The organism is Gluconobacter sp. R75690, assembly GCF_015244525.1.
GTDB lineage: Bacteria > Pseudomonadota > Alphaproteobacteria > Acetobacterales > Acetobacteraceae > Gluconobacter > Gluconobacter potus.
On sequence record NZ_JABCQB010000002.1, the window covers coordinates 1 to 366681 of the forward strand.

At 60.5% G+C, this 366681-nt stretch carries 328 protein-coding genes, 7 tRNA genes, 1 pseudogene and 3 riboswitches; of the genes and pseudogenes, 153 read left to right on the forward strand and 183 right to left on the reverse strand.

Going from position 1 to position 366681, the window contains the following annotated elements:
• Nucleotides 1-198: 198 nt before the first annotated feature.
• From HKD27_RS02370 to HKD27_RS02380, 3 genes are read right to left on the reverse strand one after another with little or no spacing between them, the layout of a single operon-like run.
• On the reverse strand, nt 199-1167 hold the full coding sequence (locus HKD27_RS02370; protein WP_194688597.1) for an SDR family NAD(P)-dependent oxidoreductase: 969 nt from the start codon (nt 1165-1167) through the stop codon (nt 199-201).
• Between the two features lie 7 nt (nt 1168-1174).
• Nucleotides 1175-1651, reverse strand: coding sequence for a DUF192 domain-containing protein (locus HKD27_RS02375; RefSeq protein WP_011252713.1), 477 nt, complete (start codon nt 1649-1651; stop codon nt 1175-1177).
• 16 nt (nt 1652-1667) lie between these two features.
• Complete coding sequence (locus tag HKD27_RS02380) at nt 1668-2318, reverse strand: MBL fold metallo-hydrolase (protein WP_194688596.1); 651 nt, start codon at nt 2316-2318, stop codon at nt 1668-1670.
• A 162-nt stretch (nt 2319-2480) separates the two neighbouring features.
• Between HKD27_RS02380 and HKD27_RS02385 the strand changes: the two genes are divergently transcribed.
• Together HKD27_RS02385 and HKD27_RS02390 are read left to right on the forward strand one after the other, a co-directional pair.
• Nucleotides 2481-2831 (forward strand): RidA family protein, encoded by a 351-nt coding sequence (locus HKD27_RS02385; protein WP_011252711.1) that lies wholly within the window; start codon nt 2481-2483, stop codon nt 2829-2831.
• A gap of 172 nt (nt 2832-3003) precedes the next feature.
• On the forward strand, nt 3004-3720 hold the full coding sequence (locus HKD27_RS02390) for a CHAP domain-containing protein (RefSeq protein ID WP_194265520.1): 717 nt from the start codon (nt 3004-3006) through the stop codon (nt 3718-3720).
• A gap of 19 nt (nt 3721-3739) precedes the next feature.
• Here the strand turns inward: HKD27_RS02390 and HKD27_RS02395 are convergent, their stop codons facing one another.
• The 7 genes from HKD27_RS02395 to HKD27_RS02425 all read right to left on the reverse strand — a co-directional run bounded on the left by HKD27_RS02395 (nt 3740) and on the right by HKD27_RS02425 (nt 8577).
• Nucleotides 3740-4198, reverse strand: coding sequence for a 23S rRNA (pseudouridine(1915)-N(3))-methyltransferase RlmH (locus HKD27_RS02395; RefSeq protein WP_041111584.1), 459 nt, complete (start codon nt 4196-4198; stop codon nt 3740-3742).
• The gene (rsfS, locus tag HKD27_RS02400) at nt 4199-4651 is read right to left on the reverse strand and encodes a ribosome silencing factor (RefSeq protein WP_024717179.1); all 453 of its coding nucleotides are present in this window, start codon (nt 4649-4651) and stop codon (nt 4199-4201) included. It abuts the gene before it with no gap.
• A gap of 98 nt (nt 4652-4749) precedes the next feature.
• A complete protein-coding gene (locus tag HKD27_RS02405; protein ID WP_011252707.1) occupies nt 4750-5337 on the reverse strand; it encodes a nicotinate-nucleotide adenylyltransferase in 588 nt (195 codons plus the stop codon).
• A gap of 32 nt (nt 5338-5369) precedes the next feature.
• Entirely contained in the window at nt 5370-6626 is a 1257-nt protein-coding gene (locus tag HKD27_RS02410) for a glutamate-5-semialdehyde dehydrogenase (RefSeq protein WP_370544219.1), read from the reverse strand.
• The gene (gene ychF, locus HKD27_RS02415) at nt 6619-7713 is read right to left on the reverse strand and encodes a redox-regulated ATPase YchF (RefSeq protein WP_062269314.1); all 1095 of its coding nucleotides are present in this window, start codon (nt 7711-7713) and stop codon (nt 6619-6621) included. Before ychF ends, HKD27_RS02410 begins: the two co-directional genes overlap by 8 nt.
• Nucleotides 7714-7837: 124 nt before the next feature.
• Nucleotides 7838-8134, reverse strand: coding sequence for a transcriptional regulator (locus HKD27_RS02420; RefSeq protein WP_194688594.1), 297 nt, complete (start codon nt 8132-8134; stop codon nt 7838-7840).
• Nucleotides 8131-8577, reverse strand: a complete 447-nt coding sequence (locus HKD27_RS02425; RefSeq protein WP_370544220.1) for a hypothetical protein — start codon at nt 8575-8577, stop codon at nt 8131-8133. Before HKD27_RS02425 ends, HKD27_RS02420 begins: the two co-directional genes overlap by 4 nt.
• A gap of 94 nt (nt 8578-8671) precedes the next feature.
• On the opposite strand from HKD27_RS02425, the gene HKD27_RS16330 reads away from it, so the two are divergent.
• Entirely contained in the window at nt 8672-9469 is a 798-nt protein-coding gene (locus tag HKD27_RS16330) for a CPBP family intramembrane glutamic endopeptidase (protein ID WP_228518304.1), read from the forward strand.
• Here HKD27_RS16330 and pth read toward each other — a convergent pair.
• Both pth and HKD27_RS02440 read right to left on the reverse strand, forming a co-directional pair.
• Complete coding sequence (gene pth / locus HKD27_RS02435) at nt 9438-10007, reverse strand: aminoacyl-tRNA hydrolase (RefSeq protein ID WP_011252701.1); 570 nt, start codon at nt 10005-10007, stop codon at nt 9438-9440. The genes HKD27_RS16330 and pth overlap by 32 nt on opposite strands.
• Before the next feature lie 3 nt (nt 10008-10010).
• Nucleotides 10011-10667 carry a 50S ribosomal protein L25/general stress protein Ctc gene (locus tag HKD27_RS02440; RefSeq protein WP_194688592.1) on the reverse strand — a complete coding sequence of 219 codons (657 nt, stop codon included), beginning with the start codon at nt 10665-10667 and terminating at the stop codon, nt 10011-10013.
• Nucleotides 10668-10852: 185 nt separating this feature from the next.
• On the opposite strand from HKD27_RS02440, the gene HKD27_RS02445 reads away from it, so the two are divergent.
• Nucleotides 10853-12184: an MFS transporter gene (locus tag HKD27_RS02445; RefSeq protein ID WP_194688591.1), complete on the forward strand. Its 1332-nt coding sequence runs from the start codon at nt 10853-10855 to the stop codon at nt 12182-12184.
• 18 nt (nt 12185-12202) lie between these two features.
• On the opposite strand, the gene HKD27_RS02450 is transcribed toward HKD27_RS02445, so the two are convergent.
• Nucleotides 12203-13078: an SDR family oxidoreductase gene (locus HKD27_RS02450; RefSeq protein WP_194688590.1), complete on the reverse strand. Its 876-nt coding sequence runs from the start codon at nt 13076-13078 to the stop codon at nt 12203-12205.
• Nucleotides 13079-13290: 212 nt separating this feature from the next.
• On the opposite strand from HKD27_RS02450, the gene HKD27_RS02455 reads away from it, so the two are divergent.
• Entirely contained in the window at nt 13291-15396 is a 2106-nt protein-coding gene (locus HKD27_RS02455; RefSeq protein WP_194688589.1) for a catalase, read from the forward strand.
• 130 nt (nt 15397-15526) lie between these two features.
• Nucleotides 15527-16690, forward strand: coding sequence for an acyltransferase (locus tag HKD27_RS02460; protein WP_194688588.1), 1164 nt, complete (start codon nt 15527-15529; stop codon nt 16688-16690).
• On the opposite strand, the gene pgeF is transcribed toward HKD27_RS02460, so the two are convergent.
• Genes pgeF through rfaD form a run of 3 tightly spaced genes read right to left on the reverse strand, consistent with a single transcriptional unit; the run spans nt 16660 to nt 19233 of the window.
• A complete protein-coding gene (gene pgeF, locus HKD27_RS02465) occupies nt 16660-17427 on the reverse strand; it encodes a peptidoglycan editing factor PgeF (protein WP_194688587.1) in 768 nt (255 codons plus the stop codon). The two genes, HKD27_RS02460 and pgeF, sit on opposite strands and share 31 nt — an antisense overlap.
• Nucleotides 17420-18226, reverse strand: coding sequence for a prolipoprotein diacylglyceryl transferase (gene lgt, locus HKD27_RS02470; protein ID WP_370544223.1), 807 nt, complete (start codon nt 18224-18226; stop codon nt 17420-17422). Before lgt ends, pgeF begins: the two co-directional genes overlap by 8 nt.
• Before the next feature lie 26 nt (nt 18227-18252).
• Nucleotides 18253-19233: an ADP-glyceromanno-heptose 6-epimerase gene (rfaD, locus tag HKD27_RS02475; RefSeq protein WP_194688585.1), complete on the reverse strand. Its 981-nt coding sequence runs from the start codon at nt 19231-19233 to the stop codon at nt 18253-18255.
• A gap of 81 nt (nt 19234-19314) precedes the next feature.
• Here rfaD and HKD27_RS02480 point away from each other — a divergent pair, with 81 nt between their 5' ends.
• The 5 genes from HKD27_RS02480 (at nt 19315) to HKD27_RS02500 (ending at nt 22031) form a co-directional block, all read left to right on the forward strand.
• Complete coding sequence (locus tag HKD27_RS02480) at nt 19315-19605, forward strand: accessory factor UbiK family protein (protein ID WP_011252692.1); 291 nt, start codon at nt 19315-19317, stop codon at nt 19603-19605.
• A gap of 178 nt (nt 19606-19783) precedes the next feature.
• A complete protein-coding gene (locus tag HKD27_RS02485; protein ID WP_011252691.1) occupies nt 19784-20290 on the forward strand; it encodes a YbjN domain-containing protein in 507 nt (168 codons plus the stop codon).
• A gap of 2 nt (nt 20291-20292) precedes the next feature.
• Nucleotides 20293-21114: a pyrroline-5-carboxylate reductase gene (gene proC, locus HKD27_RS02490; RefSeq protein WP_024717177.1), complete on the forward strand. Its 822-nt coding sequence runs from the start codon at nt 20293-20295 to the stop codon at nt 21112-21114.
• Nucleotides 21115-21195: 81 nt separating this feature from the next.
• On the forward strand, nt 21196-21885 hold the full coding sequence (locus HKD27_RS02495) for a TetR family transcriptional regulator (protein ID WP_041111573.1): 690 nt from the start codon (nt 21196-21198) through the stop codon (nt 21883-21885).
• Nucleotides 21886-21956: 71 nt separating this feature from the next.
• Nucleotides 21957-22031: transfer RNA gene (locus HKD27_RS02500), tRNA-Gln, on the forward strand.
• A 302-nt stretch (nt 22032-22333) separates the two neighbouring features.
• On the opposite strand, the gene HKD27_RS02505 is transcribed toward HKD27_RS02500, so the two are convergent.
• Nucleotides 22334-22537: a hypothetical protein gene (locus HKD27_RS02505; protein ID WP_194688584.1), complete on the reverse strand. Its 204-nt coding sequence runs from the start codon at nt 22535-22537 to the stop codon at nt 22334-22336.
• 238 nt (nt 22538-22775) lie between these two features.
• Nucleotides 22776-23336, reverse strand: a complete 561-nt coding sequence (locus tag HKD27_RS02510; protein WP_194688583.1) for a recombinase family protein — start codon at nt 23334-23336, stop codon at nt 22776-22778.
• A 211-nt stretch (nt 23337-23547) separates the two neighbouring features.
• Between HKD27_RS02510 and HKD27_RS02515 the strand changes: the two genes are divergently transcribed.
• Together HKD27_RS02515 and HKD27_RS02520 are read left to right on the forward strand one after the other, a co-directional pair.
• Entirely contained in the window at nt 23548-24582 is a 1035-nt protein-coding gene (locus tag HKD27_RS02515; RefSeq protein ID WP_194688582.1) for a ParA family protein, read from the forward strand.
• A 12-nt stretch (nt 24583-24594) separates the two neighbouring features.
• Entirely contained in the window at nt 24595-25188 is a 594-nt protein-coding gene (locus HKD27_RS02520) for a HEPN domain-containing protein (protein ID WP_194688581.1), read from the forward strand.
• Nucleotides 25189-25365: 177 nt separating this feature from the next.
• On the opposite strand, the gene HKD27_RS02525 is transcribed toward HKD27_RS02520, so the two are convergent.
• Complete coding sequence (locus HKD27_RS02525) at nt 25366-25926, reverse strand: recombinase family protein (protein WP_194688580.1); 561 nt, start codon at nt 25924-25926, stop codon at nt 25366-25368.
• Nucleotides 25927-26227: 301 nt separating this feature from the next.
• Between HKD27_RS02525 and HKD27_RS02530 the strand changes: the two genes are divergently transcribed.
• From HKD27_RS02530 to HKD27_RS02540, 3 genes are read left to right on the forward strand one after another with little or no spacing between them, the layout of a single operon-like run.
• Nucleotides 26228-26632: a hypothetical protein gene (locus HKD27_RS02530; protein ID WP_194688579.1), complete on the forward strand. Its 405-nt coding sequence runs from the start codon at nt 26228-26230 to the stop codon at nt 26630-26632.
• Nucleotides 26633-26683: 51 nt separating this feature from the next.
• Nucleotides 26684-27070, forward strand: a complete 387-nt coding sequence (locus HKD27_RS02535) for a hypothetical protein (protein ID WP_008851633.1) — start codon at nt 26684-26686, stop codon at nt 27068-27070.
• A 2-nt stretch (nt 27071-27072) separates the two neighbouring features.
• The gene (locus HKD27_RS02540) at nt 27073-27945 is read left to right on the forward strand and encodes a hypothetical protein (RefSeq protein WP_194688578.1); all 873 of its coding nucleotides are present in this window, start codon (nt 27073-27075) and stop codon (nt 27943-27945) included.
• Here HKD27_RS02540 and HKD27_RS02545 read toward each other — a convergent pair.
• Together HKD27_RS02545 and HKD27_RS02550 are read right to left on the reverse strand one after the other, a co-directional pair.
• Nucleotides 27942-29720 carry a relaxase/mobilization nuclease domain-containing protein gene (locus HKD27_RS02545; protein ID WP_194688577.1) on the reverse strand — a complete coding sequence of 593 codons (1779 nt, stop codon included), beginning with the start codon at nt 29718-29720 and terminating at the stop codon, nt 27942-27944. The genes HKD27_RS02540 and HKD27_RS02545 overlap by 4 nt on opposite strands.
• Complete coding sequence (locus HKD27_RS02550; RefSeq protein ID WP_194688576.1) at nt 29717-30019, reverse strand: MobC family plasmid mobilization relaxosome protein; 303 nt, start codon at nt 30017-30019, stop codon at nt 29717-29719. The genes HKD27_RS02545 and HKD27_RS02550 overlap by 4 nt, the downstream gene beginning before the upstream one ends.
• Nucleotides 30020-30244: 225 nt before the next feature.
• Here HKD27_RS02550 and HKD27_RS02555 point away from each other — a divergent pair, with 225 nt between their 5' ends.
• Nucleotides 30245-30835 carry a hypothetical protein gene (locus tag HKD27_RS02555; RefSeq protein WP_231748089.1) on the forward strand — a complete coding sequence of 197 codons (591 nt, stop codon included), beginning with the start codon at nt 30245-30247 and terminating at the stop codon, nt 30833-30835.
• A gap of 287 nt (nt 30836-31122) precedes the next feature.
• Entirely contained in the window at nt 31123-31782 is a 660-nt protein-coding gene (locus HKD27_RS02560; RefSeq protein WP_194688574.1) for a hypothetical protein, read from the forward strand.
• 30 nt (nt 31783-31812) lie between these two features.
• Here HKD27_RS02560 and HKD27_RS02565 read toward each other — a convergent pair whose 3' ends face one another.
• A complete protein-coding gene (locus HKD27_RS02565; protein ID WP_228518302.1) occupies nt 31813-33117 on the reverse strand; it encodes a replication endonuclease in 1305 nt (434 codons plus the stop codon).
• 157 nt (nt 33118-33274) lie between these two features.
• A complete protein-coding gene (locus HKD27_RS02570) occupies nt 33275-34909 on the reverse strand; it encodes a DUF6538 domain-containing protein (RefSeq protein WP_194688573.1) in 1635 nt (544 codons plus the stop codon).
• Between HKD27_RS02570 and HKD27_RS02575 the strand changes: the two genes are divergently transcribed.
• Nucleotides 34892-36622 carry a glycosyltransferase family 2 protein gene (locus HKD27_RS02575; RefSeq protein WP_194688572.1) on the forward strand — a complete coding sequence of 577 codons (1731 nt, stop codon included), beginning with the start codon at nt 34892-34894 and terminating at the stop codon, nt 36620-36622. The two genes, HKD27_RS02570 and HKD27_RS02575, sit on opposite strands and share 18 nt — an antisense overlap.
• A 29-nt stretch (nt 36623-36651) precedes the next feature.
• Here the strand turns inward: HKD27_RS02575 and HKD27_RS02580 are convergent, their stop codons facing one another.
• Nucleotides 36652-36921, reverse strand: a complete 270-nt coding sequence (locus tag HKD27_RS02580; RefSeq protein ID WP_062494564.1) for an HU family DNA-binding protein — start codon at nt 36919-36921, stop codon at nt 36652-36654.
• Between the two features lie 179 nt (nt 36922-37100).
• On the opposite strand from HKD27_RS02580, the gene HKD27_RS02585 reads away from it, so the two are divergent.
• On the forward strand, nt 37101-37991 hold the full coding sequence (locus HKD27_RS02585) for a rhamnan synthesis F family protein (protein ID WP_194688571.1): 891 nt from the start codon (nt 37101-37103) through the stop codon (nt 37989-37991).
• Here the strand turns inward: HKD27_RS02585 and HKD27_RS02590 are convergent.
• Nucleotides 37966-40671: a glycosyltransferase gene (locus tag HKD27_RS02590; RefSeq protein ID WP_194688570.1), complete on the reverse strand. Its 2706-nt coding sequence runs from the start codon at nt 40669-40671 to the stop codon at nt 37966-37968. The genes HKD27_RS02585 and HKD27_RS02590 overlap by 26 nt on opposite strands.
• Before the next feature lie 114 nt (nt 40672-40785).
• On the reverse strand, nt 40786-42177 hold the full coding sequence (locus HKD27_RS02595) for a calcium-binding protein (protein ID WP_197436593.1): 1392 nt from the start codon (nt 42175-42177) through the stop codon (nt 40786-40788).
• A 513-nt stretch (nt 42178-42690) separates the two neighbouring features.
• Here HKD27_RS02595 and HKD27_RS02600 point away from each other — a divergent pair.
• Nucleotides 42691-45486 carry a glycosyltransferase gene (locus HKD27_RS02600; protein ID WP_228518301.1) on the forward strand — a complete coding sequence of 932 codons (2796 nt, stop codon included), beginning with the start codon at nt 42691-42693 and terminating at the stop codon, nt 45484-45486.
• Between the two features lie 116 nt (nt 45487-45602).
• On the opposite strand, the gene HKD27_RS02605 is transcribed toward HKD27_RS02600, so the two are convergent.
• A complete protein-coding gene (locus HKD27_RS02605) occupies nt 45603-46994 on the reverse strand; it encodes an NAD-dependent succinate-semialdehyde dehydrogenase (RefSeq protein ID WP_194688568.1) in 1392 nt (463 codons plus the stop codon).
• A 92-nt stretch (nt 46995-47086) separates the two neighbouring features.
• Entirely contained in the window at nt 47087-49123 is a 2037-nt protein-coding gene (locus HKD27_RS02610) for an NAD(+) synthase (RefSeq protein ID WP_194688567.1), read from the reverse strand.
• Nucleotides 49124-49315: 192 nt separating this feature from the next.
• On the opposite strand from HKD27_RS02610, the gene HKD27_RS02615 reads away from it, so the two are divergent.
• Nucleotides 49316-49492, forward strand: a complete 177-nt coding sequence (locus HKD27_RS02615; protein ID WP_081107199.1) for a DUF1328 domain-containing protein — start codon at nt 49316-49318, stop codon at nt 49490-49492.
• 9 nt (nt 49493-49501) lie between these two features.
• On the opposite strand, the gene HKD27_RS02620 is transcribed toward HKD27_RS02615, so the two are convergent.
• Genes HKD27_RS02620 through mlaD form a run of 6 tightly spaced genes read right to left on the reverse strand, consistent with a single transcriptional unit; the run spans nt 49502 to nt 53566 of the window.
• A complete protein-coding gene (locus tag HKD27_RS02620) occupies nt 49502-50017 on the reverse strand; it encodes a disulfide bond formation protein B (protein ID WP_062494551.1) in 516 nt (171 codons plus the stop codon).
• On the reverse strand, nt 50008-51351 hold the full coding sequence (locus HKD27_RS02625) for a trehalose-6-phosphate synthase (protein WP_194688566.1): 1344 nt from the start codon (nt 51349-51351) through the stop codon (nt 50008-50010). The genes HKD27_RS02620 and HKD27_RS02625 overlap by 10 nt, the downstream gene beginning before the upstream one ends.
• Entirely contained in the window at nt 51339-52061 is a 723-nt protein-coding gene (gene otsB / locus HKD27_RS02630) for a trehalose-phosphatase (protein ID WP_194688565.1), read from the reverse strand. The genes HKD27_RS02625 and otsB overlap by 13 nt, the downstream gene beginning before the upstream one ends.
• Before the next feature lie 48 nt (nt 52062-52109).
• Entirely contained in the window at nt 52110-52799 is a 690-nt protein-coding gene (locus tag HKD27_RS02635) for a DUF2155 domain-containing protein (RefSeq protein ID WP_194688564.1), read from the reverse strand.
• Nucleotides 52796-53038: a hypothetical protein gene (locus HKD27_RS02640; RefSeq protein WP_062494543.1), complete on the reverse strand. Its 243-nt coding sequence runs from the start codon at nt 53036-53038 to the stop codon at nt 52796-52798. Before HKD27_RS02640 ends, HKD27_RS02635 begins: the two co-directional genes overlap by 4 nt.
• Nucleotides 53039-53041: 3 nt before the next feature.
• Entirely contained in the window at nt 53042-53566 is a 525-nt protein-coding gene (gene mlaD, locus HKD27_RS02645) for an outer membrane lipid asymmetry maintenance protein MlaD (RefSeq protein ID WP_194688563.1), read from the reverse strand.
• A 198-nt stretch (nt 53567-53764) separates the two neighbouring features.
• Between mlaD and HKD27_RS02650 the strand changes: the two genes are divergently transcribed.
• From HKD27_RS02650 to HKD27_RS02685, 8 genes are all read left to right on the forward strand, one after another.
• Nucleotides 53765-55288, forward strand: coding sequence for a vitamin B12-dependent ribonucleotide reductase (locus HKD27_RS02650; RefSeq protein ID WP_194688562.1), 1524 nt, complete (start codon nt 53765-53767; stop codon nt 55286-55288).
• 143 nt (nt 55289-55431) lie between these two features.
• On the forward strand, nt 55432-55800 hold the full coding sequence (locus tag HKD27_RS02655; RefSeq protein WP_194688561.1) for an AtpZ/AtpI family protein: 369 nt from the start codon (nt 55432-55434) through the stop codon (nt 55798-55800).
• Complete coding sequence (locus tag HKD27_RS02660) at nt 55778-56527, forward strand: F0F1 ATP synthase subunit A (RefSeq protein ID WP_194688618.1); 750 nt, start codon at nt 55778-55780, stop codon at nt 56525-56527. Before HKD27_RS02655 ends, HKD27_RS02660 begins: the two co-directional genes overlap by 23 nt.
• 82 nt (nt 56528-56609) lie before the next feature.
• Nucleotides 56610-56837 (forward strand): ATP synthase subunit C family protein, encoded by a 228-nt coding sequence (locus HKD27_RS02665; protein WP_024717170.1) that lies wholly within the window; start codon nt 56610-56612, stop codon nt 56835-56837.
• Nucleotides 56838-56845: 8 nt separating this feature from the next.
• The gene (locus HKD27_RS02670; protein ID WP_194688560.1) at nt 56846-57406 is read left to right on the forward strand and encodes a hypothetical protein; all 561 of its coding nucleotides are present in this window, start codon (nt 56846-56848) and stop codon (nt 57404-57406) included.
• A 10-nt stretch (nt 57407-57416) separates the two neighbouring features.
• Nucleotides 57417-57917: an ATP synthase subunit B gene (locus HKD27_RS02675; protein WP_062494537.1), complete on the forward strand. Its 501-nt coding sequence runs from the start codon at nt 57417-57419 to the stop codon at nt 57915-57917.
• Nucleotides 57918-57921: 4 nt separating this feature from the next.
• On the forward strand, nt 57922-58689 hold the full coding sequence (locus HKD27_RS02680; protein ID WP_194265541.1) for a glycosyltransferase family 2 protein: 768 nt from the start codon (nt 57922-57924) through the stop codon (nt 58687-58689).
• A gap of 73 nt (nt 58690-58762) precedes the next feature.
• Nucleotides 58763-60415: a glycosyltransferase family 39 protein gene (locus tag HKD27_RS02685; protein ID WP_194688559.1), complete on the forward strand. Its 1653-nt coding sequence runs from the start codon at nt 58763-58765 to the stop codon at nt 60413-60415.
• Nucleotides 60416-60550: 135 nt separating this feature from the next.
• On the opposite strand, the gene HKD27_RS16625 is transcribed toward HKD27_RS02685, so the two are convergent.
• Entirely contained in the window at nt 60551-60679 is a 129-nt protein-coding gene (locus tag HKD27_RS16625; protein ID WP_255522890.1) for a hypothetical protein, read from the reverse strand.
• Between HKD27_RS16625 and HKD27_RS16730 the strand changes: the two are divergent.
• A pseudogene (locus tag HKD27_RS16730) lies at nt 60644-60987 on the forward strand (IS5/IS1182 family transposase); the annotation flags it as partial. The gene HKD27_RS16625 and the pseudogene HKD27_RS16730 overlap by 36 nt on opposite strands.
• Before the next feature lie 16 nt (nt 60988-61003).
• Here HKD27_RS16730 and HKD27_RS02690 read toward each other — a convergent pair.
• Together HKD27_RS02690 and HKD27_RS02695 are read right to left on the reverse strand one after the other, a co-directional pair.
• On the reverse strand, nt 61004-63514 hold the full coding sequence (locus HKD27_RS02690) for a glycosyltransferase family 2 protein (protein ID WP_194688558.1): 2511 nt from the start codon (nt 63512-63514) through the stop codon (nt 61004-61006).
• A gap of 538 nt (nt 63515-64052) precedes the next feature.
• A tRNA-Ala gene (locus tag HKD27_RS02695) sits at nt 64053-64128 on the reverse strand.
• 142 nt (nt 64129-64270) lie between these two features.
• On the opposite strand from HKD27_RS02695, the gene HKD27_RS02700 reads away from it, so the two are divergent.
• Nucleotides 64271-64576, forward strand: coding sequence for a YggT family protein (locus HKD27_RS02700; protein ID WP_194688557.1), 306 nt, complete (start codon nt 64271-64273; stop codon nt 64574-64576).
• 9 nt (nt 64577-64585) lie between these two features.
• Here HKD27_RS02700 and HKD27_RS02705 read toward each other — a convergent pair whose 3' ends face one another.
• The 4 genes from HKD27_RS02705 to HKD27_RS02720 all read right to left on the reverse strand — a co-directional run bounded on the left by HKD27_RS02705 (nt 64586) and on the right by HKD27_RS02720 (nt 68287).
• On the reverse strand, nt 64586-64795 hold the full coding sequence (locus HKD27_RS02705; protein ID WP_194688617.1) for a hypothetical protein: 210 nt from the start codon (nt 64793-64795) through the stop codon (nt 64586-64588).
• 42 nt (nt 64796-64837) lie between these two features.
• Entirely contained in the window at nt 64838-66301 is a 1464-nt protein-coding gene (gene tldD, locus HKD27_RS02710) for a metalloprotease TldD (protein WP_194265544.1), read from the reverse strand.
• A gap of 76 nt (nt 66302-66377) precedes the next feature.
• Complete coding sequence (locus HKD27_RS02715; protein WP_194688556.1) at nt 66378-67541, reverse strand: aminotransferase; 1164 nt, start codon at nt 67539-67541, stop codon at nt 66378-66380.
• A 119-nt stretch (nt 67542-67660) separates the two neighbouring features.
• Nucleotides 67661-68287: an HAAS signaling domain-containing protein gene (locus tag HKD27_RS02720; protein ID WP_194688555.1), complete on the reverse strand. Its 627-nt coding sequence runs from the start codon at nt 68285-68287 to the stop codon at nt 67661-67663.
• A 343-nt stretch (nt 68288-68630) separates the two neighbouring features.
• On the opposite strand from HKD27_RS02720, the gene glnA reads away from it, so the two are divergent.
• Entirely contained in the window at nt 68631-70013 is a 1383-nt protein-coding gene (glnA, locus tag HKD27_RS02725; protein WP_011252662.1) for a type I glutamate--ammonia ligase, read from the forward strand.
• 87 nt (nt 70014-70100) lie between these two features.
• Nucleotides 70101-70730: a trimeric intracellular cation channel family protein gene (locus tag HKD27_RS02730; protein ID WP_011252661.1), complete on the forward strand. Its 630-nt coding sequence runs from the start codon at nt 70101-70103 to the stop codon at nt 70728-70730.
• 23 nt (nt 70731-70753) lie between these two features.
• Here the strand turns inward: HKD27_RS02730 and HKD27_RS02735 are convergent, their stop codons facing one another.
• The 5 genes from HKD27_RS02735 to gcvT form a co-directional block, all read right to left on the reverse strand.
• Nucleotides 70754-70966, reverse strand: a complete 213-nt coding sequence (locus HKD27_RS02735) for a heavy-metal-associated domain-containing protein (RefSeq protein WP_081107178.1) — start codon at nt 70964-70966, stop codon at nt 70754-70756.
• A gap of 88 nt (nt 70967-71054) precedes the next feature.
• Nucleotides 71055-71366 carry a putative quinol monooxygenase gene (locus tag HKD27_RS02740; RefSeq protein ID WP_194688554.1) on the reverse strand — a complete coding sequence of 104 codons (312 nt, stop codon included), beginning with the start codon at nt 71364-71366 and terminating at the stop codon, nt 71055-71057.
• Nucleotides 71367-71562: 196 nt separating this feature from the next.
• Nucleotides 71563-74418: an aminomethyl-transferring glycine dehydrogenase gene (gene gcvP / locus HKD27_RS02745; protein WP_194688553.1), complete on the reverse strand. Its 2856-nt coding sequence runs from the start codon at nt 74416-74418 to the stop codon at nt 71563-71565.
• Between the two features lie 75 nt (nt 74419-74493).
• A complete protein-coding gene (gcvH, locus tag HKD27_RS02750; RefSeq protein WP_062455063.1) occupies nt 74494-74853 on the reverse strand; it encodes a glycine cleavage system protein GcvH in 360 nt (119 codons plus the stop codon).
• Nucleotides 74854-74889: 36 nt separating this feature from the next.
• Complete coding sequence (gene gcvT / locus HKD27_RS02755) at nt 74890-76023, reverse strand: glycine cleavage system aminomethyltransferase GcvT (RefSeq protein ID WP_194688552.1); 1134 nt, start codon at nt 76021-76023, stop codon at nt 74890-74892.
• Nucleotides 76024-76180: 157 nt separating this feature from the next.
• Nucleotides 76181-76270, reverse strand: a riboswitch (glycine riboswitch).
• Nucleotides 76271-76361: 91 nt separating this feature from the next.
• Between gcvT and HKD27_RS02760 the strand changes: the two genes are divergently transcribed.
• The 3 genes from HKD27_RS02760 to HKD27_RS02770 all read left to right on the forward strand — a co-directional run bounded on the left by HKD27_RS02760 (nt 76362) and on the right by HKD27_RS02770 (nt 77476).
• On the forward strand, nt 76362-76664 hold the full coding sequence (locus HKD27_RS02760) for a putative quinol monooxygenase (RefSeq protein WP_194688551.1): 303 nt from the start codon (nt 76362-76364) through the stop codon (nt 76662-76664).
• 3 nt (nt 76665-76667) lie between these two features.
• On the forward strand, nt 76668-76949 hold the full coding sequence (locus HKD27_RS02765) for a DUF333 domain-containing protein (protein WP_194688550.1): 282 nt from the start codon (nt 76668-76670) through the stop codon (nt 76947-76949).
• Between the two features lie 98 nt (nt 76950-77047).
• Nucleotides 77048-77476, forward strand: a complete 429-nt coding sequence (locus tag HKD27_RS02770) for a MarR family winged helix-turn-helix transcriptional regulator (protein WP_194688549.1) — start codon at nt 77048-77050, stop codon at nt 77474-77476.
• Between the two features lie 36 nt (nt 77477-77512).
• Here HKD27_RS02770 and speE read toward each other — a convergent pair whose 3' ends face one another.
• The 6 genes from speE to miaA form a co-directional block, all read right to left on the reverse strand.
• Complete coding sequence (gene speE, locus HKD27_RS02775; protein WP_194688548.1) at nt 77513-78385, reverse strand: polyamine aminopropyltransferase; 873 nt, start codon at nt 78383-78385, stop codon at nt 77513-77515.
• A 65-nt stretch (nt 78386-78450) separates the two neighbouring features.
• Nucleotides 78451-78930: an adenosylmethionine decarboxylase gene (speD, locus tag HKD27_RS02780; protein WP_194264927.1), complete on the reverse strand. Its 480-nt coding sequence runs from the start codon at nt 78928-78930 to the stop codon at nt 78451-78453.
• Between the two features lie 340 nt (nt 78931-79270).
• Entirely contained in the window at nt 79271-80290 is a 1020-nt protein-coding gene (ilvC, locus tag HKD27_RS02785; RefSeq protein WP_011252650.1) for a ketol-acid reductoisomerase, read from the reverse strand.
• Nucleotides 80290-80817 (reverse strand): acetolactate synthase small subunit, encoded by a 528-nt coding sequence (ilvN, locus tag HKD27_RS02790; protein WP_011252649.1) that lies wholly within the window; start codon nt 80815-80817, stop codon nt 80290-80292. Before ilvN ends, ilvC begins: the two co-directional genes overlap by 1 nt.
• Nucleotides 80817-82610 (reverse strand): biosynthetic-type acetolactate synthase large subunit, encoded by a 1794-nt coding sequence (gene ilvB / locus HKD27_RS02795; protein WP_172492405.1) that lies wholly within the window; start codon nt 82608-82610, stop codon nt 80817-80819. The genes ilvN and ilvB overlap by 1 nt, the downstream gene beginning before the upstream one ends.
• A gap of 30 nt (nt 82611-82640) precedes the next feature.
• The gene (gene miaA, locus HKD27_RS02800) at nt 82641-83639 is read right to left on the reverse strand and encodes a tRNA (adenosine(37)-N6)-dimethylallyltransferase MiaA (RefSeq protein WP_194688547.1); all 999 of its coding nucleotides are present in this window, start codon (nt 83637-83639) and stop codon (nt 82641-82643) included.
• 42 nt (nt 83640-83681) lie between these two features.
• On the opposite strand from miaA, the gene serB reads away from it, so the two are divergent.
• Nucleotides 83682-84575: a phosphoserine phosphatase SerB gene (serB, locus tag HKD27_RS02805; protein ID WP_194688546.1), complete on the forward strand. Its 894-nt coding sequence runs from the start codon at nt 83682-83684 to the stop codon at nt 84573-84575.
• A 67-nt stretch (nt 84576-84642) separates the two neighbouring features.
• Here serB and HKD27_RS02810 read toward each other — a convergent pair whose 3' ends face one another.
• The gene (locus HKD27_RS02810) at nt 84643-85233 is read right to left on the reverse strand and encodes a hypothetical protein (protein ID WP_194688545.1); all 591 of its coding nucleotides are present in this window, start codon (nt 85231-85233) and stop codon (nt 84643-84645) included.
• Between the two features lie 112 nt (nt 85234-85345).
• Complete coding sequence (locus tag HKD27_RS02815) at nt 85346-85888, reverse strand: DciA family protein (RefSeq protein WP_194688544.1); 543 nt, start codon at nt 85886-85888, stop codon at nt 85346-85348.
• A 10-nt stretch (nt 85889-85898) separates the two neighbouring features.
• Between HKD27_RS02815 and mutY the strand changes: the two genes are divergently transcribed.
• From mutY to HKD27_RS02830, 3 genes are all read left to right on the forward strand, one after another.
• Nucleotides 85899-86960, forward strand: a complete 1062-nt coding sequence (mutY, locus tag HKD27_RS02820; protein WP_194688543.1) for an A/G-specific adenine glycosylase — start codon at nt 85899-85901, stop codon at nt 86958-86960.
• Complete coding sequence (locus HKD27_RS02825) at nt 86957-87601, forward strand: hypothetical protein (protein WP_194688542.1); 645 nt, start codon at nt 86957-86959, stop codon at nt 87599-87601. The genes mutY and HKD27_RS02825 overlap by 4 nt, the downstream gene beginning before the upstream one ends.
• Before the next feature lie 662 nt (nt 87602-88263).
• A complete protein-coding gene (locus tag HKD27_RS02830; protein ID WP_194688541.1) occupies nt 88264-89955 on the forward strand; it encodes an alpha-keto acid decarboxylase family protein in 1692 nt (563 codons plus the stop codon).
• An 88-nt stretch (nt 89956-90043) separates the two neighbouring features.
• Here the strand turns inward: HKD27_RS02830 and HKD27_RS02835 are convergent, their stop codons facing one another.
• Entirely contained in the window at nt 90044-91108 is a 1065-nt protein-coding gene (locus HKD27_RS02835; RefSeq protein ID WP_194688540.1) for a transporter, read from the reverse strand.
• 255 nt (nt 91109-91363) lie between these two features.
• Here HKD27_RS02835 and HKD27_RS02840 point away from each other — a divergent pair, with 255 nt between their 5' ends.
• From HKD27_RS02840 to HKD27_RS02850, 3 genes are all read left to right on the forward strand, one after another.
• Nucleotides 91364-91741, forward strand: a complete 378-nt coding sequence (locus HKD27_RS02840; protein ID WP_194688539.1) for a hypothetical protein — start codon at nt 91364-91366, stop codon at nt 91739-91741.
• Nucleotides 91742-91835: 94 nt separating this feature from the next.
• Nucleotides 91836-93131, forward strand: coding sequence for an adenosylhomocysteinase (gene ahcY / locus HKD27_RS02845; RefSeq protein ID WP_194688538.1), 1296 nt, complete (start codon nt 91836-91838; stop codon nt 93129-93131).
• 75 nt (nt 93132-93206) lie between these two features.
• Nucleotides 93207-93599 (forward strand): DUF3597 domain-containing protein, encoded by a 393-nt coding sequence (locus HKD27_RS02850; RefSeq protein WP_011252638.1) that lies wholly within the window; start codon nt 93207-93209, stop codon nt 93597-93599.
• A gap of 90 nt (nt 93600-93689) precedes the next feature.
• On the opposite strand, the gene HKD27_RS02855 is transcribed toward HKD27_RS02850, so the two are convergent.
• The 4 genes from HKD27_RS02855 to sucB all read right to left on the reverse strand — a co-directional run bounded on the left by HKD27_RS02855 (nt 93690) and on the right by sucB (nt 99511).
• Nucleotides 93690-94865: a histidine-type phosphatase gene (locus HKD27_RS02855; protein ID WP_194688537.1), complete on the reverse strand. Its 1176-nt coding sequence runs from the start codon at nt 94863-94865 to the stop codon at nt 93690-93692.
• Entirely contained in the window at nt 94862-97126 is a 2265-nt protein-coding gene (locus tag HKD27_RS02860) for a TonB-dependent receptor (RefSeq protein ID WP_194688536.1), read from the reverse strand. Before HKD27_RS02860 ends, HKD27_RS02855 begins: the two co-directional genes overlap by 4 nt.
• A 142-nt stretch (nt 97127-97268) precedes the next feature.
• Nucleotides 97269-98279: a L,D-transpeptidase gene (locus tag HKD27_RS02865; protein WP_194688535.1), complete on the reverse strand. Its 1011-nt coding sequence runs from the start codon at nt 98277-98279 to the stop codon at nt 97269-97271.
• A 116-nt stretch (nt 98280-98395) separates the two neighbouring features.
• Complete coding sequence (gene sucB / locus HKD27_RS02870; RefSeq protein ID WP_194688534.1) at nt 98396-99511, reverse strand: dihydrolipoyllysine-residue succinyltransferase; 1116 nt, start codon at nt 99509-99511, stop codon at nt 98396-98398.
• 203 nt (nt 99512-99714) lie between these two features.
• On the opposite strand from sucB, the gene HKD27_RS02875 reads away from it, so the two are divergent.
• The 3 genes from HKD27_RS02875 (at nt 99715) to rho (ending at nt 103484) form a co-directional block, all read left to right on the forward strand.
• Nucleotides 99715-100362 carry a gluconate 2-dehydrogenase subunit 3 family protein gene (locus HKD27_RS02875; protein WP_194688533.1) on the forward strand — a complete coding sequence of 216 codons (648 nt, stop codon included), beginning with the start codon at nt 99715-99717 and terminating at the stop codon, nt 100360-100362.
• A gap of 14 nt (nt 100363-100376) precedes the next feature.
• Nucleotides 100377-101906 carry a GMC family oxidoreductase gene (locus HKD27_RS02880; RefSeq protein WP_194688532.1) on the forward strand — a complete coding sequence of 510 codons (1530 nt, stop codon included), beginning with the start codon at nt 100377-100379 and terminating at the stop codon, nt 101904-101906.
• 276 nt (nt 101907-102182) lie between these two features.
• A complete protein-coding gene (gene rho, locus HKD27_RS02885) occupies nt 102183-103484 on the forward strand; it encodes a transcription termination factor Rho (RefSeq protein ID WP_194688531.1) in 1302 nt (433 codons plus the stop codon).
• Between the two features lie 103 nt (nt 103485-103587).
• Here rho and HKD27_RS02890 read toward each other — a convergent pair whose 3' ends face one another.
• Nucleotides 103588-104034, reverse strand: a complete 447-nt coding sequence (locus HKD27_RS02890; RefSeq protein WP_194688530.1) for a methylated-DNA--[protein]-cysteine S-methyltransferase — start codon at nt 104032-104034, stop codon at nt 103588-103590.
• A gap of 464 nt (nt 104035-104498) precedes the next feature.
• Here HKD27_RS02890 and HKD27_RS02895 point away from each other — a divergent pair, with 464 nt between their 5' ends.
• The 8 genes from HKD27_RS02895 (at nt 104499) to HKD27_RS02930 (ending at nt 113987) form a co-directional block, all read left to right on the forward strand.
• Nucleotides 104499-106772, forward strand: coding sequence for a PQQ-dependent dehydrogenase, methanol/ethanol family (locus HKD27_RS02895; protein ID WP_062494022.1), 2274 nt, complete (start codon nt 104499-104501; stop codon nt 106770-106772).
• 29 nt (nt 106773-106801) lie between these two features.
• Nucleotides 106802-108238, forward strand: coding sequence for a cytochrome c (locus HKD27_RS02900; RefSeq protein ID WP_041111538.1), 1437 nt, complete (start codon nt 106802-106804; stop codon nt 108236-108238).
• Nucleotides 108239-108366: 128 nt separating this feature from the next.
• Nucleotides 108367-109680 carry a tRNA uridine-5-carboxymethylaminomethyl(34) synthesis GTPase MnmE gene (gene mnmE / locus HKD27_RS02905; protein WP_194688529.1) on the forward strand — a complete coding sequence of 438 codons (1314 nt, stop codon included), beginning with the start codon at nt 108367-108369 and terminating at the stop codon, nt 109678-109680.
• A gap of 3 nt (nt 109681-109683) precedes the next feature.
• Nucleotides 109684-111540: a tRNA uridine-5-carboxymethylaminomethyl(34) synthesis enzyme MnmG gene (gene mnmG / locus HKD27_RS02910; RefSeq protein ID WP_194688528.1), complete on the forward strand. Its 1857-nt coding sequence runs from the start codon at nt 109684-109686 to the stop codon at nt 111538-111540.
• Nucleotides 111537-112118 carry a 16S rRNA (guanine(527)-N(7))-methyltransferase RsmG gene (gene rsmG / locus HKD27_RS02915; RefSeq protein ID WP_041111536.1) on the forward strand — a complete coding sequence of 194 codons (582 nt, stop codon included), beginning with the start codon at nt 111537-111539 and terminating at the stop codon, nt 112116-112118. The genes mnmG and rsmG overlap by 4 nt, the downstream gene beginning before the upstream one ends.
• The gene (locus tag HKD27_RS02920) at nt 112108-112911 is read left to right on the forward strand and encodes an AAA family ATPase (protein ID WP_194688527.1); all 804 of its coding nucleotides are present in this window, start codon (nt 112108-112110) and stop codon (nt 112909-112911) included. The genes rsmG and HKD27_RS02920 overlap by 11 nt, the downstream gene beginning before the upstream one ends.
• Nucleotides 112912-112917: 6 nt before the next feature.
• Entirely contained in the window at nt 112918-113793 is an 876-nt protein-coding gene (locus tag HKD27_RS02925; protein WP_194688526.1) for a ParB/RepB/Spo0J family partition protein, read from the forward strand.
• A 118-nt stretch (nt 113794-113911) separates the two neighbouring features.
• A tRNA-Lys gene (locus HKD27_RS02930) sits at nt 113912-113987 on the forward strand.
• Nucleotides 113988-114096: 109 nt separating this feature from the next.
• Here HKD27_RS02930 and HKD27_RS02935 read toward each other — a convergent pair.
• On the reverse strand, nt 114097-114783 hold the full coding sequence (locus tag HKD27_RS02935; RefSeq protein WP_194688525.1) for a histidine phosphatase family protein: 687 nt from the start codon (nt 114781-114783) through the stop codon (nt 114097-114099).
• Nucleotides 114780-116828, reverse strand: coding sequence for a hypothetical protein (locus HKD27_RS02940; protein ID WP_194688524.1), 2049 nt, complete (start codon nt 116826-116828; stop codon nt 114780-114782). Before HKD27_RS02940 ends, HKD27_RS02935 begins: the two co-directional genes overlap by 4 nt.
• A gap of 197 nt (nt 116829-117025) precedes the next feature.
• Here HKD27_RS02940 and rfbB point away from each other — a divergent pair, with 197 nt between their 5' ends.
• The 6 genes from rfbB to HKD27_RS02970 all read left to right on the forward strand — a co-directional run bounded on the left by rfbB (nt 117026) and on the right by HKD27_RS02970 (nt 123457).
• Complete coding sequence (rfbB, locus tag HKD27_RS02945) at nt 117026-118081, forward strand: dTDP-glucose 4,6-dehydratase (protein ID WP_194688523.1); 1056 nt, start codon at nt 117026-117028, stop codon at nt 118079-118081.
• A 20-nt stretch (nt 118082-118101) separates the two neighbouring features.
• Complete coding sequence (gene rfbA / locus HKD27_RS02950) at nt 118102-118968, forward strand: glucose-1-phosphate thymidylyltransferase RfbA (protein ID WP_194688616.1); 867 nt, start codon at nt 118102-118104, stop codon at nt 118966-118968.
• 102 nt (nt 118969-119070) lie between these two features.
• Complete coding sequence (gene rfbC / locus HKD27_RS02955) at nt 119071-119634, forward strand: dTDP-4-dehydrorhamnose 3,5-epimerase (RefSeq protein ID WP_194264902.1); 564 nt, start codon at nt 119071-119073, stop codon at nt 119632-119634.
• 8 nt (nt 119635-119642) lie between these two features.
• Entirely contained in the window at nt 119643-120533 is an 891-nt protein-coding gene (gene rfbD / locus HKD27_RS02960) for a dTDP-4-dehydrorhamnose reductase (RefSeq protein WP_228518315.1), read from the forward strand.
• Nucleotides 120534-120644: 111 nt separating this feature from the next.
• Nucleotides 120645-121592 carry a glycosyltransferase family 2 protein gene (locus HKD27_RS02965; RefSeq protein WP_194688521.1) on the forward strand — a complete coding sequence of 316 codons (948 nt, stop codon included), beginning with the start codon at nt 120645-120647 and terminating at the stop codon, nt 121590-121592.
• Nucleotides 121593-121699: 107 nt separating this feature from the next.
• Nucleotides 121700-123457 (forward strand): HAD-IIIC family phosphatase, encoded by a 1758-nt coding sequence (locus HKD27_RS02970; RefSeq protein ID WP_194688520.1) that lies wholly within the window; start codon nt 121700-121702, stop codon nt 123455-123457.
• Nucleotides 123458-123469: 12 nt separating this feature from the next.
• On the opposite strand, the gene HKD27_RS02975 is transcribed toward HKD27_RS02970, so the two are convergent.
• The 3 genes from HKD27_RS02975 to HKD27_RS02985 all read right to left on the reverse strand — a co-directional run bounded on the left by HKD27_RS02975 (nt 123470) and on the right by HKD27_RS02985 (nt 127004).
• Nucleotides 123470-124969: a glycosyltransferase family 2 protein gene (locus HKD27_RS02975; protein WP_194688519.1), complete on the reverse strand. Its 1500-nt coding sequence runs from the start codon at nt 124967-124969 to the stop codon at nt 123470-123472.
• A 78-nt stretch (nt 124970-125047) separates the two neighbouring features.
• Nucleotides 125048-125485 (reverse strand): HIT family protein, encoded by a 438-nt coding sequence (locus HKD27_RS02980; protein WP_194688518.1) that lies wholly within the window; start codon nt 125483-125485, stop codon nt 125048-125050.
• A gap of 34 nt (nt 125486-125519) precedes the next feature.
• A complete protein-coding gene (locus HKD27_RS02985; protein WP_194688517.1) occupies nt 125520-127004 on the reverse strand; it encodes a sugar porter family MFS transporter in 1485 nt (494 codons plus the stop codon).
• A 120-nt stretch (nt 127005-127124) separates the two neighbouring features.
• On the opposite strand from HKD27_RS02985, the gene HKD27_RS16630 reads away from it, so the two are divergent.
• Entirely contained in the window at nt 127125-127253 is a 129-nt protein-coding gene (locus HKD27_RS16630) for a hypothetical protein (protein WP_255520127.1), read from the forward strand.
• Here the strand turns inward: HKD27_RS16630 and HKD27_RS02990 are convergent.
• From HKD27_RS02990 to HKD27_RS03005, 4 genes are all read right to left on the reverse strand, one after another.
• Entirely contained in the window at nt 127240-128046 is an 807-nt protein-coding gene (locus tag HKD27_RS02990; protein ID WP_194688516.1) for a metal ABC transporter permease, read from the reverse strand. The genes HKD27_RS16630 and HKD27_RS02990 overlap by 14 nt on opposite strands.
• Nucleotides 128033-128722, reverse strand: coding sequence for an ATP-binding cassette domain-containing protein (locus HKD27_RS16695; RefSeq protein WP_194688515.1), 690 nt, complete (start codon nt 128720-128722; stop codon nt 128033-128035). Before HKD27_RS16695 ends, HKD27_RS02990 begins: the two co-directional genes overlap by 14 nt.
• Nucleotides 128709-129596 (reverse strand): metal ABC transporter solute-binding protein, Zn/Mn family, encoded by an 888-nt coding sequence (locus tag HKD27_RS03000; RefSeq protein ID WP_228518298.1) that lies wholly within the window; start codon nt 129594-129596, stop codon nt 128709-128711. Before HKD27_RS03000 ends, HKD27_RS16695 begins: the two co-directional genes overlap by 14 nt.
• A 73-nt stretch (nt 129597-129669) precedes the next feature.
• Complete coding sequence (locus HKD27_RS03005) at nt 129670-130077, reverse strand: lytic transglycosylase domain-containing protein (protein WP_194688514.1); 408 nt, start codon at nt 130075-130077, stop codon at nt 129670-129672.
• An 80-nt stretch (nt 130078-130157) separates the two neighbouring features.
• Between HKD27_RS03005 and HKD27_RS03010 the strand changes: the two genes are divergently transcribed.
• Nucleotides 130158-130661 (forward strand): aminoacyl-tRNA deacylase, encoded by a 504-nt coding sequence (locus HKD27_RS03010; RefSeq protein ID WP_197436596.1) that lies wholly within the window; start codon nt 130158-130160, stop codon nt 130659-130661.
• Here the strand turns inward: HKD27_RS03010 and galE are convergent.
• From galE to HKD27_RS03035, 5 genes are all read right to left on the reverse strand, one after another.
• Entirely contained in the window at nt 130658-131647 is a 990-nt protein-coding gene (gene galE, locus HKD27_RS03015; RefSeq protein ID WP_194688512.1) for a UDP-glucose 4-epimerase GalE, read from the reverse strand. The two genes, HKD27_RS03010 and galE, sit on opposite strands and share 4 nt — an antisense overlap.
• 78 nt (nt 131648-131725) lie before the next feature.
• On the reverse strand, nt 131726-132163 hold the full coding sequence (locus tag HKD27_RS16735) for a YjjA family protein (protein ID WP_231100531.1): 438 nt from the start codon (nt 132161-132163) through the stop codon (nt 131726-131728).
• 124 nt (nt 132164-132287) lie between these two features.
• On the reverse strand, nt 132288-133442 hold the full coding sequence (locus HKD27_RS03025) for an AGE family epimerase/isomerase (RefSeq protein WP_228518297.1): 1155 nt from the start codon (nt 133440-133442) through the stop codon (nt 132288-132290).
• A gap of 126 nt (nt 133443-133568) precedes the next feature.
• Nucleotides 133569-133644: transfer RNA gene (locus HKD27_RS03030), tRNA-Ala, on the reverse strand.
• Between the two features lie 90 nt (nt 133645-133734).
• Nucleotides 133735-134346, reverse strand: coding sequence for a nucleoside triphosphate pyrophosphatase (locus HKD27_RS03035; RefSeq protein WP_194688511.1), 612 nt, complete (start codon nt 134344-134346; stop codon nt 133735-133737).
• Nucleotides 134347-134699: 353 nt separating this feature from the next.
• On the opposite strand from HKD27_RS03035, the gene hemE reads away from it, so the two are divergent.
• Genes hemE through hemJ form a run of 3 tightly spaced genes read left to right on the forward strand, consistent with a single transcriptional unit; the run spans nt 134700 to nt 136917 of the window.
• The gene (hemE, locus tag HKD27_RS03040) at nt 134700-135761 is read left to right on the forward strand and encodes a uroporphyrinogen decarboxylase (protein WP_011252600.1); all 1062 of its coding nucleotides are present in this window, start codon (nt 134700-134702) and stop codon (nt 135759-135761) included.
• A gap of 8 nt (nt 135762-135769) precedes the next feature.
• Entirely contained in the window at nt 135770-136474 is a 705-nt protein-coding gene (locus tag HKD27_RS03045) for an HAD family phosphatase (protein WP_194688510.1), read from the forward strand.
• Nucleotides 136471-136917 (forward strand): protoporphyrinogen oxidase HemJ, encoded by a 447-nt coding sequence (hemJ, locus tag HKD27_RS03050; RefSeq protein WP_194688509.1) that lies wholly within the window; start codon nt 136471-136473, stop codon nt 136915-136917. The genes HKD27_RS03045 and hemJ overlap by 4 nt, the downstream gene beginning before the upstream one ends.
• Before the next feature lie 117 nt (nt 136918-137034).
• Here hemJ and HKD27_RS03055 read toward each other — a convergent pair whose 3' ends face one another.
• Both HKD27_RS03055 and HKD27_RS03060 read right to left on the reverse strand, forming a co-directional pair.
• Nucleotides 137035-138006, reverse strand: coding sequence for an SDR family oxidoreductase (locus HKD27_RS03055; protein WP_041111522.1), 972 nt, complete (start codon nt 138004-138006; stop codon nt 137035-137037).
• A 23-nt stretch (nt 138007-138029) separates the two neighbouring features.
• Nucleotides 138030-138629, reverse strand: a complete 600-nt coding sequence (locus tag HKD27_RS03060; RefSeq protein ID WP_194688613.1) for a DedA family protein — start codon at nt 138627-138629, stop codon at nt 138030-138032.
• A gap of 150 nt (nt 138630-138779) precedes the next feature.
• Between HKD27_RS03060 and HKD27_RS03065 the strand changes: the two genes are divergently transcribed.
• Nucleotides 138780-140702: a prolyl oligopeptidase family serine peptidase gene (locus tag HKD27_RS03065; protein WP_194688508.1), complete on the forward strand. Its 1923-nt coding sequence runs from the start codon at nt 138780-138782 to the stop codon at nt 140700-140702.
• A gap of 58 nt (nt 140703-140760) precedes the next feature.
• Here the strand turns inward: HKD27_RS03065 and HKD27_RS03070 are convergent, their stop codons facing one another.
• Nucleotides 140761-141108: a hypothetical protein gene (locus tag HKD27_RS03070; RefSeq protein WP_228518296.1), complete on the reverse strand. Its 348-nt coding sequence runs from the start codon at nt 141106-141108 to the stop codon at nt 140761-140763.
• 393 nt (nt 141109-141501) lie between these two features.
• Here HKD27_RS03070 and HKD27_RS03075 point away from each other — a divergent pair, with 393 nt between their 5' ends.
• Nucleotides 141502-142467 carry a DMT family transporter gene (locus tag HKD27_RS03075; RefSeq protein WP_228120456.1) on the forward strand — a complete coding sequence of 322 codons (966 nt, stop codon included), beginning with the start codon at nt 141502-141504 and terminating at the stop codon, nt 142465-142467.
• Between the two features lie 74 nt (nt 142468-142541).
• Here the strand turns inward: HKD27_RS03075 and HKD27_RS03080 are convergent, their stop codons facing one another.
• The gene (locus HKD27_RS03080; RefSeq protein WP_228518295.1) at nt 142542-143927 is read right to left on the reverse strand and encodes an MATE family efflux transporter; all 1386 of its coding nucleotides are present in this window, start codon (nt 143925-143927) and stop codon (nt 142542-142544) included.
• Nucleotides 143928-144096: 169 nt separating this feature from the next.
• Here HKD27_RS03080 and flgE point away from each other — a divergent pair, with 169 nt between their 5' ends.
• The 5 genes from flgE (at nt 144097) to rfaE1 (ending at nt 151532) form a co-directional block, all read left to right on the forward strand.
• Nucleotides 144097-145404: a flagellar hook protein FlgE gene (flgE, locus tag HKD27_RS03085; RefSeq protein WP_228120477.1), complete on the forward strand. Its 1308-nt coding sequence runs from the start codon at nt 144097-144099 to the stop codon at nt 145402-145404.
• 25 nt (nt 145405-145429) lie between these two features.
• Nucleotides 145430-146959 (forward strand): flagellar hook-associated protein FlgK, encoded by a 1530-nt coding sequence (gene flgK / locus HKD27_RS03090; protein ID WP_194688506.1) that lies wholly within the window; start codon nt 145430-145432, stop codon nt 146957-146959.
• 2 nt (nt 146960-146961) lie between these two features.
• Nucleotides 146962-148023: a flagellin gene (locus HKD27_RS03095; RefSeq protein WP_194688505.1), complete on the forward strand. Its 1062-nt coding sequence runs from the start codon at nt 146962-146964 to the stop codon at nt 148021-148023.
• A gap of 66 nt (nt 148024-148089) precedes the next feature.
• Nucleotides 148090-149961 (forward strand): molecular chaperone HtpG, encoded by a 1872-nt coding sequence (gene htpG / locus HKD27_RS03100; RefSeq protein ID WP_194688504.1) that lies wholly within the window; start codon nt 148090-148092, stop codon nt 149959-149961.
• Between the two features lie 131 nt (nt 149962-150092).
• Entirely contained in the window at nt 150093-151532 is a 1440-nt protein-coding gene (rfaE1, locus tag HKD27_RS03105; protein WP_194688503.1) for a D-glycero-beta-D-manno-heptose-7-phosphate kinase, read from the forward strand.
• A 15-nt stretch (nt 151533-151547) separates the two neighbouring features.
• Here the strand turns inward: rfaE1 and HKD27_RS03110 are convergent, their stop codons facing one another.
• From HKD27_RS03110 to HKD27_RS03135, 6 genes are all read right to left on the reverse strand, one after another.
• On the reverse strand, nt 151548-152426 hold the full coding sequence (locus tag HKD27_RS03110) for a helix-turn-helix domain-containing protein (protein WP_194688502.1): 879 nt from the start codon (nt 152424-152426) through the stop codon (nt 151548-151550).
• 212 nt (nt 152427-152638) lie between these two features.
• A complete protein-coding gene (locus HKD27_RS03115; RefSeq protein ID WP_194688501.1) occupies nt 152639-156049 on the reverse strand; it encodes a YhaN family protein in 3411 nt (1136 codons plus the stop codon).
• Nucleotides 156049-157287 (reverse strand): DNA repair exonuclease, encoded by a 1239-nt coding sequence (locus HKD27_RS03120; RefSeq protein ID WP_194688500.1) that lies wholly within the window; start codon nt 157285-157287, stop codon nt 156049-156051. The genes HKD27_RS03115 and HKD27_RS03120 overlap by 1 nt, the downstream gene beginning before the upstream one ends.
• Before the next feature lie 50 nt (nt 157288-157337).
• On the reverse strand, nt 157338-157844 hold the full coding sequence (locus HKD27_RS03125) for a DUF892 family protein (RefSeq protein ID WP_194688499.1): 507 nt from the start codon (nt 157842-157844) through the stop codon (nt 157338-157340).
• A 153-nt stretch (nt 157845-157997) separates the two neighbouring features.
• Nucleotides 157998-160511, reverse strand: a complete 2514-nt coding sequence (locus HKD27_RS03130) for a TonB-dependent receptor (RefSeq protein WP_194688498.1) — start codon at nt 160509-160511, stop codon at nt 157998-158000.
• Nucleotides 160512-160734: 223 nt separating this feature from the next.
• Nucleotides 160735-161502, reverse strand: a complete 768-nt coding sequence (locus tag HKD27_RS03135; protein ID WP_194688497.1) for a sulfotransferase family 2 domain-containing protein — start codon at nt 161500-161502, stop codon at nt 160735-160737.
• 159 nt (nt 161503-161661) lie between these two features.
• Nucleotides 161662-161871: riboswitch (cobalamin riboswitch) on the forward strand.
• 106 nt (nt 161872-161977) lie between these two features.
• Between HKD27_RS03135 and HKD27_RS03140 the strand changes: the two genes are divergently transcribed.
• From HKD27_RS03140 to HKD27_RS03155, 4 genes are read left to right on the forward strand one after another with little or no spacing between them, the layout of a single operon-like run.
• Nucleotides 161978-163975: a TonB-dependent siderophore receptor gene (locus tag HKD27_RS03140; RefSeq protein ID WP_228518294.1), complete on the forward strand. Its 1998-nt coding sequence runs from the start codon at nt 161978-161980 to the stop codon at nt 163973-163975.
• Nucleotides 163976-164003: 28 nt separating this feature from the next.
• On the forward strand, nt 164004-164837 hold the full coding sequence (locus HKD27_RS03145) for an ABC transporter substrate-binding protein (RefSeq protein ID WP_194688496.1): 834 nt from the start codon (nt 164004-164006) through the stop codon (nt 164835-164837).
• Entirely contained in the window at nt 164834-165820 is a 987-nt protein-coding gene (locus tag HKD27_RS03150) for an iron ABC transporter permease (RefSeq protein ID WP_194688495.1), read from the forward strand. The genes HKD27_RS03145 and HKD27_RS03150 overlap by 4 nt, the downstream gene beginning before the upstream one ends.
• A gap of 10 nt (nt 165821-165830) precedes the next feature.
• Nucleotides 165831-166601: an ABC transporter ATP-binding protein gene (locus HKD27_RS03155; RefSeq protein WP_194688494.1), complete on the forward strand. Its 771-nt coding sequence runs from the start codon at nt 165831-165833 to the stop codon at nt 166599-166601.
• Here HKD27_RS03155 and HKD27_RS03160 read toward each other — a convergent pair.
• Nucleotides 166526-167548, reverse strand: a complete 1023-nt coding sequence (locus HKD27_RS03160; RefSeq protein WP_194688493.1) for a bile acid:sodium symporter family protein — start codon at nt 167546-167548, stop codon at nt 166526-166528. The genes HKD27_RS03155 and HKD27_RS03160 overlap by 76 nt on opposite strands.
• Nucleotides 167549-167645: 97 nt before the next feature.
• Here HKD27_RS03160 and HKD27_RS03165 point away from each other — a divergent pair, with 97 nt between their 5' ends.
• Nucleotides 167646-169586: a glycoside hydrolase family 32 protein gene (locus HKD27_RS03165; protein ID WP_194688610.1), complete on the forward strand. Its 1941-nt coding sequence runs from the start codon at nt 167646-167648 to the stop codon at nt 169584-169586.
• 60 nt (nt 169587-169646) lie between these two features.
• Here HKD27_RS03165 and HKD27_RS03170 read toward each other — a convergent pair whose 3' ends face one another.
• From HKD27_RS03170 to HKD27_RS03225, 12 genes are all read right to left on the reverse strand, one after another.
• Nucleotides 169647-170012: a DUF6624 domain-containing protein gene (locus HKD27_RS03170; protein WP_370544224.1), complete on the reverse strand. Its 366-nt coding sequence runs from the start codon at nt 170010-170012 to the stop codon at nt 169647-169649.
• A gap of 27 nt (nt 170013-170039) precedes the next feature.
• Entirely contained in the window at nt 170040-170651 is a 612-nt protein-coding gene (locus HKD27_RS03175) for a hypothetical protein (RefSeq protein WP_194688491.1), read from the reverse strand.
• Between the two features lie 72 nt (nt 170652-170723).
• Entirely contained in the window at nt 170724-171353 is a 630-nt protein-coding gene (locus tag HKD27_RS03180) for a DUF1269 domain-containing protein (RefSeq protein ID WP_194688490.1), read from the reverse strand.
• Between the two features lie 115 nt (nt 171354-171468).
• Entirely contained in the window at nt 171469-171930 is a 462-nt protein-coding gene (locus HKD27_RS03185) for a hypothetical protein (protein ID WP_062495194.1), read from the reverse strand.
• A gap of 133 nt (nt 171931-172063) precedes the next feature.
• Complete coding sequence (locus HKD27_RS03190) at nt 172064-172597, reverse strand: energy transducer TonB (protein ID WP_194688489.1); 534 nt, start codon at nt 172595-172597, stop codon at nt 172064-172066.
• 175 nt (nt 172598-172772) lie between these two features.
• A tRNA-Phe gene (locus HKD27_RS03195) sits at nt 172773-172848 on the reverse strand.
• A gap of 60 nt (nt 172849-172908) precedes the next feature.
• Nucleotides 172909-173088: a DNA gyrase inhibitor YacG gene (locus HKD27_RS03200; protein ID WP_194688488.1), complete on the reverse strand. Its 180-nt coding sequence runs from the start codon at nt 173086-173088 to the stop codon at nt 172909-172911.
• Nucleotides 173085-174128, reverse strand: a complete 1044-nt coding sequence (locus HKD27_RS03205) for a ribonuclease E/G (protein ID WP_194688487.1) — start codon at nt 174126-174128, stop codon at nt 173085-173087. The genes HKD27_RS03200 and HKD27_RS03205 overlap by 4 nt, the downstream gene beginning before the upstream one ends.
• Nucleotides 174125-174781 (reverse strand): nucleoside triphosphate pyrophosphatase, encoded by a 657-nt coding sequence (locus HKD27_RS03210; protein ID WP_194264870.1) that lies wholly within the window; start codon nt 174779-174781, stop codon nt 174125-174127. The genes HKD27_RS03205 and HKD27_RS03210 overlap by 4 nt, the downstream gene beginning before the upstream one ends.
• A 13-nt stretch (nt 174782-174794) precedes the next feature.
• On the reverse strand, nt 174795-175013 hold the full coding sequence (infA, locus tag HKD27_RS03215) for a translation initiation factor IF-1 (RefSeq protein ID WP_007282896.1): 219 nt from the start codon (nt 175011-175013) through the stop codon (nt 174795-174797).
• A gap of 195 nt (nt 175014-175208) precedes the next feature.
• The gene (locus HKD27_RS03220) at nt 175209-176501 is read right to left on the reverse strand and encodes a DEAD/DEAH box helicase (RefSeq protein WP_194688486.1); all 1293 of its coding nucleotides are present in this window, start codon (nt 176499-176501) and stop codon (nt 175209-175211) included.
• 127 nt (nt 176502-176628) lie between these two features.
• On the reverse strand, nt 176629-177069 hold the full coding sequence (locus HKD27_RS03225; RefSeq protein WP_194688485.1) for a hypothetical protein: 441 nt from the start codon (nt 177067-177069) through the stop codon (nt 176629-176631).
• Between the two features lie 569 nt (nt 177070-177638).
• Here HKD27_RS03225 and HKD27_RS03230 point away from each other — a divergent pair.
• Nucleotides 177639-178868 carry a cytochrome-c peroxidase gene (locus tag HKD27_RS03230; RefSeq protein ID WP_197436594.1) on the forward strand — a complete coding sequence of 410 codons (1230 nt, stop codon included), beginning with the start codon at nt 177639-177641 and terminating at the stop codon, nt 178866-178868.
• Between the two features lie 52 nt (nt 178869-178920).
• Nucleotides 178921-180603 (forward strand): phospholipase C, encoded by a 1683-nt coding sequence (locus tag HKD27_RS03235; protein WP_228518310.1) that lies wholly within the window; start codon nt 178921-178923, stop codon nt 180601-180603.
• Nucleotides 180604-180650: 47 nt separating this feature from the next.
• Here HKD27_RS03235 and hisD read toward each other — a convergent pair whose 3' ends face one another.
• Together hisD and hisG are read right to left on the reverse strand one after the other, a co-directional pair.
• Nucleotides 180651-181943: a histidinol dehydrogenase gene (gene hisD / locus HKD27_RS03240; RefSeq protein WP_194688483.1), complete on the reverse strand. Its 1293-nt coding sequence runs from the start codon at nt 181941-181943 to the stop codon at nt 180651-180653.
• Nucleotides 181943-182668 (reverse strand): ATP phosphoribosyltransferase, encoded by a 726-nt coding sequence (gene hisG / locus HKD27_RS03245; RefSeq protein WP_062495092.1) that lies wholly within the window; start codon nt 182666-182668, stop codon nt 181943-181945. Before hisG ends, hisD begins: the two co-directional genes overlap by 1 nt.
• 199 nt (nt 182669-182867) lie before the next feature.
• Here hisG and HKD27_RS03250 point away from each other — a divergent pair, with 199 nt between their 5' ends.
• Entirely contained in the window at nt 182868-183236 is a 369-nt protein-coding gene (locus tag HKD27_RS03250) for a GntR family transcriptional regulator (protein WP_231748090.1), read from the forward strand.
• A gap of 34 nt (nt 183237-183270) precedes the next feature.
• The gene (locus HKD27_RS03255) at nt 183271-184221 is read left to right on the forward strand and encodes a slipin family protein (protein WP_194264864.1); all 951 of its coding nucleotides are present in this window, start codon (nt 183271-183273) and stop codon (nt 184219-184221) included.
• On the opposite strand, the gene gmk is transcribed toward HKD27_RS03255, so the two are convergent.
• Together gmk and HKD27_RS03265 are read right to left on the reverse strand one after the other, a co-directional pair.
• Nucleotides 184211-184837, reverse strand: a complete 627-nt coding sequence (gmk, locus tag HKD27_RS03260; RefSeq protein ID WP_194264863.1) for a guanylate kinase — start codon at nt 184835-184837, stop codon at nt 184211-184213. The two genes, HKD27_RS03255 and gmk, sit on opposite strands and share 11 nt — an antisense overlap.
• A 195-nt stretch (nt 184838-185032) precedes the next feature.
• Nucleotides 185033-186292, reverse strand: coding sequence for an AI-2E family transporter (locus HKD27_RS03265; protein WP_194688482.1), 1260 nt, complete (start codon nt 186290-186292; stop codon nt 185033-185035).
• A gap of 185 nt (nt 186293-186477) precedes the next feature.
• Here HKD27_RS03265 and pqqA point away from each other — a divergent pair, with 185 nt between their 5' ends.
• The 5 genes from pqqA (at nt 186478) to pqqE (ending at nt 189649) form a co-directional block, all read left to right on the forward strand.
• Entirely contained in the window at nt 186478-186558 is an 81-nt protein-coding gene (pqqA, locus tag HKD27_RS03270; protein WP_010502998.1) for a pyrroloquinoline quinone precursor peptide PqqA, read from the forward strand.
• A gap of 115 nt (nt 186559-186673) precedes the next feature.
• Entirely contained in the window at nt 186674-187588 is a 915-nt protein-coding gene (pqqB, locus tag HKD27_RS03275; RefSeq protein ID WP_194688481.1) for a pyrroloquinoline quinone biosynthesis protein PqqB, read from the forward strand.
• Nucleotides 187585-188304, forward strand: coding sequence for a pyrroloquinoline-quinone synthase PqqC (pqqC, locus tag HKD27_RS03280; RefSeq protein WP_062459570.1), 720 nt, complete (start codon nt 187585-187587; stop codon nt 188302-188304). The genes pqqB and pqqC overlap by 4 nt, the downstream gene beginning before the upstream one ends.
• Nucleotides 188301-188591, forward strand: a complete 291-nt coding sequence (gene pqqD, locus HKD27_RS03285) for a pyrroloquinoline quinone biosynthesis peptide chaperone PqqD (RefSeq protein WP_062495087.1) — start codon at nt 188301-188303, stop codon at nt 188589-188591. The genes pqqC and pqqD overlap by 4 nt, the downstream gene beginning before the upstream one ends.
• The gene (gene pqqE, locus HKD27_RS03290; protein ID WP_194688480.1) at nt 188588-189649 is read left to right on the forward strand and encodes a pyrroloquinoline quinone biosynthesis protein PqqE; all 1062 of its coding nucleotides are present in this window, start codon (nt 188588-188590) and stop codon (nt 189647-189649) included. The genes pqqD and pqqE overlap by 4 nt, the downstream gene beginning before the upstream one ends.
• 23 nt (nt 189650-189672) lie before the next feature.
• Here the strand turns inward: pqqE and HKD27_RS03295 are convergent, their stop codons facing one another.
• The 7 genes from HKD27_RS03295 to HKD27_RS03325 form a co-directional block, all read right to left on the reverse strand.
• A complete protein-coding gene (locus tag HKD27_RS03295) occupies nt 189673-191076 on the reverse strand; it encodes a hypothetical protein (protein WP_194688479.1) in 1404 nt (467 codons plus the stop codon).
• Between the two features lie 106 nt (nt 191077-191182).
• On the reverse strand, nt 191183-193297 hold the full coding sequence (locus tag HKD27_RS03300; protein ID WP_194688478.1) for a hypothetical protein: 2115 nt from the start codon (nt 193295-193297) through the stop codon (nt 191183-191185).
• A 269-nt stretch (nt 193298-193566) separates the two neighbouring features.
• Nucleotides 193567-194046 carry a 6,7-dimethyl-8-ribityllumazine synthase gene (gene ribH, locus HKD27_RS03305; protein WP_062495082.1) on the reverse strand — a complete coding sequence of 160 codons (480 nt, stop codon included), beginning with the start codon at nt 194044-194046 and terminating at the stop codon, nt 193567-193569.
• Nucleotides 194043-195296, reverse strand: a complete 1254-nt coding sequence (gene ribB, locus HKD27_RS03310; RefSeq protein WP_194688477.1) for a 3,4-dihydroxy-2-butanone-4-phosphate synthase — start codon at nt 195294-195296, stop codon at nt 194043-194045. Before ribB ends, ribH begins: the two co-directional genes overlap by 4 nt.
• Nucleotides 195293-195931, reverse strand: coding sequence for a riboflavin synthase (locus HKD27_RS03315; protein ID WP_062495078.1), 639 nt, complete (start codon nt 195929-195931; stop codon nt 195293-195295). Before HKD27_RS03315 ends, ribB begins: the two co-directional genes overlap by 4 nt.
• On the reverse strand, nt 195913-196962 hold the full coding sequence (ribD, locus tag HKD27_RS03320) for a bifunctional diaminohydroxyphosphoribosylaminopyrimidine deaminase/5-amino-6-(5-phosphoribosylamino)uracil reductase RibD (RefSeq protein WP_228518293.1): 1050 nt from the start codon (nt 196960-196962) through the stop codon (nt 195913-195915). Before ribD ends, HKD27_RS03315 begins: the two co-directional genes overlap by 19 nt.
• A 117-nt stretch (nt 196963-197079) precedes the next feature.
• Nucleotides 197080-197237, reverse strand: a riboswitch (FMN riboswitch).
• A gap of 163 nt (nt 197238-197400) precedes the next feature.
• Nucleotides 197401-197592, reverse strand: a complete 192-nt coding sequence (locus HKD27_RS03325) for an entericidin A/B family lipoprotein (protein WP_024716914.1) — start codon at nt 197590-197592, stop codon at nt 197401-197403.
• 200 nt (nt 197593-197792) lie between these two features.
• On the opposite strand from HKD27_RS03325, the gene HKD27_RS03330 reads away from it, so the two are divergent.
• Nucleotides 197793-199232: a deoxyribodipyrimidine photo-lyase gene (locus tag HKD27_RS03330; RefSeq protein WP_194688476.1), complete on the forward strand. Its 1440-nt coding sequence runs from the start codon at nt 197793-197795 to the stop codon at nt 199230-199232.
• 44 nt (nt 199233-199276) lie between these two features.
• Here the strand turns inward: HKD27_RS03330 and HKD27_RS03335 are convergent, their stop codons facing one another.
• Entirely contained in the window at nt 199277-199732 is a 456-nt protein-coding gene (locus HKD27_RS03335; RefSeq protein ID WP_194688475.1) for a hypothetical protein, read from the reverse strand.
• A 73-nt stretch (nt 199733-199805) separates the two neighbouring features.
• A complete protein-coding gene (locus HKD27_RS03340; RefSeq protein ID WP_194264855.1) occupies nt 199806-200402 on the reverse strand; it encodes a Crp/Fnr family transcriptional regulator in 597 nt (198 codons plus the stop codon).
• A gap of 271 nt (nt 200403-200673) precedes the next feature.
• Between HKD27_RS03340 and HKD27_RS03345 the strand changes: the two genes are divergently transcribed.
• From HKD27_RS03345 to HKD27_RS03360, 4 genes are all read left to right on the forward strand, one after another.
• Complete coding sequence (locus HKD27_RS03345) at nt 200674-201477, forward strand: OmpW family protein (RefSeq protein ID WP_062495070.1); 804 nt, start codon at nt 200674-200676, stop codon at nt 201475-201477.
• A gap of 278 nt (nt 201478-201755) precedes the next feature.
• Complete coding sequence (locus HKD27_RS03350) at nt 201756-202892, forward strand: efflux RND transporter periplasmic adaptor subunit (RefSeq protein WP_062495069.1); 1137 nt, start codon at nt 201756-201758, stop codon at nt 202890-202892.
• A gap of 18 nt (nt 202893-202910) precedes the next feature.
• Nucleotides 202911-206021, forward strand: coding sequence for an efflux RND transporter permease subunit (locus tag HKD27_RS03355; protein ID WP_062495066.1), 3111 nt, complete (start codon nt 202911-202913; stop codon nt 206019-206021).
• Nucleotides 206018-207538 (forward strand): efflux transporter outer membrane subunit, encoded by a 1521-nt coding sequence (locus tag HKD27_RS03360; RefSeq protein WP_194688474.1) that lies wholly within the window; start codon nt 206018-206020, stop codon nt 207536-207538. The genes HKD27_RS03355 and HKD27_RS03360 overlap by 4 nt, the downstream gene beginning before the upstream one ends.
• A gap of 126 nt (nt 207539-207664) precedes the next feature.
• Here the strand turns inward: HKD27_RS03360 and HKD27_RS03365 are convergent, their stop codons facing one another.
• From HKD27_RS03365 to HKD27_RS03390, 6 genes are all read right to left on the reverse strand, one after another.
• Nucleotides 207665-209605 carry a M61 family metallopeptidase gene (locus HKD27_RS03365; RefSeq protein WP_194688473.1) on the reverse strand — a complete coding sequence of 647 codons (1941 nt, stop codon included), beginning with the start codon at nt 209603-209605 and terminating at the stop codon, nt 207665-207667.
• A gap of 403 nt (nt 209606-210008) precedes the next feature.
• Nucleotides 210009-211913: a glycosyltransferase family 2 protein gene (locus HKD27_RS03370; protein ID WP_194688472.1), complete on the reverse strand. Its 1905-nt coding sequence runs from the start codon at nt 211911-211913 to the stop codon at nt 210009-210011.
• Nucleotides 211903-212562 carry a histidine phosphatase family protein gene (locus HKD27_RS03375; RefSeq protein WP_194688471.1) on the reverse strand — a complete coding sequence of 220 codons (660 nt, stop codon included), beginning with the start codon at nt 212560-212562 and terminating at the stop codon, nt 211903-211905. Before HKD27_RS03375 ends, HKD27_RS03370 begins: the two co-directional genes overlap by 11 nt.
• Nucleotides 212563-212612: 50 nt before the next feature.
• Entirely contained in the window at nt 212613-213545 is a 933-nt protein-coding gene (locus HKD27_RS03380; RefSeq protein ID WP_062496406.1) for a ribose-phosphate pyrophosphokinase, read from the reverse strand.
• Between the two features lie 140 nt (nt 213546-213685).
• Complete coding sequence (locus HKD27_RS03385; protein WP_194688470.1) at nt 213686-214621, reverse strand: hypothetical protein; 936 nt, start codon at nt 214619-214621, stop codon at nt 213686-213688.
• A gap of 77 nt (nt 214622-214698) precedes the next feature.
• Entirely contained in the window at nt 214699-215817 is a 1119-nt protein-coding gene (locus HKD27_RS03390) for an energy transducer TonB (RefSeq protein ID WP_062496411.1), read from the reverse strand.
• A 237-nt stretch (nt 215818-216054) separates the two neighbouring features.
• Between HKD27_RS03390 and HKD27_RS03395 the strand changes: the two genes are divergently transcribed.
• Nucleotides 216055-216705: a DNA-3-methyladenine glycosylase gene (locus tag HKD27_RS03395; protein WP_370544221.1), complete on the forward strand. Its 651-nt coding sequence runs from the start codon at nt 216055-216057 to the stop codon at nt 216703-216705.
• A gap of 15 nt (nt 216706-216720) precedes the next feature.
• On the opposite strand, the gene HKD27_RS03400 is transcribed toward HKD27_RS03395, so the two are convergent.
• The 3 genes from HKD27_RS03400 to HKD27_RS03410 all read right to left on the reverse strand — a co-directional run bounded on the left by HKD27_RS03400 (nt 216721) and on the right by HKD27_RS03410 (nt 221011).
• Nucleotides 216721-219084: a bifunctional diguanylate cyclase/phosphodiesterase gene (locus HKD27_RS03400; RefSeq protein ID WP_194688468.1), complete on the reverse strand. Its 2364-nt coding sequence runs from the start codon at nt 219082-219084 to the stop codon at nt 216721-216723.
• Between the two features lie 209 nt (nt 219085-219293).
• The gene (locus HKD27_RS03405) at nt 219294-219893 is read right to left on the reverse strand and encodes a hypothetical protein (protein ID WP_228518292.1); all 600 of its coding nucleotides are present in this window, start codon (nt 219891-219893) and stop codon (nt 219294-219296) included.
• Nucleotides 219894-220243: 350 nt separating this feature from the next.
• Nucleotides 220244-221011 (reverse strand): alpha/beta fold hydrolase, encoded by a 768-nt coding sequence (locus HKD27_RS03410; protein WP_194688467.1) that lies wholly within the window; start codon nt 221009-221011, stop codon nt 220244-220246.
• A gap of 167 nt (nt 221012-221178) precedes the next feature.
• Between HKD27_RS03410 and HKD27_RS03415 the strand changes: the two genes are divergently transcribed.
• The 6 genes from HKD27_RS03415 (at nt 221179) to flgA (ending at nt 227375) form a co-directional block, all read left to right on the forward strand.
• Nucleotides 221179-222957: a chloride channel protein gene (locus HKD27_RS03415; protein WP_062496418.1), complete on the forward strand. Its 1779-nt coding sequence runs from the start codon at nt 221179-221181 to the stop codon at nt 222955-222957.
• Nucleotides 222958-223056: 99 nt separating this feature from the next.
• Entirely contained in the window at nt 223057-223524 is a 468-nt protein-coding gene (locus HKD27_RS03420) for a RidA family protein (RefSeq protein WP_062496420.1), read from the forward strand.
• 25 nt (nt 223525-223549) lie between these two features.
• A complete protein-coding gene (locus HKD27_RS03425; protein WP_194688466.1) occupies nt 223550-224731 on the forward strand; it encodes a GNAT family N-acetyltransferase in 1182 nt (393 codons plus the stop codon).
• Nucleotides 224732-224813: 82 nt separating this feature from the next.
• Complete coding sequence (flgF, locus tag HKD27_RS03430; protein WP_041111478.1) at nt 224814-225554, forward strand: flagellar basal-body rod protein FlgF; 741 nt, start codon at nt 224814-224816, stop codon at nt 225552-225554.
• Between the two features lie 34 nt (nt 225555-225588).
• Nucleotides 225589-226380 (forward strand): flagellar basal-body rod protein FlgG, encoded by a 792-nt coding sequence (flgG, locus tag HKD27_RS03435; RefSeq protein ID WP_011252520.1) that lies wholly within the window; start codon nt 225589-225591, stop codon nt 226378-226380.
• 2 nt (nt 226381-226382) lie between these two features.
• Nucleotides 226383-227375: a flagellar basal body P-ring formation chaperone FlgA gene (flgA, locus tag HKD27_RS03440; RefSeq protein WP_194688465.1), complete on the forward strand. Its 993-nt coding sequence runs from the start codon at nt 226383-226385 to the stop codon at nt 227373-227375.
• 34 nt (nt 227376-227409) lie between these two features.
• On the opposite strand, the gene HKD27_RS03445 is transcribed toward flgA, so the two are convergent.
• The 4 genes from HKD27_RS03445 to HKD27_RS03460 form a co-directional block, all read right to left on the reverse strand.
• Complete coding sequence (locus HKD27_RS03445) at nt 227410-229335, reverse strand: S9 family peptidase (RefSeq protein ID WP_194688464.1); 1926 nt, start codon at nt 229333-229335, stop codon at nt 227410-227412.
• A 20-nt stretch (nt 229336-229355) separates the two neighbouring features.
• Complete coding sequence (locus tag HKD27_RS03450) at nt 229356-232661, reverse strand: efflux RND transporter permease subunit (RefSeq protein WP_194264840.1); 3306 nt, start codon at nt 232659-232661, stop codon at nt 229356-229358.
• An 80-nt stretch (nt 232662-232741) separates the two neighbouring features.
• On the reverse strand, nt 232742-233545 hold the full coding sequence (locus HKD27_RS03455; protein ID WP_194688463.1) for an SDR family oxidoreductase: 804 nt from the start codon (nt 233543-233545) through the stop codon (nt 232742-232744).
• 80 nt (nt 233546-233625) lie between these two features.
• A complete protein-coding gene (locus tag HKD27_RS03460; RefSeq protein ID WP_194688462.1) occupies nt 233626-234831 on the reverse strand; it encodes a lipase family protein in 1206 nt (401 codons plus the stop codon).
• Between the two features lie 181 nt (nt 234832-235012).
• Between HKD27_RS03460 and HKD27_RS03465 the strand changes: the two genes are divergently transcribed.
• From HKD27_RS03465 to HKD27_RS03475, 3 genes are read left to right on the forward strand one after another with little or no spacing between them, the layout of a single operon-like run.
• The gene (locus HKD27_RS03465) at nt 235013-235264 is read left to right on the forward strand and encodes a DUF3297 family protein (RefSeq protein WP_041112680.1); all 252 of its coding nucleotides are present in this window, start codon (nt 235013-235015) and stop codon (nt 235262-235264) included.
• Entirely contained in the window at nt 235261-236229 is a 969-nt protein-coding gene (locus tag HKD27_RS03470; protein WP_194264837.1) for a nucleoside hydrolase, read from the forward strand. The genes HKD27_RS03465 and HKD27_RS03470 overlap by 4 nt, the downstream gene beginning before the upstream one ends.
• Before the next feature lie 38 nt (nt 236230-236267).
• Entirely contained in the window at nt 236268-237503 is a 1236-nt protein-coding gene (locus tag HKD27_RS03475) for an FAD/NAD(P)-binding oxidoreductase (RefSeq protein ID WP_194688461.1), read from the forward strand.
• Between the two features lie 140 nt (nt 237504-237643).
• On the opposite strand, the gene HKD27_RS03480 is transcribed toward HKD27_RS03475, so the two are convergent.
• From HKD27_RS03480 to HKD27_RS03495, 4 genes are all read right to left on the reverse strand, one after another.
• Complete coding sequence (locus HKD27_RS03480) at nt 237644-240847, reverse strand: TonB-dependent receptor domain-containing protein (protein WP_228518291.1); 3204 nt, start codon at nt 240845-240847, stop codon at nt 237644-237646.
• 712 nt (nt 240848-241559) lie between these two features.
• Nucleotides 241560-242075 (reverse strand): cupin domain-containing protein, encoded by a 516-nt coding sequence (locus HKD27_RS03485; protein ID WP_172492312.1) that lies wholly within the window; start codon nt 242073-242075, stop codon nt 241560-241562.
• The gene (locus HKD27_RS03490; protein ID WP_194688459.1) at nt 242072-242635 is read right to left on the reverse strand and encodes a VOC family protein; all 564 of its coding nucleotides are present in this window, start codon (nt 242633-242635) and stop codon (nt 242072-242074) included. Before HKD27_RS03490 ends, HKD27_RS03485 begins: the two co-directional genes overlap by 4 nt.
• A 112-nt stretch (nt 242636-242747) precedes the next feature.
• Nucleotides 242748-245336: an MMPL family transporter gene (locus tag HKD27_RS03495; RefSeq protein ID WP_194688458.1), complete on the reverse strand. Its 2589-nt coding sequence runs from the start codon at nt 245334-245336 to the stop codon at nt 242748-242750.
• Nucleotides 245337-245416: 80 nt separating this feature from the next.
• On the opposite strand from HKD27_RS03495, the gene HKD27_RS03500 reads away from it, so the two are divergent.
• Together HKD27_RS03500 and HKD27_RS03505 are read left to right on the forward strand one after the other, a co-directional pair.
• On the forward strand, nt 245417-246004 hold the full coding sequence (locus HKD27_RS03500; protein WP_062496442.1) for a YigZ family protein: 588 nt from the start codon (nt 245417-245419) through the stop codon (nt 246002-246004).
• Between the two features lie 99 nt (nt 246005-246103).
• Nucleotides 246104-247795 carry an alginate export family protein gene (locus HKD27_RS03505; protein WP_194688457.1) on the forward strand — a complete coding sequence of 564 codons (1692 nt, stop codon included), beginning with the start codon at nt 246104-246106 and terminating at the stop codon, nt 247793-247795.
• Between the two features lie 6 nt (nt 247796-247801).
• Here the strand turns inward: HKD27_RS03505 and HKD27_RS03510 are convergent, their stop codons facing one another.
• The 10 genes from HKD27_RS03510 to pspA form a co-directional block, all read right to left on the reverse strand.
• Entirely contained in the window at nt 247802-249766 is a 1965-nt protein-coding gene (locus tag HKD27_RS03510; RefSeq protein ID WP_194688456.1) for a glycosyltransferase family 4 protein, read from the reverse strand.
• Between the two features lie 20 nt (nt 249767-249786).
• Nucleotides 249787-251391, reverse strand: a complete 1605-nt coding sequence (locus HKD27_RS03515; RefSeq protein ID WP_194688455.1) for a Hint domain-containing protein — start codon at nt 251389-251391, stop codon at nt 249787-249789.
• A gap of 205 nt (nt 251392-251596) precedes the next feature.
• Nucleotides 251597-253000, reverse strand: a complete 1404-nt coding sequence (radA, locus tag HKD27_RS03520; protein ID WP_194688454.1) for a DNA repair protein RadA — start codon at nt 252998-253000, stop codon at nt 251597-251599.
• A gap of 171 nt (nt 253001-253171) precedes the next feature.
• Nucleotides 253172-253378 carry a hypothetical protein gene (locus tag HKD27_RS03525; protein ID WP_062496449.1) on the reverse strand — a complete coding sequence of 69 codons (207 nt, stop codon included), beginning with the start codon at nt 253376-253378 and terminating at the stop codon, nt 253172-253174.
• Nucleotides 253375-254178: an ABC transporter ATP-binding protein gene (locus tag HKD27_RS03530; RefSeq protein WP_194688453.1), complete on the reverse strand. Its 804-nt coding sequence runs from the start codon at nt 254176-254178 to the stop codon at nt 253375-253377. Before HKD27_RS03530 ends, HKD27_RS03525 begins: the two co-directional genes overlap by 4 nt.
• Nucleotides 254175-254960 carry an ABC transporter permease gene (locus HKD27_RS03535; protein ID WP_011252502.1) on the reverse strand — a complete coding sequence of 262 codons (786 nt, stop codon included), beginning with the start codon at nt 254958-254960 and terminating at the stop codon, nt 254175-254177. Before HKD27_RS03535 ends, HKD27_RS03530 begins: the two co-directional genes overlap by 4 nt.
• 70 nt (nt 254961-255030) lie before the next feature.
• The gene (locus HKD27_RS03540) at nt 255031-256401 is read right to left on the reverse strand and encodes a GIN domain-containing protein (RefSeq protein WP_194688452.1); all 1371 of its coding nucleotides are present in this window, start codon (nt 256399-256401) and stop codon (nt 255031-255033) included.
• 3 nt (nt 256402-256404) lie between these two features.
• Nucleotides 256405-257736, reverse strand: coding sequence for a hypothetical protein (locus HKD27_RS03545; protein WP_194688451.1), 1332 nt, complete (start codon nt 257734-257736; stop codon nt 256405-256407).
• Complete coding sequence (gene pspB, locus HKD27_RS03550) at nt 257733-257969, reverse strand: envelope stress response membrane protein PspB (RefSeq protein ID WP_041111464.1); 237 nt, start codon at nt 257967-257969, stop codon at nt 257733-257735. The genes HKD27_RS03545 and pspB overlap by 4 nt, the downstream gene beginning before the upstream one ends.
• Before the next feature lie 27 nt (nt 257970-257996).
• Entirely contained in the window at nt 257997-258680 is a 684-nt protein-coding gene (gene pspA, locus HKD27_RS03555; protein ID WP_194688450.1) for a phage shock protein PspA, read from the reverse strand.
• Between the two features lie 114 nt (nt 258681-258794).
• Here pspA and pspF point away from each other — a divergent pair, with 114 nt between their 5' ends.
• The 5 genes from pspF (at nt 258795) to HKD27_RS03580 (ending at nt 265645) form a co-directional block, all read left to right on the forward strand.
• Complete coding sequence (gene pspF, locus HKD27_RS03560) at nt 258795-259847, forward strand: phage shock protein operon transcriptional activator (RefSeq protein ID WP_194688607.1); 1053 nt, start codon at nt 258795-258797, stop codon at nt 259845-259847.
• 731 nt (nt 259848-260578) lie between these two features.
• A complete protein-coding gene (locus tag HKD27_RS03565) occupies nt 260579-261259 on the forward strand; it encodes a phosphoadenylyl-sulfate reductase (protein ID WP_011252495.1) in 681 nt (226 codons plus the stop codon).
• 77 nt (nt 261260-261336) lie between these two features.
• Entirely contained in the window at nt 261337-262131 is a 795-nt protein-coding gene (cysD, locus tag HKD27_RS03570) for a sulfate adenylyltransferase subunit CysD (protein WP_194688606.1), read from the forward strand.
• Between the two features lie 2 nt (nt 262132-262133).
• Complete coding sequence (gene cysC, locus HKD27_RS03575; RefSeq protein ID WP_194688449.1) at nt 262134-264014, forward strand: adenylyl-sulfate kinase; 1881 nt, start codon at nt 262134-262136, stop codon at nt 264012-264014.
• Nucleotides 264015-264238: 224 nt separating this feature from the next.
• A complete protein-coding gene (locus HKD27_RS03580) occupies nt 264239-265645 on the forward strand; it encodes a sugar porter family MFS transporter (RefSeq protein WP_194688448.1) in 1407 nt (468 codons plus the stop codon).
• A 9-nt stretch (nt 265646-265654) separates the two neighbouring features.
• Here HKD27_RS03580 and HKD27_RS03585 read toward each other — a convergent pair whose 3' ends face one another.
• Together HKD27_RS03585 and HKD27_RS03590 are read right to left on the reverse strand one after the other, a co-directional pair.
• Nucleotides 265655-266980, reverse strand: a complete 1326-nt coding sequence (locus tag HKD27_RS03585) for a UDP-glucose/GDP-mannose dehydrogenase family protein (RefSeq protein ID WP_194688447.1) — start codon at nt 266978-266980, stop codon at nt 265655-265657.
• Between the two features lie 75 nt (nt 266981-267055).
• Nucleotides 267056-268735: an AsmA-like C-terminal region-containing protein gene (locus tag HKD27_RS03590; RefSeq protein WP_231748091.1), complete on the reverse strand. Its 1680-nt coding sequence runs from the start codon at nt 268733-268735 to the stop codon at nt 267056-267058.
• Between HKD27_RS03590 and HKD27_RS16340 the strand changes: the two genes are divergently transcribed.
• Entirely contained in the window at nt 268718-269314 is a 597-nt protein-coding gene (locus HKD27_RS16340; protein WP_231748092.1) for a hypothetical protein, read from the forward strand. The two genes, HKD27_RS03590 and HKD27_RS16340, sit on opposite strands and share 18 nt — an antisense overlap.
• Nucleotides 269315-269383: 69 nt before the next feature.
• On the opposite strand, the gene HKD27_RS03595 is transcribed toward HKD27_RS16340, so the two are convergent.
• Nucleotides 269384-271087, reverse strand: a complete 1704-nt coding sequence (locus tag HKD27_RS03595) for a hypothetical protein (RefSeq protein ID WP_062496471.1) — start codon at nt 271085-271087, stop codon at nt 269384-269386.
• A gap of 332 nt (nt 271088-271419) precedes the next feature.
• Between HKD27_RS03595 and pstS the strand changes: the two genes are divergently transcribed.
• Nucleotides 271420-272448, forward strand: a complete 1029-nt coding sequence (gene pstS / locus HKD27_RS03600) for a phosphate ABC transporter substrate-binding protein PstS (protein ID WP_194688445.1) — start codon at nt 271420-271422, stop codon at nt 272446-272448.
• Between the two features lie 146 nt (nt 272449-272594).
• A complete protein-coding gene (locus HKD27_RS03605) occupies nt 272595-273842 on the forward strand; it encodes a multidrug effflux MFS transporter (RefSeq protein WP_194688444.1) in 1248 nt (415 codons plus the stop codon).
• A 78-nt stretch (nt 273843-273920) separates the two neighbouring features.
• Here the strand turns inward: HKD27_RS03605 and HKD27_RS03610 are convergent, their stop codons facing one another.
• Entirely contained in the window at nt 273921-274058 is a 138-nt protein-coding gene (locus HKD27_RS03610; protein WP_153429664.1) for a hypothetical protein, read from the reverse strand.
• 283 nt (nt 274059-274341) lie between these two features.
• Entirely contained in the window at nt 274342-274839 is a 498-nt protein-coding gene (locus HKD27_RS03615) for a DUF2721 domain-containing protein (RefSeq protein ID WP_194688443.1), read from the reverse strand.
• Nucleotides 274840-275011: 172 nt separating this feature from the next.
• Here HKD27_RS03615 and HKD27_RS03620 point away from each other — a divergent pair, with 172 nt between their 5' ends.
• Together HKD27_RS03620 and HKD27_RS03625 are read left to right on the forward strand one after the other, a co-directional pair.
• Nucleotides 275012-275818 (forward strand): creatininase family protein, encoded by an 807-nt coding sequence (locus tag HKD27_RS03620; protein ID WP_370544225.1) that lies wholly within the window; start codon nt 275012-275014, stop codon nt 275816-275818.
• Nucleotides 275815-277041, forward strand: a complete 1227-nt coding sequence (locus tag HKD27_RS03625) for a YncE family protein (protein WP_194688441.1) — start codon at nt 275815-275817, stop codon at nt 277039-277041. The genes HKD27_RS03620 and HKD27_RS03625 overlap by 4 nt, the downstream gene beginning before the upstream one ends.
• Before the next feature lie 68 nt (nt 277042-277109).
• Here the strand turns inward: HKD27_RS03625 and HKD27_RS03630 are convergent, their stop codons facing one another.
• The 5 genes from HKD27_RS03630 to HKD27_RS03650 all read right to left on the reverse strand — a co-directional run bounded on the left by HKD27_RS03630 (nt 277110) and on the right by HKD27_RS03650 (nt 281549).
• Complete coding sequence (locus HKD27_RS03630) at nt 277110-277661, reverse strand: hypothetical protein (RefSeq protein WP_194688440.1); 552 nt, start codon at nt 277659-277661, stop codon at nt 277110-277112.
• A gap of 79 nt (nt 277662-277740) precedes the next feature.
• Nucleotides 277741-277974, reverse strand: coding sequence for a hypothetical protein (locus tag HKD27_RS03635; protein ID WP_052327471.1), 234 nt, complete (start codon nt 277972-277974; stop codon nt 277741-277743).
• A gap of 15 nt (nt 277975-277989) precedes the next feature.
• Nucleotides 277990-278301 (reverse strand): hypothetical protein, encoded by a 312-nt coding sequence (locus HKD27_RS03640; protein ID WP_194688439.1) that lies wholly within the window; start codon nt 278299-278301, stop codon nt 277990-277992.
• A gap of 224 nt (nt 278302-278525) precedes the next feature.
• The gene (locus HKD27_RS03645; RefSeq protein WP_194688438.1) at nt 278526-281033 is read right to left on the reverse strand and encodes a mechanosensitive ion channel family protein; all 2508 of its coding nucleotides are present in this window, start codon (nt 281031-281033) and stop codon (nt 278526-278528) included.
• Between the two features lie 126 nt (nt 281034-281159).
• Nucleotides 281160-281549: a helix-turn-helix domain-containing protein gene (locus HKD27_RS03650; RefSeq protein WP_194688437.1), complete on the reverse strand. Its 390-nt coding sequence runs from the start codon at nt 281547-281549 to the stop codon at nt 281160-281162.
• Nucleotides 281550-281658: 109 nt separating this feature from the next.
• Between HKD27_RS03650 and HKD27_RS03655 the strand changes: the two genes are divergently transcribed.
• A complete protein-coding gene (locus tag HKD27_RS03655; RefSeq protein ID WP_194688436.1) occupies nt 281659-282750 on the forward strand; it encodes an SDR family oxidoreductase in 1092 nt (363 codons plus the stop codon).
• Between the two features lie 127 nt (nt 282751-282877).
• Nucleotides 282878-284974: a protein-disulfide reductase DsbD gene (locus HKD27_RS03660; RefSeq protein WP_194688435.1), complete on the forward strand. Its 2097-nt coding sequence runs from the start codon at nt 282878-282880 to the stop codon at nt 284972-284974.
• 73 nt (nt 284975-285047) lie between these two features.
• Here HKD27_RS03660 and HKD27_RS03665 read toward each other — a convergent pair whose 3' ends face one another.
• The 3 genes from HKD27_RS03665 to HKD27_RS03675 form a co-directional block, all read right to left on the reverse strand.
• Nucleotides 285048-285578 carry a cupin domain-containing protein gene (locus HKD27_RS03665; protein WP_194688434.1) on the reverse strand — a complete coding sequence of 177 codons (531 nt, stop codon included), beginning with the start codon at nt 285576-285578 and terminating at the stop codon, nt 285048-285050.
• Between the two features lie 113 nt (nt 285579-285691).
• Entirely contained in the window at nt 285692-288019 is a 2328-nt protein-coding gene (locus HKD27_RS03670; RefSeq protein ID WP_062496484.1) for a TonB-dependent receptor, read from the reverse strand.
• Nucleotides 288020-288204: 185 nt separating this feature from the next.
• The gene (locus HKD27_RS03675; RefSeq protein WP_062496490.1) at nt 288205-289116 is read right to left on the reverse strand and encodes a LysR family transcriptional regulator; all 912 of its coding nucleotides are present in this window, start codon (nt 289114-289116) and stop codon (nt 288205-288207) included.
• Nucleotides 289117-289289: 173 nt separating this feature from the next.
• On the opposite strand from HKD27_RS03675, the gene HKD27_RS03680 reads away from it, so the two are divergent.
• From HKD27_RS03680 to HKD27_RS03700, 5 genes are read left to right on the forward strand one after another with little or no spacing between them, the layout of a single operon-like run.
• Nucleotides 289290-290735 (forward strand): SidA/IucD/PvdA family monooxygenase, encoded by a 1446-nt coding sequence (locus tag HKD27_RS03680; RefSeq protein ID WP_194688433.1) that lies wholly within the window; start codon nt 289290-289292, stop codon nt 290733-290735.
• Nucleotides 290736-290749: 14 nt separating this feature from the next.
• Nucleotides 290750-291649 (forward strand): allantoinase PuuE, encoded by a 900-nt coding sequence (gene puuE / locus HKD27_RS03685; RefSeq protein WP_194688432.1) that lies wholly within the window; start codon nt 290750-290752, stop codon nt 291647-291649.
• The gene (uraD, locus tag HKD27_RS03690) at nt 291646-292170 is read left to right on the forward strand and encodes a 2-oxo-4-hydroxy-4-carboxy-5-ureidoimidazoline decarboxylase (RefSeq protein WP_194688431.1); all 525 of its coding nucleotides are present in this window, start codon (nt 291646-291648) and stop codon (nt 292168-292170) included. Before puuE ends, uraD begins: the two co-directional genes overlap by 4 nt.
• Nucleotides 292167-292499, forward strand: coding sequence for a hydroxyisourate hydrolase (uraH, locus tag HKD27_RS03695; protein WP_041111445.1), 333 nt, complete (start codon nt 292167-292169; stop codon nt 292497-292499). Before uraD ends, uraH begins: the two co-directional genes overlap by 4 nt.
• A gap of 9 nt (nt 292500-292508) precedes the next feature.
• A complete protein-coding gene (locus HKD27_RS03700; RefSeq protein WP_194688430.1) occupies nt 292509-293912 on the forward strand; it encodes a nucleobase:cation symporter-2 family protein in 1404 nt (467 codons plus the stop codon).
• A gap of 121 nt (nt 293913-294033) precedes the next feature.
• Here HKD27_RS03700 and HKD27_RS03705 read toward each other — a convergent pair whose 3' ends face one another.
• Entirely contained in the window at nt 294034-295014 is a 981-nt protein-coding gene (locus HKD27_RS03705) for a DUF3034 family protein (RefSeq protein WP_062459404.1), read from the reverse strand.
• Between the two features lie 190 nt (nt 295015-295204).
• Nucleotides 295205-296533, reverse strand: coding sequence for a guanine deaminase (gene guaD, locus HKD27_RS03710; protein ID WP_194688429.1), 1329 nt, complete (start codon nt 296531-296533; stop codon nt 295205-295207).
• Between the two features lie 248 nt (nt 296534-296781).
• Between guaD and HKD27_RS03715 the strand changes: the two genes are divergently transcribed.
• Complete coding sequence (locus tag HKD27_RS03715; protein WP_370544226.1) at nt 296782-298134, forward strand: autotransporter strand-loop-strand O-heptosyltransferase; 1353 nt, start codon at nt 296782-296784, stop codon at nt 298132-298134.
• On the opposite strand, the gene HKD27_RS03720 is transcribed toward HKD27_RS03715, so the two are convergent.
• Together HKD27_RS03720 and HKD27_RS03725 are read right to left on the reverse strand one after the other, a co-directional pair.
• Nucleotides 298070-299347 carry a hypothetical protein gene (locus HKD27_RS03720; RefSeq protein WP_194688428.1) on the reverse strand — a complete coding sequence of 426 codons (1278 nt, stop codon included), beginning with the start codon at nt 299345-299347 and terminating at the stop codon, nt 298070-298072. The two genes, HKD27_RS03715 and HKD27_RS03720, sit on opposite strands and share 65 nt — an antisense overlap.
• The gene (locus tag HKD27_RS03725) at nt 299331-299822 is read right to left on the reverse strand and encodes a hypothetical protein (RefSeq protein ID WP_194688427.1); all 492 of its coding nucleotides are present in this window, start codon (nt 299820-299822) and stop codon (nt 299331-299333) included. The genes HKD27_RS03720 and HKD27_RS03725 overlap by 17 nt, the downstream gene beginning before the upstream one ends.
• A gap of 184 nt (nt 299823-300006) precedes the next feature.
• On the opposite strand from HKD27_RS03725, the gene HKD27_RS03730 reads away from it, so the two are divergent.
• On the forward strand, nt 300007-300948 hold the full coding sequence (locus tag HKD27_RS03730) for a rhodanese-related sulfurtransferase (RefSeq protein ID WP_194688426.1): 942 nt from the start codon (nt 300007-300009) through the stop codon (nt 300946-300948).
• A gap of 45 nt (nt 300949-300993) precedes the next feature.
• Here the strand turns inward: HKD27_RS03730 and HKD27_RS03735 are convergent, their stop codons facing one another.
• Nucleotides 300994-301635, reverse strand: a complete 642-nt coding sequence (locus HKD27_RS03735) for a TrmH family RNA methyltransferase (protein ID WP_370544222.1) — start codon at nt 301633-301635, stop codon at nt 300994-300996.
• Between the two features lie 150 nt (nt 301636-301785).
• Complete coding sequence (gene uvrA / locus HKD27_RS03740) at nt 301786-304830, reverse strand: excinuclease ABC subunit UvrA (RefSeq protein WP_194688425.1); 3045 nt, start codon at nt 304828-304830, stop codon at nt 301786-301788.
• 131 nt (nt 304831-304961) lie between these two features.
• Between uvrA and ssb the strand changes: the two genes are divergently transcribed.
• On the forward strand, nt 304962-305540 hold the full coding sequence (gene ssb / locus HKD27_RS03745) for a single-stranded DNA-binding protein (protein WP_194688424.1): 579 nt from the start codon (nt 304962-304964) through the stop codon (nt 305538-305540).
• A gap of 442 nt (nt 305541-305982) precedes the next feature.
• Here ssb and HKD27_RS03750 read toward each other — a convergent pair whose 3' ends face one another.
• Genes HKD27_RS03750 through gyrA form a run of 3 tightly spaced genes read right to left on the reverse strand, consistent with a single transcriptional unit; the run spans nt 305983 to nt 309845 of the window.
• Complete coding sequence (locus HKD27_RS03750; RefSeq protein WP_194688423.1) at nt 305983-306468, reverse strand: peptidylprolyl isomerase; 486 nt, start codon at nt 306466-306468, stop codon at nt 305983-305985.
• A gap of 31 nt (nt 306469-306499) precedes the next feature.
• Nucleotides 306500-307030: a pantetheine-phosphate adenylyltransferase gene (coaD, locus tag HKD27_RS03755; protein ID WP_194688422.1), complete on the reverse strand. Its 531-nt coding sequence runs from the start codon at nt 307028-307030 to the stop codon at nt 306500-306502.
• Complete coding sequence (gene gyrA, locus HKD27_RS03760) at nt 307011-309845, reverse strand: DNA gyrase subunit A (protein ID WP_370544227.1); 2835 nt, start codon at nt 309843-309845, stop codon at nt 307011-307013. The genes coaD and gyrA overlap by 20 nt, the downstream gene beginning before the upstream one ends.
• Before the next feature lie 277 nt (nt 309846-310122).
• Between gyrA and HKD27_RS03765 the strand changes: the two genes are divergently transcribed.
• Nucleotides 310123-313155 (forward strand): Hint domain-containing protein, encoded by a 3033-nt coding sequence (locus HKD27_RS03765; protein WP_228518289.1) that lies wholly within the window; start codon nt 310123-310125, stop codon nt 313153-313155.
• 152 nt (nt 313156-313307) lie between these two features.
• On the opposite strand, the gene HKD27_RS03770 is transcribed toward HKD27_RS03765, so the two are convergent.
• Both HKD27_RS03770 and arfB read right to left on the reverse strand, forming a co-directional pair.
• Nucleotides 313308-315950, reverse strand: coding sequence for a TonB-dependent siderophore receptor (locus HKD27_RS03770; RefSeq protein WP_194688420.1), 2643 nt, complete (start codon nt 315948-315950; stop codon nt 313308-313310).
• Nucleotides 315951-316231: 281 nt separating this feature from the next.
• Entirely contained in the window at nt 316232-316654 is a 423-nt protein-coding gene (gene arfB, locus HKD27_RS03775; RefSeq protein WP_194264023.1) for an alternative ribosome rescue aminoacyl-tRNA hydrolase ArfB, read from the reverse strand.
• A 195-nt stretch (nt 316655-316849) separates the two neighbouring features.
• Between arfB and HKD27_RS03780 the strand changes: the two genes are divergently transcribed.
• From HKD27_RS03780 to HKD27_RS03790, 3 genes are all read left to right on the forward strand, one after another.
• Nucleotides 316850-316925: transfer RNA gene (locus tag HKD27_RS03780), tRNA-Lys, on the forward strand.
• 93 nt (nt 316926-317018) lie between these two features.
• Nucleotides 317019-317471 carry a GIY-YIG nuclease family protein gene (locus HKD27_RS03785; protein ID WP_194688419.1) on the forward strand — a complete coding sequence of 151 codons (453 nt, stop codon included), beginning with the start codon at nt 317019-317021 and terminating at the stop codon, nt 317469-317471.
• 81 nt (nt 317472-317552) lie between these two features.
• Entirely contained in the window at nt 317553-317714 is a 162-nt protein-coding gene (locus HKD27_RS03790) for a hypothetical protein (protein ID WP_194264021.1), read from the forward strand.
• A 22-nt stretch (nt 317715-317736) separates the two neighbouring features.
• On the opposite strand, the gene HKD27_RS03795 is transcribed toward HKD27_RS03790, so the two are convergent.
• From HKD27_RS03795 to HKD27_RS16345, 3 genes are all read right to left on the reverse strand, one after another.
• Nucleotides 317737-320406 (reverse strand): 2-oxoglutarate dehydrogenase E1 component, encoded by a 2670-nt coding sequence (locus HKD27_RS03795; protein WP_194688418.1) that lies wholly within the window; start codon nt 320404-320406, stop codon nt 317737-317739.
• A 132-nt stretch (nt 320407-320538) separates the two neighbouring features.
• Complete coding sequence (locus tag HKD27_RS03800; protein WP_370544228.1) at nt 320539-321303, reverse strand: alpha/beta hydrolase; 765 nt, start codon at nt 321301-321303, stop codon at nt 320539-320541.
• A complete protein-coding gene (locus HKD27_RS16345; protein ID WP_228518288.1) occupies nt 321291-321500 on the reverse strand; it encodes a hypothetical protein in 210 nt (69 codons plus the stop codon). The genes HKD27_RS03800 and HKD27_RS16345 overlap by 13 nt, the downstream gene beginning before the upstream one ends.
• A 192-nt stretch (nt 321501-321692) precedes the next feature.
• Between HKD27_RS16345 and HKD27_RS03805 the strand changes: the two genes are divergently transcribed.
• From HKD27_RS03805 to HKD27_RS03825, 5 genes are all read left to right on the forward strand, one after another.
• A complete protein-coding gene (locus HKD27_RS03805; RefSeq protein ID WP_194688417.1) occupies nt 321693-322016 on the forward strand; it encodes a hypothetical protein in 324 nt (107 codons plus the stop codon).
• An 80-nt stretch (nt 322017-322096) separates the two neighbouring features.
• On the forward strand, nt 322097-322735 hold the full coding sequence (locus HKD27_RS03810) for a 2OG-Fe(II) oxygenase (RefSeq protein ID WP_194688416.1): 639 nt from the start codon (nt 322097-322099) through the stop codon (nt 322733-322735).
• 23 nt (nt 322736-322758) lie between these two features.
• Complete coding sequence (locus tag HKD27_RS03815; protein ID WP_011252447.1) at nt 322759-323823, forward strand: aspartate-semialdehyde dehydrogenase; 1065 nt, start codon at nt 322759-322761, stop codon at nt 323821-323823.
• Between the two features lie 3 nt (nt 323824-323826).
• Complete coding sequence (locus HKD27_RS03820; RefSeq protein ID WP_194688415.1) at nt 323827-324714, forward strand: N-acetylmuramic acid 6-phosphate etherase; 888 nt, start codon at nt 323827-323829, stop codon at nt 324712-324714.
• Nucleotides 324715-324743: 29 nt separating this feature from the next.
• Complete coding sequence (locus HKD27_RS03825) at nt 324744-325829, forward strand: anhydro-N-acetylmuramic acid kinase (protein ID WP_194688602.1); 1086 nt, start codon at nt 324744-324746, stop codon at nt 325827-325829.
• A 26-nt stretch (nt 325830-325855) separates the two neighbouring features.
• Here the strand turns inward: HKD27_RS03825 and HKD27_RS03830 are convergent, their stop codons facing one another.
• Complete coding sequence (locus tag HKD27_RS03830) at nt 325856-326278, reverse strand: host attachment protein (RefSeq protein WP_194264016.1); 423 nt, start codon at nt 326276-326278, stop codon at nt 325856-325858.
• A gap of 459 nt (nt 326279-326737) precedes the next feature.
• On the opposite strand from HKD27_RS03830, the gene hemH reads away from it, so the two are divergent.
• Together hemH and HKD27_RS03840 are read left to right on the forward strand one after the other, a co-directional pair.
• Nucleotides 326738-327769 carry a ferrochelatase gene (gene hemH, locus HKD27_RS03835; protein WP_194688414.1) on the forward strand — a complete coding sequence of 344 codons (1032 nt, stop codon included), beginning with the start codon at nt 326738-326740 and terminating at the stop codon, nt 327767-327769.
• Between the two features lie 384 nt (nt 327770-328153).
• Entirely contained in the window at nt 328154-329464 is a 1311-nt protein-coding gene (locus HKD27_RS03840) for a glycoside hydrolase family 68 protein (protein WP_194688413.1), read from the forward strand.
• 114 nt (nt 329465-329578) lie between these two features.
• On the opposite strand, the gene HKD27_RS03845 is transcribed toward HKD27_RS03840, so the two are convergent.
• The 7 genes from HKD27_RS03845 to metK form a co-directional block, all read right to left on the reverse strand.
• A tRNA-Pro gene (locus tag HKD27_RS03845) sits at nt 329579-329655 on the reverse strand.
• Between the two features lie 60 nt (nt 329656-329715).
• Nucleotides 329716-330423 (reverse strand): signal peptidase I, encoded by a 708-nt coding sequence (gene lepB / locus HKD27_RS03850; RefSeq protein ID WP_194688412.1) that lies wholly within the window; start codon nt 330421-330423, stop codon nt 329716-329718.
• 136 nt (nt 330424-330559) lie between these two features.
• Nucleotides 330560-331465 carry an FAD-binding protein gene (locus HKD27_RS03855; protein WP_194688411.1) on the reverse strand — a complete coding sequence of 302 codons (906 nt, stop codon included), beginning with the start codon at nt 331463-331465 and terminating at the stop codon, nt 330560-330562.
• Nucleotides 331465-332214 carry an electron transfer flavoprotein subunit beta/FixA family protein gene (locus HKD27_RS03860; protein ID WP_194688601.1) on the reverse strand — a complete coding sequence of 250 codons (750 nt, stop codon included), beginning with the start codon at nt 332212-332214 and terminating at the stop codon, nt 331465-331467. The genes HKD27_RS03855 and HKD27_RS03860 overlap by 1 nt, the downstream gene beginning before the upstream one ends.
• 106 nt (nt 332215-332320) lie before the next feature.
• A complete protein-coding gene (locus HKD27_RS03865; RefSeq protein WP_194688410.1) occupies nt 332321-333961 on the reverse strand; it encodes an electron transfer flavoprotein-ubiquinone oxidoreductase in 1641 nt (546 codons plus the stop codon).
• Nucleotides 333962-333999: 38 nt separating this feature from the next.
• Nucleotides 334000-334695 carry a tRNA (guanosine(46)-N(7))-methyltransferase TrmB gene (locus HKD27_RS03870; protein ID WP_194688600.1) on the reverse strand — a complete coding sequence of 232 codons (696 nt, stop codon included), beginning with the start codon at nt 334693-334695 and terminating at the stop codon, nt 334000-334002.
• A gap of 15 nt (nt 334696-334710) precedes the next feature.
• Nucleotides 334711-335895, reverse strand: coding sequence for a methionine adenosyltransferase (gene metK, locus HKD27_RS03875; protein WP_194259740.1), 1185 nt, complete (start codon nt 335893-335895; stop codon nt 334711-334713).
• Between the two features lie 301 nt (nt 335896-336196).
• Here metK and HKD27_RS03880 point away from each other — a divergent pair, with 301 nt between their 5' ends.
• Nucleotides 336197-336985 (forward strand): SDR family NAD(P)-dependent oxidoreductase, encoded by a 789-nt coding sequence (locus tag HKD27_RS03880; protein WP_194688409.1) that lies wholly within the window; start codon nt 336197-336199, stop codon nt 336983-336985.
• A 64-nt stretch (nt 336986-337049) separates the two neighbouring features.
• Here HKD27_RS03880 and dapB read toward each other — a convergent pair whose 3' ends face one another.
• Both dapB and HKD27_RS03890 read right to left on the reverse strand, forming a co-directional pair.
• Complete coding sequence (dapB, locus tag HKD27_RS03885; protein ID WP_194688408.1) at nt 337050-337796, reverse strand: 4-hydroxy-tetrahydrodipicolinate reductase; 747 nt, start codon at nt 337794-337796, stop codon at nt 337050-337052.
• A 24-nt stretch (nt 337797-337820) separates the two neighbouring features.
• Nucleotides 337821-338258 (reverse strand): helix-turn-helix domain-containing protein, encoded by a 438-nt coding sequence (locus tag HKD27_RS03890; RefSeq protein ID WP_228518287.1) that lies wholly within the window; start codon nt 338256-338258, stop codon nt 337821-337823.
• A gap of 91 nt (nt 338259-338349) precedes the next feature.
• Between HKD27_RS03890 and HKD27_RS03895 the strand changes: the two genes are divergently transcribed.
• The gene (locus tag HKD27_RS03895) at nt 338350-338958 is read left to right on the forward strand and encodes an FMN-dependent NADH-azoreductase (protein ID WP_194688407.1); all 609 of its coding nucleotides are present in this window, start codon (nt 338350-338352) and stop codon (nt 338956-338958) included.
• 13 nt (nt 338959-338971) lie between these two features.
• On the opposite strand, the gene HKD27_RS03900 is transcribed toward HKD27_RS03895, so the two are convergent.
• The gene (locus tag HKD27_RS03900; protein WP_194688406.1) at nt 338972-340153 is read right to left on the reverse strand and encodes a globin domain-containing protein; all 1182 of its coding nucleotides are present in this window, start codon (nt 340151-340153) and stop codon (nt 338972-338974) included.
• 80 nt (nt 340154-340233) lie between these two features.
• Here HKD27_RS03900 and HKD27_RS03905 point away from each other — a divergent pair, with 80 nt between their 5' ends.
• Both HKD27_RS03905 and aroE read left to right on the forward strand, forming a co-directional pair.
• Nucleotides 340234-340683, forward strand: coding sequence for an Rrf2 family transcriptional regulator (locus HKD27_RS03905; protein ID WP_194688405.1), 450 nt, complete (start codon nt 340234-340236; stop codon nt 340681-340683).
• Between the two features lie 88 nt (nt 340684-340771).
• Nucleotides 340772-341626, forward strand: a complete 855-nt coding sequence (gene aroE, locus HKD27_RS03910; RefSeq protein WP_194688404.1) for a shikimate dehydrogenase — start codon at nt 340772-340774, stop codon at nt 341624-341626.
• 57 nt (nt 341627-341683) lie between these two features.
• Here the strand turns inward: aroE and dnaJ are convergent, their stop codons facing one another.
• Nucleotides 341684-342826 (reverse strand): molecular chaperone DnaJ, encoded by a 1143-nt coding sequence (dnaJ, locus tag HKD27_RS03915; RefSeq protein ID WP_062496577.1) that lies wholly within the window; start codon nt 342824-342826, stop codon nt 341684-341686.
• 142 nt (nt 342827-342968) lie between these two features.
• Nucleotides 342969-344873 (reverse strand): molecular chaperone DnaK, encoded by a 1905-nt coding sequence (dnaK, locus tag HKD27_RS03920; RefSeq protein WP_062496578.1) that lies wholly within the window; start codon nt 344871-344873, stop codon nt 342969-342971.
• A 270-nt stretch (nt 344874-345143) separates the two neighbouring features.
• Between dnaK and HKD27_RS03925 the strand changes: the two genes are divergently transcribed.
• From HKD27_RS03925 to murA, 8 genes are all read left to right on the forward strand, one after another.
• Nucleotides 345144-346298, forward strand: coding sequence for a hypothetical protein (locus HKD27_RS03925; RefSeq protein ID WP_194264003.1), 1155 nt, complete (start codon nt 345144-345146; stop codon nt 346296-346298).
• A gap of 151 nt (nt 346299-346449) precedes the next feature.
• Nucleotides 346450-346830, forward strand: coding sequence for a glycerol dehydrogenase (locus HKD27_RS03930; RefSeq protein ID WP_194688403.1), 381 nt, complete (start codon nt 346450-346452; stop codon nt 346828-346830).
• On the forward strand, nt 346830-349061 hold the full coding sequence (locus HKD27_RS03935) for a pyrroloquinoline quinone-dependent dehydrogenase (protein WP_062496582.1): 2232 nt from the start codon (nt 346830-346832) through the stop codon (nt 349059-349061). Before HKD27_RS03930 ends, HKD27_RS03935 begins: the two co-directional genes overlap by 1 nt.
• A 188-nt stretch (nt 349062-349249) precedes the next feature.
• Nucleotides 349250-350434 carry a glycosyltransferase family 4 protein gene (locus HKD27_RS03940; protein ID WP_194688402.1) on the forward strand — a complete coding sequence of 395 codons (1185 nt, stop codon included), beginning with the start codon at nt 349250-349252 and terminating at the stop codon, nt 350432-350434.
• A complete protein-coding gene (locus HKD27_RS03945; RefSeq protein WP_194688401.1) occupies nt 350424-350603 on the forward strand; it encodes a hypothetical protein in 180 nt (59 codons plus the stop codon). Before HKD27_RS03940 ends, HKD27_RS03945 begins: the two co-directional genes overlap by 11 nt.
• Nucleotides 350593-351525 carry a DMT family transporter gene (locus HKD27_RS03950; protein WP_194688400.1) on the forward strand — a complete coding sequence of 311 codons (933 nt, stop codon included), beginning with the start codon at nt 350593-350595 and terminating at the stop codon, nt 351523-351525. The genes HKD27_RS03945 and HKD27_RS03950 overlap by 11 nt, the downstream gene beginning before the upstream one ends.
• A gap of 92 nt (nt 351526-351617) precedes the next feature.
• Nucleotides 351618-352169 (forward strand): dCTP deaminase, encoded by a 552-nt coding sequence (dcd, locus tag HKD27_RS03955; RefSeq protein ID WP_011252421.1) that lies wholly within the window; start codon nt 351618-351620, stop codon nt 352167-352169.
• A 24-nt stretch (nt 352170-352193) separates the two neighbouring features.
• Nucleotides 352194-353450 (forward strand): UDP-N-acetylglucosamine 1-carboxyvinyltransferase, encoded by a 1257-nt coding sequence (murA, locus tag HKD27_RS03960; protein WP_194688399.1) that lies wholly within the window; start codon nt 352194-352196, stop codon nt 353448-353450.
• 96 nt (nt 353451-353546) lie between these two features.
• Here the strand turns inward: murA and HKD27_RS03965 are convergent, their stop codons facing one another.
• Entirely contained in the window at nt 353547-355022 is a 1476-nt protein-coding gene (locus HKD27_RS03965) for a mannitol dehydrogenase family protein (RefSeq protein WP_194688398.1), read from the reverse strand.
• Between the two features lie 219 nt (nt 355023-355241).
• On the opposite strand from HKD27_RS03965, the gene HKD27_RS03970 reads away from it, so the two are divergent.
• A complete protein-coding gene (locus HKD27_RS03970) occupies nt 355242-355718 on the forward strand; it encodes a GAF domain-containing protein (RefSeq protein WP_194688397.1) in 477 nt (158 codons plus the stop codon).
• A 27-nt stretch (nt 355719-355745) separates the two neighbouring features.
• Here the strand turns inward: HKD27_RS03970 and HKD27_RS03975 are convergent, their stop codons facing one another.
• From HKD27_RS03975 to dinB, 4 genes are all read right to left on the reverse strand, one after another.
• Nucleotides 355746-356300, reverse strand: a complete 555-nt coding sequence (locus tag HKD27_RS03975) for a TIGR00730 family Rossman fold protein (protein ID WP_062496596.1) — start codon at nt 356298-356300, stop codon at nt 355746-355748.
• Nucleotides 356301-356332: 32 nt separating this feature from the next.
• Nucleotides 356333-357526 (reverse strand): MFS transporter, encoded by a 1194-nt coding sequence (locus tag HKD27_RS03980; protein ID WP_194688396.1) that lies wholly within the window; start codon nt 357524-357526, stop codon nt 356333-356335.
• Nucleotides 357527-357654: 128 nt separating this feature from the next.
• A complete protein-coding gene (locus HKD27_RS03985) occupies nt 357655-358089 on the reverse strand; it encodes a hypothetical protein (RefSeq protein WP_194688395.1) in 435 nt (144 codons plus the stop codon).
• A gap of 106 nt (nt 358090-358195) precedes the next feature.
• Nucleotides 358196-359266 carry a DNA polymerase IV gene (gene dinB / locus HKD27_RS03990; RefSeq protein WP_194688394.1) on the reverse strand — a complete coding sequence of 357 codons (1071 nt, stop codon included), beginning with the start codon at nt 359264-359266 and terminating at the stop codon, nt 358196-358198.
• Between the two features lie 50 nt (nt 359267-359316).
• On the opposite strand from dinB, the gene HKD27_RS03995 reads away from it, so the two are divergent.
• Together HKD27_RS03995 and HKD27_RS04000 are read left to right on the forward strand one after the other, a co-directional pair.
• Nucleotides 359317-359907 carry an NUDIX hydrolase gene (locus tag HKD27_RS03995; RefSeq protein ID WP_194688393.1) on the forward strand — a complete coding sequence of 197 codons (591 nt, stop codon included), beginning with the start codon at nt 359317-359319 and terminating at the stop codon, nt 359905-359907.
• 32 nt (nt 359908-359939) lie between these two features.
• Complete coding sequence (locus HKD27_RS04000) at nt 359940-360497, forward strand: hypothetical protein (RefSeq protein ID WP_194688392.1); 558 nt, start codon at nt 359940-359942, stop codon at nt 360495-360497.
• A 29-nt stretch (nt 360498-360526) separates the two neighbouring features.
• On the opposite strand, the gene HKD27_RS04005 is transcribed toward HKD27_RS04000, so the two are convergent.
• Nucleotides 360527-361768 (reverse strand): LTA synthase family protein, encoded by a 1242-nt coding sequence (locus tag HKD27_RS04005; protein ID WP_194688391.1) that lies wholly within the window; start codon nt 361766-361768, stop codon nt 360527-360529.
• Nucleotides 361769-362178: 410 nt separating this feature from the next.
• Between HKD27_RS04005 and HKD27_RS04010 the strand changes: the two genes are divergently transcribed.
• The 3 genes from HKD27_RS04010 to HKD27_RS04020 are packed head-to-tail and all read left to right on the forward strand — an operon-like array spanning nt 362179 to nt 366443.
• The gene (locus HKD27_RS04010; RefSeq protein ID WP_194688390.1) at nt 362179-363864 is read left to right on the forward strand and encodes a hypothetical protein; all 1686 of its coding nucleotides are present in this window, start codon (nt 362179-362181) and stop codon (nt 363862-363864) included.
• Nucleotides 363861-365231, forward strand: coding sequence for a capsule biosynthesis protein (locus tag HKD27_RS04015; RefSeq protein ID WP_228518286.1), 1371 nt, complete (start codon nt 363861-363863; stop codon nt 365229-365231). Before HKD27_RS04010 ends, HKD27_RS04015 begins: the two co-directional genes overlap by 4 nt.
• A 6-nt stretch (nt 365232-365237) precedes the next feature.
• Complete coding sequence (locus tag HKD27_RS04020; RefSeq protein ID WP_194688389.1) at nt 365238-366443, forward strand: glycosyltransferase family 1 protein; 1206 nt, start codon at nt 365238-365240, stop codon at nt 366441-366443.
• The last annotated feature ends 238 nt before the right edge of the window (nt 366444-366681 follow it).

Here is a 366681-nt window from a genome sequence, read left to right on the forward strand (position 1 = left end):
GACCCAGGAACTTAACCCCAGATCACCAGCACCAAAACGCCGCCAACATATCCCTTCCAATTCCATATTCAATTTTCAAAGACCACCATCCCCGCCGCTCCAGAACCCCTCAGAAGTGGGCCCCGCCGCGTCGGTGAACGGGCTTATACGGGGACCTCAGAGGGGGGTCAACAGGAAAATTGCATTTTTGTGAAAAAATCAGATTCCGTGGAACTTTCTGAACCACAGACAGAATTCCTTCATCCCGTCTTCAAAAGACACGGCCGGCTTCCAACCGCAGAATTCCCTGACATTTTCCAAAGAAGCCCAGGTCGATTCCATATCCGCCACCGGTCTGGGACGCCGCTCCACGAAAGCTTTCTTTCCCAGATTCTGCTCAAGCAGCTCAATCATGCGGGTCACCCTTTCCGGCTTATCCCCTCCCAGATTAAGCACCCGCGACATTCCGGCTTCCGGCGGCCTGCCCAGAACCTGCTGCACCCCCCTGACGATGTCATCGATATAAGTGAAGTCGCGGGAAAGGTGCTTTCCTTCATAAAGGGTCACCGGACGCCCTTCCGAAATCGCTTTCGCGAACCCGTAATACGCCATATCGGGTCTTCCCCACGGACCATACACGGTAAAAAACCGGAGCCCCGTCTGCGGAATACCGTGCAGATACGCGTAGGACTCAGACATCAGTTCAGCAGCACGCTTGGTTACGGCATATACGGAACTGGGCCTTTCAACCCGATCCGTCTCCCTGAAAGGAACGCTCTGATTTCGGCCATAAACGGAGGAGGAGGACGCATACACAACATGCGTCAGCTTTTTCAGATGACGGCAGGCTTCCAGAAGAGCGACCTGCCCCATGACGTTGGACGTCACATAGGAATAGGGATCGACCATCGAGTGCCGAACCCCGGCCTGGGCCGCAAGATGGATTACACCTTCCAGATCGGAGTGCCGCGCGACCAGATCCTGCATGGCTGCAGGGCTGGCCACGTCCACTTTCAGAAAGCTGAACCCTGGATAAGGCTCAAGCTGCTCCAGTCGGGCGGCTTTGAGAGCCGGATCATAATAGGCATTGAGAGTATCGACGCCGACGACCTCCATGCCCTGCTTCAGAAAGGCCTGCGCAACATGAAACCCTATAAACCCGGCAACCCCGGTAACCAGAACCTTCACAGGACCATCAGTGCTTCAGCGCGGAACTGGTAACAGCATCGCCCACCCGGATCCCCAGCTTCGCTGTAACGCCCCCTGCCAGTTCAAGCGTATTGGCAACCACACCATCACTCCGCAGGATCGCCTCGCTCAGAGGGACGGCATTTTCCGCAATGGCATGGATATGGTTCGTTGAATCAATGAACACGATGTCCAGCGGCACAAGCGTATTACGCATCCACATGTCCGAGACCTGAGGCGTTGCCCACATGAACAGCATCCCCTCGTTCTCAGGCAGATGCTTGCGGAACATTTCGCCCACCTCCTGCTGGCGATAGGTCTTGGCCAGTTCCACCGTAAACTCATGCTTCTGACCATCGCGCGTCGTGATGGTCAGAGGCGCGGTTGGCAGACGGGCCTGCGCCTGCGTAATCGGCTCCTCCGCCTTCGCAACGCCAGCACTCATTCCAAGCGCCGCCACCAGCGCACAGCATAAAACTCGCATGATATGACTTTCAGGTTCAGGAAATCAGGAACGGATTGGTCCGGCGCTCTTCTCCGATGGTCGTCGGCATCCCGTGCCCGCACAGAACCACCATATCATCAGGCAGCGTCAGAAGATGTCTGCGAATACCGTCGACAAGCGCCTGTGAATCGCCATACGCAAAATCCGTCCGGCCAACCGTCCCACGGAACAGCGTATCGCCAGCCAGAACGCGGCGGTTGTCATGATCCACAAAAACGACATGCCCCGGCGTATGGCCAGGAACATGCGCGACATGAAGATCCTGCCCCAGCAGATGCAGGACTTCTCCGCCTTCCACAAAGCGATCCGGCGCAACATTCTCCATGCCCGGAATTCCGAAAGCAGCCGCCTGTTTCGTGATGCTCTGCAGCAGGAACTCATCCCGCCGGTCCGGCCCTATAACGGGAACAGGCTGACCCTGCTGCTTTTCAAGAGCTCTCTTCAGGGCAGCTGCGCCGCCGGCATGATCCAGATGACCATGCGTCAGAAGAATGGCCTCAACGGTCATTCCGTCCAGATGCTGAAGAATGTCTCCGACATCTCCGCCGGGATCCACCACAACGGCACGACCCTCATCATTCGAGAGAATGGTGCAGTTCTGCCGCAAAGGCGTTACCGGCACCCGCTTCGCATACAAAGGAGTCACAGCTCCCCCTTCCAGACGGTCCGTTCTGATGTGGCGATACAGCGTCAGCCCCTGCGCGACAAGTGAGACACAGCATCCGCCTGGCACCAGCCACCACGGATCATTGACCCCTTTTCACAGGAAGGTCACTCTCCACCTTTCCCCATCACACGAGGTGTCATCATGAGCCGCATCATCCGCACAGAACCCAACGCCATTCTTTCCAAGGCCGTCGAATATCACGGCTTCATTTTCACGCAGGGCGTTGTCGCAGCCGACCTGTCCAAGGGAATCGAAGAGCAGACCAAGAGCGTTCTCGACCAGCTCGACGAAATTCTTGAAGTGCACGGCACCGACAAGACCCGCATCCTTCAGGCCCAGATCTGGGTGAAGGACATCGCAGACCGTACCGCCCTCAACACGGTCTGGTCCGCATGGCTTCCGGAAAACATGGCCCCTGCCCGCGCCTGCGTTCAGGCAGTCATGGCGGATCCGAAGATTCTCGTGGAAATCATGCTCACGACAACGAAATGATCTGAATCAGACGATTATGGCGAGAATGCAGCAGAGTGTGGTGTCAAAAAGATTTTCTTTGGAAATGAAAATTTAACCCATAGGTCTGCATTCTGCTCTTGTCAGGGTTGCAGGAAGGTTGTTACCTGCCTGTAACCCGAACAACACACAACCAATCAGGATCCTAAAGATCGTGAAGCATAAAAGTTGCCGGAAAACCTTTTTCTCTGCTCTGGCGCTCTCCGCGATCGCATTCTTTTCGGGACAGGCTCAGGCCCGTCACAGTTCGGGTCACCACGGACGGACCGTCTTTCATAGCCACCGTTCCAGCAGCCATCGCCATTCTTATGCTCACGTCATTCAGTGCGTCGCCTACGCCAAGACGGCTTCAGAAGTCGTTCTGCACGGCAATGCGCGTGACTGGTGGTACAATGCCGCCGGCGTTTATGCCCGCGGGTCCGCACCGCAGGCCGGTTCGGTCCTGAATTTCCGGGCCATCCGCCGTATGCCGCTCGGCCATGTCGCCGTGGTCCGTTCGGTGGAAGACAGCCGTACAATCTATATCGACCAGTCCCACTGGGCGTCCAACGGCATCGCACATAACGTGCGCGTCGTTGACGTTTCGCCCAACAATGACTGGAGCGCGGTCCGCGTCGCTCTCAATGATCGCAGCGGCCGCCTTGGCAGCATCTATCCGACCTATGGCTTCATCTATCCGCATTCCGACAGCGGCGATCGTAGCCCGGCCCCGCAGGTTGTGCTGGCCCGCGCTTCGAACACGACTGGCTTCCGTCACCGCGCAGTCCTGAACGGCTCTGACGCCCTGAGCCATCCGATGAGCAGCACCGAAGTCGCCGAAGCTCCGGACGATGCCTTCACTTCGGACGCTCCTGACCGTTCGATCCGCTGATAAAGCCTGACAGCCGGCTTCAGTCCGGCCGCGATTCCCGATGATAGGGATGACCGGTATTGATGGCCTGAGCCCGGAACACCTGCTCGGCGATCAGAACCCGGACCAGCATGTGCGGCCAGGTCAGTTTCCCCAGAGAAATCACGGAATCGGCCCGCTGGATCACGCTTGAATCCAGCCCTTCCGCACCACCGATCAGAAAATGAATGGGGCGCCCCGATTCCTGCCAGCGGGACAGCATCTCCGCCAGCCGCAGGCTGTCCGGTGTCTTGCCACCTTCATCCAACGCCACGATCAGGGCATTATCCGGACAGGCCCCCAGAAGAGCCGCAGCATCCTTGCGCTTCTGCTCCTGGACGCTGCCTTTTGACGGCGCGAGTTCCGTCACCGTCAAAGCGGGCCTGATCCGGCCCGCATAACGCTCGAACAGTTCGCGCTCCGGCCCGGCTTTGAGCCGGCCGATTGCGACCAGTTTCATTCAGTCCTGCTCTTCGTCCTGCCCGACAGCAACTTCGTCTTCGCTGCCATCCAGATCGGTGCCCCACATCCGCTCCAGCCCGTAAAGCTCGCGGCTTTCCGGCTTGAAGAGATGCACGACAACATCGCCGGCATCGATCAGGACCCAGTCGCTGCCATTCGCGCCTTCGATCAGAATGCGCTTGATGCCGATCTCATTGAGCTTCTTCTCAATATGATGCGCCATCGCGGAAATCTGGCGGTCGGCAAGACCGGTCGCAATGACCATGCGATCAGCAAAATTCGCGCGGCCGACCAGGTCCAGCACAACGATGTCTTCACCCTTGTCTTCGTCCAGACTCGTGGTGATGACCGTCAGCATGCTGGTCAGAAGATCCGGCTGCACGGCTTCGCGCTTGACGGCCGTTTTCTTCGGTCCGGCAACTGCGGCCTTCTTGCGAGCCGTTCCCGGCACCTTGGCAGCCTCGGCCAGTGCCGCATCGGGGGAGCTGGTTTTCCGGCGCACAGGCTTTTTGGCCTGCGATTCGGGAGAGGTCGTCTTGGTGATGGTTTTTACTCCTGATCGGAATCCGGACGAAACTGGCCGGACTCACGCAACGCTGTAGCCGATATATCGTTCTGCGGCGCAGAAAGGAACGTCCATGCGTTGCCTTTTCGCTCCGCAAGCACAGGTGATTCGCGCGAAGGCCGTCTCTGATGCCGCAAAACAGAGGCCGCAGCCCCCCGCAGGGCTGGCGAAACACTGCCCGGACGCGGGAGTACAGCAATGGGAACCATCGCAGCCAACCGCCGCCAGCGCTTCCAGTGCGAAAGCTGCGCCAGCCCGTCCGCACCCATCAGCCACACGAAACGCACATGCGGAAAGCGCTGCTTCAGCAATCCGACCGTTTTTACGGTGAAGCGCTGCCCAAGCCGCGATTCGATATCCGTTGCAACGATTCGCCGTCCGTCTGCAATCCGCTCCGCAGAAGCAAGACGCACCCTGAACGGCGCCATGCCTTTACTCGGCTTGAGCGGATTCCCTGGTGAGACCATGAGCCACACCTGATCCAGACGCAAAGCCCGCAAGGCCCGCCGCGCCAGCATGAGATGACCCGCATGCGCCGGATTGAAAGACCCGCCCAGCAGGCCGATCCGCATATTCCGGCCGTCACCAGACGTCGGGATACTGATCAGCCCCGCACCTGCCCGGTGCCGATCACTTCGTACCGGTAGCATGTCAGCTGCTCGAGCCCCACCGGCCCCCGGGCATGCATCCGCCCCGTCGCAATGCCGATTTCCGCACCGAATCCGAACTCCCCACCGTCACAGAACTGCGTGGACGCATTCCACATCACAACCGCACTGTCGGTCCCGTTGAGGAACTCCGCCGCGGCCTCAGGATCTTCGGCGATAATGGCCTCGGTATGCGAACTTCCATGCCGCGCGATGTGATCGAGAGCATCTTCAACCCCGTCCACCACGGCAACCGAAAGCACGGCGTCCAGCCATTCCGTGCTGAAATCATCAGCCGAGGCTGCTTCAAGCGTCGGCACAATCGCACGCGCCCGGTCATCTGCCCGGAACGTACATCCCTTCGCGGCCAGATCCTGAACCAGCAGCGGCAACAGCGTCGGCGCAATCGCCGCATCGATCAGCAGCGTCTCCGTCGCACCACAGATCCCCGTCCGCCGCATCTTCGCATCCAGCAGAACTTTCCGGGCCATGGCCGGATCAGCACTCGCATGGATGTAGGTGTGATTCAGACCGTCCGCATGCGCCAGAACCGGCACGCGGGCCTCACGCTGCACGCGCTCCACAAGGGACTTGCCGCCACGCGGAATGATGAGGTCAATCTTTCCCGAAGCCTGCAGCATTGCCCCGACCAGAGCCCGGTCGGCAGACGGCAGGATCTGCACACAGGCCTCGTCCAGACCGGCTACCCGCAATCCGTCTTCCATCGCCGCCTGAATGGCGCGCGCGGAATGCAGGCTTTCCCCGCCACCGCGCAAAATCACCGCATTGCCGGACTTGATGCATAGCGCGGCAGCATCGGCACCAACATTGGGCCGGCTTTCATAGATCATGCCGATCACGCCAAGCGGTGTCGCGACCCGGCGGAAATGCAACCCGTTCGGCCGGTCCCATTCCGCCAGAACGCGCCCGACCGGATCCGACAGACCCGCCACGTCTTCCAGACCGCGCGCCATCGCTTCGACCCGCTCCGGCGTCAGCGTCAGGCGGTCCCGGAAGGCCGCATTCCGGTCTTCGGAAAGCGCTGCCAGATCCTTCTGATTGGCTGCCACGATCTCGTCCGACCGGACCCTCAGCGCTTTCGCAGCTTCGGACAGGGCATGATTGCGGGTCTCCGCACTCGCCCGCGCCAGACTCCGGCTGGCCCGGCGAGCACGCTCCGCCAGACCGTCCAGAATGTGCCCTGCCTCAGACATTGAACCGGAACAGCAGGACGTCACCATCCTGCACCACATATTCCTTGCCTTCAATCCGCAGCTTCCCGGCTTCCTTGGCCCCGGCCTCACCATTGCAGGCGACGTAATCATCAAAGGCCACGGTTTCGCAGGCAATAAACCCGCGCTCGAAGTCGTTATGAATGACAGCCGCCGCCTGCGGTGCCTTGGTCCCGGCCGTGATCGTCCAGGCGCGGGATTCCTTCGGGCCAACCGTGAAATATGTCCGCAGGCCCAGCAGCTTGTAACCAGCCGCAATAACGCGATCCAGCCCGCTATCCGTCAGGCCGAGACCTTCAAGAAACTCCGTCCGATCTTCCTGCGGCAGCTGGCTGACTTCCGCCTCAATGGCAGCGGACACCACGACAACGCCCGCGCCCTCGGCTTCGGCCCGCTTGCGCACCGCTTCCGAAAAGGCGTTGCCTGTCGCCGCTGAGGCTTCCTCGACATTGCAGACATACAGAACCGGCTTCGTCGTCAGAAGCTGAAGGCGGGAGGCCTCTGCTTCCTGCCCCTTGGGAACCGCCGTCCGGGCCGGCTTGCCATCACGCAACGCTGCCAGCAGCGGCTCCATCAGTTCGAGCTGTGCCTGAGCTTCACGATCATTGCCACGCGCCCGCTTCTGCAGACCGACCTGGCGCTTCTCCAGGCTTTCCAGATCCGCCAGCATCAGTTCCGTCTCAATGATGTCCGCATCCCGAACCGGATCAACGCCACCTTCAACATGGGTGATGTCGTCGTCTTCGAAGCAGCGCAGAACGTGCACAATGGCATCGACTTCACGGATATTGGCCAGAAACTGGTTGCCCAGACCTTCACCCTTGGACGCGCCACGGACCAGCCCTGCGATATCAACGAATTCAAGGCTGGTCGGGACCTTGCGGATGGACTTGCCGATCCGTGCCAGCTCATCCAGTCGCGGGTCCGGGACAGCCACACGGCCCGTATTCGGCTCGATGGTGCAGAACGGGTAATTCGCAGCCTGTGCGGCGGCCGTTTCCGTCAGGGCATTGAACAGCGTGGACTTGCCGACATTGGGCAGACCAACGATGCCGCAATTGAAACCCATTCGTGCTCTCCATCATCATTGAAGACCGTCCAGACGCGAACGATCCGTTCCAGAAAATTCCGTTGCCCTGTGTTCGCAGAAACCGAGGAGGCTCACAACCACCTCCCGCCGCGAAACAGGCTTTTCAGCCCACGATTCCCGCCAGATCCTGCAAAGCCCGGACATGCGCCTTCAAAGCCGCACGCCCCTGTGCCGTCAGAACCAGCCAGGTCCGCTGCCGTCCCCCCAGAGGCGCCTTGCGCAACCGCACATAGCCCGCCTCCTGCATCTGGGCGAGATGCTTGGACAGGACCGAGTCACTCACACCCAGCATATCCCGCGCCCGCCCGAACTCCATGTCGTTCACTTCCGACAGAGCCGCAGCAAGCTGCAGACGCGCGGGAGGATGAATGACAGGATCGAATTGGGGAACAGCACTCACAACGCCGCTGTCATATCAGCCCGCCAGGCCCTCTGCCAGAGCAGGGCCGCTCCATAACCGATCGCAAAACTGCCCAGCGTCGCAAGCCAGGGCAGCCACGCCAGATGCCACACCCGCACACCAGCCCCCGACAGCGTCATCATCGCATAGACCGCCAGCATCATGCCGATCGCGATCTTCCGCGTCCGGCCCCGACGATAGCCATTGACGAAATATCCCATCCGCCGCCGCGCAAGCGCATAGAAAATCCCTATCAACGCGATGCACAGCCCCTCCGACAGGAAGATGAATGGCGGGTCCAGACTCATGGCGAATGTCAGCAGCGCCAGAAGCCCGCCCATGACGGGCGCATTCCACCAGGGGCAGACAAGCTCATCCCCCAGCTTTTCCCTGAAAGCCCCCAAGGCTTCCAACTGCACACGCGCATCGTCCCGGCTGGTCACGTCCACAGTCCTGACTCCATCCTGCTGCACGGTATTGACTTTCTAATGTGGAAAATGATGATCTGACTTTCCATTATGGAAAGACAACAAGATCATGACAATCCTGCACGGCACCCCGAGGTCCGGAATTCTGGCCATCCTCTGGCTCACGGCCCTGCTGGGTGCCTGCATCCACCACAGCTACGCAGGAACACGGGACTGGCAGCACTTCCGGACGGCCAATCGGACCGGTGAACGGCGTCGCCTTTATCTGAAATGGCTCATCCAGAGCATCCTGCTCTTCGATCTGGGCGGGGTCATCACCCTCTGGCTTCTGCCCCGGCCTCTGGGCTGGACCAGCCTGACGCAACTGCGCCTGTCGCATCCCACTCCGACTGCCAGCACGGCCTCCCCTGAAACGTCGCCGGCCTTTTTCATCGGATTTGGCTGTGGGCTTCTGATCCTCGCGGGAGTCTTCCTCCTGCTCCGAAAGCTCAAACGGCCCTTATCCCTCAAACCTTTAGGCGACTTTGCGGCCATGATCCCCCGGACATGGCCCGAAGCCGGACTGGCGTTTCTGCTGTGCCTGAATGCCGGTCTGGGCGAGGAACTGTTCTTCCGGCTGGCCCTTCCCCTGCTTACAGGCCAACTCACCGGCAGTCTGATCGCCGGCGCCGCGCTCTCAACGCTGCTATTCGGGGGAATGCACTGGTATCAGGGGCTCAAAGGCGTTCTGGCCACGACAGCTCTCGGCCTGATCTTTATGATCCGTGCCCTCAATGGAACACCGCTGATCTGGCTGATGGGATTTCACGCCCTGATGGATATCGTCGCCCTGTTCATCCGCCCCGCCCTGAGCGGCCATTTCAGCCGCAAGACCGTCAGGCAGCCAGCAGTGCGACCTTCGTCATGAAGGCTTCGTGTTCTTTCTTCGCCAGCAGAGGCGCCGCGTCGGCGATGGCCTCAAGCCAACGCTCCAGCTCCGGCTCTTCCGCCTTGGCGAAATTGCCCAGAACATGCCCGGTCACACGGTCCTTGTGTCCCGGATGACCGATCCCCATCCGCACACGCCAGTAATCCGGCCCCGGCAGACATTTATCCATGGAGCGCAGACCGTTATGCCCGGCGGCACCACCGCCACGCTTGATACGCAGCTTGCCGAAAGCAAGATCGAGTTCGTCGTGGAATACGGTGATATCGTCCTGCGCAATCTTGAAGAACTGCGCGGCCTGCTGAACGCTGTCGCCTGACCGGTTCATATACGTCATCGGCTTGAGGAGCAGGATCTTCTGCCCCCCGATGACGCCTTCAGAGGTCTCCCCCCGGAAACGCTTGCGCCACGGCGAGAAACCGTGGCGCCTGGCGATCTCGTCGACCGCCATGAAGCCGATATTGTGTCGATGACGGCTCATCCCCGGCTCGGGGTTGCCGAGACCGGTCCAGAGCCTCATCGATTACTTCTTCTTTGCGCCGGGCTTTGCAGCGGCTTCAGCTTCGGCAGCAGCCTTGGCAGCAGCTTCGGCTTCCATTTCGGCATCGATCGTCGGTGCAGCGATGGAGGCGATGACCATGTCCGTCGCCTGACCACTGGCCAGAACGGCGCCTTCGGTGCCCTTGAGGTCCGTCCAGCGCACGTTTTCGTGGATGTCCAGGCCGCTCAGGTCTGCCGTGAAGTGCTCCGGAATGTTGGCCGGATCAGCCTGCACGTCCACATAATGACGAACGACGTTCAGAACGCCACCGCGCTTGATGCCCGGGGACTTCTCTTCGCCGACGAACACGATGGAGATTTCGACATGGACCTTGGTGCCAGCGGCAACGCGCTGGAAGTCCACGTGGATCGGGGCATCGGTGACCGGGTGCAGCTGCACGTCACGGATCAGGGCTGCAACCGGCTCTGCGCCTTCGGCAGCCAGGCTGTACACGCGAGAGGACCAGCCACCGCGATGCAGTTCCTTCATGATCACGCGCGGATCAAGTGCGATGATGGAGGGTTCCTGCTTGCCACCGTAGATCACGGCCGGCACCAGGCCCTCACGTCTCGTTGCGCGCGCTGCCCCCTTACCAGCCTTCGCACGCGTCGAGACAGCAAGTGTCGTCAAATTAGCCACTGTTACGCTCCTGCGTATTGAATTTCACTCAACACAGACCTCCAGGGGTGCCTGTGCGAGGCGCGGAGTAGCGGAAAACCGCCACCGGCACAACCATTTTCGGACTCAGCCCCTCTGGACCAGCCCGTCTGCAGGCCGCTACGCTTGCGTTCCATTTCCACAGTTTCCGGCAGATCCCCCATCCGATGAGCATCGCCGCCCGCATCGAACGCCTGCCCTTTACCCGCTTTCACTGGAAACTCCTGTTCCTCGGCGGCCTCGGCTACACATTCGACGGCCTCGATTCCGCGATCGTGGCCTTCGCGCTCCCGATGCTGAAAAGCCAGTGGCACCTGAGCGGCCCGGAACTCGGCCTGCTCGGCAGCGCCACCTATCTCGGCTACGGGCTCGGGGCCCTGCTCTCCGGCTGGTGGGGAGACCGCTCCGGCCGCCGCCGCGTCATGATGAGCGCACTGGCCATCTACGCCATCGGCTCCCTGCTTTCCGCCGGCTCGTCTTCCTTCGCGGGCTTTTTCCTGTGCCGCCTCCTCTCCGGAATCGGCGCAGGTGCGGAAGCCACCATCATCGCACCCTATCTCAGCGAATTCGTGGCCGCCCGCTATCGCGGTGCATTCACGGCTGCCCTCACCGGATTCTATTCCTTCGGCTATGTCGCCGCCGCCATCATGGGGTTCATGCTCGTGCCCGCCATGGCGGATGGCTGGCGCTGGGCGCTAGCGCTCACGGGCTTTCCGGTCCTGATGCTTCTGTGGTGGCGCCGCGCCCTGCCCGAATCCCCCCGCTGGCTCGACGAGCGCGGCCAGACCGCCGAAGCCTGCCGCATCGTCGGCGACATCGAGGAAAGCGCAGGTCTTGCCGTCGGCCTCACCACCACGACCGACCGTGGCGCCCCAAGCATCCGTCCGGTCCGGGATCTCTTCGCCCCAAACCTGCGCCGCTCCACCTTCATGAGCTGGGCCATGTGGCTGGCCATCACGTTCAGCTTCTACGCGTTCTTCACTTGGATCCCGACCCTGATGATCGAACGCGGCATGACCGTTACCCGCAGCTTCGGCTACGCCATTTCGATCTATTTCGCACAGCTTCCCGGCTATGCCTCCGCCGCTTTCCTCACCGATCGTCTGGGCCGGCGCGGAACGGTGGCGCTATTCATGGTCGCCGGAGCCATCAGCGCCATCGGCATGGCCGCGAGCCAGACGCCGACCGAAGTCCTGCTTTTCGGCATCCTGCTGTCCTTCTTCATGAACGGCACCTTCGGCGGCATCTACGCCTACACACCCGAGCTCTTTCCGACGTCCCTGCGTGCCCGCGGCATGGGTCTGGCCTCTGCCATCGCGCGTCTGGGCGCCATCGCATCGCCCGTCCTGATCGGCTGGCTGTATCCGCTTGCCGGTTTCCCCGGCGTCTTCGGCCTCACGACCCTGATCCTGCTGTCAGGCGCCACCGTCACGCTCGTCTTCGGACCCAGAACGGAAAAACGCCCGCTCGATGACGAGCAGGCGTTCGCACGGTCTTAAACCCCAAGGCGCGAGCCTTCAGATCATCGGTACCCCACCATTGACCGCCAGCAGCGCGCCCGTGGTGTAGCTGTTCAGCGGATCGGCAAAATAGACATAGGCGCCTGCCAGCTCGGCCGGCTGTCCCGGACGGCCCAGCGGCACATCCGAGCCCAGATGCTCCTGCTCCTCCACGGGCATTCCGGTTGCAATGAACGGCGTCCAGATCGGCCCCGGCATCACGGCATTGACCCGGATCCCCCGCCCGGCGAGCTGCTGCGCCATGCTGGACGTGAAGTTCGCAATCGCCGCCTTCGTCATGGAATACGGCACCAGCAACTCCGGCGCCGTCTTCAGATTAACCGAAGACGTGTTGATGATGGACGCCCCGGCCTGAAGATGCGGCAGGGCCGCCTTCGTCAGATGGAACAGCGCATCCGTATTCGTGGAGAAATGGCGCTTCCATTCCTCGTCGGAAATCTCTTCCAGCTTGGCACGCGCTTTCTGGAAAGCGGCATTGTTCACCAGAATATCAAGCCGCCCGAACGTCTCGACGGTCCTGCTGATCATCTCACGACAATGCGCACCATCACGGATATCTCCGGGCAACAACAGACAGTTCCGCCCCTCGGCCTTGATCTGTTCCCCGATATCGCGCGCATCATCCGCCTCCGTTTCCAGATACGAAATCGCGACATCCGCGCCTTCACGCGCAAATGCCAGCGCGACCGCCCGCCCGATCCCCGAATCACCCCCCGTGATGAGGGCCGCAAGCCCCGCGAGCTTTCCGGAGCCTTTATAGGTTTCTTCGCCGTAATCGGGCCGGGGAATCATCTTTTCTGAAAGACCCGGAAATTTCTGCGTCTGGCCCCGGAACGGCGGACGCGGATAGCGGGTGCGAGGATCAGCAGGCATGGAAACACTCCTGTGTCGTCATGGACAGAGTTCCTGCGCTTAACGGCCCGTCTTCCGGACAGGTTCAGAAAATTTCCCGGATTTATTTCAGGAACACTTGCCCCCGGCAGCGCCTTCTAAGGGGCACGGCCTTTCCGATGGGAAGGGCAGCTTCCTCATCCAGACTTCCCGAAGCCCCGTATTTTTCCGGGCCTACAGGCAGAGGTGCATTCATGAGCACGGACAAACGCAAAACCGTCACCATCGGCGACCAGACCTTCGAACGCGGCCCGCAGGGGGCCACCCATCAGGTGGCGTCGGGCGAGACCCCGACCCTCACGACCCAGCAGGGCGTCCCCGTCTCCGACGATCAGAACACCGAGAAAGCCGGTGCCCGCGGGCCTGCCCTTCTGGAAGACTTCCATTTCCGCGAGAAGATCTTCCACTTCGATCACGAACGCATCCCCGAGCGCGTCGTCCACGCCCGCGGCTACGGTGCGCATGGCTTTTTCGAACTGACAGACTCCCTGGCCGATTACACGACGGCCAGTGTGCTGGGCAAAATCGGCAAGCGCGTTCCCGCCTTCGTCCGCTTCTCGACCGTCGCCGGTGGCCGCGGCTCTTTCGACGTGGCCCGCGACGTGCGCGGTTTTGCGGTGAAGCTCTATACCGAAGAAGGCAACTGGGACCTCGTGGGCAACAACATGCCCGTCTTCTTCATCCAGGACGCCATCAAGTTCCCGGACATGGTCCACGCTGTGAAGGAAGAGCCCGACAGCGGCTTCCCGCAGGCCCAGTCCGCCCATGACAATTTCTGGGACTTCGCGTCGCTGTCGCCCGAGACCGTCCACATGCTCATGTGGATCATGTCCGACCGCGCCATTCCGCGCTCCTTCCGCTTCATGGAAGGCTTCGGCGTCCATACCTTCCGCCTCGTCAATGCCGAGGGCAAGTCCACCTACGTGAAGTTCCACTGGAAGCCGAAACAGGGTTTGCAGTCCGTCGTGTGGAACGAAGCCGTGAAGATCAACGGCGCCGATCCCGACTTCCACCGCCGCGACCTGTGGGAATCCATCAATTCCGGCGACTTCCCGGAATGGGAACTCGGCGTACAGCTCTTTGATGACGACTTCGCCGATAAATTCGACTTCGATATTCTGGACGCGACCAAGCTGATCCCGGAAGAACTCATCCCGGTCCGTCGCATCGGACGTCTGGTGCTGAACCGCACGGTGGATAATTTCTTCGCCGAAACCGAACAGGTCGCCTTCTGCACCCAGAACGTCGTGCCGGGCATTGCCTTCACCAACGATCCGCTTCTGCAGGGCCGGAACTTCTCGTATCTGGACACCCAGACCAAGCGCCTCGGCGGCCCGAACTTCACGCATATCCCCATAAACGCGCCGAAATGCCCGTTCCACAACTTCCAGCAGGACGGCCATATGGCGATGCACAACCCGAAAGGGCGTGCAAACTATGAGCCCAACTCCTGGGGCATGGGGCCGCGTGAAAACCCGCAGACCGGCTACAAGCCCTACGCCGAGGAAGTGAACGGCCGAAAGACCCGTGAACGCGGCGAACTGTTTGCCGATCACTACAGTCAGGCCCGCCAGTTCTACACCAGCCAGACCCCGACCGAGCAGACGCATATCAAGAACGCCTTCGTCTTCGAGCTCAGCAAGTGCCTCACCCCGGCCATCCGCGCCCGCGTCGTCGCCCATCTGCTGAACGTCGATGAAAAGCTCGCAAAGGGCGTGGCTGAAGGTCTGCGTCTGGAAAAGATGCCAACACCCGCCCCGGCGGCCCGCACGCCGCTAACGGATCTGCCGACTTCGAACCCGCTCAGCATCCTCAAGAACGGCCCGAAAACGTTCAAAGGCCGCAAGCTGGGTGTGCTCGTTACTGATGGCACGGATGCGGACCTGCTCGCGGATCTGATGAAGGCCGCGGAAGCGGAAGGCACCATCGTCGAACTGGTCGCCCCGGCGGTTGGTGGCGTGAAAACGACAGACGGCAAGCTCGTCCCGGCCGGTCAGAAGATCGTCGGTGCCCCCTCGGTCCTGTATGACGCAGTTGTGCTGCTCCCGTCCGCAGCAGGGGCAAAGCTCCTGACCGGCGAAGCCACCGCACGGGACTTCGTGGCCGACGCCTTCGCCCATGCGAAGTTCATCGGCTACGGCCCGGACGCCAAACCCCTTCTCGCCAAGGGTGGCATCACGCCCGAAGACATGGATGACGGCATCATCCCGCTTGAGGTCCCCAGCGACCTCAAGACCTTCATCACCCTGTGCCGCAAACTGCGCTTCTGGGACCGGGAAGCCAGAACCCACGCTGTCTGAGGCAGAACAGGGGCCGGAGACATTCTCCGGCCCTTTTTTATACCTGTCCCTCCCCACGCCATATTCCGAACGGAATCATGCCTGACTTCCATTACAGAAGCGTTCCGCTTTTGCAGGATGGGATTTCAGGGTGCAGACAACAACAGACGCGCAGCGCAATCCGGGGATCGACCTGCTCAGAGGATTATCCATTATCCTCGTCGTCATCCATCACCTCGCCCTGCGCATCCCCCTGATGCACACCGGCCTTTCCGCCGTTTTGCCCGCCATGCTGCTGAAAGCGCTGAACTGGGATGGCGGCAAGGGCGTAAAGATCTTCTTCGTCATTTCAGGCTTCCTGATCACCGATCACACAATACGACGATGGGGCAGTCTGGGCGGCATCAACGCCATCGACTTCTCAATGCGCCGGGCCTGCCGCATTCTGCCATGCCTGCTGGTCCTGCTCGGGATTTTGGCCGCTCTCAACCTCGCAGGCGCGCCTGATTTCCTTTTCCATCACGAAAACCAGACCCTGCCCGGCGCCATCTTCGCAGCGCTGTTCATGCATCTGAACCTCTACGAAGCCCGGACGAACTATCTTCCCCCCAACTGGGACGTACTATGGTCCCTCTCGGTCGAGGAACTGTTCTATGCAGCCTTCCCGATCCTCTGCCTGCTGGGTGGACGCATTCCCCAACTGCCCGGCCTCGTTTTCGCGCTCCTCGCCCTATCCAGCCCTTTCGCGGAATGGCAGATCCGGAACGCATCGGACATCTGGCAGGATGAAGCCTACGGGCCAGGCATTTCCGCCATCGCCATGGGCGTCTGTGCAGCCCTTCTGGCGCACCGGATAAGCTCGTCCCTTTTTGCAAGACTCACGCCCTGGCTCGGCTGGGCCGGAAGTCTCGGCGTCGGTCTCTATCTGATCGACGGCCATATCGTATGGCTGACCCTCGGCTACACAACACCGCTGTTCTTCACAGCCTCATGCGCCGCCCTGCTCCTCGCTTTCTACAACGGATGGGGCAAGGCGACCGGAAGCCGGTTTCTGGCATGGCCCCGCCAGTGGGGCCGGCTGAGCTATGAAATCTATCTCAGCCACATGTTCGTCGTCATACCGATGGTCCATCTGTTCAGAGCCACCGGAGAAAACGGGACGCTCGGCTGGATCTGGTTCATCCCAACCCTCGGCCTGTCCTTCTGCCTCGGTGCCCTCGTGGACCGCTTTCTCTCACGCCCCGCCGATCGCTGGCTGCTCGAAAAATCCGGCCTGCGCCGTCCTCAGCCCAGCGGACGGATCGCCGAGATCTGATGCCCGATATGCCCACCACCCGCGAGTGTCCGCCGACGATGGCTGAAAAACCGCTGGTCCGTCAGCGTATCCACACCAAGGATCTGCACGGTCCGGACGCCGGCCTGTTCCAGACGGAAGCCGCAATAGCCCGGCAGATCGAACAGAAAATGTCCCTCGCGCGGCGCTGAACGGAAGAAGTTCTCACCCGCTGCATCCTTGGCGAGAACCGCATCCCGCATATCCGGGCCGACTTCGTAGCTCTCAGGTGAAATGCACGGCCCGACAACGGCACTGATTCCTGTGGCACCCAGCGCCACCATCTGCGCGACCACGGATTCCAGAATCCCGCCCACAGCCCCGCGCCAGCCCGCATGAGCCGCCCCGACAATCCGCCCGTCATCGGAAGACAGCAGCACAGGCCCGCAATCCGCCGTAATGACGCCCACGCCGATCTCCGGACGATCCGTCACCAGCGCATCCCCTGCCTGCCCGGTCCCGGCCACCCAGAGCGGCGTTTCAGCCGTCACGGGCACGGTGATATCACTATGCGTCTGCTTCAGACCTAGCAGATGGTCCGGCGCAACCCCGATCGCCCGCGCGACCCGGGACCGGTTCTCCGCCACATTCGCCGGATCATCCTGCGAGGACAGCGAACAGTTCAGACTGTCATACGGTGCTGGCGAAACGCCCCCGAGCCGGGTGAAGAACCCATGCGGAACCTTGAGAACCGATCCTGTCAGCACAGACTCAGACATGCGCCGACACCTGAGCCGGGCGGCGCATCGCGTAAACCATCAGCCCGATCCCCGCGAGCGCCATGGGAATGCACAGCAACTGCCCCATCGTCGTCCCACCGGACAGGAAGCCGATATTCGCATCCGGCTGCCGGAAGAACTCGCAGAAACTCCGGGCACAGGCATAACCGAACAGGAACAGACCCGACAGGAACCCGAACCGCTCACGAACCTGCGGACGACTGGCGGCAAACAGCATCACGCACAGAAGCAGGACACCCTCGGTCAGGGCCTCGTAAAGCTCGGACGGATGCCGCGGAATCGGCCCACCCGTCGGAAAAATCATCGCCCAGGGCAGATCCGGAGACGCCGGACGCCCCCACAGCTCCCCGTTCACGAAATTCGCACAGCGCCCGAGCCCGAGCCCGATCGGCACCACCGGCACGATCCGGTCCGCAAAAGCCAGAAAACTCAGACGGTTCTTCCAGCTAAAATAGGCCAGCGCCAGAATGACGCCCAGCGCCCCGCCATGGAACGACATCCCGCCGTCCCAGGTCTTGAAGATCTCGAGCGGGTGCGACAGGTAATCCATCGGCCGGTAGAACAGCACATAGCCCAGCCGTCCCCCCAGAAGCACGCCAAGGATGGCGTAGAACAGGAAGTCATCCACCTGCTCGTTCGTCGCCACTTCCGGCGCCAGACGGTTCAGCCGCCGCGCAATCGGCAGCGCGATGATGAACGACACCATATAGGCAAGCGCATACCAGCGCACTGCCAGCGGACCGATATGGAAGGCAACCGGATCGAAATTCGGAAAGATCAGGGGATGGCTCAAGGAATCGGTTCTCAGAGATTGGGGTGAGGCTGGGAGAGATACTCGCGCACATACTGCCCGATACCGTCTTCAAGAGAGGTAAACGGCGCATCATATCCCGCAGCGCGCAGGCGGCTCATATCCGCACAGGTGAAGGACTGGTACTGCCCGCGCAGTTTGTCGGGCATGTCCACGAACTCCACATCCCGCGCCCGCTTTGCCGCATCGCAGACCGCATGCGCCAGATCGAGATAGCTCCGCGCCATGCCGGTTCCGCAGTTGAACAGCCCGCTGACACCCGGATGATCGAACAGCCACAGCATGACGTTCACCACATCCCCGACCCAGATGAAGTCCCGCTTCTGCTGCCCATCGGCAAGCCCCGGCACATCCGAGCGGAACAGCTTTGCCGCATGCCCCTGCACGACCTCGTCATACTTGACCTTCACCACAGAGATCATCGATCCCTTGTGATACTCGTTCGGCCCGTAGACATTGAAGAACTTGAGCCCGGCCCATTGCGGCGGCACCGGCGCACCGGCTTCGATTTCCCGCTTCACCCACAGGTCGAATGCCTGCTTGGACCAGCCATACAGGTTCAGCGGTCGCAGCCCGTCGATATTCTCCAGCCCGTCACGGAACATCTCCGGCCGGTCCGCAGCGCCATAGGTCGCGGCCGAGGAGGCGTAAATCATCCGCACACCCCGCGCCGCACACCAGCGCCATAGCGTCTGCGACAGGTCCACATTGCTCGACCAGACCAGATCGCCATCCCGCGCCGTGGTGGCGCTGATCGCCCCCATGTGGAACACAGCTTCGACATCCGGCTCCGACGCGAGGAAACCCTCAAGCGCGTCAGGCGTGATGATGCGATCCGGCGCATGGGACGCCAGATTCCGCCACTTCACCCCGTCCCTGAGCCGGTCAACCACAACCGTCCGCAAGCCCCGGCGACGCAGGGCTGCATGAAGGCACGAACCAATGAATCCGGCCCCGCCGGTGACGATAATCATCCTTCCTGTATAGTCTGTCCCCGATAACGATCCAAGCGACGCGCCCGACATGACACGCCGCAGAACAGCAGGAACTTCATCATGGCTGACAGACCCCGCTTTTTCGACGACCTCGCAGGCCTTGCCGGCAACGCCTTTTCCGCCGTGACAGGCGCCCGCGAAGAACTTCACGCCATCGTCCGCACCCGCGTGGACGAAATCCTCAACAGCCTCGATCTCGTCCGCCGCGACGAATTCGACGCCGTACAGGAAATGGCCACCCGCGCCCGCATGGCACAGGACGCCACCGAACAGCGTCTGGCCGAAATCGAATCGCGCCTCTCCGCTGTCGAGGAACTCGCAACCGAAGAGAAGGGCGGTCCGCAGGGCTGATCTGCAACAGTCATCAGGGCCGGTGTGACTTTTGCAACGCGTAATGCTTGCACACCGCGCAAAGGGTCCATAACGTGATTGATGTCGGGAGGGGATTTTCCTCTTCCGGCCGCAGACATCTGGAGCGCCGCACCGGCGCCAGGCCGGTGCCAGGCTCCACGGCCTTGGGAGACCCGCCATGCCTGCCCTGAGCACCTCACTCACCACGGAAACAGAATCCCATCCGCTCGACCTGATGGAACAGGTCATGGGCCTCTATGAATGGGAGTTCGAACGCCTCGGCCCGTCCGAAATGGCCGCCCAGGCCCCCGGACAGTGGTGCGACTATTCGCTGTATTTCACATGGTCCGACGAACTCTCGGCCCTGCATCTGAACTGCATCCTGGACCTGCGCTCGCCCGCCAAGCGCCGTCCGGCCGTCCATGAACTCGTTTCCCTGGCCAATAACCGCCTCTGGATCGGCCATTTCGCCGTCGATCCCGATACCGGAACCCCCTCTTACCGACATACGCTGCTGCTGCGTGGCGTGCAGACCCTTCCCGGTGAAAGCATGGAAGACCTGGTGGACATCGCCATGTCCGAATGCGAGCGGTTCTACCCCGCCTTCCAGTTCGCACTCTGGGGCGGAAAATCACCGCAGGACGCCATAGACGCCGCAATGCTCGACTGCGCAGGAGACGCCTGACCGTGCCATCCGTCCCTTCGGTTCTTCTCGCAGGGTGCGGAAAGATGGGAGGCGCGCTGCTCGACGGCTGGCTCGCCTCCCCCACACCGCCCCGGCTCGTCATTCTTGACCGACACCGAACCGGCTCGGACGACGCCATCACCGTCGTCCGTACCGCCGCCGAAATCCCCGCCGGTTTCAAGCCCGACATCATCGTTCTTGCCGTCAAGCCGGCCGCTGCCGAAATCATGATCGACGCGATCGGCAAAGCGCTTGGCCCCCGCATGAGCAACGCCGCCATTCTCTCCGTCATGGCCGGCCGCACCTGCGCCGCCCTTTCGGACGCGGCCCGGCTGGCTGGCGCGGACATCCCGGTCCTGCGCGCCATGCCCAATACGCCTTCCGCCGTGGGCGCCGGGATCAGCGGCCTCTACGCCGCACCTTCCGCCACGCCGGAGCAGAAATCCATCTGTCACGATCTGCTGTTTGCCGTCGGAGACGTCGTTCCGGTGGAGAAGGAAGCCGATCTGTCCGTCGTCACCGCCATCTCCGGCTCCGGCCCCGCCTATGTTTTCCTGCTGGCGGAGCTTCTGGAAAAAGCGGGCCAGCAGCACGGTCTGTCCCCGACCATCGCCCGCCGTCTGGCGCGTGGAACGATCTACGGCGCCGGACGCATGCTCGATGATCTGCCCGACAGCGCCGAAGACCTGCGCAAGGCCGTCACCAGCCCCAATGGCACCACAGCAGCAGCCCTGGCCGTCCTTATGAAATCCGACGCATGGCCAGAGACTGTTCCAAAAGCTATTGACGCTGCTACAAAACGGGCCGACGAACTCGCAGGCTGACGGTTTCTTTATGGGAGAGAGCTTGTCGGCAGACCGCAATGCTCCCACCATGAAACCAGAAGCTTTCGACAGGAGACCCGTATGGACGGACGGCAGGACCCCTTTGAATCCGACGACATGGCGCTGAGCGGTCCGCCGGACATGGCACAGGAAGCCTTCGACGCCGCCCTTCTCCAGTCCGCCCTGTCGCTCGCCGGAAACGAGGGATGGCACCGCTTTTCCCTCGTAGACGCCGCCCGCGAAGCCGGTCTTCCCGTCGAAACCGTCCGCAGGCGCTATCCGGTCAAGGCGCTGCTGCTGCTCCAGCTCGGGCGCCTTGCCGATGCCAGCGCCCTGCGTGACGACGGTGACGGCGGCACGCTGCGCGAATATCTCTTCGACCTGATCATGCGCCGCTTCGATATCTTCCAGGAATATCGCGAAGGCGTACGCGCCGTCCTGCAGGCCGTGCCTTACGACCCGGCTCTGGCGGCTTTTCTGGCTGGCACCACCCTTGATTCCATGAAATGGCTGGCAGAAGCCGCAGGGATCGACTGCACGGGCTTTGGCGGCGTGATGCGCATCAATGCCCTGGCCGCAGTGTGGGCCCATGCCATGCGGGCCTGGGAAAAGGACGAAAGCCCCGACCTCGCGGCCACCATGGCGGCCCTCGATACCGCCCTGGACCGCGCCGAGCGCTACGGCATTCTCAAGCCGTCCGCCCGACGCAAAATGGACGAGGCCCTGAACAATACCGGCCTGCCCGATCACGATCTTGAACTGGAATCCTGACTTCGCACTTTACGAGAGCAGCCGGTTCAGATTAGAAGGCCGGGAGCATGCGCTCTGAAGGGCGCATCATTTGGGGTGTAGCCAAGCGGTAAGGCAGCGGATTTTGATTCCGCCATGCGGAGGTTCGAATCCTCCCACCCCAGCCAAGCACCTATAAATCAATGGAATCAAACACTTATGGACCCAGAGAAAAGCAGCTTTGGGGACAGCAGTGGAGGCAGTCTAAGCCATTTTCAGGGATTCTGTGAGCCCCTGAAATCAGCTTCTGACCAAGATTCTTCGAAACACCCCCAACCTTAAAAGATAAAAAATATTTTATAGCGCCTGTAGCTATGGCGGAAGCGTTCTCCGCTTCTGAAGACGCAGATAGGAAATCCAAAAGACACAAAAAAAGCAGCCACCCGTGCTTCACGAATGGCTGCTTTTCTAATTGTTATTGAAAATCCGCTTATCTACCTTTTAGATATTCGCTCAGCGAAGATTTTCCTTCCTTAGCAAGCAGGTATTCCAACGTATCCGTTCCTTTATAACCAGGAGCAAAACTCGGACCATAAGTCTCACGAAGAGTCTCAATTAGGGTATTACCATTCTTCCGGCGGATTTCACCATTTTCATCACGGTGACGACCGTCCAGTCCAGGCTGCTTTGTCATGTCGTTACAATCCTAAATAGCACCAGCCTTTTCATCCTCAATCTAGAGAAGGCCAGCCAACAGCTAACGCGCTCATTGACGCAGGTGCCTTCCATCAAAGACAAGCACCAACAATCCAGAAGTCACGCCAACCTCGTCTACCCCTCAGTCATATGAGCGAGCACAAGGCAATTTAACATTGGTTCGCTTCCAATGGGTTTCAATATATTTTTTTGCAATTGACTACGAAACCGCACAATTATTCGACTACGCTGACTATACGTTGAATTGTTCTTAGTCCGACCCCATATTCTTTTGCCAAGGCAGACCCTGTTTCTCCCCCATAACGTCGTTTGATGGCGTCCTGCGCTTGGGAGGAGAGTTTTTGCTTCCTCCCCATCCTGACACCATTGGCCATGGCTCTTTTTCTGCCGGATTGGGTGCGGTCGATAATCAGAGCACGCTCGAACTCGGCAAAGGAGGCGAGGAGGTTCATGGTAAGGCTTCCCATCATGTCATCCCTGATGGTCCCCACTCCTTCAATGGTGATGGCAATGCCCTGACCTCTCAGGTTCTGGATGACTGTCAGGATATCGAGGGTAGACCTTCCAAGTCGGTCGAGCTTCATCACGACCAGCTCATCCCCGGCCTGAATCTTTTTCAGAAGCTTCCCGAATTGAGGTCTGTCATCCGACCTGATGACACCTGAAATCTTTTCCTTGAAGATATTCGCTTTTGGAACGCCAAGAGCCAGCAGGGCGTCTTCCTGTTCCTTCAAATCCTGTCCTACTGTGGACACTCTGCAATAACCGTATTTCATATAATTCCCCTTATAATTTTGGCGGGGATTTATGGCGGCTATTTTCTGGCTGTTTTCTGCGGTTCGATGATACCGCCATAAATCTCAATCTATGGCGGTATTATAGTATTTAATGAAAAAATATTTTTAGTGTTGTTGTTATTGATTTAATTTTAAAAACCCTTAAAATAAAAATATATTTTAAATCAATCCAGAGTGAAGAGATGAAGATATGACAGCATATGCATTTTGGAATAATAAAGGTGGCGTGGGAAAAAGCTTTCTCGCATTTATCGCATCTACAGAATATGCGCATCTGCATCCAGAGACGGATGTTTACGTTATAGATTTGTGTCCTCAAGGTAACTTATCAGAAACGCTTCTGGGAGGCTTTGATCCCGATGCGAAAGCTCTGCTAGCACTTACCGATGCTAAACCAAGATGCACGGTTGCGGGGTATCTTGAAGAGCGTCTCAATAGCCCTTTTAAGATGATTGATGATATAGGCCCTTACCTTTCTCATCCTTGCAAATATAATTCAAAAATACCTGAGAATTTATGGCTTGTTTGCGGAGATAACTTGCTTGAAATTCTTTCTGAAGCAATCCGTCAAACTTCTCAATTAGCCGTGCCTTTTGACGCTTGGGGCAAAGTCGTCAGTTGGATTTCTGATCTGTGCAAGGCTTTGAAAAAGAGGAGTGGCCAGCGTGAGACAATGTTTGCAATAGACTGCAATCCAAGCTTCGCCGTCTATACTCAGCTTGGCTTGGCTGCTGCGGAAAGTGTTATCGTTCCTTTTACGGCTGATGATAGTTCAAGGCGTGGAATTGAAAACGTTATCGCGTTACTTTACGGAGTAGGGGATAAGCATACAGAAACATATGCAAAAATTAGCTTTGCCAAAAAAGCACTTGAGGAAGGTATTCAGCAACCTAAGCTTCATACATTTGTTTCAAATCGTGTTACTTTGTGGGATGGGCAGCCCAGTAAAGCATTTCGTGTAGTAAGCGATAGAATTAAGGAGACTGTTGACCGTATTCATAGAAAGCATAGAAGTTTTTATGCTATGCCAAAAGAAAGTCCTAGTTCTGCATTTGTGCAGATCCCAGATTATCATGGCGCATGCGTATATTGTGCGGCTACCGGAACGCCAATTTTCAGTCTAAAACCAGGACCAAAAAGTTTTGATGGCGAAAGAGTACAATTAAATAAAGAACCTCTTGATAGATATAAGAGTGCTCTTGGAACATTTGTTGAGAGACTCTAAATGTGCAGAAGTGTGTCATGGGAACGATTTGGAAAATCTGTAAAATCTGCGCAAAATTTGAGGAAAATAGCTAAAGATGTACGGTTAAAACCTTTTCCTCATGAACAAAAGACATACTTTTTACATGCGGCTCTTGCATCTTACGTCGCTGGGTGGGACGCTTATCTCAATTTAGTAATAAAAGAATTTGTGCAAAAAACATCAAATACAACAAACATCGAATTTTCTTTTTTGCATACAATTCTCTCTCCTATTGTAGATGAGAAATTAAAGAAATTTAATACACCTAATTGGGAAAACTCACGCGAGCTTTTGATGGCATGTACCGGCTATGATCCGATATCCGATTGGCCTTGGCGTAAGGCACAATTCAATAGGCAGCAATCTCAAGAATTTCTTAACCAAATATTAAAGGTCCGGCATAGTTTTGCCCATGGCTTCTCGATGCCAACATATGCTTGGACTCAAACGCCATCTGGGAGAATTCAATTAAATGATAAATCTCTTCGCAAAATAGAACGGTTTTTCAGTCATTTAGTACTTGAAACTGATATTGGGTTAGCGCGTTATACAAAACAAAACCTTTCAAACCGGACGCTATGGTGAAAAAATATAAATATAACTACAGTATTAAGTGAATTAAATTCCATGATATAATTTTGAGGAAGGTATTTTGAGATTTTAAACTACCTGTCCCAAAAACACCTGATTTGGGAATAGGGTGATTTTGCATGGCTGTGAGTCCGGTTCTGCAATTCTGGGACAGGGATTGCGGGACGGATTTCAGGAGTTCATCGCCCGCCAGGCTGTCATCTTGGAGACGTGAAGGAGTTTCGCGACTTCTCTGGCAGACAGACCCTGAGATTTGAGACGACGCGCCTGAGCGATGTCCTCTTCTGTCAGGGTCGGCTTTCTCCCAAGGCGGATGCCTTTCGCCTTGGCGGTCTCCAGCCCTGAGAGCACACGCTCGCGGATGATGTTGCGTTCGAACTCCGCAAACCCCGCCAGAAGCAGGAGAAACAGCTTGCCTCCAGCGCCTGCGGTATCAATCCCCAGATTGAGAATCCTGACAGAAATCTCCCGCTTTTTCAGGACGTCAATCAGTGTCAGCACATCGAGGGCATTACGCCCCAGACGGTCGAGCTTTACCACCGTCAGCGTGTCCCCGGCCTGAAGCCGTCTGACCAGTCTCTTCAGGGCTGGACGTGATTTCCACGCTGTCGCCCCTGACACTGTTTCCGTCACAATCTGCGTTTCCGGCACGCCCTCCCGCAGAAGGTCCGTGACCTGATTGTCCGTCTGCTGTCGTGACGTGCTTACGCGTGCATAGCCATATTTTCCCATAATCCCTGTCCTGTTGTTCCGGGACACCTTTGTGGGACCCTTTCAGGCCCTTCCGGTCTCCTCCCTGAATCATAACAAAATCAGGTGTTTACGGGATAAAGAGGGAGCATGTTCTGTTGTGTCAGAGAAATCGTCACGGCTTTTTCAGGCGCTGGAATGTCTGTTTTTCCCCAGTTCTGCGGGGTTCTAAAGACATTCCGATGCAGGAAAGATTTCTGGCTCACTATTCAGGCCCAACGGAATCGTACGCGCCTCAAGGCGATGCGCGAGAAATGAATGTAGCGGCATCAAGGACCCCGGTATGACCATAGACGCAGGCAGCGTTACCGAAAACACACTGGTTTCAGGCAAGGATGGTGGTCGCCAGATGACCAACCTCGTCTATGTCCTCTACCTCGTTGGCTTCGTTCTATTCCCAGTGGCTGTGGTCGGAGTCGTGTTGGCCTATACGGGCAGGGACCAGGCCACTGCTCCCTACAGCTCTCACCTTCAGTATCAGGTCAGCCTGTTCATGAAGGGGCTGATATTTCAGGCCGCCATTATGGTGCTCTACCTTCTGACATCCGCCCTGACTGCTGTCAGCTTCGGCCTTGGCGCGGTCACCTACATCCTGCCGATAGGCATCGGAATCTGGTGGTTCGTCTGGACTCTCATTCGCATCATCCGGGGCATGCAGGCTCTGGGACGTGGCGTCGGCATCAACTGACAGACCCTTTTTTGCTCTGCCTTTCCATCAAAAAGGAAAACCATCTTGAAGATGATGAAAACAGCGACTCTGGCTGTAATACTGGGCTGTCTGAGTGCCTGCTCCTCAGCGGGCAATGCCTCCCTGAAGAGTGTGACGGCAGCGGATGTCGACCGCTCCATTCGTGATGGTGTCACAACCTCGTCCCAGCTCCGGCAGCTCTATGGTGAGCCGTCCGAAATCGCCAACGAGAACGGCAATGAGGTCTGGACCTACGAATACAGTTCCGACCAGGCAGATGGGCTTTCCGTTGCCCAGCAGGCGGTTGGCCTCGGTTTTCTGGGAACGAGAACGACCTCCAATACGCATGTTCTCAAGGTCACGCTCCACCGGGATATCGTTCTCCATCACAGCTTCATCACCAGCCATGTTGGTGGCGGTAGCGGACTGAGGCAGTAATCATGAGCAGGTCTTTCCTTCCGGCTTTCGCTTTCGTGCTGGCTGCCAGTACAGTTCCGCTCTCCGGTCATGCCCAGAGCCTGACCCAGTGTCTGCTGGCTCATAATCAGGGACTCATCACACCGGCCTGTGCCCATCTTCTGGGATTGTCCGTGCAACCTTCCCAGCCGCAGACGCCTCCCGACAATGGCGGAGTGCATCTCAGGCAGACCGTAACCTATCAGCCCCTCGATAACGTGTTCGGGCAGGACAGCATTCTTGGCCTTAAGCTCGGCATGACACAGGCCGACGCCACCAGCACCCTGACGTCCTACTGTGGCAAAGCTCCTCAGGTGACGAACACCTATCTGTCCACGACCTATAAAGGGGTCGGGGTCAACACGCAGTATTTCCCCAGTACCCTGACCTGTCAGAAGGGACAGGACAGCCTGACTGTGCGCCTGTCCATTCCTGTCATGGGGGCGGTGGTTACGAAGATTGAACGCTCTGCGTCCTTCCCGATGGAAGCCTCCCCGCATTACGCAGACCTACAGGCGGATATCGCGTCCAAATACGGTCTGCACCTTCAGCCCATGACCCGCTATGGCACACCATCCGGTACGGCTTATGCCGGACCGGATGGAAAGGTCGTGACGACCCAGACCGGGACGAGTGCGGAAGCGAATGAGCCACTGACCTACAGCACGCCCCATGAGATGGCCTATCTCTCTGTCTCGGTCAGTCCGGTCGGTGAAAACCTCTCCAATGTCTCCAGCCTGCGTCTCACACTCGAAGACCTGCGGGCTGAAGAGGTCATGTATGCCGAACTGTTCAAGCAGATGAATGGCTCTGTCGATGCCAAACTCTCCGGCAGTACGGTCAAGGCGGCTCTTTAAAGCGAGAAGGTCTGAACGGGAGAACGCTTTTGCCGGGGCTGGTCAGGAAATTGAATTTTCATGACTGGCTGGGCGTGTCTCTCGTTCTCCTTCAGTGCTGCCAGACGCTTCAGAGCCTCCTCCGGGTTGGTTCTCGCCAAGAGCAGCAGTTCCACATCTTTTGTGGCTTTCAGATAAGCCACAAGTCTCTCCATCCCGGCTTTCGCTGTCAGGTACCTGCGAACCTCGGGGGTTTTCTGCCATGCCCTGTGCTGACGCTCCCGACCTGACGCGACACGTTCCGCCATCCAGTTCACGGCATAGGCAAAATTGTCCTCGTCCAGCAGGTCGAGCTTGCCGACCTCGTGACGGTCATAGCCATAGCGATGCAGCAGAGCCTCGAAGGTGTCTCTGGCTTTCTGGATGTCGGATGTATTCCACAGGTTCCAGATGCTCGCTTTTTCTTTGGCCTGTTTCCACGCCTGACGGGCGGGGTCCAGTCTTTGTTCCTGCGTTTTGCGAAGAACAGAAGCGTCCCGGCTTTTCAGGTCGGGATAGGGTTCAGGAGGGAGGGTCTGCCACTGGCTTTGAAAGCTGGTGAGGATTTCGGTCAGCAGGGCCGCAAAGCGTTTCTGGTCGTGCAGTAACTCCCGGAGCTGGCCATCTCTTTCCGCTTCCTGAGCATTGAAGTCTATCACCGACTGGATTTCCGCGTGTGACATCCCCTCCGTAATTGTCGAGCGGGAAGCGTGCAGAAGGGGAGCAATCGGTCCCAGCCAGTGAGGCTTTTGAGACAGAGGGTTCGGAGAGCGGGAGGGGATGGAGGACCCGGAAGACGAACCAGTCTTTCCCTGTGTGTCGGACCTGCTATCGGAATCCTCAGCTCTGTCGCTATGGGGGTCAACGGGGGTTTCCCCCTTGCCAGTTGGCTCTCGTGTGTCACGAGGGCCAGGGCTGGCTATCCCTTTTTGTCTCATGGCCTCCGGGTCTGTTCTGAGTTGCTGAAGCTCGGCTTTCTTCAGGCCCAGAAGACGGGAGAGCGAGCCCACAAAGACCCCGTTCTCGTCCTTCAGAATCAGGACATCCGGTTTCTTCTGTCCGGCTTCCAGAATCCAGCCACGGTCTGCCATGGCATGTTCAAACACCTGCCAGCTCTCGCAACGGGAGAACATTTCCCGGACCTCGTATTTGATGTCGAACGGACTAGCTCCGTGACGCTGCGATTGTCTGGACTGTGGGTCTGAGAGACAGGAGTTCGGGAGCGGTCCTTCGCACAGACCCTTCAGACGGTCCCGGTATTCCTCGGGAACAGCGTGATACACGGAGACGTTGTGACGTCCCTTCGTCAGTTCAAGACCGTGTTTCAGCTCGAACAGACGGGCGACTTTCTCCTGTCTCTCATAACGATGCGAGACATCCAGCACTTTCCCGGTCTCGGCATTCGTGGTGCGGACCAGAAACTGACAATGGCGATTGTCTGCTTTACCATCGTGACGGGTTTTGGTGTGGATGACCGCAAGGCAGACATCCGAGGCCTGAAACCCGAACTCTCTGGCGAGCATGGTGATGCAGTCAGCAAACTGTTCGTCGGTCAGCTTCTCTTTTGAAGAGACCTGGAAGTGCTGAACGGCATTCACACGATGAAAGGCGGCTGCATCAGCGATACAGTCATCGACATCCTGACGTCTGCCTTTCCACAACAGGATGTGCTCGTTCTCGTCTGTCTTCTCCACAAGATGATGGAAAATGGCTCCTGACCCGGAGGAGGTTCTGATGGGGTTGCTCTTGAGTATCATCGTACCCGCCTCAGAACCCTGTTGATGCGGGCTTTTAGTGTGTCGATGTCAGCAGGCAGGGCAGCGATATCGACCTGCTCCCCTGTATTCAGCCTGCGAGCAATTTGATTCAGGTTGTTGCCTATCGCTGACAGCTCACGACGTAACGCCAGAAGCTCTTCAGCAATCGAAGTCCCTCCTGCCAGTTCGTTCAGCAGGACTTTCCTGCACCAGACAGACAGTCTGCGTGTTCCTGCTGTGGTTTTCAGTCTCTCCCGTTCTTCCGGTGTCACCCGGATATGCAATGTCTCCGTTTTCATGATGCCCCTCGCGCGCGTGATTCATCATAGCTCTGGGAGATGCAGGGGAGAGTGTCCAAGGTATGGTATTCAGAGATGATTTCGGAGTGATGCAGAAGTACTTGTATATATAGATTCATCAAAAAGCATTTTATTTTCGAAATATCAAAATAAATACTTGACATCGAAGCCTGTATGGGCTATACGTCTCCTTGCCCCACAAACGGAGGCGAAAGATAAAGGAATATGTCCAACCTATATAATATAATGAAGCAGTTCGAACTTGCGGAAATGAACGCAGCCGAGAGAGTTAAATCCCTTGGAACATCAAGCCATATAGGCAATGCTCCCCTGTCAGTGGCAGAGGTCGAGCGTATTGTTTCCATCATCAGGACAGACCTGAAGGGACAAGAGTTCACAACAGCAAAACGTGCGAATGCGTATGCTGAAACTCTTAGAAAATCTGCATATTTGAGAGATGTGAAGCCTGACCATATGCTGAACTTCTTTCTGGATTCACGCATTCCAGCGAGTGAAGTCAGTGCTTTGGGATGGGAGCAGGAAGATATCAGGGCGGAGCAAAAAGGCTTCGGAAACGCGCTCTTTGTTGCGTTGGGATTACTGGTTTTCCGGGACTGGGAACGATATCATGGACATAGCTGGGATTGTGAAACCCAGTATGTGCAGTGGTTTATCCGGTTTGCTCCGGATGAGTTCAATGCAGGGGCATCCATTGCTCTCCATGCCCATTTCGACCTCGGTTTTTCTCTTCTGGCAGAGATGAAGGGGAAAAAGCCTCTGCCCTGGTCCTATGAAGGACAGGGAGGTCAGCCATGAATAGATGTGCAATCGTCATGGAAGAACTTCGAGGGCTAAGGCGAGGCTATGAGAATGCCAAAACGCTATGCGACAAGCGGTCCCGACGTTTCCAGGAACTGGGTCGTGAAAAAGACGCCCTCGAGTTACTGGACCAAAAATGGGACTTTGAGATTCGTATCGAATATCTGAACGATATAATGACGGACCTTCTCAAACGGTGGGACCTGTAAAAAGCTAACGACGTTGCTGCATGTCTTTTCTCTTCTGCTATAAATTATAGAAACGGGAAAAGACGTGAAAACTTCATGGCTACAATTCAATACGACCGGACAAAAGGAGTTTTCCAGTTGCCGGTCGGTGTCCATTCGCAAGCGGATGAGGAGATGTGTACTCGCCTTAACCGCGAGCTCTCCGAGATTAAATCATGGCTCCATGTAAAGAGAAGTCATGGACAATTTTCTCATGGCTTTCTGGTTGAGCTGGCTTTTGGTGCGCTTAATCAGCGTTTTCATATCCATGGGGTCTATGATGAAATTGGAAAGCTGGAGAGTGCGGGGGAGCGCTTCGGTATGACCAAAAAGCCCAAACAGATGCGAAAACCTTTAAAGGGGCTTTGGCATAAGCATTATTTTGACCCTAATTTCATGGTGCGTAATTTAATTGATGAAACAGAAAGAATGTCCAAAGACGGGCGGTGGGACGCCATGTTCGCTCCTCATATCGGAAAATACCTGAGTGAGTTTATGCCGCAGGTTACACATGAGATGGTGATGGGCGCTTTTCAGACGCGTGCTCGTGAAGGAAGAGTTACAGGAGAGTTTTTTGTTTATGAGCGAAGGCCTGATGGCTCAAATTATTATTTGACGCTCGGCGTGCATGGCGAGTGGGATGCCATTCGTACGAGAGTTGATGAATATAAGAGATTTGATGAAGGGAATCCTTGGCCTCATCAAAATAGTCTCTGATAGAACAGTGTCCTTTTGTTAAGTGTTTTTTTAGGGTGCCTCTCTTCCAAAAGGAGGAGGTTGCCCTCTGGAGCAAAGTCGCTCCCATCCACCGGCTGAGGCAGGGACACTTTCTTGGTATACGTTTAAAGAAGTTGGAACGAAGAGAGACTGAACCCCTGTTTTCCCTGCTGAAACCTTCTGTCTGAACATGGAGGTCTGGCTGACAGGGGATGCATTGAAATCCTTCACCTCCCTGAAATGCACCGTGTGCACCAGAGCTGTCAGAACCCGTGGCATTCCTGTGCGGACATAATGGAAATCAGGGTGGCGGGCTGATATCCGGTTCAGTCTCTCATCGGAAAATCCCCGCATCAGAAGCAGCGCTGTTCCGCCAAAGGCTTTCCGCTTTATCAGTCTGTGAGCTGTGGCAATCCTTGCATCTGACAGGGTTCCGTAGCGCTTGCCTGCATAAATGCTCGTGTAACGGGCTCGGATGTCGCGTGTCAGGCCAATGAAGGTCAGACTGGTCTCGGGTTTTCCATAGTCCTTCGTGAGATAAAGGGAGACGGACAGCACATCGCGGATGTCCTTGATGGCTTCGTCCTGTCGCTCACTCTCGTTCGGGAAGGCCTGAAGTATCTGCTCCTCAAGCCATGCTCTCTGGGCTGGGTCTATATAGAGCTGGATATGATAGTGGGGTGTTTCGTCGTCCTGGAGTTCGAGCGCTGTCATGCCCAGAAGCAGGACGTCTTTCTCTCTGGCTTTGCGTCTGACAGTTTTCCAGCGTCTGGAGATTTCGGCCTTGGCTTCTTCATAGGAACAGGCGTGATACTCTCCGGGTAACGTGAGGGTCAGGAACAGGCCCTGATAGCCCAGAAATCCTGTGGCGAAGTCGTGCAGACTGTCGGCTATCGCCAGCGTGACGGCATAGTGTTTCCTGAGCTGCCACTGACGCAGGGTATGGGCTGAAAGTCCGGTATCCGGGTTCTGTCGGTCGGGAACCACGATGAACGATTTGCTGGCAGCCAGCTTCTCGTCATCAAAGGCCTGCTGAACGCTGTCGTGTTCGGGAGAGAGTTCCAGAACTCTGCGGAGATTGCGGCGTAACCTGTTGGTTTTTCGTGTGAGAACCTGTCCTGTGATTCGCTGGGTCTGCTTCAGTTCACTGTAGGACTGGGAGAGAAGGTCAAAGCCGGAAACAAGGTCATCAGGCAGAGCTTCAACCCAGTCTGCGACCTTGCGGGTAATTTCGTTCTTGTAAATCCCATGCAGGGGTAACAGCCTGCGCCAGACATCCGGTCTGGTGGTTCTTATCCAGTGGTCTATTTCTTCATACTGCACATCATCCTGCATCTTCCCCCGTGTAATCGTGAAGAGAGGCAGAATGGTCTATAATGGTCCTGTCGTAGAAACATGTCGTACTTCCTTCTCCGAACTGGTCTCCGGGATGTTTTCCAGTCCTGAGAGGGAAGTATAGCAGATAGTCATGCAATTTTGTTTTGAAGTGGGATTATCTGTTTTTTATTTCCATAGGGTTCCAGATTTCGAACTTCACTGTCCGAACGACTTTCATCAGGTTCGAGGGGGTTGTTCCTGCATTGTAGTGGCTGCCCATCCCCGCTGTTTCATGCCCCAGAATCTGGTCAATCCATTCAACCGGATAATTCAACCCATCACCTCGATGGCCGAGCATGGTCCGGAACAGGTGTCTGAAACTGTGAAACGTTGTCTCGGGAGGCAAGCCTGCGTCTTTCTTGAACCTACCGAATCTCTGAGAAAAAGCCGCTCCATATTTTTTGGTGGAGGCAGCATAGGGCAGGTCGAAAAATATCCGGTCTTTCTTGGATTTTTCGCAATTCTTAGCGCGTTCAATCAACCCCGTAGACTGCTTGATATAGGCATGAACGGGAATAACTCGTTCACCAGCTTCTGATTTGGGGTTCCAGACTTCTTTTCCATCCGCATCCCGGTGAATACGGACATCGAAACACAGAACGCCATCAACTTCATGGATATCGCACGGTCGAAGCCTGCAAATCTCTTCCAGTCGCATTCCTGTATAGGTCGCAACGGACAAAATCTGCCTGACTGTGTTGATATTCACCCGTGGTTTCCACACGGTCTCCATGAGAGCGGCCAGTTCCGCCTCCCTGAAGGGCCTTCTATCCAACGTCTTTTCATTGATGGCCGTCACCATGTGCTTGGACCAGATATTATACTCTGGCTTGTCGTCCAGCTCTCCAACCGAGATGGCATAGTTCCAAACCTCGGACATCTTGTTGATGTGTCGGGTCATCGTATCTGCTGATAAGGTGACATATTCAGGATTTCGCGCCCTATGGTACGCGATAATCTCTTCCAGGGTCATCGCATCTTCTTTGGGCGATTTTCCCCACATCTTGGGCATCTGCCTGATGACGTTGATGAAAGCGGATGCTTCTTTGCGAGTAAAAGTATGCAGTTCACGGGAGGTGTCCGTGAACCTGCCAAACAGTCTGCACGCCGCCACAAAATGGTTGTAGGTTTCTATGGAGACACTCATTCTCTTAATCTCCAGATACCTGTTGGCGATGTCTTTGAAAGTTATTGAAGAGATTTTTGGTGAAATCTGTTGCTGCATGACAGGAGCAGCGGGAACCTGCTGGCTCATATCGGGTATCTTGGAGATGGCCTGACCCAGTAGGGCTAGCAGTTGACCTTCCCGCTCATGATTGCCCGCTGCTTTGGCAGCTTCCAGTTCTGCACCCAGACGCTGGATTTCGTTCAGAAGGTGAACGTTTCGACCATCCATGTCCTTCACGAATTGCTGAAGGAATCTGTCAGGCGCTCCTGAGAGATATTTTTTCTTTACGTCAATTCCGGCACTTGCCCCGGCCAACCAATCCTCTTTGAAATCGGACGGATGTAGTTTCACCATCTCCAGAAGGTAATTTTTAAGGTCAAACTTTTCAGGCAAAGCACCACCATCCGACAGAAAACAGAACAGGTTCTCGACCTGTCCATATATCATGCCCGCACGAGACCTAGCTTCCTTCTTCCTGTGAGTCCCGAGACAGAGCCAGATTTCAGTTCTCCCCAGAATCTCGCGAATCTGTAAAGGAACAACCCTGCGGAAATGATAGGAACCATGTTTTCTCTTGAGCATTGGAGACAGCTTTGGGGACAAAAATGGAGACAAATCCCCAAAGTCGTCTCTTTCCCTCAAGAAAAAGCGTTTTATGTCAATGACTTATATTTACTTTTTGCCAGCGCTCCTCCCACCCCAGCCAGCCTCCAAAAACCGGAAAATGCTTCCCGCAACGGGTACGCCGGGTTTCAGGACAATGCCCGTCAACTGATTTGGCTAATCTCGATCAAGGATGTAATCTGGAAGGACATACTTCCGACATCAATCAGGGTCTTCGTCGTGAAAAAAGAAAAATCTGCAATAGTGCTTTTCGTTAAAGACGAAGCCCATGACATCATGGCATGGCTATCATGGCATATTTCCCTCGGGTTCAATAAGATATTTGTATATGACGACCACTCGACCGACGGGACCTATGAAATAGCCAAATCCTGCGAAGGCATTTACAACGTGGAGGTTTGCAGGACTTCCATGCTCGAAGGCAATTTTTACTACAGACAACGCGACAGCTATTTTGACGCCATCAAGAAATCCATCGATCACTATGAGTGGATCGCCATGCTGGATGGCGACGAATATGTCAGCATCGACGGCACCCAGGACATAAACGGATTTCTGGACAAATTCAGTAAAGACGACACGGGGATTGCCCTAAGCTGGTGCATATACGGAAGTTCCAGCAGGGTCCTGAAAGACAAGGTTCCGACTTACCAGGTCTTCAACCACAGATCGACGCCCGATCTTAATGACAATACACTCGTAAAAAGCTTTGTAAGACCAGAAGCGGTAAGCTTCGCATACGAAAACCCCCATAAGTTCAACCTGTCCTATGGGACTTACGCGGATGCTGCTGGCCAACCCGTAGAATGGCGTCCCGGGGCCACGAAAAATATCCTGTGGGAAGGCGCCAGGATCAATCATTATATCTGCCGCTCCATGGAGCATTTCATCGACCGCATCAAAAGACGCCTGGGATCCGATCTGTCAAACAGTACGGTCTACTGGTCTCATTTTGATCGCAATGATGTCTATGATCCCCAGGATCAGGCGCGCATCAATGCGGCAAATACCATCTACAACAATATCAAAAAATCCGTTTTCCAGTACTCACTGAAGAATTTCCTCAAGAAAGGAAATGCTCTGGAAAACACGGAAAACAGCTTGGCACCCAACAGAAAAGTGGATGTCTTCCACCTCAAGAGCGCTCACGGCGAATATCTTTCCCTGAATAACATCGATGGACATCTCTTTCAGGGGGAAGGGTTTGAGAGAATTCTGGCCGCCATTCCTTACGACAGCAATAAAATCTGGGTCTTCCGGAATCCTTTTGTATATTCCTCAAACGTCCGGTTTCACATCAGTCACTCGGCCCAAAGCAATTATTGCTACGAATTTGAATTCGAGCCGCATGAATCGGATGGTTCCATCTCCATAAAATCCCCAAAAACCCAGAAATATCTGACATCCATTCCCGTAAATCATGGCGGAAGCGTAGAATTTTCACGGGAAGAAGCGTCCGACTGGGAAAAATTTTATTTTGGAGAAAAGGTAACCGATTTGACATTTATCGGAGAAAAAGAACATTCAGCCTCGGACCTGATATATTATATGCTTAATTCTTCAGGATCTTTTTCATACGAAGAGTTCTTACTGAAATCATCCACGCTCGATAGTAACGACAGGATGAATCTGAAGTCTCTTCTCGGCCCACAGATCATGTCCATTATCTGACGGCCACGCTGAGGCAGCCATACGATCTCTCAGACGAGCTGCTTCAGTCCTGGACTGGCCTTGAACCTGACGGTCCGCCCCGCTGACACCTCGACAGGCTCTCCGGTCCGCGGATTGACGGCCTGCCTTGCCTTGGTCTCACAGACCGTGAATGTCCCAAAAGATGGCAGCGTAAAGCCGCCTTCCTGGCGCAGCTCCTCGATAATGGCGTCAATCATGTCATTGACGGCCCGCTGGGCAACAACCCCTGTGCAGTTCATGGAATCCTGCAGAACTGCGGCAAGAAAAGCTTTGCTCATGAATAAAACTCCGGATTTACTCAGTGCAGATCGCATCTTGCCGGTACAGAAATGCCGCTAATGCGAACTGAAGGGCGGATTGTCTATCGCCTCAGAATGCCATAGTGTTTCCTATAGAACCGTCCCAGAAACAACCATATATCATGAATTTAACGTTTCTTTCTTCAACAGGACGGTCCATGTCAGCCCCTGTCTGCCTGTTCGCATATTACAGCACAGACGCGGGGCTTCCCCCTCACACACGCCATCTGCTCAGCCAGATCGCGTCCTGCGGCTTTACAATCCACCTCGCCGCCTCCGGCCTGTCGGAAGCAGAAGCCCAATCGCTGCACGATGACCTCGCAAGCGGCACCCCTCCGGTCTCGGCCACCGTCCACGCCCGCCCCAATATCGGGCTGGACTTCGGGGCCTGGCAATTCCTGCTCTCCCGTGGCTACGACAGGGACGCAGACGAAATCCTGTTCGCCAATGACAGCGTCTTCGGCCCGCTCCTCCCGCTCAATCCCATCGTGGAGCGCATGCGGGCGCAGAACCTGCAGATCTGGGGCATGGTCCGCTCGGAAGCCGTGGTGCCCCATCTACAATCCTGGTTCCTGTGCATGACCCGCGAGGCCCTGGATCATCCAGCAATCAAGCGGATCTTCAACCAGCCCTTCAGCGACATGAGCAAGGACGAGATCGTCCTGCACGGAGAGCTTGGGCTCGGCCTCGCCATCAAGGCGGCCGGACTGTCTTGCGGGGCCGCCTGGAGCAATCCCCGCGGGCTCGCCCGCCTTCTGGCGCTCAACCCCATGCACACGGACTGGCGCGCCGTCCTGCGATCGGGCCACGCCCCCTTCATCAAGACCGAACTCCTGCGCGACAACCCAAGCGGAATCGCGTCCACCCATCTGTGGCGGCAGGAAATCCCCGATCCCGCCTTCTTCAACCCCGACTGGATCGCCCGTTATCTTGCCGCAACACCGCCCCGCAACCGTTCCAAACGCGCAGGCTTCCGGGCCAGACTGATCCAGGCCCTGGCCAGCGAAGACCGGCGACACGCCCTTATAGCCCTGCTCCTCGGCCGCTAGACTGCCCTGCGGCCTGCTTCAGGAAGCCGTAAAGTTCTTCCGCCTGCATGTCGTATGTCGCAAGCCGTTCCTTGCAGGGATTAACGTACCCCTCGAAGCGTTCCGGCGCGTCCAGCAGCGCGGAGACAGCCTGGACAAGTGTCTGTGGTTTACCGTCCAGCGGCAGCCACGTCCCGTTTACCCCGTCCACCACGTCTTCTGATTGCCCTCCCGGAGACGTCGTGATGACCCAGACATCCCGCGCCAGCGCTTCCCGCACCGTCAGGCCGTAGCTTTCTTTCCATTGCGACGGAAACAGCAGAACATCGATCTGGTCATAGAAATCATCGAGTCCGGCCTGTGTATAGGCGGGCACAACCCGGAGCTTCCCACGAACGGTCCAGTCTTCCGGAAAGATCGACTGAAACCCGAGGTTGAGCTTGTTATCGACAACGACAAGTTCCCAGTCACTCCGCGACAGGGACTGCATGGCTTCTTTCAGCAGGCCATATCCCTTGACGGCTTCCGTCCCGCCGACAAAACCGAATCGCAGCGGCGTCCCCGGGATCCGCAGCCTGCGCGCACGCTTCGGCCAGCAGAAACCGTTGCGATTGACCACGATCCGTTCAGGCGCAATCCCGTTCGCAAGATAGAGTTCGCGATGCGCCTGCGACGGACTGATCAGAAGGGCCGCACCCGTCAGGGCCTGCCGCATCACGACAGCCCGATCCGCAAGATACCGCACACCCGGGACACAGGCCTGACAGACCGCAGGATCGATGGTCGTCTGGAAACAGTACCGTCCGTCCCCCTTGACCATGAACTGCCGCTCGCAAAGCCACCAGGCATCGTGCAGCGTGAGAACGTAAGGAATTCCCCTTTCCTGACAGATCCGCAGGATCCCCGTTCCCAGCCCCTGCGCAGCGTGAACATGCACGACATCCGGCTGACAGGCTTCAAGCACATCCGCAAACCGGGAAGCCATTGCCGGATTATCCAAGTGCCCCACCCCGTCCAGACCGTCAGGCAACACGGCGGCAAAGACCATCATGCCATCCACGTCGTAACGAACATCCCCATCAGGGATATCCACGGCAGGCGGTCTGGACGTCATGACACTGATCTGAGCCCCTTTCCGGACCAGCCGACGCCCCATTTCCTCGGCCACAATCGTGGCACCGCCAAAAGAGCGTGGCGCGAAATAGACATTCGCCATCAGGACCCTGAGGCCCTCCGATTCCTGTCGAGGCGGAAGACCAAACAACGTCCGGGCCTGTGTCTGCGCCATCGCCTCAGGGGCATACCGCGCCATCACATCTTCATAAGCCGCTTCCGCCAGACGTTTCCGGTAATCCCCATCCCGCGCCAGGGCCAGAAACCCGTTTCGCCATGCGACGGTATCTGCGGCAAGGAGGCCGTTCTTTCCATCGCGCAAAACAGTCAGAAATGCTGCACAGGGAGAGCAGATGGCCGCGACCCGGACAATGGCTGCCTCAAGAAATTTGATGTTGCTTTTACAGTCGTTGAACAGCGTCTTTTCCAGCGGAGCAATCGCGATATCCGTCTGTGACAGGGCCTTCAGATACTCCGGATAGGTCAGCTCCGTCAGGCGCTCGACCCGATCCCCGAACCGACTGAACGCCGAAGACAGCTGCAACTGCCCGATGACCCTCAGGCAGAGCCGGGGCTCCTCATCCATCGCTGCCAGCAGTCCCGCCTCGGCCTGCCTGAAATCGGCATCATGAGTATTAGTGCCCGACCCATACGAAACCCAGATCCGGTCTGATGGCACAGGAGCAGGAAGAGCTTCTGCAATTCCAAGCGTCTGTGCGTCCAGGGCATTTTCCAGAACAGCGACATCCGTCAGCCCCGCCTCTCGCATGGCGCCCGCAAGAGCCGCCGTCGAGGCAATGCCTCGACCACAGGCCAGCATACACCGGCGGAACAATGCCACCCCCGAGAGCAGAAGGTCACGCTCCGCCGCAGGAAGCGTGTCGATATTCCCGTTCTGCCTATACTCCCCTTCATCGAAGATGAGATCATCCACTTCCCAGCGCGGCGCCAACTCCAGCCGATGCGCTTCCTGCACCAGTGTCATGACGTCGTCGAAGCCCGGAACCCGATAGAAAATAACATGCGTGCAAAGCTGAAGGGCAGACTGGGCTTCGGCAATATCCCGCCAGTCCACGACCTGAACCGACCAGCCCAGCGTCTTCAGGAAATCCCGCTTCTGCCAGACGCGATACTTGGCACACTGCCTCAGGCTGAGTTCCGCAATGATGAGAACCTGCGGCTTCAGTCTCGCAGTTCCGCATTCGGGAGTAGCTCTGTAAGGATGAAGCGCCCCTGTATCACCGGAGGCTTGAGGCAAAACCTTCCGCCGGTCACCATGGAGCCGCTTCAGGCGACGAACACGGTGGGTAACGGTTTTCCTGATCCCCGAAAGCCCTTCCCGCCCCCAAAGACGCCGAAACCGCTCCGGAAGTTCACTGACGGGGCGACCGGAAAGCAGCCTGCCGAATGTCAGAGCCCGGACAGCACGCAGGGGAAGCGTCACACGCCAGGACAGGGACGTCTGAATCAGGAACAACTGACGCAGCAACTTCTGGTTCTCTTTTTGCAGTTGCTCGGCTCTCAAACCGTTCAGGCGCGCCGCACTGCGATAACTTTCAGTCAGGGTTTCACGCGGGTCGTCCCGCATTCTGTCAGGCTTTCACAAAATAGGTAAAAAGAACTTCAGAAACACGAAAGGCCGGACCCTTCCGGATCCGGCCTTCCTGAACAATACCAGCCCGTCAGAGGACAAACGCCGTCATTAGCTCAGGGTGAAGTCAGAGGCGTTCAGATCGGTAACGCCAACGAACGTGATCTTGGAGTTGTCGGACAGCTCGATCGTGGTGTTACCACCAGCAATCGTAGCGTTCGCCAGAACACTTGCCAGACCATCGTTGTTCTGAAGGCCGTACTGGTACAGAGCCATCAGGTTACCGGCCGCACTGCCGAAGTCGGTGATGGTGTAGTCACCGCCGGCAGAACCCTTGGTCAGAGCGAACAGGTTTGCTGCGCCCGAACCACCCGTAAGGGTAGCCGCGCCCGAACCGCCAACCAGCGTATCGGCAGCGGAACCACCGATGATGGTCTCGTCGCCCGTGCCTGCGAAAGCATGCAGCGTACCGTTGGAAGACGCAGCCGAAACGGTTTCGCTGCCATCGCCACCGACGAACAGGTTGGTGGAGCTTGCGGAGCCATCGACCAGTATCAGATCAAGACCCGAAGCACCGAACAGCGTGGACGTGCCAGCGGAAACGGTGGTTGCACCCGTACCGTTCAGGAACGTCAGGGCTCCCGAAGCAGTGATCGAGTTGGCCGTACCACGGATCTGCCAGATATCGGCAGAAGCCGAAATGGTGTCGTTCAGACCGCCCGAAACCGTGCTGACAGCACCGGTCGAGAAGTAGGTGCTGGAGCTACCGCCCGTGATGAAGCTGTTATTGCCACCCGAAACGGTGTTGTGCGACGTCGTGTCGTAAACCGTTGCGTTGGCACCCAGCGTAACCACGGAGCTGCCACCGAGCAGCGTGACCGTATCGGTACCAGTCGTGCCGTCGATGGTGTCCTGACCCTCGGAACGAACAACGTTCGTGCCACTACCCAGGGTAATCAGGTTCTGGCCCAGGCCACCGCTGATGGTATCGTTACCATTGGTACCCGTGATGGTGTCGTCGCCGTCACCCGTGGCAATGGTCCAGTTCCCCGTGGAATTACCGCCCTTGAAGGTGTTGTTGCCAACGCCACCAATGAACAGACCATCCTGATTGCCCACCGTCAGGGTTACGCCAGCCCAATCACCAGTAAGGATGCTGATGCTCTGGGCCGTACTGCCGGACACATCCAGGCTGACAGCCGAATTCAGGGTGTCTTCGCCCGTGGTAGAATAGCTGCCAGCAGCGATGCCAGCAGCGATATACTGCGTGGTACCGCCAGAAACGGTGTAATCACCACCCTGGCTGATCAGGCCCTGACCCGTGGTGGTACCCGTAGCGCCATTACTGCCCGGAACCAGATCGTAAGAATCAAGCCCGCCACTGGCGTGGAGGGTGGAAACAGCAGTCTGATACTGCTGCGCCAGTAGTTGGGTCTGCCCACCACTGACCGTGACCACAAAGGTCTGGCCGGAGGCGCCAACTACTGTAGTAATGTCAGCCATTACCATGCACTCCTAAAAAAAGGTTGCCTCGCACCGGCGGCCCTCGGACCACCCAAATGATCGAGCGACGAGTCTTGCATATATCAGAGCCAGATTGTCAAAAGCAATCCACTTCGAACACGATACAAAGAATCAAGATCCATCATTTTGGGGATTCGAGCAGCCATGCCGACAAAGAATTTTCCGTTTTCATTATGCGGAAACGGAAAAGAGCGGGTAATCCAGCCCTTCAGTCAAATCCTTTTATATCAAAAAAGTTCCGTTAATGTTAATTTCACAAGAAATAAATATTGCCACTACTGCGTCAAGCCAGACCTGACCGAGCTGCGCCTTTTCTGAAACAAGCCGCCCTTCACAGACACTTAGATCCCAACAGGCCCATTCGTGAATTTTCCCATCCCCCCTTCACCGTCTCTTCCAAGAGCGGACCACAATCTGGCGTGTCTGGCGCTCCTGCTGGCATCAGGAAAGTCGGCGACAGACGGCTCTCCAAATCTCCAGGATCACATTTTCTTGATTGTCTGGCTGACGACAGTCCTGACCGAGGAAAAAGACCTTTCCACTGCCCGGATCGAATGTTCACCCCGCGTGCATGCCCAGATTCGCCATGCTCTTCGTGCAATGCTGGAAACGCACCTTCCGGACAGGGATATCCGGGTCGTCTCCCAGGTGTCCCGGAACGACGGGAACAGTCTTCCCCTGCTATGCCACATCACGGAAGACGCACCCCAGAGCCCTTCTTCATTGCCCGTTCTCCTGCTCGGGGCAGATCACCCTGCCGGGTCGGTTGTCTTGACCCCCGGAAGCGCCCTGACGAACGCAGGCGATTCACCCTTTCTGGGTATCCTGATGTCTGAAACGCCGGAAAGCCTCGGACTCCGACGCAACATCCGACTGCTTCTCGATGACAGTCGGAAAACCCGTCTTCTGATGTCCCGGACTCAGGCGATACAGCAGGCATCGCTTGAAAAAACACAGACCATCCAGGAGCTCCGGATCTCTCTCCGGATGCTCTCGACCAGAATCATGCGGTTGCCGCCCGAGACACCAGCACCCGAACAGACCGAGCAGCCAACCCTAGCCCCACCGCCGGTCGTGCCTCTTCCGCCTGAAGAACCAATTCCTGAGCCGATTCCGACACCCCCGTTCTGGCTTCGGGCCGGTCAACGCCTCAAGCGCATTCTGCGCCCTCCCCCCCCCCAACCCGTCATCCCGGTTCAAGAGGAACCCGACACGGATGAGAGCAGCCCCGCACCCGTTTCGGCCCCGGCTCCGGAACCAGGACCAGAGTCAGATCCCGCACCTTTCTCCGTACGTCGCGTGCTGTTCGTTGCAGGAGAACCCGACACGCCTGGCGTTCTGTACCGCTGTTACCGAAATGCTGCCGCCACCCGGGATGCCGGCTTTGAAGCCCGGGTCCAGCCCTGCGCCTCGATCGGCTACGACGATATTCTCTGGGCAGATGTCATGGTGTTCTGGCGTGTCGAGTACAGTGGCCATGTCAGTACGATCTTCGATCTCGCCGCAGCGGAAAACGTCATTACCGTCTTCGATGCGGACGATATTGTCTTCGTGCCCCATTATGCCCGCGTGGACATGATCGACGGTATCCGCTCGATCGGCGCCACGGAAGAACGGATCGAACGCTGCTTTTCGGAAATGCGCCGCACCTTCCTGCGCTGTGATCAGGGATCAACGACCACCGCCGAACTGGTCTTTGCCATGCACAGCCTGCGCCCCGTCGTTCACCTGCTTCCAAACGTTTATGACATGCTTTCCCTGCGACGTGCCCGCATGGCGCTGCGCATGCGCGGCGAGCCCGGCCGCGTCAACGCCGGCGACGGCCTGGTCCGCATCGGTTACGCCACGGGCTCCCGGACCCACCAGCAGGACTTTGGCCCCATCTGCCCCACCATCGCAGAAGTCCTGCGTCAGCGCCCTGAAGCACGCCTTGTCCTGTTCCGCGAACCCGTCACGCATCGTCCCATCCTGCTGATGGAAGAATTTCCCAGCCTGATCCCAGTGCAGGACCAGATCGAATGGCGCGATATGGTCCCTCTTGAGGAACTTCAGGACGAGTTCGCACGGTTCGACATCTCCATCGCGCCTCTGGTGACGGGAAACGTCTTCTGTGAAGCCAAAAGCGAGATCAAGTTTTTCGAAGCCGCCCTCTCCGGCGCAGCGACCGTCGCCTCACCGACCGGCCCGTTCCAGCGCGTCATCCGCCACGGCGAAACCGGCTTTCTGGCCGACAGCCCAACGGACTGGTACGACGCCCTGATCGCACTGATCGACAATCCGGAACGCCGCGTCCGTATGGCACGGGACGCCTATCATTCCGTCCTGTGGCCCTTCGGTCCGCAGGCGCAGACCCGGCGCATGAAACTCGTCCTGACGTCCATGTCCGGAGACGAGGCCGCTGCCCTTGCCGGGGAAACGCGTCTTGCCAGAGACCGTCTCGCTCCGGCCCCCGTGCCCGTCATCCCGCCCAGCCGCACCCTTTTCCATCACGATGCGCTGGGAGAAGCCCCCGTCACTGTCGTCATCACGTCCTATAATTACGAAGCACATCTTCTGGACGCGCTGGAATCCGTTGCGGCGCAGACTCTTCCCGTACTGGATCTGATCGTCGTGGATGACGGCTCGTCCGACGGATCGGTCGCCCTGGCCCGCATCTGGATGGAACGGCACTGCGACCGCTTCAACCGCCTGATCCTGCGCCAGTCTATTGCAAACGCCGGACTGGGAGGCGCGCGGAACATCGGAATGGACGCAGCCGAGACCGTTCATGTTATGCAGCTGGATGCCGACAATACCCTGCGCCCTGAAGCCTGCAAAACGCTTCTGGATTCCATGGGTGACAGCACAGCCTATGCCTATCCTCTCATCGCCTGTTTCAATGAACACGGGCCTGTGCTGGCGGACATAAGCACAGACACCCATCAACAGCCTGGCGCACCAGAGCTTCTGGGAGACCTTCCCTTCAATCCACTCTCCCTCATCTCGGGGAACCGTATCGATGCCATGGCCATGGTCACCAAATGGGCGTGGGCTGCGGTCGGAGGTTACTATGTTTCACGTGAAGCAATGGGCTGGGAGGACTTCGACCTGTGGTGTTCGCTGGCGGAACGCGGCCTGCCCGGCCATCACGTCCCGCAGATCCTGGCCGATTACCGCCAGCATGAGACATCCATGACGAACACCTCGACCGAAAAGGAGGCCCACAAGGCCCGTGTCGTGGCGTTCGTTCAGGCCAGACACCCCTGGATCCGCCTCAGTGCCGAACGCGCAAAGCCCCGGAAAAACTGAAACCCTTTTCCAGACCGGCCAAGAAAAAAAACCCGCTCCCGGACAGATCCGGAAGCGGGTTTTTCATAACCTGACAGATCGAACCGGGCTCCGCGCGGAAGCCCGATACGGCTCAATCAGAACGGCGCATCAATATCAACAACGTCGATCAGCTTGTGATTGACGAATTCCTTGATGCCCAGACCGATCAGTTCACGGCCATAACCCGAACGGGCCACACCACCGAACGGCAGGTCAGCCTTCACCATCGTCGGATGGTTGATATAGACCATGCCCGTATAGATCTGCTCGGCAACTTTCACGCCGCGCTGGGTATCCTTCGTGAAGACCGAACCACCCAGACCGAACGGCGAGTCATTGGCGATACGGATGGCATGCGCATCGTCTTTGGCCCGATAGAGCTGCGTCACCGGACCAAAGAATTCCCACAGACGGGCTTCGTTGTTCTCGTGCAGGTTGGTCATCAGCAGCGGCTGGAAGAACGCACCCTTCTCCGGCACCGACGGACCGATGGCCTCGACAACAGCACCGTGCTTCTTGGCTTCCTCGACCTGAGTCTTCAGATCATCAGCAGCCTTCTGCGAGGACAGCGGAGCCAGCGTGGTCTTCGGGTCCATCGGATCACCCGGGATCAGCTTGGCGACTTCGGCCTTGTACAGCTCCAGGAAGCGGTCATAGACAGCATCTGCCACGATCAGACGCTTTGCGGACACACAGACCTGACCGGCATTCCAGTGACGACCGAACGCAGCCCACTTCGCGGTCTTTTCCAGATCCGCATCGTCCAGAACGAGGAACGCGTCAGAACCGCCCAGCTCCATCGTGGACTTCTTCAGCGCCTGTGCCGCAATTCCGGCAACAACAGCGCCAGCCCCTTCCGAACCCGTCAGGGCCACACCGCAGACGCGCGGGTCCTTGAGGATCGTCTCGGTGTGATGACGGGCGGCATACAGGTTGCGGAATCCACCCTTCGGCAGACCGGCTTCCTTCATCAGGTCATCGAACGCGGCAGCACACTGCGGCACGTTGGAGGCGTGCTTGAGAATGACGGTGTTACCGGCGGAAAGCTGCGGCGCGATAATGCGGGCGATCTGGTAGAACGGGAAGTTCCACGGCTCGATCGCGAATACGATGCCCTGCGGCTGATGGATCAGGACAGCCTCGCCTTCCTTCGGATCCGCAACCGGCAGCTTCTCGGCTTTCAGAAGCTCTTCGGCGTTCTTGGCATAATATTCGAAGATCTCGGCGGACAGGATCGTCTCTGCCTTGGCCTCAGCATAGATCTTGCCCATCTCGAGGGTCAGAAGTTTGGAATATTTGTCGATATCACGGCGAAGAATGCTCGCCGCTGCCGTCATGATCTTTGCGCGCTCGGCGAACGGCGTGTGACGCCAGCTCTTGAACGCATCATAGGCTTCGGTCAGCGCGGTCTGGACTTCCTGGTCGGTTGCTTCCGGGAAGGTCTTGAGCGTCTCACCGGTATAAGGGTTGATCGTAGCGTAAGCCATGACGAGTCATGTTCCTATGTGGTGACGGGTTTCCAACATATTGGCACGGATGCGGGCAGACAAAACCCCCCACACTCCTGCACACCAAAACTTCACGGATGTGTGTTCGTTTCAGGTACATTATCACAAAGTTCCGCAAGCCATGCCGTTGCCGTGCCATCAGACGGCGCCCGCCAGTCTCCTCGCGGCGAAAGAGAGCCGCCGGAAACCAGCTTCGGACCATTGGGCATGGCGGAGCGTTTGAACTGGCTCGTCCCGAAAAACCGCCGCAGAAACACTTCCAGCCAATGCCGGATCTCGCCCAGATCGTAGGCAATCTTCCGGTCCTGCGGATAATGCTCGGGCCATGTTCCGCGGGACGCATCGCTCCAGGCCACCTCCGCCAGAAACGCGATCCGCGACGGCCTGAAGCCGTGACGCAGAATATGATAAAGTGTGAAATCCTGAAGCGGGTAGGGTCCGATCGTCTGTTCCGTGCTCTGAACGCCCTGTCCGGTATCGGGCACCAGCTCCGGCGTGATCTCCGCATTGACGATCCGCTCCAGAACCGCACCCACCACACCGTCACCCAGTTTTCCATCCCGCGCCAGCCAGCGGATGACATGCTGGATCAGCGTCTTCGGCATCCCGGCATTGACGTTGTAATGGGACATCTGGTCCCCCACCCCATAGGTGCACCAGCCCAGCGCCAGTTCCGACAGATCCCCGGTCCCGATCACGATACCATTACGGTAATTGGCGATCCGGAACAGGAAATCCGTCCTTAGCCCCGCCTGCACGTTCTCGAACGTAATGTCATGAACGGGCTGCCCCTCGGCGAAAGGATGGCCGATGCCTGCCAGCATCGTCTGCGCCGTCGGCCGGATATCCAGCTCATTCACCTCCACGCCCAGCGCCTCCATGAGCGCATGGGCCAGCGAGCGGCTCTCCGTTCCCGTCGCAAAACCGGGCATCGTGTAGGCCAGAACATGCGTCCGGGGCCAGCCGAGCTCATCAGCCGCCCGCACCGCCACCAGCAGCGCAAGCGTGCTGTCCAGCCCGCCTGAAACCCCGATCACGGCCCGCTGCGCCCCGCTCGCCTGCAAACGGCGGCGCAGCGCGCTGACCTGAATGGTCCAGCCTTCATAGCAGTCCCGCGCCAGCGTCCGCGCATCGGACGGTACGAACGGAAACCGCGCGACATCCCGTTTCAGCCCCAGATCCGTCATCGGCGGCGCAAGCGTGAATCCGACGGTCCGGAACGTCTGCCCCGCATGCCCGAACTGCCCCGTCCGCATCCGCTCCTGCCGCAGCAGATCCAGATCCACATCCGCCACAACCAGCCGCTCGCCCTGCGGGAACCGATCCGACTGCGCCATAAGCCGCCCGGCCTCATGGATCGACACCTGCCCGTCCCAGGCCAGATCGGTCGTGGACTCACCTTCGCCCGCCGCCGCATAGGCATAGGCCGTCAGCGTCCGCATGGACTGCGCCTGACACAGAAGCGACCGGTCATCCGTCCGCCCGATCGTGACCGGAGACGCCGACGGATTAAGAATGACCGTCGCCCCCGCTTCCGCCAGCTTCCCGCTCGGCGGAGACGCCACCCACAGATCCTCGCAGATCTCCACGCCCAGCGTCAGCCCGCGCATATCCTCGGCCTGGAACAGCAGATCCGCTCCGAACGGCACCTCTTCACCAAACAGCCGGATCGTCCCGGACGTCTGAAGCCCGGAGGTGAAATACCGTGGCTCGTAGAATTCCCGGTAGCGCGGCAGATGCGATTTCGGCACCACACCCAGCACGCGCCCGCGATGCACCACCGCCGCACAGTTATAGAGCAGGTCCCCCCGCACCAGCGGCAGCCCCACCACCGCGACGGACAGCAGATCCCGAGACCCCGCGACCACCCGCCGGAGCGCCTCGACCGCCCCGTCGAGCACCACGTCCTGAAACCGCAGATCATCCAGCGTGTAGCCCGTCAGCCCCAGCTCCGGAAACACCACCGCCGCCACACCCTGTCGGTCACAGTCGCGCAGAACCCCCAGAACCCGCTCACCATTCTTCAGCGGATCGGCAAGCGTCACCGGCAGCGTGCAGGCAGCGATCCGGGCGAATCCCTGATGATACAGGGAGCGGAACAGGGTCATGGCAGTCCTCCGGCAGGCACGGCTCCCGAATTAAGGGACCCGACCCATGGAAATATCGGAAACCGGGACTGTGCAAACAGCCCGAAAATAAAACGGATGTTGCGAAAATGAACCTGTTCACTCCGCCGCCGTTCAGCCTTCTCACACCCCGCCTCTCCCTCAGAGGGCGCTACTGACAAAGGAGACAGTCCCATGGACCTGCTACGCTGGACCATTGCCTTCCTTATCCTCGCCTTATGTGCTGCGGTGCTGGGCTTTGGCGGAATTTCGGCAGATTTTGCCTATATCGGCAAGATCCTTTTCTTCATCTTCCTGGTGCTGCTGATCATCAGCCTCATCTTCGGACGCGGACGCGGCACGCGCCTCTGATCCGGCCCCTCAGCGTCGGGAGCGGCCCATGCGGAAGCTCCCGACCAGAGCCACCACGAACACCACAACCGCATACAAACCACCCAGCTCCGTCATGGATATAGGCAGACCGAACAGGTAATCCGGCGAATCACACGGCTTGTTCGGCCGTGCGGGCATCGCCGACATCCAGTCCTTGAAGTTGCCCCCGTGAAAGACCGGCGCCCTGCATTCCGGCGCAGGGCTGGGCCAGAACTTGTGCTCCACGCCCGCATGCAGAACCGCCAGCCCGATACTGGTCATCAGACACAGAAGCCCGAAGAAAACCCCATACCGGGCATAGCGCTTCGGCAGCACGATCGTGACGATTCCAAGCCCGATCAGCACCCACCACGGACGCCGCTCCCACAGGCACAGCTCGCAGGGTGCAAGCTTCAGCCAGTGCTCGGCAAACCAGACGACCCCGAGCGCCACCAGCCCCGCCAGAACATACAGACCACCCAGAGCAGACGTTGAAACGGGGCGGTATGTTCTGTTCAGTGGCACGGACGGATCGCCTCCAGGCTATCAAGAAACTGCTTGGACCAGCTCCCCGCTGTATTGCGGGAAACCTCGTCATACATCGCGGACCATGCCGCATGACGGGCCTGCACGTCCATGGTCAGGCCGATATGAAGCGCATCGGCCATTCCTTCCGCATCCAGTGGATTGATCAGAAGCGCCTCGGGCATTTCCGGAGCCGCCCCCGCAAACCGCGACAGCACCAGCACGCCGGGATCGTCCTCGTCCTGCGCCGCGATGAACTCCTTGGCCACAAGGTTCATGCCATCCCGCAGCGGCGTGACAAACCCCACATCCGCCATCCGGTAAAGCCCGGCGAGGATATGCCGCCCGATCGGCCAGGTCGTGTAGCGGATCGGCACCCAGTCCGGCGTGCCATAGGCGCCGTTGATCGTCCCGACCAGGCCGTCCAGCTCTTCCTTGAGCAGACGATAGCTCTCCACGCCCCCCCGTGACACCGGAGTAACCTGAAGGAACGTCACCTGCCCGCGATGCTCGGGATAGTTCTTCAGCAGCGCTTCGAAGCCCTTCATCCGCTCCGGCAGACCCTTGGAATAATCCAGCCGGTCCACCCCCATGATCAGGTGCGTCCCCTCCAGCGTATCCATGATCTTCACCACTTCGTCGGAAGAAGCGCTTTCGATCGCCTGCTGACGGAAGCTGACAGGATCGATCCCGATCGGCACGGCCTCGACCGCCGCCTTCAGGCCATAGGCCTCGAAACACCCCTTGAGATTGGTCGCGTCCTCAGGCGTCTGCACCCCGATCAGATCGCACGCCGCCAGTCCGGTCAGCAGCATGTCGAGCTTGGGCAGCAGACGCGCTACGCTCCAGGGCGGGAACGGAATATGCAGGAAGAATCCGATCCGCCCCGTCACACCCCGGTCCCGCAGCATCTTGCCCAGTGGAAACAGGTGATAGTCATGGATCCAGACCGTATCATCCGGCTCCAGTAACCCGACCAGCCGGTCCGCGAAGACTTCGTTCGCCTCGTAATAGGCGTCGCAGTCCTCACGAGTGTAGCGGATCAGGTTGGTCCGGTAATGACACAGCGGCCACAGGACGCCGTTGGAAAAATTCAGATAGAACCGGTCATACTGCCTTTGGGTCAGGTCGAACGTCACATAATTGACGTTTCCCACCTGCTCACTCTGGACCGGCCGGTCGGCCGCATCCGCATGCTGATGGCCCGACCACCCGAACCAGAGGGTCTCCTGCGTCTGTACCGCATCATACAGACCAACCGTCAGCCCCCCGGCAGGCTGCGTACGCTCCCCAGGGGCAGGCGTCCGGTTGGAAACAATGATCAGGCGCCCCATCCGTGTCCCTCCGACAGATCATGCAGCCAGCGCCGGAACGTGGCCGCATCTGGAAAATCATCGGGAATGAGCCAGCCTGCGCCCCCCATCTGGCGCGCAGCCCTCACCCCGTCGCGGTCCGTGACGTCATCACCGGCAAAAACCGGAAGCCGCCCGGCAAAAGGCGGCTCCGCCATCAGTTCCCGCAGCGCCTTGCCCTTGTCGATCCCCAGTGGCCGGAGTTCGATGGCCATCTGGGCATCCTGAAGGTGAAACCCCCGGTTTTCCACCGGCCAGGCCGACGCCAGCTTCCGAAAAGCGGATTCCGCCTCGGGCGCACGACGGTAATGCAGCACCATTCCAGCTTTTTTGTGTTCAACACTGGCGCCCGGATGATCTGCCGCAGCCTTTTCAACAGCCTGCACCCATTCCCTGGGCACAACGGGCAGTTCGCGCTCCCGTAACGCCTGACCGGGCGCGTGACGCATCATCACACCGTGCTCGCCGGCCACGGCATGGGGAATATCCGGCAGGAAATAATCGATCTGTGCGATGGGCCTGCCGGTAATGATCGCAAGCGCGCCATCGAGCATGTCCCGAAGACGCAGCAGATCCGCCGCGAGCCCTTCCGGCACCCGGACACTTTCCGGAGTAGGCGCGATATCGACGAGCGTTCCATCGAAATCAAGCAGCAGGGCTGCCCGGGACGGGGGAAAGGGAACCTGAATCATGAAGCTGTCATTTCTTCCTGTTTCTGGGTCATTCCGCCCCATCCCACCTTATTCGAGGCCGGGATCAGCCTCGGGAGGTGACAGGGGCTGTCCCGAAGGCTGCGCAGGCATGGCCGGAGCAAGGGACGGCGCCGCACCGCTGGGAGGCGCGAGCGGAATGGGATTATGACTGTCCGGAGCAAGCGGCACAGGACCGCCTGAGGCAGAACCGGGCTGGGATGCCGGAGCATCGCCGCCCTCTTCCACGGGAACCTCCGCACTGGCGAGCACGGGTGCCTTCACCACAGGCAGAGGTCCCGCCTGCGGTGCCGTCGGCGCTCCCGCACAGGAGACAACGCGCACATCGTACAAAGGGCTGCCATAAGTTGCGACAGAAGGCTCCTGAGCCAGCATCCAGCCATCGAAAGGCGGCCGCTGCGGATCACTGCTGTCCTTCAGATGCAGCAGGGCTCCGGCATCCGCCGCCAGCGTCTGCGGCCGGCTGACACAGGCTTCAACACCCACGGAAAGACTGTGATAGGTCGCGCTCCCGCCCACGGGAATCGTGAGAAGCTCCAGATGGGCGTCCAGCCGGTCCAGCACACGCACCACGGCCTGCGACTGTCCCTGCCAGGTTGCAGCCGGATACATCGCCGGGGGCGCCACACCTGTCGCGGCCCGCGCACCCGAAATCCCGGCCAGCAGAATCATTCCGGCAGCCCCGCACGGCAGAACCCGGTCAGACCAGAGTTTCATCATGACTCTTTCTCCTGAGCCCCACCCTGGAGCGGGCTCTTCAGATCGGACAGCATCGCCTGAAACGTCTGCAGCATCGCCTGAGGCGCAACCCCCATCAGAACCCCGTCATCAAATGCATCCTGAAGGGCCTGACGCAGCTCGGTATCGTTTTCCCGCAGGATCTGGACCTTCTCCACACAGGACACGGGATTGCCCTCGTGGTCGACCCACAGAAACGCATTTTTCTGCGCATCCGTCATGCCTCAGGGCTCATCCGCCAGACTGCCCGCCGTCGGCTTTCCCGCAGCGGCCTTCTGGCTCTTCTGCAGCGAATCCGTCACGGAGAAAATGAACTTGCTCAGAAGCTGTTCCAGGCTGATGGAGCCCTGCGTCTCGGTCATGACACCCCCCGGCTTCACCACCGAATCCGCTCCACCCGGCGACAGCGCGATATACTTCCCGCCGAGCAGACTGTCAGACGTCACGATCGCAGCGGAATCCGTTGGCAGTTTCACATCCGGCGCCAGCGTAAAGGTCACCTGCGCCTGAAAGCTCTTCGGATCGACCACGGCCCCCGTCACATGCCCCACGGTAATGCCCGCAAGCCGCACATCGGAACCGACCGTCAGGCCGTCGATCTGGCTGAAGGACGCATGGACAGGGTAGCCCCCGTCATCGCTCTGATGGTGCCCGACCATTGCCGCGACCAGAAGACCCGCAAGGCAGGCAAGGACAGCGAACCCGGCCAGAAGCTCCAGCCGGTCATGACGGACCGTGACAGCGCTCATGACGATACCCTCGTGAAAATCATCCTTCCAGCACTACCCGACTCCGCTTCGCGCGTCCAATCCTCCCGCAGAAATCGTCCCTCGGCAGGCCCCGGGAAAATGTTATCCCCCATATCCCCATGTTCCCGCCCATTAGCGGCCTTCCGGAGGCCCTTTTCCGGCTTACGGGCGCATGGGCGCAGGGCGTAGATTCGCAGCATGACAGCTCGCCTTCACTGGACCGGCGTTCGCATGAGGACGCTTCAGGTCATGACCGACCCCGACGACAGCGCCCTGCGCTCCGTCACCCTTCCTGCCGCCTGGGATGACGAGGCCGCGCAGGCCCTCGCCCAGATCACCCTGAACGGTGGGCCGGTCAGACTTGCCGCGGAGGCAGCCCGCTGGGTGGACACGATCGACGCGTGCCCGCCCCTTCCCGGCACCCCGGCCAACACGCCGTCGCCGGGCCGGAGCCTGTCCTATCTTCTGCTGATGCAGCAGATGGCGCCCAATACCGCACTGTGGCAGTGCCAGCCCGACCAGACGCCCGGCTTCACCATCCGCCTGTCCAGCTTCGTGCAGGAGACCGGATTCGCCGCCGAGCATTTCGTCGCCTGCCTGCGTCTGGCCTGCGACGCCCTGCGCCGCCTTCATGCCGCGACCCGGATCGAACGTACAGGTGAGCTGCCCCTGTTCGATCTGCCCGCCCAGCCTGAAGACGAAGCCGCAGGACTCATTTTCCTGACCGATCTCGATGCCTGCCTGGCGGCCCTCGGTCTCGACTATGACAGTGACGACGCCCGCAACGCCGCCTGCGCCATGGCCGCACTCGCCACCACCGTGGCCCGCGCCGGAACGAAACTGTCCCCGCCTTCCATTCCGGAATCACCCCTGCCGGGACTGCGAACCCTCGCTTCCTCGGTCTGCGCTACCGAAGAGGGGCGGCATTTCTGTCCGATCGAAACCGGATTTTCCTCCCCGGCCCCGACCGAAGGACTGCTGGACGTCGAAACCTGCGGCCTCGCCCCTGCCTTCTCGCCCCTGCGCGAAGATGGACATCTGCGTGCGTCCACGCTGGCCCGGCTGGCCTGCCGTGGCCTGACGCCCGAATCCGCCCTGGCACTCGCACTGGCCGGCGAGACCCCGCTCCCGCCCGTTCGTCCGCAGGCCCAGACTGCCATGCACGCCGCAGTGAAGAATGTCGTGGACTTCCTGCCGGCGGTGCCAGAACCCGATCTGGCCGACCTTCAGGCCAAGCTGGCCCGTGGCGTGCGCCGCCCGCTCCCCATGCGTCAGACCGGGTTCACCCAGCGCGCGGCCGTGGGCGGTCACAGTCTTTTCATGCGCACCAGCGAATTCGAGGACGGCACACTCGGCGAGATCAGCCTCACCCCACCCCGCGAGAGCCCCATGGCCCGCGGACTGATGGACTGCCTCGGCCACGCCGTCAGCATCGGCCTGCAATATGGTGCCCCGCTGGAAGCCTTTGTGGAGCGATTCGCCTATACGCGCTTCGGTCCCGCAGGCACTGTCGAGGGCGATCCGTCCACGGCTTACGCGACCTCCATGCTCGATTATGCCTTCCGCACCCTGTCGGAAGCCTATCTGGGCGAGCACATGCCGGATGCCCCCCGCGTCGAACCCAGTTCGGAAGATCCAGCCCCCATGCTGCCCTTCGGACGCGGCTCTGGCGAGAGTCCGGAATGGAAAGACCGCGGGCGCCGCCTGAAACTGGTCAGCTAGGGCGAAAACGGGTTTCGATGGCTCCGGCGAGCAGAATACATTGACAGTCAACGGACTCGCCGGTAGCTAGCGCCTGCGCTGAGAAGGAATCCGGTTGAATGACCGGGTAAGAAGGATGCGTACAGGGTAAGGGATCAGACCTCATGGGACACGCCCCTGCCGGTGACGACGGAAACTTCGACGAACGCCTGAGGCGTGCCCGTCAGAAGCTCGATCCCCGCTCAGGGGAATTCGCCGTAACCGACGAGGGCAACGATGACAGTTCCATGTCATCCCTTGGACTGGCGATCCGCGTGGGAACCGATCTTGTGGCGGGGCTCGCGGTCGGTGTAGCCATAGGCTACGCGCTGGGTCACTGGTTCGGGTACAGGGCTCTGTTCCTGTCCGTTTTCGCCCTGGCAGGATGTGGTGCCGGCATGTTGAATGTCTGGCGGGTTTTGAAGGATTCGGACATGGTGTCCGGACCGAAAGATGACGGGAGAAGCCAGCGTGGCAGCCGGATCGACGATTGACGCGCTCGGACAGTTCGAGCTCCATCCGGTTCTTGGACATCTGGGAGAAGCCCTGCGGTTCTCGCAGTCGCCACTGTTCATGCTGATCGCCGCTGCCGTCGTTCTGGTCTTCCTGTATGTCGGGATGCGCCCCGCCGCCGTCGTGCCGGGTCGCCTTCAGGCCGCCGCCGAGATCAGCTACGATTTCGTCCACGACCTCGCCGTCAGCACGATCGGTGAAAACGGCGCAACGTTCTTCCCGTTCGTCTTCGCAATCTTCTTCTTCATCCTGGCCGGCAACTATCTCGGCCTGCTGCCCTTCTCCTTCACGTACACCAGCCACATCGCCGTGACCTTCGGCCTGGCCATCATGGTGTTCGTCATCTCGATCCTTGCTTTCATCCGCTTTCAGGGTGTGGGCTTCCTCAAGCACTTCCTGCCCGCTGGAACGCCTGTCTGGCTTGCTCCGCTGCTGGTGCCGATCGAGATCATCTCTTTCCTTTCGCGTCCTGTCAGCCTGTCGATCCGACTTTTCGCCAACATGGTGGCGGGTCACGTGCTTCTGGAAGTGTTTGCCGGCTTCACGATCATGCTCGCCGGTCTGGGCGCATTCGGCCATGTCCTGGCCATCGCCCCGATCGCGATCAACGTCGCGCTGACGGCCCTCGAACTGCTGGTGGGTGTGCTGCAGGCCTATGTGTTCGCCATCCTCACCTGCATCTATCTGCGTGAGGCCGTCGCTCACTGAGCCACACCAGCTTCGCACTAACCCTTTAATCGACCCAACAAGGAACCTGACAATGGACGTTCAAGCCGCTCACGAATTCGGCATCAGCATCGCCCAGGCCGCCCGTGACCTCGGTGCCGGTATTGCCGTTTTCGCCCTCGCCGGTGTCGGCATGGGTCTCGGCAACATCTTCTCGACGCTGATCAGCTCGGTTGCACGCAACCCGGCCTCGCGTCCGCATGTCTTCGGCATCGGCATGCTGGGCTTCGCGCTGACGGAAGCCGTCGCGCTGTTCGCCCTGCTGATCGCCTTCCTGATCCTGTTCGCCTGAGGTCGAACATGTACCGTACGCCACGCCTCTTCCTGTTCGCCGCCCCGCTTGCGGCCGTGCCGGGCCGTGCCGTGGCTGCGGGCATGCCACAGCTGAACTTCCACGATCCGCTGCTGATCGGACAGGTCGTCTGGGGAGCCGTCATTTTCGGCGGCTTCTATCTCGCCCTGAGCCGCTTCGCACTGCCGCGTGTCGAACGGGTGCTGACCAACCGTCGGACCCGGATCCAGAACGATCTGGATGTTGCCCGCAAGGCCAAGGCTGAAGCCGACCGCGCCAGCGCGGAACTCCTCAGCGCCCGTCATGAAGCAGCCGAGCAGGCCCGCGCCCATGTGGAGCGGATCCAGAGCGAAGCCCGCGCCAACGCGGAAGCTCACGCTGCGGAAACGGCCAAGCGCCTCGAAGCCGAGATCGCCAGCGCCGAGACCCGAATCACCCAGTCCCGTGAACAGGCCCTGTCCAGCCTGTCCGAGATCGCCACCAGCACCACCCAGGATCTGGTTTCGCATCTGATCGGCACGCAGGACGAACAGACTGTCGCCAGCGCCGTCAAACGCGTCAGCGCCTAAGGAGACGAAGATGTTCCACGATCCCCGGTTCTGGACCGCCCTCGCCTTCGTCCTGTTCTTCGTCATTTTCGGGCGCAAGCTCTGGGTCGCCATCACCGGCCACCTGGATGCGCGCGCCGACAGCGTCCGCCACGACCTCGACGAGGCAGCCCGTCTGCGTCGCGAAGCCGAGCAGATGCTGGAAGATGCCACCCGCGAGCGTGAAAAGACCCTGGCCGAAACACAGGCCATGCTTGCACGCTCCGAAGCCGAGGCCGCCGGTCTGGCAGAACGTGCCCGTCAGGACGCCGAAGCCGCCGCAGCCCGTTATGAAAAGATGGCGCAGGATCGCATTCACGCAGCCGAACGTTCGGCCATCCGTGAGATTCAGGATCGCGCTGCCCAGATCGCCGTTGCCGCAGCCCGCGACGTCGTGTCGACCCGTCTGACGGAGAGCCCCGACATCGCCGCAACCCTGATCGACAAGGGCATCGACAGCCTGCCGGAAGCCCTTCGGCGCTCCGCTGCCTGATCCGATGCCCCCCTCCACGGTGCAAGGTTCCTTTCATGACGACGGAAAGCCCACAAGGCTCTCCGTCGTCATGGCCGTTCTGAACGAGGCGGAAAACATTCTGCCGGTCTGTCAGGAACTGGCGGACACTTTTGGCGCCGATCCTTCCATAGAGATCCTTGCGATCGATGACGGCAGCACCGACGCCACCGTCAAAAAGCTTCTGGAAGCCCGGCAGACGCTCCTGCCCCGCCTGCGCATCATCAGCCATCCAAAGCGTCTCGGAAAATCCGCAGCACTCCGCACCGGCATTACAGCCGCGAAGGGCCAGTGGATCGCCACCATTGATGGCGATGGTCAAGACGACCCGTCCGCCATCCTGAAAATGCTGGATCAGGCGACATCAGCTCCGGGCACAGCCCCCCTCGTTGTCGGCGTTCGGCGCAAGCGCAATGACCGCCTGTCCCGCCGGATCGCCACACGCCTTGCCAACGGCCTGCGTCGCCGCCTTCTGAACGACGGCTGCCCCGATACCGGCGCACCGCTCAAGCTGTTCTCCCGCGATCTCTTCCTGAAGATCCCGCAATTTGAAGGCGTCCACCGCTTTCTGCCTGCCCTTCTGGGACATTACGGCGCGCCGCTGATCTGCATCGAAGTCCAGCACCGGGCCCGACTGCACGGCAGCTCGAAATATACGAATTTCAACCGGGCCCTCGTGGGAATCCGTGACCTTCTGGGCGTCATGTGGCTTCAGAACCGCACGCACCTGCCCGATCATCTGACCGAACACTGAAGCCGTCACCGGATCCGGGCCTTCCGGGATCCTGCCGCATGCCCGGCCTGACAAAACGGCGCGGAGAGTCCCCATGACCCTGAACCTCCGGCATTATGCTCTTCTCGGGCTGCTGGCCTTTCTGCTCGCGCTCCCCGGCCGCATGACGCTTCCGCCCCTCGATCGGGACGAGCCCCGCTATATGGAAGCATCTGAACAGATGCTTCTCTCCCACAACTTCATCGACGTCCGTTTTCAGGACAAACCACGCTATCTCCAGCCGGCCGGCATCTACTGGCTGGAAGCAGCCTCGACTGCCGCGGCCGAAAAGATCTTCGGTCCCTCGGTTCTGCGCAAGACATGGCCCTACCGGATTCCAAGCCTCCTTGCCGCAACCATCATCGTCCCCCTGACTGCCTGGATCGGCGCAACTCTCTTCGGTGGCGCAACGGGCCTGATGGCGGCAGGCCTGCTGATGGTCTCGACCCTGTTTGTCGCCGAAAGCCACATGGCGACCATCGACACGGTCCTGCTGCTGGACATCCTCTGCATCGAAGCCGCCCTTCTCTGTGCTCTCACCGATCGGCAGAAGAACCGCCCCACTCATCTGCGGGTCGCAGTCGCCTACTGGCTCGCCCTCGGCATCGGGCTCATGCTCAAGGGACCGGTCGTCCTCATTCCAGGCTTCGGCACGCCTCTGGCTTTGTGGTTTCTGGAAAAAGACCGCTCATGGTGGTCCCGCCTGCGCCCGCGCTGGGGCTGGCTGCTCATGATTGCCGTGGTCGTTCCATGGTGCGTCGCCATCGAAATCATCAGCGGCGGGGACTTCTTCGCCCGCGCGGTTGGGCGCAACTTCCTGGGCAAGGTCGCCCATGGTCAGGAAGCTCACGGCCTTCCTCCCGGCTTCCATCTGCTGGTTTTCGGACTGGCCTTCTGGCCTGGCTCTCTGTTCGCCGCCATGGCCATTCCGGCAGTCTGGAAAAACCGCAAACTCCCGCAGGTCCGCTTCCTCCTCAGCTGGATCGTCCCGCACTGGCTGGTGTTCGAACTGATCGCCACCAAACTCCCGCATTACGTCCTGCCAACCTATCCGGCGATTGCCATCCTTACTGCCGCAAGCCTCATGGCATGGCGCCCTCCCACACTCTCACGATGGGCAAAGGCTCTTCTCGGAGTCTATGGCGTTCTGTGGGCGGTCATCGGCATCGGCTTCTGCCTTGCCGGCAGCACCGCTCTGTACAGGCTTGAGCACACATTCTCACTCTCCGCTCTGATCGCACTGGGAGGCTCTCTGCCACTGATGCTCGGCGCCATTATGATGCTCCTGAAGCAGCAGCGGCGACAGGCAGCCTTCTGCGCCATGGGCGCAGCCGTCATTGCTCATGCCGGCCTGTTCCTGAGCGTGATTCCCAATCTCCAGACCATCCGTCTCAGCCCCCGGATTGCGGATCTCTTCGAAGACGTCCGCCCCTGCAATGACAGTGTTTTGGTATCGTCATCCTATTCCGAGCCAAGCCTTGTCTTTCTCGTCGGCCCCAATACGCAACTCATCGGCCCCGCCGCCGCTGCGGCATATCTGCACAATCATCCTCAATGCAGTCTGGCACTAATTGATTTCAAAGACGAAACTGTTTTCATGGAGTCTGTGAAGAAATATGGAATGAATGTACTCAAATACAACTCAATAAAAGGACTCAATTACTCAAATGGACACCACCTAAATCTAGATTTATTCGCTCCTATTTAAGTTAATTAACTCATAATTAAATTATAATATTTCTTTATATAAATATTAAAACAGCATAATATTGTTTATTTTATCATACAATTTAATATTTTGTATTTTCACATGAGTTGAAACAAGCCCTATCGGACAGATATTTCATAATAATGCACCAACAATATTGGAAAAGCATCCTGGTTTTAAGTAAATGTCTGCAATTCCTTTTTCTGCACCTAGATTGGCGGGTGCGCCCTGAAGCCGCCAGGTTTCCTTGATGTTGCGGAGCACCTTACTCGCCTGCGTGGGAGTGGAGATCACCTCGAAACCTTTTCACGGAGTATGGATGTCGAAGTGCTCCGACCCGATCTGGAAAAGGCGTTGTCCTATACAGACGGAAACAAAGGGGGGCGCCCCCCCTTTGACCCCGGTACGGAATATCTGTCAGCGACCGCCTGTCCTTCATGCGCTTTCTCGGTCCTGGGGCATTGGACCGCGTGTCTGATATCAAAACGATCTGACTGTTGCGCGTCTGTCTGGCACAGACTGACGCCATTGGTGTGCCGTTCAACCAGTTCGATGCCATAGTGCGGGTCGCACGAACACCTGCCAATATCAGGCATCAAGATATTCAGGGTCTACCAAATTAAAAAACGTTTGCTGGTCGACAGTAAAATAACGTGGATAAGAGGGATCACGTTCAAATAACGGATCAGAACTCCAGCGTTCGAGCATAGTCTGAGTTTCTAAAAAAAAGCGTGTTTCATGTTCCGGTTTGTCATCCGTCCCACGTGACAGACTTTCGTGATGATAGGCAATCGTCTCGGCACTAAAAATAATCCGGTACCCGGCCCGACGAATTTTCAAACATAGATCAACATCATTGAAAGCGACTTTCAGCGCTTCTTCATCAAATCCACCGACCTCTTCAAAAACAGTACGCCTAACCAGCATCAGGGCTGCCGTTACAGCGGTTATTTCATGCGAAAGCATGGTGCGACCGATATAGCCATATTCTGATAACGGATCACCCCGATGTACGTGAGCTGCCACACCAGCCGGACCAACAACCACACCGGCATGCTGAATCGTATCATTAGGATAAAGCAGCTTGGCACCAACCGCTCCGACATCCTTGAATGCCTGAGCTTCTCCAACCATACGGTGTAACCACTTCGGGTCTTCCACAAACACGTCGTTGTTCATGAACACGACAAAATCAGATGTGGTCTGAGCTACAGCAATATTGTTAAGCCGAGAAAAATTGAACGGCTCTTCTACTGTTATAACAGAAACGTTTTCATGCTTCTGAATTTTTTTGATGAAACCCAGTGTCTCATCACGAACTGACCAATTATCGATCAAAATAATATTATAGTTCTTATATTCCGTATGCTTGAGGATATTTTCGACGCAGGTCAGCGTCGTATCCAACTGATCTTTAAAAGGAATGATGATGGTCACAGAGGACTGCGTACGAGAAGTCCATTCCACGCCATAAAGCGTCAGCCCGCGGATGGACGAAACCTTGGAGGCTATTTTCCGCCGCTTGAGATGGTCGGCCACACATTTTACGCCTGCATTGATAGCGTAAGTTTTCTGGCTCACATCCACGGCTGTGGAATTGGGGGTTTTACGCCAGTGGTAAAGAATTTCCGGCACATGGAAAATTTCCGATGGCTTCAGAACTTCCGTTGCTTTCAGTACGAAATCATGATCTTGCGCCCCGTTGTAATCGGAGTCGAGATGACCAATCTGGCGCATTGTCGCAGCATCTACCATCGTTAAATGGCATATATAGTTGCAACCAAGAAGGTAACGATAGTTGAAATCAGGTTTGAGATTAGGCTCCAAGTAGTACCCAGCCTGATCAATTTTATCCTCATCTGAATAAAGTAGCTTGGCTCCGGTTTCATGGGCCGCGATAACCATTATTTCAATAGCAACGTTTACCAATAGATCATCATGATCAAAAAATGCAATATACTGTCCTTTAGCAGCATCCATCGCTACATTTGTGGCACCCGCAATACCAATATTCTTTTTCAGAGTAACACATTTGATCCGCGGGTCACTTTTAACAAAATTATTGATGATTTCCGTTGTTTCGCGACTCTTACCTGCATCGTCAACGAGGATCAGTTCCCAATTTTTATAGGTCTGATCAATAACCGACTGCACAGCGGCCTTGAAGTCGCTTTCAAGGGGACGATAAACGGGACAAAGAATTGAAACAAGCGGCGTAAATACGCCGTTTTTTTCAGCACGTACCCGTTGTTCGGCCACTCGTTTGCTCAGAAGGGTGTAATATTTGCGTGCCCATCGATCGTAATCTCCTAACGTATAGGGACGCTTGGGAACGAGATCACGAAGCTCTTGACGCAGCTTCGCCATACGTCTGTAAATTTCATCGAGTTCATTGGTAACGTCGATGATCCGACTTTCAAACGCATCATCAGCAAATGATGTTACGATAGGACAGCCATCAAGTTCTATATCATCCGGCTGTGCCAAGACCTTGATTGTATGCTGACCACTGCCTCTCAACGCCTGCGGAATAGGAAATTCAAACCCGCAATTAGGATCACACCCTAAAACAGCAGCAACATCTCCGCGATAACGGTTTGCCCGTGTCTGCCCGATACGAATACCATCGACAAGAATTGATAGCACCACACCACCAGCCTCTTCGCTATCTGGCAGCTTGCGAAGCACCCACCCACGTAGCGCGCCCTGCTTCACACCATCGACATGACTTTTATAAGAAGGTTTGAGATGGCCGGAAAATGTGATTGAAGTCATGCCGTCGGACAAAAGTGGCAGAGCGGACCGGTCATCCAGCCGCAATGAAAGCGTATGTTTTTCACCATTAAAATAGCTTGGTGGTATTTCGAATCTGAAACCCAAGTCAGCAGTTGGCAGTGAAAGCTTTGCCTGAACGTCTTCACGAGGCAAATCGGCAGTAGCCATTCCGACTTCCTGCCCATCAATAATAATGTGAATCCTTACAGGAGAAAATTTTTTCAGATTGCATGTCGCCCATCCTCGAACGACACCATCTTCCAGCCCGTCAAAATGTCCCTGGAACTGAACTAAGGATGTTCGAGTTGCTACTGATTTAGACATTTTAACGCATCCACCTCATAAAAAATCAGTCAAGGACATCTCTGCCTAGGAACAAAATATCTTGCGATCATTTCCGTTGAATAGAAAGACCCAGAAAGTTCAGAATATTACATTAAAAACATATGGGTAAATAACTGCCTCGGCAATCCCTGATACGCATTAACATTCCCAAGAAAATGCAATCCAAACTCATTTGGATATGCAGAAAATATCTTCACCAGACCCAATAAATTACAAGAAACAATATTCATACATTTTATATTACAACCCGCACCAAACAATGAAAACTACATTCTTTTGAGCGAAAAATTGTAATTCACAAGTGCCCCAATTGAAATAAAATGACGAATAAGGCACCCTCTATCCGTGAGAACAGATAGATCAGAGGAAAACTCCAAAAATACAATATTCAATCTACAAATTCAGAAATGAATTTCCCACACCTAGTTTCCACACGAGATCAGAGATAGTTTTTTATTTCTTCGTCACTACAGGGGGGATTCTAGTTTCATCAATACTTACGACAAAACACTCACCGTGGTGGAGCTGAGGGGAATCGAACCCCTGACCTCCTCATTGCGAACGAGGCGCTCTCCCATCTGAGCTACAGCCCCACGGCAGAACAATAGTTCTCTTCTTCTCGCAGACTGTCAAGCAGCCCTGCACGCAAGACGTTGTTCTATGCTATCGCTATGGCTACAAACGTTCCTCAACCAGCCTTTCGGCTGCCCTTCCCGACATTCGACGAGGTTTTATATGGTTGCCCTGCATTCCATTATCCTGATGCTGATCCAGGCTTTTGTGTGGATCCTGCTGGCATATTGCATCCTGTCGATGCTGCTGGGCTTTGGGATCCTGGATATTCGCAACCGGTTTTTCTATTCCATTTTCAACACGCTGGCGCGGATCGTCGAACCCGTCATGGCTCCGATCCGCAGCATCCTTCCCAACACGGGCGGCATGGATTTCGCGCCGATGGTCGTCCTGCTTCTGATCCAGTTTCTGGTCTACCCGGCCGTCAACCGGATCTTCTTCATGCTTGCGACGCAGAACAGCTTCTGAAAACGCGGCCTATCTCAAGGCGCGCCACACCTCTTCCAGTGCTTCAACCAGCGTATCCCGTGTCTCCTGATGCGGCGTCCCATCCGGACGCTGCATCCAGACCGACCATCCCGTTCCCGGCTGACGCTCCATTTTCACAGCCCAGTCCGCTGGCAGACGGGAGAAAACCCGCTCCATCCGGGCTTCAGCCGTCAGGGGTTTGGCGTAATTATGACCCATCACGAATAGCTTTCGTCTCTCGAACGGCCCGGCGTCCCCGGATCAGGCCGTCCCCCCCACCGTCAGACCCGAAATCTTCAGGGTCGGCTGCCCAACCCCCACCGGCACGCCCTGACCGGCCTTGCCGCAGGTACCGATGCCAGGATCCAGCGCCACATCGGACCCGATCATGGAAATCTGGTTCATCGCATCCGCCCCATTGCCGATCAGCGTGGCGCCCTTCACCGGACGGATGATTTTCCCGTCCTCGACCAGATAGGCTTCCGAAGCCGCAAACACGAACTTGCCCGACGTGATATCCACCTGGCCTCCCCCAAAGTTCACGGCATAAAGCCCCCGCTTCATCGAGCGGATCATCTCGTCGGTGGTCGCACTTCCTTCCAGCATGAGCGTATTGGTCATGCGCGGCATCGGAGCATGCGCATAGGATTCCCGACGGCCGTTCCCGGTGGATTTCGTGCCCATCAGACGGGCATTCAGCCGGTCCTGAAGATAACCGGTCAGGATCCCGTCCTCGATCAGAACGGTCCGGGACGTCGGTGTTCCCTCATCATCAACACTCAGCGAGCCACGACGCTCCGGAAGCGTTCCATCATCGACCACCGTCACACCTGGAGACGCCACACGCTTGCCAATCATCCCCGAGAAGGATGAGGTCCCCTTGCGGTTGAAGTCGCCTTCCAGCCCATGCCCGACAGCTTCGTGCAGCAGGATGCCCGGCCATCCCGGGCCAAGCACCACATCCATTTCTCCTGCCGGTGCGGGCGTGGCTTCCAGCGTGATCAGAGCCTGTTTCAGAGCCTTGTCGACCGCATCGCGCCACGTTTCCGGCGCCAGCAGCCGGTCCAGTTCATAGCGCCCCCCCAGCCCACAGCTTCCGCTCTCGCGCTGACCGTCCTTTTCCACGACGACCGACACATTCATCCGCACCAGCGGCCGCAGATCCGCCACATCGCCGCCGGAGTCCGCGCGCCGCATGATCTGCACGGCCTGCCATTCGGAACTCAGTACGGCACTGACCTGCACCACCCGGGAATCCAGACCCCGCGCATAGGCATCGATCTCGCTCAGAACCGCCGCACGCGCTGCAAAATCCGTTCCTTCAAGCGGGCGGGAGTCGCCATAAAGCCGCTGGTTCGTCGCCTGCGGTCCCGGCGCCATGATGCCGCTGCGTCCCTGCCGCACGGCACCCACCGTACTGACAGCCCGCTCCAGAGCATCCCGGCTGATATCGTCCGCATGCGCAAAAGCCGTCTCCGTTCCCAGAACCGCCCGCAGCCCGAATCCCGAAGACGTGTTGAAGCTCGCCGAACGGATCGTCCCGTCATCCAGACTGATGCTTTCGTTCTCCCGGTATTCAAGAAACAGCTCGCCATCATCCACGCCATCAAGCCCACGATTGACGAGCGCCCGGGCATCATCGCGGGTCAGCTTTGAATCAGGCCGCCCGAAAAACAGGGCATCGGTCGTCGCAAGAGCGCCCAGAGCATCAGCAGCAACAGACATGAGAAATCTCCAGACAGAACAGACCGGCTTTTCCGGCAGACAGATTGAACACAGAGCGGATCACAACACAGGGCTTTTAAGAAAGGGCCTTTTCCAGCCGTTTCAAGGCCTCCTGCAGGATCTCCGGCTTTTTGCAGAACGCGAACCGGATCAGGTTCTGCGGTGCGGCATCCCCCTGCGGGTCATAGAAAGCCGAAACCGGGATTGTGGCCACACCCGCATGTTCCACCAGCCAGCGCGCGAATTCAACATCGCCCCGTCCGGCTGCATGACGCGAAATATCCGCCACAATGAAATAACTGCCATCCGCAGGCAGCGTCTCAAAACCCAGCCGGTGCAGACCATTCCGCAGCAGATCCCGCTGTGTTTCCATCTGCGCTGACAGCCCTTCGTAATAGCTGTCATCCTTGTTCAGCCCGTAAGCCACGGCCCGCTGAAGGTTCGGGGCCGTTGCGAAAACCAGAACCTGATGCGCCTTCGCCACCACGGATGCCAGCGCTGCCGGTGCCGTCACATAACCGACTTTCCATCCCGTCAGGGAAAAGCTTTTGCCCGCGCTCCCGATCCGCATGCACCGCTCGCGCATCCCGGGCAGCGTCATCAGCGGGATGTGTTTCACGTGAAACGTCAGATGCTCGTAAACCTCGTCACAGATCGCATAGGCATCATGTTCCCGCACCAGTTCCGCAATCAGCTCAAGCTCCTCACGGACAAACACCTTCCCGGACGGGTTCATCGGTGAATTGAGCATGATCGCCTTGGTCTTCGGACCAAACGCAGCCCGAAGCTCCGCCTCCGGCACGGACCAGTGCGGCGGCGCAAGCCGCACACAGCGTGGCACCGCCCCCAGAAGCTTCAGCGCCGGCAGATAGGTGTCATAAAGCGGCTCGATCACCACCACTTCGTCGCCCGGTTCCACAACCGCCATAAGACATGCCGCCAGAGCCTCCGTCGCGCCGGACGTCACGACAACTTCCGTCGCCGGATCAACGTCGATCCCATAAAAACGCCGGTTGGACGCCGCCACGGCCTCGCGCAGTTCCGGCAGTCCCGTCAGCGGCGCGTACTGGTTGCGTCCATCCCGAAGCGCGTCCGCCGCAACCTCAATGATGTCCTGCGGCCCTTCCGTATCCGGGAATCCCTGCCCGAGATTGATCGCCCCATGCTTCACGGCAAGCTGTGACATAATCGTGAAGATGGTCGTCGGAAGACTCGCAAGATACTGATTGGGCGTTTTCATCAACGGATTCCAGAACTGACGGAAAACAGAAAGCCCCGCACCATCGCAGGCTGAAGGAGCGCTGAAAAGCCTTTCGCACTCCCCTTCCGTTCCATAATGGAAATCCTGTCTCCCGCCCCTCAGTCCAGCCCCTGCATTTTGCGGCGCATGTCCCGCAACAGCAGCTGTCCCAGCCCCCGCAAAAGAAGCATCGCCAACACGACAAGGACGATTCCGACACCGCAGCAGAGGATCGCATATCCCCAGGAAAGCGGGATGCCATTCCCGGGGACACCATCCGTCGTAACAGTGATCGAGAACGGGCTGTCGTCCACCACGAAAAGATCCTGCGGAACAAAGAGCCGCAGCACGGGCATCGCTGCCAGAAGAAGCCCCGTCAGCCCAAGCGCAATCACGACAAATCCGCCGACAAACGCCAGCAGACTCCCCGCCGCCAGCCGCAGAAGAACCCAGAACAGACCAAAGGGATTGGACTGCTGCACACCAACGGACAGCTCATGCCGGATCGTAAAACGTGCTGCGAGCCTGTCCGGCTTTCCCAGTCTTTCCAGCAGCGCCAGGACCGCCCCTTCCCCCAACCGGGCCTGCGCCGCGACCTGGGCCCGCACTTCAGCGACAATCACATCCCGCTCGCTTTCAGGCAGGCTGAGCAGGCCGCCCCGGAACTCGTGCAGGTAGCGTTCGAGCGGCAGGGAAAGGAGATCGCTGTCTTTCAGGCCGTCCGGAGATGAGGAAGCAGGCATCATGAGGATATTTCCCAAAAAGAGTCTCGCTGCTCTCTTTGCATGCAAGTTCCGGACCAGATGTGGAAAACTCCGGTTCGCTTCCGAAAGATTCAATCATAAATCCGCCAAATGGCGTAATTTCCCATACTCGACAGACGGGCATTTGTCGCTTAATCGTTTTGCAGCCGTTTACACGATGCAAGGCGACAGATCGATGGCCAAGAAAGCCCCCACTTCCTCTACCGTGAAACCGAAGGCCGCTCCCGCGCGCCGTACCTCGAAGGCTGCAGCCCCCAAGGCTGCTCCCGCAGCAGCTGGCAAGCCGCCCGCCCCGAACCCGCAGGCCGTTGCCCGCGTCTTCGAGATGATCCAGGAGCACGCGGCGGAATTCGTCGATCTGCGCTTTACGGACCCCAAGGGCAAGTGGCACCACACGACCCAGACGGTCTCGACCATCGAAGACGATACCTTCGTTGAAGGCTTCATGTTCGACGGCTCTTCCATCCAGGGCTGGAAGGCCATCAACGAGTCCGACATGGTCCTGCTTCCGGATCCGGAAACGGCCGTCATGGACCCGTTCTCCGCCAAGCCGCAGCTGATCCTGTTCTGCGACATCATCGATCCGAAGACGGGCAACTTCTATAACCGTGACCCGCGCTCGACCGCCAAGCTCGCAGAAGCCTATCTCAAGGATGCCGGCTTCGGTGACACGGCGTTCTTCGGTCCGGAAGCCGAATTCTTCATCTTCGACAACGTGCAGTTCGGCACAGGCCCGAACTTCGGCATGTACCAGCTCGACAGCATCGAAGGCCCGGGCGCGTCCCTGAAGGCCTATCCGGAAGGCAACATGGGCCACCGCCCTGTCGTCAAGGGTGGCTACTTCCCGGTCCCGCCGGTGGACAGCGAGAACGACCTGCGCGCCGAAATGCTCTCCACGATGGGCGAAATGGGCCTGCCGATCGAGAAGCACCACCACGAAGTCGCACAGTCGCAGCACGAGCTCGGCACGAAGTTCGACACGCTCGTGAAGTCCGCCGACTTCATGCAGATCTACAAGTACTGCGTGCACAACGTCGCCCATTCCTACGGCAAGACGGCCACGTTCATGCCGAAGCCGATCTCGGGCGACAACGGTTCGGGCATGCATGTCCACCAGTCCATCTGGAAGGATGGCAAGCCGACTTTCGCTGGCGACAAGTATGCCGACCTGTCCGATGAGGCACTGTACTATATCGGTGGCATCATCAAGCACGCGAAGGCCCTGAACGCCTTCACGAACCCATCCACCAACTCCTACAAGCGCCTGATCCCGGGCTTCGAAGCCCCCGTGCTGCTGGCCTACTCCGCTGCGAACCGTTCGGCCTCCTGCCGTATCCCGCATGCGACCAACCCGAAGGCCAAGCGCGTTGAAGTCCGCTTCCCGGACCCGACCGCCAACCCGTATCTCGCCTTCGCCGCCATGCTGATGGCCGGCCTCGACGGCATCCGCAACAAGATCCATCCGGGCGACGCCATGGACAAGGATCTGTACGAACTGCCGAAGGAAGAACTGGCCCAGATCCCGACGGTCTGCGGTTCGCTCCGTGAAGCTCTCGAAGCCCTCAAGGAAGACCATGCCTTCCTGCTCGAAGGCGGCGTCTTCACCAAGGACCAGATCGAAAGCTACATCGACATCAAGTGGCCGGAAGTCTACAAGTTCGAACACACGCCGCATCCGGCAGAGTTCGAGATGTACTACTCGGTCTGATCCGGGTCAGAACATCGTCTCAACGGAAAGCCCGGCCTTCGTGCCGGGCTTTTCTGTTTTCAACACACCACTTCACAAGACGGCCCGATGATCCCTCCCGCCCTTCAGGCCTTCTCCTCGTCCGCCCTACCGATCCTCGACATCGCCGGCACGGTCGTCTTTGCCATTTCGGGCGCGATCGAAGCCGCACGCGCACGCCTGACCATCGTGACCTTCATGTTCTTCGCCGCCATCACGGGCGTCGGTGGCGGCACCGTGCGGGATCTGTTGATCGGCGCGCCCGTCTTCTGGATGCACACTTCCGTCCCGATTGCAGCCTGCCTGCTGTCCGCCATCGCCGTCTGGTTCACACCGGCCCGCTTCTGGCCGGCCCGCGCCGTGGAATGGTTCGACGGTCTCGGGATCGCAGCCTATGGCGTGTTCGGCTCAGCCAAGGCGCTGGCTTACGGCATCCCGCTGATCCCCGCGGCTCTCATGGGAATTGTCAGCGCCTGCATGGGCGGTATTTTCCGGGATGTGCTGGCAGGTGTGCCATCCATCATCATCCGGCCGGAACTCTATGTCACGGCCGTCGCCCTGGCGTCAGGAACCTATGTCTCCCTGACAGCCCTGGGTCTGAACACCACGCTCGCGGCAGCCATCGCCGTCCTGGCCGGCTTCAGCCTGCGTGCAGCAGCACTCATCAAAGGGATCGGCCTGCCCCATTACCATCGCTAGGTGACAGGCCTTTCCGGTACGCTTCAGGCGATTACGTCGAACCCGACATCTTCCACCACATGCCGCAGCGCGACCGGCGTCACCTTCTGCTCATCATACTGAATGGCAGCCTGCCCCGGATCGAGCGTCACTTCCGCGGACGAGACACCCGGGACATTGGACAGCGCGGACTGCAACTTGCCCGAACACCCATTACACGACATCCCGTCGACCTTGAACGTCACCATCGAAACCATAAGAGACTCTCCTGTCTTCCAGAGGCTGCTCCGTAAAGCAGTCGATCCCCGAGTGGGACATATTCCGATAAAAATGCAAACAGCTTTTTCAGGCTGCGTCGGCAGCCTCGTCCAGCGGCTTTACCTTCATGATCTCGGCCTGCGCACCGCATTTGGCAAGAGCATCACCCAGAACCTTGAAATGCGGTGCGACCAGATGCGCCTCAAAACCGGCTTCCGAAGCCCAGACCTCGTTTGCCACGAACCGGCCAGCCTTCTCGATATCCTCGCTGATCACATACTGGCGGCAGGCCTCTTCCCGACGGGATGCCACGACACAAGCCGCAAAAGCCGCCTCTGCCGCTGCCGCATGTTCTGCGGGAACCGTGACAACGGCCGTGATGTGAACCGTCTGGCTCATGATGGAACTCCTCATCAACAATGAAGCTGCCCCAAAGCCCTCTGCGGGCGACGGGCAGCGTTTCACGTGAAACCATACCTCACCCTTTTGTGATAAAAAACCCATGCCGGGTATCCGACCCGAAAGGACCGGACAGCAGAAAGGCGCCTCCCCGAAGGAAGACGCCTTTGCCAAAACACCAGACTGAAAAACCCGCTCAGCCTTCCGCGTACGTCGAGATATCCGGGCAGGAACAGACAAGGTTCCGGTCCCCCCAGGCATTGTCCAGACGCCCGACCGGCGACCAGTATTTCGACGTGTCCACACCACCGGGGAAGCATCCTGCCTCACGGCTGTAGGACCGCTCCCAGTCCCCAGCCAGATCCGCCGTCGTATGCGGGGCAAAGCGCAGTGGGCTGTCTTCCATCCCGACACGTCCGGCTTCGATCTCGGCAATTTCCGCACGGATGGCGATCATCGCATCACAGAAGCGATCCAGTTCGCCCTTCCCTTCGGATTCCGTCGGCTCGATCATGAACGTCCCGGCCACCGGGAAGCTGACCGTTGGCGCATGAAAGCCGTGATCGATCAGACGCTTGGCGATATCGTCCACTGTCACGCCGACCGCATCCTTCAGCGGCCGCAGATCCACGATGCATTCATGCGCCGTAAAGCCGTTCGTGCCACGATACAGAACCGGATAGTGCTCACCCAGACGGGCCGCGATGTAGTTCGCATTCAGGATCGCCATCGTCGTCGCCTGACGCAGTCCCTCATCACCCATCATCATGATGTAAGCTGCGGAAATAGGCAGGATCGACGCAGACCCGTAAGGCGCTGCAGACACCGCAACCCCATGCTGTCCCGGCAGATACGGCGCGAGATGCTTGCCCACACCGATCGGCCCCATGCCCGGCCCACCGCCGCCATGCGGAATGCAGAACGTCTTGTGCAGGTTGAAATGCGAGACATCCGCGCCATACAGACCCGGCCGCGCCAGACCAACCTGCGCATTGAGGTTCGCGCCATCCAGATAGACCTGACCACCCGCGGCATGAACCAGCTCGCAGATCTCGACGATCCGTTCCTCGAACACACCATGCGTGGACGGATAGGTGATCATGATGGCCGCCACGCGCCCGTCATGCTGCGCGATCTTCGCCTTCAGATCCTCGACATCCACATTGCCGTTCTCATCGCAGGCCACAACAACAACCCGCATCCCGACCATCTGGGCCGAAGCCGGGTTGGTCCCATGCGCGGACGCCGGAATCAGGCACACATCCCGGTTCTCATCGCCGCGAGCGCGGTGATAGCCACGGATCGCCAGAAGTCCGGCATATTCGCCCTGAGCGCCGGAATTCGGCTGAAGCGACACGGCATCGTAACCCGAAATCGCACAGAGCGTGCGCTCCAGATACGTGAACAGCTCGGCATAACCCTGAACCTGATCGGCGGGTGCGAAGGGATGAATCCGCGCGAATTCCGGCCAGGTAATGGGGATCATCTCCGCCGTCGCATTGAGCTTCATCGTGCAGGAGCCCAGCGGGATCATCGTCCGGTCCAGCGCCAGATCCTTGTCCGCCAGCGCACGCATGTAGCGCAGCAGATCCGTCTCGGAACGGTGCGCATGGAACACAGGATGCGTCAGCAGCGGTGCCGTCCGGGACAGACCCTCCGGCAGCGTATCCGTTACATCGAGCGCCTGCTCGACAGAGGCCAGATCCGCGCCCTCACCCGCAAATGCCGCCCAGACCGCACGGACCGTCTCCGGTGTCGTGGTCTCGTCGCAGGACATGCCAATCCGGCCATTCCCCGCATCACGCAGATTGATGCCAGAAGCCACGGCGCGCGCCAGAACCTGCGGCGCGGACGCGCCAGCCTGAACGGTGATGGTGTCGAAGAACACATCCGTCTCGACCGTCGCACCCAGAGCCTTCAGCCCGGCGGACAGGATCGCCGCCATCCGGTGCGTACGTGCAGCAATGGCCTTCAGCCCTTCCGGACCGTGATAGACCGCATACATGGACGCGATGATCGCCAGCAGCGCCTGCGCCGTACAGATGTTGGACGTCGCCTTTTCGCGGCGGATATGCTGCTCGCGCGTCTGAAGCGCCAGACGATAGGCCGGCTTGCCCGCACTGTCGCGCGACACACCAACCAGACGCCCCGGCATGTGTCGCTTGAACGCATCGCGCGTCGCCATGAATGCCGCATGCGGGCCACCGGCCCCCATCGGCACGCCATAACGCTGCATCGAGCCGATCGCGATATCCGCGCCCAGCGCGCCCGGGCTTTCCAGCAGGACCAGAGCCAGCGGATCACAGGCCAGAGCCGCAATCGCACCCTTTTCATGCAGCGCCGCAATCACCTTGCGCGGATCCCGCACCTGCCCCGAAGACCCCGGATAGGACAGCAGTGCCCCGAACACGGAGGATGCATCCAGATCCGTTTCCGGATTACCGACCACAACGTCCCAGCCCAGCGGCTCGGCCCGCGTGCGGATCACGGCAATCGTCTGGGGGTGCGTATCGGCATCCACGAAGAACGCCGTTGCCTTTGACTTGCCCACGCGCTGCGCCAGCGCCATGGCTTCCGCACAGGCCGTGCCCTCGTCCAGCAGGGACGCATTGGCAATGTCCAGCCCCGTCAGATCCGCCACCAGCGTCTGGAAGTTCAGCAGCGCCTCAAGACGGCCCTGGCTGATTTCGGGCTGATACGGCGTATAGGCCGTGTACCAGGCCGGATTTTCCAGGATATTGCGCTGGATGACCGGCGGCAGGACCGTATCGTAATAGCCCTGCCCGATCATGGACGTCAGAACCTGATTGCGCGAGGCGATCTGCCGCAGGCGCGCCAGCGCATCCTGCTCGGTCAGGGCAGCACCAATCCCGTGATCTCCGCGATCAAGAATGGCGGCCGGAATAGTGCGGTCGATCAGGTCATCAAGGCTGGAAGCCCCCACGACACGCAGCATCTCTCCGATTTCGGAAGGGCGCGGGCCGATATGGCGGGAGCTGAAATCTTCGGTCTGGGCAGGCCACAAGGTCGTCACGGGCAGGTTCTCTGGCATTTCATGAAAGCAGTGGCGGAAATCGGGGACAGGCTAAAGAAAAACGGGGCCTGCCAGCGCAGACCCCGCATCCCCTCAAAGGCTCTTGTACTGTTCGGCCGTCAGCAGGCCCTTGAGGTCGTCCGGGTTGGCAACCGTCATGCGGAAAATCCAGCCCTCGCCTTCCGGATCCTTGCCCACCAGCGTCGGATCATCGGACAGCGCGTCGTTGAAGCCAGCCAGCGTGCCCGCAACCGGCGCATAAATGTCGGACGCCGCCTTCACGGACTCGACGACAGCCGCCGCATCACCGGCGGCGACTTCCGTACCCTCGTCCTTGGCTTCGACGAACACCAGCTCGCCCAGCTCTTCGGAGGCATGTGCCGTGATGCCGACAGTGCCCTGGTCGCCATCGACGCGGATCCATTCATGGGACTTCGTATAATAGGTCGTCATTGCTGCTTTTTCCTGATCTGAAGTTCGACTGTAAGTTCAGCGCTTGAAGCCGGGTGCCACGAACGGCATCGCCCGCACATGCAGCGGCACATACTTGCCCCGCAGTTCCGCAAAGACGGGTGTGTCCAGCGCCGCATAGTCCGACGCGACATAGCCCATCGCAACAGGAGCCTTCACGCTCGGGCCAAACGCCCCGGACGTGACCACCCCGATTTCCTTCTGCCCCTCGGCATCGGCAAAGAGCTTCGCCCCCGCCCGCACCGGAGCCCGGCCATCCGCAACCAGCCCGACGCGCTTGCGCTCTACACCATCGCGCGTCTGCTTCAGCACGACATCCGCACCCGGATAGCCGCCCTCACGCACACCGCCCTCACGGCGCGCCTTCTGGATCGCCCAGCCCAGCGACGCCTCAACCGGCGTGGTCGTGACATCAATGTCATTGCCATACAGGCACAGCCCGGCTTCCAGACGCAGCGAATCCCGCGCACCCAGACCGATCGGCAGCACATCCGGCTGCGCCAGGATCGCGCGTGCGACCTTCTCGGCATCCGCGCCGGCACAGCCGATCTCGAACCCGTCCTCGCCCGTATAGCCGGAGCGCGAGACCGTCACCGGCACGCCAGCCAACTCGGTCTCGATCACATCCATGAAGCGCATGTCCTTCACGACCGGGCAGAGCGGCGCCAGAGCCGCTTCCGCCGCCGGGCCCTGAAGTGCCATGAGCGCACGGTCGAACTGGCGCGTCACCACACAGCGATCAGACAGCGCCTTCTCGATCCGCTCCGCGTCCTGAACCTTGCAGCCTGCATTAACGACAACCAGCAGGTCCTTGCCCATATTGGCGACCATCAGGTCATCCAGGATCCCGCCCTTCTCATTGGTCAGCAGCCCGTAACGCTGGCGCCCCGCGGCAAGTCCAACAAAATCAGCCGGAACCAGCGTCTCCAGAGCCGCAGCCGCGTCCTTCACGTCCCCGCTCTTCGCAGCAATGCGAATCTGCCCCATGTGAGACACATCAAACAGACCGGCCTTTTCGCGCGTATGAAGATGCTCGGTCATCAGCCCGGCCGGGAACTGGATCGGCATCTCGAAGCTCGCGAACGGCACCATCTTCGCGCCAAGTTCCAGATTCAGATCGTAAAGGGGAGTACGCTGGAGGGAATCGCTCATGGGGAAAGCCCGGTCCATTCTATCTCAAGACGTGAAGATGCAGACGCCCCCGGTCCGCCGCAAAAACGGGCCGGAAAAACATCGCCCCTTCTGTCCTTTCGCCTGAGATCGCTATCCCGTCGGCGGATGCGTCCAGCGCACCTCTCTCCAGAATGTCCTGACCGCCTCGGTCCTTTGGCCTGAGAGTTTCCGGGGCGGTTGCTCCTTCGGCGCCAGCCTGACGACTGGTCTCTCCCGTGTCGGTCAGTTCGATCCTGCCAGTTTCCGAAAAACTCCGCAATCGTTACGATCGCTCATGCGTTGTGTCTTTTGCCCTGCAACACACAAAGGAGAACATCATGGCTGGCGAACTGACGGTCATTGCCGAATTCGAGACCACACCCGCGACCTATGAGAAGTTCCTCGAAGCCTGCGCCTATGACAGCGAGCGCTCCGTAGCCGACGAATCCGGCTGCCACAGCTTCACGGTTCTTTCTCCCGAAACGGAAGCCGACACGGTCATCCTCGTGGAAGTCTATACCGACCGCGCCGCCTTCGAAGAGCACCTCAAGACCCCGCATTTCGGGGTGTTTGCAAAAGCTGTAAAAGAGCTGGACATCAAGGAACGCAGCGTCCGCTTCCTGAAGAAGAGAGCCCCCTGAACAATGCATCTTTCAAGCACGAAACGCCTTCTCGCCATCACTCTCCTGTGCGGCACGGTTTCGGCCTGTGCCTCACACCCGCAGCACAATCCCCGCACGCGCCTGATCGGCATCCCCAACCCCGCCAGCGTTTACTGCACGCAGCAGGGCGGTCGCCACGGTGACGTGCGGACCGCTGGCGGCGAAACCGGCACCTGCACCTTCCCGCCCAATCAGGTCTGCGATGAATGGACGCTCTATCGTGAGCACCGCTGCGTCGCCCCTCTGGCCAAAATGAAGCCCTGATTTTCCAGCCCGGTCAGGCCCCAGAGGGCCGCCGGGTTTTTCATTATCTGAATACATAACATGTTATGTATTCCATCCACATGATCCCCGGAATCCGAATGAGCGTCCCCTCTCCCCTGAGCACCCTGACCACGCGCAACACCAGGCTCTTCACACTCCTGCTGGAACGCGAACTCAAAAAGACAGGTCTTCGGAGCGGTCAGCTCCCCGTGTTGCAGGCTTTGCAGGACGGAAAGATCCTCAATCAGAAAGCCCTTGCGGATTTTGCGGATATCGAACAGCCGGGCATGACGACACTTCTCGCCCGGATGGAACGCGACGGCCTGATCCGGCGCGAACCAGACCCGACAGACCGTCGCAGCACACTGGTCACGCTGACACCGGACGGTCAGCGGAAAAGCCGGAATATTGTTCCTATTATGGAACATTTAACCAACATAGCACTCAAGGGGTTCACACCCCTCGAACGCGATATTCTCGTAACACTTCTGGAACGGATTAACAGCAGCCTGAAAGAGCAACTGTAGCTGCCTGCCTCTTCAGTCACAGAGGCAGGCGCACGATCATTTTCCGGTTTTCGGAAGATGCTCGGCAATATAGGGTGGCAGGTTGAACGACCCGACATGGATCTCCGGCGTCCAGTAGCGCGTCGTCCCCAGGATCTTTGCAGCTTCCGCACGAGCGCGGATCTGCTCGACCATCTGCGTGTTCGGAGCCTGCCCCTTGGAGGCCACACCCAGCGTCATGAACCCGCCGACATAGGTCGGAACAGCAGCCACATACGCACCCACATGCGGGAAGAACTTCGCGCGACGCAGGCTCGTCTCATACAGCTCATCCGCCTGCATGAACGGCACGCCACACTGGTTCACGATCAGTCCTTCAGCCGAAAGGATGCGTGCGCAGTTGCTGTAGAACTCGTCCGTGAACAGCACTTCACCCACACCGATCGGATCGGTGCTGTCGACGATGATCACATCGAACGAGCCGTCAGCCGCCTTGGCCACATAGTCGATGCCGTCGCCGACAATGACATCGGCCCGCGGGTCGTTCCATGCGTCACCGGCAATGTCCGGCAGATACTGTTTGGACAGTTCGATCACCGCACCGTCGATCTCGACCATGACAGCCTTTTCCACCGTGTCATGCTGCAGGACGCGACGCAGAACACCACCGTCACCCGCACCAATGATCAGCACGCGCTTCGCACAGGGATGCGCCAGAAGCGGCACATGCGTCAGCATCTCCTGATAGACGAACTCGTCACGCTCGGTGATCTGAATGACACCATCCAGCACCAGCACGCGGCCGTGGCTGGAGCTTTCAAACACCACCACATCCTGGAAGTCGGATTTTACCCGTGCGAGCTCACGCGTAACGAGAAAGCGCTGTCCCCAGTCCGGGTACAGGGTCTCGTTGAGCCATGTTTCAGCCATGGATCATCGTTTCCTTGTGGGATTGTATTGGAAAAGGACCGGGTTCACCCGGTCCTTTCATCAGTTCAGGCTGCTTTCGCGGCCTTGTCCTGCACGCGGCCACGCCGCACGGCATCGACCTCGATCCGGCCGGCCTGGAACAGGCGCTGCATCACCGGGATCGACAGGTTCGGATCACATGCGCCGCACATGAACACGTCCACAGCCGCATAATTCCGTTCCGGCCACGTATGGATCGAGATATGGCTTTCCGCCAGCACGATCACGCCGGACACGCCACCATTGGGCGTGAAGTGGTGAAAATGGCTGTGCAGGATCGTCGCACCAGCCGCCACCGCAGCTTCGCACAGCGTTTCATCGATCCGCATCGGATCATCGAGATTCCGGGCGTCCCAGAAATCGATCAGCAGGTGATTGCCAGCAAAACGCTCGCCATCACGCTCAATGAAGTAATCCTTGCGCTCCTCCTCAACGAGGTGAGCTGCGCCGTTCTGGATATCTCTCGGGAGTTCCGATACCATCCCCAGTTGAGCAAGTGCGTTCATCACGTACCCCCAAACCAGTAGACAGCCTGTTGGGCAAAATTGCCCCCTTGGGCCAGGAAGCGCGCTAGTTAGCGGCCCCCTCCCCCTGATGCAAGCACTTTATGGGGCAATTCCCGAATATGTCACATAACCCACCAATCCCATGCTCCCACTGCATGAGAAACGGGTTTTCCCTCTCCTGCACACAGGGCTCAGGCACGGAACTTTCCTGAGCCAGACACGCCACATACAGTTCGGGCGCCGGATCGCCGGGAAACGAATCCCGGAAATCCCGACGCCCGAAAGAAGCCGAGGCTTCCCCGTTCCAAAGGGCCGAATCCGGCCCCTCGGATTGGTCTGATCAGTTCTTGGCCTTGTCGACCAGCTTGCCCTTGGCAATCCACGGCATCATCGCACGCAGCTTCTCACCGGTCTTCTCGATCGGGTGAGCGTCGTTGCGGGCGCGGATGGCCTTGAAGCCAACGCCGCCGGACTGGTTCTCAAGGATGAAGTTGCGAACGAACGTGCCGTCCTGGATGTCCGTCAGAACGCGCTTCATCTCGGCCTTCGTTTCCGGCGTGATGATGCGCGGACCCGTGACATACTCGCCGTATTCGGCGGTGTTGGAGATGGAGTAGTTCATGTTCGCAATGCCGCCTTCGTAGATCAGGTCCACGATCAGCTTCATTTCGTGCAGGCACTCGAAATAGGCCATCTCCGGCGCATAACCGCCTTCAACCAGCGTCTCGAAGCCGGCACGGATCAGGTCAACGAGACCACCGCACAGGACAGCCTGCTCACCGAACAGATCGGTTTCGACTTCTTCCTTGAACGTCGTCTCGATGATGCCTGCACGGCCACCACCGTTTGCGGAAGCGTAGGACAGGGCGATTTCGAGCGCATTGCCCGAAGCGTTCTGTGCCACGGCCACGAGGGACGGCACGCCACCACCACGCAGGTATTCGGAACGGACCGTGTGACCCGGACCCTTCGGCGCGATCAGGAACACGTCCAGGTCCGGACGGGCTTCGATGATGCGGAAGTGGATGGACAGACCGTGAGCGAAAGCCAGGGCAGCACCCGGCTTCAGGTTCTTCTCAAGGCTTTCCTTGTACAGCGCGCCCTGGCCTTCATCCGGCGTCAGGACCATGACAACGTCGGCCCAGGCAGCAGCCTCACCCGGCTCCATCACCTTGAAACCGGCTTCCTCAGCCTTCTTCACGGCGGAAGACGTCGGACGCAGGCCGATGACGATGTCGGAAACGCCGCTGTCCTTGAGGTTGTTGGCATGGGCGTGACCCTGGCTGCCATAGCCAATGATCGCGACTTTCTTGCTCTTGATCAGATTCAGATCGGCATCGCGATCGTAATACACCCGCATCAGACAGGCTCCTTTTTAAGATGAAACACTGAAGGACCGCGCCCGATGGCGGCAATCCCGGTGCGCGAAACCTCGGCCAGGCCAAGGGGGCGCATCAACTCGATGAACGCGTCGATCTTCTCGGGAGACCCCGTCAGCTCGAACACGAAACTCATGGCCGTCGTATCGACGGGGCGCGCACGGAACGAATCCGCAATGCGCAGGGCCTCCGTCCGGCGGTCACCGGACGAGACGACCTTCACCAGCGCAAGCTCACGCCCCACATAGGGGCCTTCTTCCGTCAGGTCGCAGACATCATGCACCGGGATCAGACGCTTGAGCTGCGCCTTGATCTGCCGGATCACCATCGGCGTGCCCGACGTCAGGACCGTGATGCGCGAGAGCTTCTGCTCCGCATCCACCAGCGCCACCGTCAGGCTCTCGATGTTGTAGCCACGGCCGGAAAACAGGCCCACCACGCGGGCCAGCGCGCCACTCTCGTCCTCGATCAGAACCGAGATGACCGAATGTTGGATAGTCTCCGTCATCAGACCAGCATCTTTCCTTCTTCGGTCAGTCCCGCCGCTTCGGAATCCTGATCCGGACCCAGCAGCATCTGGTTGTGCGCCGCACCCGACGGGATCATCGGATAGCAGTTCTCGCCCTCGGCCACACAGATATCGGCCACGACCGGACCGTCATGCGCCAGCATCCGGCGGATCACGTCATCCAGCTCACCCACATGCGTCGCCCGCATCCCGGTCGCATGGAAGGCTTCAGCCAGCTTTACGAAGTCCGGCAGCGCCTCGCTGTAGGACTGCGAATAGCGCGACCCGTGAAGCAGCTCCTGCCACTGACGGACCATGCCCATATAGTGGTTGTTCAGGATGAAGATCTTCACCGGCAGGCGATACTGCGCGATCGTTCCCAGCTCCTGGATGTTCATGAGCGTGGACGCCTCACCGGCGATATCGATCACCAGCGCATCCGGATGCGCCACCTGCGCCCCCACGGCCGCCGGCAGACCATAGCCCATTGTCCCCAGACCGCCCGATGTCAGCCAGCGGTTCGGCTTGTCGAACTGGAAGTGCTGCGCCGCCCACATCTGGTGCTGCCCGACCTCGGTGGAGACGAACGTGTCACGCCCCGTTTCCTTGGCCAGCTCATACAGACGGCGGATGGCATGCTGCGGACGGATGATGGCCGACGGGTCCATGTCCTGCGTGAAGCCAAAGCCATCCACGCTGCGCCAGGACGCGATCTGGTTCCACCAGGTGGACAGATCCGGCGCCGGCGTATCGCCCCAGGCTTCCAGAAGTGCTTCGAGCGTATCGCGCACATCGCCCTCGATCCGCACATCCACCGGCACGATCTTGTCGATCTGGCTCGGGTCGATATCGGCATGGACCTTGAACGAATTGGGCGAGAACGCATCCACCCGCCCCGTCACGCGGTCATCGAAGCGCGAGCCCAGTGCGATCAGCAGGTCACAGCCATGCGTGGCCATGTTGGCCTCGACCGAACCATGCATGCCCAGCATGCCGAGGAACTGCGGATCGGGAGACGGAAACGCGCCCAGACCCATTAGCGTGGACGTCACCGGGAAACCGGTCTTGCGCGCCAGACGACGCAGCAGCTCCGACGCTTCCGGCCCGGAATTGATGATGCCACCGCCCGTATAGAACAGCGGGCGCTTGGCCGTCTTCATCGCCTCGACGGTCCGCGCGATCGCCTCCGCATCCGGGCCACCCTGATGGCTCAGACGCTGCAGGCGAGACAGCGCTGGCTTCGTCAGCGGCGCCTTGCCGACCGTGATGTCCTTGGGCAGATCCACCAGAACCGGCCCCGGACGGCCCGAACGCGCAACCTCGAACGCCTCACGCACGGTCTGCGCCAGCGTGCCCGGCTCCCGCACGAGATAGTTGTGCTTGGTCGCCGGACGCGTGATGCCCGTCGTGTCGGCTTCCTGGAACGCGTCATTGCCGATCAGCTTGGTCGGCACCTGACCCGACAGGCAGACGAGCGGAATGGAATCCATCAGCGCATCCACCAGCCCGGTCACGGCATTCGTCGCACCCGGACCTGACGTCACCAGCACCACGCCAACCTTGCCCGTCGAGCGCGCATAAGCCTCGGCCGCATGAACGGCAGCCTGCTCGTGGCGGACAAGCACATGGCGAATACGGTCCTGCTTGAAGAGAGCATCGTAAATCGGAAGGACAGCCCCACCCGGATATCCGAATATGACCTCCACACCCTCTTCATCGAGAACGCGCAGAAGCACCTCCGCGCCATTCAGCGCCTCATTGCCTGTTCCTGCGTCTCTTTCAGCAGCCGTCACCGTTTCCTCCCAAGGTATGAGCGGCGGGATTTAGGACGACGCGGCGACGGCGTCAACTCGTCCAGATATAAAGTTCTCTATTTTTTCATACTTACTTTCCGATTCTTGCGCAAAATGGGTATATCTGCGCAACGAAATCATCCCGTCATCCCCTTTTCCCAGCGCATGATGCCGAAACCATGTCGCCTGCCGCCGCGTATAGCGCCCGATGGCAAGGACCGCGGATTTCCGCGCTTCCTCAAGCGCTACCTCCCCCCGCAGAACGGCCGCCAGTTCGGGCACCCCATGCGCACGCATGGCAGGCAGAACCGGATCGAGCCCCCGCTCCAGCAGAGCGGACACTTCTTCAAGAGCCCCGGCCTCCAGCATCTGCCCGAATCTGGAATCGATCGCCCGGCGCAGCCCCTCCCGCTCCGGGTCCAGTCGCACGGACACAAACCGGCAGGGCGCAGGCGGAAGACCCGGCTGTGACCGCCACCAGGCCAGTCCGCGCCCCGTCCCCGTCCAGACCTCCCAGGCCCGCGAAATCCGCTGCGTGTCATTCGGCCGCAGACCCGATGCTGTCTCCGGATCAACCTGCATCAGCCGCGCATGCAGCGCCTCCGGCCCGATTTCCTCCGCCAGTCCCCTCGCTTCGGTCCGCGCCGCATCGCCCGGGTCCGGCACTTCCACCAGACCATCCGTCAGCGCCCGGAGATACATGCCCGTCCCGCCACAGAGGATCGGCATGCGCCCCTCGGCCCAGGCCGCGTCCATTTCCCGCAGCGCCTCGGACCGCCACCAGGCCACACTTCCCGATACAGCCGCATCCAGAACGCCGTAAAGCCGGTGCGGCACAGCGGCTTCGTCGGCCGCGTCGGGCCGCGCCGTCAGGATGTGCAGATCACGATAGACCTGCATGGAATCCGCATTGATGACCGTGCCGCCAAAGGTCCGGGCAAGGTCGAGCGCCAGTGCCGACTTGCCGGAGCACGTCGGTCCAGCCACAATGATCGCAGTTTTTGCTTCTGTCGTCTTCGGGGCGTTCATTCCTCCCCTCCTGCCACACGTGCCGGACCGTTACGAGATCCCATGTCCCTTCCTGCCGTCCTGACCCTTATCGCTGACCGGAAATCCGGCCCCCTCAAACCCGAGGCGATCGACATCGCCCGCACCCTCGTCAAGGGCAACGCCCCGATCGTCCTGTCCCCGGGCGAAGCCGTGGACATCCCCTGCCCGCCGCCCCGTCCCGGCTCGGCCAGCATCGCCACCATCCGTGCGACCCTCGCCCCCTATCGCGTTGATGCCCTGCTTCTGAAAACGCGCGGCCGCCGCCGGGCCGTCCTCGTCGCCGACATGGACAGCACCATCGTCACGGGCGAGACGCTCGACGAACTGGCGGGCCTGCTGGGCTGTGGCGAAGACGTTGCCGCCATCACCCGTGCCTCGATGAACGGTGAACTGGATTTCGAAACCGCACTTGAACAGCGCGTGGCGCTTCTGGCCGGAAAACCGGCATCCGTCCTTGAAGACGTCTGGGCCTCCGTCACCCTGACAGAAGGCGCGCGCGAACTCGTGCAGACCATGCGCAAGCACAACGGTCGCACGGCCCTCGTATCGGGCGGCTTCACATGGTTCACTCAGCGCGTAGCCGAACTCTGCGGCTTCGATGAGAATTACGGCAATGCGCTGGAAATCGAGGACGGCAAGATCACCGGACGCCTCGCCGGCCCGATCCTCGGCCCGGACGCCAAGCGCGACCACCTCGAACGCCTGACCTCAGAGCGCGGCGTACAGCTTCGTGCTGCCCTCACGACCGGTGATGGTGCAAACGACATCCCGATGCTCGCCAGCGCTGGCCTCGGTCTGGCCTTCCATGCCAAGCCCAATGTCCGCCGCATCATTTCCACGCAGATCAACTTCGCCACCCTGCGCGCACATCTCTTTGCACAGGGCTATCACGCGCGGGACTTTGTCACGGACTGACCGGACATCCGCACCACCAGAAACGAAAAAAGCCGCCGAAGCCCCAGACTCCGGCGGCTTTTTTCGATCAGTATCCCCAGGTGTAGGGCGGCACACCCGAATAGGACGGCACTGCGTAACCGGGAGCATAACCCGGCGCATAACCATATCCGCCGCCATAGCCCCCACCATAGCCACCGTAACCGCCATAGCCATAAGGCGAGGCAACCGCCATTCCGGCCGCCATGCCCAGACCGACGCCAAGGCCCCAGCCGCCCCAGCCCCAGCCACCGCCCCAGCCCGGCATGCCCCAGCCATAACCGAACCAGCCGGGACCGCCCCAGCCGTTCCAGCCACCCCAGCCCGGATAACCCCAGCCGCCAAAGCGCGGGCCACCCCAGCCACCGCCCCAGCCGCCTCCACGGAAACCCCAGCCGGGACGCCCACCGCCATAGCCGCCGCCCCAGCCACCACCGGGGCCACCGCGATATCCGCCGCCCATGCCGCCACCATGGAAACCGCCACCACCGCCCATGCCACCGCCGCCGTGGAAGCCACCGCCACCACCGCCATGCCCACCACCTCCGCCGCCACCGTGCTGGGCAAAGGCCGGGAGGGAAATCGAGGACGCCAGCAACGCCAGCATCAGTGCGGCAGCGGGTCTGTGTGCAAAGGTCATGGCAAGTCTCCTGTGGGAAAGCCCGATCATTTTCCCATATCGGCATTATCAGATCGCGTGGAAAGGTGGCTTTCCCATGACGAAACAACTTGTTTCACGTGAAACATTTCCGTCACCTTCGCCGGCGCCGCGCACCCAGATGTCCACCAAGGCTCTCCAGCGCCAGTCGAAGCTCCTCATCCTCGATATCCGGCACCTCGATCTGCAGCGGTTTCGGACGCTTCGGCGTCGGCCGCTCGAACGCGACCAGATCCTGAACGATCTTCAGACGCTCGATTCCATATTCCCCCCGCAACCCGCAGGCGACATTGATGCGTTCGATGATCTGGGGCGCCAGATGCTGAAGCTCCATGGCGATCGGTCCCGCACATGCCAGCGTCAGCGTCCCCGCAGAAAGACGTCGCGGCTCGGTCTGCTTTGCCAGTCGCGGCCCGACAAAATCCACCCAGTCCATCATCAGTCGCGCCAGAACGGGCGGCTTCTTCTTGAAAACCGGCTGCGTCAGCGCCTGCACGAAAGATCCGATCTGCTTCGTCCCCGAGCGGCGAGGCTTCCAGTTCCGGTCTGACGGCACCCAGCCATCAGGCTCCGATGCTGCCTTTTTTCGGGGCGTGTTTCGTGTAGGGCGCTTGTCCGAACCGCAATCCTTCGTCATATCCGTTCCCGTGACTCCTGATGCATCCGCCCTGCTGCGCTGGTACGACCACCATCGCCGCGCCCTTCCCTGGCGCAGCCTACCCGGCCAGCGTCCGGACCCGTACGCCGTCTGGCTGAGCGAAATCATGCTCCAGCAGACAACTGTCAAAGCCGTCATATCCTATTACGAGCGCTTTCTCACGCATTACCCGACGGTTCAGGACCTCGCAGCCGCCCCGCTTGAAGATGTCCTGCACCTCTGGGCCGGCCTCGGCTATTATGCCCGCGCCCGTAATCTTCATGCCTGTGCAAAACGCGTTTCCGAACGCGGCGGTTTCCCCGATACGGTCGAAGAGCTGCTGACGCTCCCCGGAATTGGCGCCTATACGGCCCGCGCCATAGCCGCCATCGCCTTCGGACGTCCCGTCGTCCCCGTGGACGGGAATGTCGAGCGCGTCACAGCCCGCCTGAACGCCATCGAAGATCCCCTCCCGGCCTCACGCCCGCTGCTCGCCCGGCAGGCCGCACTCCTGAACGACGCTCCCGCCGCCCAGAGCCGCCCTTCCGATTTCGCACAGGCCCTGTTCGATCTCGGCGCCACGATCTGCACCCCGCGCAGCCCCGCCTGCCTGACCTGCCCCTGGCAGACATCCTGCATCGCCCATGCCCGTGGAATCGCAGCACAGCTTCCGGCCAAACAGCCCAAACAGGCCCGCCCCACCCGTTACGGCGCGCATTTTCTCCTGCACGACTCCAGCGACCAGATCCTCCTGCGGACACGCCCGCCCACCGGCCTGCTCGGCAGCATGGACGAGTTCCCCGGAACCGACTGGCGCAGCACAGCCTGGACGGACGAAGAAGCCCTCACCCACGCCCCCTGCCTGACCCACTGGGTCCGCAGAGGCGAGATCCGCCATGTCTTCACCCATTTCACCCTGTATCTTACAGTCTACGAGGCTTGCCTTCCACAGAGCCATAATGCAGGGATCGATTCCTCTTTCGGCACGTTCCGCTCAGCAAAGCGCGCCGCCCTGCCCGGCGTCATGAAGAAATGTCTGGCCCTCACCAAGCAGACTCCGGAGACACGATGACTGAAACACACCCGACACTGCGCCTGTGGTTCATGGACTGGCATGGCGGGATGCTCGACCACGATCCGCTGAAAGATGCTCCGACCCGCACCCCTTTCCAGCCAGGCCGTCTGCCGGGACTCTGCGCCATTGTCCCGACTGCCTTCCAGTTCCCCTGCCGCCCGTTCATGGAAAAACGCGTGTCCATGCCCCGGGCTTTCCCGGAAATGGAAATGCAGGAACTGCCTCATAACCGGGTCGCATTCTTCCTGCCCAGGCATAAGACTTACCTGATCAGCGTACCTTTTGGTTCCGGCCTCGTGGATTACTATTCCCCGGCGCAAAAAGAGTGGGAAACCTTCCTTCCCCTGACTCTGGAAATGTTGCGCGGACTTTCCCTGCTCGTAACGCCCGATGCCCTGAAGCTGGAAGACGACACCGGCGAATACCTGCCGACTCCGACATTGCACGAGCAGATGACCCTTCGGTTCGGCGAGAGAAACCTTCCCCTCTTCCTGAACACCGATGCCCTGACCCGGATCGGCCAGATCATGCCCGGCACGACCGCTTCGATCGACCTGACCTGGCAGATCGGCTCTGCCCCGGCCCCTCTTGCCGTGCACCGTCAGACAGCCCCGACGCCAGAACCGGCAACACTGTAAAACCAGAGACGCGGCCAGTCCCGGAGAGTCCATCCGGGACACCTCAATGATATTTCCAACCTGAAATACCGGAACCAGACCTTTGTGGTCCTCATCCGTTTCACGGAAGCCTTCCGGCTGTATTCAATTCCCCTTCACGAGAAAGGGTTTTTTCAATTAATTGTAATGTTTGATTGATGTCCTTCACAGGCGGGATTTTTGTTCTAAACATTCCTGTGTCTGGAGCAGACAGGTATTTCATACGAAGCCGGTCTGTTTTCCGGCTGTCATGGGAAGATATGTCATCTAGAGGTTCTTTTCTTGCCGTTTCTGGGGTCCGTCATGACGGAACGGGCCGTCTCTTCTGTTATACTACCCATTATTTAACGACAGAAAATCGCATACCTGAAGTTCCCGGTTTTTCCAACGCCCCTGACGGCACGTCACCTTTCAGCATCCTGCTCCAGACACCTGCCCCCGAACTCCGGATGGCCTCATACGCTTTTCCCGGACAGGTCCAGGTTCCTTCCCAATACCACTGCTATCCAAATGGCTACGCGGTCCTTCCGGATACCCGTGACCTGTCACCCGCCTTCCTTCGGTCGGATGACTGCATGGTCCTGTCAGCGAGGCAGATCATCCAGTCATCTGACCGTCCCTATGGCTCCTGAGGTACTGAAATCATGACTTATACTGTCGGACATTATCTTGCCGAACGACTGACACAGATCGGCCTGAAGCATCATTTCGCCGTTGCCGGCGACTACAACCTCGTTCTGCTCGACCAGCTGATCGAACAGGGCGGCACGAAGCAGATCTATGACTGCAACGAGCTGAACTGCAGCTTCGCAGCCGAAGGTTACGCCCGTGCCAACGGTGCGGCCGCGGCCGTCATCACCTTCAGCGTCGGTGCCATCTCCGCCATGAACGGCCTCGGCGGCGCCTATGCCGAAAACCTGCCGATCCTCGTGATTTCGGGCGCTCCGAACTCCAACGATCACGGTTCGGGCCACGTCCTGCACCACACGATCGGCACGACGGAATACAGCTACCAGATGGAAATGGCGAAGCACGTCACCTGTGCCGCCGAAAGCATCACGTCTGCTGAAACCGCCCCGGCCAAGATCGACCACGTCATCCGCACGATGCTGCGCGAGAAGAAGCCGGCCTATCTCGAAATCGCCTGTAACATCTCGGCCGCACCCTGCGTCCGTCCGGGCCCGGTCTCGTCCCTGCACGCCCATCCGCGTCCGGATGAAGCCAGCCTGAAGACTGCCCTGGACGAGAGCCTGAGCTTCCTCAACAAGGCCAACAAGGTCGCCATCCTGGTCGGCACCAAGCTGCGCGCAGCCGAAGCCCTCAAGGAAACGATCGAACTGGCTGACAAGCTCGGCTGCCCCGTCACCGTCATGGCCGCTGCAAAGAGCTACTTCCCCGAGACGCACCCCGGCTTCCGTGGCGTGTACTGGGGTGATGTCAGCAGCCCGGGCGCCCAGGAAATCATCGAAGGCGCCGATGCCGTCATCTGCCTGGCACCGGTCTGGAATGACTACTCCTCGGGCGGCTGGAAGAGCATCGTCCGTGGCGAAAAGGTCCTTGAGGTCGATCCCGACCGCGTTACCGTCAACGGCAAGACCTTCGACGGCTTCCGCCTCAAGGAATTCGTCAAGGCCCTGACCGAGAAGGCCCCGAAGAAGTCCGCAGCCCTGACCGGCGCATACAAGCCCGTCATGCTGCCGAAGGCCGATCCGGCAAAGCCGCTGTCCAATGACGAAATGACCCGCCAGATCAATGAGCTGGTCGACGGCAACACGACCCTCTTCGCCGAGACCGGCGACTCATGGTTCAACGCCGTGCGCATGCATCTTCCCGAAGGTGCAAAGGTCGAGACCGAAATGCAGTGGGGCCATATCGGCTGGTCCGTTCCGTCCATGTTCGGCAACGCCACCGCTTCGCCGGAGCGCAAGCACGTTCTGATGGTCGGTGACGGTTCCTTCCAGCTGACGGCGCAGGAAGTGGCCCAGATGGTCCGCTACGAACTGCCGGTCATCATCTTCCTGGTGAACAACCACGGCTACGTCATCGAAATCGCCATCCATGACGGCCCGTACAACTACATCCAGAACTGGGACTACGCAGCTCTGATGCAGTGCTTCAACCAGGGCGTCCCGGGTGAAGAAAGCGGTAAGTACGGTCTCGGCCTGCATGCCACGACGGGTGCAGAACTGGCCGATGCCATCGCCAAGGCCAAGAAGAACACCCGTGGCCCGACGCTCATCGAGTGCAAGCTTGATCGCACGGACTGCACCAAGACCCTCGTGGAGTGGGGCAAGGCTGTTGCCGCCGCAAACTCCCGCAAGCCGCAGAACGTCTGATCCTTCCCGGATCAGTCCTTGGGACACAGAAAACCCCTCGTGCCCGGCACGGGGGGTTTTTCTTTTGGACCGGCTCTCAACCGAAAAATCAGAGCAGACGCGCAATCTTCATGAACAGGAACGTCACGGTCATGAAGACGAAACAGACAATGCCCGCTTCCACGGTTCCCATCTGCCCCTGCGCCAGAAACATCCCGCCGGTATTCATACCGAAGAATCCGGTCACGAATGTCGCCGGCAGCATCAACGTGGTCCCGACCGAGACGATATACAGCCGCCGGTTGGTTTCTTCCGCCTGATTGGAGCCCAGTTCGTCCTGCAAAGACCGCGCACGGTCCTGAAGCGCGATCAGATCGTCCAGCGCCGCATGAACCTGCCGCTCGGCCCGGTCCCGAAGCTCGTCCTCGGCCCAGTCCGGAAGGTCCAGATCCTCATCCTTCAGAACACGGTCGATCGGCGTCACCACCCGGCGCAGTTCGGTCGCACGACGGCGCACCTTGCCGACAATGCTACCCAGATGCCCCAGGTCGGAGCGATGCTCGATCAGCAAAAGCACGTCTTCCGCCCGGTCCAGCTCATCATCCAGATGCCCGAGCTGCCGCCGCACCGTCCCCGTGAATTCCCGCAAGGCACGGTCGATGATTCCGGCAGGCGTCTTCGGAATCTGGTCCGGCTTCAGCGAACGATACGCCGCGCCCAGAACCGGAATGGGATTGCGCCGCGTCGTGATCAGCAGATCCGGCCGCATCGCAAAGCGCCAGGCGCAGATATCCCGGTCCTCTTCGGACAGCGCATCGTCAAACGCCGGCAGCGCGCCCCAGATCAGATCCCCGAACGCCTCGAGCGCAATGCCATATTCCGTCTCGGCCAGCATGGCACACACGTCTTCGGGCAGACCCGGCAGATGCGCGACATAACCCCGCGCGGAGCTGTGCACGGTATCGAAATGCAGCCAGTACCAGCCGTCGGTTTCAGGAGGCCGCTCCGGCGCCAGGAGCGCCTCGACTTCCGCAGATCCCAGCGTCCGCAGATCCTGCCCCGGCACGGCATGAACCGCCCAGACGAGACCGTTTGCAAAAGCAGGTGCTCCGGTTTCCTGATGTTCCGGGTCCAGAACCGTGAAGGGGAAGTTGTAGGCAGTGCTGTCTGACACGACATCCTCCTGTTCTCAGGGGGTTCAGGACCGGCAGAACCGGCATGCAGGTTCAACAGAAACGACTGGAAAAGAGACCGGGAGGCAAACCCTGTCCGGCTTCTCGCATGGTCTGCAGACAGACGCAATATACCCCTCTTTCCGTAAACAGAGGCGCTCCGCGATGCAACTCCGGCCGACCGCAGCGGTTATTCCAACACACCACTCTGAGTCAGCCCCTGACGCAGGGGAGTTCCCCTCCGGAAAGGAATGTCCATGTCCGTCCGCACATCCTTCTTCGCTGCAAGCCTTCTGATCGGCACCGCCGTCGCCGCTCCGTCCGTCATGGCACAGGCCGTAAGCGCCCCCAGCAACGACCAGACGCAGACTTCGACCTCGGCCATCCAGAAGGCGCAGAACTCCACGATCAGCCAGCCGAACAACAGCCTGCCGACCAATCCGCGCACGATCACGGAACAGCCGGATCAGCCGCCCCCGGCAGCTCCAGGAGCCATGAGCCGCACCACGACCGAAACCGGTCCCGTCCCTTCAAACCAGAAGGACGTGCACAAGCTCTCCCGCAAGCATCACCGCTCGCACCACAAGACGTCCACGCCAACCGAAACGTCGCCCCAGACCACGTCGCCGGAATAAGGGCGACAGGCCTATTGCCGGGCCCGCCCTTTCCGCGGGTCCGCCAAGCCTTTATACAGGCAGCCATCCAAAGATGGGCAGCAAGGGCCATTTCATGACGACGCAGGATTACAAGGTTCGCGACATTACTCTGGCAGACTGGGGCCGCAAGGAAATCTCCATCGCCGAAGGCGAAATGCCGGGCCTGATGGCTCTTCGCGAAGAGTACAAGGACTCACAGCCGCTCAAGGGTGCACGCATCGCCGGCTGTCTGCACATGACCATCCAGACCGCAGTGCTGATCGAGACGCTGATCGCTCTCGGCGCCACGGTCCGCTGGTCTTCGTGCAACATTTTCTCCACGCAGGATCACGCCGCAGCAGCCATTGCCGCCGCAAACATCCCCGTCTTCGCCTGGAAGGGTCTGACGGAAGACGAGTTCAACTGGTGCATCGAGCAGACCATCCATGGTCCCGATGGCTGGACGCCGAACATGATCCTCGATGATGGTGGCGACCTCACCATCATGATGCACGACAAGTACCCCGAAATGCTCAAGGACGTGCGCGGCATCTCCGAAGAGACGACGACGGGTGTGCATCGTCTGTGGGAAATGTCCAAGAAGGGCACGCTGAAGGTTCCGGCCATCAACGTGAACGACAGCGTCACCAAGTCCAAGTTCGACAACCTGTATGGCTGCCGTGAGAGCCTTGTGGACGCGATCCGTCGCGGCACGGACGTCATGATGGCCGGCAAGGTCGCCGTGGTCGCCGGTTACGGTGACGTGGGCAAGGGCTCTGCTGCCTCCCTGCGCAACGCAGGCTGCCGCGTGCTCGTGACCGAAGTCGATCCGATCTGCGCCCTTCAGGCCGCCATGGAAGGCTATGAAGTCGTCACGATGGAAAACGCAGCCCCGCGCGGCGACATCTTCGTCACCTGCACGGGCAACGTGGACATCATCACGATCGACCACATGCGTGAGATGAAGGACCGTGCGATCGTCTGCAATATCGGTCACTTCGACAGCGAAATCCAGGTCGAAGCCCTGCGCAACTACCGCTGGAACAACATCAAGCCGCAGGTTGACGAAATCGAGCTGGCTCCGAACCGCCGCATCATCCTTCTCTCCGAAGGCCGTCTGGTGAACCTGGGCAACGCAACGGGCCACCCGTCCTTCGTGATGTCCGCATCCTTCACCAACCAGACCCTGGCTCAGATCGAACTGTGGACGGCAAAGCCGGGCCAGTACGAAGTGAAAGTCTACACCCTGCCGAAGTCTCTGGACGAGAAGGTCGCTGCCCTGCACCTCGCAAAGGTCGGCGCAGAACTTTCCAAAATGTCACAGAAACAGGCCGACTACATCGACGTTCCAGTCAATGGTCCGTTCAAGCACGAAGAATACCGCTACTAAGACAAGGCGGATCAGGAAGGGCGAAACCCCGGTTACGCCCCTTCCAGACTTCCTTTATCAACAGGAGTTACACTCATGGGTCTTTTCAGCACCATCATGTCCAAGATCTTTGGCCATGCAGAAGCCGCAACGCCATCCACCAGTGCAGCCCCGGCCGCCACTGCACCTGCCGCCGCTCCGGCTGCTCCCGCAGCAGCACCCGCCGCAGCTCCGGTGGATGTGGATGCCGTCCTGTCCGATCTGGCATCCAAGGCCGGCCAGCCGCTGAACTACAAGACCTCCATCGTGGATCTCCTGAAGCTGCTCGGTCTCGACAGCTCGCTCCAGTCCCGCAAGGAACTGGCCGGCGAACTGCATTATTCGGGCAGCACGGACGACACCGCGACGATGAACGTCTGGCTCATCAAGCAGGTCTACGCCGAGCTGGCCAAGAATGGCGGCAAGGTCCCGGCTGACTGGACGCACTGATCCGCGCCCCGTCCGCACGGACAACATGAAAAGCCCGGCTGTTTCCAGCCGGGCTTTTTTTATGAAGTTTTCAGGTGCAGCGGTTTTCCGTCAGGGAAGGACCGGATTACGCGGCTCGAGCGTCTGCATCGACCGCTCGACATTGGACGCCTGCCCTGCCCGCAACTCCTCGAGCGACTGATGAAAAATCCGCACCCTGACCTCCACATGCCGGTCCGGATAACGCCACCGCTCGAACGCTAGAACCGTATCCGGCGCCGTACTGTCCGGCTGATCCTCAAACACCCATGACAGCCCGAAAATCGCCGCCATGGCATCCTGATTCGTATCATGCCCCGCCAGCACCAGAAGCCGCGTAGAGGCCGTCACACCGGGAATATCCGCAACCGGACGATCCGCCAGAAACGTCCGGATGCTCTGCGCCATAACCCCGTTCCGCGCCTGCGCCACAACCGGCAGACGCCGCAGCAGCAGGCTTTCCGCCTCATGAACCGGCATGACAGTCTTCAGCAGACCCGGCACATCCGCTTTCGCAGATCCGAACACATCCACCGGAAAACCTTCGGAATACAGCAGCAGAAGACTTTCCGCTGCCATACCCCCCGTCGCAACACCGCCTGAAAGATGTGGCGCGGCTTTTTTCCAGTCCAGAACGGCATCATCCCGCAAACAATGCGAGGTACGCCCTGCCCCCTCGCACGCTCCCGGCGCCATAAGCATCTGCAACGCCTGTAATCCGCGCTGCACCTCCGAAGTACGGGACAAAGGCAATGCAGACGCAAACGCCTGCTCGGTCTCCTGCCGCGGCGGCACCGCACGACCCGCCGCAATAGCATTATAAACAGGGTCCGGACCCTGCGCCTGCCACTGAGCCATAACGTGACACTCCGGCGCCACATCCCGCGCCCAGACCTGCCCGGTCTGCTGCGTCCTGTGATCCGCCCCGTCCGCCCAGACCTGGATCTGATCGGAACAGTTTTGCAACGGTCCAAAAGCCAGATGCTGATAATGCGACCGGACAGCCTGAACCATCGCCCCTAGCGCCACCGCACCATGCGGCGTCATCTCGCCGGGTGCCACGGACCACTCAGGCCAATCGAACCCGGTTTTCGCTTTCAAAGACGCCGGAGACGCCGTCGGACTCCGGATCCCATGCCGGGACAGAAGCACGACTTTTTCCAGAACAGGCCCGGACGGCGCAGAGGTTCCGCCCGAACATCCTGTCAGGGACAGCGCAAACAGAAGGACACAGCCGGTCTTTTTCACGGGAAGGTCGCCGTCATGTTGAAAAATACACTCCGTCCGGCCAGCCGCCAGTAAAGCGGCGCATCACCGTAAGACTGGTTGCCCGCAAAATCGCTGATGGAGCGGTTGTTGAAGAGGTTGGAAATCTTGAGGCTCGGCGTCACATCGCGCATGAAGCCACCGATATTATGAATACGCCAGCCCAGGGCCAGATCGGCCGTCACGTTGCCATGGATCCTGTACTGATTTTCAAACACCGTGTTGCCCGCTGCATTCGTGGTGCTGTCCAGCCCCCAGTGATGCCCGACATATTTCCCCATCAGAGAGAAATACGGACCCTTCGGATTTTCATAAAGCAGACCGAACGAGGCCAGTGAATCCGGCGTTGTCGCCACGCGCACGCTGCTGTGTTTGTAGCGCGCATCATTCACGCTGTAATTGCCGTAAAGCGAGAAGCCGTAGCCGATGACATACTGCCCTTCGAGTTCAATCCCGCGATAAATCGCACCACCGCTGTTCACATATGTCGAGGTCGTGCCGATGTTTTCGACATTGATCTGTGCGGAAGCGATATAATTGGAAAAATCGATGTAATACCCATCCAGTGACAGCATCCAGTTCTTGCCATGATAAACCGATCCAACCTGATAATTCAGGGTCGTTTCCGGCTTCACATTTCCAACGGACTGAACCTGAAAAACTGACATCGGAGGCGCAAGGAACCCGCGTGCAATCTGCGCATAAGCACTCCAGTTCTTCATAATCCGTTGATTGATCGCAACGGACGGCTGCCAGGATCCATAATGCTGGGTGTCCTTCAGCGGCACCTTCGTCGACTTGTTCATCGCCGCATCATAGTCCCTTATGAACATGGAATATTTCACACCCGGCTTAATAATTGCCCCTTTCCAGGGATGAATATCGAACTCGAGATAGGGCTGCACCGTCGTGTTCAGATCGGAAATATCATAGCTGTAAGCCGACCCTGTTTTGGACGGAACCGGGATCGCATTTTTGCTCAGATCGAGCGCATAGGTGTAACGCCGGTCCTTCTGCACATCCGCCCACACACCGAACAGAATATCCGTATAGGCTGTATGCGCCTTGAATCGTAACGTATCGCCATAGGAACGGAATTTTGCGTCCGCATATTTTCCGGGAATGTCACTGGCATAGGTCGCCACCTTTTTCCCGGCCGTATTGTAGAACGTCACACCGTTCGCAGCCGTGCTCGTCTGGCTGGCATCCGTGCTTTCCGTATAATCATGCTCGAACCCGCTCGTATAAAGCTGGTTTTCCATCGTCAGCCACGATGCAAGGCGGCTTTTGAGGCTCACATAATCAAAATCGGACGTGTAAGTGCTGGGATTATATCCGTAATAACACTGTTTGGACGGATCGTTGCACAGCCCGTAATTCTTGCCGTATTTCGCATATTCGGCGAGCGTCGCACCCTGTGTCGTGTACTGCCATTCCTTGTTATATGTCGTCTCGAATGTCAGCGTCGTCTCAGGCGCAAGATCAATCACATCCTTGAACATCAGATTGCTCCGGCGCTCGGCCGAATTGGTCAGATAGCCGTTCGTCTCTTCATGCTGCATGTCAAGAAACGCACGGCCAAAACGCGTCTTGCCACTGTCAAATTCGATGCCGCCCGCGCGCGTATTGAAACTGCCATAAGTCCCGTACAGCGACACGCCACTCTTGGCCGATGGCGTCTTGGACATGAACCCCATCGTTCCACCGAACGTCGCATTGCCGATCGTGGAGCCCGTTCCGGGACCGCGATCAATCTGCGCCTCCCCCAGGAAGTGCGAAATAAACAGCGATGATGTCGTATGGTGCAGGTCACTGGCATCACCGAACGGAATGCCATCGAACGTCATGTTGTACTGCCCGTCCTGAAAGCCGCGAAGGCTCATCGCCTCGGCTTTACCCATTCCGGGACCGTTAGGATTTTGCGAATAAACACTCGGCTGGAACCGGATAATATCGTCGATGCTGGCAAGCGGAATGATGTTGTTACTCAGAAAGCCCGACTGGATTTTCGATGTTGGCTCCGTAATATCCAGCGGCACCGTCGCCGGCGCAATCCGCGCGGCATGACCCAGAACGGTCAGATTTTCCACGCCAGGCGTCGCCGCTTTTTCTTTCTTGGCTTTGTGTTCCTCATGCTTTTTCTGTTTTGCATCAGAAACATCGGCGTAGGCGCTTCCTCCCAGCAACAGGGCACCGGCGAAGCACCCGGAAAGCAGGACATGGTTACGCATCTTGAACGTCATGGGGAATGGGCTCCAGTGAATGGCGCGCATTCCATACGGAAGGCTTCAGCTCAAGAAAACTGCTTTACCGTTCCTGAAATAAAACATTCACATGCTTTACTTCAAATTTTCATACTTATTTTGAAATATTTCTTATCTGTACTTAAGGTAACGGTCTTTTATCCGCAATCGGGTCGATCTTCGGTTCCGTCAGCGGCCCTGAATCGATCACCACCACCAGATCACCCGCAATCTGCGTCGGCTGCCGGTCCTTCGGCAGCAGCGCCTGAAAGCGCGGGTCATAACTCGCGGCCTGCTCATACAGCGCATCGATCAACCCGTAATGATCCATGAACTTGTTCATGGTCGCCGGAATCCGGATGCACCCTTCCGACGCCGGATGCCCCAGACGCCATTCCAGGAACTGCGGATCCGTCGCATGGATTTCCAGCCGGATCTGCCCGGTTTCATGACGTGGCAGCCAGCCCTTCATCGCCGTCTGCCACCCCATGTCCCACACGCGCGATCCCTTGGCACCAATCCCGCGAATGCCGTACTTGTTCTTCGTCCCTTCCGCCCGATAGCCCAGACGGTCCGCCGTGTTTTGAAAAACCCCGGTCGGTGTGATGTAATAATATTTGCGCCCCGTCGTCCCAGTCGAAACCGGCGTCCCTCCAAGGGACTCCCAGGGTGCATCCGGCAGCGCCAGCACATAATCCAGATGCTGGATCTTCTCGTTACGATCCACGACCATGACAAGCTGCGGCCGCGAAACCGGCATGTCCGCCTGCGTGACCGCATCCTTCGCAAGCGTCAGAAACGCCTTGCGACGCTCCGGTGTGTACGTGCTGAATCCTTTGACATTGTGCTTCATCAGCACAGCCAGCCGGGACGCCTCTTCCCGCGCCACCTCATCCGACACAACCGGCAGATCCGGAATATCGATCGGCGGCGGCGCCAGATCAGGCTGCGGCGGCGTATCCGTCGGCGGATTGCTGGCGGGCGGTGGCACCGAAGCGCCCAGCGATGGCGTCGTATCGGGCTGCTGCGTTGACAGTTCCGGCCCCGCACTGTCCGGCCTCGCACAGGCCACCAGCGGCACAACGCCCACCATCATCGCCGTGGACGCAGATAACAGGGCCACAAACCGCGTCAGTCTGGAAACATCACGCATCGTCAGAAAACCATCCCCGAGTTCAGAACAACAAACAGAACGCGAAGGAACAGTTTCCTGTCCGGGCGTTCAGCATGACTGGTACGTCTTTCAACGCCCCAGCCATGCAAAAGGCATCACAGATCCAGAAGCAGGCGCCGCGGATCTTCCACAAGCTGCTTGATCCGGACGAGGAAGCTCACCGCCTCCCGCCCATCCACGATCCGGTGATCATAAGACAGCGCCACATACATCATCGGCCGGATCACGATCTGCCCGTCGCGCACGACAGGTCGATCCTGAATGGCATGCATCCCCAGAATTCCCGACTGCGGCGTATTCAGGATCGGCGTGGACAGCAGCGATCCGAAAATCCCGCCATTCGTGATGGAGAACGTCCCGTGCGACAGCTCTTCCAGCTTCAGTCCGCCCGTCCGCGCCCGCTTGCCGTAATCGGCAATGCGACGCTCCAGTTCGGCAAAGCTCATCTGGTCGGCATCATGCAGCACCGGCACAACCAGCCCGCGCTCCGTGCCCACAGCAATGCCGAGATTGACGAAATCGCGGTAGACGATCTCATCGCCTTCGATCTGCGCATTGATCGCCGGATAATCTTTCAGCGCTCCGACCACAGCGCGCGCGAAGAAGGACATGAACCCCAACCGGGCCCCGTCATGCTTCTTCTCGAACTCTTCCTTGTACTGTGCCCGCAGCGCCTTGGCGGCGGACATGTCGATCTCGTTGAACGTCGTGAGAATGGCCGCCGTATTCTGCGCCGCCTTCAGATTCCGTGCGATCGTCTGACGCAAACGACTCATCGGCACGCGACGTTCCCGCGCTTCATGCGAGGACAGCTTGGGGGCCGGAGCAACAGTAGCGGGCTTCGGCGCTTCCGGCGCGGGCGGCGTGACACGCGCTGGCTGTGCAACAGGCTCGGGTGCTAGCGGCGGAGCAGCCGGTTCGGCATCGGCAGGCGCTTCAGCCACCGGAGCAGGCTCAGGCGCAGCCGGCGCCTCTGCCGTCTCGTCCACGGCGCCCAGCAGGCCGCCAATCTCAACTTCCGTCCCAACAGCCACGCAGTCTTCCAAACGCCCGGCAGAGGGTGCCGTCACCTCGACGCTGACCTTGTCGGTCTCCAGCTCCACGATGGTTTCGTCATGCTGCACATAGTCGCCGGATTTTTTAAGCCACCGCGCGACAGTCGCAGTCGTCAGGCTTTCTCCAAGCGCCGGAACCCTGATCTCGACCGTCATGCTGTTTCCCTGTCTTGCATCCCGCCCCAAAGCGGGGAAATGTCTGTCTGTCCTGCGGCCTGTCCCAAAGACTGACCCCCGGAATCACGTCCGGCACCATACCGGAATAGGTTCGGCAATGCAGGATACTGCATCTTCGTCACCAGCGGGAGGCGGAACCATCCCCGTCGCCGGACTTTGAAACCAAAACACAGGAGGCCGCAATGTCCCCCCCGCCCGACCGTCCTGAAATTCTGGACTCCGACCACCTCTCCGCCCGCACCCGCGAGATCCTGAAATCCCGGCTTTCAGCCCCCGAAACACAGCCCCGCACCCTCTCGCTTCAGGCCTATGCCGTCCTCGATGCGCTCCTTCCCGTCCTGCTTCCCATCGACGAAATCCTGCCGTCTGGCACCGACATCAACGTGACAGCCCGGATCGACGCCGCCCTCTCCGGCCCCCGCGACGGCTGGCGCTTTGCAGACCTCCCGCCCGATGCCCAAGCCTGGGAAGCCGCCCTCCTGACGCTCGACGACGTGACATTCGAGCAGAACGGACTCCGTTTCATTCATCTGGCCCCGGACCTGCGCGGCACCCTGCTCGACGCCCTGATGGCCGGACAGATCGGCCTCGAACGCGAAGACCGCCTCACCGCCCCCCAGATGAAACGCTGGGCCGGAGATCTGCGCGGCGAAGTCGTGGACTGCGTCATGAGTGACCCGCGCATGCAGCAGGCGCTGGGCATTTCTTCCAGCCTGACCGGCGGCGACACCGTCTTCCAGGGCTTCACCGAAGTCGGCCCCGACAGCCGCGAAGATTTCGAGCCCAAAGCCACCGCGCCCCTCGCCCAGATGGCAGACTCCACGCAATGAGCAGCACATCCGTCATGAAGACATTCGCAGAAACAGACATCGTCGATGCCGTCGTCGTGGGCAGCGGTGCCGGTGGCGCGCCGCTGGCCGCGGAACTCGCCCGCAACGGCAAAACCGTCGTGGTGCTCGAAGCCGGTCCCGCCTTCACCGCCATGGGCCACACCCCCGACGAGGTCGCGGCCCGCGAACTGTACTGGCTGCACGAACGCCTCTCCGCCGGCACGAACCCGCAGGCTTTCGGCGGCAACAACAGCGGCACCGGCCTCGGCGGCTCCCTGCTGCATTATGGTGCCTTCATGCCCCGCATGGACGCCCGCGACTTCCACCTGCACACCGAAACCGGCAAGGGCGTGGACTGGCCCTTCGGTCTGGACGAACTCCTTCCTTATATCGAGCGCGTGGAATCCTTCATCGGCGTCTCCGGCCCCGCCCATTACCCGTGGGACCCGAGCCGCCGCTACGCCTACGCGCCCCCGCCCGCCAACTCCGCCGCGCTGAAAATGCGAGACGGCTGTGACGCGCTCGGCCTGCGCCACGCGGACGGCCCGGCCGCCCTTATCACCCGCGATATCGAACAGCCGCATTTCGGCACCCGTCATGGCTGCGCGAACTGCGGCGCCTGTCATCAGGGCTGCCGCAACGGCGCCAAATCCGGCGCGGACAACACCTGGCTCCCCATGGCCGTCGCCCATGGTGCAGAACTCCGCCCCGGCTGCTTCGCCCACACGATCGAGCGTGACAGTTCCGGCCGCGTGACCGGCGTGGTCTATCGCCAGAACGGCGTCGAACACCGCCAGAAATGCGCGACCCTCGTCCTCGCCGCTGGTGCCGTCGAAACACCGCGCCTGCTCCTGACCAACGGCCTCGCCAACAGCTCCGGTCAGATCGGCCAGAACTACATGACCCATGTCTCCACACAGGTCTGGGGCGAATTCGACGAGGATATCCGCCCCAATCGCGGATATCCGTCCCTGACCATCACCGAAGACATGATGCGCCCGAAAGACGCGGATTTCGTTGGTGGCTATCTGGTGCAGTCACTGGGCATGATGCCCGCGACCTGGGGTCAGAACCTCGCCCGCAGCACCACGACACGCGGTCCGGCCTTCGCCCGCGCACTCGCCGGATACAACCGATCCGCCGGCATGGGCATCAACGGCGAATGTCTCCCCCGCCCCGAAAACCGCGTAACGCTTTCGGACGAAAAGGACGCATTCGGCATCCCCAAACCGCTGATCGAACATTCCTACGGCCCAAACGAATGGGCCATGCACCACCACGCCGCCCGCCTGCTGACGCAGATGTGGGAGGCCGTCGGCGCAAAGGACATCCGCGTCATCGACCGCGCCGCCCACATGATCGGCACCTGCCGCATGGGCACGGATGCAGACAGCAATGTTGTTGATCCGGAAGGCCGCAGTTTCGATATCGACAATCTGTGGATTTCCGATCACTCGATCTTCCCCAGCGCCGCCGCCGCCAACCCCGCCCTGGCCATCATGGCCCTGTCCCTGCGCACGGCAGACGCCATGCTGAAGGCCTGATCCCGGAAAACTGACATAGATCAAAGTGATCCGAAGCGTGCGCCCCAGCCTTGACACCGGTTCGCGCGCTCCGGTAATCGAAGGACGACTTTCCGGTGACGTCCTGTCACCCGGTCTCCCTTTCCATCCGGATGACGCCCGCTTCACTGTCCTGCGCAATCTTTACGGATCCCCGCCTGACACCAGAAGCCCCCACCCAGTCGCCCTGTCTTCTGTGTGGTCGCGCATCCTCCCCTATCAGGTCTGCCCCTACCGGCACATCAAGGCGCGTCTTTCATGCATCTCGCCGAACTCAAGAAAAAATCTCCGGCCGATCTGCTGGCTTATGCAGAGGAACTGGAGATCGAGAACGTCTCGTCCATGCGCAAGCAGGACATCATGTTCGCCATCCTCAAGACCCTTGCCGAGCGCGATCAGGCGATCTACGGCGAAGGAACGCTCGAAATCCTGCCGGACGGCTTCGGTTTCCTGCGCAGCCCGGAAGCCAACTACCTTCCCGGCCCTGACGACATCTACATCTCCCCCACCCAGGTCCGCCGCTTCGGCCTCCGCCCGGGTGACACCGTTGAAGGCCAGATCCGCGCCCCGCGCGACGGCGAGCGCTATTTCGCGCTGCTGAAGGTCAACACCATCAACTTCGAGGCTCCGGAAACCGTCCGGACCCGCATCAACTTCGACAACCTCACGCCGCTCTACCCCGAGCGTCGCCTGAAGATGGAAGTCGAACAGACCGAAGCCGCCGTCACGGAGTCCTCTCCACGCGGCAAGGGTAAGAAAGACCAGCGCGACTACACCCCGCGCGTGATCGATCTCGTGACGCCGATCGGCATGGGCCAGCGCGCCCTGATCGTCGCCCCGCCCCGCACCGGCAAGACCGTGATGCTCCAGAGCATCGCAGCGTCCATCTCCGCCAACCACCCCGAAGTGTTCCTGATCGTCCTTCTGATCGACGAACGCCCGGAAGAAGTGACGGACATGGCCCGCTCGGTCCGCGGCGAAGTCGTCTCCTCCACCTTCGACGAACCGGCAACCCGCCACGTCCAGGTAACGGAAATGGTTCTGGAAAAGGCCAAGCGCCTCGTCGAGCACAAGCGCGACGTAGTCATCCTGCTGGATTCCATCACCCGCCTCGCCCGCGCCTACAACACCGTCGTTCCCTCCTCGGGCAAGGTGCTGACCGGCGGTGTGGACGCCAACGCCCTGCAGCGCCCCAAGCGCTTCTTCGGTGCTGCGCGTAACATCGAGGAAGGCGGCTCGCTGACGATCATCGCAACGGCCCTGATCGACACGGGCTCGCGCATGGACGAAGTCATCTTCGAAGAGTTCAAGGGCACCGGCAACGCCGAGCTCATTCTGGACCGCAAGCTGGCCGACAAGCGCACCTTCCCCGCTATCGACATCACCAAGTCGGGCACGCGTAAGGAAGAGCTTCTGGTGGACCGCGCCGAGCTGTCCAAGATGTGGGTTCTGCGCCGCATCCTGGCCCCGATGGGCACGATGGACGCCATGGACTTCCTGCTGGACAAGCTCAAATACAGCAAGTCCAACCACGACTTCTTCGAGGCCATGAACAACTGATCCACGATCAGCACGGCCGATATGAAAAAGGGGAGCTCCGGCTCCCCTTTTTTTGTGTTCCAGCAACGTGGAGTGAAAGGACGTGGAGATGAAAGACCGGTCCCTAGCGCGCGCCTTCCAGGTGCAGAAGCGCATGTTTGTCGGCCACACCTCCAAGCCCTGAATAGCCCCCCAGCCCCGAACGTCCGACAACCCGGTGACAGGGGATCAGGATGGGGATCGGATTCGCCCCCACGGCACCACCAACCGATCGGGGAGAGCCCCCAACCTCGGCCGCGATATCGGCATAGGTCCGCGTCTGCCCATAGGGAATCCGGCGCAGCGCGTCCCAGACCTTCTGGCGGTACGGAGTCCCGTAAGGACGGTAGGGCAGGGTCTCGAAATCGACCGATTCCCCGTCAAAATAGCGCTCCAGAAGGTCGCGTGCTTTCAGAAGGAGCAGAGTCTCCTCCTGATCGCGCCCCCAACCCCAGTCCAGAGCGACGATCTGGCCCTCATCTTCACTGATGGTAAGGGCCCCGAAAGGTGAGTGGCAGGATAGCTGTGGCATGAACGACACGGTGCCCGAGCCGCTCAAAACCGTCAATCCGGCGATATCACCATCAGGACGAGACTTTTAAGCCATGCTCCACACGCATATCGCAGTATAGCAACATGCACAAAACACATACTGGACCGTTCATGTAGGCTTTCCAGCAATGTTCTGTAATGTGTTGGAAAACTGCCGTTTTTTGTATTCAGAAAGCAGCCCAATGTTTTCTGGAACGGCAGTGTAATTATTCGGTGAGCCGCATCATACCCCGTTTCGGAGCGATCCCGCCGTCCCCCTCACGGAAACGTCAGAAGCCGTGTTTGTCTTAAGCAATAAAATAGGCTCAGTAAGTTCTCATGCTGCCGGTGTCCGGTACTGAGTGTTGGCTTGAGAGAACGAGGATTAGCTCCCGTTCCTTTCAAGACTTCACAGGTCCAGAATATCACAGCGGAAACAGTCTTTACAAAAAGGACAGTTGGATCATGACTTCTGGTCTACTGACGCCGATCAAGGTTACGAAAAAGCGCCTTCTCAGCTGCGCTGCCGCGCTGGCGTTTTCAGCAGCTGTACCTGTCGCTTTTGCGCAGGAAGATACCGGCACAGCAATCACGAGCTCCGATAACGGCGGCCATCCCGGGGACTGGCTGTCCTACGGCCGTTCCTACTCCGAGCAGCGCTACAGCCCGCTCGACCAGATCAACACGGAGAATGTCGGCAAGCTGAAGCTCGCCTGGCACTACGATCTGGACACGAACCGCGGCCAGGAAGGCACTCCCCTGATCGTCAACGGCGTCATGTACGCCACGACCAACTGGAGCAAGATGAAGGCGCTGGATGCAGCGACCGGCAAGCTCCTGTGGTCCTACGATCCGAAGGTTCCGGGCAACATCGCCGACCGTGGCTGCTGTGACACGGTCAGCCGTGGCGCCGCCTACTGGAACGGCAAGGTCTATTTCGGCACGTTCGACGGCCGCCTGATCGCGCTCGACGCCAAGACCGGCAAGCTGGTCTGGAGCGTCTACACGATCCCCAAGGAGGCCCAGCTCGGCCACCAGCGGTCCTACACGGTTGACGGTGCCCCCCGTATCGCCAAGGGCAAGGTCCTGATCGGCAACGGTGGTGCAGAATTCGGTGCCCGCGGCTTCGTCTCTGCCTTCGACGCGGAAACCGGCAAGCTCGACTGGCGCTTCTTCACCGTTCCGAACCCCGAGAACAAGCCTGACGGCGCAGCCTCCGACGACATCCTGATGTCCAAGGCCTACCCGACCTGGGGCAAGAACGGCGCCTGGAAGCAGCAGGGCGGCGGCGGCACCGTCTGGGATTCGCTCGTCTATGACCCGGTGACGGACCTCGTCTACCTGGCCGTCGGCAACGGCTCACCGTGGAACTACAAGTTCCGCTCCGAAGGCAAGGGCGACAACCTCTTCCTGGGCAGCATCGTCGCGATCAATCCTGACACCGGCAAGTATGTCTGGCACTTCCAGGAAACGCCGATGGACGAGTGGGATTACACCTCCGTCCAGCAGATCATGACGCTCGACATGCCGGTCAACGGCGAGATGCGCCACGTCATCGTGCATGCTCCGAAGAACGGCTTCTTCTACATCATCGATGCGAAGACCGGTAAGTTCATCACCGGCAAGCCCTACACCTACGAGAACTGGGCCAACGGCCTGGATCCGGTCACGGGTCGCCCGAACTACGTGCCTGACGCCCTGTGGACCCTGACGGGCAAGCCCTGGCTCGGCATTCCGGGTGAGCTCGGCGGCCATAACTTCGCCGCCATGGCCTACAGCCCGAAGACGAAGCTGGTCTACATCCCGGCACAGCAGATCCCGCTCCTGTATGACGGCCAGAAAGGCGGCTTCAAGGCGTATCATGACGCCTGGAACCTCGGCCTCGACATGAACAAGATCGGCCTCTTCGACGACAATGATCCGGAACATGTCGCCGCCAAGAAGGACTTCCTGAAAGTCCTGAAGGGCTGGACGCTGGCCTGGGATCCGGTGAAGATGGCTCCGGCCTTCACGATCAACCACAAGGGTCCGTGGAACGGTGGTCTTCTGGCCACGGCCGGTAACGTGATCTTCCAGGGTCTGGCGAACGGCGAATTCCACGCCTACGACGCCACGAACGGCAATGATCTCTATTCCTTCCCCGCACAGAGCGCGATCATCGCTCCGCCGGTGACCTATACGGCCAACGGCAAGCAGTATGTCGCGGTTGAAGTGGGCTGGGGTGGCATCTATCCGTTCCTGTACGGCGGCGTTGCCCGCACCTCGGGCTGGACGGTCAACCACTCCCGCGTGATCGCCTTCTCGCTTGACGGCAAGGACAACCTGCCGCCGAAGAACGAGCTGGGCTTCACTCCCGTCAAGCCGGTTCCGACCTATGACGAGGCCCGCCAGAAGGACGGATACTTCATGTATCAGACGTTCTGCTCGGCCTGCCATGGCGACAATGCGATCTCCGGTGGCGTTCTGCCTGACCTTCGCTGGTCCGGTGCTCCGCGCGGCAGGGAAAGCTTCTACAAGCTCGTTGGCCGCGGTGCTCTGACGGCTTACGGCATGGACCGCTTCGACACGTCCATGACGCCTGAGCAGATCGAGGATATCCGCAACTTCATCGTGAAGCGCGCGAACGAATCCTACGACGACGAAGTCAAGGCACGTGAAAACTCAACTGGCGTTCCGAACGATCAGTTCCTCAATGTCCCGCAGTCCACGGCCGATGTTCCGACCGCGGATCACCCCTGAGGCAGCGGTTTGCATAAGGAGCACGTGACATGCTGAACGCATTAACTCGGGACAGGCTGGTATCTGAGATGAAACAGGGATGGAAACTCGCGGCCGCTATCGGCCTCATGGCGGTGTCTTTCGGCGCCGCCCATGCCCAGGACGCCGATGAAGCCCTGATCAAGCGTGGCGAATATGTCGCCCGCCTGTCGGACTGCATCGCCTGCCACACGGCTCTTCACGGACAGCCCTATGCGGGCGGTCTGGAGATCAAGAGCCCGATCGGCACGATCTATTCGACCAACATCACGCCGGACCCGGAACACGGTATCGGCAACTACACTCTGGAGGACTTCACGAAGGCCCTCCGCAAGGGCATCCGCAAGGATGGTGCAACGGTCTATCCGGCCATGCCCTATCCTGAATTCGCACGTCTGTCCGACGACGACATCCGTGCGATGTATGCCTTCTTCATGCACGGCGTGAAGCCGGTCGCCCTGCAGAACAAGGCGCCGGACATCAGCTGGCCGCTCTCCATGCGCTGGCCGCTGGGCATGTGGCGCGCCATGTTCGTCCCGAGCATGACGCCGGGCGTGGACAAGAGCATCAGTGATCCGGAAGTCGCCCGCGGCGAATACCTCGTCAACGGCCCGGGCCATTGCGGCGAATGTCACACGCCCCGCGGTTTCGGAATGCAGGTCAAGGCCTACGGCACGGCTGGCGGCAACGCCTACCTGGCCGGTGGTGCCCCGATCGACAACTGGATCGCACCGAGCCTGCGCAGCAACAGCGACACGGGTCTGGGCCGCTGGTCTGAAGATGACATCGTCACCTTCCTCAAGAGCGGCCGTATCGACCACTCCGCCGTCTTCGGTGGCATGGCCGACGTGGTGGCCTACAGCACGCAGCACTGGTCCGACGACGATCTGCGCGCCACGGCCAAGTACCTCAAGAGCATGCCGGCCGTGCCGGAAGGCAAGAACCTCGGTCAGGATGACGGTCAGACGACCGCTCTGCTGAACAAGGGTGGCCAGGGCAACGCAGGTGCGGAAGTCTATCTGCACAACTGCGCCATCTGCCACATGAACGATGGTACGGGCGTCAACCGCATGTTCCCGCCGCTGGCAGGTAACCCGGTCGTCATCACCGACGATCCGACGTCGCTCGCCAATGTCGTGGCCTTCGGTGGCATCCTGCCCCCGACCAACAGCGCACCGTCCGCTGTTGCCATGCCCGGGTTCAAGAATCACCTCTCCGACCAGGAGATGGCCGATGTCGTGAACTTCATGCGCAAGGGCTGGGGCAACAACGCACCGGGAACCGTGTCCGCTTCCGATATCCAGAAGCTGCGCACGACGGGTGCACCGGTCTCCACCGCTGGCTGGAACGTCTCCAGCAAGGGCTGGATGGCCTACATGCCGCAGCCTTATGGCGAAGGCTGGACCTTCTCCCCGCAGACCCACACCGGCGTGGACGACGCACAGTAAGCGTCCCCACCCCTGTCAGTCTGAGAGAAAGGGCGGATCGGAAACGATCCGCCTTTTTTATGTCTGCGCTTTTCATGCCTGTCCGCAGGGCATTTCACCGCGGGGCCACCTGCACTACATAGAAACCCATGACGCGCTCATCCCTTCCGGACGCCCCTGAAAACACCCCGCAGGTCATTTTCGCTCTGGCCACCGGTCCGTCCCGCGCGGCCATCGCGATCATGCGTGCCAGCGGCCCAGGCAGCGATGCGATCCTCAAAGCACTCTGCAACGGGCGGCTGCCCGAACCCCGCCGCGTCAGCCTGCGCACCCTGCGTCATAACGGAGAGGTGCTCGATCACGCCGTCGCCCTCTGGCTCCCTGGCCCCAATTCCTACACCGGCGAGGACGGCTTCGAACTGCATCTCCACGCAGGCCCCGCCATCATCGCCCGCGTCGCCGACGCCCTGACCGATCTGGGCGCCCGCCCTGCCGAACCCGGTGAGTTTACCCGTCGCGCCGTGCAGAAAGGACGACTGGACCTGCTTCAGGCCGAAGCCATCGCCGACCTTGTGGACGCCGAAACGGAAAGCCAGCGCAAACAGGCACTCCGTCAGGCCGACGGCGCCCTGAGCCGTCTGTATGACGACTGGGCCCAACGCCTGCGCCTCGTCCTCGCGCATCAGGAAGCCCTGATCGACTTCCCGGACGAAGAGCTGCCGCAGGACGTGGAAGACGGGCTGATCGCAGAACTGTCTAAGCTCCAGACCGAGATGTCCGCCCATCTTCAGGACAATCGCGGCGAACTCATGCGTCAGGGCCTGACGGTCGTGATCGCGGGCTCGCCAAACGTCGGAAAATCCAGTCTTCTCAATACGTTATCCGGAACTGACGCCGCCATCGTCACCCATCGCGCAGGCACAACACGCGACGCCATTGCGCTCGACTGGGTTTTGGACGGTATCCGCCTGCGTCTGATCGACACGGCTGGTCTGCGCGAGACCGAAGATGAGATCGAAGCCGAAGGCATCCGCCGCGCATTGTTTCACGTGAAACAGGCTGACGTCGTGCTGCATCTGATCGGCCCGGATGAAAGTTTCGAATCCCTTTCCGGAGAGGAAATTCCCGTCCGGACGAAAATCGACATCGCGCCCGCCCCGCCCGGCATGTTAGGGATCAGCACACAGTCCGGCGAAGGCCTCGCTGCGCTGCGTCAGGTCCTGTCCGGACGGGTGGCAGAACTCATGGCCGGTTCCGCTGCGCCCCCCCTGACCCGCGCCAGACACCGCGCCGGAATCCAGGAGGCCGCAACCCATCTGGAGCGCGCGCGAACCGCGACATGGCCGGAGCTTCGGGGCGAAGAACTCCGCCTGTCCATGATGGCTCTGGGGCGTCTGACGGGACGTGTTGATGTTGAATCCCTGCTCGATGCAATTTTCGGGCAGTTCTGTATCGGGAAGTAGGTTTTGAGCGATTTCGATGTCATCGTGATCGGCGGCGGTCATGCCGGATGTGAAGCCGCAGCGGCATCGGCCCGCTTCGGCGCACGCACTCTGCTGCTCACCCATCGGCTTGCAACGATCGGCGCCATGTCCTGCAACCCGGCCATCGGCGGGATCGGCAAGGGCCATCTCGTGCGCGAAATCGATGCGCTCGATGGCCTGATGGGCAAGGCCGCAGATCGCGCCGGCATTCATTTCAAACTGCTCAACCGCTCCAAGGGACCGGCCGTTCACGGCCCCCGCGCACAGGCCGACCGCTCTCTCTATCGCGCCGCCATTCAGGACCTTCTGGCCGCCACGCCAAACCTGACGATCCTCGAAGGTGCCGCCGGAGACCTGATCGAAGAGAACGGCCACATCACCGGCGTCATCTGTGAAGACGGCCACGAGTTCCGCTGCGGCGCCGTCGTGCTGACCACCGGAACCTTCCTGCGCGGCGTCATCCATGTCGGCCACACCCAGACGGAAGCCGGACGCATCGGCGAAGCCCCGGCCAAGCGTCTGGGCGAACGGCTCTATGCGCTCGGCCTCCAGATGGGCCGCCTCAAGACCGGCACCCCACCGCGTCTGGCCAGGGACAGCATCGACTGGGAAAACCTCCCGGCCGATCCGGGTGACGCTGAACCCGAGGCTTTCAGCCCCATGACGGCGGCCATCACCAACCCGCAGGTCGTCTGCCGCATCAGCCATACAACCGCCGAAACCCACAGGATCATCAACGAGAACCTGCACCGCTCGGCCATGTATGGCGGCGCGATTGCCGGTCGCGGCCCGCGCTACTGCCCGTCAATCGAAGACAAGGTCGTTCGCTTCGCCGAGCGCACATCGCATCAGGTCTTTCTGGAACCCGAAGCCCTGCCCGGCAATCCGGGCGGCGATCTGGTCTACCCGAACGGCATCAGCACCAGTTTGCCCGCTGACGTACAGGCCGCCATGATCGCCACCATGCCCGGTCTGGAAAACGCTCGTATCGTCACGGCAGGTTACGCCGTCGAATATGATTACGTGGACCCGCGTGAGCTTCTGCCGTCACTACAACTGCGCCGCCTGCCGGGCCTGTACCTTGCCGGACAGATCAACGGCACGACCGGTTACGAAGAAGCCGGAGCACAGGGTCTGCTCGCCGGCCTGAACGCCGCCCGCGCCACGGCAGGCAATGAACCGCTCACGCTGGACCGGAGTGACGCCTATCTCGGCGTCATGATCGACGATCTGACCCTGCACGGCATCAGCGAACCCTATCGCATGTTCACCTCCCGCGCCGAGTATCGCCTGACCCTGCGCGCCGACAACGCCGACCTGCGTCTGACGCCAAAGGGCATCGCAGCAGGCTGCGTCCTGTCCGAGCGCGAAGCCGCCTTCACCGCCCAGAAAGCCGAACTCGACGCCGCCATGGCTCGCGCGGCCGAGACGACCTTCCTGCCGCAAACCCTGCGCGATGTCGGTTTTGAAGTCTCGCTGGATGGCCGCAGGCGCACGGTTCTCGATGTCCTCGCCAGCAATGGCGACCATACGAAGCTGGACACACTGGTCCCGTGGTTCGCCGAACTTCCCCTGCGTGTGCGTCGCCATGTCGAGACCGAAGCGCGTTATGGTGGCTATCTTCACCGGCAGGATCGTGAAATTCGACAACTCGCATCGGAAAGTGCCATCGCCCTTCCGGCCGATCTGGATTACACTGCCATCGGCGGCCTGAGCAGCGAAATGCGCGAGCGCTTTTCCCAGGCCCGCCCGACCAGTTTCGCCGCAGCACAGCGCGTGCGCGGGGTCACACCTGCCGCGCTGGTCGCCCTGCTGGCCCATGTAAGGACCCTGTCATGACCACCGTTTCACGTGAAACACATGAGAGGCTGGAGCGCTTTGCCGACCTGCTCGTGCAGTGGAACGCGAAGATCAATCTCGTCAGCCCGCGTGACATCGCCCAGCTCTGGCCCCGTCATATCGAAGACAGCCTTCAGCTCGCGGAACTGATCCCTGCAGGCGCGACCATCACCGATCTGGGGTCGGGCGGCGGTTTTCCGGGCATCATTCTGGCCATCGCCACGGGTAATCCGGTCACCCTGATCGAATCGGACCAGCGCAAATGTGCCTTCCTGCGGGAAGCCGGACGCATCTGCGAGGCCAAGGTCACGGTCATCGCCAAGCGCATCGAAGCCGCCAGCCCCCCTCCGGCCGACATCATCACGGCCCGGGCACTGGCTCCTCTTAACAGGCTCCTCGAATGGGCGCGGCCATTACTGAAGGAAGACGGGTTCTGCCTGTTCCTGAAGGGTCAGAAGGCGCAGGCCGAGTTGACCGAGGCAAGCGCCGACTGGCACATGAGCCACAGCATCATTCCCAGCCGCACCGACCCCGGCGGAGCCATCATCAAGGTCAGTGATTTCAAGCGTGTCGTCTAAAACCGAATCTCCCACCACCCGGATCATTGCCGTCACCAACCAGAAGGGAGGCGTCGGCAAGACCACCACCACCATCAATCTGGCAGCCGGTCTGGCCCGTCAGGGACAGCGCGTCCTGCTCGTGGATCTGGACCCGCAGGGCAACGCCTCTACCGGTCTGGGCATCGACTACGACCAGCGCAACACCGGCACCTATGCCGCGCTGATGGTGGAAGCCGAACCCCACGCCCTGCCCCAGCCGACCGGGTTCGACAATCTGGCGATCATCACCGCCAATAACGAACTGGCGGGTGCAGAGCTGGAAATGATCGGCGATGAGCGTCGCGAATACCGCCTGCGTGACGCCCTGCGCGCGCTCGAAGGCGATTACGACACCATCCTGATCGACTGCCCCCCAAGCCTCGGTCTGCTGACGCTGAACGCGCTGGTCGCGTCTGACAGCGTGATCGTGCCGCTGCAATGTGAGTTCTTCGCGCTTGAAGGCATCAGCCAGCTCGTCCGCACCATCGACCGCGTGCGCCGCGCCTTCAATGCCGACCTGCATCTCGAAGGCATCGTTCTGACGATGTATGACCGCCGCAACAACCTGTCCGAACTCGTGGCACAGGACGCACGTGGCTTCTTCGGCGATCAGGTGTTCGAGACGCTCATTCCGCGCAACATCCGTATTTCCGAAGCCCAGAGCCACGGCAGCCCCGTGCTGGATTATGACGCCCGCTCCACGGGTGCCATCGCCTATCTGGCGCTGGCGGCCGAACTGATCAAACGCAACAAGAACAAGGCAAAGGCGTAACCGGCGATGGCCAAAAAGGACAGTTCCCCGCGTCTTGGTCGCGGCCTCGCGGCTCTTCTGGGCGATCAAGCCCCGCAGCTCGCCCGTGCCACGCGTGCGAATGCCCAGCCGCAGCAGCATTCCTCCCTGCCGGTGGATGTTCTGGCCCCGAGCCCCTTCCAGCCGCGCAAGGACATGAACCCTGAGCGCCTGTCCGAACTGGCCGATTCCATCCGCTCCCGCGGCGTCCTGCAGCCCCTGCTCGTCCGCCCTGATCCGGAAAAGCCGGGCCATTACCAGATCATCGCCGGCGAACGCCGCTGGCGCGCCTCACAGCTCGCAGGCCTGCACAGCGTCCCCGTCCATATCCGCGAACTGGATGACACGGACGCCATGGCCGCTGCCCTGGTCGAAAACCTCCAGCGCGCGGATCTCAACCCGATCGAAGAGGCCGAGGGCCTGCAACGTCTGGTCACGGACTATACCCTGACGCAGGAGGAACTGGCCGGTGCCGTGGGCAAGTCCCGCCCCCACATCACCAACACCATGCGCCTGCTCAACCTGCCACCGGAAGTCCGCGCCTACGTCCGCAACGGTGAACTCACGGCCGGTCACGCCCGCGCCCTGCTGACCCATCCCGATCCGGTCGCCGCAGCCAAGATCGTCATCGCCCGTGGCCTCAACGTGCGCCAAACCGAAGCTCTAGCTGGCTGCAAAAATACCCAGACACCGGCCAAAAAGGCACGGGACGCGGAAATCCTGCAGATCGAAAATGACCTCTCCTCCCGCCTCGGACTAAAAGTCCATATTTCCTATAATGGAAAAAAAGGCGGTTCCCTGAAGATCGACTACACGTCCCTGGAGCAGTTCGAGAGCGTCATGCGCCTGCTCAACCGCAGGTAAACCATTGAAATAAAAGGTTTTTCATTTTTTCAGCACTAAACTGCACGAAAAGATGAAAAACCCCTTGCAGGCCGGGGCAAAATCCCGCTATAAGCCGCTCCACCGGTAGACGGGCCATGGGCACATAGCTCAGTTGGTAGAGCAGCTGACTCTTAATCAGCGGGTCCAAGGTTCGAGCCCTTGTGTGCCCACCATGCCCGTCTCCGGTTGTTTCCTAAAAATTTCATACTGACCGACCAAAGCCCGTTACGGGTCTTTTCGTGTTTCCAAGCAGCCCCTGGAATCCAGAGACTGCCCGAGCTTTCAGCCCCGGAAATCAGGCAGTTCGTTGACCGTCACGACGCGCCACAGGCAGTCGATGCGCTCCAGAATGGTGATGGACAGGTTCTGGATCGAAAAGCGCAGCGCCGTATCAGGATGAACGCTCAGCGCATGCGCCAGAGCCGCACGAATGGCGCCCCCATGGCTGACGACAACCATATCCTGCCCTTCATGCATATTCGCCAGATCCTCAAGCCCGTGCCCTACGCGCGCGCAGACATCCAGCATGCTCTCACCGCCCGGCGGAAGCTCACAGGCGGAAATGGACCAGAACGGATTGGGCGGCAGACGCAGCAAGGACATAAACTCACCATGCGGCGTGCCATGCCACTTCCCGATCGACTGCTCAATGAAGCGTCCATCAATCGTCACATCCTGCGAAAACGCGCCGGCCTTGCGAATCTCAGCCGCAGTATCCTGCGCCCGCTGCAACGGTGAACTGTACCACAGCGCATCCTTCGGCAGACGGCGTGCCAGCGTGGCATAACCACCCTGCTGGCTCGCCATTGCCTCACGGCACAGCGGCACGTCGAGCGCCCCATACATCGTCTTGCGTGCACTGGCTTCCACGACCGCATGACGGATCAGCCAGAACCGGGTGACGCCCTTCGGCAGTTCCGGCGTATCGAGAAAATGCCCGTGCGGGACCGCTTTGTCTGTCTGGGTCATGACAACGGGGCGTAACGGGGGACAGGGTTCGCGTCCAGCAGAACATCCCAGTGCTTCAGGATCAGCTCCAGTTTTCCAAGCACCCGGCGCGCGTCCATGCATTCACGCTGAAGCCGGCGCTCCTCGTCCAGCCCTTCGTGGGAAGGCTCACCGGACACAAGCCGCGCCCCAGCACACAGACGCAGCGCTCCGGCCGGCCCGTCCACCAGCGGATGCGGCACCGGCACGGGCTGCCCCAGCACACAGAGCAGACTGCCCTCCCCTTCCGCCACCCAGGGCGACAGATCCGCATTCAGCCAGCGATGCAGCCGCCGCGCATCTTCCAGCGCCAGCGGACGCCCGGGCGCATGGGGATCTTCAACCAGAAAGGACAGGATAGTCGGCACCGCGTCCCAGCGGCCATCATCAAAAGGCGTGCCCATCGGTAGCATAGTCAGCGCCGGACGGGCCTTAACCATGGCCACGGCTTCCGTCATGAACCGGGTCAGACGTCCACGAATGACAGGATCGGGCAGCGCAAACAGCGCATCCATTTCCGCCAGAGCCGCATACCAGCGCAGCGCCAGACCAATATTGTGCCCGTTATTGAGGGCTGACGCATCCGCGCCTTCCGGCCATTCGTCCCGATTGCCATATGCGCGGAGCCCTTTGGGAAGCGACAGGGACGGCAGACGGCTGCGAATTGCAGGAGGAAGAAGAATGGCTCCGCAGAACGGCGGGCCGGTAAAGAACTTGGAGCCGGTTATCATGACGATGATTCCCCGCTCCACCCATTCCGCCACACGCGACGGGCTCAGCCGCGCCTGACAGACATCCACGACGACGCTGAGCTGATCGCCCAGCTCCGTACACAATTCCCAGACCAGGTCCATGTCCGGCGCCGCAAGGCCGGTCTTCGACTGGTCCAGCCGGTGCAGCAGAACATGCCGCCCCTCGGCCACTTCCCGCCGCACAAGGTCTGCACATTGCGCATTGATCTCGGCCACGGGGCGCGCCGTCCCGTCAGCCGCACGGATATCCACACCGATCAGCCGCGTCTCGGGCGAAAACCCTTCAATCACCTCGCCTTTGCCCACCAGCGTCGAACAGGCGCTGTCCGTCGCGAAATGCCGCCCGCAGGCCGCAAGCGGAACCCCGCTGCCCGTTTCATCGGGCGCCAGAAGAATGGATGTCACCGGCCGTTTCGTTCCAGCCGCCACAAGCGCCAGAACCGCCAGTTCGCAGTCCGTCCCGGACGCCGAGAGCAGAACAGCATCTTCCGGCAGACCGAAATGCACCCCGATCGCCTCGCGCGCCCGGCGCACAACACCTTCCTGCACCAGATCCGGGTCCTGCTTGGCCAGAAGCGCACTCATCATGCCGCGTCGGGCGGCTTCCGCTCCCCCGAAACCACGCTCGGACAGCGAAGATGCGGTGGATGACCCAAAAGTGATTGCCCAGGGACGCGGACGATGAGAGCTCGAATACCGGTTCAGCCCGGTATGCGGATCAACAGCCAGCCGGGAATCCCCGCCGCTACTCATCAGGCTCTCGGCAGGCGCCAGAACAGGCCACAGGCGGGTCAGAACCCGCTCCAGCCGCTCGGCCTCATGCGGCGTGAACGGCGGCACATCCGGCAGAAATGCACTCAGCGTCTCCCAGCTCTGCATAAGAGCCGATGCCTCCGGTACATCCTCACTGAACACGGCAAGCCAGGCTGGAAGCGGTGCCACATCACCCGTATCGAGCGCATGGAACAGCGCCGCCACACGCGCTGCAGCAAAGCTGGCCAGATACGGATTGGCGCCCGGCTCCAGCAACCTCATCAACTCGATGGCATGCCGCAGGAAAGTCGGCGCCAGACGCGGCGCCTCAAGACACGGACCGCCCAGCTTGAGCGTGGCCGTCTGCAGGCGGAAAGGCTGCCCCGGTTCGAGTGCTCCCTCGATCCTGAAAGGCAGGGACAGTGACACATCCAGGATCGGAACCAGCCCATCCGCAATCACCCGAAGATCGGGCCGCTCCAGAACATCCGTCAGGGAGCGTGTCAAAGTATCAGCCAGCATACCTGCCTCTCCTGCCTCCGCACGACTGTGGGATTAGCCCATCAATGCGGACAGCGCGAGAGGTGAAAGCATTTCCCAATGTCACCTGTCCGGCGTGTCAAGAAACGTACTGGCGTTATTTGCGCTGTTTCAACAACGCTGTAAGATAAAATTACTCTACCAGGGTTCAGGCCCTGATCTAATATCATGAGGTTCAAATGCGGATTCTGCTGACAGGCGGCTGTGGTTTCATCGGATCGGCCGTTGTACGCCATCTGATCCGGAACACCGAACATTCGGTTCTGAACGTTGACTGCATGACTTATGCAGCATCGGAAGACACGGTCAACGAAGTCGCAGACGACCCCCGGTATTCCCATGCCCGCGCGAACATCGTGAACGGCGTGGAAATGCAGCGCCTGTTCGAGGAATACCGCCCGGACGCCGTCATGCATCTCGCAGCGGAAAGCCATGTGGACCGCTCGATCGACGGCCCCGGAGTCTTCATCCAGACAAACATCGTCGGCACGTATTCCCTGCTCGAAGCTGCCCGGAAATACTGGAACACGCTGGGAGATGCCGAAAAGAAGGCCTTCCGCTTCCATCACATTTCCACGGACGAGGTCTTCGGTCATCTGGAGCCGAATGACCCGCCGTTCACGGAAACCACCCCCTACGATCCGCGCAGCCCGTATTCGGCCTCCAAGGCGTCGTCCGACCATCTGGTCCGCGCCTGGTTCCACACCTACGGCCTGCCGACCTTCGTCACCAACACCACCAACAATTACGGCATCTGGCACTTCCCCGAGAAGCTGATCCCGCTTGTGACCATCAACGCCATCGAAGGCCGCGAACTTCCGGTTTACGGCAAGGGCGAGAATGTCCGCGACTGGCTGTTCGTCGAAGATCATGCCGAGGCACTGGTCAAGGCTGTCGAAATCGGCAAGCCGGGCGAAACCTACGCCATCGGCGCCCGCCAGCCGCGCACCAATCTTGAAGTCGTCAAGAAGATCTGCGCCGTCCTCGACGAACTTCAGCCCGACCCTGCCGGCCCGCGCGAGCGCCTGATCCGCTTTGTGACCGACCGCCCCGGCCATGATTTCCGCTATGAGATCGACCCGTCACACGCCGAGAAGGAACTCGACTGGAAAGCGAAGCACGATTTCGAAAGCGGCATCCGCAAGACCGTTCAGTGGTATCTCGACAACCGCGCCTGGTGGGAAGGAATCCGCTCCAAGCGCTACACCGGCCAGAGACTGGGAGCAAACACGTGAGCACCATCGAGACAAAGCCCATGAAGGGCATCATCCTCGCCGGCGGTTCGGGCACACGCCTGTATCCGATGACGATGGCAGCCTCCAAGCAGCTCCTGCCGGTCTATGACAAGCCGATGATCTACTATCCCCTTTCCACGCTGATGCTGGCGGGAATCCGGGACATCATGATCATCACCACCCCGCATGACATGCCCCAGTTCCAGCGTCTGCTGGGCGATGGCTCCCAGTTTGGCGTCACCTTCGAATACCGCGTTCAGCCGTCGCCGGACGGCCTGGCACAGGCGTTCCTGATCGCCGAAGACTGGATCCAGGGTGCTCCCTGTGCCCTGGCGCTGGGCGACAACCTGATCTTCTCCGAACATCTGGGCGTTCTTCTGCGTGCCGCGTCGAACCGTCCGCAGGGTGCCACGGTCTTCGCCTATCAGGTCCGCGATCCCGAGCGTTACGGCGTGGTCTCCTTCGACGAGAGCGGCCGGGCCCTGAAGGTCGAGGAAAAGCCGACCCATCCGGAATCCCACTGGGCCATCACGGGTCTGTATTTCTACGACAACCGCGTCGTGGACTTCGCCAAGCAAGTGAAACCCAGCGCTCGCGGCGAGCTGGAAATCACCGACCTCAACCGCATGTATCTCGAAGAGGGCACTCTTCAGGTGGACCGTCTGGGCCGCGGCTGCGCCTGGCTCGATGCCGGCATGCCCGACAGCCTGATGCAGGCCGGAACCTTCGTACAGACCATCCAGTCCCGTCAGGGCATGCTGGTCGGCTCTCCCGCAGAAGTCGCGTTCCGCAACAAATTCATCACCGCTGACCAGCTCCGCGAACACGCGAAGGAAATGGGCAAGACCGAACTCGGTCGCCTGCTGCGGGAACTGGCCGACAGCTGATTTCTTCATACGGTTCCGGTTTCCTGCATCTTTTTGCAGCCGGAGCCGTTTTTTCGTGACCAATTTTCACGACCCCATCTTCAAAACAGGGATTTTCAGAGCATGAAAGTCGAACGTCTTTCCATTCCAGAGGTCATTCTCGTCACGCCTCCCCGTTTTGGTGACAATCGCGGCTTCTTCTCCGAAACCTACAATGTGGAGCGCATGGGCGAAGCCGGTATCGACCTGCCTTTCGTCCAGGACAACCAGAGCCTGTCGCGGCAGAAAGGCGTCGTTCGCGGCCTGCACTGCCAGCTTGCGCCTTACGAGCAGGGCAAGCTCGTCCGCGTCACGCGGGGCGCCATCTGGGACGTGGCCGTCGACGCCCGCACGGGCTCGCCGACCTATGGCAAATGGTGCGCCGCCGAACTCTCCGCCGAAAACTGGTCCCAGCTCTGGATTCCGCCCGGCTTCCTGCACGGCTTCGTCACGCTCGAAGAGAACACCGAAGTGCAGTACAAATGCACCTCGCTCTACAGCAAGGTCTCCGAACGCGCCGTCATCTGGAACTGCCCGGAACTGAAGATCGACTGGCCCGTTTCCGAAGCTGACGCCATCCTGTCCGACAAGGACAAGGTCGCACCGCATTTTGCAGAAGCCAAGGGCTGGTTCTCGTACGAAAAGTGAGCATGACGATGTCCAGCACAGGTCTCATTCTCGTCACGGGCGGCAACGGCCAGCTTGCGACGTCCCTTCAGAATCTCGGCAACGAGCGCATCATCCGCGTCGGTCGTCCGGAATTCGATTTCGACCGCCCGGAAACCATTGCCGCCACGGTCGAAAAATATAAGCCGTCAGTTGTCGTGAACGCAGCCGCCTGGACGGCTGTCGATCTGGCCGAAACGGAAAAGGATGGCGCCGAACGCGCTAACAATTCCGGCCCGGCAGCGCTTGCCGCAGCCTGCGCCAAGGCGGACATCCCGTTCATCCATGTCTCGACGGACTATGTCTTCTCCGGCGACAAGGGCACGCCCTACACCGAAGAGGACGCCACCTCTCCCGAGACGGTCTATGGCAGCACAAAGGCCGAAGGCGAACAGGCCGTCCTGACCGCCAACATCAAAAGCATCATCCTGCGCACGTCTTGGGTCTATTCGGCTCACGGCAAGAACTTCGTGCGCACAATGATCAACGCGGGCGCCAAAAACCCCGTGCTCAAGGTCGTCGGCGACCAGAAGGGCAACCCGACCAGCTCTGACGATCTGGCCGAAGCCATTCTCGCCATCATCGCCCTGATCGAGCGCGATGGCTGGAAGCCGGAATATCGCGGTATTTTCCACGCCAGCGGAACCGGCGAAACCACATGGCACGGCCTGGCCGTCGCCGCGCTGGAAGAGGCCGCAAAACACGGCCAGACCATGCCGCAGGTCAACGCCATCAGAACCGAGGACTGGCCTACCCCGGCCAAACGCCCGCAGGACTCCCGGATGGACAATTCAAAGCTGCATCGCGTTTTCGGCGTAAAAATGCCAGACTGGCGCCACAGCGTGACGCGTATCGTCCACAAGCTGTTTTCTGAAGCCTGACCGCCTGTTGCCCTCTCCCGGCGGGAGGGCAACCGACCATCACATTCTCTGCCGTTGCGTCCGAATGATTCCCTTTTCCTTTCTTTCGGCCTCATGCCCAGGTGCCGAAACATGACACAGAAAAGGGCCGAATCTTCCCGTCAGGTCGCCATTCTCCTGTCGCTCTACAATGGCGAAACCTATCTGGACGCCCAGCTTGCCAGCATCCTGGCCCAGACCCATCCTGACTGGACGCTCTACTGGCGCGATGACGCCTCGACCGATCTTTCACGCGACCGGATGCGCGCCTTTGCCGAAGGCCCCGGAAAGGGCCGTTGCGTCGAAATCACGACCCGCCACGGCCGCCTGGGCGTCGCAGGTTCCTACGCGCATCTGCTCGACGCCATCCCCGACACGCCCTATGTCGCCTTCGCCGATCAGGACGACATCTGGAAACCGCAGAAGCTGGAATGGGCCCTCGATGCCGTCAGCCGTCGCCCGGCCGAAAAGCCGACCCTGTATTGCGCCAGGCAGTATCTGACAGACGCGGATCTCGTCATTTTCCAGGAATCCGCCCCCCTGCGCCGCAGACCCGATTTCCCGGCTTCCCTGACGCAGAACATCGCAACCGGCCACACCATTTTGCTGAACGCCGCAACCCACAGCCTGATGCGAAACACGCCGCCCCCGCCTTCGGTCCTGCATGACTGGTGGGCCTATCTCCTGACGGCCGCAGCCGGCGGAGAGGTCATTTTCGACAACCGCTGCGTCAGCTACTACCGGCAGCATGCCCACAACACCGTTGGGGCAACCGGTTCCTTCATCAGACGCGCCTGGGCCGCCTGCCGTCGTGGACCGAAGGTCTTCATGACAATCTTCAATTCCAATGTCGCCTGCCTGCGGGAAGGCTCCAAAACAATCGCGCCGGAAAACCGGAAACTCCTTGAAGACCTCGCAACCGCCCGAACCTTTACGCAGCGTCTGTCCGTCCTGTGCCGATACAGAAATCTCAAACGTCAGCGACCTGTGGAAAGTCTGGTTTTCAGGCTGTGGTATCTTTTTCCAACCCTTCCCCGATAACAGCTTCTCAACTTGGTCTGTAACAGGGCTGTCCTGTTCCATCTGGCAAACATAGCAGACTATGCTTATCCTCCAAATACAGTCGTTCTAACAGGAAGTACCTTTCCATGGCCGAAGCCGTAAGACTCATCATCTGGGATCTCGACGAAACTTTCTGGAAAGGAACTCTGACTGAAGGCGGCATTGATGAGAACCAGCATTTCGGCGAAGTCGTCAAGGAACTTGCCCGTCGCGGCATCATCAGTTCGATCTGCTCGAAAAACGATTTCAACGCAGCCAAGGACGTCCTCGAACGGCTCGGGCTTTGGGAATATTTCGTCTTCCCCAGTATAAACTGGGACACAAAAGGCCCCAGAATCCAAGAAATCGTCGAGCAGGTCCAACTCCGGGCGCCAACGATCCTGTTTGTTGACGACAATCCCATGAATCTTGAAGAAGCAAAATTCATGGTCCCCGATCTTCAGATCGCCGACGAAAACATTCTTCCAGGCCTGCTGGAAAACCCTCTTCTCAAGGGCAAGCCCGACCCGGACATGAAGCGGCTGGCGGATTACAAAATCCTTGAAGCCAAGAACGCAGTCAAACAGACCATTGGCGGAAACGCCTTCGATTTCCTACGGGAAAGCGACATCACGGTTGAACTCGATTACGACATCGAAGGCAATATCGACCGTGCCATCGAACTCCTGAACCGGACAAACCAGCTCAACTATACCAAGAACCGTGTTTCCGACGATATGGAAACCGCCCGCCAGCAGGTGCGGGACATGATCCGATCATACAATGTCCACACAGCCCTGGTGCATGTGCGGGACCGGTTTGGCGATTACGGCTATGTGGGCTTTTTCGTCCATGTTCGGGGAGCCGGTTACAACAGGCTCGAACAGTACTGCTTCTCATGCCGCACGCTGGGCATGTTCGTGGAACTCTGGCTCTATCGCCAGCTTGGCCGTCCTGAAATCCACATCAGGGGAGAGGTCATTTCGGATCTCTTCGATGAAAGCAATCCCGCAGACTGGATCTCATTCTACAATGCGGAACAGGACACCACCGCGCAGGAAAGCGCCGGGCATGGCGGCATCCTGCTTTGCGGCGGCTGCGATCTGGAGGCCGTAGCGCATTATCTGCAACCCGTCACCGAGCGTTTCCGCCTGTTCGCCAATACCATCCGTCACGGTGGCGAACTGCGGCGCGACCATTCAACCATCGTTGCCCAGTCGGCAAGACCCGTTCCTGCCGATCAGCGGGACTGCCTGCTGAACTGCGGCTATACTGATGAAGATCTCTCCCTGGATTATGCATCCCCCCATTACAGCCTGATCATCTTCAGCTTCTGGGGAGACCTGTATTACCGGACCTACGCCCAGCATGGCGGCCAGACGGTTCTGGCCTACACGCCTTCCAACCTCGGCTATAATGACCTGACCACATTCTATGAGGCTGATCTCAGGAACCGGGGCGTCCCTGACGACGGCATTCAGGCATTCAGGTATTTCAGAGCCAACATGGTGCATCAAGGCCCCTCTGACGAACCGCTTTTCAGGCGTAATCTGCGTGAAATCCTGACCGCCATCCCGGCGGATACCCGGGTCATTCTCCTGCTGAGCAGTGAAAACCCAGCCCACATGCCTTCCGAAATCCTGGAAAGGCATCAATCCATGAACCGGTGGACCAAAGCCGAGCAGAAGAATTTCCCTAACGTTTCAGTCCTCTCAATCGACGATTTTGTCGAGAAGCCCGACGAACAGACCACCACCACCCATTTTACCCGCATCGTCTATCAGCGGCTGGCGCTCCGCCTGAAGCAGGTCTACCGGTATCTCGAACGGAATCACCCGGCCCTTGAACAGCAGACGAGCGCCTGAGGGGCGCTCTGCTCAGAACACCAGAGCACTGAGCCAGGAGGGGAACAGGCCGGGATAATCCTCGTTGAACCGTACCTGCTCCCGCTCCGGCAGCATGGAGAACATGAGAGGCAGCAGAAAAGACTGCGAGACATCCACCCTTTCCAGTACCTCCGCCAGATTTTCTGCACGCAGTGTCCCATCCAGAAGAACCGGCAGGAAACCCAGTGCTTCCGTCAGTTCCGATCCCTGTCCGGATGAAGAGATCTCAACTGGGACAAGACTGAAATATTCCCACCCGAAAGCCTCTGTCCTGTTCACGCAGACTTCCCCGTTCCCGACAACAAGCGTCAGAAAACGCCCCGTAGCTGGCAGTCGCATCGCAACCGCTCCGTTCTCCACGTCCACTGTCTCAAATGCTGCAACCGGAACCGGAACAGGAGCAAGCCCGGCATGGCTGATCGTATTGCTGCAAATCTGACCGTCCTCGCGGAGCAGCACGATCCAGCCCGGAAACTCTTCCCAGACACATCCTGCCATCAGAACATGATGACCACTTCCACCAATTTCCCCTTCCGGAAGTCCGACCAGACTGCCATCGCGCTGGTCACAGCACAGAAATTCTCCATTTATGCCCTGGAGCCGGAAAAATCTGGCCGCTGATAACGGAGAGAGGGTTTCGGAAGCCCTGTCCGGCATCTGCAGGATCTGTTCGAATTTCTTCCTGCGTATGACATCAGCCCAAACGTCACCGTAAATCGCGACAGCGAGGTTTTCTGTTGTTGCAAAAAGCGGAGAACCCGCGCCTTCAACATCATTACGGTCCAGGGCATGCAAGTCGGGCTGCCGTCTGTCGAGCACACGGTCAAAGGCAAGTCTGCGAACCTGATGCGCCATGCTTCGGACCGCATATCGACGCACCCAGCCATGTGTCCACTCCCGCCCCGCATGATCCTTCAGGGTCTGACCTGACGGGCGAAGAATGTCCTGCCCGTCCAGCCCCCAGTCCGGCTGTTCAGGAGAGCCATGATCCATCACGGCGGGGCGAACGAACAGAATGCCCTCTCCATGATGGAAAAAATCATCCGGAGCATGGCGGGTATAGGCATGAACAGGCGAACATCTCGGCAGACCGATATAGCCGTTGCCACCATACAGACGATGGCTGAACAGAACGCCCTGACAATCCTCTGCCACCGGGAACAGGCTTTGAAACGTGTGTTCCTCCGCCGGCGTCAGGTAGTCCTCGATCCCGAAAACACCCAGCCAGTCGAACTCCCGGCCATAACGCTCCCGAACATCGGCAACAGCTCTTCTACGAAGACCTTCCCGCGTTTCATGCGTCGCATCATCAAGACGATGGGGCCGGATGTCCGACGTCCGCCTGGCAGCCTGAAGCAGACTCCACGTTCCATCAGTCGAACCAGCGTCATAAACAATAAGGGTGGATATCCCGACACCAAGATGATGGGCAAGCCACCATACGATGTCCTGCACTTCGTTCCGAACAATCAGAATAATTGCTGTTTTCATGCCAGTAACCTGCCCTGCATCGCCGAAAATCCAGACCATAGAATGTAATTCCTGGAAGAAAAATGACTACTCCACGCTTTAAAGCTTCAAATAACGCCGCATGGCCTCCATGAACGGCCCGTCCTGCTCCAGACTGAACGGCCGCGCTGCATTGTAATCATAGACCGTCCCCGCAGGGCGCGTGGCCTTTTCCGGATCTTCGGACGCATAGCGCGGCACGATATGGGTGTGCAGGGACGGCGCCAGATTGCACCAGGTCTCGTAATTGATCCGCACCGCATCGGTGACGGCCAGCAGCGCATCCCCGACCGCCGCCATATCCGCGAGATACTGCGCCCGCGCCTCACCCCTGAGATCATTGATTGTCGGCACGACCGGATCAGCCAGAAGCTGGCAATAACCTGGCAGAGGCTGCGTCTGACCAATCACCAGCCAGCCCGATTTCATACGCCCGATAACAGAAGGGTTGCTGCCACATCGTGCGGCAGCAACCCTCTGTGCGATAACATCCGTCATGGTCAGTCCCCTTCTGCATGAAGGGGAAAGCGTATCATGCAGCGGCTTCGGCGTCCCCGTCATCGCTCTGCACGATCCGGGTATTCCCCGGCGTCGGACGGAAGCGCTTTTCAATCAGCGCCTCTTCGATGTCCTCAAGCGAGGCTCCGGCCGTCTCCGGCACGAAGAAAAAGACAAAGATCACGGACGCCAGGTTCACGAACGCATAGAACCACATCGTCCAGCTCAGCCCGATGGCTTCGGCCATGCTCAGCGCCGTGCTGGTCACCAGCAGATCGGCCCCCCACAGCGTCGCGGCATGCAGCGATGTCGCCTGTCCACGCATCGACAGCGGGAACATCTCGGCCCCCAGCAGCCAGCCGCAGACCTGAATACCGCCGGAATTGAACATCATGAACAGCAGCAGGAACACAACGATCATGTAGGCCCCCACGCTGCCAGGAGTCGGATGGCTCAGGAACATCACGCCAAGCCCGACCAGCGACAGAGCCGCCCCCGGTCCCATGATGAGCATCAGACGACGACGGCCGATCCGGTCCACGAACATGCAGCCCAGGAACGTCATGATGCAGTAGATCACCGCCACACCCAGCGACGCCAGAAGCGCGGACGACGTGCCAAAGCCTGCATCGTTCAGGAAGGTCGGCGTATAGTAGATCATCATTTCCAGACCGCCGCACTGCGTGAAGAACGCAACGCCAAGGGCGGCCACAAGTGCGGGGCGCACCCAGGGCTGGAACAGGCCACGCCAGCCACGGTTCTTCGGATCGATCCCTTCCGCATTCTCGCGGATGGTCTGCACTTCTCGGCGGATGGCCCGCTTGGTCGTGCGGATCCGGCCGAGCTGGATGATGGCACTCTTCATGCCCTCGTTCTCAGCAGCCCAGCGCGGGCTCTTGGGCATGAAGAACATCGAGATGAACACGATGGCCGCCGGAATGGCCGCAACACCGACCATCGGCCGCCAGCCCCAGTTCACACGCTCCGTAAAGCCGATGATGTTGGCGATCAGAATGCCCAGACCGATGGCCACGTTGAACATCGTGACAAGCGTGCCACGACGCTCCTGCGGCGCCAGCTCGGAAATATACATCGGCACGACCTGCGTCGAACCACCAACCGCCAGCCCCAGCACGAAACGCGAAGCGATCAGGCTCCACACATCCGGCGCCAGCGAACAGGCCGTCGCCCCCGCCACGAACAGACCACTCACCATGCAGGTGGTGTTCCGCCGTCCGTATTTTTCCGACAGACCGCCAGCAACAAAAGCACCGAAAATCGCCCCCAGCAGAATGGCGGACGCGACACTTTCCTTCATGGTGGCACCCAGGCGGAAATCATCACCGATCAGCGGCAGCGTTCCGGAGATGATGCCCGTATCATAGCCATAGAGACCACCGCAGATCGCGGCGACCACAGCGGCCAGAATCAGCATCAGCTTGGCGTTTGGAGAAACTTCGATGGACGCGGGATCGATGTGATCCCGTCCGGTTCGGACTGTTTTCGTATCGTTTTCCATAGTGAGATAACATATCACAAAACGAATGGTTTTTCAGGCCCGGCAGAAAACCGCCACAAATTGGTCCGAAAACACGATCAGGATTGACTATGACACCCGAAGACCGTCAGGATACGCCCCATGCAGACACCCGACACAACCAATGATGTTCCGGTTATCGGCACGAAAGCGCTGATCATCATGCATGTGATGCTGGTCGCATTCATCATGCTGATCCATTTCAGGCTGTCCGGCCTTACAGACTTCTGAATCGCTGCCACAGATCGGCCAGCGCGTAGGACAGGGCGGCTCCAAGCCCGATCCAGAACGGCACGGGCGCGTCCGTCACCCAGGACAGCATCAGCCCGCCCCATGACAGCCCCAGCGCCAGCCCGACCGAGAGCGCAATCCCGGCCAGCGGCCCCAGCCCGAGCTTCAGCGCCGTCGCAGCCGGCCCGATCATCAGACTGAACGCCAGAAGCGCCCCGGCCACTTCCGCACAGGCCGCACAGGCCAGCGCCGCCACGGCCATGAACACCACCGAGACCAGCCGCGCCGGCACACCCCGCGCCCGCGCCACTTCCGGCGCCAGACTGGCAAACAGCAGCCGCCGCCCCAGAAACGCCAGCAGTCCCAGACACAGTACGGCCACACCGCACAGCGCCTCCAGCGTCCGCAGATCGATCCCCAGAACATCCCCGAACAACAGCGTGGTCGCCAGGCTGGAACCCCGGTTGCTCATGTGCAGGAACCAGGCTCCAAGTCCGAGACTGGCTGCCAGAACAAGCCCGATCGTGCTGTCCCGCTGGGCCGGAACGCCGCGCTCCCCTTCCCGTTCGGCTCCAATGACAAACCCCGCCATCAGACTGAACACCACCATCCCCGACAGCGGCGGAAACCCGAGCCAGACCGCCCCGGCCGCCCCGCTGAACCCGATATGGGACAGCGCATGAGCCGCAAACGCCTGACGCCGCAGCATCAGGAACCAGCCCACCGTCCCCGCCAGAACAGACACGACCGCCGCGCCCACAAAGGCATGGCGCATGAAATCAAACTCGAACATGCAGCCCTCCGTCCGCAAGCTGCACAACCCGCGTCACGGCCCCGGCCAGCGCCTCCGTCTCATGCGATGTCAGGACAATCCCGATCCCCAGACGCTCCGTCAGATCCGTCAGCAGACGCACTGTCTGCTCCTGCCCCGCCTGATCGAGCGCCGCCAGAGGCTCATCCAGCAGCAGCAGATCCGGCTTTCCCGCCAGAGCCTGCGCCAGACCCACCCGCTGCCGCTCCCCTCCGGACAACAGCCCGAGCGGACGATGTGCAAACGCCGAAGCCCCCGTCAGCGCCAGAAGCCGGTCCGCTTCCTCCCGCCGTGGCCGCAGACGCAGCGGCAGCCCCCAGCGCAACCCGTCCACCGCCGCCCGCACATGACTGACTGCCGGAAGCAGCAGCGCCGCATCCGTCACACTCTGCGGCATGTAACCGATATGCTGCCGCGCCTGCGCCGGTGGCAGACCATGGGTGAGGATCTCACCGCCCTGAAGCGGAATCAGCCCCAGCATCGCCCGCAGCAGCGTGGACTTCCCGGCCCCGTTGCGCCCGGACAGAAGCGTCATCCCCGAAAGCGGCACCGTCAGGGACGCATCCCGCAACACGCAGGTCGATCCCGCCGTGAGCGTCACATCCCGCAGGACCAGACCCCGTTCCGGCTGACAGCAGACTCTTTTAGCGTCCACCATCACCCATCGCCTGATCCACCGTCTGAAGAATGCCATGAACCCAGCCCTGCCAGGACTGACCCGGCGGCAGCGTCTCGCCAATCGCCACGACCGGCAGCCCCACCGCCTGCGCCCGATCCACCAGCCGGTCGATCTGCGGGGAATGAATGGCCGGATTGGTAATCAGCATCCGCACCTTGCGCCCGTCAACCAGCGTATCAACCTGCGCCACATCCCGGGGCGACGGCTCCGCATGGTTCATGATCGCCAGCGCAAAACTCTCATCCACGACATCCAGCCCCGCATCCCGGAGCAGCGTCTCCCCAACCGGCTCGACGGCCGCCACAGGCACGGACTCATGACGCGCCTTCATCGCGGCCAGACGGGCTTTCACACCGTCGAGTTCCTTCAGGAACGCCCCCAGCCGCGCGTCCACATCCGATGCCGAAATCCCCTGCTGATGCGCCAGCATGTCCGCAAAAACATGCGCGACTTTTCCTACCGCTTCAGGATCAAGAAAAAGATGCGGATTATCGCCGGGCTGCCATCCGGCAATCCCCGCCACCACGATCTTTCCGGGCACGGACGCCGCAAACGGCAGCGCCCAGTCATCATAGGTCGCGCCGTTCACCACCGCGATCGTCGCCCCCGCCATGGCCCGCGCCATGGAAGGCGACGGCGTCAGGTCATGCGGATCAATGCCCGGTGTCGCGAGCAGGGCATGGGTCTGCACATCCGCCCCGCCGATCTGCGCCGCCACATCGCACCATGCCGCCTCCGCACACACCACGGATACCGGAATTCGGGAAGGCTCGGCCTGAGCAGCGGCCAAACCGCTCCCAAGGCTGCCCAGTATCAGGCCAGCCAGCAGAAAAGCCGGGAAACAGCGCATCATTTTCCTCGGGAAAGCGTCATGGGTGTAGCGTTATAAAGTAACACATCCCGCCTGACCACCTCACCAGAGCCCCTCACCCCTGACGCAGATAGAGCGCCGCCGCCGCGGCCACCACCTTACGCTGATAATCCAGATTGAGCGGCAGCATCCGGGAATGATAATCCCCGATGGCCTTCATCAGATTGCCATGCTCGTCATCCAGCGCCCTGCGCAGGATCATGGCCGCCGCCGCGATGTTGAAACACGGATCAAGCGCCAGTCGCGCCGCAACCTGCGGCACAGGCTGATGGATCATGGACGCGATGGGCAAAATCCAGCGCGAATTGATCTGCATGAGCCCGATATCGACCGACCCGTCCGTATTGGTGCTGACATACCCCATCACCCCGCCCTCGACCCGCTGGATCGCAGGCAGAATGCGCGGCGGCAGCCGGTAATGCAGAGCCGAAGCCAGCATGCAGGCCAGCAGACTAGCAGCCATGGTTGCGGACGAAACGCTGTTGAATCATGGTCCTGACCCTAGCATCGGACGCCCGCGCCTGCCATCCTGAACCCTTCAAGATGACCGCACAGGACAGGAGGACAAGCGTGCAGGACACATCCGCGACCCTGACACTGGACGCTCTCGGCATTTCCTATGAACGCCATGTCTATGATTACGATCCCTCGGCCGGAAAACTCGGTGTGGCCGCTGCCGCAGCACTCGGCCTGTCGCCGGATCACGTCCTCAAGACCCTGATGGTGCAGATCGACGGCCGCCCCGCCTGCGTCGTGCTGCCCGCGGACCGCGAACTGGATTTCGCCCGCGTGGCGCAGGCTTTCGGCGGCCGCAAAGCCAAGATGCTCTCCCGCCCCGATGCCGAACAGCGCACCGGCTACCGCATCGGCGGCGTCAGTCCCTTCGGCCAGCGCAGCACCGTCCCCACAGCCTTCGAACAGTGCGGCATGGACGGCCCGCCCGTCGTCATCAATGGCGGCAGCCAGGGTTTCCTGATCGAACTTTCTCCCCAGGACGCCCTGACTGCCACAAACGGAGTCACGGCCGATCTGGTCAAACCGCTTTAAGCGACGCCATACCCGTCCGGATGGTCCACACGCCAGCGCAGGGCCGTCTCGACGATATCATCGAGACGGCTGAAACGCGGGTCCCACCCCGTTTCCCGACGGATCTCGGTAGAATCCGCCACCAGAACGGCCGGATCGCCCCCACGTCGTGGCGCCCATTCCCAGGGCACCTTCCGGCCACTGACACGCTCGACACTCTGGACAACTTCCAGATTGGTAAAACCCAGCCCATTGCCCAGATTATAGGTTACAGACCGCTGATCGAGCTGGCTCATGACCCGGATATGCGCATCGGCAAGATCGGCCACATGGATATAATCGCGCACACAGGTGCCATCACGCGTCGGATAATCGTTTCCGAACAGCTTCAGCCCGGGACGACGCCCAAGAGCAGCATCAATCGTCAGCGGAATCAGATGCGTCTCCGGCCGGTGATCCTCCCCCAGACGTCCCTGCGCATCCGCACCCGCCGCGTTGAAATACCGCAGACACGCACTCTTCATGCCGCAGATCCGGTCCGCCCACACAAGGGCCCGCTCGATCAGATACTTGCTCTCGCCATAAGGCGATCCCGGATCAATCGGAGCTTCGGCCGAAATAAGCGGCATCTGCTCTTCGCCACCAAACAGCGCCGCTGTCGATGGAAAGACAAAACGCGTCACGCCATGCCGCGTGCAGGCCTCGATCAGGTTCAGGGACGTGATGTAATTATGTCTCAGATACAGGAAAGGCTGCCGCATGCTCTCGCCAACGATCGAGAGAGCCGCAAAATGCAGCACCGCATCCCACCGCCCTGACGACACCGCGCGGTCCGTCGCTTCCACATCCGCCAGATCAACATGCAGGAATTCCGCACCCTGCGGCACGGCAGCACGATGACCCGTGCTCAGATTGTCCAGAACGACAACGTCATGCCCGGCATCCACCAGAGCCTGCGCCAGATGACTGCCGACAAACCCGGCGCCACCCGTCACGAGATACTTCACTGATCCAGATGTCCTTTTCCCGGAAATATTCCAGCCTGCCCCGTCAGAACCACGACAGACCGGAACATCCCTTTCAGATCAAAGAAGATTCTTCGCGCGGCTGAGAACCATGTTGCACATTTTCTGCTTCATCTGCCCCTTCAGGCTCGACAGCGAGAACGCGTTGCTGCCCCCCGTCAGAAGCTGCCCCTGCTGACCGGCCGTATAATCGCTGGACGACGTCACACCCTGCTTGCCGGTCAGGCTGCTCAGGGCCGAGGTCGCGCCGCTGCCGCTCAGATAGTTGTTCTGCACACAGTAACTCAGAACACCGGCGACATTGCCCGTGCTGGCGGAAGAAATGTTCGGAAGCATGCTGCTCATCATGCCGGTGCCACCCGTCATGCCACTCATGCCCGACATGCCGCTCATGGCATTGCCCGCGCTGCCAACGCCCGGGATGGACTGGGCATGAGCCGAAGACACGACAAGGCCAGCTGCCGCAAGAACCGCGAAAATACCGTTTGAGTAACGCACCGTATTTCTCCTTCAGAGAACGTTCAGGGCAGCACCTGCCAGAAGTCGGAAACCGTCGCTGCCAGAATCATACCGACCCGGGGTCACGCTAACATAGCTGGACAGCAGGTCCACCCTTGCCGCTTCAGCAGAACTCCCGCGCCGCGCCATAGATATGATAAAGTGAACTGGCTGGCACGTCCGAAACGCTCGCCTTTCCGGATGCATCAAACCGGTCGATCCACAGAGCATGCGTGCTGTCGGGGATGAATGTCCCGAAGAAATGCTCCGTCAGGCCCCGCAGGATCTCCGGCCTCTCGTTTCGGCAGACCAGCAGGCGGCACAGCTCGGTCTGCGGCCAGATCCGCGTCGCGTTTTCCAGGGAGCGTCCATCATCCGCAATGGCATCCCGCACTGCGGGCCCCTGCACCCCCGACATCACTCCATGACGCATCCCGAACGCGAACAGCCCATCCGCAGCCTGCCGGATCGCCCCGGCGTCCTGCGCCCCAGGATTCAGACGCAGATAATCCCCCAGCAGCCAGGACCATTCGAACAGATGCCCCGGCTCCGCCCGGTTTTCCCCCGCAGCCGCCACAGGCCGCCAGTCCGGCCCGAACTCCTCGGGCAACACTCCGGACCCCGGCTGGATCAGCCGCTCCAGCGCCAGACGCACCAGAGCCGTCGCCTCATCCAGATAAAAGCTGTCTCCCGATACCTCGAACAGCACCAGAAACGCCTCAAGCAGATGCATGTGCGGGTTCTGATGCCGCACAGCTCCCGTAACCCCCGGTGCCGTCAGCGACACTTCATCCAGAAACCCGCCATGCTCCGCCGCGAAGATCTGGTGAAGCTCCACAACCGTCTGCCGCGCCACCGCGAGGAAATCCGGGTTGCCGCTCAACCGGTAAGCCCAGCCATAAGCAAAGAGAATGAAGGCATGCGCATAAAGATCGCGCTGCGTCCCGACCGGCGACCCGTCAGGCGCCACGGAAAAGATCCATCCCGCCTGCCCGTCCCGGTGCCGGTAAAGCCGCTCGACTTCTTCCAGACATGCCAGCGCCTGCGCCGAAGCGTCATGCAGCCCGTCCAGCGCAGCCCGACAGAATGTCGAGATCTGCCGCGCCTGCACCATCAGGCGCGAGGCGGGCAGAACCAGCGGTTCTCCGGAAAATGTCAGTCGCTCATGATAAAGGCGCCGCCCGCGATCAAACCCGACGCCGCTCCATGCCGGCAGCACCGTACGCGTGAGCCAGTCGCTCCACAGCGCCCGCTGGTCAGCATCCATGAAGGTGGGCAAGGGGGCGTGTCGCGTTCCGGTCTGCATCCGACTGCCGTATGAGAGCTGAACGCCCGCGTCAACAGATCGCGAGCTGCTACGGCGGAGCTGAAACAGAAAATCCAGATTTTCAGGAAAAAGGGAAACTGGTGGAGCCAATCGGGATCGAACCGACGACCTCCTGAATGCCATTCAGGCGCTCTCCCAACTGAGCTATGGCCCCACATGTTTCAAGCGGCCCCTTTGGGACGGGGCCGGATGAGGGCGGTATATCGTCATGATTTCGCCCTGACAAGCCTGAAAAACAGATTTTTTAAGCCGCAAGGACCTTCAGTTCCCGCAGTTCCTCCAGCAGCGGCAACAGCGGCAGTCCCATCACGGCATCCTGCGCGCCCTCGACAGCCGAAAAAAGCTGTATCCCCGGGCCTTCAAGCCGATACGCCCCCACACAGGACAGGATCGCCGACCCTTCCCGCTCCAGATAGGCCTTCAGAAAGTCGTCAGAGAAATCCCGCATCGTCAGACGCGGTGACGCCAGATGCTCCCAGACCTTCTCGCCTCCCTTATAGAGAACGACAGCCGTGCGCAGGACATGCGTCCGTCCCCGCAGCCGGCGCAGATGCTCCGCCGCCTCGGCCACAGATCCCGGCTTGGCAAACGCCACCCCGTCCAGATCGAGGATCTGGTCCGCCGCAACCGTCAGTTCATCAAAGCCCACATCCCGCGTCGCAAGGTTCGCTTTTGCATCCGCCAGCGCGATGGCCGTTTGGGAAAGCGTATGCCCCTGCTCTTCGCAGGATCGCCGCAGCGCCTCCTCGTCGAGATCGACAGGTCTGGCCTGCACGGCGAGACCCGCATTTTCGAGCAGCATGCGCCGGGCTGAAGAGCCGCTGGCAAGAATGAGGGAAGTACTGAAAGACATCATGAAGTACGACTCCGTACTATCGACTGTTGGAACAGGGACGAGTACTGCGGATCACCCGGTGAAGAGATTGCGTCAGTACTGGGGTACATGGGGATAGTACCTGCCCTTGCGAAAGGAGTACCGAGTACCGTGGATTGTACGGTACACCAGCCGGAACTGGGGGTTGTACACAGGCTCTCTGTGGGCAATTCGGGATTGAATCAACGACTCCCTTGCAAAGTGCGGCTTCCGGAGTTGTACACAGTGTGAGTAAGACGGGGTACATTTTCAGAAAGCCGGGTACCCCGGTATCCACAGGGATCATCTTAACCTCCAGCATTTCTTTCTTTTTTCTTTTATGATTAGTGGGCGGCATGATTTCGGAAAACGCACCTTCCTCACCCTCGTCGAAACCGCTTCTGCGGGCCCTCCGTGGTGAAGCCGTCTGGCCTCCTCCGGTCTGGCTCATGCGTCAGGCAGGCCGATATCTCCCCGAATTCCGCGCCATGCGGGACAGGGCCGACTTCCTGACCCGGTGCATGACCCCAGACATGGCCACCGAGCTGACGATCCAGCCGATCCGCCGCTACGGCATGGACGGCGCCATCCTGTTTTCCGACATCCTGATCCTGCCCTGGGCCATGGGGCAGTCCCTTGAATTCATTGACGGGCGTGGTCCTGTGCTCGGCGCCATCCGCTCCGAAGCCGACCTCGCCAGACTAGACCCGAAGCGCGTACAGGACGCCGTCGCACCCGTGCGGGAGACCTTGTCCCGCCTCACAAAAGAGCTTCCGGACGTCACCACGCTTCTGGGCTTCGCAGGCAGTCCGTTCACGGTGTCCTGCTACATGGTTGAGGGCGGTGGATCGCGGGATTTCGCCGAAACCCGCCGCATGATGCAGACCAATCCGGCCCTGTTCGATCGCCTGATCGACACCCTGACCTCGAGTACCGCCGAGATGCTCTGCGGCCAGATCGAAGCCGGTGCGGAAGCCGTGATGCTGTTCGATTCCTGGGCCGGAATCCTGCCCCCTTCCGCTTTCCGCCGCTACGTGATCGAGCCGACGCGCCAGATCGTCGAGTACATCCGCGCCCGGCATCCCAAAACCCCGATCATCGGTTTCCCGCGCCTTGGCGGCATCATGGTCCGCGAATATGCGCAGAAAACCGGCGTCAACACGCTCGCCCTCGACACCGTCGCCGACCCGGCCCAGATCTCCGAGCTGGTCTCCGAAGTCCGTCCCGGCCTGACGCTTCAGGGCAACATGGATCCGATGATCCTGTTCTCTGGCGGCGAGACAATGATCCGCGAAGCTCAGGCCATCCGGGACGCGATGCGCGGAAAACCGCATGTTTTCAATCTCGGACACGGTGTCATGCAGCACACGCCCCCCGAAAACGTGGCAGCCCTCGTCGAGGCGGTACGCGCGGTATGACGGGCGGTATGACAACCGCCCTCGACCCGGCAGGCCAGCTGAAACTGGTTATTTTCGACTGCGATGGCGTTCTCGTGGACAGCGAAGGCCCGTCCTGCCGGGCCACGGCGGAATTCGCCCGCTCCAAGGGGCTGTCCATTTCCGATGACGAGGCGCATAAGCGTTTTGCCGGCAAGGCCCTGCCGCAGATCGTGAAAGAACTCGAGCAGGAACTCGGGCATTCCCTGCCAGACGAAACGGCATTCAGATTGCGCGAAAATCTCGTACAGATGATGCGAAAAAGCGCAGAACCCGTAAGCGGAGCGCTCGAAATGCTGGCAGGCGTTCGGGCTTTGGGAATGCCGGTTCGCGTTGGCTCCAATTCTTCCGTCCGGGAGATGGAAGCCAAGTTCGAGCGCACCGGAATGTCGCAGTATTTCCCCGAAAACCGCATCCATTCCGCCAATGACATGGGCTGCCCCAAACCCGCTCCGGACGTCTATCTGTACGCCGCAAAGGCCGAGGGTGTACTGCCAGAAAACTGTGTCGTCATCGAAGACAGTAATACCGGTGCGGAAGCAGCCTGGAAGGCTGGCATGACCTGTGTGCTTCTTCGCCCCGAGGATGTGCCCCTGCCCCCCTTCTGGCCCGTCAAAGGCTCCGTCCGCATCACGCATCTGGACGAGCTGGTACCGCTGCTCCGCCGGACGCTGGAAAGCCAGAAACACGCATGACCGACTTTCTCGCGACCTATCAGAGCTGGATCCTGTCCCTGCACATCATGGCGTTCATCGCCTGGATGGCCGGGACGTTCTATCTGCCGCGCCTGTATGTCTATCACTGCCAGGTGGTACCGGGTTCGGCCGAGAGCGAGCGGTTCAAGGTCATGGAGCGCAAGCTCCTGCGCCAGATCATGACCCCGGCCATGATCGTAACCTTCCTCGCCGGTGGCGCACTGGCTTCCATTCCCGGTCTGATCGACTGGAACGCCGGCTGGTGGTGGACGAAGCTGATCTGCGTTCTGGGGCTCGCCGGTTTCCACGGCGCGTGTGGCGCATGGCGTCGCGGTTTCGCCGAAGACCGCAACCAGCACTCGGAAAAGTTCTACCGGATCGCCAACGAGGTCCCCACGATCCTGATGATGATCATCGTCATCATGATCATCGTCCGCCCCTGATAAAGACCCTGAATAAAAGTTTTTGGTGAAGCTTTTTCCAAAAAGCTTCACAGCCAGGAAGCGCCAAGGAACGTCACCTTTTTGAAAAAAGGCGACACCCAAAAACTTTTATTCGTCTCAGAGCAGTCCGTATTTTACGCCCGTCATCTGTTCGGAGACGGTCCACAGACGCTCCGCCAGTTCGGGTACATGCGCCAGAGCAGGCAGTCCCGCGATCCCCGGCACGCCACGGCGCTCTCCCGGGCCCTGCGGCCCGTAATAGCCCCCGTCACGCGCTTCCGGACTGGCCAGCGCATAGAGCAACGGCCAGGCGCCTTCCTCGACCGTCTGACCCATGGCGTGAAACACCGGCCCGGCCACACGCCGCGCCAGCCCCCGCATAAACCGGGCCGCCTTGTTGGCGGACTGATCCAGACTGCCGTTATTGGCCACGATATCGCTCGCCGCCCAGCCGGGATGCGCGGCCCGCGAATGGATGGGCCAGGGCGCCTTGAGCGCCCGTCGGTTCAGTTCCAGCGCGAACAGCAGATTGCACAATTTGCTCTGTCGGTAACGCACCATCGGATTATAAGAATGCCGCGCGTTCAGATCGCCGAACGGAATTTCCCCCTTCAGCGCTGCCAGAGACGCCACCGTCATGACCGTCGCATTCCCGGCCGCCAGCAGCGGCAGCAGCCGGCCCGTCAGCGCAAAATGCCCGAGATGATTGGTCCCGAACTGAAGCTCGAACCCGTCCTTCGTCGTCAGCCGCGTTGCCGGACCCATGACCCCGGCGTTGTTCGCCAGAAGATGGATCGGCTCGCCCCGGCTGCGCATGGCAGATGCAAACGCCTCGATCCCGGCCAGTGACGCCAGATCCAGCAGCTCGAAGCGAGCTTTGACGAACGGCACCCGCTCATGCAGCCGCGCCAGAGCCGCCTGCCCCTTGTCACGGTTGCGCCCGCTCAGCAGGATTGCGGCGCCCTGCTTCGCCAGCCCGCAGGCGACCTCAAAGCCCAGACCCCCCGTCGATCCGGTAATGAGCGCCGTCTTCCCGTCCAGACGCTCAAGGGAATCCGTGGACCATGCGGGGGCGGCGGTCTGTGTCATCGGGTCTGTCCTTCCAGTATGGGTCAGCTCGGTTTTGTCTCTGCGCGGGCCTCGTCGCGTTTTTCGTCCGCTTCGGCTTCCTTGAGGGCCTCATCCGTCAGGCGCTTCTCGTTCTTCTTGAGAAAAACGAGTCCCCCGATCAGACAGCTCACCCCCAGAATGGCCATGACCACACCCACGGGCCCCGAAATCTTCTCGATCTGCTTGCCCAGTTCATAGGTCACGAAGGCATAGCCCCCCGCCCAGCAGATGCCGCCCATCGCATTGAAGAACAGAAACGAATGCCAGGGCATCCGGTTCGCTCCGGCCAGCAGCGCCACGAACACACGCAGCACTGCGATGAAGCGCCCGAGGAACACGACGATCCCGCCATGCTTGCGGAACAGATACCGCCCCAGCATCAGCCGCTCTTCCGTCATGCCGACCTTGTGGCCGTGCTTTTTCAGAATGCTGTAACCGAAGTGATGGCCGATCAGATACCCGATATTGTCGCCCATGATGGCGCCAAGCACGGCGGCCAGGGCAATCCAGCGGATTTCCAGATGATGGGTACTGCCCGCATAGAGCGAGGCTGCGATGATGACGCTTTCCGCCGGAAGGGGAAGGCCCATGCTCTCGAACATGACGATGACGCCAACGACGCCGTAGCCGTAATGCACCAGCAGGTGGTCGAGAAAATGACTGAGGTGAAACAGTGTCCTGGTCCCGTTCAAGCTGTGGCGGAAGAGAGTGCCGCCGGTTACGATACTACGGCATCGGAGACAGGATGAAAAATGACGACATCGCCTTCCCCCACAGTTTCCCCCCGCGCTCCCGCATTTACTTCCGGAAACTGGCCGTCCTGGGTCACGCCCGAACTCGTGGCCGGCCGCACCCTGTCCTTCTCCGAACTGCGCACGGCTGGAAACTGGATCATCTGGCTTGAAAGCCGCCCGGATGAACAGGGCCGCTCCGTCATCACCGCCCGCGACCCCGAAGGCCAGGTCCGCGACCTGATCCCCCCCGGCTATTCGGTCGGCACCCGCGTGCACGAATATGGCGGCGGCGCATGGGACGTGCGGCTGAAAAACGGCGCCCCGCAGGTCGTCTTCAGCGACCGTAAACTCGGTGGACTCTGGTTCAGCGACGGCACCACCGCCACGCAATGGGCCCAGTCGGCCGAAAACCCCGAACACCGCTACGCCGACCTGACCTTCGATCCTGTCACCGACGCCGTGTTCTGCGTGCGCGAAAGCCACGGCGAAGGCGTGCCCGTCGCATCCCTCGTCCATATTCAGCCCGACGGCCGCGAAACCGTGCTGGCTGAAGGCGCGGATTTCTACGCCGCCCCCCGCCCCTCACCCGACGGACGCTTCCTGGCCTGGTTCAGCTGGAACGACCCCGCCATGCCCTGGACCGTCACAACCCTCTCCGTCGCCCCCTTCGATCGCACAACCGGCACACTCGGCCCCGTGGCAGACCTTTCAGGCCCGGAACAGTGCAGCATCATCGAACCCTGCTGGTCCCCCGACGGCACGCTCTACGCCACCTCCGACGGCTCAGGCCGCTGGACCCCCATCTGCTTTTCCCACGATGAAACCGGCTGGCACTCGCACAGCCTCAATGGTGCCAACGCTGAAATCGGCCTGCCCCACTGGGTCTTCGGTCAACGCACCATGGCCCCGCTGCCCGGAAACCGCCTGCTGGCCCTCGGCATCCGCCATGGTCTCAATCACGTCCTGCTGGAAGACAACGGACACTGGACGGACGTCTCCCTCGGCACTCCCGTCAACGTCCCGCAACCGCTCGAAGACGGACGCTTCGCCTGGATCGACGTTCCGACCGACGCGCCAGCCGCCATCGCCGTCGGCCGCCCCGGCGAACCGTATGACCGCTTCCGCATCAGCGTCACCCTTCCGCCCGGTGTGACAAAAGCCGATATCGCAACCCCCATCCCCCTGACCTTCCCGACCGCCAACGGCGCCGAAGCCCACGCGCTTTTCTACGCCCCCGCCAGCAGCACCAGCGCCCTCCAGCCCGGCGAAAAACCACCACTTGTCGTCATGGCCCATGGCGGTCCGACCGGCCGCGCCAATCCGTCCTTCGCCTTCAAGGTGCAGTGGTGGACCTCGCGCGGTTTCGCCGTGCTCGACGTCAATTATCGCGGCTCAACCGGCTTCGGCCGTGCCTACCGCGAAGCTCTGGATGGCCAGTGGGGCGTCGCGGATATCGAAGACTGCCTCGCCGGCGTGCGGGCCGTGCTCGACCGCGGCCTTGCCGATCCTGCCCGCTGCGTCATCCGCGGCAGCAGCGCCGGCGGCCTGACCGTCCTCGGCGCCCTGGCCCAGTCCGACCTCTTCGCCGCAGGAACCTCCCTCTACGGCGTCACGGACCTGCGCGCCCTGGCCGAAGAAACCCACAAATTCGAAGCCCGCTATCTGGACGGCCTGATCGGCCCATACCCCGAAGACGAGGCCGTGTATCTGAAACGTTCTCCCATCACGCAGGCGGAAGGGATTACCGTTCCCGTCCTGTTCCTGCACGGCGGCGCAGACAGGGTCGTCCCCCTCTCACAGGCGGAATCCATGCGCACAAAACTCGAACATTCCGCCCTGCATGTCTATCCGGAGGAAGCCCACGGCTTCCGCGCCCGCGACACCATAGAGGACGCCCTGCAAAGAGAGCTCTCCTTCTATCAGCAGGTGTTCGGTCAGTAATTTTCAGACTGGTTCTTCATGACGCAGGGGCGGACGCCCCTGCATAGGCCCCGGAAAATCAGTCGTCCGAAAGCCCGAACTGGCTGGGATAAGGCATCGCATTCCGGCCCAGCTTCTTCTTTTTCCACTCCGCCAGCGCACGATCATATTCAACATGCCGCAGCGCGAACTGCAGCGCTTCCACATGCCGCTCGTTCTCGGGATCCATCAGGTTCCGGCGCCACCCCGCCGCGATCAGCCAGTATTCCCCGGCCAGCCGCCACTCTCCGGCCTCGTGATGCTCCAGCGCCAGCCGCTCAAGCCCATGATACTTGTTCTTCGGATTGGCGAGCGCCTCCGGCGTGAGGATGAAATCATCCCCTTTCCAGAGAAAATTCGATTTCATGTAGGGAAACTGCCGGGTCATGACCCCCGGATCCCCGAAATGCTCCTTGATGAGCATCGGAACCAGCCTGTCGTAAGACCTACGCCATTCGCACTGCACAGACCGTTCCCCTGAAAACAGCATTGAAGAGTGCCGCTTCTATAACGGGCGGCTTCACCAGAGTCGATTTCGCCGACTGGACCAGAACACATCAAAAGCAGGATCTGGTGTGGGTTAATCACATTATAAGTGTTATATATAAATAATTATGTGTTATAATGAAATATATCACCAGTTATAAAAGAAAATACTCGCCATTCCGGAAACGGGTTTGAATTTCCATAATACTTCTTCTAAGAAGCCTCACCGCAATTACTGGTGCCCTGTCTCAGGACTGCACGCTTTCTCTTTTATCCTTCAGAATCCCAGAGTCTCATGGACACCAAAACCCTCTTCTCCGGAATGGCCCTGGCCTTCGGAGCATACTCCGCGTTCGCCATCAGCGATGCCTTTTCCAAACTGCTGGACGGGAGTCTCGACCCCTTCGAGGTTGCGTTTTTTGGCGGGGTGTTCGGGTTTCTCATCCTTCCCTTCATTCGCAAACCGACTGAATCCTATCTCGACATCGTGCGTCCGAAGCTTCGTGGCATGTGGCTCCTGCGGGCCGTCTGCGTCTTCGTGGCCACGGCTGCCAGCGTCAAAGCATTCATGCTGCTCTCGATGCCCGAGGCGCTGTCGATCATCTTCCTGATGCCGTTGTTTGTCACGATCCTGTCCGTCGTGCTGCTCAAGGAGAAAGTGACATTCTGGGCCTGGCTCGCCGTCGCCCTGGGTTTTGCGGGTGTCCTGATCGTCCTGCGCCCCGGCGTGCGCCCTCTTAATCTGGGCCATCTGTGCGCCCTCATGGCAGCCTGCGCCAATGCGGGCAGCGTGATCGCCTACCGCATCGCCAGCAAGGAAACCGTCCGGCTGTCGCTTTTCGGATCGAGCCTGATGGGCGCCCTGGTTGGAAACGGCCTTCTGATGATCGCCCACGCCACATGGCCATCCAGCACAAAGATCTGGTTCTACCTGTTCGGATACGGCTTCCTGGCCGCGCTCGGACAGCTCTGCATGATGCTCGCCACCGCCAGGGCCCCGGCCAACCGCGTCGCCCTGCCGCAATACAGCCAGATGGCCTGGGGCGTTGCGCTGAGCTATTTCCTCTTCAAACAGCCGCTCGACGGCTGGACCTTTGTCGGCATCGCGGTCCTGACAGCATCAGGCATGCTGAACTGGATCCGTCAGCGCATCCGCTACGAGAAAATGGCAATGAAAGAGCGTCTCGAACGTCTCAAGGCGCGCAAAATCGCCAAGGGCAACCACAAAGCCGCAAAGAAAACGCCTCTCTCCGCACAATAAAGGCAGGTCCCGTCGCTGCGGATCCGGGCCAGAACACTGGCCTCAAAGACGCAGCGGCAACCCCGACGCTCCGCTTACGGTTGCATAATCCCCGGCTCCAGCTTCCGGATCACCCGGAACGCCGTCACCACCGCCAGACTGCCAAACAGCACCACGCCCAGCGACTGCCCGACCAGAATCCCGACCGGCCCGTAAGCCGACCCAAACCACACGAACGGAATGGTCCCCAGCGTCGCCCGGCCCCAGTTGAAGCCTGTGGAATAGAACGGGTGCCCCAGATTGTTGAACGCCGTATTGGCCACGAACAGCAGTCCGACGAACATGTAGCTCAGCACCAGCCAGCAGCAGAACAGCCGCACGATGTCCACGCCCACACCCTGAAGCTCGAAAAGCTGGATGATATAACTGTGCGTCGCCGCCAGGATCAGCCAGGTCACACCCACACACAGCGCCGTCAGCTTGAGCGCCGCCAGAAGCGCTTCCTGCACACGATGAATCTGCCGCGCACCCAGGTTCTGCGCCATGATCGGCCCCACTGATCCCGTGAGCGCGAACACCAGCGAAAACGCCACCGGCACGATCCGGTCAATCGTCGCCTGCCCCGAAACGGCATTGAGCCCGAACCGCGCCATCGCATGCGTCACGAACAACGCCCCCGTCGGCGTTGCCAGATTGGTCGCAATCGCCGGCACAGCAATCCCGCCAATCAGCCGCGTGGACGGCCCGAACGCCGACCGTTCCGGCCATTCCAGCATGGCGTGACCGCGAAGATTCAGAAATCCGCTCGCCGTAATGGCCAGCCGCGCCAGAACCGTGCTGATGGCCGCGCCCTCAAGCCCCAGATGCAGTCCGAAAATCATGACCGGATCCAGACACGCTGAAACGACGGCACCGGTCAGCGTCACCCGCATCGAGCGCTTGGCATCCCCGACCGCCCGCAGTAGCGATGACAGCGCCATCCCCATACAGACCAGCGGCAACGCCGGCGAGACGATATGCAGGAACGTCGCCGCATGCTGCTGCGCCTCGCCATGCGCGCCGAGCAACCCGAGCAGAGGCATCGCGAACGTTGCCGTCAGCAGCCCCAGCACCGCGGCAATCGCCACCATGACCACCAGAAATGCCGAGGCCATCCGCCGCGCCTCGGCATGCTGCTGCGCCCCGATCAGACGTCCCGTACAGGCCCCGAGCCCGATCGTCATGCCAATGGAAACCGATACCTGCACATAGCTGACCGCCGTCGCAAACGCGATCGCCGCCGTCAGCGTCTTGTCATGCAGATGGGAAATATAGCCGTAATTGAGCAGATCGACGGCAAAGACCGCCATCAGCCCGATAGCCCCCGTCCCGGCCATGGTCACGACATGACGCATGATGCTGCCATGAACGAATCTGGCAGGTCTGACCGGAGAATCGTCAGGAATACTGGGCTTTTTCGGGTCGTCGTCTGGCTGGGGCATGCCCGCCCATCATGCCCCGTCCGGAACCGGAGAACCAGAGGCCACCGGCGTTTTTTCGCCCCCATGCTCTATCGTTACGGCCCGCGAATCCAGCGCCTGCAACGGCGAATCCGTCCTTTTCGGGCTTGTAAGGACTTCCTTAATATCCGTCGTGGAATCCTTGGCCGTGATGCTCGGGCATACGACCCGCAGCCTGTTCCATGTCCGGGAGTATGCCATGTCCTCGATCATCAACGCGGTTTATACCGCCGTCAGCGGTCTGAACGCCCAGTCCCACGCCTTCACCGACCTGTCCAACAATATCGCCAACAGCCAGACCACCGGTTACAAGGCGACAACGACCAGCTTCGAGGACTACGTCACCAACAACGATCTTGCCACTGATGGTTCGGCCCTGAGCGACAGCGTGGAAGCCACCACCCAGCAGCATACCGATACGCAGGGCATGGTGACGACTTCCACCAACACGACGGCGCTGGCCATTTCAGGTAATGGCTTTTTCAACGTCGTGCAGGCGACGGGCCAGAGCAACGACAGCTCCCCTGTTCTCGGATCGCAGCAGTATTACACGCGAAATGGTGACTTTTCGCAGGACAAGAATGGCTATCTGGTCAACACGTCCGGCTATTACCTCGAAGGATACAACGTCAATTCCTCGACCGGGGCCCTGAGCACGTCTCTCGCTCCCATTCAGGTTCCTTCCACGATCGCGTTCCAGCCAACCGAAAGCACGAAGCTGACCGTCACGGGGCAGATCGGCAGCAGTGCCACCTCCACGGGTGGAACCAGCACCACCACGGCCACGGCCTATGACAGTTCCGGCAAGGCCCAGACCGTCAGCCTCACCTGGAACCAGGTCGATGCCACGACCTGGACTGTCAGCAACACCAGTGATCCGACCAACAGCGCAACTGTAACCTTTGATTCCTCGACGGGCGCCATTTCGTCAGTCAATGGACAGAGTCAGGCCTCCGGCTCCGCAGCCACCTTCGAATATGACGGTTCGCCTCAGGACATGACCGTGAGCCTGGGAACAGTCGGCAGCACGAGCGGCATCAGCATCGCCACGGACGGCTCTACCCCGACGGGCGCCACCATGACGTCTGACAGCGTCACCAGCGGGACCTTCTCAGGCATTTCCATGGAATCCGATGGTTCGGTCATGGCTACTTTCGACAACGGATATTCCCAGCTGGTCGCCAAGATCCCGCTGACGACCTTTGCTGATCCGAATGGCCTGGCTGCACAGGACGGGCAGGCCTATACTGCCACGTCACAGTCCGGTAGCCCGCAAATCAACACCGTCAACACCAATGGCGCGGGCACCCTCACCACGGGCTCCATCGAGGAATCCACCTCCGATCTGACTGGGGACCTCAGCAAGCTGATCGTGGCGCAGCAGGCTTATGGCGCGAACACCAAGGTCGTCTCCACGGCCGACCAGCTTCTTCAGACAACCCTGGCGATGATCCAGTAAGCGGGACTGAAGGGATACCTGCCCCATGGGACTGAACAGCGCACTCTCGATTGCAACGTCCGGCCTGAACGTCGTTCAGAATGCCATGGCCGTTGCGTCCAACAACGTCTCCAATGCGGGAACAAGCGGTTATATCAAGGAAAACGCCAACGTTCAGTCCCTCGTGGCTGGCAATACGGGTAGCGGTGTCCGCACCGTTGCCACGACGCTGGCCACGAACGAGCAGGTCCAGAAGGCACTTTATGCCCAGAACGCGGATGTCGCAGCCTATACGGCCACGAGCAATTCCCTGGCCAACATCACGGCACTTCAGGGCTCTACCAGCGCCACATCCGGCAGTAGTGGAACGCTGTCTGATGAACTGGGCAATCTTCAGTCCGCCCTGACGTCCCTGACCTCCACTCCGGACAGTGCCGCCGCCCAAAGCACTGTCGTGTCCGCCGCCTCCACCTTCGCGCAGTCCGTCAACACCTTGGCCTCAGCCTATCAGACCCAGCGTCAGACGGCTCAGGATACTGTCGTGTCCTCGGTTTCGGACATCAACACAGATCTCACCACGATCGGCGCCCTGTCCACCAAGATCATGAATCTCAAAAGCACCGGTCAGGATACGGCCGCGCTGGAAAACCAGCGTTACACGGCCCTGTCGTCCCTTTCTTCGGAACTTTCCGTCTCCTGGTCCGAATCCGCAAATGGCGACATGACCATCTCCACGGCGGATGGCGTGACGCTGCCGACGCGCGACACCAGCAGTACCCAGGGCGCAACCGTATCCTCCACCTGGCCTCTCAGCACGTCAGAGGCCCAGATTTCGGTCAGCACAACCTATCCCGGCACGTCTTCCAGCAACAGTATTCCCGCCATCACTCTGAACGGTCGCGACGTCACCACGGATCTGACGGGTGGAACGCTGGGCGCAAACATCACTCTGCGAGACACGACCCTTCCTACCATGCAGGCCCAGCTGGATTCACTGTCCTCGACCGTCGCCACCCGTCTGAGCGATCAGGGCATGCCTCTTTTCACATCCGGCGCAGATGGCGACGTTCCGGGCACATCGCAGACGGACCTCACGCCGACCGGAAGCGTCGGCTTCTCGCAGGAAATGACCGTCTCCAGCGCCTATTCCGATGATCCGTCCCAGTTGCTCGACAGCAGCACATCCGGCACGCAGACCATCCAGAATGTCCTGAGCTACGGTTTCGGAACCACATCCGATTCCTCCGGCACCGCCCAGACGGCAGCGCCGAGTACGAACCTCGGACTGACCGGAAGCCTGTCCACGGGCTATACGGGAAATCAGGGGATCATCTCCCTTGCGACATCTCTCACGGCAAAACAGGCCGCCACCGCCAGCGATGCCAGCAGCGGCCTCGCCCTCTCCCAGACAACACAGACCAGCCTGACGTCCAACCTTTCCGGAACATCCACGGTCTCCGTGGACACGGAAATGGCCAATATCGTCACCCTGCAGAACGCCTATGCGGCCAATGCCAAAGTCGTATCAACCGTCCAGACAATGTTCAGCGCCCTGCTGAGCGCAATCGGAACCTGATCATGACCGGAACCATCTCCAGTTTCGGCTTCGGAGGAATCTCCAGCCAGCTTCTTCTGGGTGTCCAGAACCTTTCGCAAAGCCAGAGTTCGCTCCAGCTCGAAGCCTCGACCGGCGTTCTCTCCAGCAGCTATGCCGGTCTCGGCGCATCCCGAACCCAGGCCCTCGCCCTTCAGCCGGCCATCACGCAGGTATCCGCCTGGACGAACAACGTCACGAACGCCCAGAATACCCTGACCACGACCCAGACAGCTCTGTCGCAGATTTCCACCATTGCCAGCGATCTGACGAGTTCGCTGTCCACGCTCGGCAGCACGCTGACCTATTCAACCGTTACGACGGCCGCCACCGCCGCCCAGTCGGCCCTGACGTCGCTCGGCAACCTGCTGAATACGAAACAGGGCGACAGCTATGTCTTCGCCGGGCAGCAGAACACGACCGCCCCCGTAAGCACCGATCTGGGCACATCGGATCTCGCCACCCAGATCGAACAGGCCGTCAGCCAGCTCGGCTCCACCAGTGCGGACGACGTGCTCAGCACGACCGAGGATCTGGCCAGCAATACCGCCGCCGGGCAGCCCTTTTCCGCAGCGGTATCCACGTCCCCCGATCAGGCCTACCAGCAGAAAATGCAGGTCGTCGTCGGTCAGTCCGAAACGGTCTCCGTGGGCATGGTCGCCACCCAGAGCGCAACCTCGACCTCCACCACGTCGCCCATTCGCGACCTGATGCGCAACCTCATGGTGGTCGCCTCCCTCGGCTCGTCTTCCACCAGTGCAAGTGACTATTCCAGCCTGATTTCAGGCCTCCAGAGCTCCATGGAAACCGTAACGAGCGGCCTGGGAGACATGAGCGGCCTTCTCGGCGTCCAGCAGAACAGCCTGACAACACAGGCCTCCATGCTGAGCCAGATGTCTTCCGCCCTGACCACCCAGCTCGGGCAGGTCAAGGATGCCGATCTGGCGCAGGTTTCCACGCAGGTGACGGACACCAACAACCAGCTTCAGGCGTCCTATTCCCTCATCGCCGACATGAAGGGCATGACGCTCGCATCTTACCTCTGATGCCGGTTGAAAATCCGTTTGTGACATCGCATATCGAAGTCACTTTCCTGTACGGAGACTGATGAGATGAGTGAAACGAATACCCAGAAGGCAGCCGAAAAGCACGAGTTCAGTGCCGAAGTCGGACGTCTTCTGGATCTGGTGGTCCATGCCCTTTACTCGGATCGTGAGATCTTTCTGCGTGAGCTCGTCGCCAACGCGGCCGATGCCACGGACAAGCGCCGTTTCGAGGCCCTGACGGACAGCGCGCTGGCTCTCCCGGAAAATGCGTCCATCCGCATCAATCCGGACAAGAGCCAGAAAGAGCTGACCATTTCCGATGATGGCGTGGGCATGACCCATGACGAACTGTCCCAGAACCTCGGCACGATTGCCCGTTCCGGCACCCGCGCCTTCGGTGAGAAGCTGAATGCCGCAAAACCGGAAGACCGTCCGAGCCTGATCGGCCAGTTCGGTGTGGGCTTCTACGCGGCTTTCATGGTGGCGGACCGTGTGGACGTCACGTCCCGCAAGGCCGGTTCCGACGAAGCCTGGACCTGGTCGTCCGACGGCAAGGGCGCCTTCACGCTCACCCCCGCCTCCCGCTCCACGCTGGGCACCGACATCGTCCTGCACATGAAGGACGATGCAGACGAGTTCCTCGACAGCTGGCGTCTGCGCTCGATCATCCGCAAATGGGCAGACCACATCTCCTGGCCCATCACCCTGCGTGAAACCAAGGAAGACGGCACCACCGAAGATCAGGCCGCCAATGAAGGCACGGCCCTGTGGAGCAAGCCGAAATCCGAGATCACGCCGGAACAGTATGCCGAGTTCTACCGGCACATTTCCCACGCCTTTGACGAACCCTATGCGACGCTGCACTGGCGCGCGGAAGGTGTGACCGAATTCACGGCCCTGCTGTTCCTGCCCAGCGCCCGCCCGTTCGACTTCATGGAGCAGTCCCGCGAAAGCCGGATTCATCTGCATGTCCGCCGGATGTTCATCACCGACGAAGCCGAACTGGTCCCAAACTGGATGCGCTTCGTGCAGGGCGTGGTCGACACCGAAGACCTGCCGCTCAACGTCTCGCGTGAAATGCTTCAGGCTACCCCGGTCCTGGCCCGTATCCGCAAAGCCGTGACCAAACGCGTCCTGAGCGAGATCAGCAAGCGCGCGAAGGAAGCCGATAGCGGTTTCAACACGTTCTGGGAAAACTTCGGCGCCGTCATCAAGGAAGGCCTGTGGGAAGACGCCGAACACCGGACGGAAATCGCCGGTTTCGCCCGCTTCCACTCCACCTACAGTGACGACCTGATCACGCTGGACGATTACATCTCCCGCATGAAGGATGGTCAGGACACGATCTATTACCTGACCGGCGACAGTCTCGACGCGCTCAAGTCCTCGGCCCAGCTTGAAGGCTTCCGCGCCCGCGGCCTCGAAGTCCTGCTGCTCTCCGATCCGGTGGACGGCTTCTGGCCGGAGCGTCTGTCTTCCTATCAGGAAAAGCCCCTGCGCTCCGTCACCCACTCCCATGGCGATCTGGAGAAGTTCGAGTCTGTGGAAGCAGACACGACCGAAGCCGCAGACGTTGAAAAGCTGGTCCCGGCCCTCAAGGACGCGCTTGGCGATCAGGTCAAGGACGTTCGGAGCACCGTCCGCCTGACGGGGAGTGCCGTCGTCATCACGTCCGATGGTGGTCCGGATCTGACGATGCAGCGTCTGATGCGCCGTTCGGGTCAGGCCATGCCCACCATGCCGCCGATCCTCGAGATCAACCCGAAACACCCGCTCATCAAGGCCTTGGCCGAGCGCGTCGCAAAGGGCGAGAGCGTCAAGGACTATGCGACCGTCCTGCTGGATCTGGCCCGCGTGCAGGAAGGCGAACCCCTTCCTGATCCGACCGGTTTCGGCCGTTCGCTTGCCACGCTGCTGGCCGGTCCTGCCGCAGAGTGAGCAAAGACCCGGAGCAATCCATGTCTCCGGTCCGGTTCGTAAAAGGCGAGGGAGTCATCCCTCGCCTTTTCTTTTTCATGCGCTCCTGTGAGATATGGAACGCCAGACATGACTGAGGGAGTAGCAGGCCTGTGATCGACGATTTCCGCTTTGGCCGCATTACGGTAATCGGTGACCTGCTGCTGGATCAGTATATTTCAGGCGGCGTCAGCCGGATTTCCCCAGAAGCCCCCGTTCCCGTCGTCCTGCATGACGGTCTGCGCTGTGTGCCGGGCGGTGCGGCGAATGTGGCGGTCAACGCCGCTGCCCTGGGCGCCCAGGTCCATCTTGTCGGTCTCGTGGGCGAGGATGATTCGGCCGCGCGCCTGAAGGAAAACCTGAAACTCTGGCCCACCATCGAGACGGACGGCATCGTCTCGTCCCCCGACTGGACCACCATTACCAAGACCCGCGTCGTCAGCGGCCGCCAGCAGATCGTGCGCATCGACGTCGAAAAGCTCATCCCCCTTTCCGAAACCGTCCAGCAACGTCTCGTGGAAGAAGCCTGCCGCGCGATCGCTGTCTCGGACGTCCTCGTCTGCTCGGATTACGCCAAGGGCGTCCTGACGGATGAGGTCCTGCGCGCCATCATCGCCGCCGGCCGCGAAAAGGGCATCCCCGTCATCGTCGATCCCAAGCGCCACACATTCGAAGCCTATGCCGGCGCCACGCTCGTCACACCCAACCGCATCGAGGCGCAACAGGCCAGCGGCCTGCCGGCGCGCACGGATGGCGAGGTCCTGAAAGTCGCGGAAACCCTGTCCGGCCAGTTCGGCGGGAACGTCCTCGTCACGCGATCGGAAGACGGCATGACGCTCTGGCAGCGTGACGCCAAACCGCTGCATGTTGCCAGCCGCAAATCCGAAGTCTTTGACGTCTCGGGCGCCGGAGACACGGTCGTCGCCACGGTCGCCGCCGTGCTTTCCGCCGGGCAGACGCTGGAAACAGCCGTCGTCATCGCAACCGCTGCGGCGGCCTTGTCCGTCAGCAAGTTCGGAACCGCCACGGTCTCGCGCGAGGAACTCTCCCGCGAACTGCTGCAGGAAATGCCCGAAACAGGCGCCCTCGTGCCGGTCGAACAGGCGGCCCGCATCGTGGAAAGCTGGCACCGGCACGGCGCGAAGGTTGTATTCACCAACGGGTGCTTTGACCTGGTCCATCCCGGCCATGTCAGCCTGCTTCAGGCGGCGGCCCGTGAAGGAGACCGGCTGGTTGTGGCCCTCAACACGGACCGCTCCGTCAGCCGGCTGAAGGGCCCGACCCGCCCGGTCCAAAAGGAAGAGGCCCGCGCCCGGGTCATCGGCGCCCTGCGTTCGGTCGATCTCGTGGTGCTGTTCGACGAAGACACCCCTCTGGAGGTCATCCGCACCCTGAAGCCGGATATTCTCGTCAAGGGCGCGGACTACACCGAAGACCAAGTGGTCGGTGCCGATGTGGTCAAAAGTTATGGCGGCAAGGTCGTGCTGGTGGACCTTGTCGAAGGCCAGTCCACCACCCGCCTCGTCCGGGGCATGCAGTCAGCCCCGTCCTGAGCGGCCCCGTTCTGGTTAGCGTCGGCCTGACGATCCCGTCTGTTCCAGCCGCCCCAGCCGCAAGGCGGAGCGCTGCCGGATTTCCCGCGGGGACGCCCCGAATTTCTGCCGGAAACGCCGGGAGAAATGCGCGGCATTGCGAAACCCATGGTTCAGCGCAATCTGCGCGATCGGCAGCGCATCATGCGTCGGGTTCGTCAGATCCGCATGGATCCTCTCCAGCCGCCGGTTGAGGATCCACCCCGCGACCGCTCCCTCCTCGCCATCGAAAAGCTGATAGAGCGCCCGGGTGGAAATCCCCGATGCTTCCGCAATGCTCTGCGGCGTCAGATCATGCTCGTGCAGGCGTGTCTCGATATAGTGGCGGATATGCTTCTGTCGATGCCGCCGCCGCCCCGCCACACTGACTTCCAGTTCCAGACAGTCCAGGATCGTCGTGATCAGCAGATCCGTGACATGCTGCATGAGGCGCTGGCGTGTCTGCGGAATCGTGCCTTCCAGCACCCCGGCTTCAAGCATGGACCCCGCGGACAGCAGGAATGCCCCCGGCCCCTTCTCCATGTTGAAAGACAGGGGTGGCAGCCCCGCGAGCATCGGAAGATACCGCAACAGCGCGCTGCGCGTGACACTCAGCAGAAAGACATCCGCCGTGGGCTCGACAGGTGGCGGTGTGGTCAGAGTCGAGAACTGGTGCTGATCCAGGTAAAGCCTGCCCGTGGACTGCCGTGACAGCACCAGAACCGCCCGCTCCTGCTTCAGAATTTCCGCAATAGCCGTTGACAGGGCCGTGCTGAGACGAACGACGATCGGGTCCATTCCACGGGGCGGCGCCGCAAGGGTCGCGAGTGGGATGATGCGCTGTGCATTCAGGCTACCACGGGGGCTTTCAGTCACGACCGTGCTCCGTGAAGGAAAGTGGGAATGCCGTTAAACACCATTTTTAATAGTAAAACCAGTCAAAACACCCATGTCAGGATGGCTATATGGAAAATCAGCTCAAAGGAAAATAGCCAGACTGTATTTCATACTATTTCGTCACTCGGTGTCATTCACAAAACTGGGAAGCATTGGAATGTCATAAAGTAAATATTTTTTTAGAAACGGAATTATAGTTCGGTCAGACAGCCAATTTCTTTCGATTGATTTAAGATATACCCATGATGGGTAAAAAACAGAACCTGTGTTTTTTCCGAAATCTCCGCCAGAATCTTCAGACCCGCCTCCGTGCGCTCTTCATCGAACGTCACGAACAAATCATCCGCAAGGAAAGGCAGACGGATTCCGCGCTCCAGAGCCTGCTCGACCGACGCCAGACGCAGCGCCAGATAAAGCTGGTCGCGCGTGCCCTCGCTCATGGCGTGAACCGGAACAAGCGCCGTGTTCCCCGGCCGGCACCCTGCCAGCACCAGCCCGTCCGAACCGTCCTCTTCCGTCGCAAGCCCCACGTAACGCCCAAGCGTGAGCCGCGAAAACAGCGCCCCCGCGCGGGACAGCAGCGGTCCGTGAGCCTGCTGTCGCCCCTGCTCCACCAGCCGCGACAGCATCAGCTGCTGAAGCCTGAGCGAGACATAGCGGCTGGCCCGCTCGGCAATATCCGCTTCCGTCTCCTGGATTTCCTCGGCCGTCTCATGAACGCCCCGGGCATTTTCCAGATCGTCCAGAACCTTGCGCGCGGTAAACAGACGCTCGTCCACCTCCGACCTGCGGGCGTTCAGCGCCACCGTTTCCGCCTCGATGGCCTCGAACTCCTCTTCAAGCTGCGCCGGGTCCGTCTCGCGGGCCTCTTCCAGAAGAACGTCGATCGGCCGGCCATTTCCGGCCTGAAGGATCTGATCGCGCAACTCGTCACGTCTGTCGCACAATGCAGCCCGCTCGCACGCCCGCGACAGCGCATGACGCAGATCATCGTCCGGCCCCAGACCCAGCGTTGACCGCACAGGCGCCACCTCCGCCACCAGCGATGCAATCTTCAGATCCTTCTGCGCAACCTCGGCCTCAAGCGCGGCATGAGCCTGAACCACATTCTGCCGCTTCTGCTCGCGGGCCAGCGCATGCGTCAGGAAAGCCTCCAGTTCGGCCGCCGATCCCTGCCCGTGGCGCTGAAGGAACGTCCCCAGTTCCGTGCGGAACGCCGCAATATCGCGCGTCTCGGCGGCCTGTTCCTTCTGTTCGCTTTCCATCCGCGTCTGGATCACGCGCGCATCATGCACATCCCGCAGATCCGCCCTGTCCGGCCGCCCCGGATAACGACAGGCCTGACAGGCCAGCGCCCAGTCTTCGTCCCACTGCGCCAGTTTGCGCTCCAGTCCGGCAAGCGCCGCCGTGCCTTTTGCCACAGCCTCCTGCAACCGGCGCTGATCCGCATTCCGGGCCTCATTCTGCTTGGCCACGGCCTCGTCGCGCTCCAGAACCGACGCCGCCTGCCGGATCTGAACCGCCAGCCGGTCGGACGGGCATGCCGGCACGAAAGCCTGCAACCGTCGCCGCATATCCGCCCGGGTTTCCGTCGCGGCCTGCAACTGGGCCCGCGTGCCCTGCAACTGCTCTTCGGCCGCAAGCGCCGCCTGACGGCGCGTAATCCAGACCTGAAGCGGAGCAGGAGGCAGGACTGGCGCGCCCAACGTCCCCAGCAGAGCCGCCCACGCAGCATCACGCCGATCCAGTTCCGCTTCCGCATGCGCCGCCCTGCGCCGGGCCTCTCCCGCCTTCAGCGCCAGATCCTCAACCTGACGCGACAGCGCCGCAAGCTGCGCCGACTGCTCGGCATGGTCATGACGCCGATCCGCCAGACCATCCGCATTCTGGACCAGAACACCAAACGCCTCCCGCATCGCCGGAGGCGGACAGGCCCCGGACTGGAAATGACGCTCCATTTCCTGCCACAGCCGGTCACGTTCCTGCCGCGCCGCGGAAAGCTGCTCGCGTGAAACGGCCTGTCCGCCTTCCTCAAGCCGCCGCCGCTGCTGTTCCAGATGCGCGCGTTCCGTCTCCGCCGCCTGTTCGTCCTCGCGCGCCACCCGGCGCTGCTCTTCCAGCCCCGCCCGGAGCCGCGCTTCTTCTTCGAGCGCAGCCATGTCCGGCAATGCAAACGCCGTCAGCTCGGCCTTCCGGTCCGCGCCTGTCGCACGCCAGGGCAACAGCGCCCCATACGCAGAAGCCGTGACGTCTTCCTGCCGCGCAATCGCCTCCGAAAGACTGTCGATCCGCTCATCCAGCGGACCAAGGCTCCGCGCCTCATCCAGTTCCAGCCGGAACAGACGCAGACGCTCCCCGTTTCCATTTCCATCCGTATCCGAAACGGATTGCGGGTGAAGTGCATTCAGCGCCTGCTCCGTCTCCCGGAGCCTGTCCCGCAGATCCTGCTCCTGCGTGTGCAGCAGCGCGCGCTCCTGAAGCCGCCGGTCCAGATCATCCAGCTCCGACAGGTCTGGCAGCACGTCCGGCTCACAGCTATGCCGTGCCCAGAACTGCTCAAGCCAGATCCCGTCCCGCGTCAGCCGCGCCTGACGGTCCCCTGCCGCCGCCTCAAGACGCTCAACCAGAACACCCCGGCCTAGAAGTGCGCGGATGGCATCCTGCTCCGCCAGAACGGGATGCGGCTCGCCACAGTCCCGGACCTGCCCGGACACCGCCTCAAGTTTCTGGCGCGCAGCCGAAAGCGCCTCTTCTTCCCGGTGCAGGTTTTCCAGGATTTTTTCAATCCGTACACAGTCCTGAACCGTCAGATCCCAGTGCGGAAATGCGGCGATCTCCGCTTCCGTCTCCATCAGTTTCTGAATCGGAACGGATGTCATTCTCAGACGCGAGTTTGTCCTGCGACGCACGCCAAGAGCCTGCGCTTCCTTCTCACAAGCCAACCGTTCTGATTCAGAAACAGACAGCGCCCGGTTCGCCGTGGAAAGCTGCCGCGCCGTCGTCGTGTTCTGACGCAGCGTCTGCTGCAACTCCTTCAGCTTCAGTTTCGCCTGCTGCAGGGCCGAGCGCGCGCGTCCGGATTTCCATTCCGAATTGACATCGTCCTGAAGCGTCGCAGCCAGTTTTCCAACGCCTTCAAGACCCAGACCAGCCGCCAGGATCTGAAGCCCCGCATCGTCCTTCAGCCGACGCATTTCCTCGCCGCCGTCCCGCAACCGCGCATGATCCAGCGCCCAGGCTGCCTCGAACCCTTTCGCATCGAGCCCACCCAGCCAGGTCCGCAGCGGCAGATCATCCAGAGGCGTTTTGTCATCGGCTGCAAAAAGCGTCTGGTTCCGTCCCCGACGCCGCACACCTTCAAAAACCGTCCCGTCCTGCTCCAGACACGCCCCGACCCGCAGCAGCGGCGCCGCCGTCATCCAGTCCCCGGCAATATGATGCGGAAACCCGAACAGGAAATCCCGGATCGCACAGAGCGTCGTCGATTTTCCAGCCTCGTTCGGCCCGTAAATGACATGCAGGTCCCGCTTCCCCTTCGGAAAGCTCAGCGTGACATCCTGAAACCCGCCATAGCGCAGAAGATCGAGACGTTCGAAACGCATTATTCCGTCTCCCCCACCAGCCGCGCCCGCAACGCCGCCCGCGCCTCTTCAAGCGGAAACCGCCCGTCCGGCATCAGACTGTCCCGCTCGACACAGGAGGGCAGAGCAGAGAAAAACCCTTCAAACGCCTCGGGTAGGGACGCCAGAAACTCGTCGTCCTGCATCAGCCCCTCAAGCGCCAGATCCAGCTCCCGCGTCTCCGCCACCCCGGCACGATGCACGGGCGCGGACGTCTCGTTGCGGATTTTCTCCAGCGCGATCTGGGCCGTTCCCTGCGCCATCGACACCGCAATGCCCCGCAGATCCTCTTTCCACGCTTGCGACGCGCATAGCCGGTCATGCAGGACGCTCCGCCCCGTCAGCACGATCCGCGCAATGACCGTCCGGCCACCGGCATCGGAGAGCGCGTTTTCCATCGCCTGACGCGCCGCACCCAGAACCGCATCCATGGTCTGCATCCCGCTGACATCCAGCTCCAGCCGGCACCAGCGCACAACATCACATTCCACGAATTCGACGGACCGGACGATCCCGTCCTCAACCGTGACCAGCTCACAGCCACACGCCCCGGTCTCCCGCGCATGACGCCCCTGAAGCACGCCCGGAAACACGATCCACGGATGCTCGCAGACAATTTCGCGCGCATGCACATGCCCCAGCGCCCAGTAATCATACCCCTTGGCCGAGAGCGTCTCGACGGAGCACGGGGCATAGGTCTCGTGCTCCCCATATCCCGAGAGCGACGTATGCAGCACCCCGATATTGAAACACCCCGCCACCGGCGCGGGATAGGATCGCGTCATGTCCTGCGTGACATGACGGTCCCGGAAACTCTGCCCATGCAGCGCCACACCCAGTTCAGGCCAGTGCAGCGTCTGCGGCGCATCATAAGAAAAATGGTCGATCCCCTCCGGCAGCGGCAGTTCGCGCGCAATGACCGACTGGGCATCATGATTGCCCGAAAGCGTCACGACCCGGATCCCCGCCTGAACCAGCCGGCTCAGCGCCCGGACCATGTAAAGCCCGGTCCCCACATCCTGCCAGGACCCGTCATACAGATCCCCCGCCAGCACGACGAAATCGACTTTCTCCGTCAGCGCCGTCTCGACCAGCCGGTCCAGCGCGCGCCGCGTGGAGCCGCGGATTTCCGCTTCGGGAAGCCCCTCATAACGGCTCAGCCCCCGCAGGGGGCTGTCGAGATGAATGTCAGCAGCATGAAGGAAGCGGAATGAGGACATGCGCGAAGTTTACGCCCTCGACGATGTCTTGCAAGCCGCGTTAAGCTGCCTCAGGCCGCAGCCAGATACTGGGCCACGATTTCCGGCATCAGCTCCTCGAGCGCATCGGCCGATGCCGCTTCCTCGTCCTTCAGACAGTCCAGCGCAGCCGCATCCTGCGTAAATCCAAGCTGCCGCGCCAGCACGATCAGTACCTGAAGCGACGCGATCTGATGCGCGCGATACCCGCTCGCCGCCAACACGTTCTTCAGAACGTCATGCTCTTCACCCCCATGCAGCAGCCCCGAAACGGTGCTGAGAATGGACGAGACGGTCTCATGGGGAACCGGGGCAGGGTGCCCGTGCCGTGACAGAAGGATCGTGATCTCCCGCGCATGGCTCCGGCCCATCGCCAGATCCTGCTCCATCCGGCTGCACAGCCCCGGATACTGCTCACACACGGGAAGCTCCGAAAGCGCGGTCTCGATCGCCTTGGATTCAATGGACAGGTGATCCCGCAGGGCGCCCAGATAGATGTCCAGAGCTGACCTGTCCGTCGTTTTCGTTCTGCCCACCATGGATCCTTTTCGTCTTTGGTGCGGTCTTAAATGGCCATATTGCCGAATGGAGTGCAAGAGCGCAGAGCGGCCCGCGCGGAACCCTTCCGGTCATGAAAAACCCCATGCCGGAGACCGGCATGGGGTATTCAGGTTCAGCAGGGTCTGAAGAGATCAGAAACCGGCGCTGATGGAGCCAATGGCAGAGAACGGTGCTGCGATCATGTAGGTCGGAGCTGATCCCTTGATCGAGGTGCCGAAGACGCCTGTCTGGGTCGTGGCGTTCGTCGTGGGGCTCAGCGGGAAACCGAGATAATGCTTGTTGGCGATGTTGGTCAGGTTCAGCTTGATGTTCGGAGCCTGCAGGATGCCGAAGTTCTTGAAGCGGTAACCAACCGTGATGTCCATCTTCACGTAACCGGGGATGTGCTGGTCGTCCATGAAGGTGGAATACTGCTTGGCGACGTATTTCAGCTTGTAGGCACCAAAGACATTCCCGTCATCGTAGTCGAGGTTGAAGCCAACCTGATACTTCGGTGTTTCCGGAGCGAACTTGCCACTCGTCTTCAGGTAGTCGGTTGCCTTGCCGCTACCTGCTGCCATGTTGCTCGTGGTGCGGGCATCAACATATTCAAACGAAGCATAGGGACGGATGTGATAGAAAATCGGACGCGTTCCGATTTCGGCATCCACACCGTTCGTGCTCTGGCCGCCGGCATTGATGCTGCTGGAAGCATAACTCAGGCAGGCTGCATCCAGGCACTGGCTCTGGGAGAAGAAGCGGTTCGTGAAGTTGTAGTGGAAATATGTGACCGAGGCCATGACCGTCGGACCCGTATAACGCCAGCCAGCTTCTTCCGAAATCGAGATTTCCGGCTGCAGGTTGGTCGTACCGTGCGTTCCGTAACCACCGTTGCTGTAATAGGTGCCAGAGTCATAAAGTGACGTGTTCGTCGGGATACGGAAGTTCGTGGATCCCGAGACGAAGACCTGCATTTCCGGATTGATCTGGTAACGGATCGCAGCGGTCGGCAGCGGCTCATAATACGTCTTGTTGATATACGGTCCGGTAGACGTGTCGGGCAGCATGTTGTGTGCATCGCGTGTCACGATGGCATATTTCAGGCCGGCATCGATCGTCAGCTTGTTGTGCAGCAGTGACAGGCTGTCACCGATGAACATGGTATGCGTCCGGGTCTGCGTCAGGCTCGCGCGGTACTGATAGGTCGTTCCGTCACTGAACACATAGTTCGGACCATTGCCCAGAATATCCCAGGGCGTGCCGTCGGCACCGATGCCTGTTGCAGGCTCGGTCTGGAGCTGCTTGGCATATTCGAACCAGTAGCCGACCATAAGACGGTTGGCGCCGGTCGTCAGTGTCAGTTTGGTGACGGCGCCAGGACGGTAGGTCGTCGTGACAGCCGTTTCAAAAACCTGGGTTCCCTTGGCCGGCGTCTTGCCGTCCAGTGTACCGCTCATTGCCGTGGCGCCCCAGCTGGTCGGAACGGAGTAGGAGCTGCCGCCGCCGCTACCATAGCCGTACCAGAAATAAGGGGTTTCGGTCAGGACAAGATGGTCTGTCAGCTTGAACGTGGACGGAGCACTGGCATAGATGTTGGTGAACGGGTTGGCATGCAGCTTGTAGTAGCTGGAGTCCTTGTAAACACCGTTATAGACCGTGTTGGAAATCGTGGCGCCGCTCGTATTCTTGAACGTCGTGCCATTCGGCCGCGTACAGGTTGCACCGCTATAGCAGGATGCAACGTACTGGTCCTTTACGCCCAGACCATATGCATCCCAGGATGCGAGGTTCACGCTCGGGTTCGAATAGTTGTACAGACGGTTGCCGACGATCGCGAGCGAGACGCGGTTGCCGTCTCCCCAGTCATTTACGACCTTGGCTTCAGCATGCAGCTTGCGGTTCGTTGCCTCGGAATGGACGGCGTCTTCCGTAGCGTAAGAGCCGGAGAAATAGGCGCGGACGTTGGTCTGGCCGATCTTGCCGGTATCCAGACGCAGGAAGCCGCGTGTGTAGTCATATGAACCGTAGGAAACGTCGAACGCGCCGCCCTTCTTCATCTTCGGATCGATCATGTACATGTCGACCACGCCACCGGTAGCGCTCAGATGCGGGCTGTCGAGATCGGCGGAACCCTGTGCGAGGCTGACTTTGCGCAGGTTCTCGGAGTCCACGATTTCCTGGGAATAGACCGCGAAGGAGCCGATGTCGTTGATCGGAAAACCTTCAAGCGTGAAGCCCATCTGTGACTGGTCGAGGCCGCGGGCGCTCATGTGGCTGCCCGTCAGGCCGGCCGGATCGGAAGACGTAACGTTCGCACCTGGAAGCAGCGCGATCAGCTGCATCGGGTCCTGGCCCGGGGCCTGCTTTTCGATGTAGTCGCGGGAGATGGCCGAAACGGACTTCGCGGAGTCCTGTTTCTGCATCAGGCCACCACCGACATCGCGGCGCGTTACGCCATCGAAATAGGTATGATGACCGCTGACGGAGACATGTTCTTCATGTTCGTCTGTTGGAGCCGTATTGCCCATCATGGACGGGGCGGCAGCAGCGACTTTCGCGGGACCCTTCTTGGAAGAAGGGGCCGTGCTGTCTGCGGGTGCGGCAAATGCCGACACCGTACCGAACGCAAACAGGGCCGAAGTCGAAAGCAGGCGAGCAAGGCGCATCGTATTTTCGGTCTTTCTCGGTCAGGTGAACTTTCAACCGAGAAAAAGCATGAGTACCGGCTCTATTTCAATCAGATGTGGAGTGATACAGTATGACATGAAAGGGATATGGCAATTTAGTCACATTTCGCTGATGTAACGGCGCGAAATGGCAGGTAACTCCCTGCGTATTGTGACATTTGGAAGACATGACCCGTTTTTCTGGGGCGATCGTTTCAAAAAGTCATTCTGCCGGACGCAGTGCCTCGTCTGCGCTGTAGAGCTGTCGAATCCTTTTTGCCTGCGCGGCCGTGGGGACGACATCGTGGCTGTTGCCGTTCAGATGGGGAATGGTTTTGCCCTTCAGGACAGGCACCAGATCGGGCAGGGACGAGATCCGGTCCATCGAAAACAGCTGATCGACGGCAAGCCGGCCATTGCGGTCGCAGACATACAGAGTCTGTGGACGGAAGACATGGTCCATCTCGTAAACCGACGAACAGGATTCCACATGGTCGATGGCATGATCCAGCGTGTGGAACGAGCGGTAGAGCGCGTTGACGGAAGGATGGATTTTCACCCGTGACGTTCCGCCGCGACGGGCAAAGGCCCATGCGGAAACGAAACGCTTCACGGGATCGCGCCAGATCGCGAAGCTGGGAAGGGTCCGGCACAGATCGGGCGCGACATGCTGATAATAGCGCCAGGTCTCATGCATCATGATCCCGCCATACAGCAGGTCGCAGATCGACGTGCCGCCGTTCTTGGGAACATGGATAAACAGCGCCCCGGCTTCGCGGATGCGTTCGATCCGCTGAAGGCGTTTGCGGCCCAGCGGCAGTCGCAGTTTCAGATCGGCGGCCCGGGCATGGACGTCGTTATACTGCCGGACCCGGAAGGTGCTGCATAACAGGCGCTGGGGAAGACCGGGCCCCTCTGCTTTCATGCCATCGCATCCTGTCGGAAGGTCGCGGTCCTGGTGAACCGTCTGGGCAGCAGAAGGGGTCGTCATGATCGTGTCCTGATCCTGTATCCGATGGCAGGAACACTGACGTCCGGGGATATTCGAGGCAAAGGCCGTATTGTAACAGAATGAAAGCCATGTTGCAGAGTTGTGCGGTATCAAATCAGCCAGAAATGGATGTTTGTGTTTGACTTGTGCCGCCCGGGGCGCTTCATGACACCTGACGGTGCCCGGTCTGCCGGGTGAAAAGGGAACGCAGTGCAAAACTGCGGCTGCCCCCGCAACTGTAAGTGCTGACTGTCGCTCCGTAACGGGCGAACAGTACGGCTTCAGGAAAGAACCCACTGGCCAGGTGCCGGGAAGGGGCCTGAGACCGGAGCGCGAGCCAGGAGACCTGCCGTCAGCATGAGTTGTCCGAAGGACGGTCCGGGCGGGGTGCATCGGAACGCCGGGTCAGGCCCTGTCACTGCGGGTCTGCCTCCTTCTTGAGGGCGACGCAGAACGACGAGACATTACTATCGCCATGCCCCGTATTTCCTGCCTTCTTTTCGCGACGAGCATGCTTGTCGCCGTTCCCGCGCTGGCGTCCGTCCCGGCCCAGGAACCGGCACCGCCGCAGAAGCCCAAGGCACCCCCGGCCGCTCCCCGGACGACAGCCACCAATGCCCCGCAGACCACGCCGGACGCCGTGACCGCCACGGTCCCCGAGACCGTCACCGTAACGGCCAACCGCATCCCGCAGGACATCAGCAAGGTCGGCTCGCAGGTTACGGTTGTGACCCAGCGTGACATTGAACTGCTGCAGCGGCGCGACCTTGCGGACCTTCTGGCGCGTGAGCCGGGCCTGAACATGGTGCGCACGGGCGGCCCCGGCGGGACGGGGTCGATCTTCATGCGCGGGGTCAATTCCAATGAAGTGAAGGTGCGGCTGGACGGGATGGACATCAATGATCCGTCCACGCCGGCCGGGGCATTTGATACGGCGCAGTTCCTCACCGATGGTCTGGCCCGGGTGGAAATCCTGCGCGGACCGCAGAGTGGTCTTTATGGTGCAGATGCGATGGGCGGCGTCATCGACATGACGACCAAGCAGGGGCAGGGACCGCTGCACGGTTTTGTCCGTCTTGAAGGTGGCAGCTATTCCACCAAGAACGAGACGGCCGGGTTTTCGGGTTCGCTCCATCGTTTCCACTATATGGTTGAAGTCTCGCATAACCATGTCGGCGACTATCAGGCCGTGCCGAAAGCCATCCGCGCGCAGGTCCAAGGCCATGATGTCGCGTCCAACCGCAACGATAACCGCACGGCCAATGTACGCCTCGGCTATGACGTGACGGACAATTTCGATCTCGGCTTTACGGCCCATCTGACGCAGGCGGATTACGAATACGTCGCCGACGATTACAGCTCCTACCCTACGCTGCCGTCAGCCCAGCAGAACGAGAGCGACCTCAAACAGGCCATCCTGCGCGGTACTGCTCATCTGAAATCCTTCAAGGGCGTGTTCGAGCAGACGCTGGGCGTTGGTTACATCACTTATGACCGCCATGACATTACGGCTGGCGATCCGGATATCTCGTCCAATCGCGGTGACCGTCTGAAAGTGGACTGGCAGGGCCTGACCCATCTCGGCCATAACGGCTCCTTCCTCGTCGGATACGACTATATCCGCGAGCGGATCATGACCCCGGTTTCCGCCCAGACCACGACGAACGCCGCCTGGGGACAGCTCGAAGGCCACTGGCACGACATCCTCTTCGGCTCAGCCAATATCCGCTACGACAACAATTCCCGTTACGGCAATTACGTGACCTGGCGCGTCGCCCCAGCCGTAAAAATCCCCGGCACCGGCCTGACGCTGAAGGCCAGCGGCGGCTCGGGTTTCCATGGTCCGTCCCTGAACCAGCTCTTCGTCAGCTACCCGGCCTATTACTTCCTGGCCAACCCGAACCTGCGGGCCGAGCGTCTCCTGGGTTTCGATGCCGGGTTTGAAGAGCGCCTTCTGGACGGCAAGCTGACCTTTGGCGCCGACTATTACGGCAACCATATCCGTAACCTCATCAATACCGCGCTGTCGGGCTACAACTATACCTATGTGAACGTCGCCCGTGCCCAGACGCATGGTGTGGAAGCCTTCATCGATTATCGCATCATCAAGAGCGTGGATCTGCGCGGCACCTATACCTGGACTGATGCTACGAACCGCAGCACCGGTGCTGCCCTCGTGCGCCGGCCCCGCCACAAGGCCACGGCCAGCGTCATCTGGACGCCGACCAAGCGCCTGAGCATCACGCCAAGCCTGCTCTATGTCAGCGGCTGGCACGATCTCGACCGTTACACGTCGCTGAACACGATCGCTCATGACTACGTGACGGTGAACATCGCTGCGGAATACAAGCTGGCTGACTTCGTCACCCTGTTTGCGCGCGGGGACAATCTGGGGAACCGGTATTATGAAAACCCGGTCGGCTATCTCCAGCCGGGCCGGTCCTTCTACGGCGGTGTGACGTTTGGCCTTTAAGGCGTTCCTTCACGTCCTTTCAGCCCCGATGGCAGTCCTGCTGCTGTCGGGCCTGATTACGGGTGCGATCGCTGGATCGGCCTGTGCCGGTCCGGTGCGGACCCGTATCGTTTCCCTGAACCTGTGCACGGACGAACTGCTGCTTGAACTGGCAGACCCGTCCCACATTCTCGGTCTCAGCCCATTGGCCACGGACTGCGCAGAATCCGTCCGCTGCGAGATTGCAGCGACATATCCCGTCCAGCGCCCTGACGGCGAGAACCTCGTCGTCACCCATCCGGACGTCGTTCTGGACGGAACATGGCACCGCCCGACGGTCCCGCTCGTGACCAATGCCCTGCACGTCCCGTTCGTCCAGCTTCCGTCCATCGCGTCCCTGGCGGACATTCCCACGCAGATCCGCACGGTCGCCCACGCCATCGGCGAGGACGCACGCGGCGACGACATGATCCGCGCCTTCGCGGCTCGTCTGGAAAGCCTTCATTCCGCCCATCCGGACCAGATCCTGACCGCCACGGTCATCGGTGCCAACCTTGCCGGAGAAGAGGGGGGCCTGATTTCCGATCTGCTGAAGCGCGCCGGCTTTCGCCTGTCCGCATCCGAACGCCCGGACGGCACCATCGCGCTCGAAACACTGATCGCCCATCCGCCCGACCTGTTGGTGACGGGCATGATTTCCGAAGGCGCGTCTCTGGCGGAAGATGCCGTGCATCATCCCGCCCTGCGGGATCGCTTCACGGGCGCGCATCTCCTGGCGCTTCCCGGCCGCCTGACCATGTGCGGCACGCCCGACACTCTCGATGCACTGACCGCCCTGATCGCCGCGCATGACCGTCTGACCGGCACGGAGTCTTCGCCATGAGCCGCTACACACTAACCGTCGCCATATTGAGCGCCGTGGTTCTGGCTCTCGCCATCCTGTCACTGGCCGCAGGCCCAGCGGGGATCGGCGTCGTGCAAGGCCTGTCCGACATGCTGCATGGCCGTGAGACGATCGCCGCGACCATCATCGGTCAGATCCGCCTGCCGCGCATGATCCTCGCTTTGCTGATCGGCGGAACGCTCGGCCTTTCCGGTGCGGCGCTTCAGGGACTGGTCCGCAACCCGCTCGCCGATCCGGGCGTGCTCGGCATTTCGGGCTGCGGTGCGCTAGGCGCCGTACTGGTTTTTTATACCGGCGTCTCGGCAGTCTGGGCGCCCGCGCTTCCGCTGGCGGCTTTGTCCGGCGCCGGGCTCGCCACGCTGCTGCTTCTGGCCCTGACGCGTGGGGGCACGCTCGTTCTGGTGCTTGCCGGTGCGGCGCTGGGCTCCATGAGTGCCGCACTTCTGGCCCTGACGCTCAACCTCGTGCCAAGCCCCTATGCGTCCTACGAAATCATGCACTGGCTCATGGGCTCCCTGTCCCGCGCCAGTCTGCATGACGTGCTGATCGCCACACCGGGCCTCCTGATCGGATCGGCGCTGCTGTTCAGCACCGGACGCTCGCTCGACGCCCTGACCCTCGGCGAAGACGTCGCCCAGACGATGGGCTTCCCCCTACGCGCGGTACAGTGGCGCGTCGTGCTCGGAACGGCGCTCGCGGTCGGCAGTGGTGTCGCCGTGGCAGGCGGCATCGGGTTCGTCGGCCTCGTTATGCCGCATCTGCTGCGCCCCCTCGCCGGAGCCCGCCCGTCACGTCTCCTGCTGCCATCCGCACTCGGTGGCGCGGCGCTCCTGCTGGCCGCCGACCTGTTCGTGCGCCTGCCCGTTAGCGGCGCCGAACTGCAACTCGGTGTGGTGACGTCCCTGATCGGAACGCCGGTCTTCTTCTGGCAGGTCTGGCGCCTGCGGGGACGGCCGGTATGAGGAGCGCGCCATGATCCTCCAGACAGACACGATCAGCCTGACCCTTCAGGGCCACAGACTTCTCAACGATATCGCGCTCGATGTCCGCCCCGGCGAAGTCCTCGGCCTGATCGGACCCAACGGCGCGGGCAAGAGCACGCTCCTGCGCATCATGGCCGGACTGCTCCGCCCCGAAACCGGCCGCGTCCTGCTGGACGGACAGGACCTGTTCACCATGCCCCCCGAAAAGCGCGGCCGCCATCTGGCTTACCTCCCGCAGGAAGCCCCCGCTGCCATCGGCATGAGCGTGCGGGATGTCGCAATGCTCGGGCGTCTGCCCCATCGTCGCACGGCCTCGGCGGAACAGAATGAAACAGCCGTACAGCAGGCTCTGGATGCGGTCGGGATGAGTGCTTTCTCCGACCGCTCGTCGGCCCGCCTCTCAGGCGGCGAACGCGCCCGCATCCTGCTCGCCCGCGCGCTGGCGGTTCAGGCCCCGATCCTGCTGGCGGACGAACCGGTCGCGGCCCTCGACCCCGCGCAGGCCCTTACGGTCATGGACCTGTTCGGCCAATGCGCCGCACAGGGTCAGGCCGTCGCCGTCGTCCTGCACGATCTGGCCCTCGCGGCCCGCTTCTGCACACGCATTGCTGTCCTGTCGCAAGGCCGCCTCGTCAGTATCGGCACGCCTGCAGAAGTCCTGACAGACGCCCTGTTCGCCGAAGTTTACGGTGTGGCGGTGCGACGCTGCGGAGAGGTCGCCGTGCCCTGGTCGCTGGTGTCGAGCGCCCGCCGCCCATAACGCCGGGCCAGCAATGTGCAGGTGAAGAGCTGGATCTGGTGATAGATCATCAGCGGCAGGACGATGATGCCAACCGATGCCGCCGGGAAAATCACGCTCGCCATTGGCACGCCTGACGCCAGCGACTTCTTTGAGCCGCAGAACTGGAGCGCGATCTTGTTTTCCGTCGTCTGTCCCAATCCGTCGCCCATCAGATGCGACAGCACCAGAACCAGCGCCAGCATGAAACTGTCGAGCAGCGCCACTTCCAGAAGATGCACGCCCGAAACCCGGTGCCAGATCCCTTCCACAACAGCCGAGCTGAACGCCGTATAGACGACCACGATGATGGACCCGCGATCGGTGAACGAAATCAGGATCTTGTGTTTCCGCACGATCGGCCCGACCCATTTCTGAAGGATCTGCCCGAGCGCAAACGGAAGCAGCAGTTCCTTGCCCACATCCAGCACGGATTCCAGCGGTGAATGTCCGGCCCCCACATGCCCGAGCACCACGCCCGTCAGCAGCGGCGTGAGCGCAATGCCCGCAATATTGGAAACCGTCGCCGCACAGATCGCCGCCGGAACATTGCCCTTCGCGATGGAGGTCAGCGCGATGGAAGACTGCACGGTGGATGGCAGGCAGCACAGGAACAGGATGCCCGACCACAACTCTTCACCGAACAGCGCATCCGGAAAGACCGCCCGGAACAGCAGATGCAGCCCGATCCCCAGCAAGGGAAACAGCGCGAACGTGCAGAGCAGCACGCTTCCCTGAAGCTTCCAGTCCTTCACGCTGTCCACGATGGCGTGACGTTCGAGTTTCGCGCCCTGGAAGAAGAACATGAACGTGATGAGGATCGTCACGACATGCTGGAGAATGTGCTCCATCTGCCCCCGGCAGGGCAGGAAAGAGGCCAGCGCGATCGCGGCGATGAGGGACAGGAGAAAGGGGTCGAGACGCTTCATGCCGCACTATGTCCGTATCCGGGCCGGACATGCAACGTCCTGCCCCGGGCTCACGCCCGCTCTTTTGAAAACGGGCGTCTCATGTATCCTGTCCGCCATGACAGACCATAATGACCTGCCAGTCCCGGGCCGCCGCCGCGCCCTGACATCCCTTCTTGCCGCCGGAACCGTTGCCGGCACCGTCGGCAGCAGCCTGCGTCTGACGGGGAATGCCAGCGCCGCCGATAAACCGCCGAAAGACACACTCACGTCTCACGGCCATCAGCCGAGCAATGCGCATATCGAACCCGCCGATCAGCCCGGCGCAAATAACAAGCCTGTCATCCGCACCCAGAGCGACTATTTCTATCGCCCCTCCATTCATTTCTCGCCGCCCACCGGCTTCATGAATGACCCCAACGGCCTGATCTTCGATGGCCAGACCTACCATCTCTATTACCAGTACGACCCGACCGCCCCCTACGCCGGACGCGTCCACTGGGGCCACGCCACCAGCACGGATCTCTACACCTGGCAGGACCAGCCCATCGCCATCGACCAGACGGCAGCGGGCGAGGCCTATACCGGCTGCGTCGTGCTGGACCACAACAACGTCTCGGGCCTTTTCCCGCCCCGCAAACCGGAGGTCTCGGCCGTTACTCCGGCCACCCCGACGGCCACGCAGGCCGCCGTGCAGGCGCTCGCCCCGGAACTGCGAAAAACCACGTCCGACACGCCTTACGCGCCCGACAAAATGCCTGCGCTTGGCCCGAATGAGTCCGCCCCGTTCGGCTCGGTCTATGCGCCTCCGAACGGTGCCGAAACCCATGCTGCCCCGCCTGCGCTCCCGCCCATGCCCGGCGGACTGGTCGCGATCTACACGCGCGCCACACCGCAGAGCCAGACGCAGTACATCGCCTGGAGCCCCGATGGCGGCCAGCATTACATCGACTACGACCACAACCCGATCCTGAATATCGGCGTCAATTCCTTCCGCGATCCCAAGGTCTTCTGGCACGAGGCCAGCGGCAAATGGATCATGGTCGTGGTCAGCGCGCGCGCCCACAAGGTGCTGTTCTACGGCTCCATCGACCTGCTGCACTGGATGCATCTCAGCAGCTTCGGCCCCGCCGGTCTGTTCGGCGTGGACTACGAGTGTCCCAACCTGATCGAACTCGACATCGAGGGCGATGAGAAAGGCAGCCGGTGGGTCCTGTTCGTTTCCGTTAATCCGGGTGGCCCGCTGGGCGGCAGCGTCACACAGTATTTCGTGGGCGATTTCGACGGCGAACGCTTTACGCCCGACAACACGGTGATCGGCCTGACGGACTTCGCCAAGGACAGCTACGCCATGCAGGTCTATGACAGCATGCCGGACAACAAGGCGGTCTATTTCGCCTGGTTCGGCAACTGGCAGTACTGCGAGGAAGTCCCCAACCGGAGCTGGCGCGGCCTCATGACGCTGCCGCGCCGCATGTCCCTGCGCCGGGATGAAATGAACTGGCTGCGTCTGGTCCAGCGCCCCTACGGGCTCGAAGCCTTCCGGGGTGAGAAGATCTTGTTCAAAGTGGACCGTATCGCCGCCCAGAGCGGGGTGCAGGTTGCGCTGCCCACCGGCACTGCCATCGAACTGCTCCTGACCGTCACCGTCGATGAGCGCAGCAATCCGCAGCCGGACGGCGAACAGGGACGCGCGGGCCGCTTCGTCATCGTGTTCTCGAACGGGCAGGGAGAGTCCCTCTCCATCGGCTTCGATGCCTTCTCAAGCCAGCTCTGGCTCGACCGCGGCGATCTGCACGGCTTCTCCCAGCCGTTCTTCACGGAGCGCTTTTCCACGCCCCTGATCGCCAACAGCCGCCGCTTCTCCCTGCGGCTGGTGCTCGATGCCTGCGCGCTGGAACTCTTCGCCAATGACGGCCTCTCCGTCGCCACGGCCTTGGTCTTCCCCGCCAATCCGCTGACAACGCTGGGCCTTCAGGCGACCAATACCGGCGCGACCATTGAGGAGCTGGCGCTGTATCCACTGCGCAAAACCATGGATCGTCCGACTGCTCTTTGACGCAGGGATCTGCCCTGCACCCGTCCGAATGCGCAAAGGGGCTCGCCCCCTTCACCCCTTTTAACAATGGGGTGGGAAGTGTGTGAGGTAGGGGGCTTCGGGAGGGAGATTCATGTCCGCCCGTCTTGCATCAAGCGTTTTCGGATTGTCGCCGCCCGCATCCAGCGGGAAAGGGGCGTAATGGTGGCTCTGACATGAAAGCTGGGAGCCATAATGCTGCTTTCCGGTCGTGGCGAGCATGACCCGATCCGTCAGCAGCGCATATCCCTGTTTTGGAAACAGACCCGATCGTGCAAGCGGTTCAAGCTGACGAAGCGCCATGACCTGAAAAACCGGATCCACATCTGCGTGCTGCACCAGCGTCCACAGCATCTTCGCAGGTTTATGCCCCGCTTTCAGCACGCTCGCCCATCCCTGCGTTTCCAGAACATGCCGTGCCCAATGGCTGTTGTCTCAGTCCAAGTTGATAATAGCGGAGATAAGACGACTCTTCAGAGCGCTCCGGGTCGGTGCATCGAGCCCTATGATTTTCTCTCGGGATTCAGCTGAAAAACGCCACATCTGGTCTGGTACAACATGTGCCGTAATCTGTTCTTCCAATGTGTCTTTTGCCGGATCGCTCTCAAGTGCCTTCGTGGCATCATGGACTGCTATTTCATAAGTCTGAAAATAAGGCAGGCTACGGGACATGGCCCTCTGAAAATCTTCCCAGCTTTTCATTCCGTCAGGCACGCTGTCCGCCATATTGACCTGCATGCACACATGATCCTGATATCCGGATTCCTCGGGAACAGAAGCCGCGACACCAAGTTTCTTCAACTCCGCATCCTGTACAAGCGCCGCATCCTGCATGCAGGCCTTGCCATAAGCCTTAATGGCCTTCCAGTCCGCGACCTGCTGCGTGGTCGCACCCGGAAAAGCACCCCGGACCAACCCGTAATCGCCGGGCTCGAAACTGCCGTCATGAATAAAGGGCGCCAGAACGGGCGGCGCAGGAGCCGCGGGTGCTGCTGAAAACACCCCCAGACCGGCCAGCGGGAAAAGCATACGAAAACGGGCCATCATGACGACATCCTGTAAGGAAATGTTAGGTCACGATGGCCCGCATCAGAGGCTCAGATCAAGACCGTAACGGTCTCAGCCGCCCGTGATCCTGTTCTTCAGATTGTGAAGGCTGGTCGAAACCTGCTTCTGCCAGTCGGTCATGCGCTCGTGCCATTCGGTCGAATGCTGCTGCACCAGAACACGGCCGGCTTCTGCGGCTGCGGCTGCCTGCGCCTTCTGCTGGGCCAGGACCTCGCGCTCCACGGCCTCGATCGGCCGACGCAGCACCAGCGATGCACCCAGCGACGCCGCCAGATCGTCCACGACCTGCGGTACATATTCCTGAACCGTCGCGATCACGGCCGTCGTCCCCACGGGAATGACGGAGGCGATCTGTGCCAGAAGGCTGCTGCGGATCGCCGCATCCTCAACCGACAGACTCGATCCCACGAGCGCACCCATGGACGCCCCGAGAAGCACGCCCAGCGGCCCCAGAAGAAGCCCGACGAGCGAGCCCAGAAGCGTTCCGTTCAGAACCTGCTCGCCGGAAGCGCCATTGGCCCAGTTGTCGTGAATGGTGATGTTGCCGTCCGTGGTACGCTCAACGACAGCCTCGTTGATGACGACCAGCTTCTGGTCCGCAGCCCGTTCCCGCAGTTCGGAAAACGCCTGAAAAGCCTTGCTCTGCTCGGTGAAGGAGAGAACAAGAATGTTGGTATCCATGATCTGTCACGCTCCGCTCCCCCGCGAAAAAATGCAGGAAGAGCCGGGCACGCGGGGGAAGTGTCCGGCCTGTCACCGCAGCCTTCCCGGAAGGCTGCGGGAGGAGGACACCAGATTACCGGCTCAGCGTAAAGGTCAGACCCTGCGCACCCGCAGCCAGACGCGCACCTTCGGTCGCCGTCTCGATCTTGATGCGCACGCCGTTGCTGTTGGACAGGACAGCGCCACCCAGACCCTTGTCCAGCGTCGCTTCCCCAGCAAGCGCGCCGTAGCTGCCGTCGAAATCATGCAGATGCTTCAGGTTGTAGACGGTGCCTTCGGCTTTCAGGGCGGAGTAGCCGACGGCAGCGATGTTCCCGCCGCTGACCTTGAAGTGATAGGTATGATGGCCGTAGGTCAGGGTGCCATCACCCCAAGTGTAACCAATGCCGACATCCGCCGAATGGGCGGTGAGGGTGACGTGTCCGACAGGGGCCCCGAGCGTATCTTCAGCGCGTACGGCAGGAGCTGCGACAAGACCGGCACCGAAAAGGACGGCTGCAAGGGCGACGCCACGGCGGCTGATATTGAAAGACATCATGAAACCTTCTGTCTGTTTTCATAGTCAGGCCCTGCGGGTGCAAACCCGTGTGGCACTGACACTTGAGGAGACAACGCTCCGACGCGGGTTCGGATGCATGCGAAGGGAGAATTCATGTTCCGGTTATCGGTCACCGGTCCGGAGGGATGAGGAAGTTGAAGTGCATCCTGTAGTGTGAACTGACGGGATGGCCGTTTCTCATCGCGGGGAAATAGGACGCCTGAACCACATAGTCGAGTGCGGCCTGATTCAGTTCCGCATAATGCCCTTCCCGGGCCATACAGTCGTGGGAACGGCCCTGGGCATCGATCGTACAGGCCACCGTGACGTGATCTTCGATATGCCGGTCGATCATGTCCTGAGGATAACGGGGCGTTCCGGACACGGCGCGGTTGAGCCGGGCGGCGTGGGTGTTGTCCTGATGGTCCGATATTCCGAAAAACCTGCCCGGGCCGATATTCAGATGGGCGATCTGCGGCACCAGAACAGCAACCTGAAACAGGCAGATGCAGAGTACGGGCAGGAGAAACCAGACTGGTGGCTGGCGACGTCGCCCGTTGGTATCCGGCTCGGGACAGGGCTGGAGTTCAGACTGGGGGCCCTGCTCCGGTTCCATCAGGGGTGGAATGTCCGGGTCGTGATGCCGGGAAAGGGGATCGTCCATTGTTCGGTTCCCGATATCTCCGGGCACGAGAGATGAGGCCTGTTTCAGACGGCGATGGCCTGCCCGGCGTCATCATGGAAGATCCGGCTGTCAGAACGCCAGAGGGAATCGCACCATGACAGAGGCAGCCATTCGCGTGAAGCGCTGATCAGAAGATGATTTTTCAGGAGAAAAATGGTGCCCAAGGGCGGAATCGAACCACCGACACTGCGATTTTCAGTCGCATGCTCTACCAACTGAGCTACTTGGGCACCGAGCTTCAGGGCGGACCCTGTTGCGGAGATGGGGTTTAACTGATGATTGAGGCGGGATCAACCCTCCCTGTCGCGATATTCGTCGTGCTCTTCGTCATTATCCTGACGAAAGGACGGAACGCGGTAGGTCCCGCTGAACCAGCGGCCCAGATCGACATCCGCACAGTGGCGGGAGCAGAAAGGCCGGAACTGCGGATCGGTGGGGCGATGGCAGATCGGGCAGGTGGCGTTGTTCATGACAGGCTCCAGCTTGCGGGTGGGGCATTGGGATCAAGGACAAGATCAAGCGGCCGGGCGCGACGGGATATGAAATCCGCCAGGGCATCGGGATCGTTTTCCAGTGCCCTGACGAGTCCGATCGAGGCGGTCAGCGTCTGGCCGGGGCGGTTTTCGCGCAGGATCGTCCGGAGGATGGACAGCGCCTGCCCATGTGGGGAGGACAGGAGTTCATGCAAGGGGGGGCGACGGCGCGGACGCGTCAGTTCCAGCAGGCCGGACGGTGTGGCGCCGAGGACGTCCGGTTTCAGGGGATCGCCAGCCAGAGCCTCACGCAGGAAAGGGACCAGAGCCGGGCGTTTGCGCGTCTTCACACCCGCCGGATCTACCAGAATCGTGCCCGAGAGGTTCCGCAGGCGGATCTGTCGGGCCAGTTCAGGGAAGGCTGCGACATTGCCCTTGAAGTCCGGGGCGCCAGTGCTGTCGAGGTCGATGGCGACAAGGGCGGGAGTCGGGAAAATGCTGGTGGTCAGGAGGCCCAGATCGGCTTCGGGGCTGCCGAGACTGTCGAAATCTGCTTCCAGCGCAGCGTCGAACGCCTGCTGGCAGCGCTGAAGGCGCGGACGCAGCCGGACAGGCAGTTTTGCCGCAATGCCCGGATCGTCCACGAAAATCGGAGCATCCGGATAACGGTCCGCCAACTCGTCGAGCGGGGTTGGTCCGCGTTCGAGCAGTTTGGGGCCGGAGGGGGCCTCAGTGGGCATGTCCGCCCGGCGCAGCCTCAGGCCCTTGTCGTTCTGGGCGGCGCGGCTGACGCGGGCTGCGGTCAGAGCCCCTTCGATCAGGTTCTCGCGGGTGGAGAGAAAGCCGCTCTGACCGTCTTCGAGCAGGACGAAAGCGCCGCCGAGAACTGGGGCGGCTTTCTGGACGCGGACGACGTGCCAGTCTTCCAGACCATCCGGGCAGCCGGGACGCCAGATCGCGGCATCCAGCAATGTGTCATGGTCCGTGACAGCAATCCGCACTTCGCCCGGGGAACAGGCTGCGCGGATTTCGGTCATGCGATCCAGCCACCTGAGGGCTTGCCAACCGGCTGTCCGCGCAGGAGCTGGGCCGTTTCAAACAGTGGCAGCCCCACGACGGCGGAATAGCTGCCGCCGATCTGGCGGATATGGGCGGCGGCGGCGCCCTGGATGGCATAGCCGCCCGCCTTGCCCTGCCAGTCCCCCTGCGCGATCAGGGCGTCGATCTGCGCATCCGTCAGGCGATGGAAAATGACGGAGGTTTCCACCAGTCGCTCGCAGGGCGTGCCCTGTGGCCAGCCCGCGCTCGGGCGCAGGACCACGGCCGTCAGCACCTTGTGGCGACGGCCGGAGAGCAGCTTCAGGCAGGCGCGGGCCGTCTTTTCGTCTTCGGCTTTTGGCAGGACGCGGCGACCGACCGAAACCACCGTGTCCGCGCCGAGGACGAGGGCTGCATCCGTACGCTGCGCGGCCACATGCTCCGCCTTCTGGCGGGCGAGGCGCTGCGCAAGCGGACGCGGCAGTTCGCCGGGGCGCGGCTCTTCGTCGATATCGGCGCTGACGACGGCGTCGGGCACGATGCCGATCTGTTCCAGCAGGCTCAGGCGGCGCGGGGAGGCGGAGGCCAGAACGAGCTTCGGACGGTCCGGAAGGCCGGATGACCCTTCTGCGGAAGACGGGGAGGAGGTCATGCGGCGGACGGTCTTACTTGAAGCGGAACGTGATCCGGCCCTTGGACAGGTCGTACGGCGTCATTTCGACGTTCACGCGGTCACCGGCCAGAACGCGGATGCGGTTCTTGCGCATCTTGCCGCTGGTATGGGCCAGGATGGTGTGCTCGTTGTCGAGCGTGACGCGGAACATGGCGTTGGGGAGCAGTTCCATGACGGTGCCGGTAAACTCGATCAGGTCTTCTTTTGACATGTGAATCCTTGCTTCAGGGACAGGGTAATGATCTGCGCGCGGCAGTGGCTCCGGTGCGGAGCCAGAAAATCCAGCCCGCTATGTGCGGACTGTCAGCCCAAAGGTCAAGCATGACCGGTCCCTGTCGGGGGATTCTTGCGGTTTTTTGGTACTCTCGCGTCGTGCCGCCCTCTCAGGCAGCACGACGGGATCTGTTCAGGACGTCTTGGCAGCAGCCCGGGCAGCCATTTTTTCCTCTTCGGTCCACACGCGGCGCTCGCGCAGCTTCTGCGGCTTGACCTGCTTGACCGGACCGCCGCCGAGGACGGGCGGGCGCATGGTCGAGTTCCGGGCCTTTTCGCAGTGCCATTCATGGCTGTCATGAACGTCCAGCGTCCGACCGATCTCACGCTCCACGGCGTGCAGCCAGGCACGCTGCTCGGCATCGCACAGCGTGATGGCAAAACCGCTGCGACCCGCACGGCCCGTGCGGCCGATCCGGTGTACGTAGCTTTCCGGCAGGCTCGGCAGATCGTGGTTGATCACATGCGTGACCGTATCGACGTCGATGCCGCGCGCGGCGATATCGGTTGCCACCAGAACCTGAACATCGCCTTCGCGGAAAGCGTTCAGGGCACGCTCGCGCTGACCCTGCGAGCGGTTGCCGTGCAGGGCCTCGGCCGTGATGCCGGATTCCGTCAGAAAGGTGCAGACCTCGTTGGCGATGTTCTTCTGCAATGTGAAGACGACAGCCTGACCAATGCCCGGCGTCCGGAGCTGCGCCAGAAGGGCCGCTTTCTTGTCGGAGGCATTGAGGAACATGACCGACTGTTCGATCCGGTCCACGGTGCTCGAAGGCGGTGCGATCTCGACCTTGGCCGGATTGCGCAGGAGGCTCTCGACGAGGGCTGCGATGGACTTGGGCATCGTTGCGGAAAACAGCACCGTGTGGCGCTCTTCGGGGAGCGTTGCGACAATGCGCTCGATCGGCTTGGCAAAGCCCATGTCCAGCATCTGGTCGGCTTCATCCAGCACCAGCGCTTCAAGCTGCGACAGATCGCACAGGCCCTGCTCGATCAGGTCCAGCAGGCGTCCCGGTGCGGCGACGATGATGTCCACACCCTCTTCAAGCGCCTTGACCTGATGCACCTGACTGACACCGCCGAAAATCGTCGTCACGCGTACCGGCTGATGACAGCTGAAGCTCTCGAACCCGTCTGCAATCTGGGAGACCAGTTCACGTGTGGGTGCCAGAACCAGAACGCGCGCGCCGTTTTTAGGGGCAGGACGGGGCGTTGCAGCGAGCCGGTGCAGCAGGGGCAGCGCAAAAGAGGCCGTCTTGCCGGTGCCGGTCTGGGCCAGCCCGAGCAGATCGCGGCCTTCCAGCAGAAGCGGGATGGACTGGGCCTGAATGGGCGTGGGTTTGACGTAACCCGCTTCGTCCAGCGCGCGGAGGAGGGTGGGCGCCAGAGCGAGATCGGCAAAAGCCTGGGCAGAAGTCGGGGACATGATGAAGCGGCGCCTCCGGCGCTGAGTAAAGCTGCGCCTGATGGGGCTTCGCGGATTCAGAAAACGGGCTTGTACGAATGATGCCTGTCGCCGTCAACGCAACGAAAGAGCTTGCTGCCCCCGTCTGTCAGGGCAGTTTGGAAATATCGCGCATGGCCACGACCAGAGACATGTGTGACGCCAGAAGCCGCTGCGGCAACGTGGGCAGATAGATCCGGATGGCCTCAAGGCGTTTGGACTCCGGAAGTGCCGCAAAAGGTGGGCGCGATCCGGGGCCCTCACTGCCCGCATCATAGCTTTTGGCAATTGCGGCAAAAAGGGAAGCGGGGACCGAAGCCAGAAGCGCTCTCTGTGCGGGGTTCAGAAGCCGGTCCCGCAGGGGGCCGGAGAGGGTGCGCTCTTCCGCTATTTTCGGTGGCTCGTAAGGCTTGAGCTGGGTCAGCGGGAATTCAACCTCCACGCCATTGGCCTGCTCTACATAACCGGTGGAGCCGTCGATATCGACCAGCCTGCCATCATGCGTGCCCTTCAGGTCCGAAACATGATCTCCGATCGACAACTGGGCCATGACTGATTTCTCCTTCTCGGTTCGGACCCTAATGCAGTTCGGGATCGTGGGTGAAAACTTTCTGCTTCCCGTGCCCGATTTCAAATCCGTAAGGCATATGCGAACGTCGTGCGGACTGCATCAGTCCTGCCTTCATGGGAAAAGGAAGCGAAAAACCACAGGTTGAGGTTCATAAAACTGTCATATCCCCCTTCTTGTTGAATCCGTTATCAGCCCTTGTCTCGGACACAGCGATTACGTCTTGGCCGGAACTGATCGGGAGGACTGGCTCAGGACTGGCAACAAGGAAGCCCCCGCATTTCAGTATGGTACGACCTTTGGTTATGACGGGTTCAGGAAACGGTGCATGTGTGGGGTGGAGAACGGACGTCTCTCCTGTGAGAAGCGTGATGCGGACAATCCGGTGTGTCAGTGCAGTCCTTGGCATGACGGTGCTCGGCGCAGGTTGTGAGGCGCAATCCTCACCTGTATCGCCCCCGGTGTCTCAGGATGTCTGTGATCCAGCGCCGGATGGCCGGAACCCCTGTCCCCAGACTTTTCATCGCCCCAGACAGGCTCCTTTGTCGCAGATGGCGCAGATCGGGCGCATGCTGTTTTACGACAGGGCACTGTCCGGTTCCGGGAAGCTGTCCTGCGCGTCCTGTCATGATCCGGAGAACCATTACGGACCGACGGGCAATGCGTCCGTTTTCGAAGGTGGGGCGGATCTGCACCGGCAGGGACGGCGGGCAATTCCCACGCTGACCTATCTGGAACGTATGCCGCCGTTCAGTATCGGTCCGGATCTGGGAAATGACGATGTGGCTCCGCGCGTCATCGCTGTGCCGAATACGGGAAACCAGCGCGGCAGCAAAAGTGCGGCGGATACGGCATCATCCGCCGCCCATATCGTTCCACAGGGCGGATTCTTCTGGGATGGTCGGGCCGATACGTTTCAGCAGCAGGCGGGTGGCCCGCTTTTTGATCCCGATGAAATGGCCTCCACGCCGGAGCGTGTCACTGCGCGGCTGAACACGGCACCCTACCGTGCGGCTCTTCTTGCGCTGGCGGGTACGCGCGGGGAAAAGGATCCTGCCTTCCTGCGTGAAGAAGCGCTGTTCGCAATCGGGCGCTATGAGCTGGAAGACCGTCATTTCCATGAATATTCCAGCAGGTTTGATGCCTGGCTGGCAGGAAAAGCCCGGTTCACCCCACTCGAACGCGAAGGATATCTCCTGTTCAACGATCCGCAGAAAGGCAACTGTGCGGCCTGTCATCTCGATCACATTACGCGCGATGGCCTGCCCCCGCTTTTCACCGATCATCAGTATGAAGCGCTTGGTGCCCCACGCAATATGGCGATCAGCCGCAATGCCGTCGCCAGCTATGACGATCTCGGAATGTGCGATGCTCAGCCCGATGGCCGGAAGGCTTTTGCGGCGTATTGCGGGATGTTCGTGACGCCGACCCTGCGCAATGTAGCGACGCGTCATGTTTTTTTCCATAACGGTGTTTTTCACACGCTCGAAGCTGTTCTGGATTTCTATGCTGTCCGGGATCTTCAGCCTGAAAAATTCTATCCGCGCAGGCCGGACGGAAAAATCAACGTCTACAACGACATTCCGGAACAATATCGTTCCAATATTGACATGATAGATGCGCCGTTTGATCGCAAGGCCGGAGAGTCGCCGGCGTTAACCGAAAGCGAGCGCCGGGCGATCATCGCGTTTCTTGGGACGCTGACAGATACGGATGCTCCGACTGTAGCTCCTGCGGCTGACACCGTCACGGGACAGACAGGGAAACGACAGGATGGGTGACATGCTCCACAAACCAGAAGCATTCGGACGAACGATGGACGTGGGGTTCAGGATGTTTGTCAAACCGGTTGATCGTAGTGAGGAAAGGTTCCGTAAGGTGTTCATCAAGTGCGTACAACGAGCAAAATCCGGCCTGGCAGTCCTTCTGTCCGGCTCTATTCTTTTTCCATCCGTGGGGCTGGCGGCGTCTTCCTCTGTGGCCGAGACCTATCAGACTGCGACGCCCATCAAGCATGTCGTGGTGATTTTTCAGGAAAACCGTTCCTTCGACCATTATTTCGCGACCTATCCCAAGGCGGCGAATGTGAGCGGTGAACCGGCTTTTACTGCGTTGGCTGATACGCCTGCTGTCAACAATCTCACAAGCGCAAATCTCCTTACGAACAATCCGAACTCCAGTTCGGCGAATGGGGCGGGAGCAGCGCTTCCGTTCCGCATCGACCGGACGCAGGCGAATACGGCGGATCAGAACCACAGCTACACGCCGGAACAGCAGGCTTACGATGGCGGGAAGATGGATCTGTTTCCAAAATATACCGGATCAGCAACATCTGGAAGTTCGGGTGCTTTCGGAACAAAGGGGCAGGTCCTGGGGTATTTTGATGGCAACACGGTCACGGCGCTTTGGAATTACGCCCAGCATTACGCGATGAGCGACAATAACTGGAGCGATACATACGGGCCCTCCACGCCGGGTGCGCTTGAGGTTGTGGCTGGCCAGACCAACGGTCTTCAGCCTGTTGCGGGTAACATGCTCGGGAGTGCCTACATCCATGACGGGCAGGGAGGATACACCCTGATCAACGATGAGGATCCGGCTTACGACAGGTGCTCGACCCCGTCACAGGTGCTGATCAATGCCAGAAACATCGGCGATCTGTTGAACGAGAAGGGGATTTCCTGGGGCGGTTTCCTGGGCGGCTTTGACCTGACGCTCACGAACGCGAACAACACCACGGGGTGCAGTCGCAGTACCTATTCCGAAACGGTAGGAACTCGCACGGATTATGTTCCGCATCATGCCTGGTTCCAGTATTTCGCGAGTACGTCCAATCCGACGCATGCCCGGCCGAACTCTTTGGCTTCGATCGGTTTCAGCACGATCCCCGGCACTTCAACGCGGGAACCGGCCAACCATCAGTATGATATCAAGGATTTCTATACGGCCGTGAAGGCAGGGAATTTCCCTGCGGTCTCCTATATCAAGATGCCGGGCTATCAGGACGGTCATCCTGGCAACTCGGACCCGCTGGATGAGCAGAACGGAATTGTAACTCTCGTCAACTTTATCCAGAGCCAGCCGGAATGGGCCAGCACGGCGATCATCATCGACTATGATGACTCCGATGGCTGGTACGATCATGCGTTCCACAAACCGCTCTGGGGCTCGTTCGACAGCACCGCCGATCAGCTCAACGGCGCCGGGATCTGCGGAACCGCAGGATCAGCTCCGAAGGGTGTGGCGGGCAAGCCGGTCAATGGCCGTTGCGGGCCGGGGACGCGCATCCCGCTCATCGTGATCTCTCCGTATGCCCGCCGGAACTTCGTCAGTCATGACCTGACGAGTCAGGCATCCGTGGTGCGCTTCATCGAAGACAACTGGCTGGGCGGAAAGCGGCTTGGTGGGGGCTCGTTTGATGCGGCCGCGGGCCAGATCAATACGATGTTCGACTTCACGCAGACACCGAACACCACGCCTCTGGTTCTGGACGCGGATACGGGTTTGCTCCGGTAACACGAGATGTTCCGGGAGGTGTCAGAGCCTCCCGGCTGGAGGCTGGATCAGTTCTTTTCCAGCCTGACCGACAGGCTGAGCGCATGGGCGTCCAGCCCTTCGGCCCTCGCCAGCGCCACACCGGCCGGGCCGATCCGGCGCAGGCCGGCTTCGTCGGCTTCGATGGTGGTGGTGCGTTTGATGAAGTCGAAGACTGACAGGCCGGAGGCGAACCGCGCCGTGCGGCTGGTCGGCAGGACGTGGTTCGGGCCGCCGACATAATCGCCCACGGCTTCGGGGCAGTAGCGGCCCATGAAGATTGCGCCTGCGTGGCGGATCATGGCCGAGAACTCGCGCGGGGCATCGAGCATGACTTCCAGATGCTCGGGCGCCAGTGCGTTGACGATCTCGGCGGCTTCCTCATGCGAGCGGACCACGATGATCGCGCCATGATCGTCCCAGCTTTTGGAGGCGATGGCTGTGCGGGGGAGGGTTTCCAGCTCCGTGCGGACGGCTTCGGCAGCGCGGTCGGCAAAGGCGGCATCCGTCGTGATAAGGATGGCCTGGGCCTGCTCGTCATGTTCGGCTTGGGCGAGCAGATCGAGCGCAACAAGGCGCGGATCGTTCTGGCCATCGGCGACGACCACGACTTCGGACGGCCCGGCGATGCTGTCGATGCCGACATGGCCGAAGACCTGCCGCTTGGCTTCCGCAACGAAGGCGTTGCCCGGCCCGACGATGCGGTCCACGGGCGCGATAAGGTCCGTACCAAACGCCATGGCGCCTACGGCCTGCGCGCCACCGATGCGGTAGATTTCCTCAACGCCGCAGAGTTGCGCGGCTGCGAGAACCAGCGGGTTCAGCACACCGTCCGGAGATGGCACGCACATGGCGAGCCGCTTCACACCCGCAACGCGGGCGGGCAGGGCGTTCATCAGCACGGAAGACGGATAGGCTGCCTTGCCGCCCGGAACATACAGCCCGACCGCATCCAGCGGGGTCCAGCGCATGCCAAGGCGGATGCCGTCTTCGTCCGTGAAATCCAGATCCTTCGGCATCTGCGCGGCGTGGAACGTCTCGATCCGGCGGGCGGCAGTGCGCAGGGCGTCCATCAGGTCCGCAGGGACGCGCGCGGCTTCGGAGGCGATTTCTTCTGCGCTGATCCGCAGCTTTTCAGGCGGCAACGTCAGGCGATCAAAGCGGGCGGTGTAATCGCACAGGGCTTCATCGCCCCGGCTGCGCACATCGGCGAGGATGGCGCGGACCGGCTCGGCCACGCTGCGTTCATCGCTTCCACGCGCGGCAAGCAGTGTTGCAAACTCTTCGGAGAAACCGGTCGCGGACGTATTGAGGCGTTTCATCAGGCGGCTTCTTCCGTGTTCAGAGCGGCGCGGAAGCGTTCGATCAGGGCGCTGATTTCTTCGGGACGGGTCTTGAGCGCAACGCGGTTGACGATCAGGCGGCTCGTGACGTGGGCGATGGTCTCGGTTTCCATCAGGCCATTGGCGCGCAGCGTGGAACCGGTATCGACCAGATCGACGATCACGCTTGCCAGATCGAGCGTCGGTGCCAGTTCCATCGCACCATTCAGATGCACGATCTCGGCGTTGATGGCGCGGGAGGCGAAATGGCGGCGGGCGATGGTCGGGTATTTCGTGGCGACGCGCAGGCGGGACTGACCGGTTGCGGGGTCCTCGACCATGGTCTTGGGGCGTGCGACGGAAATGCGGCAGCCGCCAATGCCCAGATCGAGCGGCGCATAGATGTCCGGATAGTCGAACTCCATCAGCACATCCGCACCGCAGACGCCAATATCCGCGCCGCCATAGGCCACGAAGGTCGCGACATCGAAGGAGCGGACCCGGACCACATCCAGATTCGGATCGGACGTGCCAAAGCGCAGGCGGCGGCTGCTTTCGGTCAGGCAATCCGGATCGGGTTCGATGCCGGTGCGGCTCAGGACGGGGGCCAGCGCCTTGAGGATACGCCCTTTCGGGAGCGCCAGGATCAAGGGTGAGTCACTGCGGACAGCGAGGTCCGCTCCGGTCTGGAGGCCGTTTCCGGTCCCGTTCTGGGGCGCTGTCATGAAGTGTCTTTCCCTTGCCGTCCGCAGCCACTGAGAGAACAGCAGGCCATATCACGAAGCCGGAGTCTTCCCAAGTTCCCCAAAGGAATTTCCAGCCTCGGTGTGGGGCGGATGCGAATTTTCTTGACGTCCGGAAGCGCCATCGCTCAATCTTGTATGTATGTCTGCCAACATAGAAACATTACTGTTTCCCACGTCTTTGTCCGACACGAGTGGCCTGCCGCTCCGGGTCCAGCTCCGAGAACGCGTGCTGGCGGCCATCGGCTCGGGACTTCTCGGTCCGGGGGATCGTCTGCCCACCATGCGTGCCCTGGCGGTTCATCTGCGGGTGGATCTCAACACCGTGCAGCGGGCCTATGCCGAGCTGGAACGTCTGGGGGCCATCCAGACCTTCCGGGCACGTGGCAGTTTCGTCAGCGACAGGCCACCGCCCCCGGATGAAGAGCGCCGGGCGGCGGATATCCGGGATCTGGCCGCTTCCACGATCGCCCGGTGCCAGGCGCTGGGTCTGGAGCCGGAAGCGGTTCTTCAGGCCATGCGCGATCTTCTTTCCCTGTCCAACTCCTGATGCCGAGAGACGGCGTTTCGAAAGGCTGATGTCCATGCCGGAATTTCCTGTTTTCCCGTCCCTTTCGCCACTGCGGTCCGCAGGGAACCGGTCGCGTCTGCCCGTCAATACGGTCGCGGCGTCCATCGCGGGTGCGATCCTGCTGGCCGGCGCCGGTCTGACGGCCCTGACGAAAGCGCCGGGCTGGGTGATCGGTGGCCTGGTTCTCGGGCTGCTGGTGATGATGTCGCTGCGGATGTGCAATTCCTGGCAGCGCGTTCTGGTCCTGCGGGCTGGGAAGATTCAGGGTCTGCGCGGCCCGGGCCTGTTCATGATCGTGCCGTTCCTCGATCAGATCGACGCCGTGGTGGATCAGCGTATCCGCACGGTACCTGTTCATACGCGACAGACCCTGACGCGCGATACGACGCCCGTGGATGTGGATGCGGTCGTGTTCTGGATGGTGCATGACCCGCTGCGGGCGATCACGGAACTCGACAATTATGAAGGTTCGGTGTCGATGGTCGCACTGACCACCCTGCGTGAGGTGGTGAGCAGTTCGGACCTCGCCACGCTGCTGGAAGACCGCCGCCGTATCGACGGGGAATTGCGGGATCTTATCGAGATCAAGACGCGCGAATGGGGTGTGACGGTGCAGGCCGTCGAAATCCGTGACGTGCAGCTTCCCGACAGTCTTCAGGACGCCATGAGCCGTCAGGCCCAGGCTGAACGTGAACGCGCCGCCCGCGTCACGCTGGCTTCGGCGGAGCGGGAAGTGGCACATGAACTGGCGCTGGCGGCGAAGACCTATGAGGCCTCACCGATCGCGCTTCAGATCCTGCAGATCAACCGTATCTTCGAGATGAACAAGAACCGCGGCACCACCATCCTGATGCCGACCACCATGGCGGATTCGATGACCACCGCCACGGCCTTCGCCGCCGCAATGCAGACGGTCCAGCCGGAAGCGGCTCCTCCGGTGGCCGCAGGTGAGGTCAGCGACTGAAGCTGGCGACCATGCCGCGCAGGTTACGCTGACGCCGTGTCGCAAGCCGCGCGGCTGTAAGCACGGAGCGGGCCTGCGAAATGGCGGTGTCGAGGTCCGAGTTGATGATCGTGTGATCGAACTCGGACCAGTGGGAAATCTCGTCCAGCGCGGCCTTCATGCGCTTGGCGATTTCTTCCGGATCATCCGACGCCCGCTTGTTCAGTCGGCGTTCCAGCTCTTCCAGTGACGGCGGCAGAACGAACAGGCTCACCACATCGTCCGGCAGGGCGGCGCGCAGCAGGCGGTGTCCCTGCCAGTCGATGTCGAACACCATGTCATGCCCGGCATCCAGCGCTTCCTCGACTGGAGCGCGCGGCGTGCCATACCCCCGCCCGAAAACTTCTGCCCATTCCAGAAGCTCGCCATCCGCGGCCATGCGGCGGAATTCTGCAATATCCCGGAAATGGTAATGCACGCCCTCGACTTCGCCCGGACGCGGACTGCGCGTTGTGACCGAGACGGAATGGCGCAGCGTGGGCTCCGAAGCGCGCAGGGCGTTGGCAATGGTGGACTTGCCCGCACCAGACGGGGCCGAGATCACCAGACAGACGCCGCGGCGGGGCAGTTGGGTCATGGGGTCTCCTTGCATTATGAGCCGGATGGGAAGTGTTCTGCCGAAGCGTCTAGCGTGAAAGGGGCGGTTTTGGCCAGATATTCAGGGCGCTGCCCTGAAACCCGCAAAGGGACGCGGTCCCTTTGAACCCATAAATTTACAAACGGGATCAAAGGGGCGAGCCCCTTTGTGGGGCGCGGGGCAAAGCCCCGATCCTCACGGCTCGGACTGAAGCTGCGCGACGATGGCGCGGCTGATCGTCCGCCGCGTCGGGCCGCCCAGCACATGGCCGAGCGGGGCGAGCACTTCGATATGGTCACAGACGATCTTGAAGACCGCGAGCATCGGGACGGACAGGAACGCGCCCGAAATGCCCCACATCCAGTCCCAGAACAGCAGCGATCCCATGACGAAGACGGGATTGAGCGTGAAACGCCGGGCCAGCAGCATGGGTGTAATGGTCTCGCCTTCCAGAACATGGATCAGCAGGTAGATCGAGGGCGGCAGGAGTGCGTAAAGCAGGGACGGGAAACTGAACAGCCCGACCACGAAATAGACCACCACACCCGTCAGTGGGCCGATGATGGGAATGTAGTTCAGCAGGAAAGCGAGCACGCCCCACAGAAGCGGGTTGGGCATGCCGGTGGCCCAGCACTGGATCATGTTCACCAGCCCGACACCCAGATTCATCATCGTGATCGTCACGAGATAGAGCGAGACGTTCTGCTCGATCTGGGTCGCCATTTCGACGAGGCGGCGTTTCTTGGCGTAGGTTGGCATGATCTCGACGCAGCGGCGCAGGAGCGTGTCGCCTTCCGTCATGAGAAAGAACAGCATCAGCAGCATCGAGAAAAAGCCGCCGGCCAGTTCGCGTGTTCCGGCCAGGACGGAGGATCCGAGGCGCGAGAGAGCCGTTTCTCCCCCGATCGTCCCGCTCACGCCATGGGTGGTGTGTGTGCTGCCCGAATGGCCGCTGAACATGGCGGAAAGGCGCATATAGTCGCGCTGGACCACGTCGATTGGCCCGCTGAGCAGGGCCAGCTTGCTTTGCAGGGCGGGAAGCGTCTGAGGGGCGCGCGTGATCCAGCCGGCGGCCGGGACGGAAATGGTCGTGGCGATTCCGCCCACGATTCCGAACATCATGACGATCAGCATGAGGCCTGCCAGATGCCGGGGCAGGTGCAGGCGCTGCGTCAGGAATCGCATGGGCGCGATCATGAGCAGGTTCAGGACGAGCGCGAAGACGAAGGGCAGCAGGATGGGCGCGGTGAAATACAGCGAATAGAATACGGCCAGAATCGTCAGGATCAGGACGCACATGTCGCGGATGTTCAGGTGTTCGCGCAGGAGATTGCGGTCGAGGGTCGGGTCCGGAAAATCGCCGTCGGGCAACAGTCTTTCGCCCGTTTTTTCGGAGGGAGAGGGGCTGTCGTTACAGGCAGGGTCGGCGGAGGACGCGATGGGACGGCCGGACATGTTTTCTTTGCCTGCAACGGAGACGGAGCTTACGGACCAGAACGATCCGCGAAAGGACACAGTTGCGTGTTCTGCCCAAAAACCCCCTTGAACTCCAGTGCCATCCGGTCACTAAATCATGAGGAGCGCCTGTGGATGCGTGGTCTGTCGCATTCGCCGGTTATCGCAGACTAAGGAGAAACATTATGGCCTGGAACACCCCCAAAGTTACCGAAATCCCGCTGGGCGCAGAAATCAATTCGTATGTCTGCGGCGAGAAGAAATAAGCCGCTTCCCCGGGGACCTGTCCTTGAGGAATAATGGCACGGCCGCTCCCCCATGGAGCGGCCGTTTTCATTCATGGGTGCCCTGGGGCGCCCCAGTCAGACGGTTTGTGAAAAAATGATTGATGTCATCGTGCTCGGCGCGGCGGCAGGGGGCGGTTTCCCACAGTGGAACTCCGCAGCACCCGGCTGTGTGGCTGCCCGCACGCGACAGGGCGCGAAAGCCCGGACCCAGGCTTCTCTTGCCGTCAGTGCCGACGGAAAGCGCTGGTTCATTCTCAACGCCTCGCCCGATCTGCGGCAGCAGATCATCGACACGCCAGCCCTGCATCATCAGGGCAGCCTGCGCGGAACTCCCATTCAGGGCGTCGTCCTGACCTGCGGCGAGATCGACGCCATAACGGGGCTTCTGACGCTGCGTGAGCGTGAGCCCTTTACCCTGATGGGCAGCGACTCGACCCTTCAGCAACTCGCGGACAATCCGATCTTTGGCGCACTCGACCCGGAAATCGTCCCGCGTATCCCGCTTATTCTCGACGAAGCCACGTCCCTGATGAACAAGGACGGGATTCCGTCCGGCCTTCTGCTCACGGCTTTCGCCGTTCCGGGCAAGGCGCCGCTTTATGCGGAAGCCGCTGGCTCACGCCCGGACGAGACGCTCGGCTTGTCAATCACGGACGGAAAAAAGACGCTGCTCTTCATTCCCGGCTGTGCGCAGATTACGTCGGAAATCGTGGAACGGGTGGCCGCGGCCGATCTCGTGTTCTTTGACGGGACGCTGTGGCGGGATGATGAAATGATCCGCGCCGGGCTGAGCCCGAAGAGCGGGCAGCGCATGGGGCATGTGTCCGTGAATGATGCCGGTGGGCCGGTAGAATGTTTCACCACATGCGAAAAACCTCGCAAGGTGTTGATTCATATCAACAACTCCAATCCAATTCTGTTCGAAGACAGCCCCGAACGCAAAGACGTTGAACGCGCCGGATGGACGGTTGCGGAAGATGGCATGACTTTCAGACTGGACACACCATGACGCTCCTTACGCCTGACCAGCTTGAAGCACAGCTTCGTCAGATCGGTGCCGAGCGGTACCACAACCGGCACCCGTTCCATCGCAAGCTGCATGACGGCAAGCTCGACAAGGCACAGGTTCAGGCCTGGGCACTGAACCGCTATTATTATCAGGCGCGCATCCCGGCCAAGGATGCGACCCTGCTTGCCCGCCTGCCCACGGCCGAACTGCGTCGGGAATGGCGCCGCCGGATTGAGGATCATGACGGTACGGAGCCCGGAACGGGCGGCGTCGCTCGCTGGCTGATGCTGACGGATGGTCTGGGGCTCGACCGGGACTATGTGGAAAGCCTCGATGGCCTGCTTCCGGCTACGCGCTTCTCGGTCGATGCCTATGTAAATTTCGTGCGGGACCAGTCGATTCTGGCGGCCATTGCGTCGTCGCTGACGGAACTGTTTTCGCCTACGATTATCAGCGAGCGTGTGTCGGGGATGCTGCGTCACTACGACTTCGTGTCGGAAAAGACGCTGGCTTATTTCACGCCCCGCCTCACGCAGGCCCCACGGGATTCCGATTTCGCTCTGGCCTATGTGCGCGAAAATGCCCGCACGCCGGAGCAGCAGAAAGAGGTCCTGGGAGCGCTGGAGTTCAAGTGTTCCGTGCTGTGGACGATGCTGGATGCGCTCGATTACGCCTATGTGGAGGGTCACATTCCGCCGGGCGCTTTCGTTCCATGATGGAAGTCCCCCGGGGTATCGTGGAAGAGACGGTGCTCTCTTTCGCCCGCGGCCACCGGCTCCAGCACGATCGCGTGCGGGATGTGTGGATCGTGCAGGCCCCTGAAAAAGCATTTGTGATTGAGGGCGCCGCGCCGCATATTCTGCGGCTGCTGGATGGGAAACGCAGCGTCGGCGATATCATCCAGCAGCTTGCCCAAGAGTTTTCCGCCCCGCGTGAGGTCATTGCGAAGGATGTCCTCACGCTTCTTTCTGAACTGACAGAAAAGAACGTCCTGCACACATGACACTCCCTTCGCCGCCGATGAGCCTTCTGGCTGAACTGACGCATCGATGCCCGCTTGCCTGCCCCTACTGCTCCAATCCGCTTGAACTCGAACGCAAGGCGGCAGAACTCGATACGGCCACCTGGACTGCCGTACTGGAGCAGGCGGCCGAGCTTGGAGTCCTGCAGGTTCATTTCTCCGGCGGCGAGCCCATGGCCCGGCCCGATCTGGTCGAACTGGTCTCCGTCGCGCGGAGACTTAACCTGTATTCCAACCTGATCACGTCCGGCGTCCTACTGGACGAACCGAAACTGGAAGCTCTGGACAAGGCGGGACTGGACCACATCCAGCTCTCCTTCCAGGACGTGACGGAAGCGGGAGCCGAGCGTATTGGCGGTCTCAAGGGGGCGCAGGCCCGCAAGATCGCGGCGGCGCGGCTGATCCGCGCATCCGGCATTCCGATGACGCTCAATTTTGTGGTGCACAGGGAAAATGTTGCCCGTATCCCCGAGATGTTCGCGCTGGCACGGGAACTCGGAGCCGGGCGGGTGGAGATCGCGCATACCCAGTATTATGGCTGGGGGCTGAAAAATCGCGATGCGCTTCTCCCCAGCAGGGACCAGCTAGAGGAATCCACCCGTGCCGTGGAAGCTGAACGCGCGAAGGGCGGCCTTTCCATCGATTATGTGACGCCGGACTATCATGCAGACCGGCCGAAGCCCTGCATGGGGGGATGGGGGCAGCGTTTCGTGAATGTCACGCCCTCGGGACGGGTGCTGCCGTGCCATGCGGCCGAGATCATTCCGGATGTCGCGTTCCCGAACGTGAAAGACGTGACCCTGTCCGAGATCTGGAACATCTCGCCCCTGTTCAACATGTTCCGCGGGACGGACTGGATGCCCGAGCCCTGCCGCTCCTGCGAACGCAAGGAAAGGGACTGGGGCGGATGCCGCTGTCAGGCGCTTGCGCTGACGGGAAATGCGGCAAACACCGATCCAGTCTGTAGCCTGTCACCGTTTCACAACCTTGTGGAACAGGCAGGGAGTCAAAAAACAGAGTTTGTCTATCGGGGGCGGTAAAGTACGGTCGGTTTTTTTTAAACCTACGCCTCGTCGGATGATGATCCTTCTTCGAGGCGGTTTAGAAAACGTTTCATCGCTTCAAGTTTCCAGTCATAAGCGCCGACTCCACCGGCAAAATGAACAACAACCTCGTTTATGTTGTCTACATATGATTGGTATTTATCGTCGGGGCTGCTATTGTATTTCATATCAAAATTTATGACTGCTGACGAAAGTAATTCACTCCCTAATGAAGCAAATTTTCCCAGAACATAATTTGCTACTGGCTGGTCAAAGCAGCGAATTATTTGTCTTGTTCCCCAAATTGTGCTTTGTCTAAAGATTATTTCTCTAATTGTTTTGAAAAATTCCGAAACTTCTTGGTAATTTTTGAATCCTATAATGCCAGTCGAAAATCCGAAATTGGGTTTTTTTGATGCCGAATCATCATCAAAAAGTTCATTTCCCCAATAGATATCATGAGTAATATCATCTACTTCTTTGAATACTTGAAGTTGATGAATGGTATCAGATAGAATTGAATTTAATACGATTTCTATCGGTTTTTTTACGATTATGTCTGTATCCATATATAATATTGGCTGATATTCACTGAGTGATGATAGTGATTCTGTATCAAATCGTGCAGACATGTAGTCTACATTGTCAAGTGCAGTATATTTTTCTATACCAATCTTATCAAATGTTCCATTTGGGAGAAAATCTTTAATGTATTCATGATCTTTTTCTGTAAAAATCTTGATTTCTCCAGAGTATTTCCCGTACTCTCTTAGAGAAGATATAGACATTTTAAGGCATTCGAAACCTTCAGGACGCCCAAAGCTGCAATAGTATACTGCGGGTCTAAATAAATCTAAAAACTCTGTTTTCCATACGTCATGAAAAAGAATTATCTCTTTTAGATTTGATTTTCTTAATGCTTCGATCAAATTTTCGGTATTTGTAGAGAAAAAATCCCCAATTCGTATTGTGAAGTCACCTTCATCAGAAATTTCATGGTGTGAGACGATTTCTTTTCGAGAACGAATATGCCAAGAATTATTTAAAAAATGGGATAGATTATTTAAATCTTCTTGGGAGATAATTCTGAATGTTTCCCAATTAAAATTTCGAGTTTTATCAACGGCTACGTTGCCCGTGGATGTAGCGCTCATGTAAAGGCCATGAAACATTAAGCTGATATAGGGACCGGATCTTGGGGGATATTTAATATCAAATATTGTTGAACCCATCCCAGGTTTTAAGCTCATATCTTCTGAAACAGATATGGGTTCTACATTGTTAATTTTAATTTCAGCTTTGGTGCCTTTAATTTCAACTGTTACAGAGGGTGATTGGTTGTTTATTTCGCGGCAAACAAGATTATTATTATTTTCGTCAAAGTCTAAAACTGTGTTCCATGACGAGAGAAGGAAAAATACCATGACTTTCAATGTCCCTACGCTAAAGGATAGCTGTAGAGACATATTCTTTTTTTTCTGGAATTCCAGCCAGAAACGCTAGAGTGGGAACGTGAGGGTTGTTTCTGTTTTATTGAGAAATAGTATTATTTTGGCTGTCAGTCCATTTGGATATGGATGCATGCCAGTACACAACGACTCCGCTGATGCCATTCAGTTTGCAATCCGAACACCATAGTCGTGCACCATCTAATTCATTTTTTGTGGGGAGTGTTTCTAATGTATATGAGGATGATGCTATAGACCCGCCGCCGGAAATTCCGCCATCATTACTTGAGTTGGAAGCATACCAGTTCCCGTAACCATCAGGGTGCCAGGCCGACGATGAAGTTGTTCCGCCTGCTGTAGAACGGAGATCTCCTTTTGACTGAATGGACACCCACGCACCAATGTTGGAACATAGCGACATACTGTAGCTGTCAGGAGCGCACCATCCTGAAAACAGGTTGTTGTCGAGTGTTGAAGGTTGGATATAGAGTGTATTGCCCCCGGTGATGGAGAAGCTGGAGCTGAATGTGCTCGTGCCACTAACGGAAATATTTCCGTCGCCTGTCAGGGTAAAGCCACAATTATGTCCGTACCCGCATAGATCAAGCCCACCATAATTTTCTGCACGGTTCCATTCAATGTCGGCCTGCTTGGAGCCGCCCGGATCGCCTTCAGTGACGGGGTCTCCGTCTATTGTCGGACCAAAATGCGAAACAGCCTGTTCCCAGCCCTGAGGCGCGGTCGGGTTGTCGAAAGAATTCCAGAGAAGAAAGCGCATCCGGTTGGCGCCGCCGATCCACTGGTCCCACTCCTGATAGAGCTGTGCTGTGTTCTGAGCGGTCAGTGACTGGTTTTTGAGAGAAGGGACATAGATATTGTCACCGTTGATGAGCCAGTTTCCCTCACCCCCGTCGAAAAGAAGATGCTGGGTTATGTTGCCGCCCAGGAAGATCTGCCGGCTGTCGGTTGTCAGCGCTGCTGGCTGGTTTCCTGCATTCATGCTGATTCCCTGCCAGTCGACAGAGTTGTTCGGAGCGGTGCCATTGACGATATTCAGGTCAACCTCAAGGGGGGTGATCTGATGGATCAGTGACTTATTGGATGTTGAGGGTGTGAGGTTGCTGGCATCAAGGTTGAAAAACCAGTTATTCCCAAATGCGCTGGAAGCCGCACCGCCGCCGAGAAACACTGTCGGAGAGGTATAGGCGCTCCATACGGTATCAAGGGTATCTGTCTGCGGGATCTGGTCACTTGCCTTTGTCCCGTAGCCTGGCACGTCCCAGGCATAAACGCTGATGGATGTATCACCTGCCGAGGGGGAGGTGCTTACGAAGCCTGCATAGAGGTTCCGCTTCGGAAGAGCGCCGCTGGTATTCGTGAGAGACAGTGCCGGATTGGGGCTGTTGGTAGTGATGTACATGTTCGGGTGGATCTGGGCGGCCTGGGCCGCTGTCAGCGGGGTCGCGAGCTGTACGGAAGTCGCGGTATAGCCCGTTGCTGTCAGAATGAGCCGCGCAGGGGTGTCGGCGACCAGAACGCAGTTTGCAACCGTATCATAGCCTCCGACCCCTACGACGGCAGAGGCGCCATTATGAGGATCCTGCTGAGAAATTGGAAACTGCGAATTGTAGACAGATCCAGTCATGGCGACGCCAGTGGCGCAGCCCGCAGAGTAAGGGCCGTAGGGGTCGCTCTGCACGAGAAGCGATCGCGGATTGAAGGTGTTGTTGCCTTCTCCCGTCGCAGTCTGGCCGCCGAACAGCGCGCTTTCATAACCCTGCGCAAATACATCCACGCTGGTGGCGTTTTTCTGCCATGCGCCCAACCAGTCGGCCCCGGATGTCAGTGGATTCGTGAGATCATTGTTGCTGTCAAGCGATGCAATACCGTTGGCAGTATTGATGAGAGATTTCTGAACATAGTCCTGCAGAGTATTTTCGGTGACACTGACAGGGCAAAGAATGGGATGATTATTTGCGTCCACCCCACAGGCCTGAACAGAGACAGTTGCATCATGCCATTGTCCTTTCAGATCCTGATAGGCGCCGACAACAGGCTTTCCCGTTGCATCAAGGCCAGACGTAATCATGACGGGATGGTATTGGTTATCAGCTGCCCGATAGGCTTGCGGAATCACATCCGATGCCAGAGCTGGACTGGACAGCAGTACGCAAAAGAAAAATAATTTCTTCAACATTAAATTCCTCAATTTTTCAGGAAGACGATGTAATCGACCTTAGCCCGGAAGCATCGGGAAGGAACATTTAGGGTATTTTATGATTGTTTTGTGAAGGAAAATAAAACCCTTCTACATTGGTAAATGTATAGCAAAAACTGCGCTCAATTGCAAGTCTGTTATATTTTCCGAGTATTCCAGTAGCGTCTGAGAGCGCATCCAGAGCAGATGAGGACCACTCCTGATGGTCACGGAGAATATTCCGTAAACCATCAGGGATCGTGACATGATCAGGAGAGTGCGGGCACGGTCCGCAGAAAGGCTACGCTCTCGACGCAGGCCGCCGCCGCTTCGCGGCCCTTGTTCTCGGCATCCTTGCGGGAGCGATCCACGGCCTGCTGTTCGGTGTAGGTCGTGAGGATTCCGAAGGCGATCGGCACTTCGGTCGCAAGCTGGGCCTGCATGATGCCGATGGTGGCGCCGAGCGAGATGAACTCGAAATGCGCGGTGTCACCCTTGATGACGCAGCCGAGGCAGATCACGCCTTCATACTTGCCGGACTTCGCCAGACGCTGGGCCAGCAGCGGCAGTTCGAAAGCGCCGGGCGCGTCATAGACGTCCACATCCGTGATGCCGCGTTCTTCCAGCCATTCGAGCGAACCGTTTTTCAGGCCGCCCGTGATGTTCGTGTTGAAGCGGCTGACCACGATGGCCATTTTCGGCGCGGGCGAGAGACGCAGATCGGGGGCTACGGGGATGTGCTTGCTCATGCCGGCTGTTCCTGAAGGAAATGGCCCATCCGCGTGCGTTTGGTCGCAAGATAGGCGCGGTTGAAAGGATTGGCTTCGATTTCCAGACGCTCGCTGGATTTTACGTCAAAGCCGAAGCGGACGAGGTTGGATTCCTTGTCCGGATTGTTCGTCAGAAGGCGGAGCGAGCTCACGCCCAGATGGCGCAGAAGGTCGGCCGCCGCATCCCATTCGCGGGCATCGGCGGGCAGGCCGAGAGCCTCGTTGGCCTCCACCGTATCCATGCCGTGATCCTGAAGCTCGTAGGCGCGGATCTTGTTGGCGAGTCCGATCCCGCGTCCTTCATGGCCCCGCAGATAGACCAGCACGCCGGATTCCGACGCCGAAATCCGCTCCAGCGCCTCGCGGAGCTGCGCGCCGCAGTCGCAGCGTAGGGAGCCAAGCGCATCGCCCGTCACACATTCCGAATGCAGCCGGATCAGCGGTACGCCCCTGGATGGATCGCCCTTCACCAGCGCGACATGCTCCACGCCATCGACGGCACGGAAGGCATGGATCCGCAGGTCATGGCCGCCAAAGATGCTCGGCAGGGCGGATTCAGCAACCATTTCGCCAGCGGCCGGGACAGGCGTGCAGATCAGGTCATGACCTGCGACAGGGCCACGGCCATGCTCGCGGCACCAGTCCTGAAGGTCTGCGATGCTGACCACGGGCATGTTGTGCTTCGCCGCATATTTCCGCAGTTCAGGCAGGCGCATCATGCTGCCGTCATCGGCCATGATTTCGCAGATCACGGCTGCCGGTTCCAGCCCGGCCAGACGCGTGATGTCAATGGAGCCTTCGGTATGGCCGTTGCGGCCCAGCACGCCTTCCGGATGGGCGCGGAGCGGGAAGATGTGGCCGGGCGAGACGACGTCGTCCGGCGTGGCCGCCGGATTGGCCGCAACGACGATCGTGCGTGCACGGTCGGCGGCGGAAATGCCGGTCGTCACCCCCGTTGCTGCTTCGATCGAGACCGTGAAGGCCGTGCCGCGCGGGTCGCGGTTGCGCGTGACCATGGGCGGCAGGCCAAGGCGGTCCACCTGTTCGGCTTCCAGCGGCAGGCAGACCAGCCCGCGCGCCTCGCGGACCATGAAGTTGATGGCTTCTGGCGTGGCGAACTGCGCCGCCATGACCAGATCGCCTTCGTTCTCACGGTTTTCATCATCGACCATGACGACCATGCCGCCAGCGCGGATGGCCTCGATGGCCGCTTTCAGGGACGGCTTCATGATGCGGCCTTTGCAAGACTGGGCGAGAACCGCAGCAGGTTCTCGACATATTTGGAGAGCACGTCGACTTCCACATCCATCCGGTCCCCGACCGACAGCGTGGAGAGGTTGGTGTGTTCCCAGGTGTGCGGGATGATCGTCAGGCCGACTTCGAAACCGGCCTGATTGCCGCGGGTGATGTCGTCATGCAGCTCGTTCACCGTCAGGCTGATGCCGTCGAAGGTGATGGAGCCCTTTTCCACGACATACTGACGCAGCGCCTGCGGGACGAACACGCGCAGGGCATAGGAGTCGCCCGCCTTTTCGACGCTGGCGAGGGTCGCCACGCCATCCACATGGCCCTGCACGATATGGCCCGAAAGGCGCGTGCTGGCGGCAACGGCGCGTTCCAGATTGACGCGTGATCCGGCCTTGAGCTGGTCCAGCGGGGTGCGGGACAGGGTTTCGCCGCTGAGATGGAACGTCGCCACGCCTGCCGCATCGAAGGTCTCGACCGTCAGACACACGCCGTTCACGGCCACGCTCTCGCCGAGTTCCAGATCGGGGAATCCGGTTTCCACGGTCAGGTCCATCGCTTTGTCACGGACGGAAGCGGAGCGGACGGTTCCCAGACGCTCTATGATTCCAGAGAACATGCGTTTTCCCTCAGCAGTCGCAGCGGGCTCTCGTCCCGCGATTTCAGGTCGATGCGGTCAGCGCCCGCAATGTTGTGGCCCGGGGTCTTGTGAATGGTGAGCCAGTCGTCCCACAGCCCGGCATCGGCCACGGATGCCAGCAGGGCCGGACCGGCCTCGATCATCGCCCAGTTCACGCCCCGCTCCGCCAGCATGGCGGGGACGGAGAGCAGATCGGAACTGGGGAGAACCTCGAACCCGGCTTCCGTCATTTCGGCAACCCAGTCTGCCGGAAGGCGGCCGTGGCGGTCGCAGACGACGAGCAGGCGTGGCGAACGCTCCTCATGATCCGCGACATGCCGGACCGTGAAGCGAGGGCGGTCCGCCAGAACGGTGCCGACGCCGGTGATGATCGCATCCGTCGCGCGGCGCAGGCGGTGCGCAAGGGCGAGCGAGTCCGGAGATGTGAAAGTTTTCTGTCCCGGGGGCGGCACCATGGAGCCGTGTTCGTCCAGCGCCTGTTTGACGCTGATCCACGGGCGGTGGCGCACCACGCGGCTTGCGAAAGGGGCCAGAAGGGCCCGGCAGTCCCGTGCCAGATCCGCCATGTCCGGCCGATCGGCCAGCATAACCACACGCTTTCCGCCCGGCATTTCGCGCAGTCGCGCGGCTCCGCCGGCAGCCTGCGGGTTCGGATCGGCCGCACCGATCCAGACTTCATGAACCGGGCTGTTGCGCAGGGCTTCGCTGCATGGCGGCGTGCGCCCAGTATGGTTGCAGGGCTCCAGCGTCACGAGGGCCACGCGCGCCTGATCCAGCACACCTGCCGCCCGGGCCTGCGCCAGAGCCATGGCTTCAGCATGGGGCTGCCCGACGCGCGGGTGGACGCCGACCGTGAGGATACGGCCCTCCGCATCCAGCAGCGCACAGCCCACAGACGGGTTGGGTGCCGTAGCGCCGAAAGTCTCGACAGCCTGCGCGATGGCCGAACGAAAGCCATGGCGGATCGCGGTCAGCGAAACTGTGTCGGAAAGGGTAGTCTGGTCAGCCAAGTTGCGTCTTCTGGTCCCGTTACAGTCGGGACGCCCGCAAGGCGCACGCCGCCCTCAGCCGATACGGAATACAGGCAGGGCAAAGAGCACCCTAACCCATCCGTCACCGGACAAGTGCTGCGTTCTCTTCCATCCGGACTCTAACCGTCGGCTCCGGAGTCTCACCGGATCTGCTTGTCCCTTCCGGACCGAAATCCGGAAGGCGCTCGCGGGCTGAGGCGGAGAAATCCGCCAATACCGCCGGTGGGGAGTTTCACCCCGCCCTGAGAACGTCTTTGTTCAAAAGAAACTATGGGACTGTCCTGTAGTGAATGACAAGCAAAAATGCGTTCGCATTCCAGTGAGGACAGATCCGGTCTGCCGGGCAGATACGAAAAAGCCGCCAGATCCGAAGATCTGGCGGCCTGTCCGATAGACCCGATAGCCCGGAAAAGAGGCTCAGTTCCGGGAAGCCGGGGTGTTACGCTGAATGGCGTTCTGCGTTGCATTGGCCCCGCGGGAAACGTCATGCCCGACCGAGCTCACGTCCTGACCGGCGCCATGAACGGTATTGCAGGCCGAAAGCGAAACACCGGCACCGGACAGAAGAGCCAGGGACAGGGCAATGCGTGCGATGGATTTGGTGGACATAGGTAAAAATCCTCTAAAGAGCGTTTTGCCTTGTAAACGACATCCGATGACAATGGTTCACAACAGGAAGAGAAATTTTTTCTCAGGTAATGAGCCACTTGGACCAGGAAAATGACTTGATATCGTTCTGACGGGGCTCATTCTGAACGACCTGCGCCGTCACGCGCTTTATGAAATGTTTTCCCCTGCTGTGAGGATCCATGTCCAGCTTCCAGAACCGCCCTGCCATCGTCTGGTTTCGAGACGATCTGCGCATGGCAGACCATCCTGCCCTGCATGAAGCCGCTGCTTCCGGCCGACCGGTGATCTGTCTCTACATTCTTGATGATGTCACGCCGGCTCTCCACCCTCTCGGAGCCGCCGCACGCTGGTGGCTTCATGGGGCGCTGGCCGATCTGCGACGGAACCTGGAAAAGCAGGGCGGGACGCTGCTGACGCTTTCCGGCTCGGCTGAAAAGCTGCTTCCGCAGCTCGCGAAACAGACGGATGCGGCCTCTGTCCACTGGCATCACCGGTTGCATGAACGGGAGCGGGTACAGGATGACCGCATCCGGCGCACGCTGGAAGAGCAGGGATGTGAGGTCCACGCGCATTGGGGCACGGTTCTGGTCGATCCGGACACCGTGCAGACGAAACAGGGCGGATTTTACAAGGTCTGCGGGTCGTTCTGGAAAGCGCTTCAGACGCATGCCGTTCCCGAACCGCTCGAAGCGCCGTCCAGCCTGTCGTTCCACGCCGTCCCCGCCTCTGTCCTGTCCGATGCCCGGCTGAACGAGGACAGCCTCTGTCCGCAGGCGCCGGACTGGGCGGCGGGTTTTCGCAAAACCTGGGAGCCGGGCGAGGCCGAAGGGCAGGAGCATCTTGAGGATTTTCTAAAAGATTCCGTCGCAGGTTATCCCAGAGGCCGGGACCGGGTGGCGGAGGAAGGAACGTCCCGCCTGTCGCCCTATCTCGCCTCCGGCGCGGTATCGCCCCGGCAGGTCTGGGCCGCGCTTCAGAAGCATGGCGCACATACGGAGGGTCCACGGATCTTCCTGTCGGAACTCGGCTGGCGGGAGTTCGCCCGCTACACGCTGTATCACCTGCCGAAACTGCCGTTTGAAAATCTCAGCCCCAAATTTTCTGGAATGCAATGGCGGAAAAGCGCGTCTGATCTGAAAGCCTGGCAGCGCGGGCAGACGGGGGTGCCGATCGTGGATGCCGGGATGCGTCAGCTCTGGCAGACCGGCTGGATGCACAACAGGGCCCGCATGATCGTGGGGTCTTTCCTGACGAAGCACCTTCTGATCGACTGGAAAGAAGGGGAAGCCTGGTTCCGCGATACGCTGGTGGATGCGGATTTCGCCAACAATGCCATGAACTGGCAGTGGGTCGCGGGAACGGGCATCGAAGCCACACCGTTCTTCCGGATTTTCAATCCCACGCGACAGGCCGAGAAGTTCGATCCGGAGGGCGACTATATCCGCCAGTGGGTTCCCGAACTGCGTCGCCTTTCCGGCAAGGCGCTGTTCGAGCCCTGGGCAGCAGCAGACGAGGATCTGCGAAGAGGGGGTGTCGTGCTGGGCAGTACCTATCCTCGCCCCGTCGTCGATCTGAAGGACGGGCGGGACCGCGCCCTTCAGGCGTTCAGGGCCCTTTGAGACCCTGAAAGTCCGGCCCCGTCAGAGGGGCCGGAGCGAGCGGATCAGAGACCGCCGTTGAGGAAGTTGTTCACGTCGCCGCGCGTCTTGGTGCCCAGGGCGTTGACGCGATCGCGCTGTTCCTGCGGTGCATTCTTGAGCTGCTGCAGGCGCTGGGTCTGCTGGTCGCGCATGCTGGTCAGCTTGGACTGCTCGCTGGTGATCTGCTTCTGCAGGCGTGCCTTCTGGTTGGCGGGGGCGTTCGTGTACTTGTCCTTCAGGTCCTGGATACGCTTTTCACGGGCGGCCTGCGCGTCCTGGGACTGCTTCTGGTAGTTCTGAACCCGGTTGTTCAGGCAGTCTTCCCGCTGTGCCAGACGACCGAGGACACCGGTCTGACCACTCTGCTGGCAGGTGCTCGAGGTCGTGCTGTCCGCTGCATGGGCCTGCGGCCCAAGGGAAACCGCCCCGGCAATCAATCCTGCGGCAAGCATCGAACGGGAAAAGAGGGTGAAGTTCATAAAATCTCCTGTAAACGGATCAGTAAAACAGAGCACGCCCTGATGGCGGGAATGTGGCCTCTTCTGAAAATGCCTATTCCATGCCCTCGGCAATCATCGATATCCGTTCGGGCGCCAGTAACGTGATATGGGTAATGCTTCTGATATTGATGAGTTTCTCTTTTTTGAATGCGCTGAGGATCCGGCTGACTGTCTCAATAGTGAGTCCGAGATAATCCGCGATATCGGTGCGGGGCATCGGCAGATCAAGTTCGATCGGGTGGGCTGGATCCGGCCTGTCCAGATGGGAGCAGCGTTCGATCAGGAATGTGGCCACGCGTTCACGGGCCGTCTTGCGTCCCAGAAGCGTCATGCGGGCCTGCATCAGAGCAAGCTCGCGGGAGGCTTCCTCGCGCAGCCGGTGTTCGAGGCTGGGGAAACGTTCGGTCAGGCGCTGCATGCCGGCATGGGGGAAGCGGCAGAGTGTGGCACCGCCAAGAGCTTCGGCGCCGAAGGCATAGCTGGTGGAGGCGGCAAGTCCCAGGAAGTCCCCGCCTTCCGCAAAGCCGGTGATCTGGCGCCGGCCATCCGGAAGAAGGGTGAAGAGCTTGACCCGGCCGCCGGTCACGACAAAGAAATCATTGGCTGGCGCGCCTTCCTCGATAAAGGAGCGGCCATCCGCGACTGTCATGCGGGAAGATTCACTGGCCAGGATGGCCAGGTCACAGTCGTCAATGCTGCTACAGATACTCAGACGCCGCCCCACGCAATGGGCGCATCGATCATGGACATCCTCTGGACTATGTGACGCTGACATGATGAACCCCGTTTGCGTTGCGCTGACCTCAGCCTGAAGACTTTCAGCCACACTACCACATAATTTACCAGACTTGATTCAGGTCAAGGTGATGGGTGGGGAGGAGTGCTTTGTGAGGCTCAACAAATGTTGATGGAACATCCAGATGAAATTTAACGCTTTCGCGCTGGCTGCCGCAGTCGGTGCCGTTGCCACTCCGGCGTTTGCCCAGACGGCCCCGGCCGCCGCTCCTGCCGCGCCTCAGGTCATGGTCAGCGCGCCCATGACGGCAGCTCCGGTGCCTTCGGTGAACATCCATGCGCCGGCTTCAGGGCACTGCGGTCTGTTCCAGACCTGCGCCAATACGCGCATCGGGCTCGGCAAGGGCGACTTCATCGTCCGTCTGTCCGCCCTCGGCGTCCTGCCGGAAGACCGTGACAGCAGCCTGTCCCTGAACGGCGCCCATCTTGGTGGCCGCGTGAAGACGACGCGTCAGGTCATGCCGGAACTGACGTTTGAATACTTCTTCACGGACAATCTGTCGGTTGACCTGATCGCCGCCAGCACCCGTCACGAAATCGCCGCTGAAGGCGTTCCGGGTCTGGGTAAGGTCGATGTCGGCAGCGCTTGGGTCCTGCCGCCGACGGTTACGTTCGCCTGGCACTTCCGCCCGCACAAGCGCTTCAACCCGTATGTGGGTGTTGGCGCGACGCTGGCATGGTTCCACAATATCTCTCCGGCCAACAATGGCCTGACGCAGAAGGTGAACATCGGTGTGACCGGTGGCCCGTCCGTCAATGTCGGCTTCGACTATCAGGTCGTTGGCAACTGGTTCTTCAACTTCGACGTGAAACAGATGTTCATGCGTGTCCACGCCTGGGCCCAGGACAGTGCCGAGACGACGAAGATCACGGCGCACGACTCCCTCGATCCGACCGTCGTCGGCGCAGGTATCGAATACCGTTTCTGATCTTCCGATCAGGACCCGGACGTCAGGAAAGCGGCTCTTCTCCGGAAGGGCCGCTTTTTTTGCATTTTTGTGGCAATCTCATAAAACTTTTGCAATTCGATCATTCGGGAAGTGCAAAAGTCCCTTCGTTTCCTTATGTGACATCTGGCGCCCTGCCATGGGCATGGTAAGACCGTCTGCCATGAAAACGTCCGACTGGTGGCAGATACAGTATTTTCCAGACGTTTCGGACGAAACGGGACGTCTGTCCTGACAGAGTTACGGGGTTTTCTATCAGCATGCGCGTTTCACGCGTCGGCGCGCTGGCCATAGGCCTGCTATGCCTGGCCATTCTTCTCGTTGTCGTCCTGCGGTTCCGAACCCCGCATTCGCCCGTTGCAACGGCCGAGTCCCCCATGGTGACGCAGTCGCAGGGCCATCTTGTCGTGCGCGAAGGCAGTCCGCTTGAGAAACGCCTGATCATCCAGGAGGTTGCCAGCGTTTCCCGCGGGCATGGTCTCATGCTGCCCGCACAGGTCATGACGGAACCCGACCGGCAGGTGAATGTCTACGCGCCCGTCACCGGGCGGATTACTGGCGTCTCGGTCCATCTGGGCCAGAAGGTCCATCGCGGACAGGTCCTCGCCACGATTGCCGCCGGCGATCTGGATCAGGCCTGGGCTGACGATACCCGTGCCCGCGCGGCTCTCGATTTCGCACGCCGGGCCTATGCCCGCGCCCAGGGCGTTCAGGCGATCGGCGGCAATGCCGTCAAGGATCTGGAATCCGCCCGCAACGATCTGGCGCAGGCCCAGGCGGAAGCCGAGCGGACGCAGCGCAGGCTTCAGGTTCTGGGTGCGCGTCCGGGCTATTCGGCGCAAGGACAGGCCCCGCTCGTCTCTCCGATGGACGGTGTTGTGTCCATGACAACCATGGCGCCGGGCGAGAACATCACCGACCCGACCGCGATCCAGATGACGGTTCTGGACCTGTCGGAAGTCTGGATCGCCGCCGCCATTCCGCAGGACAGTCTGGCACAGATCAGTGACGGCAATGTGCTCTCGGTCAGCTTCGATGAATTCCCGGGGCGGACCTGCTCCGGCCGTGTCGTCAGCTTCGATCCTGCGCTTCATCCCGATACGCGCCGGGTCAACGCCTATATCGCCTGCCCGAACACCGATGGCGCCCTGCGCCCGGGCATGTTCGTGGATGCGACGCTGAATGTCCCTCAGGGCAGTGACGTCATCATCCCCAAGACCGCACTCCTGATGAACAATGATCAGGTGTCCGTTTTCGTCGAGGTTGCACCGCGGACATTCCAGCGGCGCGACATCGTCATCAGCTATGACGAGGGCGACAGTGTGCGTGTGCTCAAGGGGCTTTCCGCCGGTGAACGCATCGTGACGAGCGGTGCCATTCTTCTGAATGATGACTGATCCGGTGGCCCTGAGCTGATGATCGAACGTTTCATCTCCTGGTGCTTCAATCACCGGAACATCGTTTTCTTTTCCGCCCTGATCCTGGCGCTTCTCGGTGGTCTTTCCTGGAAGATCCTGCCGGTCGAGGCCTATCCGGATCTGGGCGCGGTCAGCGTGTCGATCACGACGCAGCAGGAGGGTCTGGCCGCCGAGGAAATGGAGCAGCAGGTCACGATCCCGCTCGAGCGGACGCTGGCCAGTGTTCCGGGCGTGACGGACAGCCGCTCCACCAGCACCTTCGGCCTCTCGCTCATCACGCTGATCTTCCGTGAGGGCACGAATGTCTACGCGGCGCGCCAGCTCGTCGAGACGCAGCTTGCCAACAACCCGCTGAGCAACGGCGCCATGCCGGCACTTGGTCCGATTTCCGGCCCGAGCGGTGAGATCTACCGCTACACGCTGGAATCCGACGACAAGAACCTGCTGGAACTGTCCGATCTCCAGCGCTGGACCATCATCCCGGCGATCCAGCATGTGCCCGGCGTCGTCAGTGTGGACAATTTCGGCGGCCTGACGCGCGAGTACCAGCTCGTTCTCGATCCGGCCTCGCTGATCCGCTACCACGTCGGCCTTGAGGACGTGCTGACGGCCATTCGCAACAGCAACGTCAATGCCGGCGGCGGCCGCGTCAGCCGGGGCGAGCAGTCCTACATCATCCGCGGGATCGGCATGATCCATACGCTGGACGACATGGGCAATATCGTCGTCGCCAGCCACGGCGGCGTGCCGGTCTTCGTCAAGGATCTGGGGCAGGTCCAGTTCGGGCATCAGGTCCGTCAGGGCATTCTGGGCAAGGACAAGAATCCGGATACCATCGAAGGTGTGGTGACGATGCTGAGCGGGGAAAACCCCTCGCTCGTGCTCGACGGCCTTCACAGTACGGTGGCCAAGCTCCAGCAGCAGCTCGCGCCGAGCCATGTTCGCATCGTGCCGTATATGGACCGTGACCATCTGGTCCTGTCCACGACCCACAAGGTCACGGAAACGATGATCGAGGGCATTCTCCTCGTCGGCGTGATCCTGACCCTGTTTCTCGGCAGTCCCCGCAGCGCCATCGTCACGGCCGTGACGATCCCGCTCGCGCTGTCGGTCGTGTTCGTGCTGATGCACAGCTTCGGCATGTCGGCAAATCTGTTCTCGCTCGGCGCCATCGATTTCGGCGTGATCGTGGATGGTGCCATCGTCATCACCGAGACGATCCTCCGCATCCGCGAGGAGCGGCCAACCGAGGCGCTCGTTCCGTCCGAAGTCCTGCCTGTCGCCCAGCGCGCGGGGCGGGCGATCTTCTCGTCCACGCTCGTCATCATCGTGGCCTACAGCCCGCTCTTCGCCTTCGAAGGCAGCGAGGGCAAGCTCTTCCGCCCGATGGCCTATACCGTCAGCTTCGCACTGCTCGGTGCGCTGCTCTGCGCCCTGACGCTCATTCCGTCCCTGACCTATCTGGCCCTGCACAAGCCGAGGCACATCTGGCACAACCGGCCGCTGGAATGGCTGCATGCGCGCTACACGCACTGGCTCGGCCATTTCATTGATCGTCCGCTGATCGCCTATGGCGCCGGTGTTGCGGCCATGGTCGCGGTCGTGATCCTGGGCGCGACGATCGGACGTGAGTTCCTGCCCGATCTGGACGAGGGGTCACTCTGGCTTCAGGTGCAAATGCCGACGGGGATTTCGCTGGAAAAGGGCGAATCCATCGCCAACGAACTGCGTCATGCCGTCCGTGAGTTCCCCGAGACATCCTACGCCATCACGCAGCTTGGCCGTTCGGATGACGGCACCGATCCCTGGACGCCGTCGCATATCGAAATGCCGGTCGGGCTGAAGCCTTATGACCAGTGGCCCTCCGGCGAGACGAAGTCGCAGTTCGTCGAGCGTCTGCGCACCCGTCTGTCCAGGATTCCGGGGATCGATTTCGGCATCAGCCAGCCGATCCAGGATAATATGAGCGATCTGGTCGGCGGTGCGCACAGCCCGCTCGTCCTGCGCGTCTATGGCAATGATTTCCAGGAACTGCGCCGTATCGGCCAGCAGATCGTGGATATTCTCCATCAGGTTCCGGGAACGGCCGAAGCATCGATCTTCCAGGAGCCGCGCATCCCGCAGATCGACGTGGTGGCCGACCGTCTGGCCGCGGCGCGTTACGGCATCAACATCTCGGATATTTCCGACGTCGTGTCGAACGCCATCGGCGATGCGCCCATCACGACCGTCTATGTGGATGACCGCTTCTACAACGCGACGCTGCATATCCGCCGCAAGGATCTGCAGGACATGCAGGCCCTGTCCCAGATTCCGCTTCTGGATGCGGAAGGGGCTTATATCCCGCTGTCACAGGTTGCGCATGTCGGGCTGCATATGGGCGAGAGCAACATCGCCCATGAAATGAGCCATCGCCAGATCACCATCCGCGTGGACAACGGCAAGCGGCCGCTCTCGCAGTATCTGGCGGACGCGCAGGGCCGCATTGACCAGCAGTTGCATTACGACAAGGAAAAATACACGCTCGAATGGGCCGGCTCCTTCCAGCAGGAAGAGCGGGCCCAGAAGCGCCTGATGATTGCGCTGGGCGTGATGTTCGCCGTCATGCTGGTTCTGCTGTTCGCCGAGTTCCGCAAGATCCGTCAGGCCCTGCTGATCCTCAGTGTCGTGCCGCTGGCAACGCTGGGTGGCCTGATCGCGCTGCATGTCCGGGGTGAGACGCTGAATATTGCGACCGCCGTGGGCTTCATCGCGCTGTTCGGTGTGGCAGTGCAGAACGGCATCATCATGATTGCCAGCATCAACCGTCATCGTGTGGAAGGTCTGGGCGTGCGCGATGCGACCATCGCCGGTGCGGCCGAACGCTTCCGCCCGGTCCTGATGACGGCCACCGTTGCAACAGCAGGCATGTTCCCCGCAGCACTCGCCACAGGTGTGGGCACGGACGTGCAGCGCGGTCTGGCAACGGTCGTGGTCGGTGGTCTGGGTATTGCCACGCTGCTGACGCTGTTCGCCCTGCCGGTCTATTTCAGCGAGCTTGAAATGTGGGTTGAACGCCGGGATGCGAAGAAGCGTCCGAAACCTGCCGCAGACGGAGCCGGATCATGATGCTGCGCTCCAGAATGTCCCGCCGTGTTTCGCTTCTTCTGTGTCTGACTGCGCTTTCAGCCTGTGCGGTCGGCCCGGATTTCCATCGCCCGGACCTGCCGAAAAACATGGCCTATCAGGGCGCTCCCCTGACAGCCACGGCCGGGCATGGCGTGGTTGGTGCGACCGTGCAGCAGCAGTTCCGGGCGGGTCTGGATATTCCGGGCCAGTGGTGGGCGGTGTTCGGCAATCCGAACCTGAATGCGCTGGTCGATCAGGCGCTGGCAAACAACCAGTCCCTGCGTGCCATGCAGCAGGGGCTGAAATCCGCCTGGGAACAGCGCCGGATCGAGGGCGCAGGGCTGTATCCGACGCTCTCCGCCTCGTTCAACCCGACACGCAACAAGACATCGCGCGTCTACTCGCCGATCCCGAACGCCAATGTCTGGCTGTACAACGTCCGTACCGCGCAGCTGAATATCGGCTATGTGCCGGATCTGTGGGGAGGCACGCGCAGGGCGATCGAGGCGGCGGGTGCGCAGGCGGATCTGCAGAAGTTCCAGCTTGAGGCCACCGCGCTGACGATGATTTCCGATCTCGTGAATGCGACGATCGAGGAAGCCACGATCCGTGCCGAGATCGACGCCACGAACGAGCTCATCCGCAGCCAGCGTGCCGTGCTGAAGACCGTGACGGCCGAGCAGGGTCTCGGCAATGCGTCGCGGCAGGACATGGCCCAGCAGCTGGCATCCGTGGCCCAGCTTGAGGCGACGCTGCCGGGTCTGAACCTGCAACTGGCCCAGACGCGGGATCAGATGGCCGTGCTGGTTGGCGTGACGCCCAATTCTCCGCTGCCGGAGTTCCGGCTTGAGCAGTTCACCTTGCCGAAGACGCTGCCGGTCTCGCTGCCCTCGGACCTGCTGAACCAGCGGCCTGACATCCGCGCCGCGCAGGCCCAGATCCAGTCTGCCAGTGCGCAGATCGGCGTGGCCATCGCTAACCGTCTGCCGAACGTGCAGCTCAGTGCCACGCCGGCGCAGGCGGTCGGGGTCATGAGTGATTTCTTCAAGCCTGGTTATGGCAACTGGACGATCGCCGCGACCGTCATGCAGCCGATCTTCCAGGGTGGTTCGCTGCTCCATGCCGAGCGTCAGGCGCGCGACAACCTGCTTCAGGCCAATGAAACCTACAAGGCCACGGTCCTGTCTGCGATCCAGGACGTGGCGGACAGTCTGCATGCCGTCACGTTCGACGCCGATGCCCTGACGGCTAATGAGAATACGCTGAAGGCAACGTCGCAGAGCCTGAAGATCGCCCAGGGGCAGCTTCGGCTTGGGGATGTCAGCGAACTGGTCATGCTTCAGGCCCAGCAGACCAATGCGCAGGCCCGTCTGGCCTATGTGCAGGCCGAAGGCGCGCGTTTCTCCGACAGCGTGGGGCTGTTTCAGGCTCTGGGTGGTGGCTGGTGGAACCGCAATGACATGGGCATGACGCCGGCGGCTCAGAAGGCGCTCGGCAAGTCGCTGGTTCCCTGGTGAAGCTCAGGGCTCTGCCCTGAAACTCGCCAAAGGCCGAGGCCTTTGGAAACCGCTTCATTGGAATCGGGATCAAAGGGACTGAGTCCCTTTGCGGGGTTCCGGAGCAGAGCCCCGGAAAACACGCCCTTACGGACGCGGTGCGTAAATTGCGCTCAGGCGATCAGGCGTGCCTTCGATGCGCTCCAGATGCGGGTAACGCAGACCGTCGTGATAGGGGATGGAGACCGTGCTGACATGGTCGCCGGACTTCACGATCAGGCGGATATCCTGCTTCGGATCCTTCTGCGCGTCCGTGACGGCATGGAGCAGACGCTGCGGCGTGAAGCTCATGTCGTTGACGGCCAGGATCGTCATGCCCGGAACCACACCTGCCTTGAAGGCCGGGCTCATCCAGTGCTCACGTCCCACGTGTCCCGCGCCATTCACTGTCAGGCCGAGGGAGAAGGACAGGTCCGTGGTGTGGCGCGCGGCTTCGCTGGCCTTGATGAAGGAGGTCGGCTTGGACGTGTAGACCAGCTTGTATCCGCCATTGGTCAGGCCGTTGAGGGGAGCGTGAAGCTGGATCGTGTCCAGACGGTCATGCAGGAATTTGGCCCAGTCATAGGGCTGCACGCTGTTGAGTGTCGCAACCACATCGTCGAACTGATAGGGGCTCACAACGAAGCTGCCGCTGTTCGTGCCGAAGAAGGCCTTGGCAAAATCATCCAGCGACTTGTGACCGTCTGACAGCTTGCGGATCAGCGCATCGGCATCCAGCCAGACGAGCTGGCCTTCGACGTAATAGTCCTCCGAACGCTGCCAGTCGCGCCATGATAGCGGCGCGCGCTGGGCGATGACCGGATCGTTCGTCGTGTCTTCCAGCGGGCGCCACTGACGGCCCGTCTGGTTGTCATAGGACGCCGCCATATAGGCCAGGGCTTCGAAGCCCTGATCCTTCGTCACCAGGCCCGAGCGCGCGGCGAGGACATTGCCCCAGTACTGCGTCTGCCCTTCATAGACCCAGAGCATCGAGCCACGCTGTGGCGTGTTGAAGTTCGGCGCCCACAGATCAGCCGGACGGCGATACTTGCCGTTCCACGAATGGGTGTATTCGTGGGCCAGCAGGTCACGTGTGGGGAACGTCTTGTCCCATTCCGTGAAATAGCCCGGAGCCGCGCTGTTCTCGCTGGACTGATGATGCTCGAGGCCAATGCCGCCAAGTTCTTCCGTCAGGGCGAGCAGGAAGTCGTAATGGTCATAGTGGTGCGATCCGAACAGGGACGTGGCCTGACGCACGAGGTTCTGATGGGCGGCAACCTGCTGTGGCGTGGCGTCCAGTGAATCCGGATCATCCGCCACGACGTCCAGCGAGACCGGAACATGGTCCGGGCCGGTCAGGTCGAATTTGCGGAAATAGCGCCCGGCATAGATCGGCGAGTCCACGAGCGTATTAAAGGTCGTGGCGTTGAAATGCGTTTCGTCACCATAGGTGGCGGCGCGGAGGGCCGAGCCGATCTGCCAGCCATGGGGCACGCGTATGGAAGGCTGCACCGTAATGCCGCGGGTGAAGTATCCGGCCGGGTAGAGCGAGACCTGATCCCACTGCACGTTGACGATGGATGGCGTCATGACCATCCGGCCCTGGCCTGGCGCAATCGGTGTCAGAAGCTGGAAATGCAGATCCAGAGTCGGCGTGCTGCTGGAGACCGGGATGTGGAAGGCGGCGACGTCGACCGTATCGCGCTTCCAGTCCAGCGTGCGGCCACCGCTCTGTACGTGCAGGCTGGCGAACTGTTCGAGCACGCCCGTCGGGGAATGGTCGCCTGGGATCCACATCGGATACAGAAGGATCATCTCACCCTTCTGCTGCGCCTCTTTCGGCACCGGAACTGTTTCATGGATCGACATGACGTGATGGACAGTATCGGTCGCATCAACCGAAACCATCAGGTTGCCCGGGAAAGGACGGTCCTGCGGTTCCGGAATGGGAGCCGGCATGGGCAGCGGCATGGGCTGGGTCTGGGCAAGCGCAGGAGAGACCAGACCGCTGAAAGCCGTCAGAGCGGCCAGAAGACGCAGAGAGGACATGAGGATATTCCGCTTGTAAATCAAATTACTTCAAGCCCTAACCGGCCATGCGGACCTTCACAAGAGGGAAGCTTGAAAGACTGGTCTTATTTGCCGGCTCGGACCACTGGTTCCCTATGAAGCCTTTTCTCCAAAGAACCGAATCTGATCGAAATCAAGAAAACTGGATGCTCTTAATTGTCCGCATTTCCAAGGTTCGGGCCGTATAACCTCCAATCGAGAAAATGCGAGCAAGATAAGGGATCATGGAGTGGATATCCTGTTCGTTTATTCTGCAACCATCCGAAGCACCAGACCCGGAAGGATTTTGATGTCTATTGCGCTAAAATATGCAGATAAGACCGTAGATATCAGTGCTACATGGTTTTCAAAAACATGTAGGCGCAACGGGTTCTATTTCTTCTTAAATATGAGTTCCCTTTTGCGCTCTTTCCTGTCTCCAGGACGAACATAAATTTTCCCATGTCTGTTTGGTGTTCGAGTCAATGCGGTCATCAATCGACATGGTTTGAAGACTTTCTTCAACGAAAATTGCAGATGCTTTATGATATTTGGAAATAATGTCCTGCATTGCCTCTGAGACGCCAGGAATTCCTAACAGACGATGCATCTCTGCACGGATATCTTCAGCAAGTCGGGAAACAGCAGAAGTCCCTTCAACTTTGAAAGTCTGCGCGAATAAAGCGAAAATGGCAGGGTTATTGTATCTGAAATGTTTGTTTTTAATGACCCCTTTGCCGTCATTTTCTCCGCGAGAAAATTTCCAGACATATTCTTCTAAGGAGCGCAGGTGGTAGTGACAGATATGAGCCCATTCTGTCGGGGTTTGCGTAAAGTTCAGATCTTCGTTTGTCGTCTGATTCTGGGAATAAATATTTCCATCTACGGTCGCGTATATTCTTCCAGAGTATGAGCATTCCGGATGGTGTGCGTAGGAATAGTTAAACAGATTCGTTTTAAAAATGGACTTAACAAGGGGATGCTTGTCGCCTTCTATGAAGCGTTCTGCGGACAATTCATTTGACCATGTTAAATTATTGTTAGGATAATACACTCTCCAGTTCAGAGAAAAGCAGTCTACGCCCTGCTCGTCTCGGGCGGAAATAATGGGAAATATGCTATTTTTACTTCCTTCTGATGGAAGAATGACTTCGTCGATATCGACAACCGCGCACCAGCGGAAATCAAGAATTTCAGGAAGCGTTGTCAAAGCATGATTGTAGGCTTTGTATTGCATGTTGATACCCGGAACATGGTTCCCGGTATTGTTGATCCAGGTAATTTCTCCATTTTCCGCAAGAACTTTCAGTAGGGCATCAGAACCATCCGTATTGTCATTGGTATAAATAAAGAAATCTTTTATTCCGATGACGCGGTGGTGTGCTATCCATTCCAGGAAGTAAATCCCTTCATCCCGGGCTGTTGCCAGAAGCGCAATATCTTTTCTGCTTTTAATCGATTCCCGGGCAATACCAAGGATTACAGATCCCCAGTAAATCCCGTTTCCACGATCTCTGATATGTCCATATCCCAAGAAGTCAAATTCTTGTGCAGATTTTCTGATAAAACAGCTGTTTCTACGCACATTCCATTGTGCCAGTTCCAAAAGTGCCCTGTGGACCCATTCTGCGTGAGGGATATGGTTGATTATTTCAAGGATATTGAAATAATTTTCATCAGGGAGATTTAAGAAGGCATTTGTGAGAACTTTGGAAAAAATTTTGCGTCGTGTTGAGTTTAGAGATCGAGAAAACAGGTTAAAAAGCTCAACCCTGATATTTTTGTTCGACAGGCTTATTTCATGAATCGTTTTTTCAATGTTATTTTTATTTGAAATAAACCGATTTATGTCGTCAAATATTTTTATGGATTTTTCGTCTAATGCAGTCTGATACGGGAACAAGGAAAAGACCTCCCAATCCCGGCTTTCATCTCGATTAAAGGCAAGGTTTCCAAAAGGGTCCGCTGAAAAAAACTTTTTTTCTTCAAGAGAAAGTAGGGACAGCTTGTTATTGCTGTGGAAGCCGGTTTCAAAAACGAAAAATCTGTCCTTGAAAAGGATGTTTTCTTCAGGACGGATTTTTTCCACGTCCTCCCCGATATTGACGGGCGCAATAATGAAGAAAGCTGGATTTTCCGGGGATTGGGCAATAACGACGTCGATATATGACGCCTGCTTCTCGTGTGAATGTTTTAAGGTACGCTCTTTTGAGCAGAAAAATAGAGTGGTCCCATGAAAGGTTTTTAAATGAAAAAATTCCATTCCATTATTCTCCTCTATAATATCTTTCATAAGATCATTGTTCACTTTTATATTCAAGAGGGTCTCTGGAATGTGTGTGAGTGTAGTTTGTCGCGGGGATTGATGGGTCCAGCATCTCGGTCTGCCAACCCGTTCGCGTGAATTTCAACGCGACTGGAACTGCATTGGGAAGGCGTATATCGACCGGAAGATTCATTGCATGTCGCAATCCCCTGAACAGGGCACCATGTGCAACAATCAGGGGAATATCGGGGTTTTCCAACGCATGATTGACGGCCAGACGGGCTCTGTTTGTCAATGCTCTAAAGCTTTCGGCATCTTCGGGAATAAGACCGTCTTCAATCCAAGGTCTGTACCAGTCCCCCATGGGGGTGCCTTCCTGAATCCCGAAGCAGACTTCCTTTAAATTATCATCCACATGCAGAGGTATGGTGATCCCAGTGCAGTCCTGAATTGTTTTCTGAACAGTTTCTGCAGTCACGAAAGCGCGTGTCAGAGGAGAGGACACGATGCGTGCGAAAGGCTTTTGTCCATTTTCGAAAAGGCTGGCGAGTATTCTGCCAGCCTGTAAGGCTTGTTGCCGGCCGGTTTCGTTGAGCGGAATGTCGGTCCTTCCCTGCGCCAGTCCCTGACGGTTCCAGTCGGTCTCACCGTGACGGAGATACCAGTAGGGTTTGGGGGTAATCTGTGACATGGGGAAGTCCGTTCACGAAAGCTGGACCGTGAAACGGGCCGGTGAAAAAATCAGTCGAAGAGAGAAGAGACCGAGCTTTCATCGGCAACGGCGCTCATGGCCCGGGCCAGCAGGTTGGCTGTGGTGATCTGACGGATGTTCGGGGTCTCGAGAAGGGCCTCGGTTGCCGGAATACTGTCAGTCAGCGTCAGCATGTTCAGCGGACTGTCTTTCACGCGCTGGCAGGCATTGCCAGTCAGAACGCCGTGAGTGACATAGGCTTCAACGCCTTCCGCGCCACGGCTCATGAGGGCGTTGGCGGCGTTGCACAGTGATCCGCCACTGTCGATGATGTCGTCCACCAGCACGCAGTAGCGGCCGGCGACGTCGCCGATGACATTCATGACTTCCGACACGCCTGCACGTTCGCGACGCTTGTCAATGATCGCCAGGTCCACGTTCAGGCGCTGCGCGAGCTGACGGGCACGGACCACACCGCCGACGTCTGGCGAGACGATGATGAGTTCGCGGTCCGGCAGGCGGGTCTTCAGGTCACGCACGAAGAGTGGCGCGGCGTAGAGATTGTCGGTCGGGATGTCGAAGAAGCCCTGGATCTGCATGGCGTGCAGATCCATTGTCAGAATGCGGTTGGCGCCGGCTTCCGTCAGCAGGTTTGCCACCAGCTTGGCGCTGATCGGTGTGCGGGGGCCGGATTTGCGATCCTGCCGGGCATATCCGAAATACGGCATGACAGCCGTGACACGCTTGGCCGACCCGCGGCGCAGTGCATCCAGCATGACCAGCAGTTCCATGAGATGGTCGTTGGTCGGCATGCAGGTGCTCTGCACGACGAAGACATCTTCCCCGCGGACATTTTCCTGAATCTCGACGAACACCTCGCCATCGGCGAAGCGTTTCACCACGGTCTTGCACAGCGGCATCCGCAGTTCATGTGCGACCGCACGGGCCAGCGGCAGGTTACTGTTGCAGGCTACGATCTTCATGAAAAACGGCCTCGTCCGGTGTCCGACAGGGAAGTTGCTGGCCTTCTAACAGTGCAGGGGCGCCCTGTCATCCATCCAGTCTCATTGTTTGTGCGTACCAGTCCCGCAAAAGAACGCATGGCTGTCCGAGGGCGGAAGTCTCAGGCCGCTTTTTTCGGTGCGGGTTTTGTTTCCGGCAGGGGGGCGTGGTTACGGCCTGAATAGTTGGTGACGATGGTGCGTACGCCCTGTGCCGCTTCGTCGGCGGCCATGTCTGCGGTATCACCCCAGGCCCCGTCCAGTGAATGGGGGGCGATGTCGTGAAGCTGTGTTGCGGCCCCGGCTTCCTTTCCATCCGGTGTCAGGACATGCCAGGCGATCTCGATGTGATCGACTGGATGTCCGGTGTTACCTGCTGCGCCTGTCTTGAGATCAACCGTTCCGCGAACGATGAAATCCGCGCCTTTTTCAGTGGTTGTCACCGTGTTGGTCTTATCGGGAAGTGACGCATAGAAGGCACGGGCCAGGGCGATGTTGCCGTCTCCGGGCGCACCGGTGACACCCTTGAAGCAGATCTTCGCCGGCCGGTTCATGAGGCTGTGTGGGTCCTGCTGCATCATGTTGGCCTGGATGCCCGTCAGCAGGTTCGCCAGTTGGGGGGCCTCCTGAACGGCGGCGCCCTGAAGTGCCAGCCTGTCGCCGGCGCTCCATCCCGCCATGTCCACGGCAGGGCCATCCGTTTCCGCCCGGATTTTTCCTTCCGGTGTCATGATGACGTAATGGGGCACGACGGCGCCGTTTCGTGTGGCCGCGCTCATTTTCAGCCACCAGTCACCCTTTTTGCGAGGCTGTGCGATGGCCGGGACGGACTGGCCAACCATCGCCTGCGCCATGTCATGGGCCCAGAGCGCGGCGGCATCGTCAGACAGCAGGGACTCCGTGGGCGTTGGAACGGCCAGCCGGGCCGGGGGTAGATTGGCCGCCGTCAGATATCTGGCCTGCTGTCCTGGATCGGCGAAAGGCCGCGAAAGGCTGAAGCATCCCCCCAGGACAAGGGGAAAGCAGAGAGGCAGCAGAGCAGGACAGAGGCGGCGCATCGGGGCTCCGGTAACAGGGCAGTGACCCGGTGGACTGTATGGGATTGCGGCTCCGTTGTCGAAACCGCGTGCCCTCCTTAGCGGCGGATCAGGATGTAGTTGATCGTCACGTCGATGTCGAAATGGTCGCCCTTCATGTCCGGCGGAACCGGCGGCAGATGTGCGCCCTGGAACATGCCGGTCGTCGCGGCATCCAGCGAATACGAGCCGGACTGGCTCATCAGCCGGACGGACTTCACATGGCCCGAACGGTCCAGCACGACATGCACCGAAGACGGACCATCCTCGCCGGCGCGGGCGGCTTCTTCCGGATAGTACATGTGAGCCCGGATCCAGCGGTCGATTTCCCCGCCATAATCCTCGCTGACGCCCTTGACGCTCGTGCGGGTCTGATAAGGTGCGTTGATGGCACCGTTCATGCTGAGCGGCCCCAGGGACATGTCGATCGGGCCGCCGGAACCGGACGCACGTCCACGACGGCGGCGATAGGGCGAGGGCTGCTCGCCGAACGACAGATCCATCGGATGTGCGAACGGGTTGTTCCGGTCGGAGCGGACGGAACGCTGGGACCGGTGGGCATGCGGCGATGTCTGCTGGCTGCGCTGGCTCGGGGCCGCGCCCGGCGTGACGGGCGCCGGGGTTGGCGCTGTTTTGGGCAGTTCGGCCGAGGGCTCCTGCGGGACGTCAGGCGCGGATGGCGTCTCGGGGGTCGGGACGGCCGGCGTGGGAGCGGACTGTTCCTTCTCCGGCTGCTGCTGGTTTTCCTGTGTCTCTTCCGGGCTCTGGGCGGAAGGGGGAGGCGGAGCACCGCCCTCGTCCCGCGCGCGAGGACCGCGCATGCTGCTTTTTGACGGTGGCGTATCGAAGACCATTTCGACCTGCGGCTCTTCCTGCCCGGCCGGCGAGCCATGCATGCCGTGATGCTGCATCAGGAGGAACGCCAGGACGGCCGCGTGCAGTCCCGCCGAGAAAATGAACGGAACCGTCGGCCCGTTCTCGACGATGGTCTGCGGCCGCATCATCGGCGTCAGGACCGGGCGGACCGGAACCGATGGCGGAACGTAATCCCTCAGCCGCTCCCGGGTTCCAGCGGGGGCATGCTGCGGGCGTGCAGGAGCGGTCCGCGCCGAGGGGGCGAAGAGCTGGGGTTCGCGCTTCTGCGGCTTTCCAGACGTGACGGTAACCGTTCCGCTCATACGCGGCACAGCCTGTCTGGAAAGGACCTGGCAGAAAACAGCCGGTCGGCGAAGAGAAGGTGGCGTCGCATCATCGCCAGACCTTTTGCACCAGGGCGGTCGGGGTTGTCATCCGGCAGGCTGGTTATCCGGGGCTGGGGGTGGGCGTCTGTATTGGCGTATCATGGCAGTAATGCGAGACCCAAGAAAGACACAAAGAGTCACGCAAACCTTAACTTCCGGAAAGGCATGCTCCTGATGGCTGATTCTGCCACGCTGTTTCTGGGCGCGGATCCCGATCTTGCAGCCGTCATCGCCCGTATCGGGCCATGCACGCTGCGCGGGGATGACGGACAGGAACCCTATGATGCGCTTCTGCGGGCCATCGCCGGGCAGCAGCTGCATGGCGCGGCGGCCCGGAAAATATTCGGCCGCCTCTGCCTTCTGGGTGCGCAGGAGCGCGTTGACGGACCGCCGCCTGCGCCCGGGCGGATTCTGTCCCTTTCCGAAGAAAGCCTGCGGGCCTGCGGCCTTTCGGGCAACAAGCTCCTGGCCATGAAAGGCCTCGCGCAGGCCCGGCTGGATGGTCTCGTCCCCAGTCGTGCCGAGGCATCCATCATGACGGATGAAGAGCTGATCGCGCGTCTCGTCACCCTCCGGGGCATCGGGCGATGGACGGTCGAGATGCTCCTGATGTTTACGCTCAACCGGCCCGATGTGATGCCGGTTGATGATTTCGGCGTGCGGGAGGGATGGAGACGGATCCGGAAAATGGACCTGCCTCCCAAACCGAAAGCGCTGAAAGAGGAGACGGAACGTTTCGCTCCCCATCGCTCGACGCTGGCCTGGTATTGCTGGCGTGTGGCCGAGGAAGGGAAGAAAACGGCGCCTAATCCGCTGACCTCGTGAGTCCCGCCTTCGGGGTTACGAGGATTCCATCATGGCGGGGGTCGTGGCCATGAACTGCTTGGTATCTTCCGGGGAAAGCGGGCGTGACAGCAGATATCCCTGGACTTCCGTGCAGCCGAGGCGCCTCAGATAGGACAGCTGTTCCTGGCTTTCCACCCCTTCCGCCGTGACCGCCACGCCCAGATCGATGGACAGATCGACCACGGCGCGCACGATGGAAGCCGCACGGGATTCGCGCAGCATGTCCCTGACGAAAAGACCATCCAGCTTGATTTTCGAGAACGGGAAGAACCGCAGATATCCGAGCGACGAGAACCCCTTGCCGAAATCATCGAGCGCGATGGAAATCCCGGCGTTCTGAAGGCGGCTCAGCAGGGTGAATGTCGCGGCATCCGGCTCCATGAAGATGTTTTCGGTCATCTCGATCTGAAGGCAGCGGGGCGGGAATCCGGTCTTTTCAAGAACCCGAAACGTATCCTTCAGGAAAGCCGGGGCCTCGAGCTGGCCGACCGAAACATTGATCGACAGCACCAGCCCCTCATCCCACTCTCGGGCAAAGACGCAGGCTTTCTCCATGACGTAGACGCCAAGGCGATGAATCAGCCCGGCTTCTTCCGCGAGCTGGATGATCCGTTCGGGCGGGACACGGCCATATTCGGGATGGGACCAGCGAATCAGCGCCTCGAATCCACAGAGTTTCTGGCTCTGCGTGTTGAAGAAAGGCTGGTAGACAATGCCCAGCGTCCCCTCATCCAGTGCCTCGGGGAGCGCACGGATCAGGTCGCGGTTTCGCTTGGCCACGGTGCGCAGTTCGGGATTGTAGAAACGGTGCGTGTGGCCGCCCAGACTCTTGGCTTCGTAGAGCGCAAGGTCGCTGGCCTCCAGCAGGCTTCCCACCCGTTCCGAACCGCCGATGGACAGAACGATTCCCACACTGAGCCCGACTGCGCAGCGCACGCCTTCCCCGATGCGGATGGGAACATTCGTCAGCGCGTGGATCAGTCCCGTGGCCGTAGTGGCTGCTTGGGCTGGTGTTGTCTGACGTTCCAGCAACATGAACTCGTCGCCGCCAAACCGGTAGAGCCTGTGGCGCTCGCTGAGCGTCCGGCTCAGCACGACCGTGACTTTCCGGAGCATCTCGTCGCCCGCGGAGTGGCCATACCGGTCGTTGATCTGCTTGAAGCCATCCAGATCGAGATTGAGTAGCGCGAAGGCTTCCCCCGTGCGTTCGGCCTCGATGAGATAGGTTTCCATGTCATCGAGGAAGGCGCCGCGATTGGGCAGACCGGTCAGCAGATCATGCCTTGCCCGGAAAGAGGCGCTTTCCTGGGCCCAGTACGTCTGGGTCACGTCCGTTCCGACGCCGCGATATCCGATGAAATTCCGGTCCTGGAAAATGGGGCGGCCACTCAGCGACCAGAAGCGCTGCTGGCCATGGAGAGCCCCCGACACCACGATGTCCCGGAAAAAGATGCGGTTGTCGAGGCATTGTCGCAGACGGCCCAGGCCTGTCCGTTCGTCGCCGTCGAAAGCCGACGGGCCCGCCAGATCGGACAGGATGTCAAAGAAGTTCCGGTTTTCCAGCCATTCCCGGCTGTTGCCGAACGCGGAGGCCAGGCTGGCCGAGACATTGTGCAGGGTCCCGGACGCGCAGGTCTCCCACAGCCAGTCGCCGGTATCATCATCCGCATTCCGCAGCAGGAGCTGGACGATGCTGTTCCGCTGCTCCAGCGAATACCGGCTGACCAGAAACGCCGCGAACAGGGTCCGGACCGCCATGGTCAGGGACAGGACAAAAAACAGGTAAATCGCCAGTTCGAGGGCGATATAGAAATAGAACGAGCTGTGATCGATTTCCCATGACTGGAACAGGGCGGTGCAGCAGGACAGGACCAGCATGAGCGCAATCATTTCCCCCATTCCGGCCAGGGGCATCAGCGTGATGGTCGTTGCCGTCAGGCCAACCATGATGCCGGCGACCAGAACCCTGTCATTGGCGTCGCCATAGGGAAATACGACGGGCGGAAGCGTGATCCAGCAGAGCGCGAATGCGAAATTGAGCCCCTTGAGAATCCAGGACTGCCTGGTATCGACCAGCTTCTCGGTGGGGATCGCATAGAAGCAGATATTGTAGACCAGCAGCAGGAACAGGACGGACCCGCAGAGGATCATGCCGTAGGTCGGGTAGTTCCGCATCAGGCAGAGGCCCGCGATGGGGCCGCAGCTGATCTGGGGAACGAAATGAAAGAAGTTCAGCCCCCGCAGGACGCGGCAGCGTGACAGCCGGATATCTTCTTCCGCTCCCTCCGGAATTTCTGTCCGGAAAGAGAAAAGTCGGGCAAGCCGCACCTGTTTCATCAGAGTCAGCAGGGTGGTCATTGTGCTGCGCCTGACCGGGACGAGACAGCAAGATCCAATGAGACAGGCAGGAGCATCATGAACCTTCCCAATAGAGGAGGAGGGTGCCACGATGACAGGGATTTATGAAGTTTTTCTTTGCGGCGGACGAATCTGTCGATGGCAACATCTCCGCACTTCGGTTATGGCACACCGGGCACGGAGATAGCCGATAAGGGCTTAAGATTTCGTTAATGAGCCATTTCGGGCGTCGTGGCGTAAATCTCGAAGCTCGCTTTTTCAAACATTTCAATGCATTCGCGCATATTGGCGGTCAGGGCTGCGCGCGTGATGTCCGGATCGTTGGACGGATAGTAGGCGCGGGCCAGATCCTCGTCGATTTCCAGATGGGACGGGCCGTCATGCTCATGCTCGTCATGGGCCAGACCCCAGGTCCAGTGCTTCTTGGCGAACAGGCTGGTGAATTTCGGCGCATGGCAGAGATAGGCGGCCAGTTCTTCGGCGATGTATTCCACGGCGGCCAGCCAGGAGAAGAAGATCACGGGATCTTCACTGTCGGCATTGGCGATCAGCTTCTGGACGGTGGGAAGCGTGTCGTAATGGGTGCCGAACAGGTCGAGGCCGAATTCCTTTGCGCCATCAGCCCACAGGATGGCATGCGAGCCTTCCTCTTCCTTCATTTCCCGGACGGCTTCGCGGGCTTCTGAAAAGAACGTCTTGATCCGGGTCTGACCGAAACGCTGGACCAGCGGCTTGATGGGAAGATGACCGACGCGCACGTCAATAGCGCGCTCAAAAGCCTGAATAAAAGGCCACCATCCGATCATCATGGCCCGAATAGTCTCTTTATCGCCATGGGCTGCGCCCCGGGCCAGCGCGGAAGAATAGATTTTTTCTCGTGTAAAGACACGCATTTCGGCACGATTTACCAAAGGCTCGGAGAACAGTAGAGCGTACATCCGCGTAATCCTGATGAAGTTATTGCATGCGCCGTTCCGGCTTTGATGTTGTAGTCGTTAATTTTTCAGAAAAGTAAGTTTTTTACTTTAATTTTAATTGAGTTTTATTAAAATAGCAAAAAATTAATATATTAGATTTTGTTTATGTTGCTTAATCGAAACAAAATAATTCCCGCAAAACTGCCATCCTGTTATCCGGTTTGATGTCGTAACGTCCTGTCTCAGGTCGGCGTGCGCAGGAATTCCATCATTTCCCTGAGGAATGGGCGCGGCTGTTCAGCATGCAGCCAGTGTCCGGCGTCGGGCAGGGAGTGGATCAGCGCGTGTGGGAAAAGAGTCCGGATCTGATCGTGATGCTCGGGGCGGACATAGGGAGACGCCCCGCCACGCAGGAAAAGAACAGACCCTTCGTAGGGCGCAATCTGCAGATCGGGCCAGTTTTCGATTTCGTGAATGTCACGGGCGAGATCGTCAAAACCGATGCTCCACCCCGGCGAATCGCCGAGCCGGATGTTCTGCAGCAGGAGTTCGGCAACGGGTCGGCTGCCTGCCACGGGTTCCAGGAGATCCAGTCCTTCCCGTCGTTCGAGCGATGCGGGAAATGTGATGGCGGCCAGTCGGGCGATCATGTCGCCATGTCCATGGCCGGTCCGGGCGGGCGCGATATCCGCGACGAGCAGCTTTGTGACGCGCTCGGGAGCAGCCAGGGCGAGCATCATCCCGACCTTCCCGCCCATGGAGTGACCCACGACGGCAAAACGCTCGATCCCCAGATCATCCAGCGTTTCCAGAACGTCCTGCGCCATGAGCGCATAGCTGACGGGGCCATGCGGGCTGAGGCCATGATTGCGCAGATCCAGCGCAAGGGTCCGGAAATCGGCAGCCGCGCCGCGCTGGAGGAAGCCGAGGTTCCGAGCCCGCCCGAACAGCCCGTGCAGGAAGACGACCGTTTCCGGGCCTTCGCCCCGTTCGATGACATGCAGTTTCATCAATGATCCTTCCATGACAGCTGTTGATCGGCGACGCGCTTGCCGTCAAACAGGATCACACCTGCCGCTCGGGAGCTCGCTTGTCCACCAGTCCCGCCCCTTCGCCCGCATCTCCTGACGGCTCTTCCGGCCGTTTTCAGGACAGGTCCCGCGTCCTGCGTCAGCGGATGAACCGCTTTCAGGCGCGTCTGTTTCCCCATGCGCCGTCGAATCTGCGAACCCTGGTGCGTGGAAATGAGATCTGGCTGAGCGTTCTGGCGGGATGTGTCGGGGTTCTGTCGGGTCTGTGCGTGGTCGTCATGACCCATCTCACGTTCTTCATGCACAGGATGCTGTTCGGGGTCTCGGGAGTCTCCGGCGGCCATCTGTCCGGCCTGACCGCCCTGCCACCGCTTCGAACGGTAGCCGTGCTGACCGGCGGCGGCCTGGCGATCGGGCTGTTCGGCGTCATGGTCGCTAAAATCATGCCCCGCAGTCCCGTGGATCCCATTGAAGCCAACGCGCTACATGGCGGCCGCATGTCGGTGCGGGACAGTCTGGTCATTGTCTGTCAGACGATTCTGTCCAACGGGGTGGGCGGCTCCATCGGGCTTGAAGCCGGATTTACCCAGATTGCCGCGGCTTTCGGTTCCCGCATCGGGCGCTCCTTCCGGGTGCGGCGAGAGGATCTGCGCGTGCTGGTGGGGGCTGGAGCAGGCGCTGCGATCGGGGCGGCATTCGATGCCCCCGTGGCCGGCGCGTTCTATGCGTTCGAGCTGGTGATCGGTTCCTATTCTCTGGGGAGCCTATCTCCTGTGGCGGTTGCCGCGCTTGCGGGTGTAGGCGTGACACGCTCGCTCGGGAGTGTGCCGCCGGGGATCGTCATTCCGTCTCCGGGCACTCTGTCCTGGGAAGGGACGGCCGGGGCGGTCATCATCAGTGTGCTGACAGCCCTGACGGCGATCGGCCTGATGTTCTGCGTCACCCAGACCGAGGCGCTGTTCCGTAAGATGCCCGGACCTGTCTGGCTGCGGCCTGCGGTTGGCGGGCTGATCGTGGGTGGGCTGGCGACGCTGCATCCGTCCGTCCTGTCCGCCGGGCACGAAGCCATGCGCGCTGTTTTCGCCGGAAACGTCACCGCGCAGATGGCCGTTGTCCTGCTACTCCTGAAGGCTCTGGCGTCCTGCCTGTGTATCGGGTCCGGGTTTCGCGGGGGTCTGTTCTTCGCATCGCTCTATCTTGGGTCTCTGGCGGGCACGATCTACGGCACGCTTCTGGAACCGCTAGGCGTTGCGCCGGATTCCGTCACGGCCTGTGCGCTGGTCGGCATGAGCGCCATGGCCGTGGCCGTGATCGGCAGCCCCATGACCATGATCTGCCTGATGCTGGAACTGACCGGCAGCGTGTCCATGAGCGGCGCGACACTTGTGGCTGCGGTGCTGTCGCTCCTGACCGTGCGTCGCCTGTTCGGTTACAGCTTTGCGACATGGCGCTTCCATCTGCGGGGTGAATCGATCCGATCCGCCGTCGATATCGGCTGGATGCGCTCGCTCAATGTCCGCCGGATGATGCGCGGGCAGGTCCGCACACTCCCGGCGGAAACGCCTGTAAACCGCGCGCAGGCCCTGTTCCCGCTTGGCTCGGCCCAGCGGATCGTCCTGCTCGATGGCGAGGGGTATTATGATGGCATCGTTCATCTGGCAGAGCTGCACGCCGTTCCGGCTTCGCAGATGCCGATCGCAACGCTGGCGCTGTTCCGCAACGCTATGCTCACGCCACAGATGAACATCCGCGAGGCGATCGAACTGTTCGAAAAAGCCGAGGCCGACGCGCTGGTCGTGGTCGAGGACCCACAGTCCCGGCAAGTGATCGGAACCCTGACCGAACAGCACGCCCTGCGCCGCTATGCCGAGGAACTCGAACGCAGCCGCCGGAGTCTGGCGGGGGACGAAAGCCTGCCGACCTGATCTGCCGATGCGGTCTTGCCCCTTGGCATCACAGCGTTCCCGTTTCAACATGCGGTCCCATCAGATGCCCGCTTCGGGCGCCCCAACCGGAGACCTGCCATGACCGCAACCCCCGAATCCCGCCTCGCCGACCTTGAGATCACGCTGCCGGTCGCAGCCGCTCCGGTTGCGAACTACGTCACGACCGTCCGTACCGGAAACCAGCTCATCGTCTCCGGCCAGCTTCCGCTGGTGGATGGCAAGCTGCTGATCACCGGCAAGCTCGGCGACGAGGTTTCGGTTCATGCCGGTGTGGCCTGTGCTCGCGCCTGCCTCATCAATGTTCTGGCTCAGGCCAAGGCGGCGCTGGACGGTGATCTTTCCCGCATTACCCGCGTTGTCCGTCTGGGCGGCTTCATTGCCTGCACGCCCGAGTTCACCGATCAGGCCACTGTCATGAACGGCGCGTCCGATTTGGCCGTCGAGGTTTTTGGTGATGCCGGCCGTCACGCCCGCTCCACCATCGGTGTGCCGAGCCTGCCCGTGAACGCCCCGGTTGAAGTCGAGGCGCTGTTCGAAATCGTCTGATCACCCTGGGGATGGGAGAGACCGAATGGGAGAACCGGAGACCGTCCCGTCCCCTGACTGGAGCCTGAGCCTCCACGCCTCGATCCACGAGATCGGGGCCGAGGCCTGGGATGCCTGTGCGGGTGCGGATAATCCGTTCGTCTCTTTCGGCTTCCTGTCCGCTCTTGAAGACAGCGGTTCTGTCGCGGACCGCACCGGCTGGCTCGTGCGTCATGCCGTGCTGCGGGCGCCGGACGGGACCATCGCAGCCCTCGCTCCACTTTATGGAAAGTCCCATTCCTGGGGCGAGTATGTCTTCGACCAGAGCTGGGCCCGCGCTTACGAAGCCGCGGGCGGTCGCTATTATCCAAAATTCGTCTGCGCCGTTCCGTTCTCGCCGGTTCCCGGCCCACGGCTGCTGTTGCGTCCCGATCTGCCCGATCCGAAAGGCGTGGCGCAGGCTCTGGCCTCCGCGCTCATTCAGGCCACGGCGCAACTTGGTCTGTCCTCCCTGCACGCCAATTTCTGCGATGCCGCTTCGATGGACGCCTTTACCGAAGCAGGTTACCTGTCGCGCACAGGCATCCAGTATCATTGGAAGAACAACGGCTACGCCACGTTCGATGATTTTCTGGGCGCTTTAGCCTCCCGCAAGCGCAAATCCATCCGCAAGGAACGCAGTGCCGCGCAGTCCTGCGGTCTGACCTTCAGCACGCTGCGTGGAGACCAGATCACCCCGGAAGACTGGAAAGCATTCTACCGCTTCTACCAGTCCACGATCGACCGGAAATGGGGCAGCGCCTATCTGACGGAACGCTTCTTTCCCATGCTGTCCGAACGGCTCGGAGACCGTGTGGTCCTGATGATGGCCCATCATGACGGAAAAGCGGTTGCCGGTGCCCTGAACCTCATGGGGACGGACGCGCTGTTTGGTCGCAACTGGGGCTGCGAGGGGGACTGGCCCTTTCTGCATTTCGAGCTGTGTTATTACCGCGCGATCGACTTCGCTATCGAACATGGCTTGTCCCGCGTCGAAGCCGGGGCGCAGGGCGAGCACAAGATCCAGCGCGGCTATCTTCCGACCTTCACCCATTCCGCGCACGCCATCCTCGATCCCGGTCTACGACAGGCCGTGGCCGCCTTTGTGGAAGAAGAACGGGCCGCCATGCAGGCAGAGGCCGCGGAACTGGAAACTCTTTCACCATATCGTCACGACGAGTCGGGATAACCCTGTTCGTTTAACGATTGGGAAAGCTTTCTGCGGCTAGGCTGTGCTCCGAAATCGGGATTGACCGGAGCCTGTAAAGCCCATGGAGAACAGTACCTATATCGCGCTTTCGCGCATGGATGCCCAGCAGCGCGCCATGTCCGTGGTCGCGGCCAACATGTCGAATGCCTCGACCGTGGGCTACAAGCGCGAAAATGTCCTTTTCAGTGACTTCCTGTCCCACCAGCACGGCTCAAAGCAGGCCGAAGGTGCGGATACGGAATCCTATACGCAGGACCGTGCGACGTACCGGGACTTCCAGCAGGGCGACATGCAGTCGACCGGCAATCCCCTTGATCTCGCACTGGGTGGCGAGGGCTATTTTCAGGTGCGCACTGCCAATGGCGTCCGTCTGACACGGGCCGGCCGTTTCGAGGAACAGCAGGACGGCGCCATTGTCGACGAAAATGGAAATGCCCTGCTGGACCGTGACGGCCAGCCGATCGAACTGCCCCAGACCGACCATCGCATCACCATTTCCGCAGACGGTGTGATCTCGACCGAAACCGGCGAACAGGGCCAGATCGGGATCGTGACGGCGCAGGATAACAACAGGCTCCAGGCCGAAGGCAGCAGGCTGCTGCGTTCCGACCAGCCGACCACCGCTGTCGAGCGGCCCAACATCGTGCAGGGCATGGTGGAAGGCAGCAACGTCCAGATGATGACCGAAGTCACGCAGATGATGGAAATCCAGCGGAACTTCGACTTCATGGCGCAGTTCGTGGACGCCGAAGCAACGCGCCAGAAAAACGCCATCGACAAGATCGTCCAGGTCTCGGCCTGATTTACGGACCCTTACGGGACAAGGATAACTCTCCATGCGCGCACTCGACATCGCCGGAACGGGCATGCAGGCCCAGCAGACCAACGTTGAAACCATTTCCAACAATATCGCGAACATGAGCACCACGGGCTATAAACGCTCCCGTGCCGAGTTCCAGGATCTGATCTACCAGAACATCCGCCGTGTCGGCGCCAGCTCGTCTGATACGGGTACAACCATTCCGGCGGGTGCTCAGGTTGGCCTTGGTGTGAAGACGGCCGCGATTTACCGCATCAACGATCAGGGGAGTCTTGAACAGACCAGCAATTCCCTGGATCTGGCCGTGCAGGGACGGGGTTATTTCCAGGTCCAGCTTCCGTCAGGGCAGCTTGCCTATACCCGTGACGGCACGTTTTCGATGGACAATAACGGTTCGCTCGTGACGGCGGATGGCTATCTCATCAGCCCCACGATCACGATCCCCAATAATGCCCAGAGCATCTCCGTCGATCAGTCCGGACAGGTCAGTGTGCAGATCGCCGGGCAGAACAACACGACACTCGTCGGACAGCTTCAGCTTGGCATTTTCACCAATGAGAACGGTCTGGCCGCGATGGGACAGAACCTGTTCACCCAGACGACCGCATCGGGCGACGCCATGATGGGTAATCCTGAAGCCGTCGGCTACGGCAGCATCATGCAGGGCTACGTCGAGAACTCGAACGTCAACGTCGTGACGGAAATCACCGATCTTATCACGGCCCAGCGAGCCTATGAGATGAACAGCAAGGTCATCACCGCGTCGGATGACATGATGAAAACCGTGACCAATCTGGGTGGTGGCTAAGCATGAGCCGTATCCTGCTGAAAGGTGGCATCCTGCTGCTGGCAGGATGCACAGCACTGTCGTCCGCTTCTGCCGCAACCCTGCGGACAAACGTCAATGTCGATCATCCGCGCGTGCGCCTGTCCGACCTGTTCGCCGATCTGGGCAAGGGACAGGATACCGAGATTGGAGATGCCCCGGCACTGGGAGCCAGTTATGTGGTCGGTGGTCCGCAGCTGACAGCCATTGCCGCGCAGTTCGGCGTGGACTGGCCCGATGCCTCTCCGCTGGTGTCCACCACCGTGACACATGCGGCGCGCATGATCACGGTTGATGACGTGCTTCCCGTCATCCGGCAAGGTCTGGAGCTTCCGTCCGAGGCCCGGGTTGAGGTGGCCCTGACAGGGTTCAAGCCTGTTGCCGTTCCCGTTGCCGATCAGGCGGCACCGACGATCCTGCATATCGATCGTCCCCCTCATGGCAGCGAGCATTTCACCGCGCGCCTTGAAGTTCCTTCTGCAAGCGGCGGACAGGGGACGGCTTTCAATGTGAGCGGAACGGCGACCATGGAAGTCCGGGCCGTGACCCTGCGTCACGCCATGCATCTGGGACAGCCCATCCTGCCAGAAGACGTCACCATGACCTTTGTTCGCATCGGCCTGATTCCGGATGATGCCCTTCAGTCTCCCGAAGATGCTGTCGGTCTTGAGGCACGGGGAGTGCTCGCCGCCGGTCAGGTCCTCAGCGTGTCCGAACTCGCGCATCCGCAACTCGTGCATCGCGGATCGCCGGTGGTCGCGGCATTTTCCGGCCCGAGCCTTCATCTAACGGTTTCAGGAACCGTTCTGGAAGCAGGCGGCAAAGGTGACACCGTGCATGTCTACAATGCCAGCAGCCGCATGGTCCTGACGGGGCGTGTTGTGGATCGGACGGAAGTGGAAGTCATCCCCGGCATCATGCCGCTTTCCACCGACAACCGGACGCATCAGCAGACCACAGCGCTTCCCTCTCTCTGAGCTTTCAGAAAGAGGAAGGTCCAGGCTCTGGCTGTTATTTCACCAGATAACGATCAAACCAGTGAATGGTGCGCTGGACCGCATCGTCCCAGGCCTTTGGGTTGCTCATGCCATGCCCTTGCCCGGGATAGATGACGAGTGAGCTTGGAACATGCAGCGTCTGGAGCGCGTGGAAGAATTCCTGGCTCTGTGGCATCGGACATTCCTCATCCGCTGAACCAACGTAAATGAAGGTCGGCGTATGCGCCTGCCTGATATAAAGAATGGGCGAGGAATGGGCATAGATGTCCGGATCGTCGTAAACGGACTTCCCGAAAAACGGCAGCATCCAGCTGTCGATGTTGTTCTCGCCATAATAGGATAGCCAGTTCGCAATGCCAGCACCTGCAGCAGCAGCGCGGAAACGGTCTGTCTGGGTGACGCTCCACATTGTCATGTAGCCACCATAGGAAAAGCCGGTCAGGCCAAGGCGGTGGTCATCAATGGGCGCGACCTTTTCTGCCATATCGACGCCGCGCAGGATGTCACGCAGATCTCCATGTCCGAAATCCCGGCGGTTTGCGGCGGTGAAGGCCTCGCCCTGTCCATAGCTGCCCCGTGGGTTGGGCATGAAGACGTCATATCCCGCATTCAGAAGCGCCATCGCCAGCTTGCTGTTGTCGCGGAAATAGCGTGGGTTTGAAGCGCTGGACGGGCCACCGTGGACGTAGACGATCATCGGGACCTTGCCGTTCTGTTCCACGCCCGGCTTGCGCTTCAGAGGTTCCAGAAGCCAGCCCTGTACAGAATAGCCATCGCTTTTCCACGTCAGGCTGCGTGCCTTGAGATGGGGTGGCAGGGCGGCATTATCGCGATTGACAGGCTTCCACTGCCCGATAGGACCGGCGGCGATTTCCGGGGCTTTCTCAAAGCTCTGCCGGATGATGGCCGTGTGCTGCCCGGCACAGGAAAGACTGGGTTCGGATCGGCCGTTGGACAGCATCATGGCCTCTTCCCATAGCGGCCTCAGTCCACCCTGCAAGGACCAGATGACGCTGCGATCTCCCTTGAGGCCCGTGGCGATAAGGCCCAGTCCGCAGTCCCAGGACAGGTCGGTGACAGTCGCTTTCAGACCCGGTGTCAGATTGACCGGCCGGGCGCCGGGCTTCGTCAGGTCCAGACTATAAGCATTGCCGCCAATCGCCCCGTAATCACTCATCAGGCCACCGATGAAGGAGACCTTTGTTCCGTCGGGGGAGACCCGTGGCAGGTTGAGCTGCTGTTGCTGGGGTGGCGTGTAAAGGACGGTGTCGTGGCCGTTTTCAATGGCGTGGAGCTTTGCGATCCACCAGTGATCATCCCCGTTGCCCGGGGCTGCCGTGGCGACAAAGCCCTGTCCGCCCGGCCGCCAGTCATATTCGTAGACGTACAGGTCCGCTGGCGACTGCCAGTTCAGGTGACCGTTCTCAATCGTGGCGATCCGCTGTTCATCGATCTGCGCATTGATTTCTCCGGACGGAGGCGCTCCTGCTTCCATCGCGCCGGGCTGGCGATGTGCATTTTCGATCGCCAGAACGCCAAGCTGGCCTTTTGGTCCGTAGGACAGGGACTGAAGCGTTCCCGTGAAGGTCAGGACCTGCACCGCATGGTGACCGTCCCGGCCCGCCTGCCAGACCGACAGGGTTTTGACCGAAGGATCTTTCAGGACATAGGCCAGCGCCTGCCCGTCCCGGCGCCAGGCAAACGAACTTGCTTCACAACCATGACACAGAGCCAGATCGCTGCGGGTGCCGGACGGAAGCGTGTACAGCACGGGCCGTGAACTGTCGGGCTGTGCGGTGTCTCCGGTCGGCTCCTCCAGAGAAAGCAGCCGGCTTCCATCCGGGGAAATGGAAATATGGTCAAAAAGCTGGACGGGGGTGGCCAGTGCCGTCATGGGGAACATGGCTGCCAGCAAGGCAATGCGACGGGATAGGGTCATGGGTCGTTTGTCGTCCGGGTTCAGATCTGTCTGGCGGAGGGCTCGGTGCCGCTGTGCCGACGCACAAGGCCGAGCAACCAGTGGCAAAGACGTTTACTTCTCATGCCGATGGCATCCATCCACAGATAGACGATCGGCGTGGTGTACAGTGTCAGAAGCTGGCTGACGACCATGCCGCCCAGGATCGAAACGCCCAGCGGCCGGCGCATTTCCGCGCCATACCCGTTACTGATGATGAGGGGGACCGCGCCCAGAGCGGCGGCAAGGGACGTCATCAGAATGGGGCGGAAGCGGGTAATGGACGCCTTGAAGATGGCATCTTTCGGGGACAGTTTTTCGATACGTTCAGCGTGGATTGCAAAATCGATGACGAGAATGGCGTTCTTCTTGACGATGCCCGTTAGCAGGATGATGCCGATCATGGCGATGATGCTGAAAGACTCTCCCGCGATCCACAGCCCCAGAACCGCGCCGATCCCGGCGGAAGGCAGGGTGGAAAGGATCGTGATGGGATGGATCAGGCTCTCATAGAGAATGCCCAGCACGATATACATCACGGCAATCGCGGCAAGGAACGCCAGGCCGCCATTGATCATGAGCTTGCGGGTATCGCCGGCCGTCCCGGTGAAGTCGCCCAGAACGCCGTCCGGAGCGTGGGTGTCCTGCATGGTCTGCTTGATCAGTTCGACCGCATCATTATAGCTTACGCCGGTCGCCAGATCGAAGGAGATATTGGCGGAATAATAGCTGCCGCGATGGGTGATATCGAGGGGCTGTGGCTTCCACAGGACGGAAGCCACGTTGATCAGCGGGATCATGGTCTCGGTCGAGGAGGAGACTGCGGCGCCGCTGGAGGAATTGCCCGAAATCTGGTTGGCCAGCGAGTTCTGGATGGAGGCCGTGGCCAGGGACGTGAAGCTGTTCGCGGACGTGCTGGCGTCGCTGCGGACCCGGATCAGGTTGGAGGCCACGCCACCGGCTGCCGTGCCTGCGGACGTGGAAATCCAGACCTGCCGGAGCATTTCGGGGTCCATGCGGTATTGCGGAGCCAGCACCATGACGACGCGGTGCTCGGTCGTAGGCAGGTGGATCGTGGAAACGATGGCTTGGCCGTAGGAATCATACAGCACGTTCTGGATCAGCTGCGGCGTGATGCCATAGCGTGCTTCCGTGTCGCGGTGAACGGTGATGTAGGCCGCAACCGACTGTCCCTCGGTCGTGGAAGACACATTGACCAGCTTGCCCGAGGCGCGCAGGGCGCTCAGCAGGGTCGGGAGATATCCGAACAGGTCGGCGACGTTGTCTCCACGCAGGACGTAGCGGTAGCTGCCGGTATTCTTGGAACTGCTGCCGCCCTGGCTGCTGCCGCCAACGCTCCAGAACGAGATGTCGGCCCCAGGCTCATCGGGCAGGCGCTTGCGGATACGGTCCAGAATGACCTCGGCAGACGCGCGCTCCTCCTTTTCCTTTAGATGGATGTAGAGTTCACCGCTGTTCTTGTCGTCGCTGAAGATGGTTGTCGATGTAACGTCCGGGTCCGTCTGGGTAATGGCGCCGATTTCCCGCAGGCGCCGGTCGATTTCCTGGAATGACATGGTGGCATCGCCCTTGATGCGCCCGGCCAGTAGCGACATGTCCTGCGAGGGGATGAATTCCTTGGGCATCAGCACGACCGAACCAACCAGCACCACGAAGCTGAGGGGCAGGGTCAGACCCATCAGGACCGGATGGCGCAGGCACCAGTGCATGGACCGTCCATATTGTTTCAGCGTCCAGCCCAGCGAGGTTTCCGTGACGAAAGCGATGTGGCCGAGGATGCCTTTCCGGGATTCCTCACCGTGGTCGATTTCCAGCAGATGCGCGCACATCATCGGCGTCAGCGTCAGGGAGAGCCACATCGAGATCACGATGGCGGAAATCATCGTCATGCAGAATTCGAACATGATCGAGCCAGCGCTGCCGGGCAGGAACAGCAGCGGGATGAACACCGCAACCAGAGAAGCGCTGATGGACAGGACCGTGAAGCCGATTTCTGAAGCGCCGATCAGGCTGGCCTCGTAGCGGTCTTTCCCTTCTTCCATGTGGCGGGCAATGTTTTCCAGCACGACGATGGCGTCATCGACCACGAAACCCACCGCGATGGTCAGGGACATGAGCGACAGGACATCGAGCGTGAAGTTGAACGCAGCCATGGCGGCCAGTGTGCCGGAGAGGGCGATGGGGACCGTTACAGCCGGAATGAGCGTTGTGATCAGCTTGCGGAAGAACAGCAGGATCACGAGTACGACCAGCACGACGGACAGGATCAGCGTCAGGCGTGCATCCGCGAGGGATGCCCGGATGGAGCGCGACGTGTCGAGACCCACGACGAGATTGACGTCCGCCGGCAGGGCATCGCGCAGATGGGTCAGGTTGGCGTTGATGCCGTCCACGATGGCTACGGTATTGGCATGCGGCTGGGCGGTCACGACAAGGGTAACGGCACGATGCCCGTTGATGTAGCTGGTCTGGTAGACGTCCTGAACGCTATTGGTGATGGTGGCGATGTCGCTTAGCCGGACCGGATAGAAATTGTTGCGATAGCCAACGATCAGGTCCCGGTACTGGGACGCGTTGATGGCCTGGTCGTTGGTGGACAGCATCATCCGCTGCCCGTTGCTGTCGATGAAGCCTTTGGGCGTGAAGGCATTGGCCGAGGCAAGGGCGGTGCGGACGTCCTCAAAGCCGATGCCCCATTTGTAGAGCGGACCTGGATTGAGCTCGACACGGACGGCGGGGTTCGTCGATCCCACGACCTCCACACGGCCCACGCCCTTGACCTCGGCCAGAAGCGGTTTGATGCGGATATTGGCGATATCGTAGAGCTCGGCCTGGGTTTTCTGGTCGCCGGTCAGACTCATCAGATAGACCGGGAAGCCGCCACCATCCATCTTGAAGGCCTGCGGATCGGCATCCATCGTTCCGGTTGGCAGGTCGGCTCTCGCGGCGCGCAGCGCGGCCTGCGTGTCACGCAGAGCGCCGTCGATGTTCCGCGACGACGAGAATTCAAGGAAAATCTGGGCCTGTCCGGCACTGGTATCGGATTCAATACTTTCCAGATCCGCAATCGATCCGAGCCTGCGCTCCAGAGGTGTGGTGACGGATGTCGCCATCTGCTGCGGGTCCGCGCCCGGCTGGGTGGCCACGACCATGATGGACGTTGTGGTCATGTCCGGCATCGTGGCGACAGGCAGGAGCGGATAGCAGATGAACCCCGCCATGAAGATGGCAATGGACATCAGTGTCGTCGCGACCGGGCGGTCTATGAACAGGCGGCAGAAATTCATGCGGCCAGTTTATCCATAAAACCGCGCCGAAGGTCATTACTGATAGGACACAAAATGTCAGTTATCCGCCGTGCAGGGAGTCAGAAATCGGGCATTCCCGCCGGCTGGGCGGAGGGCTGGGTCATATAATACCGCTCGGCCAGCCGGGGTGGTAGCAGGTCCATCAGTCGGGAGCCCATGACCAGCCAGGACGGGAAGATTACCCGTCGCGTCTGACGCAGCGTGCCGCGCAGGATCCGGCGGACGGTCTCTTCCGTGGACACCAGACCCGGCATCGGAAAACGGTTCTGCTTTACCATGGCCGTATCGACAAATCCGCAGCACACGCTGGTCAGGCTGATGCCAAAGCGCTGCAGATGGGCGGCATTGGCCACGATGAAACGGTCCAGCGCGGCCTTGGACGCGGAATAGGAGGGGGTGCCGGGATAGCAGACGAATCCCGCGACGGACGCCATCACGCAGATCCGCCCCCGAAGGTTCTCGCCATTCCGCTGCTGCCTGCGCATGGCCGCCACGACCGGAAAGAACGTGTTGAGCGTTCCAGTCAGGTTGGTGTCGAGCATCTCCCACACGCGCTCTTCACGTTCCAGCACCAGACCGTCATCGGCTTCAGGAGGCAAACCCCCCGTGATGCCTGCGCAGAGGAACGCCATGTCGAGCCGCTCGCCGGAAGCGGTTGCGATCCAGTCCGCCATGCCCTGCCGGTTTCGTGTGTCCAGAACGGCTGGGACTGCTCTGGCGCCCTGTTTGTCGCATTGCCGGGCCGTTTCCATCAGGCCGTCTGCCGCATGATCGCAAAGTTGCAGGGAAACGCCGGGGCGGGCCAGCTTCAGGGCAAGACCGCGTCCGATGCCGGATGCGGCCCCTGTAATCAGGATATTCATCCGGCAGAGTCTAACAGAGTGTTTCCGGGATGCGACCCCCGCCGGGGTGAAAACATCTCCTGCCCCTGTGCTTGGTCTGGTTAATTGCAGTCCGAACGGGGTTTCGTGCCTTGCAGAAGCTGCCCTGCAAAGCTGTGGGCCTCCGTAATCATGGCGGCGAGGGTGCCGTTATGGCTGGCGTCATGAATTCGGTGCGTCACGGCGGTTCCGGCGGTGCAGAGACGGGTGACGAGGCGTTTCTGCTGGCTGGTGGAGGTGTGCAGATCCTGCGCGCCGGACTCGATGAGCACGGGCGAGGGCAGGGAGAAGCCGGGATATTTCGCCCAGTCAAAAACCGGCGCCAGCACACGGCTGGCTTCGGGTTCGAGCAGTGTTGCGGGCGTCAGGCCTGAGCGTTTGGCGATTGGGAAGAAATCCGACGCGCACATGGACCCGGCCTCATGCAAAAGGCGCTGTCCCCGGGGCGTAAAGGCCTCGTTGATATCCGTGGACGGATCGGCTTCGACCAGCGACTGCCCGAGCGTCAGTAGTTCCGGCACGGCGGGCGAGAAGCTGCGCGGGTTGGCGGGATGCAGAAGCTCCTGCACTGTCTGTTCGTCGAGATAGGGCGGGGCAGCGGCGATTGTGCCCAAAATCCGCAGATGGGGAGCATAGGTCGAGGCCATCGCGGCAGCGGCGAGGGCTGCCTGACCGCCCTGTGCATGGCCGTTCAGAACCACGTTCTCCGACAGGTCCGGCAGGCGCTCGCGGGCGGCTCGGACGGAATCGAGCACGCTCATGCCTTCCGATCGTGCATTCAGCAGGAGCGGCGCGCCGGGCTCGCCCATGCCGGGATAGTCGGTTGCGACGATTGCAAAGCCCTGACGCAGCCAGCCGTCATAGAAATGGGCCTGCACGGTGCCGATCCCCATGACGGAGGGCGCGCAGGTCAGGTGCAGGCCGCTTTCCCCATGCGCCCAGGCCAGAACAGGCCAGCCGCCTGCCGGGGCACGACCGCGCGGAACCAGAACCTGTGCGGAGACGCGGACGAGCTGCTGCGGATTGCGGGCATCCGTACTGCGATAGGTCAGGCGATAGACCGAGGCCGGCTCATGGGACGGCACGGAGTCCAGCCGGATGGCCTGCCCGGCCGAAACCGGAGCGCTGACGGACCAGTTGTCGCCCTCGTCATCCGAGGCGCAGCCGGAGAGGGCGGCTCCTGCCGTCAGCAGCATCAGAAGCGATGCGAGGGCGGTCAGTCCGGGAAGGCGGCGCTCCGGTTTGCGGCGAAAAGAGCGGTACGGCATGAGAGGTCTGTCTCCGACGGGGAGCGTCTCTCATAGCAGCGCTCTGCGTCCTGTGGGAGCGGCCATGTCCTGTTCCGGAACCGGGCCGGACTTGGAGAGCCGCGCATCCGGCGCTACAGAGAAGACCTCTGACGAGCCGGTCCGACCCGATCGGATCTGATACAACGAGGATATCCCCGCCATGACCGACACCATTCCCGATCGTCTCTCCGCCAGCCCGGACAGCCCGTATTACAACGAAGAGCTGCTCTCGCGCGGCATCGGTGTCCGTTTCAAGGGCGAAGAGCGTACCACTGTCGAGGAATACTGCATCAGCGAAGGCTGGGTCCGTCTGGCCGTTGGCAAGACGCTGGATCGTCGTGGTCGCCCGATGACGATCAAGGTTACGGGACCGGTTGAGGTCTGGATCAAGGACTCCGAAGAAGAAGCATGATGACACAGGCCGGCTCCGCACCGATCGCACCCCGCCGCATCGTCATCGACACCGATCCGGGTCAGGACGATGCGGTTGCCATCCTGCTGGCGCTGGCCTCGCCGGAACTGATGGTCGAGGCCATCACGACCGTTGCCGGCAATGTGCCCGTTGCCCTGACGACGAAGAATGCCTGTGCCCTGCTCGAACTGGCAGGCCGCACCGATATTCCTGTTTTTGCAGGTGCGGCTCGTCCCCTGCATCGCGCGCCCATCAGCGCCGAGCACGTTCATGGCGAAACGGGCATGGCCGGCGCCGATCTTCCCGAGCCGACTCTGCGGCCGCAGGCGATTGATGCCGCGACCTGGCTCGTGGACATGCTGCGTCGTGAACCCGAGGGCGCGATCACGCTCGTCTGCCTCGGCCCGATGACGAACCTGGCTCTGGCGTTGACCCATGCGCCGGATATCGCGTCCCGGATCGCGGGAGTCGTGGCCATGGGCGGGGCCCAGCGCGAAGGCGGCAACATCACGCCGACCGCAGAATTCAATTTTTTCGTGGACCCTCATGCGGCCCGGATCGTCATGCATTCCGGCATCCCCATCACGCTCCTGCCGCTGGATGTGACGCATCGCGCCATTGCGACCCCAGCACGTCTGGCGCCGATTGCCGCGGTCGGCACGCCGGTGACGAACATGGTGGTGCGGATGCTGGGCGCGGAAGACCGCTTCGAGAAGCTGAAATACGGCTGGGAGGGCGGTGCGCTGCATGATCCGCTCACCATCGGCTGGCTTCTGAAGCCGGAACTGTTCTCGGGGCGCGACTGCAATGTGGAAATCGAGGTCGACGCGCCGCTGTGTGTGGGTCAGAGTGTTGTTGACCTGTGGAACGTAACCGATCGCGTTCCGAATGCGTTATGGATCAATGACGTTGATTCAGACGCCTTCTATTCCCTTCTGACGGAAAGACTTGCCCTTCTGGACTAGACTCTTTCCGTCGTACAATGACGTTGGAGTAACCGAACATGGCAGACCCGACCCAGCAGGATCGCTTCTCAGTCGTCATCGTTGGTGGCGGTGCCGCCGGCATCACCATCGCAGCCCAGCTCAGGCGCGAGCGCGCCAATCTGTCGATAGCCATCATCGAACCGTCCACGACTCACGCTTACCAGCCGGGCTGGACCCTTGTGGGCGCGGGCGTGATGACGCTGCCCGAAACGCTGCGGCAGGAAGGCGGCCTGATTCCGCGCAATGTCACGTGGCTGCGCGACAGCGTTGAGAGCTTTCAGCCCGAAGCCAATACCGTGACGCTGAAAAGTGGCCGCGTTGTCGAGTATCGCCGTCTGGTTGTCTGCCCCGGCCTTCAGCTCGACTGGGACAAGATCGAAGGCTTGCCCGAAACGCTGGGCCGCAATGGTGTGACGTCCAACTATTCGCGCGAGACGGCTGCTTATACTTGGGAATGCATCCGACATCTGGATGGTGGCAAGGCTCTGTTCACGCAGCCGCCCATGCCAATCAAATGCGCCGGTGCGCCGCAAAAGATTGTCTATCTGGCGTGTGATCACTGGCGTCGGGAAGGTTCGCTGCATCGCACGAAGGTCGATTTCTCGCTGGCCGGAAACGCGCTGTTCGGTGTGCCGTATTTCGTCCCTTCGCTTCAGCGCGAGATCGACTATTACGGCGTGAACCTTCATCTGAAGGAAAACCTGATCAAGGTGGACGGTGAGAAGCGCGAGGCCACGTTCCAGATCGTCGGAACGGACCAGACCGTGGTGCGCCAGTTCGATATGCTGCATGTCGTGCCGCCGCAGAGCGCTCCGGATTTCGTCAAGAAAAGCCCGCTCGCCAATGACGCCGGCTGGCTGGACGTCGATCCGACCGTTCTGCGTCACAAGACCTATGACAACATCTTCGGAGCCGGTGACGTTCTGGGAACCAGCAATGCCAAAACGGCCGCTGCTGCCCGCGAACAGGCTCCGGTTGTCGTGGAAAACCTGCTGGCTTCGCTCGATGGCCGCCCGCAGATGGGCAGCTATGACGGTTATGGCGCCTGCCCGCTGACGGTGTCTTACGGCAAGGTCGTGCTGGCCGAGTTTCTGTATGGCGGCAAGGTCGCGCCGAGCTTTCCCTATGACCAGCGCAAGCCCAGCCGCTTCGCCTGGTTCCTCAAGACGGAAGTCTTCCCCCGTCTGTACTGGTACGGAATGCTCAAGGGCTACAACATCAAGGTCAAGCACACGCCCAAAGAGACGGGCTGACCTTTTCCCTTACCGGGAGCTGGAACGGGAAACGGGACGGATAAAATCCGTCCCGTTTTTTTTATGCCTGCGTGCGGGACGACAGACAAAAAAAGAGGGGCTGAAGCCCCTCTTTTCCATTGTTCCGTCTGACCGGAGGATCAGAAATGAACGCCGAGGTTCATCTGGAAGGAACGGCCGATGATCGCATCGTAGTAACGCGTCAGGCTGACTGCACCGGGGTACTTCGGCAGCGCGTTCGTGATGTTGTTCACCATGAAATTTGCGCTGAAGTTCCGGGTGATTTCGTAGCCAACCGTCAGGTTGAACATGGCGAAGGACGGACGTTTGTTGGCAAAGTACTGGGTCGCAGGGACCTGGACCGCGTAGTGGGACGGACCATACCAGAGGGTCTGCCACTGAAGGGTGAACGGACCACGGATATAGTTCGCGTTAAGCGTGAAGTTGTCGTTGGGCGAGCCTGTCGTGCCGGTCAGCAGATAGGTGTTGCCCAGATAGCTCTGCTGGCTCTTGAGATAGTGGACATAGTTTCCGGTCAGGCCGATTTCACCAGCCGAGGACGGCAGGCCAAAGCGTGACAGCGGAGTATTGTATTCGATATTGGCCTGCAGAGCCTGCGTCTCGTAGTTGGCGATGTTGTAATAGCCGGCCGTGAAGTTCTCGAGCTGGCCGTCTGCTCCGCGTGTGAAGGCCGCGCAATAGGCGTTGCCCGGACCATAGGACGTCGAGTCGTAGCAGCCGTCCATGATGTCCTGGGCACCAAGATACGTGATCGCGTTGTTGATCTTCACGTCCACGAAGGAGCCGCGGAAGTCGAAACCACGGATGAAGTGCGGACGAAGTTCCAGGGTGCCGGTGTAGCTGGTGGAGACTTCGTTCTTCAGCTTGCTGTTACCACCCGCAGTTCCCTGCACGGTGAAGTTGTTGAAGTTGGACTCGAACGGCTGCTTGATTCCGGCCTTGGCGCAGTTGGCTGCACGCACGGCGGGGTTCGGGCCGGCATTGAGGCCAGCGGACGAGCAGGGATCGATACCGTCTTCGTAGTCCGTGCTCTGCGGCGCGAACAGTTCGGTAACGGACGGGTTACGGACCGAACGGGCATAGTTGCCGCTCAGGCCGATATCCTGCGTCGGCCACCAGGCTCCACCGAACATGTAGGTCCAGTAGCCGCCGGTCATGCTGTTGTTGATGTAACGGCCGTTCGCCGTGGCGGACAGGCTGTAGACACCAGGAACGTGCATGTTGGGTGAGACCAGCGGAACATCAAGTTCGCCGAAGACTTCATGCGTGTGATACGCGCCACCCGTGGGCGGAAGCGAGGTCGAGTTGCCGTACTGCAGGTACGAACCGTCGTCCTGTTCCCAGCCGCGGGAGAAGGCACCCGGGTTGAAGCGATAGCCTTCGCGGCGGTGCTCGTAACCGATATCCCAGCGCACGTCGCCGGCGGGGAGCCGCATGACCGTGCTGGAGATTTCGGCCTGAAGGTCACGCTGTGCGTTGGCGTTCTTCTGGTGCGCGTCGGCGATGATGTAATCCCGTGCCGCCGGTGTGGACTGGCCGTTGCCGAACGGATTGAACGGGGCGCAGGTGGAACTGCGGGTCTTGATGGGGGCGCTGGTGTAGCCGGGTGCGCAGACGATGTTGCCGCTGGCGTCCGTCGTGGCGTCGAGCGCGTTGATGAGGTTCTGCGTGACGATGGAAGGCTGCCACGTATCGTTCAGATAGCGGCTGTATTCACCCCGGACTTTCCAGTCGAAGTGACGGCCGACGGCGTCGAAGTCACCGTTCAGACCGCCCTGGAAGCGGTACATCTGCATCGTCGTCTGATACATGCCCGCATCCAGGTCCTGGTTCAGACGCGACATGTAGAACGTATCGGTCGGCAGGCCAGCTGCGGACAGGGCGTTCACGATCGACGTGCGTGCGGCCGAGGACAGATACGGATTGTTGGTGCTCAGTGCGTAGGCACCGTTCACTTCACCATAGTTATGGTAGTTGTCCATCGTCAGCGGATCGGCGAAGAGCGGCGTATTCCAGGTGCCCTGGGCCACTTCGCTGGATGCGGTGCCGCGTGCGTACCAGCCCTGCCACGTCGCGTGGATATGGTCGGTGATGTCGTAATGGCCGAGCAGGGTCAGGTTCAGCTTCTGGGTCGGGGCATAGAGCTGGCCGTAATCCTGAAGTGCCGTTGCGTTACCGCCCACGACCGTTGTCGGGCTCTTGGTGGCGTAGTTCCACGTCATCGGGACGAGGGACTGGCCATTGCTGCTGAACATCAGGGGCTGGCCAGCAGCATTGGAAATGCCGCTCAGGACCTGGCCGCCGTAGACTGGTGGGCTATCGCCGGTCAGCTGCGGAACACCGGTGACGGATGCGATGACGTTACGGGCGCCGCGGGCAAAATCATAGGTGTAGGGCGACGTTGAACCAATGGGCTCACGGACATAGGTCGTGGCATTCCGGCCGGTCAGGTTGATCCGGTCATTGTCGAGCATGCCGCCCTGGTTGCGGTATTCGACGTCGAATACCATGCCACCTTTACCGTGGTCGAAGTCATGGCCGACCTTGAAGGTGATTTTCTCGCCGGGCGCATCAAGCCTCTGGCTCCAGTTGCCCTGGGCATTGAAGTCCACGCCGGTGAAGTGATCGTCCAGCTGGTAGTTGACCACACCTGCGACGGCATCCGCACCATAGGCCGCGCCTGCGCCGCCCAGCTTGGTGTCCACGCCCTTCAGCAGGGATGTCGGAATGGCACTGATATCAACCTGCGAGCCTGAACCTGCGCCGTAGAGCGAGGCTGTCTCGCCGCCCACCATACGCATGCCGTCAATCAGCGTCAGCGTGCGCTGGCTGCCGAGGTTCAGCAGTGAGGTATAGGACTGGCCCGCACCAAAGCTGCCCTGGGTGCCGATCGGAGAGTTGTCGCCGATACCGAAAGCCGGGTTTTCACGTATCAGCGCGATGCCGATATCGGTGTAACCGCGCTTCTTGATCTGGTCGGCGCTGAGCGAGGTTCCGGCCATGACATTTGTCAGGCGCGTCTGGGACAGACGTGTACCGGTGACCGTGACGACTTCAGCTGCGTCCGAAGCTTCCGTTCCCTGCTGCAGCACCTTGCTGTTCGTCTGGGTGACCGGAGCAGTCGCCGTCGCGGTTGCAACCGGGGCTGCGGCAGTGGCTGCCGGAGCGGCGACGGGTGCAGTTCTGGCTGTCGTGGCAGCCTTTACCGGAGCCTTTTTCCTGGCTGCGCTCTTGTGAGCGGAAACATGTTTTGCGGGTGCGGTCGTGGTGGTCTGGGCGTGAGCACTGACACTTGGCAGGACACTGTAAGAAATGCCTGCCATCAGGAACATCCGGACAACCGTCCGGGGTGCAGGTGTGCGTCTTTTCAGTGAATGTTGCACAGAGGTGGTCATCGCGGCCGTGGTCCCTTCTCGAATAAGGTCGCAAGAAAGTTTTGTATCTCTGGCAGCATTTTCATCGGAAACCGAAACGGTGTGCAATCTTTTTGCTACAAGAATGCAACATGCATGTCACATGTCATGAAAGGCGTTGCGCTTATGTCACATTCCGTTTTTCTTGAAGTATGTGTCAAAAAAATACAGAAAGAAAATCTAAATATATAATAAGAGATATTTTTGTTGTGTTGTTATTTTGTAAGTAAACTATATATGAAAATATGTAATCAAATTTCTATTTTGGTTTATTTTTTTATTTGTAATGTTTGTTTCATAATTTATTTTAATCGTATTTATTATCCAATTTTTCTGGATTTTTATTTCAATTTAAACTCTCGTGAAGTTCTTGGGTTGTCATTCTGTATTTTTGGCAATGTTACTTAGTCACGGTTTGTCATGGTGTCTTTCCTAGGGATCTTTCATGGCGTGATTGTTTGAAAACCAAGGAAAAATCGGTTTGTTCAGCTCTTTTGCGAACTATTAACAAGAACGGAGTGTTGTTACCCGATTCTATATCCTGTTGCGGTTCCCATAACAGGGCTGCGCGAACGGGTGGGCCAGTTCGGATCTGAACTGAACAGCAGTTTGTTCTGAAGTTTTAATGAAAGCGGCAGGGCTTATCCACGGTCGGCTGTTCGTCGGTCTGGATGACCATCAGTGTGACGGGGCCGTCACCGATATTTCCGGCGAAATGACCGATATGTCCCTTTGCATCCCTGCGGCTCATCTGGTCCTCGCCAAGAGAGACGTCGCCAGGCCCCATGACGACTTTCTTTCCGTCCATGGCCGTAACGTACCAGGATCCCTTCAGCGGAATGATCCACTGGACTTTCGGATCGGGGTGCCAGCTTCCATCCCAATGGGCAGGTTGCACGGTGGAAATGATGTGCGCGTTGCCTTCATGCACATGATCCTGCCATTGCGGGCCGGCAGGTTTGGACATGGTTTTCAGATCGTAATCATGGAAAGGGCAGCGGGTCATGTGGCTGACGCCGTCATGATCCGTCCAGTTGTGCCAGTACCAGGCTGTCGGCGGAGTGGGATCGGCTGCATGGGCGCTCCCGAAAACGGAAGCGGCCAGCAGGGCCGCGGCCAGAGGAAGAAAACGGGTCATGCATCTGATCCTTTATTCGGGGTGGCACGCGGGGGCGGCTGGTAACGGTCCATAGGGGCGATATCGTTGAAGCGTTCCTGATGGGGGGTACAGACCAGTTCCACGATCATGCCCCAGGGCGTGCGGCCGTAGCAGAACATGTTGCCCGGCGCGGCTTCGAGGGAGGGCTGACCCTGCGGTTCGGTCAGGAGCGTGCCGCCCGCTTCCCGGAAACGGTGACAGGCGGCATGGATATCATCGACATAGACTGCGAAATGCTGAAGGCCCCAGTCACACGGACGTGCGGCCTCGCGCTGGTCCGGGCCCTTCATTTCGAAGAGTTCGATCCCCGGACCATGTCCGAGCGCCATCATGCACATCTCGATGACGGCGGTGCCCTGAGGCAGGCCGAGGATCTTTTCCGTCTCCGGGCCTTTCTGGGGCCTGGTGCGGGTGACGTTGCGGTAGAGGGCGACGGCGCCAAACGCTTCTTCAAGGAAGCGGATGGCGGCGTTGATGTCCGGGACGGTGACGCCGACATGGTCAATGCCACGCGGCAGGCCTGAATGCTCTTTGTTCAAGGGGGAGATCCTCCGTTCTGGAAGATCTCAACCCCTGAGGAAACGCCCGGTTGCCAGAATGTGTGTCACATTGCTGCAAACCATGTCAGAGGCCTGTAGAGGGGGCCCTGGCTCAGGCCTCGTCGATCGGGCGCTTGGGTAGCAGGGCCGGGACGAAGACCATTGTGCAAAGCAGCGTGCAGCCGAGGGACATCAGCAGCAGACGCCCCATGCTGGCTGTGCCCGGATGGCCCGAACGTGCGAGCGAGCCGAAAGCCGTTGCGGTCGTGAGCGCCGAGAACAGTACCGCGCGCGCCGTCGGCGAGGTCAGCGGACCCTTCACGCCTTCGCGCCAGTTCATGACGAAATAGATGTTGAACGACACGCCCACGCCCAGCAGCAGGGGCAGGGCAATGATGTTGGCGTAGTTCAGCGTCTCCGGCACCGTGACGACCAGAATGACCGTCAGCAGGGCGGACATCAGCAGCGGCGCCATGACAAGGGCCGCATCCAGCAGGCGGCGCAGGACGACCAGCAGGATGATGGCGATCATGATGAGCGCGCAGATGGCCGCGACCGTGAAGGCATGGACGATCGTGTTGGCGCTCTCCGTGATCTCCATCGCGGGGCCCGCGACGTCCGGATTGACGGAGCGCAGTTCCCTGACGAAGCGATGCAGAACCGGCGTTTCGGACATCTGGCCCTTGGGATGGATCGTCAGGCGGGCACGACCGTCTGGCAGGACATAGTCCTGACGCACATCCTGCGGGATGCTCTCCATCGTGACCGGCGTGGGCTGGAGCGCCGTGCGCAGCATCGACAGTTCGTCAGGTAGGAAGCGCGTCAGGGATGTGCTCGCCTGAAGCAGTGTGCTGTCCTGGGCCGTCGAGAGCGTGTGCAGGGCCTGACGGATCTTTTCCAGCGGAGCGGGGAGCTGATCCTTCACGGCATCGAGCTTCTGCGCGGCCGTAACGGCGGCAGCGCGGATGGCCGCGGCGTCCGGCGCGGGTGCAGGATTGGGCACCGTGATGGTCGGCAGCAGGATGGAGGCCGTGTCCTCGATCATGGCCAGCTTGGTCTTCTGGTCATCGGGAACCAGCGCGCCAAGCCAGAGCACGTCATGCACGCTCGGCAGTTTCGAGAACTCGGCGGCCTGTTTCGCGGCTTCCGCGAGGTTCGGGGTCAGGACCTGTGCGCTGTAGGGCGTGGTGAGCGGGTTGGCTTCCAGCAGATGCAGGGCGCGCATGCCCTCGGTGTTCGGGTCTTTCGTGTGAAGCGGATCGGCATCGAACTTCAGGAGCGGCATGAGGGCCAGCCCCACGATTCCGAGCAGTGCGAAGACGCCGACGACCTTGTGCCGCTTGTGGCGCAGGAATGCGTCTGCGGGGGCCATGAAGGCAAAGCCCGGGGTGCCATTGCCCAGTTTCGCATGGAAAATGGACAGAAGGGCCGGCAGCAGCGTCATGGTGCAGAAGAAGGCGATCAGCATGCCGAAGCCTGCGATCAGGCCGAGCTGTGCCACACCGATGAAGCTCGTGGGATAGAACGCCAGGAAGCCCGCGGCTGTCGCGAGGGCTGCGACAAGGATCTGTGCGCCGCTTTCCTGACCCGTCAGGATGATGGCGTCATGCAGAGACGGGTGCGAGCCGTCCGGATTGCGCTGTCCGCGCAGGCGCACACTGTACTGGATGGCAAAATCGACGGCGATGCCGACGAACAGGATCGCGAAGGCCACCGAGATCAGGTTCAGTTCACCGACCGCCAGAGCTGCAAAGCCCGTCGTCAGGAGCAGGCCGCTGATGAGGGTCAGCAGGATGGGGATGATGACGCGCGGGGAGTGGACAGCGAGGATCAGCCAGACCGCCACGAGGACGAGCGAGATGACGAGGCCCAGCACCATGCCGTGTGCGACGGTGGAGAACTCTTCGTCCGACAGCTTCACTTCACCGGTGATGATGCCCGACGCCTGCTTCGTCTTCACAAATTCGAGATTGTTGATCGCCTGCCGCATGGCGGTCGTGGCGCCCTCGCCCGGCTGGAAAGAGCTGTAGTCGAGCTTCGGCTGCGTGACGACGAATTCGTACTGCGAGCCCAGCTCTGCCAGCTTTCCAATCAGCAGGTTCTGCCAGGACATGTCCTGCGGATGGCCATTTGCCGCGGCTGTCAGGGCGTTGGCGAAACCGTCCAGCGCGCCGTTGAAGCCGCTCGGAATCCCCTGTCCGGCCTTGATGCCCTCGCCGATCAGGCCCAGCGCGCCAAACAGGCCACGGGCGGACGGATCAGCCGCCAGCGTGCCAAGGAAGGGCTGCGCGGAGACGATCGAATCCAGCAGGGGCTCAAGGTCCTTCGTGTCGAGGAACAGGAAACCGTGGCTGTTATAGAAGGCGTTGTCGCCGGGCAGGCTGACCGTCTTGAAATGCGTGTGGTCCTGACCCAGCGTCGCAGCGAGCTGTCTCGCGGCCATGCGTCCCTGTTCGGGGATGCGGCTGTCGATGATGGCGACGAGCTGGTTGCTGTCCTGCGGGAACAGGCGCGTCAGCTCCATGCTCCGCTTTTTCCACGGCAGAGTGTTGGCAAACATCTTGCTCGTGTCAGTCGTTACACTGATCCGTGTGACACTCAGGGCAACGCAGCCAGCACAGAGCAGTGCGAACAGCGCCAGAACAAGGGGCGCACGACGCGCGCAGACGGCATTCAGCCGACCGGTCAGATCCGAAAACATGGGGCCTACCCTTAACAGAACGTGCAGCGTTTCCCTACCCCATCCTGACATTTCAGCGATCCTGAGGCAGAAGGAAAGCCATGACATGGACTCTTCCCGGCCCCGCGACTTACGAAAGTGTGATTCGGAACAGTGTTTTCCGTGCTTCCGCCGCCCCGGTGGAAGATGAAGCCGCCGCCATGGCCTTCTTGCGCGAGGTGGCCGTCCTGGATGCGACCCATAACTGCTGGGCTTTCAAAACGGGCCAGCGCTTCCGGTGCAGCGATGACGGAGAGCCGGGGGGCACGGCGGGGCGACCGATTCTGTCTGCCATCGAAGGGCAGGATTTCGACAATGTCATGATCGTCGTCACACGCTGGTATGGCGGCGTGCAGCTCGGGGCCGGGGGGCTTGTCCGGGCCTATGGCGGCGCGGCGTCGGCCTGTCTGCGCGAAGCGGACCGGATCGAGCGGATCGAGACCGTGAATCTGCGGTTTCACTGTCCGTTTTCCAGCTTTGCGATGGTGGAATCGAAGATCGATGGCTGGCGTGCGACCCGGCTGGAATGTGATTTCGATGGGGAAGGCGCCTGGATGACTCTGGCTGTGCCTGTCGCAGAAGCGGAGGCCATCACGGACTGGCTGCGGGATCTGACACGGGGACAGATGGACATCACGCGACCTAATTAAAAACTAAAACAAATCGTATAAATTATTTAAAACTATGACGATTGATGTTTTTTCGGCTCTGCCTAATGTTCTGCGAACCCCGTCTGGAGTTTTCAGGGCATGTCGCGTCATCATTCATACCGGAACCGGTCCCTTCTGGCCCTGATGGCGCTGGAAATCTGCGCACCGCATGTGGCTGTGGCAGCTCAGCCCTCATCACCCGCAGCGCCGGTGACGCCTGCGCAAGTCACGCAGACGGAGGAATGGATCCATGTCCCGTCTACGGAACGTCCGCCCATCCAGAACTATCCCCATGCCGGTGTCGTGGGTCAGCCGCGCCGTGTCGTGGCCAGTCAGAACCATGCGCCGCAGGGACGTCAGGGTCCGTGGGGCGCGTTCAGCTACGGCAACGGCGAATCAGCGGGCTTCGGGCCGGTTGGTCGTTATGGTGTGGCGCCCTGGGCGGAAGACTGGAGCTTCCTGCGGGATAAAAGCCGCCGGGACGATCCGTTCGATCCGCTCAAGTTCATCGCCCTGAACGATGCAAAGACGATCTGGCTCTCCTTTTCCGGCGAGACGCGGCTACGAAACTGGTATGAAGAGACGCCCTTTCTGGGAAAGAAGGGCGGTAGCAATTCCGGCCGTTTCGGCGTGCGGAACCTGTATGGCGCGGATTTGCATTTAGGCGAGCATGTCCGGCTGTTTGGGCAACTCATCAACGCCGATGCAGGCGGCTGGAAAGGCTTTGGTTACAACACGACGTACCGCAAGCGGCTGGATCTTCAGCAGGCTTTCATCGAGTTCAAGGGCAAGCTGGCGGGGGCGCAGACCGGCTTCATGTTCGGTCGTCAGCAGTTCCTCGATGCGCCGTCCTACGTTCTGTATAACCGCGAGACGCCCAACGTGCCGCTGTCTTGGAATGGTGGCCGCATCTATGCGATCTGGCCCAATATCCGGGTGGATGCGTTCGATTTCGTCCAGACCAAAACTGACGCGACCCTGATGTTCCATGACACGGAAGATTACGGCACACGCCTGTATGGCGGCGATATCACGGCTCTCGTGCCGCAGTTCTCCATTGGCGGAGAAACGGTGCACTCGTTTCTGGACATCTTCTATTACGGATACCGCTATGGCGGCAGCCTGTCAGTCGTACCGCTCGCATCTGGCTCCCTGAAGGGGACGTCCTCACGCGGGAATGTGGGTTTCCGCTGGTACGGTACCGCTGCGTCCTTCGAATATTCTTTCGGAGGGCTCTATCAGGACGGAACGTTCCAGAAGTCCGGGAGCGAGCACAAAAGTGCTGTCCAGGCCTATTCGGTCAACACGATCGTGGGATACCGCCATACGCCGTCTCCGCTGCATCCGTTCATCGGCGTTCAGGCGGATCTGTATTCCGGCGGCGCGGACGGAACGAACGGGCCGGTCCAGACCTATATGGCGCCCTTCAATCCGCAGACGAACTATCTGGACACCACGACCTATATCCAGCCGTCCAACCTCGTCAGTGTTTCACCGGTCCTCAGTGTCACGCCCTGGAAAGGCTTTGCGAGCATCCAGTTCAAGGTGCCGTTCATGTGGCGGGACAATGCGGATGGCGCGATCTGGAACTCGTCCGGTCCGTACACATTCTCGAAGACCTATCACGGTGGTTATATTGGTGTGGTGCCGCAGGCGTCGCTCAAGCTCCAGCTCAACCGGCATCTGACCTGGCAGATCTATGGCGCACGGTTCATGGCCTCGAACGGGCTGCATGCGGCCGGCGGCAAAAGCGGAAGCTACGCCCAGTCCAATGTCGTGTTCCGCTTCTGAGGCGTCTCAGTTCAGGACGGGCGGGCCGGATTCGGCCGCTGGAAAGACCTCTGGCAGGACAGGGGAGAGGGCGGCGATAACGGCCTGTGCCGAGAAACGGGTTTTCAGAAGCCGCCGTCCGGCCCGGACCTGTTTTTGGCCTGTCGCGGAGTCCAGAAAAGCGGCAATCCGTTCCGCGAAGTCGGAGGGCGTGTCTGCGATGGAGGCGTGCCATGCCGGGTCTGCCGGGTCCACCAGACCTTCGGCAGCAATCGGGGTCATGACGACGGGCAGGCCGACGGCCCAGGATTCAAGCACCTTGCCCTTGATCCCCGCACCAAAGCGGAGCGGCGCCACGCAGACGGATACGTCCGCCAAAGCGTCCTGAAGGTCCGGCACGGCGCCCACGATCTCCACGTCCTCCGCCGCCAGAGTATGGATGGCATGGGGCATGGCGCTTCCGATCAGGCGGCAGTGCAGACCCGGAATGACCTGGCGCAGACGCGGCATGATCGTCAGGACGAGCCATTTCGCTGCGTCCAGATTGGGATCATGGGCGAAATGCCCCACGAAAGCGATGACGGGAGCCTCTGGCGTGCGGCGCCGGCGGGAAGAGACCGGCACGGCCCAGGGCACGACATGGACATTGGCCGTGGGCACGGTCCGCGAGAGGCGCTGCGCCTCGATGGCAGAATGCGTCAGAACAAAATCCGCCAGCCAGGCGCACATGTTCTCCCGGACTTCCAGACGGCTGGCGAACCGTTCGAGTTCGGGCCGGGATTCGACAGCGGCCTGACGGTGCAGACGCAAGGAGGCCAGATCGGCAACGCTCCAGATCAGCGTGGCAGTCGGGGCGAAGGCGCGGGTCAGGGCGGAATAGCTCTCCGCATTGTTGAGGCGGTGCAGATAGACCACCTCAAGCCCGCTTCCGAGTTGCCGGAGTGCTTCTTCCGGACATGGAAAGACGGGCGGCATCAGACATTCGATGCCCTGCTGCTCCAGCCGCATGCGGTCCTCTTCGCTGGGAGAGAGACGGGAAGCCATGAAGCAGCACCGGTAACCGAGATTCCGGATGGTGTGGAGATGGGACAGGACCGCAACCGAACCGGCATCCCGCTCAGGATCGGGAGCGCGGTCGTCAATGAAGAGGGCGACGGGACGTGGGGCCGTCGTCTGCGCCGGATCGGTGCTGTCTGCTTCCGTGGGATGGAGACGCTGCGCCTGCCGGGCCTGTTCCCGCTCGCGCATCGCTGTCAGTTCTGCGGCGTCCCGGGTCCTGAGGCGCTCGGCTTCGCTTATGAGGAATGTCAGGGCTTCTGCCCGTTCGGGGGGCGCATCCAGTCCGCGCAGGATACCGGAAAAATGGGTTTTCAGATCCGCAGACAGATTGGCTGTGCCCGGGATCGTGAAGGGTGTTCCGAAACGCTCCTCGCCATGCCGGAGTTCGATCACGTGATCCGTCAGTGGATCGATCGGGGAAGAAAAGGCATGATGGAAGCCATGCCGCCCCGTCCCGAAACCCGCGTCCCGCAGGTCGGCGCGGAAACGGTTGGCGGCGATGCGTCCGGCGGGTTGTCCGTCTACCCAGACCGTCAGCCAGACTGTGCGGTCCGGGCAGGCCTCATCGCGGACCCATCCTGCAACGTGATACCGGTCCGCCACGTCGAACGCGCCCACCAGCGATGAGGGCAGGGGCGGGATGCGGACCGGCGAACCAGTCAGCGGGCGGCCTTCCCGCGCATCGGTGAATTCGACCAGCGCGCCTTCATGCGGCAGCGGAACCGGCCACACTTTCTGAAAGGCGTAGTTTCCGTGCCATTCCCCGCCGCGCAGATCGGCCCTGAAGCGGTCAGCATCGACTTCGTCCACCAGTTCGCCGTCAACATGGACCTGAATACGGACCGGCATGTCCGGCCACGCCGGTTCGAGGGCCCATCCGGCAAACTGCTCGCGGTCACAGACATCGACATAGCCGACAAGGGAGACGGTCAAGGCGTAGCGTTTCCTAAGGTTCAGGCCGCTGCGCCGGTCAGGTCCCTGTCGTCACGGGCTGGAGCAGAAGAACAGAGACGACGGTGGATGGCTTCCAGTTCGGCGCCCCCTTCGAGACGGGGGGCACAGTACCGGGGCGCCCGGTCTGGCAGATCAGGGTAAAGGGTTCTGTACTCTTCGGCATTGTGGAACATGCCACGGGATCCGTCGTCGAGAAAACTTTCGGATGGCGCGCCTTCTGCCAGCAGAAGATCATGGTTTTCAAGTTCGACGTGAATGTAGCGGATCGTCTCCGGCCGTTCGATCTGGATAATCGATGTACCGTTCACGAGATGAAGAGCGGGGACCAGGAACCCGTCGATGAACATGGCATGCAGGGGGGAAATCATCAGGTCCCGCCGGGGCAGTCCTTCCGCCAGGGCGCCGGCCCGGATCAGGATCGGGAGGATGTCACGGTTGCCATAGGCGAAGAGGGGATCATAGGCGCGGCGCCCGATCCAGTGCACCGGGCGGACCTGGCCACTCGCGGTCAGGACGGGGTCGCCGATTTCCAGATCCTCGACCGGCCGCTCGCCTTGCGGGGTCGCGATCAGGGTGCCCGGACAGTAACACGGCGTACCGAATCCCATTTCGAGGTAATTTCCGGCGGCAGCCTGGGTAAAATAGAGCGGAGAGGTAAAATCTCCCTGAACGGCGATATCCTTGACCATGGTCGTTCCGGAAAAGACTTCCAGTCTCCCGGTAACACCGTCCTCATCAGGGATGACAGTCGCACTGACTGTTCCCCCTGTGGCGCTGATATCGGTAAAAATAAGGGCTGCGGATGTCTGGACCGTAATGGGGCTTTCCAGGGATACGCCAGAATCGAGTTGCAGAACCCCGCCGCTGCTGACCGAGATATCGGACAGGATGGCGCCACTATGGGCGATCACCATGCCGCCATTGGATACCGTGGCATTCCGGACCGTGCCGTCAACCACAAGCAGGCCATCGGACTGGACGGACACATCCTCGCTCGTCCCTTCCACGTCCTGTTCTGCCTGGAAGTGGAGTGTCTCATAGCGCCAAGACGTAATGTCGTCCGCGAGGTAGAAAAGTGCGGATGAACCCTGAAGAACTGTATCAGTCGCGGAGCCGCCGGCTTCGATTGTTGAAAGGGCGTCACCCCCCACATGAACATCGCTGACATACCCGCCGTTTTCGACCGTCTGATAAGCTTTCAGTTCCTCAACATAATAGCGACCACCCACACCGGGAGTGGTATCCACCGCTGATCCCTGGATGGTCGTGTCAAAGGCGCTGCCCCCATTTTGAACGATCTGGTTGGCAGGAGCGTCCAGCGGCGTCCAGCCATTAGCTTGATAATAGAATTCGGACAGGATCTGGGTGTGATCCGCGACGCCACCAGATTGCACAATCTGAGTACCTGCCGAGGTAGGAAGAAATTCGCCGTAGCTGTTACTAACCGTATAACCGTGCACGACCGTATCGACTGCCGATCCGAGCACATATTGCGTCACGCCATTGATGGTCAGTCCCGAGACCGTGGCACCCGCGACAACGGTGATGGAGCCATCTGCTCCGGTTTCAGTTCCGGACGAGGCCTGGGAGGACGTCGAGGACATGGCGCGTGCATTCCTTGGCGGGAAAGGACAATACTCACGCCGCGTCAGGTGCGACCGGATGTCCGGATTTCAAGACTGTTGCTGTGGCAACCATAAACAGTCCGGTCCGGGAGGTGTTGCAAATAAATCGTTAAAGATGATCAGTACAAATGGACGGGAACCAAGCGTCGTCCCCTATTGTTTACTTTGGTTTTGCTCCGGATATTCACGATTCCGTTTTTTCCGTGAACAGTCCGACCAGGTCCGTCAGATGTCCGATCTCACGAAGTTTCAGCCCTGCGGGCGGTTTGACCCGCGCCGAGGCGGCCGAAACGCGCCGGGGCAGGATCGCTTCGCCGAAGCCCAGCTTGGCCACTTCTTTCAGGCGCAGATCGGACTGACTGACCTGCCGGATCTCACCTGACAGCCCCACTTCGCCAAAATAGGCCGCGTTGGGCGATGTAGGCGTGCCCGTCGCTGCGGACACCAGCGCCGCTGCCACGGCCATGTCGGCCGCAGGCTCGTTTATGCGCAGGCCGCCTGCAATGTTGAGATAGACATCCATGTTTGCCAGCTTGAGGCCGCAGCGGGAGTCCAGAACGGCCAGCAGCATGTTCAGTCGCGACGTGTCCCAGCCCACGACAGCACGACGAGGCGCGCCATCTCCGGCTTTAGGGGACAGCAGGGCCTGGATTTCCAGCAGGACGGGACGCGTGCCTTCCAGCCCGGCGAACACGGCTGATCCCGCGATATTGCCGCGGCGTTCGGCAAGGAACAGCGCGGACGGGTTGGGCACTTCGGTCAGGCCGATATCGGTCATGGCAAAGACGCCGATCTCGTCCGTCGCGCCAAAGCGGTTTTTGGCCGCACGCAGGATGCGGAACTGGTGCCCGCGGTCGCCTTCGAAATACATGACGGCATCGACCATGTGTTCCAGAACGCGCGGCCCGGCGAGGGCGCCTTCCTTCGTGACATGCCCGATCAGGATCAGCGCGAAGCCGAGCGTCTTGGCCAGACGGATCAGCTCGAATGCACTGGCCCGGACCTGTGAGACCGACCCCGGTGAGCTTTCCACACTTTCCAGCCACATCGTCTGGATGGAGTCGATCACCACGACCGTATGGGCCCGGTCCTGCTCAAGCGATCCGACGATCTCGCCGACATTGATGGAGGCTGCGAGATCCAGTGAGTCCAGCATTTTCGGGTCGCGGTCCAGGCCCAGCCGCTGGGCACGGATGCGGATCTGGTCCACCGATTCTTCGCCCGAGACATACAGGACACGATGCCCGGACCGGGCCAGAGCGCAGGTGGTCTGGAGCATGAGCGTGGATTTGCCGATACCCGGATCACCGCCGACCAGCACGACGGAGGCCGGAACCAGGCCTCCGCCCAGAACGCGGTCCAACTCGGCAATGCTTGTCGTGATGCGCGGGGGCGGCCGCGTTTCGCCATCCAGCCGGACGGTCTGAAGGGGTCCAGCGCTCAGTTTTCCGGCCTTGCGGGCCGTGGGTTCAACCGTTTCCTCGGCCAGCGTGTTCCACTCGCCGCAGGCTTCGCATCGGCCATTCCATTTCGGATAGGTGGCGCCACAGTTCTGGCAGACGTAACGGCTAGTCGGCTTTTTGGCCAAGATGGATCTCTTCGGTCTGAGGGGAACAAAGCCAGTATATAGGGAGTGCGCTGACACTGATCCAGACGGGGCTTTGCCCCGCACCCCACCAAAGGTCTCGACTTTTGGAAACCCTTGGAATCAGGGTGCAGGGATCAGGATCCCTGCCGGGTCCGGGCAGAGCCCGGGTGCTTACTTGTCGGTCCGCAGGATCAGGCGGGCCAGAAGGCGGGACACCATGATGATCAGCAGAAAGCCCAGAAGCTGGATCAGCATGTTCGGATGGGCCGGCGGGTAGCGGAACATGAGGAACAGCAGGGGCAGCGCGATCAGATAGCTCAGCCCGATGCGCTTCCAGATAATGGGATCGGTTTTGGGGAAGCGGGGCAGCAGGCTCATTTGCGCAGTTCCATGGTGATGGGGCCTTCGCGTCGGCCGTGGGTGAACTGATCGACCATGGCATTGCCGGAGTTCATCAACTCAGAAGCCTCGCCCTGCCAGATCAGGCGCCCGTGATAAAGCATGGCCGCACGGTTTCCGATCCGCTGGGCCGAGGCCATGTCATGGGTGATGGCGATGGCCGTGGAGCCAAGCTTCTGCACGCAGTCCACGATCAGCCCGTCGATCACCGCACCCATGATCGGGTCCAGCCCGGTCGTGGGTTCGTCGAAGAACATGATGTTGGGGTTGCCCGCAATCGCTCGCGCCAGACCAACGCGCTTCTGCATGCCGCCCGAAAGTTCGGATGGGCTCAGATCGCCGACAGACGGGTCCAGCCCGACCTGTTTAAGCAGGTCTCCGGCCATTTGCAGCGCCTGCGCACGGGATGGTGTGGCGCCGTTGCGGTCGGAATGTTTGGCGCGGATGCCGAAAGCGACGTTCTCGCCGACGCTCATGCTGTCGAACAGGGCAGCGTTCTGGAACAGCATCCCGATCTGCCGGCGCAGGGCGTCCTGCCTAGAGCGCGGGGCTGTCAGCAGGTTTTCGCCATCGATCTCGATCGTCCCGGCGTCGGGTTCGATCAGGCCGAGGATGCAGCGCAGCAGGACGGATTTGCCGGAGCCGGACCCGCCGATGATGACCATGGACGTGCCGGTCTCGACATCGAGGTCCACGCCATCGAGCACGATCTTGGAGCCGAAGGCCTTATGCAGGCCGCGGATGCGGATCTTGGGAGTGCTTACGGGAGGAGTGCTCATTGTGAGAAGAACAGGTCCGTCAGAAGATAATCGAACAGCAGCAGCAGGATGGAGGCGCCCACGACGGCCGCCGTCGTGGCAGAGCCCACGCCTTCCGCGCCGCCCCGGCTGTTATAGCCGTTGTAGCAGCCCAGCAGCGCGATCAGGAATCCGAATACCGCCGCCTTTACGAGGCCCACGACGACATCCATCGTCTTGAGCGAGTCCAGTGTGGCCGTGATGTAGGTCGAGGGCGAGAAGCCGAGCTTGGCGACCGAAACCGTGAAACCGCCCATCACACCCAGAATGTCGGCCACCAGCACGAGGCAGGGCAGCGCGAGCGTTCCGGCCAGCAGGCGCGGCGTCACGAGATATTTCATCGGGTTGGTGGAGAGCGTGGTGAGTGCGTCGATCTGGTCTGTCACGCGCATGGTGCCGATCTGTGCGGACATGGCCGCACCCACACGGCCAGCGACCATCAGCCCCGCCAGAACCGGCCCGAGTTCGCGGGTCACGGCGAGAACGACGATCCCCGCAATGGCGCTTTGCACATGATACTGCCCGAAGCCCACATAGGACTGGAGCGCGATGACCGCGCCGGAAAACAGGGCAGTCAGGGCCACGACGGGCAGGGAGAAGAACCCCGTCTCGATCAGGCTGGAAAAGAAGATCCGCCAGTAGAAGGGCGGTCGCACCAGATGTGACAGAGCCTCCAGCGCGAACAGGGCGAGAGCACCTGCCTGCTTGATAAGGCCGAGAGCGGCACGGCCAAGGGCCGCTATGGGGTCAAGAACGGCATTCACTCTTCAGCCCCTACCCTGCCCGCATCCGGACGTCAAAGTTTCCGTCGTCCGCCTCTCTGTCCAGGGTGGTTCAGGCGCGGCGTCCGTCGGTCCGTTCAAGGTCCCGGAACTGCCGCTCCAGACTGAAATCGGGCGATGTGACGAACTGCTCCATCAGGCCGAGCCGGCGCTCCATCCGGACCAGCCGGTCCTGAAGCCGTGCCAGCGGATGACCTGGCGGGACGGAGCGGGAGAAATCCTCGGCCGGTTCCGGCGGCTGGCGGCGGAAACTCGTCACGGCATCCCGCACCACGGCCGTGGCGCTGGCGGCCGGAGTGTCCCGCCATGCGGCGCGGTGCCGGGACCAGCTTCGTACGCCCTCGGCATATCCCGCAGCGGCTTTGTCCAGCATGCTCCTGAACGGCAGGACGCCTGTCCGGCGATAGCGCCGGAAGAGACGCACGGCCCAGACGATCAGGGCAATTTTCAGCAGCAGGCCGATCAGTCCGTGGCCGCCGGAATGAGGGCTTCTGGCATGGACAGGGGTTTCTGAATCCTCATCCGAATTTCCGAGCTGGACATGGAAGCTGCCGAGGACTTTCCGCGCCGTATCGGACAGGATCGCGGACGGATCGGGTGTGGTTGAGGTCGTGATCCGCGCGCCCGAGCTTTCGGTCACGGAGATGGTGCCGGAGCCGAGCGGGCGCTTCTTCAGCATCTCGCTCACCCTCTGAAGCGTGATGTCGCCGCTGCCCAGGAGCGTCACATCCGCATCCCGTGTGCGCGTGTTCAGCACGATATCGGCCGAGCCATAATCCCGGACCGTCAGGACGTCCGTATCGCCCTGGCCAATCCGGATGTCGCCCGAGGACATGGCTGTCAGGCTCGCACTGGCGGCGGCGATACTGTCGATATGCAGGTCACCGCTGGCAAGGTTCTGCACGGTCAGCCGACCCGTGACATGCCGGACCGAGACCGTTCCCGAACCTTCCATGTTCAGGGTCAGGCCAGCGGCCTGATCGACCTCCAGATCGCCCCGGCCTGTGACGGCCGTCACCTCACCGTTGACGCCGCTGATGCGATACGTCGTCAGGTTGTTCCGGGGAGACAGTATCTCGATACCGGTCTGCGCGGGGACCATGACGACGGCATTGTCCTGGCTTGAGCAGTCCCGTGCGGATGTCGTGAAGGTCAGCCGGTCGCCGTGTTTTTTCAGGCGGCCGCTTCCCGAAACGATATGGGCGTCTTCTCCACCCACGACGGACAGGCGGTCCAGGCATGTTGCGGGGATCACCAGCGTGCCGGAAGCCGTCAGCGGAGCTTCCAGTGCAGGTGGCGCGGGAGGAGCTGGTGGTGCCGGAGGCGTGACCGCCGGCTCTGCGCGGGCTGTTCCCGGAAGGGCTGCGATGCCGCATCCCAGAAGCGCGATCAGGGCAAGACGCGCAGGCAGAGGCTGGCGCATGTCTTAGTCTCCCTGTGAGCCGTTCCCGGCAGCCGGGGGCGTGACCGTTGCGGGGTTTGCCGGTGTTGGAGTGACCGGTGTCGGGGTTGCAGGCGCCGGAGTGGTGGGAGCCGGCGTGCTTTCAGGTGCGGGCGTGACGGTCGGCTTGGCGGGCGTTTTGCTGTCCTGGGGTGCAGGAGCGGCAGGCGACGTCTGGGGCGCGGTTGGCGCTGCGGTCTGCGGTGCCGTGACCGGTGTGGAGGCACTGGCGGATGTCGAAGGCGTTGCAGGCGCTTCCGTAGCGGGCGCGTTGGCGACCGGAGGTGTTGTAACCGGTGCATTGTCCGGCTGCGCGGCTTTCGCGGAAGGCGTGACGCTGGGGGCCTGCGGTACGGTTGGGCTTTCAGGTACGGACGGCGCCGTCGGTGCGGGAACCGGTGCAGGCGCCGGCACGACCGGTGCCGGGACGGTTGTGGCCGCTTCCGTACCCGTTGCGGGAGCCTGAACCGGAGTAGACGGCAGGGGAGCAGGTGTCGCGGGGACAGGCAGCGGGGCGGGGGGCGGTGGTGTCGGGCGGTAGATCACGCCGTTCTGCGCGCCGACACGCACGGTACCTTTGCCTGAGCGCACCATCGGTCCGGAAACCGCTTCGATATTGACCTCGCCCGTCCCGTTGGCCGCGACGGTTGCGACAGTCGCATGGCCCAGAATGGTGGCGCTGGCCTGATCGGCCGTCACCAGCGTCAGGGCATCAATGCTGCTGCCGGAAAGGGTCATGGCCGCATTCTGCGTCAGCTGCGCCGAAAGGGCTGTGAGCTGGACGGTGTCGGCCGTCAGGGTCGAGGCTCCCGACGCCACAATCTGCGCCGCGCGTTCCAGGGATTTGATATGGACGCTGGAAGCGCCCTGCATGTTCAGGTCCAGCGACTGAGTGTCCTCGATGTCCATGGTCGTGGAATCGAGGCTGGCGTCGAGCGAGGCGAGCTTTCCCGTGATGACGAAATGCGTGTCGTGGCTGTCATGGATGGTCAGGCCGGTGTTCGGGGAAATGCTGATCGTCAGTTTTCCGTTCGGCGCGCAGGCTTTTGTGGCGATGGAAATGCGGCTCTGCGCCTCTTCCTTGCCGGTGTGCATCGCGACCTGGGCCATGCTGCTCGAATCAAGGGTCGCCCCGTCCTTCATGGCGGGATCGACCACGACCCTGACCTGTCCGGTGCAGGGAACGGACAGGTCCAGGTCTTCTCCGGACAGGGTCAGCCGTGCGGCATGGGCCGCAGGCGCCAGCAGGGCCACGCCCGCCAGCAGGGCCAGAAGCGCCGGGCGGGGGCCGGAAAAGAAGACGGGGCGGCGTGTCATCGTGCGTTCCTTGCTCTCCAGCCCGGGATATCCTCATCGAGGATGCGTTCGAGCTGGTCGATCCTTTCTTCCAGACGCGTAGCATGGGCTTCGGCCTGTGTCAGGGCGACCTGAAGCATGGGATCGGGCCGACTGGTCGACTTATCTTTTGCGATGGATTTTATCGCGCCAACGACGAGGGCAACCATTGGCAGGCCAAAGATAAGCAGAATGGCGAGTGTGTCGTTATTCATTCCGGAGTTCCAGTGGCGGATGAATGATCAGCCTGCATTTTTCTTTTCGGCAACACGGCGCTTGAGGGTCTCGAACTCGTTTTCCACGACGGCATCGGTTTCGAGGGCTGCGAGTTCCTCCTGAAGTGACGGCCGGCCGGTGCGGCGTCCCAGATCATACGCCTCCGCTTTGCCTTCGAGTTCATCAAGAGCGCGTTCCACCTGATCGAAACGGTTCAGGGTGTCGTCGATGCGGGTGTCGTACAGCTTCTCGCGGGTTTTCAGACGGCCCTGTGCGGTCCGTGCGCGGATGGACAGCGCCTTTTCGCGGGATTTGGCATCCGCGAGCTTGGCCTGAAGCTTGGAGATGTCGTCGTTCTGCTGGTCCAGCCCATCGGAAATCTGGGCGATCTGCTGCTCCAGTGCCTCGCGGGACTGTTCCACGCTATGGCGGGCGGCGAGGGCGGCCTTGGCGAGATCGTCACGGTCGCGCTCAATGGCGAGGCTGGCCTTACGGTGCCATTCGTCTTCCTCATGCATCATGGTCCGGACGCGGCGTTCAAGCTGTTTGCGCTCGGCAATCGTGCGGACGGCCTGACTGCGGACCTCGACCAGTGTGTCTTCCATTTCCTGGATGACCAAGCGGATCATTTTCTGCGGGTCCTCGGCGGTGGCGAGAATCGCATTCAGATTGGAGTTCACGATATCGGCGAGACGAGAGAAAATACCCATGATGCTTTCCTTCCTGTTGGAGAGACTTAGGACAGAATGCCTGCCCTTGTCAGCGATGCTGTTTTGAGGGTGTTATGAACTGAAGACCGGAACAGGGGCGTGAGAGACCAGAAAATGGCGAGAAGCACCGATATGGACGAGGTGCCGACCCCGATCGGGCGGGCTCCGGCATTTCTGGGAATGCTGGATCAGGTTTCCCGCCTTGCGCCGCTGAAGCGCCCGGTTCTCGTGATCGGCGAGCGCGGGACGGGCAAGGAACTGGTGGCCGCTCGTCTGGCCCTGCTGTCGGATCGCTGGGACCGGCCGCTGGTGAAGCTCAACTGCGCTGCGCTGCCCGAGGCGCTTCTGGACAGCGAACTGTTCGGCCATGAGGCGGGTGCCTTTACGGGCGCGCAGAAACGTCGCCTGTCCCGTTTCGAGCGGGCGGATGGGGGCACGATGTTTCTCGACGAGATCGGCACCGCGTCCCAGGCCGTGCAGGAAAAGCTGCTGCGGGTGATCGAATATGGCAGTTTCGAGCGTGTTGGCGGCAGCGAGACCATCCGTGTGGATGTGCGGCTGATTGGGGCGACCAATGCCGATCTGCCCGCCATGGCGCGGGAAGGGCGCTTTCGGGCGGATCTGCTGGACCGGCTGGCGTTCGATGTCGTGAATATTCCGCCGCTGCGCGCCCGTCCGGAGGATATTCCCCTGCTCGCCGGGCATTTCGCTACCCGCATGAGCGCGGAGCTGGGGCGGAAGGTTTTCACGGGCTTTACGGACCGGGCACTGGCGCGTTTGCAGGCTTATGACTGGCCCGGCAATGTGCGCGAACTGCGTAACGTGGTCGAGCGCAGCGTCTATCGGATGGACCGTCCGGAAAAGGCGCTGGACGAGATCGTGCTGGACCCGTTCGTGACGCCGGACTGGCAGGGTGTGGCCGCGCCGGCTGCTGTTCCTGCGGTAAGTGTGGGGACCGGCGAGGCGCTGACATTTCCGCGGGATTTCGGAGCGGATGTCCGGGCGCATGAACGCAGCCTTCTGGAAGCTGCCCTGCGCGAGGCGCAGTTCAGCCAGCGGCGTGCGGCCGAGCTGCTCGGCCTGACCTACTACCAGTTCCGCCATCATCTGCGGCTGCATGGTCTGGCGGACAAGGAGGCCCGCAAGGCGCTGGGTGCAAAAGGGTGAGAGCATGTCCATGAAATCCCATGATGCATGAACCGTGCCAGATGTCGTTCAGAGGGATTTTCATGCTGTCGAAGAGGCTTTTTTCAGCTCCAATAATGGTGCATATGGCCATTATATGGGTTGCGGTGCCATTTCTTCCGGAGTGCGGGGCATGTCGGCATTGACAGGTCTTTAACCGGCTTTCCATAGCTTTCCGGGCGGATGTACCCGTATTGTCAGATTCGCCATATTATGTGGATGTGCATTGCTGGATGCTGACGCTGCGGCATCTTGCGGACTGATGATCCTGCGGGCGCGGAATGGTGTTCTGGATCTGGCCTGAGTGGGGTTTGAGGATACGCCGCCGCCGGGGTTTGAAGTCAGGGTCTTTTTCCGGGTCGAGCCGGATGTTCGCCTGCGTCTGGAAAGCTGGGAGCGCATGTGGAGTGGCCCGGCAGGGGGAAGCAAAGCGGGCAGAAGAGCCTCGTGTCCCACAAGACGAATCCCCGCCCGGACAGCCCGAGCTGGCGGAAGCGGCTCCGGCGGTCCGTGGCCTGGCGATATATTGTGCCAATGATACTGTATCTGTGTGGCGGAGATTGTGCTGAAAAGACGTGCGTTCAACGTGATATAACAACGAAATAGAAAAGTTATATCAAATAAAATAGTTTATTTTTGCGGATGATGCGCCTATGTCTCGGGGCGTGCCGCTCAGGTGGCATGACTGATCTGGACACAGGTAGGTGCAGCGCATGCCTCTCTCACGGACGGAATTGGATCATCTCCGCCAGATTCCCGAGGACCGGGTGCTGGGGGAGACTCTGGATCTGCTGCGGGGGCGTGTGGCCGTGATTTCGTCTTTTGGGGCGGAGTCGGCTGTTCTGCTGGATCTTGTGGCGCAGGCTGACCCTTCGGTTCCGGTGTTTTTCCTGGATACGAAGCGGCATTTTCCCGAAACGCTGGAATATCGCGACAGACTGTCCCGCAGGCTGGGGCTTTCGGATGTCCGGACGCTGTCTCCTACACCGCAAGCACTGCATGACCGTGATCCACAGGATCAGCTCGCGGATTTTGATCCGGATGCGTGCTGTGCGCTGCGCAAGGTCGAACCGCTGGATCTGGTGCTCCCGGATTTCGATGTCTGGATTACAGGGCGCAAGCGCAGTCAGTCCGCGACGCGGGCGGCGCTCCCGCTGGTTGATCCGCAGCCCGATGGCAGCGTGAAGCTCAACCCGCTGGCGGGCTGGGGCCCGGAGAAAATCGAGGCGCAGATGCAGCGTCGGGACCTGCCACGGCATCCTCTGGTTGCAAAAGGTTACACCTCGATCGGTTGTGCTCCATGCACAAGGGCGGTCAAGGATGGTGAAGATGGACGGGCGGGCCGCTGGGCCGGTCTGGCCAAGACGGAATGCGGCATTCACAGGCCGGCATGACTACGGAGCGGATAATGACGCAAACACGGATCCTGTCCCGGGATCAGTCCACCACCGGTTTGGCACAGCCGCGTATCATGGATGATCTGGACCAGCTCGAGGCCCAGAGCATTTTCATCCTGCGCGAGGCCTATCGCAAGCTGAAGCCCCTGTCCCTGTTGTGGTCGCTGGGCAAGGACAGCAACGTGATGGTCTGGCTGGCGCGCAAGGCGTTCATGGGACATGTCCCGTTCCCGGTCATGCATGTCGATACCGAGAAGAAATTCCCGGAAATGTATGCCTTCCGCGACGAATATACGAAGAAGTGGAACCTGGACCTGCTGCTGGGTTACTGCCCGCCGGTTGAGGAAATCGACCCGTCGCTTCCGCCTGCTGCGCGCTCTGCTGCGCGCAAGACGGCTGGTCTGGCTGCGATGATCGACAAGCACAAGTTCCGTGGCGTTATTGCCGGTATCCGCCGTGACGAGCAGGCGACCCGTGCGAAAGAGCGCGTGTTCAGCCCGCGCGGTGCCGGGCACCGCTGGGACGTTCGCAACCAGCCGCCCGAGTTCTGGGACCAGTATGCGACGCCGTATGAAGACGGCATGCATATCCGCGTCCATCCCCTGCTGTCATGGCGCGAGATCGATATCTGGCGTTACATCGAGCGAGAGGGCATTCCGCTGGTGGACCTGTATTTCGCGAAAGACGGCAAGCGTTACCGCTCGCTGGGCGATCAGGACATCACCAATCCGATCGAGAGCAATGCCTCCACCGTGGCGGAAGTGATTGCCGAACTGGAAACCAGCCGGACATCCGAGCGCGCGGGGCGTGCGATGGATCATGAGTCCGAGGACGTGTTCGAGCGTCTGCGTGTAGCGGGATATCTGTGAAAATGGGCGACAACATCGTGACCGAGAGCTTTTCGGAAACCCACCGCGCCGCAGCGACGCCCATCGTCATTGTCGGGCATGTCGATCACGGCAAGTCCACGCTGATCGGGCGTCTTCTGTACGACACCGACAGCCTGCAGGACGGCAAGCTGGCACAGATCGTCGAGAGCAGCCGCAAGCGTGGTCTGGCGGTGGAGTGGAGCTTCCTGCTCGACTCTCTTCAGATCGAGCGCGACCAAGGCGTGACCGTCGATTCCACACGGATTCCGTTCCGTCTGGGCTCGCGGGAATTCGTGATCGTTGATGCGCCGGGCCATCGCCAGTTCCTGCGCAACATGATTACGGGTGCGGCCGACGCGGAAGCCGCCGTGCTGGTCGTCGATGCCAAGGAAGGCGCGCAGGAGCAGACGCGGCGTCATGCTATGCTGCTGCGTCTGATCGGCATCCGCCATGTGATCGTGCTGCTCAACAAGTCCGACATCCTGGGCTTTGACGAGGCGCAGATCGTCAAGGTCGAGTCCGATGTGCGCCAGCTTCTGGGGCGTCTGGAAATCGAGGTCGAGGCCGTTGTGCCTGCCTCTGCCCGTGATGGTGACAACATCGCCAGCCGCTCCGAGCGTTCGCTCTGGTACAAGGGCCCGACGCTGGTCGAGGCGCTGGCCAATGTGCCGCCACCGGCCTCGCGTGCGGCGCTGCCGTTCCGGATGCCGGTGCAGGATGTCTATCGCTTTGACGGTATCCGCTACGTCGCGGGCCGGATCGAGCGTGGGACCGTCCGTGCGGGCGATCGTCTGAGCATTGGCGCGCAGGGACAGGTTGCGACCGTGGCGGAAGTCTGCCGCTGGCATGCGCCGGAACTGCCGGTCGCGGGTGCAGGCGAGTCCATCGCCCTGCGTCTGGAGCCGGATCTGGTGCCGGACCGTGGTGATCTGCTGTTCCCGGCTGATGACAAGGCTGCTGCCCCGGAGCGTTCGGCCCGGATCCGCACGCGTCTGTTCTGGCTGCGTGGCGAGCCTCTGCGGGTAGGCGAGAGCTTTACGCTGCGTCTGGCCACGGCTGAGCACGACGTGACAGTGGCCTCCATCGACGCCGTGGTCGATCTGGAAGACCTGACCCTGCGTGAGGGGGACAGCGTCCCGCCCGACGGGTTTGCGGAAATTACGCTGGCAGCGTCCCATGCCGTGCTGTTCGATCCGTTCTCGCCGGGATTTGGCGACGGGCGTGGTGTTCTGGTGGATCGTTACCAGCGTATCGTTGGTGGTGCGCCGCTGATTGGTCCGGCTGAACTGGCGGACGGCGAACATGCCATTCATCCGACGGCCAGCCGTGTGTCCGCTGCCCGTCAGGTTCAGACGCGCGGTCACAAGAGTGGCGTGTTCTGGCTGACGGGTCTGCCGGGTTCGGGCAAGAGCACGGTAGCGCGCGCGGCTGAACTGGCGCTGTCCGAGCAGGGGATCAATGCCACCGTGCTGGATGGAGACACCCTGCGCGCCGGGCTGTGCAGCGATCTTGGGTTCTCGTCGGAAGATCGTCACGAGAACATCCGCCGTGCGGCGCATGTTGCGAAGATCCTGGCCGAGAGTGGGCAGGTCGTGATTGTGGCGCTGGTCTCCCCGCTTCAGGCGGATCGGGCACAGGCGCGGCAGATCGTGGGCGAGAACTTCCATGAAGTCTTCGTCGATACGCCGCTGGAAACTTGTGAAAAGCGGGACCCGAAGGGGCTGTACGCCGCGGCGCGTGCTGGAAAGATCCCAGAATTTACTGGCATTTCCGCGCCTTACGAAGCGCCGGTTTCCCCGGAACTGCGTCTGCCTGCGGACCGGCCGGAACAGGAGGCCATCAACACCCTGACGGCGTTTATTCTGCGGATTGTCCAGCCGTAAGACGGGCTTTCCCGGCGGCAAAGACGTCAGAACCCCCTTTCCTTACGGGAAGGGGGTTTTTTCATGTCTGCCGTCTCAGGGATATGCCGAATGGCACACGAGAAAGTTCACGATAAAAACGAAAACCATAACTTTTGTGATGTTACTTTCCTGTTGTGGAGCGTTAACGCAGGCAGATTGTCTCACGAATAACGGCCTGCGGCTTCGCGGTGGAAGGTTTCACGATGCAGAACAGGAACGCGCACGGACGGTTGAGCGGACATGCCCTGACGAATTTCATTGCGACCATTTCGGCAACGGGAGGGCTGCTGTTCGGGTATGATACCGGCATTATCTCTTCCGCCCTGCTCCAGCTTCGCAACCAGTTCCATCTGGATACGCTTGGGGCGGAAATCGTGACATCGGCCATCATTCTGGGAGCGTTGATCGGGTGCCTCGGGGCCGGGAGCATTTCCGACCGGATCGGGCGCCGGCGCACGGTCATGATCGCGGCGGCGCTGTTCCTTCTGGGGACAGTCGTTGTGTCCTCGGCGCAGAGTGTGGCCGTTCTGATCATTGCCCGTCTGATCCTTGGCCTGGCCATCGGTGCGGCGTCGCAGATCGTTCCGATCTATATCGCGGAAGTCTCGCCGCCGGAGCGTCGGGGGCGGCTTGTTGTCGGCTTTCAGCTGGCGGTGGTTTTCGGCATCACGAGTTCTTTCGTGACCGGCTATCTGCTGCGGGATTCGAGCTGGCGGCTGATGTTCGGGATCGGGATGCTGCCTGCGCTGATCCTGTTCGTGGGCATGGCGTTCCTGCCCAACAGCCCGCGCTGGCTGGCTCTTAGCGGTCAGATCGAAGAGGCCCGTGCGGTTCTGCGGCGTGTGCGTCTGTCCGATGAGGCGGCGGACCGGGAGCTGGAGGAAATCATTGCAAACCACGATGTGCAGGCGCCGTGGTCCGAACTGGCGAAGCCTTGGGTGCGGCCTGCGCTGACGGCTTCCGTGGGGATTGCGCTCCTGTGTCAGTTCACGGGCATCAATGCCGTCATGTATTACGCGCCGACGATCTTTGCCGATGCCGGTTTCGGGCAGGATTCCGCTCTGCTGACTTCTGTGGCCGTTGGTGTGGGTATGGTTTTTGCGACAGTGTTCGGGGGCTGGGCCGTGGATACGTGGGGGCGGCGGACGCTGCTCCTGCGGATGCTGCCAGGCGCCGTGGTGGCGCTTGCGGTTCTGGGGACGACGTTTGCGATGCACCTGACCGGCGGGATCGGGGCATGGATCACGGTCGCGGCCGTTATGGCCTACACCATTTTCAATACGGGTAGCCTGTCGGTCGCCATCTGGCTGGTGGGAGCGGAAGTCTATCCGCTGTCCTGCCGCGGCAAAGGCATGAGTCTCGTGGCCGGAAGCCACTGGGGTGCGGATCTTCTGATTTCCCTGACCACGCTGTCGCTCGTGCAGATGCTGGGTGCAGGGTGGACGTTCTGGCTGTTCGCGGGCGTCAACGCCTTCGCGTTCTGGTTTGTGCTGCGTTACGTGCCCGAGACCAAAGGCCAGTCCCTTGAGGAACTGGAGCGGCGGCTGCGCAACGGGACGTTTGCGCCGGTGGATCGTGCGGTGGCCCGGTCCGAAGCCCGGGCCCGGTAAGGTACGCTCTCAGGGGCGCCCGATCGAACGGTAATCGAACCCGGCCTCGCGCATGAGGTCGGGGCTCCAGATGTTGCGCAGATCCGCGATGGCGTTGCCGCGCATGGCGCTTCGCAGGCGCGCCGGGTCGAGGGCGCGGAACATGTTCCATTCCGTCAGGACGACCACGATGTCGGCGTCCTGTGCGGCGGCCAGCGCATCCTCGCAATATCGCACGTTTTCCGGCAGGAGTGCGCGGGCCGCCTCCATGCCTTCGGGATCGAACACCTGAAGGACGGCGCCTGCTTCATGCAGGCGGGCCAGAATGGGCAGGGACGCCGCTTCGCGCATGTCGTCCGTATCGGGTTTGAAGGTCAGGCCGAGGATGCCGACGGTCTTGCCCTCAAGGCTGCCACCGGCCTGAGCGGTGATGCGTTCGGCCATGCCCGTTTTGCGGGTTTCGTTAATGGCGATCGTAGCTTCCACGAGCCTTGTAGGTGCGCCGGCATCCTGTGCGATGGCGGTCAGGGCGCGGGTGTCCTTGGGGAAGCAGGAGCCGCCATAGCCCGGGCCAGGGCTGAGGAAGCGGCTGCCGATCCGCTGGTCGAGGCCCATGCCGCGTGCGACGTCATGGATGTTGCCGCCGACTTTCTCGCACAGATCGGCCATCTCGTTGATGAAGGTGACCTTCATCGCGAGGAAGGCATTGGCGGCGTATTTGGTCAGTTCCGCCGTTTCCAGATCCGTCAGCACGATCGGGGCCTGAATGGCCATCAGCGGGCGGTACAGCTGTTCGATGAGGGCCTGGGCGCGGGCGCCTTTATCCGGTCCCGAACGATCGATCCCGACGATGACGCGGTCCGGGCGCATGAAGTCGTCGATCGCGTTGCCTTCGCGGAGGAACTCCGGATTGGAGGCGACGTCGAAGGTCAGGTCCGGGCGTGTCTGGCGCAGGATGCGGGCGACTTCGCGGCCTGTGCCGACGGGTACGGTGGATTTCGTGACGACCAGAAGATCCGTTCTGGCGGCGCGGGCAATTTCCCCGGCCGCGGCGTAGACATAGGTCAGGTCGGCATGGCCGTCGCCGCGTCGGGTGGGGGTGCCGACGGCGATGAAGACGGCATCGGCGTCGCTCATGGCGGCGCCGAGATCATCCCCGAATGTCAGGCGACCGGCGTCGACATTGCTGCTGACGAGAGTGTCCAGCCCCGGCTCGTAGATGGGAATGCGACCGGCATGGAGGGCCTCAAGCTTTCTGGGGTCCCGCTCCACGATGGTGACGTCGGCTCCGAACTCGGCGAAGCAGGCGCCTGAGACAAGACCGACATATCCGCCACCGACCATTGCAATACGCATATCTGGACCCTCTTCCTACGGTGCGACGTGCATAGCCGGGGGCTGGATGGGGTGCAAATCCCGGGGACGCAATGGCTAGCGTGTAGGGCGGGCGCAGGCGTTGGAGGCCGCGAAACCCTGCAGGGCGGGGGGAAGGTTCGTGACCTCGTTTGAATCCGCGAGCATGTTCCGGCCTTCCTTCGACCATCTTGCGAGGGAAAGGACCGGCGCATCGAAACGGCCGCTGACGCGGACGGGAACGTCCAGGGCAAAGAAGCTGGTCGAGAAGGGGCGGCTGGCAAAGACGAGATCGAGCCATCTGCGGTTGAGGTCGAAATCCGCCTTGGCCGCGATCGTGCCCGCGCCGGTGCGCAGACGCAGCGGCACGACGACACCGATACCCTGATGCATCTGCAGGACGCCGAGCAGGCAGGTGATGGGGGTGACGCCCTTGGCGTGGCGGAAGAGCAAGCGCAGATCCATCGAGGCGGCCTCGACGATCTCACGCGCGATCTCGCCCTTTTCCATGCTGACGGCTGCGGTGAGGTCCGCGCGGCTCATGGCTTCGTTGAGGGTGTGGACGTTGTTTGCGCTGGCGATGATGCGAAAGCTCAGGCTGCCATTGACCGGAACGGGAGCGAGGCCCGCGACGCGGCGCAGGCGGTCGATGTCGCCGTGGGTCAGGGCGAGTTCGGCCGCGATGCGGGAGGATTTCCCGTCAGCTTCGATATGTCCGTTGGCGCTCAGGGAGGCGCCGACATAGCCGAGGCGCAGGACAGGAATGTCGATGCGGTTGGGGATCTGGGCCGCCTGGATCTTCAGGTTTGCGAAGTCGAGCCTGTTGTAGACTAGCTGACGGGCCGCAAGGTCGAAATGGACCAGCGGGTCGGGATCGGGCGGGGTCAGAAGCAGCAGGTCTGCGTGGAGCGTGGAGGGGCTTTTCTTGCTGCCTTTGGCGCCAGGAGGCGCGAGGATCGGCATCAGGCCGTTGATGTCGAGGCGGCCAAAACCGATTTTGGCCGTCACGTCATCGGGTTTGCCGTGGCTGCCTTCGACAAGCGTGAAGTCTCCGTCTTCCATCGTGCTGGTCTGGATGGTGCCGTTCGCCTTGCGGAAATGCCAGTCATTGCCGGAATGGCTGAAGTCGCCGGAAAGGGTCAGTTTGACCGGGGCATGATCGCCCTTGATTCCAGCGACGCTGAACAGCGTGTCGGATGTGGGTGTGGTGACGGTGGTATGGCCTTCGACGCCGTCGAAATTTGTCGGGTCCGTCAGGGTGCCTGTGAAGTCCGAGGTCATGTCGCCGGATGTGACATGAGCCTTGGTGCCGTAGGGGCGCTGTGGTGTTTTGCGGAGGTCGCGGATCGGCTCCATTTCGGCGGAAACCGCGATCGGGGTGCCGTTATAGGCGCCGCTCAGGGCCATGGTGAGCGGGCTGGTGTCGCTGGTTGAGGCGAGTTCGACGTTTGTCAGTGCGGCTTTGTAGGAGGCGCCATTGGCCGAACGATAGGTCACGTCACTGTCGGTGATCGTGGCGTTGCGCAGGCCCGGCGCATCACGCAGGTCGGGCGGTGTATTGGCTTTCGCCTGTTGTTCAGGAGACATCGGCGGCCGGGGTTCGTTCTGGTGCGGACCAAAGCGCCAGTTGGGCAAGTGCGCGGGTGTGCGCTCGAACAGGCCCGAAAACCTGGAGATGACGACATTGCGGGTTTCCGGCGGCCCCCAGACAAGGGATGTCAGGCGGACCTGCGCGCCCAGATGGCCGAGCGTCATCATCTGCGGACGCGTGCCGCTGGCGATGTTGGCAACGGAGACGTCATCCGCCTCGATCGTCAGCCAGGTTCCGGGATGGACGTGCAGGGCGCCGATATGGACAGTTCGGCCGAGCTTCTTTTCCAGTCGCGGGGTTGCGAAGGCGGCGAGATTTTGGTGATCAATCCAGATCCAGCCCGCACCGAGAAGGGCGAAAATAAGGACGGTGAAGGACAGGATGGAAACCAGGAACCAGCGCGGCAAGAGACAGTCTTTCAGGGAGTCTTCAGTGAGGCCGGACAATACCGGGAAGTTTCTCGAAAGGAAACTCCGGGTAAAATTCTTCATGAAAGACTGTCTGTCGCCGCGGACATCGGCGAGAATATTTTTGGTCGAAGACGGAATGGAGAGAAGTGGAGTTTTTTGATTCCGAAAAAAGATGCAGCGCTCCTGGAAGAAGGGCAGGAACTTCTCGGCCGCATGAAGGAAGCAGGCTTTGCCCTTGCCCTTGTCGTTGCTGGTAACGAACAGAACTTCAGGAATGGTGTTCAGGGGCGCCGTATGCGGGGCCGGAATAGCTTTTTATGGTGGAACAGAGGGTAGGCGCCATCTGTTTCTGTTGCGCATCTGAGGGTCACTATATCTGAAATATAGTGACCCTCAGCGGGCTATTTAGTTGAATGGCATATAGCGGAATGAGAGAAAAACCATGTTGTCATCGGTGTGTGGTGTTCCTCCAACTCCCGAGAATGCCTCCACATAGGTGTAAGAGTACTGGGCGCCTACACGGACAGTTCCGTAATTGCCTTTGAGGGCATCATACCAGAAACCGGTTGTAGCCTGTGCGACGGTACGGACGTTTCCACTCGCCGCGCAGAGTGAGGAGAGTTCCGTATTGCAGCCCGACATGTTGTAAAGCGGGTTGCCATAGCCGTACGCTTTGCCATCTACGTTATATGCCGCACGTGATCTGACGGTTTCGGCCCCTACATAGCCGTAAAGTTTGAGGGCTTTGGTCGGGTTTCCGTACAGGCCGAGCAGAAGGTTTGCTTCTGGCAGCGGATGGGGCGAGCCGTTCTGATTGAAGCTGTAATCGGGAATGTTACTGGTGCCGTAACGGCCAATTCCGAGTCCAACCAGCCCTGATGCCTGAAAATAGAGCTTATTCTTGATAAGGGGAAGCAGCAGGGCTCCTCCGCCACCGCCTGCAACCGCAGTATGGCTCTGACCGCTGCCGGTAACGCTGGTACGGTCATGAAGGAAGCGCATGACGCCGGTTAGTTCGTAGTGGCCCCAGCCGGGATCGGCTGCAAACTTGGCGATGATGTCCGGAGCGACATCGGTTGCGTAATATGTGTCCGAATTATTAACATTCGTACCGGTCTCTTTGTAAGTTACAGTCGTGCCGGTCGGTGTGTAGGGCGTCCCGGTGGGGACTGCGGACGGATTTTCGATTGAAAGACCAATGTGATAGCGGCTGTTATCGAAGCCTTTGACGATGCGGACCTGACTGTTTCGCGTCCAGTTGAAGCCCGGAACATACTGGGCTTCAATTACGAGAGGAATCTGTTCGTCACGAGCAGACATGCCTTTGTTGAACATTGTGATGAGAGACCAGTTCTGGCCGCCCAGAATCTGAAGATCGTCCGCCTGATCTTTCAGTTCCCCATAGAAAAGCCGTGCACGAAGGACATAGGAGTTCGACTGGCGTGAATTGGATGCCGAGCCTGCGCCCTGAAAATCTGTTTCGACATAGGCGTCGGCTTCGAGTTTAGGAGTGATCTTTCCTTCAACCAGTGCTGCCAGACGGCTCTGGCGTTCACTCTGATGGAACTCGTTCATATGATAGGCTGCGTTATTTCCCCAAGGGATTGCATTGAAGCCTGTTGAGATATCGGAAGCTGTGTTGCGTGATCGAAACATCGTTGCGGCTTCAGCAAAACCACCCAGAGTGATGCGCACTCCACCAACCTGAATCTGACCGCGACGCAATGGGCCATACAGACTGGAATGGGCCGGAGGTGTGCCAGTGATCTGACCGTAAGGCGTGCTGGCCGTCTGTGGAGGTGCCAGCATCGAGCCAATCGTTATGCCACCTGTGTGGATCTTTGTATTCGGTTGGCCAATCATTTTTGATCGTTGGCCATAAGGGTTGTTTTCGGCTTCTTCCCGCTGGTGGGCCAGAACGGCGCGGGCGCGCTTTACTTCTTCAGCATGTTCTTTCTTCATGCTGTTGAGCTGGGCCTGCATGGCCTGGATCTGCCGTTCCATGATCTGCATCTGGTCGGCGGCCCGGGCATGGCCACAAAGAGGAAGAAGTGAAACCAGGGTCGTTGTGGCCAAGAGGGCCGTGGTCCGGCGGAAAGAAAAAACCATTGCTGCGGTGCGTCCTTCTGGGGAGGGCGTGTGTTCCGCAGTTCAGGTATCTGATTCGCATTTTGAAATAATGGGAAGGTTTCATGACGGGAACATGACAGTTTCATGACACTCCGGGCTGGAGGACGCAGGAAACTAGGGATTTCGAAGGGTGTATGTCAGTTTTGTTGCGAAAGCCGGGTGGATCGGCGGCTTACGGACGCAGGAGTGTGACATTTCGGCACGCTCCGATGTCTGAACAGTGTCATGAAACTATCACGTATGGCCTACTGTTTCTGTTTTCTGGTCGGCGTTACTAAGGGCGCAGTTTTCACGCCCCATAAGGGATTCCCATGATCAAGAGCAGAGTTCCGCTATTCGGTCTTCTTGTCGCCACGGCCCTTGGCACGGCTGTCATGACCCCGTTCGTGTCGTCGGCGCAGGCTGCGGACATCACGGGCGCAGGGTCCAGCTTCGCCGCACCGATCTATGGTGCATGGGGCATGGCGGCCAAGAGCCAGGCCGGTGTCGCCGTGAACTACCAGAGCGTGGGATCCAGCGCCGGTCAGGATCAGGTGGTCGCCCGCACCGTCGACTTTGGCGCGTCCGACAAGCCGATGAGCGGTGACCGTCTGGCGAAGGAAAAGCTGTACCAGTTCCCGACCGTCATGAGCGGCATCGTGGTCGTGGCGAACGTGCCGGGCATTGCTCCGGGCCAGCTCCGTCTCGACGGCCCGACCCTGGCCGGTCTGTATGACGGCGAGATCACGACCTGGGATGACGACCGAATCAAGGCCCTGAATCCGGGTCTGAACCTGCCGGACACGGATGTTGCGCCGATCCACCGCGCCGACGGTTCGGGTACGAGCTACGTTTTCACGTCCTATCTGTCGCAGGTTTCCCCGACCTGGAAGCAGAAGCTCGGCGCCGGCACGTCCATCGCCTGGCCAGGCGGTTCGGGCGCACGTGGCAATGATGGCATTGCCGCCATGGTGCGTCAGACCGAAGGTGGCGTGGGTTACGTCGAGTATTCCTATGCCGCGCAGAACCACCTGAACATCGCCCAGATGAAGAACCACAGCGGTGCCTTCGTTGCCCCGACGCTGGCCAGCTTCGCTGAGGCTGCAAAGGCAGCTGACTGGGCCCATGCCGATCACTATGCGGTGAACCTGCTGGACACGGATGGCGCATCGTCCTGGCCGATCGTGACGGCAACATTCGTTCTGGTGCCGGTTGATGCCGCCCAGAAGGAATCCGGCAAGGCTGTGCGCAACTTCTTTACATGGGGTTTCCAGCATGGTGACGCGGACAATGCCCGCCTCGACTATGTCGGTCTGCCGCAGAACGTGAAGACGGATATTCTGGCCAACTGGCCGAAGTAAGGTCTGCGTCCCTGTCCGGAATGAGGAATGGCTCCTGAATTCGGGGCTGGTCAGTCCGGACAAAAAGGCGTTGAGTATGGAAACGGGCTTCTCCAGCAGGGGAAGCCCGTTTTCGGTTTTCTGCTCTGTCCAGTCATGGTGCCTGCGTGTCCGTTACGTCGCTGTCCGAAGAGACCTCCCCTGCGGGGATGAATGCCCTGACCCGTGTGCTGATCGGTGTGATCTTCATTCTGGGGCCCGTCTCGACAGACATGTACCTGCCGGCGTTTCCGGCCCTGGAGCATGATCTGGGGCATGGGCCCGGATCAGCACAGCTGACACTGACGGCGTGGCTGGCGGGGCTGGCGATCGGACAGTTCACCCTGGGGCCGCTCTGTGACCGCTATGGGCGCAAGTTGCCGCTTCTGTGCGGGCTGGTGGTGTATGCCCTCGCCTCTGTCGGGCTGGCCCTGACGACCAGTTTCCACATGTTCTGTGCGCTGCGTTTCATCGCGGCTCTGGGCGGTGCGATCAGCTCGGTTGCGCCACGCGCGATGGTGCGTGATGTGGCGACCGGGGCGGCGGGTGTGAAGCTCATGTCACAGCTGATGCTGATTTTCGGGCTGGGGCCGCTGCTGGCGCCCTCGATCGGCAGCTTCCTGCTGGATCTGGGGAACTGGCGGCTGATTTTCTGGGCGAATGTCGCCTTTGGTATCGTGATGTTCTTCGGCACGCTGTTTCTGCTGCCGGAAACACTTCCGATGGAGCGACGCTTTGCCCTGCCGGTCAGCGGCATGGCGGCGCGTTATCGGGATCTGTTGCGGGAGCCGCTGTTCTGTTCCGCGGTGATGGTCGTGAGCTTCGGGACGTTCACGATGTTTGCCTATCTGTCCAACGCACCGGCGCTGTTCGAGAACATCCTGCATTTCTCGCCGCATCTGTTCGCCATTTTCTTCGGGCTGAACGGGGTCGGCTTCATTCTGGGATCACAGGTCAATGCGCGGCTGGCCACCCGGTTTTTGTTCACGCGGGTGATGGAAATCGGGATGCTGGCGGTGCTGGTGTTCTGCGTGCTGGCCGTGGCGGTGTGTCTGAGCGGATTTGCGGGACCGCAGGATCCGTGGATTCTGTGCGCGCTGATCTGGTGCACGACATTTTCGCTGGGCTTCATCGGGCCGAACGCGGGCATTCTGGCGCTGACGCATCATGGGCATCAGGCGGGCGCGGCTTCGGCGCTGATGGGAACGATGAACTGGACGATCGCCGGTCTGGCGGGGGTCATGATGTCGTTTCTGCCGACGCACTGGGTCGGGTCGACATCGATCGGAATGCTGGTCGGGATCAGCTGTTGCTGGCTGTGCGATCTGTGGCGTCGCCGGCTGGATCCAGACTCCTATCTCTCTATCCGGCACTGAGCGCGGTTCGCGTCAGCCGGGAGAGGGAAAAGCGGGACGCCCGGCACGAAGGCCGGGCCTGTCCCGAGATAACTGGGATCAGCTCTCGGAAACGCGGTCGGAAGCAACCGTAGCAATCATCAGCGCGCCGATCATCGGAACGAAAGCAACCATCGAGAACTGTGCGAGCAGGCTGGTGGGAAGGCCGATCAGGTGGATCAGGGTCATGGACGTCATTTGGAAAATCTCCGTGTGGTTCTGTTTGCCGTCTTGCGGCGTGCAGCGGGAGAAACTCCAGAATCGGGGTCCAAAGCAACAAATACAGATGCAGGGTCAGCCCTGCATTCCGTGCATAAATGCATTTTAAACTTTTGCCGTCTTTGCGGAGACGTCGTTTTTGTTCCTGCCAGGCGATTATTTCGCTTTTGTTAAAGTAAAGCGGGATGCGCTAGCAGATCGGCATTTCTTGCGAGAAAGAGTACCGTCCCGGGTGGTTTTTGAAATAAAATTGCGCGAAAGGCTATTCCGCGTCGAGGCTCAGATCGGTGTCGCGACGCAGTCCGTGCCAGCTCAGCAGGGTATCGGCGAGGAAGAACATGAGCGATCCGACGGTGCAGGCGAGAGCTATGCCGAAAAGTGCGAGCAGCCATGCTGACGTCGAAGCATCCCGGATCGAGCCGACAAACAGTGCCATGGCCGCGCCGCAGGTCGAGGCACCCCCGATGGCATTGAGGAGAATCGCGGCATCCAGCACGAAGACGCGGCGGTGCAGGCGAGTCTGCTGGGTTTTGAGGCGTTCGGGGCTGTCGACGGGATCGGCCGGGGTGTCGTCCGTTTTCGGGCTGCCGAGTTTCTTGCGCACGTCTTCGAGATGATCGGCGACGCGGGCCAGGCGCGTGTTGAACACGTTGATGAGAGTGCCGATGCCCGACAGCATGAAAACGGGGGTGAGCGCGACCTGGATCAGGTGTGCGGCGCTGTCGACGGGATCGGGATCATAGGAAATCGGGAAAGCCATGAGGTCTTATACTGCATGATCCGTTTCCGGAAAGACCGGAAGGCTGCAATCCCGGCTCTGGAAAAGGCGGCCCAAGATGGAGTAGGGAAGGGCAGCCATTGCCAGAGGTGTTCCGGCCCGGATGTTCAACCTGTCTCGCCTGTCCCGTCATATCGTCCTGTTCTGCGCCGGGATGGGTCTGTCTGTCCCGGTTGTGCAGGCGCAGGGTATGGCCGGTGAAGGCGCGCATTGCAGCGGTCTGGCGCTTCAGGCCGAGTTCGCCTGCCGGAGCTGGACCGAGGTGACGCAGGATGTGAAGGCGGGGACGGATACGGTCATCATTCCCGTGGGCGGAACCGAGCAGAGCGGTCCTTACATGGCGGTCGGCAAGCATAATGTGCGGGCGCAGGTCCTGGCTGATGCGATTGCGGTTCAGGCCGGGCATACGCTGGTGGCCCCTGTCGTGGCCTATGTGCCCGAGGGTTCGACGAGTCCCCGCACGTCCCACATGAAGTTTCCAGGCACGATTTCCGTACCACCTGCCGTGTTCGAAGGGCTGCTTAAAGGGGCTGCGGAGAGTTTCCGCGTTCAGGGCTTCAAGCGGATCGTGCTGCTGGGCGATCATGGAGGATATCAGTCTTTCATGGCGCAGGTGGCGCAGGAGCTGAATCGTGCCTGGAAGGGTCAGGCCGCCGTGCTTTACCTGCGCGATTATTATGAAGTCGTTCCTCACCAGTATGCCGATGCCCTGCGCGCGCAGGGTTATGGGGCCGAGGTGGGGCTTCATGCGGAGCTGAGCGATACGTCGCTGATGCTGGCGGTCGATCCGTCGCTTGTGCGTCAGGATGCGTTGCGCGCGGCTCCGAAACCGGGTGCGGCCGATGGCGTCTATGGTGGCGATCCGCGGCGTGCATCGGCCGGGCTCGGCCGGATCGGCACGGAAATGCAGATCCGGACCGCGGTTGCGGCAATCCAGTCTTTCCAAAGGAGCCATCCATGACATTCAAGACTCCTCTTCTGGTGGCGATGACGCTGCTGGGAGCTGCCGCGGCCCATGCGCAGGAATACTCCCCGAGTGCGCCGATGGTGCCGGTGCCGGCCGATGCGTCCGCTCCTGTCGCCGCAACGGCGCCTGTAGCTGCGTCCGGTATCCAGACGATCCCGGGCATGCCGCCGGTCATCGACCCGAAGAACATCTATAGCGAGACGACTCCCTCCCATATCTCGCCGGCGATCGCGCATGATCCGGCCCGCGTCTATGTGCCGAACCTGCGTGGGGACAGCGTGTCCGTCATTGATCCGGTGTCCTTTCAGGTCGTGGACACGTTCCCGGTCGGGCACTCGCCTCAGCATGTGGTGCCGTCCTGGGATCTGCGGACGCTGTGGGTGACGAATAACAGCGAAGGCCGTCCGGACGGGTCGCTCACGCCGATCAATCCGGCGACGGCCAAGCCCGGTCCGTCCATTGCCGTGGATGATCCGTACAACATGTATTTCACGCCGGACGGGAAATACGCGATCACGGTCGCCGAAGCGCACAAGCGTTTGGACTTCCGCGATCCGCATACGATGGAGCTGAAGGGCTCGGTCGAGACGCCGGAATGCAAGGGCGTCAATCACGCTGATTTCTCCATCGACGGCAGATACGCGATCTTCACCTGCGAGTTCGGCGGCTATGTCGCCAAGGTCGATACGGTGAACCTGAAGATGATCGGGATGCTGAAGCTGTCCAAGGGTGGGATGCCGCAGGATATTCTGACGGCGCCGGATGGTCACAAGTTCTATGTGGCCGACATGATGGCGGACGGCGTGTTTGTTGTGGATGGGGATTCGTTTACGGAGACCGGCTTCATTCCGACGGGGATCGGCACGCATGGCCTGTATCCGAGCCGTGATGGCAAGCTGATGTATGTCGCCAATCGTGGCTCACACCGCATCCATGGTCCGAAGCATGGGCCGGGTGGCGTGTCGATCATTGATTTCGCGACGGACAAGGTCATCAAGACCTGGATGATTCCCGGTGGTGGCAGCCCGGATATGGGCAATGTCAGCGCGGACGGCAAGCTGCTCTGGCTGTCGGGCCGGTTCGATGACGTCGTCTATGCAATTGACACCGACACGGGTGCGATGCGCAAGATCCCGGTGGGTGCCGAACCGCATGGTCTGACGGTCTGGCCGCAGCCGGGACGCTACAGCGTCGGGCATACGGGCATCCTGCGGTAAGGTCTGCAGGATTGATGGATCGGCAAAGGGAGGCAGGTATTCTGTCTCCTTTTTTATTGGGCGTGGCTTTACAGGTAGTTGGGGCGGCAGACGTCGAGGGCCTGTAGGGCGACCTCTCCGAACTCCTCATTGCTGGCATTGAACGACGCGTGGAAGACTTTTCCTTCGTTTTCGTTCGTATACCAGGCTGAGTGACTGGTTCCTCGTCCCTTTGAAGCGGCAAACCGCACCTGATCTGTCTGTTCGCACTCCCAGTTTATAAAAACTAAGGCGGATTTGCATCGTGCGTCCCGCGCTTCCTTGAAACCGTATTTCTCCCGGACCTTCTCCCAGAACTCATGGAAGAGCGGGCCGGATTTTTTCTTTTCCGCATCAATCTTGTCTTGCGGGAGCGGGTAACCGCCCCATTCCATGAAAAGATCACGGCTTGTCTCAAGGGCTCTCCGGAGATTTTCGCCGATCCATTCCGGCGTGGCGTTCTTGCGGTCAATGAACGTCGACCATCCGGTGACCGAGAAGAAACTTCCTCCCCGGTTATCCATCGAGATCACCGCAACGTACTTCCGGGTCCGAATCAGGTGAGCATATCGTGTGATGCCGTTTGCACCTGGAGCAATCATGCTCATCATCCTGAAATCGGTGAACCTTCCCGGTGCCAGAAACAGAGCTGTCTGAACAGTCACTCTGGCCCTGCGTACTTTACGGCCTGTTGGCGCTGGAAGATTTTCTGGAAAAGAGACGGTCAATTGCCGGGCCGATGAAGTAGCCGATGATCCCGGTGATCAGGACGGAGGGCCAGGCCCATCCGGCGTAATCCTTGAAGAAATCCTGATTTTCCAGATAGGTCATGACGGCGATGTCGATCAGGACGAGGGTCCACAATGTCGTGGACAGGAAGGGCTGGAGCCATGCGTGGCGGACGGTACGGGTCATGGAGGCCTCTCCTGATTACGAGATCGAGACGTGGAAGACGAAGATCATCCCGCAGATGAAGGCCCCGAGCAGCGGAAGCCAGCAGGTGTGCAGGTGGTTGTGGTCGTCCATGTAGGAATAGGCCAGCGCGAGCGCTACATAGACATGCGCGAACACAAGGCCGAGGACCATGCCGATGAAACGCTTTTTCAGGACCTGCTCTTCTTGGCGGTTCTTCTCGGCCAGGGTGGCGGGATCGGGCGTGGTCATGGGGGTATCGGTGGGGGCGACCGTGACGGTTTTCTGATCGGGTTCGGACGGCTCTGATGAGACCAGGACTAGAGACATCGCTGGATTCCTTGGCATGATCCTCGCCGTTTGGCGGGCGATGCGGGGCCACAGGAAAATCGGGCCGGGAAATCGTCTGCGTGGCAGCGGTGAGGAGGGTTCTCGATAATATGGAGACAGGATGATCCTGTCGGAACCTTAAATCAAGACTTTATTTAATTGATTAACAATTATGGGCGAAGCATGCCGGAATGGCATCGCCTCGCCCATGGGCCGGTCTGGGGTCAGGCCGGTGCGTTGCCGTCCGGCTTGCCGTTGTCCTGGGCCGTTTCTGGCGCGGGCTTCTGGGCTGCTGGTGGCGTTGGCGTGGCAGGAGCGTCGTTGGCCGGTGCCGGCAGGGTGACGTCTGCAGTGATGCACATGGCGTTGCCCGGCGGCGTCGTGAAGTAGGACGTGCCGGTGTAGAACTTGACGTTTTCTGCAGCCAGCAGGTTGGTGATGCGGCGGTAGAACTCGCGCTTGACCTTCCATTTCATCATCGGAGTCGTGCGGAAGCTGCCGAGGAGGGTGGCGCCGCCGCTGTCGCTGTTGTCCACGCCCAGATCGTTGTAGTCCGACAGGATCATGGGGCCGAAGACCGGGTCGTCGCGCATTTCCTTGAGCGTTTTCGCCATGATGGCCGTCACGCGTGGCAGATCCTCGGAGAGGTCGAGCTGCTGCTTGACGATGACCTGGTTGTAGCCACGGGCGGTGTTGGCGATCGAGGAGACGGAAGAGAACGGGATGATGTGAAGGTCGCCGTTGATGTCGCGGACCTTCACGGTGCGGATCGAGAGGTTTTCCACCGTTCCCGACACGCCGCCGGTCGTGACCCAGTCCCCCACCTGGATGGCGTCTTCGACAAGCATGAAGAAGCCTGTGATGAAGTCCTTGACCAGGCTCTGCGAACCAAAGGCGATGGCGGCACCCATGATGCCCGCACCGGTGAGCAGCGGGGTGACGTTGATGCCGATCTGCGAGAGCGTCGTGACGGCGACGATGATGATGATGATCGCCAGCAGGACGGTACGGATGATGGGCAGGACCGTGCGCAGGCGGGTGGCGCGGGAAAGCTGGTCCGACTTTTCAAAACGGCTGAGCTGCTGGCTGAGGAAGGCGTTGATGATTTCCCACAGCGTGACGGCCACGCTGAGGGCGACAAGCATCGTCAGGACAGCGTCCATCAGGTGACGGCCGACAGCGTTGTGCAGGAAGAAGCCGAAAGTGGGCAGGCCCCAGGCTTCGGTCATGGCGATCAGGGTCAGGAACAGGAGAACGCCGGTCAGGATCCTGCGGGCGAAGGGATAGTAGCGGTCGGCGCGCTTCTGGAGGTCGGGGAAGCGTTCGGTCAGGGCCGGGTTGATGCGGAAGAAGCGGTCCTGCAGGCCGTAGGCCATGACCGCGACCAGCCGCGAGGCGACCAGGATGCCGATGGTGATGCCGGTGGTGTCGAGGATCCAGCGATAGCCGCCGGGCAGATGCGCGGCCCAGACCACCCAGAGTGACACGTCGAGGAACATGGCCGGGACCCACCACAGGCGGGTGATGGCGACGATGAAGGTCCACATCGCGGTATTGGGAACGGCGCGGGGCTGGAGCGCGCGGCTGACGAGGTGCCGGATGCGCCAGATGAAGACGGCGATCAGGATGTGTTCGATCAGGACCACGCCGCGGATCATGGCGTCCGTGCCGCGCGGAGACAGGTTGAACTGGCTGCCCAGTGTAGAGAGGCAGAAGATGATGGCCGGCGCTGCCACCAGCACGTTCCACCAGCGGGTCAGCAGGAAGGCCGTTGCATCCGTTGCAGGCAGCAGACGGATGGTGGGGGAGCGCGGTGCGAAGCCGGTCTCGACGAACAGATACAGGCAGCGGGCGGCGGCGTAGCAGTTCGCGAGCGTTGTGATGACGTTGTCAGTCTTCTCGCTCCAGGGCAGGACCAGAACCGCGAGATAGGCGACGGCCAGAAAGGCCAAGACCGGAATGGCCTTCAGCGCGAAATGCCCCAGTGCGTAGGGAACGCGGGCGAGGAACCGCAGGGTCTCGACCTGTCGCCGCTGGTCGGCGGCGCGGGTCTGGCTGGAGCCGTCGACGATGGGTTCCGCTGGCGTGGTGGCATCGGTTTCGGTTGTGTTGCGCTGTTCCCTGTTTTCAGCGTTCTGTGTGAGCTGGTGAAGGGGTTTGCGCAGGCTGAGGGAGACGATCCGTTCCAGTGCGATGCCGCAGATCATGGCCGCGAGGCCACCCGCGAAAGCATGAAGAATCGTGGTGCGGGTATCCGCCGAGGCGAGGGTTGTGTGCGCCCAGCGGCCGACGATCCCGAGATCGCTGAACAGGCCAAGGAAATTGTGCAGATAGCCCAGCGCCTGAAGGCGGATGCTGCTCAGGCCGGTATGGATGTCGGGCGGGACTTCGGCGACCGGCTTGGCGGCGGCCGCTTTGGCCGGTGCGGCTTTTGCCGGCGCTGCGGTCGCAGGTGCCGGGGCTGCTGCAGGAGCGGTGGCCGGGGTCTCGACCTGAAGGCCGCGGGCCATCAGGGACAGGGTGTGGGTGAAGGCATCCCGCTCTTTCGGGTTGTTCAGGACGTTGAGGAGCTGCTGTGCTTCCTGCTGGTTCAGCGGGGTGGTGGTGTCGGCCGCCCGGGCCGGAAACAGCGCCAGGACACCGAGGAGCAGGAAGAGGAAGATGCCGGGGACGGCGCGTCCGGTTCGTATGGGAGACGATGGAAACGGGTCGGGACGGGGGATCGACGGCATCGGTCTGGTGAGTCCTTGGAAATTACGCGGTCTGGCGTTCGCGCGGGGTGGTCCGCCGGGGGCGGTCTGGTGCTGTAAACATGGCACAGGGCGCCGGCCCTGTCCTACCCTCTTCATGCGGCTGTTTCATTCGGAAGGGGGGACCTCGTTCCGTGCGAGCCGGTCGAGCGCATCGGCGTTGCGGATGGCCCAGTGATAGAGCAGCTCGACGGGCTCCACGAAGGTCTGCCCGAGTTCCGTCAGGCTGTAATCGACATGGGGTGGCATGATCTGCCGGACGTTGCGGCGGACGAGGCCCTGCGACTCAAGATCACGAAGAGTCTGGGTCATCATTTTTTTCGACAGATCGGGGATGCTGCGCTGGAGCTTTCCGGGGCGGGCCGTACCGCCCAGGAGATGCAGCGTGTGCAGGATCATGGTGGTCCATTTGCCGCTGAAGAGCCTCAGAATCCGTCGCGGCGCACAGTCTTCGGCGAAAGGTGCCTGACGGTAGTGATCGGGCAGCGGCGATGTCATGGACTGGGAACCTTCTGGTCACCAAGGCACGAAAAGGTGCCGTCTGGTGGAAATGGGGATGTCGTATCAGATGTGGAGCAGACCCCGTTTTCTGCAAAGGAAAATTCCCATGACCTCATCTGTTCCTGCTGTGACACCGACCCGGACCGCCCTGGTGGTCGGGGCGACAGGTATCGTCGGCCAGAATCTTGCGGCGCGTCTCGTGGCCGAGGGCTGGACGGTGCATGGTCTGGCGCGCCGGCCGCGCCATGATGTGGCGGGCGAGCTGCCGGTGGCGGCCGATCTGCTGGATCCGCCTTCGCTCGCCGGGGCGCTGAAGGATCTGCGGCCGAGCCATGTTTTCTTCTGCTCCTGGATGCGTCAGGCGACCGAGGAAGAGAACTGCCGCGTCAATGCGGCGATGGTGCGTAATCTGTTCGCGGCCCTGCCGGAGCCGGGGCTTCTGGTTCATGCAGCGCTGACGACCGGCATGAAGCATTATCTTGGCCCGTTCGAGGCCTATGCGTCGGGTGAGCCGCCCGTGACGCCGTTTCGGGAGGAAGTGCCCCGGCTGGATCTGCGGAACTTCTATTACGATCAGGAAGACGCGCTGTATGAAGCGGCCGAGCGGCATGGTTTTTCGTGGAGCGTGCATCGTCCGCATACGGTGATCGGTTATGCGGTCGGCAATGCGATGAACATGGGCAGTACGCTGGCGGTCTATGCGACGATCTGCCGGGAGACCGGGCGGCCCTTCGTCTTTCCGGGATCGCCTGTGCAGTGGGAGGGTCTGACCGATCTGACGGATGCGCGGCAACTGGCGCGGCAGCTGCTCTGGGCATCTACGTCTGCGGCGGGCCGGAACGAGGCGTTCAATATTGTGAATGGCGATCTGGTGCGCTGGAAATGGCTGTGGCCGCGTCTGGCGGCATGGTTCGGGATTGAGGCTGCGCCTTATCCGGGGCATGTGACCTCGCTTGAAGAAGCGCTGTCTGGCGATGCAGAACTCTGGGAACGGATTGCCGCGAAATACGGTCTGACGGAGAGCCGGATCGGGCGGCTGGCCTCGGCCTGGCATACGGATGCGGATCTGGGCCGGCCGGTCGAATGTGTGACGGATATGAGCAAGAGCCGCTGCGCCGGGTTTTTGGATTACCAGTACACGCCGGACTCTTTTACCGACCTGTTCACCCGTCTGCGGGCGGAACGACTGATCCCGTAAGGGACGGTTTTTCAGGGCTTTTGCGGTTTGGCTACCGTAAAGGTCCTGTTTTCCGTTTCAGTCAGTGGTATGGTTGCGGTTCTGTCCTGATTGTTGGAATGAGCCTGTCTTGCATCGAGTGTTCAGCATGTCCGCCCTGCTTCTGGCAGGGTTTCTTGGCCTGGGGTCTGCGGCCGCGCTGGCAGCGGAGAGCGCGCCTGTCACGTCTGCGAACGATACCGCAACCCTTGTCACGGATCGCGATGCGGTCGGGCCGGACCGGCATCTGCGTGTCGGGCTGCGGCTTCAGCTCAAGCCGGGCTGGCATACCTACTGGATCAATCCGGGCGATGCCGGGGATACGCCGACGCTGGATGTGACCGCTGATGGTGGCGCGACAGGCAAGGGCGGTCCGATCCACTGGCCTGTGCCGGTGCGGATCAGTGAGGGCGGCCTCATGTCCTACGCCTATGTCAATGAGGTGACGCTGCCGGAGGATCTGGTTCTCAAGGGTTCTGGTGGGACGACGCTTCATGCGCATGGAGAGTGGCTTGTCTGTGCGCAGGTCTGCATTCCGGAAAGTGGTGATTTCACGCTGACACTGCCGGCTGCGGCTCAGGATGCTCCGGAAGGGGCGCAGGCTGCGCTGTTCCACAAGGCGGATGCGGCCATGCCGGTGGCGTCGCCGTTTGCGGCCAGTGTTTCTGCTGATGGTGTTCTGACCCTTTCGGGTAAGGGACTCTCTGCGGCGTCCGTGTCGCAGGCGTGGTTCCTGCCGCAGGATGGGGGCGTGATCGATCAGGTGGCAGATCAGCCACTGCATGTATTGGACGGACAGCTGACGCTGGGGCTGAAGTTTCTGAAAACGGCGCATCGGGATAAGCCGCTTGTGGGTGTTGTCGTGCTCAAGGATGCGGCGGGGCAGGAAAGCCCGTTGCAGATTGAGGCGCGTCCGGTTGGGGGTGTCGCCTCTGCTGCGGCTCCTGCACAGGCGGATGTGGCACCGGCTTCGGATGTACCGACGGGGGCAGGCTGGCTGCGGGTTTTGCTGTTTGCCTTTGTCGGTGGCCTGATCCTGAACCTGATGCCGTGCGTGTTTCCGGTTCTGGCGATGAAGGCACTATCTCTGGCGAAAATGGGCGGTGCCGGACGGGGTGTGCAGCTTCAGAGCGCGCTGTTCTATACGATCGGGGTGATGGGTGCCTTTGCGGCTCTGGGCATCGTCATGATCGGGCTGCGTCTGGCCGGGTCTGCGGCCGGATGGGGCTTTCAGTTCCAGTCGCCGGGATTTGTGGTGGCGGTCTGCTGGCTGCTGTTCCTGATGGGGTTGAATCTGCTGGGCGTGTTTGAAGTCAGCGCCGGGCGTTTGGGGCAGGTCCAGACCGGGAGCGGTCGCGGCGGAGACATGATGACGGGTCTGCTGGCCGTTATTGTGGCGACGCCATGCACCGCACCGTTCATGGGTGTTGCCATTGCAGGCGCACTGGGTGGGCCGCCGGTGATGGGGGTTCTGGTGTTCCTGGCGATGGGGCTGGGGCTGGCTTTTCCGTATATTCTCGTGGCCGGGGTTCCGGGCGTGGCGTCGCGGATGCCGAAGCCGGGAGCCTGGATGGGGATTCTCAAGCAGGTTCTGGCGTTTCCGCTGTTTGCGACCTGTGTGTGGCTGCTCTGGGTCGCAGCGATCCAGCGGGGCGTGACGTTCGTGGCGCTGACGGCTGGGGGCATTGTGCTACTCGGCTTTGCGGGCTGGATCTATGGTGTCGGGCAGCGTCGTTCGATGCTGGAGGGGGGCCGTGGAACGGTGGCGTTCTGCCGGGTTATGGCAGCCCTATGTGTTGTGGTCTGCGGTGCGGCACTGGCGCAGGGATTGCGGGCCGCGCCTGCTCCCGTGGCGGCCGCGGCAGTGGAAGCGGGTGTCGAACCGTTCTCCGAGGCGCGTCTGGCGGAGCTTCGGGCGCAGGGTAAGCCGGTATTCATCGACATGACAGCGTCCTGGTGCATTACCTGCATGGTCAATGAGCGTGTGGCGCTGGATGTGCCGTCCGTTCAGGAGGCTTTCCGGTCCCGCGGGATCGTGTTCCTCAAGGGTGACTGGACGAACCGTGATGCCGCGATCGGGGATTTCCTCAAGGCGCATGGGCGCGATGGCGTGCCGTTCTATATCTATTATGCGCCGCATCAGGAGGGCGTCGTTCTGCCGCAGATCCTGACGCCGGGGATTGTGACCTCAACGATCGGGAAATAAGCGCACCGCTTTCTGGAGTTTTGAAAACCCTGTTCCCGGTCCGGGAGCAGGGTTTTTTCATATCCTGCGGCTTTCAGCGGCCCGTGTTTCGGGGATCGTCCTGCGGGTTCACATACGTCATGCTGAACGGCCCCATGCCTGAGACCTGAAGCACCGCGCCCTGGCTGCCGGCCTTGATGGCATGGGGCACGTTGACCGGCAGGTGTACGAAGCCGCCCGGGCCGAGATGTCGCTGCTGTGTGGTGGCCAGGCTCTGGCCTACGAAATGCTGGATATCGCCACTGATGACGGTGAGCATTTCGTCCAGATTATGGGTATGGGGCGGGATAAAAGAGCCCGAAGGCATCATGACGCGCAGGGTGAAGGGGCCCGGCTTGCTGGTATCGCCGGTCAGGATGGCCATTTTCGTTCCGTGCGGGAACATGACGGGAGCCGGCTGCCATTTCACGGCGTCCGAGCCCGGAATGATGGTGACGGCGGACTGGTCCGGCGCGGGTTCCGTCGGCACCGGGGCGCTGTGCGCGAGCGGTGTCACAATCAGCGTTGTGCAGAGCACCAGGGCTGAGCTGGCGAAATGCTTTCTTGAAATGTTGCCGGGGGGCATGGGGGTCTCCTCCGTCCCGTAAGGGCGTATGCGTGCCGTCTTGCGGCAACGCGCTGGAGGAGAGCCGGTTTGGAACGCGGAGGCAGGAACCGGTGGGGTCCTGCCCCATAGAATCAGAAGGCGGTGGAGACCGTTCCGGTCATGGTGAAGCGCGGAGCGACCATGAAGGAGTTTCCGTAGCCGGTATAGGACGCCATGTTGCCGCTGTAGACGGTGCTCGGGTCCTTGGCGCTGTAGACCGCGCCCATGGCGCCCGTGCGGACGACGGAGCCTGTGAGGTTCGTGAAGTTCAGGCGGAAGGTCGGGGACTGCGCGAACATGAACGGCTTGAAGTGATAGCCCATCGAGAGCGTATCGGTGACGTAGCCTGGAATGCGCTGGTCGCCGGCGACACTGACGGACTGCGGCCCGGTGTAGTGGACGGAGCCATTCGCGAAGAAGCCCTTGTAGGTGTAGGTCAGGCCGAAATTCGCGATGACATGCGGGGCCATGACGGCCTGCGTGCCCTTTGAGTGCAGCATCGTGTTCAGATACGGATCGAAGACGTTGCTGTCCTGAGTGGCATGCAGGTATTCGACCGAGGCGTATGGGCTGAAGCCATGGATCGGGCGTGCCGCGACCATCACGTCAAAGCCTCGCATCTGCTGGCTGCCGATATTGAACGGCTTGTAGCTGTTCATGCCGACATACTGGTCCACGATGCGGTTCGTGACGTTGTAGTTGAAGAAGGCGACGTCCGCGATGATGTGGTCGTCATGATAGCGGTAGCCGAGTTCTTCCTTGATGGAATACTGGTTCTTGGGGATCGCGACGCTGGTGTAGAGCCAGCCGAGATCGACCGCGCTGGGCTGACGGTAATCACCTTCCACGTTCAGGTAGACCTGGCTGTGGTTATCGATGCGGTAGCCGATCGAAAGCTGGGGTAGGGGGGCCGTGCGGTTGGCTTCCTGACGGCCGTAATAGTCCTTGTTCCAGATGTTCGTCATGACGAACTTGAAGCCGGCATCGACCGTCAGGTGATCGTTGAAATACTTGGCCGTGTCATGAACGAACAGCGAGTGGATCTCGTAACCCGCCGTTTGTTTGTCGCCGGCGGAAATCAGATAGGCCGCGTTGTTCGGGCTGGCCGCATTGCCGTCCGGCATCTGGTAGCTGGTGGGATAGGACTGGATCGTCTGGGTGTTTTCATACCAGTAGCCGACCGAGAACGTGTTGTGACGGTCGATCTCCCAGTTGAGTTTCGCGACTGTACCGACCGAGCGGTATTCGTTCTGCAGGAAGTAGCTGGTCAGGCCGCGCGTGGCGCCGCTTGAATCGGTTGTGGTTCCGTCAGGCGAAGCGTCCCAGCCCTGTCCGAAGCTGAAATAGGGGTGGATGTCGAGCGACAGGCGGGACGGCAGGGCAATATGGACCGGAGCCGAGATGAAGATCTGGTTCCAGTGATCATTGTTGTTGCCCCAATAGTTGTTGCTCGTCTTGTCGTTCGTACGACCGTAGCCCTGTCCGGTGTGCTTGTAGCGGAAGAACTGGTCGGAAGTCGGGTAATTGTCGATGATGAAGTCAGCCGAGTTCCAGGACAGGAAGAACTTGGCGTTGGAGCCGTTCTTCCAGTCTTTCTGCAGGCCGAAATCGATGTGCTTGCGCTGGTTGATGCCAGCGCCCATCCACGACCGGGCATGCGTGTTGGAGAACGAGAAATAGCCGCGCACGCCGCTATGGCCGATCTCGCCGGATTCGAGGCGGATGAACTCGCGCGACAGGTTGTTGGTGCCGTAGGAGAAGTCGATCAGGCCGCCGCGTTTCTGCGAGGGGGTGCGGGTTTCCTCGGCCATGACGCCACCGGCGGCCGACATGACGGGAAGATCCGTTGCGGAGGAGCCCGGTGTGACGCTGACGCTTTCAAGGTTCTCGGAATCGACGTTTTCGCTCAGATACTTGGCGGCTGCGGCGGGGGCGCCGTCTACCATCAGGCCCATATCGAGATCCGTCAGGCCGCGGGACTGGATCTGGCCGCCTTCCATACCCGACGAATCCGGGGTGGTGACGTTGAGGCTCGGCAGGTTCTGGATCAGGTCAAGCGCGGTGCTGGTCGGCGCGCGCATGTCGATGAATTCCTTCGTGACGGTCTGCACGGCATGTGGTGCGGTTTCGACCCGCATCATACCGCCGCCGCCGTTCAGGGCGCGGCGCGAGGACGTGACGGAGACTGTTTCGGCCGCGGCGGCATCAAGCGCATGGGCGCGCGGTTTGGCTGCCGGCCGGGCTGGTGCTGCAGCGCTGCGGGCTGTGCTATGGGCGGGCGTATGATGGCGCGAAACGGGGTGTTTCGTGGTCTGTGCGGCGCGGGCACCTGTACCGAAAGCCACGAGGGCGCTGCCGGCAAGACAGGTTACGGCAAGGAGCTGGCGTCGATAGCCCGGTGACCAACGGTTGTCTTTCATGCTGCCGGGCTCCTGTCGAAACGAAAGGTTCACTTTGGGAACGGTATTTATTCGAAATGTGGATGTAAAACGGATGGCCTATCCGCACCAAAGATAAAATGCAGGGCAGGCCATTGCCTTTTTTAGGGTGGTGCAAAAATGTGACAGTCTATGTCTCCCAATGGACGCACAGGTCAGGGGCCGACCTATGGCTGTGGCTCTGGGGATAGGAACTCCTTTTCGAGCTCGGAAATCACGAGCCGCGCGGCGCCGGAAAGCTGGCGGGAATGATCCACGCAGAGCGCGAGTGTCAGGGGGGCAAGATCGTGATTGGAAATCGGAATGAAAGCCAGTTCGCCGCGTGTGACCTCTTCCATGACGTCAAGTGCGCTGAGGATTCCGAGGCCGACGCCTTCGCGGACCAGCGACTTGATCATCTGGATGTTGTCGGATGCTGCGGCGGCCTGGATGTCGAGATTGCTGTCGATTTCCAGGATCTCGATCTGGCGTTGCAGGGCAAGCGGGGCCTGGGGCATGATCATCGGGTAGTTCATGGCCAGGCTGAAGCGGGCACTCTTGCGCTCGGCGACGGGATGGTTCGGCAGGCAGATGAAGCCGAGCGGGAAGTCCTTGTGGGCGCGGACCAGAAGCCCGCGGGCATGGGTCGGATTGAGGAGCAGGGCAACATCGACTGCCCCGTCGATCAGAGTCCCCTGGATGCGGCTGTTGTCCAGGACATGGGTGCAGATGGTGATGCCGGGATGAGTCGTGCGCAGGGCGCGGAGCAGGCGCGGGAGGAACCCGCGGGTCAGGGCGTCGGGGACGGCGATGTCCACCTGTCCCCGGCGCAGGCCGCGCATGTCCTCGATCTGGACGCACATATTGGTCAGGTCCCGCGACCACTGCTTGCCGTGGGCGTAGAGGAGCTCCCCCGTTGCCGTCAGGCGCAGGCCGGTGGGGAGACGTTCGAAGAGAGGAGTGCCGAGGGACTCTTCGCCCTGCAGGATCTGCCGGTCGATGGCTGAGGCGGCGATGCGCAGGTGTTCGGAAGCCCGGCGGATCGATCCGTGCTGGGCCACGGCAAGAAAGTAACGCAGGAAGCGTGAGAAGACAGGCATGGAAGAACTGCTCTCTTTTTGCGAACGGGAGATGCGTTTTTATGGAGTATACGCCCTTACGACGGTATGAAACTATCCCGACCGACAGGTGACCTGTCATTTTGTTGCGGAAAGACGGTCTGGCGGCGTCCGGATGCTGCTTTGTCCGTACCGGTTTTTTGGGATTTGACCACATGACATCCACCGTTTCCCCCGTCGATGCTCTGGCTGCGCTTTCGGAGCGTGTGCGGGAGGATCTGGCGAAAATCCGCTATGCGACCGGCAACTGGAGCCTGACGCAGGAGCGGAACGGGAAGGCGGTTCTGGATGTGGCCATCATCGGTGCGGGACAGGGGGGCATCACGTCGTGCTTCGGTCTGCGCCGGCAGGGTGTGACCAATGTGGAAGTCTTTGAAAAGGCTTCCAAAGGTGGCGAAGGTCCGTGGGTGACGTTTGCGCGCATGATTACGCTGCGCACGCCCAAGCATGTGACGGGACCGGATCTAGGGATCCCGAATCTGACGCCGCAGTCCTGGTTCGAGGCGCGTTATGGGGCGAAGGCCTGGGAGGAACTGGACAAGATTTCCCGCCATGACTGGCAGGCCTATCTGGACTGGGTGCGCGAGACGCTCGATATCCCGGTCGTGAATGATCAGGAACTGGTGCATGTGGGCTGGGACAATGGTCTGCTGCGGCTGACGTTCCACAACGCGGCCGGTCAGGAAACGGTGCGTCTGGCGCGGCGGATGGTTCTGGCGACGGGCATCGAGGGCGGCGGGACGTGGCATGTGCCGTCCTTCATTTCCGACACACTGCCGAAGTCCGTTTATGCGCACACACATGAAGACATTGATTTCGAGGCGCTGAAGGGCAAGCGGATCGGTGTTCTGGGCGCGGGGGCTTCGGCGTTTGATAATGCGGCGACGGCTCTGGAAAAGGGTGCGGGACGGGTGGATCTGTGCCTGCGTCGGGCAAAGATCCCGGCGATCAATCCGTATCGCTGGATGGAAAATGCGGGCTTTCTCGCGCATTTCTCGGAACTGCCGGATCTGACGCGCTGGCGTTTCATGCGGCAGATCTACAGCCTGAACCAGCCGCCGCCGCAGGACACGTTCTGGCGCTGCCGCCGTCACGAGAACTTCGCCTTCCGTCCCGGCACGCCCTGGACGGCGACGCGGATGGACGGGGATGAAGTCGTGGTGACGACGCCGCAGGGCGAGATGCGGTTTGATTTTCTGATCATCGGAACGGGATTCTCGATCGACCTGTCGCAGCGGCCGGAAACACAGGATTTTGCGTCTTCGGTCATGTTGTGGCGCGATCACTTCACGCCGCCTGCTGGGGAAGAAAGCGAGCTCCTGGGCAGCCATCCTTATCTGGGCGCGCGATTCCAGTTCCTGCCCAAAGACAAGGCCGATCCGAAGGCGCCGATGCTGGCGGCGATCTACAATTTCACGTTCGGTGCCATGCCGAGCATGGGGCTTTCCGGCGCCTCCATCAGCGGAATGCGTTTTGGCGTGGAAAAGCTGGCGCGGGGTATTGCGCGGGATCTGTTCGTCGAGGATAGCGAGAAGCATCTGGCGAGCCTCTTGGCCTATGACACGGAAGAACTCGTCAGCCTCGATCCGCCGGTGCTTTGAGAAGGGAGACGCCCATGACTCAGGACAGCTATCCGCGGGACATGATCGGCTATGGCCGCACGCCGCCTGATCCGAAATGGCCGAATGGTGCGCGCATCGCCGTGCAGTTCGTCATCAATTACGAGGAAGGCGCGGAAAACTCGGTTCTGCATGGTGATGCGGGATCCGAAGCATTCCTGTCCGAAATGATCGGCACGAAATCCATCATTGGGGCGCGCTGTGCGCAGATGGAGAGTCTGTACGAATATGGAAGCCGGGCCGGGTTCTGGCGGCTGCGTCGTCTGTTCGATGAAGCCGGGATGCCGGTGACGGTGTTTGGCGTGGCGAAGGCGCTGGCCCGCAATCCGGATGCCGTGGCGGCCATGAAGGAGAGCGGCTGGGAGATTGCGTCCCATGGCCTGCGCTGGATCGATTATCAGGATTTTCCCGAAGACGTGGAGCGCGCGCATATCCGCGAGGCGATTGCGCTGCATACCGAAGTGACGGGTGAGCGGCCGCTCGGCTGGTACCAGGGGCGCACGAGCCCGAATACGGCGCGTCTGGTCGCGGAAGAAAGCGGCTTTGTTTACGACGCGGATTCCTATGCGGATGACCTGCCGTATTATGATCGGACCAATGGCCGTGCGCAGTTGATCGTGCCCTATACGCTTGATGCCAATGACATGAAGTTCGCGGCACTGAACGGCTTTACGGAAGGCGAGCAGTTCTTCGTCTATCTGCGTGATGCGTTTGACATGCTGTACCGCGAGGGCGGGCGGATGATGTCGGTCGGGCTGCATTGTCGTCTGGCGGGCAAGCCGGCGCGTGCGATGGGATTGCTGAAATTTCTGCAGCATATCCAGAAGCACGAGGATGTCTGGGTGGCGACACGGCTGGATATTGCGCGGCACTGGCTGGCTGTGCATCCGGTATGAACATTTCGGACGTTAATGCGCTGTCGGATGAAGCGTTTGTCGCGCAGTTCGGTGGGCTTTATGAACATTCCCCCTGGGTGGCGGAAGGGGCGCTGAAGGCGCGGCCTTTTGCGGATGTGGACGCGATGCTTTCCGCGTTTGCGCAGACTGTGCGCTCTGCCGGAGCGGAGGCACAGCTTGCGCTGGTGCGGGCGCATCCGGAGCTTGGGCACCGGGCCGGGATTGATCCGGATCTGACGGAACATTCCGCCTCGGAACAGGCTTCGGCCGGGCTGGATCGTCTGACGCCTGCGGAATATGAGCGCTTCCGGGGGCTGAATGACGCGTATCGCGCGCGGTTTTCCATGCCGTTCGTGATCTGCGTGCGCAAAGTGGCCGCACCCGGAAAAGCTGCGAAGACCGTCATTATGGATGAAATGGAGCGCCGTCTGGCTGGCACTCCCGAAAAGGAACTGACGGAGGCGCTGACGCAGATCGATGCCATTGCAGCACTTCGTCTGAAGGATCTGGTTGCGTCATGAGTTCTCTGTCCACGCATGTTCTTGATACGGTTTCCGGCAAGCCGGCTGCGGGCGTGAAGCTGCGTCTTCTGCAAGGAGAGCAGGTTCTGTTCGAAGGGCAGACGAATGCAGACGGGCGTTGCCCGGAACTGCGGGATGTTGCAGTTTCGAAAGGGACGTACTGTCTGGAATTCCGGATTGGCGATTACTTCAGAAAAGGCGGACAGGTCCTGTCCGATCCGCCATTCCTGGATGTGGTGCCGATCGTGTTCGGACTGGCGGCGGAGGCTCATGCGCATGTGCCACTGCTGGCGGCGCCGTTCGGATATTCCACCTATCGCGGAAGCTGAGGGCTTTTCATGACTGCCGAGAACGCCGCGACGACCGGTCTGCATCCCGTTGACGAGAAACTGCCGGTCTGGCGGCTTGGGGCCTATGGGTTGCAGCATGTGCTGGCGTTCTATTCGGCGGCGGTCATCGTGCCGATCCTTGTTGCGGGTGCGCTGCATCTGCCGCGCGAGACGCTGATCCATCTGATCGATGCGGATCTGTTCACCTGCGGGATTGCATCCCTGCTTCAGGCGGTGGGGTTCGGGCCGGTCGGGGTTCGGCTGCCGCTGTTGCAGGGTGTGACATTCACGGCCGTGGGGCCGATGATTGCCATTGGCTCTGCTGTCGGGGGCGGGACGCCGGGGCTTTTGTCCATTTACGGGTCCGTCATCGTGGCGGGGTTCGTCACGTTGCTGATGGCGCGGCATTTTGCGGGACTGGTACGGTTTTTCCCGCCGGTTGTGACGGGGTCCATCATTCTCATTATCGGTCTGGCGCTTTTGCCGGTCGCGGCGAATGACATTGTTTCGGGTGCCAGTCCGTCAGTCATGCAAGACCATGTTCCGCTGAGGAGCATCTGGTACGGGCTGGGGACACTGGCCTCCATTCTGGTGATCCAGCGCCTGTTCCGCGGGTTTATTGCCACGATTGCCGTGCTGATTGGGCTGGTTCTGGGAACACTGGTGGCCTGGATGCTGGGGGATGCGAATTTCGGGGATGTGGCATCTGCGCCGCTTTTGTCCATCACGCATCCGTTCTATTTCGGGATGCCGACATTTCATCCGGTCTCGATCCTGTCGATGGTGATCGTCATGACGATTTCCATGATCGAGACGATCGGCAACGTCTATGCGACGGGTGAAATCGTCGACAAGCCGATTACGTCCGAAGACATTGCCCGCACCTTGCGCGCCGATGGTATCGCGACCATGCTTGGTGGCGTGCTCAATTCCTTTCCCTATACGTGCTTTGCCGAAAATGTCGGTCTGGTGCGGATGACGGGGGTGAAGAGCCGCTGGGTCGTAGCGGCGGCGGCGGTCATTATGATGATGCTCGGCTGCCTGCCGCGTCTGGGTGCGCTGGTGGCTGCGGTGCCGCTGCCGGTTTTGGGGGGAGCGGCGCTGGCGATGTTCGCGACTGTGGCCGTCGTGGGCGTGCAGACGCTGTCACGGGTGGATTTCAACCGGCAGAGCAATGTGATTATTGTGGGGACCAGCATCGGGCTGAGCATGCTGGCGACGGCCCAGCCGCATATTTCCGATACGTTTCCGATGTGGGCGAAGATCGTGTTTGGCAGCGGGATTACGCTTGGGTCCCTGTCAGCGATCCTGCTGCATCTGATTTTCAACGTGAAACGGACGATTCACGAGGCGGCTCATGCGACGGATGTGCCGCGCGAGGCACTGATCGACGAGCGCATCCGGGAAGGGTGAGGTTCAGGGCTCTGCCCTGAAACCCGCCAAAGGCCGGGGGCCTCTCTGGACACCGATTCACAAAAACAGGGTGCAGGGATCGAGATCCCTGCCGGGCCCGGGCAGAGCCCGGAACGTCACGTCAGAACCCTGTCTGGGCGGAAAAATAGAAGCCCGTCTGATCCTTGTAGGTCGCGATCGTCCCCAGTGACACATAGGCGAGCGTAACGTTCAGGTGCTTGTTGACGAAATAGCTGGTGTAAACGTCGAACCAGTTGCTTTCGTCGGTGAAGCGCTGGTTGCGGGGTTTGGTGCGGTATTCGACGCCGACCACTAGGCCGGGAATGAAAGACGGCAGATAGCCGAGTGAACCCTCGAACTGGGCGTGATAATTGTTGTCCTTGTCACCGCCGAAACCGAGGATGCCCCACTGGTTGCCCTTGGTGAAGCGGACGGTGGTGTCGATCAGGATGCCGATTTTCGGGAACAGCTTGGTGACGGCGAGATAGGCGTCTCCGCCATCCGTGTGCATCGAGCCGACTTCGTGAATGACTTTGCCGTCACTGTCATGCTTGTACATGCCGCCGATGGCGACCTGCGGGATCAGGGTATTGTCCGCGACATGACCGAAGAGGCGGACCTTCGCACCCGCGACATCGAGATCGAACTGATAGCCGTTGCCGATGCCGAGTTTCGCTCCGGTGCCGCGGGTCTGGAAGAAGTTGTGGGTATAGGAAATCTCGACACGGTCAAAGAAGCCCATCGAGGCGCCGACATTCTGGTCCCAGTAGCTGGTGAGGTTCACATAGCTGTAGTGCATGGCCATGCCGGCGCTCTTGTTGGAGCCATAGCCGCCGATTGTGGCCCAGCTTGCGATGCCGCCGCCGCTCGCGCCTTCGAGTGAGGACAGGCCGCTGGTGCCGAGGGCGCGCTGTCCGTCAAAGAGGGTGCGGAACATGGACTGTCCGTTGCTGTTTCCGTCATCGCCCAGCGTGACCTGGGGTGTGGTGGTGCTGGTAGCGGCTTTGGCGTCCTGCCCCGTGATGAGGGTGCCGAGGGACAGAAGGGCTGTCATGGATGTCAGGATACGGAAAGACTGAGCAGCGGTTGGGAAACGGTGCATGATTCCTGCTTTTAAGTCGCGCGCCCGAAGAGGAGCTGGAGTATTCTCGCAGATGAAATACCTCTTGCTGTATTTACTGCCGCGAGACTGAAAAAATAATTAAGATAACCCTAGAGTTCAAAAATTTTCCCGTGTCAAAGAAAAACGGCACTCGATGCCACTTTAGAATTTGAGGTGTGTTCCAGAAACTTCAGACCGTGCTGCGTTTGTGCAGGAGTTCGCCGGCGACATAGGTGGCGGCGATGCTGCGGTCGTCCCCGAGCATGGTCAGGGCGAAGAGGCGGTCGGCGAGGGTTTCGGCGGTCCGGGCGCGGATTCGTCCAAGCGGCGTGGCAGCTGGATCGAAAACGCAGAGATCGGCGTAAAGACCGGGCCTGATACTGCCGATCCGGTCTTCGAGGCCGAGGGACTGCGCACCGCCAGCCGTAGCGAGCCAGAGCCCCTGTGCGGGATGGAGTTTTGTTTGAAGGCCCTGTGCGACCTTGTAGGCATCGGACAGGACCTGAAGCAGGGACAGGGCAGGCCCGGCGCCGATATCGCTGCCGATCCCGACATGGACGCGGTGTTCGGGGTTGAGAGCCTTGAAGAGCGGGAACGAGCCGCTGCCGAGGAACTGGTTCGAGCCGGGGCAGTGCGCGATGGAGCAGCCTGTGTCGTGGCAGCGCTGGAAATCGACTTCTTCGGCATGAACGGCATGGGCCAGGATCGCGCGTGGACGCAGGAGACCGGCCTTGTCGTACACGTCCAGATAGGAGGTGCGGTCGGGGAAGAGTTCGCGGACCCAGGCGATTTCCGAACGGTTTTCGAGCAGGTGGGTCTGCATGAACAGGTCGGGTTTCGTGGCGAGCAGGGCGCCAGCGAGATCGAGCTGTTCGGGGGTGCTGGTGGGGGCGAAGCGCGGCGTGACGGCATAAAGCTGCCGCCCGCGATTGTGCCAGCGGGTGATGAGTTCGGCGGACTGGTCATAGCCGCTCTGGGCGGTGTCGCGCAGGTTTTCGGGGGCGTTGCGATCCATCAGGACCTTGCCGGCGATCATGCAGGTGTTGAGGCGTTCGGATTCCTCGAAGAACGCGTCCACGGACTGGGGGTGGACGGTGCAGTACACGGCGGCCGTGGTGGTTCCGACGCGCAGGAGTTCGGCCAGGAACTGCCGGGCGACAGCGCGGGCATAGGTGATGTCGGCGTAGCGGGCTTCTGCGGGGAAGACGTAGTTTTCCAGCCATTCCAGAAGCTGCTCGCCGTAAGACGCGATGACCGGAAGCTGCGGGTAGTGGACATGCGTGTCGATCATGCCGGCGGAAATCAGCATGTCGGGATAGTGGTCCACGGCTGTTCCGTCGGGGATGGTGTCGCGCAGACTGTCCCAGGAGCCGGCGGCGGTGATGAGACCGTTTTCGGTCAGGATCAGGCCATCGGGCTCATGGTGCAGGGCGTCCATGGGGTCGGTGGTGAACGGATCGGCATGGAAGGTCAGGAAGGGGCCGCGGATGGCCCTGCGGGGAATTCTGCTCTGGGTCATGCGGTTACCTTACGCAGGGATTTCGGTGCGGGGAACGGGTTTGTGGGGCCGGGGCGGCTTGGCGGCCGGCATTGGCAGTCGGTGCGGGGCTGGCTTACAACACAGGCAGGAAGAACCGGCTCCTGGCGCGTTCTTCAGCATGAGCTCTGGAGTATCCGCCAATGATGCCGAATGATCCTGTTTCGCCGCCTGTTGCACTGGATGTGCCGGAAGGGCTTGCCGTTTCCGTGGACGGAAAGATGAGCGGTATGGATGCCGTGTCCGTTCCGGATAAGGCGGATGTGACGGATTCAGGCACCGGTGGTGATGATGGTTCAGCGGCTCCGGCGTCTGGCAGCATCGAAGGGCCTTATCTGGCTCCCCCGCGTGTGCCGGTTCTGGAAGGCGCGCGGGGTGTGCGGTTCGATTTCAATGATGGGGCGCGTGTCATGGTGCCGTCCCTGGAGCGCGATGGTGTGCCGTCGGGTTCGCAATGGCATGTGCGGCTTTCGGATCATGTGACTGGAAATGTGCTGTTCGATGCGCGTCTGAAGGGCGGCATGGTGGCATCCACCAAGAAGTTCTTCGTGCCGTTTCGGGTGGATGTCTGGCTGGAGCAGCCGGACGAGACGCCGGAGCAGGTGCTGCATCATGATCTGGCGCTGTCGGGGCGGCCGGTTCTGGTGCAGCTTCCGGTCGGAACGCTGGGCGATACGCTGGCCTGGCTGCCTGCGGTGCGGCGTCTGGCGCAGGAGAGCGGGGCGCAGGTGACGTGCTCGGTCTCCGAAGCGATTTTGCCGCTTGTGATGGACGCCAATCCGGAACTGACGCTCGTGGGGCATGACCGCCTGAAGGCGGAACTGGATTTCACGGCCCGGTTCTATGCAAGCTACAATATCGGGCTGTTTTTCGCGGATAAGGACCATACCCGCCAGCCGACGGATTTCCGTCATGTCGGGCTGCACCGGACGGCGGCTTATATCCTTGGCGTGGATCCCTGGAACGATGCGCCGCCGGGCATCACCATTCCCGATGGCGACATACCGCCCGTTGCCGAGCCGTATGTCGTGATTGCCACGCAGGCCAGTACGCAGTGCAAGTACTGGAATAATCCCGGTGGCTGGCATGAGGTGATCGCGTTTCTGAAAAAGGCGGGTTATCGCGTCATCTGCATTGACCAGAAGCCGTATCACGGTACGGGATATGTCTATAACCATATCCCGCACGGGGCCGAGGATCAGACCGGCAGCCGACCGCTGGCTGAGCGCGCACGCTGGCTGAAACATGCGAGCTTCTTTATTGGCCTGTCGAGCGGTCTGGCGTGGCTGGCGCATGCCGCGGGAACGCCGGTGGTGATGATTTCAGGGTTCACGCATCCGGACAACGAGTTCGCCACGCCTTATCGGGTCATCAACTGGCACACCTGCAATTCATGCTGGAATGATCCGGCGTTCCAGTTCGATCACAAGGACTTCTTCTGGTGCCCGCGGCACAAGGGGACGGACCGGCAGTTCGAGTGTTCCCGCCTGATTACCGGGACGCAGGTTATTCACACCATCAGGCGGCTGATGACGGATCGGGGACTTGCGGACGCAGAGCGTTGCGCGCCCGTAGCGGTATGAGCAGGGCTTCGATCAAGGCGCAGACATAGACCACCAGACCGAGTTCCATCACGAGCAGGATGCGGTGGCTGGAGGCATAGATCGTGGGGGAAAGGCCTGTCAGGAAGGTCACGGCGAACCCGCCCACCAGAAAGGACAGGACGGTGGGGGAGTCTTTCAGGGCCAGGGCGCACCACAGGATCGAGACGATCATGCACAGCGTCAGAAAAAACGCGACATAGGTATTCAGATACACCCAGTTCAGATCATAGATGAACCGGTCGCAGCGCAGGGCGGCGAGCATTTTCTGAAGGCCCGGACCGAAAGGCAGCATGAGCAGGATGTTGAGGAGCATCACACCCATGGCTGCCACGTCCTGAACGCCCCTGTTCCGTTTGACGAAAGCCAGGAAGCAGATGGACAGGATCAGGGCTGCGAGCAGGATATGATTGTCTGTGCTGACGCAGGCGCGATGGATGCGGTCGATCGCCAGCGAGAGTTTCTGGATCATGCCGAACTGGGGAAATTCGGGCAGCCAGTTGCTGATTTCCGCGACGTAACGGCGGCCATTTCCGGGGGCAGCCAGAACGGTTGCGGAAATGGCCGCGGCGATCGTCAGATAAAGGCCGCCATACAGGGACATGGTCCGGCGTCGAAGAGTGGAGACGGCCGTGCAGAAGAGCAGAAGCAGGGAGGACTGTTCGATTGAACAGCCGATGGGCAGGGCCGCGATGGACAGGATGCGCAGGGTTTTGCCTGCATCGTCATGGCGCAGGAAAACGCTGATTGAGAAGAAGGCGAAGGAAATCGGGAAGAGGTAATTGTAGAACCCCGAGAGCCAGTACACCGACTCTTCACACACATAATACGGCAGCAGCAGGAACAGACCCATGACCAGCAGGATTCCAATGCCGGGCCTGAGGACGGAGCGCAGGGTACAGGACCAGATCGCGTACGCCAGAAGAAGGGCACAGAACGGAATGAGGGCTCGCCAGAAGAGGGGATACTGGATGGTTTCAGCCAGGGCGCCTTCGATGAAGATCCTGCCGGACCATGTCATGTAGCGGATGTGCAGAAAGGACAGCAGGCTGGTGTGATCCAGCGCATGGTGGAACATGTCGTTGTCGATGAAGATCGATCTGTTGATCCGGGTGTTCATCCAGACTGTCGCGATCAGCAGAAAGACGATGAACGGGCTGTTCTTCAGGATCGTCGTCTTAAGAGCGGCAGGCATGGGACATCCTGTAAAGGCTGTGTCCTGAAATGATGTTCAGGTGAATGGTCGCTCCCGGTGTCATGCCGGCCGGCTTTCTGGCGGTTCCGGCAAAGCCGTATCGGTTGTGAAAGGCATTGGCCTCTGTATGGAGGGTCCGTGCGATATCGGGCCTTTCCTGAAGCCGGTAGGGGATGGAGAATTCTTTTTCTCCGTCTCCCACGGTGAGGATCAGGGTGGCTCCGTCGCCGGGCCAGATGTCTGAATGGATCCAGCCGGAAACGGAAATGGTGTTTCTCGCGATATGGCATTCTTCCACGAGGAATTTCATGGAAGGGTCGCTTGCCGGGGTGAAACTGTCCGGGTGGAAGGGCCGGTGCGCCGTCCAGGCATGACAGCAGGCAAGCGTCACGACCAGTGACAGGCCTACTCCGCACAGGAAAGCATATTTCCTCAGAAGCAGGAGCATCTGATCCAGTGGGGAAGGGTGTTTCATGGATCTGCTGCGCTGTTCGGGAAGGGGGTATTTCTGCCATTGGGGCTGTACGCTGTCCATCATGCCTTTCGGATATGGGGGAAGGCGGGGCTGGCATGACGGCTTTGGCCCTGATATCTGCGGGGCTGTCTTTTTCATCCGATCGCGGCTGTGTCTGCGGTCCCGGTCGCCGGATGCCTGCCTCATGTCCGATACTTTCGAGCCGATCCGCATTGTCGCGCTGTATCATTTCACGCCGTTCGCGGACCCTGCCGCATTGCGCGGGCCGTTGCTTGAGCTGTGCGAAAAGGAAGGGATCAAGGGCATCCTGCTTCTGGCGCGCGAGGGCATCAACGGCACGATTGCCGGGAAGGATGAGGGCATGGAGCGCGTGATGGCGCATATCCGTGCGCTGCCGGGCTGTGCGGATCTGGAGAGCAAGGACTCCCGCGCTCCGGAGCTACCGTTCCGTCGCATGAAAGTGCGGCTGAAAAAGGAAATCGTCACGATGGGCGAGCCGGATATCGATCCGCGTCAGGGCGTGGGGCGGTATGTGGCGCCCGAGGACTGGAATGCGCTGATTTCCGATCCGGATACGATCCTGATTGATACCCGCAATGATTACGAAGTGGCGATCGGGACGTTCAGGGGCGCGGAAGATCCCAAGACGAAATCCTTCCGCGAATTTCCCGAATGGTTCCGTAAGCGTCGGCAGGAACTGGAAGCGCAGGGTCGCCTGCCGAAGATCGCGATGTTCTGCACGGGGGGCATCCGTTGCGAGAAATCGACGTCCTTTGCGCGGGCGGAAGGTGTGGACGAGGTCTATCACCTCAAGGGCGGCATCCTGAAATATCTGGAGACCGTTCCGGAAGAAGAAAGCCTGTGGGAAGGCGAGTGCTTCGTGTTCGACCAGCGTGTGTCGGTGAAGCACGGGCTGGAGATCGGGACGCATGATGTCTGCCATGCCTGCCGTCGGCCGCTGAACGCACACGACAAGGCCTCGCCGCTGTTCGTGCAGGGGGTGTCGTGCCCGCATTGCCACAACGAGCGGACGGAAGAGCAGCGCCATCGTTATGCCGAACGTGAGCGTCAGGAAGCGCTGGCTCAGGCGCGGCGGGCCGGGCATCTGGGGGTTCGGCAGAAGTAAGTATGGACGGGCGGGAAAGCGAAGATACTCTCGCTGAAAGGGCTTCTAGCTTTCCCCGACGAGCAAAGCGGGAGTAGGATTTTCCCGAGAGGTGCGGACCCTGTTGCGGGACTGATATTGTCGACGCTGTTTTGTTATTTCGTACAAAACAATCCCTGAACTCGTACCCAGATTGAGACTTTCGATCATTCCAAACATGGGAATGGAGACGCATTGCCGGCTTCGTTGGGCGGCAATGTCGCTGATTCCTTTGGTTTCACTTCCGAACCAGACTGCCAGTTTGGCATGCTTGGTAAAATCGCCTTCGTCCAACGATACATTGGACATGCCCTTCCGATGGGGTGACGTGACAATCGAGACGAAGTGGTTTTTTTCCAAATGTGCGAGGCACTCTTCCGTGCTGTCAAAGCGCTTGACGAATGTCCATTTGACGGCGGAAACCGATAGCTTCGAGAGTTTTGGTTCGGTGCGTAACTCATTCCAGTCGTCCGAGAGAACCCCACGAGGGTCTATGACGTACACTTTTTCTGCGCCGAAAGCGTTCACGTTCCGGATGACAGTTCCAATATTTCGTGGGTTTTCCGGGTCTTCGATGACAACGATGAGGTTTTTGCAGCGGAAGTCTCGTATCGCGTCCGCCCTTTTTCGGGCGCGTGATTTGTCTGTCTGTTTGCGTTCGATCGTCACACTCAAGCCCTCACCGTACGGGCACCATATCTAGCGACGATGTCGGTTGGTGTCCAAAGTCCGGATCATGATGCATGGTCCTCCAGTAATGGAAGGCCATATATCATGATCTGTCGTCTTTTTAGTGTACTTTGAAAGACACGACCGGGTTCAGGCTTTGGTCTTGTTGCGGGACCCGGCGGGGCGGCCTCTGGGCTTCTTTTCAGTAGCTTTTTCCGCTGCCTTCTCTTTGGCGGCCTTTGCCTTTTTTGCGGCTGTGCGTTCGGCTTTTGGTGGCGGGAGGCTGGCGGCGAGCATGGCCTGTGTGATCTTGGTGGCCGTGACCTTGCGCGGCTGTCTTGCGCCCGGTGCGTCCAGTAGCGGAGCCAGGAAGCGGCCGGTATGGCTGGCCTTGCACGCGGCGATGTCTTCCGGCGTTCCGGCTGCGACGACCTGACCGCCGCCGTCGCCGCCTTCCGGGCCGATATCGATCAGCCAGTCGGCCGTCTTGATGACTTCCAGATTGTGCTCGATCACCAGAACCGTGTTGCCCTGATCGACGAGGGTGTGGAGTACTTCAAGCAGTTTGCGGACGTCTTCCGTGTGCAGGCCGGTCGTGGGCTCGTCGAGGATATAGACCGTGCGGCCGGTGGCGCGCTTGGCGAGTTCCTTCGACAGCTTGACGCGCTGGGCCTCACCGCCCGAGAGCGTGGTGGCCTGCTGGCCGAGGGCGACATAGCCCAGTCCGACCTGTTGCAGGATGGCCAGACGGTCGCGGATCTTGGGGGCGGCCTGAAAGAACGGCAGGGCCTCGTCCACAGTCATGGACAGCACGTCCGCGATGGACTTGCCGCGGAACTTCACGTCCAGCGTTTCGCGGTTGTATCGCGCGCCCTTGCAGGTGTCGCAGGTCACGTACACGTCCGGCAGGAAGTGCATCTCGATCTTGAGAACGCCGTCGCCCTGACAGGCTTCGCAGCGCCCGCCCTTCACGTTGAAAGAGAAGCGCCCCGGTTTGTAGCCGCGCGCCTTGGACTCGGGCAGTTCGGCGAACCAGTCGCGGATCGGGGCGAATAGATCCGTATAGGTCGCGGGGTTGGAACGCGGCGTGCGGCCGATCGGGGACTGGTCGATCTCGATGATCTTGTCGAGATTGTCCACGCCTTCCAGACGGTCATAGGGAAGCGGCGTCTGGCTCGATTTCATGAGCTGGCGGGACAGTGCCTTATACAGCGTGTCGATGACCAGCGTGGATTTGCCGCCGCCCGAGACGCCCGTGACGGCGATGAAGGTGCCGAGCGGAAAATCGACCGTCAGGTCCTTGAGGTTGTTCCCGCGTGCGCCGTGCAGAGTGAGCATGCCGCTGGGCTTGCGGCGTTCGGTCGGGACGGGAATGACCTTGCGGCCTGACAGATAGGCACCGGTGATGCTGTTGGGGTTTTTGGCGACTTCGGCCGGGGTGCCGACGGCGATGACCTCGCCGCCGAGCTTGCCCGCACCCGGTCCCATGTCGATCAGATAATCGGCGGCACGGATAGCGTCCTCGTCATGTTCGACGACGATAACAGTGTTGCCGAGGCGCTTGAGGCGGTCGAGCGTGCCGAGCAGGCGCTCGTTGTCGCGCTGATGTAGGCCGATGGAGGGCTCATCCAGCACATACAGCACGCCCGTCAGGCCCGAACCGATCTGCGATGCCAGACGGATGCGCTGGCTTTCGCCGCCGGACAGGGTCGCGGAACCGCGCGACAGGGTGAGGTAGTCCAGCCCGACATCATCGAGGAAGTGCAGACGGTCCGTGATTTCGCGCAGGATGCGACGGGCGATCTCGGCGCGCTGGGGCGTAAGGGTGGCTTCCACGGTGGAAAACCAGTCGAGCGCCTTGCGGATCGGCATGTCCGAGGCTTCGGCGATGTTCAGGTCCTTGACCTTCACGCATAGGGCTTCGGGCTTGAGGCGCGCACCATGGCAGGCATGGCACGGTTTTTCGGACTGGTAGCGGGAAAGCTCCTCGCGCACCCACATACTGTCCGTCTGGGCCATGCGGCGGCGCAGGTTCTTCAGCACGCCTTCGAACGGCTTGGTGATGATATGGACCTTCCCGCCATCGCTGTAGGGAATGTCGATCGGCTCTTTTGAACCGTTGATGATGAGGTCCTGCGTCGCGGGCTGAAGCTCGCTCCAAGGCGTGTTCATGTCATCGCCGCAATGGCGGGCAAGGGCGGCGAGCGTCTGGTCGTACCAGTCCGTGCTTGCGCCCTTCCAGGGGGCAATCGCGCCTTCCGCCAGTGTCAGGCTGTCATCCGGGACGATCAGGTCGGCGTCGAAATGCGTCTCGGTGCCGATGCCGTCACAGACCGGGCAGGCGCCCATCGGGGCGTTGAAGGAGAACAGGCGCGGCTCGATTTCCTCGATCGTGAAGCCGGACACGGGGCAGGCGAAGCGGGACGAGAACACGACATGCGCCGGGGCTTCTTTTTCCCCTGCACGTTTGACTTCCTCGGCGTAAGCCAGACCATCGGAGAGTTCGAGTGCGGTCTCAAAGCTGTCGGCCAGGCGGGATTCAATCCCTTCCTTGACGACGATCCGGTCCACCACGACCTCGACCGTGTGGCGCGTCTTGCGGTTCAGTTCCGGGGCTTCGGCGATTTCATACAGCTCACCGTCGATCTTCACGCGGGTAAAGCCCTTGCGAGTCAGTTCGGCGAGTTCGCGTTTGCAGTCGCCCTTGCGGTCCCGGACGACGGGGGCGAGCAGCATCAGGCGCATGCCGTCGGGCATGGCCATGACGCGGTCCACCATCTGGCTGACGGTCTGGGCTTCGATCGGCAGGCCGGTCGCAGGGGAATAGGGGATGCCCACGCGCGCCCAGAGCAGGCGCATGTAGTCATGGATTTCCGTGATCGTCCCCACGGTCGAGCGGGGGTTTTTGGATGTGGTTTTCTGCTCGATCGAGATGGCCGGAGAAAGGCCCTCGATGGAGTCCACATCCGGCTTGCCCATCAGTTCGAGGAACTGGCGGGCATAGGCGGAGAGGCTTTCCACATAGCGCCGCTGGCCCTCGGCATAGATCGTGTCGAAAGCCAGGGAGGATTTTCCGGAGCCCGAGAGACCCGTGATGATCGTCAGGGAATCACGGGGGATCGTGGCATCGATATTCTTGAGATTATGGGCGCGGGCCCCACGGACGCGGATCGAATGATTGTCTGGAAAGCTCACGGAGACCCCGGAATATGGAGAAAAGGCGATTGTGAAAGCTGAAACGCCCCAAGAAGGACGCTGGATCAATTATAGATGGGCGTTTAGGATAGGATGAAAAGAACAATTCGAGAAAATTGGTTGGGACGGGAATGGCAGGCAGCGTCAACAAGGTGATTCTGGTCGGAAATCTGGGCAAGGATCCGGAAGTCCGCAACACGCAGTCGGGGGCGAAGATCGTCAATCTGACCGTTGCGACGTCCGACACCTGGAACGACAAGCAGTCGGGGGAGCGCAAGGAGCGCACCGAGTGGCATCGCGTGGTGATCTTCAACGAGCGTACGGCCGATGTGGCCGAGCGGTATCTGCGCAAGGGCCGCAAGGTCTATATCGAGGGCGAACTCCGCACCCGCAAATGGACCGACCAGTCCGGTCAGGAAAAATACACGACCGAAGTTGTGATCGACCGGTTCCGTGGCGATCTGGTGTTGATCGACAGCAATCGCGGCGGTGGTGGCGATGATGGCGGTTTTGACAACGGTGGCGGCTATGGCGGGGGCGGCAATGGTGGCGGCTTTGGCGGTGGAAGCCGGGGCGGCTCGGGCGGTTTCGGTGGAGGATCCCGTGGAAGCGCCAGTGGTGCAGCGGGTGGTGGAAACCGCTCGGGTGGCAGCAATGGCGGCTGGGATGCCCCGCCGGACAACGATCTGGACGACGAAATCCCGTTCTGATCCTGTCAGGAAAACATGGGCCAATAAAAATGGTGGATGTCAGCCGACATCCGCCATGATTTCGTTCTCTGGGGTGCTGTAGATAAAGTCTTAGAAAATTGCGCGGTCCGGAATACTGGCCGGGTCGGGAGTCGTGACAGCAATGGCGTTCGCAAACTGGCTGCGTCCGTCCATTCCGCTGACAGTGCCGTTTGAACAGGCGGACAGGGTAAGTGCGCAGGATAATAACACTGCGTCGAATACCAGAACTGATTTCCTGATCATCATTTTTATTCTTCCTTTTCTGATCGTGACTACCTTACGATTGGGAAAAGGAAGAGTGAAATCTTATGTTCCTATCTTTTCATAAGCGCTGCTTATGATGTGCATTTCTGGAAAACGGCATAAAAAAGCCGGTGCATTCCTGCACCGGCTTTCGCAGTATTCCGCGTTTCAGCGAAAATCAGGCTTCGACATAAGCCTTGACGATAGTGTCGGGATCCTTGACCACGCCGCCTGCGCCCGAACCGCGCTTGAGCTGATCCACATATTCCATGCCTTCGATCACCTTGCCGACGATCGTGTACTGACCGTTCAGATGCGGACTGTCGGCGAACATGATGAAGAACTGGCTGTTGGCGGAGTGTGGGGCCATCGTGCGGGCCATGCCCACCGTGCCGCGCTCGAACTTGGCCTTGTCCGTGAATTCGGCCTTGAGGTCCGGATAGGAGCTGCCGCTCGTGCCGGTTCCCGTCGGATCGCCACCCTGGGCCATGAAGCCTTCGATCACGCGATGGAACGCCACGCCGTTATAGAAGCCTTCGCTGGCCAGACGCTTGAGGCGCTCGCATGCCAGCGGAGCCAAGTCAGGGCGCAGCTCGATGACGACCTTGCCAGTCTTGAGCTCGAAAACCAGCTTGTTGCCGTCGGGCACTGCAGTATCGGACATCTTGGAACCTTCCAGAAATCATTGAAGGCTCTTATGTCGGCCCTCGGCCCAGTTTCGACAAGACGATACGTGCAACATCTTCGCTGACGAAGGGAGAAATATCGCCCCCCAGCCGTGCGATTTCCTTCACGATCCTGCTGGCCGTGCTGCGATGTTCTTCAGAAGACAGCAGGAAGACCGTCTCGATTTCCGGAGCCAGACGACGCAGTGCACCGGAAAGCTGGCTCTCATAATCGAAATCGCCCCCGGATCGCAGCCCGCGCACGACTGTGCCTGCCCCCGCCTGACGGACGGCATCGACCAGCAGCGTATCGAAGCCGATAACCTCGATCCGCTCCCCGTGTGGCAGCTTGTCCACTTCATGCCGCAAAGCGGCAAGGCGCGCATCCAGATCCAGAAGCGGCTGCTTGCCTTCATTGACCGCTACGCCGACCAGAAGCCGGTCGAACAGGGCCGAAGCCCTGTGGATGATGTCGAGATGCCCGAACGTGACCGGATCGAACGTGCCGGGATAGAACCCGACACGGGGATCGGTCGGCACGTCAGGCCTCAGGTGCAGCATCGTCACCAGCGGGGGGCGCTTCGGAAGTGGTTTCGGAGGCGCCTGCCTCGCCAATCACCTTGGCACCAGCTTCGGAGCCTTCGTCGGTATCACCCTCTTCCGTGTCGTCTTCCAGAACCGGGAACACGCAGATGACCGTCTCGCTGTCATTCAGGCGGAACAGCGTCACACCGCTGGCCTGACGGGCCATGACGCGGACCTGCGAGACCGGCAGGCGGATCAGGCGGCCCGTATCCGTAACCAGCATGACGTCCGTGCCGTCCAGCGTTGGCAGCGTGCCCACCACTTCCTTGCCGCGACGGTTCGCGGAGAAGGTCATGTTGGTGATGCCCTGACCGCCACGGCCTGACACACGGTAATCATAAGCCGAGGAGCGCCGGCCATAGCCGCCATCAGTGACGGTCAGAAGGATTTCCTCCTGCTGCTCCAGCTCCTCGAAACGCTCCTGCGTCAGGTCGCCCGCGATTTCGACGGTTTCCTCGTCACCGGAAACGGTTTCGTCCTCGGCGCTATCGTCCAGGGCGGCATTTTCGGCGCGGCGCTTGGCATTGGCCATGCGCAGATAAGCCGCGCGTTCCTCGACGCTGGCATCCACGTGATTGAGGATGCACAGCGAGATGACCGCATCGCCCTCGCCCAGACGGATGCCGCGCACGCCCGTGCTGCCACGGCCGGCGAACACACGCAGGGTCTCGTCCGTGATCTGGAAGCGGATGCAGCGCGCGTTTTTTGTCGCCAGGAACACGTCCTGACCTTCACGGCAGGTTGCCACGCCGATGAGGGAATCCCCCTCATCCAGTTTCATGGCGATCAGGCCGGAAGCGCGGATATTGCGGAAATCGCTCAGACGGTTCCGGCGCACATTGCCGCTGGCCGTGGCGAAAGCGAGGTGCAGGTCGTCCCACAGCTCCTCATCCTGCGGCAGCGGCAGGACGGCCGTGATGGAGTCCGTTCCCAGTTCCGGCAGCAGGTTGACCAGCGCGCGGCCCTTGGCGGTCGGTGCGGCTTCCGGCAGATGCCAGACCTTCATCCGGTAGGCCTTGCCGCCCGAGGAGAAGAACATCACCCACTGATGGGTATGGGCGTTGAAGCTGCGGACGATTACGTCATCGCCCCGGCGCCCGGACGCCGTACGGCCACGGCCGCCACGGTTCTGGGAGCGGAAAATTTCAAGCGGGGTGCGCTTGATGAAGCCGTCACGTGTGATGGTGACAACCATCTGGCCCGGCTCGATCAGGCTTTCGTCGGTCTGATCACCCAGTGCATCGGAGATTTCCGTTGCACGCGGGGTCGCAACTTCCGCGCGGGCCGCCAGAAGCTCCTCGCGCATGACTTCCATCCGGCGCGGACGGCTTTCGATGATCTGGAGCAGCTCGCCGATTTTGTGGGCGACTTCTCCGAGTTCGCCCTGGATCTTCTCGCGTTCCAGACCCGTCAGGCGCTGCAGGCGCAGTTCGAGGATGCCGCGGGCCTGGGCTTCTGTAAGGCGGACTTTGCCATCAATGATGACATTGCCCTCGTCATGGATCAGTTCCAGCAGCGGGATGACTTCCGAAGCGTCCCACTCGCGGGCCATCAGCGATTCACGGGCCGTGGCGGCGTCCGGGGCGGCGCGGATCAGCGCGATGACTTCGTCGATATTGGCAACGGCCAGAACCAGACCGACCAGCAGATGTCCGCGGTCGCGGGCCTTGTTCAGATCGAAGCGGGCGCGGCGCAGGATGACTTCCTCGCGGAAGCGCAGGAAGGCTTCCAGGATGTCCTTGAGCCCCATCGTCCGCGGCTTGCCGTCATCGAGCGCCAGCATGTTGGCGCTGAAGGATGTCTGAAGCTGCGTGAAGCGGTAGAGCTGGTTCAGAACCACATCCGGGGTTGCATCGCGCTTGAGCTCGATGACAACACGCATGCCCGAGCGGTCGGACTCGTCGCGGATGTCGGAAATGCCTTCGATTTCCTTGGACCGCACCAGATCGGCGATCTTTTCCTGCAACGTGGCCTTGTTTACCTGATACGGGATCTCGGTGATGATGATGGCCTGACGGTCTTTGCGGATCTCCTCGATCTCGGCGCGGGCGCGCACCGGGATGGAGCCGCGACCCGTCTCATAGGCGCGACGGATGCCGCTGCGGCCCATGATGATGCCGCCCGTCGGGAAATCCGGCCCCGGGATGATCTGCATCAGTTCGTCGAGTTCGATGGCCGGATTGGCGATCATGGCCAGTGTAGCGTCGATGACCTCACCCGGATTATGCGTCGGGATGTTGGTTGCCATGCCGACGGCAATACCGGCCGCTCCATTGACGAGCAGGTTCGGGAAGACTGCGGGCAGGACCTTCGGTTCGTTCTCGCTCTCGTCGTAGTTCGGCTGGAAATCGACGGTATCGCGGTCGATATCGTCCAGCAGGAAGGACGAGGCCTTGGCCAGGCGGGCCTCAGTGTAACGCATGGCGGCCGGGCTGTCGCCATCGACCGAACCGAAATTACCCTGACCGTCGATCAGCTTGACGCGCATGGACCAGTGCTGCGCCATCCGGACCATGGCGTCATAGATCGAGCTGTCACCATGCGGATGGTATTTACCCATCACGTCACCGACGGCACGGGCTGACTTGCGGTAGGGCTTGTCGGCCGTGAAGCCGCTTTCGCGCATGGCATAGAGAATACGGCGATGAACCGGCTTCAGACCGTCCCGCACATCCGGCAGCGCACGCGATACGATCACGGACATCGCATAGGCCAGATAGGAGGAGCGCATTTCCTCCTCGATCGTCACAGGAAGACGGCCGGAAGGGGTCAGATCAGTCGGCTCGGTCAGCTCGGTCAAGACAGGTCACCACGCTAGAATTCAGTTGTCCCAGCATACCGCATGCATCGCCGACACGCCACACCCGCCTCCCGGAGGAGGCTCTTCCGTCGCGGAAACCCTGTTCCCTCATGAGACAGGAAATGTCACGCGCCCGTAAAGATTCACGAATGTGCGCAGAATACGGATTTGTTTGCATATTATTAACTTGCGCGGCTTATTTGAAAAAGTTAGCAATTAACAAACACGTCCCGGCGAGTCTCTGCCGGAAATCTTTTTGGAAGATCTCATGATGGCCGATACGACCAATGGAACCGACGACGTTACCTGCAGCAGCGAAACCAGCTTTCACCAGCACGATTATGCCTGGCGCTGGGTCGGTCCCGCCACGGGTGGCGACTGGTCGGATCCAAACAATTGGGTTCTGACCGATGCCGGCAAGACGGTGGACACGACGGACGGATCTTTCAGCGGCGATGCCATTCCGCAGAGCGAGCAGAACGCTGACGTCAATGTTGGTTATTCCGGCAGTACTACGCCGAGCGTGGTTGTCTCGAATGCCGTACTTTACAATCAGATCCGCAGCCTCAGCGTCTGGCAGAACAGCACCCTGAAGATCACCGCACAGGGTGGAAATGGAAACGTTTTCGCAACGGCCGGTCTGGAAAACTACGGCACGATCATCATCGATACTCCGTCCAGGGTCGAACTTGGGGGCGTGACGACGGGTGACGGCACCCTGACGATCATGAACAACGACGGGAACGTGACGCTTGATGACGCGCACCTGAACAACGATACGCTGAACCTGGTCAACTCGACCCTCGGGACCGTGGACTCTCCTGTTACGATTTCCGGCGGTACGATCAACCTCCAGCAGAACAGCACACTCGTTGCGGACCTGTATGGTGAAGGCTCCACGCTCAATGTCGATCCGGCAAGCGTCAACACCATCTATGTCAACGATCGCAACTCCAACAGCAGCGGCTCCGTACAGGGTACTGTCATCAATGGCGTGTCCGAAAACACCCATTTCGGCATCCTGAGCGGTTCTTCCAAGCCGACCTCTGCCACCTACACCGAAAATTCCGACGGGTCCTACACCCTGACGATCAAGCTCGATGACGGTCATTCCATCACTTACCCCACGGTCAATGTCGCAGACGGCTTTACGCCCGCGGCCCAGGCCACGATCGTCCAGGATGGATCGAATGGCTGGCTGATCGAAGATGTCGGTACGGCAACGGCTTCAGCCTCTTACGCGACGAGCGACCTCCACCAGCAGATGGCTTCGACGGCCGCTGCCGCAGCCAGCGCCGGTGGTGACGCCTCGCAGTACAGCAGCAATGCCGTCAGCTTCCATCAGCATGATGATGCATGGCGCTGGACCGGCCCGGCAACGGGTGGTGACTGGTACGATCCGAGCAACTGGACGCTGTATGACGGCCAGGGCCATGTCGTTGATACGACAGGCAACTCCTTCAACGGTAATGCCATTCCGCAGAGCGAGCAGAATGCTGACGTCAATGTCGGTTATTCCGGCAGCACCACGCCGAGTGTGGTTGTCGCCAATGCACCGTCCTATAACCAGATCCGCAGCCTTAGCGTCTGGCAGAACAGCACGCTGGAAATCACGGCACAGGGCGGCAGCAACTACAGCGGCTATGTTTTTGCTACGGCCGGTTTCGAGAACGATGGTACGATCCTGATCAACACCCCGTCGAAGGTCGAACTCGGCGGCGTCACCATGAACCGTGACGACGGCACGATCACGATCATGAACAATGACAACAACGTCGTGTTCGATGGAAACAGCGTTAACAACGGTGGCACGATCAACCTGATCAATGCCACGCTGGGAACCGCTACGAACCCGATCTGGATCAATGGCGGGGCGGTCAGCCTGGCGCAGGGCAGCAGCCTGTTTCTGAATCCGAGTGAGAATATCAGCACCATCACTGTTGATCCGAATTCGGTGAACACGCTGTATGTTGAAGCCAACGGCTTCCTGCACAACAACGATGCCAACAACCAGAGTGTTGTGGTCAACGGTGTGTCCGCCAACACGCATTTCGGGATCTCGGGTGTGTCTTCCGCTCCGACGGCCGCCACCTACACGCCCAATGACGACGGGTCCTACACCCTGACAGTCACGCTGGCGGACGGTCGCGTGCTGACCTATGGCGATATCCACACGGCTGACGGCTTCACGCCTGCTGCCACGGCATCCATCGTCCAGGATGGTACCAATGGCTGGGTTGTCGAAGACAACGGCGTCACGACCTGCTTCCTCGCAGGCAGCATGATCCGCACGCCGGAAGGCGATGTCGCTGTCGAGAGCCTGCGTCTGGGCAGCACGGTCCTGGCCTTCGTGAACGGTGAAGCCGTGGAGCGGCCCGTGACCTGGGCTGGCCGCGCGCACATGGTTGCCAAGGCTGGTCTGGGCGATGCCGAAGCCGGTTATCCGGTCCGCATCCTGAAGGACGCGCTCGCCGAGGGTGTGCCTTACAAGGACATGCTGGTCACCCCGGAACACTGCCTGTTCCTGAATGGTGGTTTCGTTCCGGCCCGTATGCTCGTGAACGGTCGCTCCGTGATCTATGATCGCTCCCTGCCGTCCTACGATTACTTCCATGTGGAAACGGCGGAGCACTCAGTCATCATGGCGGACGGCATGATGACTGAAAGCTATCTCGATACCGGAAACCGTCAGGCGTTCCGCCAGAGTGGTTCGGTGGTGTCGTTCGGTGGCCGCGAGCGCAACTGGAACGATGATGCGGCAGCCCCGCTGGTTGTCAGCCGCGAGATGGTCGAGCCGATCTTCCGTGAGATCGAGGCCCGCGCCATCGAAGCCGGTCTTGAGAACACCATCGAGGTTCCGACCTTGACCGAAGAGTCTGGTCTGCACCTTGTCACCCGCACCGGCCAGACCATCCATCAGGTCCGGACGGCCAATGGTCGATCGATGTTCATGATCCCATCCGGCGTGACGGAAGTGCGCCTCGTGTCCCATACCTTCCGTCCGAGCGAGACGGTCGGGCCGTTCGTGGATGATCGTCGTCAGCTCGGTGTGCTGGTTGGTGAAGTCACGCTGTTCGACTCGGGCAACACGATCCGCATCGATCAGCATCTGACCGATGCCGGCCTGGCGGGCTGGGATGTTCAGGACGATGCGGCTGCCCGCTGGACCAATGGCAACGCTGTGCTGTCCCTGACGGCCCGTCAGCCGAACAGCCTCGGCATGCTGGCCATTCAGGTTCTGGCCGGAGGTCCGTACCTGCTGGCTTCTGGAGGTGAAGTCGACACGGCTCAGACCGCCTGAGACCAGACCGCCTGAAACGGAAAAAGTCCCATCCCTTCGGGGGTGGGGCTTTTTTTGTCCATTCTCCCCGGGTGGGTGTAGGGCACGGCCTCAACGAGAAAAGGCGCCCCTGTAGGGGACGCCTTTTCTTATGGGGTAGTCTGGAAAGGGGCTCAGAAGTTGGCGTTGATCCGTCCGTAGTAATAACCGCCCGTGATGGGCACCTGCAGTGAGAACTGGTCGTAGATCTGGGCGCCGCGGGAGTTGTTGACCTGCGGGACGCGGCGGGGGCGGACGTTGAAGATGTTGTTCGCGCCGATCGCCAGATGCCAGTTGCTGTTGAAGCGGTATCCGACTTCGATGTCGGTCAGCCAGCGTGGCGTGTTCTTGAACTGTGCGAAGCAGCTGTTGGAATAGGCCAGGCTGCCGCCGCTCGGGCAAGGGAGCGTCTTGTCCGTCCAGTCGTAGTAGGTCAGCATGGACGTTGTTTCGCCGTACCGTGTCTGGCGGACGTTGAAGTCCCATTTTCCGACCGTATACAGGGCGTTCAGGATGATCTTGCTGCGCGGATAGGCCGTCGTGATGTAAGCGATGTTCTGCGCATTCAGCAGCGGGTTGCCGTTGGTGTCGGTACCATTGTGGTGCAGGCGCGTGCGGTTCAGATCCAGCGCCATGCTGAGGTTCAGGTTACCAGCATTGTGGAAGCGGATCATGTAGTCCGCCTTGATGTCCAGACCCTGTGTGCGGGTGCTGGCGCCGTTGGTCATGTAATAGGCGGACACGTTGTCGGGCGTAATGCTGTTGAGTGGCAGGGAGTATCCCATGGCCTCAATGGCCTCGATTGCGGCTTCGCCCTTGACGGTACCACCACCCACGATGCGATCGCGCAGGTTGATCTGGTAGACGTCCGCTTCGACATGGAAATTCTTCACGGGTTCCACGACGATACCACCGCTGGCGCTGACGGAGCGCTCCGGCTTCAGGGCGCTGGCACCCAGGACACGGGCGGCCGTTGAGCTGACGGGCAGCAGGCCGGAGGCGCCGGTCGGGTCCACGTTCATGGCGCTGTAATGCTGCTCGGCCAGGGTTGGTGCACGGAAGCCGGTGCTGATCGTGCCGCGAAGCGCAATCTTGCTGGTCACGTCATAACGGGTCGAGACCTTGCCGTTCTCCGTGTTGCCGACATCTGTGTAATGCTCGAAGCGGCCGGCGAAATCGAGATCCCAGTGCTTGAGCGGGTGGAAATCGCCATCGACATAGGCCGCCCAGATGTCACGGCTCCAGTTGCCGGCACTGTTGGGGCCGAGACCGGCATAGCCCTGCGTGCCACCCAGTTCATAAGAGGGCGGCGTGCCGGCCTTGATCTGGTAGGTTTCGAGGCGATGCTCGCCACCGAAGGCCAGTGTCATCGGAACGGTATGGGCGATGTTGAACTGGCGGCGGAAGTCCAGGTTGTTGGTCCACTGCGCCATGCGGTAGGTCTCGGCGCGCGTCGTGCTGGGCGACCAGCCGCAGCCATCGGTCGAATAATAGGACGAGGTCGGATCGGTCGAGCAGGTGCTGGCGAGCATGCCCGTATTGGCTGTGTTCTTGTTGCCGATCTTGTTGCCGTCCGCGCCATAAGTGGTGCTCAGATCCCAGTCGAAACCGAAGAAGTTGTCGCCCTTGAGGCCGAGCGTGGCGGCGTAATCGTTTTCTTCCGATGTTTCGAGCGGCGAGAAGCCGGCCGGGTACATGGTGGGGGCGATATTGGGCGTCCGATAGTTTTCGTAGGCTTCGCCGTGGCGGTGCATGTAGGTGATGAGCCCGTAGAAGTTCACGCCTTCGGTGATGGTCTTGCCGAAATCGATAGCGAGGCTTTCGCGCGTTTCTTCGGGCGTGCTCATGATCTTGTTGGAATCAGTTGGCACGCTCATCGCATTCGGAACGAGACCGTTATAATAACCCGTCGTGGTGGCGTTGTTGGGCCAGCTTCCGATCAGGCGGTGATCGCGTGCACCGACGACCATGTGGTCAGTGTGATAGACTTCGCCGCTGATGTGCAGGTAGCCGTCATTGCCCCATTTCACGCCACCGTCGGCATCCACCTTGTACTGCCAGCCGTCGCCGTTATAGGCGTTCGCGCCGGTCTGCACCGAGGTGTGCATGCCGTGGGCCTGCTTCTTGGTGATGATGTTCACCACGCCCGCGATGGCGTCGGAGCCGTACATCGCGGCGGCACCGTCTTCCAGCACTTCGATATGGTCGATGGCGCTGGCGGGGATCGTGTTCAGATCAGCACCCGTGGAGCCGAACTGCGGGCCGGCATCGGCCGTGATATTGGCCGTGTTGTGGCGGCGCTTGCCGTCTACCAGGACCAGGACTTCGTTCGGACCAAGGCCACGCATCTGGATTGAAGATGTCAGGGCGGAGGAATCCGCGCCCATGGCCTGCACGTTGATGGAGGCATAGGTCCGGGTCAGGGCATCCGCGACGTTCATCATGCCGGAATGGCGCAGCGTTGCAGCCGAGATCACGCTGACGGGGGACGAGCTTTCACGCGCCTTGCGGTTGGTCGCATGGGTGCCGGTGGTGACGTTGATCGTCTCGGCTTCGCCTGTGAAATTGACGTCGGTCTTTTTCTTGCGTGGTGCGGCAACGGCAGGTGTGGCCGTGGCTGCCGCAGGATGGGCAGCACTGTGAGCGGCGCTGCTGGGTTTCGCGCTGTGATGGCGTGTGGCGGGATGCGCCGTGGTGGTTGCGGCCAGGGCAGACATGCAGGGCATGACGGAAACTGCCGTTGTCACGAGCAGGGAGATGCGATGCCGGGATTTCATTATTGCTATCTATACCTCCATGAGACGCCGCTCTTGGGTTCAGAGGGGGTTTCTGGATAGTAATAATAAAATTTCGTTACATGAAAGTAGCAAAAATGATTCTTGTGACAGATTTCCATCCTGTTGCAGAATAGCAACAAGATGTTTTTGGTTGCAAAAAATCAGAAAGGAAATTCTGTAAGGAAGATGCTTTGAGAAACATATTTCTGATTGAGGGTCTGGGAGGAGTCAGAAGTGCTGCATGGTAGAGAAGTCTTGTTACTTTAACGTACCGAGATGTGTCAGTCGTCCAGGCGGACCTTGCGGTTGCGCTTGATGCCGGCCCGATGTGATTTTCCGTCAAGCCGACGTTGCCGGGCCGCTTTTCCGGGACGGGTGGCTACGCGGAAAGTGGGGCGATGTGCCGCCTTGCGGATCAGTTCCGCCAGGCGTTCGACGACATCATCGCGGTTTCTCTGCTGTGTGCGAAAGCGGCGACCCGTGATGATGATTTCGCCATTCTGGGTCGCACGGCTGCCTGCGAGTTCGATCAGGCGTGTCCGGATGCGGTCCGACAGGACCGGAGAGCGCGTGGCATCGAACCGGAGCTGTGCGGCCGTGGCTACCTTGTTGACGTTCTGTCCTCCCGGACCGGATGCCAGGATATAGGTGATTTTCAGCTCGTCCTCTTCAAGCAGAAGACCAGGAAGAATCTCGATGGGCATCTGTTTCTTCCTTTCGGGACTGAAAAAGGGGGTGGCCGCGGTCAGGAAACGCAGGACGTCGGCCCATAGCCTCTTTCGGCGCGGGAGACCATGGAGCGATGTGACGCGTTGTCAGGCGGATGGGGGGTGGAAGCCTGTTTTTCCGGTTGGCGAGGTTGACGCCCTCATGGATTGTGGGGTAGCCAGCGTGCGGATGAACCGGTAGCTCAGTTGGTAGAGCATTCGACTTTTAATCGAATGGTCCTGGGTTCGAGTCCCAGCCGGTTCACCAACAAATCTCCCTTCTTCGAAATTCAGCGTTCTTCTGGCTGCGATGAGTATTGTCGCAAAATGGGCAGGAATAACGATCTGGGAAGTGAGTAGTATGTCTTCAGTCAAACCACATCTTGATCCTTTTATTCTGTCTGCTTCTGGTTTTAGAGAGGTGGGGATATGGGGGCTGCAGGATGATGGTGCCCTAATGCCTTTGCAGAAGGTTCCCGCAGGTCCCGGAGTCTATGCTTTTGTGATAGGCAACCGGGTTATTTATGTGGGGGTAGCCATCGGAGGGTTGCGACGTCGGCTGCGGTGTTATGCCCGGCCGGGGAAAAGGAAAACGGCCAGGCGGATCAGGGATGAGATTCTCGCGGCTGTTGATCAGCCTGTTCGAGCGATGTGCGTTCAGCCGTCGGACACTCAATGGAATGGTCTGCCGGTCAATATCGCTGCGGGCCTGGAGCTGGGGCTGATCCAGACTTACGACCTGCCCTGGAACAGGCGGCATGCCAGTACGTCGGTCAAGGCTGCGACTGTGTCGGAGAAGGCTGGGTCTCTCTGAAAGCCTGCGCAATGATGGTTGGGCGTATGTTATGCAAGGGGTAAGATCAAAGCCACTTTGCGGTATGAAAGGGAAATTCTGATGACACGCGTTCGGATTGGGATAGCGCTTGCGCTGCTGGCAGCTCTTGCGGCTTGTGGCCCGGATTATGGCGGTCAGGGATCGCGGCAGTTCCGCGGCGATGACTACGGAAATGTCGGGGCGGGCCGGAGCAGCTACGGCTATCAGGGTGGTCCGACCTGAGTCCTTTTCAGGTCGGGAAGGTTCAGGACAGGGCGTCCTGAACCAGTTTTTCCTGCTGGGCGGCATGGACGCCCGGTAGCCCTGTGGCGGGAGAAGCCGCGCTTTCGCGACCGACATAGTCCGGGCGCTGCACGCGATGGTTGCAGCCTCGAAGCGCGCGTTCGATGCGACGGTCCACGAAAATCCAGGCACCGTTGTTCTGTGGCTCTTCCTGACACCACAGGACCTGCTCTGCGTCCGGATGGCGGACGAGCTGCTCCATCAGGGCATGGTGTGGGAATGGGTAGAGCTGCTCGACGCGGATGATGGCGACGTCGTCGCGGTTCTGGTGCGTCCGTTCGGCAACGAGATCATAATAGACCTTGCCGGTGCACAGGATGATGCGCCGCGCGCCTTCCTCCTTTGCCGGGTCCGCGATGACGGGCTGGAAGCGCGTATGCGGTCCCATCGCGTCCAGCATCGAAACCGCGTCTTTGTTGCGCAGCAGGGATTTGGGCGTGAAGACGACCAGCGGTTTGCGGCAGCGGCGTGCGATCTGCCGGCGCAGGGCGTGGAAGTAGTTGGCGGGCGTGGTGATGTTGCACACGCGCATGTTGTTTTCGGCGCAGAGCTGAAGGATGCGCTCTGGGCGAGCTGAGGAATGTTCCGGGCCGCCACCTTCATAGCCATGCGGCAGAAGCAGGGTCAGGCCAGACGTTCGCAGCCATTTGGTTTCGCCCGAGGCGATGAACTGGTCGAGGATGATCTGCGCGCCATTGGCGAAATCGCCGAACTGCGCTTCCCACAGGACCAGCGCTTCCGGATCACCGAGGGAATAGCCGTATTCGAAGCCGAGGACGGCATATTCCGAGAGCGGCGAGTTCCAGATGTTCAGCGGCGCCTGATGGGGCGCGATATGGGTGAGGGGCGTGTCTTCGCGGCCTGTTTCCTGATCGAACAGGACCGCGTGACGCTGGCTGAACGTCCCACGGCGGCTGTCCTGTCCGGACAGGCGGACCGGGTGCCCGTCCATGGACAGGGTACCGAAAGCGAGGGCCTCGGCCGTGGCCCAGTCGATCGGGCCACCATCGGCAACGGCCTTGCCGCGCGCCACGATCTGTCGGGCCAGACGCGGATGAACGGCCAGACCTTCGGGGATCGTGCCGATGGCCTCCCCAACTTCTTGCAGGCGCCTGAGGGGCACGCCGGTCATGGGCTGGATGCGGTCCTGCTCGTCCTGCAGGCGTGTCGGGTCTTCGGGGCCGTCCAGCCAGTCCGTGCCATCGGGCTGATAGGTCTTGGAGGTCTCGAACTGTTCTTCCAGGCGGTTCTGGAAATGGCTCCACATCTCCTCGACCTCGGCTTTGGTCATGACGCCGGTGCAGATCAGATGATCGGCATAGAGGCTGCGGGTCGTGGCGCGGGACTGGATGGCGTGGACCATCGCGGGCTGCGTGAAGGCGGGTTCATCGGCTTCGTTATGGCCGTGTCGGCGATAGCAGACGACGTCCAGCACGATGTCGGACTGGAACGTGCGACGCCATTCATGCGCCAGAAACGCACAGCGTGAGACGGCTTCGGGGTCATCGCCATTGACGTGCAGGATCGGGGCCTGAACGGATTTGGCGATATCGGTGTTGTGCAGGCCGGAATGGGCATCGGACTGGACGGTGGTGAAGCCGATCTGGTTGTTGATGATGACGTGAACCGTACCACCCGTCCGGTAGCCTTCCAGCTTTGACAGGCTGAGGGTTTCGTACACGACGCCCTGTCCCGCGAAGGCCGCGTCGCCGTGGACGAGAATGCCCAGATGGTGCTGGCGGTCCCGGTCCTTTTCGCGGTCCTGATCGGCACGGACGCGGCCGAGCACGACCGGGTCCACTGCTTCCAGATGGGACGGGTTGGGCAGGAGCGAGATACGGACGGTATGGCCGGCGTGTTCGAGCGTGGTGGCGGTGCCGAGATGGTATTTGACGTCGCCCGAACCCTCGATGGTGTCGGGCTTGAAGGAGGCGCCGGCGAATTCGCTGAAAATGGCGGCAAACGGCTTGCGCAGGATGTTGGCCATCACGTTCAGGCGGCCGCGATGGGGCATGCCGAGCGAAACGGAGCGCACGTCGTCCTGCGCGGCGGCATCAATCAGCGTGCGCAGGGCCACGATGACGCTTTCGCCGCCTTCAAGGCCGAAGCGGCGCATGCCCATGAAGCGCTTCTGGCAGAACTGCTCGAAGCCCTCGGCGCGGGTGAGGGCGAGGAGAATGCGCTTCTGGTCCAGCGAGGGGCCGGGGGCGGGATTTTCCAGACGGTCGATCCACCACTGGCGCTGGGCCGGATCCTGAAGATGCATGAACTCGGCGGCCGTCGTGCCGCAATAGGCGCGGCGCAGACGGGCGATCAGGTCTCGGTCTGCGCCGGGAGGTGTGAGTTCAGGAATATCGGGTGTGGGGGCGAGGCCGAGCGGGTCCAGTGCTGCGATGGAATGTCCGCGCAGGCGATAGGCGAATTTCAGGCTCTCGGCGCTGGCGTCGGCCGTGCTGTTAGCCAGGGCGGCCGTGTCCGGGTCGGCCAGGCGGTCGGAGCCGAGGGTCTCGAACAGGGACGCGAAGGCCGGGTCCACGGAGGCCGGGTCGTGCTGCCAGCGTGTGTGCAGCTCCGCCAGATAGACGGTGTTTTCGCCATTGATGGCGTCCCGGTCATCATGATGGTCGCCCATGAACTCGTCTCCTGTGTCCCCGGGGGCCGCGCTCCTGCCGGGGAGAGGCGGGGCCGGGGGCTGTCATATGGCCGCGCAGTCTAGCGGATTGGCAGAAGAGGGCCAATCTCCGCCTGTCCCGAACATCCTTTGTCAGAGACCGAAGCCGCGTTTCATGGCGTCGATCCGGCGTGCGATGGAGCGGGTGGCGACCGGTGTGTCTGTCTGATCGAAGATATGGCAGGCGCCGGGCACGATTTCCAGTTCTACGGAGATGCCCTGATGGATCAGACGCCGCGCATAGGCGAGATCTTCATCCAGAAACAGGTCCAGCGCGCCGACACACAGATAGACCGGGGGCAGATCGGACAGGTCGGTTGCGCGGGCGGGAGCGGCATAGGGCGAGACATCGGCCGAACCGGGCGCTACGGGGTTGAGGAGGGCCATCCACATGAAGGTGTTGCTGGCGCGGGTCCACAGGAACTCGCCCCCGACGGGCGAAGCGTCGGGCTGACCCGTGGTCGTGCGGTCGTCGAGCACGGGATAGACGAGGTTCTGGAACAGCAGCGTCGGCCCTTCGCGGTCCCGGGTCAGGAGAGCCAGTCCGGCAGCAAGGCCGCCGCCCGCGCTCTCGCCGGTCAGGCCGATCCGGGCGGCATCGATCCCGAGCGTGTCGGCGTTGCGCGTGATCCAGCACAGCGTGGTGTAGGCGTCCTCGATCGCGGCCGGAAAGGGGTGTTCCGGAGTGAGGCGGTAATCCGGGGAGATGACCACGCAGTCCAGCTCCTGTGCGAACTGGCAGAGCTGGGTCGTGGTGAGTTCGGGCTGGCCGGCGAAATAGCCGCCGCCATGCAGATGCAGAAGAGCCGGGCGCGGGCCTGTGGCCTCCTTGCGGGGACGGACGGTCAGGAGGCGGATGGGGGTGCGTTTTCCGTGCCGGGGATGTTCAGGCGCTCAAGGGTGGCGGGATAGTCTTCGGCCTGAAGGAAAGACTGTCCGGCGGCCTGTTCGAGGCCAGCGCGGAAGGCGGGCAGGGATTCAGCAGAAAGATCGACCGTCGGGATCTCTTCAAGAAGGGGAAGCAGTTCGGGAAGGACGAGGGAGCGTGTGTTCATGAAAGGACGCCTTGGGTCGAGGAAGGGGCGAAAAATGAGGCAGGAAAATCGAGCAGAATTTTAGTGGTCGGACCGCTTGAAGGCAAAAATCTGTTCGTTGTGCCACAAAGTTGCCGCAACTTTTCATGGCTGAGAGTCGTCTAGTCTGCTGACCGGTCCTGAGCCGGCCTTGTTGGGATGGGAGTTTCGCTGATGCGTGCTCTGCTGTTTCTTGCAGTTCTGACGGGAAGTGGTCTTGCGCTGACGAATGTGTCAGCAGATGCGCAGGAGCTGCATCGGGACGGTCTGTCCGCGCATGCGGTTCTGACGGATGAAGTCAGCCAGTCGGGTGTGGATCACCGTATGCTGGAATGCAGGACCGATCCGCGCCTTCTTCATACGGTCTGGGACGGGCGCGTCTCTCCGCAGCCGGGACCGCATGTCTGCACGGGTGGCGCGAACCGCCTGGGGGCAGGATATGTCCGCTATCTGGCGACGAGCCGGATGGTGAAGGCTCATAAGCCGCTGCGGGGGTAATATTCTTTCGTAAAAGGCAGGTCTCACATGTGTGGAATAGGCCTTGTCGCCGACGTGGGCCGCGTCTAGCCTCCTGCGCCATGAGCAGGATTTCCCTTGATTATGATGCGTTCGAGAGCACGCCCGTTGCGGAAAAACCGTTTCCGCATGTGGTGGTGCCGCATTTCATCGGCAATGACGATCTGAAGGCGGTTGTCTCGGATCTGCCGGAAATGAAATCCGGCGGCTCCTTTCCGCCCGAAGCGCTGAAGCTGACGCCGCGTGTCGCGGCCATGATCGCGGAACTGCAGGGACCGAAGCTCAAGGCGCTGGTGGCTGAGAAATTCGGGATGGATCTGGCGGATGCGCCGACCATGCTGACAATGCGCGGACGCACGCGGGAAAAGGACGGGCGGATCCATCGGGATTCGGAGGCCAAACTGGTCACGATCCTGCTGTATCTCAATCCGCGTGGTGAGGACTGGGCGTCGCGTGATGGCTGTCTGCGACTGCTGAACGGGCCGGATGATGTCGAGGATTTCGACGTCGAGGTGACGCCGGCGGAAGGGACGCTTCTGGTGTTCCCGAACGGTCCGGCAACCTGGCACGGGCACCGGCAGTTCGTGGGAACACGGTATGCGATCCAGCTCAACTACATGGCGACGGGGCGCAAGGCCCGCTACGAACTGCGGCGGCACCGTCTGTCGGCGCTTTTAAAGCGTCTGCCCTTTTCGGGCTGATTTTCAGGGAACGGGAAAAGATCATGGGTTATCGGGTTGCGGTTGTTGGCGCCACGGGTGCGGTGGGGCGTGAACTGCTGCGAATTCTGGCGGAGCGGGACTTTCCGGTCGATGAAGTTGTGGCGCTGGCTTCCCCGCGGTCGGCCGGGCGCGAGATTTCTTTCGGGGACAAGAAAGTCCTGAAGGTCCAGAACCTCGAGACGTTCGACTTCAAGGGCTGGGACATTGCGCTGTTTTCGCCGGGCGGCGCGATTTCGGCCGTTTATGCCCCCAAGGCGGCTGCTGCAGGATGTGTGGTGATCGACAACACGTCGCATTTCCGCATGGAGCCGGGCGTGCCCCTGATCGTGCCGGAAGTGAATGCGGCGGCGATCGGCAAGGCGAGCCGTGGCATCATCGCCAACCCGAACTGCTCGACCGCGCAGATGCTGGTGGCGCTCAAGCCGCTGCATGACCTGTTCCGGATCAAGCGCATCGTGGTCTCGACCTATCAGGCCGTTTCAGGCGCCGGCAAGGACGGCATGGACGAGCTGTTCGCCCAGACCAAGGGCACGTTCGTCAACGATCCGCCGACGGTCGCGCAGTTCACCAAGCAGATCGCCTTCAACGTCATTCCCCATATCGACCGTTTCATGGATGACGGTGCGACCAAGGAAGAATGGAAGATGGCGGTCGAAACCCGCAAGATCATGGACCCGGACATCAAGGTCCTGGCGACCTGCGTGCGCGTTCCAGTCTTCATCGGACATTCCGAGGCCATCAGCATCGAGTGCGAGAAGCCGGTTGATCTGAAGAAGGCGCGCGAGGCGCTGCGCAAGGCACCGGGCGTGATCCTGCGCGACGAGCGCGAAGACGGTGGCTACGTCACGCCGATCGAATGTGTGGGCGAAGATGCGACGTATGTCTCACGCCTGCGGATTGATCCGTCTGTCGAGAATGGTCTGGCGCTGTGGTGTGTGTCCGACAATCTGCGCAAGGGCGCGGCCCTCAATGCGGTCCAGATTGCGGAAAGCATCGTGGAACAGGGACTTCTGAAGGACGGGCAGCTGTTCCGTCGCAATGAAGTGCCGGATGAAGACGAAGACTGAGCGATGACGTCATCCCGTACCGAGACGGTTCTTGCGGCCAATGAGGATATCGAGCGCCTGTCGCTCGATGTTCTTCTGGATCGGCTTCTGACGTCGCAGAAGGCGGCTCTGGACCGTGTCGGGGAGGCATTGCCGTCCATCGAGCGGGCCGTCGAGGCTGCTGTACCCCGCCTTCAGGCTGGTGGCCGGCTGGTCTATGCGGGGGCGGGGACGTCCGGGCGGATCGGACTGCAGGACGGTGTTGAACTGACGCCGACCTTTGGTCTGGCTCCGGAGAAGCTCGTTCTGCTGCTGGCCGGTGGGGCCGGGGCGACGACCCAGGCCGCCGAGGGAGCGGAGGACCGGGAAGATCAGGCGCGGCTTGATCTGATGGAACATCATCCGAATGAAAATGATGTAGTGATCGGCGTCGCGGCGAGCGGCAACACGCCCTATACCTGCGCCATCGTTCAGTTCGGGCGGGAAGTGGGGGCGCTGACGATCGGTGTCAGCGGCAATCCGGAATCGCGTCTGCTGCGGGAAGCGGAACTCGGCATCTGCATTCCGACGGGTGCGGAGGTTCTGGCAGGGTCTACGCGCATGGCCGCCGGGACGGCGCAGAAAGTCACGTTGAACCTGTTTTCCACGGCGCTGATGACGCGTCTGGGGCATGTCTATCGCGGTCGCATGGTGGATATGCGCATCAGCAATGACAAGCTTCAGGCCCGGGCTGAGCGCATGGTCATGGAACTGGCTGGCGGAACGGCCGAAGAGGCGCGTGAAGCCCTGAAACTGGCGCAGGGGAATACGAAACGCGCTGTTCTGGTGCGGCGCGGGGTGGCTCTGGCAGACATCGAGCCGCTTCTGGAGCGGTATCAGGGCAATCTGCATCTGGCGCTTGCGGAGCTTTGAGCGCGGCGGGAAGTACAAAAGCGTCCGGCATGGTCTGGGCGCTCGGACTGATGAGTGGCACGTCCCTGGACGGGGTGGATGCTGCTCTGATCGAAACGGATGGCGTGCGCATCGGACGGATGGGACCGTCCCTGACAGTGCCCTACAGCGCGGAGCTGCGCGCACGGACCCGCGAGCTGCTGGATGGTGCGGCTGGCCTTGCTCCTGATGATGTCGAAGTGCTGGCCGTCACGCGCGAGCTGACCCTCCGGCATGTGGATGCCGTGCGTCTGCTGCGCGAGAAAGCGCCGGATCTGGAGCCTGCGGTCATAGGTTTTCATGGTCAGACCATTCTGCATCAGCCGGAACGTGGCCGGAGCTGGCAGATCGGCGATGCCCGGCTGCTGCAGGATCTGTGTGGCGTGCCGGTTATCCATGATTTCCGGTCGCGGGATCTGGAAAATGGCGGGGAAGGGGCACCTCTGGTGCCGGTGTTTCATGCCGCCCTGCTTCAGCCGGAACAGCGTCCCGTTGCCGTTCTCAACATTGGCGGCGTTGCCAACGTGACAGTTCTGGGGCCCCAGGATCAGCATGGGCAGCGAGGTGTCTGGGCCTGTGATACCGGTCCGGGCAATGCCCTTCTGGACGATTGGGCTCTGCGGCGTACCGGAAAACCGTGTGATTTTGGGGGCGCGCTGGCGTCTTCAGGAACGGTCCGTCAGGATGTTCTGGAAAAGCTGCTGGCGATCCCATATTTCGCGCGGCCCATGCCCAAATCGCTTGATCGGCTGAGCTTTCATCCGGAAGCCATGGCGTATGTACGGGATCTGTCTGCGGAAGATGGGGCGGCGACACTGGCAGCCTTTACGGTCGAGGCCGTGGTGCGGACGCTTTTTCCGGTGCAGCCCGAAACGTGGTTTGTCGCGGGAGGCGGGCGCCATAACCCGGTGCTGATGGACGGATTGCGGCGTTGTTTAGGAAATGTGGCATCCGTGGATGTCCTGGGATGGGACGGGGATGCTCTTGAAGCGCAGTGTTTCGGACTTCTGGCCGTGCGCTGTCAGCGGGGGCTGCCCTCTTCCTGGCCGGGAACGACGGGGGTCAGACAGCCCTGCATTGCGGGAAGAGCCCTCTGACGGCCTCCCCGCAGGTCTGCGCGGGATCAGACGGAAGCAAGTTCCGGCCAGCCGGTTTCCGGGCGGTCGAGATGCTTCAGAAGGTCATGGTCCGGCGTATTGACGAGGTCCTTGACCAGCGTCTTGAAAAGCTTCTTCGCCGTCGGCTTGTCGAGATGCTCGCGGATTTCGTGCGAGGCCTGAGCCGGAGCGACAAGCAGGATGCCTTCGACATCGCTGTTCTGTGCGGCCTTGTTGATATGGGCGGCCAGATCGCGCGTGAAGTGTTCCTTGAGCTGCTCATGCGGATTTTCGTGGGGCGCCTTGATGGAGCCGACATCCGTTTCCGCGTTGGAGCCCTTGTGCAGGTCGAAGCTTGCGATGGTGCGCAGCTGTGCCCCTTCGAGGCGCAGGAAGCGGGCTTTTTCGCCGTCAGCAACAACGTAAATGACGGGATCCTGTGTAGCCATGTCTGGAAAACCTTGTTTCAAAATCAGATGGTGTGTCTGTAACAGCTTCGAGATGGGATGGTTGCCTGCAGACGACAAGATCATGCAGAGTCGTATTCTTCTAACCTGTTGAAAGAATTTGGATATTTCATTTATTTGAATGTTTTTTGAAGAATTCCGAATTTTTTTGTTGAAACGTGGGGAAGATGTGCTCAATCTCTGAATCGAGCCTACCAGAAAATCTTTTCCAAAGGCTCAAAGGAGGCAAGTATGGCTCTGATGAATACTCTTCTGCCGTATGTTGGTCCTATGACCGTCGCTGTTGCGGTGTTTGCCTATACTTTGCTGCAAGGGACCCGGAAACCGGATGTTTCCTATGCGAAGGTAAGGCATCGACGATAGCGTCCCGCAAGGGGCGCGTATCTCCAGACGCTTTCCCTCTTTCCTAAGTGCCCGCCCGGTTCCACAGTAGAGGGCACTATGGCATTTCTTCACAAAACACCCCGTATCGCTCCTCCGCCAGAAGGCCGGACTGGTATTCTCCTTGTTAATCTCGGAACGCCTGATGACACAGGCTATTTTTCGGTAAGGCGATATCTGAGCGAATTTCTCTCTGACCGTCGCGTCATCGAGAGTCCCCCCCTGATCTGGCAGCCCATTTTGCAGGGCATCATCCTGACAAAACGTCCCTTTGCCAGCGGTGCGAATTACGCGCGGATCTGGCACAAGGAAGAAAATGCCTCGCCATTGCGGGTCTATACGCGCAGGCAGGCCGAGGGGCTGGCTGAACGTCTCCGTGCCGATGATGTGCCTGTTGAATGGGGCATGCGCTATGGTCGCCCATCCATTGCGAAGGCTGTTGAGAGTCTGATGGATCAGGGCTGTGACCGGATTATCAGCATTGCGCTGTATCCGCAGTATTCCGCCACGACGACGGCAACCGCCAACGACCAGCTTTTCCGCGCGCTCATGCGCCTGCGTCGTCAGCCTGCCGTCCTGACTGTTCCGTCCTTTCCGGATCATCCTGCTTTCATACGCGCCCTTGAGACGTCCGTGCAGGACACGCTTGCGGGTCTGAGCTTCAAGCCGCAGCAGATCGTGGCGTCGTTTCATGGGCTTCCCAAGACCTGTATCGAAAAGGGCGACACCTATCGCGATGAGTGCGAGCGCACGATTTCGGCCCTGCGTCAGGCGCTGGGACTGAGTGAGGAGCAGATGCCCCTGACGTTCCAGTCCCGTTTTGGGCCGCTGGAATGGGTCCAGCCTTATACGGCGCCCTTCGTCAAAGCCCTGCCAGCCCAGGGAATCACAAAGATTGCCGTCATCATGCCAGGCTTCATGGTGGATTGTCTTGAGACGCTGGATGAGATCGGAAACGAACTGCGGGAAGAATTCATGGAAGCGGGGGGGGAAGAGTTTGCCCTCGTGCCGTGCCTGAACGACTCGAAAGGAGCGATCGATCTTCTCGAAGACCTGTCCCGCTCTGCCATGGCAGGCTTTCAGCGCGGCTGAGCTTTCCCGCTTTTCAGCTTTCATCAGAACCCCACCCGCTATCGGGTGGGGTTTTTTGTGATCCCGGGGCCGGAAAGACTGGCGGATTTTATTTAGCTTGCATTGCGCGCAGCTTTTTCCTATAACTGTGGCACTGAGCCATAAAACATAGTCAAAAGCCGGTTCAGAACGCAATTTCACAGAATGATTTTCATAAAGGCCACTCCCTTGGGGAGCGGCCTTTTTTTGTTGCATACGTCAGAAGCAAGACACGTTTTCCTGCGCAAATATTACGGCTCAGGACAGGATTTCGATCGTCTCTTCTGTTCGGTTTCCAGTAACCGGTGTTCTTCCGGTTACTGGAGACCGTCTGATTCTTTTTCATTTTCAGTTACGGGAAAAATCATGAACGCTGTTTCCAGCACGCAGGGCGCAATCCAGTCGGGTTCGCGCTGGACGATCGCTGACGCGATGAAGATTCATACCGATGATCCGACGACGACCATGCCGGTCATCGACTACGCTTTCCCGGTCATCGATTCCGATGTGTGGCAGTGGGACACCTGGCTGCTGCGCGACATCCACGGCAAGACCGTGACCTTCAAGGGCTGGTACGTCATGTTCGCCCTCGTGGCTGATCGCTCCGCAACAGGCGATACGGTCGAGGGCTGGCACAGTCGCAACAACTATTCCTATATCGGTTACTACTACAGCCGCACCGGCAATGGCGCGGACTGGCAGTTCGGCGGCCGCGTGATCAAGGAAGGCGCCAATTCCCGCAGTTGGGAATGGTCCGGTTGTGCGGTCATGCGCGAAAACAGCGCCAACACGGTCGATCTGTTCTACACGTCCGTCAATGACTCTCCGTCCGAGTCTGTTCCGTCCTATACGACGGGCCAGGTCATGGCAGACGCCACCGGCGTGTGGTTCGAAGGTTTCGATGTCTGCACGGACATGTTCCAGGCGGACGGCGTGAACTACGCCAATATCGTCGAGGACGCCTATTGGGACTTCCGCGATCCGCACATTTTCCGCAATCCGGACGACAACGAGATCTATGCCCTGTTCGAAGGGAATGTTCCGGGCATGCGCGGTGACTTCACTATCGGCTCCGACGAGATGGGCCTCGTGCCGCCGGCCACGACCGTTCCGGCCGGTGCGCAGTATGGCGCTGCCGCCATCGGCATTGCCCGTCTGAAATCCGACTCCACAAAGGGCGATTTCTCCCAGTGGGAAATGCTGCCGGCGCTTGTGACGGCTCTGGGCGTGAATGACCAGACGGAACGCCCCCATGTCGTGTTCCAGGACGGTCTGACCTATCTGTTCACGATCTCCCATCACTCCACCTTCACCGGCAACAGCACGGGTCCGGATGGCGTGTATGGCTTCGTGTCGCGCAACGGCATTTTCGGCCCATACGCTCCGCTGAACGGATCTGGCCTCGTGCTCGGCAACCCGTCTTCTGCGCCGTACGAGACCTACTCGCACTTCGTCGATCCCGCCGGTTACGTGCAGTCCTTCATCGACACCCTGCCCCAGCCGGGTTCGGCTGATCCGCAGGATCCGACGACCTATCGCATCGGCGGCACACTCGCGCCGACCGTGAAGATCGTTCTCGAAGGTGAGCGGACCTTCCTGACGGAAGTTCACGCCTATGGTCAGGTCTACGCCCAGGGCGTCTGGCCGACCTCATCGGCCTGGGACAAGCGTTCCTGAAGCCAATTTGCCCTCTCCCGAAAGGGGGAGGGCATTTTTCTGCGTTTCAGGCGCAGAGATGCGCTGGCCTGAGGCCAAGAAACTGTATCAGCGATTTCTGGAAAAATTATCGGCTGGTCGGAGTGAGAGGATTCGAACCTCCGGCCCCTGCGTCCCGAACACAGTGCTCTACCAGGCTGAGCTACACTCCGGCCGACGGCGCTTCTCCTACAGGGGTTAACGCTTTCCTGCAAGGGGGCCAGAGCGAAAAATCAGAGAATGAGTGCCGTTCGGGTGATATCCCGCCATGACCAGAGGACGGCACGGGCCTGCCCCTGAAGGTTCCAGACCGGCAGAAGCCCTACGCCGCCTTCGGCAACGCTGACGCGTGAGTCGGCGGAATTGTCCCGGTTGTCACCCATGACGAACAGATGACCGGCAGGGACCATGAAAGGCGCGATGTTATCCAGTTCGCCGTCCTGCGTGAGTTTTAGGATGTCGTGATGCACATTCCCCGGCAGAGTCTCGTCGTAGCGTTCCGCCGGAAGCCAGATGCCTCTGCGGCTCTCCTCGCGGGCAGGACCCATGTCCTTCCATGCCAGTTCGGTCCCATTCAGGATGACATGTCCGTGGACGAGCGCGATCCGGTCGCCGGGAAGGCCGATGACGCGCTTGATCCAGGTCTGATGGAGATTGGCCGGTGCGCGGAAGACGACGACGTCTCCACGATGGGGCAGATGCCCGAAGAGACGTCTCCCGCTGCTGTCATGCGGCTTCAGGGCATGACCGAAGGGCAGATTGGCCGTGCTGAGACCATAGGAGGGCACGACGACGCCGATCTGGTCCCCGATCATCAGCGTGGGCTCCATCGAGGCCGAAGGTACGATGTAGGCGGCAGCAAGGGCGCTGTGAATGGTCAGGAAGCCCAGAAGGACGGGCAGGCAGGACAGGATGTCTCGGGCGAACTTACGCAGGGTCATGATGGGTGTCTCCGTGCCCGGAAGAGTGCCTTATGAGCGCCGGAGAGCCAGTTAAACCTCTGTCAGGTCCTGTCATGAAAAAAGGGGCGTCCCGTCATGGGGCGCCCCTTTTTTGCCGTTTCAGGAACAGGACGCCTTACAGCGCCGTTTCGAGTTCCGGCAGGACTTCGAACAGATCGCCCACGATGCCGTAATCGGCGACCTTGAAGATCGGCGCTTCCGGATCGGCATTGATCGCCACGATGACGCGGCTGTCCTTCATGCCGGCCAGATGCTGGATTGCACCGGACAGGCCCACGGCGATGTAGAGTTCCGGAGCCACGATCTTGCCGGTCTGGCCGACCTGCATCTCGTTCGGGGCAAAACCGGAATCCACAGCCGCGCGCGATGCGCCGATGGCGGCGTTCAGCTTGTCGGCGATGGGTTCGAGCAGCTTGAAGTTCGCTGCGTCCTTCATGCCCTTGCCGCCGGAAATCACCACGCGGGCGGATTCCAGTTCCGGACGGTCGGATGCGGAAAGCTCGACCTTCACGAAGACGGACTTCTCGCTGGCCGGAGCCTCGACCGTCTCGATGGCGGCGGAACCACCCTCGGCCGCGACCGGATCGAAATTGGAGCCGCGGATCGTCAGTACCTTGATGCTGTCGGAAGAGCGGACCGTCGCCAGGGCGTTGCCGGCATAGATCGGGCGTACGAACGTGTCGGCGTCCTTGATCTCGACCACATCGGGAATGGGCTGCACGTCCAGCAGGCCCGCCAGACGCGGCAGGATGTTCTTGCCGGTGGCAGAGGCTGCGGCCACGATGTGGCTGTAGTCCTTCGCATGGGAGGCCAGCAGGTCGGCAGCGGGTTCGGCCAGATCGTTGACCAGACCGGGCACGCTGAGAACGCGCGTCACACCCGGCAGGGCAGCAGCGGCTTCAGTACCGTCTCCGAACACGATGGCATCGACGGCACCAAAGCGGGAGGCTGCGGCAACGGCCGAACGGGAAGCCTGACGGACCGCGCCGTTCTCGACTTCAACCAGAACAAGAGCGGTCATCAGATCACCTTCGCTTCTGTCTTGAGCTTCTCGACCAGTTCGGCCGCGCTGTTCACCTTGATGCCTTCCTTGCGCTCGGACGGCTCGGCCACGGAGACCACCGTCAGGCGCGACGCCGTATCGACGCCGAGGCTGTCGATCTCGACCGTCTCAAGCGGCTTCTTGCGGGCCTTCATGATGTTCGGCAGGGACGCATAGCGCGGCTCGTTGAGGCGCAGATCCGCCGTCACCACGGCCGGGAGCGCGAGGGACACGACTTCCGTGCCGCCATCGATCTCGCGGGCGACTTCGATACGGCCATCGGCAACCGTCACCGCACTGGCGAACGTGCCCTGCGGCCAGCCGAGCTTCGCGGCCAGGATCTGGCCCGTGGCGTTCATGTCGTCGTCGATCGCCTGCTTGCCCATGCAGATCAGACCGGCCTCTTCGCGCGTGGCGATGGCCTTGAGCACGTTGGCTACGGCGCGCGGCTCAAGCGTCTCGTCCGTGCGCACGAGAATGGCGCGGTCCGCACCCATCGCCATGGCCGTGCGCAGAACGTCCTGCGCGGCCTGTGCGCCGACGGTCACGACTACGACTTCCTTGGCAGCACCCTTTTCACGCAGGCGTACTGCTTCTTCGACCGCGATTTCGTCGAACGGATTCATGGACATTTTCACGCCCTGCGTTTCGACACCGCTGCCATCGGCCGCTACACGTACCTTGACGTTGTAATCGACCACCCGTTTGACTGGGACCAGAACTTTCATCGTCATCTTTCGCTGCTGTCGCCGCCACAAAAACGGGCGCCACCGTAGCGGGACTGACTGAAAAAGTCACATTCCGCTCCGGATGCGCCCGTCTGCGGGAAGAAATTCACATCCCGACCGGATAGTTCGGACCGCCGCCGCCTTCGGGCGTGCACCATTCGATGTTCTGCGTCGGATCCTTGATGTCGCAGGTCTTGCAGTGCACGCAGTTCTGGGCGTTGATCCGGAGCTGCCAGGCGTTTTCGCCCGTCTGTTCCTGTTCATACACCCCGGCCGGGCAGTAGCGGCTCTCCGGCGAATCGAACACGTCATGATTGACGGTGCGCCAGATGGCTTCGTTGCGCAGCTTGAGGTGAACCGGCTGGTTTTCCTCGTGGTTCGTGCCACTCAGGAAGACTGAGCTGACGCGATCAAAGGTGATCTTTCCGTCAGGCTTGGGATACTCGATCTTTTTGCACAGCGAAGCCGGACGCAGCGTTTCGTTATCGGCATGCGGATGGCGCAGCGTCCAAGGCGCACGGCCGCGCAGGATCATGCTGTCGATGCCGGCATAAATCGCGCCGAGCTTCATGCCCCATTTTGCGAAGGCCGGGCGGATGTTTCGGACATCGCGCAGCTCGGACCACAGCCAGGACTGGCGGACGCGCGCCGTCATGCTGGCGGCTTCCTTTTTGTCCTTTTCCAGAGCCTCGGCTACGGCTTCGGCCGCGATCATGCCGGACTTCATGGCCGTATGCGTGCCCTTGATCTTGGGTACGTTCAGGAAACCCGCCGAATCACCCGCCAGCACACCGCCCGGGAAGGTCAGGCGCGGAATGGACTGGAAACCGCCTTCGGATAGCGCACGTGCACCGTAGATCAGGCGCTTGCCGCCTTCGAAGTGCTCCCGGAACGCCGGGTGCAGCTTGGTGCGCTGCATTTCCTCGAAAGGCGACAGATAGGTGTTGGCGTAATCGAGGCCGGTCACGAAGCCGAAGCTGACCAGATTTTCCCCGAAATGATACAGCCAGGCGCCACCATAGGTATGGTCATCGAGCGGCCAGCCGAAGCTGTGCTGTACGAGGCCGGGGCGGTGCTTTTCGGCCGGGATTTCCCAGACTTCTTTGACGCCGAGGCCATAGGTCTGCGGATCGACGCCCTTGCGCAGCCCAAAACGCTTCATGGCATGGCCGGTCAGGGAGCCGCGGGCCCCTTCGGTCAGGATGGTCTGCTTGGCACGCAGGATCATGCCGGGCGTGAAGTTCGGCCCGTGCTCGCCATTGCGCTCGATGCCCATGTCACCCGTGATGACACCGGCAACACGGTTGTCTTCAATGAACAGTTCCGCGCCCGAAAAGCCCGGATAGATTTCCACGCCCAAAGCCTCGGCCTGCTCGCCGAGCCAGCGGCAGACTTCGCCGAGCGAGACGACGTAGTTCCCGTGATTGGCCATCTGCGGCATCACGCGGTCCAGATACGGCACTTCGAACGAGCGCGTTTCGGTCAGGAACAGCATCCGCTCTTCCGTTACCTGCGTGCGCAGAGGGGCGTCCAGATCGCGCCAGTTCGGCAGAAGTTCGTCGAGCGTGCGCGGCTCGATCACGGCGCCCGAGACGATATGAGCGCCGACCTCGCTGCCTTTCTCGATCAGGCAGATGCCTGCATCCGGCATCAGCTGTTTCAGGCGGATCGCGGCAGAGAGACCGGCGGGACCGCCACCGACCACCACGACATCGAATTCCATTTCTTCGCGTTCGATCTGGGTCATGATGTCAGGAAACTCGCTGTATAACAGGGTTGGAGAGTTCAGGGACGGCGCGTGAAGGTCCAGTAGAACGGCACGCGCCCTTCGCGGAAGGCCTTGGCCTCATAACGCGTGGGCGACCAGCCTTCGGGACGTTCTTTTGCCGGGGGCGGCGCATCGAACAGATCCTGCTGCCCCATCACTTCCGTGACCCAATCCTGATAGACGGGATGGTCACTGGCGACGCGCCAGATGGCGCCGGGTTTCAGAACGCGGTGCATCTGTCTGATGTTTTCCGGATGCACGAAGCGGCGCTTGGCGTGCCGGGCCTTGGGCCACGGGTCCGGGAACATCAGATACGCTCGGTCCAGACATGCATCGGGCATGTCCTTGAGCAGCAGGCGGGCATCTTCGGCCCAGATGCGGAAATGGGGCGGCGGCGTGGCCGTGTCTTCCTCGCCTTCGGGCACGAGGCGCGAAAGCAGGGAGCACAGACCGTTCTCGAAGACCTCGGAGGCGATATAGCCGACATCCGGGTTCAGTTCGGACTGGCCGATGGCATGTTCGCCGCCGCCAAAACCGATTTCGAGAAAGACGCGCGAAACCGCATCGGAGAATCCCGCAGCGGGATTTTCCGGTGAGGTAAAGGAAAGCCGGGGCAGCGTCTTCTCAAGAAGATGCTGCTGCCGGGCCCGGAGCGGATGGCCGCGCTGGCGGCCGTAAAGCCGCTCCGGCTGGGGTTTGAGAGACTCGACCAGGGGTTTTCTGCCAGATTACCGGTTCAGGGCGCCACGCAGCGTGGTGACCAGATCGGTCTGCTCCCAGGTGAAGTTGTCCAGAACCGGATCCGGCGCACGACCGAAATGGCCGTAAGCGGAGGTCGGAACATAGATCGGACGGTTCAGGCGCAGATGCTTGCGGATGCCGCGCGGGGACAGGTCCACAACTTCGTTAAGGATCGCACCCAGACGGGCTTCGTCCACGTCCTTGCCCGTGCCGTCGAGGTCAACATAGACCGAGAGCGGCTTGGACACGCCGATGGCGTAGCTGAGCTGGATCGTGCAGCGGTCGGCAAGGCCTGCGGCCACGACGTTCTTGGCGAGGTAACGTGCGGCATAGGCTGCCGAACGGTCCACCTTCGTGGGGTCCTTGCCGGAGAATGCGCCACCACCATGCGGGGCTGCGCCACCATAGGTATCGACGATGATCTTGCGACCCGTCAGGCCGGCGTCGCCGTCCGGTCCGCCGATGACGAAGTTGCCGGTCGGGTTCACGTAGAACTCGTCTTCCGGGCAGGTCCAGCCTTCCGGCAGGATGCCGTTGACCACGTCGCGCAGCGTCTCGCGGATCGTGTTCTGGCTCATGCCTTCGACATGCTGCGTGGAAATCACGACGGACGTGACGCCAACGGGCTTGCCATCGACATAACGCAGCGTGACCTGGCTCTTGGCGTCCGGCAGAAGGCCGACGCCACGGGCGTCACCGTTCTTGCGGTAATCGCGGATGCGCTCGAGGATCGTCTGCGCATAGAACAGCGGCGCAGGCATCAGGTGTTCGGTTTCGCGCGTGGCGTAGCCGAACATGATGCCCTGGTCACCAGCGCCCTCGTCCTTGTCGCTGCCGCTGTCAACGCCCTGGGCGATGTCGGCGGACTGTGCGTGCAGGTAGGAGGTGATGTCGGCCTTCTTCCAGGAAAAACCTTCCTGATCGTAGCCGATGTCCTTGATGGCTTCACGGGCACGGTCGATCAGCGTGTCCTCGACCTCTTTGGGGCCGCGGACTTCACCGGCCAGGATGACGCGGTTGGTGGTGACCAGCGTCTCACAGGCAACACGCGCTTCCGGATCGGCCTGCAGATAGGCGTCCAGAACGGTATCGGAAATGCGGTCCGCCACCTTGTCGGGATGGCCCTCGGAAACGGACTCGGACGTGAAAAGGAAATCGCCGTGATTGCGCACTCAGGGACCTCGCAGGGAATGAGTGGTGAGAAGGGCCACAGGGTGTCTTGGCAGACAGGCTGTGGCATTCAGGGAGGTGACGGCTTGGCGGAATTGGTCGCAAGGGTCAAGGGGCTGCATGGGGTCTGAACGCGGTTTTCTGCGGGAAAGTCCCGAAAACCGCCGTGAGATCACAAAAAAGAGAGCCGGCGCCCCCGTTTCATTTTTCAACGACACCGTCCATGCTGCGTTCGTGTTCCCGCGACCCTTGTTGCCCGTCATGGGCGCGGTCCCGGGAAAAACAGAGTTTGAGGCATTCGGAATGTCGAAGAAGTTTAACGGTAAAGTCTGTCTGGTCACCGGCGCGGGTGGCAATATCGGTCTTGCGACCGCCCTCCGTCTGGCAGAAGAAGGCACAGCCATCGCCCTTTTGGACATGAACCGCGAGGCCCTGGAAAAGGCGGAAGCCTCCGTCCGTGAAAAGGGCGTCGAGGCCCGCTCCTATGTCTGTGACGTCACGTCCGAAGAGGCCGTGACCGGGACCGTGGACGCCGTGGTCCGGGATTTCGGGAAGATCGACTTCCTGTTCAACAATGCCGGCTATCAGGGCGCCTTTGCCCCCGTGCAGGACTATCCGTCAGATGACTTCGCGCGCGTGCTGACGATCAACGTCACCGGTGCCTTCCACGTCCTCAAGGCCGTTTCGCGCCAGATGATCACGCAGAACTATGGCCGTGTGGTCAACACCGCCAGCATGGCCGGTGTGAAGGGACCGCCGAACATGGCCGCCTATGGTGCGTCCAAGGGCGCCATCATCGCCCTGACCGAAACCGCGGCGCTCGATCTCGCCCCCTACAACATCCGCGTGAACGCCATCAGTCCCGGCTACATGGGGCCCGGCTTCATGTGGGAGCGTCAGGTCGAGCTTCAGGCCAAGGTCGGAAGCCAGTATTTCTCCACCGATCCCAAGGTCGTGGCCCAGCAGATGATCGGCAGCGTCCCGATGCGCCGCTATGGCGATATCAACGAAATCCCCGGTGTGGTGGCGTTCCTGCTGGGGGATGATTCCAGCTTCATGACGGGGGTGAACCTGCCGATTGCTGGCGGTTGATCGGGGGGTGTCCGGGCTCTGCTCGGGCCCGGCAGGGATCTTGATCCCTGCACCCTGTTTTCGGTTAGCGTTTTAACGCGTCGGCCATTGTGTAGAGGCCGGCGGGGCGGCCCGCGAGCCATCTTGCGGCCAGCAGGGCGCCCCTTGCGAAGACCCTGCGGTCCAGCGCGCGGTGGGACAGGGTGATCTGCTCGTCCGCCGCCATCAGAACAAGATCGTGTTCGCCTATGATTTGGCCGCCGCGCAGGGAGGCGAATCCGATTGCCCCATCCGGACGGCGACCATTCTGGTCGGTCCGGGCCACGTCCTCGAGCCTGACCCCACGCCCTTCCGCTACAGCCCGGCCAATCGCCAGTGCCGTGCCGGACGGCGCGTCAAGTTTCTGGCGATGATGAACTTCCAGAATTTCCGCATCATAATCCGGCAGTCCCGCACCAAGCTGCCGCGCCAGTTCCAGAAACAGCGTCAGTGCCGGGGAGAAATTGGCGGCCTGAAGAACGGGAATATGCTGCGCCGCCGCGTTCACGGCATCCTGCGCGCCCTGATCGAGCCCCGTTGTTCCCAGAACCCAGGCGCATCCGGCCTGCGCGAAGGCTGCCGCATGGGCCGGAACGGTCGAAGCATGGCTGACATCGATCACCACATCGCAGCTTTTCGCGAGCGCGGCGGGATCAGTCGTGATGTTGCGCTGGGCGTCTGCGGTGCGCGAAAGGCCGCCGACGAGGGCGTCCCCGGCCTCTTCGGCGCAGAGCGTTCCAAGCCGGCCCGTAATGCCGGCAATACCAATACGGGGAGCGGAAATCAGGGTCATGGTCGGTCCATTAGAGCGGAAAAATCAGGTGTTGGCGTCAAGCCGGGCATCGAAACGGGCGCGGGCCGCCTCGATTTCGGGACGGTTGGACAGCGCCCACTGACCAAAGGCCTCGGTCAGGGTCCACAGCGATTCCCCGAGCGTTGTCAGTTCATAATCCACGCGCGGCGGAGTCGTCGGGGTGACGGTCCGCAGGACGAGACCGTCGCGCTCCAGATTGCGTAGGGTCAGGGTCAGCATCCGCTGTGAAATTCCGTCGATCGCGCGGCGCAGTTCGCTGAAACGGTGCGGCCCGCGCCCGAGCGACTTGACGATCAGGATGCTCCACTTGTCCGTCGTGCGCGCAAGGATGGAGCGGATGACGGCGCAGGCATCCCCGTTCTGCGAGCAGTCCAGAGGCGCTGTATCCGGCCCTGCGGACGACCTGGGAGGAGAAACGGTTTCACTGACGCGAACATCCATGTGCCTATGGCTCCGGAATGTGCCTTCTTGCGGCGGGGTTCAAAGGTTCCTTATCTGGTGCTGGTTACGATCAGGAACCGGAAAGATCAAAATGAAACTTCTCCACATCGATTCCAGCATCCTCGGTGACAGCTCCGCCAGCCGTCATGTCAGTGCCGCCGCTGTCGCCCAGTTCCGCAAGAAAGATCCGTCTGTCGAGGTCATCTCCCTCGACCTCGCCAGCGATCCGCTGCCGCATCTAGACGTCGAAGCGCTGTCCTGGCTCGGCAAGGACCTGACGCCGGATGTTTCGGGCCGTCCCGAACTGATCGCCGGCGCCAATGCCCTGAAGGACTTCAAGGCCGCGGACATCGTCGTCATTGGCGTGCCGATGTACAACCTGTCGATTCCCAGTCAGCTCAAGGCCTGGATCGACCGCATCATGGTGGCGGGCCAGACGTTCCGCTACACGTCCGGCGGCGGGATCGAAGGTCTGGCCAAGGGCAAGAAGGTCGTGCTCGCCGTGGCGCGTGGTGGCCTCTATGGCGAAGGCTCCCCGGCCGCGTCCTTCGAGCATCAGCTCAGCTATCTGAAATCCGTCTTCGCCATGATCGGTATCACGGATCTCACCGTGATCGAGGCCGAGGGCCTGGCCACGAATGGTGGCGCCGACCGTGCCCGCATCCTGTCGGACGCGGAGCAGAAGGCCGGCGCGCTTTAATCAGCCCTTTTGGTCAGTCCGTCACGCCAGTATCCGGTCCGAACGTCTCGTAACGCAGGCGCTCGGCCGGAACGCCGGCTGCCGGCAGGCCGTGCACCATGTCACGCATGAAGCCTGTCGGACCACACAGATAGGTCGAAACCCCGCCGGGCAGCTGCTCGGCCACCCAGGCGGCGGTCGGGCGACCGTCTTTCTCCGTCAGGCGCGTGACCACCCGGATGCGCCCTCCCGAATTGTGGGACAGTTCCACCAGACGCTCCGCAAACGGTGCGGTCTCGGCAGAATGGGCGATCTGTACGACATGAACAGGCGTCGTGACGCCCGGCTGGGCCAGTGCTTCCAGCATCCCGATCATCGGCGTAATGCCGATCCCGGCACAGACGAACGCCAGCGGTCCTTCGACCTTTTCGGGTAGCAGGAAATTGCCGGCAGGCGGTGACAGCAGGACGTCCGTCCCTTCACATTTCCCGCTGTTCAGCCAGCTCGAAACGGCACCGTTCGAAACATGTCGCACGCTGATGCGATAGCCCTTCCGGTTCGGGCTGCATGTGATGCTGTAATTGCGGCGCGTGCGTCCATGGCCCGGAATATCCAGATCAACGCCCAGATACTGCCCCGGAATGGCGCTGATGACCGGCTTGCCATCCACAGGCTCCAGCTCAAGCGACGTGACATTCGCACATTCCGGCACGGCGCGGACAATGCGGAACGGACGCCAGCCGGTCCAGCCGCCTTCGGCATGGGCGCTGCTGTCATAAAGCTGGTGCTCGCGGCCGATCAGGATATCCGCCAGCGCCCAGTAGGCTTTGCCCCAGGCGTCGAGGATTTCCGGCGTTGCCGCATCCCCCAGAACGGCCGAAATCGCGCCGAGCAGGGCCGTGGCGACATGCGGATAATGCTCCGGCTGGATTTCAAGGCTGGCATGTTTCTGCGCGATCCGTTCGACCGCACCGCCCATCACACCCAGATTGTCGATGTTCTTTGCATAAGCCAGCACAGCCATGGCCAGCGCACGGGGCTGCGTGCCGGTGGACTGGTGCGTCGGGTCGAACATTTCCTCAATCGCGGGATCGGCCAGCAGGCGGTGGTACATTTCGGACGTGATCGTCACGCCATGGGCTTCGAGCGCCGGGATGGTCGCCTTGATGATGGCGATGGTCTCGGGCGTGAGGCTGCGGTCGGCGGAAGTGGACATGAGCGGTCCCCTTAAAGGTGCATTTGAAATACATCTTTAAAAACGTGACCTGCGCCTGTCAATCTGGCAGAGGAGTCGTCATGCGCCTGACACTGCATACCGATTACGCCCTGCGCGTGCTGATCCATCTTGGGGTCCACACCTCACGCCGCGTCTCCATCCGCGAGATCGCGCAGGCCTATCGCATTTCCGAAAACCATCTGGTGAAGGTCGTGCACCGTCTGGGGCAGGGCGGTTTCGTCACCACCGTCCGCGGACGCGGTGGCGGCCTGGAACTCGCGCGCCCGGCTGAGGAGATCAATGTGGGCGCGGTCGTCCGCTTCACCGAAGACGACATGACGCTGGTGGACTGCGAAGGCCGAAACAGCACGGACGGCCGACCCTGCGTTCTGTCCCCGGCCTGCGTGTTGCGCGGCGTGCTGGGCGATGCGTTGGGCGCGTTTCTGGCGGTGCTGGACCGCTATACGCTCGCCGATCTGCTGACAGGTCGTGAGGCCGCCCTTCTGGGGCTGAGTGTTCCGGAAAACTGACATTTCCGGAATGTGAATGGACCCTTCTGCGCGCCCGTGCGTCATTTCGGATGAACGCAAAAACAGGCACAGATCCGAGGAGCCTTTCATGAGCAAGCAGAATTTCCGCAGTATCCTGACCGGATCGTTCTCGACGCCCTGCGATGACAACCCCACCGTCGCCATGATCGAGGCCGCCTACCGGCATCACGACATTGACGCGCGTTACATCAACTGTGACGTCAAGGCGGAGAACCTGAAAGACGCGGTTGCTGGTGCGCGGGCCATGGAATGGGTCGGGTTCAACTGCTCCCTGCCGCACAAGGTCGCGGTGATCGAACATCTGGACGAACTGGCAGAGTCTGCGCGGATTATCGGCGCGGTGAACTGTGTTTCCATCCGCAAAGGGCGCCTGATCGGCGATAACACCGACGGAAAGGGTTTTCTGGCGTCCCTGAAACAGGTCGCGGACCCGTCCGGAAAGAAGGTCCTGCTTTTGGGCGCGGGTGGGGCTGCGCGTGCCATCGCCGTGGAACTGGGGCTCGCTTCTGCTGCTCACATCACGGTCATGAACCGCGATCCGAAGAAGGCGGAAACCATTGCCGCATTGGTGCGGGACAACACGTCGGCCAAGGCGGACGTTCAGGCATGGGATGGTGAAGCCGGCGTGCCGGACGATGTGGACATCCTGATCAACGCCACGTCCATCGGTCTGGGCGATGCCGATGCCATGCCGCCGCTCAAGATCGAGACCCTGCGCAAGGGGCTGATCGTCGCCGATGTCATTCCCAACCCGCCCAGAACCCGTCTGCTGCGGGAAGCAGAGAACAGGGGCTGCACCGTGCTGGACGGGCTGGGCATGCTGGTCAATCAGGGCGTCATCGGCGTGGAGCACTGGCTGGGCAAGACGCTGGATGCCGGGGTGATGGAAAAGACCCTGAAAGATATTTTCGGCGCGGCCTGACATGAAAAAACCCGGTGTCTCCGAAGAGAGCACCGGGCTTTTTGCAGAGCTGAAAGATCAGCGGCCTTCGAAGAAGTCGCGGACCTTGGCGAAGAAGCCGCTGTTTTCGGGGCTGCCCTTGGCGTGGTCGTCCCCGGCTTCCTTCTCGAACTCTTCGAGAAGTTCGCGCTGGCGCTTCGTTAGATGGCTCGGCGTTTCGACCGAGACCTGGATGTACATGTCCCCACGGGCCGAGGAGCGCAGGACCGAGAAGCCTTTGCCGCGCAAACGGAATGTCTCGCCCGTCTGCGTCCCCGCAGGAATACGGACCTTGCTGCGGCCACCATCCACAACCGGAACCTCGACTTCCGTGCCAAGAGCCGCCTGCGTCATGCGTAGCGGAACACGGCAGTAGATGTTCGATCCGTCGCGCTGGAAGATGTCATGCGACAGGACGGAGATGTGAACGTACAGGTCGCCCGGCTGCACGCCTTCACCACCGGCCTCGCCCTTACCAGCCATGCGGATGCGGGTGCCATCCTCGACGCCTGCCGGGATGTCGATGCTGATGGTTTCCGTCTTCGCTTCCGTGCCCGTGCCGTGACAGACCTTGCACGGATTGGCGACGGTACGACCCGAACCATGACAGGTCGGGCAGGGGCGCTCGACGAGGAAGAAGCCCTGCTGCGCACGAACCTTGCCCGCACCGTGACACGTCGGGCAGGTGCTGCTGCCAGCCTTCGGATCGGCCGAGCCCGACCCATGACACGCTTCACACGTCACGCGCGTCCGGACTTCGACGTCCTTCGTCACGCCCGTGAAGGCTTCCATCAGCGTGATCTCGACCTGAACCTGGACATCCGCCCCGGTCCGGCGTCCCCCACCGCGCCGGCCACCCATCATGTCGCCGAACATCTGGTCGAAGATGTCACCCAGACCGCCCGCACCGGCAAAGCCACCACCGAAGCCGCCGCCCATTCCGCCCATGCCGCCTTCAAAGGCGTCATGGCCGTAACGGTCATAGGCTGCACGCTTCTGTTCGTCCTTCAGGACGTCATAGGCTTCATTGATTTCCTTGAACTTCTGCTCGGCGGCGTCATCACCCGGATTACGGTCAGGATGGTACCGCATGGCCTGTTTGCGGAAGGCTTTCTTCAGCTCGTCGGGCGAGGCCGTGCGGGAGACTTCAAGGGATTCGTAATAGTCGATTCTGGTGGCCATGTTCGGTCCTTGGGGCGGTCCTGAAGGCGGTCCCTGTGGAGGGCCGGAAAACAAGAATGGCGCCCACCCCCTTGCGGGAACGGGCGCCCTCGGAAAACAGGGTCAGACGGAGCATTCAGCTCCGTCTGCGGAAGTCACCCGATCAGTGCTTCTTGCTGTCGTCTTCGAGGTCTTCGAAGTCGGCATCAACGACGTTTTCGTCTTTCTTCTCGCCTTCCGGCGCAGCGCCACCTTCAGCGCCCTGACCAGCCTGGTACACAGCCTGACCAACCTTCATGGCAGCCTGCGTCAGCTTCTCGCTGGCAGCCTTCAGGGCGTCGAGGTTTTCGCCCCCCAGAGCTTCGCGGGCCTCGGCGATCGCAGCTTCAGCTTCGGACTTGTCAGCCGCCGGAACCTTGTCGCCACCTTCGGTGATGGACTTCTCGGTCTGGTGGATGAGGCTTTCCGTGCTGTTGCGCAGCTCGACCAGTTCGCGCTTGGCCTTGTCGGCAGAAGCATTGGCTTCGGCGTCCTTGACCATGCGGTCGATGTCGGCATCAGACAGACCACCAGACGCCTGGATCTTGATCTGCTGTTCCTTGTTCGTGGCCTTGTCCTTGGCGGACACGTTCACGATACCGTTGGCGTCGATGTCGAAGGTGACTTCGATCTGCGGCACGCCACGCGGCGCCGGAGCAATGCCCTGCAGGTCGAAGTTGCCCAGCAGCTTGTTGTCAGCCGCCATCTCACGCTCGCCCTGATAGACCTTGATGGTTACGGCGTTCTGGTTGTCTTCAGCCGTGGAGAAGGTCTGGCTCTTCTTGGTCGGGATCGTCGTGTTGCGGTCGATCAGACGGGTGAACACGCCACCCAGCGTCTCGATACCCAGCGACAGCGGCGTCACGTCGAGGAGCAGGACGTCCTTGACGTCACCCTTCAGGACAGCGCCCTGAACGGCGGCACCGATGGCGACCACTTCGTCAGGATTGACGTTGCGTGCCGGATCCTTGCCGAAGAATTCCTTAACCGTCTCGATGACCTTCGGCATACGGGTCATGCCGCCGACCAGGATGACTTCGTCGATCTCGTTGGCGGAGACGGACGCGTCTTTGATGGCTGCACGGCACGGGCCGAGCGTACGCTGGATCAGGTCATCGACCAGGCTCTCCAGCTTGGCGCGGGACAGCTTGACGACGAGGTGCTTCGGACCGGAAGCGTCAGCCGTGATGAACGGCAGGTTGATCTCGGTCTCCTTGGAGGAGGATAGCTCGATCTTGGCCTTCTCGGCGGCTTCCTTCAGACGCTGCAGGGCGAGCTTGTCACCACGCAGGTCGATGCCCTGGTCCTTCTTGAACTCGTCGGCCAGGAACCCGATGATGCGGTTGTCGAAGTCTTCACCACCCAGGAACGTATCACCGTTCGTGGACTTCACTTCAATCACGCCGTCGGAGATCTCGAGGATGGAGACGTCGAACGTACCACCACCAAGGTCATACACGGCCACCGTGCCGGAATCGCGCTTGCCAAGGCCATAGGCGAGGGCTGCTGCGGTCGGCTCGTTGATGATGCGCAGGACTTCGAGGCCGGCGATCTTGCCGGCGTCACGGGTGGCCTGACGCTGGGCGTCGTTGAAGTAGGCCGGGACCGTGATGACAGCCTGGGAGACGGTCTCGCCAAGATAGCTCTCGGCGGTTTCCTTCATCTTGCCCAGAACATAGGCTGCGATCTGCGACGGAGCATACTTCTCGCCACGTGCCTCGACCCATGCGTCGCCGTTGTCGCCACGGACGATGGCGTACGGCACCATCTCCTTGTCCTTCTGGACGGTCGGATCGTCGTAACGACGGCCGATCAGGCGCTTGACGGCATAAAGGGTGTTGGCCGGGTTGGTGACGGCCTGACGCTTCGCGGCCTGTCCGACGAGACGCTCACCGTTGTCGGTGAAGGCGACCATGGACGGCGTCGTGCGGGCGCCTTCGCTGTTTTCGATGACCTTGGTTTCGTCACCCTCGCGTACTGCGACGCAGGAGTTGGTGGTACCAAGGTCAATGCCAATGACTTTGCTCATGTAATATCAGTCCTCTCAGCGGTCCGTCCCGGCCCTGTGAGGCACCGGATCGGACCCTATTGACGTATCCAGACCCTCACGGGCCTGTGTTCCGACTACTGATCTAGGCAACGCCGCAAGGTGTTTCAAGCACTTGGACGACACATTTCGTCGAGAATGTTCGCTTCACGGGGCCTGAAGGGGAAGATGGCTGTTTCCGATATGGACATCGCCCTCTAGTAAGGTTGGGCCTTCCGCTTTGCCTGCCAATGGGACAGTCTTCAGACAGCCATGCCGAATCATCCTTACTTTCGTGCCACGCTGATGGCTGCCCTGGCCATTTTCTCCGCAACCGGCCTCTCCGCCTGTGGTCCGATGGGGCCCGGAAAACTGCGGAACGACCAGCTCGAATACTCCCGTGCGCTGGGGGATACCCAGAAGCACGAGATGCTGCTGAACATCGTCCGGCTGCGTTACGCCGATCCGCCGACATTCCTGGATACGACGCAGGTGATTGCGGGCTACAGCGTTTCCAAGAGCATCAGCGGCGGCTTTTACGCCTATCCGGCGACGGCGGTCGGGAACTACCTGTTCGGCACGGGAACCATGTCCCTGGGGGAGAACCCGACTTTCACCTACCAGCCGGTGACGGGGCAGCAATATGCCGAGAACGTGGTCCGGCCGATCTCGCCGACGGTCATCATGCCGCTCAGCCTTGGTGGCCTGCCGATCGATACGCTGCTGCGTCTGACCGCACAGTCCATCGACGGCCTGTCCAATGTCCGTGGGCTTGGTGCGGGCCCATTCGGTGGCGGGTCGGTGCGGTTCTATCTGCTCCTGCATGACCTGCGACAGCTCCAGATCCAGGGGGCCATGACCATCCGGATCACGAGCGAGAATCCTACCCCGCCGGATAGCAAGAAAAACGGCGGCAAGTCCGACAGTAATGGCAACGGGGGAAGCAGCACGGGCGCCGAGCGCTCCTATCTGGTCCTGACCTCGACTTCGGACAGCAACCTTCTGGCGATTCAGGCAGAGGTGCGCCGGCTCCTGCATCTCGACCCGGGAGCCGAGGAAGCCGAAATCGTCTATGGCCCGTATCCCAAGCATCCCGGCAAGCAGATCGCGATCCTGACGCGCTCCATGCTCGCGATGCTGACGCAACTCGCCTACGAGGTCGAGGTGCCGGAAGACGACATCAAGAGCGGCCGTACGCCCCCCACGATCGGACAGGTCGGGATCGAGAACCGCCCGGAAGTTGTGATCCATTCGAGCCGGGAAGAGCCGGACACCCGCTATGCCGCGGTCAGTTATAACAACACCTGGTTCTGGATCAGTGATCGCGATTTCCAGAGCAAACTGGCGTTTACGATGGTGCAGGTTCTCGCCGCCCTTGCCGCAACGAACCATACGGCAGGGGCGGTCGTAACAATCCCGGCCGGGTAATAAAGGTAACGCGTATTTGAATTTATTGAAATGAAACCGTGTTATCACACGTTTTTGTTAGAATTATATTCAACAATATTGAAAAAGAACCGTAGCTTTCCGGAAAATCTGGACTTACCGTCCGGACTTTCAGTTCTGGAGGCTTTCACCAATGCCGAATACTTATGGCAGCAGAACCCTGACCGAGTGGCTCACACTGGTCCTAGGGGTTGTCATCATTCTGGTGGGGCTGTTCTTCGTGATCGCCGGGGCCGACCTCGCGATGCTGGGCGGCTCTGTCTATTACGTCATCTGTGGCATCCCGCTGGTTGCTGGCGGTGTTTTCATGCTTATGGGGCGGACGCTGGGCGCATTCCTGTATCTGGGGGCGCTGGCCTACACGTGGATCTGGTCCCTGTGGGAAGTGGGTTTCAGCCCGGTTGACCTTCTGCCGCGCGATTTCGGCCCGACGCTGCTGGGCATCCTTGTCGCCCTCACCATCCCGGTTCTTCGCCGGATGGAAACCCGCCGCACCCTGAGGGAAACCGTCTGATGCGCAGATCCCATCTTCTCGCCACCGTTGCCTGTGCCACGCTGGCCTGCGCTCCGCTGGCTGCCAATGCCCAGTTCGCTCCCGCAGGCAGTGGCGGTGCGCCAACCTCCACCGTGCCGGGTCCCGGCAATGGTAGCAGCAATTCCTTCGAGCCGACCGAGAACACGCCGGCTGCGAAGAGCCGCTTTTCCGGCCCGTCCCCCTATGCGCCCCAGGCGCCGGGTGTGAACGCGGCTAACCTGCCGGATATCGGGTCCATGGATCCGAACGATGTTCCGCAGATGGCCCCGCAGCAGAGTGCCAGCCCCGCCTCCGGAGACTGGGCCGCCTACGGCCATGACGACAGCCAGATGCGCTATTCGCCCCTGTCAGAGATCACGCCGCAGAACGCCGATCAGCTCAAGGTCGCTTTCGTCTATCACACCGGCAGCTATCCGCGTCCGGGCCAGACGAACAAATGGGCTGCCGAAACCACCCCGATCAAGGTAGGTGACGGCCTCTACATGTGCTCCGCACAGAACGACATCATGAAGCTCGACCCGGCGACGGGTAAGGAGATCTGGCGTCACAACATCAACGAGAAATACGAAGCCATCCCCTACACCGCAGCGTGCAAGGGCGTGACGTATTTCACGTCGTCGCAGGTGCCTGAGGGCCAGCCCTGCCATAACCGTATCCTTGAAGGCACGCTCGACATGCGCCTGATCGCGGTCGATGCCGCGACCGGCAATCTGTGCGAGGGCTTCGGCAATGGCGGCCAGGTCAACCTGATGCAGGGTCTTGGCGAATCCGTTCCGGGCTTCGTCTCCATGACGACGCCGCCGCCGATCGTGAACGGTGTAGTCGTGGTCAACCACGAGGTTCTCGACGGTCAGCGGCGCTGGGCCCCGTCGGGTGTGATCCGTGGCTATGATGCCGAGAGCGGCAAGTTCCTGTGGGCCTGGGACGTGAACCGCCCCGATGACCACAGCCAGCCGACCGGCAACAACCATTACAGCCGCGGTACGCCGAACTCCTGGGCTGCGATGACCGGCGACAATGCGCTGGGTCTCGTCTACGTCCCGACCGGAAACTCGGCTTCCGACTACTACAGTGCCCTGCGCAGCGATGCCGAAAACAAGGTCTCGTCCGCAGTTGTCGCGCTCGACGTAAAGACGGGTTCCCCTCGCTGGGTCTTCCAGACGGCGCACAAGGACGTCTGGGACTATGATATCGGCTCGCAGGCCACGCTCATGGACATGCCCGGCCAGGATGGCCAGCCTGTCCCCGCACTCATCATGCCGACCAAGCGCGGCCAGACCTTCGTGCTCGACCGTCGTGACGGCAAGCCGATCCTGCCGGTCGAAGAGCGTCCCGCTCCGTCGCCGGGTGTGATCCCGGGCGATCCGCGTTCGCCGACGCAGCCCTGGTCCACGGGAATGCCGGCCCTGCGCGTGCCGGACCTGAAAGAGACGGATATGTGGGGCATGTCCCCCATCGATCAGCTCTTCTGCCGTATAAAGTTCCGTCGTGCGAACTATACGGGTGAGTTCACGCCGCCGAGCGTCGACAAGCCCTGGATCGAATATCCGGGCTATAACGGCGGCAGCGACTGGGGCTCCGTGTCCTATGACCCGCAGAGCGGCATCCTGATTGCGAACTGGAACATCACCCCGATGTACGACCAGCTCGTGACCCGCAAGAAGGCCGACGAACTTGGCCTGATGCCGATCGATGACCCGAACTACAAGCCGGGTGGCGGTGGCGCCGAAGGTAACGGCGCCATGGACGGCACGCCTTACGGTATCGTCGTGACCCCGTTCTGGGATCAGTACACGGGCATGATGTGCAACCGTCCGCCCTATGGCATGATCACGGCCATCGACATGAAGCATGGCCAGAAGGTGCTGTGGCAGCATCCGCTGGGAACGGCTCGTGCCAACGGTCCGTGGGGCCTGCCGACCGGGCTTCCCTGGGAAATCGGTACGCCGAATAATGGTGGCTCGGTTGTGACGGCCGGTGGCGTGGTGTTCATCGCGGCAGCTACGGATAATCAGATCCGTGCCATCGACGAGCACACGGGCAAGGTGGTCTGGAGCGCGGTCCTGCCGGGCGGCGGTCAGGCCAACCCGATGACCTACGAGGCCAATGGTCATCAGTACGTCGCCATCATGGCGGGTGGTCATCACTTCATGATGACGCCGGTCAGCGATCAGCTGGTCGTCTACGCCCTGCCCGATCACAAGGGCTGAGAACGCGGGGGCTGAGGCCTCCGGATGACGGAAGGGGTGGTTTTCGTGCCGGAAATGGCACGGAGACCACCCCTTTGTCGTTTCCGGGGCCGTTTTTTCCATTTTTCGGGTGGGAAGCGCCTCCAGACCCGGCTACAGGCTGTTTTCGTTCACAAAACTCTTCCCGGAACAGGCCACCTCCGACCATCATGACCGATCGCTCTCCCGTCATCCTTCAGGTTCTTCCGGCGCTGGGCACCGGCGGGCTGGAGCGCGGGGCTGTCGAGATTGCCGCGGCAATCACCCAAGGGGGCGGTACGGCGCTGGTCGCCTCCCGCCCCGGCCGGCTGTTGGTGCAGCTCCGTCATGCCGGTGCGCGGCATATCGAGCTTGATCTGAAGAAGAAATCCCCTGTCGCCGTGCTGCGCCGGGCGCGGGATCTTCAGGCCATCATCCGCAGGGAAGGCGTGGATCTGGTCCATGCCCGCTCGCGGATTCCGGCCTGGGCCGCGTGGATCGCCTGCCGCCGGGAAAACATCCCGCTCGTGACGACATGGCATGGCGTGCATGAGGCGAAATGGCGGGGCAAGAAGCTCTATAATTCCGTGCTGGCGCGCGGCACCCGGGTCATTGCGATTTCGGAGTTCATCGCCCGGCGCCTGCGCAGCGAATACGCCGTGCCGGAGAGCCGTCTGCGCGTCATTCCGCGCGGGGCCGATCTGCGGGAGTTCACGCCCGGCACGATCTCCGGCGAACGCGTGCAGAAACTGGCCGAGGCCTGGCGCGTGCCTGTCGAGGCAAGGATCATCCTCATGCCGGCGCGGCTGACGGCATGGAAAGGGCAGGGCGTTCTGATCGAGGCGCTGGGTCTACTGCGCTCGCAGAAGGGGACAGGCTGGATCTGCGTTCTGGCGGGCCCGGAGAACGACCGGAAATTTTCCCGAAAGTTGCAACAGCGCGTGCGGGAACTCGGCCTTGAGGAGCATGTCCGCTTCGCCGGAACCTGCACGGATATGCCGGTCGCCTGCGAACTGGCGAGCGTTGTCGTGGCCCCCTCGCTCCGGCCGGAGCCGTTTGGACGCACACTGGTGGAAGCGCAGATGATGGGTCGCCCCGTGATCGGCACGGCACAGGGGGCCATGATGGAGACGATCCTGCCCGGCGAGACGGGTCTGGTTGTGCCTCCCGATGATCCGCAAGCCCTGGCGGACGCGCTGAAAAGCGTTCTGGAAACGGATGATGACGCACTGGACTGGCTGGCGGAAAAGGCCCGGGCCCATGCCGTCGCCAACTATACGACAACGCTGATGCAGGCCCGCACGCTGGGTGTGTATGACGAACTTCTGGGCACCCGTCTGCGGGAGACATTCGAGGAATACAGCCATGACCAGTAAGGACGCAAAACCGACAGAGCAGATCGTCCGTGACCGCGCGGCGGCGGCAAAGGAAGAGCGGGAAAGCCGTGAGGCCAAGGCGCTCCGGGCCAATCTGATGCGCCGCAAACAGCAGCAGCGTGCGCGGCCGCAGGACGACGCTGGCTCATCCTCTACCGATGATCGCTAGAGAGTCTGTGAAGCGCAGCTTTCCCCTCCCTTCGCCGCAGGAACTGGCGCTGACGGGCGTGACGGTGCTGTGGGGCGGGACGTTTCTCGTGCTGCACATCGCCATGCAGCACTGCGGGCCAGGCTTTTTCGTTTTTGTCCGTTTCATGATGGCGGCGGTGTTCGTCGGGCTGCTGGCCGGGCGGAAACTGCTGGATTTCAACTGGCGGGAAGTCCGGGCCGGGGCGCTGATCGGAGTCGCCCTGGCGACCGGCTATGTGTTGCAGAGCGCGGGCCTGCGGGACATCACCAGCAGCCGTTCCGCCTTCATCACGGCGCTTTATGTGCCGCTGGTGCCGATCTTCCAGTGGGCCTTCCTGCGCAAGCCGCCACATCTGATGAGCTGGCTCGGGATTGCGCTGGCGTTTGCCGGTCTGGTCTGTCTGGCGGGACCAGCGGCGCTGTCGCTGTCCTTCGGGCGCGGGGACCTGCTGACGCTGTTTGCGGCCATCGCCATCGCGGTCGAGATCGTGCTGATCAGCCTCTATGCCCGGGGTGTGGACAGTCTGCGCGTGACGGTCATGCAGCTTCTGGCCGGGAGTCTTTTCGCCGGGCTGATGGTCCCGGTTTCGGGGGAGGCGCTCCCGGCGTTCTCATGGGTCTGGTTCGGCTGTGCGCTGGCGCTCGGTGGCCTGAGCGCTCTGGTGCAGGTCGTGATGAACTGGGCGCAGAAATCCGTCGCGCCGACCAAGGCCGCGGTGATCTATGCCGGAGAGCCGGTCTGGGGTGGTCTTGTCGGCTGGCTGGCGGGCGACAGCCTGCCCCCGGCGACCCTGCTGGGAGCTATGCTGATCGTGGGCGGCGTGCTGACCAGTGAACTGCGCCCACAGTGGCTGGAGCGGCTACTGGGACGTGTGCCACAGACCCTCACGAAAAATGACTGACCCGACACATTGCGTGATCGCCCATCGCTCGCTAGAGCAGGTGGGTTAGACGTACAGGGCGATTTTTACCGTCCTCGTTCAGGAGTGCCTTCATGCCCATCATGCCCGACACATGGATCCGCCAGATGGCCCGGGAAAAAGGCATGATCGAGCCGTTCGTGGAAGCCCAGAAGCGCGAAGGCGTCATTTCCTATGGCCTGTCGTCTTATGGCTATGACGCGCGCGTGGCGGAAGAATTCAAGATCTTCACCGACGTGGACAGCGCCATCGTCGATCCGAAGAACTTCGCGTCCAACAGCTTCGTGACCCGTACCGGCGACATTACCATCCCGCCCAACAGCTTCGCGCTGGCGCATACGGTCGAATATTTCCGCATCCCGCGTGATACGCTGGTGGTGTGTCTCGGCAAGTCCACTTATGCGCGCTGTGGCATCATCGTGAATGTCACGCCGCTTGAGCCGGAATGGGAAGGCCAGGTCACGATCGAAATCAGCAACACCACGCCGCTGCCCGCGCGAATCTATGCGAACGAGGGCATCTGCCAGTTCCTGTTTTTCCAGGGTGCCAGCCCCTGTGAGGTCAGCTACGCCGACCGTGCTGGAAAATACATGCGCCAGTCCGGCGTCACCACGCCCCGCCTGTAAGGCTCCCCTCTCAAGGATCGCACCATGGACCGTTTCATCATTCGCGGTGGCCGCCGCCTGACAGGCGAAATCGAGATCGGCGGGGCCAAGAACTCCGGCCTCAAGCTCATGGTTGCGGGCCTGCTGACGTCCGAGCGGCTGGTGCTGTCCAACGTGCCGGCCATCGCTGACATCAAGACGATGCGCGACCTGCTGGTAGGGCTGGGCATCACGGTTGAGGACGCCGGGCCACGCACGCTGTCCATTGGTGGCGAGATCGGTTCCGTCGAGGCACCGTATGACATCGTCTCCAAGATGCGCGCTTCCATTCTGGTGCTCGGACCGCTTCTGGCCCGCGCGCGTGAGGCGAAGGTCTCTCTGCCGGGCGGCTGCGCCATCGGAACGCGCCCGGTGGACATGCATCTCAAGGGGCTTGAGACGCTGGGCGCCGATATCCGTCTCGAAAACGGCTATATCAATGCGACCGCTCCGGACGGGCTGAAGGGCGACCGGATCATCCTGCCGTTTGCCAGCGTGGGCGCGACTGAGAACCTGCTGATGGCCGCAACGCTGGCCAAGGGGCGCACCCATATCGTTAACGCCGCACGCGAGCCGGAAATCAGCGATCTGGTGCACTGCCTCAACGCCATGGGCGCGCAGATCACGGGCGAAGGCTCGGGCACGCTGATCATTGACGGTGTGGAGAAGCTGCATGGCGCGCATTACGCCGTCATGCCGGATCGTATCGAGTGCGGCACCTATGCCTGCGCTGCGGGTATTACGGGTGGTGACCTGCTGCTCGTGGGCGGACGGGCCGATGATCTGGGTGCCGTGATCCGCACGCTTGAGGAAACGGGCGTCGAGGTTCTGGAAGAGGCGCGGGGCATCCGGGTCCGTCGCAGCGGCACGCTTCAGGGCGTGGACATCATGACCGAGCCGTATCCCGGCTTCCCGACCGACATGCAGGCGCAGTTCATGGCGATGCTGTCGGTGGCCGAAGGTGCGTCCATGATCACCGAGACGATCTTCGAAAACCGTTTCATGCATGTGCCGGAGCTCAACCGCATGGGCGCGCGCGTCAACGTGCATGGCCGCTCCGCCATCATCCGTGGCGTGCCGAAACTGTCGGGTGCTCCGGTCATGGCGACCGATCTGCGGGCGTCGTTCTCGCTGATCCTGGCAGGGCTGGCGGCGGAAGGCGAAACGCAGCTCAGCCGCATCTATCATCTGGACCGCGGCTATGAAGGCGTGGACCGCAAGCTCGCCGCCTGCGGTGCCGACATCGCCCGCGTTTCAGACTGATTGCTCTGTATAATTTCTAAAAGTTTTTGGGTTCCGCCTTTTTTCAAAAAGGCGGAGAGCTTCGAAGCTTTTTGAAAAAAGCTTCACCAAAAACTTTTATACGTTTGCGACCAGATCTTTCAGGACGGCAGCCGTGCCGCGTGTTTTCAGGTCTTCGCGGGTCTGGATGAAGCGCGTGAGGAACTCGGCGGAGTTCTCAAGGCCCCAGCCGGCAAACACGCTCATCTCCAGCGCTTTGGCTGGATTGGCGTCCAGAGCCAGAGCACGGTCTTCTGCGCTGAGGCGGGGTTCCGTGACGGCGAATGTGGCTTCCACGTCATCGCGGCCGGTCAGATAGGCACAGTAACAGGCGAGGACGAAAGCAATCCGGCGCGGGTCCTGGGCCTTTTTCAGAACGTCCTCGGCCGTGGCGCGCAGGAAGACCGGCAGCTTGGATGTGCTGTCGGATGTGATGCGCAGAAGCTGGTCACTGACGGCATGGTTGCGGAACCGCTGCAGAAGCTGGGCGGCATAGCCCGGCAGGCTGATGCCCGGAGGGGCGGTGAGCTGCGGTTCAACGTCATGACGCAGGAACTGCTCCAGCAGAGCGGCCAGATGTTCGTCGCCCATGGCCTCATCGACCAGCCGGTATCCCATCAGAACGCCCGGCAGGGCCAGCGTGGAATGGGACGCGTTCAGCATCCGCAGCTTGACCTGCTCGTAAGGCTCGACATCGTCCGTGAACAGCACGCCGACCTGCTCCCAGGCTGGACGTCCGGCCGGGAAGTGGTCTTCCACAACCCACTGGATGAAGTCCTCGCAGAACACGGGAACGCGGTCCTCGATCCCGCTCTGCGCATCCAGACGCGCCACGTCGGCCGGGTGAACGGCCGGGGTGATGCGATCGACCATGCAGGACGGGAAGGCGACATTGGCCTCGATCCATTCCGCCAGTTCCGCGTCGCGCAGGCGTGCGAAGGACAGTACGGCATTGCGCGCGACATCGCCGTTTGCGGGAACGTTGTCGCAGGACAGGATGGTGAACGGCGCAACACCGGCATCCCGGCGCTGGCGCAGGGCTTCGGTCATCAGGCCGAACGCCGTGTGCGGGACCGGACGGTGCAGGTCTTCGGCAATGGCGGGATGTTCGGTCATGAACCGTCCGGCCTCATCCATGTAGTAGCCGCCTTCGGTCACCGTCATGCTGACGATGCGGATGGCCGGGTCCGTCAGACGCTTCAGCGCGGCCTCGCGGTCGGCCGGGGCATGGATGTATTCGACCAGCGACTTCACCACCCGGACCGTATCAGGCCGGTTCGGCGGGCATTCGCGCAGGGTGTAGAGCCCGTTCTGCGCGTGCAGGGCCTCGGCTTTCGCCACTTCCGCAGGATGGTCCATCAGACCCATCCCGACAATGCCCCAGCCCGACTGGCCCGCCAGCGCAAGCGCGCGGTCCGTATAGACGGCCTGATGGGCACGATGGAAATTGCCGACGCTCAGATGGACAATGCCAGGCGTCACCGCATCCCGGTCATAGGACGACGTCAGGATGGAGTCCGGGAGGTGGGACAGGGTCTGGGAAGTCAGGATCATGGACAGGATCTTTCAGACGAAAGGACCGGCTTCTTTTAGAAGCCTCCACCTTCGAGGAAACCGTTTTTGTATTTTGTGAATTATTTCTAATAATTCTCCCGAATACGCGAGCATTAGCGGAAATGGTTATTTCCCATAAATATGGCGACCTTTTCCGTTTTTTCCCGTCTGTCCTATGATCGGCGGCCCCATTCTTCGTTTTTTGCAGGACAGTTTCTCATGAGTGCTCCCATCCATCGTCTGAGCGTGGACGAACTCGTCCCCATGGTGCGGTCCGTCCTGTCGACCGAGACGGACATGATTGCCAACATGGCCAATATCGCGGCCCTGCTGTTTGAGGCCCTGCCGCAGATCAACTGGGCCGGGTTCTATCTGTGGAAAGAGGCGGATCGCCAGCTCGTGCTAGGGCCGTTTCAGGGCCGTCTGGCCTGCACGCGGATTCCGCTCGGTCGCGGCGTCTGCGGGACGGTCGCGCAGAACCGGGAAACGCTGGTCGTGCCGGACGTGCATGCGTTTCCGGGACATATCGCCTGCGATGCGGCTTCGGAATCGGAAATCGTGCTGCCGGTCGTGGCCAAGGGCGCGCTCGTGGGCGTGCTGGACATCGACAGCCCCGTAAAGGACCGGTTCTCCGACGCCGATCGCACACGACTGGAAGAGGTGGTCAGTCTGCTCGTGGCAACACTGGAAGGTTGAGCGGGGACTGGCCCCGCTCAGCCGGGGTCAGGCCGGGACGCTGACGGACAGGTGATTCATCAGGGCCGGCACGTCCTCGACGACTGTGAACAGCTTGCGGGCCGACGGGTCCGCAAAGCCCTGATCGACCGCATCATTGAGCGTGTTGACCAGCGATGTGGCCCAGCCGCCGATATTGACGATGTAGATCGGCTCCTGATGCAGGCCGAGCTGCTTCCAGGTCATGATTTCCATGAGTTCGTCGAACGTGCCGAGGCCACCGGGAATGATCGCGTAGGCGTCGGACAGCTCGAACATACGGGCCTTGCGGGTGTGCATGTCCGGCGTGACTTCAAGCTGCGTCACACCCTTGTGCATGACTTCGCGGGCATGGAGGAATTCGGGAATGACGCCGATTACCCTGCCGCCTGCCTGAAGGGCCGCATCCGCCACTGTACCCATCAGCCCCACATGGCCGCCGCCATAGACCAGTGTGATTCCGTGTCGCGCCAGGGCCGTTCCGATCTCTTTTGCACCTTCGGCATAGACGGGGGAGTTGCCGAAGCGGGAGCCACAGAAGACGGCGCAGGAACGAATGGTCATGTCGGGTCCGTGTAAGTTGAAGCGAGGATCTGTCACGCGGTCCGGCGGCCCAGGGAACGGCTGATCAGCACACCCACCAGACAGCAGATGGCGGTGGTGGCGAACATCGTCCTGTAACCGGCGAACTCGATGACCTGTCCAAGAAACAGCCCCGAGCACGCAATGGCAAGGTCAATGAAGATGGAATAGGCCCCAAGAGCCGCCCCGCGGTTCTCCGGACCCGCGCTGTTAACGGCCAGAACGCCGAGTGCCGGGAAGAGCAGGGAAAAGCCCGCGCCCGTGAGTGCAGCGCCCACAAGGGCGGCGGATGGTGTCTGGAACACGCTGAGTGTGGCGAGTCCGAGCGCTTCCACCAGCAGCGAGACGATCGCCACGAACACACCGCCTCGCTTTGCGATCTGCGAGGCGAAGAAAAACCGGATGACGACGAAAGTGAAGCCGAAAACTGCCAGCGCCGTCGCCGCGCCTTGCCAGTGCAGCACCGAATAATACAGCGCCAGGAACGACGAGATCGCCCCGAATCCAATGGACCCCGCTGCCAGGGCCGAACCATGCGGGAGCACGAGTCTGAGCGCCCGGGCAAAAGGAATGGGCAGGCTGGTCGAGGGAAGGGGTTTGACGGCAGGGTAGAAGCCGATCAGCGCCAGGCCTAACAGCGGCAAAGCCACTGAGAGTATGCCCACCGAAACCAGCCCGCCATAGGGTGCCGCCAGCATGGACAGCTTGGCCCCGACCGGCGCACCCAGCGCAATCCCCCCATAGGAGCAGATGCCGTTCCAGGAAATGGCGATGGCGGTATTTTCCGCACCGGCGCGCCGGATGTTCCAGACGATCACCCCGGTCGCGGCCCAGCTTTCTGCCCATCCCAGCAGCAGGCGGCTGAACAGCAGCACGCCCAGCGACAGCAGCGGCGTGGCCGCGAGAAGCCCCGCCCCCCCAATCAGAAGACCGGAGAGTAGACAGGTCACAAGGCCGCCGATAACGACCGGCTTGGGTCCGATCCGGTCCACCAGCCGTCCGGCGGAGGGGCGGGCCGCGAAGGTCGCAAAATACTGCAGGGAGAACGTAATACCTGCGACGGTTGTGCTGTAGCCCAGTCCCTGATGGACGAAAATCGTCAGGACGGCATTGGGCAGGCCGATCACGATATAGACGAGAAGATTGAACAGGACGACTGCAAGAACGCGTTTCGTCGGTGAGGCCGCCGGCGTATCTTGCGCGGTCATGTATCTGCTCTCCTGAGGCTCGGCTGTAAAAAAGATCCTCCATGGCATAGGCCAGATGAGTGAATCCGTCACGAGGGCGTGTCTTTCCGCCCTTCACAATCCCGAGTGAATCCGCCCCGAAGCAGACACTAGATGGGCTGACGCAGACGGGACGCGACGGACGTGCAGACGGTCTGGCGCAGCGGCGTGGGCATGGACGGCAGGGCATACTGTTCGCGCTGTCCTGTCCGCAGGCTGAGGGCCTGAAGAATGCCCTGTTTTCCCGTGACATAGGCCCTGTCGTTCTGAACAGGAGCGGTGGTACTCCCGGTCTCGTTTTCCGTCAGCATGGCGTTCTGCAGGCAGTAATGCAGCGTTCCCACCAGGTTCTCTGGGGTAGCCGAGGACAGGTCCGGCTCTCCCAGAAACGCCACCGAATTGCGGGCCGGGGAGAAAGGGTGCCCCTGCTGGTTGCGGGAGAGGGTTTTCTCGAAATCCGGCGACAGAGCGGTCCTGGAGGCACAGCCTCCCATCATCAGGAGTGGCGCCAGCAGGACAGTGGCCGGAAAAGTGGGGCGGGGCATGCGTTGGTCCATGCGGTGGAAAAAAGGGCCCGTTCAGAACAGGCTGATCCCCAACGCATCAGACGCCGGAAAGAATGCAATTCTGTCCGGACAGCGCCGGGTGCTCTTAGAAAAGCAGTTCCATCTGGTCGCAGGGCGGGCTCTCCGCCGCATGAAAGCCCGAGAGCGTCAGCCCCAGCAGCCGCACGCCCGGCACGAACGGAAACAGCGGCGCCATGAGGCTCTGGCCCGTCTCCAGCAGGGTCTCTTCGGACGGAACCGGTGCGGAGAGGGTTCGGGCGCGGGTGATCTGGCGGAAGTCGGCGTATTTGACCTTCAGGGTCACCGTCCGCGCCTGAAGCTGGCGGCGCTGGGCGCTCCCCCACAGCTTGGCGGCGATCTGGGTCAGCGCCTGATGCGCGTCGGCTTCGGATGTCAGGTCCCGAAGATAGGTCTGCTCGGTCCCGAGGGATTTGCGCTCCCGGTTCACGACGACAGGGCGCTGGTCGATCCCGCGCGAAATACCGTAATAGAACGTCGCCGCCTTGCCGAAATGCCGGGTCAGCGTCTCGATGTCCCGCTCCCGCAGATCGGCTCCCGTCTCAATGCCGAGAGCACGCATTTTCCGCGCCGTGGCTGGCCCGATACCGTGAAATGCATCGACGGGGAGGGCAGACACGAAGTCCGGTCCCATCGCGGGCGTGATGACGAAAAGTCCGTCCGGCTTGCGGTAATCCGAGGCCAGCTTGGCCAGAAACCGGTTGTAGGATACGCCGGCCGAGGCAGTCAGTCCCGTCTCGGCATGGATATCCGCGCGGATGCGGTCCGCGACCAGAGTGGCCGAACCATAGGCGCCCAGATGGTCCGTCAGATCCAGATAGGCCTCATCCAGCGACAGCGGCTGGATTAGGGGCGTATAGCGCGAGAAGATGTCGTGGATCTGCGCCGAGACGCTGCGATAGACGTCAAACCGCGCAGGCACGAATACAAGCTCCGGGCAGAGGCGTTTGGCCGTGACCGACGGCATGGCCGAGCGGACCCCGAAACGCCGGGCCTCATAGCTTGCGGCGGCCACAACGCCGCGTGCCTCGCCCCGGCCCACCGCGAGCGGGCGGCCGCGCAGGGAGGGGTCGTCCCGCTGTTCGACAGACGCGTAAAATGCGTCCATGTCGATATGCACGATCCGGCGTTGCTCCATGATGCAAGTTTCGCCGATTCGGAAGAACGAAACAAGATCAGGATCCGTCCATGAGCTCCGATAAAAGCCCCGGGAAAAGTCTCGAAGACGCCCGCAAAGATGCCGGTTTCCAGACGCTTTCGACCCGGCTGGCCTATAGCAACCCCTGGACCGCCCTGCGCGAGGACATCATCGTCCATCCCAACGGCAAGCAGGGGCTTTATGGCATTGTCGAGCGTGGCGAGTTTGTCGTGATCCTGCCCCTGCATGCCGACGGCAAGATCACGCTGATCCAGCAGTTCCGCTATCCCGTTGGCGAGCGGCTGTGGGAACTGCCGATGGGGATGTGGGAGACGAAAGAGAACGTCGATCCGGTCGAACTTGCGCTGGGCGAACTCCGGGAGGAAACCGGGCTGCGTGCCGGCGAGATGATCCATGTCGGCAGCATGTATCAGGGGGCGGGCTATTCGAACCAGAAAGGTCATGTCTTCCTGGCCCGCAATCTGACGCGTGGCGAGACGGATCGTGAGGCGACGGAAGAAGACATCACCTGCCACGACATGACGCTTGAAGCGTTCGAGACCCTGATCCGGGACGGCGAACTGAAATGCATGGTCTCGCTGGCCGCTTTTGCGCTGATCCGGGCAAAAGGGCTGATCTGAGGGTTTTCCTCCGACCTAACGGAACCGGAGATGTGTCTGGGACGCTAGCTGTGCTCCAGCACATCATGAAGGTCCCGATGGTCGAAACCGCATCGCCGTCTCCCGATACCAGCCAGATCATCGCACGCGGCCATCCGACCGATAATGAACTCCTGGCCTTTTATCGCTCGGAAATCCGGTTCGAGACGGAAGTCGTGAACGGCCGTCTTCAGGCCCTTCTGGGGTCGCAGGCGTTTCTTGTCATCGCCTATGCGACGGCCATGACCGGTTCGACCAAAAGATGGGGTGACAGCATGGTGCTTCTGCTCCCGCCCCTGTTCTCACTGCTTGGGTTTGTCCTTGCCCTTATGGCACTGCCGGGCATCCGGGCGGCCTATGCCGCAATCGGGAAATGGGAGGGCAAGCAGCGGGTCCTGCATACCCGCAGCCCGGACCTGACCGATTTTACACTGGCCCCCAATGAGGACGAAACCCGTGACATGATGCGCCGTGCCCAGCGTGGCGCACTGTTCGCCCATCAGGCCCCGTTCATCTTCATGATCGCCTGGGCACTCTTCGGGATCATCCCGTTCTATCTGTACCTGAAATAGCGTCAGATCACGGTGTCAAGAAAGACAATCTATGTTCGCAGGGCCTCTTTTTCAGGAAGACCTGAACGTTTTTTCAAGAGAGACATTATTTTTTCAGAAAACTCTGCTGGACTGATGTGTGCGTCCTGAGGAAAATCAAAGTCGGCCGATGAATGATATGTTTTTATAACGAACGGCGTGGATTTATTGCGGCCCGGTGAATTATATCCTGGGATGGAGGGGCGGTGATCGCCAAAGAAAGCAAGTACAGCCTTCTTTCCCAATCCTGAAAGCTTCTGATCAAGCATATCAAGCAGAATATCGCTGTTTCGGACGTGGAAATCATAGATTTCGACTGGATCTTTATAGTCGATGCCATCGACCTGCTTCCAGGGGCCATGGTTTTCCATTGTCACTGCATAGATCATCTGGGTTTTTTGAGACGACTTTTCAATAATATCACAGATTTTCTTTCCGAGCGCGATATCTCCTACATAAGATCCGCAAAGATCGTCTTCAGAAAATGCTTCCGTAGAGATGAGTTGCGTAAATCCCATCTGGGGCATGAGCTGAGCTCTGTTATAAAAACGCAGGTCGTGAGGATGTAAGAAAACTCTTTCTTCGAAAGAAGAAGAGAGACGGTTGGGTAACGCATAAGACATGTTTCTATGGGCTGTCAGGAACGGGTCAAAGTATCGGAACCCGAGACTTTTCTCCTCCTGCCCAAACAGCACGGCATATTCTGTGCGCATTGTGTAAGCGCCAAATCCACTGACGTCGAGTTGTCCACTTCTTGTATTGCCTTCCTCCTTCTGAAGACGGGTCAGGGTAGGTAAGGGGGGAAGTGGGTGTTGAGTACTGAGGGAAACCGGATCGGCAAAAGACTCACACTGGATAATAATGAGCAGTTCTATATCCGGCGGGACACAGGAAGAAGATTTTTCGAGAGGAGCAGGACCCCCTTCATGACGCCAGCGCAGGAAGTAAAAGAAAAGTGTCGCGATCAGGCCGTAATTTCTGACATCAGAAAAAAGATCTGGATGAGTCATTAATGTTTCTGACCAATTTTTTTTCCATAAAAAAGCCAATACTGAACCAGATAGAGTTATTATGACCATCCCGACCCAGTGAGAATAAGGCGGTAAATCAGCCTTGATCACAAAATACACAATCACTGGAACGAAAATGAATGCAGATATTATAATTATTCTAAGAAACTTAGGGATGGCGTCCATGTAAAACCGTGGATAACGCAGAAAGGACGCTGCAACAGCGAGATCGCTGAAAATCAAGGGTTCTCCCAGAACCCGGTATTTTAAAATGGATGCCATGGTTAAAAGGGACGTAAGTAACGTCGTGAGCGCGAACGCGAGCCAAGGGCTTCCCATGAGGAAAAGAAAAAATCCGAATTCCATTAATATAATAATATTTCTTGGGATTGATTGCTGTAAATTCAAATATTTTTTTGAATTTATACCATCAATAAAAGAGTTAAATAAAAACAATATTAATATTATGGTTAAATATTCTAGCACGTATTTTTTTTCATTTGGTGATGATGGAGTTATCGTGCGACTATCTTATTGATAGCGGACATTATTCCACAAGGTGCGTTAAGGGATTTTTCTTTTTCATAAGATATATTATTGAGTGGTTTTCATATCATTCATCCTCCTGATCTTTAGAATTCGGCCGCTTTTTAATGACCTTTCTGAAAATCCCACCGCCATTGACGTTGTATGTTCCGGTTCTTGGGCGTCCGGTCCGGGATTGGCGTTCGTTTTCTGGAAAAATAACGACTGAAGCCGCCCTTCTCCAGATGTTGCGGACAGAAAGGCTCGGTGGCGCTTTCTGGTTGCCGGTCTATTCTGGAAAAGGACAATTCGATCACCTTGTTTCTGGCAGTGGTGACTGGGGACATACTCGGAAAATTGTTCAGGCCATTCTGAGGCAACATTCGGGACAGACCATCTGTGTCACTATACCGGCGGGTGAAGAACGGCCAGCATTCTCGCATGAAAATGTGGTTTTTTCCCAGTCTTCTGAACCGCATGATCTTCTGGAACGCTGTGCAACAGTCTGGGGAAGTGAACCAGACGATCTGACGCTGCTGGGGGCCGTATATGCTCGCTCCGTAAAGCTCCTGAACAGGCACGATGAGTTTGAAACCTTCTCTACAGGTCAGGCGATGGGCTGGCTGGCAGAAGGGGTCGAATGGACCAGTCCGTTTACGGGGAGGCAGGTTGATTTTGCGACGATGGTGGACATCGTTTCTGATGCTAAAAGAGCGTGGCTGCAAAAGCGCACACTGGGCGTCTGTGTGGGAATGGCCTGGTGGAAGCGCCGCCGGATCAGGCAGTTTTTCGAGGGGTCTGGTCTCGGGGTTGTTTTCCGTTCCCGGAGTTTTGCAGCGCGGCAATCCGCAGAAAAGCGGGGTACGGGCATCGCTGTCTGGGTGAGTCGCGCGCCTCGGGGGCTGTTCAGGCTTGCGGCTGGAGCAAATATTCCTGTCGCCAAGGTGGAAGATGGTTTTCTCCGGTCGATTGGCCTGGGAAGTGATCTGCTGCCGCCGTTTTCCATTGTTCTGGATCAGCGGGGGATCTACTTTGATCCTTCATGTTGTAGCGATCTCGAGTGCCTTTTGAGCGGCGCAGAGTTCACGGAGGCTCTGCGTGTCCGCGCGGCAGCGCTGATAAAGGTGCTGGTTGAGCGGAATATCTCGAAATATGGTGCATCGCCTCCCACCGGGTCTTATCAGGATATCCCGGCAGGAAAGAGAATCATTCTTGTTCCCGGGCAGGTAGGGGATGACCTTTCGATTCGGCTGGGATGTTCGGAAATTGCGGACAATCTTTCCCTTCTGAAAGCCGTGCGGCAGCGTAATTCCGAAGCGTATATTATTTTTCGCCCTCATCCGGACGTGGACGCAGGTCACCGGAATGGCCATGTGCCTGATGAGGTTGTGCTTCTTTATGCGGACGAAATACAGCGCGGTGGTTCCATGACGGCTCTGATTGCCGGCGTGGACGAGGTGCACACCATGACGTCGCTTGCAGGTTTTGAGGCCCTGTTGAGGAAGCGGTCCGTTGTGGTTTACGGGCAGCCTTTCTATGCGGGGTGGGGCCTGACGGAGGATATGGCCCCCCCGCTTGCCAGGCGTGGTCGCCAGCTTTCTCTCGAAGATCTCGTGGCAGCCACATTGATATTATATCCGTGCTACCTCGATCCGGTCACTCTTTTGCCATGTGGACCTGAAATTCTGATTGAGCGTCTTTTACAGCCGGAGTTATGGAAACCCAGTCTTGTAACTCGACTTAGAAGAGTGCAGGGAAGACTGCATAAGCATGTGGCCCATCTGATGGCATCGTCTGCAAGAAAGAGTAAATGACTTTAGATTCAAACATTTCGATGGGTACCACTCCTGAGCCAAAGCTGGAAACGCGACGTTTTCTATTGCTTCAGGGTTTGATGGGCCCTTTCTTTGAAAGGGTGGGTAGGGGACTTCTGAAGGAAGGGTACGGTGTTCACAAAATCCACTTCAACGGTGGAGATCGGCTGTTCTGGCGATTGCCGAATGCTACGGATTACTGTCGCTCCCTGGAAGAATGGCCGACCTATCTGCGGGACTTCATTGCCCGCAACGGGATTACGGATGTCCTGCTCTTTGGTGACTGCCGCCCCCATCATGCTGCGGCGCTTGAGTTGTGCCGTGAGATGCATATGCCCGTTCATGTATTTGAAGAAGGCTATCTGCGGCCGGACTGGGTAACGCTGGAACTGGGTGGCGTTAATGGTCATTCCAAACTGCCACAGGATCCGGAATATTATCTGAAGGAAGCTGCGCATCTTCCAGAGGCGGAGCCCCACCATCCGGTGCCATCTTCGTTCCGCCGGCGGGCCATGGAAGGCATTGCATATAATACTGCGGATATTCTGTCCCGATGGCATTATCCTCACTGGACTAATCATCGTCCCTGGCACCCACTGACCGAAGGCATGGGCTGGCTCAGAAGACTTTCGGACCGCAAGGCTGCAATCCAGCGCAGTGAAGAGGTGCTTCGCCGACTGTCGGCAAGCAAGGCGCCTTATATGCTTTTTCCACTTCAGTTAAATGCGGATGCGCAGGTGCGTCTGCATTCAGGCTTTAGTGGCATTGAGGATGCGATCGAACAGGTTATCGCTTCTTTTGCAGCATCTGCACCCTTGGATATGTGCCTGATCATCAAAGAGCATCCGTTGGATAACGGCATTTATGACTGGCGCCGTATCGTCGGTCGGATCGCCAGGAAATATGGTGTCATCCGGCGGGTGGGTTATGTCGAGCGTGGTGATATTGCGGTGATGGTAAGAGGCGCCAAGGGGGTGGTGACCATCAACAGCACGACTGGAACACTGGCGGTTGCCGAAAATATTCCAGTGATTACGCTTGGGCAGGCCGTTTATAATATCCCAGGAATTACTCATCAGGATGGTCTGGAGAAGTTCTGGACATCTCCCCAAGGTCCTGATCCTGTGATTTTCACGGCTTTCAGGCATGTATTAATAGAATACTGTCTGGTTCCGGGAGGCTTTTTCTCTGAAGAAGGACTGGAGACGCTCGTTAACGGAGTAGTCAGCCGTCTTCAACGACATTGTCCCATCAAATTTCGTGAAGCCTGTAGGACCAATGGACCAGACGTAGCCGCATGGGACAGCATGAGGCGTCCTATCCTGTCGCTGTCAGCCAAGTTGGCGGATATTGTAGAAGGCTTTTGAACTGACGTGACCCCGGTTTCATATCTTCTGGATATTTCCCGCCTGCTGGCGCGTGCGGATTATGCTGTTCCTACGGGGATAGATCGGGTCGAACTGTCCTATGCCCAGTATCTTCTGACACACAAACGGGAACAGAGTTATTTCTGTGCCATGCATCCCGTAGGAATTGCGGGCGGTATTCCAACACCGTTGGCTGAGAAGATGATCGAAGCACTTGCTGCAAAATGGGGGTCGTCTACTGTTTCCACATCGGCATCACGTCTGAAGAGAAAGATCAGGAGAAAAATCCTTTATTCTCCACTCCCGAAAAGCCCTCGGATGGTCCATATCTTGGTGTCCCATCATCATTTGACGCGCCCCAGGGTGATCAGGAATATTCTCAAGCGGACAGGCGCAAAATTTGTGCCTATCCTGCATGACCTTATTCCTTTGGAATATCCCGAATATGCGCGTCCTGGTGAGCCGGAACGACACGCCGTGCGGGTGCAAACAATTCTTGATTACGCATCTGGTATCATTTTTCCATCGCATGCTGTGCGCGATGCCTTCATGCCTTATATGGAAAAACATTCTCGGCAGCTTCCTATTGGCCTGGTTCCTCTGGGTGTTAATGTAAAGAACGAAGAAGACCTGCTGCCTCCGACGTTGGCATGTCCTTCACGGCCTTATTTTGTCTGTCTGAGCACGATTGAGCCCCGGAAAAATCACCTGCTGTTGTTGCAGGTCTGGCGTCGTCTGGTGGAACAGTTAGGCGACAGGACGCCCGTTCTAGTTATCATTGGCAAACGAGGCTGGGAAAACGAAAATATTGTTGATCTTTTGGACCGATGTCCTGCCTTGAAAGGGCATGTTCTGGAGTATAATGAACTCCCGGACCAGAATGTTATCCATCTTCTGAAAAATTGTCGGGCTCTCCTATTCCCGACTTTTTCTGAAGGTTTCGGATTGCCGCTCGCTGAAGCTTTTTCTTTTAATGTGCCGGTATTGTGTTCTGATATTCCCGTGTTGAGGGAAGTTGGAGCAGGCATCGCAGATTATCTGGATCCTTTGGATGGTCCTGCCTGGATAGAAGCTATTATGGATTACACGGCTGATAGCAAGCGTAGGAATGATCAAATCGGCCGCATTCAGTCGTGGAAACCATTTGGGTGGGAAGAGAGTATATATCATACCATTGAAAGTATTGACGGGAAGTTGAAAATTTTTATTTGATATGTTATTTCTATAATTTATAGATAATGTTCTAATAATCTGCTCGAGAGATTGAAAGGTACGCATTTTTAGGTGGGTGTTTTTGATCTCCTTATTGTTTATATTTGGCAGTAAATACGTGGAGGGTTCGAAGAACCGTTGATTGAAGACCTTTCTGCCTGATTTTGGGCTCGCAGGCTGGTATTGATGGCTCTGGATGGTGATTTTCGTTGTGCGTTTTGAGCAGATTGGGGGCTGT

Bases quoted from the DNA above. Each gene is read 5' to 3' on its own strand.
- HKD27_RS02375 (WP_011252713.1), bottom strand. From the start codon at position 1,651: ATGCGAGTTTTATGCTGTGCGCTGGTGGCGGCGCTTGGAATGAGTGCT.
- HKD27_RS02385 (WP_011252711.1), top strand. From the start codon at position 2,481: ATGAGCCGCATCATCCGCACAGAACCCAACGCCATTCTTTCCAAGGCC.
- HKD27_RS02395 (WP_041111584.1), bottom strand. From the start codon at position 4,198: ATGAAACTGGTCGCAATCGGCCGGCTCAAAGCCGGGCCGGAGCGCGAA.
- HKD27_RS02405 (WP_011252707.1), bottom strand. From the start codon at position 5,337: ATGCGGATCGGCCTGCTGGGCGGGTCTTTCAATCCGGCGCATGCGGGT.
- HKD27_RS02410 (WP_370544219.1), bottom strand. From the start codon at position 6,626: ATGTCTGAGGCAGGGCACATTCTGGACGGTCTGGCGGAGCGTGCTCGC.
- ychF (WP_062269314.1), bottom strand. From the start codon at position 7,713: ATGGGTTTCAATTGCGGCATCGTTGGTCTGCCCAATGTCGGCAAGTCC.
- HKD27_RS16330 (WP_228518304.1), top strand. From the start codon at position 8,672: ATGACAATCCTGCACGGCACCCCGAGGTCCGGAATTCTGGCCATCCTC.
- pth (WP_011252701.1), bottom strand. From the start codon at position 10,007: ATGAGGCTCTGGACCGGTCTCGGCAACCCCGAGCCGGGGATGAGCCGT.
- HKD27_RS02445 (WP_194688591.1), top strand. From the start codon at position 10,853: ATGAGCATCGCCGCCCGCATCGAACGCCTGCCCTTTACCCGCTTTCAC.
- HKD27_RS02450 (WP_194688590.1), bottom strand. From the start codon at position 13,078: ATGCCTGCTGATCCTCGCACCCGCTATCCGCGTCCGCCGTTCCGGGGC.
- HKD27_RS02455 (WP_194688589.1), top strand. From the start codon at position 13,291: ATGAGCACGGACAAACGCAAAACCGTCACCATCGGCGACCAGACCTTC.
- pgeF (WP_194688587.1), bottom strand. From the start codon at position 17,427: ATGTCTGAGTCTGTGCTGACAGGATCGGTTCTCAAGGTTCCGCATGGG.
- rfaD (WP_194688585.1), bottom strand. From the start codon at position 19,233: ATGATTATCGTCACCGGCGGGGCCGGATTCATTGGTTCGTGCCTTCAT.
- HKD27_RS02480 (WP_011252692.1), top strand. From the start codon at position 19,315: ATGGCTGACAGACCCCGCTTTTTCGACGACCTCGCAGGCCTTGCCGGC.
- HKD27_RS02485 (WP_011252691.1), top strand. From the start codon at position 19,784: ATGCCTGCCCTGAGCACCTCACTCACCACGGAAACAGAATCCCATCCG.
- HKD27_RS02495 (WP_041111573.1), top strand. From the start codon at position 21,196: ATGGACGGACGGCAGGACCCCTTTGAATCCGACGACATGGCGCTGAGC.
- HKD27_RS02505 (WP_194688584.1), bottom strand. From the start codon at position 22,537: ATGACAAAGCAGCCTGGACTGGACGGTCGTCACCGTGATGAAAATGGT.
- HKD27_RS02510 (WP_194688583.1), bottom strand. From the start codon at position 23,336: ATGAAATACGGTTATTGCAGAGTGTCCACAGTAGGACAGGATTTGAAG.
- HKD27_RS02515 (WP_194688582.1), top strand. From the start codon at position 23,548: ATGACAGCATATGCATTTTGGAATAATAAAGGTGGCGTGGGAAAAAGC.
- HKD27_RS02525 (WP_194688580.1), bottom strand. From the start codon at position 25,926: ATGGGAAAATATGGCTATGCACGCGTAAGCACGTCACGACAGCAGACG.
- HKD27_RS02530 (WP_194688579.1), top strand. From the start codon at position 26,228: ATGACCATAGACGCAGGCAGCGTTACCGAAAACACACTGGTTTCAGGC.
- HKD27_RS02535 (WP_008851633.1), top strand. From the start codon at position 26,684: ATGATGAAAACAGCGACTCTGGCTGTAATACTGGGCTGTCTGAGTGCC.
- HKD27_RS02540 (WP_194688578.1), top strand. From the start codon at position 27,073: ATGAGCAGGTCTTTCCTTCCGGCTTTCGCTTTCGTGCTGGCTGCCAGT.
- HKD27_RS02545 (WP_194688577.1), bottom strand. From the start codon at position 29,720: ATGATACTCAAGAGCAACCCCATCAGAACCTCCTCCGGGTCAGGAGCC.
- HKD27_RS02550 (WP_194688576.1), bottom strand. From the start codon at position 30,019: ATGAAAACGGAGACATTGCATATCCGGGTGACACCGGAAGAACGGGAG.
- HKD27_RS02555 (WP_231748089.1), top strand. From the start codon at position 30,245: ATGTCCAACCTATATAATATAATGAAGCAGTTCGAACTTGCGGAAATG.
- HKD27_RS02560 (WP_194688574.1), top strand. From the start codon at position 31,123: ATGGCTACAATTCAATACGACCGGACAAAAGGAGTTTTCCAGTTGCCG.
- HKD27_RS02565 (WP_228518302.1), bottom strand. From the start codon at position 33,117: ATGCAGGATGATGTGCAGTATGAAGAAATAGACCACTGGATAAGAACC.
- HKD27_RS02575 (WP_194688572.1), top strand. From the start codon at position 34,892: ATGTTTTCTCTTGAGCATTGGAGACAGCTTTGGGGACAAAAATGGAGA.
- HKD27_RS02570 (WP_194688573.1), bottom strand. From the start codon at position 34,909: ATGCTCAAGAGAAAACATGGTTCCTATCATTTCCGCAGGGTTGTTCCT.
- HKD27_RS02580 (WP_062494564.1), bottom strand. From the start codon at position 36,921: ATGAGCAAAGCTTTTCTTGCCGCAGTTCTGCAGGATTCCATGAACTGC.
- HKD27_RS02585 (WP_194688571.1), top strand. From the start codon at position 37,101: ATGTCAGCCCCTGTCTGCCTGTTCGCATATTACAGCACAGACGCGGGG.
- HKD27_RS02590 (WP_194688570.1), bottom strand. From the start codon at position 40,671: ATGCGGGACGACCCGCGTGAAACCCTGACTGAAAGTTATCGCAGTGCG.
- HKD27_RS02595 (WP_197436593.1), bottom strand. From the start codon at position 42,177: ATGGCTGACATTACTACAGTAGTTGGCGCCTCCGGCCAGACCTTTGTG.
- HKD27_RS02605 (WP_194688568.1), bottom strand. From the start codon at position 46,994: ATGGCTTACGCTACGATCAACCCTTATACCGGTGAGACGCTCAAGACC.
- HKD27_RS02610 (WP_194688567.1), bottom strand. From the start codon at position 49,123: ATGACCCTGTTCCGCTCCCTGTATCATCAGGGATTCGCCCGGATCGCT.
- HKD27_RS02615 (WP_081107199.1), top strand. From the start codon at position 49,316: ATGGACCTGCTACGCTGGACCATTGCCTTCCTTATCCTCGCCTTATGT.
- HKD27_RS02625 (WP_194688566.1), bottom strand. From the start codon at position 51,351: ATGGGGCGCCTGATCATTGTTTCCAACCGGACGCCTGCCCCTGGGGAG.
- otsB (WP_194688565.1), bottom strand. From the start codon at position 52,061: ATGATTCAGGTTCCCTTTCCCCCGTCCCGGGCAGCCCTGCTGCTTGAT.
- HKD27_RS02635 (WP_194688564.1), bottom strand. From the start codon at position 52,799: ATGATGAAACTCTGGTCTGACCGGGTTCTGCCGTGCGGGGCTGCCGGA.
- HKD27_RS02640 (WP_062494543.1), bottom strand. From the start codon at position 53,038: ATGACGGATGCGCAGAAAAATGCGTTTCTGTGGGTCGACCACGAGGGC.
- mlaD (WP_194688563.1), bottom strand. From the start codon at position 53,566: ATGAGCGCTGTCACGGTCCGTCATGACCGGCTGGAGCTTCTGGCCGGG.
- HKD27_RS02650 (WP_194688562.1), top strand. From the start codon at position 53,765: ATGACAGCTCGCCTTCACTGGACCGGCGTTCGCATGAGGACGCTTCAG.
- HKD27_RS02655 (WP_194688561.1), top strand. From the start codon at position 55,432: ATGGGACACGCCCCTGCCGGTGACGACGGAAACTTCGACGAACGCCTG.
- HKD27_RS02670 (WP_194688560.1), top strand. From the start codon at position 56,846: ATGTACCGTACGCCACGCCTCTTCCTGTTCGCCGCCCCGCTTGCGGCC.
- HKD27_RS02675 (WP_062494537.1), top strand. From the start codon at position 57,417: ATGTTCCACGATCCCCGGTTCTGGACCGCCCTCGCCTTCGTCCTGTTC.
- HKD27_RS02680 (WP_194265541.1), top strand. From the start codon at position 57,922: ATGCCCCCCTCCACGGTGCAAGGTTCCTTTCATGACGACGGAAAGCCC.
- HKD27_RS02685 (WP_194688559.1), top strand. From the start codon at position 58,763: ATGACCCTGAACCTCCGGCATTATGCTCTTCTCGGGCTGCTGGCCTTT.
- HKD27_RS02690 (WP_194688558.1), bottom strand. From the start codon at position 63,514: ATGTCTAAATCAGTAGCAACTCGAACATCCTTAGTTCAGTTCCAGGGA.
- HKD27_RS02700 (WP_194688557.1), top strand. From the start codon at position 64,271: ATGGTTGCCCTGCATTCCATTATCCTGATGCTGATCCAGGCTTTTGTG.
- HKD27_RS02705 (WP_194688617.1), bottom strand. From the start codon at position 64,795: ATGGGTCATAATTACGCCAAACCCCTGACGGCTGAAGCCCGGATGGAG.
- tldD (WP_194265544.1), bottom strand. From the start codon at position 66,301: ATGTCTGTTGCTGCTGATGCTCTGGGCGCTCTTGCGACGACCGATGCC.
- HKD27_RS02715 (WP_194688556.1), bottom strand. From the start codon at position 67,541: ATGAAAACGCCCAATCAGTATCTTGCGAGTCTTCCGACGACCATCTTC.
- HKD27_RS02720 (WP_194688555.1), bottom strand. From the start codon at position 68,287: ATGATGCCTGCTTCCTCATCTCCGGACGGCCTGAAAGACAGCGATCTC.
- glnA (WP_011252662.1), top strand. From the start codon at position 68,631: ATGATCCAGGAGCACGCGGCGGAATTCGTCGATCTGCGCTTTACGGAC.
- HKD27_RS02730 (WP_011252661.1), top strand. From the start codon at position 70,101: ATGATCCCTCCCGCCCTTCAGGCCTTCTCCTCGTCCGCCCTACCGATC.
- HKD27_RS02735 (WP_081107178.1), bottom strand. From the start codon at position 70,966: ATGGTTTCGATGGTGACGTTCAAGGTCGACGGGATGTCGTGTAATGGG.
- HKD27_RS02740 (WP_194688554.1), bottom strand. From the start codon at position 71,366: ATGAGCCAGACGGTTCACATCACGGCCGTTGTCACGGTTCCCGCAGAA.
- gcvP (WP_194688553.1), bottom strand. From the start codon at position 74,418: ATGCCAGAGAACCTGCCCGTGACGACCTTGTGGCCTGCCCAGACCGAA.
- gcvH (WP_062455063.1), bottom strand. From the start codon at position 74,853: ATGACGACCTATTATACGAAGTCCCATGAATGGATCCGCGTCGATGGC.
- gcvT (WP_194688552.1), bottom strand. From the start codon at position 76,023: ATGAGCGATTCCCTCCAGCGTACTCCCCTTTACGATCTGAATCTGGAA.
- HKD27_RS02760 (WP_194688551.1), top strand. From the start codon at position 76,362: ATGGCTGGCGAACTGACGGTCATTGCCGAATTCGAGACCACACCCGCG.
- HKD27_RS02765 (WP_194688550.1), top strand. From the start codon at position 76,668: ATGCATCTTTCAAGCACGAAACGCCTTCTCGCCATCACTCTCCTGTGC.
- HKD27_RS02770 (WP_194688549.1), top strand. From the start codon at position 77,048: ATGAGCGTCCCCTCTCCCCTGAGCACCCTGACCACGCGCAACACCAGG.
- speE (WP_194688548.1), bottom strand. From the start codon at position 78,385: ATGGCTGAAACATGGCTCAACGAGACCCTGTACCCGGACTGGGGACAG.
- speD (WP_194264927.1), bottom strand. From the start codon at position 78,930: ATGAACGCACTTGCTCAACTGGGGATGGTATCGGAACTCCCGAGAGAT.
- ilvC (WP_011252650.1), bottom strand. From the start codon at position 80,290: ATGCGGGTGTATTACGATCGCGATGCCGATCTGAATCTGATCAAGAGC.
- ilvN (WP_011252649.1), bottom strand. From the start codon at position 80,817: ATGACGGAGACTATCCAACATTCGGTCATCTCGGTTCTGATCGAGGAC.
- miaA (WP_194688547.1), bottom strand. From the start codon at position 83,639: ATGAACGCCCCGAAGACGACAGAAGCAAAAACTGCGATCATTGTGGCT.
- serB (WP_194688546.1), top strand. From the start codon at position 83,682: ATGTCCCTTCCTGCCGTCCTGACCCTTATCGCTGACCGGAAATCCGGC.
- HKD27_RS02810 (WP_194688545.1), bottom strand. From the start codon at position 85,233: ATGACCTTTGCACACAGACCCGCTGCCGCACTGATGCTGGCGTTGCTG.
- HKD27_RS02815 (WP_194688544.1), bottom strand. From the start codon at position 85,888: ATGACGAAGGATTGCGGTTCGGACAAGCGCCCTACACGAAACACGCCC.
- HKD27_RS02825 (WP_194688542.1), top strand. From the start codon at position 86,957: ATGACTGAAACACACCCGACACTGCGCCTGTGGTTCATGGACTGGCAT.
- HKD27_RS02830 (WP_194688541.1), top strand. From the start codon at position 88,264: ATGACTTATACTGTCGGACATTATCTTGCCGAACGACTGACACAGATC.
- HKD27_RS02840 (WP_194688539.1), top strand. From the start codon at position 91,364: ATGTCCGTCCGCACATCCTTCTTCGCTGCAAGCCTTCTGATCGGCACC.
- ahcY (WP_194688538.1), top strand. From the start codon at position 91,836: ATGACGACGCAGGATTACAAGGTTCGCGACATTACTCTGGCAGACTGG.
- HKD27_RS02850 (WP_011252638.1), top strand. From the start codon at position 93,207: ATGGGTCTTTTCAGCACCATCATGTCCAAGATCTTTGGCCATGCAGAA.
- HKD27_RS02860 (WP_194688536.1), bottom strand. From the start codon at position 97,126: ATGACGTTCAAGATGCGTAACCATGTCCTGCTTTCCGGGTGCTTCGCC.
- HKD27_RS02865 (WP_194688535.1), bottom strand. From the start codon at position 98,279: ATGCGTGATGTTTCCAGACTGACGCGGTTTGTGGCCCTGTTATCTGCG.
- sucB (WP_194688534.1), bottom strand. From the start codon at position 99,511: ATGACGGTCGAGATCAGGGTTCCGGCGCTTGGAGAAAGCCTGACGACT.
- HKD27_RS02875 (WP_194688533.1), top strand. From the start codon at position 99,715: ATGTCCCCCCCGCCCGACCGTCCTGAAATTCTGGACTCCGACCACCTC.
- HKD27_RS02880 (WP_194688532.1), top strand. From the start codon at position 100,377: ATGAAGACATTCGCAGAAACAGACATCGTCGATGCCGTCGTCGTGGGC.
- rho (WP_194688531.1), top strand. From the start codon at position 102,183: ATGCATCTCGCCGAACTCAAGAAAAAATCTCCGGCCGATCTGCTGGCT.
- HKD27_RS02890 (WP_194688530.1), bottom strand. From the start codon at position 104,034: ATGCCACAGCTATCCTGCCACTCACCTTTCGGGGCCCTTACCATCAGT.
- HKD27_RS02895 (WP_062494022.1), top strand. From the start codon at position 104,499: ATGACTTCTGGTCTACTGACGCCGATCAAGGTTACGAAAAAGCGCCTT.
- HKD27_RS02900 (WP_041111538.1), top strand. From the start codon at position 106,802: ATGCTGAACGCATTAACTCGGGACAGGCTGGTATCTGAGATGAAACAG.
- mnmE (WP_194688529.1), top strand. From the start codon at position 108,367: ATGACGCGCTCATCCCTTCCGGACGCCCCTGAAAACACCCCGCAGGTC.
- rsmG (WP_041111536.1), top strand. From the start codon at position 111,537: ATGACCACCGTTTCACGTGAAACACATGAGAGGCTGGAGCGCTTTGCC.
- HKD27_RS02925 (WP_194688526.1), top strand. From the start codon at position 112,918: ATGGCCAAAAAGGACAGTTCCCCGCGTCTTGGTCGCGGCCTCGCGGCT.
- HKD27_RS02935 (WP_194688525.1), bottom strand. From the start codon at position 114,783: ATGACCCAGACAGACAAAGCGGTCCCGCACGGGCATTTTCTCGATACG.
- HKD27_RS02940 (WP_194688524.1), bottom strand. From the start codon at position 116,828: ATGCTGGCTGATACTTTGACACGCTCCCTGACGGATGTTCTGGAGCGG.
- rfbB (WP_194688523.1), top strand. From the start codon at position 117,026: ATGCGGATTCTGCTGACAGGCGGCTGTGGTTTCATCGGATCGGCCGTT.
- rfbA (WP_194688616.1), top strand. From the start codon at position 118,102: ATGAAGGGCATCATCCTCGCCGGCGGTTCGGGCACACGCCTGTATCCG.
- rfbC (WP_194264902.1), top strand. From the start codon at position 119,071: ATGAAAGTCGAACGTCTTTCCATTCCAGAGGTCATTCTCGTCACGCCT.
- rfbD (WP_228518315.1), top strand. From the start codon at position 119,643: ATGTCCAGCACAGGTCTCATTCTCGTCACGGGCGGCAACGGCCAGCTT.
- HKD27_RS02965 (WP_194688521.1), top strand. From the start codon at position 120,645: ATGACACAGAAAAGGGCCGAATCTTCCCGTCAGGTCGCCATTCTCCTG.
- HKD27_RS02970 (WP_194688520.1), top strand. From the start codon at position 121,700: ATGGCCGAAGCCGTAAGACTCATCATCTGGGATCTCGACGAAACTTTC.
- HKD27_RS02975 (WP_194688519.1), bottom strand. From the start codon at position 124,969: ATGAAAACAGCAATTATTCTGATTGTTCGGAACGAAGTGCAGGACATC.
- HKD27_RS02980 (WP_194688518.1), bottom strand. From the start codon at position 125,485: ATGACGGATGTTATCGCACAGAGGGTTGCTGCCGCACGATGTGGCAGC.
- HKD27_RS02985 (WP_194688517.1), bottom strand. From the start codon at position 127,004: ATGGAAAACGATACGAAAACAGTCCGAACCGGACGGGATCACATCGAT.
- HKD27_RS16630 (WP_255520127.1), top strand. From the start codon at position 127,125: ATGCAGACACCCGACACAACCAATGATGTTCCGGTTATCGGCACGAAA.
- HKD27_RS02990 (WP_194688516.1), bottom strand. From the start codon at position 128,046: ATGTTCGAGTTTGATTTCATGCGCCATGCCTTTGTGGGCGCGGCGGTC.
- HKD27_RS16695 (WP_194688515.1), bottom strand. From the start codon at position 128,722: ATGGTGGACGCTAAAAGAGTCTGCTGTCAGCCGGAACGGGGTCTGGTC.
- HKD27_RS03000 (WP_228518298.1), bottom strand. From the start codon at position 129,596: ATGATGCGCTGTTTCCCGGCTTTTCTGCTGGCTGGCCTGATACTGGGC.
- HKD27_RS03005 (WP_194688514.1), bottom strand. From the start codon at position 130,077: ATGGCTGCTAGTCTGCTGGCCTGCATGCTGGCTTCGGCTCTGCATTAC.
- HKD27_RS03010 (WP_197436596.1), top strand. From the start codon at position 130,158: ATGACCGCACAGGACAGGAGGACAAGCGTGCAGGACACATCCGCGACC.
- HKD27_RS03035 (WP_194688511.1), bottom strand. From the start codon at position 134,346: ATGATGTCTTTCAGTACTTCCCTCATTCTTGCCAGCGGCTCTTCAGCC.
- hemE (WP_011252600.1), top strand. From the start codon at position 134,700: ATGATTTCGGAAAACGCACCTTCCTCACCCTCGTCGAAACCGCTTCTG.
- HKD27_RS03045 (WP_194688510.1), top strand. From the start codon at position 135,770: ATGACAACCGCCCTCGACCCGGCAGGCCAGCTGAAACTGGTTATTTTC.
- hemJ (WP_194688509.1), top strand. From the start codon at position 136,471: ATGACCGACTTTCTCGCGACCTATCAGAGCTGGATCCTGTCCCTGCAC.
- HKD27_RS03055 (WP_041111522.1), bottom strand. From the start codon at position 138,006: ATGACACAGACCGCCGCCCCCGCATGGTCCACGGATTCCCTTGAGCGT.
- HKD27_RS03060 (WP_194688613.1), bottom strand. From the start codon at position 138,629: ATGTTCGAGAGCATGGGCCTTCCCCTTCCGGCGGAAAGCGTCATCATC.
- HKD27_RS03065 (WP_194688508.1), top strand. From the start codon at position 138,780: ATGACGACATCGCCTTCCCCCACAGTTTCCCCCCGCGCTCCCGCATTT.
- HKD27_RS03070 (WP_228518296.1), bottom strand. From the start codon at position 141,108: ATGACCCGGCAGTTTCCCTACATGAAATCGAATTTTCTCTGGAAAGGG.
- HKD27_RS03075 (WP_228120456.1), top strand. From the start codon at position 141,502: ATGGACACCAAAACCCTCTTCTCCGGAATGGCCCTGGCCTTCGGAGCA.
- HKD27_RS03080 (WP_228518295.1), bottom strand. From the start codon at position 143,927: ATGCCCCAGCCAGACGACGACCCGAAAAAGCCCAGTATTCCTGACGAT.
- flgE (WP_228120477.1), top strand. From the start codon at position 144,097: ATGCTCGGGCATACGACCCGCAGCCTGTTCCATGTCCGGGAGTATGCC.
- flgK (WP_194688506.1), top strand. From the start codon at position 145,430: ATGGGACTGAACAGCGCACTCTCGATTGCAACGTCCGGCCTGAACGTC.
- HKD27_RS03095 (WP_194688505.1), top strand. From the start codon at position 146,962: ATGACCGGAACCATCTCCAGTTTCGGCTTCGGAGGAATCTCCAGCCAG.
- htpG (WP_194688504.1), top strand. From the start codon at position 148,090: ATGAGTGAAACGAATACCCAGAAGGCAGCCGAAAAGCACGAGTTCAGT.
- HKD27_RS03115 (WP_194688501.1), bottom strand. From the start codon at position 156,049: ATGCGTTTCGAACGTCTCGATCTTCTGCGCTATGGCGGGTTTCAGGAT.
- HKD27_RS03120 (WP_194688500.1), bottom strand. From the start codon at position 157,287: ATGTCCTCATTCCGCTTCCTTCATGCTGCTGACATTCATCTCGACAGC.
- HKD27_RS03125 (WP_194688499.1), bottom strand. From the start codon at position 157,844: ATGGTGGGCAGAACGAAAACGACGGACAGGTCAGCTCTGGACATCTAT.
- HKD27_RS03130 (WP_194688498.1), bottom strand. From the start codon at position 160,511: ATGCGCCTTGCTCGCCTGCTTTCGACTTCGGCCCTGTTTGCGTTCGGT.
- HKD27_RS03135 (WP_194688497.1), bottom strand. From the start codon at position 161,502: ATGACGACCCCTTCTGCTGCCCAGACGGTTCACCAGGACCGCGACCTT.
- HKD27_RS03140 (WP_228518294.1), top strand. From the start codon at position 161,978: ATGCCCCGTATTTCCTGCCTTCTTTTCGCGACGAGCATGCTTGTCGCC.
- HKD27_RS03145 (WP_194688496.1), top strand. From the start codon at position 164,004: ATGGCAGTCCTGCTGCTGTCGGGCCTGATTACGGGTGCGATCGCTGGA.
- HKD27_RS03150 (WP_194688495.1), top strand. From the start codon at position 164,834: ATGAGCCGCTACACACTAACCGTCGCCATATTGAGCGCCGTGGTTCTG.
- HKD27_RS03155 (WP_194688494.1), top strand. From the start codon at position 165,831: ATGATCCTCCAGACAGACACGATCAGCCTGACCCTTCAGGGCCACAGA.
- HKD27_RS03160 (WP_194688493.1), bottom strand. From the start codon at position 167,548: ATGAAGCGTCTCGACCCCTTTCTCCTGTCCCTCATCGCCGCGATCGCG.
- HKD27_RS03165 (WP_194688610.1), top strand. From the start codon at position 167,646: ATGACAGACCATAATGACCTGCCAGTCCCGGGCCGCCGCCGCGCCCTG.
- HKD27_RS03175 (WP_194688491.1), bottom strand. From the start codon at position 170,651: ATGATGGCCCGTTTTCGTATGCTTTTCCCGCTGGCCGGTCTGGGGGTG.
- HKD27_RS03180 (WP_194688490.1), bottom strand. From the start codon at position 171,353: ATGGATACCAACATTCTTGTTCTCTCCTTCACCGAGCAGAGCAAGGCT.
- HKD27_RS03185 (WP_062495194.1), bottom strand. From the start codon at position 171,930: ATGTCTTTCAATATCAGCCGCCGTGGCGTCGCCCTTGCAGCCGTCCTT.
- HKD27_RS03190 (WP_194688489.1), bottom strand. From the start codon at position 172,597: ATGGACGATCCCCTTTCCCGGCATCACGACCCGGACATTCCACCCCTG.
- HKD27_RS03200 (WP_194688488.1), bottom strand. From the start codon at position 173,088: ATGAACAACGCCACCTGCCCGATCTGCCATCGCCCCACCGATCCGCAG.
- HKD27_RS03205 (WP_194688487.1), bottom strand. From the start codon at position 174,128: ATGACCGAAATCCGCGCAGCCTGTTCCCCGGGCGAAGTGCGGATTGCT.
- HKD27_RS03210 (WP_194264870.1), bottom strand. From the start codon at position 174,781: ATGACCTCCTCCCCGTCTTCCGCAGAAGGGTCATCCGGCCTTCCGGAC.
- infA (WP_007282896.1), bottom strand. From the start codon at position 175,013: ATGTCAAAAGAAGACCTGATCGAGTTTACCGGCACCGTCATGGAACTG.
- HKD27_RS03220 (WP_194688486.1), bottom strand. From the start codon at position 176,501: ATGTCCCCGACTTCTGCCCAGGCTTTTGCCGATCTCGCTCTGGCGCCC.
- HKD27_RS03225 (WP_194688485.1), bottom strand. From the start codon at position 177,069: ATGGCCCAGTTGTCGATCGGAGATCATGTTTCGGACCTGAAGGGCACG.
- HKD27_RS03230 (WP_197436594.1), top strand. From the start codon at position 177,639: ATGGCGCAGATCGGGCGCATGCTGTTTTACGACAGGGCACTGTCCGGT.
- HKD27_RS03235 (WP_228518310.1), top strand. From the start codon at position 178,921: ATGTTTGTCAAACCGGTTGATCGTAGTGAGGAAAGGTTCCGTAAGGTG.
- hisD (WP_194688483.1), bottom strand. From the start codon at position 181,943: ATGAAACGCCTCAATACGTCCGCGACCGGTTTCTCCGAAGAGTTTGCA.
- hisG (WP_062495092.1), bottom strand. From the start codon at position 182,668: ATGACAGCGCCCCAGAACGGGACCGGAAACGGCCTCCAGACCGGAGCG.
- HKD27_RS03255 (WP_194264864.1), top strand. From the start codon at position 183,271: ATGCCGGAATTTCCTGTTTTCCCGTCCCTTTCGCCACTGCGGTCCGCA.
- gmk (WP_194264863.1), bottom strand. From the start codon at position 184,837: ATGACCCAACTGCCCCGCCGCGGCGTCTGTCTGGTGATCTCGGCCCCG.
- HKD27_RS03265 (WP_194688482.1), bottom strand. From the start codon at position 186,292: ATGTCCGGCCGTCCCATCGCGTCCTCCGCCGACCCTGCCTGTAACGAC.
- pqqA (WP_010502998.1), top strand. From the start codon at position 186,478: ATGGCCTGGAACACCCCCAAAGTTACCGAAATCCCGCTGGGCGCAGAA.
- pqqB (WP_194688481.1), top strand. From the start codon at position 186,674: ATGATTGATGTCATCGTGCTCGGCGCGGCGGCAGGGGGCGGTTTCCCA.
- pqqC (WP_062459570.1), top strand. From the start codon at position 187,585: ATGACGCTCCTTACGCCTGACCAGCTTGAAGCACAGCTTCGTCAGATC.
- pqqD (WP_062495087.1), top strand. From the start codon at position 188,301: ATGATGGAAGTCCCCCGGGGTATCGTGGAAGAGACGGTGCTCTCTTTC.
- pqqE (WP_194688480.1), top strand. From the start codon at position 188,588: ATGACACTCCCTTCGCCGCCGATGAGCCTTCTGGCTGAACTGACGCAT.
- HKD27_RS03295 (WP_194688479.1), bottom strand. From the start codon at position 191,076: ATGGTATTTTTCCTTCTCTCGTCATGGAACACAGTTTTAGACTTTGAC.
- HKD27_RS03300 (WP_194688478.1), bottom strand. From the start codon at position 193,297: ATGTTGAAGAAATTATTTTTCTTTTGCGTACTGCTGTCCAGTCCAGCT.
- ribH (WP_062495082.1), bottom strand. From the start codon at position 194,046: ATGAGCAAGCACATCCCCGTAGCCCCCGATCTGCGTCTCTCGCCCGCG.
- ribB (WP_194688477.1), bottom strand. From the start codon at position 195,296: ATGAAGCCGTCCCTGAAAGCGGCCATCGAGGCCATCCGCGCTGGCGGC.
- HKD27_RS03315 (WP_062495078.1), bottom strand. From the start codon at position 195,931: ATGTTCTCTGGAATCATAGAGCGTCTGGGAACCGTCCGCTCCGCTTCC.
- HKD27_RS03325 (WP_024716914.1), bottom strand. From the start codon at position 197,592: ATGTCCACCAAATCCATCGCACGCATTGCCCTGTCCCTGGCTCTTCTG.
- HKD27_RS03330 (WP_194688476.1), top strand. From the start codon at position 197,793: ATGTCCAGCTTCCAGAACCGCCCTGCCATCGTCTGGTTTCGAGACGAT.
- HKD27_RS03335 (WP_194688475.1), bottom strand. From the start codon at position 199,732: ATGAACTTCACCCTCTTTTCCCGTTCGATGCTTGCCGCAGGATTGATT.
- HKD27_RS03340 (WP_194264855.1), bottom strand. From the start codon at position 200,402: ATGACAGTCGCGGATGGCCGCTCCTTTATCGAGGAAGGCGCGCCAGCC.
- HKD27_RS03345 (WP_062495070.1), top strand. From the start codon at position 200,674: ATGAAATTTAACGCTTTCGCGCTGGCTGCCGCAGTCGGTGCCGTTGCC.
- HKD27_RS03350 (WP_062495069.1), top strand. From the start codon at position 201,756: ATGCGCGTTTCACGCGTCGGCGCGCTGGCCATAGGCCTGCTATGCCTG.
- HKD27_RS03355 (WP_062495066.1), top strand. From the start codon at position 202,911: ATGATCGAACGTTTCATCTCCTGGTGCTTCAATCACCGGAACATCGTT.
- HKD27_RS03360 (WP_194688474.1), top strand. From the start codon at position 206,018: ATGATGCTGCGCTCCAGAATGTCCCGCCGTGTTTCGCTTCTTCTGTGT.
- HKD27_RS03365 (WP_194688473.1), bottom strand. From the start codon at position 209,605: ATGTCCTCTCTGCGTCTTCTGGCCGCTCTGACGGCTTTCAGCGGTCTG.
- HKD27_RS03375 (WP_194688471.1), bottom strand. From the start codon at position 212,562: ATGTCACAGATTACCCCCAAACCCTACTGGTATCTCCGTCACGGTGAG.
- HKD27_RS03380 (WP_062496406.1), bottom strand. From the start codon at position 213,545: ATGAAGATCGTAGCCTGCAACAGTAACCTGCCGCTGGCCCGTGCGGTC.
- HKD27_RS03385 (WP_194688470.1), bottom strand. From the start codon at position 214,621: ATGCGCCGCCTCTGTCCTGCTCTGCTGCCTCTCTGCTTTCCCCTTGTC.
- HKD27_RS03390 (WP_062496411.1), bottom strand. From the start codon at position 215,817: ATGAGCGGAACGGTTACCGTCACGTCTGGAAAGCCGCAGAAGCGCGAA.
- HKD27_RS03395 (WP_370544221.1), top strand. From the start codon at position 216,055: ATGGCTGATTCTGCCACGCTGTTTCTGGGCGCGGATCCCGATCTTGCA.
- HKD27_RS03400 (WP_194688468.1), bottom strand. From the start codon at position 219,084: ATGACCACCCTGCTGACTCTGATGAAACAGGTGCGGCTTGCCCGACTT.
- HKD27_RS03405 (WP_228518292.1), bottom strand. From the start codon at position 219,893: ATGATGATCGGATGGTGGCCTTTTATTCAGGCTTTTGAGCGCGCTATT.
- HKD27_RS03410 (WP_194688467.1), bottom strand. From the start codon at position 221,011: ATGAAACTGCATGTCATCGAACGGGGCGAAGGCCCGGAAACGGTCGTC.
- HKD27_RS03415 (WP_062496418.1), top strand. From the start codon at position 221,179: ATGAACCGCTTTCAGGCGCGTCTGTTTCCCCATGCGCCGTCGAATCTG.
- HKD27_RS03420 (WP_062496420.1), top strand. From the start codon at position 223,057: ATGACCGCAACCCCCGAATCCCGCCTCGCCGACCTTGAGATCACGCTG.
- HKD27_RS03425 (WP_194688466.1), top strand. From the start codon at position 223,550: ATGGGAGAACCGGAGACCGTCCCGTCCCCTGACTGGAGCCTGAGCCTC.
- flgF (WP_041111478.1), top strand. From the start codon at position 224,814: ATGGAGAACAGTACCTATATCGCGCTTTCGCGCATGGATGCCCAGCAG.
- flgG (WP_011252520.1), top strand. From the start codon at position 225,589: ATGCGCGCACTCGACATCGCCGGAACGGGCATGCAGGCCCAGCAGACC.
- flgA (WP_194688465.1), top strand. From the start codon at position 226,383: ATGAGCCGTATCCTGCTGAAAGGTGGCATCCTGCTGCTGGCAGGATGC.
- HKD27_RS03445 (WP_194688464.1), bottom strand. From the start codon at position 229,335: ATGACCCTATCCCGTCGCATTGCCTTGCTGGCAGCCATGTTCCCCATG.
- HKD27_RS03450 (WP_194264840.1), bottom strand. From the start codon at position 232,661: ATGAATTTCTGCCGCCTGTTCATAGACCGCCCGGTCGCGACGACACTG.
- HKD27_RS03455 (WP_194688463.1), bottom strand. From the start codon at position 233,545: ATGAATATCCTGATTACAGGGGCCGCATCCGGCATCGGACGCGGTCTT.
- HKD27_RS03460 (WP_194688462.1), bottom strand. From the start codon at position 234,831: ATGCCGTACCGCTCTTTTCGCCGCAAACCGGAGCGCCGCCTTCCCGGA.
- HKD27_RS03465 (WP_041112680.1), top strand. From the start codon at position 235,013: ATGACCGACACCATTCCCGATCGTCTCTCCGCCAGCCCGGACAGCCCG.
- HKD27_RS03470 (WP_194264837.1), top strand. From the start codon at position 235,261: ATGATGACACAGGCCGGCTCCGCACCGATCGCACCCCGCCGCATCGTC.
- HKD27_RS03475 (WP_194688461.1), top strand. From the start codon at position 236,268: ATGGCAGACCCGACCCAGCAGGATCGCTTCTCAGTCGTCATCGTTGGT.
- HKD27_RS03480 (WP_228518291.1), bottom strand. From the start codon at position 240,847: ATGGCAGGCATTTCTTACAGTGTCCTGCCAAGTGTCAGTGCTCACGCC.
- HKD27_RS03485 (WP_172492312.1), bottom strand. From the start codon at position 242,075: ATGACCCGTTTTCTTCCTCTGGCCGCGGCCCTGCTGGCCGCTTCCGTT.
- HKD27_RS03495 (WP_194688458.1), bottom strand. From the start codon at position 245,336: ATGTTTTCGGATCTGACCGGTCGGCTGAATGCCGTCTGCGCGCGTCGT.
- HKD27_RS03500 (WP_062496442.1), top strand. From the start codon at position 245,417: ATGACATGGACTCTTCCCGGCCCCGCGACTTACGAAAGTGTGATTCGG.
- HKD27_RS03505 (WP_194688457.1), top strand. From the start codon at position 246,104: ATGTCGCGTCATCATTCATACCGGAACCGGTCCCTTCTGGCCCTGATG.
- HKD27_RS03515 (WP_194688455.1), bottom strand. From the start codon at position 251,391: ATGTCCTCGACGTCCTCCCAGGCCTCGTCCGGAACTGAAACCGGAGCA.
- HKD27_RS03525 (WP_062496449.1), bottom strand. From the start codon at position 253,378: ATGAGCCTGCTGCCCCGCTTCCCCAAAACCGATCCCATTATCTGGAAG.
- HKD27_RS03530 (WP_194688453.1), bottom strand. From the start codon at position 254,178: ATGAGCACTCCTCCCGTAAGCACTCCCAAGATCCGCATCCGCGGCCTG.
- HKD27_RS03540 (WP_194688452.1), bottom strand. From the start codon at position 256,401: ATGCGCCAGCCTCTGCCTGCGCGTCTTGCCCTGATCGCGCTTCTGGGA.
- HKD27_RS03545 (WP_194688451.1), bottom strand. From the start codon at position 257,736: ATGACACGCCGCCCCGTCTTCTTTTCCGGCCCCCGCCCGGCGCTTCTG.
- pspB (WP_041111464.1), bottom strand. From the start codon at position 257,969: ATGAATAACGACACACTCGCCATTCTGCTTATCTTTGGCCTGCCAATG.
- pspA (WP_194688450.1), bottom strand. From the start codon at position 258,680: ATGGGTATTTTCTCTCGTCTCGCCGATATCGTGAACTCCAATCTGAAT.
- pspF (WP_194688607.1), top strand. From the start codon at position 258,795: ATGGCGAGAAGCACCGATATGGACGAGGTGCCGACCCCGATCGGGCGG.
- HKD27_RS03565 (WP_011252495.1), top strand. From the start codon at position 260,579: ATGCCTCTCTCACGGACGGAATTGGATCATCTCCGCCAGATTCCCGAG.
- cysD (WP_194688606.1), top strand. From the start codon at position 261,337: ATGGATGATCTGGACCAGCTCGAGGCCCAGAGCATTTTCATCCTGCGC.
- cysC (WP_194688449.1), top strand. From the start codon at position 262,134: ATGGGCGACAACATCGTGACCGAGAGCTTTTCGGAAACCCACCGCGCC.
- HKD27_RS03580 (WP_194688448.1), top strand. From the start codon at position 264,239: ATGCAGAACAGGAACGCGCACGGACGGTTGAGCGGACATGCCCTGACG.
- HKD27_RS03585 (WP_194688447.1), bottom strand. From the start codon at position 266,980: ATGCGTATTGCAATGGTCGGTGGCGGATATGTCGGTCTTGTCTCAGGC.
- HKD27_RS16340 (WP_231748092.1), top strand. From the start codon at position 268,718: ATGGCCGAGCGTCATCATCTGCGGACGCGTGCCGCTGGCGATGTTGGC.
- HKD27_RS03590 (WP_231748091.1), bottom strand. From the start codon at position 268,735: ATGATGACGCTCGGCCATCTGGGCGCGCAGGTCCGCCTGACATCCCTT.
- HKD27_RS03595 (WP_062496471.1), bottom strand. From the start codon at position 271,087: ATGGTTTTTTCTTTCCGCCGGACCACGGCCCTCTTGGCCACAACGACC.
- pstS (WP_194688445.1), top strand. From the start codon at position 271,420: ATGATCAAGAGCAGAGTTCCGCTATTCGGTCTTCTTGTCGCCACGGCC.
- HKD27_RS03610 (WP_153429664.1), bottom strand. From the start codon at position 274,058: ATGACGTCCATGACCCTGATCCACCTGATCGGCCTTCCCACCAGCCTG.
- HKD27_RS03615 (WP_194688443.1), bottom strand. From the start codon at position 274,839: ATGGCTTTCCCGATTTCCTATGATCCCGATCCCGTCGACAGCGCCGCA.
- HKD27_RS03620 (WP_370544225.1), top strand. From the start codon at position 275,012: ATGGGTCTGTCTGTCCCGGTTGTGCAGGCGCAGGGTATGGCCGGTGAA.
- HKD27_RS03625 (WP_194688441.1), top strand. From the start codon at position 275,815: ATGACATTCAAGACTCCTCTTCTGGTGGCGATGACGCTGCTGGGAGCT.
- HKD27_RS03630 (WP_194688440.1), bottom strand. From the start codon at position 277,661: ATGATTGCTCCAGGTGCAAACGGCATCACACGATATGCTCACCTGATT.
- HKD27_RS03635 (WP_052327471.1), bottom strand. From the start codon at position 277,974: ATGACCCGTACCGTCCGCCACGCATGGCTCCAGCCCTTCCTGTCCACG.
- HKD27_RS03640 (WP_194688439.1), bottom strand. From the start codon at position 278,301: ATGTCTCTAGTCCTGGTCTCATCAGAGCCGTCCGAACCCGATCAGAAA.
- HKD27_RS03645 (WP_194688438.1), bottom strand. From the start codon at position 281,033: ATGCCGTCGATCCCCCGTCCCGACCCGTTTCCATCGTCTCCCATACGA.
- HKD27_RS03650 (WP_194688437.1), bottom strand. From the start codon at position 281,549: ATGACATCGCCGCTGCCCGATCACTACCGTCAGGCACCTTTCGCCGAA.
- HKD27_RS03655 (WP_194688436.1), top strand. From the start codon at position 281,659: ATGACCTCATCTGTTCCTGCTGTGACACCGACCCGGACCGCCCTGGTG.
- HKD27_RS03660 (WP_194688435.1), top strand. From the start codon at position 282,878: ATGTCCGCCCTGCTTCTGGCAGGGTTTCTTGGCCTGGGGTCTGCGGCC.
- HKD27_RS03665 (WP_194688434.1), bottom strand. From the start codon at position 285,578: ATGCCCCCCGGCAACATTTCAAGAAAGCATTTCGCCAGCTCAGCCCTG.
- HKD27_RS03670 (WP_062496484.1), bottom strand. From the start codon at position 288,019: ATGAAAGACAACCGTTGGTCACCGGGCTATCGACGCCAGCTCCTTGCC.
- HKD27_RS03675 (WP_062496490.1), bottom strand. From the start codon at position 289,116: ATGCCTGTCTTCTCACGCTTCCTGCGTTACTTTCTTGCCGTGGCCCAG.
- HKD27_RS03680 (WP_194688433.1), top strand. From the start codon at position 289,290: ATGACATCCACCGTTTCCCCCGTCGATGCTCTGGCTGCGCTTTCGGAG.
- puuE (WP_194688432.1), top strand. From the start codon at position 290,750: ATGACTCAGGACAGCTATCCGCGGGACATGATCGGCTATGGCCGCACG.
- uraD (WP_194688431.1), top strand. From the start codon at position 291,646: ATGAACATTTCGGACGTTAATGCGCTGTCGGATGAAGCGTTTGTCGCG.
- uraH (WP_041111445.1), top strand. From the start codon at position 292,167: ATGAGTTCTCTGTCCACGCATGTTCTTGATACGGTTTCCGGCAAGCCG.
- HKD27_RS03700 (WP_194688430.1), top strand. From the start codon at position 292,509: ATGACTGCCGAGAACGCCGCGACGACCGGTCTGCATCCCGTTGACGAG.
- HKD27_RS03705 (WP_062459404.1), bottom strand. From the start codon at position 295,014: ATGCACCGTTTCCCAACCGCTGCTCAGTCTTTCCGTATCCTGACATCC.
- guaD (WP_194688429.1), bottom strand. From the start codon at position 296,533: ATGACCCAGAGCAGAATTCCCCGCAGGGCCATCCGCGGCCCCTTCCTG.
- HKD27_RS03715 (WP_370544226.1), top strand. From the start codon at position 296,782: ATGGATGCCGTGTCCGTTCCGGATAAGGCGGATGTGACGGATTCAGGC.
- HKD27_RS03720 (WP_194688428.1), bottom strand. From the start codon at position 299,347: ATGCCTGCCGCTCTTAAGACGACGATCCTGAAGAACAGCCCGTTCATC.
- HKD27_RS03725 (WP_194688427.1), bottom strand. From the start codon at position 299,822: ATGAAACACCCTTCCCCACTGGATCAGATGCTCCTGCTTCTGAGGAAA.
- HKD27_RS03730 (WP_194688426.1), top strand. From the start codon at position 300,007: ATGTCCGATACTTTCGAGCCGATCCGCATTGTCGCGCTGTATCATTTC.
- ssb (WP_194688424.1), top strand. From the start codon at position 304,962: ATGGCAGGCAGCGTCAACAAGGTGATTCTGGTCGGAAATCTGGGCAAG.
- HKD27_RS03750 (WP_194688423.1), bottom strand. From the start codon at position 306,468: ATGTCCGATACTGCAGTGCCCGACGGCAACAAGCTGGTTTTCGAGCTC.
- coaD (WP_194688422.1), bottom strand. From the start codon at position 307,030: ATGCTGCACCTGAGGCCTGACGTGCCGACCGATCCCCGTGTCGGGTTC.
- HKD27_RS03765 (WP_228518289.1), top strand. From the start codon at position 310,123: ATGATGGCCGATACGACCAATGGAACCGACGACGTTACCTGCAGCAGC.
- HKD27_RS03770 (WP_194688420.1), bottom strand. From the start codon at position 315,950: ATGAAATCCCGGCATCGCATCTCCCTGCTCGTGACAACGGCAGTTTCC.
- arfB (WP_194264023.1), bottom strand. From the start codon at position 316,654: ATGCCCATCGAGATTCTTCCTGGTCTTCTGCTTGAAGAGGACGAGCTG.
- HKD27_RS03785 (WP_194688419.1), top strand. From the start codon at position 317,019: ATGTCTTCAGTCAAACCACATCTTGATCCTTTTATTCTGTCTGCTTCT.
- HKD27_RS03790 (WP_194264021.1), top strand. From the start codon at position 317,553: ATGACACGCGTTCGGATTGGGATAGCGCTTGCGCTGCTGGCAGCTCTT.
- HKD27_RS03795 (WP_194688418.1), bottom strand. From the start codon at position 320,406: ATGGGCGACCATCATGATGACCGGGACGCCATCAATGGCGAAAACACC.
- HKD27_RS16345 (WP_228518288.1), bottom strand. From the start codon at position 321,500: ATGAACACACGCTCCCTCGTCCTTCCCGAACTGCTTCCCCTTCTTGAA.
- HKD27_RS03805 (WP_194688417.1), top strand. From the start codon at position 321,693: ATGCGTGCTCTGCTGTTTCTTGCAGTTCTGACGGGAAGTGGTCTTGCG.
- HKD27_RS03810 (WP_194688416.1), top strand. From the start codon at position 322,097: ATGAGCAGGATTTCCCTTGATTATGATGCGTTCGAGAGCACGCCCGTT.
- HKD27_RS03815 (WP_011252447.1), top strand. From the start codon at position 322,759: ATGGGTTATCGGGTTGCGGTTGTTGGCGCCACGGGTGCGGTGGGGCGT.
- HKD27_RS03820 (WP_194688415.1), top strand. From the start codon at position 323,827: ATGACGTCATCCCGTACCGAGACGGTTCTTGCGGCCAATGAGGATATC.
- HKD27_RS03825 (WP_194688602.1), top strand. From the start codon at position 324,744: ATGGTCTGGGCGCTCGGACTGATGAGTGGCACGTCCCTGGACGGGGTG.
- HKD27_RS03830 (WP_194264016.1), bottom strand. From the start codon at position 326,278: ATGGCTACACAGGATCCCGTCATTTACGTTGTTGCTGACGGCGAAAAA.
- hemH (WP_194688414.1), top strand. From the start codon at position 326,738: ATGGCATTTCTTCACAAAACACCCCGTATCGCTCCTCCGCCAGAAGGC.
- HKD27_RS03840 (WP_194688413.1), top strand. From the start codon at position 328,154: ATGAACGCTGTTTCCAGCACGCAGGGCGCAATCCAGTCGGGTTCGCGC.
- lepB (WP_194688412.1), bottom strand. From the start codon at position 330,423: ATGACCCTGCGTAAGTTCGCCCGAGACATCCTGTCCTGCCTGCCCGTC.
- HKD27_RS03855 (WP_194688411.1), bottom strand. From the start codon at position 331,465: ATGACCGCTCTTGTTCTGGTTGAAGTCGAGAACGGCGCGGTCCGTCAG.
- HKD27_RS03860 (WP_194688601.1), bottom strand. From the start codon at position 332,214: ATGAAAGTTCTGGTCCCAGTCAAACGGGTGGTCGATTACAACGTCAAG.
- HKD27_RS03865 (WP_194688410.1), bottom strand. From the start codon at position 333,961: ATGACCCAGATCGAACGCGAAGAAATGGAATTCGATGTCGTGGTGGTC.
- HKD27_RS03880 (WP_194688409.1), top strand. From the start codon at position 336,197: ATGTCGAAGAAGTTTAACGGTAAAGTCTGTCTGGTCACCGGCGCGGGT.
- dapB (WP_194688408.1), bottom strand. From the start codon at position 337,796: ATGACCCTGATTTCCGCTCCCCGTATTGGTATTGCCGGCATTACGGGC.
- HKD27_RS03890 (WP_228518287.1), bottom strand. From the start codon at position 338,258: ATGGATGTTCGCGTCAGTGAAACCGTTTCTCCTCCCAGGTCGTCCGCA.
- HKD27_RS03895 (WP_194688407.1), top strand. From the start codon at position 338,350: ATGAAACTTCTCCACATCGATTCCAGCATCCTCGGTGACAGCTCCGCC.
- HKD27_RS03900 (WP_194688406.1), bottom strand. From the start codon at position 340,153: ATGTCCACTTCCGCCGACCGCAGCCTCACGCCCGAGACCATCGCCATC.
- HKD27_RS03905 (WP_194688405.1), top strand. From the start codon at position 340,234: ATGCGCCTGACACTGCATACCGATTACGCCCTGCGCGTGCTGATCCAT.
- aroE (WP_194688404.1), top strand. From the start codon at position 340,772: ATGAGCAAGCAGAATTTCCGCAGTATCCTGACCGGATCGTTCTCGACG.
- dnaJ (WP_062496577.1), bottom strand. From the start codon at position 342,826: ATGGCCACCAGAATCGACTATTACGAATCCCTTGAAGTCTCCCGCACG.
- dnaK (WP_062496578.1), bottom strand. From the start codon at position 344,873: ATGAGCAAAGTCATTGGCATTGACCTTGGTACCACCAACTCCTGCGTC.
- HKD27_RS03925 (WP_194264003.1), top strand. From the start codon at position 345,144: ATGCCGAATCATCCTTACTTTCGTGCCACGCTGATGGCTGCCCTGGCC.
- HKD27_RS03930 (WP_194688403.1), top strand. From the start codon at position 346,450: ATGCCGAATACTTATGGCAGCAGAACCCTGACCGAGTGGCTCACACTG.
- HKD27_RS03935 (WP_062496582.1), top strand. From the start codon at position 346,830: ATGCGCAGATCCCATCTTCTCGCCACCGTTGCCTGTGCCACGCTGGCC.
- HKD27_RS03940 (WP_194688402.1), top strand. From the start codon at position 349,250: ATGACCGATCGCTCTCCCGTCATCCTTCAGGTTCTTCCGGCGCTGGGC.
- HKD27_RS03945 (WP_194688401.1), top strand. From the start codon at position 350,424: ATGACCAGTAAGGACGCAAAACCGACAGAGCAGATCGTCCGTGACCGC.
- HKD27_RS03950 (WP_194688400.1), top strand. From the start codon at position 350,593: ATGATCGCTAGAGAGTCTGTGAAGCGCAGCTTTCCCCTCCCTTCGCCG.
- dcd (WP_011252421.1), top strand. From the start codon at position 351,618: ATGCCCATCATGCCCGACACATGGATCCGCCAGATGGCCCGGGAAAAA.
- murA (WP_194688399.1), top strand. From the start codon at position 352,194: ATGGACCGTTTCATCATTCGCGGTGGCCGCCGCCTGACAGGCGAAATC.
- HKD27_RS03965 (WP_194688398.1), bottom strand. From the start codon at position 355,022: ATGATCCTGACTTCCCAGACCCTGTCCCACCTCCCGGACTCCATCCTG.
- HKD27_RS03970 (WP_194688397.1), top strand. From the start codon at position 355,242: ATGAGTGCTCCCATCCATCGTCTGAGCGTGGACGAACTCGTCCCCATG.
- HKD27_RS03975 (WP_062496596.1), bottom strand. From the start codon at position 356,300: ATGACCATTCGTTCCTGCGCCGTCTTCTGTGGCTCCCGCTTCGGCAAC.
- HKD27_RS03980 (WP_194688396.1), bottom strand. From the start codon at position 357,526: ATGACCGCGCAAGATACGCCGGCGGCCTCACCGACGAAACGCGTTCTT.
- HKD27_RS03985 (WP_194688395.1), bottom strand. From the start codon at position 358,089: ATGCCCCGCCCCACTTTTCCGGCCACTGTCCTGCTGGCGCCACTCCTG.
- dinB (WP_194688394.1), bottom strand. From the start codon at position 359,266: ATGGAGCAACGCCGGATCGTGCATATCGACATGGACGCATTTTACGCG.
- HKD27_RS03995 (WP_194688393.1), top strand. From the start codon at position 359,317: ATGAGCTCCGATAAAAGCCCCGGGAAAAGTCTCGAAGACGCCCGCAAA.
- HKD27_RS04010 (WP_194688390.1), top strand. From the start codon at position 362,179: ATGACCTTTCTGAAAATCCCACCGCCATTGACGTTGTATGTTCCGGTT.
- HKD27_RS04015 (WP_228518286.1), top strand. From the start codon at position 363,861: ATGACTTTAGATTCAAACATTTCGATGGGTACCACTCCTGAGCCAAAG.